This window comes from Agromyces soli (genome assembly GCF_022811605.1).
In the GTDB taxonomy this organism is placed as follows: Bacteria; Actinomycetota; Actinomycetes; order Actinomycetales; family Microbacteriaceae; genus Agromyces; species Agromyces soli.
In genome coordinates this window covers 1,950,595-2,403,397 of sequence record NZ_CP094533.1, presented here as the reverse complement: position 1 = coordinate 2,403,397, position 452,803 = coordinate 1,950,595, and the positions used below count along the sequence as shown (strand labels likewise).

The 452,803-nt window shown below is 72.1% G+C and carries 412 protein-coding genes, 7 tRNA genes, 1 other RNA gene, 2 pseudogenes and 2 riboswitches (2 of these 424 running past the window's edge); of the genes and pseudogenes, 171 read left to right on the top strand and 251 right to left on the bottom strand.

Going from position 1 to position 452,803, the window contains the following annotated elements; translation table 11 throughout:
• A protein-coding gene (locus MTP13_RS11540; RefSeq protein WP_243567900.1) for a UrvD/REP family ATP-dependent DNA helicase crosses the window boundary here: on the bottom strand, positions 1-721 show its 5' end (the start). It extends 2,405 nt beyond the left edge of the window; only the first 721 of its 3,126 coding nucleotides appear in the window; it begins with the start codon at positions 719-721; the stop codon falls past the left edge of the window.
• A gap of 92 nt (positions 722-813) precedes the next feature.
• Here MTP13_RS11540 and MTP13_RS11535 point away from each other — a divergent pair, with 92 nt between their 5' ends.
• Together MTP13_RS11535 and MTP13_RS11530 are read left to right on the top strand one after the other, a co-directional pair.
• Positions 814-1,038 (top strand): DUF3107 domain-containing protein, encoded by a 225-nt coding sequence (locus MTP13_RS11535; RefSeq protein WP_189084589.1) that lies wholly within the window; start codon positions 814-816, stop codon positions 1,036-1,038.
• Position 1,039: 1 nt separating this feature from the next.
• On the top strand, positions 1,040-1,348 hold the full coding sequence (locus MTP13_RS11530; RefSeq protein WP_243567899.1) for a hypothetical protein: 309 nt from the start codon (positions 1,040-1,042) through the stop codon (positions 1,346-1,348).
• 54 nt (positions 1,349-1,402) lie between these two features.
• Here MTP13_RS11530 and MTP13_RS11525 read toward each other — a convergent pair whose 3' ends face one another.
• The gene (locus tag MTP13_RS11525) at positions 1,403-2,119 is read right to left on the bottom strand and encodes a ferritin-like fold-containing protein (RefSeq protein WP_243567898.1); all 717 of its coding nucleotides are present in this window, start codon (positions 2,117-2,119) and stop codon (positions 1,403-1,405) included.
• A 157-nt stretch (positions 2,120-2,276) separates the two neighbouring features.
• Here MTP13_RS11525 and MTP13_RS11520 point away from each other — a divergent pair, with 157 nt between their 5' ends.
• Positions 2,277-3,776 (top strand): DEAD/DEAH box helicase, encoded by a 1,500-nt coding sequence (locus MTP13_RS11520; RefSeq protein WP_243567897.1) that lies wholly within the window; start codon positions 2,277-2,279, stop codon positions 3,774-3,776.
• Positions 3,777-3,865: 89 nt separating this feature from the next.
• Here the strand turns inward: MTP13_RS11520 and MTP13_RS11515 are convergent, their stop codons facing one another.
• Entirely contained in the window at positions 3,866-4,735 is an 870-nt protein-coding gene (locus tag MTP13_RS11515; protein WP_243567896.1) for a PHP domain-containing protein, read from the bottom strand.
• 153 nt (positions 4,736-4,888) lie between these two features.
• On the opposite strand from MTP13_RS11515, the gene MTP13_RS11510 reads away from it, so the two are divergent.
• On the top strand, positions 4,889-5,908 hold the full coding sequence (locus tag MTP13_RS11510) for an endonuclease/exonuclease/phosphatase family protein (protein ID WP_341680390.1): 1,020 nt from the start codon (positions 4,889-4,891) through the stop codon (positions 5,906-5,908).
• Between the two features lie 82 nt (positions 5,909-5,990).
• Complete coding sequence (locus tag MTP13_RS11505; RefSeq protein ID WP_243567895.1) at positions 5,991-7,565, top strand: aminopeptidase P family protein; 1,575 nt, start codon at positions 5,991-5,993, stop codon at positions 7,563-7,565.
• 165 nt (positions 7,566-7,730) lie between these two features.
• Here the strand turns inward: MTP13_RS11505 and MTP13_RS11500 are convergent, their stop codons facing one another.
• Positions 7,731-8,567: a YflT domain-containing protein gene (locus tag MTP13_RS11500; RefSeq protein WP_243567894.1), complete on the bottom strand. Its 837-nt coding sequence runs from the start codon at positions 8,565-8,567 to the stop codon at positions 7,731-7,733.
• A 165-nt stretch (positions 8,568-8,732) separates the two neighbouring features.
• On the opposite strand from MTP13_RS11500, the gene MTP13_RS11495 reads away from it, so the two are divergent.
• The 3 genes from MTP13_RS11495 to MTP13_RS11485 are packed head-to-tail and all read left to right on the top strand — an operon-like array spanning position 8,733 to position 11,776.
• Positions 8,733-10,064 carry a magnesium transporter MgtE N-terminal domain-containing protein gene (locus tag MTP13_RS11495; RefSeq protein WP_243567893.1) on the top strand — a complete coding sequence of 444 codons (1,332 nt, stop codon included), beginning with the start codon at positions 8,733-8,735 and terminating at the stop codon, positions 10,062-10,064.
• Positions 10,051-10,569: a DUF1003 domain-containing protein gene (locus MTP13_RS11490; protein WP_243567892.1), complete on the top strand. Its 519-nt coding sequence runs from the start codon at positions 10,051-10,053 to the stop codon at positions 10,567-10,569. The genes MTP13_RS11495 and MTP13_RS11490 overlap by 14 nt, the downstream gene beginning before the upstream one ends.
• Positions 10,556-11,776, top strand: coding sequence for an Mrp/NBP35 family ATP-binding protein (locus MTP13_RS11485; protein WP_424221776.1), 1,221 nt, complete (start codon positions 10,556-10,558; stop codon positions 11,774-11,776). The genes MTP13_RS11490 and MTP13_RS11485 overlap by 14 nt, the downstream gene beginning before the upstream one ends.
• Before the next feature lie 109 nt (positions 11,777-11,885).
• Here the strand turns inward: MTP13_RS11485 and MTP13_RS11480 are convergent, their stop codons facing one another.
• Together MTP13_RS11480 and MTP13_RS11475 are read right to left on the bottom strand one after the other, a co-directional pair.
• Complete coding sequence (locus tag MTP13_RS11480) at positions 11,886-13,418, bottom strand: pyridoxal phosphate-dependent decarboxylase family protein (RefSeq protein ID WP_243567891.1); 1,533 nt, start codon at positions 13,416-13,418, stop codon at positions 11,886-11,888.
• On the bottom strand, positions 13,415-14,827 hold the full coding sequence (locus MTP13_RS11475) for an MFS transporter (RefSeq protein ID WP_243567890.1): 1,413 nt from the start codon (positions 14,825-14,827) through the stop codon (positions 13,415-13,417). The genes MTP13_RS11480 and MTP13_RS11475 overlap by 4 nt, the downstream gene beginning before the upstream one ends.
• A 56-nt stretch (positions 14,828-14,883) precedes the next feature.
• Between MTP13_RS11475 and MTP13_RS11470 the strand changes: the two genes are divergently transcribed.
• On the top strand, positions 14,884-16,434 hold the full coding sequence (locus MTP13_RS11470) for a succinic semialdehyde dehydrogenase (protein WP_243567889.1): 1,551 nt from the start codon (positions 14,884-14,886) through the stop codon (positions 16,432-16,434).
• Positions 16,435-16,500: 66 nt separating this feature from the next.
• On the opposite strand, the gene MTP13_RS11465 is transcribed toward MTP13_RS11470, so the two are convergent.
• The gene (locus MTP13_RS11465; RefSeq protein ID WP_243567888.1) at positions 16,501-16,893 is read right to left on the bottom strand and encodes a twin-arginine translocase TatA/TatE family subunit; all 393 of its coding nucleotides are present in this window, start codon (positions 16,891-16,893) and stop codon (positions 16,501-16,503) included.
• An 86-nt stretch (positions 16,894-16,979) separates the two neighbouring features.
• Between MTP13_RS11465 and MTP13_RS11460 the strand changes: the two genes are divergently transcribed.
• Complete coding sequence (locus MTP13_RS11460) at positions 16,980-17,612, top strand: O-methyltransferase (protein ID WP_243567887.1); 633 nt, start codon at positions 16,980-16,982, stop codon at positions 17,610-17,612.
• Positions 17,613-17,718: 106 nt separating this feature from the next.
• Here the strand turns inward: MTP13_RS11460 and MTP13_RS11455 are convergent, their stop codons facing one another.
• The 3 genes from MTP13_RS11455 to dapE all read right to left on the bottom strand — a co-directional run bounded on the left by MTP13_RS11455 (position 17,719) and on the right by dapE (position 20,335).
• The gene (locus MTP13_RS11455; protein ID WP_189084574.1) at positions 17,719-17,889 is read right to left on the bottom strand and encodes a DUF3117 domain-containing protein; all 171 of its coding nucleotides are present in this window, start codon (positions 17,887-17,889) and stop codon (positions 17,719-17,721) included.
• Between the two features lie 95 nt (positions 17,890-17,984).
• A complete protein-coding gene (locus MTP13_RS11450) occupies positions 17,985-19,166 on the bottom strand; it encodes a hypothetical protein (protein ID WP_243567886.1) in 1,182 nt (393 codons plus the stop codon).
• Between the two features lie 68 nt (positions 19,167-19,234).
• Positions 19,235-20,335 carry a succinyl-diaminopimelate desuccinylase gene (gene dapE / locus MTP13_RS11445; protein ID WP_243567885.1) on the bottom strand — a complete coding sequence of 367 codons (1,101 nt, stop codon included), beginning with the start codon at positions 20,333-20,335 and terminating at the stop codon, positions 19,235-19,237.
• 83 nt (positions 20,336-20,418) lie between these two features.
• Here dapE and dapD point away from each other — a divergent pair, with 83 nt between their 5' ends.
• Positions 20,419-21,381, top strand: coding sequence for a 2,3,4,5-tetrahydropyridine-2,6-dicarboxylate N-succinyltransferase (dapD, locus tag MTP13_RS11440; protein WP_243567884.1), 963 nt, complete (start codon positions 20,419-20,421; stop codon positions 21,379-21,381).
• A gap of 90 nt (positions 21,382-21,471) precedes the next feature.
• Entirely contained in the window at positions 21,472-24,042 is a 2,571-nt protein-coding gene (locus tag MTP13_RS11435) for a penicillin acylase family protein (protein WP_424221775.1), read from the top strand.
• Between the two features lie 64 nt (positions 24,043-24,106).
• Here MTP13_RS11435 and MTP13_RS11430 read toward each other — a convergent pair whose 3' ends face one another.
• The 5 genes from MTP13_RS11430 to MTP13_RS11410 form a co-directional block, all read right to left on the bottom strand.
• A complete protein-coding gene (locus tag MTP13_RS11430) occupies positions 24,107-25,438 on the bottom strand; it encodes a citrate synthase (RefSeq protein ID WP_243567882.1) in 1,332 nt (443 codons plus the stop codon).
• Between the two features lie 146 nt (positions 25,439-25,584).
• Positions 25,585-26,688 carry a succinyldiaminopimelate transaminase gene (gene dapC, locus MTP13_RS11425; protein WP_243567881.1) on the bottom strand — a complete coding sequence of 368 codons (1,104 nt, stop codon included), beginning with the start codon at positions 26,686-26,688 and terminating at the stop codon, positions 25,585-25,587.
• 2 nt (positions 26,689-26,690) lie between these two features.
• Positions 26,691-27,011 (bottom strand): ferredoxin, encoded by a 321-nt coding sequence (fdxA, locus tag MTP13_RS11420; protein ID WP_243567880.1) that lies wholly within the window; start codon positions 27,009-27,011, stop codon positions 26,691-26,693.
• 48 nt (positions 27,012-27,059) lie between these two features.
• Entirely contained in the window at positions 27,060-27,503 is a 444-nt protein-coding gene (locus MTP13_RS11415; protein ID WP_243567879.1) for a hypothetical protein, read from the bottom strand.
• Positions 27,500-27,949, bottom strand: a complete 450-nt coding sequence (locus MTP13_RS11410; RefSeq protein ID WP_243567878.1) for a hypothetical protein — start codon at positions 27,947-27,949, stop codon at positions 27,500-27,502. The genes MTP13_RS11415 and MTP13_RS11410 overlap by 4 nt, the downstream gene beginning before the upstream one ends.
• A gap of 84 nt (positions 27,950-28,033) precedes the next feature.
• Here MTP13_RS11410 and MTP13_RS11405 point away from each other — a divergent pair, with 84 nt between their 5' ends.
• Positions 28,034-28,858: an enoyl-CoA hydratase/isomerase family protein gene (locus MTP13_RS11405; protein WP_243567877.1), complete on the top strand. Its 825-nt coding sequence runs from the start codon at positions 28,034-28,036 to the stop codon at positions 28,856-28,858.
• A gap of 20 nt (positions 28,859-28,878) precedes the next feature.
• Here MTP13_RS11405 and MTP13_RS11400 read toward each other — a convergent pair whose 3' ends face one another.
• The 6 genes from MTP13_RS11400 to MTP13_RS11375 form a co-directional block, all read right to left on the bottom strand.
• The gene (locus MTP13_RS11400; RefSeq protein WP_243567876.1) at positions 28,879-29,658 is read right to left on the bottom strand and encodes a M23 family metallopeptidase; all 780 of its coding nucleotides are present in this window, start codon (positions 29,656-29,658) and stop codon (positions 28,879-28,881) included.
• Between the two features lie 231 nt (positions 29,659-29,889).
• Positions 29,890-31,794, bottom strand: a complete 1,905-nt coding sequence (gene typA, locus MTP13_RS11395; protein ID WP_243567875.1) for a translational GTPase TypA — start codon at positions 31,792-31,794, stop codon at positions 29,890-29,892.
• A gap of 179 nt (positions 31,795-31,973) precedes the next feature.
• Positions 31,974-33,752: a dipeptide ABC transporter ATP-binding protein gene (locus tag MTP13_RS11390; protein WP_243567874.1), complete on the bottom strand. Its 1,779-nt coding sequence runs from the start codon at positions 33,750-33,752 to the stop codon at positions 31,974-31,976.
• Positions 33,749-34,702: an ABC transporter permease gene (locus MTP13_RS11385; protein WP_230766214.1), complete on the bottom strand. Its 954-nt coding sequence runs from the start codon at positions 34,700-34,702 to the stop codon at positions 33,749-33,751. Before MTP13_RS11385 ends, MTP13_RS11390 begins: the two co-directional genes overlap by 4 nt.
• On the bottom strand, positions 34,692-35,621 hold the full coding sequence (locus MTP13_RS11380) for an ABC transporter permease (RefSeq protein ID WP_243567873.1): 930 nt from the start codon (positions 35,619-35,621) through the stop codon (positions 34,692-34,694). Before MTP13_RS11380 ends, MTP13_RS11385 begins: the two co-directional genes overlap by 11 nt.
• 182 nt (positions 35,622-35,803) lie before the next feature.
• A complete protein-coding gene (locus MTP13_RS11375) occupies positions 35,804-37,429 on the bottom strand; it encodes a peptide ABC transporter substrate-binding protein (protein WP_243567872.1) in 1,626 nt (541 codons plus the stop codon).
• 207 nt (positions 37,430-37,636) lie between these two features.
• Here MTP13_RS11375 and MTP13_RS11370 point away from each other — a divergent pair, with 207 nt between their 5' ends.
• On the top strand, positions 37,637-38,401 hold the full coding sequence (locus MTP13_RS11370) for a CPBP family intramembrane glutamic endopeptidase (RefSeq protein WP_243567871.1): 765 nt from the start codon (positions 37,637-37,639) through the stop codon (positions 38,399-38,401).
• On the opposite strand, the gene MTP13_RS11365 is transcribed toward MTP13_RS11370, so the two are convergent.
• The 4 genes from MTP13_RS11365 to gcvT all read right to left on the bottom strand — a co-directional run bounded on the left by MTP13_RS11365 (position 38,340) and on the right by gcvT (position 43,402).
• A complete protein-coding gene (locus tag MTP13_RS11365; protein WP_243567870.1) occupies positions 38,340-38,744 on the bottom strand; it encodes a hypothetical protein in 405 nt (134 codons plus the stop codon). The genes MTP13_RS11370 and MTP13_RS11365 overlap by 62 nt on opposite strands.
• Before the next feature lie 124 nt (positions 38,745-38,868).
• Positions 38,869-41,760 carry an aminomethyl-transferring glycine dehydrogenase gene (gene gcvP / locus MTP13_RS11360; RefSeq protein WP_243567869.1) on the bottom strand — a complete coding sequence of 964 codons (2,892 nt, stop codon included), beginning with the start codon at positions 41,758-41,760 and terminating at the stop codon, positions 38,869-38,871.
• A 15-nt stretch (positions 41,761-41,775) separates the two neighbouring features.
• A complete protein-coding gene (gene gcvH, locus MTP13_RS11355; protein WP_243567868.1) occupies positions 41,776-42,147 on the bottom strand; it encodes a glycine cleavage system protein GcvH in 372 nt (123 codons plus the stop codon).
• An 88-nt stretch (positions 42,148-42,235) separates the two neighbouring features.
• Positions 42,236-43,402: a glycine cleavage system aminomethyltransferase GcvT gene (gene gcvT, locus MTP13_RS11350; RefSeq protein ID WP_243567867.1), complete on the bottom strand. Its 1,167-nt coding sequence runs from the start codon at positions 43,400-43,402 to the stop codon at positions 42,236-42,238.
• Positions 43,403-43,535: 133 nt separating this feature from the next.
• Positions 43,536-43,634, bottom strand: a riboswitch (glycine riboswitch).
• Positions 43,635-43,801: 167 nt separating this feature from the next.
• Here gcvT and MTP13_RS11345 point away from each other — a divergent pair.
• From MTP13_RS11345 to MTP13_RS11315, 7 genes are all read left to right on the top strand, one after another.
• Positions 43,802-44,512, top strand: a complete 711-nt coding sequence (locus MTP13_RS11345; RefSeq protein WP_243567866.1) for an NUDIX hydrolase — start codon at positions 43,802-43,804, stop codon at positions 44,510-44,512.
• On the top strand, positions 44,509-45,894 hold the full coding sequence (gene nadA / locus MTP13_RS11340; protein WP_243567865.1) for a quinolinate synthase NadA: 1,386 nt from the start codon (positions 44,509-44,511) through the stop codon (positions 45,892-45,894). The genes MTP13_RS11345 and nadA overlap by 4 nt, the downstream gene beginning before the upstream one ends.
• 2 nt (positions 45,895-45,896) lie before the next feature.
• Entirely contained in the window at positions 45,897-47,486 is a 1,590-nt protein-coding gene (gene nadB, locus MTP13_RS11335) for an L-aspartate oxidase (RefSeq protein WP_243567864.1), read from the top strand.
• Positions 47,486-48,358, top strand: a complete 873-nt coding sequence (gene nadC, locus MTP13_RS11330) for a carboxylating nicotinate-nucleotide diphosphorylase (protein WP_243567863.1) — start codon at positions 47,486-47,488, stop codon at positions 48,356-48,358. Before nadB ends, nadC begins: the two co-directional genes overlap by 1 nt.
• Positions 48,355-49,509, top strand: coding sequence for a cysteine desulfurase family protein (locus MTP13_RS11325; protein WP_243567862.1), 1,155 nt, complete (start codon positions 48,355-48,357; stop codon positions 49,507-49,509). The genes nadC and MTP13_RS11325 overlap by 4 nt, the downstream gene beginning before the upstream one ends.
• A 73-nt stretch (positions 49,510-49,582) precedes the next feature.
• Positions 49,583-49,720 (top strand): hypothetical protein, encoded by a 138-nt coding sequence (locus MTP13_RS11320; protein ID WP_189084548.1) that lies wholly within the window; start codon positions 49,583-49,585, stop codon positions 49,718-49,720.
• 131 nt (positions 49,721-49,851) lie between these two features.
• The gene (locus MTP13_RS11315; RefSeq protein WP_424221774.1) at positions 49,852-51,453 is read left to right on the top strand and encodes a DHA2 family efflux MFS transporter permease subunit; all 1,602 of its coding nucleotides are present in this window, start codon (positions 49,852-49,854) and stop codon (positions 51,451-51,453) included.
• A 65-nt stretch (positions 51,454-51,518) separates the two neighbouring features.
• On the opposite strand, the gene MTP13_RS11310 is transcribed toward MTP13_RS11315, so the two are convergent.
• Positions 51,519-53,279 carry a VWA domain-containing protein gene (locus MTP13_RS11310; protein WP_243567861.1) on the bottom strand — a complete coding sequence of 587 codons (1,761 nt, stop codon included), beginning with the start codon at positions 53,277-53,279 and terminating at the stop codon, positions 51,519-51,521.
• 122 nt (positions 53,280-53,401) lie between these two features.
• Between MTP13_RS11310 and MTP13_RS11305 the strand changes: the two genes are divergently transcribed.
• Entirely contained in the window at positions 53,402-54,070 is a 669-nt protein-coding gene (locus MTP13_RS11305; protein ID WP_243567860.1) for a phosphoribosyltransferase, read from the top strand.
• Between the two features lie 10 nt (positions 54,071-54,080).
• On the opposite strand, the gene MTP13_RS11300 is transcribed toward MTP13_RS11305, so the two are convergent.
• The gene (locus MTP13_RS11300; RefSeq protein WP_243567859.1) at positions 54,081-54,896 is read right to left on the bottom strand and encodes a putative protein N(5)-glutamine methyltransferase; all 816 of its coding nucleotides are present in this window, start codon (positions 54,894-54,896) and stop codon (positions 54,081-54,083) included.
• 104 nt (positions 54,897-55,000) lie between these two features.
• Here MTP13_RS11300 and MTP13_RS11295 point away from each other — a divergent pair, with 104 nt between their 5' ends.
• On the top strand, positions 55,001-55,597 hold the full coding sequence (locus MTP13_RS11295; RefSeq protein ID WP_243567858.1) for a TOPRIM nucleotidyl transferase/hydrolase domain-containing protein: 597 nt from the start codon (positions 55,001-55,003) through the stop codon (positions 55,595-55,597).
• A 1-nt stretch (position 55,598) separates the two neighbouring features.
• Here the strand turns inward: MTP13_RS11295 and MTP13_RS11290 are convergent, their stop codons facing one another.
• Together MTP13_RS11290 and MTP13_RS11285 are read right to left on the bottom strand one after the other, a co-directional pair.
• Positions 55,599-56,174 (bottom strand): GNAT family N-acetyltransferase, encoded by a 576-nt coding sequence (locus MTP13_RS11290; protein ID WP_243567857.1) that lies wholly within the window; start codon positions 56,172-56,174, stop codon positions 55,599-55,601.
• Between the two features lie 55 nt (positions 56,175-56,229).
• The gene (locus tag MTP13_RS11285; RefSeq protein ID WP_243567856.1) at positions 56,230-57,090 is read right to left on the bottom strand and encodes an Fpg/Nei family DNA glycosylase; all 861 of its coding nucleotides are present in this window, start codon (positions 57,088-57,090) and stop codon (positions 56,230-56,232) included.
• A gap of 97 nt (positions 57,091-57,187) precedes the next feature.
• Here MTP13_RS11285 and MTP13_RS11280 point away from each other — a divergent pair, with 97 nt between their 5' ends.
• Positions 57,188-57,403, top strand: coding sequence for a hypothetical protein (locus tag MTP13_RS11280; protein ID WP_243567855.1), 216 nt, complete (start codon positions 57,188-57,190; stop codon positions 57,401-57,403).
• A gap of 8 nt (positions 57,404-57,411) precedes the next feature.
• On the opposite strand, the gene MTP13_RS11275 is transcribed toward MTP13_RS11280, so the two are convergent.
• The 4 genes from MTP13_RS11275 to MTP13_RS11260 form a co-directional block, all read right to left on the bottom strand.
• Positions 57,412-58,200: a GNAT family N-acetyltransferase gene (locus MTP13_RS11275; protein ID WP_243567854.1), complete on the bottom strand. Its 789-nt coding sequence runs from the start codon at positions 58,198-58,200 to the stop codon at positions 57,412-57,414.
• A 54-nt stretch (positions 58,201-58,254) separates the two neighbouring features.
• The gene (locus tag MTP13_RS11270) at positions 58,255-59,094 is read right to left on the bottom strand and encodes a DNA-formamidopyrimidine glycosylase family protein (RefSeq protein ID WP_243567853.1); all 840 of its coding nucleotides are present in this window, start codon (positions 59,092-59,094) and stop codon (positions 58,255-58,257) included.
• A gap of 57 nt (positions 59,095-59,151) precedes the next feature.
• Positions 59,152-60,459: a hypothetical protein gene (locus MTP13_RS11265; RefSeq protein ID WP_243567852.1), complete on the bottom strand. Its 1,308-nt coding sequence runs from the start codon at positions 60,457-60,459 to the stop codon at positions 59,152-59,154.
• An 87-nt stretch (positions 60,460-60,546) separates the two neighbouring features.
• Positions 60,547-61,119: an RNA polymerase sigma factor gene (locus MTP13_RS11260; RefSeq protein ID WP_243567851.1), complete on the bottom strand. Its 573-nt coding sequence runs from the start codon at positions 61,117-61,119 to the stop codon at positions 60,547-60,549.
• 106 nt (positions 61,120-61,225) lie between these two features.
• Between MTP13_RS11260 and MTP13_RS11255 the strand changes: the two genes are divergently transcribed.
• On the top strand, positions 61,226-61,729 hold the full coding sequence (locus tag MTP13_RS11255) for a hypothetical protein (protein WP_243567850.1): 504 nt from the start codon (positions 61,226-61,228) through the stop codon (positions 61,727-61,729).
• 63 nt (positions 61,730-61,792) lie between these two features.
• The gene (locus MTP13_RS11250; RefSeq protein ID WP_243567849.1) at positions 61,793-62,368 is read left to right on the top strand and encodes a 1-acyl-sn-glycerol-3-phosphate acyltransferase; all 576 of its coding nucleotides are present in this window, start codon (positions 61,793-61,795) and stop codon (positions 62,366-62,368) included.
• 18 nt (positions 62,369-62,386) lie between these two features.
• Here the strand turns inward: MTP13_RS11250 and MTP13_RS11245 are convergent, their stop codons facing one another.
• Positions 62,387-63,619, bottom strand: coding sequence for an MFS transporter (locus MTP13_RS11245; RefSeq protein WP_243567848.1), 1,233 nt, complete (start codon positions 63,617-63,619; stop codon positions 62,387-62,389).
• Positions 63,620-63,685: 66 nt separating this feature from the next.
• Here MTP13_RS11245 and MTP13_RS11240 point away from each other — a divergent pair, with 66 nt between their 5' ends.
• The 3 genes from MTP13_RS11240 to MTP13_RS11230 all read left to right on the top strand — a co-directional run bounded on the left by MTP13_RS11240 (position 63,686) and on the right by MTP13_RS11230 (position 65,869).
• On the top strand, positions 63,686-64,294 hold the full coding sequence (locus MTP13_RS11240; protein ID WP_243567847.1) for a CGNR zinc finger domain-containing protein: 609 nt from the start codon (positions 63,686-63,688) through the stop codon (positions 64,292-64,294).
• 76 nt (positions 64,295-64,370) lie between these two features.
• On the top strand, positions 64,371-64,883 hold the full coding sequence (locus MTP13_RS11235; RefSeq protein ID WP_243567846.1) for a transglycosylase SLT domain-containing protein: 513 nt from the start codon (positions 64,371-64,373) through the stop codon (positions 64,881-64,883).
• The gene (locus tag MTP13_RS11230) at positions 64,880-65,869 is read left to right on the top strand and encodes a cation efflux transmembrane domain-containing protein (RefSeq protein ID WP_243567845.1); all 990 of its coding nucleotides are present in this window, start codon (positions 64,880-64,882) and stop codon (positions 65,867-65,869) included. The genes MTP13_RS11235 and MTP13_RS11230 overlap by 4 nt, the downstream gene beginning before the upstream one ends.
• A gap of 29 nt (positions 65,870-65,898) precedes the next feature.
• On the opposite strand, the gene MTP13_RS11225 is transcribed toward MTP13_RS11230, so the two are convergent.
• On the bottom strand, positions 65,899-66,522 hold the full coding sequence (locus tag MTP13_RS11225) for a TetR/AcrR family transcriptional regulator (RefSeq protein ID WP_243567844.1): 624 nt from the start codon (positions 66,520-66,522) through the stop codon (positions 65,899-65,901).
• Between the two features lie 102 nt (positions 66,523-66,624).
• Between MTP13_RS11225 and MTP13_RS11220 the strand changes: the two genes are divergently transcribed.
• Entirely contained in the window at positions 66,625-67,167 is a 543-nt protein-coding gene (locus MTP13_RS11220) for a dihydrofolate reductase family protein (RefSeq protein ID WP_243567843.1), read from the top strand.
• 25 nt (positions 67,168-67,192) lie between these two features.
• Here MTP13_RS11220 and MTP13_RS11215 read toward each other — a convergent pair whose 3' ends face one another.
• From MTP13_RS11215 to MTP13_RS11195, 5 genes are all read right to left on the bottom strand, one after another.
• A complete protein-coding gene (locus MTP13_RS11215; RefSeq protein ID WP_243567842.1) occupies positions 67,193-67,810 on the bottom strand; it encodes a pentapeptide repeat-containing protein in 618 nt (205 codons plus the stop codon).
• Between the two features lie 100 nt (positions 67,811-67,910).
• The gene (locus MTP13_RS11210; protein ID WP_243567841.1) at positions 67,911-68,447 is read right to left on the bottom strand and encodes a VOC family protein; all 537 of its coding nucleotides are present in this window, start codon (positions 68,445-68,447) and stop codon (positions 67,911-67,913) included.
• Between the two features lie 35 nt (positions 68,448-68,482).
• Complete coding sequence (locus MTP13_RS11205; protein ID WP_243567840.1) at positions 68,483-69,199, bottom strand: AraC family transcriptional regulator; 717 nt, start codon at positions 69,197-69,199, stop codon at positions 68,483-68,485.
• A 25-nt stretch (positions 69,200-69,224) separates the two neighbouring features.
• A complete protein-coding gene (gene ychF / locus MTP13_RS11200; protein WP_243567839.1) occupies positions 69,225-70,298 on the bottom strand; it encodes a redox-regulated ATPase YchF in 1,074 nt (357 codons plus the stop codon).
• Positions 70,299-70,363: 65 nt separating this feature from the next.
• Entirely contained in the window at positions 70,364-71,113 is a 750-nt protein-coding gene (locus tag MTP13_RS11195; RefSeq protein ID WP_243567838.1) for a class I SAM-dependent methyltransferase, read from the bottom strand.
• 66 nt (positions 71,114-71,179) lie between these two features.
• Here MTP13_RS11195 and MTP13_RS11190 point away from each other — a divergent pair, with 66 nt between their 5' ends.
• A complete protein-coding gene (locus MTP13_RS11190) occupies positions 71,180-71,797 on the top strand; it encodes a 3'-5' exonuclease (protein ID WP_243567837.1) in 618 nt (205 codons plus the stop codon).
• 78 nt (positions 71,798-71,875) lie between these two features.
• Positions 71,876-73,360 carry a DNA recombination protein RmuC gene (locus tag MTP13_RS11185; protein ID WP_243567836.1) on the top strand — a complete coding sequence of 495 codons (1,485 nt, stop codon included), beginning with the start codon at positions 71,876-71,878 and terminating at the stop codon, positions 73,358-73,360.
• A 29-nt stretch (positions 73,361-73,389) separates the two neighbouring features.
• Here the strand turns inward: MTP13_RS11185 and MTP13_RS11180 are convergent, their stop codons facing one another.
• The 3 genes from MTP13_RS11180 to MTP13_RS11170 all read right to left on the bottom strand — a co-directional run bounded on the left by MTP13_RS11180 (position 73,390) and on the right by MTP13_RS11170 (position 76,017).
• A complete protein-coding gene (locus tag MTP13_RS11180; RefSeq protein ID WP_243567835.1) occupies positions 73,390-73,779 on the bottom strand; it encodes a VOC family protein in 390 nt (129 codons plus the stop codon).
• A 67-nt stretch (positions 73,780-73,846) separates the two neighbouring features.
• On the bottom strand, positions 73,847-74,836 hold the full coding sequence (gene glpX, locus MTP13_RS11175) for a class II fructose-bisphosphatase (protein ID WP_189084517.1): 990 nt from the start codon (positions 74,834-74,836) through the stop codon (positions 73,847-73,849).
• 143 nt (positions 74,837-74,979) lie between these two features.
• Entirely contained in the window at positions 74,980-76,017 is a 1,038-nt protein-coding gene (locus tag MTP13_RS11170) for a fructose-bisphosphatase class II (RefSeq protein ID WP_243567834.1), read from the bottom strand.
• 94 nt (positions 76,018-76,111) lie between these two features.
• Between MTP13_RS11170 and fbaA the strand changes: the two genes are divergently transcribed.
• Positions 76,112-77,143 carry a class II fructose-bisphosphate aldolase gene (gene fbaA, locus MTP13_RS11165; RefSeq protein WP_243567833.1) on the top strand — a complete coding sequence of 344 codons (1,032 nt, stop codon included), beginning with the start codon at positions 76,112-76,114 and terminating at the stop codon, positions 77,141-77,143.
• 7 nt (positions 77,144-77,150) lie between these two features.
• Positions 77,151-77,780, top strand: a complete 630-nt coding sequence (locus tag MTP13_RS11160) for a DUF6264 family protein (protein WP_243567832.1) — start codon at positions 77,151-77,153, stop codon at positions 77,778-77,780.
• Between the two features lie 9 nt (positions 77,781-77,789).
• Here the strand turns inward: MTP13_RS11160 and MTP13_RS11155 are convergent, their stop codons facing one another.
• From MTP13_RS11155 to MTP13_RS11140, 4 genes are all read right to left on the bottom strand, one after another.
• A complete protein-coding gene (locus MTP13_RS11155) occupies positions 77,790-79,772 on the bottom strand; it encodes an ABC transporter ATP-binding protein (protein WP_279399726.1) in 1,983 nt (660 codons plus the stop codon).
• A complete protein-coding gene (locus MTP13_RS11150; RefSeq protein ID WP_243567831.1) occupies positions 79,769-81,502 on the bottom strand; it encodes an ABC transporter ATP-binding protein in 1,734 nt (577 codons plus the stop codon). Before MTP13_RS11150 ends, MTP13_RS11155 begins: the two co-directional genes overlap by 4 nt.
• Positions 81,493-82,164 carry a TetR/AcrR family transcriptional regulator gene (locus tag MTP13_RS11145; RefSeq protein ID WP_243567830.1) on the bottom strand — a complete coding sequence of 224 codons (672 nt, stop codon included), beginning with the start codon at positions 82,162-82,164 and terminating at the stop codon, positions 81,493-81,495. Before MTP13_RS11145 ends, MTP13_RS11150 begins: the two co-directional genes overlap by 10 nt.
• An 83-nt stretch (positions 82,165-82,247) precedes the next feature.
• Complete coding sequence (locus tag MTP13_RS11140; RefSeq protein WP_189085112.1) at positions 82,248-83,288, bottom strand: 4-hydroxy-3-methylbut-2-enyl diphosphate reductase; 1,041 nt, start codon at positions 83,286-83,288, stop codon at positions 82,248-82,250.
• 86 nt (positions 83,289-83,374) lie between these two features.
• Between MTP13_RS11140 and xseA the strand changes: the two genes are divergently transcribed.
• The 5 genes from xseA (at position 83,375) to MTP13_RS11115 (ending at position 87,697) form a co-directional block, all read left to right on the top strand.
• Positions 83,375-84,610: an exodeoxyribonuclease VII large subunit gene (gene xseA, locus MTP13_RS11135; RefSeq protein WP_243567829.1), complete on the top strand. Its 1,236-nt coding sequence runs from the start codon at positions 83,375-83,377 to the stop codon at positions 84,608-84,610.
• 10 nt (positions 84,611-84,620) lie between these two features.
• Positions 84,621-84,869, top strand: coding sequence for an exodeoxyribonuclease VII small subunit (locus MTP13_RS11130; protein ID WP_424221773.1), 249 nt, complete (start codon positions 84,621-84,623; stop codon positions 84,867-84,869).
• Positions 84,869-85,525, top strand: a complete 657-nt coding sequence (locus tag MTP13_RS11125; protein WP_243567827.1) for a DUF4245 domain-containing protein — start codon at positions 84,869-84,871, stop codon at positions 85,523-85,525. The genes MTP13_RS11130 and MTP13_RS11125 overlap by 1 nt, the downstream gene beginning before the upstream one ends.
• Before the next feature lie 38 nt (positions 85,526-85,563).
• On the top strand, positions 85,564-86,211 hold the full coding sequence (locus MTP13_RS11120; protein WP_243567826.1) for a carbonic anhydrase: 648 nt from the start codon (positions 85,564-85,566) through the stop codon (positions 86,209-86,211).
• A gap of 112 nt (positions 86,212-86,323) precedes the next feature.
• A complete protein-coding gene (locus tag MTP13_RS11115; RefSeq protein ID WP_243570809.1) occupies positions 86,324-87,697 on the top strand; it encodes a class II fumarate hydratase in 1,374 nt (457 codons plus the stop codon).
• Positions 87,698-87,784: 87 nt separating this feature from the next.
• Here the strand turns inward: MTP13_RS11115 and MTP13_RS11110 are convergent, their stop codons facing one another.
• Together MTP13_RS11110 and MTP13_RS11105 are read right to left on the bottom strand one after the other, a co-directional pair.
• Entirely contained in the window at positions 87,785-88,897 is a 1,113-nt protein-coding gene (locus MTP13_RS11110) for a hypothetical protein (RefSeq protein ID WP_243567825.1), read from the bottom strand.
• Positions 88,894-89,229: a PadR family transcriptional regulator gene (locus MTP13_RS11105; protein ID WP_243567824.1), complete on the bottom strand. Its 336-nt coding sequence runs from the start codon at positions 89,227-89,229 to the stop codon at positions 88,894-88,896. The genes MTP13_RS11110 and MTP13_RS11105 overlap by 4 nt, the downstream gene beginning before the upstream one ends.
• Positions 89,230-89,322: 93 nt before the next feature.
• Here MTP13_RS11105 and MTP13_RS11100 point away from each other — a divergent pair, with 93 nt between their 5' ends.
• The gene (locus MTP13_RS11100) at positions 89,323-89,946 is read left to right on the top strand and encodes a pyridoxamine 5'-phosphate oxidase family protein (RefSeq protein WP_243567823.1); all 624 of its coding nucleotides are present in this window, start codon (positions 89,323-89,325) and stop codon (positions 89,944-89,946) included.
• A gap of 65 nt (positions 89,947-90,011) precedes the next feature.
• Here the strand turns inward: MTP13_RS11100 and MTP13_RS11095 are convergent, their stop codons facing one another.
• The 3 genes from MTP13_RS11095 to MTP13_RS11085 form a co-directional block, all read right to left on the bottom strand.
• A complete protein-coding gene (locus tag MTP13_RS11095) occupies positions 90,012-91,394 on the bottom strand; it encodes an RNA 5'-3' helicase PhoH2 (RefSeq protein ID WP_424221772.1) in 1,383 nt (460 codons plus the stop codon).
• 336 nt (positions 91,395-91,730) lie between these two features.
• Positions 91,731-92,849 (bottom strand): aminotransferase class V-fold PLP-dependent enzyme, encoded by a 1,119-nt coding sequence (locus MTP13_RS11090; protein WP_243567821.1) that lies wholly within the window; start codon positions 92,847-92,849, stop codon positions 91,731-91,733.
• A 109-nt stretch (positions 92,850-92,958) separates the two neighbouring features.
• Positions 92,959-93,699, bottom strand: coding sequence for an isoprenyl transferase (locus tag MTP13_RS11085; RefSeq protein ID WP_243567820.1), 741 nt, complete (start codon positions 93,697-93,699; stop codon positions 92,959-92,961).
• Positions 93,700-93,816: 117 nt separating this feature from the next.
• On the opposite strand from MTP13_RS11085, the gene trhA reads away from it, so the two are divergent.
• On the top strand, positions 93,817-94,623 hold the full coding sequence (gene trhA / locus MTP13_RS11080) for a PAQR family membrane homeostasis protein TrhA (RefSeq protein ID WP_243567819.1): 807 nt from the start codon (positions 93,817-93,819) through the stop codon (positions 94,621-94,623).
• 16 nt (positions 94,624-94,639) lie between these two features.
• Here trhA and MTP13_RS11075 read toward each other — a convergent pair whose 3' ends face one another.
• A complete protein-coding gene (locus tag MTP13_RS11075; protein ID WP_243567818.1) occupies positions 94,640-94,984 on the bottom strand; it encodes a hypothetical protein in 345 nt (114 codons plus the stop codon).
• Between the two features lie 67 nt (positions 94,985-95,051).
• Between MTP13_RS11075 and MTP13_RS11070 the strand changes: the two genes are divergently transcribed.
• Both MTP13_RS11070 and greA read left to right on the top strand, forming a co-directional pair.
• Positions 95,052-95,525, top strand: a complete 474-nt coding sequence (locus tag MTP13_RS11070; RefSeq protein ID WP_243567817.1) for a DUF4307 domain-containing protein — start codon at positions 95,052-95,054, stop codon at positions 95,523-95,525.
• Positions 95,526-95,600: 75 nt separating this feature from the next.
• Positions 95,601-96,092 (top strand): transcription elongation factor GreA, encoded by a 492-nt coding sequence (gene greA / locus MTP13_RS11065; protein WP_243567816.1) that lies wholly within the window; start codon positions 95,601-95,603, stop codon positions 96,090-96,092.
• Between the two features lie 87 nt (positions 96,093-96,179).
• Here greA and ilvA read toward each other — a convergent pair whose 3' ends face one another.
• Entirely contained in the window at positions 96,180-97,418 is a 1,239-nt protein-coding gene (gene ilvA / locus MTP13_RS11060) for a threonine ammonia-lyase (protein WP_243567815.1), read from the bottom strand.
• The gene (locus MTP13_RS11055) at positions 97,415-98,653 is read right to left on the bottom strand and encodes an AI-2E family transporter (RefSeq protein ID WP_243567814.1); all 1,239 of its coding nucleotides are present in this window, start codon (positions 98,651-98,653) and stop codon (positions 97,415-97,417) included. Before MTP13_RS11055 ends, ilvA begins: the two co-directional genes overlap by 4 nt.
• 110 nt (positions 98,654-98,763) lie before the next feature.
• On the opposite strand from MTP13_RS11055, the gene MTP13_RS11050 reads away from it, so the two are divergent.
• The 3 genes from MTP13_RS11050 to MTP13_RS11040 all read left to right on the top strand — a co-directional run bounded on the left by MTP13_RS11050 (position 98,764) and on the right by MTP13_RS11040 (position 101,386).
• A complete protein-coding gene (locus MTP13_RS11050) occupies positions 98,764-99,981 on the top strand; it encodes a winged helix-turn-helix domain-containing protein (protein ID WP_243567813.1) in 1,218 nt (405 codons plus the stop codon).
• A 92-nt stretch (positions 99,982-100,073) separates the two neighbouring features.
• Complete coding sequence (locus MTP13_RS11045; RefSeq protein WP_230766310.1) at positions 100,074-100,412, top strand: PadR family transcriptional regulator; 339 nt, start codon at positions 100,074-100,076, stop codon at positions 100,410-100,412.
• Positions 100,409-101,386 (top strand): permease prefix domain 1-containing protein, encoded by a 978-nt coding sequence (locus tag MTP13_RS11040; RefSeq protein WP_243567812.1) that lies wholly within the window; start codon positions 100,409-100,411, stop codon positions 101,384-101,386. The genes MTP13_RS11045 and MTP13_RS11040 overlap by 4 nt, the downstream gene beginning before the upstream one ends.
• 103 nt (positions 101,387-101,489) lie before the next feature.
• On the opposite strand, the gene MTP13_RS11035 is transcribed toward MTP13_RS11040, so the two are convergent.
• The 4 genes from MTP13_RS11035 to MTP13_RS11020 all read right to left on the bottom strand — a co-directional run bounded on the left by MTP13_RS11035 (position 101,490) and on the right by MTP13_RS11020 (position 105,772).
• Entirely contained in the window at positions 101,490-102,278 is a 789-nt protein-coding gene (locus MTP13_RS11035; RefSeq protein WP_243567811.1) for an SDR family NAD(P)-dependent oxidoreductase, read from the bottom strand.
• A 67-nt stretch (positions 102,279-102,345) separates the two neighbouring features.
• Positions 102,346-103,527, bottom strand: coding sequence for a thiolase family protein (locus tag MTP13_RS11030; RefSeq protein ID WP_243567810.1), 1,182 nt, complete (start codon positions 103,525-103,527; stop codon positions 102,346-102,348).
• A gap of 26 nt (positions 103,528-103,553) precedes the next feature.
• Complete coding sequence (locus MTP13_RS11025) at positions 103,554-105,050, bottom strand: glyceraldehyde-3-phosphate dehydrogenase (protein ID WP_279399723.1); 1,497 nt, start codon at positions 105,048-105,050, stop codon at positions 103,554-103,556.
• 194 nt (positions 105,051-105,244) lie between these two features.
• The gene (locus tag MTP13_RS11020) at positions 105,245-105,772 is read right to left on the bottom strand and encodes a hypothetical protein (RefSeq protein ID WP_243567809.1); all 528 of its coding nucleotides are present in this window, start codon (positions 105,770-105,772) and stop codon (positions 105,245-105,247) included.
• A gap of 185 nt (positions 105,773-105,957) precedes the next feature.
• On the opposite strand from MTP13_RS11020, the gene MTP13_RS11015 reads away from it, so the two are divergent.
• The 7 genes from MTP13_RS11015 (at position 105,958) to MTP13_RS10985 (ending at position 113,080) form a co-directional block, all read left to right on the top strand.
• The gene (locus tag MTP13_RS11015) at positions 105,958-106,917 is read left to right on the top strand and encodes an AraC-like ligand-binding domain-containing protein (RefSeq protein ID WP_243567808.1); all 960 of its coding nucleotides are present in this window, start codon (positions 105,958-105,960) and stop codon (positions 106,915-106,917) included.
• 125 nt (positions 106,918-107,042) lie between these two features.
• Positions 107,043-107,852: a MoaF C-terminal domain-containing protein gene (locus tag MTP13_RS11010; RefSeq protein ID WP_243567807.1), complete on the top strand. Its 810-nt coding sequence runs from the start codon at positions 107,043-107,045 to the stop codon at positions 107,850-107,852.
• 5 nt (positions 107,853-107,857) lie between these two features.
• The gene (locus tag MTP13_RS11005) at positions 107,858-108,250 is read left to right on the top strand and encodes a nuclear transport factor 2 family protein (protein ID WP_243567806.1); all 393 of its coding nucleotides are present in this window, start codon (positions 107,858-107,860) and stop codon (positions 108,248-108,250) included.
• 221 nt (positions 108,251-108,471) lie between these two features.
• Entirely contained in the window at positions 108,472-109,653 is a 1,182-nt protein-coding gene (locus MTP13_RS11000) for an ABC transporter substrate-binding protein (protein ID WP_243567805.1), read from the top strand.
• Between the two features lie 88 nt (positions 109,654-109,741).
• Complete coding sequence (locus tag MTP13_RS10995; RefSeq protein ID WP_243567804.1) at positions 109,742-110,602, top strand: branched-chain amino acid ABC transporter permease; 861 nt, start codon at positions 109,742-109,744, stop codon at positions 110,600-110,602.
• Complete coding sequence (locus MTP13_RS10990; protein WP_243567803.1) at positions 110,589-112,382, top strand: branched-chain amino acid ABC transporter ATP-binding protein/permease; 1,794 nt, start codon at positions 110,589-110,591, stop codon at positions 112,380-112,382. Before MTP13_RS10995 ends, MTP13_RS10990 begins: the two co-directional genes overlap by 14 nt.
• Positions 112,379-113,080 carry an ABC transporter ATP-binding protein gene (locus tag MTP13_RS10985; protein ID WP_243567802.1) on the top strand — a complete coding sequence of 234 codons (702 nt, stop codon included), beginning with the start codon at positions 112,379-112,381 and terminating at the stop codon, positions 113,078-113,080. Before MTP13_RS10990 ends, MTP13_RS10985 begins: the two co-directional genes overlap by 4 nt.
• 65 nt (positions 113,081-113,145) lie before the next feature.
• On the opposite strand, the gene MTP13_RS10980 is transcribed toward MTP13_RS10985, so the two are convergent.
• Positions 113,146-113,961 (bottom strand): SDR family NAD(P)-dependent oxidoreductase, encoded by an 816-nt coding sequence (locus MTP13_RS10980; RefSeq protein ID WP_243567801.1) that lies wholly within the window; start codon positions 113,959-113,961, stop codon positions 113,146-113,148.
• Positions 113,962-114,017: 56 nt separating this feature from the next.
• Entirely contained in the window at positions 114,018-114,782 is a 765-nt protein-coding gene (locus MTP13_RS10975) for an SDR family NAD(P)-dependent oxidoreductase (protein WP_243567800.1), read from the bottom strand.
• Positions 114,783-115,020: 238 nt separating this feature from the next.
• Here MTP13_RS10975 and MTP13_RS10970 point away from each other — a divergent pair, with 238 nt between their 5' ends.
• From MTP13_RS10970 to MTP13_RS10955, 4 genes are all read left to right on the top strand, one after another.
• A complete protein-coding gene (locus MTP13_RS10970; RefSeq protein ID WP_243567799.1) occupies positions 115,021-116,481 on the top strand; it encodes an APC family permease in 1,461 nt (486 codons plus the stop codon).
• A 105-nt stretch (positions 116,482-116,586) separates the two neighbouring features.
• Entirely contained in the window at positions 116,587-118,650 is a 2,064-nt protein-coding gene (locus tag MTP13_RS10965; RefSeq protein WP_243567798.1) for a primary-amine oxidase, read from the top strand.
• A 46-nt stretch (positions 118,651-118,696) separates the two neighbouring features.
• Positions 118,697-119,533, top strand: a complete 837-nt coding sequence (locus MTP13_RS10960; RefSeq protein ID WP_243567797.1) for a molybdenum cofactor biosynthesis F family protein — start codon at positions 118,697-118,699, stop codon at positions 119,531-119,533.
• Positions 119,533-121,197, top strand: coding sequence for an amidohydrolase (locus MTP13_RS10955; protein WP_243567796.1), 1,665 nt, complete (start codon positions 119,533-119,535; stop codon positions 121,195-121,197). The genes MTP13_RS10960 and MTP13_RS10955 overlap by 1 nt, the downstream gene beginning before the upstream one ends.
• 168 nt (positions 121,198-121,365) lie before the next feature.
• Here the strand turns inward: MTP13_RS10955 and MTP13_RS10950 are convergent, their stop codons facing one another.
• The 5 genes from MTP13_RS10950 to MTP13_RS10930 are packed head-to-tail and all read right to left on the bottom strand — an operon-like array spanning position 121,366 to position 127,088.
• The gene (locus MTP13_RS10950; protein ID WP_243567795.1) at positions 121,366-123,675 is read right to left on the bottom strand and encodes an arylsulfatase; all 2,310 of its coding nucleotides are present in this window, start codon (positions 123,673-123,675) and stop codon (positions 121,366-121,368) included.
• A 1-nt stretch (position 123,676) separates the two neighbouring features.
• On the bottom strand, positions 123,677-124,471 hold the full coding sequence (locus MTP13_RS10945) for an ABC transporter ATP-binding protein (RefSeq protein ID WP_230767723.1): 795 nt from the start codon (positions 124,469-124,471) through the stop codon (positions 123,677-123,679).
• Entirely contained in the window at positions 124,468-125,304 is an 837-nt protein-coding gene (locus MTP13_RS10940) for an ABC transporter permease (protein WP_243567794.1), read from the bottom strand. Before MTP13_RS10940 ends, MTP13_RS10945 begins: the two co-directional genes overlap by 4 nt.
• On the bottom strand, positions 125,304-126,080 hold the full coding sequence (locus MTP13_RS10935) for an ABC transporter permease (RefSeq protein WP_243567793.1): 777 nt from the start codon (positions 126,078-126,080) through the stop codon (positions 125,304-125,306). Before MTP13_RS10935 ends, MTP13_RS10940 begins: the two co-directional genes overlap by 1 nt.
• A 6-nt stretch (positions 126,081-126,086) precedes the next feature.
• On the bottom strand, positions 126,087-127,088 hold the full coding sequence (locus MTP13_RS10930; protein WP_243567792.1) for an ABC transporter substrate-binding protein: 1,002 nt from the start codon (positions 127,086-127,088) through the stop codon (positions 126,087-126,089).
• A 234-nt stretch (positions 127,089-127,322) separates the two neighbouring features.
• Between MTP13_RS10930 and MTP13_RS10925 the strand changes: the two genes are divergently transcribed.
• The gene (locus tag MTP13_RS10925) at positions 127,323-127,919 is read left to right on the top strand and encodes a TetR/AcrR family transcriptional regulator (protein WP_243567791.1); all 597 of its coding nucleotides are present in this window, start codon (positions 127,323-127,325) and stop codon (positions 127,917-127,919) included.
• Between the two features lie 73 nt (positions 127,920-127,992).
• The gene (locus MTP13_RS10920) at positions 127,993-128,577 is read left to right on the top strand and encodes a TetR/AcrR family transcriptional regulator (protein WP_243567790.1); all 585 of its coding nucleotides are present in this window, start codon (positions 127,993-127,995) and stop codon (positions 128,575-128,577) included.
• Positions 128,578-128,653: 76 nt separating this feature from the next.
• Here the strand turns inward: MTP13_RS10920 and MTP13_RS10915 are convergent, their stop codons facing one another.
• Positions 128,654-129,658, bottom strand: coding sequence for a methyltransferase (locus MTP13_RS10915; protein ID WP_243567789.1), 1,005 nt, complete (start codon positions 129,656-129,658; stop codon positions 128,654-128,656).
• Between the two features lie 130 nt (positions 129,659-129,788).
• Between MTP13_RS10915 and MTP13_RS10910 the strand changes: the two genes are divergently transcribed.
• Entirely contained in the window at positions 129,789-130,517 is a 729-nt protein-coding gene (locus MTP13_RS10910) for an alpha/beta fold hydrolase (protein WP_243567788.1), read from the top strand.
• An 89-nt stretch (positions 130,518-130,606) separates the two neighbouring features.
• Here the strand turns inward: MTP13_RS10910 and MTP13_RS10905 are convergent, their stop codons facing one another.
• On the bottom strand, positions 130,607-131,572 hold the full coding sequence (locus MTP13_RS10905; RefSeq protein ID WP_243567787.1) for an aldo/keto reductase: 966 nt from the start codon (positions 131,570-131,572) through the stop codon (positions 130,607-130,609).
• Positions 131,573-131,657: 85 nt separating this feature from the next.
• Between MTP13_RS10905 and MTP13_RS10900 the strand changes: the two genes are divergently transcribed.
• A complete protein-coding gene (locus MTP13_RS10900) occupies positions 131,658-132,398 on the top strand; it encodes an SDR family NAD(P)-dependent oxidoreductase (RefSeq protein ID WP_243567786.1) in 741 nt (246 codons plus the stop codon).
• Between the two features lie 65 nt (positions 132,399-132,463).
• On the opposite strand, the gene MTP13_RS10895 is transcribed toward MTP13_RS10900, so the two are convergent.
• A complete protein-coding gene (locus MTP13_RS10895) occupies positions 132,464-133,921 on the bottom strand; it encodes an amidohydrolase (RefSeq protein WP_243567785.1) in 1,458 nt (485 codons plus the stop codon).
• 109 nt (positions 133,922-134,030) lie between these two features.
• Between MTP13_RS10895 and MTP13_RS10890 the strand changes: the two genes are divergently transcribed.
• From MTP13_RS10890 to MTP13_RS10870, 5 genes are all read left to right on the top strand, one after another.
• Positions 134,031-135,140 carry a zinc-binding dehydrogenase gene (locus MTP13_RS10890; protein ID WP_243567784.1) on the top strand — a complete coding sequence of 370 codons (1,110 nt, stop codon included), beginning with the start codon at positions 134,031-134,033 and terminating at the stop codon, positions 135,138-135,140.
• A 41-nt stretch (positions 135,141-135,181) separates the two neighbouring features.
• Positions 135,182-136,150 (top strand): aldo/keto reductase, encoded by a 969-nt coding sequence (locus tag MTP13_RS10885; protein WP_243567783.1) that lies wholly within the window; start codon positions 135,182-135,184, stop codon positions 136,148-136,150.
• Between the two features lie 159 nt (positions 136,151-136,309).
• Complete coding sequence (locus MTP13_RS10880; RefSeq protein WP_243567782.1) at positions 136,310-137,293, top strand: alpha/beta hydrolase; 984 nt, start codon at positions 136,310-136,312, stop codon at positions 137,291-137,293.
• Positions 137,294-137,427: 134 nt separating this feature from the next.
• Positions 137,428-138,423 carry an alpha/beta hydrolase gene (locus tag MTP13_RS10875; protein WP_243567781.1) on the top strand — a complete coding sequence of 332 codons (996 nt, stop codon included), beginning with the start codon at positions 137,428-137,430 and terminating at the stop codon, positions 138,421-138,423.
• The gene (locus tag MTP13_RS10870; protein WP_243567780.1) at positions 138,420-139,661 is read left to right on the top strand and encodes a multidrug effflux MFS transporter; all 1,242 of its coding nucleotides are present in this window, start codon (positions 138,420-138,422) and stop codon (positions 139,659-139,661) included. The genes MTP13_RS10875 and MTP13_RS10870 overlap by 4 nt, the downstream gene beginning before the upstream one ends.
• Positions 139,662-139,733: 72 nt before the next feature.
• On the opposite strand, the gene MTP13_RS10865 is transcribed toward MTP13_RS10870, so the two are convergent.
• The gene (locus MTP13_RS10865) at positions 139,734-141,308 is read right to left on the bottom strand and encodes a GMC family oxidoreductase (protein WP_243567778.1); all 1,575 of its coding nucleotides are present in this window, start codon (positions 141,306-141,308) and stop codon (positions 139,734-139,736) included.
• 192 nt (positions 141,309-141,500) lie between these two features.
• Here MTP13_RS10865 and MTP13_RS10860 point away from each other — a divergent pair, with 192 nt between their 5' ends.
• Positions 141,501-142,913, top strand: coding sequence for an aldehyde dehydrogenase family protein (locus MTP13_RS10860; protein WP_243567777.1), 1,413 nt, complete (start codon positions 141,501-141,503; stop codon positions 142,911-142,913).
• 111 nt (positions 142,914-143,024) lie between these two features.
• Here MTP13_RS10860 and MTP13_RS10855 read toward each other — a convergent pair whose 3' ends face one another.
• The 5 genes from MTP13_RS10855 to MTP13_RS10835 form a co-directional block, all read right to left on the bottom strand.
• Entirely contained in the window at positions 143,025-143,867 is an 843-nt protein-coding gene (locus MTP13_RS10855) for an ABC transporter ATP-binding protein (protein ID WP_243567776.1), read from the bottom strand.
• A complete protein-coding gene (locus MTP13_RS10850; RefSeq protein WP_243567775.1) occupies positions 143,864-145,759 on the bottom strand; it encodes a dipeptide/oligopeptide/nickel ABC transporter permease/ATP-binding protein in 1,896 nt (631 codons plus the stop codon). The genes MTP13_RS10855 and MTP13_RS10850 overlap by 4 nt, the downstream gene beginning before the upstream one ends.
• Complete coding sequence (locus MTP13_RS10845; protein ID WP_243567774.1) at positions 145,756-146,697, bottom strand: ABC transporter permease; 942 nt, start codon at positions 146,695-146,697, stop codon at positions 145,756-145,758. Before MTP13_RS10845 ends, MTP13_RS10850 begins: the two co-directional genes overlap by 4 nt.
• An 82-nt stretch (positions 146,698-146,779) precedes the next feature.
• Positions 146,780-148,315 (bottom strand): ABC transporter substrate-binding protein, encoded by a 1,536-nt coding sequence (locus MTP13_RS10840; protein WP_243567773.1) that lies wholly within the window; start codon positions 148,313-148,315, stop codon positions 146,780-146,782.
• Between the two features lie 253 nt (positions 148,316-148,568).
• Positions 148,569-148,874, bottom strand: a complete 306-nt coding sequence (locus MTP13_RS10835; protein ID WP_243567772.1) for a hypothetical protein — start codon at positions 148,872-148,874, stop codon at positions 148,569-148,571.
• A 167-nt stretch (positions 148,875-149,041) separates the two neighbouring features.
• Here MTP13_RS10835 and MTP13_RS10830 point away from each other — a divergent pair, with 167 nt between their 5' ends.
• From MTP13_RS10830 to hpaD, 7 genes are all read left to right on the top strand, one after another.
• Positions 149,042-150,706, top strand: coding sequence for a thiamine pyrophosphate-binding protein (locus tag MTP13_RS10830; protein ID WP_243567771.1), 1,665 nt, complete (start codon positions 149,042-149,044; stop codon positions 150,704-150,706).
• A gap of 207 nt (positions 150,707-150,913) precedes the next feature.
• Complete coding sequence (hpaH, locus tag MTP13_RS10825) at positions 150,914-151,699, top strand: 2-oxo-hept-4-ene-1,7-dioate hydratase (protein WP_243567770.1); 786 nt, start codon at positions 150,914-150,916, stop codon at positions 151,697-151,699.
• Positions 151,684-152,580: an aldolase/citrate lyase family protein gene (locus MTP13_RS10820; RefSeq protein WP_243567768.1), complete on the top strand. Its 897-nt coding sequence runs from the start codon at positions 151,684-151,686 to the stop codon at positions 152,578-152,580. Before hpaH ends, MTP13_RS10820 begins: the two co-directional genes overlap by 16 nt.
• 66 nt (positions 152,581-152,646) lie before the next feature.
• Positions 152,647-154,173: a fumarylacetoacetate hydrolase family protein gene (locus MTP13_RS10815; RefSeq protein WP_243567767.1), complete on the top strand. Its 1,527-nt coding sequence runs from the start codon at positions 152,647-152,649 to the stop codon at positions 154,171-154,173.
• Positions 154,170-154,838 carry a GntR family transcriptional regulator gene (locus MTP13_RS10810; protein WP_243567766.1) on the top strand — a complete coding sequence of 223 codons (669 nt, stop codon included), beginning with the start codon at positions 154,170-154,172 and terminating at the stop codon, positions 154,836-154,838. Before MTP13_RS10815 ends, MTP13_RS10810 begins: the two co-directional genes overlap by 4 nt.
• 54 nt (positions 154,839-154,892) lie before the next feature.
• Positions 154,893-156,428 (top strand): 5-carboxymethyl-2-hydroxymuconate semialdehyde dehydrogenase, encoded by a 1,536-nt coding sequence (gene hpaE / locus MTP13_RS10805; protein ID WP_189084448.1) that lies wholly within the window; start codon positions 154,893-154,895, stop codon positions 156,426-156,428.
• A 41-nt stretch (positions 156,429-156,469) separates the two neighbouring features.
• Positions 156,470-157,612 carry a 3,4-dihydroxyphenylacetate 2,3-dioxygenase gene (gene hpaD / locus MTP13_RS10800; protein WP_243567765.1) on the top strand — a complete coding sequence of 381 codons (1,143 nt, stop codon included), beginning with the start codon at positions 156,470-156,472 and terminating at the stop codon, positions 157,610-157,612.
• 123 nt (positions 157,613-157,735) lie between these two features.
• On the opposite strand, the gene MTP13_RS10795 is transcribed toward hpaD, so the two are convergent.
• The 4 genes from MTP13_RS10795 to MTP13_RS10780 form a co-directional block, all read right to left on the bottom strand.
• On the bottom strand, positions 157,736-158,566 hold the full coding sequence (locus tag MTP13_RS10795) for an alpha/beta fold hydrolase (RefSeq protein WP_243567764.1): 831 nt from the start codon (positions 158,564-158,566) through the stop codon (positions 157,736-157,738).
• Positions 158,567-158,594: 28 nt separating this feature from the next.
• A complete protein-coding gene (locus tag MTP13_RS10790; RefSeq protein WP_243567763.1) occupies positions 158,595-159,179 on the bottom strand; it encodes an isochorismatase family protein in 585 nt (194 codons plus the stop codon).
• 75 nt (positions 159,180-159,254) lie between these two features.
• Positions 159,255-160,736 carry a D-alanyl-D-alanine carboxypeptidase/D-alanyl-D-alanine-endopeptidase gene (locus tag MTP13_RS10785; RefSeq protein WP_243567761.1) on the bottom strand — a complete coding sequence of 494 codons (1,482 nt, stop codon included), beginning with the start codon at positions 160,734-160,736 and terminating at the stop codon, positions 159,255-159,257.
• An 84-nt stretch (positions 160,737-160,820) separates the two neighbouring features.
• On the bottom strand, positions 160,821-161,807 hold the full coding sequence (locus MTP13_RS10780) for a Gfo/Idh/MocA family protein (protein ID WP_243567760.1): 987 nt from the start codon (positions 161,805-161,807) through the stop codon (positions 160,821-160,823).
• Positions 161,808-161,997: 190 nt separating this feature from the next.
• On the opposite strand from MTP13_RS10780, the gene MTP13_RS10775 reads away from it, so the two are divergent.
• Positions 161,998-163,527 carry a PucR family transcriptional regulator gene (locus MTP13_RS10775; protein WP_243567758.1) on the top strand — a complete coding sequence of 510 codons (1,530 nt, stop codon included), beginning with the start codon at positions 161,998-162,000 and terminating at the stop codon, positions 163,525-163,527.
• Here the strand turns inward: MTP13_RS10775 and speB are convergent.
• The 8 genes from speB to topA all read right to left on the bottom strand — a co-directional run bounded on the left by speB (position 163,514) and on the right by topA (position 174,106).
• Positions 163,514-164,476: an agmatinase gene (gene speB, locus MTP13_RS10770; RefSeq protein ID WP_243567757.1), complete on the bottom strand. Its 963-nt coding sequence runs from the start codon at positions 164,474-164,476 to the stop codon at positions 163,514-163,516. The two genes, MTP13_RS10775 and speB, sit on opposite strands and share 14 nt — an antisense overlap.
• Positions 164,473-166,143 carry an amidohydrolase gene (locus tag MTP13_RS10765; RefSeq protein WP_243567756.1) on the bottom strand — a complete coding sequence of 557 codons (1,671 nt, stop codon included), beginning with the start codon at positions 166,141-166,143 and terminating at the stop codon, positions 164,473-164,475. Before MTP13_RS10765 ends, speB begins: the two co-directional genes overlap by 4 nt.
• A complete protein-coding gene (locus MTP13_RS10760; RefSeq protein WP_230767649.1) occupies positions 166,140-167,438 on the bottom strand; it encodes an MFS transporter in 1,299 nt (432 codons plus the stop codon). Before MTP13_RS10760 ends, MTP13_RS10765 begins: the two co-directional genes overlap by 4 nt.
• A gap of 213 nt (positions 167,439-167,651) precedes the next feature.
• Positions 167,652-167,727 (bottom strand) — tRNA-Thr (locus tag MTP13_RS10755).
• Between the two features lie 130 nt (positions 167,728-167,857).
• On the bottom strand, positions 167,858-169,423 hold the full coding sequence (locus tag MTP13_RS10750) for an alpha/beta hydrolase (RefSeq protein ID WP_243567755.1): 1,566 nt from the start codon (positions 169,421-169,423) through the stop codon (positions 167,858-167,860).
• A complete protein-coding gene (locus MTP13_RS10745; RefSeq protein WP_243567754.1) occupies positions 169,420-170,628 on the bottom strand; it encodes a DNA polymerase III subunit delta' in 1,209 nt (402 codons plus the stop codon). Before MTP13_RS10745 ends, MTP13_RS10750 begins: the two co-directional genes overlap by 4 nt.
• 62 nt (positions 170,629-170,690) lie before the next feature.
• Positions 170,691-171,311 (bottom strand): dTMP kinase, encoded by a 621-nt coding sequence (tmk, locus tag MTP13_RS10740; protein WP_243567753.1) that lies wholly within the window; start codon positions 171,309-171,311, stop codon positions 170,691-170,693.
• Positions 171,308-174,106, bottom strand: a complete 2,799-nt coding sequence (gene topA, locus MTP13_RS10735; protein WP_243570807.1) for a type I DNA topoisomerase — start codon at positions 174,104-174,106, stop codon at positions 171,308-171,310. The genes tmk and topA overlap by 4 nt, the downstream gene beginning before the upstream one ends.
• A gap of 178 nt (positions 174,107-174,284) precedes the next feature.
• On the opposite strand from topA, the gene MTP13_RS10730 reads away from it, so the two are divergent.
• On the top strand, positions 174,285-174,521 hold the full coding sequence (locus MTP13_RS10730; RefSeq protein ID WP_230767642.1) for a hypothetical protein: 237 nt from the start codon (positions 174,285-174,287) through the stop codon (positions 174,519-174,521).
• Here MTP13_RS10730 and MTP13_RS10725 read toward each other — a convergent pair.
• The 7 genes and pseudogenes from MTP13_RS10725 to MTP13_RS10695 all read right to left on the bottom strand — a co-directional run bounded on the left by MTP13_RS10725 (position 174,491) and on the right by MTP13_RS10695 (position 179,286).
• Positions 174,491-174,862 carry an Rv3654c family TadE-like protein gene (locus MTP13_RS10725; protein ID WP_243567752.1) on the bottom strand — a complete coding sequence of 124 codons (372 nt, stop codon included), beginning with the start codon at positions 174,860-174,862 and terminating at the stop codon, positions 174,491-174,493. The two genes, MTP13_RS10730 and MTP13_RS10725, sit on opposite strands and share 31 nt — an antisense overlap.
• Positions 174,862-175,173: a TadE family type IV pilus minor pilin gene (locus MTP13_RS10720; protein WP_243567751.1), complete on the bottom strand. Its 312-nt coding sequence runs from the start codon at positions 175,171-175,173 to the stop codon at positions 174,862-174,864. Before MTP13_RS10720 ends, MTP13_RS10725 begins: the two co-directional genes overlap by 1 nt.
• A 22-nt stretch (positions 175,174-175,195) precedes the next feature.
• Positions 175,196-175,369 carry a DUF4244 domain-containing protein gene (locus MTP13_RS10715; RefSeq protein WP_243570806.1) on the bottom strand — a complete coding sequence of 58 codons (174 nt, stop codon included), beginning with the start codon at positions 175,367-175,369 and terminating at the stop codon, positions 175,196-175,198.
• Positions 175,370-175,524: 155 nt separating this feature from the next.
• Positions 175,525-176,544, bottom strand: coding sequence for a type II secretion system F family protein (locus MTP13_RS10710; RefSeq protein ID WP_243567750.1), 1,020 nt, complete (start codon positions 176,542-176,544; stop codon positions 175,525-175,527).
• Positions 176,541-177,038, bottom strand: a pseudogene (locus MTP13_RS10705) (ATPase, T2SS/T4P/T4SS family); the annotation flags it as partial. The pseudogene MTP13_RS10705 and the gene MTP13_RS10710, both read right to left, overlap by 4 nt.
• A 136-nt stretch (positions 177,039-177,174) precedes the next feature.
• Positions 177,175-178,152 carry a hypothetical protein gene (locus tag MTP13_RS10700; RefSeq protein WP_243567749.1) on the bottom strand — a complete coding sequence of 326 codons (978 nt, stop codon included), beginning with the start codon at positions 178,150-178,152 and terminating at the stop codon, positions 177,175-177,177.
• 168 nt (positions 178,153-178,320) lie between these two features.
• On the bottom strand, positions 178,321-179,286 hold the full coding sequence (locus MTP13_RS10695; RefSeq protein WP_243567748.1) for a PD-(D/E)XK nuclease domain-containing protein: 966 nt from the start codon (positions 179,284-179,286) through the stop codon (positions 178,321-178,323).
• A 300-nt stretch (positions 179,287-179,586) separates the two neighbouring features.
• On the opposite strand from MTP13_RS10695, the gene MTP13_RS10690 reads away from it, so the two are divergent.
• From MTP13_RS10690 to MTP13_RS10680, 3 genes are all read left to right on the top strand, one after another.
• A complete protein-coding gene (locus MTP13_RS10690; RefSeq protein WP_243567747.1) occupies positions 179,587-179,886 on the top strand; it encodes a hypothetical protein in 300 nt (99 codons plus the stop codon).
• A gap of 187 nt (positions 179,887-180,073) precedes the next feature.
• Positions 180,074-181,051: a hypothetical protein gene (locus MTP13_RS10685; RefSeq protein WP_243567746.1), complete on the top strand. Its 978-nt coding sequence runs from the start codon at positions 180,074-180,076 to the stop codon at positions 181,049-181,051.
• A 50-nt stretch (positions 181,052-181,101) separates the two neighbouring features.
• The gene (locus MTP13_RS10680) at positions 181,102-184,428 is read left to right on the top strand and encodes a type ISP restriction/modification enzyme (protein WP_243567745.1); all 3,327 of its coding nucleotides are present in this window, start codon (positions 181,102-181,104) and stop codon (positions 184,426-184,428) included.
• Positions 184,429-184,528: 100 nt separating this feature from the next.
• On the opposite strand, the gene MTP13_RS10675 is transcribed toward MTP13_RS10680, so the two are convergent.
• Positions 184,529-185,230 (bottom strand): AbiV family abortive infection protein, encoded by a 702-nt coding sequence (locus tag MTP13_RS10675; RefSeq protein WP_243570805.1) that lies wholly within the window; start codon positions 185,228-185,230, stop codon positions 184,529-184,531.
• 123 nt (positions 185,231-185,353) lie between these two features.
• Here MTP13_RS10675 and MTP13_RS10670 point away from each other — a divergent pair, with 123 nt between their 5' ends.
• Both MTP13_RS10670 and MTP13_RS10665 read left to right on the top strand, forming a co-directional pair.
• Positions 185,354-186,766, top strand: a complete 1,413-nt coding sequence (locus MTP13_RS10670) for a recombinase family protein (protein WP_243567742.1) — start codon at positions 185,354-185,356, stop codon at positions 186,764-186,766.
• Between the two features lie 54 nt (positions 186,767-186,820).
• A complete protein-coding gene (locus MTP13_RS10665; protein WP_243567741.1) occupies positions 186,821-188,143 on the top strand; it encodes a recombinase family protein in 1,323 nt (440 codons plus the stop codon).
• 72 nt (positions 188,144-188,215) lie between these two features.
• Here the strand turns inward: MTP13_RS10665 and MTP13_RS10660 are convergent, their stop codons facing one another.
• The 3 genes from MTP13_RS10660 to MTP13_RS10650 all read right to left on the bottom strand — a co-directional run bounded on the left by MTP13_RS10660 (position 188,216) and on the right by MTP13_RS10650 (position 190,638).
• Entirely contained in the window at positions 188,216-189,286 is a 1,071-nt protein-coding gene (locus MTP13_RS10660) for an XRE family transcriptional regulator (protein ID WP_243567740.1), read from the bottom strand.
• Positions 189,283-189,894 (bottom strand): hypothetical protein, encoded by a 612-nt coding sequence (locus MTP13_RS10655; protein WP_243567739.1) that lies wholly within the window; start codon positions 189,892-189,894, stop codon positions 189,283-189,285. Before MTP13_RS10655 ends, MTP13_RS10660 begins: the two co-directional genes overlap by 4 nt.
• Before the next feature lie 90 nt (positions 189,895-189,984).
• Positions 189,985-190,638, bottom strand: coding sequence for an ATPase, T2SS/T4P/T4SS family (locus MTP13_RS10650; protein ID WP_243567738.1), 654 nt, complete (start codon positions 190,636-190,638; stop codon positions 189,985-189,987).
• Between the two features lie 460 nt (positions 190,639-191,098).
• Between MTP13_RS10650 and acs the strand changes: the two genes are divergently transcribed.
• Positions 191,099-193,054, top strand: coding sequence for an acetate--CoA ligase (gene acs / locus MTP13_RS10645; RefSeq protein ID WP_243567737.1), 1,956 nt, complete (start codon positions 191,099-191,101; stop codon positions 193,052-193,054).
• A 76-nt stretch (positions 193,055-193,130) separates the two neighbouring features.
• Here acs and MTP13_RS10640 read toward each other — a convergent pair whose 3' ends face one another.
• Both MTP13_RS10640 and sp36 read right to left on the bottom strand, forming a co-directional pair.
• Positions 193,131-193,598 (bottom strand): RidA family protein, encoded by a 468-nt coding sequence (locus MTP13_RS10640; RefSeq protein WP_243567736.1) that lies wholly within the window; start codon positions 193,596-193,598, stop codon positions 193,131-193,133.
• A gap of 2 nt (positions 193,599-193,600) precedes the next feature.
• Positions 193,601-193,828: a Sp36 family protein gene (gene sp36 / locus MTP13_RS10635; protein ID WP_243567735.1), complete on the bottom strand. Its 228-nt coding sequence runs from the start codon at positions 193,826-193,828 to the stop codon at positions 193,601-193,603.
• 159 nt (positions 193,829-193,987) lie between these two features.
• Between sp36 and MTP13_RS10630 the strand changes: the two genes are divergently transcribed.
• From MTP13_RS10630 to MTP13_RS10620, 3 genes are all read left to right on the top strand, one after another.
• Complete coding sequence (locus MTP13_RS10630; RefSeq protein WP_243567734.1) at positions 193,988-196,621, top strand: transglycosylase domain-containing protein; 2,634 nt, start codon at positions 193,988-193,990, stop codon at positions 196,619-196,621.
• Positions 196,618-197,598, top strand: coding sequence for a metallophosphoesterase (locus MTP13_RS10625; protein ID WP_243567733.1), 981 nt, complete (start codon positions 196,618-196,620; stop codon positions 197,596-197,598). Before MTP13_RS10630 ends, MTP13_RS10625 begins: the two co-directional genes overlap by 4 nt.
• Before the next feature lie 100 nt (positions 197,599-197,698).
• Positions 197,699-197,775, top strand: a tRNA-Pro gene (locus tag MTP13_RS10620).
• 59 nt (positions 197,776-197,834) lie between these two features.
• Here the strand turns inward: MTP13_RS10620 and MTP13_RS10615 are convergent.
• The 15 genes from MTP13_RS10615 to MTP13_RS10545 form a co-directional block, all read right to left on the bottom strand.
• Entirely contained in the window at positions 197,835-198,686 is an 852-nt protein-coding gene (locus MTP13_RS10615; RefSeq protein WP_243567732.1) for a universal stress protein, read from the bottom strand.
• A 66-nt stretch (positions 198,687-198,752) separates the two neighbouring features.
• Entirely contained in the window at positions 198,753-199,403 is a 651-nt protein-coding gene (locus tag MTP13_RS10610; protein WP_243567731.1) for a thymidine kinase, read from the bottom strand.
• Positions 199,404-199,459: 56 nt separating this feature from the next.
• Positions 199,460-200,629: a hypothetical protein gene (locus MTP13_RS10605; protein WP_243567730.1), complete on the bottom strand. Its 1,170-nt coding sequence runs from the start codon at positions 200,627-200,629 to the stop codon at positions 199,460-199,462.
• Positions 200,626-201,996, bottom strand: coding sequence for a sensor histidine kinase (locus tag MTP13_RS10600; RefSeq protein WP_243567729.1), 1,371 nt, complete (start codon positions 201,994-201,996; stop codon positions 200,626-200,628). The genes MTP13_RS10605 and MTP13_RS10600 overlap by 4 nt, the downstream gene beginning before the upstream one ends.
• 97 nt (positions 201,997-202,093) lie before the next feature.
• Complete coding sequence (locus MTP13_RS10595) at positions 202,094-203,221, bottom strand: Rv2578c family radical SAM protein (RefSeq protein WP_243567727.1); 1,128 nt, start codon at positions 203,219-203,221, stop codon at positions 202,094-202,096.
• Positions 203,222-203,331: 110 nt separating this feature from the next.
• A complete protein-coding gene (locus MTP13_RS10590; protein WP_243567725.1) occupies positions 203,332-205,017 on the bottom strand; it encodes an ABC-F family ATP-binding cassette domain-containing protein in 1,686 nt (561 codons plus the stop codon).
• A gap of 315 nt (positions 205,018-205,332) precedes the next feature.
• Complete coding sequence (locus MTP13_RS10585; RefSeq protein ID WP_243570804.1) at positions 205,333-206,763, bottom strand: malate:quinone oxidoreductase; 1,431 nt, start codon at positions 206,761-206,763, stop codon at positions 205,333-205,335.
• A gap of 124 nt (positions 206,764-206,887) precedes the next feature.
• Positions 206,888-207,913 carry an N-acetylglucosamine kinase gene (locus MTP13_RS10580; protein WP_243567724.1) on the bottom strand — a complete coding sequence of 342 codons (1,026 nt, stop codon included), beginning with the start codon at positions 207,911-207,913 and terminating at the stop codon, positions 206,888-206,890.
• The gene (locus MTP13_RS10575) at positions 207,910-209,166 is read right to left on the bottom strand and encodes a family 4 glycosyl hydrolase (RefSeq protein ID WP_243567723.1); all 1,257 of its coding nucleotides are present in this window, start codon (positions 209,164-209,166) and stop codon (positions 207,910-207,912) included. Before MTP13_RS10575 ends, MTP13_RS10580 begins: the two co-directional genes overlap by 4 nt.
• A 112-nt stretch (positions 209,167-209,278) precedes the next feature.
• Complete coding sequence (locus tag MTP13_RS10570) at positions 209,279-210,433, bottom strand: ROK family transcriptional regulator (protein ID WP_243567722.1); 1,155 nt, start codon at positions 210,431-210,433, stop codon at positions 209,279-209,281.
• A gap of 62 nt (positions 210,434-210,495) precedes the next feature.
• Positions 210,496-211,353, bottom strand: coding sequence for an ABC transporter ATP-binding protein (locus MTP13_RS10565; protein ID WP_243567721.1), 858 nt, complete (start codon positions 211,351-211,353; stop codon positions 210,496-210,498).
• On the bottom strand, positions 211,350-212,255 hold the full coding sequence (locus tag MTP13_RS10560) for an ABC transporter ATP-binding protein (protein ID WP_243567719.1): 906 nt from the start codon (positions 212,253-212,255) through the stop codon (positions 211,350-211,352). The genes MTP13_RS10565 and MTP13_RS10560 overlap by 4 nt, the downstream gene beginning before the upstream one ends.
• Positions 212,252-213,370: an ABC transporter permease gene (locus MTP13_RS10555; protein ID WP_243567718.1), complete on the bottom strand. Its 1,119-nt coding sequence runs from the start codon at positions 213,368-213,370 to the stop codon at positions 212,252-212,254. The genes MTP13_RS10560 and MTP13_RS10555 overlap by 4 nt, the downstream gene beginning before the upstream one ends.
• Positions 213,363-214,367 carry an ABC transporter permease gene (locus MTP13_RS10550; protein WP_243567717.1) on the bottom strand — a complete coding sequence of 335 codons (1,005 nt, stop codon included), beginning with the start codon at positions 214,365-214,367 and terminating at the stop codon, positions 213,363-213,365. Before MTP13_RS10550 ends, MTP13_RS10555 begins: the two co-directional genes overlap by 8 nt.
• A 48-nt stretch (positions 214,368-214,415) precedes the next feature.
• The gene (locus tag MTP13_RS10545) at positions 214,416-216,080 is read right to left on the bottom strand and encodes an ABC transporter substrate-binding protein (RefSeq protein WP_243567716.1); all 1,665 of its coding nucleotides are present in this window, start codon (positions 216,078-216,080) and stop codon (positions 214,416-214,418) included.
• Positions 216,081-216,349: 269 nt separating this feature from the next.
• Between MTP13_RS10545 and MTP13_RS10540 the strand changes: the two genes are divergently transcribed.
• The gene (locus tag MTP13_RS10540; RefSeq protein ID WP_243567715.1) at positions 216,350-217,318 is read left to right on the top strand and encodes a glycoside hydrolase family 6 protein; all 969 of its coding nucleotides are present in this window, start codon (positions 216,350-216,352) and stop codon (positions 217,316-217,318) included.
• Positions 217,319-217,402: 84 nt separating this feature from the next.
• Positions 217,403-218,332 carry a response regulator transcription factor gene (locus MTP13_RS10535; RefSeq protein ID WP_243567713.1) on the top strand — a complete coding sequence of 310 codons (930 nt, stop codon included), beginning with the start codon at positions 217,403-217,405 and terminating at the stop codon, positions 218,330-218,332.
• 40 nt (positions 218,333-218,372) lie between these two features.
• Here the strand turns inward: MTP13_RS10535 and MTP13_RS10530 are convergent, their stop codons facing one another.
• Positions 218,373-219,860: a glycosyltransferase family 2 protein gene (locus MTP13_RS10530; RefSeq protein ID WP_243567711.1), complete on the bottom strand. Its 1,488-nt coding sequence runs from the start codon at positions 219,858-219,860 to the stop codon at positions 218,373-218,375.
• A 153-nt stretch (positions 219,861-220,013) separates the two neighbouring features.
• Between MTP13_RS10530 and MTP13_RS10525 the strand changes: the two genes are divergently transcribed.
• Positions 220,014-220,673: a hypothetical protein gene (locus tag MTP13_RS10525; protein ID WP_243567710.1), complete on the top strand. Its 660-nt coding sequence runs from the start codon at positions 220,014-220,016 to the stop codon at positions 220,671-220,673.
• Here MTP13_RS10525 and MTP13_RS10520 read toward each other — a convergent pair.
• Genes MTP13_RS10520 through MTP13_RS10490 form a run of 7 tightly spaced genes read right to left on the bottom strand, consistent with a single transcriptional unit; the run spans position 220,670 to position 230,557 of the window.
• Positions 220,670-221,815 carry a nucleotidyl cyclase domain-containing protein gene (locus tag MTP13_RS10520; RefSeq protein WP_243567708.1) on the bottom strand — a complete coding sequence of 382 codons (1,146 nt, stop codon included), beginning with the start codon at positions 221,813-221,815 and terminating at the stop codon, positions 220,670-220,672. The two genes, MTP13_RS10525 and MTP13_RS10520, sit on opposite strands and share 4 nt — an antisense overlap.
• Positions 221,812-223,452 (bottom strand): sensor histidine kinase, encoded by a 1,641-nt coding sequence (locus MTP13_RS10515; RefSeq protein WP_243567707.1) that lies wholly within the window; start codon positions 223,450-223,452, stop codon positions 221,812-221,814. Before MTP13_RS10515 ends, MTP13_RS10520 begins: the two co-directional genes overlap by 4 nt.
• Before the next feature lie 54 nt (positions 223,453-223,506).
• Positions 223,507-224,265 (bottom strand): SDR family NAD(P)-dependent oxidoreductase, encoded by a 759-nt coding sequence (locus MTP13_RS10510; RefSeq protein ID WP_243567706.1) that lies wholly within the window; start codon positions 224,263-224,265, stop codon positions 223,507-223,509.
• Positions 224,255-225,436, bottom strand: coding sequence for an ATP-NAD kinase family protein (locus MTP13_RS10505; RefSeq protein WP_243567705.1), 1,182 nt, complete (start codon positions 225,434-225,436; stop codon positions 224,255-224,257). Before MTP13_RS10505 ends, MTP13_RS10510 begins: the two co-directional genes overlap by 11 nt.
• Before the next feature lie 2 nt (positions 225,437-225,438).
• Positions 225,439-227,067: an aminomethyl-transferring glycine dehydrogenase subunit GcvPB gene (gcvPB, locus tag MTP13_RS10500; protein WP_243567703.1), complete on the bottom strand. Its 1,629-nt coding sequence runs from the start codon at positions 227,065-227,067 to the stop codon at positions 225,439-225,441.
• A complete protein-coding gene (gene gcvPA / locus MTP13_RS10495) occupies positions 227,064-228,476 on the bottom strand; it encodes an aminomethyl-transferring glycine dehydrogenase subunit GcvPA (RefSeq protein ID WP_243567699.1) in 1,413 nt (470 codons plus the stop codon). Before gcvPA ends, gcvPB begins: the two co-directional genes overlap by 4 nt.
• 8 nt (positions 228,477-228,484) lie before the next feature.
• Positions 228,485-230,557: a beta-galactosidase gene (locus MTP13_RS10490; RefSeq protein ID WP_243567697.1), complete on the bottom strand. Its 2,073-nt coding sequence runs from the start codon at positions 230,555-230,557 to the stop codon at positions 228,485-228,487.
• Between the two features lie 177 nt (positions 230,558-230,734).
• Here MTP13_RS10490 and MTP13_RS10485 point away from each other — a divergent pair, with 177 nt between their 5' ends.
• Positions 230,735-231,391 carry a GntR family transcriptional regulator gene (locus MTP13_RS10485; protein ID WP_243567696.1) on the top strand — a complete coding sequence of 219 codons (657 nt, stop codon included), beginning with the start codon at positions 230,735-230,737 and terminating at the stop codon, positions 231,389-231,391.
• 48 nt (positions 231,392-231,439) lie between these two features.
• Here the strand turns inward: MTP13_RS10485 and MTP13_RS10480 are convergent, their stop codons facing one another.
• From MTP13_RS10480 to MTP13_RS10450, 7 genes are all read right to left on the bottom strand, one after another.
• Positions 231,440-233,209, bottom strand: coding sequence for an amylo-alpha-1,6-glucosidase (locus tag MTP13_RS10480; RefSeq protein ID WP_243567695.1), 1,770 nt, complete (start codon positions 233,207-233,209; stop codon positions 231,440-231,442).
• Entirely contained in the window at positions 233,206-234,147 is a 942-nt protein-coding gene (locus MTP13_RS10475; protein WP_243567694.1) for a carbohydrate ABC transporter permease, read from the bottom strand. Before MTP13_RS10475 ends, MTP13_RS10480 begins: the two co-directional genes overlap by 4 nt.
• Entirely contained in the window at positions 234,144-235,112 is a 969-nt protein-coding gene (locus MTP13_RS10470; protein WP_243567693.1) for a carbohydrate ABC transporter permease, read from the bottom strand. Before MTP13_RS10470 ends, MTP13_RS10475 begins: the two co-directional genes overlap by 4 nt.
• A gap of 1 nt (position 235,113) precedes the next feature.
• Positions 235,114-236,412 (bottom strand): ABC transporter substrate-binding protein, encoded by a 1,299-nt coding sequence (locus MTP13_RS10465; protein WP_243567692.1) that lies wholly within the window; start codon positions 236,410-236,412, stop codon positions 235,114-235,116.
• 348 nt (positions 236,413-236,760) lie between these two features.
• Positions 236,761-237,816, bottom strand: coding sequence for an aspartate-semialdehyde dehydrogenase (locus MTP13_RS10460; RefSeq protein ID WP_243567691.1), 1,056 nt, complete (start codon positions 237,814-237,816; stop codon positions 236,761-236,763).
• 167 nt (positions 237,817-237,983) lie between these two features.
• Complete coding sequence (locus MTP13_RS10455; RefSeq protein WP_243567689.1) at positions 237,984-239,258, bottom strand: aspartate kinase; 1,275 nt, start codon at positions 239,256-239,258, stop codon at positions 237,984-237,986.
• Positions 239,259-239,396: 138 nt separating this feature from the next.
• On the bottom strand, positions 239,397-239,789 hold the full coding sequence (locus tag MTP13_RS10450; protein WP_243567688.1) for a nuclear transport factor 2 family protein: 393 nt from the start codon (positions 239,787-239,789) through the stop codon (positions 239,397-239,399).
• Positions 239,790-239,920: 131 nt separating this feature from the next.
• Here MTP13_RS10450 and MTP13_RS10445 point away from each other — a divergent pair, with 131 nt between their 5' ends.
• Positions 239,921-240,427: a hypothetical protein gene (locus MTP13_RS10445; protein WP_243567687.1), complete on the top strand. Its 507-nt coding sequence runs from the start codon at positions 239,921-239,923 to the stop codon at positions 240,425-240,427.
• A gap of 51 nt (positions 240,428-240,478) precedes the next feature.
• Here MTP13_RS10445 and recR read toward each other — a convergent pair whose 3' ends face one another.
• Both recR and MTP13_RS10435 read right to left on the bottom strand, forming a co-directional pair.
• Positions 240,479-241,075, bottom strand: a complete 597-nt coding sequence (gene recR / locus MTP13_RS10440; RefSeq protein WP_243567685.1) for a recombination mediator RecR — start codon at positions 241,073-241,075, stop codon at positions 240,479-240,481.
• A gap of 3 nt (positions 241,076-241,078) precedes the next feature.
• Entirely contained in the window at positions 241,079-243,508 is a 2,430-nt protein-coding gene (locus tag MTP13_RS10435) for a DNA polymerase III subunit gamma and tau (protein WP_243567683.1), read from the bottom strand.
• 110 nt (positions 243,509-243,618) lie between these two features.
• On the opposite strand from MTP13_RS10435, the gene MTP13_RS10430 reads away from it, so the two are divergent.
• Positions 243,619-243,990 carry a TraR/DksA family transcriptional regulator gene (locus tag MTP13_RS10430; protein WP_243567681.1) on the top strand — a complete coding sequence of 124 codons (372 nt, stop codon included), beginning with the start codon at positions 243,619-243,621 and terminating at the stop codon, positions 243,988-243,990.
• An 84-nt stretch (positions 243,991-244,074) separates the two neighbouring features.
• Here MTP13_RS10430 and MTP13_RS10425 read toward each other — a convergent pair whose 3' ends face one another.
• Positions 244,075-249,321 (bottom strand): IPT/TIG domain-containing protein, encoded by a 5,247-nt coding sequence (locus MTP13_RS10425; protein ID WP_243567678.1) that lies wholly within the window; start codon positions 249,319-249,321, stop codon positions 244,075-244,077.
• Between the two features lie 550 nt (positions 249,322-249,871).
• Between MTP13_RS10425 and MTP13_RS10420 the strand changes: the two genes are divergently transcribed.
• Genes MTP13_RS10420 through MTP13_RS10405 form a run of 4 tightly spaced genes read left to right on the top strand, consistent with a single transcriptional unit; the run spans position 249,872 to position 252,861 of the window.
• On the top strand, positions 249,872-250,435 hold the full coding sequence (locus MTP13_RS10420) for a SipW-dependent-type signal peptide-containing protein (RefSeq protein WP_243567677.1): 564 nt from the start codon (positions 249,872-249,874) through the stop codon (positions 250,433-250,435).
• A gap of 7 nt (positions 250,436-250,442) precedes the next feature.
• A complete protein-coding gene (locus MTP13_RS10415; protein WP_243567676.1) occupies positions 250,443-251,063 on the top strand; it encodes a SipW-dependent-type signal peptide-containing protein in 621 nt (206 codons plus the stop codon).
• A 44-nt stretch (positions 251,064-251,107) separates the two neighbouring features.
• Positions 251,108-252,361: a S24/S26 family peptidase gene (locus tag MTP13_RS10410; protein WP_243567675.1), complete on the top strand. Its 1,254-nt coding sequence runs from the start codon at positions 251,108-251,110 to the stop codon at positions 252,359-252,361.
• Entirely contained in the window at positions 252,358-252,861 is a 504-nt protein-coding gene (locus MTP13_RS10405) for a hypothetical protein (RefSeq protein WP_243567674.1), read from the top strand. The genes MTP13_RS10410 and MTP13_RS10405 overlap by 4 nt, the downstream gene beginning before the upstream one ends.
• Positions 252,862-252,865: 4 nt before the next feature.
• Here MTP13_RS10405 and MTP13_RS10400 read toward each other — a convergent pair whose 3' ends face one another.
• The 4 genes from MTP13_RS10400 to pta all read right to left on the bottom strand — a co-directional run bounded on the left by MTP13_RS10400 (position 252,866) and on the right by pta (position 258,293).
• Entirely contained in the window at positions 252,866-254,194 is a 1,329-nt protein-coding gene (locus MTP13_RS10400) for an MFS transporter (RefSeq protein ID WP_243567673.1), read from the bottom strand.
• A complete protein-coding gene (locus tag MTP13_RS10395) occupies positions 254,191-254,784 on the bottom strand; it encodes an ArsR/SmtB family transcription factor (RefSeq protein ID WP_243567671.1) in 594 nt (197 codons plus the stop codon). The genes MTP13_RS10400 and MTP13_RS10395 overlap by 4 nt, the downstream gene beginning before the upstream one ends.
• Before the next feature lie 105 nt (positions 254,785-254,889).
• Positions 254,890-256,110, bottom strand: coding sequence for an acetate/propionate family kinase (locus tag MTP13_RS10390; RefSeq protein WP_243567669.1), 1,221 nt, complete (start codon positions 256,108-256,110; stop codon positions 254,890-254,892).
• On the bottom strand, positions 256,107-258,293 hold the full coding sequence (gene pta / locus MTP13_RS10385; RefSeq protein ID WP_243567668.1) for a phosphate acetyltransferase: 2,187 nt from the start codon (positions 258,291-258,293) through the stop codon (positions 256,107-256,109). Before pta ends, MTP13_RS10390 begins: the two co-directional genes overlap by 4 nt.
• 68 nt (positions 258,294-258,361) lie before the next feature.
• Here pta and ffs point away from each other — a divergent pair.
• The 4 genes from ffs (at position 258,362) to MTP13_RS10365 (ending at position 260,787) form a co-directional block, all read left to right on the top strand.
• An RNA gene (ffs, locus tag MTP13_RS10380) (signal recognition particle sRNA small type) lies at positions 258,362-258,458 on the top strand.
• Positions 258,456-258,543, top strand: a tRNA-Ser gene (locus MTP13_RS10375). The genes ffs and MTP13_RS10375 overlap by 3 nt, the downstream gene beginning before the upstream one ends.
• A 112-nt stretch (positions 258,544-258,655) precedes the next feature.
• Positions 258,656-260,077 carry a proline--tRNA ligase gene (gene proS / locus MTP13_RS10370; RefSeq protein WP_243567667.1) on the top strand — a complete coding sequence of 474 codons (1,422 nt, stop codon included), beginning with the start codon at positions 258,656-258,658 and terminating at the stop codon, positions 260,075-260,077.
• Between the two features lie 35 nt (positions 260,078-260,112).
• Entirely contained in the window at positions 260,113-260,787 is a 675-nt protein-coding gene (locus MTP13_RS10365; protein ID WP_243567666.1) for a DNA alkylation repair protein, read from the top strand.
• Positions 260,788-260,803: 16 nt separating this feature from the next.
• On the opposite strand, the gene MTP13_RS10360 is transcribed toward MTP13_RS10365, so the two are convergent.
• Positions 260,804-261,223 (bottom strand): VOC family protein, encoded by a 420-nt coding sequence (locus MTP13_RS10360; protein ID WP_243567665.1) that lies wholly within the window; start codon positions 261,221-261,223, stop codon positions 260,804-260,806.
• A gap of 73 nt (positions 261,224-261,296) precedes the next feature.
• Between MTP13_RS10360 and MTP13_RS10355 the strand changes: the two genes are divergently transcribed.
• A complete protein-coding gene (locus tag MTP13_RS10355) occupies positions 261,297-261,896 on the top strand; it encodes a TetR/AcrR family transcriptional regulator (RefSeq protein WP_243567664.1) in 600 nt (199 codons plus the stop codon).
• An 18-nt stretch (positions 261,897-261,914) separates the two neighbouring features.
• On the opposite strand, the gene MTP13_RS10350 is transcribed toward MTP13_RS10355, so the two are convergent.
• Positions 261,915-262,520, bottom strand: coding sequence for a GrpB family protein (locus MTP13_RS10350; protein ID WP_243567663.1), 606 nt, complete (start codon positions 262,518-262,520; stop codon positions 261,915-261,917).
• A 52-nt stretch (positions 262,521-262,572) separates the two neighbouring features.
• Between MTP13_RS10350 and MTP13_RS10345 the strand changes: the two genes are divergently transcribed.
• On the top strand, positions 262,573-262,992 hold the full coding sequence (locus MTP13_RS10345; RefSeq protein WP_243567661.1) for a GNAT family N-acetyltransferase: 420 nt from the start codon (positions 262,573-262,575) through the stop codon (positions 262,990-262,992).
• Positions 262,993-263,010: 18 nt separating this feature from the next.
• On the opposite strand, the gene MTP13_RS10340 is transcribed toward MTP13_RS10345, so the two are convergent.
• From MTP13_RS10340 to MTP13_RS10320, 5 genes are all read right to left on the bottom strand, one after another.
• Entirely contained in the window at positions 263,011-263,919 is a 909-nt protein-coding gene (locus tag MTP13_RS10340; protein WP_243567660.1) for a nucleoside hydrolase, read from the bottom strand.
• A 14-nt stretch (positions 263,920-263,933) separates the two neighbouring features.
• On the bottom strand, positions 263,934-265,334 hold the full coding sequence (gene dcuC, locus MTP13_RS10335) for a C4-dicarboxylate transporter DcuC (protein WP_243567658.1): 1,401 nt from the start codon (positions 265,332-265,334) through the stop codon (positions 263,934-263,936).
• A 386-nt stretch (positions 265,335-265,720) separates the two neighbouring features.
• Positions 265,721-265,796 (bottom strand) — tRNA-Ala (locus tag MTP13_RS10330).
• 69 nt (positions 265,797-265,865) lie between these two features.
• The gene (locus MTP13_RS10325) at positions 265,866-266,918 is read right to left on the bottom strand and encodes a hypothetical protein (RefSeq protein WP_243567657.1); all 1,053 of its coding nucleotides are present in this window, start codon (positions 266,916-266,918) and stop codon (positions 265,866-265,868) included.
• A 99-nt stretch (positions 266,919-267,017) separates the two neighbouring features.
• Positions 267,018-267,680: a GNAT family N-acetyltransferase gene (locus MTP13_RS10320; protein ID WP_243567656.1), complete on the bottom strand. Its 663-nt coding sequence runs from the start codon at positions 267,678-267,680 to the stop codon at positions 267,018-267,020.
• 116 nt (positions 267,681-267,796) lie between these two features.
• Here MTP13_RS10320 and MTP13_RS18225 point away from each other — a divergent pair, with 116 nt between their 5' ends.
• Positions 267,797-269,449 (top strand): HNH endonuclease signature motif containing protein, encoded by a 1,653-nt coding sequence (locus MTP13_RS18225; RefSeq protein WP_279399721.1) that lies wholly within the window; start codon positions 267,797-267,799, stop codon positions 269,447-269,449.
• On the opposite strand, the gene galU is transcribed toward MTP13_RS18225, so the two are convergent.
• On the bottom strand, positions 269,406-270,302 hold the full coding sequence (gene galU / locus MTP13_RS10300) for a UTP--glucose-1-phosphate uridylyltransferase GalU (protein ID WP_243567655.1): 897 nt from the start codon (positions 270,300-270,302) through the stop codon (positions 269,406-269,408). The two genes, MTP13_RS18225 and galU, sit on opposite strands and share 44 nt — an antisense overlap.
• A gap of 44 nt (positions 270,303-270,346) precedes the next feature.
• Between galU and MTP13_RS10295 the strand changes: the two genes are divergently transcribed.
• From MTP13_RS10295 to mscL, 3 genes are read left to right on the top strand one after another with little or no spacing between them, the layout of a single operon-like run.
• Positions 270,347-270,925, top strand: coding sequence for a 5-formyltetrahydrofolate cyclo-ligase (locus tag MTP13_RS10295; RefSeq protein ID WP_243567653.1), 579 nt, complete (start codon positions 270,347-270,349; stop codon positions 270,923-270,925).
• Positions 270,926-270,957: 32 nt separating this feature from the next.
• The gene (locus MTP13_RS10290) at positions 270,958-271,296 is read left to right on the top strand and encodes an FmdB family zinc ribbon protein (protein WP_243567652.1); all 339 of its coding nucleotides are present in this window, start codon (positions 270,958-270,960) and stop codon (positions 271,294-271,296) included.
• A gap of 48 nt (positions 271,297-271,344) precedes the next feature.
• Positions 271,345-271,782, top strand: a complete 438-nt coding sequence (mscL, locus tag MTP13_RS10285) for a large conductance mechanosensitive channel protein MscL (protein WP_243567651.1) — start codon at positions 271,345-271,347, stop codon at positions 271,780-271,782.
• A gap of 330 nt (positions 271,783-272,112) precedes the next feature.
• Here the strand turns inward: mscL and MTP13_RS10280 are convergent, their stop codons facing one another.
• Positions 272,113-275,865: an AAA family ATPase gene (locus MTP13_RS10280; protein WP_243567649.1), complete on the bottom strand. Its 3,753-nt coding sequence runs from the start codon at positions 275,863-275,865 to the stop codon at positions 272,113-272,115.
• A 103-nt stretch (positions 275,866-275,968) separates the two neighbouring features.
• On the opposite strand from MTP13_RS10280, the gene MTP13_RS10275 reads away from it, so the two are divergent.
• Positions 275,969-276,274: a rhodanese-like domain-containing protein gene (locus tag MTP13_RS10275; RefSeq protein WP_243567647.1), complete on the top strand. Its 306-nt coding sequence runs from the start codon at positions 275,969-275,971 to the stop codon at positions 276,272-276,274.
• Positions 276,275-276,445: 171 nt separating this feature from the next.
• On the opposite strand, the gene ald is transcribed toward MTP13_RS10275, so the two are convergent.
• Positions 276,446-277,543, bottom strand: coding sequence for an alanine dehydrogenase (gene ald, locus MTP13_RS10270; RefSeq protein ID WP_243567646.1), 1,098 nt, complete (start codon positions 277,541-277,543; stop codon positions 276,446-276,448).
• 130 nt (positions 277,544-277,673) lie between these two features.
• On the opposite strand from ald, the gene MTP13_RS10265 reads away from it, so the two are divergent.
• The gene (locus tag MTP13_RS10265) at positions 277,674-278,177 is read left to right on the top strand and encodes an Lrp/AsnC family transcriptional regulator (RefSeq protein WP_189083885.1); all 504 of its coding nucleotides are present in this window, start codon (positions 277,674-277,676) and stop codon (positions 278,175-278,177) included.
• A 9-nt stretch (positions 278,178-278,186) separates the two neighbouring features.
• On the opposite strand, the gene MTP13_RS10260 is transcribed toward MTP13_RS10265, so the two are convergent.
• On the bottom strand, positions 278,187-279,254 hold the full coding sequence (locus MTP13_RS10260; RefSeq protein WP_243567644.1) for an ATP-dependent DNA ligase: 1,068 nt from the start codon (positions 279,252-279,254) through the stop codon (positions 278,187-278,189).
• A 140-nt stretch (positions 279,255-279,394) separates the two neighbouring features.
• Between MTP13_RS10260 and MTP13_RS10255 the strand changes: the two genes are divergently transcribed.
• Genes MTP13_RS10255 through MTP13_RS10245 form a run of 3 tightly spaced genes read left to right on the top strand, consistent with a single transcriptional unit; the run spans position 279,395 to position 281,242 of the window.
• Positions 279,395-279,580: a hypothetical protein gene (locus tag MTP13_RS10255; protein ID WP_243567643.1), complete on the top strand. Its 186-nt coding sequence runs from the start codon at positions 279,395-279,397 to the stop codon at positions 279,578-279,580.
• Positions 279,581-279,617: 37 nt separating this feature from the next.
• A complete protein-coding gene (locus MTP13_RS10250) occupies positions 279,618-280,889 on the top strand; it encodes an RNA polymerase sigma factor (protein WP_243567642.1) in 1,272 nt (423 codons plus the stop codon).
• Entirely contained in the window at positions 280,886-281,242 is a 357-nt protein-coding gene (locus MTP13_RS10245) for a YciI family protein (protein ID WP_243567641.1), read from the top strand. The genes MTP13_RS10250 and MTP13_RS10245 overlap by 4 nt, the downstream gene beginning before the upstream one ends.
• Before the next feature lie 21 nt (positions 281,243-281,263).
• Here MTP13_RS10245 and MTP13_RS10240 read toward each other — a convergent pair.
• Positions 281,264-281,336, bottom strand: a tRNA-Arg gene (locus MTP13_RS10240).
• 85 nt (positions 281,337-281,421) lie between these two features.
• Between MTP13_RS10240 and MTP13_RS10235 the strand changes: the two genes are divergently transcribed.
• Entirely contained in the window at positions 281,422-282,450 is a 1,029-nt protein-coding gene (locus MTP13_RS10235) for a lactonase family protein (RefSeq protein ID WP_243567640.1), read from the top strand.
• Between the two features lie 76 nt (positions 282,451-282,526).
• Here MTP13_RS10235 and MTP13_RS10230 read toward each other — a convergent pair whose 3' ends face one another.
• The 4 genes from MTP13_RS10230 to MTP13_RS10215 all read right to left on the bottom strand — a co-directional run bounded on the left by MTP13_RS10230 (position 282,527) and on the right by MTP13_RS10215 (position 286,223).
• Positions 282,527-283,369: a CHAP domain-containing protein gene (locus MTP13_RS10230; protein WP_243567639.1), complete on the bottom strand. Its 843-nt coding sequence runs from the start codon at positions 283,367-283,369 to the stop codon at positions 282,527-282,529.
• A gap of 162 nt (positions 283,370-283,531) precedes the next feature.
• Complete coding sequence (locus MTP13_RS10225) at positions 283,532-284,050, bottom strand: HNH endonuclease (protein WP_243567638.1); 519 nt, start codon at positions 284,048-284,050, stop codon at positions 283,532-283,534.
• Between the two features lie 323 nt (positions 284,051-284,373).
• Entirely contained in the window at positions 284,374-285,204 is an 831-nt protein-coding gene (locus tag MTP13_RS10220; RefSeq protein ID WP_243567636.1) for a C40 family peptidase, read from the bottom strand.
• A gap of 326 nt (positions 285,205-285,530) precedes the next feature.
• Positions 285,531-286,223, bottom strand: a complete 693-nt coding sequence (locus tag MTP13_RS10215) for an iron-dependent transcriptional repressor DtxR (RefSeq protein ID WP_243567634.1) — start codon at positions 286,221-286,223, stop codon at positions 285,531-285,533.
• 74 nt (positions 286,224-286,297) lie between these two features.
• Here MTP13_RS10215 and serC point away from each other — a divergent pair, with 74 nt between their 5' ends.
• Positions 286,298-287,413, top strand: coding sequence for a phosphoserine transaminase (serC, locus tag MTP13_RS10210; protein ID WP_243567632.1), 1,116 nt, complete (start codon positions 286,298-286,300; stop codon positions 287,411-287,413).
• Position 287,414: 1 nt separating this feature from the next.
• Complete coding sequence (locus MTP13_RS10205) at positions 287,415-287,666, top strand: DUF2530 domain-containing protein (protein WP_243567630.1); 252 nt, start codon at positions 287,415-287,417, stop codon at positions 287,664-287,666.
• Here the strand turns inward: MTP13_RS10205 and MTP13_RS10200 are convergent.
• A complete protein-coding gene (locus MTP13_RS10200; RefSeq protein ID WP_243567628.1) occupies positions 287,648-288,394 on the bottom strand; it encodes a DUF3027 domain-containing protein in 747 nt (248 codons plus the stop codon). The two genes, MTP13_RS10205 and MTP13_RS10200, sit on opposite strands and share 19 nt — an antisense overlap.
• Positions 288,387-288,767, bottom strand: a complete 381-nt coding sequence (locus MTP13_RS10195; protein WP_243567627.1) for a cold-shock protein — start codon at positions 288,765-288,767, stop codon at positions 288,387-288,389. Before MTP13_RS10195 ends, MTP13_RS10200 begins: the two co-directional genes overlap by 8 nt.
• A gap of 107 nt (positions 288,768-288,874) precedes the next feature.
• Between MTP13_RS10195 and MTP13_RS10190 the strand changes: the two genes are divergently transcribed.
• The 3 genes from MTP13_RS10190 to MTP13_RS10180 are packed head-to-tail and all read left to right on the top strand — an operon-like array spanning position 288,875 to position 292,728.
• Entirely contained in the window at positions 288,875-289,147 is a 273-nt protein-coding gene (locus tag MTP13_RS10190; RefSeq protein WP_243567626.1) for a hypothetical protein, read from the top strand.
• 8 nt (positions 289,148-289,155) lie between these two features.
• Positions 289,156-291,024, top strand: coding sequence for a helicase-associated domain-containing protein (locus tag MTP13_RS10185; protein ID WP_243567625.1), 1,869 nt, complete (start codon positions 289,156-289,158; stop codon positions 291,022-291,024).
• Between the two features lie 57 nt (positions 291,025-291,081).
• Positions 291,082-292,728: a DNA repair helicase XPB gene (locus tag MTP13_RS10180; RefSeq protein WP_243567623.1), complete on the top strand. Its 1,647-nt coding sequence runs from the start codon at positions 291,082-291,084 to the stop codon at positions 292,726-292,728.
• 120 nt (positions 292,729-292,848) lie between these two features.
• On the opposite strand, the gene MTP13_RS10175 is transcribed toward MTP13_RS10180, so the two are convergent.
• Both MTP13_RS10175 and folP read right to left on the bottom strand, forming a co-directional pair.
• Positions 292,849-293,571 (bottom strand): pyrimidine reductase family protein, encoded by a 723-nt coding sequence (locus MTP13_RS10175; RefSeq protein WP_243567622.1) that lies wholly within the window; start codon positions 293,569-293,571, stop codon positions 292,849-292,851.
• Positions 293,568-294,503 (bottom strand): dihydropteroate synthase, encoded by a 936-nt coding sequence (folP, locus tag MTP13_RS10170; protein WP_243567621.1) that lies wholly within the window; start codon positions 294,501-294,503, stop codon positions 293,568-293,570. The genes MTP13_RS10175 and folP overlap by 4 nt, the downstream gene beginning before the upstream one ends.
• A gap of 76 nt (positions 294,504-294,579) precedes the next feature.
• Between folP and MTP13_RS10165 the strand changes: the two genes are divergently transcribed.
• The 3 genes from MTP13_RS10165 to MTP13_RS10155 all read left to right on the top strand — a co-directional run bounded on the left by MTP13_RS10165 (position 294,580) and on the right by MTP13_RS10155 (position 297,561).
• Positions 294,580-295,272, top strand: coding sequence for a response regulator transcription factor (locus MTP13_RS10165; RefSeq protein WP_022894322.1), 693 nt, complete (start codon positions 294,580-294,582; stop codon positions 295,270-295,272).
• 41 nt (positions 295,273-295,313) lie between these two features.
• On the top strand, positions 295,314-297,098 hold the full coding sequence (locus MTP13_RS10160) for a sensor histidine kinase (protein ID WP_243567620.1): 1,785 nt from the start codon (positions 295,314-295,316) through the stop codon (positions 297,096-297,098).
• Positions 297,099-297,270: 172 nt separating this feature from the next.
• Complete coding sequence (locus tag MTP13_RS10155) at positions 297,271-297,561, top strand: WXG100 family type VII secretion target (RefSeq protein ID WP_243567619.1); 291 nt, start codon at positions 297,271-297,273, stop codon at positions 297,559-297,561.
• Between the two features lie 126 nt (positions 297,562-297,687).
• Here MTP13_RS10155 and groL read toward each other — a convergent pair whose 3' ends face one another.
• The 4 genes from groL to MTP13_RS10135 all read right to left on the bottom strand — a co-directional run bounded on the left by groL (position 297,688) and on the right by MTP13_RS10135 (position 300,714).
• Entirely contained in the window at positions 297,688-299,307 is a 1,620-nt protein-coding gene (groL, locus tag MTP13_RS10150) for a chaperonin GroEL (protein ID WP_189083858.1), read from the bottom strand.
• A gap of 191 nt (positions 299,308-299,498) precedes the next feature.
• A complete protein-coding gene (locus MTP13_RS10145) occupies positions 299,499-299,702 on the bottom strand; it encodes a cold-shock protein (RefSeq protein ID WP_243567617.1) in 204 nt (67 codons plus the stop codon).
• 147 nt (positions 299,703-299,849) lie between these two features.
• Positions 299,850-300,395: a LytR C-terminal domain-containing protein gene (locus MTP13_RS10140; protein ID WP_243567616.1), complete on the bottom strand. Its 546-nt coding sequence runs from the start codon at positions 300,393-300,395 to the stop codon at positions 299,850-299,852.
• A gap of 28 nt (positions 300,396-300,423) precedes the next feature.
• Positions 300,424-300,714, bottom strand: a complete 291-nt coding sequence (locus tag MTP13_RS10135) for a DUF3263 domain-containing protein (protein ID WP_243567615.1) — start codon at positions 300,712-300,714, stop codon at positions 300,424-300,426.
• A 269-nt stretch (positions 300,715-300,983) separates the two neighbouring features.
• Between MTP13_RS10135 and msrB the strand changes: the two genes are divergently transcribed.
• Both msrB and MTP13_RS10125 read left to right on the top strand, forming a co-directional pair.
• Positions 300,984-301,385, top strand: a complete 402-nt coding sequence (gene msrB / locus MTP13_RS10130; RefSeq protein ID WP_189083854.1) for a peptide-methionine (R)-S-oxide reductase MsrB — start codon at positions 300,984-300,986, stop codon at positions 301,383-301,385.
• A gap of 2 nt (positions 301,386-301,387) precedes the next feature.
• Entirely contained in the window at positions 301,388-301,936 is a 549-nt protein-coding gene (locus tag MTP13_RS10125; RefSeq protein ID WP_243567613.1) for a nitroreductase family protein, read from the top strand.
• 4 nt (positions 301,937-301,940) lie between these two features.
• Here the strand turns inward: MTP13_RS10125 and MTP13_RS10120 are convergent, their stop codons facing one another.
• The gene (locus MTP13_RS10120) at positions 301,941-302,993 is read right to left on the bottom strand and encodes a DMT family transporter (protein WP_243567612.1); all 1,053 of its coding nucleotides are present in this window, start codon (positions 302,991-302,993) and stop codon (positions 301,941-301,943) included.
• 85 nt (positions 302,994-303,078) lie between these two features.
• On the opposite strand from MTP13_RS10120, the gene MTP13_RS10115 reads away from it, so the two are divergent.
• Entirely contained in the window at positions 303,079-304,827 is a 1,749-nt protein-coding gene (locus MTP13_RS10115; protein ID WP_243567610.1) for a hypothetical protein, read from the top strand.
• A 62-nt stretch (positions 304,828-304,889) separates the two neighbouring features.
• On the opposite strand, the gene wsfD is transcribed toward MTP13_RS10115, so the two are convergent.
• The 3 genes from wsfD to MTP13_RS10100 form a co-directional block, all read right to left on the bottom strand.
• A complete protein-coding gene (gene wsfD, locus MTP13_RS10110) occupies positions 304,890-306,305 on the bottom strand; it encodes a glycan biosynthesis hexose transferase WsfD (protein ID WP_243567608.1) in 1,416 nt (471 codons plus the stop codon).
• A 306-nt stretch (positions 306,306-306,611) separates the two neighbouring features.
• A tRNA-Thr gene (locus MTP13_RS10105) sits at positions 306,612-306,684 on the bottom strand.
• Between the two features lie 126 nt (positions 306,685-306,810).
• Positions 306,811-307,746, bottom strand: a complete 936-nt coding sequence (locus tag MTP13_RS10100) for a DsbA family protein (RefSeq protein WP_243567606.1) — start codon at positions 307,744-307,746, stop codon at positions 306,811-306,813.
• Positions 307,747-307,993: 247 nt separating this feature from the next.
• Here MTP13_RS10100 and MTP13_RS10095 point away from each other — a divergent pair, with 247 nt between their 5' ends.
• Both MTP13_RS10095 and MTP13_RS10090 read left to right on the top strand, forming a co-directional pair.
• The gene (locus tag MTP13_RS10095) at positions 307,994-309,094 is read left to right on the top strand and encodes an ABC transporter ATP-binding protein (RefSeq protein WP_243567604.1); all 1,101 of its coding nucleotides are present in this window, start codon (positions 307,994-307,996) and stop codon (positions 309,092-309,094) included.
• A gap of 106 nt (positions 309,095-309,200) precedes the next feature.
• Positions 309,201-310,517, top strand: coding sequence for a DUF4032 domain-containing protein (locus MTP13_RS10090; protein WP_243567602.1), 1,317 nt, complete (start codon positions 309,201-309,203; stop codon positions 310,515-310,517).
• Between the two features lie 24 nt (positions 310,518-310,541).
• Here the strand turns inward: MTP13_RS10090 and MTP13_RS10085 are convergent, their stop codons facing one another.
• The 5 genes from MTP13_RS10085 to MTP13_RS10065 form a co-directional block, all read right to left on the bottom strand.
• Positions 310,542-311,024 (bottom strand): pyridoxamine 5'-phosphate oxidase family protein, encoded by a 483-nt coding sequence (locus tag MTP13_RS10085; protein ID WP_243567600.1) that lies wholly within the window; start codon positions 311,022-311,024, stop codon positions 310,542-310,544.
• A 68-nt stretch (positions 311,025-311,092) separates the two neighbouring features.
• Complete coding sequence (gene rlmB / locus MTP13_RS10080) at positions 311,093-312,127, bottom strand: 23S rRNA (guanosine(2251)-2'-O)-methyltransferase RlmB (protein ID WP_243567598.1); 1,035 nt, start codon at positions 312,125-312,127, stop codon at positions 311,093-311,095.
• Positions 312,124-313,554: a cysteine--tRNA ligase gene (cysS, locus tag MTP13_RS10075; protein ID WP_243567596.1), complete on the bottom strand. Its 1,431-nt coding sequence runs from the start codon at positions 313,552-313,554 to the stop codon at positions 312,124-312,126. Before cysS ends, rlmB begins: the two co-directional genes overlap by 4 nt.
• A 54-nt stretch (positions 313,555-313,608) precedes the next feature.
• Positions 313,609-314,874, bottom strand: a complete 1,266-nt coding sequence (gene ispD, locus MTP13_RS10070; protein WP_243567595.1) for a 2-C-methyl-D-erythritol 4-phosphate cytidylyltransferase — start codon at positions 314,872-314,874, stop codon at positions 313,609-313,611.
• 67 nt (positions 314,875-314,941) lie between these two features.
• On the bottom strand, positions 314,942-315,424 hold the full coding sequence (locus MTP13_RS10065) for a CarD family transcriptional regulator (protein ID WP_189083844.1): 483 nt from the start codon (positions 315,422-315,424) through the stop codon (positions 314,942-314,944).
• Between the two features lie 160 nt (positions 315,425-315,584).
• On the opposite strand from MTP13_RS10065, the gene MTP13_RS10060 reads away from it, so the two are divergent.
• Positions 315,585-316,067, top strand: a complete 483-nt coding sequence (locus tag MTP13_RS10060; protein ID WP_243567593.1) for a hypothetical protein — start codon at positions 315,585-315,587, stop codon at positions 316,065-316,067.
• An 88-nt stretch (positions 316,068-316,155) separates the two neighbouring features.
• Here the strand turns inward: MTP13_RS10060 and MTP13_RS10055 are convergent, their stop codons facing one another.
• Together MTP13_RS10055 and MTP13_RS10050 are read right to left on the bottom strand one after the other, a co-directional pair.
• Positions 316,156-316,836, bottom strand: coding sequence for a response regulator transcription factor (locus MTP13_RS10055; protein WP_189083842.1), 681 nt, complete (start codon positions 316,834-316,836; stop codon positions 316,156-316,158).
• Complete coding sequence (locus tag MTP13_RS10050; RefSeq protein WP_243567591.1) at positions 316,833-318,032, bottom strand: sensor histidine kinase; 1,200 nt, start codon at positions 318,030-318,032, stop codon at positions 316,833-316,835. Before MTP13_RS10050 ends, MTP13_RS10055 begins: the two co-directional genes overlap by 4 nt.
• 187 nt (positions 318,033-318,219) lie before the next feature.
• Here MTP13_RS10050 and phoU point away from each other — a divergent pair, with 187 nt between their 5' ends.
• Positions 318,220-318,873, top strand: a complete 654-nt coding sequence (gene phoU, locus MTP13_RS10045; RefSeq protein WP_243567589.1) for a phosphate signaling complex protein PhoU — start codon at positions 318,220-318,222, stop codon at positions 318,871-318,873.
• A 104-nt stretch (positions 318,874-318,977) separates the two neighbouring features.
• On the opposite strand, the gene MTP13_RS10040 is transcribed toward phoU, so the two are convergent.
• Positions 318,978-319,724 (bottom strand): phosphoglyceromutase, encoded by a 747-nt coding sequence (locus MTP13_RS10040; RefSeq protein WP_243567588.1) that lies wholly within the window; start codon positions 319,722-319,724, stop codon positions 318,978-318,980.
• A gap of 66 nt (positions 319,725-319,790) precedes the next feature.
• Between MTP13_RS10040 and MTP13_RS10035 the strand changes: the two genes are divergently transcribed.
• Positions 319,791-320,636 (top strand): class I SAM-dependent methyltransferase, encoded by an 846-nt coding sequence (locus MTP13_RS10035; protein ID WP_243567586.1) that lies wholly within the window; start codon positions 319,791-319,793, stop codon positions 320,634-320,636.
• Positions 320,637-320,669: 33 nt separating this feature from the next.
• Here the strand turns inward: MTP13_RS10035 and ygfZ are convergent, their stop codons facing one another.
• The 3 genes from ygfZ to MTP13_RS10020 form a co-directional block, all read right to left on the bottom strand.
• Complete coding sequence (gene ygfZ / locus MTP13_RS10030) at positions 320,670-321,824, bottom strand: CAF17-like 4Fe-4S cluster assembly/insertion protein YgfZ (RefSeq protein ID WP_243567583.1); 1,155 nt, start codon at positions 321,822-321,824, stop codon at positions 320,670-320,672.
• Positions 321,824-322,432, bottom strand: coding sequence for a nitrobindin family protein (locus tag MTP13_RS10025; protein WP_243567582.1), 609 nt, complete (start codon positions 322,430-322,432; stop codon positions 321,824-321,826). Before MTP13_RS10025 ends, ygfZ begins: the two co-directional genes overlap by 1 nt.
• A 143-nt stretch (positions 322,433-322,575) precedes the next feature.
• Positions 322,576-322,896: a hypothetical protein gene (locus tag MTP13_RS10020; protein WP_243567581.1), complete on the bottom strand. Its 321-nt coding sequence runs from the start codon at positions 322,894-322,896 to the stop codon at positions 322,576-322,578.
• A gap of 79 nt (positions 322,897-322,975) precedes the next feature.
• Here MTP13_RS10020 and MTP13_RS10015 point away from each other — a divergent pair, with 79 nt between their 5' ends.
• From MTP13_RS10015 to pstB, 7 genes are all read left to right on the top strand, one after another.
• Positions 322,976-323,668 (top strand): winged helix-turn-helix domain-containing protein, encoded by a 693-nt coding sequence (locus tag MTP13_RS10015; protein ID WP_243567580.1) that lies wholly within the window; start codon positions 322,976-322,978, stop codon positions 323,666-323,668.
• Between the two features lie 45 nt (positions 323,669-323,713).
• Entirely contained in the window at positions 323,714-325,885 is a 2,172-nt protein-coding gene (locus tag MTP13_RS10010; protein ID WP_424221771.1) for an RNA degradosome polyphosphate kinase, read from the top strand.
• The gene (locus tag MTP13_RS10005) at positions 325,882-326,829 is read left to right on the top strand and encodes an NUDIX hydrolase (RefSeq protein ID WP_243567579.1); all 948 of its coding nucleotides are present in this window, start codon (positions 325,882-325,884) and stop codon (positions 326,827-326,829) included. Before MTP13_RS10010 ends, MTP13_RS10005 begins: the two co-directional genes overlap by 4 nt.
• Before the next feature lie 139 nt (positions 326,830-326,968).
• A complete protein-coding gene (gene pstS, locus MTP13_RS10000; protein WP_189083832.1) occupies positions 326,969-328,060 on the top strand; it encodes a phosphate ABC transporter substrate-binding protein PstS in 1,092 nt (363 codons plus the stop codon).
• Between the two features lie 102 nt (positions 328,061-328,162).
• Positions 328,163-329,107: a phosphate ABC transporter permease subunit PstC gene (gene pstC / locus MTP13_RS09995; RefSeq protein WP_243567578.1), complete on the top strand. Its 945-nt coding sequence runs from the start codon at positions 328,163-328,165 to the stop codon at positions 329,105-329,107.
• Complete coding sequence (gene pstA, locus MTP13_RS09990; RefSeq protein ID WP_243567577.1) at positions 329,107-330,216, top strand: phosphate ABC transporter permease PstA; 1,110 nt, start codon at positions 329,107-329,109, stop codon at positions 330,214-330,216. Before pstC ends, pstA begins: the two co-directional genes overlap by 1 nt.
• A gap of 49 nt (positions 330,217-330,265) precedes the next feature.
• Positions 330,266-331,045 (top strand): phosphate ABC transporter ATP-binding protein PstB, encoded by a 780-nt coding sequence (pstB, locus tag MTP13_RS09985; RefSeq protein WP_243567576.1) that lies wholly within the window; start codon positions 330,266-330,268, stop codon positions 331,043-331,045.
• Between the two features lie 15 nt (positions 331,046-331,060).
• Here pstB and MTP13_RS09980 read toward each other — a convergent pair whose 3' ends face one another.
• The 3 genes from MTP13_RS09980 to MTP13_RS09970 all read right to left on the bottom strand — a co-directional run bounded on the left by MTP13_RS09980 (position 331,061) and on the right by MTP13_RS09970 (position 333,335).
• Positions 331,061-331,948 carry an aminodeoxychorismate lyase gene (locus MTP13_RS09980; RefSeq protein ID WP_243567575.1) on the bottom strand — a complete coding sequence of 296 codons (888 nt, stop codon included), beginning with the start codon at positions 331,946-331,948 and terminating at the stop codon, positions 331,061-331,063.
• Between the two features lie 213 nt (positions 331,949-332,161).
• Positions 332,162-332,800 (bottom strand): DNA-directed RNA polymerase subunit beta, encoded by a 639-nt coding sequence (locus MTP13_RS09975; RefSeq protein WP_243567574.1) that lies wholly within the window; start codon positions 332,798-332,800, stop codon positions 332,162-332,164.
• Between the two features lie 31 nt (positions 332,801-332,831).
• Positions 332,832-333,335, bottom strand: coding sequence for a hypothetical protein (locus tag MTP13_RS09970; protein ID WP_243567573.1), 504 nt, complete (start codon positions 333,333-333,335; stop codon positions 332,832-332,834).
• Positions 333,336-333,341: 6 nt separating this feature from the next.
• Between MTP13_RS09970 and MTP13_RS09965 the strand changes: the two genes are divergently transcribed.
• Positions 333,342-333,413, top strand: a tRNA-Lys gene (locus MTP13_RS09965).
• A 123-nt stretch (positions 333,414-333,536) separates the two neighbouring features.
• On the opposite strand, the gene MTP13_RS09960 is transcribed toward MTP13_RS09965, so the two are convergent.
• A complete protein-coding gene (locus MTP13_RS09960) occupies positions 333,537-334,577 on the bottom strand; it encodes an LLM class F420-dependent oxidoreductase (protein ID WP_243567572.1) in 1,041 nt (346 codons plus the stop codon).
• 198 nt (positions 334,578-334,775) lie between these two features.
• On the opposite strand from MTP13_RS09960, the gene MTP13_RS09955 reads away from it, so the two are divergent.
• On the top strand, positions 334,776-335,954 hold the full coding sequence (locus tag MTP13_RS09955; RefSeq protein WP_243567571.1) for a MarP family serine protease: 1,179 nt from the start codon (positions 334,776-334,778) through the stop codon (positions 335,952-335,954).
• Between the two features lie 45 nt (positions 335,955-335,999).
• Here MTP13_RS09955 and MTP13_RS09950 read toward each other — a convergent pair whose 3' ends face one another.
• Both MTP13_RS09950 and MTP13_RS09945 read right to left on the bottom strand, forming a co-directional pair.
• Complete coding sequence (locus MTP13_RS09950; RefSeq protein WP_243567570.1) at positions 336,000-336,929, bottom strand: aldose 1-epimerase family protein; 930 nt, start codon at positions 336,927-336,929, stop codon at positions 336,000-336,002.
• 63 nt (positions 336,930-336,992) lie between these two features.
• Complete coding sequence (locus tag MTP13_RS09945) at positions 336,993-337,811, bottom strand: DeoR/GlpR family DNA-binding transcription regulator (RefSeq protein WP_243567569.1); 819 nt, start codon at positions 337,809-337,811, stop codon at positions 336,993-336,995.
• Positions 337,812-337,894: 83 nt separating this feature from the next.
• Here MTP13_RS09945 and galT point away from each other — a divergent pair, with 83 nt between their 5' ends.
• The gene (galT, locus tag MTP13_RS09940; RefSeq protein ID WP_243567568.1) at positions 337,895-339,031 is read left to right on the top strand and encodes a galactose-1-phosphate uridylyltransferase; all 1,137 of its coding nucleotides are present in this window, start codon (positions 337,895-337,897) and stop codon (positions 339,029-339,031) included.
• Positions 339,028-340,194, top strand: a complete 1,167-nt coding sequence (gene galK, locus MTP13_RS09935) for a galactokinase (RefSeq protein WP_243567567.1) — start codon at positions 339,028-339,030, stop codon at positions 340,192-340,194. Before galT ends, galK begins: the two co-directional genes overlap by 4 nt.
• Positions 340,195-340,210: 16 nt before the next feature.
• Here the strand turns inward: galK and MTP13_RS09930 are convergent, their stop codons facing one another.
• Complete coding sequence (locus MTP13_RS09930) at positions 340,211-340,696, bottom strand: YbaK/EbsC family protein (protein ID WP_243567566.1); 486 nt, start codon at positions 340,694-340,696, stop codon at positions 340,211-340,213.
• Between the two features lie 117 nt (positions 340,697-340,813).
• Between MTP13_RS09930 and MTP13_RS09925 the strand changes: the two genes are divergently transcribed.
• Together MTP13_RS09925 and MTP13_RS09920 are read left to right on the top strand one after the other, a co-directional pair.
• Complete coding sequence (locus MTP13_RS09925) at positions 340,814-342,046, top strand: APC family permease (protein ID WP_243570802.1); 1,233 nt, start codon at positions 340,814-340,816, stop codon at positions 342,044-342,046.
• A 9-nt stretch (positions 342,047-342,055) separates the two neighbouring features.
• Complete coding sequence (locus tag MTP13_RS09920; RefSeq protein WP_243567565.1) at positions 342,056-342,592, top strand: gamma carbonic anhydrase family protein; 537 nt, start codon at positions 342,056-342,058, stop codon at positions 342,590-342,592.
• On the opposite strand, the gene MTP13_RS09915 is transcribed toward MTP13_RS09920, so the two are convergent.
• From MTP13_RS09915 to MTP13_RS09900, 4 genes are all read right to left on the bottom strand, one after another.
• Entirely contained in the window at positions 342,555-343,871 is a 1,317-nt protein-coding gene (locus MTP13_RS09915) for a DUF6716 putative glycosyltransferase (protein ID WP_243567564.1), read from the bottom strand. The two genes, MTP13_RS09920 and MTP13_RS09915, sit on opposite strands and share 38 nt — an antisense overlap.
• Entirely contained in the window at positions 343,868-344,737 is an 870-nt protein-coding gene (locus MTP13_RS09910) for an N-acetylneuraminate synthase family protein (RefSeq protein ID WP_243567563.1), read from the bottom strand. Before MTP13_RS09910 ends, MTP13_RS09915 begins: the two co-directional genes overlap by 4 nt.
• Positions 344,734-346,029, bottom strand: coding sequence for an acylneuraminate cytidylyltransferase (locus MTP13_RS09905; protein WP_243567562.1), 1,296 nt, complete (start codon positions 346,027-346,029; stop codon positions 344,734-344,736). The genes MTP13_RS09910 and MTP13_RS09905 overlap by 4 nt, the downstream gene beginning before the upstream one ends.
• Positions 346,030-346,138: 109 nt before the next feature.
• Complete coding sequence (locus MTP13_RS09900; RefSeq protein WP_243567561.1) at positions 346,139-346,699, bottom strand: TetR/AcrR family transcriptional regulator; 561 nt, start codon at positions 346,697-346,699, stop codon at positions 346,139-346,141.
• Positions 346,700-346,751: 52 nt separating this feature from the next.
• Between MTP13_RS09900 and MTP13_RS09895 the strand changes: the two genes are divergently transcribed.
• Positions 346,752-347,246 carry a DUF4188 domain-containing protein gene (locus MTP13_RS09895; protein WP_243567560.1) on the top strand — a complete coding sequence of 165 codons (495 nt, stop codon included), beginning with the start codon at positions 346,752-346,754 and terminating at the stop codon, positions 347,244-347,246.
• Positions 347,247-347,300: 54 nt separating this feature from the next.
• Here MTP13_RS09895 and MTP13_RS09890 read toward each other — a convergent pair whose 3' ends face one another.
• Positions 347,301-348,182 carry a bifunctional methylenetetrahydrofolate dehydrogenase/methenyltetrahydrofolate cyclohydrolase gene (locus MTP13_RS09890; protein ID WP_243567559.1) on the bottom strand — a complete coding sequence of 294 codons (882 nt, stop codon included), beginning with the start codon at positions 348,180-348,182 and terminating at the stop codon, positions 347,301-347,303.
• A 13-nt stretch (positions 348,183-348,195) separates the two neighbouring features.
• Positions 348,196-349,485 carry a serine hydroxymethyltransferase gene (gene glyA, locus MTP13_RS09885; RefSeq protein ID WP_243567558.1) on the bottom strand — a complete coding sequence of 430 codons (1,290 nt, stop codon included), beginning with the start codon at positions 349,483-349,485 and terminating at the stop codon, positions 348,196-348,198.
• A 56-nt stretch (positions 349,486-349,541) separates the two neighbouring features.
• Positions 349,542-349,622: riboswitch (ZMP/ZTP riboswitch) on the bottom strand.
• A 128-nt stretch (positions 349,623-349,750) separates the two neighbouring features.
• Here glyA and MTP13_RS09880 point away from each other — a divergent pair.
• Positions 349,751-351,415, top strand: coding sequence for a beta-N-acetylhexosaminidase (locus MTP13_RS09880; protein ID WP_243567557.1), 1,665 nt, complete (start codon positions 349,751-349,753; stop codon positions 351,413-351,415).
• Positions 351,416-351,547: 132 nt separating this feature from the next.
• On the opposite strand, the gene MTP13_RS09875 is transcribed toward MTP13_RS09880, so the two are convergent.
• From MTP13_RS09875 to MTP13_RS09865, 3 genes are read right to left on the bottom strand one after another with little or no spacing between them, the layout of a single operon-like run.
• Positions 351,548-352,480: a carbohydrate ABC transporter permease gene (locus tag MTP13_RS09875; protein WP_243567556.1), complete on the bottom strand. Its 933-nt coding sequence runs from the start codon at positions 352,478-352,480 to the stop codon at positions 351,548-351,550.
• 3 nt (positions 352,481-352,483) lie between these two features.
• A complete protein-coding gene (locus MTP13_RS09870; RefSeq protein WP_243567555.1) occupies positions 352,484-353,479 on the bottom strand; it encodes a carbohydrate ABC transporter permease in 996 nt (331 codons plus the stop codon).
• Positions 353,480-353,519: 40 nt separating this feature from the next.
• Positions 353,520-354,764, bottom strand: coding sequence for an extracellular solute-binding protein (locus MTP13_RS09865; RefSeq protein WP_243567554.1), 1,245 nt, complete (start codon positions 354,762-354,764; stop codon positions 353,520-353,522).
• A gap of 396 nt (positions 354,765-355,160) precedes the next feature.
• Between MTP13_RS09865 and MTP13_RS09860 the strand changes: the two genes are divergently transcribed.
• The 11 genes from MTP13_RS09860 to MTP13_RS09810 all read left to right on the top strand — a co-directional run bounded on the left by MTP13_RS09860 (position 355,161) and on the right by MTP13_RS09810 (position 365,715).
• Positions 355,161-356,030, top strand: a complete 870-nt coding sequence (locus MTP13_RS09860) for an SIS domain-containing protein (RefSeq protein ID WP_243570801.1) — start codon at positions 355,161-355,163, stop codon at positions 356,028-356,030.
• Positions 356,027-357,031: an ROK family protein gene (locus MTP13_RS09855; protein ID WP_243567553.1), complete on the top strand. Its 1,005-nt coding sequence runs from the start codon at positions 356,027-356,029 to the stop codon at positions 357,029-357,031. The genes MTP13_RS09860 and MTP13_RS09855 overlap by 4 nt, the downstream gene beginning before the upstream one ends.
• Positions 357,028-357,957 carry a 1-phosphofructokinase family hexose kinase gene (locus MTP13_RS09850; RefSeq protein WP_243567552.1) on the top strand — a complete coding sequence of 310 codons (930 nt, stop codon included), beginning with the start codon at positions 357,028-357,030 and terminating at the stop codon, positions 357,955-357,957. Before MTP13_RS09855 ends, MTP13_RS09850 begins: the two co-directional genes overlap by 4 nt.
• 26 nt (positions 357,958-357,983) lie before the next feature.
• Complete coding sequence (locus tag MTP13_RS09845; RefSeq protein ID WP_243567551.1) at positions 357,984-358,826, top strand: class II fructose-bisphosphate aldolase; 843 nt, start codon at positions 357,984-357,986, stop codon at positions 358,824-358,826.
• A gap of 2 nt (positions 358,827-358,828) precedes the next feature.
• Positions 358,829-359,617, top strand: coding sequence for a DeoR/GlpR family DNA-binding transcription regulator (locus MTP13_RS09840; protein WP_243567550.1), 789 nt, complete (start codon positions 358,829-358,831; stop codon positions 359,615-359,617).
• A gap of 31 nt (positions 359,618-359,648) precedes the next feature.
• Positions 359,649-360,818: an N-acetylglucosamine-6-phosphate deacetylase gene (nagA, locus tag MTP13_RS09835; RefSeq protein WP_243567549.1), complete on the top strand. Its 1,170-nt coding sequence runs from the start codon at positions 359,649-359,651 to the stop codon at positions 360,816-360,818.
• A gap of 154 nt (positions 360,819-360,972) precedes the next feature.
• On the top strand, positions 360,973-361,566 hold the full coding sequence (locus MTP13_RS09830; RefSeq protein WP_243567548.1) for a hypothetical protein: 594 nt from the start codon (positions 360,973-360,975) through the stop codon (positions 361,564-361,566).
• Positions 361,563-362,072, top strand: coding sequence for an RNA polymerase sigma factor (locus tag MTP13_RS09825; RefSeq protein ID WP_243567547.1), 510 nt, complete (start codon positions 361,563-361,565; stop codon positions 362,070-362,072). The genes MTP13_RS09830 and MTP13_RS09825 overlap by 4 nt, the downstream gene beginning before the upstream one ends.
• Before the next feature lie 356 nt (positions 362,073-362,428).
• Positions 362,429-364,408, top strand: a complete 1,980-nt coding sequence (locus tag MTP13_RS18220) for a sigma-70 family RNA polymerase sigma factor (RefSeq protein ID WP_279399719.1) — start codon at positions 362,429-362,431, stop codon at positions 364,406-364,408.
• Positions 364,405-365,283 carry a formyltetrahydrofolate deformylase gene (purU, locus tag MTP13_RS09815; RefSeq protein WP_243567546.1) on the top strand — a complete coding sequence of 293 codons (879 nt, stop codon included), beginning with the start codon at positions 364,405-364,407 and terminating at the stop codon, positions 365,281-365,283. The genes MTP13_RS18220 and purU overlap by 4 nt, the downstream gene beginning before the upstream one ends.
• 69 nt (positions 365,284-365,352) lie before the next feature.
• Entirely contained in the window at positions 365,353-365,715 is a 363-nt protein-coding gene (locus MTP13_RS09810) for a YrdB family protein (protein WP_243567545.1), read from the top strand.
• A 46-nt stretch (positions 365,716-365,761) separates the two neighbouring features.
• Here the strand turns inward: MTP13_RS09810 and nagB are convergent, their stop codons facing one another.
• The 9 genes from nagB to MTP13_RS09765 form a co-directional block, all read right to left on the bottom strand.
• Positions 365,762-366,547, bottom strand: a complete 786-nt coding sequence (gene nagB / locus MTP13_RS09805) for a glucosamine-6-phosphate deaminase (RefSeq protein ID WP_243567544.1) — start codon at positions 366,545-366,547, stop codon at positions 365,762-365,764.
• Positions 366,532-367,455 (bottom strand): ROK family protein, encoded by a 924-nt coding sequence (locus MTP13_RS09800; RefSeq protein ID WP_243567543.1) that lies wholly within the window; start codon positions 367,453-367,455, stop codon positions 366,532-366,534. The genes nagB and MTP13_RS09800 overlap by 16 nt, the downstream gene beginning before the upstream one ends.
• A complete protein-coding gene (locus MTP13_RS09795) occupies positions 367,452-368,957 on the bottom strand; it encodes a glycoside hydrolase family 3 protein (protein WP_243567542.1) in 1,506 nt (501 codons plus the stop codon). Before MTP13_RS09795 ends, MTP13_RS09800 begins: the two co-directional genes overlap by 4 nt.
• On the bottom strand, positions 368,954-369,868 hold the full coding sequence (locus tag MTP13_RS09790; RefSeq protein ID WP_243567541.1) for a carbohydrate ABC transporter permease: 915 nt from the start codon (positions 369,866-369,868) through the stop codon (positions 368,954-368,956). The genes MTP13_RS09795 and MTP13_RS09790 overlap by 4 nt, the downstream gene beginning before the upstream one ends.
• Entirely contained in the window at positions 369,865-370,857 is a 993-nt protein-coding gene (locus tag MTP13_RS09785; protein ID WP_243567540.1) for a carbohydrate ABC transporter permease, read from the bottom strand. Before MTP13_RS09785 ends, MTP13_RS09790 begins: the two co-directional genes overlap by 4 nt.
• Before the next feature lie 182 nt (positions 370,858-371,039).
• Positions 371,040-372,305, bottom strand: a complete 1,266-nt coding sequence (locus MTP13_RS09780; protein WP_243567539.1) for an extracellular solute-binding protein — start codon at positions 372,303-372,305, stop codon at positions 371,040-371,042.
• 65 nt (positions 372,306-372,370) lie between these two features.
• Complete coding sequence (locus tag MTP13_RS09775) at positions 372,371-373,594, bottom strand: ROK family transcriptional regulator (protein WP_424221770.1); 1,224 nt, start codon at positions 373,592-373,594, stop codon at positions 372,371-372,373.
• An 82-nt stretch (positions 373,595-373,676) separates the two neighbouring features.
• On the bottom strand, positions 373,677-375,569 hold the full coding sequence (locus MTP13_RS09770) for a heavy metal translocating P-type ATPase (RefSeq protein ID WP_243567538.1): 1,893 nt from the start codon (positions 375,567-375,569) through the stop codon (positions 373,677-373,679).
• 185 nt (positions 375,570-375,754) lie between these two features.
• The gene (locus MTP13_RS09765; protein ID WP_243567537.1) at positions 375,755-376,972 is read right to left on the bottom strand and encodes an NADP-dependent isocitrate dehydrogenase; all 1,218 of its coding nucleotides are present in this window, start codon (positions 376,970-376,972) and stop codon (positions 375,755-375,757) included.
• Between the two features lie 216 nt (positions 376,973-377,188).
• Here MTP13_RS09765 and MTP13_RS09760 point away from each other — a divergent pair, with 216 nt between their 5' ends.
• The 3 genes from MTP13_RS09760 (at position 377,189) to MTP13_RS09750 (ending at position 379,583) form a co-directional block, all read left to right on the top strand.
• Entirely contained in the window at positions 377,189-377,641 is a 453-nt protein-coding gene (locus MTP13_RS09760) for a GNAT family N-acetyltransferase (protein ID WP_243567536.1), read from the top strand.
• Between the two features lie 2 nt (positions 377,642-377,643).
• A complete protein-coding gene (locus MTP13_RS09755; protein WP_243567535.1) occupies positions 377,644-377,985 on the top strand; it encodes an MGMT family protein in 342 nt (113 codons plus the stop codon).
• A 95-nt stretch (positions 377,986-378,080) separates the two neighbouring features.
• The gene (locus MTP13_RS09750; RefSeq protein ID WP_243567534.1) at positions 378,081-379,583 is read left to right on the top strand and encodes an HNH endonuclease; all 1,503 of its coding nucleotides are present in this window, start codon (positions 378,081-378,083) and stop codon (positions 379,581-379,583) included.
• A 256-nt stretch (positions 379,584-379,839) separates the two neighbouring features.
• Here the strand turns inward: MTP13_RS09750 and MTP13_RS09745 are convergent, their stop codons facing one another.
• On the bottom strand, positions 379,840-381,669 hold the full coding sequence (locus MTP13_RS09745) for a sensor histidine kinase (protein ID WP_243567533.1): 1,830 nt from the start codon (positions 381,667-381,669) through the stop codon (positions 379,840-379,842).
• A 52-nt stretch (positions 381,670-381,721) separates the two neighbouring features.
• Entirely contained in the window at positions 381,722-382,387 is a 666-nt protein-coding gene (locus MTP13_RS09740) for a response regulator transcription factor (RefSeq protein ID WP_243567532.1), read from the bottom strand.
• Between the two features lie 219 nt (positions 382,388-382,606).
• On the opposite strand from MTP13_RS09740, the gene MTP13_RS09735 reads away from it, so the two are divergent.
• Positions 382,607-383,005, top strand: a complete 399-nt coding sequence (locus MTP13_RS09735) for a peptidoglycan-binding domain-containing protein (RefSeq protein WP_243567531.1) — start codon at positions 382,607-382,609, stop codon at positions 383,003-383,005.
• Between the two features lie 152 nt (positions 383,006-383,157).
• Here MTP13_RS09735 and MTP13_RS09730 read toward each other — a convergent pair whose 3' ends face one another.
• Positions 383,158-384,963, bottom strand: a complete 1,806-nt coding sequence (locus MTP13_RS09730) for an ABC transporter ATP-binding protein (RefSeq protein WP_243567530.1) — start codon at positions 384,961-384,963, stop codon at positions 383,158-383,160.
• Complete coding sequence (locus MTP13_RS09725) at positions 384,960-386,852, bottom strand: ABC transporter ATP-binding protein (protein ID WP_424221769.1); 1,893 nt, start codon at positions 386,850-386,852, stop codon at positions 384,960-384,962. The genes MTP13_RS09730 and MTP13_RS09725 overlap by 4 nt, the downstream gene beginning before the upstream one ends.
• 564 nt (positions 386,853-387,416) lie before the next feature.
• Between MTP13_RS09725 and MTP13_RS09720 the strand changes: the two genes are divergently transcribed.
• The 4 genes and pseudogenes from MTP13_RS09720 to MTP13_RS09705 form a co-directional block, all read left to right on the top strand.
• A complete protein-coding gene (locus MTP13_RS09720; RefSeq protein ID WP_243567529.1) occupies positions 387,417-390,095 on the top strand; it encodes a hypothetical protein in 2,679 nt (892 codons plus the stop codon).
• Positions 390,092-392,839, top strand: coding sequence for an FtsX-like permease family protein (locus MTP13_RS09715; protein WP_243567528.1), 2,748 nt, complete (start codon positions 390,092-390,094; stop codon positions 392,837-392,839). Before MTP13_RS09720 ends, MTP13_RS09715 begins: the two co-directional genes overlap by 4 nt.
• Positions 392,836-393,918 (top strand): ABC transporter ATP-binding protein, encoded by a 1,083-nt coding sequence (locus MTP13_RS09710; RefSeq protein WP_243567527.1) that lies wholly within the window; start codon positions 392,836-392,838, stop codon positions 393,916-393,918. The genes MTP13_RS09715 and MTP13_RS09710 overlap by 4 nt, the downstream gene beginning before the upstream one ends.
• 77 nt (positions 393,919-393,995) lie before the next feature.
• Positions 393,996-394,631, top strand: a pseudogene (locus MTP13_RS09705) (ABC transporter ATP-binding protein); the annotation flags it as partial.
• On the opposite strand, the gene ddaH reads toward MTP13_RS09705, so the two are convergent.
• The 11 genes from ddaH to MTP13_RS09650 all read right to left on the bottom strand — a co-directional run bounded on the left by ddaH (position 394,603) and on the right by MTP13_RS09650 (position 406,674).
• Positions 394,603-395,892: a dimethylargininase gene (gene ddaH / locus MTP13_RS18215; protein WP_279399718.1), complete on the bottom strand. Its 1,290-nt coding sequence runs from the start codon at positions 395,890-395,892 to the stop codon at positions 394,603-394,605. The pseudogene MTP13_RS09705 and the gene ddaH sit on opposite strands and share 29 nt — an antisense overlap.
• A gap of 90 nt (positions 395,893-395,982) precedes the next feature.
• Positions 395,983-397,077, bottom strand: coding sequence for a Glu/Leu/Phe/Val dehydrogenase family protein (locus MTP13_RS09695; protein WP_243567525.1), 1,095 nt, complete (start codon positions 397,075-397,077; stop codon positions 395,983-395,985).
• 126 nt (positions 397,078-397,203) lie between these two features.
• Complete coding sequence (purH, locus tag MTP13_RS09690) at positions 397,204-398,814, bottom strand: bifunctional phosphoribosylaminoimidazolecarboxamide formyltransferase/IMP cyclohydrolase (RefSeq protein WP_243567524.1); 1,611 nt, start codon at positions 398,812-398,814, stop codon at positions 397,204-397,206.
• Positions 398,811-399,404 carry a phosphoribosylglycinamide formyltransferase gene (purN, locus tag MTP13_RS09685; RefSeq protein WP_243567523.1) on the bottom strand — a complete coding sequence of 198 codons (594 nt, stop codon included), beginning with the start codon at positions 399,402-399,404 and terminating at the stop codon, positions 398,811-398,813. Before purN ends, purH begins: the two co-directional genes overlap by 4 nt.
• Positions 399,405-399,406: 2 nt before the next feature.
• Entirely contained in the window at positions 399,407-400,768 is a 1,362-nt protein-coding gene (locus MTP13_RS09680; RefSeq protein WP_243567522.1) for a cell division protein PerM, read from the bottom strand.
• Between the two features lie 58 nt (positions 400,769-400,826).
• The gene (locus tag MTP13_RS09675) at positions 400,827-402,290 is read right to left on the bottom strand and encodes a bZIP transcription factor (protein ID WP_243567521.1); all 1,464 of its coding nucleotides are present in this window, start codon (positions 402,288-402,290) and stop codon (positions 400,827-400,829) included.
• A gap of 126 nt (positions 402,291-402,416) precedes the next feature.
• Positions 402,417-403,319, bottom strand: coding sequence for a succinate--CoA ligase subunit alpha (gene sucD / locus MTP13_RS09670; RefSeq protein ID WP_243567520.1), 903 nt, complete (start codon positions 403,317-403,319; stop codon positions 402,417-402,419).
• 13 nt (positions 403,320-403,332) lie between these two features.
• Positions 403,333-404,496: an ADP-forming succinate--CoA ligase subunit beta gene (sucC, locus tag MTP13_RS09665; RefSeq protein ID WP_243567519.1), complete on the bottom strand. Its 1,164-nt coding sequence runs from the start codon at positions 404,494-404,496 to the stop codon at positions 403,333-403,335.
• Between the two features lie 194 nt (positions 404,497-404,690).
• Positions 404,691-404,960 (bottom strand): helix-turn-helix transcriptional regulator, encoded by a 270-nt coding sequence (locus MTP13_RS09660; RefSeq protein WP_243567518.1) that lies wholly within the window; start codon positions 404,958-404,960, stop codon positions 404,691-404,693.
• A complete protein-coding gene (locus MTP13_RS09655) occupies positions 404,957-405,796 on the bottom strand; it encodes an ABC transporter permease (RefSeq protein ID WP_243567517.1) in 840 nt (279 codons plus the stop codon). The genes MTP13_RS09660 and MTP13_RS09655 overlap by 4 nt, the downstream gene beginning before the upstream one ends.
• On the bottom strand, positions 405,793-406,674 hold the full coding sequence (locus tag MTP13_RS09650) for an ABC transporter ATP-binding protein (RefSeq protein WP_243567516.1): 882 nt from the start codon (positions 406,672-406,674) through the stop codon (positions 405,793-405,795). The genes MTP13_RS09655 and MTP13_RS09650 overlap by 4 nt, the downstream gene beginning before the upstream one ends.
• Positions 406,675-406,814: 140 nt before the next feature.
• On the opposite strand from MTP13_RS09650, the gene MTP13_RS09645 reads away from it, so the two are divergent.
• Together MTP13_RS09645 and MTP13_RS09640 are read left to right on the top strand one after the other, a co-directional pair.
• Entirely contained in the window at positions 406,815-407,654 is an 840-nt protein-coding gene (locus MTP13_RS09645) for a DUF72 domain-containing protein (protein ID WP_243567515.1), read from the top strand.
• A gap of 52 nt (positions 407,655-407,706) precedes the next feature.
• Positions 407,707-408,429, top strand: coding sequence for a VIT1/CCC1 transporter family protein (locus MTP13_RS09640; RefSeq protein ID WP_243567514.1), 723 nt, complete (start codon positions 407,707-407,709; stop codon positions 408,427-408,429).
• Positions 408,430-408,435: 6 nt separating this feature from the next.
• On the opposite strand, the gene MTP13_RS09635 is transcribed toward MTP13_RS09640, so the two are convergent.
• From MTP13_RS09635 to MTP13_RS09620, 4 genes are all read right to left on the bottom strand, one after another.
• Positions 408,436-409,542 (bottom strand): FUSC family protein, encoded by a 1,107-nt coding sequence (locus MTP13_RS09635; protein ID WP_243567513.1) that lies wholly within the window; start codon positions 409,540-409,542, stop codon positions 408,436-408,438.
• Positions 409,539-412,007, bottom strand: a complete 2,469-nt coding sequence (locus MTP13_RS09630) for an ATP-dependent helicase (protein WP_243567512.1) — start codon at positions 412,005-412,007, stop codon at positions 409,539-409,541. Before MTP13_RS09630 ends, MTP13_RS09635 begins: the two co-directional genes overlap by 4 nt.
• Positions 412,008-412,053: 46 nt before the next feature.
• Complete coding sequence (locus MTP13_RS09625; protein WP_243567511.1) at positions 412,054-413,067, bottom strand: hypothetical protein; 1,014 nt, start codon at positions 413,065-413,067, stop codon at positions 412,054-412,056.
• 116 nt (positions 413,068-413,183) lie between these two features.
• Entirely contained in the window at positions 413,184-414,209 is a 1,026-nt protein-coding gene (locus MTP13_RS09620) for a glycerophosphodiester phosphodiesterase family protein (RefSeq protein ID WP_243567510.1), read from the bottom strand.
• 155 nt (positions 414,210-414,364) lie between these two features.
• Between MTP13_RS09620 and MTP13_RS09615 the strand changes: the two genes are divergently transcribed.
• Positions 414,365-415,168, top strand: coding sequence for a Bax inhibitor-1/YccA family protein (locus MTP13_RS09615; RefSeq protein ID WP_243567509.1), 804 nt, complete (start codon positions 414,365-414,367; stop codon positions 415,166-415,168).
• A gap of 100 nt (positions 415,169-415,268) precedes the next feature.
• Here MTP13_RS09615 and MTP13_RS09610 read toward each other — a convergent pair whose 3' ends face one another.
• The 9 genes from MTP13_RS09610 to MTP13_RS09570 form a co-directional block, all read right to left on the bottom strand.
• Positions 415,269-416,480 (bottom strand): RNA polymerase sigma factor, encoded by a 1,212-nt coding sequence (locus tag MTP13_RS09610; protein ID WP_243570797.1) that lies wholly within the window; start codon positions 416,478-416,480, stop codon positions 415,269-415,271.
• 148 nt (positions 416,481-416,628) lie between these two features.
• Positions 416,629-417,060: a YciI family protein gene (locus MTP13_RS09605; protein ID WP_243567508.1), complete on the bottom strand. Its 432-nt coding sequence runs from the start codon at positions 417,058-417,060 to the stop codon at positions 416,629-416,631.
• Positions 417,061-417,179: 119 nt separating this feature from the next.
• Positions 417,180-418,118, bottom strand: coding sequence for an L-lactate dehydrogenase (locus MTP13_RS09600; RefSeq protein ID WP_424221768.1), 939 nt, complete (start codon positions 418,116-418,118; stop codon positions 417,180-417,182).
• 109 nt (positions 418,119-418,227) lie between these two features.
• Entirely contained in the window at positions 418,228-419,805 is a 1,578-nt protein-coding gene (guaA, locus tag MTP13_RS09595; protein ID WP_189083761.1) for a glutamine-hydrolyzing GMP synthase, read from the bottom strand.
• Positions 419,802-420,278, bottom strand: a complete 477-nt coding sequence (locus tag MTP13_RS09590) for a DUF3817 domain-containing protein (protein WP_243567506.1) — start codon at positions 420,276-420,278, stop codon at positions 419,802-419,804. The genes guaA and MTP13_RS09590 overlap by 4 nt, the downstream gene beginning before the upstream one ends.
• 9 nt (positions 420,279-420,287) lie before the next feature.
• A complete protein-coding gene (locus MTP13_RS09585; RefSeq protein ID WP_243567505.1) occupies positions 420,288-421,085 on the bottom strand; it encodes an SURF1 family protein in 798 nt (265 codons plus the stop codon).
• A gap of 87 nt (positions 421,086-421,172) precedes the next feature.
• Positions 421,173-422,903 (bottom strand): glycerol-3-phosphate dehydrogenase/oxidase, encoded by a 1,731-nt coding sequence (locus MTP13_RS09580; protein WP_243567504.1) that lies wholly within the window; start codon positions 422,901-422,903, stop codon positions 421,173-421,175.
• Between the two features lie 95 nt (positions 422,904-422,998).
• Complete coding sequence (locus MTP13_RS09575) at positions 422,999-424,123, bottom strand: GuaB3 family IMP dehydrogenase-related protein (protein ID WP_243567503.1); 1,125 nt, start codon at positions 424,121-424,123, stop codon at positions 422,999-423,001.
• A 22-nt stretch (positions 424,124-424,145) separates the two neighbouring features.
• Positions 424,146-425,846, bottom strand: a complete 1,701-nt coding sequence (locus tag MTP13_RS09570; RefSeq protein ID WP_243567502.1) for an ABC-F family ATP-binding cassette domain-containing protein — start codon at positions 425,844-425,846, stop codon at positions 424,146-424,148.
• A gap of 155 nt (positions 425,847-426,001) precedes the next feature.
• On the opposite strand from MTP13_RS09570, the gene MTP13_RS09565 reads away from it, so the two are divergent.
• The gene (locus MTP13_RS09565; RefSeq protein WP_243567501.1) at positions 426,002-427,153 is read left to right on the top strand and encodes a MalY/PatB family protein; all 1,152 of its coding nucleotides are present in this window, start codon (positions 426,002-426,004) and stop codon (positions 427,151-427,153) included.
• Positions 427,154-427,217: 64 nt separating this feature from the next.
• On the opposite strand, the gene guaB is transcribed toward MTP13_RS09565, so the two are convergent.
• Positions 427,218-428,720, bottom strand: a complete 1,503-nt coding sequence (gene guaB / locus MTP13_RS09560; RefSeq protein WP_243567500.1) for an IMP dehydrogenase — start codon at positions 428,718-428,720, stop codon at positions 427,218-427,220.
• 415 nt (positions 428,721-429,135) lie between these two features.
• On the opposite strand from guaB, the gene MTP13_RS09555 reads away from it, so the two are divergent.
• The 4 genes from MTP13_RS09555 to MTP13_RS09540 are packed head-to-tail and all read left to right on the top strand — an operon-like array spanning position 429,136 to position 433,008.
• Positions 429,136-430,350, top strand: a complete 1,215-nt coding sequence (locus tag MTP13_RS09555; RefSeq protein ID WP_243567499.1) for a branched-chain amino acid ABC transporter permease — start codon at positions 429,136-429,138, stop codon at positions 430,348-430,350.
• A gap of 13 nt (positions 430,351-430,363) precedes the next feature.
• The gene (locus tag MTP13_RS09550; protein WP_229781625.1) at positions 430,364-431,344 is read left to right on the top strand and encodes a branched-chain amino acid ABC transporter permease; all 981 of its coding nucleotides are present in this window, start codon (positions 430,364-430,366) and stop codon (positions 431,342-431,344) included.
• Positions 431,334-432,248 (top strand): ABC transporter ATP-binding protein, encoded by a 915-nt coding sequence (locus MTP13_RS09545; protein ID WP_243567498.1) that lies wholly within the window; start codon positions 431,334-431,336, stop codon positions 432,246-432,248. Before MTP13_RS09550 ends, MTP13_RS09545 begins: the two co-directional genes overlap by 11 nt.
• Entirely contained in the window at positions 432,235-433,008 is a 774-nt protein-coding gene (locus MTP13_RS09540) for an ABC transporter ATP-binding protein (RefSeq protein WP_243567497.1), read from the top strand. Before MTP13_RS09545 ends, MTP13_RS09540 begins: the two co-directional genes overlap by 14 nt.
• A gap of 169 nt (positions 433,009-433,177) precedes the next feature.
• Here the strand turns inward: MTP13_RS09540 and MTP13_RS09535 are convergent, their stop codons facing one another.
• The 3 genes from MTP13_RS09535 to groES all read right to left on the bottom strand — a co-directional run bounded on the left by MTP13_RS09535 (position 433,178) and on the right by groES (position 436,057).
• Entirely contained in the window at positions 433,178-434,476 is a 1,299-nt protein-coding gene (locus MTP13_RS09535) for an ABC transporter substrate-binding protein (protein ID WP_243567496.1), read from the bottom strand.
• Between the two features lie 195 nt (positions 434,477-434,671).
• On the bottom strand, positions 434,672-435,652 hold the full coding sequence (gene rarD / locus MTP13_RS09530; RefSeq protein WP_243567495.1) for an EamA family transporter RarD: 981 nt from the start codon (positions 435,650-435,652) through the stop codon (positions 434,672-434,674).
• A gap of 108 nt (positions 435,653-435,760) precedes the next feature.
• Positions 435,761-436,057, bottom strand: coding sequence for a co-chaperone GroES (gene groES, locus MTP13_RS09525; protein WP_217183010.1), 297 nt, complete (start codon positions 436,055-436,057; stop codon positions 435,761-435,763).
• Between the two features lie 274 nt (positions 436,058-436,331).
• Between groES and MTP13_RS09520 the strand changes: the two genes are divergently transcribed.
• Positions 436,332-437,522, top strand: coding sequence for a class I SAM-dependent methyltransferase (locus tag MTP13_RS09520; protein WP_243567494.1), 1,191 nt, complete (start codon positions 436,332-436,334; stop codon positions 437,520-437,522).
• Positions 437,523-437,538: 16 nt separating this feature from the next.
• Here MTP13_RS09520 and MTP13_RS09515 read toward each other — a convergent pair whose 3' ends face one another.
• The 10 genes from MTP13_RS09515 to glmS form a co-directional block, all read right to left on the bottom strand.
• Positions 437,539-438,033 carry a hypothetical protein gene (locus MTP13_RS09515; RefSeq protein ID WP_243567493.1) on the bottom strand — a complete coding sequence of 165 codons (495 nt, stop codon included), beginning with the start codon at positions 438,031-438,033 and terminating at the stop codon, positions 437,539-437,541.
• A 134-nt stretch (positions 438,034-438,167) separates the two neighbouring features.
• Positions 438,168-438,845, bottom strand: a complete 678-nt coding sequence (locus MTP13_RS09510; protein WP_243567492.1) for a DUF4190 domain-containing protein — start codon at positions 438,843-438,845, stop codon at positions 438,168-438,170.
• Between the two features lie 61 nt (positions 438,846-438,906).
• Entirely contained in the window at positions 438,907-439,308 is a 402-nt protein-coding gene (locus MTP13_RS09505) for a DUF4190 domain-containing protein (RefSeq protein WP_243567491.1), read from the bottom strand.
• A gap of 138 nt (positions 439,309-439,446) precedes the next feature.
• Positions 439,447-440,499, bottom strand: coding sequence for a tRNA (adenosine(37)-N6)-threonylcarbamoyltransferase complex transferase subunit TsaD (tsaD, locus tag MTP13_RS09500; RefSeq protein ID WP_243567490.1), 1,053 nt, complete (start codon positions 440,497-440,499; stop codon positions 439,447-439,449).
• Positions 440,496-441,053, bottom strand: a complete 558-nt coding sequence (gene rimI, locus MTP13_RS09495) for a ribosomal protein S18-alanine N-acetyltransferase (protein WP_243567489.1) — start codon at positions 441,051-441,053, stop codon at positions 440,496-440,498. The genes tsaD and rimI overlap by 4 nt, the downstream gene beginning before the upstream one ends.
• On the bottom strand, positions 441,050-441,670 hold the full coding sequence (gene tsaB / locus MTP13_RS09490) for a tRNA (adenosine(37)-N6)-threonylcarbamoyltransferase complex dimerization subunit type 1 TsaB (RefSeq protein WP_243567488.1): 621 nt from the start codon (positions 441,668-441,670) through the stop codon (positions 441,050-441,052). The genes rimI and tsaB overlap by 4 nt, the downstream gene beginning before the upstream one ends.
• Before the next feature lie 48 nt (positions 441,671-441,718).
• A complete protein-coding gene (gene tsaE, locus MTP13_RS09485) occupies positions 441,719-442,273 on the bottom strand; it encodes a tRNA (adenosine(37)-N6)-threonylcarbamoyltransferase complex ATPase subunit type 1 TsaE (RefSeq protein ID WP_424221767.1) in 555 nt (184 codons plus the stop codon).
• On the bottom strand, positions 442,273-443,397 hold the full coding sequence (gene alr, locus MTP13_RS09480; RefSeq protein ID WP_243567487.1) for an alanine racemase: 1,125 nt from the start codon (positions 443,395-443,397) through the stop codon (positions 442,273-442,275). The genes tsaE and alr overlap by 1 nt, the downstream gene beginning before the upstream one ends.
• Positions 443,394-443,762: a holo-ACP synthase gene (locus MTP13_RS09475; protein WP_243567486.1), complete on the bottom strand. Its 369-nt coding sequence runs from the start codon at positions 443,760-443,762 to the stop codon at positions 443,394-443,396. The genes alr and MTP13_RS09475 overlap by 4 nt, the downstream gene beginning before the upstream one ends.
• A gap of 48 nt (positions 443,763-443,810) precedes the next feature.
• Complete coding sequence (gene glmS / locus MTP13_RS09470) at positions 443,811-445,661, bottom strand: glutamine--fructose-6-phosphate transaminase (isomerizing) (protein WP_243567485.1); 1,851 nt, start codon at positions 445,659-445,661, stop codon at positions 443,811-443,813.
• 79 nt (positions 445,662-445,740) lie between these two features.
• Here glmS and coaA point away from each other — a divergent pair, with 79 nt between their 5' ends.
• Complete coding sequence (gene coaA / locus MTP13_RS09465; RefSeq protein WP_243567484.1) at positions 445,741-446,697, top strand: type I pantothenate kinase; 957 nt, start codon at positions 445,741-445,743, stop codon at positions 446,695-446,697.
• A gap of 120 nt (positions 446,698-446,817) precedes the next feature.
• Here coaA and glmM read toward each other — a convergent pair whose 3' ends face one another.
• From glmM to rpsM, 8 genes are all read right to left on the bottom strand, one after another.
• Positions 446,818-448,179, bottom strand: a complete 1,362-nt coding sequence (glmM, locus tag MTP13_RS09460) for a phosphoglucosamine mutase (RefSeq protein WP_243567483.1) — start codon at positions 448,177-448,179, stop codon at positions 446,818-446,820.
• Positions 448,180-448,200: 21 nt separating this feature from the next.
• A complete protein-coding gene (rpsI, locus tag MTP13_RS09455) occupies positions 448,201-448,686 on the bottom strand; it encodes a 30S ribosomal protein S9 (RefSeq protein ID WP_189083736.1) in 486 nt (161 codons plus the stop codon).
• A 38-nt stretch (positions 448,687-448,724) separates the two neighbouring features.
• Positions 448,725-449,171 carry a 50S ribosomal protein L13 gene (gene rplM / locus MTP13_RS09450; RefSeq protein ID WP_189083735.1) on the bottom strand — a complete coding sequence of 149 codons (447 nt, stop codon included), beginning with the start codon at positions 449,169-449,171 and terminating at the stop codon, positions 448,725-448,727.
• Between the two features lie 153 nt (positions 449,172-449,324).
• Positions 449,325-450,242, bottom strand: a complete 918-nt coding sequence (locus MTP13_RS09445) for a tRNA pseudouridine synthase A (RefSeq protein WP_243567482.1) — start codon at positions 450,240-450,242, stop codon at positions 449,325-449,327.
• Positions 450,243-450,378: 136 nt separating this feature from the next.
• Complete coding sequence (gene rplQ, locus MTP13_RS09440; protein WP_243567481.1) at positions 450,379-450,909, bottom strand: 50S ribosomal protein L17; 531 nt, start codon at positions 450,907-450,909, stop codon at positions 450,379-450,381.
• A gap of 45 nt (positions 450,910-450,954) precedes the next feature.
• The gene (locus MTP13_RS09435; protein ID WP_243567480.1) at positions 450,955-451,941 is read right to left on the bottom strand and encodes a DNA-directed RNA polymerase subunit alpha; all 987 of its coding nucleotides are present in this window, start codon (positions 451,939-451,941) and stop codon (positions 450,955-450,957) included.
• Between the two features lie 130 nt (positions 451,942-452,071).
• On the bottom strand, positions 452,072-452,470 hold the full coding sequence (rpsK, locus tag MTP13_RS09430; RefSeq protein ID WP_022889749.1) for a 30S ribosomal protein S11: 399 nt from the start codon (positions 452,468-452,470) through the stop codon (positions 452,072-452,074).
• Positions 452,471-452,502: 32 nt separating this feature from the next.
• Positions 452,503-452,803 carry the 3' portion of a 30S ribosomal protein S13 gene (gene rpsM / locus MTP13_RS09425; RefSeq protein ID WP_243567479.1) on the bottom strand. 80 nt of this gene lie beyond the right edge of the window, so the window shows 301 of its 381 coding nt (coding positions 81-381); its start codon lies beyond the right edge, outside the window — the gene reads right to left on this strand; its stop codon occupies positions 452,503-452,505.

Below are 452,803 nucleotides of genomic sequence, written 5' to 3'. Positions count from 1 at the left end.
GCAGTCGCGACAGCGTGCCGAGCGCCGCCGCCGCCCGCTCGTCGTGGATGCTGCGCTGCACGATCGCCGCGGCGAAGGCCGCGAGCTCCGCCGAGTCGAACTGGCCGCCGCGCAGCTGCTCCTTCACCTCGGTGTACTCGTCGAGGAACCGGCCGGCGGCGACCCACTCGGGGCGCCCGCTCGCACGCCCGAGGCGGATGAGTGCGGAGCCGTCGACGTGCTCCTCGACCGCACGCATCAGGAGGTCGCGGAGCTCGGTGCGGAAACCGCGGAGCGCGCGCACCCGCGTCTCGAAGGGCCACTCCGGGCCGCCGCCGTCGGCCTCGGCGGCTTCGAGCAGCTCGGCGATGATCTGGTCCTGCTCGGCGCCGGTGAGCAGCGTCACCGGCTCGCCGGTGAAGGCGCGCACGAGCTGGAACGCGAGGGAGTTCGCGGTGCGGGCCAGCGGGCCGCGGGTGGTCGCGCCGAGCCGGACCGCGATGCGGTCGCGCATGCGGCTCGCCGTGGTGCGCGTCGCGGCGAGCGCGAGCACCTCGTCGGCCGCGTAGCCGCCCTCGATCCGGCGGGCCACCAGTTCGATCGCGAGGCTCGTCTTTCCCGAGCCGGGAGCACCGAACACCGCGGCCGACCGCTCGGTGCCGAGGTGCTCGAGCTCGAGCCCCGCGAAGGTGTCGTCGGTGAAGAGCGCGGGCTGCTCGACGAGGGCTTCGGGGCGGGGCATGCGGCCACGCTAACCCGTTCCGCCGACAGTGAACGCGAAGCACCGCCGAGGCCGGGTGACATAGGGTGAGAGCACGACGAGAAAGGCGCACAGTGGACGTTCGCATCGGCATCCAGAACTCCCCCCGTGAACTCGGTTTCGAGGCCGCGCAGACCGCGGCGGAGGTCGAGCAGGCCGTCACCGCGGCCCTCTCCGGGCAGTCGCCTTCGCTGCGCCTCAGCGACGAGAAGGGCACGGTCTACGTGATCCCCGGCGCTGCGCTGGCCTACGTCGAGATCGGCTCCGAGGAGTCGCGTCGCGTCGGCTTCGTCGCCTGACATGGAACTCCTGTTCGTCGCCCTGGGCGGCGCGATCCTCGGCCTCGCGGCCCGGTATTCGCTGCCCGGGCGGGCGACGCACGGCGTCGCGCTGATCCCGGCGATCGGCACCGCCGTCGCGGCCGTCGTCTGGGTCGGCCTCACCTGGCTCGGCTGGCCGTGGGACGGCGGCTGGATCTGGGTGGCCTCGCTCGCCGCGGCCGGCGTGGTCTCGGCGCTCGCCGCCCTCCTGATCGGCCCGAGCCGCGAGCGCCACGACGCCGAGCTGTTCGAGCGGCTGGCCCGCCCGGGCGCCGGCGCCAAGGCCTGACGCCGAGGCATCCGCCGCTGCGCGTCGCGCGCCGCCGCTCGGACCGCCCAGCGGTCAGGCCGTCAGGCCGAGCGCGTCCATGCGACGGGTGTGCTCGGCGATGAGCTCGGTGAAGACCGGCTCGACGTCCTCGCCGTGGCGCGCCTCCGGCTCCGCCGCCTCGAGCGCCTTCCTGGCGACGAGCAGGGTGTCGCCGACGAGACTGCGCCCCCAGAGCGCGAGGCGGTCGGCGAGCCCCGGCTCGCTCGCGATCGCCTGCGTCAGCAGGTGCTCGAGCACCGGGGCGCCCTGGCGCTCGGCGAGGATGCCGCGCACTCGGCGGCCGAGCTCCACCGGGAGCCCGTCGGACAGCCGCAGGAAGAAGTCGTCGAGCATGCCCGAGGTGAGGTGGATGCCGAGCAGCAGCTCGTGCCAGTCGGCCCCGCTCGTGAGCTGCCGGAAGTGATCGGTCGCCGCCTGGAACATCGCCAGGTACTCGGCGGGCTCGGCGTCGGCGCGCCGCAGCTCCTCGATGAGGGCGTGGTGCTTCGCGAGGGCTTCGCCGGAGGCGACCGACAGCCCCTCCTTCGCCACGAGATCGGGCGAGGTGGCGACCGCCTTCGCGAGCGACTCGAAGAAGGCGAGCTGCAGCGACGCCGCCTGGCCGAGGTACGGCAGCGGGTCGGGCACCAACTCCGTGAAGTCGACCCGGGCGAGCTCGGTCGCGGCGACCCGCGGACGCAGTCGGGGCGCCTCAGCGCGCGGCCTGCGCCGCTTCAACCAGAAGACCACGTGCGACAGCTTATCGGCAGCGTGCACGGCCTTTCAGCGAGCCTCCGTTAGTCTTAACGGGCTCGCGGGCATCGGACCCGCGGCCGTGCGCCTGTGGACGAATGCAGGGCGCACCCCAACATTCGCACCGCGAACGCACACGACAAGGCAGAACCTCTTGACTACTTTCACCGAGCTCGGCATCGCGTCGGACATCGTCGACGCCCTCGCCGGGAAGGGCATCGTCGATGCCTTCCCCATCCAGGAGCAGACCATCCCCCTCGCCCTCTCGGGCCAGGACATCATCGGTCAGGCGAAGACCGGCACCGGCAAGACCTTCGGCTTCGGCCTCCCGCTGATCCAGCGCCTCGGCGACGACCCCGAGCCCGGCGTGAAGGCGCTCGTCGTCGTGCCGACCCGCGAACTCGCGGTGCAGGTCACCGAAGACCTCGAGCTCGCCACCTCGAACCGGCCCACGAAGATCGTCTCGATCTACGGCGGCAAGGCGTACGAGGGGCAGATCGAGCAGATCAAGGCGGGCGCGCAGATCGTCGTCGGCACGCCCGGGCGGCTCCTCGACCTCGCCAGCCAGCGCCTCCTGAACCTCGGCGAGGTGCAGGAGATCGTGCTCGACGAGGCCGACAAGATGCTCGACCTCGGCTTCCTCGCCGACATCGAGAAGATCTTCTCGAAGGTCCCGGCCGTGCGGCACACCATGCTGTTCTCGGCGACGATGCCCGGCCCGATCGTCGCCCTCGCGCGCCGGTTCATGTCGAAGCCGATCCACATCCGTGCGAACGACCCCGACGAGGGCCTCACGCAGGCGAACATCAAGCACCTCGTCTACCGGGCGCACTCGCTCGACAAGGACGAGGTGATCTCGCGCATCTTGCAGGCCGAGGGCCGCGGCAAGACCGTGATCTTCACGCGCACCAAGCGCGCGGCGGCCAAGCTCGTCGAGGAGCTGAACGACCGCGGCTTCAACGCGGCGGCCGTGCACGGCGATCTGAACCAGGACCAGCGCGAGCGCGCGATGGCCGCGTTCAAGGCCGGCAAGAAGGACGTGCTGATCGCGACCGACGTCGCCGCCCGCGGCATCGACGTCGATGACGTGACCCACGTCATCAACCACACCATCCCCGACGACGACAAGACGTACCTGCACCGCGCCGGCCGCACCGGCCGCGCGGGCAAGACCGGCATCGCGGTCACCTTCGTCGACTGGGACGACCTGCACAAGTGGGCGCTCATCAACCGGGCGCTCGAGTTCGGGCAGCCCGAGCCGACCGAGACCTACTCGTCGAGCCCGCACCTCTACACGGACCTCGACATCCCCGCCGGCACGAAGGGCCGGCTGAAGCCCGCCGCCCCCGCAGCGCCGGCGAACCGTTCGGCGACCGCCGGCCGCTCGGAGGGCGACGCCGAGCGCGCGCCCCGCAGCCGCAACCGCCGTCGCACCCGCGGCGGCGCGCCGGTCGCCGGCGGCGCGGCGAGCTCCGACTCGGCCGAGGCGACGGCCGGCGACGGGGCCGAGCGCGAGGTCGGCGCCGGCACCCACGACGGCAAGGGCAAGGAGCACCACGACGGCAACGCGGCCCCGCGTCGCCGTCGCCGCCGCCGCGGCGGCAGCTCGAGCAGCGGCTCGGCCGGCGCGAGCCAGGCGGCTCCGCAGGCCTGACGCGCTCCCGCATCCGGAACGCCGGTCGCCCTCGGGCGGCCGGCGTTCCGCCGTTCCAGGTGGCTCGGTCGGCGCGCCGGCGCGGACGCCTAGGGCAGGACCGGGCTGCTGCCCCGTCCCTCCGCGATCAGCCGGGCGACGACCTCCGGCGCGGTGCGCTGCTCTCCGAGGCGGTTCGGCTTGCCGTCGCCGTGGTAGTCGCTCGAGCCGGTGATGGCGAGGTCGAACCGCGCTGCGAGCTCGCGCAGCCTCGGCAGTGCGGACGGCTCGTTCTCGGGGTGGTCGACCTCGAGGCCGAAGAGGCCGGCCTCGACGAGCTGCGCGAGCCGTCCGGGCGCGGTCACCGCGTCGGAGCCGCGCGTGCCGGGGTGCGCGAGCACCGGGACTCCCCCGGCCTCGCGGATGAGTCGGATGCCGGTGATCGGGTCGGGCGCGTAGTGCGGCTCTGCGTAGCCCGAGCGGGGGTGCAGGATGCCGGCGAACGCCGCAGAGCGATCCGGCGCGTGCCCTCGGGCGACGAGGGCGTCGGCGATGTGCGGCCGACCGATGGTGGCGCCCTCCGCGGAGTGCGCGAGCACGTCGTCCCAGGTGAGCGGGTAGTCGCGGGAGATGCGCCGCACGATCTGCTCGGCGCGGCTCAGTCGCGACTCGCGGATGCGCCGGGTCTCCGCCACGAGGGCCGGGTTCTCGGGGTCGATCAGATAGCCGAGCATGTGCACGCTGTGGTAGCCCTCGCGCGTGGAGAGCTCCATGCCGGGGATGAGCGCGACGCCGCTCGCGGGCACCGCGGCCGCGGCATCGGCCCAGCCCGCGGTCGAGTCGTGGTCGGTCAGCGCGATGGCCTGGAGGCCGGCGGCGGCCGCCTCGACGAGCAGCTGCGCGGGCGCGCCGGTGCCGTCCGACACCGTCGAGTGCACGTGCAGATCGGCTTCGAGGGCGACGGCGGGGGCTTCGGCCATCCCTCCATGCTAAGCCCGCGGGGCGCCGCGGCCGCCCGCCGGGCGCTTGCGGCGAGGCATCCCTCCTCCTCCACATGCTCGCCTCAGCCGACTCCCAGTGATCGCACGGCGGATGCCCCGGCGCCGCTGTGCGGGGCGGCCTAGGTTGGAGGGATGCTGCTCCGTCTGCTCGGCTGGCTCGTCGTGCTCGCCTCCGCCGTCATCGGCGCCGTGCTCGTCTGGCCGCAGGGCCTCGGCCTGCAGGATCAGTGGATCGCCGCGCACGTGGTCGCCCTTCGCGGCGCCGGCGTGCTCGTGGGTGTCGTCGCGGCCGTCGTGTTCGTGCTCGTCGCCCTCGGCCGTCGCCTGCGCCGCTTCGCGATCGCGATGCTCACGGTGAGCCTGCTGTTCGCCGGCGGCAACGCGGCGGTGCTCGCAGTGCGCGGGGTCGGCGGCTCGGATGCCTCGTCCACCGAGGCGGTCACGGTGCTGGCGTGGAACACGCTCGGCGAAGAGCCCGATGCCGCGGTCGTCGCCGAGCTCGCGCTCGAGCGCGGCGCCGACATCGTCGTGCTGCCCGAGACCACCGAGCCGTTCGGCGAAGAGGTCGCACTCGCGATGCGCGACGGCGGCAGCCCGATGTGGGTGCACTGGCAGGCGTTCGACGACATCGCCAAGGCTCGCTCCACGACACTCCTCGTGTCGAGCGCGCTCGGCGAGTACACGGTCGTCAGCCCCGACTGGCCCGGGCCGCCCGACAACACCAACACGGTGCCCTCGCTCGTCGCAGAGCCGGTCGACGGCGACGGCCCGCGGATCGTCGCCGTGCACGCGGTCGCGCCGATCCGCTGGGAGCTGCGCAACTGGCGCAGCGACCTCGGCTGGATCGCCGAGCAGTGCGCCGGTGACAACGTGATCATGGCGGGCGACTTCAACGCCACCCTCGATCACTTCGCGGGCCTCGGCAGCGACGGAGGCGATCTCGGGCGCTGCTCGGACGCCGCGAACGCTGCGGGGGCCGCCGGGGTCGGCACCTGGCCGACCGACGTGCCCGCGCTGCTCGGCAGCCCCATCGACCACGTGCTGGCGACGTCGGACTGGCACGTCGAGTCGTTCCGCGTCGTCGACTCGCTCGACGCCTCCGGCAGCGACCACCGCCCCGTCGTGGCCTCCCTCGTCCGCACCGGCGGCTGAACCGGCCCCGTTCCCGGAACCGCCTGCTGAAGCAGGGGCCGCTCCCGGCCGCCATCCACGTTCCTGGTGCGAGAATGGGGGCATGGCCACGAGCGATACTTCGACGACGACCGCGCCCGAGGGCGCGAGCGAACACAGCGACGAGCAGAGCGGACGCAACGCGAACCGCTCGACGACCCCCGGTTCCGAGGGCTTCAAGGACTTCATCGGCAGCGGCTGGGCCGAGCGCGACGAGGCGCTCCCCGCTGCACGCCGTCAGGCGCCGTACGCCGCCGAGCGTCGCGCGGCCATCTCCGCGCAGTTCCCGGGCCAGCGCCTGGTGGTGCCCGCGGGCGACATGAAGCAGCGGGCGAACGACACCGACTACCCGTTCCGCGCCCACTCGGCGTTCGCGCACCTCACCGGTTGGGGCTCCGACAGCGAGCCCGGTGCCGTGCTCGTGCTCGAGCCGAACGCCGCCGGCGGGCACGACGCCACCGTCTACTTCCGCGAGCGCGCCGGCCGCGACTCCGAGGAGTTCTACGCGAACCCGGCGATCGGCGAGTTCTGGATCGGCGCCCGCCCCTCGGTCGCGCACGTCGCCGCCGAGCTCGCGATCGCCGCCGCCGACCTGGCCGGCTTCGACGCCGTCGTCGACGCCACCGACACCGCCACCCTCGTCGTCCGCGAAGCCGACCCGGCGGTCACCGAGCGCATCGACCACGCCCGCATCCGCTTCGCCGCCGAGCGCGCCCTCAGCGAGAACGCGCAGGACGCCCCGTTCTCCCTCGAGGTCGGCGGCGAGCACGAGCCCGACGCCGACTTCGCGCGCGCCCTGAGCGAGCTGCGGCTCACGAAGGACGAGTACGAGCTCGCCGAGCTCCGCGCGGCCGTCGACGCCACCCAGCGCGGCTTCACCGAGGTGCTGCAGGAACTCCCCCGCATCACCAGCGAGGTGCGCGGCGAGCGCGTCATCGAGGGCGTCTTCGCCACCCGCGCCCGTCTCGAGGGCAACGACGTCGGCTACGGGTCGATCGCCGCGGCCGGCCCGCACGCGACGATCCTGCACTGGACCCGCAACGACGGTCCCGTCGTCCCCGGCGACCTCGTGCTGCTCGACGCCGGCGTCGAGATGGACAGCTACTACACGGCCGACATCACCCGCACCTTCCCGGTGAACGGCGAGTTCAGCGCCGTGCAGCGCCAGGTCTACGAGGCGGTGCTCGAGGCCGCGGACGCCGCGTTCGCGATCGTCCGGCCCGGCATCGTCTTCCGCGAGGTGCACGCGGCCGCGATGGCCGTCATCGCCCGCAAGACCGCCGAGTGGGGCTTCCTGCCCGTCTCGGCCGAGGAGTCGCTGCAGCCCGAGAACCAGTTCCACCGCCGCTACATGGTGCACGGCACGAGCCACCACCTCGGCCTCGACGTGCACGACTGCGCGCAGGCGCGGCGCGAGCTCTACCTCGACGGCGAGCTGCAGGAGGGCATGGTGTTCACGATCGAGCCCGGCCTGTACTTCCAGCCCGACGACCTGACGGTGCCCGAGGAGTTCCGCGGCATCGGGGTGCGCATCGAGGACGACATCGTCGTCACCGCCGACGGCGCAGTGAACCTCTCGGCCGCGATCCCCCGCACGGTCGCCGAGGTCGAGGCCTGGGTCCGGGGCGCGCGCGGCTGAGGCTCCCGGCTCCGGTCCGCCTCGCGATGGCGCGGACCGAGCATGGGTGGTGCCGTGGCGGCCGATCAGGCTGCGAGTCGCACGACGATTCGCGCAGCGCGTCGTCCTGGTACGGCGCGCCGGACGTTTCGTCGTGCGACTCGCCCGGGCTGAGCGGGCTCGCGGTCAGTCGCGCGGGCGCTCGGCGTCGCCGCTCGGCGGCTCGGCCGCGGAGTCGGCGGGCGCGGATGCCTCGGCGGCCGCAGCCTCGCGCGCGGCCTGTTCCGCCGCCGCACGCTGCTCCGCAGCCCGGGCCGCGGCCTCGCGGGCCTTCGCGCGCCGCTCGGCGTCGAGCGCCTCGCCGTAGGTCAGCGGGCGGCCTTCCTCGCCCGAGCCCTCGGCCGGGGCGGCCGGGGCATCCGGTGCCGTCGGGGCATCCGCGACGGGCGCGGCGCTGCTGCTGGACCGGGCCGCGTCCTCGCGCGACGACCAGCCGGTCGACCAGCCGCCCGCCTGCGCCGCTGCCGCGGCCGGAGCGTCCACGCCGAGCACGTTTCGCGCGCGGTCGACGTGCTGCGGCTCGGCGATGATCGCGTAGCGTGTGGCGAGCACCTGCATCACCGAGGTGAAGTCCCGGCGCCGACGATTGATCGAGTAGGAGACGAGCCCGAAGACCATGCCGAAGCCGGCGCCGATGAGCACCGCGGCGCCCAGGATGCCGAGGGTCGGCCCGCTCGGCGCGAAGATGAAGAACAGCAGCCCGAGGAAGAGCCCGAACCACGCCCCGGACAGCGCGCCGCCACCTGCGACGCGGCCCCAGGTGAGCTTGCCGGTGATGCGCTCGACGCTCGTGAGGTCGGTGCCCACGATCGCGAGCTCCTTCACGGGGAACTCGGCCTTCGCGAGCCGGTCGACGGCGGCCTGCGCCTCGGCGTAGGTCTCGTAGCTCGCGACCGTCTCCCCCTTGGGCAGGGTCGGGAACGCTTGGGCCAGACGGCCGCCGAACGGCGAAGAGCTGCTCATGGCGTCATTGTCCCACGTGCACCCCTGCTGAGCCGGAGAATCGTGCCCGGAACGCGCGCGCCAGGAGCGAACACGTCCCCTGGTTCGCTGAGCCCGTCGAAGCGCCCCCTCGACGAGCTCGGGGAACCGAGGCCTCACCCAGGGGCGGGGACTAGGTTGGTATCCGTGAGCGCCACGAGAGTCTTCGTCGCCCGACTTGCCGGGTGCGCCGTCTTCGACCCCGCCGGCGATCGGGTCGGCCGCGTGCGCGATGTCCTCGTCGTCTACCGCAAATCGGACCCGCCGCGGGTCGTCGGGCTCATCGTCGAGGTGCCGGGCAAGCGCCGCGTCTTCCTCTCGATCGGCCGGGTCACCTCCATCGGCGGCGGGCAGGTCATCACCACCGGGCTCATCAACCTCCGCCGCTTCGAGCAGCGCGGCGGCGAGGTGCGCGTCATCGCCGAGATGCTCGGCCGCAAGGTCGCCTTCAACGACGGCAGCGGGCAGGCCACCATCGAGGACGTCGCGATCGAGGAGCGCGAGCCCGGCGAGTGGGAGGTCGACCAGCTCTTCGTGCGCCGGCCGAAGGCGAGCGCCTCGCCGTTCGCGAAGGGGCAGTCCGCCTACGTCACGTGGCGCGAGGTCCGCGAGGCCAACGCGCCCGGCGAGGCGCAGTCCGCCGAGCAGCTCATCGCCACCTACTCGGAGCTGAAGCCCGCCGACCTCGCCAACACCCTGCTCGACCTGCCGCCCCAGCGCCGCCAGGAAGTGGCCGAGGAGCTGCCCGACGAACGTCTCGCCGACGTGCTCGAGGAGATGCCCGAGTCGGAGCAGGTCACGATCCTCGCGGGCCTCGGCGACGACCGCGCCGCCGACGTGCTCGACCGCATGCAGCCCGACGACGCCGCAGACCTCATCGCCCAGCTCCCAGAGGAGCGCGGCGAGCACCTGCTCGAGCTGATGGAGCCGGAGGAGGCGGAGGACGTTCGCCTCCTGCTCTCCTACGGGCCCGACACGGCGGGCGGGCTGATGACCACCGAGCCCATCATCGTCTCGGCCGACGCGACCGTCGCGGAGGGCCTCGCGCTCATCCGCCGGCACGACCTCCCGCCCGCGCTCGGCGCCGCCGTCTGCGTCACCCTGCCGCCGTACGAGGCGCCGACGGGGCGCTTCCTCGGCATCGTGCACTTCCAGCGCATGCTCCGCTACCCGCCGCACGAGCGGCTCGGCTCGCTCATCGATCAGGGCCTCGAGCCCGTCCGCGCCGACACCTCGGCCGCGGAGGTCAGCCGCATCCTCGCGAGCTACGACCTCGTGTCGGTGCCGGTCGTCGACGAGAAGCACCGACTCGTCGGGGTGGTGACCATCGATGACGTGCTCGACTATCTGCTTCCGGACGACTGGCGAAGTCATCCCGAAGAGGACGAACTCTCTCGCCGGGCGACCGCCCGCGCGCAGCTGACCACGGGGAGCATCCCCATCCCGCAGGGAAGGAGGGCAGGCGATGGCACGCGCTGACGACGACCGGCGATTCGAGACCCCGAAGGGCATGCTGCGATCGTCGCCCTTCCGACTGTCGGGCGATCGCGACCGCTTCGGCCGTTTCACCGAGTGGGTGGCGCGGGCGATGGGCACGCCGTGGTTCCTGCTCGGTCTCACGGTGTTCTGCGTCGCCTGGCTGATGTGGAACAGTTACGCCCCGGAGGACTGGCGCTTCGACTCGCAGGCGTTCGGCTTCACGGTGCTGACGCTCATCCTGTCGCTGCAGGCGAGCTACGCGGCGCCCCTGATCCTGCTCGCGCAGAACCGCCAGGACGACCGCGACCGCGTGCAGATCCAGCAGGACCGTCAGCGCGCCGAACGCAACCTCGCCGACACCGAGTACCTCGCGCGCGAGGTCGTCGCACTCCGCCTCGCGGTGAAGGACCTCGCCTCGAAGGAGTTCATCCGTCAGGAGCTCCGCCAGATCCTCGACGAGCTCGACCGTCGTGACGAGGAGGAGGCGGAGCATGCCGCATCCTGACGACCCCTCGGGCGCCACGGCGTCCGCGGGCGGGATCGGGATGCCTCCCGCCGAGCTCGAGCGTCGCGTCTCCGCCGCGCTCGGCGGCGTGACCGACCCGGAGATCCGCCGGCCGCTGCCCGAGCTCGACATGATCGAGTCGGTGACGGCCGACGCGTCGGGCCGGGTCCGCGTCGTCGTCCGGCTCACGATCGTGGGCTGCCCGGCATCCGATCGCATCGAACGCGACGTACGGGCCGCCGCCGAATCGGTGGCCGGCGAGGGCAACGCCGACGTCGAGCTCACGGTGATGACCCCGGCCCAGCGGAACGCGCTCACCGAGCGGCTGCGCGCCGGTCGTCCACGGGGCAACCCGTTCGGGCCGGGCACGCTCACCCGGGTGATCGCGATCACGAGCGGCAAGGGCGGGGTCGGCAAGTCGACCATCACCGCGAACCTCGCCGTCGCGCTCGCGGCGCGAGGCCTCGCAGTGGGGCTCGTCGACGCCGATGTGCACGGCTTCTCCATCCCCGCGCTCCTCGGTCTCGTCGACGCCGAGGGCACCCCGGCCAAGCCGACGCGGGTCGACGAGATGATCCTGCCGCCCGTCGCGCACGGCGTGAAGACGATCTCGATCGGCATGTTCATCGAGCCGACGGAGCCCGGTCAGCGCGCGTCCTCGGTCGCCGTGGCCTGGCGCGGCCCGATGCTGCACCGCACGCTCTCGCAGTTCCTCACCGACGTGTACTTCGGCGATCTCGACGTGCTCCTCGTGGATCTGCCGCCGGGAACGGGCGACATCGCCATCTCGCTCGGCCAGCTGCTGCCGAACGCGGAGGTCGTCGTCGTGACGACCCCGCAGCCGGCCGCGGCCGATGTCGCCGAGCGCTCGGGGGTCGTCGCCAGGCAGACCGGGCAGCGCCTGATCGGCGTGGTCGAGAACATGGCCGGCCTCGCCGGTCCGGACGGCACGGTGCTGGAGCTGTTCGGCTCCGGCGGCGGCGCCGAGGTGGCCCGGCGGCTCTCCGAGGGGCAGGACGCCCCGGTGCCGCTGCTCGCGAGCGTGCCGCTCTCGGTGGCGCTTCGCGAGGGCGGCGACGCGGGCGATCCGGTCGTGCACGCCGCGCCCGACGACCCGGCCGCACGCGCGATCGAGCAGCTCGCGGGCGAGCTCGCCGCCCGCCCGCGCAATCTCGCCGGTCGGCGGCTCGACGTCTCGCTCCGCTGACCCGCCGCAAATCCACGACTTGCCCGACTTTCATGAAAGTCGGGCAAGTCGAGAGAAGAGCAGGTGTTGCCCGACTTTCATGAAAGTCGGGCAAGTCCGGGGGTGGGAGTCAGGATGCCTCGACGGGCTCGACCGCGCGAGCCAGCAGCTCCACGAGCAACCGCTCGGTGAGCGGCCGCGGCAGCACCTCGACGAGGGCGAGCACCGGCGCGAGTCGCGTCGCGAGCGGCTCCTCACCACCGAGCAACCCAAGCGAGCCGAGCAACCCGGCCGCCTGGTCCGAGCCCAGTTCGAGCGCTCCGCTCCCCTCTCCACCGGTGCCGCCGTCGGCGCTCGGCAGGAGCGCCGCAGCCAGCTCGGGCCGGGCGGCGAGGAGCTCGCCGAGCACCGCGGCACCGTCGATCGGCGGGAGTCCGCGCACCGCGTCGGCCGCGCCGACGAGCGCCGGCAGCAGCTCGGGCAGCACCCGCTCGGTCACAGGGGTGACGGTGAGGTGCGCGGTGCGCGGCAGCGCCGCTCCCCCGGGCTGGGCGAAACCGGGCTGGAGCTGCAGCTGCCAGCCCGCGGCGAGCGCGGCGTCGGCCCAGCGATGCGGGTCGACGCGCAGCTCGGGTTCGGCGTCGAGGTCGGATTCGACCGCGAGCAGCGGCCCGATCGGCTCGCCGACGATGCGCAGGCCCGGGATGCCGTGCACCGCGTCGATGATCGCCGCCGTCGCCCTGGCCGCCTCGGCGGTCAGCTCGGCGAAGCCCGCGCGCCCGAGCGTCTGCGTGATCGCCCAGGCCGCGGCGAGCGGGCCGGCCGGCTTCGAGCCGGCGAGGGTCGGATTCACGACCGGGTAGCCGGGCCATCCCGTCGTCGCGAAGTACTGGTGCCGTTGCCGGTCGCGACCGCGGGTGAGCAGCACCGAGGCGCCCTTCGGCGCGTAGCCGTACTTGTGCAGGTCGGCCGACAGGCTCGTGACGCCGGGGACGCGGAAGTCCCACGCCGGGAGCGGCTCGGGCCAGAAGGCGAGCGCGAACCCGCCGATGCAGGCGTCGACGTGCAGGGCGACGCCCGCCGCCTCGGCGAGCGCGGCGATCTCGGCGACGGGGTCGAGCGAGGCGAACGGATACGAGGGGGCGCTGACGACGGCGAGCGCCACGTCCGGCGCGAGCCGCTCGGCGAAGGCGGCGGGGTCGGGGCGCCCGTCGTAGGCGCTCACGGGGACGAGCTCGAGCTCGAGGTCGAAGAGCTCGGCGGCCTTGTGGAACGCGGCGTGCACCGTCGACGGGGCGACGAGGCGGGGCCGCCCGGTGCCGCCGCGCGCCCGCCAGACGTCGCGGGCGGTCTTCACCGCGAGCAGGCAGCTCTCGGTGCCGCCGGAGGTGGCCGAGCCGACCACGTCGGCGTCGCCGTGGAAGGCCTCGCGGGCGAAGCCGACGAGCTCGCGCTCCATGACCGCGACGGAGGTGAAGGTGGTGGGGTCGAGCCCGTTGACCGGCTGCACGAGCCGGGCGGCGCCGGCGGCGAGCTCATCGAGCTCGGCCCGGCCGGAGTCGTAGACGTACGAGAGCACCCGCCCGCCGTGGGTCGGCGCGTCGCGGTCGCGGAGGACGGCGAGGCGCGCGAGCACCGCTGCGGGATCCTGCTGGAAGCTCATGCGGTGGTCCTCTCCTCGCCGGCGAGCGCCGCGCCCGCGTCGTCGATGTCCTCCCGCCGGAGCCGGTAGCCGCGCAGCGAGATCAGGCTCGCGGCGACGAGCACGGCGGGCACGACGCTGAACGCGATCGCGATGCCGGCGACGGCGGAGTCGGGCTGCTGCACGGTGACCCCGGCGGTCGACTCCAGATAGCCGGTGAGGGCGAGCACGACGGTGAGGACGGTCGCGCCGAGCGCCATGCCGGCCGTCTCGCCCGCGGTCCACACCCCGCCGAAGCTGCCGGCCCGGTCGAGGCCGCTCCGGCGGGCGTCGTGCGAGATGACGTCCGGCAGCATCGCCATGGGGAGCGACTGCATGCCGGCGTACGCGGCGCCCGCGAGGGCGACGGGTGCGTAGACCCAGGCTCCGGGTGCCCAGACGAGGGCGACCATGCTCGTCGCGGCGAGCGCGAAGAGCACGCTCGCGGCGACGAAGCCGCGCTCCTTGCCGATGCGCTTCGCGACGAGCTGCCAGAGCGGGGTCACGAGCACGGCGGGGGCGATGAGGGAGACGAAGAGCAGCGTGACGGCCTGTTCGTCGCGGAGCACCCAGGTGGCGACGAACTGGGCTCCGGCGAGCATGAGCCCGGTGGCGAGGCCCTGCAGCACGAAGGCGCCGAGGAGGGCGCGGAACGGGGCGCTGCGGCGGAGCGCGGCGAAGCCCTCCCGATAGCCGGCGAGCGCGCCGCCGGCGGAACCGGCCGGTGCGCGACCCGGCGCCGGGGCGCCCGCCGCGGGGAGGACCGTCCGACGCGGTGCGATCGTCGTCGCCACGAGCATGCCCGCGCCGATCGCGAGACCGGCGACGACGGCCATCACGAGATAGCCGAGGTGCTCGTCGCCGAAGGCGCCGCGCAGTTCTGGTCCGCCCGCGCCGAAGAGCAGGATCGCGATGGTCAGCACGACGACGCGCCAGGTCAGCAGCCTCGTGCGTTCGTCGTAGCCGCGGGTGAGCTCGGCGGGCAGGGCGATGTACGGCACCTGGAAGAGGCTGAAGAACGTCGCGGTCGCGAGGAAGGCGAGGAAGACCCAGAGCCCGGATGCCACGGGGCCGAGGCCCGGCACGACCGCGAAGGTCAGCGCGAAGCCGATCGGCAGCCCGATCGCGCCGATCAGCATGCCGCGCCGCCTGCTGCCGCTCGTGGCGAGCGCACGGTCGCTGCGCCCGCCGATCCAGGGGTCGATGACGACGTCCCAGACCTTGGCGGCGGTGACGACGGCGCCGGCCGCGAGCGCGGCCACGCCGAGGGTGTCGGTCAGGTAGTAGACGAGGACGAGTCCTGGCAGCGTCGCGAAGCCGCCGGTGCCGATCGAGCCGATCGCGTAGCGGGTGACGACACCGCGCGACAGCGTTCGCTCCGGTGCGGGCATGGAGGCAGCCTAGGGCATCCGGGCTCGAAGTGGGACAGTTGACCTAGACTGTGCGCATGCCAGCGCAGACGGCCTTCGACGCCCTGTACGCGAGCCTCGACGACGATGTGGTCGCCTCGGGCTCCGTCACCCGCCCCGTGCCCACCCCGACCACCGGCGAAACGCTCCACGAACTGCCGCAGTCGAGCGCCGACGACGTGCGCGACGCGATCTCGCGCGCGCGGCTCGCCCAGCTCGCGTGGGCCCGCGCGGGCTTCGCGCACCGCCGTCGCGTGCTCCTCCGTGCGCACGAGCTCCTCCTCGAGCGACGGGAGCTGCTGCTCGACCTCATCCAGCTCGAGAGCGGCAAGACGCGCGGTCAGGGATTCGAGGAGATCTTCCAGGCGGCGTCGGTGACCCGCTACAACGCGCTCGCCGCGCAACGGGTGCTGCGCGGGCGACGCCGGCGCAGCGGCATCCCGACGGTCGCGACGACCCGGGTGCGCTACCGCTCGAAGGGCGTCGTCGGCGTCATCACCCCGTGGAACTACGCGCTGAGCCTCGCCGCGATGGACGTCGTACCGGCGCTCGCCGCCGGCTGCGCCGTCGTGCAGAAGGCCGACGACCAGGGCGCCCTGTCCATCCTGGCGCTCCGCCGCGCCTTCATCGAGGCCGGCGTTCCGGAGGCGCTCTGGGCCGTCGTCGCGGGCCCCGCCGGCGAGGTCGGCGAGGCGCTGACCGACGAGGTCGACTACGTCTGCTTCACCGGGTCCACCGCCACCGGTCGCAAGATCGCCGAGAAGGCCGGGCGCCGCCTCGTCGGGGCCTCGCTCGAGCTCGGCGGCAAGAACCCGCTCATCGTGCTCGACGACGTCGACCCCGAGCGGGCCGCGGCCAACGCGGCCCACGCCTGCTTCTCGGCGATGGGTCAGCTGTGCGTCTCGATCGAGCGCATCTACGTGCACCGGGCGGTCGCCGGCCCGTTCCAGAAGGCGCTCGTCGCCGAACTGGCCGCCGCGAAGCTCGGCTCCGCGCTCGACTTCGACGCGGACTTCGGCTCCCTCGCCTCGGCGGCGCAGCTCGAGCGCGTCACCGGCCACCTCGACGACGCGGTCGCGAAGGGGGCCACCGTCCTCGTCGGCGGCACGCCGCGCCCCGACGTCGGCCCGTGGTTCTTCTCGCCGACCGTGCTGACCGGCGTCACCCCCGAGATGCGCGTGTACGCCGAGGAGACCTTCGGCGCCATCGCCTCGCTCTACCTCGTCGACAGCGAGGAGGAGGCCGTGCAGGCGGCCAACGCGAGCGAGTACGGGCTGAACGCCGCGATCTTCACCGGCTCCGTCGCGCGCGGTCAGCGCGTCGCCGAGCGGCTCGAGGCCGGCAGCGTGAACATCAACGAGGGCTACCGCGGCACCTTCGCCTCGGTCGACGCGCCGATGGGCGGGCAGAAGCAGTCCGGCGTCGGCCGCCGCAACGGCCCCGAGGGGCTCCTGCGCTTCGTGGAGCCGGTCACGATCTCGGCGACGACGGGAGTGCTGCAGCTCCCCCGCTGGGCGAGCGAGTACCGCGAGCAGGCTCCGCTGCTGCTCCTGCTCGCCCGAGGGCTGGCGGCGCTGCGCCGCCGCTGACGGACGGATGGCCCGGCGCCGCGCTCGGCGCCGGCCGTCGTCGTCGTCGTGCGATCCTGCCCCGGCTCAGGTCGCCTCGGAGTCGAACGGCGCCGTCTCCTCGGCGCCGAGGGCCTCCCGCTTGCGCTTGCGCTGCAGGTAGGCGGAGTTCTCGTTGACCGAGGCGCGGGCGACGACCGGCTTCGGCGACTCATCGGCGAAGGGGTCGACGTCGCTCAGCGCCTCGCGGATGATCCTGCGGGGGTCGTACTGGCGCGGGTCGAGCTTCTTCCAGTCGACGTCGTCGAAGTCCGGGCCCATCTCCTCGCGCATGCGGTCCTTCGCGCCGCTCGCGAGGTCGCGGAGCGAACGGACGAGCCGGCCGAGCTGCGCCGCGTAGTGCGGCAGTCGCTCGGGCCCGAGCAGGAAGACGGCGATCACCCCGATGATGAGGAGTTTCTCGAACGTCAGACCGAACACCCATACAGGATAGTCGGCGGCGAGGCGTCCTGGCGCACCCCGCTGCCACCCCTATCCTTGGGGGTTGAGAGAGCGGGAGACCGGAAGTGTCCGAACACGACCTGAACTGGAAGTACGCCGACGACGCCGTCGTCGAGAGCGACGCGATCGCCCGCGCCCGGCAGCAGTCCCTCGAGCTCGGCATCGACCCGGTCTCGCCCGCGGTCGGTGCGCAGCTCGCCCTGCTCGCCGCCGCCAGCCGCGCCGAATCGATCATCGAACTCGGCACCGGCGTGGGCGTCTCGGGGCTGTGGATGCTGCGGCACGCCCGGGGCGCCATGCTCACCTCGATCGACACCGAGACCGAGTACCAGCAGCACGCGCGCCAGCACTTCGCAGACGCCGGCGTGCAGGCCGCCCGCATCCGCTTGATCACGGGCCGTGCGGGCGAGGTGCTCCCCCGCATGAACGAGAGCTCCTACGACCTCGTCTTCGTCGACGCCGACGCCGCGTCGGTGATCGAGTACGTCGAGCACGGCCTCCGCCTCGCCCGGCCCGGCGGCAGCGTCGTCGTGGCGCACGCGCTCTGGCGCGGCCGCGTGGCCGACCCCGCGAAGCGGGACGAGACGGCGAGCGCATTCCGTTCACTCATCACGGAGCTCGAGGCATCCGCCGCCGTCGCGACGGCCATCTCGCCGGTCGGCGACGGCCTGCTGCAGATCGTCCGACTCGGCTCCTGACCCGCCGCCCGGTCGTCCGGACGCCGAGAGGCCCGAGCGCTGCTGCGCTCGGGCCTCTCTCGTGGCGCTGAGCCGCGGGCGTCATCGGCACCCGGCTCGACGCGTCTCAGACGTTGACTACGCCCCCGAGCACGTCGTACAGCTCTTTCGCCTCGGCATCGTTGACCGACACCACGAGACGTCCCCCGCCCTCGAGCGGCACACGCACGATGATGAGTCGCCCCTCTTTCACAGCCTCCATCGGCCCGTCTCCGGTGCGTGGCTTCATAGCCGCCATTGAGTTACCCCTTTCGTGGCTGAGCTTCCATTATCTGCCATGTCAGGAGTCCTTCGGAAATCCCGGGCGAGTTGTGTGAAGAATTCACTCGCGCGTCAGGGCGGACTCCAGTCGTACGCGGACACCGCCCAGCAGAAGTGCAGCCACACCCACTGCAGGGCGAGGAGCAGCACGACGAGGCTCCAGCGGTACCACCGCGCGCGCGGCACGGCGAGGGCGCCCACGAGCGGAAACATCGGCATGAGGATGCGGAACGTGCTCGACTGCGGGAAGAACACCGCGAGCAGGTAGAGGCCGTAGGAAGCGAGCCAGAGCCGGATGTCGAGACCGAGCCGGCGCACGGCCGGCAGCAGCAGAACGAGGGCGAACGCCGCGATCATCACGACCACGACGAGCATTCCGAGCCACGCCGGCAGGCCCACGAAGTCCGCCCACCACGCGCCGCCCTGGAACCACGCGGTGAAGGGCACGAGCTCCTGATGCCCGAGGTAACCGGCCCGCCAGGCGAGCTCCGTCTCCGTGTAGCCGGACGCCTCGCCGGTGACGGCCCAGACGACGCCCGGCCAGGCGAAGCCCACGGCCGCGGCGAAGAGGCCGACGCCGATGACGACGAGCTGCTCGCGAGCGGGGAACGGGTCGTCCCGCCGCCGCCACCAGCGCACGAGGAAGTGCAACCCGAGCGTCAGGGCGAAGGCGAGGGCGCCCGGCCGGGTGAACGCCCACACGGCGAGCACCGGGACGAGCCAGCCGTACCGGCGCTCCACGAGCAGGAGCAGCGCCACGGCGAGCAGGAGCGCGCCGAGGGACTCCGCGTAGCCGAACTGCATGATCGGCGAGACCGGCGCCACGGCGAACAGCACGATCGCGAACATCGCCCGATCGGGCTCGAGGAAGCGCGAGAGCAGCCGATGCAGCACGAGCGCCGCGCCGAGGCCCGCGGCGACCGCGACGAGCACCGAGGCGACGTTCCACGGGATGCCGAGGAAGGTGACGCCGCGGACGAGCGCGGGGAACACCGGCAGGAAGGCCCAGGCGTTCTCGGTGACGTGCCCGCTCTCGTCGAGCGGCAGCTCGCTCGGGTATCCGCCCGTCGCGATGATCTGGTACCAGCGGGCATCCCAGAGGTTCGAGAAGGCGAAGAGGTCGGGCTTCGCCCCGGTCCACGCGTTCGCGAGCTGCCCGTCGGCGAAGACCAGCACGAACACCGTCGTCACCGCGCGGGCGCCGAACCAGATCAGCGCGACCCGCCCCCACCACGGCAGGAGCCGCCACCGCACCCGCGGCGACCACCGCGAGACCCTGACCGCCTCTGGCGACGGAACGGCCGGCACGGGCATCGGCGGCCTCAGCCCGCGGCGGTGAGCCAGGCGCGCAGCGCGCGCTCGCAGTCGACGATCTGAGCCACCGCGACGCGCTCGTCGTCGGCGTGGGCCTTCAGCGGGTCGCCGGGCCCGAAGTTCACGGCGGGGACGCCCATCGCGCTGAAGCGGGCGACGTCCGTCCAGCCGTACTTCGGACGGGCCTCGGCGCCGACGGCGCGCACGAACTCCTGCGCGAGCGGGTCGTCGAGCCCGGGCCGAGCCCCGTCCGCCGCATCCACCACGGCGACCTCGAAGCCGTCGAAGAACGCGGTGACGAACTCGGCCGCCTCGGCCGCGGACTTCGACGGCGCGAAGCGGTAGTTCACCTCGAGCACCGCCTCGTCGGGGATGACGTTGCCCGCGATGCCGCCGCGCACGATCACGGCGTTGAGCCCCTCGCGGTAGGCGAGGCCGTCCACCTCGATCGTCTCGGCCTCGTAGGCGGCGAGCTTCGCGAGCGCCGGCGCGAGCTTGTGGATCGCGTTGTCACCGACCCAGCTGCGGGCGGAGTGCGCGCGCAGACCGCTCGTGCGGACCTCGGCGCGCAGCGTGCCGTTGCAGCCGCCCTCGACCTGGCCGTTCGACGGCTCGCCGAGGATCGCGAAGTCGCCCGCGAGCAGGCCGGGGGCGGTGCGGGCGATGCGGCCGAGGCCGTTCAGGGCGGCGGACACCTCCTCGTGGTCGTACCAGACCCAGGTGACGTCGACGGCGGGCTCGGCGAGCTCGGCCGCGAGCTTCAGCTGCACGGCGACGCCGGCCTTCATGTCCACCGTCCCGCGGCCCCAGAGGTACTCGGTGCCGTCCTCGTCGGTCTCGAAGCGGGTCGGCACGTTGCCGTTGATCGGCACGGTGTCGAGATGGCCGGCGATGACGACCCGCCGGTCCCGGCCGAGGTTCGTCCGCGCGACCACCGCGTCGCCGTCGCGGACGAGCTCGAGGTGCGCGGCGCCCGCGAGCGCCCGCATCACGAGCTCGGCGAGCCGCCCCTCGTCGCCGGAGACGCTCGGGACGTCGCAGATCGCCCGCGTGATCGTCACGACGTCCGCGGCGAGATCGAGGGCGGGGGTGGCGTGTGCGTCCGGCATCCCCCGAGTCTATGCGGGTGCGTCCGGGCCGTCCGGCCGACCGCGGGCGTCACATCGCTGCGGCGGTCGATACGCTGGAAGGCATGTCCGCGAACGCCGCCGCCCCCGCCTCCGACCGCCGCGCCTGGGCCGACGGCCTCGCCACGATCGCCGCCGACGGCACGGTGCTCGACGCCTGGTTCCCGTCCCCCGCCCTCGGCGGCCTCCCCGACGGTCGCGAGCGCTGGATCCTTCCCGCCGAGATCGAGGCGCTCACCGGCGCCGACGAGCGGCGCGCCGTCACCATCGAGGCGGTCACCGTCGAGCTCGAGCTCGACGCCGCCCCCGCGGGCACCGCCGACGCCTACCTCCGGCTGCACCTGCTCTCGCACCTCCTGGTACGACCCAACGGCCTGAACCTCGACGGCATCTTCGCGCACCTGCCCGCCGTCGTCTGGACGAACGCGGGCCCCGTGCACCCGGCCGACTTCGACCGGCTCCGCCCCGCCCTGCAGCGGCACGGCATCCACGCCACCGGCCTCGACAAGTTCCCCCGCCTGCTCGACTACGTCACTCCCGAGCGGGTCCGCATCGCCGACGCCTCCCGGGTGCGCCTCGGCGCGCACCTCGCGCCGGGCACGACGGTGATGCACGAGGGCTTCGTGAACTTCAACGCCGGCACCCTCGGCGCCTCCATGGTCGAGGGCCGCATCTCGCAGGGCGTCGTCGTCGGCGACGGCAGCGACATCGGCGGCGGCGCCTCCATCATGGGCACCCTCTCGGGCGGCGGCACGCAGCGCGTCGAGATCGGCGAGCGGGCGCTGCTCGGGGCGAACTCGGGCATCGGCATCTCGATCGGCGACGACTCGGTCGTCGAAGCCGGTCTCTACGTGACGGCCGGCACGAAGGTCGCGATCGTGGGCGACGGCGAGGAGCGCACCGTGAAGGCGCTGGAGCTCTCCGGTCAGCCCGGCCTGCTGTTCCGGCGCAACTCGCTGAACGGCCGGGTGGAGGTGCTGTCCCGCTCGGGCAGCGGCGTCGTGCTGAACGACGCACTGCACGCCTGACGGCGGCGCCGGCGGCCGCAACGCGGCCGTCCGGTACAGTGAGTGCCCAGGCCGCCGCGTGGCGGCCGCCGTCATGCGCGTCACGAGGGAGTGGCATTGGGCACGGATGCACCGCGGACCCGTCGGTCAGGTCTGCTGAAATTCCTCGTCGGGCTGCTCGTCACCGTGCTCGTCCTCGCGGGCGCCGGCTGGGGCTTCGGCTGGTGGACGGTGCAGCGCTCCTTCCCGCAGACGAGCGGCACCGTCGACGTGCCCGGTCTCGAGGCCGAGGTCACGGTCGAACGCGACGACGCCGGTCTGCCGACCATCGTCGCGACGAACGACCACGACCTCTTCCTCGCTCAGGGCTACGTGCACGCGCAGGACCGCTTCTGGGAGATGGACTTCCGCCGGCACGTCACTGCCGGCCGGCTCGCCGAGCTCTTCGGTGCCTCGCAGGTGCCGACCGACGCCTTCATCCGCACCCTGAACTGGCGGGGCATCGCCGAGCAGGAGTACGAGCTCCTCGACGAGGCCACCCGGGCGATCTACGACGCCTACGCCGACGGCGTGAACGCCTATCTCGCCGAACGCGGCGGCGCGGACCTCTCACTCGAGTACGCGGTGCTCGGCCTGCAGAACCCCGGCTACTCCCCCGAGCCGTGGACGGCCGTCGACTCCATCGCGTGGCTCAAGGCGATGGCGTGGGACCTCCGCAGCAACCTCGAGGACGAGATCGACCGGGCGCTGCTCGCCACCGAGCTCCCGCCCGAGGAGGTGGCGCGGCTGCATCCCGGCTACCCCTTCGGCTCGATGCCGACCATCCTCGGCGGCCCGGGAGCGGCTGCAGCCCCCGCCTCGAGCGGCGCGGCGTCGCAGATCGACGATGACGGGGCGGCGGATGCCTCGGCCGGATCCGCGGACGCTGCGGCCTCGCTCCGCGAGCTCCGAGGAGCGCTCGACGGCCTCCCCGAGTTGTTCGGCCCGGCCGGCGGCGACCTCGGCTCCAACTCGTGGGTGGTCTCGGGCGCGCACACCGAGTCCGGACTGCCGCTCCTCGCGAACGACCCGCACCTCGGCCCCGCGATGCCGTCGATCTGGTACCAGATGGGGCTGCGCTGCGCGGAGCGCACCGAGCAGTGCGCCTACGACGTCGCCGGGTACACCTTCTCCGGGCTGCCGGGCGTCGTCATCGGCCACAACGACCGGGTGTCGTGGGGCTTCACGAACCTCGGCCCCGACGTCGCCGACCTGTTCCTGGAGCGTGTCGAGGGCGAGGACTACGAGCTGGACGGCGTGCGCCGGCCGCTGCAGCTGCGCGAGGAGACGATCGCGGTCGCGGGCGGCGATCCCGTCACCGTCACGGTCCGAGCCACCGGCCGCGGCCCGCTCGTGACGGGGATCGGGGAGAGCTTCGAGCGCATCGCCGCGGCCGCCGACGAGACCGATCCGGGTGAGGGCTCCATCGAGCTCTCGCTCGCGTGGACCGCGCTCACGGCGGGAACGACGCCGCAGGCGATCTTCGCGCTGAACCGCGCGCAGAACTGGGACGACTTCCGCACGGCCGCGTCGCTGTTCGACGTGCCGAGCCAGAACCTCGTCTACGCGGACGTCGAGGGCAACATCGGTTACCAGGCGCCCGGCGACATCCCGATCCGCAGCGTCGGCGACGGCACCGTGCCGCTGCCGGGGTGGACGAGCGCGAACCGGTGGACCGGCGCCATCCCCTTCGCCGAGCTGCCTTCGCTCTACAACCCGGAGCGCGGCGTCATCATCACGGCGAACAACGCCGTCACCGCCGACGGCCCGTTCCTCACCGCCGACTGGGACCTCGGGTACCGGGCCGACGGCATCGAACGCCGCCTCGCCGAGGCGCTCGACGGCGGGGCGAAGCTCAGCGCCGAGGACCTCGCCGCCATCCAGCTCGACACCCGCGACGCGAACGCCGAGGCGTTCCTGCCGCTCATCGCGGAGCTGGAGCTCTCGGGCGAGGCGAAGGCGGGCGCCGACTACCTCGCCGGCTGGGATGCGCACGCCGACGCCGACAGCGGCCAGGCCGCCTACTTCGCGGTGTTCTGGCGCACCCTCCTCGACGGCATGTTCGGCGATCTCCCCGAGGGCACCCGCCCGGTCGGCGGGGACCGCTGGTTCAGCGTCGTCGGCACCCTCCTCAGCGACCCCGAGTCGCCGTGGTGGAGCGACGAGCAGCGCGGCGTCACCGGCCGCGACGGAATGATCGCCGATGCCCTCGCCACCGCCTGGACCGAGACGCGGAGCCTGCTCGGCTCGAACCCCGATCGATGGAGCTGGGGCGAGCTGCACACGCTGACCCTGACGAACCAGAGCTTCGGCGAGTCCGGCATCGCGCCCATCGAGTGGCTCTTCAACCGCGGGCCGTACCGGCTCGGCGGCGGCTCGGCGATCGTGAACGCGATCGGCTGGGACGCCTCGCTCGGCTACGGCGTCGACTGGGTGCCGTCGATGCGGATGGTGGTAGACCTCGCCGACTTCGACCGCTCGACCTGGGTGAACCTCACCGGGGCCTCCGGGCACGCCTTCCACCGGCACTACGACGATCAGGCGCCGCTGTGGCAGCGCGGCGAGCAGCGCCCGTGGGCGTACACGCCGGAGGCGGTCGCCGCGGCATCCGTCGACGAGCTGACGCTCCGTCCCGCCGGCTGAGCCGCTCGGCGGAAACGCCGAACGCCGGCCGCGTGACGCGGCCGGCGTTCGTTCGAGGGCGTGCTCAGACCCCGGGGTACCGGCGCTCCGGCGCCCCCGTGTACAGCTGCTGCGGGCGGCCGATCTTGGTCTGCGGGTCGAGGTTCATCTCGCGCCAGTGCGCGATCCAGCCGGGCAGCCGGCCGATCGCGAAGAGCACCGTGAACATGCGCGTCGGGAAGCCCATGGCCTTGTAGATGACGCCGGTGTAGAAGTCGACGTTCGGGTAGAGCCGGCGCTCCTTGAAGTAGTCGTCCTGCAGCGCGAACTGCTCGAGCTCCTTCGCGATGTCGAGCAGCGGGTCGTTCACCCCGAGGCTCTCGAGCACGGCGTCGGCCGACTCCTTCACGATCTTGGCGCGCGGGTCGTAGTTCTTGTAGACGCGGTGTCCGAAGCCCATGAGCTTCACCCCGTCCTCCTTGCGCTTCACACGCTCGACGAACTTCGCGACGCCCTCGCCGGACTCCTGGATGCGGGCGAGCATCTGCAGCACGGCCTCGTTCGCGCCGCCGTGCAGCGGACCGGAGAGGGCCTGGATGCCGGCCGAAATCGACGAGTACAGGTTCGCGCCCGTCGAGCCGACCAGCCGCACCGTGGAGGTCGAGGCGTTCTGCTCGTGGTCCTCGTGCAGGATGAGCAGGCGGTCGAGCGCACGGACCAGGGTGGGCTCGAGCACGTACGGCTCGGCCATGTTGCCGAAGTTCAGGCGCAGGAAGTTCTCGACGAAGTTCAGCGAGTTGTCCGGGTAGAGGAACGCCTGGCCGACGCTCTTCTTGTGCGCGTAGGCGGCGATGACCGGCAGCTTCGCCAGCAGGCGCAGCGTCGTGACCTCGACATGGTCGGGGTCGTGCGGGTCGGAGGAGCCCTCGTAGTACGTGGACAGCGCGGCGACGGCGCTCGACAGCACCGACATCGGGTGCGCCGTGTGCGGCAGCGCGGAGAAGAAGCGCTTCAGGTCTTCGTGCAGCAGCGTGTGCCGGCGGACCTTGTCGTCGAAGTCGGCCAGCTGGTCGGCCGTCGGCAGCTCGCCGTAGATCAGCAGCCAGGCGACCTCGAGGTACGTCGAGTGCTCGGCGAGCTGCTCGATCGGGTACCCGCGATAGCGCAGGATGCCCTGCTCGCCGTCGATGTAGGTGATCTCGGACCGGGTCGAGGCCGTGTTCACGAAGCCGTAGTCGAGCCCGGTGAGGCCCGTCTGGCGCGTGAGCGTCGACAGGTCGATGCTGGCGCTGCCCTGCACCGCAGGGGTGATCGGGAATTCGGCGGTGCCGCCCGGGTAGTTCAGGGTCGCGGTCGCGGGGTTCTGCCCGGCCGCGGAGTTCACGACGTCGGTCACGGCGCCTCCTGTGATCGTCATGGTGCGGTCACCTGCCTTCAAGGGTGCAGCCCGGTTGGCGGCCGCTGCCCGAGTACAGCCTAGACGCGCCCGGAGCACACTGTCGCACCCGCCAAAGCATCGCCCGATCCTTGGAGATTGCCGACAATCCCCTGCGGATCAGCGCGTCAGCCGCGCAGACGAGCGGCCGCCTCGGCGATGCGCTCGTCGCTCGCGGTGAGCGACAGCCGCACGTGCTGCGGGAAGTGCACGCCGTAGAAGTGCCCGGGGCCGGCGAGGATGCCGAGGCCGGCGAGCCGCTCGATGCTCTCCCACGCGTCGCGCCCCTCGGTCGCCCACAGGTAGAGCCCGGCCTCGCTGTGATCGATGCGGAAGCCGGCCGACTCGAGCGCCGGCTTCAGCCGCTCCCGCCTCGCCCGGTACCGCTCCTTCTGCTCGGCCACGTGCCGTTCGTCGCGGAGCGCCGCGACCATGGCCTGCTGCAGCGGGAAGGGCACCATGAGCCCGGCGTGCTTGCGGACGGTCGAGATCCGCGACACCACGCTGCGGCAGCCCGCGACGAACGCCGCGCGGTATCCGGCCATGTTCGACTGCTTCGACAGCGAGTAGATCGCGAGGGTGTTACGCCGGTCGTCGCCGATCACGCGCGGGTCGAGCAGCGAGGGCACGGGGGTCTCAGCCCACTCCCCCTCCCAACCGAGTTCGGCGTAGCACTCGTCGCTGACGATGACGGCGCCGAGCTCGTGGGCCCGGGCGCGGGCGGCGCGCAGCTCGTCGAGGCCGAGCACGCGACCGTCGGGGTTGCCGGGGCTGTTCAGCCAGATGAGCTTCGTCTCGGCCGGCCAGTCCGCGGGATCGTCGGCGGCCATCGCCGTCGCGCCGACCAGCACCGCGCCCATCTCGTAGCTCGGGTATGCGGCCCGCGGATGCACCACGACGTCGCCCTCGCCGAGGCCGAGCAGGAACGGCAGCAGCGCGACCAGCTCTTTCGACCCGATCGTCGGCAGCACGTTGGCCTCGGTGAGACCGGTGACGCCCCGGCGATCCGCGAACCAGCGCACGATCTCGGCCCGGAGTTCGTCGGTGCCGACCGTGGTCGGGTACGCGTGCGCGTCGGTCGCGGCGGCCAGCGCCTCGCGCACGACCTCGGGCGTCTCGTCGACGGGCGAGCCGATCGACAGGTCGACCAGGCCGCCGGGATGCGCCGCCGCGGTCTCGCGGTACGGCGCCATCAGGTCCCAGGGGTAGTCGGGAAGCTCGCCCCGCGCCATGCTCAGTGCGCCTGCGGGGGAAGGGCCGCGACGACCGGGTGGTCGTAGGCGATGACGCCGACCTTCGCGGCGCCGCCGGGCGAGCCGATCTCGTCGAAGAACTCGACGTTCGCCTTGTAGTAGTCGGCCCACTCGTCGGGCAGGTCGTCCTCGTAGTAGATCGCCTCGACCGGGCAGACGGGCTCGCAGGCACCGCAGTCGACGCACTCGTCGGGGTGGATGTACAGCGATCGCTCGCCCTCGTAGATGCAGTCCACGGGGCACTCGTCGATGCAGGCGCGGTCTTTCACGTCCACGCACGGCAGCGCGATCACATACGTCACGGCTCGTCCCTTCGAAACGGTCGCTTCAGTCTAGAGCGGCCCCGCGGCTCACGGCGCGGTCGTGGCGTCACCGGAGGACGCGGGGACCGCCGTCAGCGGCGGCCGGCGGCGCTGCGGCAGCGAGGGCCAGGCGACGATCAGCACCGCGATGAGCGCGGGCCCGACCGACCAGACGGTGCCGACCAGCCCGCTCGCGATGAGCACCGAGCCACCGGGGCCCGGCAGGGAGAGCAGCGCGACGATCCCGATGATGCCGACCGCGGCGGCGGCGGCGGCCCAGCGGCCGCCGGCCACGAGGCGGATGCCGAGGAGGAGCGCGGCGACCCCGAGCAGCCCGGCGACGAGCCCCCAGGGCACGAACACGCCGCCGAGCTCGAAGCTCTGGCGATGCCCGATCGTGGCGACCGCGCCGTAGACGAGACCGATCAGCGCCGCGAGCAGGAGCCCGCCGACCCGGCTCCAGGTCGACACCGGTGCCGCGTGCTCGGTCACTGCGGCTTCGCCGTGACCGTGAACGCGATGTTCTCGCCGTCGCCCGCGACGACCACGAGGTACGTCTCGTTCGTGTAGACGGAAGCGCCCGCGTCGGCGCCGGAGAGCGCCGTGTCGACCGTGAAGCCGGCGGCCTCGAGCGCCGCGGTCGCCTCGGCCACGGGGTCGGCGGCCGAGGACGTCATCGTGACGACCCAGCCCTCGCCCGCGGTGCCCGCCGCGAAGACGACCTCACCCTCGGGCAGCGGCACCTCGGCCGGGAAGTCGGCGGGCAGCTCGCCGCCGAGCGAGACGTCGCCGCCGGTCGCCTCTTCGACCGCGCCCTCGATGCCCTGGTTCACGAGGTCTTCGACCGGATTCGCGAAGCAGCCGGTGAGCGCGGTCGCCGCGAAGACGGCGGTGGCGGCGAGCAGGCCGAGACGGAGACGAGGATACGCGGCGGACATGCGCCGAGTCTACCGCCGACCCTCGACCTCGGACATGGCGTAGCGTGTGGCGGGAGGCCCCGGCCGGGGCGAACGGGAGGCGGCATGACGAGCGACGACGGCACGGCGACGAGCGAGGGCCTCGCGGCCCCGGTGGTCCGGCTCGAGCGCGACGGGCGAACGGCCGTCGTCACGATCGACCGCCCGAAGGCGCTCAACGCGCTGTCGCCCGAGGTGCTCGATGCACTGGCGGACGTGCTCGCCGAGCTGGCCGCCGAGCCGGGCGGGCTCGCCGGCGTGCTCCTCGTCGGTGCGGGCGGGCGCGCCTTCGTGGCCGGCGCCGACATCTCCGCGATGGCCGAGCTCACTCCCGACGAGGGCGCGCAGACCGCGGAGCACGGGCACGCCGTGGCCGCGGCGATCGAGGCGCTGCCGCTGCCGGTCATCGCCTGCGTCGACGGCTACGCGCTCGGCGGCGGGCTCGAGCTCGCCCTCGCCTGCGACTTCATCTACGCGACGGAGGCCTCGCACTTCGGGCAGCCAGAAGTGCACCTCGGACTCATCCCGGGCTTCGGGGGGACGGTGCGCCTCCCCCGCGTCGTCGGGCCCGCGCTCGCGAAGGAGCTCATCTACACCGGCCGTCAGCTCGACGTCGAGGAGGCGGCCCGGGTCGGGCTCGTGACGCGTCGCTTCGACGACCGCGAGGCGCTGCTCGCCGGCGCGCGCGAGACCGTGGAGCTCATCGGCCGGAACGCCGCCACGGCCGTCGGCCTCGCCAAGCGCGTGCTCGTGGGCGCGGCGGGCACGCCGACCGCGACCGCCACGCTGCTCGAGATCGAGGGATTCCGCGACGCGTTCCGCACCGAGGACATGCGCGAGGGCGTCGCCGCCTTCCTCGAGAAGCGGGACCCGGACTTCACCGGGCGCTGAGCGGCGTTGGCCCCGACTGGTCAGCCGAGCCGTGCGCTCAGCCAGGCCATGCCGTCGAATCGCGCGTCGTCGGAGCCGTACATCTCGAGGTGCAGGTGGGGGCCGGTCGACTGGCCGGTCGAGCCGATACTGCCGAGCTGCTGGCCGGCGGCGACGCGGTCGCCGACCGACACCTGCAGCGAGCCGAACTGCATGTGCGAGTACGAGCTCGTGAGCAGTTCGCCCTCGATGTTGTGCTGCACCTCGACGTTCACGCCGAGCCCGCCGCCGTTCTCGGTGGCGGTCACGACGACGCCGTCGGCGATCGACATGACGGGGGTTCCCTCGCCGGGGATGAAGTCGACGCCCTTGTGGAACGTCGAGCACCCGGCGCAGGGCGCGGATCGCGGGCCGAAGCCGTCGCTGATGCGGCCCGGGTTCGTCACGGGCCACACGATCGCGTCCGTGCGCTGGATCTCGACCGTGCCGAGCCCGGCGACCGAGGAGGCGATCGGCGGCGGAGCCGCGACCGCGGTGAACTCGTCGACGGCGACCTGTGCGGCGACGACGTCACCGCCGACCTCGAGCTCCTGGGGCTTCGGGGCGAGCACGTCGACCACGGGCGCGTAGACCGAGGCGGTCGGCTCGGTCGAGGTCGCGGTGACGGCGAGGGCCGGCAGGCTCGTGGCGAGCATCATGCCGCCGGCGAAGGTCATGCCGAGCGTCGCGAGGAGGCGCTTGGCGGGCGGGGGGCTGGTGCGGCGGCGTCGAGCCGGCCGAGCGGCCGCGCGGCGGCCGCGGGATGCGGGGGAAGTCGTCATGCGTTTCGTATCGGGTTCGTGCGTTCGTTATCGAATCTTTATCGAGGGCCTCGGCTACGGTACGTGCCTTTCCCTGGGAGCTTCATCCAAATGCATGAATCCGGTGGAGGAATCCCAGCGAGCCATCCGGCTCCCCCTCGGCCCGACCACCGGCGAAGCGCCCCGCCCGGAAACGCCGGATGCCGCGGGCCGAAGCCCGCGGCATCCGCGATGGAACTGTGGAATCCCCGATCAGCCCTGCTTCTTCAGACGCGAGGTGGCGCGCGCGCGAGCGGTCGCGTCGAGCTCGACCTTGCGGATGCGGACCTTCTCGGGCGTGACCTCGACGCACTCGTCCTCACGGGCGAACTCGAGGCACTCCTCCAGCGTGAGCTGGCGCGACGGCGTCATCGACTCGAAGGTGTCGGCCGTCGACGAACGCATGTTCGTGAGCTTCTTCTCCTTCGTGATGTTGACGTCCATGTCGTCGGCGCGCGAGTTCTCGCCGATGACCATGCCCTCGTAGACCTCTTCGGTCGGGTTCACGAAGAACGACATGCGCTCCTGCAGCGCGATGATCGCGAACGGCGTGACCACACCGGCGCGGTCGGCCACGATCGAGCCGTTGTTGCGCGTGGTGATCGTGCCGGCCCACGGCTCGTAGCCGTGCGAGATCGCGTTTGCGATGCCGGTGCCGCGGGTGATCGTGAGGAACTCCGTGCGGAAACCGATGAGGCCGCGGCTCGGCACGATGAACTCCATGCGCACCCAGCCGGTGCCGTGGTTGGACATGTTGTCCATCCGGCCCTTGCGGGCGGCGAGGAGCTGCGTGATCGCGCCGAGGTACTCCTCGGGCGCGTCGATCGTGAGGTGCTCGAAGGGCTCGTGCACCTTGCCGTCGACCTGCTTGGTGACCACCTGCGGCTTGCCCACCGTGAGCTCGAAGCCCTCGCGGCGCATCTGCTCGACGAGGATGGCCAGGGCCAGCTCGCCGCGGCCCTGTACCTCCCAGGCGTCGGGGCGGCCGATGTCGACGACCTTGAGCGAGACGTTGCCGATGAGCTCGCGGTCGAGCCGGTCCTTGACCATGCGGGCGGTGAGCTTGTGCCCCTTCACCTTGCCGACGATCGGCGAGGTGTTCGTGCCGATCGTCATCGAGATGGCGGGGTCGTCGACGTGGATCGCGGGCAGCGGACGCACGTCCTCCGGGTCGGCGAGCGTCTCGCCGATGGTGATCTCCTCGATGCCGGCGACGGCGATGATGTCACCGGGCCCCGCGTCCTCCGCGGGGAAGCGCTCGAGCGCCTTCGTCTTCAGCAGCTCGGTGATGCGCACGTTGGAGTGGCTGCCGTCGTGGCGGACCCACGCGACCGTCTGGCCCTTCTTGATGCGGCCGTTGAAGACGCGCAGCAGCGCGAGGCGGCCGAGGAACGGCGAGGAGTCGAGGTTCGTGACCCAGGCCTGCAGCGGCGCCTCGTCGTCGTAGCTCGGCGCGGGCACGTGCTCGAGGATCGCCTCGAAGAGCGGCTCGAGGTCGCCGTTGTCGGGCAGCTCGCCGTTCGCGGGACGGTTGCGCGAGGCGCGGCCGGCCTTGCCGGAGGCGTAGACGACCGGCACGTCGAGCAGCGCGTCGACGTCGAGGTCGGGAACGTCGTCGGAGAGGTCGCTCGCGAGGCCGAGCAGCAGGTCGTGGCTCTCCTCCTCGACCTCGGCGATGCGCGCGTCGGGGCGGTCGGTCTTGTTGACGAGGAGGATGACCGGCAGGCGCGCCTCGAGCGCCTTGCGGAGCACGAAGCGGGTCTGCGGCAGCGGCCCCTCGGAGGAGTCGACGAGCAGCACGACGCCGTCGACCATCGACAGGCCGCGCTCAACCTCGCCGCCGAAGTCGGCGTGCCCGGGGGTGTCGATCACGTTGATCGTGACCGGGCCGTCCTTCGCGTGCACGCCCTGGTACTCCACCGCCGTGTTCTTGGCGAGGATCGTGATGCCCTTCTCACGCTCGAGCTCGTTGGAGTCCATGGCGCGATCGTCGACGTGCGCGTGCTCCGCGAAGGAGTTCGTCTGCTTGAGCATGGCGTCGACGAGCGTCGTCTTGCCGTGGTCGACGTGGGCGACGATCGCGACGTTGCGCAGATCGGTGCGGTGGGCGAGCGCCATGAAGGAAAGCTCCTGTCGGTGGATGATCGGCCGGACTCGGCCGCCTGACATCGTATCGCACGCTGGAGAACGCATCGGCACGCGGTTCCCAGGCAGCGTCCTCCCGGCCTCCCGGCCTTCGCCCGGAGACGCCGAGGGCCCGGCCGGTTGCCACCGGCCGGGCCCTCGAACGGATCGGATCAGACGCCGAGCGGGATGTTCGCCCCCGGGATCGCGGCGAGCAGGTCCTTGGTGTACTGCTGCTGCGGGTTCTCGAACACCTCGTCGGTGGTCGCGGCCTCGACGATGCGCCCCTTCTGCATCACGCAGACGTTGTCCGCGATGACGCGCACGACGGCGAGGTCGTGCGTGATGAAGAGGTACGTGAGCCCGAGCTCGGCCTGCAGGTCGGCGAGCAGGCGCAGGATCTGGGCCTGCACGAGCACGTCGAGGGCCGACACGGCCTCGTCGAGCACGACGATCTCGGGCTTCAGTGCGAGCGCCCGCGCGATGGCGATGCGCTGGCGCTGGCCGCCCGAGAGCTCGTTCGGGTAGCGGCCGACGAGGGTCCGCGGCAGCGAGACCTGGTCGAGCAGCTCGAACACGCGCTCGCGGCGCGACGCCTTGGTGCCCACCTTGTGGGTCATCAGCGGCTCGCCGATCGTGTTGCCGATGTTGCGGAGCGGGTTCAGCGAACCGTACGGGTCCTGGAAGACCGGCTGCATGCGGCTGCGGAGCGCGAAGAGCTCCTGCCCGCGCACGTTCGCGAGGTCGGCGCCGCCGACGAGGATGCGACCGGAGGTCGAGTCCTCGAGCTTCAGCAGCATCTTCGCGACGGTCGACTTGCCCGAGCCCGACTCGCCGACGAGCGCCGTGGTGGTGCCCTTCGCGATCTGGAACGAGACGCTGTCGACGGCCGTGAAGTCGCCCGTGCCACGGATCTTGTAGACCTTCGTCAGGTCTTCCACGACGATCGCCGGCGGTTGCGCCGCGGCGGCCTCGAGCGCCTCGGCGCGCGCCTCGGCCGTGGCGATCAGGTCGATCGCCTCGCCCGCGGCGGACGCGGCATCCTCGCCCATCGAGTCCTCGGCGGCCTTGATGCTGCCGGTCGCCTGGATACGGCGGGAGGCGAGGCTCGGCGCCGCGGCGACGAGCCGCTGCGTGTACGGGTGCTGCGGATTCTGCAGGATCTGCAGCGACGGGCCCGACTCCACGACGCGGCCCTTGTACATCACGACGAGCTGCTCCGCGCGCTCGGCGGCGAGGCCGAGGTCGTGCGTGATGAACAGCAGCGTGGTGCCGAGCTCCCGGGTGAGGGACTCGAGGTGGTCGAGGATGACCCGCTGCACCGTGACGTCGAGCGCCGAGGTGGGCTCGTCGGCGATGAGCAGCTGCGGGTTCGCCGCGAGGCCCATGCCGATGAGCACGCGCTGGCGCATGCCGCCGGAGAACTGGTGCGGGAACTGCTTCAGACGGCGGTCGGCATCCTGGAGGCCGGCCTCCTTCAGCACCTCGATCGCGCGCGCCTTGACGGCCTTGCGCTCGCTCGCGATGCCGTTCGCGCGGATCGCCTCCTCGACCTGGAAGCCGATCGACCAGACCGGGTTCAGGTTCGACATGGGGTCCTGCGGGACGAAGCCGACCTTGCGGCCGCGGATGGACTCCATCTCGTGCTTCGTCGCCTTGGTCAGGTCCTGCCCGTCGAGGAGGATCTGGCCGCCGGTGATCTCGCCGGAGCCCGGCAGCAGGTTGATGATCGCGTGCGCGGTCGTCGACTTGCCGGAGCCCGACTCCCCCACGATCGCGAGGCTCTGGCCGCGGTAGAGGGTGAGGTTGACGCCGTCGACCGCGGTGACCATGCCGGTCTGGGTCTTGAAGCCGACCTTGAGATCCTTGATCTCGAGCAGCGGCCGCTCGTCGTCGGTGCGGGATTCGGGCACGGAGGTTCCGATCGTCTTCTGGGTCTCGATCTCGGTCATCGACGTGCCCTCGCCTTCGGGTCGAGCGCGTCGCGGACGACCTCGCCGAGCATGATGAAGCTCAGCACGGTCACGCTCAGCGCGATCGACGGGAGGATCAGCGTCTGCGGCGCGGTGCGGAGGTCGCGCTGCGCCTGGCTGATGTCGTTGCCCCACGACATGATGCTCGACGGCAGGCCGACGCCGAGGAACGACAGGGTCGCCTCCGCGACGATCGCCGAGGCGAGCGAGATGGTGGTGATCACGATGACCGGGGCGATCGAGTTGGGCAGCACGTGCCGCAGCAGGATGCGGAACCGGGAGACGCCGAGGGCGGTGGCCGCCATCACGAAGTCGGAGTTCTTCACCCGCAGGATCTCGGCTCTCAGCACACGCGCCGTCGCCGGCCACGCGAAGATGCCGATCGCCAACGCGATCGTCCAGATGCTCGCGTACTTCGAGAGCACCGACATGACGACGACGGCCGCGAGGATGTAGGGGATCGAGAAGAAGATGTCGCCGAGGCGCGAGAGCACCGAGTCGACCCAGCCGCCGTAGAAGCCCGCGAAGGCGCCGAACAGGATGCCGAGCACCGCCACGAGCACCGTCACGATGAGGCCGACCGACAGCGAGGTCGAGGTGCCGTGGATGATGCGCGAGTAGATGTCGCAGCCCTGCTTGGTGAAGCCGAGCGGGTGGCCGGGCGCGGGGCCGGCGTTGCTGTTCGAGAGCTGGCAGTCGTTGTTCGGCGGCACCTGGGTGAACAGGCCCGGGAACAGGGCGACCACGACGACGAGCAGGATGATCGCCGCCGAGATCCAGAACATCGGGCGGCGGCGGACATCGGCCCAGGCGTCGCGCCAGAGGTTCGAGGGCTTGCCCTCGGCCTTGACGGCGTCGATCGCGACGAGCGGGGTCTCCTCGACCGGGGCGACGTAGTGCTGCTGAGTGGATCGGGTGTTACTTGACATAGCGGATCCTCGGGTCGAGAACGGCGTACAGCAGATCCACCAGGAGGTTCACGATGAGGTAGATCAGCACCATGACGGTCACGAAGGAGACGACGGTCGGTCCCTCCCCGCGGATGATCGCCTGGTAGAGGGTGCGACCGACGCCGGGCACGTTGAAGATGCCCTCGGTCACGGTCGCGCCCACCATGAGCACGCCGAAGTCCACGGCGATGTAGGTCACGACCGGGATGAGCGAGTTGCGCAGGATGTGCACGGGGACGATGCGTCGCCGGGACAGGCCCTTGCTCGCGGCGGTGCGAACGAAGTCCTGGCCGTCCGTCTCGATGACCGACGCCCTCGTCAGTCGGACGATCTGCGCGAAGCTTCCTGTGGCCAGCACCATTGCCGGCAATATCAGGTCTTGGATCGGCGCACCGGACCCCACGGTCGTTCTGAACCAGCCGAGCTGGACGCCGAAGATGTACTGCGCGGTGAAGGCGACGACGAAGATCGGCAGCGAGATGAGGATGAGGCTCACCACGAGCGCGCTCGCGTCGAAGATGCCGCCCTTGCGCAGGCCCGAGATGAGGCCGACGAGGATGCCGCCGACGGCGAGGAACACCGTGGCGATCGCCGCGAGCTGCAGGGTCACCGGGAACGTACGGGCCAGGATGTCGGAGACGGGCTCGCCCGAGAAGGAGACGCCGAAGTCGCCGCGGAAGATGCCGCCGAGGAACAGCAGGTACTGCACGATGAACGGCTTGTCGAGGTTGTAGCGCTCGCGCACCGCCTCGAGGACCTGGGGGGGCGGGGTCTTGTCACCGAACAGGGCGACGACGGGGTCGCCCGGCATGGCGAAGACCATGAAGTAGATCAAGAAGGTGGTGCCGAGCAAGACAGGGATCGCCTGCAGCAGTCGGCGCAGGATGTAGCCGGCCATGGATCAGGCCTCGGCTTCTGCGGTTGTGGACATTATTGGAAGAAACCTCACCGTTGTGGAGTCGCCCTACGATGCTACGCCGTTCGCGACACCGCAGGATACGTGGGTGTGGGGCGGCGGTCTGGTGACCGCCGCCCCACGGGCGCCTCAGAGTCTAACCCTGAGTCGTCGCAGGCTGGGAACTACTCCGCAGCCTTGGTGATCTGGTAGTACAGCGGAACCGAGTTCCAGCCGAACTCCACGTTGTCCACGGTGTCGTTCCACGCGCCGTTGACGTTCGAGTACCACAGCGGAACCGCGGGGAGGTCCTTGAACAGGATCTCCTGGACCTGCTGGAACTTCTCGTTCGCGGCGTCGATGTCGGTCTCCGCACGGCCTTCCTTCAGGAGGGCGTCGACCTCGGGGTTCGAGTAGTCACCGTCGTTCGAACCGGCACCGGTGCCGTACAGCGGCCCGAGGAAGTTGAACAGCGCCGGGTAGTCGGCCTGCCAACCGCTGCGGAACGCGGTCTGGATGGTGCGGTTGGTGATCTCGGTGCGCGCCTCGGCGAAGGTCGGGTACGGGTTGCCCGACGCGTCGATGCCGAGGTTGTTCTTCAGCTGGTTCGACACGGCGTCGACCCAGCCCTGGTGGCCGCCGTCGGCGTTGTAGGCGATCTGGAAGGTGCCGCTCCACGGGGCGATGGCGTCGGCCTGGGCCCACAGCTCCTTCGCCTTCTCCGGGTCGAAGTCGAGGACCTCCGAGCCGGGCACGTCCTCCGAGTAGCCGTCGATGACCGGCGAGGTGAAGTCGTGCGCGGGGGTGCGGGTGCCCTCGAAGATCACGTCGGTGATCTCCTCGCGGTTGATCGCCATCGAGATGGCGGCGCGACGGAGCTGGCCTTCCTCACCCGAGAAGTGCGGCAGGCGCGCGGGGATGGTGAAGGACTGGAAGATCGCCGCGGCCTGGTTGACCGAGCGGTCCGGGAACTCGTCGGCGTAGCTGCTGAGCGCCGCCTCCGGGATCTGGTCGACGACATCGACGTTGCCACCCTGCAGGTCGGCGTACGAGGCGTCCTGCGAGGCGTAGAAGATGATGTCGAGCCCGCCGTTCTGCGCCTTGCGCGGACCGTCGTAGTCGGGGTTCGTGACGAGGCTGATCTCCTCGTTGTGCTTCCAGGCGCCCTCGCCGTCGAGCATGTACGGCCCGTTGCCGATCGGGTTCTCACCGAAGGCCTCGAGGTCGGCCCAGGCCGACTCGGGGAGCGGGTAGAAGGCCGAGTAGCCGAGGCTGAGCGGGAAGTCCGACTCGGGCTGCACGAGCGCGACCGTGAAGGTCAGGTCGTCGACGACCTTGAGGCCCGAGAGCTCGGGGCGGTTCTCGTCGAGCGAGAAGCCCTCGATGTCGCCGAAGAAGTAGCTCGAGAGCTGCGCGTTGTCGAGCGCGGCGCCGTAGTTCCACGCCTTGACGAACGACTCGGCGTTCACCGGGTCGCCGTTCGTGAACTTCAGGTCGGGCTTGATCTTGATGGTGTAGTTCTGGGCGTCGTCGGACTCGATGGACTCCGCGACGTCGTTGTGCACGGCACCCTTGGCGTCGTAATACACCAGACCGGCGAAGATCGCGTCGAGGATCTTGCCGCCGCCGACCTCATTGGTGTTGGTCGGGATCAGCGGGTTCTGGGGCTCGGAACCGTTCGTCGTGATGATGGCCGACATGTCGCCGGCAGCACCGCTCGACGACGGCGAACCGCTCGTGCAACCGGTGAGCGTGAGCGCTCCGGCCGCAGCAAGAGCAATGGCGGCAACGCCGATTCTCTTGATCTTCAATGTTCCTCCTGTGAGATGTGCGCATGCAGGCAGGGCTTCTGGCCGCGCCCGAGCGCTGGTAAATCGAGGCTAAGGAGTCCTCTCACCCGAAGCAAACTCCACGGCCAAACCGTTACCGACGCGAAACCTGGCGACCCCGCTCGCGCCGCTTTCCGACGCGAATGCGCAGGAATCTTGCGTTCCGTGACGCCGTGCGAAGATGATCGCATGCCAGCCGCCCGTCGCATGCGAGTCGAGCTCGCCATCGTGCTCGGTCTCTCCTTGGGCGCCTCCGCGGTCTACTCGATCGTCTCGATCATCGCTCGAGTGACCGACACGACGCCGCTGGCCGAGCAGTCGGCGGCCATCAACCAGTCGCGGTCGAGCCGCGAGTGGCTCGACTTCACCTACCAGTTCCTCGACGTCTTCTTCGGGCTGTTCGTCGTCGCGCTCGCCCTCTACCTGCTCTGGCGGCCGGGGCGGAGCCCGTTCCGGCGGATCGGCTTCGACTTCACCCGGCCCGGCCGCGACGTCGCGGGCGGGCTGGCCCTCGTCGCGGCGATCGGCATCCCCGGGCTCGCGCTCTACGCGATCGGCCGCGCGGTCGGCGTCACCGTCGCCGTCGTGCCCGCCCCGCTCGATACCCACTGGTGGACGGTGCCGATCCTCGTGCTCGCGGCCCTCAAGGCGGCGCTCACCGAGGAGATCATCGTCGTCGGCTACCTCTTCACCCGCCTGCGCGAGCTCGGCGTCGGGCCGTGGGCGACGATCGTCTCGAGTGCGCTGCTGCGCGGCACGTACCACCTCTACCAGGGCTTCGGCCCGTTCGCGGGAAACGTCGCGATGGGCATCGTCTTCGGCTGGTGCTACGTGCGCTGGGGCCGCACCATGCCGCTCGTGATCGCGCACTGGGTGCTCGACATGGCGGCCTTCATCGGCTATCCGCTGGCGCTCGCGTGGTGGCCGGGGCTCTTCGCGGCGCCGGGCGCCTGACCGCGGGCACGTGCGTCGCCGAAGCGAGGGCGACGACCGTCGCCGGCATCGGCGGCAGCTGCTCCTCCGCGACCTCGACGCGCGGGTCGATGTCGGCGCCGCGCACGCGGGCCCCGTCGATCCAGCTCCGCCGGCTCGGGGTGCACACCGCGCCGACGCACTCGTCGCCGTAGCCGCCGCCGCGCAGTTCCAGGACGGCCTGCGCCCGCCGCATCGCGTTCGCCGCCGCGGGGTCGCGCCGTTCGAGCAGCCCGGCCCGGGTGTCCAGGCCGAAGCGGTCGCTCGTCGCGACCGCGAGGCCCACGACGAAGAGGATGAATCCGGCCCCGAGCAGGGCGTCCATTGGGAGCATCCGACACCTCCGCGTGTGAATGATCCTCAGTTTAGACCCGCGCGGTGCCGACGGGCAGGGGCGGATGGCCCGGCGGCGTCGCGCCCGGGCCATCCGTCCCCGCTTCAGCTCCGGATCAGGCGAACGCCTCCACCGGCGGGCACGCGCAGACCAGGTTGCGGTCGCCGAACGCCTGGTCGATCCGGCGCACCGGCGCCCAGTATTTGCCGCGCACGAGCGAGCGCACGGGGTAGACCGCCTGCTCCCGGGTGTACGGGTGCGACCACTCCCCCACGACGACCGACTCGGCCGTGTGCGGCGCATTGCGCAGCGGGTTGTCGTCGGCCGGCCAGTCGCCGCGGCCGACCGCGTCCGCCTCGGCCTTGATGCCCACCATCGCCTCGATGAAGCGCTCGAGCTCGGCGAGGTCCTCCGACTCCGTCGGCTCGACCATGAGGGTGCCCGCGACCGGGAACGACATCGTCGGGGCGTGGAAGCCGTAGTCGACGAGCCGCTTCGCGACGTCGTCGACCGTCACGCCCGTCTCGGCCGTGAGGGGTCGCAGATCGAGGATGCACTCGTGCGCGACGAGCCCGTGCTCGCCCGTATAGAGCACCGGGAAGTGCTCGCGGAGACGCGACGCGACGTAGTTCGCGGCGAGCACCGCGGCCGCCGTGGCGTTCTGCAGGCCCTGCGCGCCCATCATCCGCACGTAGGCCCACGAGATCGGCAGGATCGACGGGCTGCCGTACGGTGCCGCCGATACCGGGCCGCCCTGGTGCACGAAGCCGCCGGCGTGGTCGGGGCGCTGGGCGAGCGGGTGCCCGGGCAGGTAGGGGGCGAGATGCGCCTTCGCCGCGACCGGCCCGACGCCGGGGCCGCCGCCGCCGTGCGGGATGCAGAAGGTCTTGTGCAGGTTCAGGTGCGAGACGTCCCCGCCGAAGTCGCCGAAGCGCGCGTAGCCGAGCAGCGCGTTGAGGTTCGCGCCGTCGACGTAGACCTGGCCGCCGGCATCGTGCACCGCCTGGGTGATCTCCTTCACCTCGTGCTCGTAGACGCCGTGCGTCGAGGGGTAGGTGATCATCAGCGCCGCGAGGGAGGCCGCGTGTTCGGCGATCTTCGCCCGCAGGTCGTCGAGGTCGACGTTGCCGAGCTCGTCGGTGGCGACCACGACGACGCGCATGCCCGCGAGCACCGCGGACGCCGCGTTCGTGCCGTGCGCGCTCGAGGGGATGAGGCAGACGTCGCGCTCGTGCTCGCCGTTCGCGTCGTGGTAGCCGCGGATCGCGAGCAGGCCCGCGAGCTCGCCCTGGCTGCCCGCGTTGGGCTGCAGCGAGACCGTGTCGTAGCCGGTGACCTCGGCGAGCCAGCTCTCGAGCTGTTCGACGAGGCCGAGGCTGCCGACGACGTCGGCCTCCGGCGCGAAGGGGTGCAGGTTCGCGAAGGCCGGCCAGGTGACCGCCTGCATCTCGGTCGCCGCGTTCAGCTTCATCGTGCAGGAGCCGAGCGGGATCATGCCGCGGTCGAGCGCGTAGTCGCGGTCGGCGAGCGTCTTCAGGTACCGCATCATCTGCGTCTCGGACTGGTGCGTGTTGAAGACCGGGTGCGTGAGATAGCCGCTCGTACGGGCGAGACCGGCCGGCAGGCCCGCCGGCAGGGCGCGCACGTCGAGGGGCACGACGGTCTCCTCGGGCAGGCCGAAGGCGCGCGCCGCGAGCGCGAGCTCGGCCTCGGTCGTCGTCTCGTCGACCGCGACGTGCACGGTCGCCTCGTCGGCCTCCCAGAGGTGCACGCCGAGCTCGCGGGCGCGGGCGACGACGTTCTTGGCGAGGCCGGGCACGTGCACCTCGATCGCGTCGAAGTAGGCGTCGCTGGCGAGCGTGAGCCCGTAGCCGGTCAGCACCTCCGCGAGGGCGGCCGCCTTCTGCGCGGTCGAGACCGCGATGTGCCGGATGCCGGCGGGGCCGTGGTAGACCGCGTACATCGACGCCATCACGGCCAGCAGCACCTGGGCGGTGCAGATGTTCGACGTCGCCTTCTCGCGGCGGATGTGCTGCTCCCGCGCCTGCAGGCTGAGCCGGTACGCGGGTGCACCTGAGGCATCCACCGAGACGCCCACGAGCCGGCCCGGCATCTGCCGCTCGAGTCCCTTGCGGACGGCCATGTAGCCGGCGTGCGGGCCGCCGAAGCCCATCGGCACGCCGAAGCGCTGCGAGGTGCCGACGGCGACGTCGGCGCCGAGCTCGCCGGGGCTCGTGAGCACGGCGAGGGCGAGCAGATCGGCGGCGGCGACGGCGAGGCCGCCCTGCGCCTTGGTCGCGGCGAAGACGGCCGACGGGTCCCAGACCCGGCCCGAGGCGCCGGGGTACTGCACGAAGACGCCGAAGTGCTCGCCGAGGGCGGCGACGTCGGTCGTCTCGGCCAGCGGGGCCTCGACGAGCTCGATGCCGAGCACCGTCGAGCGGGAGGCGAGCAGCGCCTTCGTCTGCGGGAGGGCGTCGGCGTCGACGACGAAGCGGTTCGACGGCGACTTCGAGGCGCGCCGGGCGAGGAGCATCGCCTCGACGACCGCGGTGCCCTCGTCGAGCATGGAGGCGTTGGCGATGTCGAGCCCGGTCAGGTCCTCGACCATCGTCTGGAAGTTGATGAGCGCCTCGAGCCGGCCCTGGCTGATCTCGGGCTGGTACGGCGTGTACGCCGTGTACCAGCTCGGGTTCTCCAGCACGTTGCGCTGGATCACGGCCGGCGTGATCGTGCCCGAGTAGCCGAGCCCGATCATCGAGGTGCGCACCGTGTTCTGCGCGGCGAGCGCCGCGAGCTCGGCGAGCGCCTCGCGCTCGGTCGCCGCGGCCGGGATGGCGGAGTTCAGCACCTCGCCCATACGGATCGAGGCCGGCACGGCGGCCGACATCAGCGCGTCGAGCGAGTCGTAGCCGAGCTCCGCCAGCATGCGCTGCTGGTCGTCGGCGGTGGTGCCGATGTGGCGGCGCCCGAAGGCGTCGAGGTCGAACGTCGAGGTGGTGCTCATCGGGCGCTGGGGTCCTTACTCGCCGACGAAGGCGCGGTACTCGGCGTGGCTCATGAGCGTCGGCAGCTCGGGCGCGGAGAGCTTGATCAGCCAGCCCTCGCCGAAGGGGTCGCTGTTCACGAGCTCCGGGGAGTCGATGACGGCCTGGTTCGCCTCGACGACCTCGCCGTCGATCGGGGCGAAGAGCTCGCCGACCGACTTCGTCGACTCGATCTCGCCGACGACGGTGCCCGCGCTGACGGCGGTGCCCGCGGCGGGCAGGTCGACGTAGACGACGTCGCCCAGCTTCTCGGCGGCGTAGTCGGTGATGCCGATGACGACGGTGTCGCCGTCGACCTTCACCCACTCGTGCTCTTCGGTGTACTGCAGTGCGGTGACGTCGGTCATGATGGGGCTCCTCGGTGGTGGGGTCGGTGGATGGCTCGGCGCGTCGCCTGCGACCGGCTCGCCCGCGCTCCTCGGCGGGCGGCCGGGCTCAGGAGGCGCGTCGGTAGAAGGGGAGGGCGACGACGGTCGCGGGGATGCGGGTGCCGCGGACGTCGACGAAGACGGCGGTGCCGGGCTCGGCGAGCCCGGGCGCGACGAAGGCCATGGCGACGGGGTGGCCGAGCGTGGGCGAGAGCGCCCCGCTCGTGATCTCGCCGACACGGCGGGCGTCGGCGGAGTCGCCGTCGAACACCTCGTAGCCGGCGCGGGGCGCGCGACGGCCCTCGGCGGTGAGGCCGACGAGCACGGGAGCGTCATCGGCGGGGCCGCGTTCGGCCGCTGCCCGGCCGATGAAGTCGGCCTCCTTGGCGAGCGAGACGACGCGGCCGAGGCCGGCCTGGGCGGGCAGGATGCCGCGGCCGAGCTCGTGCCCGTAGAGCGGCATGCCCGCCTCGAGGCGCAGCGTGTCGCGGCTCGCGAGGCCGCACGGCACGACGCGCGGACCGCCGGTCTCGGCGAGCGCCTCCCAGAGCTTGGGGGCCAGTTCAGGGGCGAGGTAGAGCTCGAAGCCGTCCTCGCCGGTGTATCCAGTGCGGGCGACGAGCACGGGCTCGCCCTCGAACGTCGCCGGGAACGAGCGGTAGTACTTCAGCTCGGTGACGGCGCGGTCGAAGTCCTCCTGGTCGTTGCCGGGGCCTTCGACGCCGAGGCCCGGGGTCTCGAGCAGCACGGCGAGGGCGTCGGGGCCCTGCAGGGCGACGAGCGCGATGTCGTCGCTCTCGTCCGAGACGAAGGTCTCGAAGCCCTCGGCGCGGGCGATGAGCTCGGCGGCGACGACCTCGCGGTTCGACGCGTTGGCGACGACGAGGAAGCGGTCCTCGCCCGTGCGGTAGACGACGAGGTCGTCGATGATGCCGCCGTTCTCGGCGAGCAGCAGCGAGTACTTCGCCTGCCCGACGGCGATCGCCGAGAGCTTGCCGGCGAGGGCGTGGTCGAGCGCGTCGGCGGAGCCGGGCCCGATCAGGGAGATCTCGGCCATGTGCGAGAGGTCGAAGAGCCCCGCGTGCTCGCGCACCGCGCGGTGCTCGGCGAGGTCGCTGGAGTACCGCACCGGCATCTGCCAGCCGGCGAAGTCCGTGAACGCGGCGCCCGCGGCGCGGTGCACGGCGTCGAGCGGACTGCGGCGCTCTTCGGGGGTGGTTCCGGAATCGGACACGAGTTCTCCTCGATCGTCGAGACGCGCGGCGGACGCCGCGTGAGAACTCCCCCTCTGTCATGAGCCTGAGAGTTTCGCGCGGGATGTGCGCTTTCACCGTGGGCGGCCCGAAACGGGCACTTTTCAGAGCGGCCTCGTCATCGCGGTGTCGTGTACCTGAGAGATTGGCGGGGAGGCTTGCTCCTTCGGTGCCCCCGACGATGACTGCCGGTGGCTCTCCCGCGACGCGTCGATGGCCCGGTATGCGGTTGTGAGCCCGATCCTACCGCACCCGTCGCCGCTGCCGAGGGCCGGACTCGGCGCGGACGGATTCGCCTTCGAGTCAGGATGACTGTAAGCTGCCGCCATGCCCCTTCGAGTCATCCTGACTCGAAGACCGACGCACCGGAGGGAGCACCGATGCCCACGACCCCGCCGAGCACCGCGCGCCTCGCCGTGTCGACCGTGATCTTCGCGCTCCGCGCCGACCGCGCCGGCGGCCCGCCCGCCCTCTGGACCCCGCTCGTGCGCCGCACCCGCGAGCCCCAACTCGGCCATTGGGCCCTGCCCGGCGGCTGGCTCCCGCCGAACGAGGAGCTCGAGACCGCCGCCGCCCGCACACTGCGGGCCACCACCGGCCTCGCGCCGAGCTACCTCGAGCAGCTCTACACCTTCGGCGGCGTCGACCGCTCCCCCGGCGAGCGCGTCGTCTCCGTCGTCTACTGGGCCCTGCTGCCGAGCGACGAGGCCGCCCGCGCCACGATCGGCCCGAACGTGCGCTGGGTACCGGCCGACACGCTGCCCGACCTCGCCTTCGACCACGCCGAGATCATCGCCTACGCGCTCTGGCGGCTCCGAACGAAGGTCGAGTACTCGGAGATCGCGCACGCCCTGCTCGGTCGCACCTTCACCCTCGCCGAACTGCGCGAGGTCTACGAGGCGGTGCTCCGCCGCCCGCTCGACCCGGCGAACTTCCGCCGCACCATGCTCGCCTCGGGCGGCCTGCAGGAGACGGGCGAGCACCGCGCCGGCACCCCGCACCGCCCGCCGAAGCTGTACCGCTACGACCCGGCCGGCACCGCGCCGGGTGCCCGGGAACCGTTCCGAGACGCCGAGAGGACCGCGTCATGAGCCCCACCTCCCTCGACACCCGCCGAGCGGCGTCCGTCGATCGCAGCATCCGCCTCATCGCGAGCGGGGCGAGCGGCGGCGAGAGCTGCGCGCCCGAGCTGGCCGACGGCCCGTGGACCTTCGACTCGGGCCCCGCCTCGTACGGTCCCGGCGCGTCCATGGGCGACGTCATCCCCACCGGCTCGCCCCGGCAGGGCGCGCTGCCCGAGGCCTACCGGCTCGCGAGCGACGAGGAGCTGCACGAGCGCATCCGCCGCGCGAAGCAGACCCTCGGCGAGCGCGTCGTCGTCCTCGGCCACTTCTACCAGCGCGACGAGGTGGTGCAGCACGCGGACTTCGTCGGCGACTCGTTCCAGCTCGCGAACGCCGCGCTGACCCGACCGGACGCCGAGGCGATCGTCTTCTGCGGCGTGCACTTCATGGCCGAGACCGCCGACCTCCTCTCCCGGCCCGAGCAGGCCGTCATCCTGCCGAACCTCGCCGCCGGCTGTTCGATGGCCGACATGGCCGACGAGGCGAGCGTCGAGGCGTGCTGGGAGCAGCTCGCCACCGTCTACGGCGACCTCGACGCGCCCGACGCCGACGGGCTCCTCCCCGTCGTGCCGGTGACCTACATGAACTCCTCTGCGGCGCTCAAGGGATTCGTCGGACGGCACGGCGGCATCGTCTGCACCTCGTCCAACGCCCGCACCGTGCTCGAGCAGGCGTTCGAACGCGGCCGGCGCGTGCTCTTCTTCCCCGACCAGCACCTCGGCCGCAACACCGCCAAGGCGATGGGGGTGCCGCTCGAGGCGATGCCGATGTGGAACCCGCGCCGGCCGCTCGGCGGCAACGACGCCGCGACGCTCGACGACGCCCGGGTCATCCTCTGGCACGGCTTCTGCTCGGTGCACCGCCGCTTCACGGTCGAGCAGATCGCCGAGGCGCGCCGCGAGCACCCCGGCGTGCGGGTCATCGTGCACCCCGAGTCCCCGATGCCCGTCGTCGACGCCGCCGACGCGGCCGGTTCGACGGACTTCATCGTGAAGGCGATCCAGGCCGCCCCGGCGGGCACCACCTTCGCGATCGGCACCGAGATCAACCTCGTGCAGCGGCTCGCCGCCGAGCACCCCGAGCACACCATCTTCTGCCTCGACCCGGTGGTCTGCCCGTGCTCGACGATGTACCGCATCCACCCGGGCTACCTGGCCTGGGTGCTCGAGGAGCTCGTCGAGGGCCGCGTCGTGAACCGCATCCAGGTGCCCGACTCGGTCGCCGCCGATGCGAAGGTCGCCCTCGAACGGATGCTGCGGGCGCTGCCGAGCGGGGCGCCTGTGAGCGGGGCGCTGCTCGACGCCCCGACGCCGGCGCCGGGCGCGGCGCCCGCCGCGGGCCGGAGCTGACCGTGCCGAGCGTGCTCGTCGTCGGCGGCGGGATCGCGGGCCTGTGGACCGCGGTGCGCGCCGCCGAGGCCGGCTGCACCGTCGAACTGGTCACGAAGACCGAACTGGCCGAGGGCAGCACCCGCTACGCGCAGGGTGGCATCGCGGCCGCGCTGTTCCCCGACGACTCGGCCGAGCGGCACTACGCCGACACGATCGCCGCGGGCGCCGGCCTCGCCGATCCCGAGGTGGTGCGCGTGCTCTGCGAGGAGGGACCGGCCCGGGTGCGCGATCTGATCCGCTTCGGCGTCGGTTTCGACCGCGACGAGTCGGGACTGGAGCGCGGCCTCGAGGCGGCGCATTCCCGCGCGCGCATCGTGCACGCCGGCGGTGACGCGACCGGCGCAGCGATCGAGGCGGCGCTGGTCGCGACCGTGCGACGGCGGTCCGTCGCGGTGCACGAGCGCACGATGCTGCTCGATCTCCTCGTGGAGGGCGGCGCGGTCGTCGGGGCCGTGCTGCTCGGCGCGGACGGAACGATCGTCGAACGCCGAGCCGACCGGGTGGTGCTCGCCACCGGCGGGGCTGGGCAGCTCTATCTGCACACGACGAACCCCGGCGTGGCGACTGGCGACGGGGTCGCCGCCGCGGCCCGTGCCGGTGCAGAACTCGCCGACCTCGAGTTCGTGCAGTTCCATCCGACCGCGCTCGCGGTGCCCGGAACGCCGCTCATCTCCGAGGCGGTGCGCGGCGAGGGCGCGGTGCTGCGGGATGCCTCGGGGCGGCGGTTCCTCGCCGAGGCGCATCCGCTGGCCGAGCTCGCCCCGCGCGATGTCGTCGCCCGTGCCGTGTGGCGCACGATGGCCGGGCAGGCCGGCGCGCCCGTGCTGCTCGACGCGACGGCGCTCGGCGGGAAGGCGCTCGCCCGCCGATTCCCGGGGCTCGACCGCATCGTGCGCGACGCCGGGTTCGACTGGTCGCGCGATCCGATCCCGGTGACCCCCGCCGCGCACTACGCGATGGGCGGGATCGTCGTCGACCTCGACGCCCGCACCACGCTGCCGAACCTCTTCGCCGTCGGCGAGTGCGCCCGCACCGGCGTGCATGGCGCCAACCGGCTCGCCTCGAACTCGCTGCTCGAGGCCGCCGTGTTCGCCGAGCGCGCCGCGCGCGCCCTCGTCGCCACCCCCGCCCCCGAGTTGCCCGACTTTCACGAAAGTCGGGCAAGTCGAGACCTCTCCCCCGACTTGCCCGACGTTCGTGAAAGTCGGGCAAGTCGAGACCTCTCCCCCGACTTGCCCGACTTTCGTGAAAGTCGGGCAAGTCGAGGTGGGGGGCGAGCGATGGACCGGGGGGCGCTCCGCGCGCTCATGTGGGACGCCGCCGGGCTCGAGCGCTCGGCGGCCGGTCTCGAGGCGGCGGCATCCGTCCTCGCGAGCTGGCGCGCGCCCGAGGTGCGCGATCGGCCGAGCGCCGAGGACCGCAACCTGCTCGAGCTCGCCCGCCGCACCGTCGCCGCGGCGCTCGCCCGAACGGCCAGCGTCGGCGCGCACTTCCGCACCGACTCCGTCACCGCCCAGATCCCGTCCGCGCCGTTCGAGGAGGCCGCCTGATGACCACCGACCGAGAGCTCGACCGCCTCGTCTCCGCCGCGCTCGACGAGGACGCGCCCTGGGGGGACCTCACCTCGGAGACCCTCATCCCCGCGGACGCCGTCGCCGACGCCGCGCTCGTCGCCCGGGAGGCCGGCGTGCTCAGCGGTTCCGATGCGTTCCGGGCGGCGTTCCGGCTCGTCGACCCGGCGATCGACGTCGAGTTCCTCGTGCACGACGGCGAGCCCTTCGAGGCCGGGCAGACACTCGCCACCGTGCGCGGACCCGCGCGCGCGGTGCTCACCGCCGAGCGGGTGGGCCTGAACCTGGTGCAGCGGATGAGCGGGATCGCCACCCTGACTGCGAAGTACGTCGCTGCCGTCGCCGGCACGCGCGCCCGCATCGTCGACACCCGGAAGACCACGCCCGGCCTGCGCAGCCTCGAACGCCGCGCGGTGCGCGACGGCGGCGGCCGCAACCACCGTCGCTCGCTCTCCGACGCGGTGATGGCGAAGGACAACCACCTCGCGGTCCTCACGTCCGGCGGACTCGACCTCGCCACCGCGCTGCGCGGGGCGCGGGAGCGGCTCGGCCACACCGTGCACCTCGAGGTCGAGGTGGACCGGCTCGACCAGCTCGACGCCGTGCTCGACGGCGGAGCCGACACGGTCATGCTCGACAACTTCCCGCTCGACGAGCTCGTCGCCGGCGTGGAGCGGATCGCGGGGCGCGCGATCGTCGAGGCCTCGGGCGGGGTGACGCTCGACACGGTCGCCGCGATCGCCGCGACGGGGGTCGACGTGATCTCGGTCGGCGCCCTCACCCACTCGGTCCGCTCCCTCGACCTCGGGCTCGACCTGGACGTGCAGGCGGAGGGCGGTTCGGCCACGTGATCTATCTCGACCATGCCGCCACGGGTCCGGTCCGCCGCGAGGCGCTCGAGGCGATGTGGCCGTACCTGACGGGCGCCTTCGGGAACCCCTCCAGCAGCCACGGGCTCGGTGAGCAGGCGGCCTCGGCGCTCGAGTGGGCGCGCGAGCGCGTGGCGGCGGCGACGGGCGCGCGGCCCGGCGAGGTCGTCTTCACGAGCGGCGGCACCGAGGCCGACAACCTGGCGCTGAAGGGCCCGGCGCTCGCCGCGCCGCGCGGGCGGCACCTCGTCGTCTCGGCGATCGAGCACGAGGCGGTGCTGGAGTCGGCGCGGTTCCTGGAGCGCGTGCACGGCTACGCCCTCGACGTCGTGCCGGTGGATGCCTCGGGCCTCGTGCATCCCGAGGCGCTCGCCGCGGTGCTGCGACCGGACACGACGCTCGTCTCGATCCAGCTCGCGAACAACGAGGTCGGCACCGTGCAGCCGCTGGCCGAGCTCGCGGCGCTCGCCCGCGAACGCGGGGCCGTGGTGCACAGCGACGCCGTGCAGGCCGCCGGGCGGCTGCCGCTCGGGCTCGACGCCCTCGGCGTGGACGCCCTGAGCCTCGCGGGGCACAAGGTCGGGGCGCCGAAGGGCGTCGGGGCGCTCGTCGTACGCGGCCGGGTGCCCCTCGAGCCGGTGCTGCACGGCGGCGGGCAGGAGCGCGGCCGCCGCTCCGGCACCGAGAACGTGGCCGGCGCCGTGGCCTTCGCGACGGCGCTCGAGCTCGCCGAACGGGAGCGCGAGGAGCACGGCGCCCGCACGGACGAGCTCGGCGGGCTGCTGGTCGCCCGCGTCCTCGCCGAGATCCCCGAGTCGCGCCTGACGGGCCATCCCAGTCGGCGGCTCGCCTCGACGGCCTCGTTCCTCTTCCCCGGCGCGAGCGGCGAGGCCGTCCTGCTCGAGCTCGAACGCGACGGCGTGATCTCGTCGAGCGGCTCCGCCTGCGCGGTCGGCCGCACGGAGCCCTCCCACGTGCTCACGGCGATGGGCGTGCCTGCCGAGCTCGCGGGCACGGCGGTGCGCTTCACGCTCGGCGCCGCGACGACGGCGGCGGAGATCGAGACGACGGTCCTCGCGGCGAGCCGGGCGGTCGCCGCGGTGCGCGGGCTCGGGCTCGGGCACCGCGGCTGAGCTTGGGGCGCTGGCCGGCGCCGACCCGCGCACGAGCGATGCGGGTGTCGGCGGCCCGCGCTATCTTGGAACCATGAGCGATGCAACTCCCACCCCCTCCGATGACGAGCGCGAGCGCCGCATCGAAGACGAGCTCGCTCCCGAAGAGCAGCTGCTGAAGGGCTGGCTCCCCGAGCCGAGCCCGACCGACGGGCCCGCGCCCGCCCCGTAGTCCGCCGCGATCCTCGCGTTTCGTATTCATTCCTATCGATCTGCCGATCTGGGAATAGCGCCTGATCCAGGGCGGGTTGCACTCTGCACCGACGCACCACTTTCAGGCGCTCGTCCGCGCCGTCCTCCTCGATGGGAACCTCCTTGACCGAACGCGCCGTTTCCGACCTCGACCCCGTTCAGCCCGCCCCGTCCGCCGGCCGGGCGGACACCGCCTCGACCGCTGCCGCCGCCGACGCGGCCCTCGCCGACTCCACCGCTGCCGCGGCGGAGGACGCGGCCATCCGCGCCGGCCAGCCCGCGCACGGCGCCCGCGACACCAAGGTCATCTGGCTGCTGCTCGGCGCCACCTTCGTCGTCTTCCTCAACGAGACGATCATGGGCGTCGCGATCCCGCACCTCGTCGACGACCTGCACATCTCGCTGTCGGCGGCCCAGTGGCTGACGACGGCGTTCATGCTCACGATGGCGGTCGTCATCCCGATCACGGGCTTCCTGCTGCAGCGGTTCCCGACCCGGGCGATGTTCATCACGGCCATGTCGCTGTTCTCGGCGGGCACGCTGATCGCCGCGACGGCGCCCGGCTTCGAGGTGCTCCTCGGCGGCCGTATCGTGCAGGCCACCGGCACGGCGATCATGATGCCGCTGCTCATGACGACCCTCATGACGGTCGTCGCCCCGAGCGACCGCGGCCGCTTCATGGGCCGCGTGTCGATCGTGATGTCGGTCGCGCCCGCCATCGGGCCGACCATCTCCGGCCTCGTGCTGAACTTCCTCTCCTGGCGGTTCATGTTCTGGTTCGTGCTGCCGATCGCCCTCGTCATGCTCGTGATCGGCTTCCGCAAGGTCGAGAACGTCAGCGAGACCCGCGTGCTGCCGCTCGACGTGTTCTCCGTGGTGCTGTCGGCCTTCGGTTTCGGCGGCATCGTCTACGGCCTGAGCATCCTCGGCGGCGTCGTCACCGGCAAGTCGCCCGGCGACACCGTGCCGCTGTGGGTCGCGCTCGGCGTCGGCGTCATCGCCCTCGGGGCGTTCATCTGGCGACAGCTGCTGCTGCAGCGCCGCGACCGGGCGCTGCTCGACCTGCGCACCTTCCACTCGCGCAACTTCGCGGTGTCGATCGCGCTCATGGTCGTCATGATGGCGGCGCTGTTCGGCACGATCATCCTGCTGCCGATCTACCTGCAGAACGTGCTGCACCTCGAGCCGCTCGCGACCGGGCTGCTGCTCCTGCCCGGCGGCCTCGTGATGGGCCTGCTCGGGCCGACCGTGGGACGCCTCTACGACCGGGTCGGACCGACCCCGCTGCTCGTGCCCGGCAGCATCGTCGTCAGCGGCGTGCTCTGGTCGCTCACGATGGTGGGCGAACAGACGCCGTGGTGGCTGATGCTCGTGGCGCACGTCGTGCTCTCCGCGGCACTCGCGTTCATGTTCACGCCGCTGTTCACCTCGGCGCTCGGCTCGATCGAGCCGCGGTTCTACTCGCACGGATCCGCGATCGTCGGTACCGTGCAGCAGGTGGCGGGCGCGGCGGGCACGGCCCTGTTCATCACGGTGATGACGGCGCAGTCGGCGGCGGTGGCGGCGACGGGGGCGGCCCTCGAGACCTCGGAGGCGGCCGGCATCCGCGCGGCCTTCCTGGTGGGCGCGATCATCTCCGTTGCGGCCGTCGTGGGCACCTTCTTCGTCCGCAAGCCCGCCGACATGGGCGAGGGCGCACCCATCGGTCACTGAGCACACAGCGACACGATCGACGTCGGCCTCGGCACCCGCGGGTGCCGAGGCCGACGTCGTGTCGCTCAGCCGCAGTCGGGACGACAGGCCCGCTGCGAAAGCGCGTCCACCAGCACGATGCCGAGGTCTTCGGGCTTCGTCGCCGAATACGCGGCGCCGCCGGTCACCTCGGCGATGCGCTGCATGGCCTCGAGGTCGGTGTCGGGCCCGAATCCGACCATGATGACCGGTACCGGTCGCTCCGGGTCCTGCCGTTCGGCGAGCTGCGTGAGCAGCTGGTCGAGCCCCAGGCCGTTCTCGTCCTCGTTGCGGCCGTCGGTGATGAGCAGCACCGAGTTCATCTTCTTCGGGTCGTAGCCCTCGCGCACACGATCGACCGCGGCGAGGGTCGTGTCGTAGAGCCCCGTCGCGCCGCCGAGTCGGTCCGGCAGGGAGGCGACCACGCCCATCACGTGTGCCGTGTGCCCCTCGTCGGCCAGCGGGGCGATGGGGGCGAGCTCCTCCCAGTCCCGCTCGCCGTCGCGCGCCGTCGAGAAGACCCAGACGCCGAGCTGCACCTCCCCGGAGAACTGCGCGAGCGCGCCGCCGGCGGCTCGTTGGAACAGGTCGATCCGACGCAGGCCGTCACCGGCCGGGTCGGCCATCGACCCCGAGACGTCGATGACGGCGAGCATGCGCGAGCGCAGCGTCATGACGCCCCACTGCCGCAGCAGCTCCAGCTGGCCCGTGCCGAGCGAGTCCGCGGCGAGCGCGGTCTCGAGCACGGTGTCCGGGAACGGCAGCTCCGCGCTGACGCCCGAGGTCGTGATCGTGCCGGAGCCGTCCGGGCGGCGGAGCCCGGCGTGCAGCAGCGGAGCGGACTCGGCGCGGAGCGCGGCCTCGAAGTCGGCGATGCCGGTCGCGGTGTCCGCGTGCGCGGCGGCGATGGCGTCGGCCGAACCGGAGCCCGCCGCCGCCGGCACCCGGACGAAGGGGTAGTCGAGGACGACGGTGCCGTCGGCCGGGTACTTCGCGATGAGCAGCTGCGCGGGACGGTCGCGGTTGTGGCGGGCCACCTCGGACTCGCTCATCACGACGACCGAGCCGGCGGCCGCGGACGAGATCGCCGCGTCCGCCGAGGCGGGGATGACCCGGCCCAGCGCGAGCATCGCCGCGGCGAGCTGGCGGGGTTCCTCGGGGGCGGACACGGCCTGCACCGCGGAGAGGGCGGCGAGGCTCGCGGCGCTGGCCTCCGGGTCCGGGAGGAGCGCGGTGAGCGTGCGGTCGCGCACCGCCGCCCAGCTCGGCTCCACCGGGAGGGCATCGACCGCGGCGCTCGGCGTCGCGAGCACGACCGGCGAGACGGCGACCGAGCCCTGCGAATCGAGCACGGGGGCCTGCCGGCCGAACGACTGGGCGAGCGCCCCCAACCTGGCGACCCAGACGCTCGAGTCGGGGATCCAGGCGTCGCCCGTGAAGCTGCCGGCGGCGAGGGCGGCTGCGGTGTCGGCGGAGTCCTGCGCGACGACCTCGGCGGCGAGGCACGCGCCCGAGTCGGCGCCGAGGCGCTCGGCGGTCTGGCGCGCGGCGTCCGCGATGGACGGATCCGCGACGACGACGATCGCGCGCGGTTCCGGGCACCCCTCGGCGGCGGCGGGCGACGCGGGCGGCGCGATGACGCCGCCCGCCCAGAGCGCCCCACCGGTGGCGACGAGCACCACGGCGACGCCGCCGGCGATCAGGGCGCGCCGTCGACGAGGCGTGCCGGCGCTGCGGCGCTCGGCTCGTCTCGCTTCACGGCGCGATCGGGTTCCCGGTTCGGGTACCGGGTCGCTGTGTCGTCCCACGTGCACTCCAGGTGAGCGTCGGCCGCTTCGCCGCCGCCCCTCGAACGGGCTCCCCCGTTCGAGGGGGAAGAGAACGAGAACAGCATAGGGGATCGTGCGAGGATGGCACGACGGAGAACGTCATGGAACCGTTCCGCGATCGAGCCCACGCCGGGCGCCTGCTCGGCGACGCCCTGCAGCACCGGCGAGCGAGCTGGCCGGAGCCGCTCGTCGTGGTGGGGATCCCCCGAGGCGGCGTGCCCGTCGCGGCGGAGGTGGCCGCTCGTCTCGCGGCGCCGCTCGAGGCCGTCGTCGTGCGCAAGCTCGGCGTGCCCGGGCGGCCCGAGCTCGCCATGGGCGCGGTCGGGCAGGCGGGCGCGGGGGCGGGCGCGCATGCGGTCGTGGTGCGGAACGACGACGTCATCGAGGCGGCGCGGGTCGACGAGGCGGAGCTCGCCGCGGTCGTCGCCCGCGAGTCGGCGGCGGTCGAACGTCGCGCGGCCAGGTGGCGCACGGATGCCTCGGCCGGCGCGATCCACGACGCGACCGTCGTGCTCGTCGACGACGGGATCGCGACGGGCGCGACCGTCGCCGCGGCAGGACGTGTGCTCCGGGCGCTCGGTGCCGCGCGCGCGGTGCTCGCCGCTCCGGTCGCGTCCCCGCAGGCGCTCAGCGAGCTCGACGGCTTCGACGAGGTGGTCGTGCTGTCCGCCCCCGTGGGGTTCGAGGCGGTCGGAAGCTGGTACCTCGATTTCACTCAGACGCCGGACGAGGACGTCGACGCGCTGCTGCGGCCGAGGCCTCGCCACTGAACGCCCGGGTTCAGCTCAGTCGGGCGCGCACCGCCGTCGCGTCGATGGTCTCGTCGGCCAGCACATCGCTCGAGAATCCGGCGCCCGCGAACAGCGCCGCCGAGGTCTCGGACTGGCGCTCGGCGCACTCGATGACGACGGTACCGCCGGGCCTCAGCCAGCGGCCCGCCTCGGCCGCGATGCGGCGGTGCAGGGCGAGCCCGTCGTCGCCGCCGTCGAGGGCGAGCCGGTGTTCGTGTTCGCGCGCCTCGGGCGGCATGTGGGCGATCTCGGCGGTCGGCACGTATGGCGCGTTCACCGCGATGACGTCGAAGCCGCCCCGGAACTCGACGGGGACCGCGTCGAAGAGGTCGCCCCGGCGCACGACGGCGCCGCCGGGTTCGAGGTTGCGGCGCGCGGCCGTGACGGCGGCCTCGTCGAGATCCACGGCGACGAGCACGACCTCGGGCAGCTCCCGTTGCAGCAGCGCGCCGATCGCCCCGACGCCGCAGCAGAGATCGAGCATGGTGGCGGGCGCGGCCGAGCGGCGGGCGAGCCGCACGGCTTCCCGGGCGACGAGCAGCGTACGCGCGCGCGGCACGAAGACGCCCGGCTCGAGCTGCAGCCGGAGACCGTCGAACTCGGCCCAGCCGAGCAGCTGCTCGAGCGGCTCCCCCGCCTCGCGACGGACGACGAGCCGCTCGAGTTCGGCCGTCGCGGAGTGCGACGCCGCCGTCGACGTCGCCTCGAGGAGCAGCGCGGCCTCCTCCTCGGCGTACACGCAGCCGGCGGCGCGCAGCCGCGCGGCGAGCGCCGCGGGAGGCGGGAGGGCGGGCGAGCTCGTCACGCCCCCATCCTCCTCCCGAGTTGCCCGACGTTCATGCACTTCGGGCAACGGGTCGGAGGTCGGGGCTGGTGAACGGCCGCCGTCGCTGCCAGGCTGGGCGCATCATGCACGCCTTCGACTTCGGCCGCACCACGCCTCGGGCGGTCGTGCTGGTGGAGGGCGACAGCGACGCCGTCGTCGTCGAACGACTCGCGGCCGCGCGGGGCATCCGCTTCGACGGCGGGGCGAGCGGAGCCGCGCTCGTCTCGATGCAGGGCGTCACGAACATCCGCCGCGTCGTCGCCGAGCTCCGCGCGGATCGACCGCGCACCACCGTGCTGGGGCTCGCCGACGCCCCCGAGGAGCGGTTCGTCGCGGCGGCGATCGCCGACGACGGTGCAGCGCTCGACCGCGACGGCCTCGCCGCGCGCGGCTTCTTCGTCTGCGTGCGCGACCTCGAGGATGAGCTCATCCGGGCCCTCGGCACCGATGCCGTCGAGGACGCCCTGCGGGAGATCGGCGACGCCGGCAGATTCGCGACGTTCCAGCGTCAACCGGAATGGCGGGACCGCGCCAGAGCCGATCAGCTGCACCGCTTCGCCGGCAGCGGTGCAGGACGCAAGCGCGCCCTCGCGGCGCAGCTCGCCGAGCGCCTGGATGCCTCGACCACGCCCGTGCCGCTCCGCCGGCTGCTCGACCGCCTCGAGCTCGAGCTCGGCTGACTCAGCGCGCCCGCCACTCCTCGGCGAGCATGGCGTAGGTGAAGCCGTCGATCCAGCCGAGCTCGGCGTGCCAGGAGTCGCGCACGCCGTGCTGTTCGCGCCGCATGCCGAGCTTCTCCATCACTCGCCAGGAGCCGATGTTGTCGGCGAAGCAGCCCGCGGTGACGCGGTGCACGTCGAGTTCGTCGAAGGCGAGGCTCAACAGTGCAGCGGCGATCTCGGTCGCGTGACCGGCGCCGGCGTGCGCCGGGTCGATGAGGTAGCCGAGGTCCGCCTCGGCGCCGCGCCACGGACCGTCGGGCACGTGACTCTGCCCCATCGCATCGCTCAGCGAGAGCGACCCGGTGCCGACGACCTCGCCGTCGAGCAGGGCGATCGCGGAGTGATCGTTCGGATCGGCGACGCCGTCGAGCCACGCGGTACGGAACGCCTCGGGCTCGACGGTGGTGCGCAGCAACCAACGGGTGACCTCCGGACGGTTGCGCCACTCCAGGACCCGGTCGAGGAGATCAGGGGTCGGCACCCGCAGTTCGAGGCGGCCCGCGCGACGGGGCCAGGACACGTTCGCAGTCGTCATCGCCTCCCAGTCTGGCAGCGACAGGCACGGACTGCAGCCGCGCGGGCCGTCGCGGCTACTTGACGAGCCGGGACAGCACCCGGTCGGCGAGCACCTTGCCACCGGTCTGGCAGCCGGGGCAGTACTGGAACGTGGAGTCGGCGAAGATCACCTGACGGATGGTGGAGCCGCACACCGGGCAGCTCTGTCCAGTGCGGCCGTGCACGCGGAGGGCGCGTCGCTTCGCGTCTTTCAGTTCGGCCGGCGGTTTGCCGGACGCCTCGGCCACCGCCTCGGCGAGCGTCTCGCGCATCGCGGTGTAGAGCTGCTCGACCTGCTCGGGCGTGAGCTTGGCCGCGAGCGCGTAGGGCGACATGCGGGCGGCGTGCAGGATCTCGTCGGAGTAGGCGTTGCCGATGCCGGCGAAGACGGACTGATCGCGCAGCAGTCCCTTGATCTGCGTGCGTCGCCCGTCGAGCACGGCGGCGAAGTCGGCGAGGGTGAAGTCGTCGGCCGTCGGGTCGGGGCCGAGCCTCGCGATGCCGGGCACCTCGGTCGGATCGCGGACGACGGAGACCGCGAGCGACTTCTTGGTGCCGGCCTCGGTGAGGTCGAAGCCGGAGCCGTCGTCGAGCCGCACCCGCAGCGCGAGCGGGGACTTTCCCGGCTTCACGGGGGTCGCCGGCAGCTCGTCGTACCAGCGCAGCCAGCCGGCGCGCGCCAGGTGGAAGACGAGGTGCACCTCGCCCGTGTCGAGGTCGACGAACTTGCCGTGCCTCGTCACCCGCTCGATGGTGCGCCCCTCGAGGGCCGACAACGGCGGATCGAACGTCTTCAACGCGGAGATGGCGGCGATACGCAGTGACGCGAAGGCGTGACCGACCGTGCGTTCGTCGAGGAACGCCGTCAGCGCCTGCACCTCGGGAAGCTCCGGCATGCCTCGATGCTGCCACTCGCCGCCGACATCCGGAAGCGCCTCGGCCCGGCGGCCGGACGCCGGGCCGAATGTCGGTGGGTGCTGAGACACTCTCAATATGAACGAGATCGAGCTCCGGCAGACCCGCGAACTGCGGGTCGGCGACACGCTCGTGAACACCACGGGCCGCCACTACGAGATCACCCGCGTCCGACGAATCGGGCGGGGCATCCGCGTCGAGTACACGACCGCCGACGGCGCCGAGGGCCGCTTCACGGCCGCACCCGAAGCGGCCGTCCGCGTGCTCGTCTCGCCCTTGTCGCACGCGGCCTGAGCAGCGCCTCAGCGCTGCCAGACGTAGGGCGTGGTGGTCGAGACCTTCACGAGGCCCGAGCGTTCGAGGATGGGCCGCGAGAACTCCGTCGAGTCGCTGTTGATGAGCGTCTTGCCCTGCGCGAGCGCCGAGCGCGCCCGTGCCGAGGTGAGCGCGCGGTAGACGCCCCTCCCCCGCCACTCCTCGCGGGTCGCACCGCCCCAGATGCCGGCGAAGCGCGTGCCGGGCACCGGCTCGATCCGGCCGGCGCTGATGAATCGACCGTCGACCTCGGCCACCCACTCCTCGACGCCGTCGCCGCGGGCGAGTTTTCGGAGGAGCTCGTCGGCCCGGACCTCGGAGACGGGCGCACCGAACACCTCGTCCTGCATCGCGCTCGCGGCCCGCACCTCGTGCTCCTCGACGACGCGACGGACGACCACCCCGGGCGGCAGCTCGACGTCGACGGCGAGGCTCGACGCCTCGCCGACCATGATCGACTCGGGCTCCTCCGGCACGAAGCCGTGCCCGAGGAGCGCCTCGTGGAGCCCGGGCGCCGCGTCGTGACCGCGGGTCTTCCATTCCGCCTCGACGATCCGCTCGTCGTCGGCGAAGCGTCGAGCGACCTCGGTGACCAGCTCGCCCACGCGCTCGGCCGTCGCGTCGCCGAGGTCCCGATAGCTCACGAAGCCCCGGCCACCGGCGAAGCGGGCGACGAGGAGCGGGCCGAACCGCTCCACGGCCTCCGCCTCGCGGACCTCCGCGTCCGTGCGCAGCTCGTCGTCGTAGGCGAGAAGCAGTGCAGCGCGATCATCCATCCGGCCATGCTCCGGGATCCAGCGCCACCGGCGCAACCCGGCCGGCGTTCGCGCTCAGCGCCCCACCGGCTCGGGCAGCAGCTCGCCGCCCGTCTGGCAGCTCGGGCAGTACTGGCCCACGGTGCTCGCGAACGCGAAGTCGCGGATGGTGCCGCCGCACCCGGGACAGGGCTCGCCGGTGCGCCCGTGCACGCGCATCGCCGCGACCTTCGCCGCCTTGAGCTCGCCGATCGGGATGCCGCGGCGCGCCGCGATGGCCTCGGTGATCTCGCCCACCGTCGCCTCGTACAGACCCTCGAGCGCCTCGCCGGACAGCGTCGAGGCGTGCGCGACGGGCGAGCGGCGTGCACGGAACAGGATCTCGTCGGAGTAGGCGTTGCCGATGCCCGCGATCGACTCCTGCTCCTGCAGTACGGCCTTCGTCTGCTTGCGCCGCCCGGCGAACGCCCGGTCGAAGTCGCTGCGCGAGTAGGCGGGATCGGCCGGGTCGGGCCCGAGCTTCGCGATGGCGGAGACCTCCGCCGGATCGTCCACCACGGAGACGCCGAGCGAGACCCAGCCGCCGGCGTCGGTGAGCTCGAGCGCCGGCCCCTGGTCGAAGCGAATCGTGATCAGCACCGGTGGCGCGCCGCTCGCGGCATCCGCCCCGCCCCAGCGCGCCCAGCCGTGCCGTCCGAGCGAGATGACGAGATGGCGGTCGTCGTCGAAGCCGAGGTCGACGTGCTTGCCTCGGCGGGCGACCGCGGCCACCCGCGCGCCGACGAGGTCCGCCGGGGGTCTCGGGCGGGTCTTCACGACCCGGAACTCGAGCACGTCGAACTCGCGGACGACGCGGCCGACGGTGCGCTCGCCGAGCTCCTCGACGAGCGCCTGCACCTCTGGCGACTCCGGCATGGGGCCACCCTCTCACGTCCCGCCGACGGCGTCACGCGAGCAGGTGGCCCCGCCTGGTCACTCCGTTCCGAAGTCGAGCGAGTCCTCGGCGACCGCGATCACCGACCAGGTGCCGCCGTCCGCGTCGGTGAACTCGTAGGCGGGGACGATCAGCACGCTGCCGTCGCTCTGCCACTGGCTGGCGAGCCCGAGCCGCGCCTCGACGATGTGCACATTGGCGACCGGCCACGACACGGCCGCCCCCTCGCCCGGCGTCGCCGGCGGCGCGGTCGGCGGCACCCAGGTCTCGCCGCCGGTGGTGTCGTCGGTTCGGAGCGCGATCACGTCGCCCGAGCGCTGGGCGCCGAACCGCGGGTCGGACAAGCGCCCGAACGCCTCGTCCGCGCTCACGATCGGGTACTCGCCGAGGCCGATGATCGGAGCGAGCGCACCGGAGACCGACACGGTCCCCTGCTCGGCGAGCTCGATCGACCACCCCTGATCGATGCGCTGCCCGTCGACGATGGGCCAGGCGTTCGCGGTGCGGGTGACCGCCCCTTCCCAGGTCTCCGAGTCGTAGGCGAAGGCGTCCGTGTCGTGACCGGTCGCCGCCAGGATCGAGCGGAGCGCGTCGATCGCGGCCTGTTCGCTCGGCAGCGCGCCGGTGGGGGTGCACTCGCCGCCGTCAGCCGGACAGTTCCACGGCGAGATGGACGGATCGTTGTACCAGAAGCTGAGCGCCCCGTCGAGGGTCACCCAGAGCGACGGCGCGGAGCCGTCCTGCGGGCCGACGATCCAGCTGCCGTCCTGCAGCACCGGCTCGCCCTCGACGCCGAGCGCCGCGGCGAGCGCGCCGATCGTCTCGGCGTTCGCGGCGGCCCCGGGGTCGAACGCGTAGCCGGCGGCGCTGCCCGCCTCGGTCGAGAGCCCCGAGGAGGTGAAGTGATTGCGCCCCCACCCCCACGGCATCGAGTCGTACGCGCTCGAGCCGGCCATCGCCTTGTCCTGCGCCATCTCCGGCTGGCCCGCCCCGGCCTGCCCCTGGGCGCCGTTCTGGGTGCCGCTCTGGCCGTTCGACAGTGAGATCGGGGGCGCACCCGCGAGCGTCGTGCCGTCGCTCCCGCCGAGCGCGGCGACCGCGTACCCGGCCCCGCCGCCGAGCACCAGCATCGACGCGGCGACCGCGGCGATCGGCAGCCAGCGCGGCCGTCGCTTGGCCCGCTCGCTGCCGAGGTCGGCGACCGGGACGGCCGTTCCGGCCGTCGCCTTCGCGATCGTCTGCTCGGCGAAGCCCGCTCGCGGCTCGACGCCGGTGGCCGGGTCGGCCGCGCGCAGGCGCGCCATCGGGTCCTGCTCGTCGTGCGGGTCGTGCGTGTCGTCGTTCATGTCCTCGCCTCTCCTCGCGGGGCCGGAGCCGCCGTCACCAGGGATATGTCGTCGGCGCACCCGACCTTGCAGCGTTCGGGGCGCCCGTCAGAAGGCGAGGCGTTCGCCCCAGGCTTCGCGGAGCCGCTTGCGGGCGCGTGACAGCGCGGCATCCGCGCCCGAGCGACTGATGCCGAGGACCGCGGCGAGCTCCTCGCCGTCGAGGCCTTCCCACGCATGGAGCAGCAGGATGCGCCGATCCCGCTCGCCGACGCTCTCGAGCGCGCCGCGGAGTTCGGCGTCGAAGAGCGCGCTCAGCTCCGGATCCTCGGAGACCGCGCTCGCGCCTCGCTCCGGCACGGTCTCGACCGGCAGGTCCACGAGCTTGCGGCGGTGGTTCGCGAGGGTGAACCCCGCGGTGCGGTACAGCCACGGCAGCACTGCCTCGCGCGGCACGTCGGCGCGGCGGCGCCACGCGGTCGCGAAGACCTCGGCTGCGAGGTCCTCAGCATCCTGGCGGGGACCGCGGCGGGCGAAGTAGCGCACGAGCGCCCCGGCGTGCTCGCGCACGACGGCCTCGAACCAGCCGTGCTCGTCGCCCGGCTCGGGACGACCGCTCGGGTCCTCGGGCATCGGCTTCCCCTCGTCCGGGGCGATCTCGTCGGTGCTCGCGCGCTTCACGCCCTGTTTGTGTCGCGTCCGGCGAGAGTCTTGCACGCGATCGCCGATTCGCGGCGGATGACGGGGGCCGACACCACGGCTATCGTCGAACACGATGGATTCCGCCATGACGATCGCGGCCCTGCGCCGAGCCGGATGGGGCTTCGAGCCGCCGCTCGACGAACAGCGCCCGGTCCCCCGCTCGCTCCTCGGCTTCCCCGCCGCCTTCGGCGCCTGGACCGTCGCGTTCAGCCGGCTCGCCAACGCCGACGACACGGTCTGGTTCCTCTCGGTCGAGGACTACCGCGGCACGGCCGACTCCGCGTTCGCCTGGAACGAGTTCGAGAAGCTCAGCCTCGACGCCGCCGTCGAGGCCGAGCAGACCGCCGCCGTCGCCGCATTCTGGGCCGGGCATCTTCCCGTGCTCCTCGCGGTGGGCGGCGACTACGAATACCTCGCCATCCGCTCGGACGGCCGGATCGTGCACGGCGGCGGGCCGGAGTTCGAAGAGACGAGCGTCGTCGCCGACGACTTCGAGGCGCTGCTCACCGAGCTGGCCGAGCCGGGCGGTCCGCGGCATCCACTCGTTCGCGCGCTCTTCCCGGAGCTCGCCGACTCCCCCGAGACGTAGCGCGGGGCCGGCGCAACGGACCGTATGCGCGGGCGGGCATACCGGCCCGCGTACCGTTGATGGATGCTTCGACGACTCGCCTCCCGTGTCTACTGGGCCTGCAGCCGGTGGACGCTCAGCGGGTCGCCCGCGCCCGCGCAGCCGACCGTGCTGATCGGCGCTCCGCACACCTCGAATTGGGACTTCGTGCTCATGCTCGCGATCGCCTGGCGGCTCGGTATCGACGTGCGCTGGCTCGGCAAGAAGAGCCTGTTCGCCGGCTGGCGCGGCCCGATCATGCGCCGCCTCGGCGGCATCCCGGTGGACCGCGCGGATCCCGCCCGCGTCGTGGACGAGGTCGTCGCCGAGGTGCGGGCCGGCAAGGTGTTCGGGCTCGTCGTGACGCCCGACGGCACCCGCGGGCCGCACGAGTACTGGAAGTCCGGCTTCGCCCGCATCGCCAAGGCGACGGGGATGCCGGTGACCCTCGGCTTCGTCGACCGCACCACGATGACGACGGGCCTCGGTCCGACGTTCGCGCTCGGCGACGACCTCGGCGCCGACATGGACCGGATCCGCGCGTTCTACGCCGACAAGGCGGGGCTCCGACCCGAGCTGCGGGTGGAGCCGCGCCTGCGCGAAGAGCTCGCGCTGCGCTGAGGTTCCTCGGGCCGGCGCTCAGCCGAGCTCGGCCCGGCGCAGCGCCTCGCTCGTGACCCCGGGCATGAGCAGCACCGCGGCGAGCGCGAGCCCGACCGCCGCGATCACGAACGTCGGCTGCAGTCCGAACGCGCCTGCGAGCAGCCCGCCTGCGAGGCCGCCGAACGGGACCGCGCCGAGCACGATCAGCCGGTACGCGGCGGTCACCCGTCCGAGCAGTGCGTCCGGCACCGCGGCTTGGCGCAGCGTCGAGACGACGATCTGGTTGCACGCGGTCGCGACGGCTGCGAGGAACATTCCGACCAGCACGAGCACGAGATTCGTGCTCAGGCCGAGCACCGCGAAACTCGCCGCCGGTACGAGCGCAGCGGCCCACATCACGGGCCCGCCGCCGATCCGCGGGATGACGCGCTCCGCGACGAGCGAGCCGAGGATGGCGCCCGCCGCGGGGACCGCGATGAACAGCCCGTACCAGGCCTCCGGCACGCCGAGGGGCCCGGTCGCGAGCAGCACGAGGATCGCGCCGGTGGCGGTGCCGAAGAAGTTGAAGGATGCCGAGATGAGTGCGACCCGGCGCAGCAGGCGATGCCGCCAGAAGTGCCCCCACCCGGCCGCGATGTCGACGGCCACGGAGCTCGCCTTGGGCGGCGGACCGTCCGTCGCGGTGGCGGCGTCGTGGGCCGACGGCCGGAGCTGCGGAAGCAGCAGCGCGGCCGCCGCCGCGACGGCGAAGAGGCCGGCGCTCGTGAAGAACGCGAGCGTCGCCGCCACCGCCATGAGGAACGATCCGATCGGCGGCCCGACGAAGGTGTTCACGACCGACTGGGTCGCGAAGAGGCGTCCGTTCGCGCGTTCGAGCTGCGCCCGCGGCACGAGCCGCGGCGGCACGGTCAGCGCGGCGTTGTCGACGATCGTCTCCGCGGTGCCGGCCACGAAGACGGCGGCGTAGAGGAGCCACACGCTCTGCCAGCCGACCGCGACCGAGGTGGCGAGCAGGGCGAAGCCGAGGGCTCGGAGCAGGTTGCCCGCGACGAGGAGCGCGCGCCGGTCCATCCGGTCGGTGAGTGCACCGGCGGGCAGCGTGAACACGAGCCAGGGCAGGAACTGCACGACCGTCATCCCCGCCACGATCACGGGGTCCCTGGTGAGCGACGCCACGAGCAGGGGCGCGGCCGCAGCGAGGATGCCGTCGGCGGTGTTGGACGTCGCCTGCGAGGCCCAGAGGGCGGCGAAGCCGGAGCGCTTCGGCATCCACTAACTCCCTATCCTCGTTATGATCGTTAGCCAGAACGTAGCAGAGAGCGAGAGGAGTGCGCGATGGAGATGCCGGAGCTCGCCGTCTCCCGACTCGGCGGCGACGTCGCGCTCGACTTCTGCAACACCGTGGACTGGCGGCTCGACCCCGAGCGCCGCGGCGAGCGCCTGCGCAGCTACGCGCACGTGGTCGCCTGGCTCGAGCGCGTCGAACTGCTCACTCCGGCTGCGTCCGAGCGCCTCGCCGAGCTCGCCGACGCCGATCCCTCGGCCGCGGCGGCCGAACACACCGGCATCCTCGCCCTCCGCGACGACAGCTACGCCGCCCTCACCGGCGATGCGAGCTCGCCCGCCGCGCTCGAGCGGGAGCTGCCACTGGCGCACGCGGCGAGCCGCCTCGAGCGCAGCGCGGACGGCACCTGGGCCTGGCACCCGCGCACGCTGGCGCTCGGCACACCGCGGCACCTGCTCGCTCTCGAGTTCGCCCGGCTGTTCGCCTCCCCCGCGCTCTCGGGCTTCCACCGCTGCGAGGACCGGCACTGCGGCTGGGTGTTCCTCGACACCTCCCGGCAGCACAACCGCCGCTGGTGCAGCTCCACCGATTGCGGCAATCGCAACCGCGTCCGGGCGCACGCCGAACGAGTCCGGCGCGAGGCGGCGTCGCAGCGCTGATTCCCGCCCATGGCAGATCGCGCACCGGCTCGTCAAGCTGCTGCGGCCAACCCCGCCGCTCGGCGATGATGGGCGGGTGCGAAGCTCCGTGGAGGGTGTGCGGTCAGCCGGCGGTCGTGCGGCGAGACGGCTCCTGCTGGGCATGCTCGCCTGCCTCGCCGCCCTCTGGCTGGCCGCGTGCGGCGTGCAGGTCCCGAGCGACCCGGACGGCACGCTCGACCGGGTCAGCGGCGGTGAACTCCGCGTCGGCGCCGTCGAGGAGCCAGGACTCGTCGAGACCGAGGGGCCGAGCCCCGAGGGACCGCTCCCCGAGCTCGTGCGCGGCTTCGCCGACACCGTCGACGCACGGGTGACCTGGCGTGTCGGCAGCGAGGAGACGCTCGTCACCGCGCTGGAGGACGGCGAGCTCGACCTGGTGATCGGCGGCTTCACCGACCAGACCCCGTGGATCGAACGGGCCGGCCTCACGCGCGGGTACCGAAACATTGAGCACGCCGACGGACGCAGCCTCGTGCTGCTCGTGCCGATGGGCGAGAACGCGTTCCTCTCGGCTCTCGAGCGCTCCCTCGACGAGGAGGTCGGCGGATGACCCGGCCGGGCAGTGCGCAGTTCGGCCGCACCGACCTCCCCGAGAAGCAGCGGATCGCGCTCAAGAAGGCGATCCGCTGGGAGCTGTTCACGATCGTGTACACCTCGATCACCATCACCGTCGTCGCCTTCGTCGTCGGCGGATCGCAGGCGATGCGCACCGCCTGGATCGAGGACATGCTCTCGCTCCTCCCCCAGCTCGCCTTCCTCACCGCCGTGATTTTCGTGCGGCGACGGCCGAGCGTGAAGCATCCCTACGGCCTGCACCGGGCGATGGCCGTGGGCCACCTCGTCGCCGGCATCGCACTGCTCGCCGTGGGGCTCAACCTCGCCGTCGAGGCCGCGACCGGTCTGATCGCGGCCGAGCATCCCACGATCGGCACCGTTCAGCTGTTCGGCCAGACGATCTGGCTCGGCTGGCTCATGATCGCCGTGATGGTGATCGTCGTCGTCGGTCCCGTGTTCATCTACGGACCGGCGAAGGCGAAGCTCGCGCCAGTGCTGCACAACAAGCTGCTCTACGCCGACGCCGACATGGCGAAAGCCGACTGGCAGACGAACGCGGCATCCATCGTCGGCGTGCTGGGCATCGGGCTCGGCATCTGGTGGCTCGACGGCGCCGCCGCGCTCTTCATCTCGATCGGCATCGTCTGGGACGGCGTGCGCAACACCAAAGGTGCGGTCATCGACCTCATGGACCAGCGTGCGCGCAGCTACGACGACAAGAAGCCGCACCCGCTCGCGGGCGCGATCACCGGCTACCTGCGAAGCCTGCCCTGGGTGGTTGACGCCGGCGTGCGGCTGCGCGACGAGGGGCAGGTCTTCCACGTCGAGGCGTTCGTCGTGCCACGCCGGGCCAAGGTGCGCACGGAAGCGCTCTCCGCGGCCTCCGAAGGCATCACCCGGCTCGACTGGAAGGTGCAGGACGTCGTGGTGGTGCCGGTCGAGGAGCTGCCGAGCGAGGCCGACCGCGCCCTGGGCGGCTGAGCTCGCGCGAGCTGATCGCGGTCGATCGCTCAGGGGGCGCCGTAGCGGGCGGCGATCGTTCGGGCAGCGGCCTCGATGACCTGCTCCTGCTCCTCGCTGGTGATCGACCAGGTGCCGTGCACGAGCCGGGGCCAGAAGACCGACGACGCGATCATGCCGAGGAACTGGGCGGATGCCGTGTCGGGATCGTCGATCTCGGCGACCCCGGCCGCGTGCGCATCCCGGAGGTAGCGCCCCAGCGCCGCGAGCACCGGCAGGGTGCCGAAGTCGAAGGTGCGGTCGCGCAGCTCGGGGAACCGGGGCGACTCGGCGATCACGGTGCGCATGAGCGCGGTCATCTCGGGCCGGGTCACGAGCTCGGCGTAGGCGCGGCCGAGCACCACCAGGCCGGCGGCGAAGTCCGCGAGCGGCACGTCGACGGGCTCCGGCACGGCCGTGCCGCCGGCGGCGAGCACGGTCGCCTCGAACAGCGCCGCCTTCGTCGGGAACTGCTTGAAGAGCGTGGCCTTGGAGACGCCCGCTCGCTCGGCGATTCGCGCGAGCGAGGTGCGATCGTAGCCGTCCTCCAGGAAGAGCTCGGTCGCGGCGGCCAGCACGGACACGCGCTTCGACGTCGCCAGCTCGCGATGGTAGGACGAGGTTCCGCGTGCCATCCAGCCAGTATCGCAGAGACGAGTGCCTTGACTCACCTCTTCGCATCGCAGTAGGTTGCAGTGGCGAGTCAATCGACTCACCTCTATCGCGAAGGAGCGCACATGGCCACCGTGATCGTCCACGCCACCATCACCCTCGACGGCTTCCTGGCCGACCCGGACGGCGGCGTCGACTGGATGTTCGGCCGGCCCTCCGCCCCCGAGGACGACGCCGTCGTCGAAGCGGTGATGGCTCGGATCGGCGCGGTCGTGGGCGGCGCGAACCGTTCGCAGACCATCGAAGACGACGAGCTCCCCTACGGCGGCATGCTGAAGGTGCCGGTCTACCTGATGACCCACCACCCCCACGAACCGATCGAGCGCGACGGCACCACCTACACCTTCGTCGTGGACGACATCGCCGAAGCGGTCGCGCTGGCCTCGGCATCCGCCGGCGACCGCTGGGTCAGCCTGCTCGGCGGCAGCATCTCGCGGCAGTGCCTCCGGCTCGGACTCGTCGACGAGCTCCACCTCGACGTGGCACCGGTGCTCCTCGGCGAGGGCATCTCCCTGTTCGCCGGGCTGGGGCGGCGGATCGAGCTCGAGCGGCTCGAGACCTCCGCCTACGCGAGCGAGACGCACCTGCGGTATCGGGTGCTGCGGTAGGGGCTCGCCGCAGATCGGCGACCCGTCACCCGTGCTGGTACTGCACGTGGTCGACGATGCACCCGCTGAGATCGGGCCGCGTCGGGCCGACGAACACGCTGCCGGCGACGGACCCGGTGAAGGCGGCGACGCCGTCGAACTCGCAGTGGTCGAAGACGCAGCGCGTCGTCCACATCACGTCCCGCAGGCTCGCGCCGGTGAAGGTGCACCGTTCGAACCGCGCGCCCGACGCGACCGAGCGCGACAGGGTGGCGCCGGAGAAGTCGCAGTCCTCGAACACCCCGCCGAGGCGCGCACCGGCGAGTCTGGCCCCGACGAAGCTGCAGCCCACGAAGCGTCGCCTGACGAACGCGCCCCGCATGTCGATCCGGTCGAGGACGCAGTCCTCGAGCTCCGACTCGGTCACCGACGCGCCGTCGGCGAAGACGACATCCGACAGGTCGACGCCGGATGCCCGGAGGTGGCGGATCGGCGTCGTCAGCCGCGCGCCGCGCACGTCGACGCGACCCGCGGCGGTCGTTCCGAACGGGGACGCCGGAAACGCGGACCCGGGCCGCTGCGCGGCGAGGACGAGCTCCCGCTCGAACTCGCTCGTGAGCTCGGGCGTCCACCGCTCGCGCAACTGGCGCCTCGTCGACTGCATCTCCTCAGTTGATCAGACGTTGAAGCGGAACTCCACGACTCGCCTGCCTGCATGACGTAGTCCGTGCCTGCGGTGATGCGCGAACGCCGGCGCGCGCCGGTCAGCGGGCGTCCTTCGGATCTCTCAGCGCGGTCATGGCCTCGAGCAGCGTGTCGTGGAGGTAGGCGAGCTCGGGCGAGACCTCGCCCCATCCCTCGTCGACGCCCTCGGCGCCCCACTCGCCCTCACCGTCCTGCGCGTCCCAGACCGCATCGCCGTGCTGCCAGATCCACCACAGGTTCGCACTCGCATCCTGCACACGGGCGAACTGCGTGCCGAAGAAGTCGGTCGGTTTCGTGACGAGGCGCGCGCCGCGCTCGAGCGCGCGCTCCAGCACCGCGTCGAGGTCGTCGACGTAGACCTGGAGCAGGCTCGGAGTGAACGGCCAGTCCGGCTTGCGCTCGGCGAGCATGACGGTGGTCGTGCCGACGCGGACCTCGGCCTGCAGCAGCAGCCCGTCCTCGTCGACGGTGCGGGCCTCGGCGCGCTCCTCGCCGCCGAAGACCTCGATCACGAACCGGGTCAGCTCGTCGGCGTCCGTCGTGATGATGAAGGGGTTGACGGTGGCGTAGCCCTCGGGGGCGGCGGGTGCAGACATCGTGTGCTCCTGTCCTGGTGGTGGATGCGATGTCCTCAGTGCATCATTCCGCCGGGTCGAGGTATTGAAGGATTCCGCCATCCTTGTCCGGAGAGCACCTGCGCCGGGGTCCGGCCGTGGAACACCCGCAGCGAGCGGGTGAGATGGGCCTGATCCGCGAAGCCGCACCGGGCAGCGCATTCGACCGGCGGCACGCCCTGGAGCAGCAGGGCGTACGCCTCCCGCGCCCGGGCCAGCTGTGCGATCTGCTTGCGCGTGAGCCCCGTCGCAGCCCGCACGCGGCGTTGCCGGTGCCGCTCCGAGTAGCCCGCATCATCGCCGGAGAGCATCCGCCGGACCTCGTCGTCGCCGCGCAGCACGTCGAGCTCGAGCAGCCGATCGGTGAAGGCCTCGAGGTCCCCGAATTCCGGGAACGGCACGGCGTGCTGCGCGATGACGACCCGGCGCTCCTCGACGACGAGCTGCTGCTCCCCGCCGAGCAGCAGCTGCTTGCTCACCCCGGGCAGGACGACGTGCGCCTTCAACTGCACGCCCCAGCTCTGCTCACCGACCGTCGAGCGGATCCAGCGGTGCCCGAGCGACGGGCCCGAGAGCCCCGCGAGCAGCGATCCATCCTGCTCGCGCGCGAACCACAGGTCCCAGTACTCGACCGCCTCCACCAGGTAGCGCTCGTCCTTCGTCGCGCGCGCCTGCCACACGCACTCGACCACCGGCGATTCGGGATGGTGCTCCTCGTACATGCGCTCCCTCACGACACACCCCTGAGGCGCAGCGGTTTCACACGTTGAAGCGGAACTCCACGACGTCGCCGTCCTGCATGACGTAGTCCTTGCCCTCCATGCGCGCCTTGCCGCGCGAGCGGGCCTCGGCGACCGAACCGGCGTCGACGAGGTCGGCGAAGGAGATGACCTCGGCCTTGATGAAGCCCCGCTCGAAGTCGGTGTGGATGACGCCGGCCGCCTGCGGCGCCTTCCAGCCCTTGTGGATGGTCCACGCCCGCGACTCCTTGGGGCCCGCGGTGAGGTAGGTCTGCAGACCGAGCGTGTCGAAGCCGACCCGGGCGAGCTGATCGAGGCCCGACTCCTCCTGGCCGGTCGAGGCGAGCAGCTCCGCCGCGTCCTCGGGGTCGAGGTCGATGAGCTCGGACTCGATCTTCGCGTCGAGGAAGACCGCCTCCGCCGGCGCCACGAGCGCGGCCAGCTCGGCCTTGCGCGCGGCATCCGTCAGCACGCCCTCGTCGACGTTGAAGACGTAGATGAAGGGCTTCGCGGTGAGCAGCCCGAGCTCCTTGACGGGCTCGAGGTCGATCTTCGTCGCCGAGAGCGGGGTGCCGGCCTGCAGGGCCTCCTGGGCGTCCTTGGCCGTCGCGAGCACGGAGGGGTCGAGCTTCTTGCCCTTGACCTCCTTCTCGTAGCGGGTGATGGCCCGCTCGAGGGTCTCGAGGTCGGCGAGGATCAGCTCGGTGTTGATCGTCTCCATGTCGGACTTGGGGTCGACCTTGCCGTCGACGTGGACGACGTCGCCGTCGGTGAAGCCCCGGACGACCTGCGCGATCGCGTCGGCCTCGCGGATGTTGGCGAGGAACTTGTTGCCGAGGCCCTCGCCCTCGCTCGCCCCGCGCACGATGCCGGCGATGTCGACGAAGGACACCGCGGCGGGCAGGATGCGCTCCGAGCCGAAGATGCCCGCGAGCGTCTCGAGCCTCGGGTCGGGCAGGTTCACGACGCCCACGTTCGGCTCGATCGTCGCGAACGGGTAGTTCGCCGCGAGCACCTGGTTCTTGGTGAGGGCGTTGAAGAGGGTGGACTTGCCGACGTTGGGCAGGCCGACGATGCCGATAGTGAGAGCCACGGGGCTCTATCGTACCGGTGCCGCGCCGTTCCGCCCGGCCGGGCTTCGCCGGCCCGGCGTGCGGCTCAGCCGTCGAGGCGGGCGCGGAAGCAGCGGGTGCGGTACGGCACGTCGAGCTCGTCGCGGCCGGCGAGGTCGGGATGCCGCGCGAACAGCCGTTCCAGCTGGGCGATCGTGTCCCGCTGGGCGCCGGGGCTCGAGGTGATGAAGTAGGAGCGGGAGCGCACGAGGTCGAGGAAGCCGACGCGGCTCATCCGGGCGGTCCAGTCCACGGTGTGCTCCTCGATGGGGCCGAAGGGCGCACCGATCTGCACGTACTGCTCGAAGCTCGCGCTCGCGTCGTGCCGCTCGTGCATGATCTCGCCGGCCTCCTTGAGCCAGCCGACGCTCGTGTCGCGGCTGTTCCAGACGAGGCCCAGCACGCCGCCCGGCCGCAGTACGCGCGCGATCTCCGGCACCGCGCGGGACGGGATGAACCAGTGCCACGCCTGACCGGCCACGACCGCGTCGACCGAGCCGTCTTCGAGCGGGATCTCCTCCGCCGTGCCGAGGATGCGCGGCACGCCGGGCACCGCGACCTCGAGCTCCTCGAGCATCTCCTCGACCGGGTCGACCGCGATCACCTCGCGGTCGAGCGCGACGAGCGCCTGGGTGAGCTTGCCGGTGCCGGCGCCGAGGTCGAGCACGCGGGCGGCGTCGCCGATCAACCAGGCGACCGCCTCGGCCGGGTAGCCGGGCCGGGCCGCCTGATAGACGGATGCCGCGTCGCCGAACGACCTCGCGTGCCGCTGCGCCTCGGCGTCCCCCGGATTCATGTCTCCCATTCCACGCCCGCGGCGAGGCATCCGTCAACCGTCGGAGGCGCGTGCGACGATGCCCGCATGCCAGTGGACTTCACCGCCATCGACTTCGAGACCGCGAACTCCTCTGGAGCCTCCGCCTGTTCGGTCGGCATGGTGAAGGTGCGCGACGGCCGCGTCGTCGAGCGCGAGTACTGGCTGCTGCGCCCGCCGTTCCCGCACGACGAGTTCGTCGAGTGGAACGTGCGCATCCACGGCATCACGCCCGAGATGGTCGCCGAGGCGCCCGGCTGGGGCGACCGGCTCGCCGAGTTCCGCGAGTTCGCCGGCGCCGACTGGCTGGTCGCGCACAACGCGGGCTTCGACATGGGCGTGATCGAGAAGAGCTGCGCGGTGCTCGAGCTGCCCGTTCCCGACCACCGCTACCTGTGCAGCCTGCAGGTGGCTCGCAAGACCTACCACCTCGACTCGTACCGTCTCCCGGTCGCGGCGATGGCGGCGGGCTTCGAGGACTTCTCGCACCACAACGCCCTCGACGACGCCGAGGCGTGCGCCGCGATCGTCGCCCACGCCGCCAGGCGGCACGAGGCCGACGACCTCGAGCGGCTCGCCCACGTCACGGGCGTGCGCGTCGGGGCGCTCGGCGCCCGCGCCGTCAAGGCGCGCGACGCCGCGCACGGGCCGATGGCCCTGCAGTAGGCGCGCGCAGCCGGTCCGCGGCGTCGGCTCGCCGGGCGCCTCGGCGCGGATGTCGGAGGCGGCTGCGACACTGTCGGCATGGAGATCCTGCTGCTCATCATCGGCCTCCTCGTCGGCGCCGCCCTCGGGGGGCTCGCCACCTGGGTCCTGGCGTCGCGCCGGGCCGCCGGCAGCCCCGACGCCGCGCCGGCCGAAGACCCCGCGCTCGTCGAGGCGCGCCACGAGGCGCAGCTGGCCGCCCTGCAGGCCGAGCACGCGGCCGAGCGCTCCCGGCTGCTCGCCGACGAGCAGCGCGCGCAGGCCGAGCTGCGCGCCGAGCTCTCCGCGATCGAGGCGACCGCCGAGGGCCTCCGCGAGCAGATCCTGAGCGCCAGGCAGCAGTACCGCGAGATCGTCGAGCGCCATGAGCTCGAGCGGCGCGAGCGCGAGCAGCGCGAGGCCGCCGACAGCAAGGTGCTCCAGGCGCTCGCGCCCGTCAAGCAGACCCTCACCGAGATGCAGAGCAAGGTCACCGCGCTCGAGACGCAGCGGCACCAGCAGCACGGCGAGCTCAGCCAGCAGCTGAAGATCGCCGCCGAGAACGAGGAGCGGCTCCGCTCCACGGCCGAGTCCCTCGCCTCGGCGCTGCGCTCGAACAGCACCCGTGGCGTCTGGGGCGAGACGCAGCTGCGCAGCGTGGTCGAGGCCGCGGGGCTCATCGAGCGCGTCGATTTCGACACCCAGCACTCGGTCACCACCGACGCCGGCGCCGGCCGCCCCGACATGGTCATCCACCTGCCTGGCGGCAAGCACATCGCCGTCGACGCCAAGGTGCCGTTCAACGCCTACCTCGAGGCGAGCCAGATCCCGGCGACCGCGACCGGCGCCGATGCCGGCCGCCGCGAGAGCCTCATGAAGAACCACGTGAAGGCCGTGCGCGACCACATCACCGCGCTCGGCGGCAAGACCTACTGGGAGGGCCTCGGCGCCTCCCCCGAGATGGTCATCGCGTTCATCCCGAGCGAGTCGCTCATCTCGAGCGCGCTCGAGGCCGACCCGTCGCTGCTCGAGTTCGCCTTCTCGAAGCGGGTCGCCCTCGCCTCGCCCGTCACGCTCTGGTCGGTGCTGAAGACCGTCGCGTTCAGCTGGCAGCAGGACGTGCTCACGAAGGAGGCGAAGACGCTCTTCGACCTCAGCCGCGAGCTCTACGGCCGCCTCGCCACCACCGCCGGGCAGATCGAGAAGCTCGGCCGCACCATCGAGCGCACCGTGAAGGACTACAACACCTTCGTCGGCTCGCTCGAGTCGCGCGTGCTGCCGACCGCCCGCAAGCTCAAGGCGCTCGACGAGACGAAGGTGCTCGCCACCCTCGAGGGCATCGAAGAGAGCCCGCGCGAGCTGACCGCGTACGAGTTCACCACGGCGATCCCCGCCGAGCGCGACGCCGGCGAGCGCGCCGGCGACGTCGCCGACGCCGAGGTGCTCGAGTCGCCCGCGGCACCCGCCGCCGCAGCGGCCGACGAACTCGACGTCTTCGCCGACATCGATGCCGGCATCCGGGCTCGGCTCGGCGACGACGACTGAGTCGGGCGAGGCCCGCCGCTCAGCCGCCGTCAGCCGCGCAGCACGCTGAGCACGTTGTCGGACGGGTCGCGGAACCAGCAGATGTCCGGCCCCATCCCCGACTCCCGGCCGTGCGCGATCCCGCGCTCGTCGGTGCCGTAATCCTGCTCGCCGGAGTAGATCTTCGTCACCACGCCGGCCGCGTTCAGCGCATCGACGGCGGCGTCGACGTCGTCGACCTCGAAGTTCAGGATCGTGAACGGCGCCGGACTGTGGTCCGGCTTGCCGTAGACGAACACCGACTGCCCGGACGGCAGGGCGAAGCGGAAGCCGCCCATCGCCTCGACCGCCTCGAGCCCCAGCACGTCGCGGTAGAAGGCGAGCGCCGCCTCGACATCCCGCACGGCGAAGCCCGGGAACGCATCGCGAATCTCGATCACGGCAACCTCCTCGATCGGTCCAGGGCACAGCCTGGCACGCGAACAGGGTCGCGTCGAGGGGCTGGACTCAGTCCTCGTCGAGCCACTTCGAGGCGAGGTGCTCCGCCTGCACGCGACGCAGCGTGCCCGACTTCGAGCGCAGCACGACCGACTCCGTCGTGATGTAGTCGCCCTCGCGCTTCACCCCCGCGACGAGCGCGCCGTCGGTCACGCCGGTCGCGACGAAGAAGGTGTTGTCGCCGCGCACCATGTCCTCGAGCTCGAGCACCGCGTCGACGTCGAGCCCCGCCGCCGCGCCGCGGGCGCGCTCCTCGTCGTCCTTCGGCGCGAGGCGGCCCTGCATGAAGCCGCCGAGCGCCTTCACCGCGCACGCGGTCGTGATGCCCTCGGGGCTGCCGCCGATGCCGACGCACATGTCGATGCGCGAGTCGTGCCGGGCCGCGTTGATGCCGCCCGCGACGTCGCCGTCGAGGATGAGCCGGGTGCCGGCGCCCGCGGCGCGGATGTCGGCGATCAGCTGCTCGTGGCGCGGGCGGTCGAGCACGGCGACGCGCACGTCGGCGACGTCCTTGCCGATCGCGGCGGCGTACGCACGGATGTTCTCGCCGATGGGCTTGCGGATGTCGACGACGCCGCGGCCCGCCGGGCCGGTGACGATCTTGTCCATGTAGAAGACGCTGGAGGCGTCGAGCATCGTGCCCCGGTCCGAGACCGCCAGCACCGACAGTGCGTGCGAACGGCCCGCCGCGGTCAGCGAGGTGCCGTCGATCGGGTCGACCGCGATGTCGCAGGCGGGGCCGTTGCCGGAGCCGACCCGCTCCCCGTTGAAGAGCATCGGGGCTTCGTCCTTCTCGCCCTCGCCGATCACGATGACGCCATCGAAGTCGACCGTCGCGAGGAAGGCCCGCATGGCGTCGACCGCGGCGCCGTCCGCCGCGTTCTTGTCGCCCTTGCCGATCCACGGAACCGCCCGGATCGCCGCCGCCTCCGTCGCCCGCACGAGCTCCAGCGCGAGGTTGCGGTCGGGGTGGTGGAACAGGCTGGCTTCGTTGCTCATGAGGGGGTCCTCCAGGACGCATCTGCGCCGCGGATCGTCTCACGGCGCGCCGATCGGCGGTGTTCCCGCCACCACGAGCCTAACGAGCCGCCGCGAAACCCGACGCGGTTTGGGCGTGCACGGCCGTGCAATTTCGCCCGTTCTTAACCGCCCGGCAAGTCCATCCGCCCGTGTCGTCCCGAGGCGGCCGACCACCACGCCACCCGGACCCCGCCGGCACGATCCTCGGCGCCTGGCAGTTCGACGCCGATCTCGCACGGGGTGACGGCGGCCACGACGACCTCGGCCGGCCCTGCGCAGAGCAGCTCGAGTGAGATCACCCGCCGCGGGTCGACGACGTCCGCCCCGAGGGCGCTTCGGATCCGCTCCGCCTCGCGCCGGGACTGCGGGGCGAAGCGGGCGAGCATCGATCCGCCGAGCGCGCGGGCCGCGCCCGCGACGATGACCCCCTCCGGGGCGCCGCCGATGCCGAGGACGGCGTCGAGCGGCCCCTCGCCGAAGGGCCCGGCATCGGCGGCCGCCAATGCTCCGGCTCGCACCGATCCGTCGCGCGCTCCCCCGTGCAGCGCCCGCAGGCTGCGTTCCACTTCACCGTGCTCGAAGGCGACGAGTTCGGCGCCGCTCGCCCGCACCGCCTCGGCGTGGCCGCGATTGCGCGGGCGCTCCTGCACGGCGATGCGCACCTCGGCCGCCGGGACGCCGCGCAGCTCGGCCGCCCGCGCCACGAGTGCGGGGACCGCCGCGAGGAGCTCGCCGGCCGGGGCATCCGCCGCTCCGAGGCCCGGCACCCAGGTGACGAGCTTGTCGAGGTAGTGCGCCGGCCCGATGTGCAGGAAGCCGTCGCGGGCGGTCGCCGCAGCCACGGCCATCGCGCCCGGTCGCCCGGCCGCCGCGAGCCGGGTGCCGTCCACGGGATCGACCGCGAGGTCGACGGCGACGCCGCCGCGGCCGAAGCGCTCGCCCGGGCTCAGCATGGGCGCCTCGTCCTTCTCGCCCTCGCCGACGACGACGCGCCCCTCGACCGGCGCCGAGGCGAGCGCCCCGCGCATGGCCGCGACCGCCGCCCCGTCGAGCGCGTCGCCGTCGCCCCCGCCGACGAGCGGGAGACAGCCGGCCGCCGCGGCGACGACCGCGGCGACGAGGGGGTCCGTCAGATCAGCGACATCGAGCGAAACGATCACGCCATCATCCTGGCCGACCCCCGCGCACCCCTGGGCGCGACGCGCGAACTCGGTAGACTCGAGCCGATCCCGCTGTCGTCACGAAGGAGCCTCCATGCCCATCGCAACTCCCGAGCAGTACGCCGAGATGCTCGACACCGCCAAGGCCAAGGGCTTCGCCTTCCCGGCCTTCAACGTCTCGAGCTCGCAGACGCTGAACGCGGTGCTGCAGGGTCTCACCGAGGCGGGCTCCGACGGTATCATCCAGGTCACCACCGGCGGTGCCGACTACTTCGCCGGGCACACCGTGAAGGCCCGCGCCACCGGCGCCCTCGCCTTCGCGCGCTTCGCGCACGAGGTCGCCAAGTCCTACCCGGTCACCGTGGCGCTGCACACCGACCACTGCCCGAAGCCGGCCCTCGCCGACTTCGTGTTCCCCCTGCTCGAGGCCTCCGAGGAGGCCGTGAAGGCCGGCGGCAACCCGATCTTCCAGTCGCACATGTGGGACGGCTCGGCCGTGCCCCTCGACGAGAACCTCGAGATCGCGAAGGAGATCCTGCCGCGCATGAAGGCGATCAACGCGATCCTCGAGGTCGAGATCGGCGTCGTCGGCGGCGAGGAGGACGGCGTCAAGCACGAGGGCTCGAACGAGGCGCTCTACACGACCCTCGAGGACGCGATCTCGACCGTCGAGGCGCTCGGCCTCGGCGAGCAGGGCCGGTACATGGCCGCCCTCACCTTCGGCAACGTGCACGGCGTCTACGCGCCCGGCAACGTGAAGCTGCGTCCCGCGCTGCTGAAGGAGATCCAGGACGGCCTCGCCGCCAAGTACGGCACCGGCCCGAAGCCGCTCGACCTCGTCTTCCACGGCGGCTCCGGCTCGACCGACGCCGAGATCGCCGAGGCGGTCGCGAACGGCGTCGTGAAGATGAACATCGACACCGACACCCAGTACGCGTTCACCCGCTCGATCGCGGGCTACATGTTCCAGAACTACGACGGCGTGCTCAAGGTCGACGGCGGCGTCGGCAACAAGAAGCAGTACGACCCGCGCGCCTGGGGCAAGGTGGCCGAGTCGGCGATGGCCGTCCGCGTCGGCGAGTCGACCCGTCAGCTCGGCTCCGCCGGCCAGTCGATCAGCGCCTAAGGCCGAGATGACGAACGACGAGGCCGCACGTCCAGAGACGCCGGAGCCGGGCACCCCGACTCCCCCGTCTCTGGACGAGCGGCCTCGTCCTCGCTACGGCGAGTACGCGCCCCCCGGCTGGAGCTGGCAGCCGCCCGAGGCGGCCGAGCCGAGCGCGCCCGCCGCGCCTGCGCGCCCCGAGGCATCCGCCCCGCTGCCGCCGCAGCCGACGCCGGCGGATGCCTCGGCGGCCGCCCCGGCCCGTCGCGCACCCGGCTGGGACCGGATCCTCACGATCGGCCTGCTCGCCTTCGGCGCGTTCGGCGCCTGGAACTCGGCCGCATCGCTGCAGGAGATCCCCCGGCAGATGCAGCTGAGCTACGACCTCATGGGCGTCGGCACGTTCACCCCGCCCGAGTGGCTGCCCACGCTCGTGCTCGTCGGCACGATCATCCAGCTCGCCCTCTACGCCGTCGTGCTGGGCCTGTCGGTCCTCCGTCTGCGCGCGGGGCGGCTCGCCTTCTGGATCCCGCTCGCCGGCGGCGCGGCCTCCTTCGTCGTGACGCTCGTGCTGCTGTCGATCGTGATGCTGAACGACCCCACGTACGTCGACTTCGTCACCGGGGTCACCACCCCGACGCCGAGCCCGACCCCGTAAGCCTCCGCGTCAGGAGGCCACCGCCTCCTCCGCGTCGTCCTCGAGCGGTGCGGCGAACTGCGCCTCGTAGAGCCGGGCGTACGCCCCGCCCGCCGCGAGCAGCTCGCTGTGCGTGCCCTGCTCGACGATGTGGCCGGCCTCCATCACGAGGATGAGGTCGGCGTCGCGGATCGTCGACAGCCGGTGCGCGATGACGAAGCTCGTGCGGTCGGCCCGCAGGGCGTTCATCGCGTGCTGCAGCAGCAGCTCGGTGCGGGTGTCGACCGAGCTCGTCGCCTCGTCGAGGATGAGCACCGAGGGCTGCGCGAGGAACGCCCGGGCGATCGTCACGAGCTGCCGCTCGCCGGCCGAGAGGTTCGACGCCTCGTCGTCCAGCACGGTGTCGTAGCCGTCGGGCAGCGAGCGCACGAAGCGATCCACGTACGTCGCGCGGGCGGCGTCGAGGATCTCCTCCTCCGTGGCATCCGGCCGGCCGTAGGCGATGTTGTCGCGGATGGTGCCGGCGAACAGCCAGGTGTCCTGCAGCACCATGCCCATGCGGCCGCGAAGCTCGTCGCGGGTCATCTTCGTGACGTCGACGCCGTCGAGGGTGATCCGCCCGCCGTCGAGCTCGTAGAAGCGCATGATCAGGTTCACGAGCGTCGTCTTGCCCGCGCCGGTCGGGCCGACGATCGCGATCGACTGCCCGGGCTCCGCGACGAGCGAGAGGTCCTCGATGAGGGGCTTCTCGGGGTCGTAGGAGAACGAGACGTCCTCGAAGACGAGCCGGCCGGACTCCTCGGCGGGCGTCTCCGGCTCGACGGGGTCGGGCACCTGCTCCTCGGCGTCCAGCAGCTCGAAGACCCGCTCGGCGCTCGCGACGCCGGACTGCAGCAGATTCGCCATCGCGCCCAGCTGGCTGAGCGGCTGGGTGAACTGCCGGGAGTACTGGATGAACGCCTGCACGTCGCCGAGGGAGATCGAACCGCCCGAGACCATGAGCCCGCCGACGACGGCGATGACGACGTAGACGAGGTTCCCGACGAACATCATGGCGGGCATGATGATGCCGCTCACGAACTGGGCGCCGAAGCTGGCCTGGTACAGCTCCTCGTTCTTCTCGTCGAAGGACTGCTCGACCTCCTTCCTGCGGCCGAAGACGCGCACCAGCGAGTGACCGGAGTAGGCCTCCTCGATGCGCGCGTTCAGCACGCCCGTGTGGGTCCACTGCGCCACGAACTGCTTCTGCGAGCGCTTCGCGATGACGGTCGTGATGAGCAGCGTCGCCGGGATCGTGACGAGCGCGATGAGGGCGAGCCAGGGCGAGATGACGAACATCATCACGAGCACGCCGACGACGGTGAGCAGCGAGGTGAGCAGCTGGCTCATCGTCTGCTGCAACGTCTGCGAGATGTTGTCGATGTCGTTCGTGACTCGGGAGAGCAGCTCGCCGCGCTGCATCTTGTCGAAGTACGACAGCGGCAGCCGGTGGATCTTCTCCTCGACCTCGCGGCGCAGCCGGTACACCGTGCGCTGCGTCACGCCGTTCAGCACGTAGGCCTGGGCCCAGCCGAACAGCGAGGACAGCACGTACAGGGCGAGCACCCAGAGCAGCACGGTCGCGACCGCGCCGAAGTCGATGCCCTGGCCCGGCGTGAGGTTGAGCGAGGACAGCAGGTCGGCCTGCTGGTCCTGCCCCTGCGCGCGCAGCCCCTCGACGACCTGCTCCTTGGTGGCGCCCGCGGGCAGCTGGGCCGAGAAGAAGCCCTCGAAGATGAGGTTCGTCGCCTGGCCGAGGATCTTCGGGCCGAGCACCGAGAACACGACGCTCACGATGCCGAGCAGGATGACGAACACGACGGGGCCGCGCTCGGGCGCGAGCCGCCCGACGAGGCGCTTCGCCGAGGGGCCGAAGTTCATCGACTTCTCGGCGGGCATGCCCATGCCGCCCATCGGTCCGCCGCCCATCGGGCCCCGGCGCACCGGGGTGCGGGGGGTCTTCGTCTCGCTCATGCCGCCTCCTCGACGCTCAGCTGGCTCTCGACGATCTCGCGGTACGGCTGCGATCGTTCGAGCAGTTCGGTGTGGGTGCCGCGGTCGACGATGCGACCGCCCTCGACGACGAGGATCTGGTCGGCGCCGGTGATCGTCGCGACGCGCTGGGCGACGACGATCATCGTGGCGTCGCCGACGGTGCGCTCGAGCGCAGCCCGCAGGCGCGCATCGGTCGCCGTGTCGAGCGCCGAGAACGAGTCGTCGAACAGGAACACGGCCGGCCGCTTGACGAGCGCGCGGGCGATCGAGAGCCGCTGGCGCTGTCCGCCGGACACGTTCGTGCCGCCCTGCGCGATCGGCGCCTCGAGCCGCTCCGGCATCGCCTCGACGAAGTCGCGGGCCTGCGCGGTCTCGAGCGCGGCCCAGAGCTCCTCGTCGCTCGCGTCGGGGTTGCCGTAGCGCAGCGTGGAGGCGACGGTGCCGGCGAAGAGGTAGGGCTTCTGCGGCACGAGTCCGAACTGCGCGTTCAGCACGTCGGGGTCGAGCTCGCGCACGTCGACGCCGCCGACGCGGACGCTGCCGGACGTCGAGTCGAAGAGTCGCGCGGCGAGGTTCACGATCGTCGTCTTGCCGGCGCCGGTGCTGCCGATGATCGCGGTCACTTCACCGGGCCGGGCGGTGAAACTCACCTCGCGCAGCACGGGCTCGTCGGCGCCGGGGTAGGCGAAGGTGACATCGCGGAACTCGACGGTGCCGGGCTCGCTGAGCTCGCTCACCGGGGCGGTCGGCTCGACCACGCTCGGCTCGGTCTCGAGGACCTCGCCGATGCGTCCGGCCGACACCGCGGCGCGCGGCAGCAGGAACGCGATCATCGTCGCCATCATCACGGCCATGAGGATCTGGATGAGGTAGCTGAGGAACGCGGTGAGCGAGCCGATCTGCATCGAGCCGTCCTCGACCCGGAACGCGCCGAACCAGAGCACGGCGATGCTCGACAGGTTCAGCACGAGCATGACGATCGGGAACACGAGCGCGAACAGCCGTCCCGCCTTCAGCGCGGTGTCGGTGAGCTGGTCGTTGGCCTCGTCGAAGCGCGCGCTCTCGACGCCCTCGCGGACGAAGGCGCGGATGACGCGGATGCCGGTGAGCTGCTCGCGCAGCACCCGGTTCACGTTGTCGATCTTGCGCTGCATCGACTGGAACAGCGGCACCATGCGGCTGATGATGAGCCCGACCGAGACGAGCAGCACCGGCACCGCGACGACCATGATCCAGGAGAGCTGCAGGTCCTCGCGGAGCGCCATGATGACACCGCCGATCGCGAGGATCGGGGCGGACACGAGGATCGTGCAGCTCATCAGCACGAGCATCTGCACCTGCTGCACGTCATTCGTCGAGCGGGTGATGAGGCTCGGTGCGCCGAAGCGGGACACCTCCTGCTCGGAGAAGTCGGAGACGCGGCGGAACACGGCGCGGCGGAGGTCGCGGCCGAGGGCCATCGCCGCGCGAGCGCCGAAGTACACGGCGGCGATCGCGCAGGCGACCTGCACGAGCGTGATCGCCAGCATGATCCCGCCGAGGCGGAAGATGACGCCGGTGTCGCCGGTCGCGACCCCGTCGTCGATGATGTCGGCGTTGAGGCTCGGCAGGTAGAGCGAGGCGATCGACTGTGCGAGTTGGAAGACGACGACGGCGACGAGGAACGGCCAGTAGGGCCGCAGATAGCGGCGAAGCAGGGTTACGAGCACGGCTCGCTCCTCTCGGTTGCGGGCAGGTCGGCGGGGACGGGTGAGGACGCAGCCGCTGCGGATGACGCAGCCGCTGCGCCCGGCGGATCGTGCGCGATGCCGCGGCAGACGAGGCTCGCGAGCTCGGCGGAGTCGAGCGAGATCGTGGAGCTGAAGTGCGGCAGGGCCGAGGGGAACGCGACGACCCGCACGAAGGCGAAGACGGTGGCGGGCGGCACCCGGAGGCGTTCGAGCTCGGGCGCGAGCAGCTCCGCGAAGATCGCGACGATCGCGTCGACATTGACGTCGACCGGCGGTCTCGGGTGCGTGCCGAGCGCCGCGAAGACGCCGAAGATGCCGGCGAAGCGGTCGTGGAAGCGGTCGATGATCATCCGCACCTTGAGCTCCAGCGGCAGAGCGGGGTCGATGCGGCGGAGCTCGGCGCGGAAGGGTCCCGGCTCGAGATAGGCCGCGACCGCGGCATCCACGATCGCGTCCTTGTTGCCGTAGACGCGGAAGAGCGTACCCTCGGCGACGCCCGCGGCCTCGGCGATCTGGCGGGTGGTGACGTCGCGTCCGTGCGCCATGAGCAGCGGCAGCGTCGCCCGGGCGATCGCCTCGCGGCGCTCGTCGACGGACATCGGCTTCGCCCGCCCTCTGCGGGTCTCGCTCGTCGTGGTCACGAGCGGGAGCCTACGCTGAGTGAGCGCTCACTCCAATCCTGTTCGCCCGAGGCGAAGCGGAGCGGACCGGCCGCCGCATGCGCTCAGCCGTTGGCGCGCGTGCGCCCGCCGAGGGCGCGCGCATCCCGATTTCCCGCCAGATCTTTGCGGAGCTCCTTCGGCAGCGAGAACATGAGGTCTTCCTCGGCCGTCTTCACCTCGGCGACCTCGCCGTAGCCCGCGTCGGCGAGCTCGAGGAGCACCTCTTTGACGAGCCCCTCCGGCACGGAGGCGCCGCTCGTGACGCCGACCGTGGCGACCCCGTCGAGCCACTCCTGCCGGATCTCGCTCGAGTAGTCGACGCGGTAGGCGGCCTTGGCGCCGTTCTCCAGCGCGACCTCGACGAGGCGAACGCTGTTGGACGAGTTCGCCGAGCCGACCACGATCACGAGCTCCGCCTCGGCGGCGACCTTCTTGATCGCGACCTGGCGGTTCTGCGTCGCGTAGCAGATGTCGTCGGACGGAGGGTCCTGCAGGTTCGGGAACCGCTCGCGCAGTCGCCGCACCGTCTCCATCGTCTCGTCGACCGAGAGCGTCGTCTGCGAGAGCCACACGACCTTGTCGGGGTCGCGCACCTCGATGTCGGGCACGTCGTCGGGGCTGTTCACGAGCGTGACGTGGTCGGGCGCCTCGCCCGCCGTGCCCTCGACCTCTTCGTGGCCCTCGTGGCCGATCAGCAGGATCTCGAAGTCGTCGCGGGCGAAGCGCACGGCCTCGCGGTGCACCTTCGTGACGAGCGGGCACGTCGCGTCGATCGCGTGCAGGCCGCGGTCGGCCGCGGCGTTGACCACTGCGGGCGAGACGCCGTGCGCGCTGAACACGATGTGCGCGCCCTCGGGCACCTCGTCGACCTCGTCGACGAAGATCGCGCCCTGCTTCTCGAGCTCGGTCACGACGTGGATGTTGTGCACGATCTGCTTGCGCACGTAGACGGGCGCGCCGTAGTGCTCGAGCGCCTTCTCGACGGCGATCACGGCGCGGTCGACGCCGGCGCAGTAGCCGCGGGGCGCGGCGAGCAGCACGCGCTTGGGTCGGCCGGCGGGGATATCCTTGAGCCGGCCTCGCACGCTCGGAATCCTCGGCATGCCGAGGCCGACCCGCGGGGCATCAATCGAGCTCGTCACGATGTCCATCCTACGGGGCCCAGGCTGACGAGCTCCCGGGAGGCAGAGTGACGCAGACGCCGGCGACGCGAGACGAGCCCTGGCCCGTCGCGCTCCTCTCCACGAAGGTCAAGGAGTGGATCGACCGGCTCGGAACGGTGTGGGTCGAGGGCGAGATCACCCAGTGGGGCGTCTCCGCCGGCAACGTCTACGGCAAGCTCAAGGACCTCGACCAGGCCGCCACGGTGTCGTTCACGCTCTGGTCGAGCGTGAAGGCCCGCCTGTCCGAGGACTTCAAACAGGGCGACCGGGTCGTCGCGCTGGTCAAGCCGAACTGGTGGGTGAAGGGCGGCAGCCTCACCTTCCAGGTCTTCGAGCTGAAGCACGTCGGCCTCGGCGACCTGCTCGAACGGCTCGAGCGCCTGCGCGCCCAGCTCGCCGCCGAGGGGCTGTTCGCGCTCGAACGCAAGCGCCGGCTGCCCTTCCTTCCCGGCGTCGTCGGGCTCGTGACCGGCAAGGACTCCGACGCAGAGAAGGACGTGCTGCGCAACGCCCGGCTGCGCTGGCCCGCGGTCGACTTCCGCGTGGTGCACGCCGCGGTGCAGGGCGATCGTGCCGTGGGCGAGGTCACCCGCGCGATCGAGCGCCTCGACGCCGACCCCGAGGTCGAGGTCATCATCGTGGCCCGCGGCGGCGGCGACTTCCAGAACCTGCTGCCGTTCAGCGACGAGCGCGTGGTGCGCGCCGCGGCGGCGGCCACGACGCCGATCGTGAGCGCGATCGGCCACGAGGCCGACCGGCCGCTCCTCGACGAGGTCGCCGATCTCCGCGCCTCGACGCCGACGGATGCCGCGAAGCGCGTCGTGCCCGACGTCGCCGAGGAGCTCGCCCGGGTGGGGCAGGCGCGCTCCCGCCTGACGATGCGCCTGCAGGGCTTCCTCGCCCACGAGATCGACCGCATCGGGCACCTGCGCTCCCGGCCCTCGCTCGCCGACGGCGGCTGGATCGTCGACCGCCGCGCCGAGGAACTCACCCGCTGGGTCGCCCGCGGCACCGAACTCGTCGACCGCCTCGTCGAACGGCAGGGGCACCGCCTCGGGGAGCTCCGCGGGCACCTTCGCGCCCTCTCCCCGCAGGCCACCCTCGACCGCGGCTACGCGATCGTGCAGGGCGCGGACGGGCACGTCGTGCGCGCCCCCGCTGCTGCCCCCGCGGGCGCCCGGCTCACGCTCACCCTCGCCGAGGGCACGGTCGCCGCGGTCTCCGAGGGGGCCGCGCCGGATGCCGCCGGTCGCGGCGAATAGAATGGCGGACATGCCCTCCTCCCCCGACATCGCCGAGCTCAGCTACGAGCAGGCGCGCGACGAGCTCGTGCGCGTGGTCGCCGAACTCGAGCAGGGCTCCGCGACGCTCGAGCAGTCGCTCGCGCTGTGGGAGCGCGGCGAGGCCCTCGCGGCGCGCTGCGAGGAGTGGCTGATCGGCGCGAAGGCCCGGCTCGACGCCGCCCGCGCCGGAGCGGGCGCCGAGGCATCCGCCGCGTCCACCGCGGAGGGCGGGGCCTGATGGCCGAGCGCACCCCGCGGGTCGTCGCCGAGCTCGGCCGTCCGGAGACGCCGGAGGAGACCGCCGCCCGCAAGGCCGAGAACTCCCGCAAGCACCGCCAGCGCCAGACGCTGCGCAACCTCGTGCTCGCGCTCGTGGCGAGCCTCGGCCTGATGCTCTTCATCGTGCTCATCGTGCCCCGCAGCAACACCGCGATCGAGCGCGACGTCGACGTTCCGGCCGTGGCCGAGCAGGCGCAGCCCGCGTTCTCGAACGACCTCGCCGTGCCCGTGCTGCCGGAGGGCTGGCGCGCGAACGCCGCCGAGATCCGCACCAGCAAGGCCGACCAGGTCACCGCCTGGTACGTCGGCTACCTCACGCCCGGCGACGAGTACATCGGCATGTCGCAGGCGGTCGGTGCGAATCCGAGCTGGGTCTCGACGCAGCTCGCCCGCACCCTGCCCGTCGGCACGACCGAGATCGCCGGCGTCGACTGGACGGTGTACGACAACCGCACGAGCGACGCCGATGTCGGCAACGCCCGCTACGGGCTCGTCGCCGAGGCCGGCGAGCAGACCATCATCCTGATCGGCACCGCCTCGCCCGAGGAGTTCGCCGAACTGGCCACGGCGCTCGCGCCGACCATCACGGCCCACGGCTCCGCCGGCTCCGAGTGACCGAGCCGGCGACCGCCACCGAACGAGAGGATCCCTCCGTGAAGAGCTCCACCCCGAAGACGCCCGCCGACACCTGGCGGGAACTGCGCGACGGCAACGCCCGGTTCGTCTCCGGCGCCCCGCTGCATCCGCGTCAGGACGTCGAGCGCCGCGCCTCGCTCGCGCACGCCCAGCGCCCGCTCGTCGCGATCTTCGGCTGCAGCGACTCGCGCCTCGCGGCGGAGATCATCTTCGACGTCGGCCTCGGCGACGCCTTCGTCGTGCGGAACGCGGGCCAGGTCGTCTCCGACTCGGCCCTCGGCTCGCTCGAGTACGCGGTGGGCGTGCTGAACGTGCCGCTCGTGCTCGTGCTCGCCCACGACGAGTGCGGCGCCGTGCGCGCCGCGATCGACTCGCAGGCCGCCGACGCGGCGCCGCTGCCCTCCTACATCGGCGGGCTGGTGTCGAAGATCGTCCCGGCCGTGCGCAAGGTCGCCGGCGTCGGGCCGGATGCCCCGCTCGAGCCCGCGCGCATCGACGCGGGGTACGTCGGTCGCGAGCACCTCCGCAACACCGTCACCGGCCTCGTCGAGTCCTCCGAGATGATCAGCGACGCGATCGCAGCGGGTACGCTGGCTATCGTCGGCGCGAACTACCGGCTCCTCGAGGGCCGGGTCGAGACCGACATCGTCGTCGGCGCGGTCTGACCGCCGACGCCAGCCGCCAGCCGGGCCCCGCCGGAGCGTCCGGCATCGCCGATCGAAAGGGAAACACATCGTGGTGGACAACGCCGCCGACTACCGCATCGAGCACGACACGATGGGTGAGGTGAGGGTTCCCGCGAAGGCCCTGTACCGCGCCCAGACGCAGCGCGCCGTCGAGAACTTCCCGATCTCCGGCAGCGGCCTCGAGCCCGCGCAGATCGCCGCGCTCGCCCGCATCAAGAAGTCGGCCGCCCAGGCCAACGCGAAGCTCGGCGTGCTCGAGCAGGACCTCGCCGAGGCGATCGTCGCCGCCGCCGACGAGGTCATCGCCGGCCGTCACGGCTTCGTCGAGCACTTCCCGGTCGACGTCTACCAGACCGGCTCTGGCACGAGCTCAAACATGAACATGAACGAGGTGCTCGCCACGCTCGCGACCGAGAAGCTCGGCCGCCCGGTGCACCCGAACGACCACATCAACGCCTCGCAGTCCTCGAACGACGTGTTCCCGACCTCGGTGCACATCGCCGTCACGGCCGCGCTCATCGACGAGCTCATCCCCTCGCTCGACCACCTCGCCGTGTCCCTCGAGGCGAAGGCCGCCGAGTGGGCCGGGGTCGTGAAGGCCGGCCGCACGCACCTGATGGACGCCACGCCGGTGACCCTCGGCCAGGAGTTCGGCGGCTACGCCCGCCAGATCCGGCTCGGCATCGAGCGCGTGCGCACGGCACTCCCCCGCGTCGCGGAGGTCCCGCTCGGTGGCACCGCCGTCGGCACCGGCATCAACACCCCCGCGGGCTTCCCGCAGCTCGTCATCGAGCTCCTCCAGCAGGAGACCGAGCTGCCGATCACGGAGGCCGCCGACCACTTCGAGGCGCAGGCGAACCGCGACGGCCTCGTCGACGCCTCGGGCGCGCTGCGCACCATCGCGGTGAGCCTCACCAAGATCTGCAACGACCTGCGCTGGATGGGCTCCGGCCCGAACACCGGCCTCGGCGAGCTGCACATCCCCGACCTGCAGCCGGGCTCCTCGATCATGCCGGGCAAGGTGAACCCCGTCGTCCCGGAGGCCGTGCTCATGGTCTGCGCGCGCGTCATCGGCAACGACGCGACCGTCGCCTGGGGCGGCGCCTCGGGCTCGTTCGAGCTCAACGTGCAGATCCCGGTGATGGGCACCGCACTGCTCGAGTCGATCCGGCTGCTCTCGAACTCGGTGCGCGTGCTCGCCGACAAGACCGTCGACGGACTGCAGGCGAACACCGAGCGCGCGACCGCCCTCGCCGGCATGTCGCCGTCGATCGTGACCCCGCTGAACAAGCTCATCGGTTACGAGGCCGCAGCGAAGATCGCGAAGCACTCGGTGGCCAAGGGCATCACGGTGCGCGAGGCCGTCATCGACCTCGGCTACGTGGAGCGCGGTGAGCTGAGCGAGGCCCAGCTCGACGAGGCCCTCGACCTGCTCTCCATGACGCGCCCGCCGCAGGCGAAGTAGCACTCAGTCCTCGGATGCCCCGTGCCGCTCGTCGGCGCGGGGCATCCGTCGTTCCGGCTCGGCCCGGCTGGGTCGGTCGGCGCCGGCTCAGCCGGCGGCCGCCTCGACGGGCGCCGTGGTGTGCGGGATGATCCGCAGGCACGCCGCGACGCCCGCCACCGTGGCCGCGGCCGTGAGCACAGGCCCGCTGACCGCGGCGTCGCCGCCCGAGGTCATGAACGCGTCGGCGAGCGACATGCCGAGACTGAAGCCCGCGACGAACACCCCGAAACCGAGCGCGGCGAGCCCGGCGAGCGCGGTGCGGGCCACCCGGCGCTCGTCGAGGTTGCGCAGCGGTCCGCGGTTGCCGAAGGTCGCGACCGCGAGGAGCACCAGGACGAGCGGCGCCCAGCTCGCCGCCCACACGAGCGCGAACCCGACGCCGACCGCCGGGAACTCACCGCGAGCCGCCAGTTCGGCATAGATCTCGCGCAGCTCCAGGCCGGGAACCTTCGCCATCGGGTTCCACACGACGAGGTGCAGCACGGCGACGACGAGCGCCGCGAGCAGCGTCGCCGCCGCCAACAGGGCCGAACGCCGGACACCGAGCCGCGCAGGAATGCCGGGGACGGTGCGACGCAGGGCGGGGTCGCGCGCGATCGGCCAGGCCACCGCGATCACGGTGACGCCGAGTCCCGCGACGAAGCCGAGCAGCAGCCCGAAGCCGAGCGCGAACACGCCGAGCAGGACGAGCACGACCGCCGCGCCGGCGAGCGCGATCCCCGCGGCGAGCAGCCAGCCGAGCCACGCCCGACGCACGGGCAGCAGCGTCCGCAGGCCGATGGTCGCCGAGAGCGCGCCGAACGCGGCGGCGGCGAGGGCGAGGGCTGCGAGCCCGGTCGAGAGGACGCTCGCGAGCGGTGCCGGGAGCAGCTCGCCCGGGATGAGCCATCCGCCGTTCATCAGCACCAGCGCCGCCGCGAACCACGCCGCCGCCCAGCGCAGCCGGCGGAGCCCCAGCTCGGCCGGAGCGAGCGCGAAGGCCGCCGGTGTTCGCGGCGTGCCGAGGGCGGTGCGGTACGCCCCGCGAACGATCGCGGCGCGCGGGACGTCGAGCTCCTCGGCGTCGCGCAGCGAGCCGAGCCACTCCTCCCGGTAGCGCGGCCGGAGCCCGTCTGGGAGCAACAGCAGGGCCCCGCGCAGCCAGCGCTCGGCGCTCACGCGACGGCCCCGGCCCGCACGACCCCGCTCGCCGGGCGGACGCCCGCGGTGGCCGCTCGCCGGGCGATTCGGTGCGCGATCGCCTGCGCTGCGGCCGCGCGCCCCTCGCCGGTGAGGCGGTAGAGCCGGCGTCGCGGCCCGGGACGATCGGTGTCGGCCTCCCACTCGGACTCGAGCCAGCCCGCCCGTTCGAGCCGTTCGAGCAGCGGATAGACCGTGCCCGCGGGCCGGCCGGAGCGCTTCACGAGAGCGAGGCCCCAGATGGCTTCGTCAGCGCCGAGCAGCGACTCGAGCACGTCGACGGTGGCGTCGGTGATCCGGAGAGACGTCATGGCCAAACTCTAGCTATATCGAGATAGCACGGCAACGCCCAATGAACGGCTGCATCGAGGCCGCAGGGGCGCGCAGCGGAGTAGCGTTGCGGCATGGATCACGGAGGCACCCCCGTCACCGACCGCGCCGAGCTCGAAGCCCTCGTCGGCACGCCACTCCCGGCCGCGAAGGCGAAGGAGCGCACGAGCCTACACGAACTCGATCGGGCGTTCCTCGCGGCATCCCCGCTCTGCTTCATCGCGACGGCGGATGCCTCGGGCGCCGCCGACGTCTCCCCCAAAGGTGATCCGGCCGGCTTCGCGATCGTGCTGGACGACACGACGATCGCGCTCCCGGAGCGCCCGGGCAACCGGCGCGCCGACGGCTTCCACAACGTGCTCGAGAACCCGAACGTCGGGCTCGTCTTCGTCATCCCCGGCCGCGGCGACACCCTGCGCGTGAACGGCCGGGCCCGCGTGCTGCGCGACGTCCCCTATGCGGATCGGATGGCCGTGCGCGGGCACGTGCCGACGCTCGTGCTCGAGGTCGCCGTCGAGCAGGTGTTCTTCCACTGCTCGAAGGCGTTCCTGCGCTCGAAGGCCTGGGACGCCGCCAGCTGGACGCCCGACGCCGCGCCCCGCCGCGCCGTCATCGCCCAGGCGCTCGAGCGGCCGGGCGAGTCCGTCGCCGCGCTCGAGGAGTACTACGGCCCGAGCTACGCCGATCGTATGTACTGATCCCCCAGCTCCCCGGCCCGCGAAGCGGCCCGGAGCCGAAGCCCCGGGCCGCCGCGTCGCACCGGCTACGCGAGCTCGTTGCCGTCGAGCATCTCCGAGACGAGCGCCGCGATGGCGCTGCGTTCGCTGCGGGTGAGCGTGATGTGGCCGAACAGCGAATGCCCCTTCAACGTCTCGATCACCGAGGCGACGCCGTCGTGCCGGCCGACCCGCAGGTTGTCCCGCTGGGCGACGTCGTGCGTCATCACGACCCGCGAGTTCTGACCGATCCGGCTGAGCACCGTGAGCAGCACGTTCCGTTCGAGCGACTGCGCCTCGTCGACGATCACGAAGGCGTCGTGCAGCGAACGCCCGCGGATGTGGGTGAGCGGCAGTACCTCGAGGATCCCCCGTTCGACGACCTCGTCGAGCACGTTCTGCGAGACGAGCGCGCCGAGGGTGTCGAACACCGCCTGCCCCCACGGGTTCATCTTCTCGCCCTGGTCGCCGGGCAGGTACCCGAGCTCCTGGCCGCCGACCGCGTAGAGCGGGCGGAACACCATGATCTTCTTGTGCTGCTGGCGCTCGAGCACCGCCTCGAGCCCGGCGCAGAGCGCGAGCGCCGACTTGCCGGTGCCCGCTCGACCGCCGAGCGAGAGGATACCGACCTCCGAGTCGAGCAGCAGGTCGATCGCGAGCCGCTGCTCTGCCGAACGGCCGTGCACGCCGAACACCTCGCGGTCGCCGCGCACGAGTCGCACCTCGCGCTCCCCCACGACCCGGCCGAGCGCCGATCCGCGGTCCGAGTGCAGCACGAGCCCGGTGTTGATCGGCATCCCCTCCACCGTGCTCGTCGTGAGCGTCTCGCGCTCGTACAGCCGCGCCATGTCGTTCGAGCCGAGCGTGATCTCGGCCATGCCGCTCCAGCCGGAATCGATGGCGAGCTCGTGCCGGTACTCCTGCGCGTCGAGGCCGATCGAGGCGGCCTTCACCCGGAGCGGCAGGTCTTTGGAGACGACCGTCACCGGCACCCCGTCGGCCTGGAGGTTCGCCGCGCAGGCGAGGATGCGGGAGTCGTTGTCGCCGAGCTGCAGTCCGCTCGGCAGCACCGAGGGGTTCGAGTGATTCAGCTCGACGCGCAGCGAGCCGCCCTCGCCGACCGGGATCGGGAAGTCGAGCCGCTCGTGCTCGATCCGCAGCTCGTCGAGCAGCCGCAGCGATTGCCGTGCGAAGTAGCCGATCTCGGGGTCGTTGCGCTTCGCCTCGAGCTCGGTGATGACCACCACGGGCAGCACCACCGCGTGTTCGTGGAAGTTGAAGAGCGCCCGGGGATCGCTCAGCAGCACCGAGGTGTCGAGGACGTACGTGCGCTCGGCCTGTGCGAGCTTCTCGTGCTCCGCCTCCGCGTCGCGCGCCTTCGCACGCCCAGCGGAACGACCGACCGATTCAGGAGTAACCGATGACGCCACAACCGCTCCCGCCCCGAGCATTTCGCTCGGATCACGCGCCGGCCGGCGATCCTCCTACGAGCGGTCACGAGCCGACTCGAACAGGTGATTTACCCGTTGAGGCGAAGCTACGACCGTTTCGCGGGAACCCTGGAAGCGACACGCGGACGGATATCGGGCGTTCACCTTCGCCGCCCGCGGTCGCCCCCGCTCCGCGCCCCCGCTGCTGCCCCCGCTGCCGGCCCCCTTCCACAACTCAGGAAGCATCGAATCGGCATCCGCACCGATCCAGGGATGCCGCAACGCCACGTCTGCCATAACCGGCAGATGTTCCTGAGTTGTGTGAGGGAGGAAGGGTCAGTAGCTGGCGGCGGTGGCGTAGGAGACGAGCGCGTCGCGCAGCATGCCGAGCGTCTCCTCGGTGGTGCCCGCGTGCACGCTGAGTCGCACCCGCCCCTGCCGGCTCGTCGCGGTGACGCCGTGGTTGTGCAGCGACGCGGAGAGGATCGTCGCCTGCTCGGCCAGCGGTTCGAGGACGACGATGCCGGCGCGCTCGTGCTCGTCACGGGACGAGGACACGGCGATGGCGAACTCGTCGGCGAGCTCGATCACCCGGCTCACGCGCTCCGCGATCGCCGCGTTCACCTGCGGCACGCCGACGCGGGCGAGCTGCTCGAGCACGACGGCGAAGCGGGCCTCCGCGATCGGATCCGGGTTCGTCACCCGGAACGCCCTGGCCGACGACGCCGGCGGTGGCACCTCGCCCCAGGGCTCGTCCTCCTCCGTGCCGGTGAAGCCGGAGAAGACGGGCGTCAGTCGGTCCAGCGCGCGCTCGCTGAGCGCGAGGAAGCCCGTGCCCCAGCCCGCGCGGCACCACTTCTGGCCGCCGGTCGCGACGACGTCGGCGAGCGCCCACGGGGCGTCGACGACGCCGAAGCCCTGGATCGCGTCGACGATGAGGAGCCGATCGCCGATGACCTGGCGGATGCCCTCGAGATCGCACAGATAGCCGGTGCGGGAGTCGACGAGGCTGACCGCGACCGCCTTCACGCTCGGGTCGAGCTGCTCGCGGATTCGCGCCGGGGTGACCTTGCCGTGATCGGTCTCGAGCCACACGGGAGTGATCGCGTGCAGCGCCTCCTGGGCCCGCACGGCCGCGATGGGCAGGCTCGGGAACTCGCCCGCCGAGAGCAGCACGCCACCCGTGAGCCCGAACATCGCGTGCATGAGGCCCTGGGTCGTGTTGGGCTGCGCCACGATCTGCTCGCTCGGCAGACCGAGGAGCGCGGATGCGGCGTTGCGCACCCGGGCGTCCTGCTCGCGCATGACGTCGAGGCTGCCGTGCCTGGCCCGGGCGAGCACCTGCGCGAGCGCCAGCGTCTCCTCCGCCGCGACGGAGGCGATCGGGCCGATCCGACCGTAGTCGAGATAGCCCGGCTCCTCCGTGAATCCGGCGGCGTACTCCTCGATGCTCATGGGCCCCTTCCGCAAGTCCAGCACTGAGGATAGCGCTCGGAGAGCGAACAGCGCTCGTACCGACCGGCCGGACGGCTCGGCCGCTCGCACCGGATCGGCTCGGGGCGGTTCAGCCGCCGAAGCGCCGGTGCCGCTTGGCGTAGTCGCGAAGGGCCCGGAGGAAGTCGACCTTGCGCAGATCGGGCCCGAGCGCCTCGACGAAGTAGAACTCGCTGTGCGCCGACTGCCAGAGCATGAAGTCGCTGAGCCGCTGCTCGCCCGAGGTGCGGATCACGAGGTCGGGGTCCGGCTGGCCGCCGGTGTAGAGGTGCTCGCCGATGAGGTCGGGCGTGAGCCGCTCGGCGAGGTCCTCGAGGCTGCGGCCCTCCGCGTGGTGGGCGGCGACGATCGCCCGCATCGCATCGGTGATCTCGGTGCGCCCGCCGTACCCGACGGCGAGGTTCACGTGCAGGCCGCGCTTGTCGGCGGTGCGGTGCTCGGCGGCGTCGAGCGCCGCGACGAGCGGCGCGGGGAGCCCGGCATCGCTGCCGACGTGCTGCACCCGCCAGTCCCGGTAGTGGCTGAGCTCCTCGGCGAGCTCCGCGATGATCTCGATGAGGTCGGCCAGCTCGTCGGGGGCGCGGTTGCTGAGGTTGTCGCTCGAGAGCAGATAGAGGGTGACGACGCGGATGCCGAGGTCGTCGCACCACTCCAGGAACTCGCGCATCTTCGCCGCGCCGGCCCGATGCCCGTGCGCCGCGGTGTCGTAGCCGAGCTGCTTCGCCCAGCGCCGGTTGCCGTCGATGATCATCGCGACGTGCCGCGGCACCGACCCGGGACCGAGGCCCCGCTGCAGGCGCCGTTGATACATCCGGTAGAGGAGACCGCGACCAAGGGACCGATCGCTGTTCTGCACCCGACTACGCTACCCCCACAGGGGGTCGACACTCACAGCGGATCGTGATGGGCCACGCCCTACGCTTGGCTCATGACCCCCACCGACGCGCGCGAGCCCGAAGACGTCGCCGAGCGGCTCGAGCACCCGCTCGCCGAGCTCGACGCCTCCGACGCCGCAGTCGCCCGCGACGAGGGCCGCGGCCCCGAGCTGCCGAACATCCCGCTGCTCGATGCCTCGCTCGCCAACCCGGCCGAACTGAAGCCGAGCTGGCGCGGCTGGATCCACGCGGGCACGTTTCCGGTCACCATCGCGGCGGGCATCGTGCTCATCACGCTCGCTCACGGCGCCCCGGCGAAGTGGGCCTCGGCCGTGTTCATGCTCACCTCGATGCTGCTGTTCGGCAACTCGGCGCTCTACCACCGCTTCAACTGGAAGCCGCGCACGAAGGTCATCCTGAAGCGCATCGACCACGCGAACATCTTCCTGCTGATCGCGGGCACCTACACGCCGCTCGCGGTGCTCGCGCTGCCGCCCGAGAAGGGCTTCGTGCTGCTCGCGATCGTCTGGGCGGGCGCCCTGCTCGGCATCGGCTTCCGCGTCTTCTGGATCACGGCGCCGCGCTGGCTCTACGTGCCGCTCTACCTGCTGCTCGGCTGGGCCGCGGTCATGTACCTCGCCGACCTGCTCGCCGCGAACGTCGCGATGATGGTGCTCGTGATCGTCGGCGGCGTGCTCTACACGATCGGCGCGGTCGTCTACGGCATCAAGCGGCCGAACCCGTGGCCCGGGCACTTCGGCTTCCACGAGATCTTCCACGTGTGCACGGTGCTGGCCTTCATGTGCCACTGGACCGCGACGCTGCTGATCGCGCTCGCGCCCGCCTACAACGCGGGCTGACTCGGCGGTCGCGCGGTCAGTCGCGCTTCGCGGCGCCGGGCTCGGCGGGATCCGCCGGCGCGGCGTCCTCCGAGGCGCCGGCGGCCGTCGGCTCGCCCGCGTCGCTCGACTCGGCGGCGCCCTCGGACTCGGCCTCGGCGGCGCGCTCCTCGGCGTCGAGCTGCTCCTGCACCTGCGCACGGTAGTTCGTGCGGCGGATGCGGCGGGTCATGTCGAGGATCAGCAGCAGCACCGCGATCATCACGAGGAACGTGACGACGAAGCCCATGACGCCGGGCGTCACCGTGTTCGGGTCGAACTCCTCCTTCTCTGCCGCGACGACGGCGGCGGAGAGCGCGGAAACGGCGGAGGACAGGAACATCGGGATCCCTTCAGGGGGCGGCGTTAGGCTGGATGCAGCCTAGTCGATCCACCTCGAAGGAGCCCGAGTGAGCCCTGCCGACGCCGCGGCATCCGCGCCGAGCGACCGACGGTCGCCCGCCGATGCCGACACCCCCGCGGCGCCCTCCGAGGCGATCGAGGCCCGCTACGGTCGCACGAAGCGCAACCGTTCGCGCGACCGCCTGCTGCTCGTGCTCGGCGGCGCCGCCGTCGCGATCGTGCTCGTCGCCTGGGTCGTGTGGGCCGGGCTCGACGGCAGCAAACCGCAGATCCAGGCGACCGACCTCGGACACGTGCTGCTGCCCGACGAGCGCGCCGTCGAGGTGACCTGGCAGCTCTCGGTCCCCGCGGGCAACGAGACCGCGTGCATCGTGCAGGCGTTCAACGAGGACTTCACCGTCGTCGGCTGGAAGGTCGTCGAGATCCCCGCCTCGGACAAGCCGATCCGCGAGTTCACGGAGACCGTCCGCACCGCGCAGGAGGCGAACACCGGTTTGATCAACAGGTGCTGGCTCACCTAACATTGGAGATTCGCTCCGGCATCCGCCGGGGCGACACGTCTATTCCGGACGCAGTTCCGAACAGGAGTGTGCACCATGGCGCAGGACGCCACCGTCACCTGGCTGACCCAGGAGGCCTACGACCGGCTCGCCGGCGAGCTCGAGCACCTCTCCACGCACGGTCGCGAGGAGATCGCCAAGCGCATCGAGGCCGCTCGTGAAGAGGGCGACCTCAAGGAGAACGGCGGCTACCACGCCGCCAAGGACGAGCAGGGCAAGCAGGAGGCGCGCATCCGTCAGCTCGCCGAGCTGCTGAAGCACGCGCAGGTGGGCGAGGCGCCCGCGTCCAAGGGCATCGTCGAGTCCGGCACCGTCATCACGGCCGTCATCGCCGGTGACGAAGAGACGTTCCTGATCGGCAGCCGCGAGATCGCGGGCGACTCCGAGCTCGACGTGTTCAGCGAGCAGTCCCCGCTCGGCGCCGCCATCCTCGGCCTGAAGGTCGGCGAGAAGACCAGCTACGAAGCGCCGAACGGCCGCGAGATCGCGGTCGAGATCGTGCGCGTCGAGACCTGGGACGGCGCGTAGCCGACCCGGTCGACGAACGACGGATGCCCCGGGCGAATCGCCCGGGGCATCCTGCGTGTGGGTCGGTCGCGCGCCGCGACCCGGCCGTCAGTCGTCGAGGACGACGGGGGCGTAGCCTGCGCTGCGGAGCACCTCGACGACCTGCGTGCGGTGCTCGGGGCCGCGCGTCTCGACCGAGATGTCGATCTCGACCTCGGAGATCTGCAGGCCCCGGCCGTGCCGGGTGTGCAGCACCTCGACGACGTTGGCATGCGAGCCGGCGAGCAGCTCCGCGATGCGGAGGAGCTGCCCGGGGCGGTCGGGCAGACCGACGCGCACCGTGAGGTAGCGGCCCGAGGCGGCGAGACCGTGCGAGATGACGCGCTGCATGAGGAGCGGGTCGATGTTGCCGCCGGAGAGCATGGCCACGACGGGCCCCTCGGACTGCACCGCACCGGTGAGGAGCGCGGCCACCGAGACCGCGCCGGCCGGCTCCACCACGAGCTTCGCCCGCTCGAGCAGCACGAGCAGGGCACGGGCGATGTCGTCCTCGCCGACGGTGACGACCTCGTCGACGGCCTCGCGGATGATGCGGAAGTTCAGCTCGCCCGGCCGGTACACGGCGATGCCGTCGGCGATCGTGGGCAGCACCGGCACCTGCACCGGCTCCCCCGCGTCGATCGAGACGGGGTAGGGCGCGGCGTTCGCCGCCTGCACGCCGATGACGCGGATGGTGCGGCCCTCGGCGGCCGCCTTCTGCTTCGCGGCGCTCGCGATGCCGGCGGCGAGACCGCCGCCGCCGATCGGCACGACGATGGTCGCGGCGTCGGGCACCTGCTCGAGGATCTCGAGGCCGAGCGTGCCCTGGCCCGCGACGACGTCCGGGTGGTCGAACGGCGGGATGAGCACGGCTCCGGTGCGCTCCGCGTACTCGATCGAGGCCTGCTGGGTCTCGCCGAAGGAGGCGCCGGCGAGCATGACGTCCGCGCCGTACGCCCGGGTCGCCTCGAGCTTGGGCAGGGCGACGCCGACGGGCATGAAGATCGTCGCCTTGATGCCGAGCTCGCGGGCGGCGAAGGCGACCCCCTGCGCGTGATTGCCGGCGGACGACGCGACGACGCCGCGCTCGCGCTCCTCCGGGCTCAGGCTCGACATGCGATGGTAGGCGCCGCGGAGCTTGTAGGAGCCGGTGCGCTGCAGGTTCTCGCACTTCAGGTGCACGGGCGCACCGATCACGCGGGCGAGGTAGCGGGAGGACTCCATGGGCGTCTCGCGGGCGACGCGGGACACGATCTCGCGGGCGCGCTCGAAGTCGGCGAGCCCGGGGCCGGGGAAGGTGATGGTCACGGGGTGGGTTCTCCTCGTTGGAAGCCGGGACGCTGCGGGACGGTGCGCCAGAGGGGGGAGCTCGCGTCGGAGTCGACGGGCGGGCTGCCGCGCCTCCAGTCGCCCTTCGCGATGTAGACGATCATGACGTTCGCGACGGCGGCGATCGGCACCGCGAAGAGCGCACCGGGGATGCCGGCGAGGAGCGAGCCCGTCGCGACCGCGATCACGACGCCGAGCGGGTGCACCTTGACGGCGGTGCCCATGATGAGCGGCTGGAGCACGTGCCCCTCGACCTGCTGCACGAGAAGCACCACGCCGAGCATGATGAGCGCGATGACCCAGCCGTTGTAGACCAGGGCGACGAAGACGGCGAGGGCGCCCGTGGCCACGGCGCCGACGATCGGGATGAACGAACCGAGGAAGACGAGCACCGCGATCGGGATCGCGAGCGGCACGCCGAGCAGGAGGGCGCCCAGGCCGATGCCGACCGCGTCGATGGTCGCGACGAGGATCTGCACCTTCACGAAGTTCTGCAGCGTGGTCCAGCCCGCGCGCCCGGCGCCGTCGATGGCCGCACGACCGCGACGGGGGAAGATGCCCACGATCCAGCGCCAGATGCCGCGCCCGTCGATGAGGATGAACAGCGTCGCGAACAGGGCGAGCAGCATGCCGGCGAGGAAGTGGCCGAAGCTCGAGCCGACCGAGAGCGCGCCGCTCCACAGCACGCCCGAGTCCTCCTGGATCGCCGTGACGGCCTGACCGACCCAGTCGTTCAGCTGCGTCTCGGTGATGTGGAAGGGCCCCTCGAGGAGCCAGACCTTGAGGTCTTCCCAGGCGGTGAGCGACTGCGCGGCGAGCTCGTCGGAACCGCGGGCGATCTGCCAGATGCCGAGCGTCAGCAGGCCCCCGACGACGGCGAGCATCGCCACCATCGCGGTCGCGACGGAGAGCCACTTGGGCCAGCGGTGACGCTGCAGGAACTGGCTGAACGGCACGAGCAGCGCCGAGAGCAGCACGGCGACGAGCAGCGGGATGACGATGAGCCGGAGCTGGATGACGAGGAAGATCACGACCGCGACGACGCCGCCGACGAGGAGCAGCCGCCAGGACCAGGCCGCGGCGAGCCGCATGCCGTAGGGCACGCCCTCTCGGGCGTCGCGTTCGTCGGGGGCCTCGTGCCTCGTCGCCTCCGCGTCGGCCGATCGCGACCGTCGCAGGAACCTGCCTCGAGCCCGCCCCTTCGAGTCCTCCATCGCTCCAGTCTAAATGCGGCCCATTCCGGCACCGGCATGCGAGCTCGGGCGGGCCGCCGGACGACGCGCAGCCCGGGCGGATGTCGGCCGCGCCCGGTAGCCTCGCGGACATGGTCGACACCGTCAGCCCCGCGCTCGCCCGTCGCATCGCGCTCGCCGCGCAGGGCATCGGCAAGCCCGTCTTCGAGCACGGCGAGGCCGCCGGCCCGCGGGCGGTCGGCGGCGTGGTCGACCGGCTCGGGCTGCTGCAGATCGACTCGGTGAACGTGTTCGAGCGCAGCCACTACCTCCCCGCGTTCAGCCGCCTCGGTCACTACGACCGCGGAGCGCTCGACCGGTTCACCTACGGCCGTCGCGGTCGCACCGTCGAGTACTGGGCGCATCAGGCGGCGTTCATCCCGCGGCGGCTCTGGCCGCTCTTCGAGTTCCGCCGGGCCGAGTACCGCGACCGCGGCGAGGACTGGGGCGGCTGGGTCGCCGACGACCGGGGCCTCGCGGGGTGGCTGCGCTCCGAGCTCGCGGCGAAGGGCCCGCTGCGGGCGAGCGAGATCGAGCACGACGCGAACGAGCGGCGCGGCCCCTGGTGGGGCTGGTCCGACGTCAAGCGCACCCTCGAGATGATGTTCCGCACCGGCGACGTGGTGTGCGTCGAGCGGCGCCGCTTCGAGCGGGTCTACGCGCTGCCCGAGCAGGCGCTGCCGAGCGAGCTCATCGACGCGGCGCCGCCCGAGCCGGAGGCGGTCCGCGAGCTCGTCGAGTTGGCGGCATCCGCCCTCGGTATCGGCACCGAGGCCGACCTCGCCGACTACTGGCGCATGAAGCGCGCGCCGGTCCGGCGCGCGATCGACGAGCTCGAGGAGGCGGGCGTGCTCCTGCCCGTCGAGGTGCCCGGTTGGCGCACCGGTTCGAAGGCGACGCCGAGCTGGCTGCACCGCGACGCCCGCCGCCCGCGCCGAGTCGAGGCGACCGCGCTGCTGTCGCCGTTCGACCCGGTGGTGTGGTTCCGCCCGCGCACCGAGCGCATGTTCGACTTCCACTACCGCATCGAGATCTACACGCCGGAGCCGCAGCGCGTGTTCGGGTACTACAGCCTGCCGCTGCTCGTCGACGAGCGCATCGTCGGCCGGGTCGATCTGAAGAGCGATCGGCAGGCCGGGGTGCTGCGCGTCCAGTCCGCCTGGGCCGAGCCCGGTGCGCCCGTGGAGGCGGCGGCGAGGCTCGTGCCGGTGCTGCGCCGCGCCGCGGCCTGGCAGGGGCTCGACGAGGTCACGGTCGCGGGTCGCGGCGACCTCTCCCCCGCGATCGAGGCGGAACTCCGCCTGGCCTGAGCCTGGTTCGCGCGGGGCGCCAGCTCTCACTAGGCATCCGCACGTCAACGTGCGTCTTGCAATAGTGTGTGATGCACAGTATCGTGTGAGCCATGAGCACAGACGACCTCGCCGCCGGCCACCTCCAGGAGCTGCGTCGCGGCACCGTCGTGCTCGCCTGCCTGATCCGCCTGCGCACCGCCGACTACGGCTACGCCCTGCTCGAGTCGTTGAACGCACTCGGCATCACGGTCGACGCGAACACCCTCTATCCCCTGCTGCGCCGGCTCGAGAAGCAGGGTCTGCTCACGAGCGAGTGGAACACCGACGAGGCGCGGCCCCGCAAGTTCTATCGCACGAGCCCCGCCGGCGAACGTCTCGCCGAGACGCTCACCGGCGACTGGAAACTCATCGACGCGGCGCTCTCGCGCCTGACGGGAGACGACTCATGACCGCCACGCTGACCGACCGCTACGTCTGGGCGGCCGCCCGCAGTGCGCCCGAGGCCCAGCGCCGAGAGCTCGAGCGCGAGCTGCGCGAGCGCATCGGCGACGAGACCGACGCCCTGCTCGAGCAGGGCGCCTCACCCGAAGAGGCCGAGCGCGCGGTGCTCACCGAACTCGGCGATCCGGTCGCCCTGGCCGCCGGCTACGTCGACCGGCCGCTGCAGCTCATCGGGCCGCGCTACTACCTCGTCTGGTGGCGGCTGCTGAAGCTGCTGCTGGCCATCGTCGTGCCGATCGCCGCCGTCGGGGTCGCCCTCGGCAAGGCGATCTCCGGCGCGCCGATCGGTGACGTGATCGGCTCGGCGGTCGTCGTCTCGCTCTCGGTCGTCGTGCACCTCGGCTTCTGGACGACGCTCGTCTTCGCCGTGCTCGAGCGCTCACCCGCCCCGGAGGGCCAGCGCGGCATCGACTCGCTGTGGACGCTCGACCAGCTGCCTGCGATCCACGAACCGGCCCGCACCTCGCGGCTCGCCGACCTGATCGCCGCCGTGTTCTTCCTCGTGGTGTTCGCCGCCGCCATCGTCTGGCAGCAGTTCGGCATCCCGTGGGTTCCGCAGCTCGAAGCGGTGCCGCTGCTCGACCCCGCGCTCTGGAGCTTCTGGCTGCCCTACTTCATCGGCATCATCGGGCTCGAGATCCTCTTCGCCGTCGCCGTCTACGCGATCGGCTGGACCTGGTGGCTCGCCGGCGTCAACGTGCTCCTGAACGTCATGTTCACGGTGCCCGCCCTCTGGCTCCTCGTCGAGGGCCGGTTGTTCAACCCGGCCGCGCTCGAGGCGATGGGCTGGCCGTGGGGCGACGCCCGGCCGATCGTCGTGGCCGTCGCGGTCGTGACGGTCGTCGGCGTGGCGATCGCCGACGTCGTCGACGGCATCGTGAAGACCTGGCGGGCCGGCCGGGCGCGCCGCACGGCCGCCTGAGCGGCGCCGACGGCCCCCATCCGCCCGCCGCCACGTCGTCCACCCCTTACCGACTTGCCCGACTTTCATGAAAGTCGGGCAAGTCGGTGAGGGGAACGAGCGCCTACTTGGGCTGCATGCGGATGGCGCCGTCGAGGCGGATCGTCTCGCCGTTCAGCATCGGGTTGCGCACGATCGTGCGCACGAGGTCGGCGTACTCGGCGGGCGAGCCGAGCCGCGAGGGGTGCGGCACCTGCGCGGCGAGCGAGTCCTGCACCTCCTGCGGCATCCCCGCCATCATCGGCGTCTCGAAGATGCCCGGCGCGATCGTGACGACGCGGATGAGCAGCTTCGAGAGGTCGCGGGCGAGCGGGAGGGTCATCGCCGCGACCCCGCCCTTCGAGGCGGAGTAGGCGGCCTGCCCGATCTGCCCGTCGAACGCTGCGACGGACGCGGTGTTCACGATGACGCCGCGTTCGGCGGTGGCCGGACCACCCGCGACGCCCGCGGAGACCGGCTCGGTCTCCGCCATGGCCGCGGCGGCGAGCCGGCTCACGTTGAACGTGCCGACGAGGTTCACCCGGATGGTCCGCTCGAACACGTCGAGCGGGGCGGGCCCCTCCCGGCCGACCGTGCGGTTGCCGGTGGCGATGCCCGCGCAGTTCACGGCCACGCGCAGCGGGGCGAGCGCGCTCGCGGCCTCGACCGCGGCCCGCACCTGCGCCTCGTCGGCGACGTCGGCGGCCACGAAGCGGGCGGCGGAGCCGAGCTCGGCGGCCGCTTCCTCACCGCGGGGTCCCGGCAGGTCGACGAGCACGACGGACGCGCCGCCGTCGACGAGGGCGCGCGCGGTGGCCCGGCCGAGGCCGGAGGCCGCGCCGGTGACGATGGCGGAGGTGCCGGTCAGTTCCATTCCTTGGTGTTCCCTTCGTCGTGTGCGGAGAGGACGGCGGAGACACGCCGCCCGGCGGGTGCGCCGCTCAGGACGCCGTCCGTTCGATGACCATCGCGTTCGCCATCCCGCCGCCCTCGCACATCGTCTGCAAGCCGTAGCGGCCGCCGCTCGCCTCGAGCTGGTTCACGAGCGTCGTGAGCAGGCGCGTGCCCGAGGACCCGAGCGCGTGCCCGAGCGCGATCGCACCCCCGCGCGGATTGAGCTTCGCCGGGTCGGCGCCGGTGTCGGCGAGCCAGGCGAGCGGGACCGAGGCGAAGGCCTCGTTGACCTCGTAGGCGTCGATGTCGTCGTGCCCGAGGCCGGCCCGCTCGAGCACGCGGGCGGTTGCGGGGATGACACCGGTGAGCATCGTCATCGGGTCGCTGCCGACCACGACGGAGGCGTGGAAGCGGGCCCGGGGTGGGAGCCCCAGACGTTCGGCGGCGGCCCGGCTCATGATGAGCGCGGCCGAGGCGCCGTCGCTGAGCGGCGAGGAGCTGCCCGCGGTGATGCGCCAGTCGAGCTCGGGGAAGCGGGCGGCGAGCTCCTCGGTGCGGAAGGCCGCAGGCAGGCCGGCGAGCCCCTCGACGGTGGTGCCCGGCCGGACGGTCTCGTCGATCAGGCGGTCGACGCCCGGCACCGGCACGAGCTCGGTGGCGAAGGCGCCGGACTCGGCCGCCGCGGCCGCGAGCTCGTGGGAGCGCGCGGCGTAGGCGTCCAGGCGCTCCCGGTCGAGGTCCCAGCGCGCCGCGATGAGCTCCGCGGCGACGCCCTGGTTGACGAGGCCCTCGGGGTAGCGGGCGCGCAGCCGTTCGCCGTGCGGGTCGGCCCCCTGCAGCGAGGAGCCGAGCGGCACCCGGCTCATCGACTCCACACCGCACGCGATCACGATCTCGGCCTGCCCGGCGAGCACCGCCTGCGCCGCGAAGGCGACCGCCTGCTGGCTCGAGCCGCACTGCCGGTCGATCGTCGTGGCCGGCACCGCCTCCGGGAACCCCGCCGCGAGCACCGCACTGCGGGCGAGGTTCATCGACTGCTCGCCGACCTGGCTGACGCAGCCGGCGATGACGTCCTCCACGAGGGCGGGATCGAGGTCGTTGCGCCCGACGATCGCGTCGAGGACGCCCGCGAGGAGGTCCACGGGATGCACGGCCGAGAGCATCCCGCCGGGCTTGCCTCGCCCGACGGGAGTGCGCACGACGTCGACGATGACGGCTTCGGTGCTCATGCCCTCAGCCTACGTCGCGAGCCGGCTCAGGAGACCGGGGCGATCTCGCGCTCGACGACCACCGGCGCACGCTCGGGGAGCACGATCGGGTGGCTGCCGGCCATCGCCTCGATGACGCGGACGACCTGGCAGGAGTAGCCGTACTCGTTGTCGTACCAGACGTAGAGCACGACGTCGGTGCCGTCGGCGATCGTCGCGAGCCCGTCGACGATGCCGGCGCGGTTCGAGCCGACGAAGTCGGTCGACACGACCTCGGGCGACTCGATGTAGTCGATCTGCTGGCGCAGCGGCGAGGTCAGCGAGGTCTGCCGCAGGAAGCCGTTCAGGGTCGCCTTGTCGGTCGGCCGCTCGAGCTGCAGGTTCAGGATGGCGAGCGATACGTCGGGCGTGGGCACCCGGATGGCGGAGCCGGTGAGCTTGCCCTCGAGCTGCGGCAGCGCCTTCGAGACGGCCTTCGCCGCGCCTGTCTCGGCGATGACCATGTTCAGCACGGCCGAGCGCCCACGACGGTCGCCCTTGTGGAAGTTGTCGATGAGGTTCTGGTCGTTCGTGAAGGAGTGCACCGTCTCGACGTGACCGCGGACGACGCCGTACGCCTCGTCGACGGCCGCGAGCACCGGGGTGATCGCGTTCGTCGTGCAGGAGGCGGCGGAGAGGATGCGGTCGCCGGGCTCGATGACGTCGTGGTTGATGCCGTGCACGATGTTCTTGATGGCGCCCTTGCCGGGTGCGGTGAGCAGCACGCGGGAGACCCCGGTGGAGCGCAGGTGCTGCTCGAGGCCGGCCTCGTCGCGCCATCGGCCGGTGTTGTCGACGACGATCGCGTCGCGGATGCCGTAGGCGGTGTAGTCGATCGATGCGGGGTCGTCGGAGTAGATGACCTGGATGAGCGTGCCGTTCGCGAGGATCGTGTTCGCCTCCTCGTCGACCTCGATGGTGCCCTGGAAGGGGCCGTGCACCGAGTCGCGGCGGAGCAGGCTGGCCCGCTTCTGCAGGTCGTTGTCGCTGCCGCGGCGGACGACGATGGCGCGCAGGCGCAGCCCCTGGCCGCCGCCCGAGTGGGCGATGAGGATGCGGGCGAGGAGGCGCCCGATGCGGCCGAAGCCGTAGAGCACGACGTCGGTGCCCGGGGCCGGGGCCGCGTCGACGTCGACGAGGACGGGCGCGAGCTCGGCGCGCAGGAAGTCGGCGAGCGCGGCGGCGTCGTCGAGCTCGCCCGCGGCGTCGGCGTAGCGGCTGACGAGGCGGGCGACGTCGATCGAGGCCGGGCCGGGGGCGATGTCGCGCAGGGCCTCGAGCACGCGCATGGTGTCCTCGAGGTCGAGCTCGACGTCGCCGGCCTGGCGGGCGAAGCGGTGCGCCTTCAGCAGCTCGACCGCCGAGCGGTTGATGAGCCGCCGGCCGTGGATGCTCGTGACCACTCCGTGGTCGCGGTAGAGGCCGCCGATGAGCGGGATCATCCGCTCGGCGAGCTCCTCTCGGGCGATCCAGTCCTGACGTCGGGCTTCGAACTCGTGGCTCACGTTGCGTCCTTCTCGGCCGCGCGCGCACAGGTGGGCAGCGTCGACCGCACTCGAAAACGGGGGTGTCTGGGATTGTACGGACCCGCGGAGTGGGAAGGACTGGACGCGGCGGCACCTCGGCCCGCCATCAGTGTACCGTGCGTCGAGCGTCGCTCAGTTCGCGCCGCGCGCGGGAGCCGACCCGACGCCGGCGGTCACCAGGCGGGCATGGCCGCGAGCATGGCCAGCATCGCGACGGCCATGAGCGGATGCCGCCACGCGGCGATGCCCGGCTCATGGCGACGGGCCCGCGGCAGGTGCCGGAACGCCGCCACGGCGAGCGCGAGCGCCGCGAGGAGGAGGAGCACCCCGAGCACCGGGCCGCCGTGCCCGGCGTGGGCCGCGGCGGGCTCGCCGGCGAACGCCGCAGCGGGCACCGCCGTCCCGAACCACATCGCCGCCATCACGAGCGTCGCCCCGGCGTGCCAGGCGAGCTCGGCGCGGGCGGCCGAGGCGGTGCGGCCGAGCAGCAGGCCGAGCGCGAGCAGGAGCAGGAGCGCGCCCCACGCGACGGGGGCGAGCAGGGTGCCGGGGAGCAGCATGTCCACCGCGGAGACCGCCATCACGATCGCCGCGGGCACGACCCGCTTCGGCGCGGCGCGGCGCGCGACGGCGAGGCCCGCGCAGGCGCCGGACGCCGCGGTGAGCCCGAGGGCGGCGGCGGTGAGGACGGGGGCGAGCACGTTCCGACGCTAGCGAGCCCCGGACCACGGGGCAGTGACGCGGGCGCAGCGGGCTTGACCGGGAGCGCACCGACGCCCGTCGGGCCCCGTTCCGGGGCGGGTGCCGCGCCCGCGGGAGCCTGCTAAGCTCGCCGCTACGGATCGTATACAACGCAGTCGCGTTCCGAGCACATCGAGGTGAACCCGTGCACAGCTCCCCCGCCGCTCGTCCCGAGCCAGGCCCCGTCTCGACCATCCTCGCGCGTGATTTCTCCGCCTTCCGCACCGCCGTGAGCGACGCCTTCGTCCCGCTGCAGGTGACGAGCGAGCATCCCGACCCGTTCCGCGGCCTCATCCGCGCGGCGAACGTCGACGAGGTGCACGTGAGCGAGGTGCGGGCGACCGACCACGTCGTCGAGCGCACCCCCGAGCTCATCGCCCGCGGCGACCGCGGCTCGTTCAAGCTCAGCCTCATGCTCGCCGGCTCCGGCATCCTCATCCAGGACAACCGCGAGGCGGTGCTGCGCCCGGGCGACCTCGCCGTCTACGACACCAACCGGCCCTACTCGCTCGTGTTCGACGCCGAGTTCCGCACCATGGTCGTGATGTTCCCGAAGCACCTGATCGACCTGCCCTCGGAGGTCGTCGGGCAGCTGACCGCCGTCCGGATGGCGGGCGACGAGGGGCTCGGCGCCCTGGTCGTGCCGTACCTCACGCAGCTCGCCGGCAACCTCGAGCAGCTGCACGGCTCGGCCGGCGTCCGGCTCACCCACAGCGCCCTCGACCTCGTGACGACGGTGTTCGCCCGCGAGCTCGACCTCGACCGCGAGGGCGGCGACCCGCACCAGGCGCTCATGCAGCGCATCCGCGCGTACATCGACGAGAACCTCGCCTCGACCGAGCTCGGCCCCGCATCGATCGCGGCCGCGCACTACATCTCCACCCGGCACCTGCACGGGCTCTTCCAGTCGCAGGGCACCACCGTGTCGACGTGGATCCGCACCCGGCGGCTCGAGCGCTGCCGCCGCGACCTGATGAACCCGCTCTACGCCGACCGCCCCGTCGCGGCCATCGCGGCGCGCTGGGGCTTCGTCGACGCCGCGCACTTCAGCCGGGCATTCAAGGCCGCCTACGGGCACGCGCCGAGCGAGCTCCGCGCCCGCTGAGCGCGGGCCGAGCTTGCCGCGCGCGGCACGCGGATTGACCAGCCCCGCACGATCATCCCGTCGCCCTTGAGGCGGACTCCGGCCCCGGCCGAGCATGGCTCGAACACCGACCGGAAGGACGCAGCATGACCGACACCACCGCCCCGGTGAAGGGCGAAGAGGACTGGCACACCTACGACGAGTTCGCGGCGGGGATCGACACGTACCGCCTGCCGAGCGGCTCGCTCGCCGGCCGCCGGGTCGGGCTCTCGCTCGACGACGGCGAACGGCTCGAGCTCGCCTTCGACGAGGGCACCGTCCGCTGGACGGGCGGCGGCGCACTCGCCCAGGACGCGCCCGCGGTCGACCCGTACGACGCGGTCGAGGTGCGCGAGGGCGTGCACTTCGTGACGCTCCCCCTCGAGAGCCGCGAGCGCGAGTCGATCACGGTCGTGCTCTCCGCACCGACGGGCCGCGCGATCGTGGTGCTCAGCCGCATCGCCGACGACGAGACGCCGGACGACGTGCCCCGGGTCGGCCAGACCTTCTGGGCCGCGACGATCGACGGCGCCGAGCCGAGCGGCGAGGCCCCCGGCCCGAGTCGCGACCTCATCGGCAAGCGCAACGTCTACCGCTACAGCCCCGAACACCTCTACGAGCACGTCTACGTCTCGAGCCTGCGCTACGCGTGGCAGTGCCTCGAGGGGGTGCAGCGCGGCCACGGCGACATGGACCTCTCGACCGTCTGGAAGCTCGACGACGGGCTGTACCTGTTCTGCTTCCGCGAGTTCCGCATCGCGGTGGCGAGCGTGTGGCTGCACGACCTCGGCTACCAGCTCATGACGACCGGGAACTTCCTCGGCCTCACCGGCGACGGCCGCAGCGAGCACTCCAAGGCCGGCGGGCACGTCTACCCGCTCGGCTCGGTCGCATACCCCGACGCGCAGCCGGTGTGACTGGGATGGGCAACGCGGAGATCATCCGGGCGCACTACGCGGCCTCCGACGCCGGCGACCTCGCCGGCATGCTCGCGCCGCTCGCGGACTCCGTGCGCTGGACGGAGGCGGCGGGCTTCCCGTACGCCGGCACCTACGTCGGACCCCAGGCGGTCGCCGAGCACGTGTTCGAGCGCATCCAGGCCGAGTGGGACGACTACACGCTCACGATCGACGAGGTCGTCGACGGTGGCGCCACGGTCGTCGGCATCGGCACCTACTCGGGCACCTACCGCGAGACGGGGCGCTTCTTCGCCGCCCGCGTCGCGCACGTCTGGCGTCTCGCGGAGGGCCGCGTCACCGGTTTCGAGCAGTTCACCGACACGGAGCTGGTGAACCGGGCCATCCGCCCCGACTGAGCCGCCGATCCCCCGTCGCCGGGTCGTCCGCCCCGTGCCGGGCGGGCGACCCGGGACGCGGCGCACGCGTCTTCCCGCTCAGGCAAGCGTCGTGCGCTGCACGGCATTCCAGGGCGCGCGGCGCGGCTGGAGACTGCATGCCACGCACCAACGTCGTTCCGTGCCCGGAGCGACGACGGATGCCGCGGTCGACCCCCGCGGCCATCGAGAGGCAGGATCCAATGAAGCATCACCTTCTCGGCGCGACGGCCCTGGCCGCCGCGACAGCGCTCGTGCTCGCCGGGTGCGCCGGCGGCGACGGGGGCGGCGACGGCTCGCCCATCGTCGTCGGCTCCGTGAACACCAAGAGCGGCCCCGCGACCTTCCCCGAGGCGAGCCTCGCCGCGGCCGCCGTCTTCGACGCCTTCAACGAGGCCGGCGGCCTCGATGGCCGGAAGATCGAGTACAAGTCGCTCGACGACAAGGGCGACCCGGCGAGCGCGTCGGCGGCCGCCCGCGAGATCGTCGGCAGCGACGAGGCGGTCGCGATGGTCGGCTCCGCGAGCCTCATCGAGTGCGAGATCAACGCCCAGTACTACGAGCAGGAGCAGATCCTCTCGATCCCGGGCATCGGCGTCGACACCGGCTGCTTCTCGACCCCGAACATCGCCCCCGCGAACGTCGGCCCGTTCAACGACATGACGCTGACGCTGTACTACGGCTCCGAGGTGCTCGGCCTCGACGACATCTGCGTCCTGCTCGAGATCGCCGGCTCGACCCGGCCGACCTACCAGGCCGCGATCGACCGTTGGACCGAGGTCACGGGCAAGGAGCCGATCTACGTCGACGACACCGTGCCCTACGGCGCTTCGGACTACACGCCGTACATCGTCAAGGCGAAGGACGCCGGCTGCAAGGCCGTCGCCGTGAACCCCGTCGAGCCGGACGCGATCGGCCAGGTCAAGGCCGCGGCGGCCCAGGGCTGGGACGACGTGACCTGGCTCTACCTCACGAGCGTCTACAGCGAGAACTTCGCCAAGGCCGTCTCCGACGTCGGAGCGGGCGTCTACGTGCCCGCGGAGTTCTACCCCTTCACCGACGCCGAGAGCGACGTCAACAAGGAGTGGCGCGAGCTGATGGAGGCGAACGACATCCCGCTCACCTCCTTCAGCCAGGGCGGCTTCCTCGCCGCGAAGTACTTCATCGAGGTGCTCGAGGGCATGGACGGCGACATCACCCGCGAGACGGTCACGAAGGCGCTGCACGACATGAAGCCGATCGAGAACCCCATGGTCGGCACGCCCTGGGTCTTCGGCACCGCCGACGCGCACCACGACAACACCGCCGGCTGGCCCATCAAGCTGCTGAGCGGCACCAACGCGTGGGAGTCCAACGGGGACGACTGGATCGTGATCCCGGAGTGAGCCGGACGGCGGGACCGGCCATCCCCCCGGCCGGTCCCGCCGTTCGCTCCCCGACCCCTCCCTGAACCCCGCAAGGAAGGAGCACGCCATGCTGCAGGGCGCGCTCGCCGGACTCGCCGCCGGCGGACTGTACGCGGTGCTCGCCGTGTGCCTCACCCTCATGTCGCGCCTCGTGCGCGTCGTCAACTTCTCGCAGGCCGCGACCGGCATGTTCGGCGGATTCGTGGCCGTGTGGCTCGTCACCGAGACCGGCGTGCCGATCTGGCTCGGCTCGGTGCTCGGGGTGCTGCTGGCCGGCGTCCTGTCCGGCGTCATCGGCTGGATCGCGGCGACCTGGCTGTCCGAGGCGGACACGACCACCCGCTCGGCGATGACCGTCGGCCCGCTGCTGCTGCTCATCTCGCTCTCGTTCATCCTGTTCGGCAACAAGCCGCAGCCCTTCGCCTCGATCATCTCGGGCCCCGCGTTCACCGTCGGCGGGGTCGTGATCAGCCAGGTGACGCTCGTCACGGTGTCCCTCGCGATCGTCGTCGCCGTGGCGGTGCGCATCCTCCTCACCCGGACGGCGATCGGCACCCGGCTCCGCGCGCTCTCGGAGCGGCCGACGACGGCGGAGCTGCTCGGCATCCCCTCGAAGCCCCTCTCGATCGCGGTCTGGGTCGTGACCGGCGTGATCAGCGCCATCGCGATCGTCGTCGTCGCCCCGACCCAGTCGAACGACGCGATCAGCCTCGCGATGCTGATCGTGCCCGCGGCGGCGGCGGCCCTCCTCGGCGGGTTCAAGCGGCTCGACCTCGCCGTCGTCGGCGGACTCGTGCTCGGGGTGCTCTCGGGCCTCGTCGCGCAGATCGACGAGGTCTCGCTCATCCGCAACTTCCTGCCGTTCCTGTTCATCGTCGTGCTGCTGCTCTGGACGCAGCGGAAGGAGGTGTGGGATGCCGCACGCTGACTCCGGCCCCGCCCGCTCGCGCGCCCTGCGCCTCGCCTGGCCGCTCGGCGTCGCCGTGGCGGGCGTCGTCGCCGGGTACCTGCTGAGCGTGGGGCTCTCGGGCTACTTCGTCTTCCTCGCGGTCTCGGCCGTGACCGCGGCCATCGCGATCCTCGGCCTCGGCATCGTCACCGGCTCCGCCGGCATGATCGCGCTCTGCCAGCTCACCTTCGCCGCGGTGGGCGCCTGGGTCGTCTCGCTGTTCAACGTGCTCGAGGTGCCCGGCGGATTCGTCGTCTGGCTGATCGCCGGCGGACTCGCCGCGGGCGTCGTCGGCATCCTCGTCGGCCTGCCGGCCCTGCGGCTGCGCGGCGTCAACCTCGCCGTCGTGACGCTCGGCTTCGCGGCGGCGTTCGACGTGACGCTGCTGCAGATCCAGTTCCCCGGCTCGAAGGACGGCATCCCCGTACTGCGGCCGGAGGGCTTCTCGACCGACCGCGGCTACTTCTTCTTCAGCATCATCGTGCTCGCGGTCTGCGGCCTCGTGGTCTTCTGGCTGCAGCGCGGCCGCTGGGGCTCGAGCTGGAAGGCCGTCGCGTTCAGCGAGCGCGGCACCGCCTCCGTCGGCCAGAGCGTGCAGCAGGCGAAGCTCACCGCCTTCGCGGTCTCCGCGGCGCTCGGCGGCATCTCGGGCGGCCTCCTCGCCGGCCAGGTGCAGCTGCCCTTCGCGTCGAGCTTCACGCCGCTGCAGTCGCTCGCGCTCTACGTGCTCGCGGTGATGAGCGGCGCGTACCTCATCGACATGGCGATCTTCGGCGGCATCCTGTGGGTGCTCGTCCCGGAGCTGCTGAAGCGCTGGGGCGTGCCGCAGGACTGGGGCTTCGTGATCTTCGGCGCCCTCGGCGTGCAGGCCCTGACGAGCGGCACGAACCTCGGCCAGGGCATCCGGAACCTCTGGTGGAAGCGCGCGGACGGTCGCACCGCGGCCGCGCGCGAGACGGCGAAGGCGGATGCCGCGGCGCATCCGGCCGCGGTGGAGCCGCCCGCGGAGGCATCCGTGCCGCCCGTGCCGGCCGCACCCGCTGCGAGCGGCGAGCCGGCCCTGTCGGTGACCGGCCTCACCGTGCAGTTCGGCGCGTTGAAGGCGCTCGACGACGTGAGCCTCGAGGTGCCGGCCGGCAGCGTGATGGGGCTCATCGGCCCGAACGGCGCGGGCAAGTCGACGTTCGTCGACGCGATCTCGGGCTTCCTGCCGCACGCGAGCGGCACCGTGCGGCTCGGTGGCACGGCGCTCGGCCGGATGTCGCCGACGAAGCGGGCCAGGCTGGGGCTCCGTCGCACGTTCCAGCAGGACCGGGTGCCGCCCGCCCTCACCGTCGACGCCTACGTGCGCTTCGTCGCGCGCCGCCGGGTCACTGCGGACGAGGTGGCCGAGGTGCTCGACTTCTTCGGCTGCCCGCCCGCCCGCACTCGGCTCGCCGGCGTCGACGTCGGCACGCGCCGCCTCGTCGAGGTCGCCGCGAACGTGCTCGCGAAGCCGCGCGTGCTGCTGCTCGACGAGCCCGCCGCGGGCCTGTCCCACGAGGAGCACCTCGAGCTCGGCGCACGCCTGCGCGAGGTGCCCGCCCGCTACGGCATGGCGATCGTGCTCATCGAGCACGACCTCGACCTCGTGCGCACGGTGTGCTCGACGCTCACCGTGCTCGACTTCGGCCGGGTGCTCGCGAGCGGCCCGCAGGACGAGGTGCTCGCGGATCCCGCGGTCATCAAGGCGTACATGGGTGAGACGGAGATGCTGTGAGTGCGTTGATCATCGACGACGTCGCGGTGAGCCGCGGCGCGGGTCCCGTCATCCAGGGCGTGTCCTTCACGCTCGAGCAGGGGCGGGTGACGGCCCTCGTGGGCCCGAACGGCGCCGGCAAGACGAGCCTGCTCGACGGCATCTCGGGGGTGGCGCAGATCTCGGCCGGCACGATCCGCATCGACGGGACGCCGATCGAGAAGCTCTCCCGGGTCGCCAGGGCGAAGCAGGGCATCGTGCACATCGAGCAGGGGCGGGCGGTGTTCCCCTCGCTGACGGTGCGGGAGAACCTCTCGCTGACCGCCCGCACCCCGGCGGAGATCGACGCCGCGCTCGCCCGCTTCCCGGAACTCGAGAAGCGCATCGACGCGCCGACCGCGCTGCTCTCCGGCGGCGAGCAGCAGATGGTGGTGCTCGCCCGAGCGTTCGCCGCCCGGCCCCGGTTCCTGCTCATCGACGAGATGTCGCTCGGGCTCGCGCCCGTCGTGTTCATGCGGCTGCTGCCGATCGTCTCGGAGATCGCCGAGCAGGGGGTCGGGGTGCTCCTCGTCGAGCAGTTCACGCATCTCGCGCTGGGCCTCGCCGAGGAGGCGCTCGTCGTCGCGAGCGGCCAGGTGAGCTTCCAGGGCCCGGCGGCGACGCTCCGCGAGGACGCGAGCCTGCTGCACCGCGCCTACCTCGGCGGCGCCGCCGCCTGAGCGAGCACGCCGACGAAGAACCCGAGTTGCCCGACTTCCATGAAAGTCGGGCAACTCGGCGTTCGTCACATGCCGGCGTGCTCGAAGGCGATCGTCGGCAGGTCGACCACGTGCGCGCCGCCGTCGGCGACGATCACGGAGCCGGTCATGTAGGAGGACTCCCCCGAACCGAGGAAACGCACGATCGAGGCGATCTCCGCGGGCGCGGCGGCACGGCGCAGCGGCACGTCGGCCGTGACCGCCGCATAGCCGGCCTCGCGCCCGCCGTCGAAGCCGGCGTGCTTGGCGAACTCGTCCATCTCCTCGTCGGCCATGGGCGTCTGCACCCAGCCTGGGCAGACCGCGTTCACCCGCACGCCGTGGCGGCCGTAGTCGCGCGCGAGCGTGCGGGTGAGGCCGATGAGGGCGTGCTTGCCGACCGTGTAGCCGGCGACGGAGGGCCCGGCGAAGAGCCCGGCGAGGGAGGAGATCACGACGATCTGCCCCTTCGACTCGATGAGGGCGGGCAGGCTCTCCCGGGCCATCACGAACGCCGTCGTGAGGTTCGCGCGCATGGCGGCCTCCCAGGCGGCGTCGTCGGTGTCGCCGACGGCGGCGAAGCCGTGGCCGCCGGCGTTCGCGACGAGCACGTCGAGACGGCCGTGCCGGGCGAGCACCTCGGCGACCGCGCGCTTCGCCGACTCGGCGTCGGCGGCGTCGGCCTCCACGGCGAGCGCGCCGATCGCGTTCGCGACCCGCTCGAGGGGTTCGCGGCGGCGGCCCACGACGACGACGTGCGCCCCCTCCGCCGCGTAGCGCTCCGCGATGGCGGCGCCGATGCCGGTGCCGCCGCCCGTGATGACGACGACCTTGCCCGCCGTCGATGATCCCGCGTAGCCCATGGCGGGCTCCTTCCTGTCGTTGCGGTGGTGTGGTCCGCCCGGCGCGGCTGCGGCGCTCAGGCCGGGAACCCGGAGCGGGCCGTGTAGCCGAAGTCGCTCACGAGCGAGGTTCCCGTGATCGCGCGCGCCCTCGGCGACGCGAGGAAGAGCACCTCGTCGGCGACCTCCTCCGGGCGCTGCACGGGGTAGTCGAGTCCGTCGAAGCCGCGTTCCTCGAGGCCGAGGTCGCCCCGGCTCATCGGCGTGTCGACGACGGAGGGGCAGACGGTGTTCACCCGGACGCCCGTGCCGGCGGCCTCCACCGACGCGGCGCGGGCGAGCTGCACGACCGCGGCCTTCGAGGCGCAGTACGGCGCCATGCCGGGGGCGGCGACGAGGGCGGAGTCGCTCGCGAGCAGCACGACGGCGGCGTCGCCCGAACGGGCGGCCTCGGCGCGGAGGGCCGCGGCGGTGTGCTTCAGCAGCAGGAACGAGCCGGTGACGTTCACGGCGAAGACGGCCTGCCAGTCGGTGAGCGGGGTCTCGTCGAGGCTCGTGCCGACGGGGCCCGAGATCCCGGCGCAGCCGACGACGACGGCGAGGCCGCCGAGCTCGGCGACGGCGCCTTCGACGGCACGGGAGAGGGATGCCTCGTCGGCGACGTCGGCCGGAAGCGTCAGTACGCCGGCCATGCCGTCCCACGCCGCCCGCAGGCGGTCCGCGTCCCGGTCGAGGGCCGCGACCGGCGCGCCCTCGTCGAGCAGGCGCTGCACGACCGCGCGGCCGATGCCGCTCGCCGCGCCCGTGACGAGCGCCGGGCGTCCCTCGAGTCCGAGTCTCATCCGGCTGGCCTCTCTGCCGTCGTGCGATGGTGCGCCGGCGGGCGCCCCCTGATCGGCACCCGCCGGCATCCGCCATCCTGCACCGGTCGACCCGCCGCCCGGCAGACGCGCCGCGCGACCGTGCGCTGCAACACCACTGCCGTTCGCTCGGCGTCAAGCCGAGGCAACCGCCTCAGCGCCAGAATCCTTGCTACCCCCAGAGCTGCACCCCCAGTTCCCGAGATCGAAGGATCCAGCAGTGAGCGAACACTCCGCCCCCAATGAACTCCGGCGCAACGCCCTCGGCGTGGCCGGCATCGTCTTCCTCGTGCTCGCGGCCGTGGCGCCGCTCACGGGCATCATCGTGGTCGCCTCGCTCGCGATCGCACTCGGCAACGGCGGCGGCACGCCCGCCTCGTTCTTCATCGTCGCGATCGTGCTGCTGCTGTTCGCGATCGGCTACGGCCAGATGTCGAAGCAGCTCGTGAACGCCGGTGGCTTCTACGCCTTCGTCGTGAAGGGCCTCGGTCGTACCGGCGGGCTGGTCGCGGGCCTCATCGCGACCCTCGGCTACAACTTCTTCGTCGTCGGCACGATCGGCACGAGCGGCTTCTTCATGCAGACGATCATCTCCGACCTCACCGGGGTGAACATCCACTGGCTCGTCTGGGGCCTCGCCTCGATCGTGGTGTGCTTCGTGCTCGCCCGGGTCGGTGTGGACTTCTCCTCGAAGATCCTCGGCGTCTGCCTCGTGCTCGAGGTGCTCATGCTCGTCGTGTTCGACATCTCGGTGCTCGTGCAGACCGGCTACGACGTCGCCGCGTTCAGCCCCGAGTGGGTGCTCTCCGGCTCGCTGCCGATCGGCCTGCTGCTCGCGGCGACCGGCTTCCTCGGCTTCGAGGCGACGGCGCTCTTCAGCGAGGAGGCGAAGACCCCGCTGCGCACCATCCCGCGCGCCACGTACATCGCGATCACCGCGATCGGCCTCATCCTCGGCGTCACCACGTGGGCCGTCGTGAGTGCGACGGGCGTCGCCCAGGCGCAGCAGACCGCGATCGACCACCTGCCGACCGGCGACCTGATCTTCTCGCTCTCGCAGCAGTACCTCGGCGGGCCGCTCACCACCGTGATGATGATCCTGCTGCTCGTGAGCCTCTTCGCCGCGATGCTCGCGTTCCACAACTCGGCGACCCGCTACCTCTTCGCCCTCGGTCGGGCCCGGGTGCTGCCGCGGGCGCTCGCCCGCACGGGCGCGAACGGCACGCCGAAGGTGGCCGGCGCCGTGCAGGCCGGGTTCGCGGCGATCATGGCGATCGTCTTCTTCCTCGCGGGGGCCGACCCGATCGTGACGCTCGTGCCGGCGATGCTCGGCTTCGGCACGCTCAGCGTGCTCATCCTGCAGGGGCTCGCCGCGCTCTCGATCGTGGTGGCGTTCCGGCGGCAGCGCGACAGCCGGCTCTGGTCGACGCTCATCGCGCCGGGCATCGGCTTCCTCGGCATCGCCGCGATCTCGCTGCTGGCGATCTGGAACTTCGACGTCGTCGCGGGCTCCCAGGAGCTGTGGATCCGACTGCTGCCGCTGCTGCTCGCCGCGGCCGTCATCGGCGGGATCGGCTACGGGGCGTACCTCAAGCGGCGCAAGCCCGAGGTCTACGCGGGCCTCGAGACTGACCTCGAGAAGTTCAACGTGCACACCCGCGCGACCGAGGTCGTGGAGTAGGAGGGCTCTTCGCACGCAACGTCAAGGCGTCGGCGCGCACGGTCAACCGTGCGGCCGGCGCCTCGGCCGATACTGGACGCAACGATTCCCTGATCGAGGACGACGATGACGCACCACGCCGAGCTCCCCCTCCGCCCCGCCGGTTCCCACGGCCCCGACGCCACGCACACGCACGGTTCCCGGGTGACCAGCCCGGAGCGCGCCGAGCACCCGCTCGACCCGCTGACGGCCGAGGAGATCGCAGCCGCGCGGCGGATCCTCGACGAGGCTGGGCACGTCTCGGCATCCACCCGCGTGCCCCGCATGCTGCCGGTGGACCCGGCGAAGGCGGACCTCGCCGCGTGGCGGCCGGGCGAGCCGCTCGACCGGCGCATCCGCGTCACCCTGCTCGACCGGGACACCGGCGTCGCGAGCGAGGCCATCGTGGCGGTCAGCCGTGGCGAGGTGGACGCGTTCCGCGTGCTGCCGAACACGGAGGCGCCGTACGGCCAGCCGCAGTACCTCTTCGAGGAGTACGACGACGCGGCGACCATCGTGAAGGCCTCCCCCGAGTGGCAGGCGGCGATGCGTCGCCGCGGCCTCGAGGAGCACATGGAGCTCGCCTTCTGCTCGCCGCTCGCCCCCGGCTACTTCGGGCGTGCGGACGAGGTCGGCAAGCGGGTGCTGCGCTCGCACACGTACCTGCGCCTCGACGAGCAGGACAGCCCGTGGGCGCACCCGGTCGAAGGGCTCGTCGTGCACGTGGATCTCACGGCGCGCCGCGTGATCCGCATCGACGACGAGGGCGACGTGCCCGTGCCGATGCAGCACGGCAACTACACGGCGGCGGCGCAGGGCCCGGCCCGCACCACGCTGAAGCCGATCGAGATCACCCAGCCCGAGGGCCCGAGCTTCTCGGTCGACGGCAGCCTGGTGGAGTGGGAGAACTGGCGCTTCCGCGTCGGCTTCACCCAGCAGGAGGGCCTGGTGCTGAACCAGATCACCTTCCGCGACGGCGAGGAGCACCGCTCGGTCGCGCACCGGGCGAGCGTGCCCGAGATGGTCGTGCCCTACGGCGACACTTCGATCAGCCGGCACTGGATCAGCTACTTCGACGCGGGCGAGTACCTGCTCGGCAAGAACGCGAACTCGCTCGCGCTCGGCTGCGACTGCCTCGGCGTCATCCACTACTTCGACGCCTTCGTGCCCGACGACCACGGCAACCCCGTGAAGATCCCGCAGGCCGTGTGCATGCACGAGGAGGACTACGGCATCCTCTGGAAGCACACGGATCTGGCGGGCACCCCGGAGACGCGCCGCAGCCGCCGCCTCGTGGTGAGCTACTTCTCCACAATCGGCAACTATGACTACGGCTTCTTCTGGTACTTCTACCTCGACGGTTCGATCCAGGTCGAGGCGAAGGCGACGGGCATCGTGTTCGCGGGCGCCGGCATCGCCGGCAGCGACAACCCGCACGCGCCCGAGATTGCGCCCGGCATCTTCACGCCGGTGCACCAGCACCTCTTCTGCGCCCGCATCGACGCGGCGATCGACGGCGAGGACAACACGCTCCACGAGATCGAGATGGTCGGCATCCCGACCGGTCCCGACAACCCCTACGGCAACGCCTTCACCTGGTCGGACGTGCAGCTGGCGAGCGAGTCGGCGGCGCAGCGGGTCGCGAACGGCCTGACGGGCCGCGTCTGGGAGGTGCGCAGCGCGCACCGCACGAACGTCGTCGGCAAGCCGACCGCCTACTGGCTCATCCCCGAGGGCAAGGCGCTCCTCGCGGCGCAGCCGGACTCCTCGGTCGCCGCGCGCGCCGCCTTCGCGACGAAGCACCTGTGGGGCACCAGCTACGACCCCGAGGAGCTCTACCCGGCGGGCTTCTACCCGAACGCGCACTCCGGCGACGGCCTGCCGAAGTGGACGGCCGCGGACCGCAGCCTCGACGGCGAGGACCTCGTGCTCTGGCACGTCTTCGGGCCGACGCACATCCCGCGCACCGAGGACTGGCCGATCATGCCGGTCGACTACTCGGGCTTCTGGTTCAAGCCGCACGGCTTCCTCGACCAGAACCCGGCGATGGACCTGCCGGACGGCGCGGCCGCGCACTGCGCGCCCGGCGAGGGCGGCGCGGATGCCTCGGGCGGATGCTGCGGCGGCGGCGAGTGCCGCTGCAGCCACTGACCCTCTGCACCCCTGAGACCACCCCGACGATGACGACGACTGGAGCATGATGACCGACACCGCCACGAATCTGTCCGACACCTCGACCTGGTTGCCGCTCGACGGCCTCGCGCCCGGGTTCGACGCGAACAAGGCGCCGCATTCGCTCGATCTCGTGGGCCGCGAGGTCGCCGTGGTCGACGAGCGCGGCACGCGCATCGTGCACCGTTTCAACGAGCACACCGTCGACTGGGACTACCAGCCCGGCGCGGGCGACCCGACGGAAGCCGCCGCGAAGACCGACGCGTACGAGGCGGTGAAGGTCGACGACGAGCTGTACTACGTGCAGTTCCACCACGAGTACCTGCCGAACGAGGCCGTCACGCTCGTGCTCGACTTCCGCAGCGGCCACGCGCTCGCGGTGATCAGCCTGATCCTGCCCGAGGCGGAGGCCGGCAAGACCCGCGTGCAGCAGATCTTCGTGCCCTCGCAGATCGAGGGCATCGAGCTCACGGGCGAGGCCCCCGCCCCGACGACGACGCTCATCGGCCGCCGGGTACAGTGGGTCTACAGCCCGGTGCACGCGTACGAGCACATCTACCTCTCGCCGCAGTGGTACACCTGGCAGTGCCTCGCGGGCCCGGAGCGCGGCCTCGCCGACACCGACGAGAACTCGGTGTGGCAGATCCGCCCGGGCATCTACGTCTTCGCCTGGCGCGAGAAGGTCATCCCCTGCGCCTCGGTGACGATCGCCGACCACCGCGACGCGCGCGCGATCCGTTCGCACGGCGTGCTGTTCGGCCTGGACGAGTCGGGCGAGGTGCCGACGCACTTCACCTTCGGCGCGCACGGCCGACTGATCTCGGTCACCGTGCACCCCGACGAGTACGACACCTCCCGCTGATGGCGACGGCGAGCAGCGGTCCCGCCGAGCTCGTGCTCACGGGCGGCCGCATCTGGACGGGCGACCCCGCGGCCCCGTGGGCCGAAGCCCTCGCGGTCGGCGGCGGGCGGCTGCTCGCCGTCGGCACGGATGCCGACGCGCTCGCGCTCGCGGGCGAGGGCACCGAGCGGCGCGCCCTCGACGGCGCATTCGTCATGCCCGGCCTCGTGGACGTGCACAACCACCACGCGCTGGCCGGGCGCACCGACCTCTTCGAGCTGTCGTTCTCGTCGTCCGGCTCGGTCGAGGAGGTGCTCGCGGCGGTCCGCGAGTACGCGGCCGGGCTGCCCGCCGATGCCTGGATCACGGGCGGGGCGTGGGGCAGCAATCTGCGCACCGCGATCTCGAACGACGCCACCCGGGCCAGACTCGACGAGGCATCCGGCGGTCGCCCGGTGATGCTGATGGAGGACTCCCGCCACAACCGCTGGGCGAACTCCCGTGCGCTCGAGCTCGCCGGCATCACGGCCGACTCCGATCCCGGCGAGGGCGGCGTCATCGAGCTCGACCCGGTCAGCGGGCGGCCGACCGGCGTGCTGCTGGAGTCCGCCGGGCTGCCCGTCGAAGAGGCCATGGCCCGCACGCGCCGGCTCACCGCCGAGCAGCACCGCGCGGCATCCAGGCGCGGTGTCGAGCTGCTGAACAGCTACGGCGTCACCGCGTTCCAGGACGCCGCGGTCTCGCTCGAGATCCTCGAGGCGCTGCGCGCCCTCGACGCGGACGGCGAGTTGGATGCCTGGGTGGTCTCCTCCCTCACCGTGAACGACCAGATCTTCGGCTACGACCCCGTCGGCGAGGGACTCGTCTGGCAGGGCGAGGCGTTCCGCACCGAGCATCACCGGCCGGACTTCGTGAAGATCTTCCTCGACGGCGTGCCGCCCGCCCGCACCGGTGCCTTCCTGGAGCCGTACCTGCCGGACGACGCGCACGGCGACCACTTCCTCGGCGAGACGACGCTCCCGCCCGAGGAGCTCTGGGGCTGGCTGCGGCGCACGGCCGAGCGCGGGCTGTCGGCGAAGATCCACTGCTCCGGGGATGCCGCGGTGCGCCTCGTGCTCGACACCGTGGCGCGGCTGCGCGCCGAGGGCTTCACCGAGACCCGCTACCAGGTCGCGCACGGGCAGTTCGTCGCCGAGTCCGACATCCCCCGCTTCGCCGAGCTCGGCGTCTCGGCGGACATGTCGCCGTTCATCTGGTTCCCCGGCGTCATCCCGGAGGCGATCGCGACGGTGCTGCCCGCCGAGCGGGCCGGCCGGATGCAGCCCAACCGCGCCCTGCTCGACGCGGGGGCGCTCATCGCGGGCGGCTCGGACTGGCCGGTCTCGGAGTCGCCGAACGCGTGGGAGGGCATCCACGGCCTCGTGACCCGCGCCGACCCCGCCGGGGTGTTCCCCGGCACGCTGTGGGCGGAGCAGGCCATCACGCTCGACGAGGCGATGGCGGCGTTCACGATCAACGCCGCCGAGGCGATGGGCCTCGGCGGGGAGACCGGGTCGCTCGTCGCGGGCAAGTCGGCCGACTTCGTCGTGCTCGATCGCGACCCCTTCGCGCGCCCCGCGGAGGAGCTCGTGCGCACGACGGTGGCCGAGACCTGGTTCGCCGGGCGCCGCGTGTACGTGCGCTGAGCGGCTCGCTGAGCCCGTGTGGGTCGCTGACCTGTCTGGTTCGCTGAGCCTGTCGAAGCGGCATTCCCTTCGACAAGCTCAGGGAGCCAGGGCGGCGTTCCCTTCGACAAGCTCAGGGAACCAGTGGGGCGGATCGGCGCCGTGCCCTGCGCCGATCCGCCCCTCCGGTCAGTCCGCGATCGCGGCGACCGCCTCGTCGATCGCGAGGAGCACCCGCCGGTCGTGCCGCGACGGCTCCCCCGGTACGTAGCGCAGCCGTTCGATCGACCCGCCCGTGAAGCGATAGGCGCCGTGCGCCTCGTGCAGCCCCCAGTCCACCGGCCCGCCGTAGTCGTAGCCGACGCTGATGCCGGTGAACGGCGCCATGCCGAACAGCATCGGCACCGACGGCACGATCGCCTCGACGGTCCCGTCGACCTCGAGCGTCAGCCGCCAGCGCAGTCCGTCGAGCTCGTCGACCCTCAGCAGCACCCCGTGCGGGCCGGACGCCACCCGCCCGCCTCGCGCGCGGTGCACTTCGCCGTACGCGTTGTAGGAGAGCAGCCAGCGCCCCTCGTCGACGGCGAGCAGGTACCCGCCGCCCTGATCGCCGTGCGCGACGACGACGCCCGAGGCATCCGCGTCGACGAGCAGCTCGACCTCGACGGCGAAGGAGCGCAGCACGGTGAGGCGCGAGGCGCGGAAGCGTTCGAGGGGCGGCCGGAACGGCGGCAGCACGACCGGTTCCGACAGCGCCGACTCCCCCGCCGGTCGCACGTCCTGCAGCGAGCCGTCGTCGTCCAAGGGGAATACCGTGTTGCGCCACGCCTCGGTCCGCCAGCGTTCGGCGAGCTCCCGGACGAGCGCCGGCTCGCCGGCGGCGAGATCGCGTGTCTCGGTGGGGTCGGCCGCGAGATCGTAGAGCTCCCACCGCCCGCCGGCCGCGCCGTCCGCTCGCGCCGGCGGGGCCGCTGAGAGCGCCTTCCAGTCGCCGGCGACGAGCGCGCGACGCCCGACGCACTCGAAGTACTGCGCCTCGCGCCCGGCTCCGGCCGGGTCGCTGAGCAGCTCCGCCATGCTGCGGCCGTCGGGCTGCTGCGCCGGGCGGCCGGCACGCTCGACGAGTGGCGCGACCCCGGTGAGCTCGAGGATCGTGGGGGCGAGATCGGCGACGAAGACGAACTGTTCGCGCAGACCGCGCACGGCCCCGGGCGCACCGGGCCAGGAGACCACGAGCGGGGCGTGCACCCCGCCCTCGTACGTCGAGGACTTGAACGAGCGGAACGGGGTGTTCGACACCCGCGCCCAGCCCGTCGGATACTGGCCGAACACCCGTGGGCCGCCGATCTCGTCGAGCTCGCGGGGCACGTCGGCGACCCAGTCCGCCGGCAGCTCCCCCGAGAGCCCGAACTGGGCGAAGTAGCTGCGGGTGCCGCTGGGGCCGCCCTCGGCGGTGCCGCCGTTGTCGCTCGCGACGACGATGATCGTGCGATCGAGCTCGCCGAGCTCCTCGAGCCGGGCGACGAGCCGGCCGACGCTCTGATCGACCTCGTCGACGGCGGCGGCGTAGACCTCCATATGCCGGGCGAACAGGGCGCGCTCGGCATCCGTCAGCGTGTCCCAGTGCGGAATCCGCTCGCCGTCGGCGAGCTCGTCCGGCGGCAGCACCGCCGACGGCGGCACCACGCCGAGCTCGCGCTGCCGGGTGAAGCGCGCCTCCCGGAGCGCGTTCCAGCCCTGCTCGTAGCGCCCGGCGTGCCGGGCGATGTCCTCGGCCTTCGCCTGGATCGGACCGTGCACGGAGGTGTGCGCGTAATAGAGGAAGAACGGCTTGGCCGCGTCGTTCGCCCGGAGCTCGTCGATCATGCCGAGCGCCTCGTCGGTGAGCTCATCGGTGAGGAAGTACCCCTCGGGGAACTCCGCCACGTCGACGACCGAGTTGTCGCGCACGAGCCGGTGCGGGTGGTGCAGCGCGGTGAACCCGTCCATGCTGCCGAAGTAGCGGTCGAAGCCGCGCTGCAACGGCCAGCTGGCGCGGTCGGCGCCGTCGTGCAGGCGCGACTCGACGGTGAGGTGCCACTTGCCGACCATGAACGTCGCGTAGCCGCCGGCGCGCAGGGACTCCGCGAGGGTGGGCGCGTCCTCGGGCAGCTCGCAGGCGTAGCCCGGGTAGCCGGGATCGATGTGCGCCACGAAGCCGAAGCCGGCCCGGTGCGGGTTGAGCCCGGTGAGCAGGGCGGCCCTCGCGGGCGAGCACATCGGCGCGGTGCGATAGTTCGTGAAGACCCAGCCGCCCGCCGCCAGCCGGTCGATGTTCGGCGTCGGGATCTCGCTGCCGAAGGGTCCGAGGTCGCTGAAGCCGAGATCGTCGACGAGCATGACCACGACGTTCGGCGCTCCGGCCGGGGCCTGCGGGCGGTCGGGCCAGGACGGGCGGGACTCGGAGGCGAACTCGGCCGCCCGGCCGGCGAAGCGCTCGTAGCCGCGGCGCTCCGCCACCTCAGCCCGCCTTCCGGATGAGTTCGAAGACCTCGCTGCGGAGCTCGGCGAACTCGGGTACCGCGCGCGTCGTGAGCTGGTCCCGAGCTCCGCCGAAGTCGACGTCGATGATCTCGGTGACCCGGGCGGGCCGCTCCCCCAGCACGATCACGCGGTCGGAGAGGTACACCGCCTCGTCGATGTCGTGCGTGACGACGACGATCGTCATGCCGAACTGCTCGCGGATGCGCAGGCACAGGTCCTCGAGCTCGAAGCGCGTCTGCGCGTCGACGGAGGCGAAGGGCTCGTCCATCACGAGCACCTCGGGCCGGTAGGCGATGGCGCGGGCGATCGCGACGCGCTGCTGCATGCCGCCCGAGAGCTGCCAGGGGTACTTCGACTCGGCGCCGGCGAGGCCGACCGCGGCGAGCGCGCCGCGGATGCGCTCCTCCCGTTCGGCCGCCGGGAGTCGCAGGTGCTTCAGCGGGAGGCGCACGTTCTTCTCGACGGTGAGCCACGGCATGAGGGAGCGGGTGTACTCCTGGAAGACGAGCGCCATTTCCTCCGGCGGCCCGTCGATGGGCCGTCCGTCGATGAGGGCCTGGCCCGAGCTGATCGACTGCAGGCCGGTCAGGCATTTCAACAGCGTCGTCTTGCCGATGCCGGAGGGGCCGACGATGCAGGCGATCTCTCCGACGCGCACGTCGAAGGTGAGGTCGGCGATGACGGGCACGCTGCCCCGCTTGGTGTCGTAGCTCTTGGCGAGGCCGCGGACGCTGAGCCGCACGGGCGCATCGCGGAGGGTGTCGGAGGTCATGCGTTCTTCTCCTGCTGTTGCGAGGCGAGGTACCAGCGCAGCACGCGGCGCCGGAAGAGGGTGAACACGGCCGTGGTCGCGTAGCCGATCACGCCGAGGACGAGGATGCCGACCCACATGTCGGCGATGGCGAAGGACTGCTGGGCGAGCAGGGTGGCCGCCCCGAGCCCCGTCGAGGAGCCGAGCATCTCGCTCGCGATCATCACGACGAAGGCGGTGATGAGGCTCACCTGCATGCCGGAGAGGATGCGCGGGCTCGCTGCGGGCAGGGTCACGGAGACGAGGCGGTCGAACCAGCCGATCCGGTACACCCGGCTCACCATGGCGAGGGTGGGCTCGGTGCCGCGGATCCCGTCCATCGTCGAGATGAGCACGGGGAAGAGGGCGGCCAGCGTGATCGAGAGGATCCGCGTCTCGTTGCCGAAGCCGATGAGCGAAACGAAGATCGGCACGAGGGCCACGGGCGGGATGGCCCGGAAGAAGTGGATCGTGGGCTCGACGAACCAGGCGAGCGCCGGCACGAGGCCGAGGGCGGCGCCGAGCAGCACGCCGATGACGCTCGCGAGCACGAAGGAGAGCAGCAGGTTGCCGAGCGAGGATCCGACGTCGACGAGGAACGTCGGCGTCTGCACGAGCTGCAGGAGCCGCTCGAGGATCACCTGCAACGGCGGGAAGAAGGTGTTCGTCGAGTTCGCGGAGGAAACCCACCACAGCCCGAGCAGCACGATCGGCACGAGTACTTCGGTGCCGATCAGCACCCAGCGCGGCGTGCCGCTGCGGCCGGCGCGGCGCGCGACCGAGGTGCGGGCGGGGATGGATGAGGTGAAGACCATCACCTGATCTCCTTCCGGTATTGCGGGTGCCAGTGCAGCAGGCGCCGCTCGCCCCACTGGCTGAGGCCCTGCACGAGGAGCCCGAGGATGCCGAGTGCGAGCACGTAGGCGAACAGCTGCGCCTGGTCACCGGAGATCTGCGCGAGCAGCAGACTCTGGCCGAGGCCGGGTCCGCCGCCGAGGAGTCCGGCGACGACCGCGACGATGAGCGAGGTCGGCGCGGCGACGCGGATGGCGGTGCCGATGTACGGCAGGGCGCTCGGCAGCACGATCCTGGTGAGGATCTCGCCGCGGCCCATGCCGTAGGAGCGGCCGGTCGCCCGGGCCACCGGATCGGTGTCGAAGACGCCTGCGGCGGACTGCACGGCGATCGCGACGAAGCAGCCGAAGAAGACGAGGAACACCCCCATCGCCATCGTGGGCCCGAGCACGAGCACGACGATCGGCAGGATGACGATCGGCGGGATCGGCTTCAAGAACTCGAGCGGCACGCGGGTGGCGTGCATGGCGAGCGGCGAGGTGCCGATGCCGACGCCGAGCACCACCCCGACGACGGTGGCCAGCAGAAGGCCGGCGATCGCCATGACGACGGTGTCGCCGAGCGCCCGCCAGAGTTCGGGGGTCGCGAAGAGGCGGGCGAGGGTGCCGATCGAGTCCGCCGCGGTCGGCAGTGGCGAGTCGGCGAGCGGGCCGGCGGTGGCGGCGAGCTGCCAGGCGCCGAGCGCCGCCACCGCGCCGGCCGCGCCGACTCCGGTTCGAAGGAGCGGGACGCGCATGCCGGATCAGCCCGTGACGATGACGCCGTCGAGCTCGACGGGCTTCTGGAGGAAGCCGAGCTCGACCATCTTCTCATTGGGCAGCTCGAGGTCCTCGGCCTTCACCTCGGCCGGCCAGACGGGCACCTTGACCTCGTCGAGCGTGAGCGTCGAGCCGGTGTAGTCGAGCCCGGCCTGGATGGCCTCCTCGGGGTGCTCGGTGGCGTAGGCGTTCGTCTTCACGAGGGCGCGCTGGAAGGCGGCGATCGCGTCGGCCTTCTGCTCGACGGTCGAGGCGCCGGCGGTCCAGAGTCCCGTCGCGCCGCGCTCGAAGAAGCCGACCGAGGGGGCGGAGATCTGCGTCGCGCCCGCCGCGGCGGCCTCGGTGGTGAAGGGGCTCACGAGCCCCGCGGCATCGACGGTGCCGTTCTTCAGCGCGGCGACCGCGGAGGTGAAATCGAGCACGACCCAGTTCACGCCGCTCGCGGGGTCGATCCCGGCCTTCTCGAGCTCGCCGGCGATGACGACCTCGAGCTGCGCCTTGCGCGCCGGGATCGCGATGGTCTTGCCCGCGAGGTCGGCGACGTCGGCGACGCCGCTGCCGGCGGCGGCGAAGAGCCCGGTGTCGTCGAGGGCGGCCGGGTCCTCGGCGGTGGCCGCGTCCTCCGGGTAGCCGTCGGCGGCGCCGATGACCTTCACGGGCACGCCCTGACTGAGCGCGTTCAGGAGCGGGATGCTCGGCGAGTAGGCGATGTCGACCTGCCCGCTCTGCACGGCGGCGAGGCCTGCGGGCGGGTTGGCGACGACGCTGGTCTCGAGCTCGAGGCCCTCCTCCTCGAAGAAGCCCTGCTCGATGCCGGTGAGCAGGGCGCCGTCGGAGGTGAGACCGATGGTCGCCACCTTGAGCCGGGTCGTGCCGCCGTCCGCGCCGTCGGTGGCCGCGGGCGCACCGGATGAGCAGGCCGTGAACGCGAGCGCCGCGAGCGGGATGGCTGCCACGGCCGCCGCGATGCGGGAGGTGGTCTTCATGAGCGACTCCTTCGTCGTCGGGGGATGCGACCGGTTCGATCAGGGAGGGCGATCGGTTCGCCACGAACGGTTAGTCACCGATTGGTGACTAAACGATACCGACCTTCGCGTGGTGCTGGATCACGGATGGGTAACGATAATCACCAAATGGAGACGAAACGCCGCATCCCGCCCCGACCGGAGCGCATCATCGGTCCGAGGCATCCGTATGATCGTCGCGACAGGAGGTGCGCCATGCCGAAGATCGTGGATCACGACGAGCGGCGCGCCCACATCGTCGAGGCGCTCATGCGGCTCATCGTGCGCGACGGCTTCGAGCGGGCGACGATGCGCGAGATCGCGGCGGAGGCCGGGTACGCGCACGGGGCCATCGCCCGCTACTTCCCCGACAAGCAGAGCGTGCTCACCGCGGCGTTCCAGCGGCTGCACACCCAGGCCAACGACCGCATCCTGGCCGGCGTCGAGGGACTCAGGGGGCTCGCCGCGCTCCGCGAGATGTGCCTCGAGATCCTGCCGTTCGGCGAGGCGGGCCCGCGCTACGCGAAGGTCGTGCTCGCATTCTGGGACCACGCCGCCCAGGACCGCGAGATCTGGGAGATCCACCGCGAGCACAATCTGCGCTGGCGTCAGCTCATGCACCGCTTCCTCGGCGAGGCGCGCGACGACGGCGAGCTCGCCGAGGGGATCGACATCGCGACCGCGGTGAACGAGGTCTCCGCGAGGAACGCCGGCTGGCAGATGATCGCCGTGCTGATGCCCGACGAGGCGGGCGACGCGCACCTCGACCAGGGGCTCGACGCGCTGCTCGACCGCTTCCGCGCCCGCCGCTGATCGTTCGCCTACACTGGTTGACGCGTGAGCGTCGGCGATCTGCGCCGCCCGCGCGAGGATGGAAGAGGGCCGGATGCCGAAGGTGATCGACCACGACCAACGACGTCGCGACATCGTCGACGTCACCTGGCGGCTTATCGTCAAGGGCGGCATCGAGGCCGCGACGATGCGCGAGATCGCCGCGGAGGCGGGCTTCGCCAACGGCGCACTGAAGCACTACTTCCCCGGCAAGGACGAGATCGTCCAGGGCGCCTACGAGCGCTCGCTCGGGCTGATGGGCGAGCACATCGAGGCCGAGGTGGCCGGCAAGCGCGGCCTCGCCGCCCTCCGGGCCATCTGCTGGGCCGCGATGCCGCTCGACGAGGAGCGGATCACCTCCGGCCGCGTGCTGCTCTCCTTCTGGGAGCGCGCCGTCTCGAACGAGACGCTCCACGACGCCTACCTCGCGCACCTCGCGGTCTGGCGCGACGCGCTCGCCCGCTATCTCGCCGAGGGCCGCGAGGACGGCGACATCACCACGGCGACGCCCGACGAGCAGCTCGTCGACGAGATCGTGCTGCTGAACGTCGGCGCGAACATCATGAGCCTCATCTCGCCGCAGACCTCGACGCCCGCGCTGCAGGAGGCGCACCTCCGCGCCTTCTTCGACCGCCTCTAGCCCCAGTCGCGAAACCGAGCTGCCCGACTTCCATCGAAGTCGGGCAACTCGGTTTCGGACGGTGCGGCGAGACCGCTCAGCGGGCCTCGGCGACGAGGATGCGCGGGCTGCCCGGCAGGGCGATCGTCTCGACGTAGTTCCAGCCGGCCTCGTCGAGCCACTCGCGGACCTCGGCCTCGGGGAACACGACGGTGCCGTCGATGTTGTAGTACTCCCCCGCGTGCAGCGCGTCGATGCGGCGCTGGCGCGGCTCCTCGTCGAGCGTGAAGTCGAGCACGGCGAGCTTCGCCCCCGGTGCCGCGGCCGCGCGGGCGTTCGCGAGGATGGTGCGGTTCTGCTCCGCCGTGAAGCGGTGCAGCACATGGTTCACGAAGACGAGGTCGTGCTCGCCGCCCGGCTCGACCGACTCGGTGTCGCCGCCCTCGACCACGGCGCGGTCCGCGAGGCCCGCCTCGGCCACAGCCTGCGCGACGGAGTCGGCGAAGTCGGGCGCGACGACGAAGCGCGTGGCGAGCTCGAGGTTCGCCCGCATCACGTTGACGGCGAAGGCCGGGCTGAGGCCGCCGAGGTCGAGCAGCGAGCGCCGCCCGGTGACGTCGAAGGCGCGGGCGAACTCGTCGGCGTGCAGCTCGTTGTAGCGCATCACGCCAGCGAGGAAGCGGCCCCAGCCGGCCTCGTCGAGCTCGAGCACGCCCGGCGCGTCGGAGTCGACGGTTCGGTCGTAACCCCGCCACTGCTCGTAGGAGGTGTCGCCGAGGAACGCCAGGAACGGCCCCAGGTCGATCTCGGCGCGCTCGCCGGTGAGGTAGGTCGCGGCATCCGGGGTGAGCGAATAGCGGCCACCCTCGCGCTCGAGCAGGCCCTGGGCGTTCATGCTGTCCGCGAGGATCCGCACCTGGCGCTGCGGCACGCCGGTCGCCGCGGCGAGCGCCTCGGCGTCGAGCGGGCCGTCGGCGAGCGCGGCGAACAGGCCGATGCGGCTCGCGGTGATGAGCTGCTTGGCGCCCATGAAGCCGATCGCGATGTCGACGATGGCGGCGGGGCTGGCGGCCCGCTCGGCGGGCTGGAGGGTGTCGGTCATGGCTGCGCTTCCTGTGCGGCCGCCCGTATCCGTGGGACGGCGATGTCGTGGATTCAGCACGATGCTACACGTTTTTCTACTAACATAGAAAAACAAATCCACCCGTTCATTCACCGTCGAAAGCGAACGCATGCCTCTCACCGTCAGCACCCGCACCCTGCCCGCCGCCGGCGACGCCGCAGGCCGCGGCAATGCCCCCGTCGTCCTCCTGCACGGCTTCGCCTCGGACGGCGAGACCGACTTCGTGGCGAGCGGACTCGCCGACGCGATCGCCGCCTCCGGACGCGAGGCGATCGTCGTCGACCTGCCGGGGCACGGCACCGGCGGCGCGATCGGGGCGGACGAGGATGCCTCGACCGGCGCGGTCGTCCGGGCCATCCGCGAGGCGCTCCCCGAGTCCGGGCCGGTCGACGTCGTCGCCTACTCGCTCGGCGCGCGGCTCGCCTGGGCGCTCGCGGCCGCCGAGCCGCGCGTGCAGCGCCTCGTGCTCGGCGGCCTCAGCCCCTTCGAGCCCTTCGCCGGCGTCGACGTCGCCGCCCTGGTCCGCGCGCTGGACGGCGAGGCCCCGGCCGACCCCATGCTCGGCATGATGGCCGCGATGATCGGCGCTCCGGGCCGCGATCGAGACTCGCTGCCGCGCCTCATCGCCGGCCTCGCACGCGAGCCCTTCGACCCGGCGCAGGACGTGCCGGCCGTGCCGGTGCTCTTCGTCGCCGGCGCGGACGACCCCATGACGGCCGGCATCGACCGCGTCGCAGAGGGCGTCGCGCGCGGGCAGCTCGTGCGGGTGCCCGGCGACCACCTCGGCGCGCTCGCGAGCCCCGAGTTCCGCCAGGCCGTGCTCGACTTCCTCGCCTGACCCCTGACACCGCTCGAACCGCGAGTTGCCCGACTTTCATCAAAGTCGGGCAACTCAGGGGTGAAGCAGGTCTGACGCGCCCCGCGCGGCTACGCCCAGACGCCGTCGGAGCGGACGGCCTGGTCGAGCTGGAGCCCCTCGGTCGCCGAGCGGATCGCCTCGGCGCCCACCCGGTCGAGCAGGGCGAGCGCGCCGAGGTTGTCCTCGAGCTGCGCCATCCGGCTGACGCCGAAGAGCACGTTCGCCGTCGCGGGGTTCGCGAGGCAGAAGGCGATGCCGAGCTGCGTCGGGGTCGCATCGAGCTCGGCGGCGATCCGGGCCACCTCGGGGAAGATCGCGACGATGCGCTCGCGGATCCCGCCGACGTCCGCACCGATCTTGCGCCCGGGCACGGCCTTGCCCGCGAGGATGCCGCCCTCGAAGGCATCCGAGGCCTGCAACGCCAGCCGCCCCGACGAGAACAGCTCGCCGTACTCGGGCCCCTCGGCCATCGAGCGACGCACGAGGCCGTACTTCAGCTGCGCGAAGCTCGGCGGCACGAGGCCCTCGCGCTCGGCGTGGTCGAGCGCGAGCACGAGGTCGTCGGCGCGCCAGTTGTTGACGCCCCAGGCGCCGAGCCGGCCGGCCGCGATCTCGGCCTGCACGTCGTCGACGACGCGGCGCACGTCGATCGGCTCGAGGTAGTCGCCGACGACGGCGAACTCCGCATGCTCGACGCCGATGCGCTCGAGCGACGTCGTGAACTGTCCGGCGAAGCCGACGCGCGGGTACTCCCAGAGCCAGAGTTTGCCGCAGAGCAGGTAGTCCTCCCGGGCGAGCCCGGCCTCGCGCACTGCACGACCGAAGATCAGGTCGGTCGTCGCCTGCTCGGCGTGCGGACCCAGGTCGTAGTGCGCCACGTCGAAGAACGCGGCGCCCGCCTCGTGGGCGCGGCGGATCAGTGCGACCGCGTCGTCGAAGTCCATGCGGTCCCAGGTGTTCCAGGACCCGAGGGAGAAGACGGGGACCTCCGGCCCGCCGGGCCCGAGCTGGCGGGTGGGAACGGTGACGGTCATGCGGCCTCCTCGTCGCTTTTTTCTACGCTCGTATAATATAACCACGCGCGTGCACCGACGCACGCCGACGGCAGAAGGAGATCCCGTGTCCGAACCTCGAATCGTGCTCATCACCGGCGGCGCCGGCGGCATCGGCCGCGGCATCGCCACCGCGTTCCGCGACGCGGGCGACCGGGTCGTCGTCGCCGACGTCGACGCGGACGCCGCACGCGCGACCGCGGACGAGCTCGGCGTCGCGCACCTGGCGCTCGACATCACGGATGCCGAGGCTGCCGCTCGCGCCGCCGAGGCCCTGGAGGCCGAGTACGGTCCGGTGGGCGTCCTCGTGAACAACGCCGGCATCCTCTCGGTGCACGGCGCACTCACCGAGCTCGAGCCCGGCGCCTACCGCTCGATCGTCGACGTGAACATCGTCGGCACCTTCACGATCACCCAGGCGGTCGCCCGTCGCATGATCGCGAACGGCACCCGCGGCGCCATCGTGAACATCTCCTCCATCGGCGGCCGCCAGCCCACGCCCGGGATGGGCGCCTACGAGTCGAGCAAGGCCGCGGTCGACTCGCTCACCCGCTGGGCGGCGATCGAGCTCGCCGGACACGGCATCCGCGTGAACGCGGTCGCCCCGGGCCCGGTGCTCACGCCGATGCTGCGGATGGGGATGCCCGAGGGCTCCCCCGCGCGCGAGGCCTGGTCGAGCCGTATTCCGCTCGGCAAGCTCGCCGAGGTCGAGGAGGTGGCCCCCGCCGTCGTCTTCCTCGCGAGCGAGGGCGCCGCGCACATCACGGGCGTGAGCCTCGCCGTGGACGGCGGCCAGCTGCTCACCTGAGCCGCCCCACCCACCCTGCCGAGTTGCCCGACTTCCATGAAAGTCGGGCAACTCGGAATGGCGCGTCAGCGCTCGAACACGACGTCGCCGTCGACGACGGTGAGCTCGACGCCGACCCGGGGCAGCTCGGCCGGCGCGAGGTCCAGCGGATTCGCCTCGAGCACGCAGAGGTCGGCCGCCATCCGCGGCGCGAGGGTGCCCTTCCAGCCCTCCGCGCCGTCCTGGTGCGCCGGCACGACCGTGTACGCGCGCAGCAGCTGCAGCATCCGCCGCTCGGCGTCCGCGGGCGCTGCGGCGCCCATCCACGCATCCGCGTCCGCCAGGCCCTGCCGCCAGTCCGGCGCGAGCACCGGCGCGTCCGAGCTGAGCGACACGCGCACGCCCGTCTCGATCGCGCGCCCGATCGGCCACGCCGCCGCGGCGACCTCCTCGCCGAGCACGCCGGCGACCCACGGGGCCGTCTTCGCCGCGATGCCGGCCTGCACGTTGAGCCCCATGCCGAGCCCGCGCATCCGGTCGAGCGCCGTGGGCGTGACGAGGTCGCCGTGGATGACGTAGTGGCGCAGATCGGCCGGCGCCTCCGCGGCGGCGACCTCGACGGCGTCGATGACGTGATCGATCGTGCGGTCCCCCGTGGCGTGCACGCCGAGCTGGAGGCCGTGCCGGTGCACGGCGCGGATCATCTCGGCGAGGTTCGCCGCGCGCTGATCGAGGTCGCCGCCGCCCACGAGGAGTCCGCCGTGCGAACCGTCCGGATAGGCGTGCGCCGTCCAGGCCTGCAGCATCGGCGGGATGCCGTCCGCGAAGATCTTCACCCCGGCGACGCGCAGCCACGCGGGCCGTTCGGTCTGCCGCTCGAGCCCGCGCAGCCCGGCGAGGAACGCCCGCAGCTCGCTCGGCCCGTCGAGCACGCCGAACAGGGCGAGCACGTTCACGCGGGCGCGCAGCGCGCGCTCCGATTCGAGCGCGCGGTAGCTGTCGAGCACGGCCTGACCGAAGCATCCGGTCGCGCCCTCGTCCTCGCCCGGCCCGAGGCCGGGCTCCGTGTAGCTCGTGATGCCGAGCGAGGCGATGAGCTCGCCCGCGCGCAGGATGGCCCGGCGCCGGCCGGCCTCGTCGTCGACGAGGCGGGGCCCCGCCGGAACGTGCGGATCGGCGGCGGATGCCTCGAGCTGGGCGGCCTCGGCGGGCGGCCCCCCGTGCCCGCCGGACGGGACCTCGGCCGCCTCACCCGCCTCCATCGCCCCGAACACCGTGTCGGGCCACATCGCGCCGAGCCAGGCCGCGTGCAGGTGCGAGTCGTTGATGCCCGGGATGACGGCGCGGCCGTCCAGCTCGACGACGCGCGTGCGGCGGCCGATCAGCGGCGCGATCCTCGCCTCGTCGCCGACGGCGAGCACCCGGCCGTGCCGCACGGCGATCGCGGTGCCGCGGGTGTCGGCGGCGTCGAGCGCGAGCACCGTCCCCCCGCGGAGCACCAGTTCGGCGGGGCCCTCGGCACCCGATCGTTCGACTCCCTGCACGTCTCCTCCTCGAGCGCTGGCAATTTTGGTCAACGTATGTAGAATAACCCACATCGGCGGCCGGTCGACAACGTCGCGACCGGAACCACCGCCTCGAAGGGAGCTTTCGATGACGATCCCCACGACCACCCGCGCCGCCGTGCTCACCGCCCACGGCGAGCCCCTCGAGCTGCAGGAGCTCCCGCTCCCCCAGCACGTCGAGCCGGGCGCGGCGCTCGTGCGCATCACCTGCGCGAGCCTCTGCGGCACGGACATCGAGATCTGGTCGGGCCGGATGAGCTTCCCCGGCATGCTGCCGATGGTGCTCGGCCACGAGATGGTCGGCGAGATCGTCGCCGTGGGCGAGGGCACGCGCGACGCACTCGGCCGGGAGCTCGCCGTCGGCGACCGCATCGGCTGGTCCGAGTCCACCTGCGGCGAGTGCTTCGGCTGCACCGTGCTGCGCGAGCCCGTCGCCTGCAGCCGCCGCGGCTACGGCTTCCTGCAGCGTTCCGACGTGCCGCCCTACGCGACCGCCGGGCTCGCCGACTACGCCTACGTGGTGCCGGGCGCGGCGAAGCTGCTGCTGCCCGCCGAGGTCAAGGACACCTGGGCCTCGATGGCCGGCTGCGCCGCCAAGACCGTGCTGCGCGCCTTCGGCCGCGCGGGCGGCGTGCGGCCCGGCTCCCGCGTCGTCGTGCAGGGCTCGGGTGCACTCGGCATCTTCGCCACCGCCGTCGCGAAGCTCTCCGGCGCGGGCACGGTCATCACCGTCGGCGCCCCCGCCGAACGGCTGGCGATGGCCGAGCGCTTCGGCGCCGATCACGTCGTGGGCATCGAGGGCGGCTCGGACGCGGTCGTCGCACGGGTGCTCGAGCTCACCGAGGGGCAGGGCGCGGATCTCGTGCTCGACTTCGCCGGGGCGCCGAGCGTCGGTCCCGAGGCGATCGGCATGGCCGCCCAGCGCGGCACCTTCGTCGTCGTCGGCTCCACCGGCCCCGTCGGCGAGCCGATCGCCCTCTCGGCGATCATGGGCAAGGAGCTGACCGTCGTCGGCTCGCTGAACGGCGACATCGCCGACTACGCGCGCGCCATCGACTTCTTCCGCGCCTTCGCCGATCGGATGCCGTGGGACGAGCTCTTCTCCCCCGCCGTGCCGCTCGCCGAGGCGAGCGCGCACATCGAACGGATGCACCGGCTCGGCGAGATCAAGGCCGTCATCGACCCGCGCCTGCCCTGAGCCGGCGCCCCCACGACCGAACGCCCACGACTGGAGCGACCATGACCGGACCCACCACCATCCCCACCCGCGAGATCGGCACGAGCGGCATCCGCACCGGCGTGCTCGCGCTCGGCTCCTGGCACACCTACGACCGCATGGACTTCGAGGACGCCGTCGAGCTCGTCGCGACCGCCGTCGAACGAGGGATCACCCTGTTCGACGTCGGCGTGTACGGCTTCCCCGGCATGAAGCCGCCCGCGATCACCGACGTGCTGTTCTCGGCGATCGTGCGCGGCGCCGGGCTCGCTCGCGAGCAGTACCAGCTCTCGGAGAAGCTCTGGCTCGAGGGCTACGGCGAGGGCGGGTTCCGGCCGCAGCTCGAGCGCGCGCTCTTCCGCGTCGGCACCGAGTACGCCGATCTCGTCATCCTCGGCGACCTCCGCCGCGACGACCTCTCGCTGCGCGAGCTCGTGCTGGACCTCGCGGGCCTCGCCGAGGCCGGGCTGATCCGCGCCTGGGGCGTGAACAACTGGTCGGCGACGAACATCCGCACTCTGCTCGAGCTCGCCGAGGCAGAGGGGGTGCCCGGCCCGCAGATCGCGCAGCTGAAGTACAGCGTCGCCCGCCGCTCGATCCCCGACGGCGAGCCGTTCGCCGCCATCTGGGAACGCGGCTTCAGCATGCAGGCCTCCGACGTGCTGGAGGGCGGGATCCTCGCCGGCCGGGTCGAGCGCGAGCGCGAGGTGGGCCGCGACCCCGGCGACGTCCGCGCCCGCATCGTCGAGCAGGTGCCCGAGTTCGTCGCACTGGCCGAGTCGCTCGACGCGAGCCCCGCCCAGCTCGCCGTCGCCTTCACCCTCACCCACCCGGCGAACACGACAACCCTGTTCGGCGCGACCCGGATGGCGCAGCTCGAGCAGAACCTCGCGGCCGTCGAGCTCGCCGAACGCATCGGCGCCGTGGAGCTGCGCCGGCTGGTCGAGCCGTTCTGGGCCGACCGCGGAGTCGTCGACCCCGAGGGCCCCTGAACGGCCCAAGGACCTGAACGGCCCAAGGACCTGAACGGCCCAAGGACCTGAACGGCCCAAGGACCTGAACGGCCCAAGGACTTGAACGGCCCCGGGACCTGAACGGCCCGAGGCATCCCACTCCCACCACCGACCCATCGACGATCGAGAGCCGAGACCATGACCGCCTATCCGCCCGTGCCGTTTGCCGACGAACTGCTGCCCGCCCTCGAGGCGATGAACGCCGCCCCGCAGCCGCCGCTCACGGAGGAGAGCCTGCCGCACACCCGGGAGGGCGCCGACCGGATGTTCCCGTCCGCCGCCGAGCTCGTCGCCGGCCGCGCCGTCGAGGCCGAGGAACGGGTGATCCCGGGCCCGGCCGGGTCGCCCGAGCTCGAGATCACGATCTTCCGCCCGACGGGGCACGCCGCGGCGAGCACACCGCTGCCGGCGCTCGTCAACTACCACGGCGGCGGCATGATCGTCGGCCACCGCTCCTGGGAGCACGGCCGGGTCGTCGACCTCGTCGAGTCGCTCGGCGTCGTCGGCGTGAACGTCGAGTACCGCCTCGCTCCCGAGCACCCCTACCCCGCCGGCGTCGAGGACAACTACGCCGCCTTCGTCTGGACGGCCGAGCACGCGGCCGAGCTCGGCGTCGACCCCGAGCGGATCGTCGTCATGGGCGGCAGCGCGGGCGGCGGCTTCGCGGCCGCGGTCGCCCTGATGGCGCGCGACCGGAAGGGGCCCGCCCTGGCCGGCCAGCTCCTGATCTGCCCGATGCTCGACAACACGAACAGCACCGTGGGCAGCTACCAGTACGACGGCATCGGCACCTGGCAGCGCGAGCTCAACCTGCTCGCCTGGCGGATGGTGCTCGGCGCCGAGCTCGCCGGCTCCACGGCGGCGCCCGCCTACGCCGCGCCGAGCCGCGCCGCCGATCTCTCCGGCCTCGCCCCCGCGTTCATCGAGGTGGGCGCGGCGGAGATGTTCCGCGACGAGGACGTCGACTACGCGAGCCGCATCTGGGCGACCGGCGGCCAGGCCGAGCTGCACGTCTGGGGCGGCGCCTTCCACGGCTTCGACATGTACGCGCCCGACACCGAGCTCACCCGTGCGGCACTCGCCTCGCGGGATTCCTGGCTCCGCCGCGTCCTGGGCCTCTGACCCGGGCGCCGGCCGCCGAGCCGGGCCCCCACCGACCCCGACGTCCGTGCCGGCGGAACGCCTGCCCCGCCGGTACGGACGACTCGGACCCGCACCCGCGCACCCCGCGCACCCACCGGAACGAGGGAGTCCCGATGACCACCGACGCCGCGCCGACCCCGGTGCCCTACGACCCCGCGCTCGAGCCGGGCCTCGCCGCCTTCCTCGAGCTCGTCGAACGCATCCCGCTCCGGGGCGACACGATCCTCGCGAACCGGGCGCACTTCGCCACCATCATCCCGCCGATCGAGGCGCAGATCGGCGAGCTGCCGCTGGAGTTCGAGCACCGGCGCGTGCCAGGTCCGGCCGGCTCCCCCGAGATCGAGGTGACGATCATCCGCCCCCGCGAGCGCGCCGAGGCCGCGCCCGGCGTGCTCGGCATCCACGGCGGCGGCCTCGTGCTCGGCACCCGCTTCTTCGGCACCCCCGAGCTCATCGAGCTCGCGCTGCGCTACGGCACCGTCGGCGTCGCGGTCGAGTACCGGCTCGCCCCCGAGCACCCGGGGCCCGCCGCCGTCGAGGACTGCTATGCGGCGCTCGAGTGGTTCGCCGCGCACGCCGCCGAACTCGGCGTCGACCCCGAGCGGATCATCGTCTCGGGCGCGAGTGCGGGCGGCGGCCTCTCCGCGGGCGTCTCGCTGCTCGCGCGCGAGCGCGGTGGGCCCCGCCTCGCCGGGCAGCTGCTCAACTGCCCGATGCTCGACGACCGCAACGAGACCGTCTCGAGCCGCCAGTACGACGGCATCGGCGCGTGGGACCGCAACAACAACGACACCGCCTGGACCGCCGTGCTGGGCGACCGCCGCTTCGGCGACGACGTCTCCCCCGCCGTCGCGCCCGCACGCGCCGCCGAGCTCGGCGGCCTGCCGCCCGCCCACCTCGAGGTCGGCGCGGCGGAGGTGTTCCGCGACGAGACGGTCGCCTACGCCTCCCGGATCTGGGCGGCCGGCGGCCAGGCCGAGCTGCACGTGTGGGCCGGCGCCTACCACGGCTTCTCGGGATTCTCGCCCGAGGCGATCGTGTCCCGGGCGGCGAACGAGGCGCGCGACAGCTGGCTCCGGCGCACGCTCGGCGTCGAGCCGTCCCCGTGACGCACGACGCGGGCGCCGCCCGGCCCGGCGGCCCCGCCCGGCCGGTCATGGGCGTCGGCCGGGCGATGCTCGTGCTCGGCCTGCTCGAGGCCTTCGGCCCGCTGTCGATGGACCTCTATCTGCCGAGCCTGCCGCAGCTCGCGACAAGCCTCGGCACGAGCGACGCCCTCGCCCAGGCGACGATGTCGGTCTGCATGATCGGGCTCGGGCTCGGCCAGCTCGTCGCGGGGCCGCTGAGCGACCGCTTCGGCCGTCGCCGGCCGCTCCTCGTCGGGGTCGCCCTGTTCACCGCGCTCTCGCTCGTCTGCGTCGTGGCGCCGAGCATCGAGGTGCTGCTCGTCGCCCGATTCCTGCAGGGGCTCGCCGGCTCGGCGGGCATCGTGATCTGCCTCGCCGTCGCCCGAGACCTCTACTCGGGCGCGGAGCTCAGCCGCATGCTTTCCCTGCTGATGCTCGTCAGCGCCTCCGCGCCGATCGTCGCCCCCGTCATCGGCGGTCAGCTCGCGCTCGTCATGGACTGGCGCGGCATCTTCGGCGTGCTCGGCGGCGTCGGCGCGCTGCTCTTCGTGCTCGCGCTCACGCTCATGCGCGAGACGCTGCCGCCCGAGCGCCGGCACGGCGGCGGCTTCGCCGCGAGCGGGCGGCACCTCGGCGCGCTCGCCCGCGACGGGCTCTTCCTCGCCGTGCTCGGCGCCTCGGCGGCGGGCGGGGTCGCCTTCTTCGCCTACCTCTCGATGTCGAGCTTCGTGCTCCAGGACGAGTTCGGCCTGAGCCCGCAGCTGTTCTCGCTCTGCTTCGCGGCGAACGCCGTGGCGAACATGGCGGGCGCGCAGCTCAGCCGCGTGCTCGTGCGGCGGGCCGGGCCCGCCCGGATGTACCTCCTGGGCCTCAGCATCACGGCCGCGTGCGCGCTGCTGCTGCTCGGTGGCGCGATCGCCGGCGTCGCGCTCTGGGTGATCCTCGCGCTCGGCCTCTTCCTCGCGAGCGTCGGCGTGGGCGGTCCGAACGGTTCCACGCTCGCGCTCTCGGCGCACGGGGAGCGGGCCGGCACGGCATCCGCCGTCCTCGGCACCGCGCAGTTCACCGTCGGCCCGATCGTGGCCCCGCTCGCCTCGCTCACCGGGGCGACCGCGCTCGCGATGGGCTCGACGATCGCCGCGGGCGCGCTCGTCGCGCTCGCGCTCGGCTGGGCGGTCGTGTTCCCCGCGCTCCGCCGTCGCGGCGCCCTCGCCCCCTGAACGCCCCGGCCCAGAACCCGAGTTGCCCGACTTTCATGAAAGTCGGGCAACTCGGGAGGTGGTCGTCGGTGGTCAGTCGGCGAGGAGGAAGCGGGCGGCCTGCTCGCCGATCAGCACGGACGGGGCGTTCGTGTTGCCCGTCGTCACGCGCGGCATGATCGAGGCGTCCGCGACACGGAGCCCCGCGACGCCGTGCACGCGCAGCTTCGGATCGACCACCGCCTCGGGCCCGATGCCCATCGCGCACGTGCCGACCTGGTGGTGGTAGGTGATGGCGGTCGAGCGGACGTAGGCCTCGAGATCCTCGTCCGAGACCTCCGGCCCCGGGTAGAGCTCGCTCGCGCCCCACGCCTCGGCGAGCGCGGGCTGCCGCCCGATGCGGCGGCACTGCGCGACGGACGCGACGAGGGAGCGCACGTCGTCGGGGTGCGAGAGCGCGCCGAGGTCGATGCGCAGGGGGTCGTGCGGCTCGGGACCGGACAGGCGGATGCTGCCCCGGCTCTTCGGCGTCACGATCCCGGCCATGAGCGAGAAGCCGTCGCCCGGTCCCGTCATGCCCTCCTGGTACATCGGCACGCTGAAGTGGATCGGCTGGGTGTCGGGCACCTCGAGGGCGGGGTCGCTCTTCCAGAACAGGTGCGTCTGCGTCACCGAGACACCCTCGTGCGGCGGCCCGACGGGGCGCTCGGTCGTGAAGATCACGGGCGACAGCAGGTGGTCGTGCAGGTTGCGGCCGACGCCGGGCAGGTCCGCGACGGCCTCGATGCCGAGCTCGGCGAGCTCGTCCGCCGGCCCGATGCCGCTGCGCAGCAGGATCCGCGGCGAGTCGATCGCGCCCGCCGCGAGCACGACCTCGTCGGCGCGAAGCTCGTGCAGCTCGCCGCCCTGCTCGAAGACGACGCCCACGACGCGCGGTCCGCCGTCGGGAGCCCCGCCGGGCTCGGGCTCCGCGAAGAGCAGCCGGTGCACATGGCAGCCGACGCGGACGTCGACCGCGTCGCGCACGGGGGCGAGGTAGGCGAGGTAGGTGTTCAGGCGACGACCGTCGCGCATGGTGACCTGCTCCTGCGAGACGCCGTCGAGGTGGTCGCCGTTGTAGTCGGGGTTGTGCTCGAGCCCCTCCTCGACGGCGGCCTCGATGATGGACGCCTGGATCGGGTCGAGCGGGTAGTCGTCGGTGACGTCGAGCAGGCCGGCGTCGCCGTGCAGCTCCGAGGCGCCGCCCGAGAAGCGCTCGATGTCCCGGTAGATCGGCAGCACCTCGGCCCACGACCAGCCCTCGTTGCCGAGGCTCGCCCAGTGGTCGTAGTCCGCCGGCGCGCAGCGCACCCAGATCATGGCGTTCAGCGAGTGCGAGCCGCCGAGCACCTTGCCACGGGGCAGGTGCAGGCGTCGATCCGCGGCCGCCGGCTGCGGCTCGGTGAAGTAGTCCCAGTCGTCCGGGCTGTGCCAGAGCTCGCCCATCCGGCTCGGGTCGTGGATGGCGGGGTTGGTGTCCTCGCCGCCGGCCTCGAGCACCGTGACCGAGACGCCGGCGTCGGCGAGGCGGCGGGCGATGACGCTGCCGGCGGAGCCCGCGCCCACGACGACGACACGACGCGCGCCGCCGGACTCGGGGGTGACGGTGGACTGGGGGGTTGCGGCCACTGGCGTTCCTCTCCATCGGGGATGCCTCGAGGCTGCCAGGCCAGCACCGAGCCTGCGAGCGCCCGGGCGGCCCCGTACGCACACGGTCAACGCTCGTGCTCGCCAGGTCAAGGCCGGCCGGGCGGGCGCTCGTAGCGTGGGATCCGACCGGATTCACCCGGTCTCGACCGGACTCTCTGAGTGGAGGAATCCATGGAAAGCTACGACCGCCTCCTCGAGGCGATCACGCCGTCGTCGGGGCCGTCCCGCGACGTGCACGACCCCGCGACGGGCGAGCTCATCGGCACCGCCCCCGTGCAGGACGTCGCCGATCTCGAGCGCGCCATCGACACCGCCGTCGCCGCGCAGCCGGCCTGGGCCGCCCTCGCCGACGAGGAGCGGCGCGGCTACCTGCACCGCGCCGCGGACGCGATCGAGGCCGCGGCGGAGCCGCTCGCCGAGCTGCTCTCGCGCGAGCAGGGCAAGCCGCTGAACGGCCCGAACGCCCGCTTCGAGGTCGGTGCCTGCGTCGCGTGGCTGCGTGCCACCGCCGAGACGCCGCTGCCCGTCGAGGTCGTCGTCGACGACGGCGAGAACTACGCCGAGCTGCACTACCGCCCGATCGGCGTCGTGGGCGCGATCTCGCCGTGGAACTGGCCGATGATGATCGCGATCTGGCAGATCGCCCCCTCGCTGCGCATGGGCAACACCGTGGTCGCGAAGCCGGCCGAGACGACGACGCTCTCGGGGCTCGCCCTCGTCGCCGTCATGAACGAGGTGCTGCCGGCCGGCGTGCTGAACATCGTGGCCGGCCCCGGCCGCACCGTCGGCGACGCGCTCACGAAGAGCCCGAAGGTCGGCAAGATCATGTTCACGGGCTCCACGCCGGTGGGCAAGCGCATCATCGAGGCGAGCGCCAACAACGTCACCCGGCTCACCCTCGAGCTGGGCGGCAACGACGCCGGCATCGTGCTGCCCGACGTCGACCCCGCGGCGATCGCCGAGAATCTGTTCTGGGGCGCGTTCATCAACACGGGCCAGACCTGCGCCGCCCTGAAGCGCCTCTACGTGCACGACTCCGTCTACGACGAGGTCGTCGCGGCGCTCGTCGAGGTCGCCAAGAACGTGCCGATGGGCGTCGGCCTCGACGAGCAGAACGTGCTCGGCCCGCTGCAGAACCGCGGCCAGTACGAGATCGTCGACCGCCTCGTCGAGTCGGCGAAGGCCGCCGGCGCCCGCGTGGTGCTCGGCGGCGACCCCGACCACGACGCCGTCGGCAACTTCTACCCGACGACGATCGTCGCCGACATCGACCCGCACAACGACCTCGTCGTCGAGGAGCAGTTCGGCCCGGCCCTGCCGGTCATCCGCTACTCCGATCTCGACGAGGTCGTGGGCCTCGCGAACGAGCTCGAGGTCGGCCTCGGCGCCTCGGTGTGGTCGGCGGACCGCGATCGGGCACGCGAGATCGCCGCGCGCCTGCAGGCGGGCACCGTGTGGATCAACTCGCATGGCGGACTGCACCCGATGGTGCCGTTCGGCGGGGCGAAGCAGTCCGGCTACGGCCGCGAGTTCGGCGTCGAGGGCCTGAAGGCCGTCGCCGAGCCCCAGGTCGTCAGCGGCTGAGCCGAGCACCGCGACGAGGAAGGGCCCCGCTCGACGAGCGGGGCCCTTCCTCGTGCCCGACGGGATCGTGCCCGACGGGATCGCGCCGGACGGCAGCGCCGCGTCCGCCGGTCAGGCGGCGCGCTCGCCGCGCAGCGCCAGCCAGGCCTCGCGGCGCTCGGCCTGCAGCGCAGGGTCCGCGACCGGCGAGGCCATCAGCAGGCGGCGACTGTAGGCGTCCTGCGGGTCGCCGGTGACCTGCTCGCCGTCGCCGGTCTCGACGATCGTGCCGCGGTACATCACCGCGACGCGGTGGCAGACGCGGCGCACGACGCCGAGGTCGTGCGAGACGAAGAGGTACGAGACGCCCGTGTCGCGCTGCAGCTCGATGAACAGGTCGAGGATCGTCGCCTGCGTCGTGAGGTCGAGCGCGCTCACCGGCTCGTCGCAGATGATGAGCTTCGGCCGGCGCACGAGCGCCCGCGCGATCGCGATGCGCTGCCGCTGTCCGCCCGAGAACTCGCTCGGGTAGCGGTCGATGACGTGCTTCGGCAGCCGCACGCGATCGAGCATCTCGCCCACCACGGCCTTCGCCTCGGCACGGCTCGCACCGGCGGTGGCGAGCGGTTCGGCGAGGATGTCGCCCACGGTCATCAGCGGGTCGAGCGAGCCGTACGGGTCCTGGAAGACGACCTGGATGTCGGCGGCGAGCGCCCGACGGTCCCGGCCCGAGGCGTGCGTGATGTCGCGGCCGTCGAAGGCGATGGAGCCGCCCGCGACGGGCACGAGGCCGAGGATCGCCTTGCCGAGGGTCGACTTGCCCGAGCCGGACTCGCCGACGAGGCCGAGGCACTCGCCTGGTGCGATCTCGAGCGAGACCTCGTGCAGCACCCGGTTCGGCTTGCGCCGGGTGCCGTACTCGACGACGACGTCCTTCGCCTGCAGCAGCGGTGCGGCGGATGCGGTCGCGCTCATGCGCGCACCTCCTTGCGGTCGGCCTCGGTCGAGGCATCCGTGGCGGCCGGCGCCGCGGCCTCCTGGGCGTCGGCGTCCTGTGCGGTGGAGCCGGTCAGCGCGAACGCGCGGTCGAGCTCGGCGCGGCTCTCGGCCCCGTCGAGCGAGGCCGCGATGAGCTCCCGCGTGTAGGGCTCCTCGGGGGTCGAGAACAGCTGCGCCACCTCGCCGATCTCGACGATGGACCCGTGCCGCATGACCACGACGCGGTCGCAGATGTCGGCGACGACGCCGAAGTTGTGGGTGACGATGACGAGCGCCATCCGGTACTCCTGCTGGAGTTCGCGCAGGAGCTCCAGCACCTCGGCCTGCACCGTCACGTCGAGCGCCGTGGTCGGCTCGTCGGCGACGAGCACCGAAGGCTTCGCGGCGATCGCGCCGGCGATGAGCACGCGTTGCGCCATGCCGCCGGACAGCTCGTGCGGGTACGCGCGCATGACCCGGGGCGGATCGGCGATGCCGACCCGTTCGAGCATCGCGAGCGCCCTGGCCTTCGCGTCGGCGCGGCTCATCCCGTGGACGGCGCGGAGCGGCTCGATGAGCTGATGCCCGATCGTGAACGAGGGGTCGAGGTTCGTCATCGGCTCCTGCGGCACGTAGCCGATCTCGCGGCCGAGCAGGCGCGCCCGGTCGCGGCGGCCGAGGGAGGTGACGTCCTCGCCGCCGATCCAGATCGCGTCGGCCGTGTAGCTTCCCGTCTTCGGCAGCAGGTCGAGCACCGAGAACACCGTCTGCGATTTGCCGGAGCCGGACTCGCCGACGATGCCGAGCACTTCGCCGGGCGCCACGTCGAGCGTGATGCCGTGCACCACCTCGACCTCGCCGTCGGCGGTCTCGTAGCGCACCCGCAGGTTCTCGATCTGCACCGCCGAGTCCGCTGCGGCGTGCGCGACGGCACCGGTCGAGGCGGTGACGGCGAGCGGTTCGCCGGAGGCCGCGGCGCGCTCCGCCGCGCGGCGGGCGCGTCGCGCCTTCCGCGAGGGCAGCGGGGCGGTGACGCTCACGACGTCGGCGAGGGTCGAGCCGAGCACCGCGAGCGCGGCGATCGAGATGCCGAGGGCGAGCGAGGGCCAGAGCAGCAGCAGCGGGTCGGTGCGCATGACCCGGAACCCCTCGTTCATCGCGGCGCCCCAGCCGGGGGTGGTGCCGCCGCCGATGCCGAGGAACTGCAGGCCCGCCTGCATGCCCATCGCCATGCCGGCGGTGAGCGCGGACTGGATGACGATCGGCGCCACGACGGGGCGGATGACGTGCCGCCCCATGATCCGCGCGTGCGAGAGGCCGGAGACCTTCGCCGCGTCGACGTACGCCTCGTTGCGCACGGCGAGCACCGTCGCGCGGGTGAGGCGGAAGTACCCGGGCGCCATGAACACACCGACCGTGACCATGAGCAGGTTGAAGTCGTTCCCGGTGTTCGCGCCGACGATGAGCAGGATGATCATGCCGGGCACCGACTGCACGGCGTCGCTGATCCAGGTGCCGATGCGGTCGGTCGCCCCGCCGAAGTAGCCCGCCGCGAGGCCCGAGGGCACGCCGATGACGAGCGAGGTCACGATCGCGACGAGCGCGCCCCAGAGCGTGATCTGGGTGCCCCAGATCAGCCGGCTCAGCACGTCGCGCCCGGTCGTGTCGCCGCCGAGCAGGTGCTCCGGGCTCGGCAGGGCGCGGGTGATGGAGAGGTCGACGAAGTTCGGGTCGTACGGGGCGAGCAGCGGCGCGAAGACCGCGACGAGCACGATCAGCACGAGGATGCCGAAGGAGATCGCCCCGGCGGGGCGCTTCAGCAGGCGGACGAAGACGGAGCCGCGACGGCCGGCGCGGGTGTCGATGTTCTCGGTCAGCGGGGAGGTCACTTCACACGCGCCTTCGGGTTGATCCAGCCGAGCAGGATGTCGAGCAGGAAGTTGATGATGACGACGAAGACGACCGTCACGACGGTGATGCCGAGCAGCATCGGGATGTCGCCGTTCTGCGAGGACGCCTGCGTGAGGGGCCCGATGCCGGGCAGCGCGAAGATCTGCTCGACGATGATGGCGCCCGAGAGGAGGCCGACGAACATGAGCGCGAGGATCGTGAGCGAGGGCGGCGCCGAGTTCCGCAGCAGGTGCACGACGATCCGCCACTGCGGCAGGCCGCGGCTGCGGAGCGTGCGCATGTAGTCGAGGCCGTCGGCGCGGATGATGGCGTTGCGGAGCTGCTCGGCGATCATCACGACGGCACCGAGGGCGAGGGAGATCGCGGGCAGGGTGATCGATTGGAGCCATCCGCCGACCGACTCCTGCGGCTGCACGTAGCCGACCGCGGGGAACCACTTGAGCTGCACCGCGAAGGTCATCACGAGCAGGAGCGCCACCCAGAAGCCGGGCAGCGCGAAGAGAATGACGGCGCCCGCCTTCACGAGCTTGTCGATCCAGGTGCCGGGGCGGAGGCCGGCGAGCACGCCGAGCAAGCCACCCAGCACGGCGGAGAGCAGCACCGCGGCGGTGACGACCGAGAGGGTGACGGGGAGCTTCAGCGCGATCTGCGCGCCGACGGGCTGGAAGTTCTTCCAGGAGTCGCCGAGGTCGCCGCGGAAGAGCCCGGCGATCCAGTCGCCGAACTGCACGATCACGGGCCGGTCGGTGCCGATCTTGGCCGCGAGCGCCTGCTGCGCCTCGGGGGTGGCGGCGCTGCCGAGGAGGCCCAGCGTGGGGTCGGGGATCGCGGCGTGCGCCAGGAAGAAGGTCGCGGTCGCCACGACGACCAGCAGGATCACCCCGGAGACGAGCCGTTTGAGCGTGAAGGTGAGCATGGGAACTCCTGGATCGGGTGCGGACTCGGGGGAAGCCGGTGGGACGGGGCCGCGCTGCTCGCGCGGCCCCGTCCCGAGGCGGTCAGCCCACGACCTCGATCTGGCGGAGCGTCGGGAACATCATGCCGATGACCGGCGTCACCTCGAACTCGGAGGTCGAGATGTAGGTGTTCGTCGACTGGCTCCAGACCGAGAAGAAGGCCTGCTCGGTGACGAGCTCGTTGAGCTTCTCGATCGCGGCGATCTGCTCGTCGCCGGGCTCGGCGCTGAAGACCGTGTCGATCTGGGCCTGGATCTCGGGGAACGCCTCGACGCCCGGGTTCGGGTTGTACCACTGCGGCTTCGCGATCTGGCGCTCGACCGTGGCGACCGGGTTGCCGTCCATCGCGATGACCGCGACGAACATGGGGTACTCGGGCGCGACCGACATGTACTGCATGAAGTCGGTCTCCTTGAAGGTGACGCCGATGCCGAGCTCGCCGAAGGTCTGCTCGATGATCGCCTGCCACGGCTGGAACGGCGGGGCCATGGGCATGGTCACGTCGAAGCCGTCCGCGTAGCCCGCCTCGGCGAGCAGCTGCTTCGCCTTCTCGATGTTCGCGGGGTACATGTCGTTCAGCGACTTCACGTAGCCGGGGGTGTCGGCCGGGAACACCTGGTTGGTCGCGACGCCGACGCCCTGACCGATGGTGTCGACGAGCTCCTGCCCGTTGAACGCGTAGTTCAGCGCCTGGCGCACGCGCACGTCGCCGAGCGGCTTGCCCATCTCGGTCGCGCCGAGCCGGTCGCTGAACTGCAGGCCGACCCACATGGACAGGCCGCTGGCGACGTTCCAGTCGTTGTCGGGGGCCAGGTCCATCGCGGTCTTGTCGCCGTAGATGAGGTTGAACTGGCCGCCCTCCATGCCGTTCAGCATGGCCGTCGCGTCCGAGAGCGGCGAGATGGTGAGCGGGTCGAAGGGGAAGTCCTCGGCCGCCCAGTGATCGGCGACCTTGTCGAAGTGGTACTCCGCGCCGGGCACCGAGCTCGCACCCAGCGTGTACGGGCCGGAGCCGACGGGGGCGGTCGCGAGCGAGCCGTCGTCGATGGCCGAGGGCGCCATCATGTAGCTGCGGCCGAGGCCCATGAAGTAGAGGATCGTGTCGTCGCGCTGGGTCAGGTGGATCGCGATGGTGTCCTCGTCGACCGCCTCGAAGCTCTCGACCTTCTGGTACGCCTCCTGCGAGCGGACGCCCGCCTTCAGGTAGTCGAGGCTCTTCACGGCGGCTTCGGCGTTGAAGGCCTCGCCGTTCGAGAACTCGGTGTCGGTGCGGAGGTTCATCGTGATGGTGGTGAAGTCGTCAGACACCTCCCAGTCGGTCGCGAGGCCGGGCTGCGGCTGGCCGTCGCCGTCGATGGTCAGCAGCGGGTCGTAGACCGCCGACAGGTAGGGGCCGTCGAAGCCGATGTCGGCGAGCGAGGGGTCCCAGGAGGTGACGTCCAGGAAGTTGCCGATGCTCAGCGGGTGGACCGAGGTCCCGCCGTCACCGTCGGAGGGCGCGTCAGTACCGGACGTGCACGCGGTGAGCGCGAACGCGGCGGCCGCGGCGAGGGCGACGCCTGGCAGTGCCTTCTTCATGTCTTCTTCTCTCGATTGCGGGGAAACAGGTGGGTGCTGCGGGACATCGCGGTCAGGGCGAGTGCCGATCCCTCCGGTCGCGTTCTGCGCGTCGATGCGCCGCGGCGACGTAGCCGTGGAGCTCGAGAGGTCGTCACCTCGATGTGCCGTGCGGGTAAGTCTACAACTGTTGACAAGAAACACAACACCTGGAGAAAGACGGGGCGGCGACGTGCCCGCGCACGTCGCCGCCCCCGCGGTCCATCCCCGGAATTCAGGCGATCGAGACGTCCTCCACGAAGGAGATCTCCTTCGCCGCGATGCGCTCCGGGATCCCCTCGAACGCCCCCCGGCGCTCCGGGGAGACGAGGTAGGCGGCCTCGACGCGCTCGAACTCGGCGCGGTCGCCGGGCACGCTCACGGCCCAGACGAACTCATGCGCCTCCGGCCGCCCGTAGGCGAACTCCACCTCGAACCCGGTGGCGCGCCGCACTGCGGGCATCCGGGTCTCGAACCACTCCACGAACGCCTCGTACTCGCCCTCGACGATCTGATAGCGACGCAACTGCACGGTCTTCATGGCTCAATCATGCCGTGCCCGCGGCATCCGCTCGTCGCCGTATACTCGTTGCGTCCAGGCGCGCCATCCGCGCCGGTGCTCGAAAAATGGGCACGAAGCGAGCCGATGCCGGCGTCGGTTGCGAGACACATACGGAATCCGTCCGTCGCGTCTCGAAAGGCCGCCGCATGCCCACCGTCTCCTCCCACGTCGCCCACGCCCTCTCCGCCCACGTCAGCCACGTCTTCGGCGTGATGGGCAACGGCAACGCCTATTTCCTCGACGCGATCGAGCGCGAGACCGGCGCCGTGTTCACCGCGGTGCGCCACGAGGCCGGCGGCGTCGTCGCCGCCGACGCCCACTACCGCGCCTCGAAGCGTCTCGCCGCGGCGACCTCGACCTACGGCGCCGGCTTCACGAACACGCTCACCTCGCTCGCCGAGGCCGCGCAGGCGCGCGTGCCGCTCGTGCTCGTCGTCGGCGACGAGCCCACCTCGGGCCCCCGCCCCTGGGACGTCGACCAGATCGCGCTCGCCTCCGCGGTCGGCGCGCGCACCTATACGGTCGGCCGCACGGATGCCGCGGCGACCACGGTCATCGCGATCGAGCACGCCCTGCAGTACCGACTGCCGGTCGTGCTCGCGATCCCCTACGACGTCGCCGCCGCCGAGGCGGGGCCCCTCACCGCGGCGCCGTCCCCCGCTCTGCCGGGGCCGGTCGCGCCGTCCGGCGAGTTCGCGCACGGCCAGCTGAGCGAGATCGCCCGCGCTCTCGCCGGGGCGGAGCGGCCGTTCCTCCTCGCCGGCCGCGGAGCCTGGCTCGCCGACGCGAGCGAGGCGCTCGGCGAGCTCGCAGCCGCAGCCGGTGCGCTCACCGCCTCCACCGCGCTCGGCCGCGGCGTCTTCCCCGAGGCGCATTTCGACCTCGGCGTCGCCGGCGGCTTCGGCGCCGACGGCGCGATGGCACTCGTCCGCGAGGCCGACGTCGCCGTCGTCTTCGGCGCGTCGCTCAACCAGTTCACGATGCGCTTCGGCGAGCTGTTCGCGCCGGGCACGCGCGTGTTCCAGGTCGACGTCGCCCCGGCGGCGACGCATCCGAACGTGGGCGGCTACGTGCGCGGCGACGCCGGGCTCGTCGCCCGCGAGCTCGTCTCGCAGCTGATCTCGCTCACGGGCGAGGCGGTGCGCCCCGACGCCTGGCGCGAGCGCGTCGACGTCGCGGCCGCGCGGAGCTACGAGTCCGGCGAGGTCGCCGCACCGGACGGCCGGCTCGACCCCCGCAGCGCGGCGCGCCGGATCGCCGAGCTGCTGCCCGAGGATCGCGTGGTCGTCTCCGACGGCGGGCACTTCATCGGCTGGGCGAACATGTACTGGCCGGTGGCGGCACCCGACCGGATGATGATGGTCGGCACCGCGTTCCAGTCGATCGGGCAGGGCTTCCCGAGCGTCGCCGGCGCGGCGGCCGCCCGCCCCGAGTCCACGATCGTGCTCACGACGGGCGACGGCGGCGGGCTGATGGCGATCGCCGACCTCGAGACCGCGATCCGCACGGCGGGCGGACGAGGCGTCGCCGTGGTCTGGAACGACGCCGCCTACGGCGCGGAGGTGAACCTCTACGGTCTGAAGGGGCTCGCCGAGGGCCCGATGCGCATCCCCGAGGCCGACTTCGCGGCCGCGGCGCGCGCGTTCGGCGCGGAGGGCGTCGTCGTGCGCGAGCTCGGCGAGCTCGACGCCCTCGCGGACTGGGCCGCCCGCCCCGCGGCGGAGCGCCCCTTCCTGCTGCTCGACTGCCGCATCTCGGGCGACGTCATCGCCCCCTACCAGCAGGAGATCATCCGCGTGAACTCCCGCTGACCTCACACAACTCAGGAACATGTGGCGGTTATGCGGGTCGTCGATTCGTGCAACCCGCGCCGTCGCTGGGCACGCCGGCGAGGCTTCCTGAGTTGTCGACAGGCCGAGCGAACCGGCCGCTCGGCGGGAACGACGCGAAGCCCTCGCGCCGGAGCCGCGGGATCGTATACGATCAACCCAAGCGCCCGACGAGGAAGTGGAGCCCGCGTGCTGAACCAGTCCACCATCGAGGCGATCGCCGACGAACTGTTCATCGCCGATCGCGACCGCGGCATCGTGCCGCGGCTCACCGCCCGCCACGACGGCATGACCGTCGAGGACGCGTACGCCGTGCAGAAGCTCTGGGCCGAGCGGCGCGCCGCAGCCGGCGCCCGCCTCGTCGGCCGCAAGATCGGCCTCACCTCGAAGGTGATGCAGGTCGCGACGGGCATCACCGAGCCCGACTACGGCGTGATCTTCGACGACATGGTGTTCGAGTCCGGCGCGACGGTCGAGTACGACCGCTTCTCGAACGTGCGCATCGAGGTGGAGCTCGCCTTCGTGCTCGCGAAGCCGCTCTCCGGCCCGAACGCCACCATCTTCGACGTGCTCGACGCGACCGCGTACGTCGTGCCGGCGCTCGAGATCCTGAACTCGCACATCGAGCTCGAGGGCCGCACGATCGTCGACACGATCAGCGACAACGCCGCGATGGGCGGCATGGTGCTCGGCGGCCGCCCGGTGAAGGTCGACGAGCTCGACCTGCGCTGGGTCGGCGCGCTGCTGTACCGCAACCAGACGATCGAGGAGTCGGGCGTCGCCGCCGCCGTGCTCGGCCATCCCGCGATGGGCGTCGCCTGGCTCGCGAACAAGCTCGCGCAGCACGGGCAGTCGCTCGAAGCGGGCGAGATCGTGCTCGCGGGTTCGTTCACCCGACCGATGTGGGTCGAGCGCGGCGACACCGTGCACGCCGACTACGGCCAGCTGGGGGCGATCACGTGCCGATTCGAATGAACGCCCCGCAGACGTTCTCGGCCCGCCTCGCCGCGGCCGACCGCCCGCAGATCGGCATGTGGGTCTGCTCCGCCAGCCCGATCATCGCCGAAGTCGCCGCGGGCAGCGGCGTGGACTGGGTGCTCCTCGACGCCGAGCACTCCCCCAACGACCTGCAGTCGATCCTGCACCAGCTGTACGCGATGTCGGCCTACCCGGTCTCGGCCGTGGTGCGGCCGCCGATCGGCGACCCCGTGCTCATCAAGCAGTACCTCGACCTCGGCGTGCAGAACCTGCTCGTGCCGATGGTCGACTCGGCCGAGCAGGCGCGTGAGCTCGTCCGCGCCGTGCGCTACCCGGGCCCGGCCGGGGGCGACGCCGCTCCGGCCGAGCACGGCGCGCGCGGCGTCGGCGCGTCGCTCGCCCGCTCGTCCCGCTGGAACCGCATCGAGGGCTACCTCGGGCGCGCCTCCGAGACGGTGAGCCTGATCGTGCAGATCGAGTCGGCCGCCGCGATCGCGAACGTCGAGGAGATCCTCGCGGTCGACGGCGTGGACGCGATCTTCATCGGGCCGGCCGACCTCGCGGGTTCGATGGGCCTGCTCGGTCAGCCGAGCCATCCGGACGTCGTCGACGCCGCGCTCACCGCGATCCGGGCCGCCCGAGCGGCCGGCAAGCCCGCCGGCATCAACGCCTTCGTGCCGGCGGACGCCGACCGCTACGTGACGGAGGGGGCGGCCTTCGCCGCCGTCGGCGCCGACGTCGCGATCCTGGCGCGCGCCTCGGAGGCGCTCGCCGACCGCTTCATCGGCGCGCACCCCGCGAACGACCGGACGGGCGACGGCACGGATGCCTCCGGCGCGACCGCCTCGGACGCGGGCGCCCCCCGCGAGAGCTACTGAGCGCCGGCACTTCCGCCGCGTCGCCAGATCGTATATCATTTCAGATACAACGAGACGAGAACGTCAATGACCTTCGGTATCCCCACCCCGGGCAAGATCATCGCGGTGCACCTCAACTACCCGTCGAGGGCCGCCCAGCGCGGACGCACCCCCGCCCAGCCGAGCTACTTCTTCAAGCCGGCCTCCTCGCTCGCCGCGACCGGCGGCACCATCGAACGCCCCGCCGGCACCGAACTCCTCGCCTTCGAGGGCGAGATCGCCATCGTCATCGGCGCGCCCGCGCGCTGGGTCTCCCCCGAGAACGGCTGGTCGCACATCGCCGCCGTGACCGCGGCCAACGACTTCGGCGTCTACGACCTGCGCTCGGCCGACAAGGGGTCGAACGTGCGCAACAAGGGCGGCGACGGCTTCACCCCGATCGGCCCGGCCGCGATCCCCGCCTCGGTCGCCGGGCAGGACGGATGGCGCGTCCGCACCTGGGTGAACGGCGAACTCGTGCAGGAGGACACCTCCGACACGCTGCTCTTCCCCTTCGGACGCCTCGTCGCCGACCTCTCCCAGCACCTCACCCTCGAGACGGGCGACGTGATCCTCACCGGCACGCCGGCCGGCTCCTCCGTCGTCGTCCCCGGCGACGTCGTCGAGGTCGAGGTCGACGCCCCCGCCGCCCCCGGCGCCCCGAGCACGGGCCGGCTCGTCACCACCGTGACCCAGGGCGAGCACGCCTTCGGCGACTTCGGCACCAAGCCCGCCATCGACGACGACCAGCGCCTCGAGGCCTGGGGCAGCGAGGCCGAGCTGCTCGCCGCGGTCGCCGACGGCCGCGCGAGCGCGCCCGACTCCGCCGCCGCGCGCGAGGCCGCCGAGCCGGCCGGCCTCGACCCCGAGGTGCGCGAGCTCCTCTCGCAGGCCGCGGTCGCGACGATCTCCGCGGCGCTGCGCAAGCGCGGCTACCACGACGTCTTCATCGAGGGCGTCTTCCCGAACCACGCCGGCGATCGCATCGTCGGCACCGCGAAGACGCTGCGGTTCATCCCCTTCCGCCCGGACCTCTTCAAGGAGTTCGGCGGCGGGTTCAACGCCCAGAAGCGCGCCTTCGACCAGGTCGCCCCGGGCGAGGTGCTCGTCGTCGAGGCCCGCGGCGAACGCGGCACCGGCACCGTGGGCGACGTGCTCGCGCTGCGCGCCCAGGTGCGCGGCGCGGCCGGCATCGTCACCGACGGCGGGGTGCGCGACTTCGACGCCGTCGCGGAGTTCGAGATCCCGGTGTTCTCTCAGGGCCCGCACCCGAGCGTGCTCGGCCGCCGCCACGTGCCGTGGGAGACCGATGTCACGATCGCCTGCGGCGGCGCCGCGGTGCAGCCGGGCGACGTCATCGTCGGCGACGGCGACGGCGTGCTCGTGATCCCCGCCGCCCTCGCCGCCGAGGTCGCCGCCGAGGCCGCCGCGCAGGAGCGAGAGGACGCCTGGGTCGCCGAGCAGGTGGCCGCCGGGGCATCCGTCGACGGCCTCTTCCCCATGAACGCGGAGTGGCGCGCGAAGTACGAGGCCAGCCGCTCCGCGCAGCCGACCACCGAGGCGGACGCCCGATGAACGAGAGCAAGGCGCAGCAGGCCTACCGCTTCATCCGCGAGCGCATCGACGACGGGCGCTACGTGCCCGGCTTCCGGCTCGTGCTCGGCACGATCGCCCGCGAGCTCGGCGTGTCCGTCGTGCCCGTCCGCGAGGCGATCCGCCTGCTCGAGGCCGAGGGGCTCGTCACCTTCGAGCGCAACGTGGGCGCGCAGGTCGCGCTCATCCAGGAGACCGAGTACCTGCACACCATGCAGACCCTCGCCCTCGTCGAGGGCGCCGCGACCGCCCTCGCGGCCCCCACGCTCACGGCCGAGCACGTCGCCCGCGCCCGCGCCGTGAACGAGCGGATGCGCGAGAGCCTCGACGCCTTCGACCCGCACCGCTTCACGGCGCTGAACCTCGAGTTCCACGCCGTGCTCTTCGAGGAGTGCCCGAACCCGCACATCCTCGACCTCGTGCACCGCGGCTGGAACCGCATGAAGGTGCTGCGCGACTCCTCGTTCAGCTTCGTGCCCGGCCGCGCGCAGTCCTCCGTCGAGGAGCACGAGGCGATCCTCCGGCTCATCGAGGACGACGCGCCCTCGATCGAGATCGAGCTGGCGGCCCGAGGGCACCGCACCGCCACCCTCGACGCGGTGCTCGCCTACCAGGCCGAGCAGCACGCGCACACCCCGACCCCCTGAGCTCCACCGGCGCCGCCGACGGCGGCGCCACGACACGATGAAGGTGAGAACCGCATGACCGACGCGTACCGCCCGGCCGAGCTGCCGGAGAAGATCCAGCACTACATCGACGGCGAGTTCGTCGACTCGCTCGACGGCGACACGTTCGAGGTGCTGAACCCCGTCACGAACGAGACCTACGTGCACGCCGCCGCCGGCAAGAAGGCCGACGTCGAGCGCGCCGTCGCCGCCGCGAAGCGCGCCTTCGAGGAGGGCCCCTGGCCGCGGATGCTCCCCCGCGAGCGCTCCCGGGTGCTGCACAAGATCGCCGACCTCGTCGAGTCGCGCGACGCCCGGCTCGCCGAGCTCGAGTCCTTCGACTCGGGTCTGCCGATCACCCAGGCGCTCGGCCAGGCCCGCCGCGCCGCCGAGAACTTCCGCTTCTTCGCCGACCTCATCGTCGCCCAGGCCGACGACGCCTTCAAGGTCCCCGGCCGGCAGATGAACTACGTGAACCGCAAGCCGATCGGCGTCGCGGGCCTCATCACCCCGTGGAACACCCCGTTCATGCTCGAGTCGTGGAAGCTCGGCCCCGCCCTCGCGACCGGCAACACCGTCGTGCTGAAGCCGGCCGAGTTCACGCCCCTCTCCGCCTCGCTCTGGGCCGGCATCTTCGAGGAGGCGGGGCTGCCGAAGGGCGTCTTCAACCTCGTGAACGGCCTCGGCGAGGACGCCGGCGACGCCCTCGTGAAGCACCCCGACGTGCCGCTCATCTCCTTCACCGGCGAGAGCAGCACCGGGCAGCTCATCTTCGGCAACGCCGCGCCCTATCTGAAGGGGCTCTCGATGGAGCTCGGCGGCAAGAGCCCGGCGGTCGTGTTCGCCGACGCCGACCTCGACGTCGCCATCGACGCCTGCATCTTCGGCGTCTTCTCCCTGAACGGCGAGCGCTGCACCGCGGGGTCCCGCATCCTCGTGCAGCGCGACGTCTACGACGAGTTCGTCGAGCGCTACGCGGCGCAGGCGAAGCGCGTGAAGGTGGGCCACCCGCACGACCCGGCCACCGAGGTCGGCGCGCTCGTGCACCCCGAGCACTACGACAAGGTGATGAGCTACGTCGAGCTCGGCAAGAGCGAGGGCCGGCTGGTCGCGGGCGGCGGACGCCCCGAGGGCTTCCCCGAGGGCAACTACGTCGCCCCCACCGTGTTCGCCGACGTCTCGCCGGACGCCCGCATCTTCCAGGAGGAGATCTTCGGCCCGGTGGTCGCGATCACCCCCTTCGACACGGAGGAGGAGGCGCTCGCCCTCGCGAACAACACGAAGTACGGGCTCGCCGCCTACATCTGGACGAACGACCTGAAGCGCGCGCACAACTTCGCCCAGTCGGTCGAGGCCGGCATGGTGTGGCTGAACTCGAACAACGTGCGCGACCTGCGCACCCCGTTCGGCGGCGTGAAGGCCTCCGGCCTCGGCCACGAGGGCGGCTACCGCTCGATCGACTTCTACACCGACCAGCAGAGCGTGCACATCACACTCGGCGCCCCGCACAACCCGACGTTCGGCAAGCAGGAGGTCCACGAATCCGACCTCGACGACCCGGACCCCCGCTGACCGGCCCCGCCCCAGACTCCACCCCAGGCAAGGACGCTGACATGACCCACCGCGACGAAATGACCCTCACCTCCTCCGGCTTCTACGTGAGCCAGGAGGCCCCGATCCACAGCGACAACCCGGTGCCGACGCCCTCGGCGCCCGCTCCCGACATCCTGCGCTGCGCGTACATGGAGCTCGTCGTGACCGACCTCGCGGCCTCCCGCGTGTTCTACGTCGACGTGCTCGGGCTGTACGTCACCGAGGAGGACGACGAGGCGATCTACCTCCGTTCGACCGAGGAGTTCATCCACCACAACCTCGTGCTGCGCCAGGGCCCCGTCGCCGCGGTCGCCGCGTTCTCGTACCGGGTGCGCACGGCCGAGGACCTCGACAAGGCCGTGGCGTTCTACACGGAGCTCGGCTGCCGCGTCGAACGCCGGGCCGAGGGCTTCACGAAGGGCATCGGCGACTCGGTCCGCGTCGAGGACCCGCTGGGCTTCCCCTACGAGTTCTTCTTCCAGACCGAGCACGTCGAGCGGCTGTCGTGGCGCTACGACCTGCACACGCCGGGCGAGCTCGTGCGCCTCGACCACTTCAACCAGGTCACGCCCGACGTGCCGCGCGCCGTGAACTTCATGCAGTCGCTCGGCTTCCGCGTCACGGAGGACATCCAGGACGAGGAGGGCACGGTGTACGCGGCGTGGATGCGTCGCAAGCCCACCGTGCACGACACGGCCATGACGGGCGGCGACGGTCCGCGCATGCACCACGTCGCGTTCGCCACGCACGAGAAGCACAACATCCTGGCGATCTGCGACAAGCTGGGCTCGCTCCGCCGCTCCGACGCGATCGAGCGCGGGCCGGGTCGCCACGGCGTCTCGAACGCGTTCTACCTGTACCTGCGCGACCCCGACGGCCACCGCGTCGAGATCTACACGCAGGACTACTACACCGGCGACCCGGACAACCCCGTCGTCACGTGGGACGTGCACGACAACCAGCGTCGCGACTGGTGGGGCAACCCGGTCGTGCCGAGCTGGTACACGGATGCCTCGCTCGTGCTCGACCTCGACGGCAACCCGAAGCCTGTCGTCGCCCGCACCGACGACAGCGAGATGGAGGTCACCATCGGGGCCGACGGCTTCTCGTACACGCGCAAGGGCGACGAGGAGCAGGGCTTCAAGCTCGGCAACACTCTCTGAGCCGCGGCTTCGCACAACGCAGGAACGCCGCCCGACGGCCCCCGGTTTCCCGGGGAACCGCCGGGCGGCGTTTCGGCATATCGGGCGGATGTTCCTGAGTTGTGCGGGTCAGGCGCGGCGGTGTCAGCCGAGGAAGCGGATGACGGCGTCCTTGAAGGCCCGCGAGGTCAGCGTCGAGACGTGGTCCCGACCGGGGACCTCCAGATACTCGGCGCCCCGTGCTCGCGCAAGCTCGGCGACGCCGCGCGGCACCGGGTCGTCGGCTCCCGCGACGAACAGCGCCGGCAGGCCGGGCGGCAGCTCGAGGGCGGCCCCGGACACCCCCTCGACGCAGGCGAGCAGCGCCTCCGGATCGGCGCCGGAGCGGAGCGCCGTGCCGAGCACCGCACGCATGACCGCGTCCTCCGGCGTGCCGGACGAGGCATCCGGGCCGTCGCCGGCCCGCTGCGCCGCTGCGCCGAGCAGCAGCTGCCGGGCGCGCACGCGGTCCCAGCTCGCGAAGAGCTCCCGCGGACCAGCACCGCCGATCACGATGCGCCGCACCCGCGCGGGCTCGCGCCGGGCGAGCGCGGCCGCGATGCGGCTGCCGAGCGAGTAGCCGACGACGTCGGCCCGCGGGGCGCCGATCGAGTCGAGCACGGCGGCGAGGTCCGCTCCCTGCACCTCGGCGCGGTAGGCGCCCGGCTCGAGCGGGGCGTCGCTGTCGCCGTGGCCGCGGAGGTCGACCGTCACCACCTCGCGACCGGTCCGGCCGAGCGCCTCGACCCAGCCGGTGCCCTGCCAGGTGATCGCACCGTCGGCGCCGAAGCCGTGCACCAGGAGCACGGGCGGGAGCGGCGAGCCCCCGTCGCCCTGCGGCTCAGCGGCGGCGACGCGCCGGTAGGCGATGAGCGCGCCGTCCTCGGCCTCGGCGTGCAGGGCGGGACCCGCCGCTCCCGGCAGGGCCGGGCTCACGCCTCGCCCCGTCCGAGCATCGCCGGGCTCACGCGTCCGCCGCGACGATCTCGGCGCCGGCGTGGCCGAGCTCGGCGAGCGCCGCCTCCGACGACTCCGGCGCCACGCCGGCGACGAGCCCCGTGAGCACGCGCACGTGCTGCCCGTGCTCGAGCGCGTCGAGCGCGCTCTGCCGCACGCAGTAGTCGGTCGCGATCCCGACGACGTCGACGCCGGTGATGCCCCGTTCGGCCAGGATCTCGGCGATGCCGCGGCCGGCCTCGTCGGTGCCCTCGAAGATCGAGTAGGCGGGCTCGCCCTGCCCCTTGCGGATGTGGACGTCGACGCCGGCGACGTCGAGCGCCGGGTGGTACTCGGCGCCGGGGGTGCCGGCCACGCAGTGCGCGGGCCAGGTGTCGACGAAGTCGGGCGCCGCGTCACCCGCGAAGTGGCCGCCGTTGTCGGTGTCGCCGTCGTGCCAGTCGCGCGAGGCGACGACGAGTTCGTACTCGTCCCGGTGCGCGGCGAGGTACTCGGTGACCCCCGCCGCGACGGCGGCCCCGCCGTCGACGCCGAGCGCCCCGCCCTCGGTGAAGTCGTTCTGCACGTCGATGATGAACAGCGCCTTCGTCATGCCTTCCATTGTGCCCTCGCCGGGCGTGCTCGGCACCCCGCCCGCCGCACGCGGATCTCGGCCCCGAAGCGCCGATCAGCGGTTGGACAGCTGCGCCCCGCAGCGGTAGAAACCGGTCGCGAGCGTGTCGATCGCCTGCTTGGCGTCGTCGGAGACGTCGCCCAGGGCGTAGATCGCGAACGTCAGGGTCGCACCGTCCGCGGCGTGGACGACCCCCGCGAGCGTGTAGCCGGTGTCGATCCATCCGGTCTTCGCGATGACCTGCCCGTCGGCGACCGCGTTGTCGCCCGTGAAACGGTCGTCGTAGGAGAGCGAGCCGCGCTCCCCCGCGATCGGAAGCCCATCGAGCAGGACGCCGAGCTGTCCCTCGCGCGCCGCGATCTTCTGGAACAGCCGGGTGAGGTAGGCCGGCGGCACCGCGTTGTCGTCGGAGAGCCCGGAACCGTCGACGATCACGATGCCGGCCGTGTCGACGCCGTAGCCGGCGAGCCCCTGCAGAACGCCCGCGTTGATCGCGCCGAAGTCGTTGCCCGCACCGGACTGGATCGCGACGAGGCGCGCGAGCATCTCGGCCACGGTGTTGTCGGAGACGACGAGCGCCTTGTCGACGAGCTCGGCGACCGTCGGCGACGAGACCGCGCCGAGCTGCGCGGCGCCCGACGGCGCGGTGCCCCGCTCGATGGTCTCGATGCCGCCGAGCTCGTCGGCGAACGCCTGTCCGGCGCGCCCCACCGGGTCGTCGCTGCGGAACGAGGTGTTCGAGTACGGGTCGTCGCGGTCGCCGTCGACCATGAGCGCCGCGATGTTCGACATGTAGCCGTCGTCGCGCTCCTTGAGGTTCCAGCTCGGCTGCCACTCCTCGCCGCCGAAGTAGCCCGCGTCGAGCACGAGCCGGGTGAGCGGCGGGTTCGCCGGGTCCGCGTCCCAGGCGGTGCGCACCTGTGCGGCGAGGTCGTCGAGGTGCGCCGCGCCCGGATAGACGCCTTCGTCCCCGCTCGGTGTGCGCGAGAGCGTGACGTCTCCCCCGCCCACGAGCACGGCGGTCCCGGGCTCCGCGCCCTTCACGACGGTCGTCGTGGCGCGGTAGTCGGGGCCCAGCACGGCGAGCGCGGCCGCCGAGGTCAGCACCTTCATGACGCTCGCGGTGCGCGACGGCGTCGAGCCGCCCCGGTCGAACAGCACCTCGCCGGTGCCCGCGTTCACGACCTGGGCCTGGAGCTCGGCCAGCCGGGGGTCGGCTGCGAGCTCGTCGACCGAGCAGGTGCGGAGCGCGACGGCTGCTGCAGCGGCGTCTGGGCTCGGTCGCGGCTCGGCGCTCGGGGTCGGCTCGGCCGCGGCCGCGACTCGGATGGGTGCGGGCGGCGTGCGCATCGCGGCGCCCACGGCGATCGCCCCGCCGCCGAGGAGGAGCAGGCCGAGCGCAGCTGCGCCGATCGCGGTCGCGAGCCGGTGGCCGCCGAGGGCGGCGCGCACCCGGCCCAGGAGGCCGTCGGGTGCGGGCGCACGTGGGACGCTCGCGCCTTCGGGCGCGCTCGCGTCATCCATCCGCTCGTTCACCCGGGCATTCTACGGAGGGGATGCCTCCATGCTTCCTGAGCGCCGCTCAGCACCGTCGTGCGGCGACGGCGTGCGGCGAGGGCGTCACTCCCCCGGGTACCGCAGGCCGATCTCGGCGCGGATCGCGTCGAGCGTGCCCATGATCCCCACCGTTTCGGCCGTCGACAGCAGTTCCCCGCCGTCGAGGCGGCCATCGGCGACGAGTGCCTCCAACGCGGCGGCCTGGTACTGCATGCCCCGGCCCTCGACCCGCGACTCGAAGGTCTCGAGCACGCTGCCGTCGGCCGCGATGAGCCGGAAGGTGGTCGGCGCGTACCAGACCTCGTCGAGTTCGATGCGCGCGACCGTACCGATGATCGCGGCGCGGTTCGGGCCCTGGGTATCGCTCGCGGAGTAGGTGGTGGCCGTCTGCCCGCCCGGGTACTGGAAGATCGTCGCGAGCTGGGCGTCCGCGCCCGTCGCTTTGAACACGGCGGAGGCGCGGATGGCGGCGGGCTCCCCGAAGAGGTCCCACGCGAAGGAGATCGGGTAGATGCCGAGGTCGAGCAGGGCGCCGCCGCCGAGTTCGAGCGCGTTGACGCGGTGGGCGGGGTCGTCGCTCAGCAGCTGCGTGTGGTCGGCGATGAGCGAGCGCACCTCGCCCAGCGCGCCCGCGGCGATCAGCTCGCGGATGCGCACCATGTGCGGCAGGTAGCGCGTCCACATCGCCTCGAGCGCGAGCCGCCCGTTGGCCTGAGCGGCGTCGCGGATGCGCTCGGCCTCCGCACGGTTCAGGGCGAAGGGCTTCTCGACGAGCACGTGCTTGCCGGCCTCGAGCGCGGCGACCGCGTTCTCGGCGTGCAGCGGGTGCGGCGTCGCGACGTAGACGACGTCGACCTCGGGGTCGGCGAACAGCGCGTCGTAGCCCGCGTGCGCCGTGGGGATGCCGAACTCCTCGGCGAACGCGGCGGCCGACGCCGCGCTGCGCGAGCCGACGGCGCGCACGTCGAAGCCGGCGAGCTTCAGGTCGGCGGTGAAGAGGCGGGCGATGCCGCCCGTCGCGAGAATGCCCCAGCGGAGTCGATCGGTCATGGACAAAGCCTAGGCCCGCGCACCCGGGGCCGACCCCTCGACGGCCGGCCCCGCCCCTGCCCCCAGATCGGGGAGGCTGCGGATTCGCGCGGCGTCGCCTAGCGTGCAGGGCATTCCCGTCCTCCGCGGGAACGTGCGAACGGCCCGGCGATCCCGGGCCTTTCGTCTTGGGCCCTCGTATACTTCCGGGATGTCCGCGCCGCCGACGATCCGCAGCCTCCTCGAGTTCGGAGGCGACCGCCTGCAGCTGCTCGTGCCGGGCGACTCCGCGGACGCGATCGAGCGACCGATCTCCTGGGTGCACGGTTCGGACCTGCCGGACCCGACGCCGTTCCTCGCCGCCGGCCACCTGCTGCTCACCGACGGCGCGCAGTTCCCGCCGGGCGCGACGCCGGACGAGCGCTACGCGGACTACGTCGCGCGATTGCGACGGCACGGCATCGTCGGTCTCGGCTTCGGCGCGCGGCTGCACCACGGCGAGACGCCGGCGGCGCTCGTCGCGGCCTGCCGAGCGCACGGGCTGCCGCTCATCGAGATGACCGACCTCACGCCCTACCTCGCATACATCCAGTTCGTCGCTGAGGCGCTCGACGCGCAGCGCACCGAACGGATCCGCTGGTCGGTCGCCGCGCAGCGCGCACTCACGAAGGCCGCGCTCCGCCCCGACGGACTCGCCTCGATCGTCGCCGAGCTCGAGCGGCAACTCGACTGCCGGGTGCTGCTGTTCGACGGCGCGGGCTCCCAGCTCGCTTCCGACCGCTCGCGACCAGCCGCGCCCGCACTGCGGCTCGCAGTCGCCGAAGCCCTCGGCCGCGGCGTGCGGGGTGCCTCCAGACTCGAGGCGGACGGGCTCGAGTACGCGCTGCAGACGATCGGCGTCGAGCACCTGGACGGCGCGATCGTCCTCGCCGGGCTGCGCGACCGCGACCCCTCGGCCACCGACCTCGTGAACAGCGTCATCGCCTTCGCGAGCCTCGCGCTCGCCCAGCACCGCGCCCTCGCCGCTGCACGTCTGCAGCTCCGGGACGGCGTGCTGCAGCAGCTCCTCGGCGGCGCGGTGGAACTCGCCGGACGCACCGCCCGTGACGCGTGGGGCGAGCTGCCCGGCCCGCCGCTCGGCGTCTTCGTGCTCGACGCCGCCCCTGAGCCCGATCTGGTGCTCGACGCCCTCGAGTTCGCGGCGAACGCGAACCCGGGCGGGTTGTTCTTCGGCCGCCATGACGGCCGGATCGTCGTGCTCGTCGACGAAGCGGCCGAGGCCGCCGACGCGACGGTCCGCCGCCTGATCGCGCAGTACGCGCTCCGGGCCGGGCGCACGACGGCGTCGAGCCTCGCGGGGCTGCCCGGCGCCCTCGACGAAGCGAGCGCGGCGCTGCGCCGCGCGCCCGGCAGCACCGCGCCGCACGTCGCCGAGTACCGCGACCTCGCCGCCGCCGGGATGCTCGGCGCACTCGCCGCCGAGGGCGCGGGAGAACTCGCGCGCGCCACGCTGCGCACCCTGCGGGAGCACGACGAGCGCACCGGCGGCGAGCTCTGGGACGCGGTCGAAGCCTGGATCGAGCATGACTGCGCCTGGGAGCCGGCCGCCCGCCGGCTCGGCGTGCACCGGCACACGCTCCGCCACCGGATCGACGCCGCAGGCGAGCTGCTCGGCCTCGATCCCTCCGGACTCCGCGGGCGGCTCGAACTCTGGGCGGCCGTGCAGCTCAGCCGGGGCTGACGGACGGTTCGGCCGCGAGCTGCTCGGCCATGATGCCGAGCAGCTCGTAGGCGAGGTTCGCGGCGGCGACGGCGGTGATCGCCGCGTGGTCGAACGGCGGCGACACCTCGACGATGTCGGCGCCGACGAGCTTCAGACCCCGCATGCCGCGCAGGATCTCGAGCAGCTCGCGGCTCGTCATGCCGCCGGCCTCCGGCGTGCCGGTGCCCGGCGCCATCGACGGGTCGAGCACGTCGATGTCGATCGACACGTACACGGGCGCGTCGCCGACCCGATCGAGGATCCGCCGCAGCACGCCCGGCGCGCCGATCGCATCGAGCTCGCGGCTGTGCACCGCAGTGAAACCGAGCCGCTCGTCGTCCAGGAGGTCGTCGCCGCTGTAGAGCGAGCCGCGCAGCCCCACGTGGGCGGAGCGATCCCGCCGCAGCAGCCCCTCCTCGCTCGCACGGCGGAACGGCGAGCCATGCGTGTACGCCTCCCCGAAGTAGGTGTCCCAGGTGTCGAGATGGGCATCGAAGTGCACGAGCGCGACGGGGCCGTGCGCCTCGGCCACGGCCCGGAGGGCCGGCAGCGCCACGGTGTGGTCGCCGCCGAGCGCCACGAAGCGCCGCCCGGGCCCGCTGAGCGCCCGGAATCCTCGCTCCATCTCGTCCAGTGCGCTCGCGATGTCGAAGGGGTTCGCGTCGAGGTCTCCGGCATCGGCGACCTGCACGAGGTCGAAGGCCGCGACGCCGAGCGCCGGATTGAACGGCCGCAGCAGGCGGGACGCGTCGCGGATCGCCGACGGGCCGAAGCGGGCGCCGGGTCGGAAGGTCACGCCGGCGTCGAAGGGCACCCCCACCACGGCGAGCGCGGCGTCCGCCACATCCTCGAGCCGCGGCAGCCGCGCGAAGGTGCTGAAGCCCGCATAGCGCGGCGAGCGCTGCCCGTCCACCGGTCCGATGATCATCGTGCTCCCTCCGCGAGCGGTGTCCGCTCGTCCATCGTCTCGTCGGGCCGCGGCTCGGCCTCGTAGACCTGTGCACCGCCGACCCAGGTCTGCAGCACTCGGATCGCCGGCACCTCGTCGATCCCCACGAGGTAGGGGTCGCGGTCGAGCACGACGAAGTCCGCGAAGCGGCCCGGCTCGAGGGCGCCGACCGCGTGCTCCCGGCTGATCGAGGCCGCCGCGGTCGCGGTGTGGCCGAGGATCGCCTCGGCGAGGGCGAGCTGCAGCTCCGGTCCGCCGAGCACCCGGCCGCCGGCCGTGCGTCGGGTCACCGCCGCGTGCACCGCCTCGAGCGGCCCGGGCGGGCAGACCGGGGCGTCCGAGGAGAGCACGACTGGCGCCCCGGCATCGCGGATCTCGCCCAGCGGAGTCAGCCGTTCGGCACGCTCGCCGAGCGCCTCCATCAGCTCGTCGCCGTAGCGCGCGAGGTACTGCGGCTGGGTGATCGGCCAGAGCTCGAGCTCGGCCGCGCGACGCACCTGCGCCTCGCTGGGCCCGCCGAAGTGCTCGATGCGGTGCCGGAGCGCTCGGCCCTCCGCCTGCAGGCGCTCATGGATGTCGAGGACGAGCTCGATCGCGGCGTCGCCCTGCGCGTGGGTCGCGGTGGGCAGCCCGAGCGCCGTGACCCGCTCGATCATGCCCTCGAGCTCCCCATCGGGATGGTAGAGGTAGCCGAAGTCCGACGGGTCGCAGCAGTACGGCGAGCTGAACCGCGCGGTCGCGGCGGTCAGCGCTCCGTCGGAGTACAGCTTCACCCCGGCGATCGCGAGCTGCTCGTCGCCGAGCCGCCCCGCCACGCCGAGCTGCTCGAGCTGCCCGATCAGGCTCGAGATCACGAGGAGTTCGGCGCGCAGCGTCAGCTCGCCGCGGTCGCGGGCGCGCAGGTAGGTGCCGAGCTCTCGCGACGTGACCTGGGCGTCGACGACGGAGGTCACGCCGACCGAGTGCAGCTCGCGCTGCGCGGCGGCGAGCTGCGCGCCGAGCTCCTCCGCGTCGTCGGAGAGGTGGAAGTTCGGCCCGTTGTTGCCGATCTTCACGCCGGCGACGCCGGTCAGCCAGTCGGCGGCGGCATCCCAGAAGGTCCCGTCGGGCGCACCGGCGGCGTCTCGGCCGAGGTGCCCGCCCTCCGGGTCCGCCGTCTCGGCGGTGATGCCGAGCGCGCGCAGCACCGCCGAGTTCGCGATGGCGCCGTGCCCGCTCGAGTGGAAGACGAGCACCTCCCGCTCGGTGCTGACCCGGTCGAGGTCGTGCCGGTTCAGCATCCGCTGGTCCGCGACATTGCCGTGGTGGAAGCCGCGCCCGCGGATCGCGCCCGGCCGCGCCTCGCCGCGCTCGCGGAGCCGCTCGACGACGTCGTCGATGCTGGGTGCGGCCGTCCAGCTGCAGTCGGTCCACGACGCGAACTGGCCGTGCATGAGGGGGTGGCAGTGCGCGTCGACGAAGCCGGGCAGCACGGTCAGCTCGCCGAGCTCGAGCTCTTCGACGGTCGTGAAGGCGAGGGCGCGGCAGTCGCTGAGCGACCCCGCCGCCGCGATGCGACCGTCGCGGACCAGGATCGCCTCCACGAGCCGCTCCGAGCCGCTCGGCCGGATCCGGCCGCGAACGATGAGTTCGGTGACGGCGCTCATGCGACGGTCCCGCGCTCGACGCGCGCGGCCAGCCCCCGGGTGGCGAGCACGCAGCCGATCGCCACGAGGCAGAGCAACGCGAGGTAGGCGAAGATCAGCACCGGCGAACCCTCGGACATGCCGAGCAACGTCGGCAGCACGATCGGCGTGAGCGCCCCGGCCGTGAGCGCGGAGCCCTGGTAGGCGAGCGAGGTGCCGGTGTACCGCACCCGCACGGGGAAGATCGACGCGAGCACGGCGGCGATCGGCCCGTAGTTGAAGCCGGTGAACAGCGCCGTGACGGCGAGCATGACGGTGATCACGAGGAACGAGCCGGTGTGCGCGAGCAGGTACAGCGGCACCACCACGATCATGATGCCCGCGAGCCCCACGGCGACGACGTACTGCGGTCGCCATCGGTCGCCGAGCCAGCCCGCCAGCGGCACGAAGGCCATCTCGAAGAGGCCGGCGATGATGAGTGCGTTCAGCACGAGCTCCGTCGGCACGCCGGCCTGCTCCGAGGAGTAGGCGAGGAAGAAGGACGACGTCACGTAGTAGCCGCCGGTGGCGACGAGCATGGCGCCGATGCCGATGAGCAGCGGCTTCGGGGTGCGGAACACCTCGCGCACGGGGGCGGCCGAGAGCTCCTGCGCGCTGCGGGCCGAGACGAACTCGGGAGACTCGCCGACCACCGAGCGGATGATGAGCCCGATCACCACCAGGACGGCGCTGAAGAGGAAGGGGATGCGCCAGGAGCCTGCGATGAGGCCGTCGCCGATGTGCTCCGAGATCGCGAACACCGCTGAGGAGAGCGTCGCCCCCACCGAGGAGCCCAGCTGCGCGAAGGAGCCGTAGAAGGAGCGGCGCTCGGCGGGTGCGTGCTCGATCGCGAGCAGCGCGGCGCCGCCCCACTCGCCGCCCATGGCCACGCCCTGCAGCAGCCGCAGCGTGATGAGCAGCAGCGGGGCGAGCGGCCCGACCACCTCGTAGGAGGGAAGCAGGCCGATGCCGAAGGTGCCGACGCCCATGAGCAGCAGCGTGGCGATGAGCACGGGCTTGCGTCCGAAGCGGTCACCCAGGTGGCCGAAGAGGAACGCGCCGATGGGGCGGCCGAGGTAGCCGAAGGAGGTCGTGCCGAACGCGACGATCGTGCCGAGCACGGGGTTCATGTCCGGCGGGAAGAACACGTGCCGGAACACGAGGGCCGCGGCCGTCGCGTAGATGAAGAAGTCGTACCATTCGATGCTCGTGCCGGCGAGCGCGGCGAGCGCGGCCCGGCGGGGTCGGGCGACGGTGCGGGGTTCGGTGGATGTCACGATCGTTTCCTCACTGAAGCGATGCGGATCGGGGGAAGCCGTGCGCCGTTCGATCGGCGACCGGTACCGACGAGGCTAGGCGCGGCCGAAGGGCACGGACAATGCGACGAATGTCCAATTCACGGCGGATTGCGCGACAGATGTCGCCAGGCGTCCCGGCCCCGAAAATGACGAATGCCTCCTCCCGCGGAACGGGAGAAGGCATGTCGCGTCTGGAGCCGCCTGTGGGAATCGAACCCACGACCTATTCATTACGAGTGAATCGCTCTGCCGACTGAGCTAAGGCGGCGTGACGTCCGCGGCGCGAGCGCTGCGGTGGCACGAGAGTCAATAGTAGCGGATGCCGAGCGCCCTCGATGACCACGGCACCGCCACCGAGACGTCAGCGCCGAGACGTCAGCGCCGCGGGGTTCACCCGATCAGCACTTCGGATCGCTCGCGGGCACCGTGCCGTCGATGAAGTACTGCTCGACGGCGTCGTTCACGCAGGCGTTCGACTTGTTGTACGCCGTGTGCCCCTCGCCCTCGTAGCTCACGAGCACGCCCGAGTCGAGCTGCTCGGCGAGGGAGACCGCCCACTCGTACGGGGTCGCCGGGTCGCCGGTCGTGCCGATGACGAGGATCGGGTCGGCCCCCTCGGCGTGGATCGCCGCGCGCGTCGCATCGCCCTGCACCGGCCACAGCTCGCAGCCGCCGCCCGTGTCGTAGCCCCAGTACGGCCCGATGACGGGTGCCGCCGCGGTGATCTCGGCCGCCTCGGCCTGGAGGTCGCCCTCGCCGTCGCGGAGCGGGTAGTCGAGGCAGTTGATCGCCCGGAACGCCTCGGTCGAGTTGTCGCTGTACGTGCCGTCGGGGTTGCGCCCGTAGTAGAAGTCGGCGAGCGTCAGCGCCATATCGGCGTCGCCGAGCATGACCGAGTCGAACATCTGCGAGAGGTACGTCCACGAGTCGGGGCTGTACAGCGCCGCGATGATGGCGGTGAGGTACGTGTCGGCCCCGACCATCCGCCCGTCGCTGCCGCGCAGCGGACTGGCGTCGAGCGACGCCGCGAGCGCCCCGACCTCGGCCATTCCGGCGTCGACGTCGCCCGAGAACGGGCAGTCGGCCGAGCTCTGGCAGTCGGCCATGTAGGCGCGCAGCGCCTGCTCGAAGCCGACCGCCTGCGCCTTCGAGACCTCGAACTCGCTGGCCGCGGGGTCGATCGCGCCGTCGAGCACGAGCCGGCCGACCTTGTCGGGGTAGAGCCCGGCGAACGTCGCGCCGAGGAAGGTGCCGTACGAGTAGCCGAGGTAGTTCAGCTTGGTGTCGCCGAGGACGGCGCGCAGCAGGTCGAGGTCGCGGGCGGCGCTCACGGTGTCGACGTAGCCCAGCAGTTCGCCGGTGTTCTCGGCGCAGGCGGCGCCGAAGTCCTCGAAGTTCTTCGAAGACGCCGCGATCCACTCGGGGCTGCCGCGCTCGCCGGGCGGAATGGTGAACAGCGCCTCGTCCATGCCCGCGGCGTCGTAGCAGACCACCGAGCTCGACTGGCCGACCCCGCGGGGGTCGAAGCCGACGATGTCGAAGCGCTCCTGCAGCGGCTGGCCGACGGCGAAGTCGAGCGAGTCGGAGACGAGGTCGACGCCGGACGCGCCTGGTCCGCCGGGGTTCACGAGCAGCGAGCCGATGCGCTCGCCCGTGGCACGGTGCCGCACGAGGGCGAGCTCGATCTCGCCCGCCGCCGGGTCGTCCCAGTCGAGCGGCGCCTTCGCGGTCGAGCACTCGAGCTTCTCGCCGCAGCCCTTCCACTCGAGGATCTGCGAGTAGAACGGCTGCAGCTCGGCGGAGACCTGCTCGCCCGTCGGCGTCGAGGTGGCCGCGGGCTTCGGGAAGAGTCCGCCGAGGTCGGGGAAGCAGCCGCTCAGCAGCAGCGCCACCGCGGCCACGAGGCCGACGGCCCCGATGCGTCTGCGAGCGCGAGCGCCCCCTGTCGTGCCGGTGCGGATCATGCGGCCCCCCGTTCGGTCCCTGGTCGTCTGATGGCGCTCACGAGCATCGCCTCGAGCGCGAGCGCCGGCGCGACGTTGCCCTCGATGCGGGTGCGTGCGAGCTGGATGGCGTCGAGCGTCGCGAGCGTGCGCGCCGGAGTGGCGGCCGCGGCCGCCGCACCGAGTTCGGCCTCGATCTCGCGGTTCACGAGCGGCACCCGGGCGTCGAGCTGCAGCAGCAGCACGTCGCGGTACAGCGAGGCGAGGTCCACGAGGATGCGGTCGATGCCGTCGCGCAGGCTTCGCGTCGCCCGCCGCTTCTGCTCGTCCTCGAGCGCCTTGATCTGCGAGCGCAGCGCGGGCGGGATGGCCTGCCCGGGTGCCAGGCCGAGCGAGCGCAGCGCGTGCTCGCGCTCCTCCTGGTCGCGCAGCTCGGTGATGGCCTTCGCGTCGTCGCCGGCGATCTCGAGGAGCCGCGCGGCGGTCATCACCGCGGTCGCGGCCGAGCGCACGCCGAGGGCGAGCCGGAGCGTCTCGGCGCGACGGCTGCGCGCCTCCTCGTTGGTGGCGAGCCGGTGCGCCATGCCGATGTGGCTCTGCGCCTCGCGAGCGGCGCGCTCCGCGAGCGCCGGCTCGACGCCGTCGCGGCGCACGAGCAGTTCGGCGACGTCGGCGATGCTCGGCACCTGCAGGCGCACGGAGCGGACGCGCGAGCGGATCGTCGGGATGAGGTCGGCCTCGCTCGGGGCGCAGAGGATCCACACGGTGCGCTCCGGCGGCTCCTCGAGCTCCTTCAGGAGCACGTTGGAGGTCTGCTCGGTCATGCGGTCGGCGTCCTCGACGACGATCACCCGGTGCCGGCCGACGGACGGGGCGTAGTGCGAGCGCTTCACGATGTCGCGGACGTCGGCGACCTTGATGATGACGCCCTCGGTCGTGAGCACGTGCAGATCGGGGTGGCTGCGCGCCTCGACCTGGATGCGGGTCGGCTCGTCGCCGTCGGCGTCGCCCGCGATGAGCGCGGTCGCGAAGGCGTAGGCGAGGTTCGAGCGGCCGGAGCCGGGCGGGCCGGTGATGAGCCAGGAGTGCGTCATGCTGCGTGCATCCGGAGCGGCCGATGCGTCGCCCTCAGCGGCGGCGCCGGCGCGGACGGTCGACGCCGAGGCGGCCGCGCGGAACACGGCGATGGCGGCGTCCTGCCCCGTCAGTTCGCTCCACACGCTCACCCTGCCACGCTACCCTCCACCGCCGACGCGGTTCGAGGCATCCGCTCCCCCGCCCGAGCCATCTAGAGCAGCGGCTCGATCCGCGCGCGCAGTTCGGCGGCGATCTGCTCGGCGGGCTGCGCGGCGTCGACCACGACGACCCGCTCGGGCTCGGCCGCGGCGATCCGAAGGTACGCCTCCCGCACGCGGCGGTGGAACTCGGATGCCTCGGCCTCGAGCCGGTCGTAGCGGGTGCGCGAGGCGTCGAGGCGACCGCGGGCGGCCTCGGGGTCGAGATCGAGCAGCACGGTGAGGTCGGGGGCCAGGTCTTCGGTGGCCCACTCCGAGAGCGCGCGCACCTCGCGGCTGTCGAGCACCCGGCCGGCGCCCTGATAGGCGACCGAGGAGTCGATGTAGCGGTCCTGCAGCACCACGGCACCGCGCTCGAGGGCCGGGCGCACGAGCGTCGCGACGTGGTGGGCCCGGTCGGCCGCGTACAACAGCGCCTCCGCGCGCGGGCTGATGTCGCCGCGGTGGTGCAGCACGATCTCGCGCACCTCGACGCCGACCTCGGTGCCACCGGGCTCGCGAGTGCGGACCACCTCGCGGCCGAGGCCGCCGAGCCACTCCCTGAGGAGCTCGGCCTGCGTGGTCTTGCCTGAGCCGTCGCCGCCCTCGAGGGTGATGAACAGGCCCCGGGTCACGCCTGGCTCTTCTTCGAGGTGCCGGTCTTCTTGGCCGCGGCGGGCTTCTTCGGCGCCGCCTTCTTCGCGGTCGTGGCCCGCTTCGCCTTCGGCTTGGCCGGGCCCTTCTCGCGCTTCAGCTGCAGCAGCTCGACCGCCCGCTCGAACGTGACGTCCTCGACGGACTCGGCCCGCGGGATCGTCGCGTTCGTCTCGCCGTCGGTGACGTAGGGGCCGAAGCGGCCGTCCTTCACCTTGATCGGCTTCCCGCTCACGGGATCCGCGTCGAACTCCTTCAGCGCGCTCGACGCCCGCCGGGCGCCGTACTTGGGCTGCGCGAGCAGTTCGAGCGCGCCGGGCAGGTCGAGGTCGAAGATCGCGTCCTCGCTCGGCAGCGTGCGCGTCTCGGCGCCCTTCTTCAGGTAGGGCCCGTAGCGGCCGTTCTGCGCCGTGATCTCCTCGCCCGACTCGGGGTCGAGGCCGACCACGCGGGGCAGCTCGAGCAGCCGGATCGCCGTGTCGAGGTCGACCTCGGCCGGATCCATCGACTTGAACAGGGAGGCGGTGCGCGGCTTGGCGGCCGCGGCCTTCTTCGCGCCGCGCTTCGGCTTCGCCTCGACGACTTCGCCCGTGGCCTGGTCGACGGTCGACTCCGCAGCCTCGGGCTCCGGCTCGAGCTCGGTGACGTAGGGGCCGAACCGGCCGTCCTTCACGACGATCTGCTTGCCGTTCGCGGGGTTCTGCCCGAGCACCCGGTCGCTCTGCACCGGCGCGTCGATGAGCTCGCGGGCCTTCTCGAGCGTGAGCTCGTCGGGCGCGAGCTCGGGCGGCAGGTTGACCCGCCGCGGGGTCGCATCGGGCGCAGCACCCTCCTCGACGACCTCGAGATAGGGCCCGTACTTGCCGATGCGCAGCGTCACGTCCGGCGCGATCGCCATCGAGTTGATCTCGCGGGCGTCGATCTCGCCGAGGTTGTCGACGACCTGGCGGAGCCCGCGGTGGCGCTCGCTGCCGAAGTAGAACTCGTTCAGCCAGTCGACGCGGTCGGCCTCGCCGGCGGCGATGCGGTCGAGGTCGTCCTCCATCTCGGCGGTGAAGTCGTACTCGACGAGGTCGCCGAAGTGCTCTTCGAGCAGCCGCACGACGGAGAAGGCGGTCCAGCTCGGCACGAGCGCCTGGCCCCGCTGGGTCACGTAGCCGCGATCGAGGATCGTCGAGATGATCGATACGAACGTCGAGGGGCGGCCGATGCCGAGCTCCTCGAGGCGCTTCGTGAGGCTCGCCTCCGTGTAGCGCGGCGGCGGGCTCGTCTCGTGGCCCTTGGCCTCGAGCTCGGCGAGCTCGACGCTCTGCCCCTCGGTCAGCTGCGGGAGCTTGGCATCCCCGGAGTCGTCGGCGTTGCGCTCTTCGTCGCGTCCCTCTTCATAGGCGGCGAGGAAGCCGCGGAAGGTGATCACGGTGCCGCTCGCGGTGAACTCCGCGGTGGTCCCGCCGACCGGCGCGGTCGGCTCGGCCGGCGCCGCAGCGGATGCCGCGGTCGGCCCGACCTCGATCGTGACGGTCGCGGTGTGCCCCTTGGCGTCGGCCATCTGCGAGGCGACGGTGCGCTTCCAGATGAGGTCGTAGAGGTCGAACTCGCGCCCGCGCAGCGAGCCCTGCAGCGAGGAGGGGGTGCGGAAGACCTCGCCGGACGGGCGGATCGCCTCGTGCGCCTCCTGGGCGTTCTTCGACTTGCCGGCGTAGACCCGGGGCTTGTCGGGCAGCGAGTCGGCCCCGTAGAGCTTCGTCGCCTGCGCCCTGGCGGCCGCGATCGCCTGCTGCGACAGCGAGTTCGAGTCGGTGCGCATATAGGTGATGTAGCCGTTCTCGTAGAGCGACTGCGCCACGCGCATGGTGTCCTTGGCGGAGAGGCGGAGCTTTCGGGCCGCCTCCTGCTGCAGGGTGGAGGTCGTGAACGGCGCGGCCGGACGGCGCGAGTACGGCTTCGACTCGACCTTGGCGACGCGGCGGGCGACGGTGTCGTCGCGGAGGGCCGCGGCCAGCGCCGTCGCGGTGGGCTCGTCCAGCACGACTGCGGAGGACGTCAGCTTGCCGTCGTCGTTGAAGTCGCGACCGGTGGCAATGCGCTTGCCGCCCACGCGGACGAGTTTCGCCGCGAAGGCGCTGTTCGGGGCGTCGGTCGCGAAGGTGCCGACGAGATCCCAGTACCCCGCGGCGACGAACGCGAGGCGCTCCCGCTCGCGGTCGACCACGAGGCGGGTCGCCGCCGACTGCACGCGGCCCGCGGACAGGCCGGGGCCCACCTTGCGCCAGAGCACGGGCGAGACCTCGTAGCCGTAGAGCCGGTCGAGGATGCGCCGCGTCTCCTGCGCGTCGACGAGCGAGGTGTCGAGCTCGCGGGTGTTGTCCTTCGCCGCGAGGATCGCGTCCTTCGTGATCTCGTGGAAGACCATGCGGCGCACGGGGACCTTCGGCTTCAGCTCCTGCAGCAGGTGCCAGGCGATCGCCTCGCCCTCGCGGTCTTCATCGGTGGCGAGCAGGAGCTCGTCCGCCCCCTTCAGCGCTCGCTTGAGTTCGGCGACGGTCTTCTTCTTCGCGTCGGAGACGACGTAGTACGGCTCGAAGCCGTTGTCGACGTCGACCGAGAACTTGCCGAGCGGGCCCTTCTTGAGCTCCGGCGGGAGGTTCTTCGGCTCGACCAGGTCGCGGATGTGCCCGACGGACGACAGCACCTCGTATCCGTCGCCGAGATACGCGGCGATGGACTTCATCTTGGTCGGCGACTCGACGATCACCAACTTCTTGCCTGACACCAGACTCCTCTATTGCTTCGAGACGAGAGTGCAGCGGAACGCCGCGCCCCCGAGCGGTGTGCTGTCCGCCGACGCCGAGCGCCGACAGCCACACGATACACACCCTGGCCGGGAGCGCACCTCCGCCACGGTGGCGTATCCACCCCTTGCGGTTCGACACGGGCGGAGGAGAATGACCCGCATGGACACGTCATCCTCGGGCTCGTACACCGCCAAGCTGATCGACGGGCCACTCGAAGGCAAGACCGTCGCGACCGCGTTCCTCGACAGCGGCGACCCTCGCCCCCGCATCGAGTTGAACGCGGACGCCGGCAAGCGCTACGTCTACGCGCGCGGGGCCGGCCTCGAGTTCGACGGGCCGGGCGACGCCCGTCCGACCGCGGTCGACTACCGCTTCATCGAGACCGTCTTCGACTGAGGCCGCCTGCCCGAGCGGCGGGCCGTCGCCGGCGGCCCAGCTCTCGCCCGCGCCCCCGCCGAGCCGAGCGGGAACTCGATCTCGACGGCGACGGTCGCGGTCGCCCCATCGGCTTCGCACGCGGTGAGGGTCGCGCCGTTCCGGCGTGCGAGTTCGACGGCCAGCTCGCACGGCACGCCGGGCACCGCACCGGTCAAGGCGTCGGCCGCGGCGAGCGCAGCGGCATCCGCGGCGTGCGCGGCGCGCTGGCGTTCGACGTGCATGCCGAGCAGCGGCAGCACGGCGAGCGCAGTGGCGGCGCACGCTCCGACGACCCCGACCGCGAGCACGGAGCCGGACATCAGCGACCTCCGGCGAGCGCGCAGGAGGACGCCCGCAGTTCGATGGCGGCGAGGAGCCCGGCGGCGGGAGCGCGAAGCGTCGCGCACACGAAGGTGCCGTCGTTCGTGGAGCCGAGCGACACCGCTCCCCCCGACACCCGCGCGGCGATCCCGGCGGCGGTCGACGCGGACTCGCCGCGACCGAGCGCCCGAGCCGCGTCGGCGGCGCCGTCGCTCAGGCGCACCTGCTGCGCGGCGAGCAGCACCGCACCGAGGCAGAGTGCTAGCACCGCGGCGACCGCGGGCAGCGCGACCGCGAGCTCCGCGGTCACGCTGCCGCGCTCGCGGCGCGTCTCAGCCGACGCTGAGCGCATTCCGCACGAGTTCGGTGAGGATGCCGCGCACCTCGTCTCCGCGCAGGATGACGACCAGGAGTCCCGCGAAGCCGACCGCGGCCATCGTGGCCACCGCATACTCCGCGGTCGCGGCACCCCGATCGCCGGAGAGGCGGCGCCGGATGCCCCGCAAACGACGCCATCGTACGGAACCGCCGACGGTGACGCCCTCGGCTGCGAGCGTCACCGCCTCGGCCGAGCTCCCATGCGGACGAGTTCGATGATTCATGAGGTACCTCTCTTCTTGTCTGACCGCAGCGGCGGTCGGCGGTGGCACGAGCAGGGCGGTCATCCGGCGCCTGAGAAGGTGCCGGAGACGACCGAGATGACGAGGGGCGCGACGCCCAGCAGGACGAAGGCCGGCAGCACGCAGACGCCGAGCGGGATCATCAGCCGCACCCCGAGGGCCGCCGCCCGCGCGACGCCTCGAGCCCGCGCCGTGCGACGGACCCGGAACGCCTCGGCCCGCAGCAGCTCGGCCACCGGGGCGCCGGCCGCGGCTGCGAGCCCGATGATCCGATCGATCTCGCGGACGTCGCGCACGCCGTCGCGGTCCGACAGGGCCGCCTCGACGAGCGTTCGCGCCCGGTCGAGGGAGACGCCGCCCGTCAACGCGATCGCCAGCAGGTCGTACTCGATTCCGGCATCCGCGGCGCCGCGCGCGGCCTGTGCAGCCAGCGCCCGGTTCCATCGCCGCCCGGCCCAGAGCAGGGCGAGTCCCGCGAACAGGCAACCGAGGCCGAGCGGAGAACCGAGCAGCACCCGGGCGGTGTCGAACCCGAGCAGCAGGCCGAAGCCGATCGCGACGACGGGGAGCCAGGCCACGAGGCGCGCACTCGCGTTCGGCCCGGCCAGCGCGGTGCGGACCTCGCGCCGAAGCTGGGCCTCGTCGCGCAGGGCGGCGGCGAGCTCGCGCAGGCTGCCGGCGAGCGGGGCGCCGCACGCGGCGGCGATCTCCCAGGCCGCGGCGAGGGTGCGCCAGGGCCCGCTCGAGCCGCTGCGGCGCAGCGCCTCGTGCACCGGGAGCCCCTCGCGCGCGGCGGCTGCGGCCACGATGACCGGGTCCGGCTGCGGATCACCGGCTCGAGCCGTGTCCGCCGCGCCCGTCGGGCGATCCGCATCCGAATCGGGGACGGGCACCAGGTGCGACCAGGCCGCCGCGACGCCGACACCTGCCGAGAGCAGGGTCGCCAGTTGCTCGGCGACCGCCGCCGCGCGCTCGATCGCCGATTCCTCGGCGGCGCCGTTCGGACGACGGATCGACGTGAGTCGGCGGCTCGCCCGGGTGCTCCACGGCCGGGCGGTCATCGGGCCGCCTCGACGCCGAGCCGGTCGTGGTCGAGCACGAGCCGGCCGATCGAGGCGAGCGTGCGCACCCCGCCGCGGCGCTCGAGATGCAGCACGAGGTCGAATGCGCTCACGGCCTGCCGGGCGACGGCGTCCGCCGAGAGTCCCGCCGACGCGCCGAGCGCCTCGAGGCGGGCCGGCACGTCGGCGAGCGAGTTCGCGTGCATCGTGCCTGCGCCCCCGTCGTGGCCGGTGTTCAGCGCCGAGAGGAGTTCCCGCAGCTCGGCGCCTCGGCATTCGCCGACCACCAGCCGATCCGGACGCATGCGCAGCGCCTCGCGCACCAGCGCATCGAGCCCGATGCGCCCGGCTCCTTCGAGGTTCGGCTGTCGTGACTCGAGCGAGACCACGTGCGGGTGCTCGATGACCGCCTCGCCCACGTCTTCGATGACGACGATGCGCTCGTGCGGCGGGGCTGCGCCGAGCACGGCGGCCAGGAGCGTCGTCTTCGCTGCAATACCCCCTACATTTATCATTCCAAAAGAGACTGAGGATCAGGGATTTCCATCGAGCACCGATCATCACACCGTGCTCGTCAAGTGCGCATTGTCATCCTTGACGCGCAAGCGCACGGGAACAGCGACCGGCCCCTCAGGAAGGCGTCGACTCCAGGTAGCTGAGGACTTGATGCATCGCGCGAATCGCCTGTATGGCATCGGGCTGTTCGACTCGAGTCTCGCCCTCATGGACGGCCACATGGCGCTTGCCGTACAGGGCTTCAGCCGCGGTCGTGATGTCCGCGGGAGCATCGGCAAGCCGGCGCTTCACATCGAGTCCACGTCCGCCGCACGCCGTTTCGACAGCGAGTCGCGCGGAGAGCACGGCCTCGCGATACCGGCCCCTGTCGAAGTGCGTCTGCGCGGTACGCGCGTGCGCCTCCGGCGCCGACTCCTCTGTCAGCACGCGGAACGCATCCCGGTATGCGGTGTCAGGTGTCGGGCCAAGCAGGTAGGTGAGTTCAGCACCGTCGTTGAAGAGAAGCACGTCGTACGAGTCTGTTGCCGTACCCCCGGAGACCAGCACGTAGTCCTCGAAGCCGTCTTTCTGGTAAAGGTTGGCCATGTAGGTGTGGGCTCCTGTGAACTGCGGGCTGCTGAGGAACGTGAGCAAATGCTCCTGGTTTCTGCCGTACATCTCGATCTTCCGACCCGTGACCTTCTGCCGGAGACGCAGACCAAGGCCCCCGTCCTCGACGGGGTACTCCTCGATGTAGGCCCACACGGATGTCGGAGGAGATGCGATGTCCGCGGTTGCGATGTGGACCTGCACCGAGAAGCCCTCGAATGCGACAGAGATCTCCTGAGCGTTTTGCGTCACGATCGGCGCGGCGATGGCGATGTACTCTGCACGGCCCCGTGGCTCGACGAGCCCGCCTCCATGGACATAGCAGTCCTGCAACAGGTTCGACAACGGCGCGACTGACCCGAACATCTGGTTGTCTGTCAAGACCCTCACGAGCCGCTTGGTCGACTTCTCACGAAGGCGGAGGTCCGGTGCGCCGACGGCATTCTCGAACCGCTCGACGTAGCATTTGACGATGCCGGAACTCTGGGCGCTGCGAGCAGTCACCTTCGCTGCATGCGCAGCGCGTCGCGCCTTCGAGTTTGATGGGCTCATCTGAATGCCCCGCCTTTGGCTTGGTGGTCAGCGTCTTCCGCAGGTTATCTGAGAACGGGCGCAGCGACTTACCCCGTGTCGTCGACCAGAGTGACCAGAGCCCTCGCGACCACGACGACGTCAGGTCCCTGGAGCGACGGGGTACGGCCAGGGCACGACTAGTGTGTCGCGCGCGTAGCCGTCGATCGGTGTCGACAGAGCCTGCTCGAATCCGGACGGGTTGCGGATCGTTGCCGCAATGTCGTACACGACGAAGACCATCCGCTCAACATCGGGATGAGCCCGATAGATCTCGCTGTCAATAATGATCTCGTCGCGAATCGCAACATTGCCGCGACCAGGCCTCGTCACCTTGATCTCGACCATCGTCTTCACTTCGTACAGAAGGAAGTCCTGCGTCGACGAGCGCCCGGCATACGACGGATTCCGCTCCTCTGGCCGGATGTCGTCGTAGAGCAGTCGGAGTGCAGTTTCGGTCGCATCTTGTAGGTCGTACTCGTCCGCCAAGGTGAGTGCGGTGTGACCTTGACGTCGTCTCTGAACGAGCGCACTAAACGACTGGGGGACTCGTTCGAGGAGCCACAGGAGCCGCTCGTGCGAGGGAATGGTCGGGTCCGCCGGTTGCGCGAGGGGAGGCGGCGGCGCCGCCTCGGGGATCGTCAGCGTCATTCGAGGTGCGGAGACCGTAGGCCGGCCCTCCATCGGCTGTCCGATTGCATCGCCGACGCTCGTCCCCCAGGTCATGTGGCCCCCGTCGGTGAGGCGCCCGCCGAACATTCCGATTGCGGATTGCAGTCTCACCATGTCGCCAGGCAGTGGCCGGGGGTCAAAATAGCCATGGTCTCGGAGGACGTGCACGAGTTCATCGAGCATCGTCCATCCACGCTGCGGGGGGCGTGCCGACAGGCCATCTCGGACCCGAACCGCCTTGTTGCCGGTGTACGCAGCTGAATCGAGCCCTGCAGCTTCCATCGCCGAGTCAATGTACTGGCCCGAGGGTCCGGCGCCGCCGGTGAAGATGGCGCTGATAGCACCAACGATCTCGCGCGGAATCGCTTGGGCCACCGGCGCGCCAACAATCGACATGTCGTCAGTGTATTGAGACCGGGTCGCACTCAGAGAAAGCCCACCCGCAGTCCCTCAAGGCCTGTTGTGATGAGACTGCTGGCAGTTCGCGTCAACGACTGCGTCAGCCAGCGATCGAAGACGTCGAGCACCATCCCGCGTGGCACGAGACCCCCGCGTGTCTTCGTGTCTGCCTTCGAGTGCTTATGGCGTGGTTCGTCTCCAATCGTCGGGCGCATCGCGGGACTTGAGGCCCGCTTGGCAGTCGCCTGGTTACCTTCGACAGCGCGCCGTCAACGATGCCCCTGTAGCGTCTCGTCTATGACGGTCATCAACGCTGATACTGCGCTCTATGCGGCGCTCAAATTTCTACCCGAAGGCACCAAGTTGACCGTGTACACGAAGAACTCAGGTCGTGCACGGACGAATACAGTCGCGGAACTCCGAAAGGAGCCTGGCGGCGGATGGGACGACTGGCAGATTGTCAAGCGCCCCGCAACAGCCGATGCGTCCCTGCTGCCCGCTACCTGGCCCACGGAGGACCCAGCGGTCATCTCTTCCCGGGACCTTGCCGACATTCTCGGCAGCGACCCCGACCTTTGGGCCAACGTCGACGACTGAGCAGCCGGCCGTCACTATCACCTGCCTACAGATGTTTATCAGGGCTCGTGCGTCCAGCGGACGAGGGGTCCGCTGAAGAGCGCAAGAAAGACAGTCCCGAAGACCGATGAGACCCTCCGTTGGCGCCCCGAGGCACGCCGGCCATAGGGTCGATCTCGCGGTGCGCGGTCACGTTAGGAGAGGTTGAATGCCCAATATCCACTGCGAACTGAGGACGTTCACACGTCCGAACCGTTCGACGCCGCAGAACGTCACAGTCACTGAGAAGATGCTCCTGGACTGCGCGGCGAAGGTCGGAATACCGACGATCGCCTCCCATCCGGCGCGTCGCCGGCCACTCGCCGAGATGCAGTGGCGTACCGGCATCGTCGCGGCCAACCTACGTCCGACCACTTCAGGCAAGAGCTGGACGCGCACGGACGCGTACATCAACCTTGACCCGTCTGAGAAGTCCGCGGTGAGCTACTTCCTGGGGATGGCGCAGGCAGCCCTCACGACTCGGTATGTGCTCGGCTACCCGCACCTTGTGCACGTCGATCTATTACTCCAGCATCAGGGAACCCCGCTGACGGGACGGCGCCCCGACTTCGTCGCCGTCAACCCAACGTCGACCCGGGGTGCTGCTTACAGCGCGGTCGTGGAAGCTAAGGGGCGCAGCAACGGCTTCGACGAGCGCCCGCTCGACCGCGCGAAGACGCAAGTTGCGACTACCCCCGCGATTCGTGGCCTCTCCCCGGTCGAGCGTGTCGCATCGGTCGCGTACTTCGACGATAGCGACTGCTGGGCATCCGTTCTGAAAGATCCCGACGGTGACGGAGGCGAACTCGAGCTTGGCCTCGAGAGCTTCCTTCTCATCTACTACCAGACCATCATCGAGGCAGGCCGAGAGAGTGAAACCTGGGCTCTCGTGGATGGGCGCTACCGGTTCGCGCTTCCCGACTTCCCGCTGGAGTTCGAACTCCCCGAGTTGCTGGTCGACGCCTACGACGCCTCGGCAGAGATCGCCTCAGCCAAAGACCGCGATCGGGAAGCAGCGATCCTCACCAGCTACTACGAAATTGCGGCATCTGCGACCGCAACCCCGGGTGACCTCATATCCAGCCGCTTCCGTGACGGAGCGAACGCGACGACGCTTGCCGATCTGTTCGAACGCTACGACGAGTAGACCCTGCACCCCTCCGTGGGCGGAGAACCGGTGCCCGGTAGTGTGGGGACATGTCTCACACCGTTGCCGCAGCTGTCAGCGCGTTAGGTGTCGAACTCAAGCAAAAGCTGGCGCAGCCTGTCGTGACTGGTGATCCCGAGGATCAGTTGAGGACACCGCTCGACACCTTCCTCCGCTCGGCAGCTAAGGCACTCGGCTTCACTGACGTCAACGTCATCGGTGAAGTGAAGATGGCTGACATCTCCTCGCGGCCCGACTTCGCTGTGACCATCGGCAACGCTCTCACGGGCTTCGTGGAGGTCAAGGCGCTCGGCAAGGGCGCCGATCCGCGTAAGTATCGAGGTCACGACAAGTCGCAGTTCGAACGACTACGACTCCTGCCGAACGTTCTCTACACGGACTCTCAGTCCTGGTCGCTTTGGCAGAACGGAGAGCTCGTCGACCGCGTGGAGTTCTTCGATGGCGATGTCGCTACTGCTGGTGCTGCGCTTGATGCGGGCGACTGGCTGGAACGGATGCTGGGGGCGTTCCTGAGCTGGGCGCCGATCGCTCCGGCGAACGCGGGTGAGCTTGCCCGCGTGTCGGCGCGCCTGTGCCGGCTGCTACGAGCCGAGGTAGTCGCCGAGCTGAGCGACGGTGCGAGGACACTTCGCTCGACCGCGGAGGATTGGCGGAACCTCCTATTCCCGACTGCAAGTGACGCGCAGTTTGCGGACGGATACGCGCAGGCGGTGATGTTCGGATTACTCATCGCGCGAGCCAAAGGGATTTCCATTGAGCAGGACACTGACCAGATCGGCAAGAAGCTAGGGGCGACCAACTCGTTGATCGGTCGAGCACTTCAGGTGCTCGGCTCGGTTGCGGAAGACGAGTCAGGACTGAAAGCGGTACTCGACACGGCGAAGCGCGTGCTCTCTGCCGTCGACTGGCCGAAGCTGGAAAAGGGTAGCCGCCGCGATGCATGGCTGTACTTCTACGAAGACTTCCTAGCGACGTACGACAGTGACCTGCGGAAGCAGACCGGCAGCTACTACACACCTATCCCCGTCGTCGAGTCGATGACTCACCTAACCGACGAGGCAGTACGGACTCTGCTGGATCTGCCAGCTGGTCTCGCCGACGAATCGGTGACACTGATCGACCCCGCGATGGGCACTGGAGCGTTCTTGCTAGAGACGCTGCGGCTCGTGGCGGAGCGTCATGCCACCGATTACGGCCCCGCTTCGCAGGGCGCCGCACTGACCGAGCGGCTCAAGAAGGTCATCGGCTTTGAGATCCAGCTAGGCCCCTACGCTGTCGCCCAACTGCGACTGCTCGCTGAACTCACCGCGCTCGGCTCAGAAGCTACCACCGACCAACTGCGAACATACGTGGCCGACACGCTCAGCGACCCGAACGCCGAGTATTCGACGATCGGGCAGTTCTACGAGCCAATCGCGGAGTCACGCCGCCAGGCAGACAGGGTTAAACGCGAAGAGCAGATCCTCGTGGTGCTCGGCAATCCTCCGTACAAGGAGAAGGCCAAGGGCATGGGTGGCTGGGTCGAGACGGGCGCTAACGCCGGGTTCGTGCCTTTGAACGACTTCACCCCGCCCAAGGAGTGGAAGCTCGGGCCGCACGTGAAGCAGCTGCGGAACTCTTACGTGTACTTCTGGCGCTGGGCGACCTGGAAGGTCTTCGACTCGGTACCGAAAGAGTCCCCCGGCATCGTGACCTTTATCACCGTGGCCGGATTCCTTGATGGCGATGGCTTCCAGCGAATGCGCGCCAAGATGCGCGAGCAAGCGACGGACATCTTCGTCATCGACTGCTCCCCCGAGGGCCTGATGCCTCCCGTGAACACGCGAATCTTCCAGGCCGTCCCTCACCCGGTATGCATCGTCATCGCCGTCCGCCGCCCTGGAGGGAGTACCGCGCCGGCCACCGTGAAGACCCGCACATTGACACCGGGGGACCGCGCCGAGAAATTCAAGGAGCTCGCCGACATCGCTCTCGACGACGATGGATGGAAGCCCGTCTCGGACTCACCTCGCGCACCGTTCACCGCTGTGGGAGACCCGCTGTGGACCCGTCATCCGCTCCTTGACGACCTGTTCGCGTACGACGGCTCAGGAGTGATGCCCGGCCGCACCTGGGTTATCGCATCCGATGCCTGGACGCTAGAGGAGCGGATTAAGGCACTCCAGGCGGAGAAGAGCGTTGGCCGACAGCGGGAACTTTTCAGCGAGGGCGCAGGCCTGACAGTTGACAAGCCCTTGAAAGAACCGTTGCCCGGGTATCCACTTCGTGAGAGTGCGATCAGCACTGACACGTCAGCTGAAAAGCCGGTCCGGTACGCCTTCCGTAACCTCGACCGCTCCTGGATCATCCCCGACAAGCGCGTCCTAAATCGCCCCAACCCCACGCTCTGGGCCACGATGTCGGTGAAGCAGGTGTATCTGACAGCACCCAACTCCGATTCCCCGACTGAGGGGCCGGCGGTGACGGTCGCGGCCACGCCTCCCGACATGCACCATCATCGTGGTCATGGCGGCGGCCGCGTTTACCCCCTCTGGGCTGATGCTTCAGCTACCACAGCCAACCTCCGACCTGAAGTGCTGTCGACCCTTGAGAGTGCCTATCGGCGACAGCCGACAGCAGAAGAGGTCATCGCGTACATCGTCGCGGTGACTTCACATCCCGCCTACACGACCAAGTTCGCCAGCGATCTAACAACCCCCGGCATTCGGGTGCCGTTCACGGCCGATGTCGGGCTATTTGAGCATGCTGTCACCGTCGGGAAACGATCCATCTGGTATCAGACGTATGGCCAGCGCTTCAAGCAAGACGACCACCCAGCCACGGTGAACGGCTTACCTCGTCTGACCACCGAGCGCGCGCCCAGGAACGTTACCGAGATCCCGATGACGAGCGCAGAGTTCCCCAACACGCTCGGATACGACGCGGGCTCGCAGCAGCTGACAATCGGCAGCGGAGTCGTCGATCGAGTGACACCTGCGATGCGCGAGTACGCGATCGATGGAGTCAACATCCTCGATAAGTGGTTCTCCTACCGCAAAGCTGACCGCTCACGCCCAGTTATCGGCGAACGTCGCGTGTCGGACCTCATGAAGATCCAACCCGACCACTGGCTGCCTGAGTACACCAATGATCTCGTCGATCTGCTAAACGTCATCGGCCTATTGGTGGAGCTCGAGCAAGAACAATCAACACTGCTCGCCGACGTTCTCGCTGGCGAGACAGTGGAAGGGCTCGCCGGACTCGGTGAAGATGCCAGTACCGCCACGCCGCTAGCGAAGCTGGCGGCGAAACAGGCGCGCGCCGAGCAGGCCGGCCAGGTTGGCTTCGACTTCACCGAGCTCGAAGCGCTGGAGTAGATCTAAGGCCAAGCCCGTCTGACACTCCACGGCCAGTCCGAGGCTTCCTGCCCGACAGAGGCGGGTAGGTTGCTCGGACGTGAAGCTGCCTGCCTCGCGATCAGTCGGTCTGAGGCGACTGCTCATCCTCATCACTATGGTTCCGGCCCTGCAGCGTCTGGACGAAGTCTGCGAAGTCTGCAGGATGGGAAATCGGCATCAGTCGCCACTGCATCTCGCCGGTGCTGTCGTACTCGGTGACGGCATCGTGCTTCATTCTCGTGTGGTCACGAATGAGGAGCATCTCAACGACGCGCGCGGCTCGTTCGAGGTCCTCTGCCACCCGATCCGCTGGCAGATCCTGCGGCGTGACGATTCCGCCTGTGGAGTCAAGGTCCACGTAGAAACCGAACTGCTTCTCCTGGTTTGCGGCCTTCGCTGCCTCGTTCGCTCGTGCGCGACGACGAGCGAAAACGTCATCCCAGCTCTCTCCGTCGGCTGGCTCTTCGATCTCCGGGTAATCACCCCAGAAGGCTTCGAGCTCGCTGCCGAACTCGATCGCCTCAAGGTACTTCGCGACATGGCTCCGCCCGTGAGAGTCGAGCCTGCCCACGGCGCGTGGACTGTCGGTGCTCTCGCTCCAAGCACCCTCAAACTCCTGATAGACCCACAGGGCCTTTCCCAGCTCTTCTTGCGCGAGCACGGTCAGTGCTCTCGCGCGTCCGTGTGAACCGGCGTCGAGGAGGACGTTCGCGTCGGTGATGAGCCGTGAAGCGTTGTCGAGCAGGCTCTTCCAGAACCGACGAGCAAACTCGGGAGTCATCGTGTCCACGCATCCATTGTCGACCTCTCCCCCCACACAGCGATGTGACCGCTCGACACCGTCGCTCGCACGGCCGGTACCGAACGACCCGTAGCCTGGGAGGGAGTCGGATCGGAGATGCGGATGGACGCGGCGGTGTATCTGCGGATCTCGCAGGACCGCACCGGGCTGCAAGCCGGCATCCAACGCCAGCAAGAAGACTGCCTCGCTCACGCCGCGAAGCTCGGGTTCACCGATCCCCAGGTATTCATCGACAACGACGTCTCCGCGTTCGATGGCGGCCGCCGCAACGGATACGACGCGCTCGTGGCGCAGGTGCGGGCCGGGACGACGCACATCATCGTCTGGCACGTCGACCGCCTCTACCGGCAGCCGCGTGAGCTCGAGGATCTGATCGGCCTGGTGGAGCAGCACCCGGTGCGGATCGAGGCTGTCCGTGGTGGCGGGTTTGACCTGAACACCACCGAGGGCCGGCTCATAGCGAGGCAGCTCGTCGCGATCGCCGCGTACGAATCCGGACACAAGTCTGACCGCGTCAAACGAGCCAACAAGCGCCTCGCCGAGCAAGGCGTCTGGCACGGCCCCGCCCGGTACGGATACGGACCCGGCGGGGTCCTTGTCCCCGAGCAGGCGGCGGTGATCCGGCAGATGGCCGACCGGTTCCTCGCCGGCGAGTCTCTCCGCTCCATCACCGCCTGGCTCAATCGCTCCGGCATCCCGCCCCTGCGTGCCAGGACCGGGACGTCCGGGCTGTGGCATCCGTACACGGTGCGCAGCGTGCTGTCCTCCGCCCGCATCTCCGGGCAACGCGCCTACGCCCCCGACACCCGAGCGGACCCCGCGGGCGGGCGGGAGATCCTCGGCCCGGGTGATTGGGAACCGATCATCACCCCGGAGGAGACCGCGCAGATACGGGCGATCCTCGCCGACCCCGCACGGCAGCGCACCGCACCGGCACGGCCGACGCTGCTGGGCGGGATCGCTCGTTGCGGCAAGTGCGGCGCCGGACTCACCATCACCGGGAAGCTCCCACCCGCCGGCAACACTCAGCGATACACCTGCCAGAAGGACCCCTCCCGTCCCGAACGCGGCGGGCTGAGCATCAACGCCACCCACCTCGACGACTACGTCACCGAACGCGTCCTTCACCGCCTCACCCATCCGCGGGCAGGTACGGATAACACGTCGACGAGCGGGCTACTGCGGCAGGTCGCGGAGATCAACACCCGGATAGGCCAACTCGATCAGGACTACCAGGACCGTGTCATCACCCGCCTGGAACACCGCAGTGGGGTCGAGGCCGCCACCGGAGCGTTGCGCGACGTCGAGCGGCGCCTGGTCGCCGCTAACGGGGCGATCGCGCTCTATGCGGCGCCGATCGGGAACCGGCAAGCGCTGGAGGCCTGGTGGGACGCTCTCGACGTCACCGACCGCCGCGCGGTAGTCACGACCCTCATCGCCCGCCTCCGGATCGCTCCCGGGCACCCTGGGCGAAGCTTCGATCCGCACCGGGTCCGCATCACCTACCGCCCCTGACCAACCGCCCACTCGCGGTCCGGTCTGGTGCTCTCGCTCCCGCGAGAAGCTGGCGTGCGGGCTGTGCTCACATCGGAGTGCCCCATCGCAACGACGACTGCGCTGATCTACCTGCGGATCTCCGCGAACCGCACCAGCGAACACGCCTCCATCGAGCAACAACGAGCCGACTGCACCGCACTCGCAGGCCGTCTCGGCTACACACACACGGTTGAGTTCGTTGACGAAGCCGTCTCCGCCTACCAAGACCGCGCCCGACCCGCCTACCAGCAGCTCCTCCGACAACTCGAGGGCTCCGAGGCAGGAACTGTGGTCGTGTGGCACCTGGACCGCCTCTACCGCAAGCCACGAGAGCTCGAACAACTCCTCGACCTGCTCGACACCCGCCCGATCCGCGTCGAATCTGTGCAGGGCGGATCCTTCGACCTGAACCAGCACGAGGGACGGCTGTTCGCCCGGCAGCTCGTCGCGTTCGCGAACTACGAATCCGCACACAAAGGTGCGCGCGTCGCCCGCGCCCAACAACATCGCGCCCGCAACAGACTCCTGCACGGTGGAAGCCATTACGGATACCGCAGCGACGGCACCCTCCACCCCGTCGAGTCCGCCGTCATCCGCCGAGTGGTAGATGACAACCTCCTCGGCCTCTCCCCTACGGTCACAGCCCGAGCCCTCAACGCCGACCGCATCGCGCCCCCGCGTACGAACCGCGGCTGGCACGCGACAACCCTACGAAGCATGCTCGACAGCGACCGGCTCCACCAACGCAGACGCGACCATGCCGCAGCCCGATACGTGACCGGGGCCTGGGAACGCCTCCTCACCCCAGACGAATCCGCGCTCGTCCAGGTGAGCCTGCTCGTACCACGCCGAGACGCTGCCCGCTCCTCCACCAGCCTCCTCGGCGGGATACTCCGGTGCCAGTTATGCGGCAAACGTATGGTCACCGGCGTCACCAGCAACGGCAAACGCTTCTACCTCTGCAAGACCACGACCGCGCGATGCCCCAGTCCGTGTCTACCCGCCGACGACCTCGACGCCGAAACCGAAGCAACCGCACTCGCCCGATTCTCGAACACCGACTACCCAAACCCACCGCATCCTCGCGACATGCTCGAACGCGCCCGCACAGCTCGCCTCCAGTTCACCGCTCTCGCCGTCGATTTCGGAACCGGGAAGCTCGGCCATGCTGAGTACCTCGTCAAGCGTCAACCTCTCGCAGACGACATCGACCAGGTGGGTCGGGATCTCACCGCCTATAACCGAGCGCGAATACTCGCGCTTTACCCGGCCGAACTCCGCCGGCGTTGGGAGTCCCTATCGTTTCGTCGCGCCGTGGTTTGCGCGCTGCTGCCGTTCGACCTGCCTACGGCGTGAACGCATGCTTTCGGCTACCACGTTCGATCGGCTCGGCGATCCTCCGCACAGCTGAGGCCGCTCAAGCCTCAGTCAAACGAGAGTCAGTCGGGGGCGGCTGTCCTCCGGCCCGTCGAGAAGCGGGCTGCCGTGGAAGTCGGTAAGGCCGGCCATCTCGGCAACATCGGCTTGGGTCAGGCCGCGGGCAAGCAGCGCATCGACCAAATGGCGAGCAAAACGCGGCTTCTCCTCCGGGATGTGCTCCGAGTACGGTTCGACCTTCTTCCAACGCCGCGCATTCAGAGCTTGATAAAACCGGCGTCGCTCGTCGCTGTTTGCCAAGCCAAGCCGATAGGCACGCTCGAAGATTGCCTGCATCGACACGCCCCACTCAACCTTGAGGTCAGTCAGTCTGCCCAAGGAGAGCCCGCCAGTCTTGAGGAGCGGTCGGATCTCCACCGTGGGCATGAGGAACTCGGCCGCGAAACGGTTGGCCTCGTCTTCTGCGTCAAGCGACGGGGTGGCGTTGTGCAGAACGAGGTGACCGAGTTCGTGCGCGGCGGTGAGTCTCCGACGATCTGCGGGCGCGCGGGAGTTCAGGCTGATGACCGGCCATGGACCGACCCATTGCGACATACCGTCCACACGATCGGTCCCGTAGTCCTCGATCACGACGATGGCGCCGGCAGCCTCGAGCCAACCCACCAGGTTCTCGACGGGACCCAACGGCATTCGCCACTTCTCTCGAACGAAGGTTGCAGCGTCCTCCGGGGCCGTGTCCGAGGGGTCTTCAAATGCAGGGATCTGATGCTGCGGGGCGATGTCGATCCCTTCGACCAGAAGTGACCAGTGCACGCGATGAACGTTCAGCTGAGCTTCGAGGTCCTTCCAGACCGCTGGGCTGACGGTCTTCTGCCGACGCATGTGCGCGGTGGAGGAGATCATCGGGGAGGTGGTCTCGCCCGCGCGAAGATACCGCGTGGTCACGCCCAGGGCAGCCGCAAGATCCTCCAGAATCTCTTCCGACTCTGGCTCGCGCAAAGATGACTCGTACCGTGACAGGGCAGCTTGAGTGATACGTCCGCCGAGTGCCTCGACGAGATCCTCTTGCGTCTTCCCTGCGGCACGGCGAGTCATCCGCAGGATGTCGCCGTTCCAGGTCATGGCTGGCTGCCGTCCTTGCGCTCCTGTCCGAAGTCGGACAGATCGAGCGTGGGGAGGTTCGGCCCCGTGGGGGGCACGATCCGAACAGGCGCGGATGCGCCACCTTCACCGCGGCTCAGATCCGCGACCCAGATCGGACTTGCGCGCAGTCCCTTGCGATACGACAGAACAGGAACACCGATCTCGCGCACGTCCTTGTCCCAGCGGTATCCCGCAGCGAGGTTGATAGTCCCCATACCTTCCAAGGTGGGGGCGCCACCCCACACATCCAGCGCGGAGCGAGTCGGATAGGAGCTGATCTTGTCCTTCGCGTTGTGACGCTTGCAGATCAGCACGACCTTGTCGCGGACGACGAAGTAGCGCGAGATGCCGCGCTCGCGGAACACAACATCGTCGACACCATCGAGGGCCGCCACCATGTGGGCCACGAAGCTGTCGCTGATCCGATTCGCCAGGCCGCGTGACGTTGCCCTCGCGATCTCGGAAGGAGACTCCCTCCGCCACTTCGCGTAGTCCGTCGCGGAGTTGTCGCGCGCCGTCACGATCGCCGACAGCACGGGCTGTCCGACGAACTCGGAGAGCGAATCAGCAGAGGCGTCCAACGTCATGCCACAAAATATACCAGCAAAGATTCCATGCCGCTACGCGCCTCCGATCATGTTGTGGCGAGTGACGGATCTCAACCCTCCATAGTGGCGTCATCTTGACCATGTGGTATTGCCGGTGCCGCCGGCGCCGGTGATGAGCAGGTTCTCGCGTTGGGCGACGGCGCGACGCACTCGACCCAGTTGTGCCTCGTCGAGCATGCCGAGCCCGGCGAGCCCGTCGAGCGAGCGGCCGGCCGCTCGGGGGATGCGCACCGAGAGCAGCGTGCCCGCCGTCGAGATCGGCGGAAGGACCGCGTGAACCCGGATGCCGGAGCCGAGCCGGACGTCGACCGCCGGACTCGCCTCGTCGAGGTGCCGCCCGCCGCGGGCGACGAGTCGGACCGCGAGCGCACGGACCTCGGCCTCGGCGGCGGCCCACGCCGGTTCGTGCACGGCACCCGCGCCACGATCGATCCAGAGCCCTCGCTCGCTGTTCACGAAGAGATCGGTGACGTCGGAAGCCCCCGCGAAGGGCGCGAGCTCGCCGAGGAGGTCGAGCTCGAGCACCCGCGGCGCGGACGGCGGGAGATCGTCGGGCTCACTCGGATGCGCCGGGTGGGGCGGACCCCCCGCACGGAGCTCGCCGATCGGCGCGGCCGGCCGGAGCCCGACCCCGGTGGCACCGTGCGGGTGCTGCCACGGCGCCATGGCCTCCGCGGCGGCCTCCGGAAGCCACGATGGGGTGGCGACGAACGGATCGGTCATGCAGGCGAGCGTACGGAGGCCGACTCGCCCCGCTGCCCTGGGCGGGCGGGGCCGGGGATAGCGCTCCTCCCCCACGCCGTTGTGGAGGAGGACCGCCGCCCGCAGCGCGATGGCGCCGCTTAAAAGAAGGGGGCGGCACCCATTGGGGGGAACAGGTGCCGCCTCGGCAGCGTACCGATTGGGGGGAATGCGGCACGCTGCAGGCCTCGAAACGAGTGTTCGGGCGGTACCCAGTGTAGGGCTTCTCGATTCATGCGCAAGTACTTTTTGTCCTCATTTGTGCGGACAGACAGAATTCTCTGCGCGAACCCTCAGACAGTTGTAGATCACCCGAGAACGGCCGGCCGCATGTCGCCGACCGACACAGTGTACGACGGCCTTCCAGCCTGGCGGTAGGGTGCTGGGTGGGGCAGGCGAACCCATCCGATCCATGCACATCGCGAAGGAGCGACCGAGAACCATGACCGCACAGATCGATCACGCGCTCGAGGAGATCCGGCGTTTCCGCCCGAGCCCCGAGTTCGCCGCCCAGGCCGTCGCCGACGAGAGCCTGTACCGCCGCGCCGCTGAGGACCGCCTGGGCTTCTGGGCCGAGCAGGCCCGTGAGCTCATCCAGTGGGAGACGCCCTTCACCGAGGTGCTCGACTGGACGAACCCGCCGTTCGCCCGCTGGTTCGGCGACGGCCGGCTCAACGTCGCCGCCAACTGCCTCGACCGGCACGTCGACGCCGGCTACGGCGACCGCGTCGCCATCCACTGGGAGGGCGAGCCGGGCGACAGCCGCAGCATCACCTACGCGCAGCTGACCGACGAGGTCAAGCGCGCGGCGAACGTGCTCGCCGGACTCGGCATCGGCCAGGGCGACCGCGTCGCCATCTACCTGCCGATGATCCCCGAGGCGGTCGTGGCGATGCTCGCGGTGGCCCGCCTCGGCGCCATCCACTCCGTCGTCTTCGGCGGCTTCAGCGCCGACAGCCTCGCCTCCCGCATCGACGACGCCGAGGCGAAACTCGTCATCACCGCCGACGGCGGCTACCGCAAGGGCAAGGTGTTCCCGCTGAAGCCCGTCGTCGACGATGCGCTCGACCGCGCCACCGGCGGCAGCGTGCAGAACGTGCTGGTCGTGCAGCGCGGCGGCAACGAGGTCGGTTGGACCGAGGGCCGCGACCAGTGGTGGCACGACACGGTCGCGACGGCATCCGCGGAGCACACCGCGGAGGCCTTCGACGCCGAGAACCCGCTGTTCATCCTCTACACCTCGGGCACCACCGGCAAGCCGAAGGGCATCCTGCACACCTCGGGCGGCTACCTCACTCAGGCGGCCTTCACCCACAAGAACGTCTTCGACCTGCACCCCGAGACCGACGTCTACTGGTGCACCGCCGACGTCGGCTGGATCACCGGCCACTCGTACGTCGTCTACGGCCCCCTCGCGAACGGCGCCACCCAGGTGCTCTACGAGGGCACCCCGGACAGCCCGCACCCGGGCCGCTGGTGGGAGATCGTCGAGAAGTACCGCGTCTCGATCCTCTACACGGCGCCGACCGCCATCCGCTCCTTCATGAAGCTCGGCCGGCAGATCCCGCACGAGTTCAACCTGCGCTCGCTGCGGGTGCTCGGCTCGGTCGGCGAGCCGATCAACCCCGAGGCGTGGATCTGGTACCGCCACGTCATCGGCGGCGGCTCGATCCCCGTGGTCGACACCTGGTGGCAGACCGAGACCGGCGCGATCATGATCTCCGCGCTCCCCGGCGTGACCGATCTGAAGCCCGGCAGCGCACAGGTGCCGGTGCCCGGCATCTCCGTCGACATCCTCGACGACGACGGCAAGCCGGTCGGCGGCGAGGACGGCGGTCTGCTCGTCATCACCGAGCCGTGGCCGTCGATGCTCCGCGGCATCTGGGGCGACCCCGAGCGGTTCAAGGAGACCTACTGGGAGAAGTTCGGCGACAAGTACTTCGCCGGCGACGGCGCCCGCCGCGACGAGGACGGCGACATCTGGCTGCTCGGCCGCGTCGACGACGTCATGAACGTCTCCGGGCACCGCCTGTCGACGGCCGAGATCGAGTCCTCGCTCGTCGCGCACCCGTGGACCGCCGAGGCCGCCGTCGTCGGCGCCGCCGACGAGACGACCGGGCAGGCCGTGGTGGCCTTCGTCATCCTGAAGGCCAGCCAGGCCGACCGCGTGACCGACGTGGCCGAGGCCTCGGAAGAGCTGCGCCGCCACGTCGCGACCCAGATCGGTGCGATCGCGCGGCCGCGTCAGGTCTTCATCGTCAACGAGCTGCCGAAGACCCGCTCGGGCAAGATCATGCGCCGCCTGCTGCGCGACCTCGCGGAGGGCCGCCAGGTCGGCGACACCACCACACTCGCCGACACCTCGGTGATGACGGCGATCACCGAGCAGGTGCGCTAGGCGTCAGCTCGGCATCAGAACGACGGATGCCCCGGCGGGAAGCTTCCCGCCGGGGCATCCGCGTGCCCGGTGCGAGTCAGGCGAACTCGACCACGAGCTCGAGCTCGACCGGCGCGTCGAGCGGCAGCACGGCGACGCCGACGGCCGAGCGCGCGTGCCGGCCCGCCTCGCCGAAGATCTCGCCGAGCAGCTCCGAGGCGCCATTGATGACGCCCGGCTGACCGGAGAACGCAGGGTCCGAGGAGACGAAGCCGACGAGCTTCACGATGCGCGCCACCCGGTCGAGCGAACCGATCTCGGCGCGCACGGCGGCGAGCGCGTTCAGCACGGCGGTGCGGGCGTAGGCCTTCGCGTCGTCGGCCGGCACCAGGCCGTGCCCGTCGCCGACCTTGCCGGTCGCGGGCAGCGCGCCCGAGACGAACGGCAGCTGGCCGCTCGTGTACACGTACGAGCCGGTGACGACCGCGGGGACGTAGGCCGCGACCGGCGGCGCGACCTCGGGCAGCTCGATGCCGAGCTCGGTCAGGCGTGCTTCGTAGGACATGGTCAGGCCTCTCCCTCGAACTGCTTGGCGGCCTGGGCGGCGGCCGCGGCTCCGGCGCTCGCGGCGGCCGAGGACTCCCCGCCGACCGGGCGCTTCAGGTAGGCGACCAGCCCGCCCTCGGGGCCCTGCACGATCTGCACGAGCTCCCAGCCCTCCGATCCCCAGTTGTTCAGGATCGCGGCCGTGTTGTGGATCAGCAGCGGGGTGGTGATGTACTCCCAGGTCGTCATAGCGCTCCAGAGCTCGATCTGCGGGGGTGTGATGGCCGGGAAGGCGCTCCGGGCCGGCATTCCGGCATCCGATCGTGCCGAATCCGGCGTGTCAGCCGCGGAATTCCGGCGGACCCGCGTAGCGGGGTTTTGCCAGCCTTCTCCGTTAGGCTCCACTATATGTCTGCCAAAAATCGTACGGCGAGCGGCGCCGCCGGGGGCCTGCTCGGCATCCTCGGCATGAGCGCGCTCGCCGGTGTGCTCGTCACGGCCGCCGTGACGCCGGCGCTCGCCGTGACCGGCATGGCCGCCAACAACAGCATCACGATGTTCGAGAACCTCCCCGGGTACCTCGAGATCGATCCGCTCGCCCAGAAGTCCACCATCTACGCCATGAAGCCGGACGGCACGCCCTCCCCCATGGCGTACTTCTACGACGACAATCGCGAAGAGGTCGCGTTCGACTACATGTCGCAGTACCTCAAGGACGCCGCGGTCGCCGGTGAGGACCCGCGGTTCTACGAGCACGGCGGCGTCGACGTCGTCGGCACCGTGCGCGGTGCGCTGAGCACGCTCGGCGGCAACACGCAGGGCGGTTCGTCGATCACGCAGCAGTACGTGAAGAACGTGCTCGTGAACAACGACATGTCGAAGGCGAAGACCGAGGAGGAGCGGCAGGCGGCCTGGGAGGAGCACACCAAGACCACCGTCGACCGCAAGCTCAAGGAGATGCGCTACGCCATCTCGGTCGAGAAGAAGTACACCAAGGACGAGATCCTCAGCGGCTACCTGAACATCGCCGGCTTCGGCGGACAGGTCTACGGGGTGCAGGCCGCAGCCCAGTACTACTTCGGCACCAACGCCCGCGATCTCTCCCTCGCCCAGGCCGCGAGCCTCATCGCGATCGTCAACTGGCCCGAGAAGTTCCGGCTCGACATGCCCGACAGCGAGACGAACGGCGCGAACAGCGTCGACAAGCAGGGCAACGTCGTGCCATACCTCGAGAACAAGGAACGGCGCGACTACATCCTCGGCAAGATGCTCGAGGAGAAGAAGATCACGCAGGAGGAGTACGACGCCGCCGTCGCGGAGCCCGTCGCCCCGAAGATCTCCCAGCCCTCGCACGGCTGCCAGGCGTCCCCCAACTACGCGTACTTCTGCGATTACGTGACGTGGGAGATCAAGAACAAGTTCGACGACCCGGCCACCGACGACGTCAACGAGGGTGCGCGCCTGCTCGCCCGCGGCGGCCTCGACATCTACACGACCATCGACATGGACCTGCAGGGCGCGGCGAACTCGGCGATCCGCGACAACGTCCCGGGCAGCATCCCCGAGGCGAACATCGGCGGTTCGGCGGTGTCCGTCGAAGTCGGCACCGGCCGGATCCTCGCGATGGCTCAGAACACCAGCTACAACGTCGACCCCGAAGTCACGGGCGATCAGTACGACGCGGTGAACTACAACGCGACGATCGACTACGGCAGCTCGCACGGCTTCCAGCCCGGCTCGACGTTCAAGATCTTCACCCTCGGCGAATGGCTCGTCGAGGGCCACTCGGTGAACGAGAGCATGGACGCCCGGCGCCGCTCCAACTGGGGCACCTTCAAGAACACCTGCGGCGGCGACATCAACGCCGGCGACTGGAACCCGCGCAACGACGAGGGCGGCAACGGCGGCTACTGGACCGCCCTGTTCAACACGGTGAACTCGGAGAACACCGGCTTCGTCGCGATGGCCAAGCAGCTCGATCTCTGCGGCATCAAGAACACCGCGACGGCGCTCATGAGCGCCGGTCGCGCCGACGGCAAGCCGCTCGGCGAGGGTGTGAACGAGAACGGCGACCAGATCACCTTCGGGCCCTCGGCCATCCTCGGCACCGAGGAGATCGCCCCCATCTCGATGGCGACCGCGTTCGCCGCCGTGGCGGGCAAGGGCAAGTCCTGCACGCCGATCGCGATCGACCGCATCACGAACGGCAAGGGCGAAGAAGTCGAGGTGCCGAAGTCGGAGTGCACCCAGGCCGTCACCGAAGACGTCGCGGCGGGCATGACCTACGCCCTCCAGCGCGTGATGACCGGCGGCACCGGCAGCTCCTCCCTGTACAAGATGGACACCTCCGGCACGCCGATGATCGGCAAGACCGGTACCACCGACGACGCCGAGGCGACGTGGATGAGCGGCGCCTCCTCGAGGGTCGCGACGGTGGTCGGCGTCTACAACGTCACCGGCCACACGAACCTGCGCGAGACCTACATCAACGGCGAGCAGGCGGCGGTGCTGCGGCACAACATCTGGCCGCGCATCATGGACGTCGCGAACACGAAGTACCCCGGCGCCGAGTTCCCCGAGCCGAAGTCCGAGTACCTCTCGACGCCGCAGGCCGATGTGCCGAACGTGCTCGGTCTCGCTCCCGAGGCCGCGCAGAAGGCTCTCGAGGACGCCGGCTTCGGCTGGACCATGGACGGCGAGGTCGACTCCGACCAGCCCAAGGGCACCATCGGCTCGCAGAGCGCGAGCGGGCAGGCCCCGCGCGGCTCGGCGATCTCGCTGAAGATCAGCCGCGGCAACGTCACCGCGGTGCCGAACGTGGTGGGCGCCCAGGCCGATCAGGCCGAGGCCGCGCTCACCGCCGCCGGCTACCGGGTCGACCGCAAGGAGCAGGACGCGACCGACCCGAGCCAGGTGGGCCTGGTGCTCTCGCAATCGCCCGGTGGCGGCGAGAAGGCGAAGCCCGGCACCAAGGTCACCATCGTGATCGGCAAGGCCAAGGACGGTAACAACGGCAACGGCGAAGGCGGGGGCGACGGTTGACCGGAGCACGCGGGTCGGCGCCCGCCGCGCGGATCGCTCTGGCGGTCGGTGCGGCGGGCGCCGCCGTCTTCGCCTACGGTGCGCTCGTCGAGCGCAGGAACTACACGCTGCGCACCGCTTCGGTGCCCGTGCTGCCGGCCGGCGCCGCGCCGATCAAGGTCCTGCACCTGAGCGATCTGCACATGGCTCCGTGGCAGCGCGACAAGCAGGCCTGGGTGCGTGAGCTCGCGCAGCTCGAGCCCGATCTCATCGTCGACACCGGCGACAACCTCGGCCACCGCGACGGACTCGTCGGCATCCGCGCGGCCTTCGCGCCGTTCGCGGGCGTTCCCGGCGTCTTCGTGAACGGCTCGAACGACTACTTCGGCCCGCAGGCCAAGAATCCCTTCGCCTACTTCAGCGGCCCGAGCCGCCACCGTCGGCAGGCCGAACGGCTCGACATCGGCGCGCTGCACGCCTACTTCGAGGAACTCGGCTGGACCGACCTCGACAACGCCGCCGCTGCGCTCGAGATCAACGGCACCCGGCTCGAGTTCTTCGGCGTCGACGACCCGCATCGCGGCTACGACCGGCTCGAGGTCATCACCGCCGCGATCGACGAGCTCCGGGCCGACGATCCGCTCGGCGACGAGAGCTGGCCCGACGTCGACACGGACGCCGCTGCCCGCCCGACCGTGACGATCGGGGTGTCGCACGCGCCGTACCAGCGGGTGCTGAACTCCTTCGTGAACCACGGCGCGCAGCTCATCCTGGCCGGCCACACCCACGGCGGGCAGGTCTGCGTTCCCGGCGTCGGCGCACTCGTCACGAACTGCGACATCCCCCGCGCCCAGGTGAAGGGGCTGAGCGTCTGGCGTCATGGCCTGCGCTCGGCGTACCTCAACGTCTCGGCCGGCCTCGGCACCTCGATCTACGCTCCGGTGCGCTTCGCGTGCCCGCCGGAGGCGACCCTGCTGACGCTCACGCCGGCCGTCTAGCGCCACCACGCGGCGTCGCCGAGCGCTCCCGTCCGGAGTGGTCAGCGGCCCGCGAAATATCGGCTATCCTTGTTGAGGCTCAGCGGGAACGCTCGGCCACCGGGGTGTGGCGCAGCTTGGTAGCGCGCTTCGTTCGGGACGAAGAGGTCGCAGGTTCAAATCCTGTCACCCCGACCATCTGCAAGAACCCCCTCCGCGAGGAGGGGGTTCTTCGTTTCTCCGAGTCGCCGCCGCGCTCAGCGGACGACCACCGTCGGGGCCTCGAGGTGCGCGAGCACCCCGTGGCTCACCGAGCCGAGCAGGAATCGGGCGATCGCCCCGCGCCCCTGGCTGCCGACGACGAGCAGGCGCGCCTCGTCGGCCGCGTCGGCGAGCGCCTGCACCGGATCCCCGGCGATGACCTCGCGACGGATCTCGAGCTCGGGGTGCGCCGCCTCCGTCGGGGCGAGCGCCTCGTCGAGCAACTCGGCGGCCGAGGCCTGCAGGTCGTCGCTCGCGATCATCGCGACCCCGTAGCCGTACTCGCCGCCGACCATGACGGCGACGTCCCACGAGTGGACGGCGACGAGCGGCTCGCCGGTGCGGATCGCCTCCTCGGCCGCGAACGCCAGGGCGCGCGCGGATGCCTCGGAGCCGTCGACACCGACCACGACGCCCCTGCGGGCGGAGACATCGATGTCGGGCACGACGGCGACCGGGCTGTGGCTGCCGGCGGCGATGCGCAGGCTGTGCACGCCGCGCCGGCTCGCGCGCTTGCCGCCGTGCCAGTCGCTGCCGACCACGAGGAGGGCGGCCTCATTCGAGAGCTTCGAGAAGACCTCGACGGGCGAGCCCTGTTCGAGCAGCTGCGTGGCGGCGAGGCCCGGCGTCACGCGTTCGACGGTCGCAGCGGCGCTGTCGAGGCATCCCTGCGCGGCCGTCTGCGCGGCCAGCAGCAGCTCCGCGTCGCCAGTGGCGGGGATGGCGTCGTCGACGACGTGCACGAGCCGCAGTGCGGCCCCGGTCGCCCTGGCGCGCTCGGCTGCCCAGGCGACCGCGGCGTCCGTGGCGGGTCCTGCGGCGCTCACACCCACGATGATGTCGTTCATTGGGGCCTCCGATCTCGGCGTGCTTCCATCCTGCCGCGGATCTGCCCCCACGTCACGGCCGTCGCGTCAGTGGCGGCCGTTCAGCACCCCACCGGACTCCTGCAGGTAGCAGACCCCGCACAGGGACTCGTACTCGACCTCGACCTCGGCCCCGTCGCCGACGGGGCCGGCGGAAGTGTCGATCGCGACCTGGTCGCCGTCGAAGACGTAGCGACCGCCGATCCGCCGCCCGTTGAAGATGGCCTTGCGCCCGCAGCGGCAGATCGTCTTCAGCTCCTCGAGGCTGTGCGACACTTCGAGGAGCCGGCGGCTGCCGGGGAACGCGACGGTCTGGAAGTCGGTGCGGATGCCGTAGGCGAGGACGGGGATGCCGTCGAGGAGGGCGATGCGGAGCAGATCGTCGACCTGCTCCGAGGTGAGGAACTGCGCTTCGTCGATGAGCAGGCAGCTGACGTCGCGGCCCGCCCGGTCGACCTTGCCGCTGCGCACCCGGTGCTGCTCGAAGACCTCGCGCACCGCTTCGGTGGGCGAGATCGTGAAGTCGACCTCGCGGGTCACGCCGAGCCGGGAGATGATCTCGCGATCGCCCTTCGTGTCCACCGCCGGCTTCGCGAGCACCACCCGGTGGCCGCGCTCCTCGTAGTTGAAGGCGGCCTGCAGGAGCGCTGTCGACTTGCCCGAGTTCATGGCGCCGTAGCGGAAGTAGAGCTTGGCCACGGGGCTGCCTCCAGGAGGGGACGGGCCGGCGGCGCCGGCGAATCGGGGTTCGGCGCTCAGCCGACGGGGTAGTTCAACTCGACGATCGTACGCTCCCGCGAGATCATCGACTCGGTGCGGTACCCGACCGCACGGGCGATGGCCACGATCCGCTCGAGGTCGCGGTGGCGGGGCGGTCCCTGCGCGGGAATCGCGGTGACCTCGATGCGACCGGCGCCGGCCCCCTCGACGACGGCGACCCGCACCTCGGACGAGCGGGTGCTGCCGCCGAGCCAGGAGATGATCGCGGTGAGCGCGGTGCGCTGATCGCTCGAGAGCCGGGCCGCGGCGCCGCTCGGGTCGTCGACGAGCATCTCGATCCCCGGTCCGGTGCCGCCGGATCGCAGCGCGTCGGCGAGATCGTCGAGCCAGGTCGCCTCGATGCCCGCCTTCATCGCCGCCTGCACCCCTTCGGCGAGCTCGCGGGCGCGGTCGACGTCGGCGACGGAGAGGCGCTCGGCGGCGACCACCGAGGCGAGGAACGGCAGCACCTCGCGGGCGACGAGGGCGACGCGCGGCGACCCGCCGATGGTCGGGCCCGAGAACGGTTCGGCATCGGCCGGCTCCTCGGCGACCTCCTGTTCGAGCGCCTCCCGGTTGACCTCGCGCTGCCAGCGCAGGATCGAGCCGACGATCGAGTAGGAGTACGAGGCGCCCGCGGCCGCGAGCGCGACGATGGCGACCGAGCCGACGAGCACCAGGGAGGCGACGGGCTGCGAGACACTCGCGGCCGCAGCGTTGCCGGCCACGAGGATCGCGAGGACGCCCGAGGAGAGGCCGGCGGCGATGAGCAGCGCCGCCCAGCTCGCGTAGGGGGCCATGCAGAGCAGGAGCACGCCGATGGTGATCGGCCCGTAGTCGTCGTAGAGCACGGCGTCGTTGCCCATGGTGCTGACGTACTCGGCGACCGCGGCGGCGGTCGCGATCGTCACCACGAGCCAGACCCGTTCGCTCGCGAAGCTCCCCCGCGAGGGGAGGATGCCGGTCACGAGCGCGATCGCGGCCGCCACGAGGAGCAGGATGCCGAGGACCGCCGCGAACGGCGAGACGATCTCGGCGCGATGCGCGAAGGTCGACACGACGGAGATGGCGACGGCGGTGCCGGCGCCGATCGCCACGAGCGGGGCTGCCGTGCCGCCCCCGATCGGATCGGCCTCCTGCTGGGTGAGGCTGAATCTGCCGCTCATCGCTCCGCCCTCGGCATCGTGAGCACGATGGTGGTGCCGACGCCGGGTTTCGACCAGAGCCGCACCGTGCCGCCCTCGTGCTCGACGCGGGCCCGGATCGAGGTCCGCAGACCGATCCGGTCGGCGGGCACGCGCGATTCGTCGAAACCGACGCCGGTGTCGATGACGGCGACGGTGAGCTCGTCGGTCCCGCCACCGATCATGACCTCGGCCGAGGACACGCCGGCGTGCCGCACGACGTTGACGAGGCACTGGGCGACGGCGGAGTCGAGCGCCTCGAGCCGGGAGGGGGCGAGCTGGGCGAGCTGTGCCAGCGCTCCGCTCACCCGCACCGCGAGGCCGCCGTTGCTGGCCGCCTCGTGCGCCGTCGGCAGCACCTCGGCGAATCCGCCGGGCGCAGCGCTCCGGGCGTCGTCGGCCGCTGCGGGTGCGTGGGGCTCGCTGCGCGCCCCGCTCGGGCCGACCCGCGGTGGCACCGTCGGTGACGCGCCCGGGCCCGAGCGAAGAGCCGGCGCACTCGACGAGAGCCCCTCGGCGGGGGCCGGGCCGGAGTCGGGCGAGCCGGCCCCGGAACCGGGCTCGCCGGTTCGCGCGCCGCCGCGCTCGGCGATCGACGCCGCCCAGTCCGGACCGATCGCGAGGCTGAGTTCTCGGTCGATCTCCTGGCGCAAGCGGTCGTCGATCGTGCCGGAGCCGGCCGCGGCGACCATGGTCAGGTGGTGCAGCGCGAGCTCGTTCAGCCGCACGGAGGCGCGGAGCGCGAAGTCGCGACGCATGGCGGCGGCCGTCGGTTCCCCGCCGGCGGCCGGACCGGGCCGCGCGCGGCCGTTGAACCGCCGGTTGAGCCCGTCGAAACCGCGGACCAGGACGACGATGGCGAGCGCGAAGGCGGCGGCGAGGTTCGGGACCCACACCGTGCCGATCATCGCGGCCCCGACGACGGTGGCGAGCTCGCCGAAGAGCCAGCCGGCGCCGGCCCAGCCGATCACCCACCAGGTGCCGCTGGCCGCGCCGCCGATGAGGACGAGGGCGACCCTCGGCAGCGCCGAGATGCTGTTGTTCGTCGTCTCGAAGGCGCCCGAGCCGCTCAGGATCGGCACGAGCAGGAACACGCTCGCGGTGCCGGCCACGAGCGCGACGAGCGCGGTGAGGAGGTTCGGCCGCACCGCGTGCACCGCGAGCGCCGCGGCCTGCGCGGCGACGAGGGCCGCACCGATCCACCCGTTCGTCGCGCCCAGGTAGAGACCGGCGAGGATGCCGATGGCGATGCCCACGGACAGGCAGACGAAGGCCGCGGAATGGCCTGCGTTGATGAGCGCGCGGTGCTCGGCCGCGCGCGTCAATGGTGCGGGCAAGCCATGGGTCATCGCCGCACCTCCCGAACGCACCGTCGAGCGCAGGGAAAATCGACGGGCTGCAGCGAGAGTACCGCAGGGCGCGGGCGCGATGTCGCGCATCTGAGGCTCAGAACAGCGTGTCGCCGACCGGATTCGGACGCGCCGCCGCGCCCGCCGACGGGGTGGCGGCGAGCTGCGGGCCGGCGAAGCGGCCGGGGGCGTCGAGCCCGTGGGCCGCGGGCGCAGACCGAACCGAGGCCAGGGCGGAGGAGCGCACGCCCCCGGTGACCGGGTCTTCGCTGCCGTAGCGCAATCCGTGTGCGCGGATCATCGGCCTGATGCGCGCCCCGAGCCACTGCCGGTACGCCTTCGGCGCATAGCTGTTCGTGCCGTAGTACATCGACCGGTACTTCGGCACGAGCTCGGGGTGGTGCGCCTCGAGCCATTGCATGAACCAGGGCTTGACCCCGGGCCGGAGGTGCAGCGCCCCGTGCAGCACGGAGGTGGCCCCGGCCGCCTTGATCTGCCGCAGCGCCTCGTCGAGGTGGGCACGGGTGTCGGTGAGGTCGGGCAGGATCGGCATGAGGAACACGGTGCAGTCGAAGCCCGCCTCGCGGATGGCCGTGACCGTGGCCAGCCTGGCCTTCGTGCTGGGCGTGCCGGGCTCGACGGCCTGCTGCAGCTCGTGGTCGTACACGGCGATCGACATCGCGAGATCGACGGGCACCCGTTCGGCGGCGCGGGCGAGCAACGGCAGATCACGACGGAGCAGCGTGCCCTTCGTCAGCACGCTGATCGGGGTGCCGCTGTCGGCGAGCGCCTCGATGATGCCCGGCATGAGTTCGTAGCGCCCCTCGGCGCGCTGGTAGGGATCGGTGTTCGTGCCGAGGGCGACCGGCTCGTGCCGCCAGGAGGGCCGCGTCAGCTCTTTGCGCAGCACCTCGGCGACGTTCACCTTGACGACGATCTGCCGGTCGAAGTCGTCGCCGGCGTCGAGGTCGAGGTAGGTGTGGGTCGGCCTCGCGAAGCAGTAGACGCAGGCGTGCGAGCAGCCGCGGTACGGGTTGATCGTCCACCCGAACGGCATCGACGACGACCCCGGCACCTTGTTCAACGCGGACTTCGCGAGCACCTCGTGGAAGGTCACCCCGGCGAACTCGGGCGTCTGCACCGATCGCACGAGGCTGCTCAGCTTGGCGAGCCCCGGCAGCGTCGAGCCCTGCTCGACCTCGAGTTCCTGCCCGCTCCACCGCATGCCCATATTCGAACATATCTTCGATGCATCCGCAACCCCGCCGGCCCGGCCCGGCCCAGGGTTGCCCGACTTTCATGAAAGTCGGGCAACCCTGGGTTGGGGCTGCGGGATCAGACAGCCGCGCGGTCGAGCGGCCGGCCGGCGGCGAGCCGCAGCTCCTCCCCCGCCCACCGCCGGCGCATCCAGCGGTCGTGACTCGCGATGAGCACGGCCCCCGGGTATCCGCCGAGCGCCGCCTCGAGCTCCGTCGCGAGCGCGAGCGAGAGGTGGTTCGTCGGCTCGTCGAGCAGGAACACGTGCGGCGGCTTCGCGATCACGAGGGCGAGCGCGAGCCGGCGCTGCTGCCCGACGGACAGCCCGCCGATCGGACGGTCGAGGTCCCGCCTGGGCACGAGGCCGAGGCTCGGCAGCGGCACGAGCGCCGCCCGCTGCTCCCCCAGCACCCGCTCGTAGAGCGCTCGCGGCGAGGCATCCGGGTCCTCGAAACGGACGTCCTGCTCGAGGAGACCGACCCGGAGCCCTCGGCGACGGCGCACCGTGCCGGCGTCCGGCGCGATCCGACCGGCGAGCAGGCCGAGCAGCGTCGACTTGCCGGCGCCGTTCGCCCCGGTGATCAGCACGCGGTCGAGCGCCTCCACCCGGAAGGTCTCGAGCCGCAATCGCTCGCCGACCGTCGCCCCGGCGAGCTGGATGAGCGGTCCGCCCTCCTCGCCGAGCGCCTGCGCACCGGTCGGGATGCCGGTGAACTCCAGCGCGGCGGGCGGCTTGCGCAGCTGCTCCCGCTCGAGCGTCTCGAGTCGCAGTTCGGCGTTGTGCACCCGACGTGCGATCGCGGAGTCGGTGCGTCCCTGCTTGAACTTGGTGATGAACTTGTCGTTGTCGGTGGGGCCCCGCCGGTGCGACACGTTCCGCGCGGTCTCGCGCACGGCCTCGCGGAGCGCCCGCAGCTCGCCCTGCTCCGCCTCGTACTGCCGCTGCCAACGCACGCGCGCATCGGCCTTGGCGTCGAGATACGCGCTGAACGAGCCGCCGAACACCGTGCCGCCCGACGCGTCGAGCGGCACGCCGGCGGCGGACTGCGCCGGGTCGAGGTCGAGCAGGCCCGTCGCGACCCGGTCGAGGAACTCCCGGTCGTGGCTGGCGAAGACGACCGGCCCGCGCCAGGCGCGCAGGCGCGCCTCCAGGAACTCGGCCGCGGTGTCGTCGAGGTGGTTCGTCGGCTCGTCGAGCAGCAGCGCGTCGGGCGCGCCGAGCAGCAGCGCCGCGAGGGCGAAGCGGCTGCGCTGCCCGCCCGACATCTCGCCGATGCGACGGTCGAGGCCGATGCCGGAGACGCCGAGCCCGTCGAGGAGCTCGTCGCGCCGGGCGTCGACGGACCAGACCTCGGCCCGTTCGGCCGCGTCGAGCGCGGCGGCGTAGCGGCCCTCGGCCGCCGGCGTGGCCTCGACGAGCGCGGCGGCCGCGGCATCCAGCTCGCGCTCGATGCCGCGCACCTCGGCGATGCGCGCCTCGATGACGTCGTCGATGCGCTCGTCGTCGGCGAAGGGAAGCTCCTGCAGGAGAAGCCCGATCCGGGCCGGACGGGTGAGCCGGCCATCGGCCTGCAGCTGCGCGGGCGCCTCGCCCGCGAGCACCCGCAGCAGGGTGGACTTGCCGACGCCGTTCTCGCCGATGAGGCCGAGCCGCTGCCCGGGAGAGACGGTGAAGTCGAGATCGCGCAGCACGTCGCGATCCGCGTAGCCGGCCGAGAGGTGCTCGGCACGGAGATAGGAGTTGGTGGAGTGATGGACGGTCAAGGGCGACCCCCGTTCGCGAAGGTGCCCCGGGGTCGCCGCTGGCGCGTCGGCCGGACCGCACGCGCGTCGGCGCGGTACGGCGATCGGCGGTCGCGATCGCGGCGACCCCGGGACGAAGGGATGACTCCCGCCGGGCATCTGCCGAGACAGTGGGGGTGCGCGAAACGCTGTCGCGATCAACGAAAAGAGCACACCCGATGTCGACGGCGCCTCAGGCGCGGGACGAAGGGATGTGCTCAGATCATTGCGGGTCGAGGCTAGCAGGCTCGACCCGCACGGCGCAAGACGCAGTCGGGGCGGCGGGCGCGGCGACGCTCAGGCGCTGAGGTGCAGCGCCTTCGCCGTCGCCGCGAGGCTCGCTGCGGCGACCTCGGGGTCGTCCGACAGCCGGGTGCCGTAGCTCGGCACCATCTCGCGGATCTTCGGCTCCCACTCGGCCATGCGCTCGGGGAAGCAGCGCCCGAGCAGGTCGAGCATGATCGGCGCGGCGGTCGAGGCGCCGGGCGAGGCGCCGAGCAGGCCGGCGATCGTGCCGTCGGCGCCCGTGATGACCTCGGTGCCGAACTGCAGCACGCCGCCTTTGGCCCCGTCCTTCTTCATGACCTGCACGCGCTGGCCGGCCGTGATGAGCTCCCAGTCGCCCGTCTTCGCGGTCGGCATGAACTCGCGCAGCGCTTGCATCTTCTTCTCGCGGTTGGCGAGCAGCTCGCCGACGAGGTACTTCACGAGATCGAAGTTGCGCACGGCGACCTGCAGCATCGGCCCGAGGTTGTGCAGCCGCACCGAGAAGGGCAGGTCGAACCAGGTCGAGGTCTTCAGGAACTTCGGTGTGAAGCCGGCGTAGGGGCCGAACAGCAGGGCCGTCTCGCCGTCGACGACGCGGGTGTCGAGGTGCGGCACCGACATCGGCGGGGCGCCGACCGCGGCCTTGCCGTAGACCTTGGCCTGGTGCTGCGCGACGATCTTGGGGTCGGTGGTGCGCAGGAACTGGCCGGAGATGGGGAAGCCGCCGAAGCCCTTGATCTCGGGGATGCCGGAGTGCTGCAGCAGTGCGAGGGCGCCGCCGCCGGCTCCGACGAAGACGAAGCGGGCGTTGACGGTCTTCGGGGTGCCGCCGACGAGGTGGCGGAGCTTCAGGTGCCAGCTGCCGTCCTTGCGGCGCTTCAGCCGGGTGACCTGGTGGTTCACGTTGACCTCGCCGCCGCGGCGCTCGAGGTCGTCGAAGAGGTAGCGGGTCAGGGCGCCGAAGTCGACGTCGGTGCCGGCGGCGATGCGCGTCGCGGCGACCTTCTGCTTCGGGTTGCGCTTCTTCGCGAGCAGCGGGGTCCACTCGGCGATGCGCTCGAGGTCCTCGGTGTACTCCAGGTCGGCGAACAGCGGCTGGTCGGCGAGCGCGGCGACGCGCTTGCGCAGGTACTCGATGTTCGCCGCCCCGTGCACGAAGGTCATGTGCGGGGTCGAGTTGATGAAGTTGTGCGGCTCGGGCAGCTCGCCTTGCTCGACGAGGTAGGCCCAGTACTGCCGGCTGATCTGGAACTGCTCGTTGATCGAGACGGCCTTCTCGGGCGTGACCGTGCCGTCGGCCGCCTCGGGCATGTAGTTCAGCTCGCACAGCGCCGCGTGGCCGGTGCCCGCGTTGTTCCACGCGTTGGAGGACTCCTGCGCGACCTCGCCGAGGCGTTCGTACACGCGGATGCTCCAGTCCGGCTGGAGCCGGGAGATGAGGGAGCCGAGCGTCGCGCTCATGATGCCCCCGCCGATGAGCACGACGTCGACGGTTTCCTCTGAAGTCACGCCCACAGTCTATGACCGCTCAGCAGGCCTCCTTGACCATCGTCCAGGCGTCGGCTATACGCGGTGTCCAGGCGGGTCATCCTGCGAGCGCCGTCCGCGCCTTCGTCAGCGTCTCCTCCCCCGCCCCGGCGCTCGCGAGCGCGAGCAGCGCGGCGCCGACGATGGGCGGCTGCTCGACGATCGCGAGCGTCGCCAGCGGGGCGATCTCGGCGAGGCCGCGCTCGATCGGCTCGAGCAGCAGCGGGTCCCGCGCCGCGAGGATGCCCCCGCCGAGCACGATCGGCACCGGCCGGTCGAGGAGTTCGAGGCGCACGAGGCACGCTCGGGCGAACGCGACGATCTCCTCGGCCTGCCGGGTGACGAGCGACGCGCCGACCGCGTCACCCAGGCGGGCCGCCTCGAAGACGAGCGGCGCGAGCACGGCGAGCGAGCTCTCCTGGCGCCGGCCGAAGTGCAGCTGTTCGATGAGCTCCTGCACCGAGTCGAGCTGCAGCAGTTCGAGGATGGCGCCGGTGAGCCGGGTCGCGGGGCCCCGCCCGTCGGCGTCGCGGGCGGCGTGCCACAGCGCCTCGGCGCCGAGCCCCGAGCCGCCGCCCCAGTCGCCGGAGATCGCGCCCAGGGACGGGAACCGCACGACCCGCCCGTCGGCCCGCACCCCGGCCGCGTTCACGCCGGTGCCGCACACGATGACGACGGCGTCGGGCTCGTCGGTGCCGGCGCGGAGCAGCGCGAAGAGGTCGTTCGCCACGACCGTCGAGGGGCCCGCCCACCGGCGCCCGGCGAGCTCGGCGCGGAATTCGTCGAGCTCGCGGTCGAGGTCGAGCCCTGAGAGGTACAGGTTCGCCTGCGCGACCGGCGCACCGCCGGACACCTCGCCGATGAGCGCGTCGATCGTCTCGACCGAGCTGGCGAGGCCGTCGAAGTGCGGGCTCGACCCGCCGCCGCGGCGGCGGGCGACGACCCGGCCGTCGAGCGAGAGGGCGATGGCATCGGTCTTCGAGCCGCCGCCGTCGACTGCGACGACGACCGCGGGGGCCGCGGTGCCGTCGGCGGGCGCCGGTTCCGGCGGGATCGCGGTGCGCCCCGGCCGCGCGGCGGTCACGCCCACTCCAGGAAGCGCGCGTTCTCGGCGAGCAGCAGCTCGGTGAGCCGCTCGGCCCGCTCGTGCTGCAGGACGAGCGGATGCGCCCGCATCGCGCGCAGCACCCGGTCGCGGCCGCCGTGCACCGCCGCATCGAGGGCGAGCCGCTCGTAGCCGGCGACCGCGGCGACGAGGCCGGCGAAGTCGTCCGGGAGTGCCGCCACCTCTTCCGCGACGAAGCGGCCGTCGACGTAGCGGGCCGGCACCTCGATGACGTGGTCGTCGGGGAGGAAGGGCAGCACGCCGTCGTTGCGCAGGTTCACGACCCGCGGCACCGCGTCGCCGCCCTGCATCGCGGCGAGCAGCTCGATGGCGGCCTCCGAGTAGAACGCGCCGCCGCGCCCCTCGAGGGCCTCCGGCTTGGTGTCGACGTGCGGGTCGGCGTAGAGCTCGAGCAGCTCGTGCTCGATCGCCCGCACCGCCTCGGCCCGCGTCGGCTCGGCGAGCTGCTCGGCGAGCACCTCGTCGTGCGCGTAGTAGTAGCGCAGGTAGTAGGAGGGCAGCGCACCGAGCTGCGCGACGAGCGCGGGCGCGAGGTGCACCTCCTCGGCGAGCTCGCCGAGGCGGGCGTCGATGAGCTCGGGCAGACGGTCGCGGCCGTCGATGGTCGCGCTCCGCTCCCAGGTGAGGTGGTTGAGCCCGACGTGGCCGAGGCGCACCTCGTCGTGGCCGACGTCGAGGAGCCGCGCGAAGCGGCGCTGGAAGCCGATCGCGACGTTGCAGAGCCCGACCGCGCGGTGCCCGTGCTCGAGCAGCGCCCGGGTCACGATGCCGACGGGGTTCGTGAAGTCGACGATCCAGGCGTCGGGCTTCGCGTGCCGGCGCACGGCCTCCGCGATCCGCAGCACGACCGGCACGGTGCGCAGCGCCTTCGCGAGCCCGCCCGGTCCCGTCGTCTCCTGCCCGATGCAGCCCGCCTCGTGAGGCCAGGTCTCGTCGGCCTGCCTCGCATCCTGCCCGCCGACGCGCAACTGCACGAGCACTGCGTCGGCGTCCGAGACGCCGGCGACGAGGTCGCTCGTGCCGACGACCCGGGCGGGGTGGCCCGCCCGCGCGAGCATCCTGCCCGCCATCCCGGCGACGAGCCGCAGGCGGTCCGGGTCCGGGTCGACGAGGTGGATCTCGGTGAGCGGCAGCTGCGCGCGCAGGCGCGCGAAGCCGTCGATGAGTTCGGGGGTGTAGGTCGATCCGCCGCCGACGATGGTGAGCTTCATGGGGTCCTTCTCTCGAGCACGGCGGGGATGCCCCGGCCGGAGTGCTGGTCAGTGGGGTCGCGGCACGCCGCCCGATCCGGGCGTCGTTCGCGGGAGGAGGTGGGCGGCGCGCTCAGACGAGCGGCAGGATGTCGGCCTCGAGCCGGTCGCGGATCTGCTGCACGAGCTGCTGCCTGGCGCCGAGCAGCACCGGCTGCGGGCCGGTGCCGCTCGACCGCACGACGAGCTTCGGGTGCGCCGCCCGGTCGATCCGCTCGGCGACGAGCTCGGCGAGGGCGTCGCCGCCCGCGCTGCCGCTCGGCCCGCCGAGCACGAGCATCGCCGGATCGAGCAGGGCGAGCACCGGGTGCGCGGCCATCGCGATGCGCTCGGCGAGCGCGTCGAGCAGGGCCGGGTCGCCGTCGAGCCGCTCCAGCGCCGACGCGAGCGGCTCGCTCGGTGCGCCGCCGAGCAGCCGGACGACCGCCGGACCGCCGAGGAGGTCGGTGAAGTCGTTCGCCTCCGGGGCGAAGGCGGCCGCCGTCTTCGGCACCGGCAGGTAGCCGATCTCGCCCGCGCCGCCCGACGCGCCGCGGTGGACCGCGCCGCCGAGGTCGATGCCGACGCCGAGGCCGTCGCCGATCCAGAAGAGCGCGAAGCTCGAGGCGTCCTGGGCGACGCCCGCCGCCCGCTCCGCCATCGCCGCAAGGTTCACGTCGTTGCCGAGGGTGACGTCGATGCCGAGCTCGCGGGTGATCCGCGCCTCGGAGCCGACCGCGGGCCAGCCGGGGAGCGTGTCGGTGAGGGAGAGCTCGTCCTCCTCGCCGAAGAAGGCCGCCTGCACGCCGATGACGACGCGGCTGACGCAGGCCGGGTCGGCCCCGGCGGCCGCGCAGGCCGCCTGGATCGCCGACTGCACGTCGCCCTCCGGGGAGCGCGCTCCCGGCGGGACGATCTCGGCCACCGGGTGCTCGCCGCCGAGCGCGTCGACGACGACCGCCTGGATCGAGTGCGCGAGCACCGAGATCGCCACGCCGGTGATGCGGTCGACGCGCACGCCGTAGCTCACGGCGTTCGGGCCGCGGCCGCCGGACACCTCGCCGACGGGGTGGATGAGTCCGACCCGCTCGAGGCGCTGCAGCATCTGCGTCGCGGTGGGCTTGGAGAGGCCGGAGAGGGCGCCGAGCCGCGAGCGCGTGAGCGGCCCGTGCTCGAGCAGGAGCCGGAAGGCGGTGCGGTCGTTGCGCGCCGCCAGCCAGGCCGGCGTGCCGGGATCGATCGCGCTCATCTCCACCTCCTCCCCTGGTGTCGCGCTGGTCACTCTAGTCGAGCGGATTCGCTCTCGAACGCTCATCCCGCCTCCCGCCGTACCTCGTCGCGGAGCTGTCCGAGGCGGTCGGGATCGGCCGCCGCGTCGAGCAGGGTCTTCGTGTAGTCGTGCTGCGGATCGAGGATGACCCGCTCGCTCGGGCCGCGCTCGACGATCTCCCCGCGGTACATCACGAGGATCTCGTCGGAGAAGTGCCGGGCGGTCGCCAGGTCGTGCGTGATGTAGAGCACGCCGAGCCGCTCCTGGCGCTGCAGCTCGGCGAGCAGGTTCAGCACGCCGAGGCGGATCGAGACGTCGAGCATCGACACCGGCTCGTCGGCGATGATGAACCTCGCCCCGGGGGCGAGCGCCCGTGCGATCGCGACCCGTTGGCGCTGCCCGCCGGACAGCTCGTGCGGGCGGCGGTCGGCGAACTTCGCCGCGGGCGAGAGCCGCACGCGCTCGAGCAGCTCTTCGGCCCGCTCGCGCACCTCGGCGCCCGAGAGACCGGGGTGGTGCAGCCGGATCGGCCGCTCCAGGTGGTGCACGATCGAGTGGAACGGGTTCAGCGAGCCGAACGGGTCCTGGAACACCATCTGCACGTCGCGCCGGTAGGCGGCGAGCCCGCGCCCCCGGTTCGCGCTCGGCGCGCCGTCGAGCAGGATCCGCCCGCCCGTCGGCGACTCGAGCTTCGCGAACATCCGCGCGATCGTCGACTTGCCGGAGCCGCTCTCGCCGACGAGCGCCACGGTGCGTCCCGGCTCGAGCTCGAGCGAGACGCCGCGCACCGCGTGCAGCGTGCGCACCTTCAGGCCGCTGCGCAGCCGGAAGTCCTTCTGCAGCCCCTCGGCGCGGAGCGAGCCGGCCTCCACCGCGGGCCGCGACGCCTGGGCGGTCATGCGGCGCCTCCCACGCCGTCGGCGAGCGCCGTGGGGCCCGTGACGGCGGCGCTCGCCCCCGTCAGCCCGGTGCGGATGAACGCGCCGCCCTCGCCCCGGAGGCTCGGGAAGCTCTGCAGCAGACGCCTGGTGTACGGATGCCTCGGATCGCGGAAGATGCTCGCGGCATCCCCCTGCTCGACGATCTCGCCCTCCAGCATGATCGCGATGCGGTCGCTGATCTCGATGAGCAGCGGCAGGTCGTGCGTGATGAAGATCACCGCGAAGCCGAGCCGTTCGCGCAGCCGCATGATCTCCCGCACGATGCCGCGCTGCACGACGACGTCGAGCGCGGTGGTCGGCTCGTCCATGATCATCACCTGCGGGTCGAGCGCGAGCGCCATGGCGATCATGACGCGCTGGCGCATCCCGCCGGACAGCTCGTGCGGGAAGCTCGACAGCCGAGCCGGGTCGACCCCGACGAGGGAGAGCAGCTCGGCGCTGCGCGCCTCGCGATCCGCCTTCGGCATCCCCTTCCGGTGCGTCGTGAAGACGTCGTGGAGCTGCTTGCGCACGTTCATCACCGGGTTCAGCGAGTTCATCGAGCCTTGGAACACCATCGACACCTTGTCCCAGCGGTACGAGCGCAGCGCCTCCCCGTCCAGCTGCACGACGTCGACGTCGCGGCCGCTCGCGTCGTGGAACACGACCTCGCCGCCCGTCATCACCGCCGGCGCCTTCAGCAGCCGGTTGAGCCCGTAGGCGAGGGTCGTCTTGCCGCAGCCCGACTCCCCCGCGAGGCCGAGGATCTCGCCGCGGTGCAGGGTGAGCGAGGCGCCGCGCACCGCCTGCACGGGCGGGTCGACCTCGTAGTCGATCGAGACGTTCGTGGCGGTGAGGACCGCCTGGCCGAGTGCCGTCATGCGAATGCTCCAGTGTCCGCGACGCCCTTGCCCGCCTTCGTCGCCTTGCGCTGCCGCTTGGCGTTCTCCGGTGCGAGCCTGAGCTTGGGGTTCACGACCTCGTCGATCGCGAAGTTGATGAGCGAGAGCCCGGCGCCGAGCGCCGCGATGATCGCCCCGGGCGGCACGAACCACCACCAGGCGCCGGTGCCGACGGCCTGCCCGGTCTGCGCGTCGTTCAGCATCGTGCCGAGCGTGATCGAGCCGGTCGGGCCGAGGCCCAGGTAGGAGAGGCCGGCTTCGCCGAGCACCGCGAGGATGACGCCGAAGATGAACTGCGCGGCCAGCAGCGGCACGAGGTTCGGCAGGATCTCGACGAAGATGATCCGCGCGGGACGCTCGCCGGCGACGCGGGCTGCCGCCACGTACTCGCGGGTGCGGAGCGAGCGGGCCTGCGCGCGGAGCACCACCGCCGAGCCCGCCCAGCTCGTGATGCCGAGCACGAGGGCGACGAGCAGCGAGCTGCGGGCGAGCGGCCCGAGGCCGTCCGCGTTCTGCACGTAGGCGGCGATCACCATGACGACGGGCAGACCCGGGATGACGAGGACGATGTTCGTGATGAGCGTCAGCACCTCGTCCGCGATGCCGCCGAAGTAGCCCGCGAAGACGCCGAACAGCACCCCGAGCACGAGCGCCACGAGGCCGGCGACGAGGCCGATGAACAGCGAGCCCTGGGTGCCGTAGGCGAGCTGGGAGAACACGTCGTAGCCGAGCTTCGTGGTGCCGAGCCAGTGCTCGGGCCCGGGCGGCAGCAGCGCGGGGTTGTTCGAGTCCCGCGGCGGCTGCGCGATGAGCGGGCCGAGCAGCCCGAACAGGGTGATCGCCCCGACGATGACGAGGCCGGTCACGAGCTTGCCGGAGCGTCGCGGCAGGAGCCCGCGGAAGCGGCCGCCTCGCCGCACGGCGGCGGCGCTCGCGGCGGCGACGGCCGCGGTGGCGGTCGCCTCCCGGGCGCTCTCCCGCGCGGCCTCCGCGCCGATCGGCGCGCCGAAGGGCAGATCGGGGGCGGTCTCGGCGCCGGCGCCGGGCAGTTCGCCGCCGGAGCCGGACTCGGTGAGGGTCTGCCGGTCAGCCATTGTGCCGCACTCTCGGGTCGATGAAGCCGTAGATGAGGTCCATGACGAAGTTCGCCGCGAGCACCGTGAGGGTGATCACGAGGAACACGCCCTGCATGAGCGCGTAGTCCAGCCCCTGCACGGCCTGGATCATGAGCTTGCCGATGCCGGGATAGCTGAACACCTGCTCCATCACGATCGAGCCCGCGACGACGAAGCCGAGCGCGATGCCGAAGCCCGCGAGGCTCGGGATCGCCGCGTTCCGCGAGGCGTACTTCGTGCGGATCCGGCGCGGGGTGAGGCCCTTCGCCTCGGCGGTGACGATGAAGTCCTCCGACATCGTGGAGACCATCATGTTGCGCATGCCGAGCAGCCAGCCGCCGATCGAGGACAGCACGATCGTGGTGGCGGGCAGGATGGCGTGCCAGACCGCGCTGCCGAGGAAGGCCCAGCTCCACTCGGGCCCGCCCGGGAACTCGAACACGTCGTAGCCGCCGATGATCGGGAAGATGCCGAGCTGCACGGAGAACACCGCGACGAGCACGAGCGCGAGCCAGAAGTAGGGGATCGACTGGAACACCGTCGTGACGGGCACGAGGTGGTCGAGCCAGGTGCCGCGCCGCCAGCCGACCCACGCGCCGACGACGATGCCGAGCACGAAGGAGATGACGGTCGCGGTGCCGACCAGCACGATCGTCCACGGCAGCGCCGCGGAGATGAGCTCGGCGACCGGGGCCGGGTACCTCGTGGAGGAGACGCCGAGGTCTCCCTGAAGCAACCGGCCCCAGTACGCCAGGTACTGGTCCCAGAGACTGGTGCCCTTCTCGGCACCGAGGATCGCGGTGATCGCCTGGACCGTCTCCTCGGAGAGCGGCCGGCCGGCGTTCGCCCGGCGCAGCTTGCCGAGCATGATCGCCGCGGGGTCGCCCGGCAGGAGCCGGGGCAGCAGGAAGTTGAGCGAGATCGCCGCCCAGAAGGTCACCAGGTAGAAGGCGACCCGTCGGAGGTAGAAGCTCATCCCCGCACCGCCCGTGCGGAAGGGTGTCGTCTCATCGGGACCACGCGCCTACTCGGCCGGCTTCAGGTGCGTGAGCACGACCGCGTTCGCCACCGAGAGGTAGGGCAGCGGTGCCGCGTAGAGGTCGTCGTCGGAGGGCCATCCGCTGAACTTCTCGACGTTGAAGAACGACTGCGAGGCGTTCAGCACGACCGGGATGTACGGCAGGTCGCGCGCGATCTCCGTCTGGATGGTCGCGTAGGCGGCCTGCTTCGTCGGCACGTCCTCAGTGGCGCCCGCGGCGAGCACGGCGGCGTCGACCTTCGGGTTGGAGTAGCGCGAGTAGTTCTGCCCGACGAGCGGGGTCTCGCCGACCTTCACGGTCGAGGTGCCGGCGAAGTACTCGTGGTAGTTCGAGTACGGGTCGGCGACGAGGCTCTGGGTGAGGCCGTAGAGCGTCATCTGGAAGTCGCCCGACTGGATCGGGGTCCAGTACTCGGCGTCCGACACGGTGCGCGCGTTGATGCGGATGCCGGCTTCCGCAGCCTGCTCGGAGATGAGCTTGGCCGCGTCGTTGTAGTCGGTCCAGCCGTCGGGCGAGAACAGGTCGATCTCGAAGGAGGCGCCGTCCTTGCCGTAGAAGCCGTCGGACTGCTTCGTGTATCCCGCCGCCTCGAGGATCTGCTGCGCCTTGGCGACGTCGGGCTCCTGCGGGCTCGTGGTGAGGGCGGGGTCGCTCAGCCACTGCTCGTCGCGCGGCAGCAGCATGAAGGAGGGCGACGACTCGCCGGCGAGCCCGGCGAAGGCCTTCTCGCGGATGGTGGAGCGGTTGATCGCGACGTCGATCGCCTGACGCACCGCGGGGTCGGTCTGCGGGCCGGTGCAGCCGAGCGCGGCGTTCGCGCAGGTCGTGATCGTCGTCGGGTCCTGCTGCAGGTTGAGGGTGGCGATCTTCCCGGAGCCGGTGACGGCGTCGGGGTTCGCGATGAACTGGCCGACCCAGTCGATCTTGCCGGTGGTGAGCAGGTCCTGCGCGGACTGGTTCGAGTCGAGGCCGAGGTACTGCACCTGCGTCACCTCGGGGGCGCCGTCGCGGAACAGCTCGTTGGCCTCGACGGTGTAGGCGGCCTCGGTGAAGCTCTTGAGTTTGTAGGGGCCGGAGCCGACGGGCTCGGGGTTCGTCTCCGCCATGAAGTCGTCGATCTTCTCCCACACGTGCTTGGGGATGATCCAGGTGGAGCCGAGGGTGAGCGAGGCGCTCGTGAACTGCGGCTCGGTGTAGGTGAGCACGACGGTGGTGTCGTCGGTGGCCTCGGCCGAGACGAACTGCTCGCTGACGTTCGAGCCGTAGCCGAAGGTGAAGGCGACGTCCTCGGCGGTGAGGGGCTCGCCGTCGTTCCACTTGAGATCGGGCTTGATCTTCACGGTGAGGGTCTTGCCGTCGTCGCTGTACTCGTAGCTGTCGCCGATCATGCCGGTGGGCGGGTCGGCGGAGAGCTGGTTGAAGAAGAACAGCGGCTCGTAGATGGCGCCGAAGGTCGCGTGCACGGCGGTGTCGACGGCGAAGGGGTTGAAGTTGTTGTTGATGGGGGTGGCGCTGCCGGCCCAGACCCGCAGGATCGCGTCGTCGCCGCCCGACGAGCCGCCCGAGGGCGAGCAGCCGGACAGCCCGAGGGCGAGGGCCGAGGCGCCCGCGGCGAGCGCGAGCACCAGTCGGCGCTTGGTTCGAATCATCGTTCGTGTTTCCTCTCTGGCTTCATTGCGTGGAAGAACAGCGACGTCGCGCAGGATCTCGGTGGCGAGCGTTACCGGAAATGAAGCTAACAGAAAACCTTCTATCCGGAAAGAACCAATTCAATTAATTCCCGCTTCGACAACTCAGGAACCCCGCGCCGACATCCCCGTCGTTCCGCGCCCCTCGTTCGGGGTCGGACCCCATATCCACCGGATGTTCCTGAAAAGCCGGGGCCATAGACTGACCGAACCGGGGGAAGGACGCGGCGATGACGGCATCGGGAGCTGGCGAGCGGTCGCGCGCCCGCCGCGCGGTGCTCGCGAGCGGCGCGATCGCGCTCCTCGCCCTCCTCGCCGCCTGCGCCCCGGCCACGGCCGCCGACTCGCCCTTCGCAGGGCGCACGCTCTACCGCTCCCCCGACTCCTCGGCGGCGATCGCCGCCCGCACCGGGGCCACCGCCGCCGAGCGCGAGGCCGCCGCCCGGCTCGCCGCGCGACCCACCGCCACCTGGCTCGTGCCCGAGCGCCTGCCCGCCGGCGAGGTCGGGCCCGCCGTCGACGCGCTGCTCGACGACGCCGCCGGCGCCGCGGCACTGCCGGTGCTCGTCGTCTACGGCATCCCCGACCGCGACTGCGGCGGTCACAGCGCCGGCGGCCTCGCCCGCACGCCCTACCTCGCCTGGATCGACGAGATCGCCGCCGCCATCGGCGAGCGGTCCGCCGTCGTCGTCCTCGAACCGGACGCCCTCGCGCTCGCCGAGGCCTGCCCCGACGCGGCCGCCCGGCCGGCCCTCGTCCGCGAGGCGGCCGCCCGCCTGCCCGAGACCACCGCCGTCTACCTCGACGGCGGCCACTCGGCGTGGCTGCCGGCCGAGCGCATGGCCGAACTGCTGCGGGCCGCCGGCGTCGACCGGGTGCGCGGCTTCGCCACGAACGTCTCGAACACGCGCACGACCAGCGAGGAGCGCGACTACGCGCACCGCGTCGCGGCCGCCCTCGGCGGCGGCCACGCCGTCATCGACGTCTCGCGCAACGGCTCGGGACCACCGGCGGATGCCTCGTGGTGCAACGTGCCCGGACGCACGGTCGGCGAGGACCCCGGCCCGCTCGACGACGAGGTGGTCGACGCGGTGCTGTGGCTGAAGCCCCCGGGCGAGAGCGACGGCACCTGCAACGGCGGCCCGCCGGCGGGACAGTGGTGGCCGGAGGCGGCGATCGCCCTCACGGGCGGCGGCTGACAGGGGGCCGCGGGCGACGGGACGCCGGCGGCGGCAGGGGACGACGGGCGACGGGATGCCCGGCACGAAGGAAGATCGGGGAACATGACGGCGAACCAGACGAACGGCGAACGCACCGCGGTGATCATCGAGGACGACCTCGACATCCGGCAGCTGCTCGTAGAGGTGCTCGAACAGGGCGGCTTCGAGACGCACAGTGCGGGCAACGGCCTCGACGGCATCGAGCTCGTGCGCCGCCACGACCCCATCGTGACGACGCTCGACGTCAGCATGCCGGGCATCGACGGCTTCGAGGCCGCCCGGCGGATCCGGGCGTTCAGCGGCACCTACCTCATCATGCTGACCGCGCTGGGCGAGGAGGCGGACACCCTGATCGGCCTGCAGTCCGGCGCCGACGACTACCTCGTGAAGCCGTTCCGCCCCCGCGAGCTGCGCGCCCGCATCGACGCGATGCTGCGCCGGCGCGAGCGGGAGCGGGAGAGCGCCGACGCGACCCCCGCGGCCGTCGTGACGGCGGAGGCCTCGGACGACTCCGCCGCGCTCGGCGCCCCCGTGACGGCGGCGCCGGCCGAGGCATCCGCTCCGCCCGCCCCGGAGCCGCTCGTGTCGGCCCCCGCCGTCCCGGGGCCGGCCGCGCCCGAGGACGAGGCGACCGCCCCCGCCGCGCCGGCCGCCGACGGACACGACGGCTGGTACGAGCACCGCGGCCTCCGGCTGCAGCCCGAGATGCACCTCGCCTCGCTCGACGGCGAGCAGCTCGAGCTCACCCGCAGCGAGTTCGAGCTGCTGCGCCTGCTGATGGACTCCGGACGGCGGGTGCGCAGCAAGGCCGATCTCGCCCTCTCCCTCCGCGGGGAGAGCTACGTCACCTCGTACTACGTGAGCGACGCCGACAAGCGGGCGATCGAGGTGCACCTCGCGAACCTGCGGCGCAAGCTCGGCGAGAGCGCCACGCAGCCGAACTGGATCGAGACGGTGCGCGGCGTCGGCTATCGGATGACCGCCGAGGACTGACCGCGCGCCCGCCGGGCCTCCCGGCCGGACCGGGCGAGCCTCAGACGCGGTAGCCGTGCTGGCGGCGCACGAGCTTGCCGAACATGCCGAGCGTCTGCAGCACCGTGATCGTGCCGAGCACGGGCCAGCCGATCCAGAGGATCGAGGACTGCACGACGGGGCTCAGCTGCGTCCAGATCGCGACCATCGCGACGACGATCGCGAGGCCGACGAGGAGCGGGGTCAGGTAGGCGTGGCCGCCGCCGCGCTCGGCCTTCGCCTGCTCGGCCCAGTTGTCGACCTGCTTGCGCGAGGCGAACTTCACCCAGGCGCGGGCGAAGTGGCCGAGCCGGATCCACATGTAGACCTCGGCGGGCACGAGCAGCGCCGCGAACAGGATGTCCTTCGCCGTGCGGTTCTTCATCGAGAGCGCGATGCGCACGTTCAGCAGGATCGCGACCACGGGCGGGATCAGCCAGATCGGGCTGAACACGAAGGCGTTGATCGAGAGCGAGCCGGCGAGCAGCACGAGGAACAGGATGCGGGTGATCGCGTTCGTGGCCATCGAGAGGTTCTCGAGCCAGCGCAGGCGCAGGTTCGGGTGGAACGGCTGCCCCTTGGTGTCGCCGCGCTGGCCCGGCCACATGAGCTCGATGGCGCCGTAGTTCCACTTCACCTGCTGCGCGTCGAGTGAGCGGAGGGTGGTCATGCCGCCGACGTCGGCGCGGGCGCGGGCCGAGATCTTCGTCAGGTAGCCGGCGCTCTTGATCTGCAGCGAGAGCAGGGAGTCCTCGACCTCGCTGTCCTTCACCCAGGGGGTGACCTGGCGGTTCGCGGTCATCGCGTCGCGCAGGGCCTTGGTGGAGAAGATCGAGTACTGACCGCCGAGCACGGCCATGTTGCGGCCGCGCAGCATGTTCTGCATGTTGAAGGCCGCGAACTGCGCGCGCTGGCCGGCGATGAGGAACGGCGCGACGACGCCGGAGAAGGGGCGGTCGTCGATCGAGTAGATCGCCGAGATGCCGCCGATGCGGCTGTCCGAGGCGATCTCGGCCTCGAGGAACTCGACGGCCTCGGGGTCGGCGACGGTGTCGCCGTCGACGCCGAGCATGAAGTCCATGCCCTCGACGAGCGAGTAGCCGTAGTTCAGCGCACCGACCTTCTTGTCGGGGTTCTCGCCGATGTCGTGGATGAACACCTCGGTGAACTGCTCCACGCCATCGTCCTCGCGGACGTGCAGGCCGGCGTAGGCGGCGGCTCGCTCGACCGTGCGGTCGGTCGAATTGTTCACCACGACGTGGATGACGTCGGGCAGTCGGGTCTGCCCGAGGAGCGACTCGAGCACCTGCCCGATCGATTCCTCCTCGTTGTAGGCGGGGACGATGCAGCCGATGCTCGCCCGCGACACCGTGATGGTGTCGACGACGGCGGCGAAGTCATCGAACTGCGGAGCGACTTCGGGTGTGTCGGTGTGCAGCGGCCGCGCTCGGGTCGCCGACACCGCGGCATCGGCCCCGGGGGTGGGCCGGTGGAGTGCGGTGTCGGTCATGACGTGGCCTTTCGTTCGACTTCGTGGGTATTCATCCGCTGCAGCGTCCCCGCTCCAACAGGATCGAGTCTGGCGGGCCGACCGCAGCGGGACCCTTGGGATGCGATAGCGTCGCCTCAAGATCTGCTCAAGATTCGGGACTCTGGGGGACGGATGCGATCGAGCGCGCGCGAATTCGGCCGGGCACGGCGGGCGTTCGCCGTCGTCGCGATCTCGGGGGCGGCCCTCGCCACCGCGGGCTGCCAGGCCCCGCCCTGGCTGAACCCGACGGATGCCCCGGCCTCGACGCCGCCCGCGACGAGCGCGCCGCCGACGCCGATCCAGAACGACCTCGCCTCGGGCTCGACGACGCGCACCATGGAGGTCGGCGCGATCACCCTGACCGCGGACTACTGGTCGACGCTCTCGATGGACCGCTGGACCGCGGCGGCGCAGAAGCCGCTGACCTTCTCGCTGCGCTCGACGGTGACCCCGTCGGACGGGCAGAAGGTGTACCTCTCGCGCGTCACGGCGACGCCGGTGGTGCGCGCGGCCGACGGGAGCGAGCTGCCCGGCTTCGAGCCCATCGTCGACCAGGCGACGGTCGCACCCGGCTACCTCGTGCTCGACCCCTACACCTACAGCCAGACGTTCACGCTGCCGCCGCTCGACCCGCAGGCCGCGAGCGTCGAACTCTCGATGCGCTACGAGCTGCTGCTGCAGTCGACGCCGACGTCGAGCGACTACGCGAAGCAGACGGCGGTGGACACGCTCGTCATCGCGATCGCCGGCGAGGACGCGGCGGCGGAGCCGTCGGCGACGCCCGCGCCCTAGTCGGCGATCGCGTCGCCGCCGGACTCGCGGGCCCGCTCCGCCGCGTCGCCCGACGCTTCGAGCAGCCGGTCGAAGTCGTAGCCCACGGCGTCGCTGCCGGCCATCCCGATGCTCGCCGAGAGCCGAAGCCCGTCCGCCTCGACCATGGTCTGCTCGCCGATGCCCGCCTGCAGGGCGATCGCCGCCCGTCGCGCGTCGGCCATCCGCGGGAACGGGGCGACCACCAGCAGCTCCCCGCCCCCGTCGAAGGCGCCGATCGCCGCGGTCGGCGGGGCGTAGCGCCGCACGGCCGCGGTGAAGCGGTCCGCCAGAGCCGCGCCCGCCGAACGTCCGAACGCCGTGTAGATCGACTCGACCTCGTCGAGGCCGACGCGGAGGAAGACCAGCTGCTCGTCATGGAAGTTCGCCCGCTCGAGCTGGTCCTCGACCACGCGGCGCAGGGCGGGCGCGGCGAGCACGTCGCCCTCGGACCAGTGCGAGGCGCCCTCCCCGCCGGAGCCGGCCACCCGGTCGGAGCGGAGGATGACGAGGCTCACCGTCATCACGATGATGAGCGTCATCATCACGAACGCCGCGGCCTCGCTGCCGAAGAAGGTTCGGAACAGCGCCGAATCCGGGCCGAGGGCGAAGAACGCCACGATGCGGAACGCGTAGAAGAGCGCGACGACGATGAACGAGACCGTCAGCCCACGGGCCGCCCAGTGGCTGCGCATGGGCCGCCGGAGCGACTCGGCGACCCCGAGGCCGGAGAACGTCGCGAGCGCGAGGAAGAGCAGCGGTGCGCCTGCCCAGTCCCCGCCGTCCGGCCCCTCGGCGAGCACGGCCACACCCGTGCCCGTCGCCACGACGAGCGGCACCCAGAGCAGGTCGTTGCGGGCGTTGAACGCCCGGGCGCCGCACCAGAGGAGACCCGCGGTGAGCACCATCGCCCCGTTGCCGACCGCGACGGCCCACCAGGCGCCGGGGACGAGGATCCACACCGCGTACGAGATCGAGGTCAGCATCCCGCCCATGAACGAGACCGCCCAGAGCCGGCCCGCGGTGTCCGGTCGGCGCAGCACGGTGTCGAGGATGAACATCAGCCCCGCGATGATCGTCACCGTGCTCGTCGCGAGCTGGACGGTGTACAGGTCGATCGTCATGCGTCCTCCGGGCCCGCGACGGGCAGGGTCACGATGACGGTCGTGCCGCTGCCCTCCTCGCTGTCGATGTGGATCTCCCCGCCGTGGCGTTCGACGAGCTCGCGCGCGATGCCGAGGCCGAGGCCGCTGCCGTGCACGGTGCCCTGACGGACCCCGCCCGAACGGAAGAAGCGTTCGAACACCTTCGGCAGCTCCGCCTCGGGGATGCCGATGCCGGTGTCGCGGACGACCACCCACGCCATCCCCTCGTCGACGGTCGCACCGACCATGACCTCGCCGCCCTGGCGGTTGTACTTCACGGCGTTGGAGACGAGGTTGTCGACGACCTGCCGCAGCCGGAAGCCGTCGGCGCGCACCACCGCCGCCTCGCTCGTCGTGATGGTGAGGCGGATGTCGCGCTCGTCGGCGCGGGCCTGGGCGGCCTCGACGGCGTCGCGGAGGATCTCGTGCAGGTCCACGGGGGCCAGGGCGAGGGGCACCGGCGCCTCCGCGTGCTTCGCCGACTGCAGGATCGAGGCGATCAGTTCGAGCATGCGATCGCCGTTGCGCTGCATGATCTCGAGGTTGCGGACGACGTTCGGCGGCAGCCCCTCGGCGTCGAGCGAGAGGTCGATGTAGCCGAGCACCGAGGTCATCGGCGTGCGCAGCTCGTGCGAGACCGAGGCGACGAGGTCGTCGCGGGCGCGCACCGCGTTGCGCTCCTCGGTGATGTCGCGGGCGACGAGCACGCTGCCCTCGAGGCCGCCGTCCTCGTCGTAGAGGCGTCTGGCGGTCACCGACACGGCGCGCAGCTCGCTGCCCTCGGCCGGGATCCAGGTGACCTCGTCGTCGAACTCCTGGCCGGCGGCGGCCCGGTTGAACGGCAGCTCGGCCCGGCTGAGCGGGGTCGCCCGGTCCGCGGCGAAGGCGACGCCGTCGCGGGCGGCGTCGGGGTCGGCGACGTCGAGACCGTAGAGCCGTGCGTAGGCGGTGTTCATGACGCCGCCGCGGCCGTCGCGGTCGAGGCGCACGACGCCGAAGTCGACGGCGTTCAGCACTTCGGCGAGCCGCTCCTCCTGCTTGTTGGCGCGGCGGAGCGCACGCTCGAGCTGCTTCGCCTGCGTGCGCAGCAGCACCCGCTGCGCGCCGGCCCGGCGCGAGCTCAGCACCGTGCTCGTGGCGATGAAGCTGAGCGCGATCGGCAGCAGCACCACGGACGGCACGCTGATCGGCGTGAACGCGCGCTCGCTCACGATTTCGGAGATCCACACCAGCACCGAGGAGGAGCTGACGGCGATGATCGCCCCGGTGAGCCCGAAGTAGCTCGCGAGCCAGATCGTGGGGAAGAACCAGAGCAGCCCGACGCCCGCGGCGGGCTCGGCGATGCGGATGAGGCCGATCGCGAGGATGTCGACGATCGGCAGCGCCATGACGAACGCCCGCGGGAAGCGGTGCCACGGCAGGATGATCGCGACGCCGGTCGCCGTGAAGACGATCGCCACGGCGACGATCGCGATCGGCTTCGTGAGCGCCGAGGGGGAGAACAGCAGCAGGGTGAACACGGCGGTCACGAGGACGGCGCCGAAGAGCAGCTGCGAGAGGACGACGGAGCGGTCGAACGTGGCGCCGGCGCGCCGCGAGTCCCCCGGTCCCGACATGCTCAGAGCCTAGCGCCCCGGATGCGCGCACGAGTGCGCATCCGGGGACGCGCCTCAGGCGATCCCGCCGCCGTCGACGACGAGCGCGGAGCCCGTCACGTAGCTCGACTCGTCGCTCGCGAGCCAGACCACCGCGGAGGCGATCTCGCGCGGTTCGCCCATGCGGCGCAGCGGCCGGTCTGCGGCCTCGGCGAGGAAGCCGTCCTCGGCCTGCCCGAGCTGGCGCGCCTCCTCGCGGAGCATGCCGGTGTTCACATCGCCCGGGTTCACCGAGTTCACCCGGATGCCCTGCGGGCCGTGGTCGATCGCGAGCGCACGGGTCATGTTCACGACCGCGCCCTTCGAGGCGCAGTACGAGATCGCCTGCCCGCCGCCCTTCAGGCCCCAGCCCGAGCCGGTGTTCACGATCGAGCCGCCGCCCGCCGCGGCCATGACCGGCACGACGTGCTTGCACATGAGGAAGATCGAGCGCACGTTCACGCCGAACACACGGTCCCACTCCTCGACCGTCGTCTCGACGGCGGTGGTGCGGCGGATGATGCCGGCGTTGTTGAAGACGACGTCGATGCCGCCGAACGCCGCCTGGGTCTCGCGCACCACGCGCGCGATGTCGGCCTCGCTCGACACGTCGGCCGCGATCGCGATGGCCTCGCCGCCGGCCGCGCGAATCTCCTCGGCGACGCGCTCGGCGGCCGCGCCGTCGAGGTCGACGACGGCGACCCGGGCGCCCTCGGCGGCGAGGGCGAGCGACGAGGCGCGGCCGATGCCGCCCGCGCCGCCCGTGACGATGGCCTGCTTGTTCTCAAGGCGCATGGCCTTCTCCTTCGGTTCGCGAGGCGGAGGATGCCTCGGCGTCTGGTGCGTTGACAGGGGAGATGCTGCTGGTGCCCGGCCCGGTGACGACTCGGACGAAGCCCGCGAGGGCGCGGTCGACCGCCGGGTCGCCGGTGTCGACGAGCAACGGCCGCCCGCCGAGCTCGACGAGCTTCTGCTCCGGGGCGACGACGAGCAGCGGCTCCTCGCCGAGGGCGCGGAGCACACGCGCGGAGAGCTGCTGGTTGCCGCGGCCGAGGAGGAACCCCTGCCCGCCGATGATCGAGACGACCGCCCGGGCGGGTCCGGCGGCGATCTCGTCGAGGAGCTCCGACTCGCTCGCGGCGGCGCGGAGGAGCCGGCCGTCGAGCACGACGTCGACCCCGAGCCGGGTCTTCGGCAGGCCGAGCCGACGCGCGAGCTCCGCCGTCGTGCCGCCGGGGCCGAGCAGGTACCGGACGCCCGGCCGCAGCAGCCGGAGCACCCCGTCGACCGCCGCCGAGACGGCCGCCGCCTCGCTCGCCGGGGTCGCCGCTTTGCGCGCCTGCGTCCGACCCCGGCGGACCGGCACCGGCATGGCGGCGTGCAGTCGCGGCTCGACCCGGCCGAGACGCAGCGCGTCCTCGTCGAGGTCGAGCACCTCGCGCTCCTCGACCGGCAGCCCGCCGTCGAGCCAGGCCGCGGCGAGCGCGCCCGCCGCCCGCGGGCTCACCGCGAAGACCGGCGAGTACATCTTGACGCCGGCGGGGATGCCGAGCGCGGCGACCCGGGCGCCTCCGCCGGCGCCGACCGCGTCGAGGCCCCTGGCGACGTCACGGGCGGTGCCGTCGCCGCCGGCGAAGAGCACGAGTGTCGCGCCCGCGGCGACGAGCGCGTCGGCGGCCGCAACGGTGTCGGCCGGGCTCGTCGCGGCGCCCGGTCGCACGACGATCCGCGGCACGAGGCCGGCGGCGCGAACGGCGTCCTCGCCCATCGGCCCGGCCGCCGTCAGCACCTCGAGCGGCCCGCCGATCGCCTCGTGGACGAGCTCGAGGGCGAGCCGCGCGCGCTCCCCCGCTCGCGGCTGCGCGCCGCGCTCGGCCGCACTGGCCTGCGCGGCCGCCCCGTCGGAGCCGCCGAGCCCCGCCGGGCCGCCGACCCCCGCGACCGGGTTCACCACGAGGCCGAGCACGGTCAGGCCGCCGAGGCGTCGGCCGTCGACTCGGGCTCGCCCGCCAGGCGGGCGGCCACCTCGGGATACTTCCGCAGGTACGCGCGCCACGTCACGGCCCAGCGTGCGGGGTCGTCGAGATCGTCGTGATGGGTGTGGTGCACGCTCTGCCGGTGCGGCGCGGTGCGCACGATCTCCGGGGTCTCCCGGGCCTCGCGGGCCACCTCGGCGAGCGCCGCGACGTACTCGTCGAGCTCGGCCTTCGAGTACGACTCGGTCGGCTCGAGGGTGAACGGCTGCGGCACCACGTAGGGGTGGTGGCTGGTCCAGTAGTGCATGCCGAAGTCCGACATCCGCACCCCGATCTCCTCGGAGGTGATGCCCGTCTCCTCGTACAGCTCCTGCCAGGAGTACCGCACCTGCTCGATGCGCCGGCGACCGCTCGCGTACGGCGCCGACGCCCCCGGGATCTCGAGTACCTTGGCGAGCAGGTAGTTGTTGTTCAGCACGGCGGTCTCGGCGGCGGCGAGGAGCCCCTCCGCACCGAGCGCCATGATCCAGGCGTAGGCGCGGACCAGGTTCGGCACGACGCCGAAGAACGGCGCGACCGTGCCGATCGACTGCGGGCCCGCGCCCTGCACCTCGAAGCGCGCGTCGTCGCCCTCGCCGATCCGCACGATCCGCGGGCCGGGCAGGAACGGCGCCAGCGCCGCGCTCACCGCGTTCGCGCCGGAGCCGGGGCCGCCGCAGCCGTGCGGGGTCGAGAAGGTCTTGTGCAGGTTGAAGTGGCAGACGTCGAAGCCGGCGTCGCGCGCCCGGGTGATGCCGAGGATGCCGTTGGCATTCGCCTGGTCGTAGGAGGCGAGGGCGCCGACGGCGTGCGCGGCATCCACCCACTCCGTGATCGCCGGGTTGTAGATGCCGGTGTCCTCGGGGTTCGTAACCATGATCGCGGCCGTCCGCGGCGAGAGCGCCGCCTTCAGCGCGGCGAGGTCCGGATAGCCGTCGGCGTCCGGGTGAATGGTGACGACCTCGTAGCCGGCGGCCTTCGCGGCGGCGGCGTTCGAGGGGTGGCTGAAGATGGTGGTGATGACCTCGCGGCGCTGCTCGCCCTCGCCGTTCGCCTCGTGGTACGCGCGGATCATGGCGATGTTCGCCCAGATCGCGGCCGAGCCGCCCTGGGTCTGCAGCGAGACCTCGTCCATGCCGGAGATCTCCGCGAGCATCCGCTCGAGCCGCCACACGATCTCGAGCACGCCCTGCGCATCGGCCGGGTCCTGCAGCGGGTGCATCGCGGTGAGCTGCGGAGTGGCGACGAGCTGGTCGTTGATCTTGGGCGAGTACTTCATGGTGCAGGTGCCCTGACCGATATCGACGTTCAGGTCGGCGCCGAGGTTCTCCTGCGAGAGCCGCAGGTAGTGCTTCAGCACGCGCATCTGCGCCATCTCGGGCAGCGCGGGCGGGGCCGCCCGGCGGAGGCCGGCCGGGAGCTCGGCGAGCACGTCGCCGACGGCGTCGCGGACGCCGGGCTCGACGGCGGGAACGAGCACGCCGCGCTCCCCGGGGGTCGACAGCTCGAAGATGACGGGTTCGTCCCAGCGGGCCTGGTGGAAGCGGCGGATGGCGGGCTTCGGGGCGAGGGGGAGGCTCATGCGCGCTGCTCCTGGGGGATCTGACGGTCGGATGGGGTGCCGCAGGCGGCGGCGAGGCAGGTCGCGAGGCGGTCGATGTCGGCCTGGCCGGTGAGCTCGGTGACGCAGACGAGCAGCAGCTCTTCGCCGACGACGATGCCCGGCTCGATGCCCTCGGCGCGGAGGGCGGCGACGAGCTCGGCGGCGCTGCGCCCCGTGCCGGACACGTCGACGGTGAACTCGCGCAGGTGCAGCGCGTCGTCGCCGAGGCGCACGCCGGGCACGGCGGCGAGCCGCTGCTGGGCGTAGCGGGTGCGGGCGAGCAGCAGTTCGCCGAGTTCGGCCATGCCGGCCGGGCCCATCAGCGCGAGATAGACGCCCGCGGCGATGCCCCACAGGGCGGCGGCGGTGCCGACCCACTCCTTGCCCTCCTCGCGCCGGGCGAAGGAGGTGCGCTCGTAGGCGACGTCGCCGAAACCGACCTCGCCGGGCACGTCGGTGCTCGCGAGCCCGAACAGCCGCGAGGGCAGCTCCATGACCAGGGCCTCGTCGTCGGCGACGGCGATGAAGCCGCCGTGCGCGCCGCCGAACCACTGGTGCAGGCCGAGCGACTGGATGTCGCCGCAGACGACGTCGGCCCCCTGCTCGGCGGGCGGGGTGAGCACGCCGTAGCCGATCGGATCGGTGCCGACGACGAGCAGCGCGCCCGCCGCGTGCGCCGCGGTCGCGAGGGCGGGCAGCGCCGCCTCGACCGCGCCCGTCGCGCTCGGCGTCTCGACCCAGATCGCGGCGACGTCGTCGCCGAGCCGGGCCGCGGCGGCCGCGACGTCGGCGGTGCCGCCCGCGGTCGGGACGAGTTCGAGCTCGAGGTGCACGCGCACGAAGTCGTGCACCTTCGAGTGCTTCTCGGGCAGCACGTCGCTCACGACGAGGACTCGGCGGCGGCCGGTGAGCCGCCCGGCCATGGCGAGCGCGGTCGCGGTCGCCTGGTAGCCGTCGTAGGTCGGCACGTTCACGACGTCCATGGCGAGCAGTTCGGCCATGAGCGACTGGTACTGGAACAGGGCCTGGAAGCGACCGTGGTCCTCGTAGGGCTCCCCCGCGTACGCGGTGAGGAACTCGCTGCGGTTGATCACCTCGTCGACGACGGCTGGTACGTAGTGCCGGTAGGTGCCGTGGCCGAGGAAGCTCAGCCGGTCCTCGGTGGAGCGGTTCTTCGCGAGGAGGCCGCGCACGTGCCGCGCGAGATCCTGCTCGGCGAGGAGCGGCGCGGGCAGCTCGAGCGGACGGCCGAGGCGCAGCGCCTCCGGCACGTCGGCGTAGAACTCGTCGACGGATGCCGCGCCGACGGCGTCGAGCATCTCGCGGCGCACCTCGGGTGCGGAGTTGGGCAGGTACGGGTGCACGAAGGCAGCCGATGGCTCGGTCATGTGGATCCTCAGTCCTCGGGGGCGGTGATGGTGATGAACGGCGGCTCGGCCGCGCGCGGGCTGGCGAGCACCGCGGCGCCGAAGCGTGACAGGGTGAGCGTCGGGCCGAGCGCGGCGCCGTCGCCGAGCAGATCGCGTGCGCCCCGGGGCACGTCGACCGTGAGCTCGTCGCGCCCGTGGTTCAGCACGAAGGTGTAGTCGGTGTCGTCGTCGGCCCGGGTGACGGCCTCGAGCATCGGGTCGATGCGGTCGCGGGCGGGCAGCCCGGCGGCCGCGAGCACTCGCCGGAAGAGCGCGACGAGTCCCGCGGGCTCGAGCACGCAGCTCACGTACCAGGCGGCGCCGGCCGAGGCATCCGCTCCCCGTCGGGTGATCGCCGGCCGCCCGGCGAGCTCGCCCGAGTCGTACGCGGCGACGGTCTCGGCGCCCGCCGCTTCGAGCCACTCGCCCCAGACCGGCGCGTCGAACGTCGGGCCGCCGGCGAGGGCGACGCGCTCGGCGCGGCCGTCGGCGACGGGCCAGACCTCGTCGACCTCGACGCCGAGGAGGCCGCGCAGCGGGCCGGGCGCTCCCCCGTCGTGCACGTGCTCGTCGGCGTCGACGACCCCGGAGAACGGCCCGACGACGAGCTGCCCGCCGCGAGCGACGAAGGCGCTGAGCGCCGCGGCCTGCTCGGCGTCGGCGACGTAGAGGTTCGGGGCGACGACGAGCTCGTAGCCGTCGAACGGCCCGCTCGCGGGCACGGTGTCGACGGGGTGGCCGAGCGCGTGCAGGGCCGAGTGCCAGGCGCGGGCCTGGGCGAGCCAGTTCAGCCGCTGCGAGGGCAGCGACTCGGCCGCCGAGCTCCCCCACCACGAGTCGTAGTCGACGACGAGCGCGATCCGGGAGCGCACCCCGGTGCCGCGCACGGGCTCGAGGCGGCGGAGCTCGGCGCCGAAGGCCTTCGCCTCCTGGAAGGTGCGGGAGGCCTCGCCGCGGTGGCCGAGCATCGCGGAGTGGAACTTCTCCTGGCCGTACTTCGCCTGCCGCCACTGGAAGCACATCGCCCCGTCGGAGCCGTGCGCGATCGCCTGCAGGCTGCCGATGCGCATCTGGCCGGGCGCCTTCGGCACGTTGACCTCGCGCCAGCTGACGCCGCTGGGCGCCTGCTCGAGGAGCAGCCATGGCCGCCCTCCCTTCAGCGAGCGCATGGAGCCGTAGTTGAGCGCGGCGGGGACATGCGCGAGCGGATCGGCGGGATCGGGGTAGGCGTCGTCGGTGACGAGGTCCTCGACGGCGGCGAAGTCCCAGTAGTCGAGGTCGCGCAGCAGGCTCATGAAGTTCGTCGTGACCGCGATCTCGGGGGTGATCTCGCGCAGGACGTCGATTTCGAGCTGGAAGAGCTCGAGCAGCGCGTCGGACGAGAAGCGCTCGAAGTCGAGCAGCTGGGTGGGGTTCACCGGTCCGGTCGCGCGCCGCGGCGGCTCGATCTGCTCCCACGCGGTGTAGCGCTGGCCCCAGACGTTCACGCCCCAGGCCGCGTTCAGCCCGTCGAGCCCGCCGTAGCGGGCTTCCAACCAGCGGCGGAAGTGCCGGGCCGACTCGGGGCACCAGCAGCGCGAGACGTGGTCGCCGTACTCGTTCGACACGTGCCAGAGGGCGAGGCCGGGGTGCTCGCCGTAGCGCTCGGCCATTGCCCGGGTCATGCGGGCGACGTGCTCGCGCCAGATCGGCGAGCTCGGGCAGTACGCCTGCCGGGAGCCGAACTCGAGCCGCTGGCCGTCCTCGTTCCAGGGCAGCATCTCGGGGTGGCTGCGCACGAGCCAGGCGGGCGGGGTCGCGGTCGCGGTGGCGAGGTCGATGCGGATGCCGGCGTCGCTCAGGATCTCGAGCACGCGGTCGAGCCAGCCCCACTCGTAGACGCCGGGCGCGACCTCGAGCTGCGGCCAGCTGAACACCGGGAGGCTCACCAGGTTGACGCCCGCCTCGCGCATGAGCCGGGCGTCCTCGAGCCAGACCTCCTCCGACCACTGGTCGGGGTTGTAGTCGCCGCCGTAGGCGAGGGCATCGAGTCGGATGCCGCGGGGCGCGTCGCCTGCCACACCTGCTCCTCTCTGAGTGGGTCGGTTCCGGTTCGGGTGCCACCTCGTGGATGGGTGTACACCACCACCTGCAGAATGTATTCTGTATACACACCGTAAACCGGATGCCGGAACCGGTCAAGCCCCGCACCACCCCCTAGGCTTGCCCGCGACGGCCGAACGGCCCGGAGGGCGAAGATGGCGATCGAACGCAAGAACCTGCGCTCACAGGTGCGCGAGGAGCTCCTCACGCGCATGCGAGCGGGCGCGGTGCAGCCCGGCGAGGGCATCAACGAGGTCCAGCTCGCCGCCGAGCTCGGCGTCAGCCGCACCCCGCTCCGCGAGGCGCTCATCGCGCTCGAGAGCGAAGGGCAGATCACGAGCGAGAACGGCAAGGGGTTCCGCTTCATGCCGCTGAGCGCCAGCGAGTTCGAGGACCTCGCCCCGGTGCTCGCCGCGCTCGAGAGCCTCGCCCTCGAGCTGAGCCCCGTCGAGGAGCTGCAGCGCATCGGTGTGCGCCTCGCCGCCCTCGCGGCCGAGTTCGACCAGGAGCTCGTCGAGCACGCCTTCATCGTCGCGAAGGACGACGAGTGGCACGGCCTCATGCTCTCGGCCTGCCCGAACCAGCGGCTGCTCGACGTCATCGCGAGCGTGCGCGGCTCCTTCCACCGGTACGAGTCGCTGCTCGTGCCGAACGACGCCATGGTCGAACGCGTCGCCGCCGAGCACGCCGCGGTCGCCGCGCGCCTCGTCGAGGGCGATGTGCCGGGCGCGATCCTCGCGCTCAAGGCGAACTGGATGCACGGCATGCGCCGCATCCTCGAGAACGCGTCCAGCCCGTACTTCACGGCCTGAGCCGCCCGGCTCCATCCCCGGCCGGGAGGAGATCGGCACGCTCGGAGGTCACACCGGCGAATCCGCTCCTCCCGCGCCGCGAAAGTCCTCCGCATCCACGCTGAGCTCGACGGCGAGGTCGAGGAAGAGGGCCGCCGACCAGCCGAACGCCGTCGTCGCCGTGCGCGCCTTCCGCCCCGTCTCCGGGTTGAAGTACTCGTGCGGGCCGCCGCCGTGCACGACGAGGGCCACGGTCCGCTCGGCGAGCTCGCGGGCGAGCTCTGGCCGCCCGGAGCGGCGCAGCCCCTCCACGATGAGCCGGTTCGTGTTCACCCAGACGGGCCCGCGCCACATCCGCTCCGTCGAGAAGTCCGGATCGGCGGCCGACACGGTCGGCACCGCCCATGGTGTCGCGTAGCGCGCCGGATCGGCGAGCGCCGCCTCGAGCGCGTCGAGCACCGGGGCGGGCAGCTCGCCGGTGAGCAGCGGCATGAAGCCCACGATCGTGTCGCTCGCGACCCGCTCCCCCGCGGCCCGCGCCGTGAACCGGCCGCGCTCGGCGTCCCAGAGTCCGAGCAGCCGCTGCATCGTGGCGGCGGCGCGGTCGCGGTGCGCCGCAGGATCGCCCGCGGCATCCGCGCCGTAGCGCTCGGCGAGCCGGGCGAGCTCGAGGTCCTGCAGCACCAGGTATGCGCCGAGATCGGGCGCCGTCGTCGGCAGCGGGCCGTCGAAGATCGGGCTGTCGTCGAGCCCCGAGGAGTAGGGGTGCCCGTACTCGGGCAGACCGTCGCCGTCGAGGTCGCTGCCCGCGAACCACCAATCCTGCGATCGTCGGATCACGGCGAGCTGCTCGCGCGCCCAGTCGGGCCGATCCTCGACCTCGAGCACCTTCGCGAGCGCCCACGCCGCGAGCGGCGGCTTCGTGAGCGGTACGGGAGCGGCCGGGTCGGCGATGTCCGAGCCCGCGCGGCGCAGCCGATCGCGATCCGCCTGCGGCAGGTCGTCGCTCGTCGCGAGCACGCCCTCCTCGTGCACCACGTCCGGCAATTGCCCGTCGGCGCTCGGGAAGCGGAACGCGATCTCGAGCTGCTCGCGCGCGAGCGCCGGATCGCCGTGCCGCAGCCCGAGCGCGATGAAGTACGCGTCCCACTGCCAGACGCCGACGTAGCCGATCTTCGACGGCACGACGCCGCGCGCCGAGCCGAGCGCGGGCAGCTCCACGACGTTCGCGCCGAGCACCCACCAGCAGAAGGCCGCCATGGGCTGCAGCTCGGAGCGCACCACGGGGCACTTCGCGAACCAGTCGAGCCAGACCGTCTCGCTCTCGGCGAGCTCGGCGAGGTGCGCGGTGGATGCCTCGGCGCGCATGGCGCGCTCGGCGCCGACCGTCAGCCGGACCGCGCCGCCCGGTCCGCCGAGCCCCCGGCGCTCGCGCCCGCCGTCGGGCCGCAGCCACTCCACGGACAGCGGAGCATCGCCCGTCGCTCCGACCGTGAGCGCCGCGGCGCCCGCGAAGCCGAGCACGGCCGCTCCCCCGCCGAACTCGATCGCGTGCGGCAGCACCCCGGTGACGGGGAGCGGCTCGCCCGAGGCATCCAGCACCAGCAGTTCGTCGAGCACCCGGCACTCGTCGAGTCCGCGCTCGTACTCCGAGGTGTGCACCCGCAACGCCGTCGCCGGCGGGGGCGCCGCGCCCGCGCCGAGCAGCTCCGCGGCGGCCTCGCGGTCGGCCCGGAACACCAGCACCCGCGAGCGCGGCAGCGTGAACGGCGCCCGCGCCAGGTCGAGGTGCAGGCCTGCGAGACCCGCCAGCTCCGCGGCATCCGCCCGTGCAGTCATCGTCCCCCCAGCCCCGACGCGGCCATGCTGTTCAGGATGCGGCGCTGCCCGATCACGAACACGATGAGCATCGGGATCGTCGAGATCGCGCTGGCCGCCATCACCAGGCCGTAGTTGACCGAGCCGAACTGCCCCTGGAACGCCGAGAGCAGCAGCGGCACCGTGAAGAGATCGGGCGTGTTCAGCAGCACGAGCGGGAACAGGAAGGCGTTCCACACATCGAGCGCGACGATGATGCTGAGCGCCGCGAGCCCGGGCTTCAGGTTCGGCAGGATGATGCTCCAGAAGATCCGCCAGCGGCCGGCGCCGTCGACGATCGCGGCCTCCTCGAGCTCCTTCGGCAGCGACAGCACGAACTGCCGCATGAGGAACACCGCGAAGGGGTTCGCCAGCAGCCCCGGCACGATCAGCGCCAGGTGCGAGTCGACCCAGCCGAGCTGCGTCATCAGCAGGTAGAACGGGATCAGCGTCACCTGCTTCGGGATCATCTGCGTCGCGAGGAACAGGATGAAGAGCACCCTCGCCCCGCGGAAGCGGATCCGCGCGAAGGCGTAGCCCGCCATCGACGCCGTGAGCAGGGTGCCCGCGACGACGAGCGCCGCGATGTAGAGGCTGTTGAGGTACGCCTGGCCGAACGGCACCGCGTTCCATGCGTCCGCGTAGTTGTCGAAGGTCCACGGCTGCGGCAGCACCGACAGCGGGTCCTTCAGCAATTGCGGCAGCGTCTTGAACGAGGTGAGCAGCATCCAGAGGAACGGGAACACCATGGCGAGCCCGCCGACGACGAGCAGCGCGTGCAGCAGCGTCTGGCTGAGCCGCCGCTTGCCCTTGCCGGTGCGCGGCGCGCGGGGCCGGTAGCCCGGGGCGCTGAGCGCGATGGTCGAGTCGGTCGGGGGCAGCTGGGTGCCGTCGACGAGGCTGGGGTTCGTGAGACTCATGCGGCGTCGTCCTCGTAGTGCACGAACTTCTTCTGGGCCCCGAACTGGATCGCCGTGATGACGAGGGTCAGCAGGAGCAGGATCACGCTCGCCGCGCTCGACGGGCCGATCTGGAACTTGCCGAAGCCGAGATCGTAGATGTGGTAGACGATCGTGCGGGTCGCGTTGTCGGGGCCCGCGTTCGAGACCAGCACGTACACCGTGTCGAAGGTCTGCAGCGAGGAGATGAACGCGACGACTGAGGAGAAGAACACGATCGGCGAGAGCAGCGGCAGCCGGATGCTGCGGAACAGCCGCCACGCGCCGGCGCCGTCGATGCGGGCCGCCTCGATCACCGAGGGCGAGATGTTCTGCAGCCCGGCGAGGAAGATGACGACGTTCAGGCCGAGCGACGACCAGATCGTCACGATGCACACGGCGAGGAGGGCGAGCTTCGGGTCGCCCAGCCAGTCCGGCGGGTCGATGCCGAAGACGTTCGCGATCGTCGTGGAGAGCACGCCGTCGGCGCGGAACATCTGCTGCCAGATCATCGCGACTGCGACCGTCGAGGTGACCACCGGGGCGAAGAACAGCACGAGGTAGAGGGCGCGGGTCTTCAGGCGCTCGAGCGCGACCGCGATGACGACCGCGAGCCCGAGGCCGATCGGCACGGTGACGACCGCGATGATCAGCGTGTTCACGATCGAGCGCCAGAGGAGCTCGTCCTGGAACTGGGCGGTGAAGTTCTCGAAGCCGACCCAGCTGAGGTCGCTGAGGCCGTCCCAGCTCGCGAAGGCGAGCACGAGGCTCGCGGCGAACGGCAGCACGACGAAGACCGTCATGCCGATCAGCTGCGGACCGATGAAGAGGTAGCCCCAGCGCCGGTCGCGGCGGCGCCAGGCCGATTCCCTCCTGGGTGTCGCGGGCGGGGCGGATGCCGCAGGCAGCGCCTGCGGCATCCGCTCGCCGGTGGCGAGATCGCTCACGCTACTTCCCCGACTTCTCCGCGAGGGCTGCGGCCGCGTCGAGCGTCTGCTGCGCGTCGGCCTTGCCCTGGTAGAGCTTCAAGAACTCGTCGCTGATGCCCGTCGAGAGGCCGGGCACGCGCGCCTCGGCGGCGTAGTTGGTGAAGCCGATGTCGCGCATGTCGAGGAAGGTCTGGGCGTGCGCCGGGTAGCCGTCCTCGAGCACCACGTCGTCGGCGCCCTTGATCGACGGCACGGCGTTGCCGCCGCCCTCGAGGCGGAACGTCTGCCCCTCGGCCGAGAGGAACTCGGTCCAGAAGGTGAACGCGGCGTCCTTCGCCTGCGTCTTGCCGTTGATCGCGAGGAACGAGACGGCGACGCCGGTCGGCGCGGCCTGGCCGTCCGGGGTCGGCCAGCGCACGATGTCGTACGCGTCGGGCTCGCCCGCGGTCTGCACGGTGCCGATCGTGTAGCGGCCCTGCACGAAGAAGCCGGCCTTGTGGGTCACGAAGATGCTGTCCGCACCGGCGCCGTCGGGGAGGGTGTCCGCGACGACGAAGGTGCCGTCCTGGAACTGCGAGCCGAGCTCGCCGATGGCGGCCACGCTCGCCGGGTCGCTGTTCGCGGTGAACGCGCCCGACTCGTCGTACGGCGCGGGCAGGCCCTGCGAGGAGAGCCAGCTCCAGTGCGTCGCCCAGTAGTTCCAGAACATCGAGCCGGTGAGCCCGGCGTCCTTGAGCTTGGCGTTCATCTCGAGGTACTTCTCGGTCGTCCACTCGCCCTGCTCGGCGAGCGCGGCCGGGTCCTCGGTGATGCCGGCCGCGGCGAGCGCCGTCTTGTCGTACCAGAGCACGTCGGGGTTCGAGTCGTTCGGGGCGCCGTAGTACTCGCCGTCCTGCTCGGCCGCGCCGAAGAGGCCGGGGAAGAAGTCGTCGGGCTTCGTCTGGCTGTCCTTCGACTCCATCAGCTTCTTCAGCGGCATGAGCCGGCCGGAGTCGACGAACTGCCCCATCTTGTCGTCGCCGACGTAGAAGACGTCGGGGGCGGTGTTGCTGGCGAGCTGAGCGAGGAGCTTCGAGTGGTACTCCTCATAGCTCGCGACCGGCTGGAGCTTCACGGTGATGTCGGGGTGGCGCTTCATGAACTCCTTGTTGAAGTCCTGGTACCGGGTGAGCTCCTCGGCGGTTCCCCAGGTCGACCACACGACGGTGTTCGCGTCCTTTGCACCTCCCCCACCGCTGCACGCTGCCAGGCCGATGGCGAGAGCGCTCGCTGCGCCGATCGCCAACAGCCGCCTCATCTTCGAGTTCGCGCGGGCCATTCCGCTACCTCTTTCGTCATTGCAGGAGGAGCCGGCGACGAGCGCCGGTCGGGGGAACTGCTACCCAGTATTCTGTATACAAAACTCAGCCCCGTCAAGATCCCCTCCTCTCCCTCGCGCCTCCCTCACACAACTCAGGAACATCTGGCGGTTATGGGCGTCGAGGCATTCGCGCATCCGCGGGATTCCGGGGATGCCGATCGGGTTGCTCCTGAGTTGTCGCCTGTGGAGACGGGGCGGCGGGCAGCGCGGGGCTGGAGCGCGGGCGGCGCGGATGCCGGAGCAGCGCGCCTGCGACGCACGAACGCCCCGGGGCCGGGAGGCCTCGGGGCGTTCGGGCAGCGCGGCTCAGACGGCGGCGGGCAGCTTCGCGGCGACGAGCTCGGCGATCTGCACGGCGTTCAGCGCCGCACCCTTGCGCAGGTTGTCGTTCGAAACGAAGAGCACGAGGCCCTTGCCCTCGGGCGCCGACTGGTCGGCACGGATGCGGCCCACGTAGCTCGGGTCGCTGCCGGCGGCCTGGAGCGGCGTCGGCACGTCGCTGAGCTCGACGCCGGGGGCGGCGGCGAGCAGCTCGGTCGCCCGCTCGGGGGTGAGCTCGTTCGCGAACTCCGCATGGATCGAGAGGGAGTGCCCGGTGAACACCGGCACGCGCACGCAGGTGCCCGCCACGCGGAGGCCCGGCAGCTCGAGGATCTTGCGGCTCTCGTTGCGCAGCTTCTTCTCCTCGTCGGTCTCGTTGTCGCCGTCGTCGACGATCGAGCCGGCGAGCGGGATCACGTCGAAGGCGATCGGCCGGGGGAACTTCACCGGCTCGGGGAAGCGCACCGCGGCGCCGTCGTGGACGAGCTCGATCGCGTCCTGCGCGACAGCCGCGCGGGCCTGCTCAAGCAGTTCCTCGCCGCCCGCGAGCCCGGCGCCGGAGACCGCCTGGTAGGTCGAGATCATGAGCCGCTCGAGGCCGGCCTCCTCGTGCAGCACCTTCAGCACGGGCATCGCGGCCATCGTCGTGCAGTTCGGGTTCGCGATGATGCCCTTGCGCGCCTCGTCGATGGCGTGCGGGTTCACCTCGCTCACGACGAGCGGCACGTCGGGGTCCATCCGCCAGCCGCTCGAGTTGTCGATCACCGTGACGCCGGCCGCGGCGAACCGCGGCGCCTGGGCCTTCGAGAGCGTGGCGCCCGCGGAGAAGATCGCGAGGTCGAGGCCCGTCGGGTCGGCCGTCGAGGCGTCCTCGACGACGATCTGCTCGCCCTTGAACGGCAGGGTCGTGCCCGCCGAGCGGGCGGAGGCGAAGAAGCGGATGCTCGCGACCGGGAAGTCCCGCTCCTCGAGCAGGCGGCGCACGACCGCGCCGACCTGACCGGTGGCGCCGACGACGCCGATGTTCACACCGTTGCTCATGTTGTCCCTCTTACTCGTGGCTCTTCAAGTGTGCCCGACGTCGGGCGGCTGCCGGCCGGAACTGCGCGATCAGCGGCCGGATTGGCAGGAACGTCACGCATTCCGGCGGGATGCTTCGGCCGGATGCGCCGGCGCGGCGCCGCGGCATCCGAACCGTTCGCCCGGACTCAGCGGCCGGTGCCCGCGTGCACGACGGCGTCCTCGGCAGCGTCGAGGCCGAACGCCGTGTGCACGGCGATGGCGGCCTGGTTGACGCTGTCGGCGCGGGTGACGACCGAGATGCGGATCTCGGAGGTCGAGATCATCTCGATGTTGATGCCGGCCTCGTAGAGGGCCTCGAAGAGCTTCGCGGAGACGCCGGAGGCGTTGCGCATCGCGTTGCCGACGATCGAGAGCTTGCCGATCTGGTCGTCGTACTGCAGCGAGCCGAAGCCGATGGCCTCCTGGGCACCGGCGAGGGCGGTGAGCGCCTTCTCGCCGTCCGCCTTCGGCAGCGTGAAGGAGATGTCGGTCTTGCCGGTGGCGGCGGCCGAGACGTTCTGCACGATGACGTCGACGTTCGCGTTCGTGGCGGCGACGATCTTGAAGATCTTGGCGGCGACGCCCGGCTTGTCGGGGACCCCGACGACCGTGATCTTGGCCTCGGAGAGGTCGACGGCGACGCCGGCGATGACGGATTCTTCCACTTCGGCTCCTTCGGGGGCGCGCGAGGGGTCGTACACGACGGTCCCCTCGGTGTTGTTGAACGACGAGCGCACGTGCAGGGTCACGCCGTGGCGGCGCGCGTACTCGACGGCGCGGATGTGCAGCACCTTGGCGCCGGAGGCAGCGAGCTCGAGCATCTCCTCGCTCGTCACCCGGCCGAGCTTGTGCGCGCGCTTCACGACGCGGGGGTCGGCGGTGTAGACGCCGTCGACGTCGGTGTAGATCTCGCAGACGTCGGCCTCGAGCGCGGCGGCGAGCGCGACGGCGGTGGTGTCGCTGCCGCCCCGGCCGAGGGTCGTGATGTCGCGCGACTCGCGGCTGAAGCCCTGGAAGCCGGCGACGATGACGATGGCGCCGTCGTCGAGCGCCTCGCGCAGTCGCACCGGGGTGACGTCGACGATGCGGGCCGCGCCGTGCGTGGCATCCGTGATCATGCCGGCCTGGCTGCCGGTGAAGCTGCGCGCGTCGTGCCCCATGCTCTTGATGGCCATCGCGAGGAGCGCCATCGAGATGCGCTCGCCAGCCGAGAGGAGCATGTCGAGCTCGCGCGGCGCCTGGATCGGCGTGACCTCGTTCGCGAGGTCGAGCAGCTCGTCGGTGCTGTCGCCCATGGCCGAGACGGCGACGACCACGTCGTTGCCCGCCTTGCGCGTCTCGACGATGCGCTTCGCGACCCGCTTGATGCTCTCGGCGTCGGCGACGGACGATCCGCCGAACTTCTGCACGATCAAGCTCACGTGGCCTCCCGGGGTTCTGGGCGCGCGCGGGCCGACGGGCCCGTCGTCGGAGTCTTCATCATACGGCTGGCGGCATTCCCCGATCGCCATGTGACACCGCCGCCGGACGTCGGACCCTCGCCGCCGCGGGGAGCCGGGTCAGGCCCCGTGCGGGCGCGCCAGGTACCACTCGGTGAACTCGTCCGCCCGGCCGTCGTCGGCGAAGCGGATGACCCAGAGGTTCAGGTAGTCGCGCTCCGCGGGATACTCGGTGCGCCCCTGCACGAACGCGACGCCGGGGGCCTCGTGCAGCACCCACCAGTCGAACGACCACTCCCCCGGCGCGTCGGCGTCCTCGAGCCAGCCCGCGACGATCGCCTCACGGCCGCGTCTCGGTTCCGCGTCGGGTGCGGTCAGGTACACCGCGTCGTCGCTGAACAGCGCACCGATCTCGTCCGCGTCGTTGCCGCGCCAGGCGCGCAGATAGCCCGCCATCCACTCGGCCAGCCGCTCGCTCGGCGCCGTCCGCTCCCCGTCTGCCTTGCCGTGCATCCCGGATCCTCCCTCGACGGCGGGCGACGATCGCCCACGGTTCGTCCCGGCCTTCCTACGCCCGCCGCCCGGCCGCGTCAACCGCCCGCGGACCCTGTCGCGCCGCCCTGCCACGGCGCTACCATCGCCCCATGCCGGAACTGCGGGAGTGGGCGGAGTTCAACGTCGCGATGGTCGGCGCGACCGCGGCGCTCGCAGGTCTGCTGATCGTCGCGATGTCGGTGAACATCGCCCGGATCACCGGCGAGTCCTCGCTCACGGCGCGCATCGCGGGGAGTCTCGCGACGCTCGTGCTCGCGATCGTCACGACCGGGCTCGCGATCGCGCCGGCCCAGCCCGCCCGGCTCTTCGGGCTCGAGGTGCTGCTCGCCGCGCTCGCGGCGACCGCGTTCCAGGTGCATGCCGTGCGCAGCGTCTTCGCGGATCGCGCGCAGAGCCCGACCTTCGGCGTCCGGTTCGGGAAGTCGATCGCGGGGGTGCTGCCGCTCCTCGCGTACCTCGCGGGGGCGCTCCTCATCGTGATCGCGGGCGACGGCGGCGGCGGTGCGGGCCTGTGGCTGCTCGCTGCGGGCACGCTGCTCGCGATCGCCGCGTCGATCGTGCACGCCTGGGTCGTGCTCGTCGAAGTGCTGCGCTGACCGTGCGGCGATGCGCGCCAGGTTCGGCCGACGACGCAGCGCCGGGCCGGCTCAGCCGACGACGCGGCGGCCCTCGAAGGCGCGGCCGAGGGTGACCTCGTCGGCGTACTCGAGGTCGCCGCCGACGGGGAGGCCGGAGGCGAGGCGCGTGACCCGGATCTCGAGCGTCGTGAGCAGGCGGCTGAGGTAGGTCGCGGTCGCCTCGCCCTCGAGGTTCGGGTCGGTCGCGATGATGACCTCGCGCACGGTGCCGTCGGCGAGCCGCTGCATGAGCTGCCGGATGCGCAGCTCGTCGGGGCCGATGCCGTCGATCGGGCTGATCGCGCCCCCGAGCACGTGGTACAGCCCGCGGAACTCCCGGGTGCGCTCGATCGCGACGACGTCCTTCGCCTCTTCGACCACGCAGATCAGGGTGGCGTCGCGTCGTGGGTCGCGGCAGATCGAGCACGTCGCCTGCTCGGACACGTTGCCGCAGATGTCGCAGAATCGCACCTTGTCGCGCACCTCGAGCAGCACCTCGGCGAGTCGGGTGACGTCGAAGTGCTCGGTCTGCACGATGTGGAACGCGATGCGCTGCGCCGACTTCGGCCCGATACCGGGCAGGCGGCCGAGCTCGTCGATCAGCTCCTGGACGATGCCTTCGTACACGGGTTAGCCACGCTCCCCGTAGCCGCCACGACCGGGGGGCGGCGGCGCCTCGACCTCTTCGAGGAAGGTCGCGCCGAGCACCTCGCGGACGACGGCCTCGCCGTAGCGCTGGAAGCCGCCGGAGGACCCGCCGGCACGTCCGCCGCGGGGCGCGGCGGACGGTCGCTGAGCGGCGGGCGCGCGCGGCGGCTCGGCTGCCCGCTGCGCGGGTGCGCTCACCCCCGCCGCCGGCTGGGTCGCCGCGCGCTGCGGAGCCCGTTCGCTCGGTGCGGATGCCTCGCGCACCGGGGTCGCGTCGAGCTCGGGCTCGGGGCCCGGGTCGAACGGCGGCTCGTGGTCTTCCGGCGGTGCATCGGCGTCGTCGGGGGCCGGGGGCTCGTCGTCGCGCGTCGTCGCCGGCGCCGCGGCCGGCCGAGCGGTGGGCGCGGGCGGCGCGGGCGAGAGCGACGCGGCGACGGCGCCGATCGGCGCGGGCTCGACGGCTGCGGGCTCTTCGCGCGGGATCGCCACCGTCGCCCAGGAGTCGACGGGCCCTGCGTCGACAGGCCCTACGTCGACGGGCGCTGCGTCTGCGGCTGCCGGTCGTGCCGCCGACTTCGGCGCGGGCGCGGCGACGGTCGTCGACGTCGCGGACAGCGAGGACGAGGCCGGTTGTCGTGCCCCGTCGGCGGGGTCGGGCTGACTGCCGGCGGCCGGGGCCCCAGCGGGCGCCCGCTCGGCCGGTGCCGGCTCGCCCGCGAACGCGGCCTCGGGCTTCGCGATGTACTTCACGCGCACGCCGAGCACGTGCTCGATGGCCTCGCGCAGCAGTTCGGCGACGCTCTGCCCGGGCGGGCCGCCGCGGAAGCCCTCGACGTCCTGCACGCTCGGGAACGAGAGCACGAGCACGTCGCCGTCGCGGTAGTCGCGGACCTTCGCCGTGAACGCGACCATCCAGGCCGTGCGCTTGCGGCTCTGCAGCACCGACAGCACCTCGGGCCACGCGTCGCGGAACTGCGGCAGCGAGATCGGACCGCTCGGCTTGGGCGCGGGTGCCGTCGGTGCGGCCGCGGGCGCCGCGTCGGACGGAGCTTCGGTCGCGGCAGGCGGTTCGGCTGCGGCGGCGGGCTCGGCGCTCTCCGGCTCAGGCGAGGAGCCGCCGGGCGACGCGGGCTCAGGTCGGGCCGGCTCACGCTTCGGCGCGGCAGCGGCCGCAGGAGCGGCAGCCGCCGCAGGGCCGGGAGCCGCAGCAGGAGCGGCAGGCTGCCGGACCGCGGGCGCCGCAGCCGGCGCGGGCGCGACCGCCTGCGCCGACGCGGCAGCCGGTGCGGCAGGCACGCCGCCCACCGCGGTCGGCGGCACGAGCACTCGGGCGAGCATGAGCTCGAGGTGCAGCCGCGGGGAGGTGGCCCCGGTCATCTCGGTGAGGGTCTGGTTGACGAGGTCGGCGACGCGCGACAGCTCGGCGGGCCCGAAGGCGCGGGCCTGCACGGCCATGCGCGCGAGCTCGTCGTCGGGCACCCCGCGGAGCACCGCGGCGGCGGCTTCGGGCGACGACGCCGCGACCACGATGAGATCGCGCAGGCGCTCGAGCAGGTCTTCGACGAAGCGGCGCGGGTCTTGCCCGGTCTGCACGACCCGGTCGGCGGCGGCGAACGCCCCCGCCGAGTCGCGGACGCCGATCGCGTCGATGACCTCGTCGAGCAGGGCGCCGTGGGTGTACCCCAGCAGCGCGACGGCGCGCTCGTAGTCGATGGTCGAGCCTTCGGAGCCGGCGATGAGCTGATCGAGGAGCGAGAGGGTGTCTCGCGGAGAACCGCCGCCGGCCCGCACGACGAGGGCGAGCACGCCGGGCTCGACCTGGATGCCCTCTTCGGCGCAGAGCTGCTGCACGTACTCGAGCATGGGCGCGGGCGGCACGAGGCGGAACGGGTAGTGGTGGGTGCGCGAGCGGATGGTGCCGAGCACCTTCTCGGGCTCGGTCGTGGCGAAGACGAACTTGACGTGCTCCGGCGGCTCTTCGACGATCTTCAGCAGCGCGTTGAAGCCGCCGGAGGTCACCATGTGCGCCTCGTCGATGATGAAGATCTTGAAGCGGTCGCGCGCCGGGGCGAAGATCGCGCGCTCGCGCAGGTCGCGCGCATCGTCGACGCCGCCGTGGCTGGCCGCGTCGATCTCGACGACGTCGAGCGAGCCGCCGCCACCGCGGGCGAGTTCGACGCAGCTGGGGCAGACGCCGCACGGTGAGTCGGTGGGGCCCTCGGCGCAGTTCAGGCAGCGGGCGAGGATGCGGGCCGAGGTGGTCTTGCCGCAGCCGCGCGGGCCGCTGAACAGATAGGCGTGGTTCACCCGATCGGTGCGCAGCGCGGTCATCAACGGCTCGGTGACCTGCGATTGGCCGATCATCTCGGCGAAGGTCTCGGGCCGGTAGCGGCGATAGAGGGCGGTGACCACCACACAATCGTAGCCACCCCCGCCGACACGCCTCCCCCATCGGGGCATCCGGCGGGCGTAGCATGCCAGGACGCCGGATGCCATCGCCGGACCGGCGGAGAGGGGCGACGATGACCAGGCACTTCAGCGACTCCCGGCTGGCGAAGTTCGAGGAGGCGCTCCGGGCCGAGCGCACCGAGGCGGAGGCCCGCCTCGCCGAGCATCGCGAGGGCATGGCCGAGGTCCGCAGCGCACGATCGGATGCCTCGGCCGACGACGAGCACGACCCCGAGGGCCCGACGATGACGCAGGAATGGTCGCAACGCACGGCCGTGCTCGCCGACGCGGAATTCGAGCTCGCCGAGGTCGACCGGGCCCTGGCCCGGCTCGCGGACGGCAGCTACGGCGTGTGCACGAACTGCGGCAAGCCGATCGCGGTCGCGCGCCTCGAGGCGCGGCCCACGGCGACGCTCTGCATCGACTGCGCCCGGCTCGCCGGCTGACCGAAGCCGGCACGGCCCCGCGCCCCCGCCCGCGCACGAGAGCGGGGGCCGGCGCCGCGGCACCGACCCCCGATCCCGCTCCTGCTAGGCGCGGCGCCGCTTGCCTCGGAGCGCCACCAGGAGCGCACCGAACCCGGCGATCAGCGCCGCCACCCCGCCGAGCACCGCGGGGGCGGCGTCGAACCCGGTGGAGGCCATCGCGCCCGATCGGTACGTGTAGGCCTTCGCGAGCGTCGCCGTGCCGCAGTCGGCGCTGCCGACCACGGTGACGTCGACGACGCCGGTTCCGGCCGGGGCGACGGCGACGATCGTGCGATCGTCGACCACCCGGAACGAGCTCGCGTGCTTCGAGCCGAACTTCACGGCGGTCGCGCCCGTGAAGCACTGCCCGCTGATCGTCACCTCGGTGCCGCCGGTCGACGGCCCGCCGGGCGGCGTCACCGCGTCGATGTCGGCGGGCGTGTAGGTGTACGTCAGCGGCTCGCTCGTGCCTCCGGCCGCGGTGACGGTCACCTCGACGGGACCGACCGCGTGCGGCGGGGTCACGAAGTCGACCCGGCTGTCGCTCACCTGGGTGAACGGCACCGACTCTCCGTCGAGCAGCAGCTCGGTCGCGCCGCCGAGGCCCGTTCCGGTCACCTGCACGGCCGTTCCACCGCTCGCCGGGCCGCGGTCCGGCATGAGCGCGAGCGCGTTCACCGGCGGCAGGTAGCTGTAGCCGTCGGGCAGCGTTCCGGTGCCGCAGTCCCCGACGCCGACGACGCTCACGTCGACGACACCGGTGCCGGCGGGCACCACGGCCGTGATCTCGGTGTCGCTCACCACGCTGAAGCTCGTGGCCGAGGTCCCGCCGAACAGCACGTCCGTCGCTCCGGTGAAGCAGGATCCGGTGATCGTCACCTCGGTGCCGCCCGCCTCGGGCCCGGTCGGCGGGTCGACCTCGTCGACCGTCGCGACCGGGTTGTAGGTGAACGGCAGCGACTCGGAGCCGAGCGGGTTGGTCACCACGACCTCCACCAGCCCGGGGGCGTGCGGCGGGGTGACGAACGTCACCGTGCCGTCGTCCTCGATCGTGAACGGCACCGACTCGCCGTCGACCGTGACCCCGGTCGTGGAGTCGAGGCCGGCGCCCGAGATCGTCACCGTGGTCCCGCCGGTCTCCGGCCCGTGGTCGGGGCTGAGCGCCGCGAGGCCGAGCGGCGGGATGAAGGTGAACGTCATCGGTTCGCTCTCCCCGCCGGCCGTGGTGATCGTGACGTCGGCGGGCCCGGCGGCGTGCGCGGCCGTCGTGAAGGTCACCTCGGTGCCGCTCACCTGGGTGAAGGGCAGGGACGCCCCGTCCACGGCGACCTCGGTCGCCCCCGCGAGGTCGGTGCCCGTGATGGTCACGGGCGTGCCGCCGCTCGTCGGACCGTGATCGGGCGCGAGCGAGGTGATCGCCGGCGCCGGCACGAAGGTGAACCGCATCCCGTCGCTCTCCCCGCCCGTCGTCGTGATCGTGACGTCCACCGTCCCGGCCGCGTGCGGCTCGGTCGTGAACGTCACCTCGGTGCCGCTCACCTGGGTGAAGTCGACGGATGTTCCGTCCACCGACACCTCGCTCGCTCCGGCGAGGTCGGTGCCGGTGATCGTGACGAGCGTGCCGCCCGAAGCCGGCCCCTCGTCGGGAGCCAGCGAGGTGATCACCGGTGCCGGGACGAAAGTGAACGTCATCGGTGCGCTCTCGCCGCCCGCGGTCGTGACGGTCACGTCCACCGGGCCGGCGGCGTGCGCCGCCGTCGTGAACGTCACCTGCGTGCCGCTCAGCTGGGTGAAGGCGACGGATGCCCCGTCGACCGAGACCTCGGTCGCCCCGGCGAGATCGGTGCCCGTGATGGTCACGAGCGTGCCGCCCGCCGTCGGCCCTTCGTCAGGAGCCAGCGAGGTGATCACCGGCGCCGGGACGAAGGTGAACGGCAGCGCGTTGCTCGGCCCGCCCGTGGTGGTGACGACGACGTTCACGGCGCCGGCCGCGTGCGGCTCGGTCGTGAAGGTCACCTCGGTGCCGCTCACCTGGGTGAAGGCCACCGGCGCGCCGTCGACCGTCACTCCCGTCGTGCCGGCGAGGTCGGTGCCCGTGATCGTCACGAACGTGCCGCCCGCCGTCGGCCCCTCGTCGGGGTCGAGCGCGGTGAGCACCGGTGCCGGCACGTAGGTGAACGGCATCGCGTTGCTCGCGCCGCCGGGCGTCGTCACGATCACGTCGACCTGGCCCGCGGCGTGCGCCGGGGTGAGGAAGGTGAGCTGCGTTCCGCTCACCTGGGTGAACGGCACCGGGGCCCCGTCCACGGTGAGCTCCGTCGCGCCGGCGAGGTTCGTGCCGTCGACCGTGACGAGCGTGAGCCCGGACGTCGGCCCTGCGGAGGGCGTGAGCGAGGCGATCACGGGCACGTCGTAGTAGGTGAACGTGAGGGGGTTGCTCTCCCCCGTCGGCGTCGTCACGACGACCTCGACCGGCCCGGCGGCGTGCGGCGGGGTCACGATCGTGATCTCGGTCGAACTCACTCCGGTGAACGCCACCGGGGTGCCGTCGACCGTCACCTCGGTGGCATCCCCGAGGTCGCTGCCCGTGATCGTCACCGGCGTGCCGCCCGCCGTCGGCCCGACATCCGGGTCGAGCTCCGTGAGGAGCGGCGCGGGCAGGTAGGTGAAGGTGAGCGGGCCGCTCGTGCCGCCCGGGGTGGTGACGGTCACGTCGACCGGACCGACCGCGTGCGGCGGCGTCGTGAAGCTCAGCTGCGTGCCGCTCACCGGGGTGAAGGGCACCGAGGCGCCATCGACGGTGACTGCGGTCGCGCCCGCGAGATCCGTCCCGTCGATCGTGACCGGCGTGCCGCCCGAAGCCGGCCCCTCGTCCGGGGTCAGCGTCGTGATCACCGGCGCCGGGACGTAGGTGAAGGTCATCGGAGCGCTCTCGCCGCCCGGCGTCGTGATCGTCACGTCCACCGGACCGGCCGCGTGCGGCTCGGTCGTGAACGTCACCTGCGTGCCGCTGACCTGGGTGAAGGCGACGGATGCCCCGTCCACCGACACCGCGCTGGCATCCCCGAGGTCGGTGCCCGTGATCGTCACGGGCGTGCCGCCGGCGGTCGGACCCTGGTTCGGCGCGAGCGAGGTGATCGTCGGAGCCGGCACGTAGGTGAACGTCATCGGGGCGCTCGTGCCGCCCGGCGTCGTGATCGTCACGTCGACCGGTCCGGCCGCGTGCGGCGCGGTGGTGAACGTCACCTCGGTGCCGCTCACCTGGCTGAAGGCGACGGATGCCCCGTCCACCGACACGTCGGTGGCGCCGCCGAGGTCGGTGCCCGTGATGGTCACGGGCGTGCCGCCGGCCGTGGGACCGGAGTCGGGTGCGAGGGAGGTGATCTCCGGCGCCGGGATGAACGTGAACGGCAGCGCGTTACTCGTGCCGCCCGGCGTCGTGACCGTCACGTTCACCGGGCCGGGCGCGTGCGCCGTGGTGGTGAACGTCACCTGGGTGCCGCTCACCTGGGTGAACGTCGCCGGAGCACCGTCGACCGTGACCTGACTGGCGTCGGCGAGGTCGGTGCCCGTGATCGTCACGAGCGTGCCGCCGCCCTCGGGCCCCTGGTTCGGCGAGAGCGTCGTGAGGACCGGCGGCAGCGCCGCGGCGAGCACGGTCGAGGAGGCCAGGTCGAGCTTGGCCAGATCGGAGTCCGCGACGTTCGGCAGCAGTGTGACGCTGAGCGCGCGGACGGTGAACGAGCCCGGCCCGAGGTCGCCGCCCGATTCGTTCAGCGGGGCTTCGGTCGGCTGCTCGTTGATGCGGATGACGACGAGGTTCGCGAGCAGTCCGTCGAGGGCGGGCTCGAGCAGTGTGAGCAGCGCATCGACGACGCCGTTCAGCGCCGTCGTGATCTCGCCGCTCGTGCTGGTGAGCAGCGTCTGGATCGGCGCGACCACGCCGGCGAGGATGGTCGGCACGATCGTGTTCGTCACGGTCGTGAGCACCGAGGCGAGCAGCGTGTTGATGTCGACGCCGGTGCAGATCCCGCCGACCTCGACGCCGAGGCAGGTGGGCACGCCCGGCAGCAGCTGCAGCTGGGACAGGTCGGCGGTCGCGGTGCCGTTCAGGAACTGCGTGAGGGTGCCGTTGATGATGATCGGCGCGTTCACGAGCTGCAGTCCGCCGAGGGCCGGCAGGGCGACGACGCTGAGCCCGACGTTGAGCGAGATCTGCGTCGAGGCGAGCAGCGCGTCGAGGCCGCCGGTGAGGTGGCCGACCAGCTTGCCGAGGGCCTGGTTGACGCCGTCGGTGATCATCCCGATCACCTCGGGCGTGAGCACGCTGGTGTTGGCGGGCAGCCCGTTCAGGTTCGGCCCGCCGGGGTTGACCAGTTCGGCGAGGTCGACCGAGACGGTGCCGTCGGTGAGGTTCACCGAGACGGCGCCGTCGTCGCTGTACAGGATCGCGTTCGGTCCGCCGAGGAGCTGGTCCACGAGCTGGCTCAGGTTCGGTGGCGTCACGGCGATCGTCGCGTCGCCGAGGCTGACCGAGGCGACGCCGAGGAGCTGGATGTCGGCGATCGCGTCGACCACCCCCTGCACGGCGCCCCCCGGCCCGGCGAGCGCTTCGAGGTCGCTGGTGAGCTCCGTGGTCGCGGTGTTCAGCGTGCCGCGCAGCTGGGTCGCGAGTCCCGCGACCGCGGGGCTGGAGAGCTGGAGCCCGAGGTCGGTGACGCGGTAGTCGCTCGTGATGCCGGTGCCGCCGTTCTTCGCGGCGCGGGTGGCGAGGGCCCCGACCTCCAGGGACGCCTCGTCGATGAGCTCGTCGGTGACGGCGGCGACGCCGAGCTGGTCCAGCAGGTCGGTGAGGTTCACCGTCGCGTTGCCGAAGTCGGCGGGGTCGGCGTCCTCGGACACGGAGATCGTCCCGTCGTCGGCGACCGCGCCGCTCGCGGCGACCGAGTCCGTCGTGGATGCGGTGCCGGCGTAGCTGTTGACGACCCCGATCTCGCCGAGGTTCAGCAGGCCGGGCCCCGTGCCGTCGGTCAGCAGCGGAACCTGCACCAGCCCGTTGCCGATGAGGTCGACCTGCAGCCCCAGTGCTTGCAGCACCGCCAGGTCGAACGGGTCGGCCTCACTCGGCGGGCCGCCCGGATCGGAGGCGTAGGCGTAGGCCAGGTCCGCCGCCTGCAGTTGCAGCAGATCGGCTCCCAGGAACTGGCCGAGCGCTTGGGACGGATCCGACGGCGCGGCCTGCGCACCGAGTGCGCCACCGCCCCCGACGACGAGCAGGGCCACGGTGCCGGCGGCAAGTCCGCGCACCACCCCCGCCCGCCTGGATCTCGACGGGGCATCCCCCCGCCGAAGCTTCCCGAACCCGGACATGCGTGTACGCGGACGCGACATTTTCCCTCCCCCGTGGGCGAAGCCGTTCCCCTCGGCTTCGTCGCCTTCCGACGCAGCGTGTCGATCGCTGCGGTCGATGGCGCACACGCTGCCACAGGAGCTGAGCCGGATTCAAGACTTCGATGAAAAATCCTCGCCATCCCCCCGAATTGGGGTGAGCATCGCTCATCTCCACGCGCGCGGGCCCCCTCGCGCGGGCGCGCGCAGGCCTCCGCGCACCCCGGCGCGCACTCCCGCGTGCACCCCCGCGCGAGGCGTCCGCCCTCGGGACCGCATGGCCTCCGAAAGGGGGACACCAGTCCGGCTGACGAAGGAGTACGTTGCCGCGCAAGGGAAACCGTCGCGAATGCGGCACATCGGGGGAAACATGCATCAGGACACTGTTGCGACCGCTCCGGCGGCGACGCGGGCCGGGGGGCCCGCGCAGCCGCCGGACGGCGCGGACGGGGCGCGGGGGCGCCGGAAGATCATGGCGATACTGGCCGGAGGGCTGGTGCTCGGCGTCGGCGCGGCGATCACGCTCGCCGCGTGGACGGATCGGGAATTCGCGAGCGGCGCGTTCGGCTCCGGGGCGTTCTCGCTCGTCGGCAGCCCCGACGGGACCGCGTTCAGCGAGCACCCGACTGCGCCGGGAGCGGCGCTCACCTTCGCCGTCGGAGCCGACCGACTGACGCCGAACGCGACGGTGTATCACCTGTTCTCGCTGAAGCTCGGCACGGGGTCGAACTACGGCGCCGACCTCACGCTCACCTCGAACGGCACGGGGACCATCGCGCCGAACGTCAGCTACGGCATCGTCGATGTCGGCACCGGGACCAGCTGCGACGCAACCGCGTTCGCCGCCGGCACCGCGGTCGTGCCGGACTCGACTCCGGCCACGCTGACGACGCCCGACGAGATCGGCACGCTCGCTTCGCTCACCGAGCAGCGCAACTACTGCATCGCGGTCACCGCGAGCGGCGCGCTCGGCCAGTCGCAGACGGGCTCGATCACGTGGGAGTTCCTCGGCACCTCAGCGGCCCCGATCTCGTAGGCCGATCGTGCCGCGGCACCGCAGCTGGCGCGGTCCGCACGGCGTCGCCCGCCGTCGGCTCCTCGCCATCCTCGCCTCCGGACTCGTGCTCGGCGTCGGCGCCACCGCGACCCTGGCCGCGTGGAACGACGCCGAGGTGGGCACCGGCAGCTTCAGCGCGAGCGTCTTCGTCTCGGAGGCGAAGGACACCGCGTCGGCGAGCTACGCCCAGACGAGCGACGCCGCCCCGGCGACACTGACCTTCGCCGTCGCCGGCCTCTCACCGTCGGCGACCGCGACCGCGGGGCTCGACGTCCGCACGACTGCCGGGACCACCGTGGATGGTCAGGCGGTGCTGTCGGCGATCGCGACGGGCGGCACCGGCACGCTCACGGCGCAGCTCGACTACAAGGTCGCGGTGCTCGCCGGCACCGGCACGGCGTGCAGCGACTCGTCGATCTACACCGACGCCACGTTCACCGACACGACGGCGGCCGTGCCGGCGGGCAAGGGGGCGGCCATCACCAAGGCCGCGGGCAACGTCGTGCGGTTCTGCTTCCAGGTGCGGATGAAGCCGACCGCACCGAGCACGATCCAGGGGCAGAGCGGCACGCTGAAGTGGACGGTCACGACCACCTCGAACCAGTGATCGCAGACCTCGACGGGGGACGGGGCAGGAATGACGGAGACGACGTGAGCGCCGGGCGGGTCGGGCGCGCGGCGGGCGATGCGGTGCTGTTCCTGCTCGCCGCGGCGGGGGCGGTCTGCATCGCCCTCGTGGTCGCCGCGCTCGCGTTCAACATCACGATCATGCTCTTCGCGACCGGCTCGATGAGCCCGACGATCCCGGCCGGCTCGGCCGCGCTCGTCCGCGAGATCCCGGCCGGCGAAGTGCAGCTCGGCGATGTCGTCACCGTCGAGCGCGACGGGCGGCTGCCCGTCACCCACCGCGTCGTCGGCGTCGACGCCTCGCCGAGCGGCGACGGCGAGCGGCGCGCGCTCACGCTGCGGGGCGACGCGAATCCGGTCGACGATCCGTCGCCGTACGATGTCGCCACCGTGCGGATCGTGCTGTGGTCGGTGCCGGGCGTCGCGGGCGTCATCACGGCGCTCCAGCAGCCGATCGTGCTCGGCGGGCTGACGCTCGGGCTGACCGCGCTCGTGCTCTGGGCGTTCTGGCCGCGCGGCCCCCGGGCGCCCCGCGCGCCGAGGCCGCCGCGGCGGCACGAGCGGCGGCGCGACGCCGACGCCGAGCCCGAGGCATCCACCGCGCGTGCACGGATCGGAGCCCTGGGCGCCGTCGCCGCGCTCGCGGTCGCGGCCGCCGCGGCGCTCGGCGGCGCGCCCGCGCAGGCGGCGCCGCTCGAGCGGGTGGTACAGGGCGAGTTCCTCAGGCTCGCGATCGTCGGCGATCCGCTCGCCCTCGCACGCCTCGCGCCCGGGCAGTCCGCCACCCTCCTGCTCGGCGCGTCCACCGTCGCGCGCGCCACCGGCACGATCGCGCTCCGGCTCGACGTCGCGGTGCCGCAGCCGACGCCCCTCCTGCTGCGGGTGCTCGCTTGCGACGGCGCCCCCGTCGCCGGCAGCTGCGCGCCCGGCCGCGAGCTCGTGCCCGAACGCCGGCTCGACGCCTCGTTCACCGGCCTTGCGCTCGGCGAGGTCCCGGGCCATCCGGGCGGCTGGCTTCGCTTCGACGTGCGGATGCCGGAGCAGGACGCCGTGGCGGGGACCCGCGCCGAGTGGCGGGTGCAGGCGGACGGCTTCGGCGAGCTCCTCGACACCGGGGGCGACGGCGGGCCCGGAGCGGCGATCCCCCGGACCGGGCTGGCGGCGAGCGGAGCCGCGCCCGAGCTCCGGCTGCTGCTGGCAGCCGGGCTCCTCGCGCTCGGGGCGGCGCTCAGCCTCGTCGGAGCGCAGGCGCGCCGACGCCGAAGGCGGCCGTCGTGACCCGGCGCGGGCCGGCGCCGACCCGCGCGGCGGTGGGACTCGCCGCCGTGGTCGTACTCGCCCTGATGACGTTCCCCGCGCGGCCGACCGAGGCCGCCTGGAGCGACGCCGAGGCTGGCATCGGCACCGTCTCGGCGGCGACGATCCCGGCGCCGACGGCCCTCGCGACCGCATGCACGGCATCGAATGTGCTCGGCTCCGCACGCATCTCCATCACCTGGCAGCTCCCCGCCGGATACGCGGTCGGCGAAGCCGTCTACAAGGCCGGGACCAACCCCCTGCTGCTCGAGGTCGTGCTGCTCGGCAGCACGCTCACGACGACCGGCCCGAGCGGCGGCTCGTACACGACGACGTACACGGGCGGACTCCTGAACGCCGCGCTCGGCGGCACCGGCTACCTCTCGGTCTCGATGCAGCGCTCCGGCTGGACCTCGTCGCAGCGGCTCGTCACGGCGAGCCTGCCCGCCCTGATCGGCACGGGGACGTGCACGGTCACGTGAAGGCTCAGGCGTCGCTCGCCGCCGCTCGGGCGTTCGCCGCGCGCAGCCCGCCGAACGCGCGCAGGTAGAGCGGGCTCGACGCGAGCACGAGGTAGAGCGCGGCGCAGCCCGCCATCGTGCCGACGACGCCGAGCTGCTCGGCGGCGAGTCCGCCGAGGAACGCACCGAGCGGCATCGTCGCCGTGACGCCCGCCGTGGTGACACCGAAGACGCGTGCCCGCATGCCATCGGGGATCAGGCCGTACATCGCGGTCGCGATCATCGGGTTGATCGCACCCGCAGCGAAGCCCGAGACGGCGAGCACGGGCAGGAGCACCGGCGCGGTGGCCCCGAGCGCCATCGCCGCGTACGGCACGGTGCCGGCGAGCATGAAGCAGGCGGCGAACAGCGCCCGCCCCGACCAGCGATGGCCGACCGCGGCGAACACCGTCGAGCCGAGCAGCGCGCCCCCCGCGAAGCAACCGACCATGAAGCCGAGCAGTGCCGGATCACCGAGCACCTCCGTTGCGTAGAGCGGCTTCAACACCATCATCCCGGCCGCGTCGATCGCGTTCGTCAGCGTCACGAGCAGCACGATCGCGCGCAGCAGCGGCGACCGCGCGACGAAGCGCAGACCGGCGACGAATCCTCGGCTGCCGGCGCCGTCCTCGCCGTTGGCCGCCCCCGCTTCGCCCGACTCCCCCGCCGCGCCGGCCTCCGCCGCCGCTCGCAGTCGCCGGGGCACGAACAGCAGCACGAGTGCGGCCGAGATCACGAACCCGGCGGCGTCGACGAGCAGCGCCGGCATGGGCCCGAGGAACGCGATGAGCGCACCGGCGGTGGCGGCGCCGAGCATCGTGGCGGTGCGCTGGACGGCGGACTGGATGCCCGCGGCGCGGGCGATCGGCATCCGGGCGAGCGCGGCGAGATCGGGCGTGAGCGCGGTCTTCGCGGTGTCGCCGGGCGGGTCGAGCAGGCCGCCGAGGAAGACGAGCGCGAGCATCACCCCGAACTCGAGGCCGACCGTCGCATGGAGGATCGGCAGGGCGAGCACGGTGACCGCGCTCGCGAGGTCGGCCACGATGCTCGACGCGCGGTAGCCGAAGCGGTCGACGAGCACACCTCCGAACGCACCCCCGATGACGAGCGGCACCGTGGCGAAGACGCCGACGACGCCGGCGGCGAGCGGCGAGCCGGTCTGCTGCAGCGCGATGATCGGGATCGCGACGAGCGCGATCGCATTGCCGCCGAGCGAAAAGAGCGCCGCCGCGAAGGTCGCGAAGAGCGGTGCACGCCGCCTCGGCGAGAGCGCGCCGACCACCGCGTCGAGCGCGGCCGAATCCGGCCCGCTCACGGCTCGCTCCGCACGAAGGTGTGGGTGATGATGCGCACGGGCCGGGCGCCGTCGCGGCGCTCGCGACCGCGGTGGAACCAGCGGTCGCGGACGGCCGCGAGCTCCGCCGAGAGTTCGGCGAGCTCCGGCGCGGTGAGGTGCGCGGCGGCGTCGGCGGACTCGGATGCCTCGATCCAGTCCGTGTCGAGCTCGGCCTCGGCCGCGAGCGCGTCGAGCAGTTCGCGGTGATAGCCGTCGATCACCTGGCGACGGAACTCGTCGAGCCCGGCCCGGGTCGCCGGGTCGTCGCGGAACGCGAGCGGGTTCCAGCTGGTGTAGTCGTGGGCGGCGCGCCACCACCGCTCCCGACCGTCGCGAGCGAGCTCCGGCGCCTCCTCGACGAAGCCGTGCTTGGCGAGGGTGCGCAGATGGTAGCTCACCGAGCCCGGCGCCTCGCCGAGGCGCTCGGCCAGCACGCCCACGGTCGCGGGGCCGTCGAGGCGCAGCAGGCCGAGCAGCTGCGTGCGCGCCGGGTTCGCGAGCGCCCGCATGCGGCCGAGGTCGTGCAGCTCGATGCGGCTCGGTTCGCGGCGCTCGGTGTCGTCGGTCATACCGGCAGCCTAGTTCCACAAGGAGTGTTGTGCAACAGTCCTTGTGGAATGTTCGACGCAACGCCGTCGCGGGGATCGCGCGGCCACGGCGCGATCAGCGCGCGCTCAGCCGTGCGCGCCGCCGACCACCTCGGCCGTCTGCCTGGCGATCTCGAGCTCCTCGTTCGTCGGCACCACGAGCACCTCGACGCGGGAGTCGTCGCCCGAGATCCGCCGCGCACCGCGCTCGGCCGCCCGGTTGCGGTCGGGGTCGACGATGACGCCGAAGCCCTCGAGCCCGGCCAGGCACCACTCCCGCACGGGCGCGGCGTTCTCGCCGACCCCGGCGGTGAACACGATCGCGTCGACCCGGCCGAGTTGGGCCGCGTACGCCCCGACATAGGAACGCACCCGATGCGCATAGACCTCGAGCGCGAGGGCGGCCGCCTGGTCGCCGCCGTCGGCCGCGGCGACGAGATCGCGCATGTCCGCGTGCCCGCCGAGTCCCAGAACTCCGCTGCGCTGGTTCAGCAGTTCGTCGAGCTCGGCCACCGAGTAGCCGGCGCGCCGCTGCAAATGCAGCAGCACCGCCGGATCGAGGTCGCCCGAACGCGTGCCCATGACGAGCCCCTCCAGCGGAGTCATCCCCATGCTGGTCTCCACCGAGCGCCCGCCCGACACGGCGCAGGCCGAGGCCCCGTTGCCGAGGTGCAGCACGATCGTGCGCAGCTCCTCGAGCGGCCGGCCGAGGAACTCCGCCGTCGCCCGCGAGACGAAGCGGTGGGAGGTGCCGTGGAAACCGTAGCGGCGGATGCGGTGCTTGGCCGCCACCTCGCGATCGATCGCATAGCTGTAGGCGGCCGGCGGCATCGTCTGGTGGAAGGCGGTGTCGAACACCGCGACGTGCGGCACGTCCGGGAAGGCCCGCTGCGCCGCCTCGATGCCCGCGAGGTTCGCCGGGTTGTGCAGCGGCGCGAGCGAGGACAGCTCGTCGATGTTGATCTTCACGAGCTCGGTGATGACGGTCGGCTCGAAGAAGCGCGCGCCGCCCTGCACCACCCGGTGACCGATCGCGACCGGCGGGAACTCCTCGAGCGACGGCCCGTGCGCCGCGAAGCCCTCGAGCATCACCTCGAATGCCGCGAAGTGGTCCGGCACCTCGAAGGCGCCGTCCCAGTTCGAGCCGTGACTCGTGTTCTCCGGCCCCTCGTGCCGGTGCTGGGCGTGTCCGACGCCGGCACCGATGCGCTCCACGATGCCGCTCGCGAGCGTCTCCGAGCGCGCGACGTCGATGAGCTGGTACTTGAAGGAGGACGAACCGGAGTTGCAGACGAGCACGACGCTCATCGCACGCCGCCCTCGGCCGCCTGGATCGCCGTGATCGCCACGGTGTTCACGATGTCCTGCACCGTGGCGCCGCGGGAGAGGTCGTTGACCGGCTTGTTGAGCCCCTGCAGCACCGGGCCGATGGCGACGGCGCCGGCCGAGCGCTGCACCGCTTTGTAGGTGTTGTTGCCCGTGTTCAGATCTGGGAACACGAAGACCGTGGCCCGCCCCGCCACCTCCGACTCGGGCAGCTTGGTGCGCGCGACCGCCGCGTCGACCGCCGCGTCGTACTGGATCGGTCCCTCCACGGCGAGCGCGGGCTCCCGCAGCCGCACGAGCTCGGTCGCCTTGCGCACCTTGTCGACGTCGGCCCCCTCGCCGGACCCGCCCGTCGAATACGAGAGCATCGCCACTCGCGGCTCGATGCCGAACTGCTCGGCCGTGCGAGCCGAGGAGATCGCGATGTCGGCGAGCTGGGCCGCCGTCGGATCCGGCACGATGGCGCAGTCGCCGTAGACGAGCACCCGGTCGGCGAGCGCCATCAGGAACACGCTCGACACGATGTCGACGTTCGGCCGGGTCTTCACGATCTCGAAGGACGGCCGGATGGTGTGCGCCGTCGTGTGCGCGGCGCCGGAGACCATGCCGTCGGCCATGCCGAGCTCGACCATCATCGTGCCGAAGTACGAGACGTCCTGCACCCGTTCCCGCGCCTGCTCGAGCGTGACCCCCTTGTGGGCGCGTCGGCGCTGGTACTCCTCGGCGAAGCGGGTGACGTAGACGAAGTCGTGGTTCGAGAGCACGGTCGCCCGGGAGAGGTCGAGGCCGAGTCCGATCGCCCGCGAACGGATCTCGATCTCCTCGCCGAGAATCGTGAGCTCCGCGACCTCGCGTGCGAGCAGGGTCGCGGCGGCGCGGAGGATGCGGTCGTCGTAGCCCTCGGGCAGCACGATGTGCTTCTTCGCCCGGCGCGCCCGCTCGAGCAGCCCGTATTCGAACATGAGCGGGGTGACGACATCGGTGCGGGCGACGTCGAGGAGCTCGAGCAGGGCTTCGGCGTCGATGTGCTTCTCGAACAGCGCGAGGGCGGTGTCGCGCTTGCGCTGCGACTCGGCGGCGAGCCGGCCGCGCGTGCGCGTGATGGCGAGGGCCGTCTCGTAGCTCGACATCGGCGTGCGGATGATCGGCAGGCCCGCTTTCAGTCCCTGCACGAGGCGTTCGACCTGCTCGGAGAGCGGGAAGCCGCCGTTCAGCACGATGCCGGAGATCGACGGGAACGACTGGCTCGAGTGCGCGGTGAGCACGCCGAGCAGCACCTCGCTGCGGTCCCCCGGCACGATCACGACCGCGCCCTCGGTGAGCCAGTTGAGCACGTTCTCCATCGACATCGCGGCGATGACGACGCCGAGCGCCTCGCGGTCGAGCAGGTCGGGGTCGCCGACGTAGAGCTCGCCGCCGACCGCCTCCATCACGGTGCGCATCGAGGGGGCGACGAGGTAGCGGTCCTCGGGGATCGCCCAGACCGCGGTGGGCGCCTCTCCGACGACGGATGCCGCGGGCCGGCCGTGCCGACCCGGGCCGCGTTGCACGGCGGCGCGCACCTCGGCGACGATGGCGTCGAGCTCGCCGGGGTCGGCGCGGTTCACGACGATGCCGAGGAGGCTCGCGTGCTCCCGCTCGAGCTCCTCGACCGCGAGCTCGGCGAGCTGCGCGAGCTCGGGCGCGGTGCGCGCCTCGTCGCCCACGGCGTGATCCGCGTGCCCGATGCGGTCGGCGCCCTGGAGCCCGGCGCGACCGCCCAGCACGAGCAGCACCGGCGCGCCGAGGTTCGCGGCGATGCGGGCGTTGAAGGCGAGCTCGGTCGGGCTCGCGACGTCGGTGTAGTCGGAGCCGAGGATGACGACGGTGTCGCAGCGCGCCTCGACGGCCTTGAAGCGCTGCACGATCGTCGCGAGCGCACCGTCGGGGTCGGCGTGGACGTCGTCGTAGCCGACGCCGATCGCGTCTTCGTAGGCGAGGTCGACGACGCCGTCGTGGCCGAGCAGCAGCTCGAGCACGTAGTCGCGTTCCGCGGTCGAACGCGCGACCGGACGGAACACGCCGACCCGGGTCGCCCGGTGGATGAGCGTGTCGAGGGTCCCGAGCGCGACGGTCGACTTGCCCGTGTTCCCCTCGGCGGAGCAGATGTAGATGCTGTGCGCCACGAACCCAGCCTATTGGTCGAGGCTGAGAGCGCGCGTTCATCCGGAGCCGTTCGCTCGGGTAGACTGTCCGAGGCTCCTCACGTGGCGCCATCCAGGCCAACTCCCCCAGGGCGGAAACGCAGCAAGGGTAACCGGGCTCTGGCGGGTGCGTGAGGGGTCTTTGGAGGATTCGCCTAGTGGCCTATGGCGCACGCTTGGAAAGCGTGTTGGGTGAAAGCCCTCGGGGGTTCGAATCCCCCATCCTCCGCCAGCACCACCGAACGCCCGCCCCAAACCGGCGGGCGTTCGTCATTGGTGACGCGCAGCACCACCGGGTAGCTCCGGGATGCGGCTCAGCCCGTCCTTCTCCATAATGTGAAGGCATGGTGCAACACGGAGGCTCCGGCGTGCTCGCGTCGGTGCAGGACGACTTTCCCCGCTGGTACCAGGACGTCCTGGAGAAGGCGCAGCTCGCCGACAACGGGCCGGTGCGCGGCACCATGGTCATCCGACCGTACGCGTACGCGATCTGGGAGGGCATGCAGGCCGACGTCGACGCGCGCATCAAGCGCACGGGTGCCGAGAACGTGTACCTGCCGCTCTTCATCCCGGAGTCCTACCTCGAGCGCGAGGCCGAGCACGTCGAGGGCTTCAGCCCCGAACTCGCCGTCGTGACGCACGCGGGCGGCAAGGAACTGACCGAACCCGTCGTCGTGCGCCCCACGAGCGAGACCGTGTTCGGCGCCCTCATGGCGAAGTGGGTCCAATCCCATCGCGACCTGCCGATGCTCTTGAACCAGTGGGCGAACGTCGTGCGCTGGGAGCTGCGTCCGCGCCTGTTCCTGCGCACGACGGAGTTCCTCTGGCAGGAGGGTCACACCGCGCACGCCACCGCAGCGGATGCCGCGGCGTACGCCCGTCGCATCCATCTGGAGGTGTACCGCGACTTCCTGCAGGACACGCTTGCGATCCCGGTGCTGGTCGGGGTGAAGAGCCCGCGCGAGCGATTCGCTGGCGCCGTCAACACCATGACCTGCGAGGCGATGATGGGCGACGGCAAGGCCCTGCAGATGGCGACGAGCCACGAGCTGGGTCAGAACTTCGCCCGGGCGTTCGACATCGGGTACACGGATGCCTCGGGCACGGTCCAGAGCTGCTGGACGACCTCGTGGGGTTCGAGCACGCGGATGATGGGCGGGCTCATCATGTCGCACGGCGACCAGGCCGGTCTGCGGGTGCCGCCGCGCATCGCACCGATCCAGGCGGTCGTCGTCGCGGTGAAGGACGACGAGCGCACCGCGTCTGCGGCTTCCGCGGTCGCGGACGAGCTGAGCGAAGCGGGTGTGCGCGTCCGGCTGGACGTTCGCGGCACCCCCGGCTTCGGACGCCGCATCGTCGAATGGGAGCTCAAGGGCGTGCCGCTCCGCATCGAGGTCGGGCCGCGCGATCTCGACGCCCAGCAGGTGACCCTCGCGCGCCGTCACGTCATGGGAAAGACCACCGTGCCGCTCGACCGGCTGAGCGCCGCGATTCCCCCGCTGCTCGAGGAGATGCAGTCCGAGATGCTCGCGCAGGCGCGCGAGCGGCTCGCCGCCCGCACGACGGACGTCGAGACGGTCGCGGAGGCGATCGCCGCGGCATCCACGGGCTTCGCGCGGATCCCGTACGCCGCGCTCGGCGAGACCGGCGAGGACGAGCTGGCGGCGAAGGCTGTCACGGTCCGGTGCCTCCAGACCGAGGACGGCGGGCTGCCGGCCGGCGCGGACCAGGACGGTCTGGTCGCGATCGTCGCCCGCAGCTACTAGCTCCTAGGCTGGTCGCGAACGAGCGGAGGGCTCCGATGACCGATTCCACCGTCGACGAGGTGCTCGCCGAGCTGGCCGAGCTCGAGGATCCGCGCATGCGCGAGGTGAACGCCCGGCACGGCGACGACCACGGCGTGAACCTGACGAAGCTCCGCGGCGTGGCCAAGCGCCTGAAGTCCGACCACGAGCTCGCGCTCCGGCTCTGGGCCACCGATGACACCGCCGCCCGGCTGGTCGCCCTCCTGATCTCGAAGCCGCGCGCCTTCACGCCGGCCGAGCTCGACGGGATGCTGCGGGAGGCCCGGGCGCCGAAGGTGCACGACTGGCTCGTGAACTCTGTCGTGAAGAAGGGCCCGCACGCCGAGGAACTGCGCAAGGCCTGGCTCGCCGACGCCGATCCGGTCGTCGCGAGCGCGGGCTGGGCGCTCACCTCCGACGCGGTCGCGAAGCGGCCCGAGGCGCTCGACCTTCCGGGCCTGCTCGACACGATCGAGGCGGAGATGAAGGACGCCCCGGACCGTCTGCAGTGGGAGATGAACACCTGCCTCGCCACGATCGGCATCCGCCGCCCCGAGCTGCGGGCGCGGGCGCTCGACATCGGCGAACGCCTCGAGGTCCTGAAGGACTACCCCACGCCGCCGAACTGCACCTCGCCCTACGCGCCGATCTGGATCGGCGAGATGGTGCGCCGCGAGCAGCAGGCGGGCTGAGCGCGACGCGCCCGGCTCACCCCTCGGCGGCGCCCGCGGCGTAGGCCGCGAGGAACTCCGCGCTCGGCTGGATCGGCTGGATGACGTCGAGCAGCACGCCGTCAGGAGCGGCGACGATGAAGTGCCGCTGCCCGAAGGCCTCGTCGCGGAGCGCGAGCACCGGCTCGAGGCCGCGCTCGCCGACGAGTCGGGCGTGCACGGCGTCCACGTCGTCGACCTCGAGGTTCAGCAGGACTCCTGCGGCGGCCGTGCCGAACCCGGCGGGGATCGTCTCGTGCGCGCGGTCGAGCACCGCGAGCTCCCACGCTCCGAGGCGGAGGCTCACGTACCAGTCGCTCTCGAACGTCGCCTCGAAGCCCAGTTCCTCCCGGTAGAACCGGGCTGCGGCGGCGACGTCGTCGCTCATCAGCACCGGGTAGCAGCTCGTGACGGTCATGGCGCACTCCTTTACGTACACTGAGAATGTTTGAGTTCCAGTTTTACATACACAACGTACGTAAAGGAAGCCCATGCCTCGCGCCTCCGCCGAAGACGCCGCCCGCACGGCCCGCTCGATCGTCGACACGGCGACCTCGCTGTTCGCCGAGTCCGGCTACGCCGCCGTCGCCCTCGAGGACGTCGCCGCAGCCGCGGGCGTCACTCGCGGCGCCGTCTACCATCACTACGCCAGCAAGCGCGGGCTCTTCACCGCGGTCGTCGCGCGCCTGCAGGAGCGGGTCGCCTCGGCGGTCGTCTCGGCCGCCGATCAGGCGGGACCGGATGCCGCAGCCCAACTGCGCGCGGGCTGCCTCGCGTTCCTCGACGCCGTGACGGATGCCGCGGCGGTCCGCACGCTGCTCGTCGACGCGCCCGCCGTGATCGGCTGGGCCGAATGGCGCCAGCTCGACGCCGAGCACTCGGTCGTGCACTTGCGCGAGGCGCTCGCGGCCACCGGCATCACGGGGGCCCTGCTGGACCCGCTCACCGCGATGCTCTCGGGGGCGATGAACGACGCGGCCCTGTGGCTGGCTGAGCATCCCGCCGACGCCACTGCCAGAGCTGCCGCGCATCGGAGCCTCGATCTCCTCGTCGACGCGGCGATCGCGCAGGCGAACGCCGGCGACCGCTGACGCTGACTCGGGCGAGGGTCAGTCGAGCAGGCCGGCGGCGTGGAAGGCGCGTTGGTAGATCTCCTGGATCACCTCGGCCTTGCGGGCGTTGTACTGCATGATCGTCTCCCCCGCCTCCGTCGCGGCGAGCGCCGCGCTGGACTTCACCTCGGCGTAGCGGGACCGATCCTCGGCATCGGCGCGCAACCAGTCACGGAAGATCCGGTGCTTGTACAGCTCAGGGCTCGTCGGACCGAAGACGTGCAGGTTCGCGCGCGGCGAGTCCAGAGCCAGGCAGCGGTGGCCGTGCCACCACGGCTCCCGCACCGTGAGCTCGAACCCGGCGGCCTCGAGCTGCGGCAGCCACGCCTCCTCGCGCTCGGGGTCGGCGACGGTGAGGTCGAGGTCGATGACCGGCTTCGCGGGCAGCCCCGGCACCGAGGTGGATCCGACGTGCTCGAGCTGGAGCACCCGGGTACCGAGCGCCCCGCGGATGCGGGCGTCGAGCTCCGCCGCGATCGCCGGCCAGTCCGCGTCGTACGCGACGACCTCGACCGGTGCGATGCGCTGCGGCCGCACGAAGGGGGACCGTCCCTCGGGCGCCGGCGGCTCCGTGAAGTCGACGATCTGCTGCGGCGTGGGCACCCGGGCTCCTCTGTTCGACGAATCGGCGGAGCCACCACCTTACGCTGGAGCGGTGACCAGCCATGCCTTCTCGAACGACGTCACCCGCCTCGATCGCGCCCTCGTGCACCGCTGGCTCAGCGAGCTCTCCTACTGGGCCGAAGGGCGCAGCCGCGCGACGCAGGACGCCGCCATCGACGCCTCCCGCAACTACGGCGTGTACGAGGAGGAGACCGGAGCCCAGCTCGCCTATGCGCGCGTCGTCACCGACGGCGCCACCTTCGCCTGGCTGTGCGACGTCTTCGTCGACCCGGACTCGCGCGGCGCCGGCATCGGCAAGCTGCTCATGAACGGCGTCGCCGCCGACCTCGACGCCCTCGGCATCCCCCGCACGATGCTCGCCACCTCCGACGCGCACGGGCTCTACCGCCAGTACGGCTTCGCCGAGCTCTCCGAGCCGGCGAAGTACCTGCTCCGGCGACCGACCGACTGACACGCATCGGCACGTTCCCTACGAGGCGCGGAGCACCTCGAGGACCCGCCGCATGACCTCCTCCCCCTGCACCGACACGGCGACCCGGGCATTCGGCTGAGCCAGCGTGGGAACGCGGAACTCGCAGAGCGTCGCGCCTCGCGAGCGGCTCCCGTGCAGTTCGACCTCGACACGGGCGTCGGCGAGCTCGAACAGCTCCGGCCACGCCAGCGAGGCCGCCGCGGTCGGATCGTGCAGCGCCATGGGCCGCGGGGTGCGACGGTCGAGCATCCGGAGGTAGAACCCGACGTGATCGGCCCACAGTTCGGCGTTCGGGGTGCCCGCGCGCCGCAGCGCCGACTCCTCGCCAGGACCGATGGGCACCTGGCGGGTGGCGTCGAGCCCGAACATCTCGACGGGGATGCCGGCCCGAAGCACCACGTCGAGCGCCTCCGGATCGGCGAAGGCGTTGAATTCCGCGGCCGCGGTGTGGTTGCCGCTCGTCGCCGAACCGCCCATGAAGACGAACCGCTCCACGGAGGCGGCCAGCTCGGGGCGGAGATTGAGCACGATCGCCGGATTCGTGAGCGGCCCGGTCGCGAGGATGGTGAGCGGACCCCTCTCGAGCGCGGCCGTGAGCGCCGTGATCGCGTCGCGCGAGTCGACCGTCCGCCTCCGCGGCGGCGGGAAGGAACGACCGACGGTGCCGAGCGCACCGCCGCCGAGGAGCTCCTCGATCGTTTGCGGCTCCTGCGCCAGTGGCTTCGCCGCACCGGCGTGCACGGGGGCGGCGATCCCGAACCGCTCGACGACGGCCAGCGTGTTCGCCGTCGTCCGCTCGAGCGTCGTGTTGCCGACTACCGTCGAGATGCCGACGAGCTCGAAGCTGCTCGCGCGGTCGATGACGAGCAGCGCGACGGCGTCGTCGAAGCCGGTGTCGCAATCCATCCACAGTCGCCGCGTCACGGTCCCACCACGATCCAGGTGAGCAGCATCGAGACGCCGATGCCGACGATCATCGGCACGCTCGTGCGGGCGATGAGCTCCGTGACGGTCACCCGAACCGAGCTGCTCACGATGAGCACCACCGCGGCGACCGGCGACATCGCGCGGGCGAGGTTGCCGATGAACTGGATCGGCAGCACGAGGAGGGCGCCGTTCACCCCGGCGGACAGCGCGACCTTCGGCGCGATCTCGACCAGCGAATAGAACGGCGCGACCCCGCCGGTGAGGAGCGCGAGCAGCAGCATCGCCCCGGAGAACCCGAGGAAGAGCAGCAGTGCCGCCCCGTCCAGCCCGGCGACGGCCGCTGAGAGCGCATCCACGACGCCGATCTGCATGATCGCCTCAACGAGGACGTTCGCGGCGATCACCAGGGCGACAACCATCGCGAAGCCCGTGCCCATGCCGCGGAAGAAGACCATGAGGTCCTCGAGCGCCGCACGCGGGCTCCGTCGACGCGCCGACTCCGCGACGGCCGCGACGACGAGCGCGATCAGCGTCACGGGCACGAGCTCGACCGCGAGGTCGAACGGGGTGAGCTGCTTCAGCACGAACGGCACGAGCACGAGCAGAAGCGGCAGCACCGGCAGCACCGCATACCACCCGGGCGCGTCGCGCGGCATCTCGGGCGCCGCCTCCGAGTCCGACTCGGTGGGCAACCGGCCGAGATTCTTCGAGCGCACGATGGCCCGGCGGTCGAGGAAGCGCTGCCAGACGAGGTGCGCGAGCCCCATGGCGACGAGCGTCGGGATCGAGATCGCCGCGTGCATGCCGAACACGTAGTCGTCGAGCGGGATGCCGAGGCGTTCCGCCGCGATGACGTTGTCGGCGCCGAGCGGCGTCGGCATGATCGTCGCCGTCGTGGCGATCACCGCGGCTGCCGTGATCGGGGTAAGCCCGGCGCCGACGAGCGCGGGCAGCAGGGTCGCGACGAGCAGCACTGCGAGCGCCGATGCCGAGGGAACGGCGAGCGACATCAGGTTGCCGATCCAGAAGGTGAGCGGGACCAGCAGGTACTTCGCCCGCAGCCGCAGCAGGGGCTTGGTCAGCAGTCGGGTGGCGACCTGATTGGCGCCGATGTGCGACATGTACGCCGAGAACCCGAACAGCACCATGATCACCATGCCGATGCCGGCGGTCGTCTGGGAGAGGATCGCCGCGATGTAGCCGAACTGATCGAGCCACGCATTGCCAGTGTCGGTGACGTCGTAGCCGCCGGTGCCGGTGTGGCCGAGCACGGGCGCGACCATGAGGATGAGCAGCCCGCCCGCGAGCAGCGCGACGGTCGCGTTCACCTTCCGTCGAATCAACACCCCCACGAGCAGAATTCCGCAGATCGCCAGGAGGTATTCGAGCAGCACGCCGCGCCTTTCGGATGGATGACCGGCATCCCTCTATTGGGATACCATTCCAACCCTATGTCACCGGTTCATCACTGCGGAAACCGCGATGGGCGGCCTCTCCGGGATTCCATCCCGCTCCGCCCGCTTGCGGGTCGCGACCGATCGGCGAGGTCGGACGCGGCGACGACCCGGCTCGGCGGTTCGCGGGCCGAGCAGCCGAGCAGCCGAGCAGCCGAGCAGCCGAGCAGCCGAGCCTTTCGGCCACGGTCACGAGCTGTTCGACCACCCCGAGTCCCCGAGCGGTCACGGGTCGTTCGGGTCGAACCAGGCGGGACGGAGCGCCGGCGCGAAAAAGCTCGAACCCCGGCCGACGTGTTCATCGACCGGGGTTCGAGCTCTTCGTGTGGTGGACCCAGGGGGATTCGAACCCCCGACCTTCTCATTGCGAACGAGACGCGCTACCAACTGCGCCATGGGCCCGAGCCGTGAACGAGCCTATCACCTCTGGAAGCGTGGTGGTGACCACCACGGCCGCGGGTCGAGCAGCGATCAGACCGCGCGGCGACGCCGCAGCACCGTGTCGAGATCGTTGAATCCGGGCTCCGCGCTGCCGACGATCCCCATCGCGGCATACGGGTTCGGCGCGGACTCCTCGCGGACCTGGGCCGCGGCGCGAGCGGAGGCGGCAGGGCGGGCGGATGCCGCGGGCCGGGCGGCCTCGGCCACCGGCCGCAGCACGGGCACCTTGGGCGCCATCCGCTCCGCCTTCGCCGCGATCGCCTCGCCCGCCGCGGCACGCTGCAGCTTGGTCGCGGCCTCGACGGAGGCCATCGCGGTCGCCGCGATCGTGCCCCGCGACAGGTGCAGCGGACGGGGCAGCGGCTGCGGCGTCCACTCCGCCGAACGCGGCGGCGCCGTCTGCAGCTCGATCGGCTCGAACGCCGGAGCGGCGGGCAGCGTCGCGACGACGCCGACCGAGGAGGCGGTCGCGGTCGCGGCGGGTCGCGCCAGCCGGACGAGTCCGGTCGCCGCCGCGATCCCCGCGGCGGCCGCCACGAGCACCGCGACGATCGGCCACGCCAGCGCGAGGCCGGCGAGCACGACGACGGTCGCGATGAGGACGGCCGAGGAGCAGAACGCACGGCCGCGGCGACGAGCCGCCCGGGCGGCAGCACTCGAGACAGGCGCGGCCGGCGCGGCATCCGCGGCCTGCGAGGGAGCCTGCATCGACTGGGTGATCGCGAGCCGTGTGGCACGCTCGCGTGCAGCAGCGACGGCCTCCTCGGCCGCGCGGCGCTCGACCAGCGCGATCTGCGCCTCCGCCTCGGCGGCGAGGCGCGCGGCCTCGGCCTGATGTGCGGCGGCCTGCTCCTGCGCCGCGAGGATCCGCCGCTGGGCCACGACCTCTCGCGCCGTGGCCTCGAGGCGCACCGCTTCGGGCGTTTCGGCGGTCTCGGCCAGCACCCGGAGGGTCTGCTGGAGCCGGATCGCGTGCCGTTCGCTCGCCTCGTATTGGCGCCGCTGGAACCAGTTGGGCAGCAGATAGACGATCCACAGCGCGGCGGCCACCGCCACCAGCACGCCCCCGCCCACCACGTCCATGCATCAACGGTAGGGCACAGACACCCGAGGTCCCGCGAGATTCGCGGGTGTGTCAGCGAGGGATGCCAGGCGGCGCGGGTGCTCGCGGCGTCCGCCCGTTCAGCGCCCGTCGAGCTGGAGCGGGTGCAGCGCCGCGACCCGGTCGGCAGGATGCACCTCGGCAGCGCCGGACGGAACGCGGCCGTCTCGCCAACGCTGCATCACCCCGCGCGGCACCTCCTCCGCGACGAGACCGAATGCGAAGTGGTCGCGCCAATCCCCGTCGATGTGGATGTAGCGGCGCCGCAGCCCCTCGTAGCGGAAGCCGAGCTTCTCGACGACACGCAGCGACGGGGCGTTCTCCGGCCGGATGCAGATCTCCATGCGATGCAGGCGCAGGGTGCGGAAGCAGTAGTCGGTCGCGAGCGCGACCGCGGCGGGGGTGAGTCCTCGGCCGGCAGCGTTTTGCGCCACCCAGTAGCCGATCGTCGCCGACGACAGTGAACCGTAGGAGATCGAGGAGACGTTCAGCTGGCCGACGAGCTCGCCGTCGACCTCGAGCACGAACGGCAGGCCGTGCCCGGCCCTGGCGTGCGAGAGCAGGTTGCGGATCGAGCTCTTCACGTCGACCGCGAAGCCGCCGCCCGGATACGTGGCCTCCCAGCGCCGTAGCCATGCCCGGTTCTGGACCAGGACGCGCTCGAGCGCACGCGCGTCACGCACCCGGATGCCTCGGAGCACGAGCTCGCCGTCTCGGAGCGTGGGAAGGGCGGCTGCAGCCATGCTCAGAGGGTAGCGGCCCGGCGGGGGCCGCGGCGGGCGGCGCGGGGTCCGTTTCGGGTTTTCCACAGCGCCACTTCGGGAGCCGGGTTCGAAGCTGTGTTCGATAGTCTTGGGGTATGTCTCAGGCGCTGCACCTTTCCGACCCGGCCGATCCGGCCACTGTCGGTGCTGCCGAGTGGGCTGACCCTGGCTGGGCTGCCCCTGAGTGGGCCGGCCCTGAGTGGGCTGACCCTGACTGGGCGTCGTTGGACGGGTGGCGGGCAGCGTCTGCAGCGGGCGGCAGCCGGGCGGTGTTCGCCGAACTCCAAGCCACACTGGATGCCGCCGGGGGTGCCCTGCTGGAATCGAACCGCATGCAGGCCGCGCAACTCGACGCGTACCGGCAGGCGTTCGCCCTCGCCGACGCGCACCCCGAACTCTACGTCCACCCCGACGCGCACCACGGCCAGTCCCGCGGCGGCATCCCCGTCGCCGAGCTCGCCGCCCGCTCCGTCGCCGCGGAACTGTCCATGCGGTTGCAACTGCCCGCCGCGACGATCCGGTCCCGCGCCCACCACGCCACCACCGCGCACCGCCACCTGCCCCACCTCTGGGCCCGCTTCCGTGACGGGATCGCGTCGTATACCGAGGTACGAGCCGCGCTCGACACCCTCGACGGCATCCCCCTCACCACCCCCCACCGTTCTCCCGCCGATGCCGCAGCACTCGCCGTGTTCGACGAGACGCTCGCCGAGCTGGCCGGCACGATCCCGCTACCCAGGTTCCGCCAGCGTGCCCGACGGCTCCGCACCCGACTCGAACCCCCAGAAACCACCACCGCCCGCCACCAGCGCGCCCACACCACCCGACGACTGATCCTCGAACCCGCCCCCGACGGGATGGCCTGGATCAGCCTCTCCCTCTCCGCCGTCGACGCCGCCCGCCACCTCTTCGCCCACGCCCCCACCTTCCTCCGCATGATCACCGACCCCATCACCACCGCCCCACTCACCCTCGACCACACCCGCTACCGCACCACCACCGCACAACGCCGCTGGCTCACCCACCACTACGGCACCTGCACCCGACCCGGCTGCACCCGCCCCGCCCACCAAAGCGACCTCGACCACCTCACCCCCTGGACCCACGGCGGCCCCACCAACACCACCAACCTCGCCCCCACCTGCCGCACCGACCACACCCTCAAACACCACACCAAATTCCGGGTCACCCGAACCCCCAACGGCACCATCACCTGGCACACCCCCACCGGACACACCGCCACCACCACACCCCAACACCCGCACCCACCCCGGAACCCACCGAGCACCCCCGAACACCCACCCCACCACTACGCCGAACGCTCACCCGAACCCGAGCGCTACCCCGAACACGCACCCTTCTCAGCACCCGCCCGCCGGCATCGCCGTGCGCGCGAACAGCACGGCAGGGTGAGCAGGACCCGACCGAGACAGGCCCTTTGGGCACGCGACAGCGCGGCCGGAAGCGCGGCCCGAAGCGCAGCCCAAAGCGGGCCCAAGCGCGCGGCAGTGCGCGGCTTCGAAACGCGCCGCACAGCGAAGCCGTGGGGAAGCCGACGCCGCGCCGGGCAGCACCGCTCAGCGCCCGAATCAGCGCACGCCAATCAGCCCACGCCGATCAGCGCCCGGGTCAGAGCATCCCGGCCTGCGAGAACCAGTTCAGGCCGTCCCGATCAACGCAGCGCCGGCGGGACGCCTGGAACCGCTACGTGTCGAGCTGCGCGACGTAGCCGCGCAGCCAATCCTTGAGCTCGGCACCCAGGTCGTCGCGGTCGCTGGCGAGCTGCACGACGGCCTTGATGTAGTCGAGCTTGTCACCCGTGTCGTAGCGACGGCCACGGAACACGACGCCGTAGACGCCGCCGGTGGCCTCCACGTCGCCCGCCATCTCCATGAGCGCGTCGGTGAGCTGGATCTCGCCGCCCTTGCCGGGCTCGGTGCGCTCGAGCACCTCGAAGACCTCGGGCTTCAGCACGTAGCGACCGATGACGGCGTAGTTCGAGGGCGCGACCTCCTTGGCCGGCTTCTCGACGAGCCCGGTGATGCGCACCACCTCGGGGTCGTCGGTGGGCTCGACCTCGGCGGCGCCGTAGAGGTGGATGCTGTCGGGATCGACCTCGAGGAGCGCGACGATCGAGGCGTCGCGCTTGCCCTGCTCGACGAGCATGCGGGTGAGCAGCTCGTCGCGGGCGTCGATGATGTCGTCGCCGAGCAGCACGGCGAACGGCTCGTCGCCGACGTGCATGCTCGCGCGCAGCACGGCGTGCCCGAGCCCGAGCGGGTCCCCCTGGCGCACGTAGTGCATGTCGGCGAGGTCGGTCGACTCGTTGACCTTCTCGAGCTTGGCGGTGTCGCCCTTCGCCTCGAGGGTGGCTTCGAGCTCGGCGACCCGATCGAAGTGGTTCTCGAGCGCGTACTTGTTGCGGCCGGTGACCATGAGCACATCGGTGAGCCCGGCGTTGACGGCCTCTTCGACGACGTACTGGATCGCAGGCTTGTCGACGACCGGGAGCATCTCCTTCGGCATCGCCTTCGTCGCCGGCAGGAAGCGAGTTCCCAGACCGGCCGCGGGAATCACGGCCTTCGTAATACGCTCGGTCATCCGGCAAGCCTATCCGACCGCCCGCGCTGTCTAGGATGTTGAGCATGCCCGACGATCCGGACGTCCAGAAGCGCATCCTCCGCGCCGAGCTCCGCGAGCGCCGGCAGAACCGCTCGAACCATGAGCGCGAGCTCGCCACCGAGGGGTTCACCGCCCGCCTCCAGGAGCTCGTCGCTCAGACCGGCGCGACCTCGCTCTCCTGCTACCTCTCGATGCCGAGCGAGCCGAACACCCGCCCGTTCGTGAACTGGGCCGAGGCGCAGGGCCTCCGCGTGCTGTTCCCGGTCACGCGTGAAGACGGGCTCCTCGATTGGACCGTCGGCGAGGAGGACACCGAACAGCTCGGCCTGCACGGCACCCCGGAAGCCGTCGGCGAGTTGCTCGGACCGATGGCGATCAACGACGTGGACCTCATCGTCGTCCCCGCCGCGGCGGTCGACGCGAGCGGCATGCGACTCGGCTGGGGCCGGGGCTACTTCGACAAGACCCTCGGGTCGATGGCAAAATGCCCCCCGGTGTACGCCGTCGTCTTCGACAGCGAGTTCGTCGAGCGTGTCCCGCACGAACTGCATGATCAAGGCGTGAACGGCGTCATCACCCCCACCCGCATCGTCGCCTTCTGAGCGTCGGCGCCCCGCACCATCCGGAGATCCCCATGCCTACCTATTCCTATCGCTGCACCGAGTGCGGGAACGCCTTCGACATCCACCAGGCGTTCAGCGACGACGCGCTGACGGTCTGCGAGGTCTGCGGCGGCAAGCTGCGCAAGCTCTTCAACACCATCGGGGTGACGTTCAACGGCTCCGGCTTCTACCGCACCGATTCCCGCTCGGGTTCGGGTTCGGGTTCCAGCGACGGCGGCTCGTCGAAGTCCGGGGCCGCCAGCAGCGGCGGCTCGACGACGGCGAGCGGTTCGTCGGGCGGCAGCAGCCCCGCAAAGTCCGGTTCGACCAGCCAAGGAACCGGCGGGAGCACCTCCACGTCATCCGCCTGAGCCTGCGTTATCGTGGCGACGACCAGCCCACCCCGGAGGGAGCGAGCCATGATCAACGGCTTCAAAGAATTCATCATGCGCGGCAACGTCATCGACCTCGCCGTCGCGGTCGTCATCGGCGCCGCGTTCACGGCCGTCGTGAACTCGATCGTCGAGAACCTCATCAACCCGCTGCTCGGCCTGCTCTTCAAGGCCGACAGCCTGAACAACGCCCTCGTCTGGCAGGTCGGCGACGCGAAGTTCTCCTTCGGCGCGATCATCGGCGCGATCATCTCCTTCCTCGCCGTCGCCGCCGTCGTGTACTTCGTCTTCGTGATGCCGATGAACCACTTCAAGGAGCGCGCCGAGGCGAAGCGCAAGGCCGGGCAGCCCGACCCCGAGACCCCCGAGACCGAGCTCGATGTGCTGGCCGAGATCCGCGACCTGCTCGCGGCGCAGAACGGCGGCGCCCCGGCCCCGGGCGGCTCGGGCCGTCACAGCGGCTGACGGGCATTCGGCCCCACACTTCGAACGCCCGTTGCACCTCGGTGCAGCGGGCGTTCCCCGTGCACCGGATGCCTCGCCGCTCACCAGTGCGGCGGGCGTTCCCTCGTGATCCGCTCGTCGTCCGGGCCGGCGGGACGGCTCTGCTCCCGTTCCACCGGCGACTCCGGCGACGGATCGCTGCCCGGCGCCGGCGTCAGCTTCGCTCGCCGGCCGCCCCGGGCGCGAACGACGCGCTGCCGCCCCGGGGTCGTGGACTCCTCGCCCTCGAGGGGTCCGGCAGGGCTCGGCCGCTCCCCCGAGGGTGGCGTCCCGGTCATCGGCTCGCGTCCGTCACCGCTGGGCGGCGGCGCGGCGCGGGCTCGGCTTGCCGAGCAGCGTCGCGACCCGCTCGGCCACGGCGTCGGGGTTGCTGAACAGCTCGAAGCTGTGCACGCGCAGGTAGTGCCAACCGAGTCGGCGCAGCACCTCGGGGCGAAGTCGCAGCGATTCCCGGAGGCTCATCCCGCCGAGCGAGGCATCCGTCTCCACCACGACCGCCTTGCCGGCGTTGGCCGCCGCGAGGGCGAGACTGCCGCGGTGGCCGACGCTCACCCGGATGCCGCGCCGCTCGAGCCGGGCGCCGAGGTCCGCGAGCATCGCGTCGCCGGTCTCGGACTCGGCCGGAGCGGCCTGCCGCTCCTCGGTCTGCGCGAGCACGTTCGCGAGCGCGAGCACGCCGTGCGCCTGGCGGTCCTCATCGATGTGCTCGGGCCGGAACGCCGACACGATGTCCATCGATCGACGGGCCCGCGTCATGCCGACGGCGAGCAGACGGTCGCCGCCCGGCTCGCCGAGCGCACCGAAGTTCGACAGCAGCCGGCCGTGCGGCGTGCGGCCGTAGCCGACCGAGAAGATCACCCGGTCGCGGCTCTGCGCGACGGCCTGCTCGAGCGTGAGCACGGTGAACGGTTCGGCCCGGTCCTTCAGGATGAAGTCGGAGAGGTCGCTGCGCTTCGTGAACGCGGCGAGCACCGCCTGGTACACGCGGGAGGCGTGCCGCTGGCTCGCGGTGATCACCATGAGCGACTCGCGGGGCCGCTTGACGGCGTGCTCCATGACGAGCTCGACCACCTTCGCCACCTCGGTGTCGATCGACTCGACCGTGCCGGTCACGGGGTCGGGCAAGCCGTTGCCCGGCACGTAGTGCAGGCCCAGGCTGCCGTGGCCGAGGAAGCTGCCGGCCCACGGCATCGACACGATGCGCCCGCCGTAGAACCAGGTGTTCACGAGCTCGGCGAGGTCCTCGCCGCCGGCGCGGTAGCTCCGCGTCAGGGTCATCGTCGGCAGCAGCTCGCCGAGCCGCGCCAGCGCGGAGTCCGCGTGCGCCGCGTCGACGCCGTGCTCGGGCGCCCCCTGCTGGTCGCGGTCGAAGATGCCCGTCTCGAAGAGCGTCGGCGTCTGCGTCACCGGGTCGCCGAACGCGACGATCTGCTTCGCCCGGCGGATCGCCCCGAGGTTCTCGGCGATCGTCGTCGCGCCGGCGTCCACGAGGATGACCGTGTCGAAGCCGATGCCGTCGTCGATCGTCGGCACCTCGTACGGGGAGGCGAGCCAGACGGGCGCCAGCACCCGGAAGAGCGTCGGCGCCTCAGCCTGCAGCAGCTGGGACCGCACGCGGTCGCTGCGCAGCAGCTTCTTCAGCCGCTCGGCCTCGTCGGGGTGGTCGACGAGCGCGACCTTCCAGTTCTCGGCCAGACGCCAGGCGGCGAGCGGCCCGGCGGCGGCGGCGTGCGCCTCGTCGACGAGCCGGAAGTCCGCCTCGAGCCGGTCGAGCACGGTCGTGTTCGCGCCGAGCAGGGCCTTCTCGCGGGCCAGCATCGTCTCGAGCACCGACTGCCACCAGGCGAGCTCGAGCTCCGCCGCGACCCGGAGCTCGGGGACGTGCCGCTTCGACAGGTCGAGCAGCAGCGGGTCGAGCCCGAGGTCGCGGAGGCGCGACAGCAGCGCCGTGCGCTCCTGCAGGTTCAGCAGCACCTCCGACTCCTCGGCGAGACCGGCGAGGGTGGACTGCAGTTCGCGAATCGGGCGCGCGGCGAGCTGACGCGGCGTTCCCGCCACGCCGAGCGGACCGTCGAGCGAGGCCAGGTCGGCCGCCACCGTGCGGTACGCGACGTGCACGTCGTCGATGCCGGCGGGGACGCCGGGGATGGCGCCGGCCTCCGAGTAGCGCTGCCAGAGGGTGCGCTGCTGCTGGATGCCTCGAAGCGCCGCGTTCAGGTCGGACACGTGCACGCCCGGCCGGAGGAACTCGCTCGCGTGCCGGCGGAGCCGCCGGCGGTTCGCCGCGCTCATCCCTTCGGAGTCGCGCCGGGAGCCGGTCGCCGCGATGAGCTCGCCGAGCGGCCGGTCGTAGACCGAGGGCTGGAACTTGTCGAGCGTCTCGCGCACGTCGAGCAGCAACCGCAGGAAGACCCCGAGCTCCGCCACCGATTCGAAAGGGCGCAGACGGGTCTGGGCGATGAGCGCGCGGCCGCGTTCGAGCAGGCGCGGCACGTCGCTGCGGCTCAACCGCTTCGCGAGCTCGTGGGCCTGCGCGGCGTCCTCGGAGTTCGAGAAGGAGGCGCCGTACCAGGGCGAGTCGCCCGGCCCGTAGCGGAACTCGCCCAGCGCGGCCGCGCGGGCGAGGTCCTGCGCAGCGCGCGAGCGATCGCCCGAGAGCGCGACGAGCGCGGCATGGTCGAGCCGCGCCGTCGTGTCGGGCGCGGCGGGCAGCACGGCGAGGTCGGCGAGCGCGCTCAGCGCCTCGAGCACGGATGCGCCGAACTCGAGATCGCGCCGGGTCAGCGCGCTGCGGTAGTCGAGCAGCACCTTGCGGAGGCGGACGAGCGCGTCGTCGACGTCGGTGACGCGCGGCCGCTCGGCCTTCTCGTTGCGGGAGATGGACTGGATGAGCTCCCGGCGGAGCCCCTCGCTCGTGACCGCCATGCCGCCGAGGCCGACCTGGCCGAGCCGGTGCGCGATGCCGTCCAGGCTGGCCTTGCGGGCGCCGGCGACGAGCACGCGCTTGTCGGCGGCGACGAGGGCGCCGATCGCGTTCACGATGGTCTGCGTGCCGCCCGTGCCGGGCAGCGTCTTCACGACGATGGACGCGCCGGCGGCGACCGCGGCGACGACCTGCTCCTGCTCCTGGTCGGCGTCGAGCAGGAGGACATCGGTGGACGGCGGGCGCTCGTCCTGCGGCACGGGCCGCGGCAGCTCCGGCAGCGCCGCGAGCGAAGCGCGGGCCGCCTTGTTGCCGGCGATCGCGTCGACGACCGGATGCCCCGTGCCGTCCACGTCCGCGGCGAGCGCCGGGCCGACCTCGGCGAAGGACGAGACGACGAGCCGCGGGGCGACGCTGAACCACGGCAGGTGGGAGGTCAGGCCGCGAAGACGGTCGATGACCGGCTGCGGCTTGAACACGCCGTTGGTGATCGCGAGCGCGACGAACGCGTCGGCGTCGAGCGTGATCTTGAACTGCTCGTGCAGCTCGCGAGCGAGCGCCGGGTTGAGGAAGGGCTGTCCCTTGAGCTTCAGCTCGAAGTCGCGCCCGTAGCGGCGGATGGCGAGCGGGCGCAGCAGCACGGGGGCGGTGTACTCCTGGCCGTTGTGCCGCCACGAGGCGAGCCCGATGGCGAGGTGCACCGACTCGATGCCGCGCACCGAGCGCAGCTCGATGCCCTTCTGGGTGATCTCGGCGGCGGCCAGGCGCGCGTTGCGCAGCGCGAGCTCGTCGCGGATGAGGCTCGACAGCAGCGTCGACTTGCCCGTGATGAACTGCGGCAGGCCGCCGGGGTGCGTCGTGGAGAGCTCGATACGGGTGCGCGGCGTGTCCTCGAAGCGCACGAGCGGCGAGCGCCCGCCCGCGGCGCGCAGTTCCTCCTGCCATCGCCGCCAGGTGGGTTCGGCGACATTGCCCGCGACGAGGGCGGGATCACCGAGGCTGAGGCTCGTGGGCCGCCCGGCCTCGTGAGGAACGGGGTCGGGGGTGAGCTCGTCGGCCGCGGCATCCGTCTCGCGCGCGAGCAGTTGCTCGTCTCCTTGATCGCGTTCCAGCCGTTGCACAGGGCCACCTTATGTCGCACCTCCCCGGATTCCCCGCAGCGACGCCCGGAACCTCGCGGTTTGCCGCGGCTCGGGTATCGTGTCGGGGGTCGAGAGGCCCATCATGCAGTCCAGTTCCCCCGCCGAGGTCCACGCCACGGCCGACGCCTACCTGATCGACGTGCGCGAGGCCGCAGAGCTCGCACAGGCGCGGGTCGAGGGCGCGCACCACGTCCCGCTCGGCGAGCTCGTCGCCCGGCTCGACGAAGTGCCCCGCGATCGCACGGTCTACGTCATGTGCCACGTCGGCGGTCGCAGCGCGCAGGCGGTGCAGTACCTGGAGCAGCAGGGCATCGATGCGGTGAACGTCGAGGGCGGCATCCTCGCCTGGTATCAGAGCGGGCTGCCCGTCGTCCTCGGCGACGACTGACCCTCACTCGATCGCGTCCGGAAACGGACGGATGCCCCGACCGCATCGTGTGCAGTCGGGGCATCCGGTCGCGACGGGCGCTGGGAGTCGGCCCGTCGCGACGTTCCGTCACCCCTCGCGACCGCGCGAGGCGGTCGATCGGCTGCGAGGGGCGAGGCCGTGCGGCGCGGCTCAGCGCGCCTGGTAGTCGATCCCGAGGGCGACGGCGACGGGCTCGTTGGTGAGCTTGCCCGCGGTCGCGTTGAGGCCCTTGGCGAGCGCCGGGTCGGCGTCGAGGGCGGCCTCCCAGCCGAGGTCGGCGATCTTCAGCGCGTACGGCAGGGTCGCGTTCGTGAGCGCGGGCGCCGAGGTCGCGGGGACCGCGCCGGGCATGTTCGCGACGCAGTAGAAGATCGCGTCGTGCACCTTGAAGGTGGGGTCGGCGTGCGTCGTCGGGCGCGAGCCCTCGAAGCAGCCGCCCTGGTCGATCGCGATGTCGACGAGCACGGCGCCCGGCTTCATGGTGGCGACCATCTCGTCGGTGACGACCTTCGGCGCCGCGGCGCCCGGGATCAGCACGGCGCCGACGACGAGGTCGGCGTCCTTCACCTGGCGGGCGATCTCGTAGGGCGAGGACGCGAGCGTCTTGATGCGGCCCTGGTAGCGTGCGTCGATCTCGCGCAGCTTCGGCAGCGAGATGTCGAAGACGGTGACGTCGGCGCCGAGGCCGAGCGCGGTCGCCGCCGCCTGCTCGCCGGCGACGCCGCCGCCGATGACGACGACCTTCGCGGGGCTCGTGCCGGGCACGCCCGCGAGGAGCACGCCGCGGCCGCCCTTCGAGGCGTGCAGCGAGGCGGCGCCCACCTGGGGGGCGAGTCGCCCGGCGACCTCGCTCATCGGAGTGAGCAGCGGCAGCGAGCGGTCGGCGAGCTGCACGGTCTCGTAGGCGATCGCCGTGACGCCCGAGGCGAGGATCGCGTCGGTGAGCGGGCGGTCGGCCGCGAGGTGGAGGTAGGTGAACAGCGTGAGGTCGCTGCGGAGGTAGCCGTACTCCGGCTCGATGGGCTCCTTGACCTTGAGGACGAGCTCGGCGCTCCAGGCCTCGTCGGCCGTCGCGACGATGGTCGCCCCGGCCTCGCGGTAGTCCTCGTCGGTGTAGCCGGCACCGACGCCGGCCCCCGCCTGCACGTCGACGCGGTGGCCGCGCTGTGCGAAGGCGTGGACGCCGGCCGGGGTGATGGCGACGCGGAATTCGTTGTTCTTGATCTCAGCGGGCACGCCGATGTGCATTTCAGACTCCGAATGCTGTTGGGTGGGTACCCTCAATGGTCGCCGCTTATTCGCCGGAACGAAAGCTCTTCCGCACAGAATTCGGTAGGCTTCATCTCAGTTGAGCATTCATGCGATTCGGAGGTCGATCATGAGCGATGCGCCGCAGATCCGCGACCAGGGGCCCGTCGTGCTCGACGAGCTCGACCGGGCGATCATCGCCCGCCTGCACGAGAACGCCCGCATCCCGAACGTCGACCTCGCCCGGGCGGTCGGCATCTCGCCGTCCACGTGCCTCGCCCGCGTGCGCTCGCTGCGCGAGCGGGGCGTCATCACGCGCTATACGGCCGAGATCGACCCCGTCGCCCTCGGCTTCACCCTGCAAGCCCTCGTCAGCGTGCGCATCCGGCCAGGCGCCCGTCACCTCATGGAGCAGATCTCCGACGAGCTCCGCCGCGAGCCCGAGGTGGCGCAGCTGTTCTTCCTGGGCGGCACCGAGGACTTCCTCATCCACGTGCGCGTCCGCGACAGCGCGCACGTGCGCCAGTTCGTGCTGAAGAACCTCTCGGCGAACCCCGCCGTCGCGCTCACCGAGACGAACCTCGTGTTCGAGCACCACACCGCGCTCTCGGCCGGCATCGGCGTCGTGCTCTGAGCGCGGCGCTCAGCCCCTGAGCGGCAGGATCTCGCCGAGATCGAGCGCGCCCGGCGCTTCCAGCTGGCCGTAGCCGCAGCTCGCGGGGTCGCGATCAGGCCGCCAGCGGCGGAACTGCGCCGTGTGCCGGAACCGCTCGCCCTCCATGTGGTCGTACGCGACCTCGACGACGCGCTCGGGTCGCAGCGGCACGAACGACAGGTTCTTGCCCGCGCTCCACCGGCTCACCGCCCCCGGCATCCGCGTCTGCTCGTGCGCGGACTGCTCGGCCCACTCGCCCCAGGGATGCCGCGACGGATCCGTCTCGATGAGCGGCTCCAGCTCCGCCACGAGCTCGGCGCGCCGCGCCATCGAGAACGCCGCCACGACGCCGACATGGTGCAGTCGCCCGTCGTCGCCGTAGAGGCCGAGCAGCAGCGAGCCGACCACGTCGCCGCTCTTGTGCCAGCGGAAACCCGCCACGACGCAGTCCGCGGTGCGCTCGTGCTTGATCTTGAACATCGCCCGCTTGTCCGGCTGATAGACGCCGTCGAGCGGCTTCGCGACGACGCCGTCGAGGCCGGCGCCCTCGAAGCGCTCGAACCAGTCGCGGGCCTCGACCGGATCCGCGGTCGCCGGAGTGAGGAACACCGGATCGGATGCCCCGGCCAGCACCTCCTCGAGCCGGCGCCGCCGCTCGCCGAACGCGACACCGGTGAGATCCTCGTCGCCGATCGCAAGCAGGTCGAATGCGACGAACGAGGCGGGCGTCTCCCCCGCCAGCAGCTGCACCCGGCTCGCCGCGGGATGGATGCGCTGCTGCAGGGCCTCGAAATCGAGCCGGCCGTCGCGCACCAGCACGATCTCTCCGTCGAGCACGCAGCGATCGGGCAGCTCCCGGCGGAGCGCCTCGACGAGCTCAGGGAAGTACCGCGTCATCGGCTTCTCGTTGCGACTGCCGAGCTCGACCTCGTCACCGTCCCGGAAGACGATGGTGCGGAAGCCGTCCCACTTCGGCTCCACGTGCCCGATATCGGGGATCTCCTTGACCGACTTCGCGAGCATCGGCGCGACGGGCGGCATCACCGGCAGGTCCATGCGACCCATCATGCTCCGGCGGAGCCGGCCGCACCAGCGCCTCGCGGTGAGGGGCGAGGGTGTCGAAGTGAGGCGCAGCCGTTCGTGGTCTTGATAGCCGGGATGCACCGATTCCGGCGAGATCCGGAAGGACATCCTCCATGGACATCGATCCGCTGATGCTGCTCACCGCCCAGCGCGCCGAGCTGCAGCGGGCCGCGGTCGAGGCGGAACGCCATCGTGTCGCCGCTGAACGCCGGGAGGCCGACGAGGCCAGGGCCCCGCTGCGGAAAGCCGCCGACCGCGCACCGTTCCGACGCCGTTTCCGAAAGACTGTCGAAAACTGAACGGCCCGTTCGTCGATCAGATGGAGAGAGGAGCACGATGACCATGCCCACACGTCGGGACGACCCCCGGGCGGTCGCGACCGTGCTCTCGCGCACCCATCGCGACGAGTGGGCGCGGATCGTCGCGGGACTCGCGCGCCGGTTCGACGACCTCGACCTGGCCGAGGAGATGACCGCTGAGGCGTTCGCGATCGCCGTCGAGCACTGGCCGGCGCACGGCATCCCGCCGAACCCGGCGGGATGGGTGACCACGACGGCGAACCGCAGGGCGATCGACCGGCTGCGACGCGAGGCGCGTCGAGACGAGAAGCACCGCGAGGCGGCGACGATGCACGACCCGGACCCCGCCGCCCCGACCGGCGCCGTCGAGGACGACCGGCTCCGACTGCTGTTCATCTGCTGCCATCCGGTGCTCTCGCTCGACGCGCGCGTCGCGCTCACCTTGCGGGTCGTCGGCGGGCTCACCGTGGCGGAGATCGCCCACGCGTTCCTCGTGCAGGACACGACGATGGGTCAGCGGATCAGCCGGGCGAAGGCGAAGATCAAGGCGGCCGGGGTCCCCTTCGCGATTCCCGCGGCGGAGGACCTTCCCACCCGCATCGACGCCGTCCTCACGGTGCTGTACCTCGTCTTCAACGAGGGATACCTCGCGTCCGCCCCCGAGTCGCCCGTGATCCGGCGCGAGTTGACCGCGGAGGCGATCCGCCTCGCCCGGCTCGCACGCGAGCTCCGGCCCGACGATGCCGAGGTCGCCGGCCTGCTCGCGGTGATGCTGCTGACCGAGGCCCGCGCGCCGGCCCGCGTCTCGTCCGACGGCGAGCTGGTGCGGCTCGACGAGCAGGATCGTGGATCCTGGGACCGCGAGCTCATCGCCGAGGGCGTGGAGCTGCTCGCGTCGCCGGAGGGCGATGAGCCCCCCGGCAGATATCGGCTGCTCGCGGAGATCAACGCCGCTCACGTCACCGCTCCGCACGCGCGCGACACCGACTGGGCGCGCATCGCGAGCCTCTACTCCCGGCTCGAGGAGATCGACCCGAATCCACTCGTCACCCTCAACAAGGCCATCGCGGTCTCCGAGCACGACTCCCCCGAACTCGCGCTCGCGATCGTCGACCGGCTCACCGAGCAGCTCGAGGGCCATCACGCCTTCCACGTCACCCGGGCGGAACTGCTGCGCGCGACCGGCCGCTCCGCCGAGGCCCGATCGGCCTACGACCGAGCGATCGAGCTGGCCGGGACCGCCGCCGAGACCAGACACCTCATCCGCCGACGAAATCAACTCGCACCACCGAAAGGACCCCGCTCATGAGCAGCAAGTACCTCGTCATCCACATGTCGGACCCCACCGGCACCGAGCTGCCCCGGTCCGAGGACCAGGCGATGCTCGAGCGCTGGGCTGCCGAGGGCGAGCACGCCGACCGGCTCACTCTGGGAGGCCCGGTCGCCGGCCCCGAGCGGGCGAAGTCCGTCGCCGTCCGCGACGGCCGGACCCTCGTCACCGACGGACCCTTCCCGGAGTTCAAGGAGTGGTTCGCCGGCTACGACCTGATCACCGCCGATTCGATCGACGAAGCCGCCGAGTACATGGCGAAGCATCCGGTCGCCGTCCTCGGCCGCATCTACATCCTCCCGATGGTGACGCTGCCGTGGGAACAGGAATGACCGATCTGAGAAATCGAACGGTGCCCCCGACAGGACTCGAACCTGCGACGCACGGTTTAGGAAACCGACGCTCTATCCTCTGAGCTACGGGGGCGGCCTAGCGAGTCTACCGGCTCGCGATACCCTGGCGGTCGGCGCCGGGAGCGCCCCGACAGCGGTCCGCCGCGGAATGGAGCAGCATGCGCGGCGAGCCGACGGTCTTCTGGGTGGGTGCGTCGACGACGGGCGGCCTCGGCAGCCCCGCGGCGGGGGTCCGCCGCCTCGAGGTCGACGCGCAGGGCGGCTGGCAGCTCGGCGAGCCGATCCCGGTCGGCGGGAACCCGATGTTCCTGGCGCTCCGCGGTGACCGCCTCGTCATCGCCCACGAACTCGCGCCCGGTGGCGTCTCCGCGTGGTCGGTGCAGGCCGGCGGGCGCAGTCTCGCCCCGCTCGCCGAGCTCGGTCCCGCCGACGGCGACCCCTGCCACGTCGCGATCAGCCCCGGTGGGGCGTGGGCGCTCGCCGCGAACTACTCCGGCGGTTCCGTCACCTCGCATCCGATCGGCGGGCCCGGGGCCGCCGGCGCAGTCGCCCGCGCGGCGTTCACCGGCAGCGGCCCCGACGCCGAGCGGCAGGAGGCCGCCCACCTGCACCAGCTCGTCTTCGACGGCACGACGGCGCTCGGCCCCGATCTCGGGGCCGACCGCATCCGCCTGCTCTCGCTCGACGAGGCGAGCGGCGACCTCGGCGACCTCGGCGAGATCGCCGTGCACGCCGGCGCCGGCCCGCGCCACCTCGTGGTGACCGGTCGGCTCGCTCTCGTCGCGAACGAGCTCGACCGGACGGTCTCGGTCCTCGACCTCGACGCACGCGCGGAGCTCGGCTGGTACCCGGTGGACGGACGGGTGACCCCGCGGGCCCTCGGCGTCTCCGCGATCCGGCTGACGCGCGGCGACCTCGTGCTCGTCGGCGACCGCGACGCCGACGCGCTCGCCGGGCTCCGGTTCGACCGTGCGGCGCGGACGCTCGTGCACGTCGCGAGCGTGCCGACCGGCGGCATCCATCCCCGCGACCTGGAGCTCACGCACGACGAACGGTTCGCGCTCGTCGCCGATCAGGGTTCCGACTCGATCGCGATCGTCGCCCTCGACGCCGAGGGCGTGCCCCAGGAGCTCGTCGGCACCGTGCCGACCCCGGCTCCTGCCTGCCTCGCCCGCGTCCCCCGCTGAACCGCGGCCACCGGTCCCGGGCCGGGCGGTCTTAGGCCGGGCGGTCTTAGGCCGGGCGGTCTCGGACCGGGCGGTCTCAGGCCGGCGGATAGAGGTAGAGCGCCTCGCCCGCCGGGATGGTGCGCCGGTGGTACGAGTGGTCGGAGTTCTGGTTGTACTCCTCGATGTTGACGCTGCCGTCGCCGTTGATCGACTGCACGTAGGCGACGTGGTTGTAGGGGAACCACGCGACGGCGCCCACGACGGGCGTCGAGGAGGTGGGCCAGCCCTTGGCCGCCCACTCGTCGGCCCAGACGTACGCACTGCCCGAGGCGAGGTTCGACCAGTCCCACTTCCACGGGGCGCTCGTCACGCCCGCGTCGCGGTTCAGCCGCCACGCGACGAAGTCGACGCACTCCCGGTAGTAGTAGCGGAGCGGCGAGAGGCCGCCGCCGTAGTCGTCGGGGAGCTGGTCCCACCACGGGTAGTCGTCGCCCTCGGCTTTCACCGTGTAGACGGCGTAGTCGCCGTTGCCGGCGCGGGAGGCGAGCTCAGCGGCCCAAGCGGCCTGCTGCGCCTCCTCGGCCTCGCGGGCGGCCCGGTCGATCTCTTCCTTCGTGGTGACCTCGTAGCTGTCGGCCGCGACCGTGGCCTGGTTCACGAGGCCCGGCACCACGAGGTCCTGCGCCTCGCTCTGGGTCAGGCTGTAGCTCGCCGAGCTCGCGTGGTCTTCGACGCCCGGCATCATCGCGTAGGCGGGGATCGCGACCGTTCCGATGATCGCCGGGACCACCAGCACGGTGCCGAGCACCCGGACGGGGCCGCGCCGGCGCACCCGGCCGTTGGACGACGGAGCGGGGTGAGCGTCGGGGGCGGCGGGCGCGCTACGCCGACGGTCGCGCGGCCGCTGGAGCGCGTCGCGCGTGGTGTCACCGTTCACGTGAAGTTCCTCCGGATCCCGCAGCGCAAGGGGGGTCTGCGGGGTGGTCTCGGGCGACCGGAGGGCGTGCACCGCACCGGACTCGTTCCACCATAGGGCACGCTGTGCCGGATGTCACGATCAGATCACGGCGCACCGGGATGAGCTGGGCGGGTCGATCGCTCACCCGGCCAGCAGCGTCGGCTGCGGCATCGATCCGAGGTATTGCGCCCACTCCGGGTGGCGGGCCGACCAGAGCCCGGCGCGCGCCTGGGGCGTCGGGTTCGGCTCCGTCAGCTCGAACGGCAGCCGCCATCCGATCTCGGCGAGCATCTTGTCGGCCTTCTTGTGGTTGCAGCGACGGCAGGCGACGACGACGTTGCCCCAGCTATGCCCGCCGCCCCGGGATCGGGGCACGACGTGGTCGAGCGTGTCGCCGTAGCCGCGGCAGTACGCGCAGCGGTACCCGTAGCGCTGCAGCGCGGCGCGGCGCGTGAGCGGAACCGGCCGCAACGGGATGCGGACGTAGTGCTGCAGCAGCACCACGCTGGGCACGGCGTACCGCGCCGAGCGCGAGTGCAGCCAGCCCTCGGCCGCCTCGACGACCGAGGCTTTGCCGTTCAGCACCAGGAGCATCGCCCGGCGCATCGGGACCACGGCGAGCGGTTCATAGCTCGCGTTCAGGATGAGGGTGCCGCTCATGACGTCACCTTTCGTACGGGGCCGGGTGGCTTCCGGCCGCGGGATACGGACGGCGAATCGAGACCTGCGGGGGTCGCCGGAACGAAAAACGGGCACCGTCCAGAGGACAGTGCCCGTGCAGCGCGTCGGCGCTCAGGTCGTTCGGCTGATGACTCGGCCGTTGGTGGACGTGCGCGCGCGCGTTCCTGGCATGGACGCGCTCGCGCTGCACCATCGGCCTCCCCGTTCGGTTCGGTTCGTCAGGCCTCCAGGGTACGACAGGAAACGGCGCGCAGGATGACTCCGGCGCGCCGTTTCCCTCGGGCGGTCACCCGATGTTCATCTCAGATGCCGATGCGGACGATCGAGTAGTCGCTCGTCCAGATGGGCTGCACGCGCACCGAGGCGCCCTCGTACGGCGCGTGCAGGATCATGCCGCCGCCGGCGTAGAAGCCGTCATGGCCGGACATGATGACGAGGTCGCCCGGCACGGCGTCGCCTTCGGAGATCGGGGTGCCCATCGCGCCCTGACCGGACGAGGAGTGCGGCATGGAGACGCCGAACTGGGCGTACACGTACATGACGAAGCCGGAGCAGTCGAAGCCCGCGGGCGTCGCGCCGCCGTAGACGTACGGCACGCCGATGTACTGCGTCGCGACGTCGTAGACGCTCGCGAGGTCGAAGTTCGGGTACGGCGGGCTGGCGAGCAGCTCGCCCACCGACGGCCCGTCGTAGGACGCGGCGTAGGACGCCATCTCGGCCTGCGCGGCCTGGCGGGCGGCCTCGGCTTCGGCCGCCTCGCGGATCGACGCACCGGTCGTGACCGCGAGGGTGTCCTGGGAGACCGGGGCGGCCGAGGCATCCGCGTCGACGGCGACCGACTGGGGGTCGGCCTTGGTGAGGGCCGCGCTGGCGCTCGTGGCGAACTCCGGGTCTTCACTGCCCGGGGTGAACGCGTAGGCGGGGATCGCGAGCGTGCCGACGATGCCGGCCGAGATCGTCATGACGACCAGGTTCGCGACACCGCCGCGGCGGAACCGCCGGGTGGAGATCGTCGAGACCGGCGCGATGGCCGACTCGGAATCCTCTGCCCTGGTCTTCGCCTGCACGATGGCCTTGGTCGCGGCTTTGCTGACGCGACCGCCGGGAAGACGACGCTTGGGGGAACGAGCCAAAACACTACCTCCGTCGCCCACGGCCGGAAGCGGCGTTCCACCTGGCTGCGCCGGAGCGCTTCACGGGTTTCAGGATCGAGCGGTGGACGTCGGGGGCGTCTCGATCTCGGGTCCGCCGTCTGGCTTCTCGCCGGCGGACTCGAACGAGAATACGCGAGGGCTCCGCGGATGTCACATTCCGGTCACGACGGACGCGGACTCACAGCGGATCCCAAGCTCAGGCCGCGGAACTCCGCGGGCCGAGCCCCGCCGACGCGTCCGCTCAGCGACCGACGCACTCCGCGGCCGATGAACTCAGTCGGCGAGGAGCTCCGCCGTCGATGAACTCAGTCGCCGATGAAGAGGTGCGCAGCGACCTCGACCGGAAGCTCGAGCCCGCCGTCGACATCGTCTACCTGCACGAGCACGTAGCCGCCGTTGACGCTGAACGTCGCCGTCGCCCCGGGCATGATGCCGGCCTGCTTGAACTGGGCGAGCAGCTCGGGGTCGAACTGCACGGGCTCGCCCAGTCGGCGGACGACGCCGCGAATGGGCTCCGTCGTGTCGCCGAGGGCCTGCACGAGGTTGCGGACCCCGGTCATGAAGGGCGCCGCGGCGGGGACGCCGAGCTCCTCGAGACCGGGGATCGGGTTGCCGTAGGGCGACTCGGTGGGCTGGCCGAGGAGCTCGATGAGCCGGCGCTCGACCTGCTCGCTCATGACGTGCTCCCAGCGGCAGGCCTCGTCGTGGACGTACTCCCACTCGAGGCCGATGACGTCGGAGAGGAGGCGCTCGGCGAGCCGGTGCTTGCGCATGACGTGCACCGCCTTGCTGCGGCCCTCCGGCGTGAGCTCGAGGTGCCGGTCGCCGGAGACGACGACGAGCCCGTCGCGCTCCATGCGGGCCACGGTCTGCGAGACGGTCGGGCCGGAGTGGCCGAGGCGCTCGGAGATGCGAGCGCGCAGCGGCACGATGTTCTCCTCCTCGAGATCGAGGATCGTGCGGAGGTACATCTCCGTCGTGTCGATGAGGTCGGTCACGCTGCTTCCTCCCCGTGTCGTCACAGCCCGCCTTCCAGCCTAGTGGGCCCGCCGCCATCGATAGACTCATCGGCATGCCGAGCCTCGTGATCCCCGCTGAACTGCTGCCCGCCGACGGTCGATTCGGCTGCGGCCCGTCGAAGGTGCGGCCCGAGCAGCTCGCCCATCTCGCCGAGTTCGGCCCGGCCATCCTCGGCACCTCCCACCGCCAGGCCCCCGTGAAGGACCTCGTCGGCCGCGTCCGTTCGGGCCTCTCCGAGCTGTTCTCGCTGCCCGACGGCTACGAGGTCGTGCTCGGCAACGGCGGCTCGACCGCCTTCTGGGACGCCGCCGCCGTCTCGCTCATCGAGCGCCGCGCGCAGCTGGCCGCCTTCGGCGAGTTCGGCGCGAAGTTCGCCAAGGCCGCCGCCGCCCCCTGGCTCGAAGCCCCCGACGTGCGCACCGCCGCCCCCGGAACGAGCGCCCGCGCCGAGGCCGTCGCCGGCGTCGACGTCTACGCGTGGCCGCAGAACGAGACCTCGACCGGCGTGCAGGCCCCGGTCCGCCGGGTCACCGGCGACGCGGGCGCACTCACCGTCATCGACGCCACGAGCGCTGCGGGCGGCATCGCCGTCGACCCGAACGAGTTCGACGTCTACTACTTCGCTCCGCAGAAGAACTTCGCCGCCGACGGCGGCCTCTGGTTCGCCATCCTCTCCCCCGCCGCCATCGAGCGGGTCGAGCGGATCGCCGCGAGCGATCGGTACATCCCCGAGTTCCTCTCGCTGAAGAACGCGGTCGACAACTCGCGGCTCAACCAGACGCTGAACACGCCCGCGCTCGCGACGCTGCTGCTCATGGAGAACCAGATCGACTGGATGAACGCCTCAGGCGGCCTCGCCTGGGCCGACGCGCGCACCCGCGAATCGTCGTCGGTGCTCTACGACTGGGCCGCGGCCTCGCCGGTCGCGACCCCGTTCGTCGCCGACGCGGCCGATCGCTCGCAGGTCGTCGTCACGATCGACTTCGACGAGTCGACGGATGCCTCGGCCGTCTCGAAGGCGCTCCGCGCGAACGGCATCGTCGACACCGAGCCCTACCGCAAGCTCGGCCGCAACCAGCTGCGCATCGCGACGTTCACCGCCATCGAGCCCGACGACGTCCGCGCGCTCACCTCGGCGATCGACTACGTGCTCGGAGAGCTGGGCTGACATGCGGCTCTGGCTGCCGGAGCAGGAGCGGCGCCCCGACCCCGCGCCGGCCCGTGCCGACGCGCGGAAGGCGCTGCTCGTCGGCACGGTCGGCTGGCTCGTCGCCCTCGGCGTCGTGCTGGCTCTCGGCGGCACGATCGACGCACGCGCGAGCGCGCTGCTGGTGCCGACGACGCTGATCGGCGCCGGCCTGGGCGTCGCCGGCATCGTCGCCGTGCAGCTGCTCAGGCGGCGTCAGTCGCGCTCGTCGTGATCCGCGGAGTCGTCGTCGCCTGACGAGTCGTCGTCGTCCGATTCGTCGTCGGAGTCGTCGTCATCATCATCGTCCGAGTCGTCGCCGGGCTCCTCGCCGAGCGCATCGATCTCGATGCCGTCGAAGGCGTCGTCGTGATCGTCGTGATCGTCGAAGCCGTCGTCGTCCGAGTCGTCGTCGTCCGAGTCGTCGTCGTCCGGGTCGTCGTCCTCGAAGTCCTCGTCGTCGAGCTCGGTCCCGGGCTCGTCACCGGCCAGTGCGGCCGCCTCGGCCGCGGCGGTCTGCGCGGCCCGGTACTCGGCGAGCCGCTCGGACCACGGCACCCACTCCGGGGCGAGCAGGGCGCGCTCGCCCGGCATGAGCTCGGTCTCGAGCACGGTCGGCTCGGCGTCCTCGACCCGGGCGATCGTCACGCTCCAGTGCCAGCCCGGGTACCCGGCGAGGTCGGCCGCGAAGAGCAGCGACAGCACGTGCTCGCCCTCGACGATGTGCCCGACGACGGAGCCGACCGTCTCGGGCGGGGTGACCTCGAGCAGCGCCCGCTGGGCGAGCGCGGCGGAGGCGAGCAGCACCTCGTCTGCGACGAACGCCGGCTCCTCGGCGTCGGTCGGCTGCTCGGGGGCGTTCGGCTCCTCGGCGACGGTCGACTCGACCGGCGCGAGTTCGGCTTCGTTCGCCTCGGGTCCGGCCTCGGTCGGCCCGGTTTCGGCTCCAGTCGACTCAGGCATCCAGCTCGTCAGCCACCTTCCGCAGCAGCGTCGCGATCTGCCGGCCGCGCGCCTTGTCGGGGTAGCGGCCGCGGCGCAGGTCGCTGCCCGCCGCGTCGAGCCACTTCACCAGGTCTTCGACCACAACCGCCATGTCGTCGGCCGAGCGGCGGTTGATCCGGGCGAGGCTCGGCGGCGTCTCGAGGACGCGCACCGAGAGTGCCTGCGGCCCGCGCTTGCCGTCGGCGATGCCGTACTCGACCTTCGATCCGGCCCGGACGACGGCCCCGTCGGGGAGCGCGGAGGCGTGCAGGAAGACCTCCTGGCCGTCATCGCCGCTGATGAAGCCGAACCCCTTCTCCTCGTCGTAGAACTTGACCTTGCCGCTGGGCATCGCGTGACCTCGCTCGTGTCCATGCGGGCGCGCCGGAACGCGTCGCCCTCGGGTCCCCAGTCTAGTTGCGGCCGACGCACTCGGCTCGCCCTGGCTATCCTGGGAGGGTGAGCACCGATCGCCCCACCTCAGAGAACCGCCTCGAGCGCGTCCTCGCCTTCATGGTCGCCGGCTCGGTCGGACTGTCGGTGCTGTGCATCTTCGCCGTGCTGATCGCCACCGCCGCCGGGGCCGGAGCCGGCGACGGCTTCAGTCGCGGCGTCTGGCCGGTCGTCTTCTTCATCCCCGTCGTCGGGCTGCCGCTCGGCTTCCTCCTGCTCGTGGTCCTCCTCATCGTCAACGCCGTGCGCCGCTCGCGCGAGGCGCGAACCGGGAGCTGAGCGGGCCTATGCTGCAGCTCGCCGCACAGCTCCGGGGCATGGGCCGCGACGAGCTGCGCGACGCGCTCGCCCTCCGCGAGTTCTCGACCGACGGCATCGCCGACCTCTTCGACCTGGCCGAGGCGCTCCTGCACCAGGACTCGCTCGACCACGTCATCGGTCGCCTCGATCGGCCGCACCTCGCAGTGCTCGCCGTGCTCGCGAGCGCCGAGCATCAGCTCGACGAGCAGTCGCTCGCCGACCGCGTCGCCGAACTCGGCGCCTCCGCGGAGTTCCAGAGCGGACTGCCGACGCTCCTGGCCGGGCTGCGCGCGCGACTGCTCGTCGTCGATGCGGAGGGCGGCCCAGCAGGCGCCCTGCACGTCCCGGCCGCGATCACGGCCCGACTCGTGCCGCACCTCGGCGACGAGCTGCCGAGCGTCGAGGCGCTCCTCGCCCCGGCGCCCCCGGTGCTGCACGCCGTCGACGAGGTCGACCGCTCGCTGCTGGCACGACGCGCATCCGAGCAGGCGCACGCGACCGTCGCCGCCACCGCCGAACTACTCGCAGCCCTCGGCGCCCAGCCCGCGAGGGAGCTCGCGAAGGGCGGCCTCGCCCTGCCCGACGCGCGCCGCCTCGCCGAGGTCGCCGGGGTCGCGCTCGACGAGGTGCCGCGCCTGTTCGGCCGCGCCGTCGAAGCCGGCCTGGTCGTGCGCGACGGCGCGTACTGGCTCGAGTCCGACGCCGGCGCGGCCTGGTCGCTCTCCGGACCGGCGGAGCGGTGGGCCGCCCTCGCAGAGTGCTGGCGCGAGCGGGTGCCCGCCGCCCTCCGCGAACTCGTCACCCGACGCAGTGAGACGCTCTCCGCAGCAGCCTTCCGGGAGGACGTGCGCTGGCTCTACCCCGTCGGCGGCGACTGGCTCGACGCGGGCCTCGCGAGGCTCGCGGGCGAGGCGGAAGCTCTCGGCCTCGCCGTCGCCGGCGAGCCCGTCGAACCGGGCCGACTCGTGCTCGGCGGGCGGCTCGACGAAGCGGCCGCCCTGCTCGGCGCGCACTTCCCGGCGCAGGTCGACCGGGTGTACGTGCAGCACGACCTCACGATCGTCTCCCCTGGGCCGCTCGAGCCGGCGCTCGACGCCAGGCTGCGGGGATTCGCCGACGTCGAGGGCCGCGACCTCGCCTCCAGCTACCGGGTCACCGCGGCGTCCGTGAACCGCGGTCTCGCGGCCGGCGAGACCGCGGACTCGATCCGCGAGTTCCTCGGCGCGCTCTCGCTCACCGGCATCCCGCAGCCCCTCGAGTACCTCGTCGCCGAGGCGGCGGCGCGCTTCGGCGCAGTGCGGGTCTCCGTCGCCGACGACGGCGACGCGCCGGCGAAGAGCTCGGTGCGCTCCGACGACGAGCAGCTGATCGGCACGCTCGAGGTCGACCAGTCGCTGAGCGCGATCGGGCTGCGGCGCACCGGCCCGCACCGGCTGCTGTCGAGGTTCGCGCCGGACGTCGTGTTCTGGGCCCTCTCCGACGCCAGGTACCCGGTCGCCGCGGAGGACGCGGACGGACGCATCCTCCGCCTGCAGCGGCACCGCCTCGCCCCGACGCCGACCCCAGCCCCGGCCGGCGATCCGGTCGGCAAGCTCCTCGACGTGCTGCTCGCCGCGCCGAGCGACGGCCCGGCGACCGAGCAGGCGTGGCTCGCCCGGCAGCTCGAGGCCGCGGCGCGGGCGAAGGAGACGCTGACCGTGACGGTGCGGATGCCCGGCGGGCAGACCGCCGACTATCTCCTTGCGCCGGCGAGCGTCGCGAACGGCCGGCTGCGCGCACGCGACCGCAAGGCCGACATCGAGCGCACGCTGCCGATCTCCGCCATCGCCTCGGTCGCCCCGGCGCCCGAGTTCTGAGCGCCGGATCCCGCGAAGGCGCCGCGGCATGCCGGATCGGGCGTAGACTTGACGGTCATGTCAGACGGCCCCCTCATCGTGCAGAGCGACCGCACCGTGCTGCTCGAGGTCGCGAACCCGCTCGCCGAGGATGCGCGGCACGACCTCGCAGTCTTCGCGGAGCTCGAGCGCGCCCCCGAGCACATCCACACGTACCGCATCACGAGGCTCGGCCTCTGGAACGCGCGAGCCGCGGGGCACACCGCCGACGACATGCTCGGCACGCTCGAGCGCTACGCGAAGTTCCCGGTGCCGCAGACCGTCTCGGTCGACATGCGCGAGACCGTCGGCCGGTACGGTCGGCTCGTGATCGATCGCACCGACGGCGGCGAGCTGCGCCTGCGCAGCGACGACCTCGCGGTGCTCACCGAGGTCGTCGGCGCGAAGCGCATCGCCCCGCTGATCGGCGAGCGCATCGACGACACGAGCTTCCTCGTCGAGCCCTGGGCGCGCGGGCAGCTGAAGCAGGAGCTCGTGAAGCTCGGCTGGCCCGCGGAGGACCTCGCCGGCTACACGCCCGGCACCCCGCACGTCATCGACCTGGCCGAGAACGGCTGGCATCTGCGCGACTACCAGCAGAAGGCGGTCGACAACTTCTTCGACGGCGGCTCCGGCGTCGTCGTGCTCCCCTGCGGCGCCGGCAAGACCCTCGTCGGCGCCGGCGCGATGGCGACCGCGAAGACCACGACCCTCATCCTCGTCACGAACACGGTCTCCGCCCGACAGTGGCGCGACGAGCTGCTGCGCCGCACGAGCCTCACCGCCGAGGAGATCGGCGAGTACTCGGGCCAGACCAAGGAGATCAAGCCCGTCACGATCGCGACCTACCAGATCCTCACCGCCAAGCGGAAGGGCGAGTACGCCCACCTCTCGCTGCTCGACGCGCTCGACTGGGGCCTCATCGTGTACGACGAGGTGCACCTGCTGCCCGCGCCCGTGTTCAAGCTGACGGCCGAGCTGCAGGCCCGCCGCCGGCTCGGGCTCACCGCGACGCTCGTCCGCGAGGACGGCCGCGAGGGCGACGTCTTCAGCCTGATCGGCCCGAAGCGCTTCGACGCCCCGTGGAAGGAGATCGAGGCGCAGGGCTTCATCTCCCCCGCCGCCTGCTACGAGGTGCGCATCGATCTGCCGCAGTCCGAGCGGCTCGCGTACGCGGCATCCGCCGACGACGAGCGCTACCGGCTCGCTGCGACCGCGCCCGCGAAGCTCGGCGTCGTGAAGCAGCTCGTCGAGCGGCACGCCGGCGAGCGCATCCTCGTCATCGGGCAGTACCTCGACCAGATCGACGAACTCGCCGAGACGCTCGGCGCCCCGCAGCTCACGGGCGCCACGCCGGTCGACGAGCGCGAGCGCCTGTTCCAGGAGTTCCGCGACGGCCGCACGCCCGTGCTCGTCGTGTCGAAGGTCGCGAACTTCTCCGTCGACCTGCCCGAGGCGACCGTGGCGATCCAGGTGTCCGGCTCGTACGGCTCTCGCCAGGAGGAGGCGCAGCGCCTCGGCCGGCTGCTGCGGCCCAAGGAGTCCGGGCTCTCGGCGAACTTCTACACGCTCGTCGCGCGCGACACCGTCGATCAGGACTTCGCCCAGAACCGGCAGCGCTTCCTCGCCGAGCAGGGCTACTCGTACACGATCCTCGACGCGCACGCCCTCGACGCCGCCGCCTGACCGGGGCGGACGACCTCCCGCAACTCAGGAACATCTGGCACATATGCGGCGGCGCCGCGTGCGTCCGACGCGTGATTCCGCGGATGCAGTACGAGTGTTCCTGAGTTGTCGGGCGCGGGGCTAGCGTGCCCTGGCGTACCTGAGCAGCAGCAGGTCCCCGGCCGGGATCGCGTGCACGAGGCGCATCCGCCGGGCGTGCTGGCTGAGGCCCTGCGCGATGCGCCCGGCGCCGCCCGAGACGAGCAGCGGGCTGAGGCTCAGGCAGAGCTCGTCGACGAGGTCGGCGTCGAGCAGCGCCCCGAACAGGTGCGGCCCGCCCTCGCACAGGATCTGCGGCATCCCCCGCTCGGCGAGCGCGTCGCGCACGAGCGCCGGTTCCACCCGCTCGGCTCCGCAGTCGACGAGCTCGGCGACGCCGGCGAGAGCCGCGCGACGAGCGGGGTCGGATGCCTCGTGCGTGAGCACGAGCGGCTGGCCCTCGGCCTCGGTGAAGACGTCGTCGGCCGGGTCGAGTTCGAGCGCCGAGGACACGATCGCGATGCGGGGCGCATCGGGCAGCCCGTGCTCGCGGCGCCAGGCCCGGTTCTCGGCGCGCAGCCGGAGCCCGCCGTAGCCTTCCGCCCGCACCGTGCCCGCCCCGACGAGCACGACGTCGGCGAGCGTGCGGAGCACGCCCATCGCGAGCCGGTCTGCGGGATCGCCGAGTCCGCCGCTGCGGCCGTCCAGGGTGACGGCCCCGTCGAGGCTCATCACGAAGTTCATCCGGATCCGGGGCGTCGTCCGCTCGGGGAGCGCGTAGGCGTCGAGCAGCTGCGCGCGGGTCACCTCCGGTGCGTCGCTCATGCGCTCTCCTCGTTCGGGCCGTCGACGAGGTTGTGCTTCAGGTAGGCCGGCTCGCGCCAGCCCATGATCGCCTCGACCATCCGCGCCGCGTCGACCGACTCGGCCACGTTGTGCATGCGCAGGATGCGCGCGCCCTGCGCCGCGCAGAACACCGCGGCGGCGATCGAGCCGGCGAGCCGGCCGTCGCGCGGGCGGTCGAGCGACTCGCCGATGAAGTCCTTGTTCGAGACCGCGGCGACGAGCGGGAAGCCGAGGCCCGCGAACTCGCCGAAGCGCCGGGTGAGCTCGAGCGTGTGCCGGGTGTTCTTGTTCAGATCGTGCCCGGGGTCGAGCACGATCCGATCCTCGGGCACCCCGAGCGAGACGGCGAGCGCGACGCGCTGCTCGAGGAAGGCCCGGACCTCGTCGACCACGTCGGCGTACTCCGGCCTCGGGAACCACTGCCGGGGCTCCGCACGGCTGTGGGTGATGACGAGGGTCGCGTCGGAGGCCGCGACCGCTTCGGCGAGCGCGGGATCGTGGATGCCGGTGGTGTCGTTGATGACGTGCGCACCCGCGGCGATCGCCGCCCGTGCGACCTCGCCGTGGAAGGTGTCGACGGAGAGCGCGGCGCCGTCGTCGCGGAGCGCCTCGACGACGGGCACGACGCGGTCGATCTCCTCGGCGATCGGGATGGCGGGGCCGGGCCCGAACTTCGCGCCGCCGATGTCGATCCACGCGGCGCCGGCGGCGATCGCGCGGCGGCCGGCGTCGACCGCCGCGTCGAGCCCGAACGTCGCACCGCGGTCGTAGAACGAGTCGGGGGTGCGGTTCACGACCGCCATGACCTGGATCTCGCGCCGGTAGTCGACGTCGCGCCCGGCGATGCGGCGCACGGGGTGGCGGTACTGGGGCTCGACCCAGCCGATCGCTCGAGTCGAGGGGGCAGCCATACCCCGAATCGTAGCCCGGCACGAGCGCGCAACTGACTCCCAGGCAGCTTCCAGCGAACGCTAAGAGAATGTCGCCATGAGCGACGGACCCCGAATTCTCATCGTCGACGACGAGCCCAACATCCGCGACCTGCTGACCACGAGCCTGCGCTTCGCCGGCTTCGCCGTCCGGGCGGTCGGCAACGGCGCCCAGACCATCTCCGCCGTGCTCGAAGAAGAGCCCGACCTCATCATCCTCGACGTCATGCTGCCCGACATGAACGGCTTCGGCGTCACCAAGCGCCTGCGCTCCGCCGGCTACACCGCCCCCATCCTGTTCCTCACCGCGAAGGACGACACGGAGGACAAGATCACCGGCCTCACCGTCGGCGGCGACGACTACGTGACGAAGCCCTTCTCCCTCGACGAGATCGTCGCCCGCATCAAGGCGATCCTCCGCCGCACCATGCACGCCGAGGAGGACGCGGTCATCCGCACCGGCGAGCTCACCATGGACCAGGACACGCACGAGGTCCTCGTCGGCGACGTGCCGGTCGAGCTCTCCCCCACCGAGTTCAAGCTGCTGCGCTACCTCATGCTGAACCCGAACCGGGTGCTCTCGAAGGCGCAGATCCTCGACCACGTGTGGGAGTACGACTTCAACGGCGACGCCGGCATCGTCGAGAGCTACATCTCCTACCTGCGCCGCAAGCTCGATCAGCACTCGGCCGAGCCGCTCATCCAGACCAAGCGCGGCTTCGGCTACATGCTGAAGAGCTCCAAGCCGTGATCAGCGCTCGGCCAGGCTCGTCGGCGTAGGCTCGTCGTGCCATGAACCAGACGATCTTCGAGCGGTGGAACCGCATCTCGCTGCGCACGAAGATCACGGGCGTGACGGTGCTGATGCTCACCCTCGGGCTCCTGGTCTCGGGCATCGGCACGGCCGCGATGCTGCGCAGCTACGCCGAGCAGCAGCTCGAGAGCCGACTGCGCACGATCGCCTCCGGCGACGTGGTCTCGCGCTACTTCTACGGCGAGGACGGCGACTCGAGCGCCGACGGCCTCGACGTGCGCCCGTCCGACGACGTGTTCGTCGCGAAGTACGATCCCGAGACCGGCGACTTCCTGGCGCACAACTGGCAGGGGCGGCCCCGCGACGAGGTGCCGCTGTTCCCCTCGCAGCTCAGCATCGCCAAGGTCAACGAGATGAACGCCAACGGCTACGTCGTGCTGCCGTTGCCGGACCAGCACGGCGACCAGACCTTCCGCGCGGTGACCGCGCTCATCGACACGCACGGCAGTTTCATGCCGATCGTCATCGCGGTCTCGACCGCCGAGACCGAGCGGCTCCTCGCCGCCTACCTCACGATCTTCCTCGGCTTCGGCCTCGGCGTCGTCATCGTCGGCGCCCTGCTCACCCGCATGCTCGTGACCTCGACGTTCACCCCGCTGCGAGAGGTCGAGCGCACCGCCGCGGCGATCGCCGACGGCGACTTCAGCCAGCGCCTCGACGGTGCGACCCCGAACACCGAGGTCGGCCGGCTGAACCGCTCGCTCAACACGATGCTGAACCGCATCGACCGGGCCTTCCGCGACCGGGCACGCACCATCGACCAGATGCGCCGCTTCGTCGGGGATGCCTCGCACGAGCTGCGCACTCCGCTCGTCTCCGTCCGCGGCTACGCAGAGCTCTACCGCATGGGCGCACTGCAGACGCCGGAAGACGTCGGCCAGGCGATGGACCGCATCGAGAAGGAGGCCATCCGCATGGGCCTCCTCGTCGAGGACCTTCTCGCGCTCGCCCGCCTCGACGAGGCGAAGCCGCTCACGCTGAGCGAGGTCGACCTCGTCCCGCTCGCGCGCGACGCCGCCCTCGACGCCATGGCGGCGGCGCCCGCGCGCACCGTCACCGTGATCGCCCCCGAGGCGAACGGCGACGAGCCGGGCGAGGAGCCCGCCGAGCTGGCGGTCGACCTCGACTCGCCGAACCTGCGGGCCACGGGACCGATCGCGTTCGCCGGCGCGACGCTCGCGCGGCTCCGAGGCCGGCGGCTCTCCCAGCCGGCCCGCCGTCCGGCGGCCAAGCAGCCCGCCCGCGAGACGCGCGAGGCGCAGCGCCGGCGCCAGCTCGACGCCGGCGCGAGTGACCGCGAGGCGGTCGTCGACCCGGCGCCGACCGTGCCCGTGCCCATCGGCTCCGGCACCCCCGCCCCCGTGCAGCGCGCGATCGTGCTCGCCGAGGAGAACAAGCTGCGCCAGGTCATCACGAACCTCATGGGCAACGCCATGCGCTTCACCGCCGACGACTCGCCGATCGAGATCCGGGTGAGCCTGGATGCCGGCGCCGAACGCGCCATGCTCGAGGTCGTCGACCACGGCGAGGGCATTCCTCCGCAGATCCGGGAGAAGATCTTCCAGCGCTTCTGGCGCGCCGACACCTCGCGAGCGCGCGAGACGGGCGGCACGGGCCTCGGGCTCGCGATCGTGTCCTCGATCGTCGCCGCGCACAACGGCTCCGTCGACGTCGTCGAGACGCCGGGCGGCGGCGCCACCTTCCGTGTCTCGCTGCCGCTCGCCGACTCGGCGGCGGCACCGCAGCGCGTCGGCGCGCCCTGACCGCGGCACCTGACGGGAACGGGGCCGGCTCCTCGCTCCTCCTCCCCCGCGACGCTCGCCGCGCGGGAATCCACTGCTTCCCCGCATGGCGCTCCTGAGCAACGCCGGCACGCCTACCGTCGAATCGCGTCCGACGGCATCCCGCCGCCGGCGCCCGACCGGAGGGAGCACGATGACCAGTTACGCCGTCGACAGCGGCCAGGTGCTCGGCGCCACGCACGTGGTGCAGGGCACGATCGATCGTCTGCAGGGCGAGGTGGGCGCGTTGATGGGCCAGCTCGCCGGCCTGCAGTCGGTGTGGAGCGGGGCGGCGTCGGCCGCCTTCCAGGGTGCGGTCGCCGACTGGCGCGCCACCCAGCAGCAGGTCGAGGCGAACCTCGGCGCCCTGCGACAGGCGCTCGCGCACGCCGGCACCGCCTACGCGGAGGCCGAGCAGGCGAACACCCGGCTGTTCCTGCGCTGAGCCGGAGGCGCGCTGCGGCGCGAGCGGGAACGACGAAGGGCGCCTCCGGAACGGAGGCGCCCTTCGCGCTCTGCGGGATGCTGGCACCCCGGTGCGGTGCGCTCGCAGCGAGCGCCCGCGTGCGGACTAGAAGTCCATGCCACCCGTCGGGTCGGCGACCGGAGCGGCCGACTTCTCGGGCTTGTCGGCGACGACGGCCTCGGTCGTGAGGAAGAGGCCGGCGATCGACGCGGCGTTCTGCAGCGCCGAGCGGGTCACCTTGGCGGGGTCGATGATGCCCTGGGCGAGCAGGTCGCCGTACTCGCCGGTCGCGGCGTTGAGACCGTGACCCGCGGGGAGCTCCGAGACCTTGTTCGCGACGACGCCCGGCTCGAGGCCCGCGTTGAGGGCGATCTGCTTGAGCGGCGCCTCGATCGCGACCTTGACGATGTTCGCGCCGGTCGCCTCGTCGCCGACGAGCTCGAGCTTCTCGAACGCCGCCTTGCCGGCCTGGATGAGGGCGACGCCACCACCGGCGACGATGCCCTCCTCGACGGCCGCCTTCGCGTTGCGGACGGCGTCCTCGATGCGGTGCTTGCGCTCCTTGAGCTCGACCTCGGTCGCCGCACCCGCCTTGATGACGGCGACGCCGCCGGCGAGCTTGGCGAGGCGCTCCTGGAGCTTCTCGCGGTCGTAGTCGGAGTCGGTGTTCTCGATCTCCTGGCGGATCTGCGCGACGCGGCCGGCGATCTGCTCGGCGTCGCCCGCACCCTCGACAATGGTCGTCTCGTCCTTGGTGATGACGACCTTGCGCGCCTGACCGAGCAGGTCGAGCGTGACGTTCTCGAGCTTGAGGCCGAGCTCCTCGCTGATGACCTGGCCACCGGTGAGGATGGCGATGTCCTGCAGCTGCGCCTTGCGGCGGTCGCCGAAGCCGGGGGCCTTGACGGCGACCGACTTGAAGATGCCGCGGACCTTGTTGACGATCAGGGTCGCGAGCGCCTCGCCGTCGACGTCCTCGGCGATGATGAGCAGCTGCTTGCCGGTCTGGATCACCTTGTCGACGATGGGCAGCAGGTCCTTGATGTTCGAGACCTTGCTGTTCGCGATGAGGATGTACGGGTCCTCGAAAACCGCTTCCTGGCGCTCGGGGTCGGTGACGAAGTACGCCGACAGGTAGCCCTTGTCGAAGCGCATGCCCTCGGTCAACTCGAGCTCGGTGCCGAAGGTGTTCGACTCCTCGACGGTGACGACGCCCTCCTTGCCGACCTTGTCGATCGCCTCGGCGATGATCTCGCCGATCTGGGGGTCGGCGGCGGAGATCGACGCGGTGGCGGCGATCTCGTCCTTGGTCTCGATCTCCTTCGCGGCGGCGAGGAGCTCCTCCGAGACGGCCGAGACGGCCTTCTCGATGCCGCGCTTCAGCGAGATGGGGTCGGCGCCGGCGGCGACGTTGCGGAGGCCCTCGCGCACGAGCGCCTGGGCGAGGACGACCGAGGTGGTCGTGCCGTCACCGGCGACGTCGTCGGTCTTCTTCGCGACCTCCTTGACGAGCTCCGCACCGATCTTCTCGTACGGGTCGTCGAGCTCGATCTCCTTGGCGATCGAGACGCCGTCGTTCGTGATCGTGGGGGCGCCCCACTTCTTCTCGAGGACGACGTTGCGGCCGCGCGGGCCGAGGGTGACCTTGACCGCGTCGGCGAGCGTGTTCAGGCCGCGCTCGAGCCCACGACGGGCTTCCTCGTCGAAAGCGATGATCTTTGCCATGAGTTTCCTCTCGTCCCTTCACGGACGTCAAAAGAATGGTGGTTAGCACTCGAAACGACTGAGTGCTAAGACGATTCTGGCACTCTGCGTTCGAGAGTGCAAGGCGAGCGGGCCGCCGCCGACGCCGCACCGGGCGGACACGACAGAACGCGCCCCCGCCGACCGGGAGCGCGCTCTGGAACGCTCGCGACTCAGACGGCGCGGACCGATTCGGCCTGCGGGCCCTTCGAGCCGGTCCCGAGCTCGAAGGCGACCTGCTGGCCCTCCTCGAGCACCTTGTACCCGCTCATGTCGATCGCGGAGTAGTGGACGAAGACGTCCTGCCCACCTCCGTCGACCGTGATGAAGCCGTACCCCTTCTCAGCGTTGAACCACTTGACGGTTCCGTTCGCCATGCTCACTCCCAGATTCGCACTCGAACGACGGCAGAGTTGCGCGTCGGCTCAGCATGCTCACAGAGCCGGCGGGCGGGCGCAAGAGCCTGAGCGGCGGGAATGGTCGCAGAATGGCAACGATTCTCCGCTTCCGCCGCTGCTCGCCCGTCAGCCGCCGTTCGCCGCCGCGTAGTCCGCGCCGAGGACGACGGTGATCGTGCCGCCGGTCTCCGCGATGGAGGGATCGAGTCCGACGTCGCCGACCCCGAGCGCGCCGAGCACCCCGCGCGCCGCGCCCTCGAGCTCCTCGCTCGCGTAGTAGACGATCGTCGTCTCGATGGTGTCCTCGCTCGCGTTCGCCGCCGAGGACACGGGCACGCCGGCGGCCTGCAGCGCCTCGGAGGCCGTCGCGGCGAGGCCGCTCGCGTCCGTGCCGTTCAGCACGAGCACCGGGACGTCCGGAGCGACGGTCGGCACGGCGGTCTCCACCGGCTGGTCCGACTGGGGCGGCGCCGAGGGCTCGGCGAAGTCGAGACGCCCGTTGAAGACCATGAGGCCGATGATCCCCGCCGCGACGAGGACGAGCGTCACCAGCGCGGCGATGCCGAAGGCGAGCCATCCGCGGCCGCGCCGCTCGGGAGCACGGTGGGCGCCGACGCGGTCGATGCCGTTCGGCAAGCTGTCGAATCGGTCGCGGGGAAAGTTCTGCGCCATGGGTCCAGTTCGATCGTCGGGGCCGCGCTCAGTCGAGCGCCCGGCCGGGCGTGGGAGTCCGGAGCGCCCGTGCTGCGACGCGGGCGTCGCGGAGGCGCAGGAGGCGGTTCACGAGGAGCGGATCGTGTCGCAGCGCGGCCGGCTGCTCGAGGATGCCGCTGAGGAGTCGGTAGTACCTGGCGCCGCTCAGCCCGAGCTCGTGGCGGATGGCCTCGCTCTTGGCGTCGGCATCGGGCCAGGACCGCGCCTCGAAGGCGAGGATGCGCACGGAGCGGTCGTCGAGCGCCGCGTCCGCGCCCGTCGTGCCGCTTGCGCCCATCGTCTCGCCTCCAGCTCCCGCCGCGCGGTGCGCGCCTCGAAGCACATCCTAGGCTCGGGCCGCCGAGAGGACGCCGCGCGCACGGCGTGTGTTCGGCATCCAGCGGCACTCGAGGCGTCGGGAACAGGGCCGGAGCCGCGCACGTTGTATGACGATGCCGGGTTTGACCGGCGCGCCGAGCCTGCCACGATGGAGCTGGCGGCGATCGCGCGAGCTACCCCCGGCTCGCGGGTCCGCCCGGCGCGGAACGAATCGAGAGGATTCCGAGAATGAGCTATCGGGTCGACAAGAGCGACGAGCAGTGGCGCCAGGAGCTCGACGCCGAGCAGTACTCGGTGCTGCGCGAGGCGGCGACCGAGCGTCCGTGGACCGGCGAGCTGCTCGACGAGCACCGCGCCGGGGTCTACCAGTGCGCCGCGTGCGGCGCCGAGCTGTTCAAGAGCGGCACGAAGTTCGACTCCGGCTGTGGATGGCCGAGCTTCTACGAGTCCGTCCGGCCCGAGGCGGTCGAGCTGATCGAGGACACGAGCCTCGGCATGGTCCGCACCGAGGTGCGGTGCGCGAGCTGCGGCTCCCACCTGGGGCACGTCTTCCCCGACGGCTTCGGCACCCCGACCGGTGATCGCTACTGCATGAACTCGATCGCGCTCGACTTCACGCCGGAATCCTGAGCGTGGCTTCGGCGAGGGAGGCGGCGCTCCGGCGCCGCTCCTCCCCCAAGGTGACCGAGCGCGCGCCCGACGACGCCGAGCTGCTCGAGCTGCTCGAGGCCGCCGGCCGGGTGGCCGACCACGGCTCCCTCGCGCCCTGGCGGGTGATCGCCCTCCGCGGCGACGCCCGGGCAGGGCTCGGCCGGGCACTCGGCGAAGCGGCGTCCGCCCGGGGCGCCGACCCCGAGAAGGTCGCCGCGAAGCCACTGCGCGCGCCGCTCCTCGTCGCGGTCGTCGCCGCGACCCGCCCGCACTTCAAGGTGCACGCCTGGGAGCAGGAGGCCGTCGCGTCCGGCGTCGCCCACGTGCTGAGCCTGCTGCTCGACGACGCGGGCTGGGGCGTCATGTGGCGCTCCGGGCCGTACACCCGCGATGCGGCCGTGGCCGAGTTCCACGGGCTCGCCGACGGGGAGCTCCTGCTCGGCTGGCTGTACGTCGGCGGTCGCCCGGAGGAGCCCCGGCCCGAACGGCGCGACCCCGCCGTCGCCGAGCGCTTCGAGTCGCGCGGCTGAGCTCTTACGCGCCGCCGGTCTTCGCCGCGTGCGCGTGCCTCGACCAGCGGATGCTCGCGACGAGCACGGCGACGAGCGCCAGCACGGTGCCGCCGACGGTGGCGAACTCCAGCGGCCGCTCGGCCGTCGGCAGCAGCAGGTCGAGCGCGAGGGCTGCGGCGAGCTGCCCCGCCACCCCGCAGAGGGCGAGCAGGAGCACGCCGATCGTGCGGACGACGGCCGCCTGCGCCCCGATGAAGAGGCAGCCGAGCGCTCCGCCGACGTAGAGCCACCACGTGCCGGGCAGCGCCGGGAACCCCGCGATCGCACCGTGCACGACGGCCGCGACCACGAGCGCGATCGTGCCGCCCAGGAAGTTGCCGAAGGTGGCCGTCAGCGCGCTTCCCGCGGCCTGCTTGACCCGCCCGTTCACCGCCTGCTGCCAGCCGACGCCGACGCCGGCGGTGAACGGCAGGAGCAGGAGCAGGAGGGGCACGTCGTGCGCGAGCTGCGCCGAGACGGCCCACGCGATCGCCCCGAGCGCGAGGACGGCGCCGAGCACGCGGGTGGGCGTCAGACGGCGACGTCCGCCCGGCCCCAGGCCGATGAGGTCGAACAGGATGCCGCCGACGGTCTGCCCGGCGACGATCGCCACGGTGAACAGCGCCACCCCGAGCGTCGCGGCGGAGAGTCCCTGCGTCGTCACGAACCACGCTCCGGCGAGTCCGCCGAGCAGCATCCACCAGGCGAGCCGCCGATCCGCGAGCGCCTCCCGCACCCGGCCGAGTCCGACGCGGCCGGGCCGCCACACGCACAGCGCGAGCGAGAGGATCACGAGCCCGCTGCCGAATGAGATCGCCGCGGCCGTGTACGGGTCGCCGACCACGCGGGCGAACTCGCCGTTGATGCGCGACTGCACCGCGGTGAGCCCGCCCGCGGCGACCGCGACGACGAGCGCGAGCGCCATGGGCAGCTGACCGCGCTCGAGGTGCTGGTGCTCGGCAGGCGCGACGGCCGGTCCTGCGCCGGAACGCTCCTCGGCCCCCGCGTCCCTCGCCGTGTCCTGCTCACCCGTCATCTGCCGCACCCAGCGTCCTCTCGATCCATGCCCACCTGACCACGGTCGGACGCATCCCACGGTAGGGCACCGTTATGCTCGCCGAGTGTCGAACTACGTCTTCCTGGTTCACGATCCGAGCGCTTCCCGGTCCGTGAACGCCTGGCTCGACCGGCACGCGGCCGCGAGCGATGTCGTCCGCGTGCGACTCGGCCTTCGGCGCCGGCTCATCATCGTCAGCAAGGATGCCCGCCGCTCGACGCGACCCGGTCGCTTCTTCCGCGGGACCGCGATCGCCCCCGACCACAATGCACTGGTGTTCGGGGTCGACGGCTGGCTCGCCTCGCCGGACGCCGTGAGGAGCTCATCAGGCGACCATGCCGGCGAGTATCTGGCCGCCGAGTGGGGCGCGCAGCGCCTCGAGCTCGAACGGGACGTCTTCGGCTCGGCCCGACTGATGCATACCGCGGCCCCCGGCATCGCCGCCGCATCCGACTCGCTCCTGGTCCTCGCCTCGCTGCGACGTGCGGTCGGTGCGCGGGTCACTGCGAACGCCGAGGTCCTCGTCGCCCGCACCGCCAAGAATGCGGTGGCCGGACAGCAGATCTCCCCCGAGACGATCCTGAACGAGGTGTCGTACGTTCCCGCGGCGCGCGGCCTCAGCCTCGACGTTCGAGGACTGCGCTGGTCGCTGACCGGCGCCCCGGTGGCGGATCGGGTGGCGAGCGACGGGCTCGACTACGTCGAGGTCGTCCGCCAGGGCGCGGCCGATGTCGCGCGCACCGTCGCGACCCTCGCTGCGGTGCCCGGGTGGTCCGCCACCCTGAGCCTCTCCGGCGGGTATGATTCCCGGCTCGTGCTGGCCGGGATCGTGGCCACGGGGACGAACGACGCCTACCGCGTGCGCATCGTCGACAACGGCCCGGCGAGCGAGGCCGATGTGAGAGTCGCGAACAGCCTCGCGCGGCAGTTCGATGTCGCCCCCACGGCGTTCGGCGCTCCGTTGCCGGCCGACGCGGAGGACGAGTATTCGCACTGGGCGGCGAACCTGCTCGGCGTCTACGACGGGTACGGCCCGGTCCGGACCGCGCGCTGGCACGCGCGCACCTTCGGGCTCACCGGCATCGGTGCCGAGATCCACAAGGGAAACTGGGGGTGGCGCCCGCTCCACGCCCTCGCCGACACCGCGGCTCCGGGCGGCGCAGTGCACGATGCGCTGAGCGCCCAGCTCGCCAAGGCCGCCGACAGCGTCGGCGCGGTCCCGACCGCAGGGAACGCCAGCGAGCTCTACTACCTCGGCTACCGGAACGGCATCCACGGCGCGGCCGGTCACATCGGAGTGCACATGACCGGCGTGCACCCGGTCATGCAGCTCCGGCTGGCGCAACTCGGTCATCTTCCGTACGAGGACGGGTTCCGAGGCTCCCCAGCAGGGATCGCCGACCACGGAATCCTCCTCGCGCCGGAGGTGGCCGCTCACGAGTACGACGACCCGCGTCGGAACCTGTCCCCCGGCTACGTGGACGAGCGGCTCGCGGCGCTCGGCGGGCGGATCGGCGCCGTCGACGGGTACGAGGTGCACGGTCACCCCGACGACGTGGTCGATGGACCGTCGATGCTGTCGCTCTCGATCGCCCGTGAGCTCGGCCTGCACGGCCCGTTGAACGCCGACCACGTGATGGCCCGCGCGGAGGATGCGCTCGGGCTCATCTCCGACCCCGACGTGCGCCAGGCGTACGTCGACGTCCGCGACAACGCGGCGTGGCGGATCGCGAAGCAGAACGGTTCGCTGAAGGCCGCCGGGATCAGTCCCGCTCGGATCAGCATGCTCGAGATCCTCAGGCTCACCACGTAGTTCCCGGGCCATCCCTGCGCCGCGACCCGTCTCGCGCGCGGCAAGGCCGACGGCTCGCGGGATCACGAACCGGTTCCTGGTTCGCGCGCGCCGTGACGCCGTGGGTCGGCGAGACAGCTGCCGGCGGTGAGGACTGCGGCGAGGAAGCCCGCGAGAATGGCGAAGACGAGGTGCTTGGTGTTCTCGATCGCCTCACCGAACGCCGCCGTGAAGAACTGGACGACGGCGATCCCGACCATGAGGAGCGCGGCCGTCGCGAAGGCCCGGCCGGCGCTGCCGCGCGGACTGCGGCGGATGCGCGCGGCGTTGATGGCGACGATGGCGGTCCACAGGGCGATCAGGAGGGCGAGCCCGCCCCCGGCGACGGGGCGGGCGAGCGTCGCGAGGGGCGAGAACGCCAGCTCGCCCGGGGCGCGACCGGCTGCCACCGGATAGTTCCCCAAGTAGTCGGGGCGAGTTGCGAAGTAGTCCCTCGCCGCCCGATCGGCGATCCCGACCGCGCGATCCGGATGCGCCAGGAGGAACGTCGCGACCGTCCCGTACGTCATGAGGTGCGCGTTCTCGTCCCACGCCGGGGTATGGAGGATGCTGTCATCGGTCCAGACGGAGTCACCGGCATACTCGGCGAGCTCTCCGGGGAAGCCCATCTCGCGCAGGTCGGCCGCCGGGTCGTCACTGTGGCCGAGGATGCCCACCGAGATCAGTTCCCACGGGTTGATCGTCTGGATGTCATCCGGGTTCTTCGCCAGCACCCACCCGGCCGGGACCAGCAGGACGGCTGAGATCGCGACCGACAGAACTCGGTGGGCGAAGCCCTGGCGAAGCGCGCCACCAGGCGGCGCAGGACCGGCGTCCGGCGCCGGCTGAATCGCGGTGGTCAGCAGGAACGCCGCGATCGGGAGGACGAGGGTGGCCGCTTGAGGCTTCGACGTGAGGGCGAGGACCGAACCTGCGGCGACCGCGGCGAGCCCCGCGAGCCGTTTGCTCCCGCAGGTGCCCGCGAACACGGCCCCGACCGCGATCAGGGAGATGCCGACGATACCGGGGAGCTCCCCGAGGATGCTGCCCGCGTAGCCTGCGAAGGCGGGGTCCGACATGACCGAGAGAAAGGCTCCGGCGATCAGGACGCGTGCAGCCAGGCCCCGGGCGATGAGGAACGCGACCGCCCCGGTGAGCAGCCCGACCAGAACCGCGTACCCGAGGATCACCCAGCGCAGGTCGAGGTGATCCGGCGCCCCCGTCGCTGCCGTCACCATCGCTGCGATCCGGAGGATCCAGACATGACTCGACGGGTATGCGCCGCACCAGTCCGAGCCGCGACCGCCCGAGGGCGACCACACCCATTGCATGATCGGGTGGTCCCAGTAGCGCGGCTCGTCGGAATCCGCGGGAACGAAGCCGAGCTGACAGATGTACCGGGGACCGTCGCCGTTGTCGGCGAGGCCCGATGCGACTGGCCACAGCAGCCGCAGGATCACGAGCGCGACGCCCGCCGACGCGATGACCAGCGAGCTCCGCCACGGGATCGCAGGGTTCGCGGTGAGCGCGGCGAGCCGACGAGTACCCATCATTCACTCTCGGGTGAACCGAACCGCCCGCGACGGTTCGCGGGTGGCACTGGAATCGCCCGGCACCCGACGCCTCCGGGGACTCCGGTCTCAACGTACGACTGGCGGTCCTGCTCGTCAATGCAGCGGCGCGCTGCGGACAGGACGCTCCGGCGATGCCGGCCGCGTCGTGCAGAGAGCCCGCCCTCCCGCTCCGAGGGAATCCGGGCCTTTCAGTGCCGGCTACAGGACTTGAACCTGCAACCCCCGTATTACAAGTACGGTGCGCTACCAATTGCGCCAAGCCGGCGGGCGAGTGGCCACGCCCATCCTAGCGGCGGGGGTCGGCGGCACTGCACCGGGCCGCCAACGCCGAACGGCCCGCCCCGCTCGGTGCGGGACGGGCCGTTCGAAGGCGGATGCCTCGACGCGAGCGCTACTGGGCGGGCGTCGGGGTGGGCGTCTCGCTCGGGCTCGGCGTCGAGTTCGTGAAGCTCTGGCTCGCCGCCTGGGTGACGAAGGCCTGGAACTCGGTCGGCTCCGAGAGCGAGCCGGTGTACTGCTTGCCGTTCACGAGCACCGTCGGGGTGCCCTTCACGGACTCGACCTCGGTCGTGTTCGGCAGCGGGCCGCTCAGGGCTCGGTTCGTCGCGTCCTGGACCCAGCTCTTGAACTGCACGTCGTCGATGCACTTCTCGACCTTCGACAGGGATCCGACGCCGGCCTGCTTCGCCAGCTTCTTGATGTCGTCGTTGCTGAGGCCGGTCGAGCCCTCGGCGGGCTGGTTGTCGAAGAGCGCGTCGTTGAAGTCGAGGAAGTTCTCGGGCGACAGGTCGGCGACGCACGCGGCCGCATTGGCGGCGCGGAGCGAGTACTGGGTGCCCGCCGAACGGTTCGTGAGGATCGCGATGGGGTGCACCTCGAGCGTCGCGGCGCCCTGCTCGACCATCGTCGCGATGGCCTCGCGGTTCGTCTGCTCGAACTGACCGCAGTAGGGGCACAGGTAGTCGATGTAGGTCACGATGTTCGCGACCTCGCCCGAGTCGTCCTGCTTCGTCGGCGTCGGCTTGCCGCCGGCCGGGGTCGCGGGCGTCTCGCTCGGGGTCAGCGTGCCGTCGGTGCCCGTGAAGACGATGCCGTCGCTCGCCATGTTGCGCGGACCGGGACCCGCCGGCTTCATGCTGCTGAAGATCAGCCCGCCGATGAGCGCCGCGATGGCGACGACGGCCACGATGATGCCGCCCTGGAGCAGGACCTTGTTGCGGCGTTCCCGCTTCTTCTGCTCCTCGCGGAGGGCCCGGGCCTTCTCACGCGCCGCCTCTCGACGGTCGTTCTTGCTGGGGCGAGGCTGATTCGATCCGCCGTTGCTCATCGATGGTCACTCCGGGTCGCTGTGGGGGGCGCACGTCTGCATGCGAACGCACCCACGATAGTAGGAACGGTGCCTGGGAATCACCCAAACGGCGGCTGGACGCGCGCGGTGTCCTTCCAGACGCCCCCGCTCGGGGGACGGGCCGGCACCCCCTCCGCCGTGTGCGATACTGAGCGGGCGTCATCGTCGACGCGTTTCCATCACTACGGATCGTCCGGCACGTACCTGCCGGTGAAGGAGCATCATCATGGCATCTGTCACGTTCGACCAGGCCACCCGCCTGTACCCCGGCGGCACCCGCCCGGCCGTCGACAAGCTCGACCTCGAGATCGCCGACGGCGAGTTCCTCGTCCTCGTCGGCCCGTCCGGCTGCGGAAAGTCCACCTCGCTGCGCATGCTCGCCGGCCTCGAAGAGGTCAACGACGGCAACATCTTCATCGGCGACCGCAACGTCACCGACGTGCCGCCGAAGGACCGCGACATCGCCATGGTCTTCCAGAACTACGCGCTCTACCCGCACATGACCGTCGCCGAGAACATGGGCTTCGCGCTCAAGATCGCGGGCGTCGGTAAGGAGGAGCGCGCCGCGCGCGTCCTCGAGGCCGCCAAGCTCCTCGACCTCGAGCCCTACCTCAGCCGCAAGCCGAAGGCGCTCTCGGGCGGCCAGCGCCAGCGCGTCGCCATGGGCCGCGCGATCGTGCGCCAGCCGCAGGTCTTCCTCATGGACGAGCCGCTGTCGAACCTCGACGCCAAGCTCCGCGTGCAGACCCGCACCCAGATCGCCTCGCTGCAGCGCCGTCTCGGCGTCACCACGGTCTACGTCACCCACGACCAGACCGAGGCGCTCACCATGGGCGACCGCATCGCCGTGCTGAAGGACGGCCTGCTCCAGCAGGTCGGCACCCCGCGCGACCTCTACGAGAAGCCGTCGAACGTCTTCGTCGCCGGCTTCATCGGCTCGCCCGCGATGAACCTGTTCCAGGCCGACATCGCCGACGGCGGCATCCGCTTCGGCTCGGCGGTCGTGCCGGTCGAGCGCGACGTCCTCACCCACGCGAGCGGCGCCCAGGTCACCATCGGCGTCCGCCCCGAGGACATCCAGGTCTCGACGACCGCCGGCGAGGGCCTCGAGGTGAAGGTCGACCTCGTCGAGGAGCTCGGCGCCGACGGCTACCTGTACGGCCACTCGGAGATCGAGGGCAAGCGCACCGACATCGTCGCCCGTGTCGACGGTCGCGCGCACCCCTTCGCCGGCGACACCGTGTACCTCACGCCGACCCCGCACCACGTGCACGTCTTCGACGCCGAGTCGGGCGAGCGCCTCGGCTCGCGCGTCGTGGCCGGCTGAGCCCGACCCACGAACACCGGATGCCGGTCGGGAGCGATCCCGACCGGCATCCGCCGTTTCCGGCTCCGTTCGGGCCGCCCCGGCACGCACCTGGAAGGATGGGCTCATGAGCGGCTCCCTCTCGATCACCTCGGCGATGGCCGACCCGGCCCTGCTCGACCTGCCGTGGGAGCTCCCGCTCGAGTCCTGGCCGAGCGACACCATCGCCGCGCTCCCGAAGGGCATCTCGCGCCACCTCGTGCGCTTCGCGCACCTCGGCGAGCACATCGTCGCGATCAAGGAGACCACCGCCGAGATGGCGAAGGGCGAATACGAGATGCTGCGCACCCTGCAGCGGCTCGAGATCCCCTGCGTCGAACCGGTCGCGGTCATCACGAACCGCACGGACGCCGAGGGCGAGGAGCTGAAGCCGGTGCTCGTCACCCGGCACCTGCGCTTCTCGCTCCCCTACCGGGCGCTGTTCTCGCAGACGCTCCGTCCGGACACCGCGACACGGCTCGTCGACGCCCTCGCGGTGCTGCTCGTGCGCCTGCACATTGTCGGATTCTTCTGGGGCGACGTCTCGCTCTCCAACACCCTCTTCCGGCGTGACGCGGGGGCGTTCGCCGCGTACCTCGTCGACGCCGAGACGGGCAAGCTCTACGAGGGCGGGCTGTCGAACGGGCAGCGCGAGAACGACCTCGAGATCGCCCGGGTCAATATCGCCGGCGAGCTGCTCGACCTCGAGGCCGGGGGCCGGGTCGCCGACGAGCTCGACCCGGTGCGCATCTCCAACGGCATCGTCGACGCGTACCGCGCCCTCTGGACCGAGCTCACGGGCTCCGAGTCCTTCGAAGCGGCCGAGCGCTGGCGCATCAACGAGCGCGTACAGCGGCTGAACGCGCTGGGCTTCGACATCGAGGAGCTCGCGATCAAGACCGACGAGTCCGGCACGACCGTGCGGATCCAGCCGAAGGTCGTCGACGCGGGCCATCACCAGCGCCGGCTGCTGCGCCTCACCGGCCTCGACACGGGCGAGAACCAGGCGCGCCGACTCCTGAACGACCTCGACTCCTACCGTGCGAGCTACGGCAAGACGGAGCTCGACGAGGAGATGGTCGCGCACGAGTGGCTGATGCGGGTGTTCGAGCCGGTGGTACGGGCGATCCCGAGCGAGCTGCGCGGCAAGCTCGAACCGGCGGAGGTCTTCCACCAGTTGCTCGAGCACCGCTGGTTCATGGCGCAGCGGGCCGGCCACGACATCCCGCTCGCCGAAGCCGTGACGAGCTACATCAACACCGTGCTGCGCCACCGCCGCGACGAGGCGACCGTGATCGGGCCGCCCACCGACGCCTTCACGGCCGCGATCGAGGTCGTGCCGGACACGGCCTCCATCGCCGCCATCGACCCCGACGACGAGCGCGACTGGCGCCTCAACGTCTGAGCCGGACCCTCCGTCCGCCGTGCCTCAGAGCTCGACGACGCGGTTCTCGCCGATGTCGGGCTGCTCCTTGGTGAAGAAGGCCTTGACGGCCTTCGCCGCCGCGACGACGCCCGGCTCCGTCAGCGCCCAGTACTCCGCGCTCTCCGGCAGCACCTCGAGCACGACGAGCTCCGGATCCTCCCGGCCGCCCGGGAACCACGCCTCGGCCGCCGGTCCCCAGAGCTCGTCGACGGCGCCCTCCTCGCCCTCGACCACCCGTGCGACGCCGGCGACGGAGAGGTAGCCGCGCTTCGACGAGTACGCGACGTTCACCCGGGGGTGCTCGCGGAGCTCCTCGAGCTTCGGACTCGGGTCCTCGACGAGGAAGCGGAGCGTGCCGTCGAAGCGCTCCTGCAGCGCCGCGAGCGGCCGCGCGTGCAACGCCCCGCCCTCGCCCACGGTGGTGAGCATCGCCACGTCGGCGGCGTACACGAGCTCGGAGATGCGGTCGTATGCGTCCTGTTCCATGCCCTCGACGCTACGGAGCGCGGCGCCGCGGCGCCGCCCCCTTGACAGCCGCCCGGCGGCGCGCGACCCTACGCCGACTCGGCGGCGCGGAGCCGGGAGACCTCGTAGAGCGCCACCGAGACCGCGATGCCCGCGTTGAGCGACTCCGTGGCCGCGCTGATCGGGATCGAGACGATCGCGTCGCAGGTCTCGGTGACGAGCCGCGAGAGCCCCTTGCCCTCGGAGCCGACGACGATCACGACCGGGCGGTCGGCGAACTCGAGCCCGGGCAGCGACACGTCGCCGTCGCCGTCGAGCCCCAGCACGAACACGCCGCGCTCCTTCAGGGCCTTCAGCGTCTGGGTGAGGTTCGGCGCCATCGCGACGGGGATGCGCGCCGCGGCGCCCGCCGAGGTCTTCCAGGCGGCCGCGGTCACGCCGACCGAGCGGCGCTGCGGCACGATGACGCCCTGGCCGCCGAACGCGGCGGTCGAGCGGATGATCGCCCCCAGGTTGCGCGGGTCGGTGATGCCGTCGAGCGCGACGAAGAGCGGCGTCTCATCGCCGGCGAGCACCTCGTCGAGCAGCTCGATCGGGTGGGCGTACTCGTAGGCCGGCACCTTCAGCGCGAGGCCCTGGTGCACGCCGCCGTCGCCGGCGAGACGGTCGAGCTCGGGCCGGGTGACCTCGAGCACGGGGATGCCGCGGTTCGTCGCCATCTTGAGCGACTCGCGCACCCGGTCGTCCATCTCGACGCGCTGCGCGAGATAGAGGGTCGTGGCGGGCACCTTGGTGCGGAGCGCCTCGACGACCGCGTTGCGGCCCGTCACGATCTCGGACTCGTCGCCCGAGCGGGAGCGCTGCGAGGCGCCCGAGGCGCCGCGCGGGGCGCCCGGCCGCTGCGAGCGGCCCTTCTGGCCGGCGCGGCCCTTGCCGCCGGCGGCTTCGTACCGCTCCTGGGCGGCCTTGCGCTTGCCGGCGACGTGCCAGCTCCGGTCTTCGGCCTTCGGCGTGGGGCCCTTGCCCTCGAGCGCCTTGCGCCCGTGTCCGCCGGTGCCGACCTGCTTCGAGTGCGCGGCCTTGCGGACGGCTCCGGCGCGCGGCTTTCCGCTGCTGCCCTTCATGAGAGGCTCCAATGGGTCGAGGTCTGACTGTCTTCGATGGTGATGCCCGCCTCGGCGAGCTCGGTGCGGATGCGATCGGCCGCCGCCCAGTCCTTCGCGTCGCGGGCGGCGCGCCGGTCGTCGAGCAGGCGCTCGACGAGCACGCCGAGCGCGGTGGCCGCAGGGCCCGCGTCGTCGCTCGCCCAGTGCGGGTCGCGCGGGTCGATGCCGAGCACCTGCACCATGGCGACGACCTGCCCGTGCGCGACGGCTGCCTCGTGCAGCTCTTCTGCGTCGAGCGCGTTGTTGCCCGCCCGGACGGTGTCGTGCAGCACGGCGAGCGCCTGAGGCACACCGAGGTCGTCGTCCATCGCCTCGGCGAAGGCCTCCGGCACGACGGGCGCGCCGACCCCGGCGAAGCGGGTGCCGGCGAGCCGGCGCTCCACCCGGGCGAGGAACGTGCGGATGCGATCGACCGCCGCTTCGGCGACCGTGAGCGACTCCGGGCTGTAGTCGAGCGTCGAGCGGTAGTGCGCCTGGCCGAGCAGGTACCGGATGGCGAGCGGGGAGGCGAGCGCGAGCAGCTCGGCGGCGTAGACCGAGTTGCCGAGCGACTTCGACATCTTCTGGCCGCCGATGTTCACGAGGCCGTTGTGCACCCAGTAGCGGGCGAAGCCCTGGCCCGCCGCGGTCGACTGCGCGAGCTCGTTCTCGTGGTGCGGGAAGCGCAGGTCGAGCCCGCCCCCGTGGACGTCGAACTCGGGGCCCAGGTAGCGCGCCGCCATCGCCGAGCACTCGATGTGCCAGCCGGGGCGCCCCTCCCCCCACGGCGAGGCCCAGGCCGCCGAGTCGGGCTCGTCGGCCTTGCGCCCCTTCCAGAGGGCGAAGTCGCGCGGGTCGCGCTTGCCCCGGGGGTCGGCGTCGGCCGCGGCCTCCATGTGCTCGCGCGACTGCCGGGTGAGCGAGCCGTAGTCCGCCCAGCTCGCGGTGTCGAAGTAGACGTCGCCCGAGCCGTCGGCGGCCGGGTAGGCGTGGCCGCGCTCGATCAGGCGGGCGATGAGCTGCTGCATCTGCTGCACGCTCGCGGTGGCGCGCGGCTCGTAGCTCGGCGGCAGGATGCCGAGCGCGGCGTAGCCCGCGGTGAACTCGAGCTCGATGCGGTAGGCGAGCGCCCACCACTGCTCGCCCGCCCCGCCCTGGCCCTCGCGGTGGGCGGCGTCGAGGATCTTGTCGTCGATGTCGGTGACGTTGCGCACGAAGGTCACGTCGAAGCCGCGGTACGCGAACCAGCGGCGCAGCTGGTCGTAGACGAGCGCGCTGCGCAGGTGGCCGATGTGCGGGCTCGACTGCACGGTGGGGCCGCACACGTACATGCCGACGCGTCCCTCGTGGAGGGGGACGAAGTCGCGCAGCGCCTGGGCCTTCGTGTCGTAGAGTCTGAGCGTCACCGCTCCAGCCTACCGGCGGGCGGGCGCGTGAACCTGGGCGGGCTGGCCGGAAGGTCAGGCGGGCATGAGCAGCGCGGTCGCGATCGCCGCGATGCCCTCGCCGCGGCCCGTGAAGCCGAGCCCGTCGCTCGTGGTCGCCGAGACGCTGACCGGCGCTCCCACGAAGCGGCTCAGGAGCGCCTCGGCCTCCTCGCGGCGCGGCGCGAGCTTCGGCCGGTTGCCGACGAGCTGCACGCTGACGTTGCCGACGACGAAGCCCGCCTCGCGGACCCGCCGCACGGTCTCGCGGAGGAACACCTCGCCGTGCGCACCGCCGAGCTCGGGGTCGGCGGTGCCGAAGATGCGGCCGACGTCGCCGAGCCCCGCCGCGGCGAGCAGGGCGTCGCAGATCGCGTGGCTCGCGGCGTCGCCGTCGCTGTGCCCTGCGAGGCCGCGCTCCCCCGGCCACTCGAGTCCGGCGAGCCAGAGCGGCGTGTCGTCGTCGGCGAAGGCGTGCACGTCGACGCCGGTGCCGACGCGGGGCACGAGGACGCGCGGCTCCACGACGGGCTCGGGCGGGAGGATGGACGGCTCGGGCTCGGCGGCGTCCGACCCGAGGCCGGCGGACGCCTCACCCGCCGACGCCGCGTCGCCGGCCGTCTCGGCGACGAGCTGCTCGGCCCGGCGCAGGTCGGCGGGCACCGTGATCTTGAACGCCCGCACATCGCCGGGTACGACGTCGACCTGCATGCCGGCCGCCGCGGCGAGCGCGGCGTCGTCGGTGAACTCGCCGCCCGCGAGGCGGTAGGCCCGCTCGAGCGCACCGCGCGGGAAGCCCTGCGGCGTCTGCACCGCGGCGAGCTCGGCGCGGTCGACGGTTTCGACGACGCGGCCGTCGGCGACCCGCTTGACCGTGTCGACGACGGGAAGCCCCGGCACGATGCCGTGGCCGCGGGTGCGGACCGCCGCGGCGACCTCGTCGAAGAGCAGGGAGGGGGTGAGCGCCCGCGCCGCGTCGTGCACCAGCACGATGCCGACCTCGGGGGCGAGCTGGGCGAGTCCGGCGGCGACGGAGTCCTGCCGGAGTTCGCCGCCGGCGACGACGGCGAGCTCGGCCGAGGCATCCGCGCCCGCCAGCAGCTGGGCGCGCGTCTGGTCGACGCGCTCCGCCGGGACCACGACGACGAGTTGCACGGGCTCGCGCATGCCGAGCACGCCGCGGACGGCGTGCGAGAGCAGCGTGCCGTCGCCGAGCGGCACGAAGGCCTTCGGTTCCGGGCGGCCGAGCCGGGTGCCGCTGCCCGCGGCGACGACGATGACGGCGACGGAGGGTGTGCTCACCCTTCGAGCGTACCGCCAGCGCACGGCGGCCGGACGGCGGGCGTCCGGCGCCGAGCGCGGCCGTGACTCAGGAGGCGAGGACCTCGTCGAGCACGACCGAGGCCTGCTCCTCGTCGGTCTTCTCGGCGAGCGCGAGCTCCGAGATGAGGATCTGCCGGGCCTTCGCGAGCATGCGCTTCTCGCCGGCCGAGAGGCCGCGGTCCTGATCGCGCCGCCACAGGTCGCGCACGACCTCGGAGACCTTGATCACATCGCCCGAGGCGAGCTTCTCGAGGTTCGCCTTGTAGCGGCGCGACCAGTTGGTCGGCTCCTCGGTGAACGGCGCGCGCAGCACCTCGAACACGCGGTCGAGGCCCTCCTTGCCGATGACGTCGCGGACGCCGACCAGATCGACGTTCTCAGCGGGGACCTCGATGACGAGGTCGCCCTGCGTGACGTTCAGCTTGAGGTAGAGCTTCTCTTCGCCCTTGATGATCCGTTTCTTCACCTCGGTGATCGTTGCAGCGCCGTGGTGCGGGTAAACGACGGTCTCGCCAACCTCAAAAAGCATGAATGATAGTCCTTTCGGCAACTTTCAGGATATCACATCGTGGATCGTGCTAAGGTATGCGGCCCTCCACGGGCATGCACTTCCGTAGGCTATGCTCGACACGATTCCCACGCGTGCGCGACGGCCGATCCGCGCGCACGGCTTCGGACTTGGAGGTTCTGTGAAGGCGCGTCTCGCGGCATCCGCCGCTCTCGCTCTCGGTATCGTCATCGGCGCCAGCGGCTGCTCGATGATCACCTACCAGGCGACCACCGAGCACTACGACGCGAGCGACGGCGTCTCCGTCAACGTCGGCGACCTCGACCTCCGCAACGTCCTCGTCGTGAGCGACGACGGCGAGCAGGGCAACCTCGTGATGACGGTCGTGAACCGCGGCGACGCCGACGCCGAGCTGAACGTCGAGTTCGGCGACGGCAGCACCGTCACCGAGCCGATCACGATCACCGCCGGCAGCACCGTCGCGTTCGGCGTCGACGACGTCGAGGGCATCGAGGTGCAGGAGCCCGTGCTGCTCGACGGCATCGACTCGATCCCCGGCTCGCTCATGCCGATCTTCTTCCAGTACACCGGTGCGGAGGGCCAGGAGATCAACGTCCCCGTCCTCGACGGCGCGCTCAAGGAGTACGCCTCGCTCGTGCCGTAAGGCGCCCGCGAACGAGACCCCGGCTCGCCGCTTCGCATGACGCGGTGAGCCGGGGTCTTTCGCGCGGCGGCGCGCCCTTCCGGGCCGCTCAGGCCTCGAAGCGGTAGCCGAGGCCGCGCACCGTGACGAGCTGCACCGGCTCGGACGGGGAGACCTCGATCTTCGAACGGATGCGCTTGATGTGCACGTCGAGCGTCTTCGTGTCGCCGAAGTAGTCCGAACCCCACACCCGGTCGATGAGCTGGCCGCGGGTGAGCACGCGACCGGCGTTGCGCATCAGCAGCTCGAGCAGTTCGAACTCCTTCAGCGGCATCGGCACCGCGGCGCCGTCGACCTCGACGGTGTGCCGGTCGACGTCCATCCGGACCCGGCCCGCCTCGAGCACGGCGTCGTCGAAGTCCGCCGCGTCCACCCGGCGGCGGAGCACGGCGCGCACGCGGGCGAGCAGCTCCCTCGTCGAGTACGGCTTCGTGACGTAGTCGTCGGCGCCGAGCTCGAGCCCCACGACGATGTCGATCTCCGAATCCTTCGCCGTGAGCATGATGATCGGCACGCTCGAGCGGTTGCGCAGCTCCCGGCAGACCTCGGTGCCCGGCAGGCCGGGCAGCATGAGGTCGAGCAGCACGAGGTCGGCGCCGTCGCGGTCGAAGGCCTCGAGGGCGTCGCGGCCGTCGGCGGCGACCTCCACCTCGTAGCCCTCGCGCTCGAGCAGGAAGCTGAGCGGGTCGGACAGGGCGATCTCGTCTTCGACGAGCAGGATTCGAGTCACGTGACGGCTCCTCGGGATGCGGGGGCGGGATCGATCGAGGCGGGCGACCGGCCCGCCTCGTCCTGGGGCTCGACGGCCGCGGCGAGCGGCAGCCGGATCGTGAAGGTCGAGCCGCGGCCGGGCTGCGACCAGACGCGGACGTCGCCGCCGTGGTTCTGCACGGTGTGCTTCACGATGCTGAGGCCGAGGCCGGTGCCGCCGGTATTGCGGCTGCGGGCCTGGTCGACGCGGTAGAACCGCTCGAAGACGCGGTCGAGCTCGTCGGCGGCCATGCCGACGCCCTGGTCCGTCACGGAGATCTCGACGGCGCCCTTCTTCGTCGAGACGCCGACGCCGACCCGCCCGCCCTCGTTGGAGTAGGCGATCGCGTTGGCGATGAGGTTGTGCACGGCCACCGCGAGCAGCGCCCGGTCGCCGTAGACCTCCGCCCGCTTCGCGCCGCGCACCGCGACGTCGATGTCCTTCGCCTGCGCGACCACCCGGTTCTGGTCGACGGCGGCGGCCACGACCTCGTCGATCCGCACGATCTCATCCGGCCGGAGGGCGTCCTTCGCCTGGAGCTTCGAGAGCTCGATGATCTCGCCGGTGATGCGCGCGAGGCGCTGCGCCTCGACCTCGAGCCGGCCGGCGAAGCGCTGCACCTGCGCGGGCTCGTCGGCGGCCTCGCCGAGCGCCTCGGCGAGGAGGCCCACCGAGGCGATCGGCGTCTTCAGCTCGTGGCTGATGTTCGCGATGAAGTCGCGGCGCACCTCGTCGAGGCGATGCGCCTCGGTGCGGTCCTCGACGACGATGAGCACGAAGCGGGCTCCGAGCCGGGCGACCCTGACGCTCACGAGCATGGTCTGCTCGCCGAACGGGCCGCGGGCGAGCTCGAGCTCCTCGGCGATCGGCTCGCCCGTGCGGCGCACCCGCCCGGCGAAGTCGAGCAGTTCCTGGTGGGCGAGCGTCTGCCCGCGCACGAGCCCCATGGCCAGCGCGCCGGGCGACGCCCGCAGCACGTTGTTCGACGGGTCGACGACGACGCCCGCGGAGTCGAGCACCTCGAGCACCTGGTCGACGCCCTCGGGCACGCTCGGGGTCGCGACGTTCGCCGCGCTCTGCCCGCGTCGTTCGGCCATGTGCAGCACGACCATGAAGGCGGCGCCGAGGAAGAGGCCGAGGGCGAGCGCTGCGACCACCACCCAGGTGGAGTCCATGGATCCCACACTAACGATGCGTGAAGGGTGCCCGTCGCCGATCGGGCCGAATACGACGGTACGTTGGTCAGTGTTCAGGAGAACGGCACCTGCTGTTCACCTTCGATCGGGAGGATTGCCGCGCCGGTCGGAACCGGTGCATCAGCGCGTCCGCGCCGATGCAAGAGAGGTGTGAGGATTCACAGTCATGCGTGAGGTGTTCCAGCAGGAGCTGCGCGAGGTCCAGGACCGGCTCGTCGAGATCGCCGGTCTCGTCGCGGAGTCGATCGACAAGGCCACCCGTGCGTTCAACGAGTCCGATGTGGCGCTCGCGGAGGAGGTCATCGCCGACGATCACGGCATCGACCAGGCGGCGCTCGCCCTCGACGAGCTCGCCATCACGATCCTCGCCCGGCAGCAGCCGGTCGCCCGCGACCTGCGCATCGTCGTCAGCGCGCTGCGCATCAGCGCGTCGCTCGAGCGGATGGGCGACATGTCGACCCACATCGCGCAGCTCGCGCGCTACCGCTTCCCCGACAAGGTCGTGCCGAAGACGCTCCGACCGACCTTCGCCGAGATGGGCCGGCTCGACGTCGAGATCGCGAAGAAGCTCACCGAGCTGCTGACGAGCGAGGACGTCGAGCTCGCCGAGCAGATCCGCAACGAGGACGACGAGATCGACGCCCTGCACCTGCAGGTGTTCGACAAGGTGCTGGGCGAGACGTGGAAGGGCGAGGCCGTCGACACCGTCGACGCGACGCTCGCCAGCCGCTACCACGAGCGCTTCGCGGACCACGCGGTGTCGATCGCGAAGAAGGTGCAGTACCTCGCGACCGGCGACTGGGCACCCGAGGCGCCCTGACGCGAGGCCGGAGACGAGGAGGGCCGGTGGATCGGATGATCCACCGGCCCTCGCCGCATCGTGCGCTCGGTTTCGTCGAGCGCCGGGCTCCTTCTCGCCCTGCGTTACTTCTTTCCCTGGGCGGCGACGGCGGCCGCACCGGCCGCAGCCGCCTCGGGGTCGAGGTAGCGGCCCGGGCCGGTCGGTCGGAAGTCGTCGTCGAGCTCGTAGACGAGCGGGATGCCGGTCGGGATGTTGAGCTCGGCGATGTCGGCGTCGCTGATGCCGTCGAGGTGCTTCACGAGCGCGCGGAGCGAGTTGCCGTGCGCGGTGACGAGCACGGTCTTGCCCGCCGCGAGGTCGGGGATGATGTCCTGCTCCCAGTACGGCAGCATGCGGGCGATGACGTCCTTCAGGCACTCGGTGCGGGGCAGTTCGTCGTCGGCGAGCTCCGCGTACCGGGGGTCGCCGACCTGCGAGTACTCGGCGTCGTCGGCGAGCGCCGGCGGCGGCACGTCGAAGGAACGGCGCCAGAGCTGGAACTGCTCGGGGCCGTACTTCTCGAGCGTTTCGGCCTTGTCGAGGCCCTGCAGCGCGCCGTAGTGGCGCTCGTTCAGCCGCCAGCTGCGGCGCACGGGGATCCACAGCCGGTCGGCCACGTCGAGCGCGATGTTCGCGGTCTGGATGGCCCGGCTCAGCACCGAGGTGTGCAGCACGTCGGGCAGCACGCCCTCGGCGGCGAGCAGCTCGCCCGCACGGGCGGCCTCGTCGAGGCCGAGCTCGGAGAGCCGGACATCGACCCAACCGGTGAAGAGGTTCTGCTGGTTCCATTCGCTGTTGCCGTGGCGAAGCAGCACGAGGGTGTGAGGCATGCTCCCAGCCTAGCGGCGGCGCTCGGCGCCGCGACGAACCGGGTCGAGCCCTGCGAGACTGGAGGAATGCCGCCGTCCCCGCCCGCCCACCGCGCCTCCGCGGGGCCCGAGGGCGCGATCACCCGCGGCACCACCAACACGAACCGGCTGCGCCGGGTGGACCGCTGGATCGCCGAGCAGCCGGCGTTCCGCCGGGCACCCGATCCCTTCGTGGTCGACCTCGGCTACGGTGCGAGCGGGGTGACCGCCTTCGAGCTCGCCGCCCGGCTCCGTCGCCGCCGCCCGGACGTCGAAGTGCTCGGCCTCGAGATCGACCCCGCCCGGGTGCGCACCGCCGACGCTCAGCTCGCCGAGGTGCGCGCCAGACGCACCGCCTTCGCCCCGGAGCTGCCGGTCGCGTTCGCCCGCGGCGGCTTCGAGGTGCCGACCGGGCAGCGCCGCCCCGCCGTCATCCGCGCCTTCAATGTGCTGCGCCAGTACGAGGAGCGCGAGGTGGCCGCGGCCTGGGCACGGATGACCGCCCGGCTCGCGCCCGAGGGTCTGCTCGTCGAGGGCACCTGCGACGAGCTCGGCCGCATCGCCAGCTGGGTCGGCGTCACCGCCGAGGGACCGCGCAGCTTCACGATCAGCCTTCGTCTGCGGGAGCTCGAGCGCCCATCGGTCGTCGCCGAACGGCTGCCGAAGGCGCTCATCCACCGCAACGTCCCCGGCGAGCGCGTGCACGAGCTGCTCGCGGGCCTCGATCGGGCCTGGGCGCAGGCGGCGCCGCTCTCGGTCTACGGCCCGTCGCAGCGCTGGATCGACGTCGTCGGCCGGCTGCGCGCCGAGGGCTGGCCCGTGCGGGACGGTCTGCGCCGCTGGCGCCTCGGCGAACTCACCCTCGACTGGGCCGCGGTCGCGCCGCTGTCCTGAGCGGGCGCGCGCGACAGCCGGCGAGCAGTCCGGCTAGGGGCGGACGCCGAGGCGCGGCAGGCGGGGCACGTCGACCGCGGAGCGCGCGTCGGCGGGCACGATTTCGACCTGCGCCGCCGCGACGTCGATGCCGTGGCTCTCGACGATGAGCTCGAGCGCGGCCGGCACCGCCCGCTTCACGACGGCGAGGGCGATCGGCCCGAGCTCGTAGTGCATGGCGCTCGAGGTGATGCGGCCGACGACCCGGCGCTCGGGCTGCTCGCCCTCGGCGGGTTCCGGCCGGACCTTGAGCGCGATGATCTCGTCACCCGCCGCCGGCAGCACGGTGTCGCTGCCGTCGAGGTGCACGAGCACGAGACGGCGCGGCGGGCGGCCGAGGTTCAGCACCTTGGCGACGGTCTCCTGCCCCTTGTAGCAGCCCTTGCCGAGGTCGACGGCGCTGCGCAGCCAGTCGAGTTCGTGCGGGATGGCCTTCTCGTCGACCTCGGTCGCCCGGCGCGGGCGCCAGGCGGCGATGCGCAGCGCCTCGGCCGCGAGCGATCCTGCGGCGGCGATCCGTCCGGCGGCGACGGCGGCCGCGGCATCCGCGAGCGCGGTGCGCGGGACGATGCGCTCGACCCAGGTCCAGGATGCCCCCGGGTGCCCGGCCTCGGCGGCGTAGCGGTGCCCGCCGGGGCTGCCTGCGGCCCAGGGGTCGCGCCAGTCGAGCGCGACGCCGGCGGGGGCGGCCGCGGCGACGGCGGCGTCGAGCGCCTCGGTCGAGAGGGCGCCGAGCACGGCGAACTCGGTGCTGGCGTCGGCCACCTCGACCCGCAGCATGAAGCGCATGCGGTCGAGGAACGCGGCGAGCGCGGCGGCCTCGTCGCCCTCGACGATGAGCCAGCTGCGCTCGCCGTCGTCGATGACGTGCGCGACGTGCTCGATGTGGCCGTTGGCGTCGAGGAAGAGCGCCTCGGCGCTGCCGCCCGGCGCCAGCCGATCGAGCGCCTGACTCGCCATGGAGTGCAACCAGCTCAGCCGGTCGGGCCCGGACACCGTCACGATGGCCCGGTCGCCGAGGTCGACGACGGCCGTGCCGCGCTCGAGGGCGCGCTGCTCGCGCATCGGCTCGCCGTAGTGGCCCGGGACGCCGGCGTCGACGCCCTCGGCGACGACCGCGCCGGGCAGGGAGAGGAACGGGTCGGTCACTAGCCTGCCTTCGCGAGTCGCGCGGAGGCGTGCGTGCGCAGGTCCTGCCCGAGCGCCGCGATGTCCCACGCCCACAGCAGGTGGCCGTCGACCAGGCCGTAGAGCCGGGTGGCCGCGGCGTAGGGCTTCGCCCCGCTCGTGCGGATCACGGCGTCCGTCGCGAGGTCGATGCGCGGGCCCTTCACCTGGCCGAGGTAGAGCTCGGTGACGCCGTCGGGGTGCACGATCGGCACCTCGAGGTCGAAGCCGCCCTCGGCGTTGCGGAGCGCCTCGACCTGCTCGGCGTCGGTGTACGCGGATTCGGCGGCAGCCGGCAGCATCGCCGGGCCGGGGTCGCCCTCCCCGCGGGGACGGGCGAGGCGCCAGTAGCCGGTCTCGGTCGTGAGCGGCACCGGGTCGCCGCCCTCCTCCACCGGGAAGAGCCAGGTGTAAGAGGTGTAGTTCAGGTGCGGCAGGCCGTCGTGGCTGAAGCTCACGCGCTGGCCGAACTCCCGCGTGACCGACTCGTCGCCGATCTTGTAGTCGATGACGCCCGAGCCCTCCCAGACCCCGAGGAGCCAGGACAGCGGCACGAGCTCGGCGGGCAGGCCGACGGGCAGCTCGATCATCGCGATGCCTCGGCGCCTAGCGCTGGCCCTTGAAGAGCTTGTAGACGACGACGCCCGAGATCCAGGCGATCGTGACGGTCGCGAGGCCGAGCAGACCGATGAAGAGGAGTTCGAGAGCGACCAGCTGATCCATGCCCAGCAGTCTACCCGCTGAGACCGACGGCGAGGGGCGCGACCGCCGCGGCCGCGAGCGCGACGAGCACGGCGGCCCCGCCGACCGAGGCGCTCGCCCTGGCCACGTAGCCGACCGGGCGACGCGACGCGAGCTGCGCGAGCAGCGCGCCGAGCACGGATGCCGCGAAGACGACGCCGAGCGCCCGGTACACGCCGAGCGCGCTGGTGTCGCCGAACCAGACCCGCTGACCGCCGTACGCGAGGGCGACGACGAGCACCGATCCCGCGAGCGCGATCAGCCAGATCAGGACGATGCCGACTCGTCCGCCCTCGGCCTCGCTGGTGTCCATGCCGTTCCGTCTCCCCGTTCGCGGCGACCGCTCGCCGTTGCCCGTAGTATTGACCGCACCTTACTACTGGAGGGTGTGCGTGGCGCAGCTGCTGATCTTGTCGCCGGCCGCCGACGATGACGTCCTCCCGGCTCTGGCGCTCCTGGCGCATCGGACGAGGGTGATCCCCGCCTCGCCCGAGCAGCTCGTCAACGCGCCCGAGTGCGACCTCATCCTGCTCGACGCCCGCACGAACCTCGCCGGCGCCAAGGCCCTCGCCCAGATCCTCCGTACGACGGGCCTCTCGGTCCCGCTCATCCTCATCTGCACCGAGGGCGGGCTGATGGCCGTCACGCCGGAATGGGGCGTCGACGACCTCGTGCTCGAGGGCGCCGGGCCAGCCGAGCTGGACGCGCGCATCCGGCTCGCGCTCGGCCGCAGCCGCGACGCGCTGCCGAGCGAGAAGATCCAGGCCTCCGGCGTCGTCATCGACGAGGCGAGCTACTCGGCGAAGGTGCACGGGCGCCCGCTCGACCTCACCTACAAGGAGTTCGAGCTGCTCCGCTTCCTCGCGGCGCACCCCTCGCGCGTGTTCACGCGAGAGCAGCTGCTCAGCGAGGTGTGGGGCTACGACTACTTCGGCGGCACCCGCACGGTCGACGTGCACGTGCGACGGCTCCGCGCGAAGCTCGGCGAGCTCGAGAGCCTCATCGGCACCGTGCGCAACGTCGGCTACCGCTTCAACGTGCACGAGGACGACGAGCCCGCCGGCGAGCAGGTCACCGCGCGTTGACCCGCGGGACGCCTCGCGGACACCGCCCGGTGGCATGATGGCGGGATGACGGACATGATCGACGAGGACCGCACGTCGAGCGACTTCGACGACGACTTCGAGCCGTTCGACCTCGAGGGCGCCCCCGAGCTGCCCGCCGAGCGCTACCTCGATCGCGAGCTCAGCTGGCTCGCCTTCAACCAGCGCGTGCTCGAGCTGGCCGAGGATCCGTTGCAGCCGGTGCTCGAGCGGGCGAACTTCCTCGCGATCTTCGCGTCCAACCTCGACGAGTTCTTCATGGTGCGCGTCGCCGGCCTCAAGCGCCGCATCGACACCGGGCTCGCGGTGCCGACGAACGTGGGCCGCTCCCCCGTCGACGTGCTCGACGACATCTCCCGCGCCGCGCACGAGCTGCAGGAGCGGCACGCCGCCGCCTACCAGGAGCTCGTCCGCCCGGCCCTCGCCGAGCACGGCATCCGCGTCGTGCGCTGGACCGAGCTCGCCGACGACGAGCGGGCCCGGCTGCGCGAGTACTTCTCGCTGCAGATCTTCCCCGTGCTGATGCCGCTCGCCGTCGACCCGGCGCACCCCTTCCCCTACATCTCGGGGCTCTCGCTGAACCTCTCGGTGCGCGTGCGCAACACGAAGACGGGCCGCCAGGAGTTCGCCCGCGTGAAGGTGCCGCAGATGCTGCCCCGCTTCGTCGCGGTCGGCACGGGCGACGGCTCCGACGACGGCCGGTACCTCACCCTCGAGGACCTCATCGCGAACCACCTCGGCGATCTGTTCCCCGGCATGGAGATCGTGGAGCACCACGTGTTCCGGGTGACCCGCAACGAGGACGTCGAGGTCGAGGAGGACGAGACCGAGAACCTCATCCAGGCGCTCGAGAAGGAGCTCCGGCGACGCCGCTTCGGCCCGCCGATCCGGCTCGAGGTGACCGACGACATGGACGACGTCACCCTCGGCCTCCTCGTGCGCGAGCTCGACATCACCGAGCGCGAGGTCTACCGGCTGCCCGCGCCGCTCGACCTCGGCGGCCTGTTCGACCTCGCGCGGATCGACCGCCCGGAGCTGCACTACCCGCCCCGCGTGCCGACGACGCATCCGCAGCTGCAGCCGAGCGAGCCGAACCGCCCGGCCGACATCTTCAAGGCCGTCTCGCGCCGCGACGTGCTGCTGCACCACCCGTACGAGTCGTTCTCGACGAGCGTCGTCGCCTTCCTCGAGCAGGCCGCGGCCGACCCCGACGTGCTCGCCATCAAGCAGACCCTGTACCGCACTTCCGGCGACAGCCCCATCGTCGAGGCGCTCATCGACGCCGCAGAGGCCGGCAAGCAGGTGCTCGCCCTCGTCGAGATCAAGGCGCGCTTCGACGAGCAGGCGAACATCAGCTGGGCGCGCAAGCTCGAGAAGGCCGGCGTGCACGTCGTCTACGGCCTCGTCGGGCTGAAGACGCACTGCAAGCTCGCGCTCGTCATCCGCCAGGAGAAGGGCGGGCTGCGCCACTACAGCCACATCGGGACGGGCAACTACAACCCCAAGACCAGCCGCATCTACGAGGACCTCGGGCTGCTCACCGCCGACGACCAGGTCGGCAAGGACCTCACCCGGCTGTTCAACGAACTCTCCGGCTACGCGATCGAGAAGAAGTTCAAGCGTCTGCTCGTGGCGCCGCTGCACCTGCGCAAGGGCCTGCTGAAGCTCATCCAGGCCGAGACCCGCGCGGCCGAGGAGGGGCGACCGAGCCGGATCCGCATCAAGGTGAACTCGATGGTCGACGAGGCCATCATCGACGCGCTCTACCGGGCCTCGAACGCCGGCGTCCCCGTCGAGGTCTGGGTGCGCGGCATCTGCAGCCTCCGCCCCGGCATCCCCGGTCTCAGCGAGAACATCACGGTGCGCTCGATCCTCGGCCGCTACCTCGAGCACTCGCGGATCTTCTCGTTCCTCGGCGACGGCGACCCGCAGGTCTACATCGGCTCGGCCGACATGATGCACCGCAACCTCGACCGCCGCGTCGAAGCGCTCGTGCGGCTGGTCGACCCCGAGCATCTCGTCGAGATCGAGTCCCTGTTCGACCGCGGGATGGACGAGCGCACGAGCTCCTGGCACCTCGACGGCGAGGGGGTGTGGACGCGCCATTCCCTCGACGCCGACGGGCGACCGCTCGAGGACCTGCAGAATAGCCTCATGCAGCAGATGGCCCAGCGCCCGCGCCCCGGGAAGCGCCGGTGAGCCCGGCCGTGCAGACGGCGGTGTACGCGGCGGGGGCCGTGTGCTGGCGCCTCATCGACGGCCGGGTGCACGTGCTCGTCATCCACCGCACCGTCTACGGCGACGTGACCATCCCGAAGGGCAAGGTCGACCCTGGCGAGACGCTGCCGCAGACCGCGGTGCGCGAGATCGCGGAGGAGACGGGCCTCGGCGTCGCGCTCGGCGTGCCGCTCGGCATCTCCCGCTACCCCCTGCCCTCCGGCCGCGAGAAGGTCGTGCACTACTGGGCCGCGGAGGTCGGCGAGCGGGCCGTGCAGCGCTCGACGTTCCGACCGAACGGCGAGGTCGCCGCGCTCGAGTGGGTCACGATCAAGCGCGCGCGCGGCTACCTCAGCTATCAGCCGGACGTCGAGATCCTGGATGCCTTCGCGGCGCTCGTCGACCAGGGGGTGCTCGGCACCGTGGCGCTCACGGTGCTCCGGCACGCGAAGGCGATGGGCCGGAGCGAGTGGGACGGCCCCGACGAGGCGCGACCGCTCGCGGAGCGCGGCGTGCAGCAGGCCGCCGGCCTCGCCGCCACGCTCGCGGCCTGGGGCCCGAAGCGGATCGTCTCGAGCCCCGCCGTCCGCTGCATCACCACCGTCGCCCCGCTCTCGGCCGCGACCGGGGTGCCGATCAAGCGCGACGCCGGCCTCTCCCAGGACGCCTGGGACGCCGGAACCGCCGAGATCCGCCGCGTCGTCGGCAAACGCGTCCGCGTCGGCAAGCCGGCGGTGCTGTGCACGCACCGGCCGCTGCTCCCGGACGTGCTGCGCGAATTCGCGCTCGCCACCGGCACGCCCATCGGCGACTACGCGAGCGATGCCGCGAAGCTCGAACCCGGCGCGTTCAGCGTCGTCCACCTCTCGGCGACGAACCCGTCGTCGGGCATCATCGCCATCGAGACGCACGCGCCGCGCGGCTGAGCCGCATCGCGCGTTGACGTCCCGTTCACCTGCCGTTCACCAATGGGGCGGATGCTCGTCATCCGAGGCGCTTAGCGTCACCAGCATCGGGCCGGAGCACCGACCCGGAACCTGCAAACGATCCCCTGAAGGGAACACAGTGAACGTCTCACGTCTCGGCCGCGCCGCGGTCGTTGCCGCTGTCGCCGCCGTTGCGCTCAGCTCCTGTGCCGCGAACGAGGGCGGCTCGACCGCTCCGTCGGAGTCGGCCTCGTCGCTCTCAGGCACCATCAACGCTGCGGGCGCCTCGTCGCAGGGCTCGGCCCAGGAGGCATGGGTCGCCGCCTTCCAGACGGAGAACCCCGACGTCACCATCAACTACGACCCCTCGGGCTCGGGTGCGGGCCGCGAGGCCTTCATCGCCGGCGGCGTCGACTTCGCCGGCTCGGACTCGTTCCTGAACGACGACGAGCTCGCCGGCACCTTCGCCGCGTGCGCCCCCGACACCAAGGCCATCGACCTGCCGGTGTACATCTCGCCGATCGCCGTGATCTACAACGTGGAGGGCGTCGACGAGCTGAACCTCGACGCGGCCACCCTCGCGAAGATCTTCAAGGGCGAGATCACCACCTGGAACGACCCGGCGATCGCCTCGCTCAACCCGGGCGCGACGCTTCCCGCCGCGAACATCACCGCCGTGCACCGCTCGGACGACTCGGGCACCACGAAGAACTTCGCGGACTACCTGAACCAGAACGCCCCCGAGGCGTGGGACCAGAAGCCGTCCGACACGTTCCCGTACCAGGCCGGTGAGGGCGCCCAGGGCACCTCGGGCGTCGTCGACGCCGTCACCAACGGCGTGAACACCATCGGGTACGCGGACGCCTCGCGCGCCGGCGACCTCGGTGTCGCGAACATCAAGGTCGGCGACGAGTTCGTCGGCTACACCGCCGAGGCCGCCGCCGCGGTCGTCGCCGAGTCGCCCCTCGTCGAGGGTCGCGAGGCGAACGACCTCGCCATCGCGCTCGACCGCAAGACCACGGACCCGAGCCACTACCCGCTCGTGCTCGTGAGCTACGCGATCGTCTGCCAGGAGTACGCGGACGCCGAGCAGGGCGAGCTCGTGAAGAACTACGTCGGCTACCTGGCGAGCGAGGCCGGCCAGGCCACCGCCGCCGAGCAGGCCGGTTCCGCCCCGCTCTCGAGCGAGCTGGCCGACAAGGTCGCCGCCGCGCTCGAGTCGGTCAAGTAAGCGATCGCCGGTCCGGCCGGAGCACACTGCTCCGGCCGGACCGGCTCGCCGCGGTCACGCGGCGCCTCCCCCGACGGCCCACCTCCTGGAAAGAACCCGGCCATGACGACAGCCCCCGCGGCCCCCGCCATCAAAGCGAAGCAGCGCCCCGGCGACCGTGTGTTCTCCACCGCGACCGTCGTGTCCGGCAGCCTCATCCTCGTCACCCTCGCCGCGGTGGCGATCTTCCTCGTCGCCCAGGCCCTGCCCGCCTTCACCGCGGAGCCGACGGCCTTCAAGGGCGACGCCGAGAACTTCTGGCAGTACGTCGGCCCCCTCGTCTTCGGCACCATCTGGGCCGCCGCCCTCGCGCTGCTGATGGCCGTGCCGGTCGCGATCGGCATCGCGCTGTTCATCTCGCACTACGCGCCGCGCCGGCTCGCCCAGGCGCTCGGCTACGTCATCGACCTGCTGGCCGCCGTGCCCTCGGTCGTCTTCGGCCTCTGGGGCATCACCGTCCTCGCCCCCGCCGTGCAGCCCTTCTACACGAGCCTGACCGAGTGGTTCGGCTGGTTCCCGCTCTTCGCCGGTCCCGTCTCGGGCACCGGCCGCACGATCCTCACCGTCGCCATCGTGCTCGCGGTGATGATCCTGCCGATCATCACTGCCCTCAGCCGCGAGGTCTTCCTGCAGACGCCCGTGCTGCACGAGGAGGCGGCGCTCGCGCTCGGCGCGACCCGCTGGGAGATGATCAAGCTCGCGGTGCTGCCGTTCGGCCGTCCCGGCATCATCTCGGCCTCGATGCTCGGCCTCGGCCGCGCCCTCGGCGAGACGATGGTCGTCGCGATGGTGCTCTCGCCCGCCGCGGTCATCAGCTTCGCGGTGCTGCAGTCGCAGAACCCGACCACGATCGCCGCGAACATCGCCCTGAACTTCCCCGAGGCCCACGACATCGGCGTCAACATCCTCATCGCGACGGGTCTGATCCTCTTCGTCATCACCCTCGCCGTCAACATGCTCGCGCGGTACATCGTCGAGCGCCGCAAGGAATTCTCGGGAGCCAACTGATGAGCCTCACCGTCACCCCGCAGCAGGCGCCGACGGGCCGGAGCACCGGCCCCATCGCCAACACCCTGACCGCGGGCAAGCTGCCCCGCTTCGCCGCCCTCTGGGTGCTCCTCGGCTGCCTCGCCGTCACCACCGCCTTCTTCGTGATCCTGGCGGTGGCGAGCGAGACGGGCTTCAACATCGCGGCCGCGGTGTTCCTCGGCGTGGTGCTCTACGGCGTCGTGATCTGGGTGCTCTCCCGCGTCGTCGAAGGCACCCGCAAGGCGAAGGACCGCCTCGTCACCGCGCTCGTCTCGACCGCGTTCACGATCGCGCTGCTGCCGCTCATCTCGGTCGCGTACACGACCATCGCGAACGGCGTCCCCCGCTTCGACCTGCAGTTCTTCAGCGAGTCGATGCGCAACGTCGTCGGCGCCGGCGGCGGCGCCCTGCACGCCATCATGGGCACGCTGCTGATCACCGGCATGGCGGCGCTCATCTCGGTGCCGGTGGGCCTGCTCACCGCGATCTACCTCGTCGAGTACGGCCGCGGAAAGCTGAAGCACGGCATCACCTTCTTCGTCGACGTGATGACCGGCATCCCCTCGATCGTCGCTGGTCTCTTCGCCTTCGCCCTCTTCGCGCTCTTCACCGGCGACCCCGGCATCCGGATGGGTTTCGGCGGCGCGGTCGCGCTGTCGGTGCTGATGATCCCGGTCGTCGTGCGCTCCTCCGAGGAGATGCTGAAGCTCGTGCCGAACGAGCTGCGCGAGGCGAGCTACGCCCTCGGCGTGCCGAAGTGGCTGACGATCGTGAAGGTCGTGCTGCCCACCTCGATCGCCGGCATCATCACGGGCGTCATGATCGCCATCGCCCGCGTCATCGGCGAGACCGCGCCGCTGCTCATCATCGCGGGCTTCACGACGAGCATGAACTACAACCTGTTCGAGGGTCGGATGATGACGCTGCCCGTCTTCGTCTACACCCAGTACATGAACCAGGGCACCGACGTGCAGGCGTACATCGACCGCGCCTGGGCGGGCGCGCTCACGCTCATCCTCATCGTCGCCCTGCTGAATGTCATCGCCCGCGTCGTGTCGAAGCTCTTCTCACCGAAGACCGGCCGCTGACCGGCCGCCCACCGCCACCCGCCCGAGCCCCAGAGAGAATCGAAGCCACGTGTCCAAGCGCATCGAAGTCAACGACCTGAACGTGTACTACGGCAGCTTCCGCGCCGTCGAGGGCATCACCCTCGAGATCGAACCGCGCACCGTGACGGCGTTCATCGGCCCGTCCGGCTGCGGCAAGTCGACCTTCCTCCGCACCCTGAACCGCATGCACGAGGTCATCCCCGGCGCCCGTGTCGAGGGCGAGGTGCTGATCGACGGCAACAACCTCTACGGCCCGGGCGTCGACCCCGTGCTCGTGCGCCGCCAGGTCGGCATGGTGTTCCAGCGGCCGAACCCGTTCCCGACGATGTCGATCAAGGAGAACGTGCTCGCGGGCGTGCGCCTGAACAACCGCAAGATGAGCAAGTCCGACGCCGACGAGCTGGTCGAGAAGTCTCTGCAGGGCGCGAACCTCTGGAACGAGGTCAAGGACCGCCTCGACCGCCCCGGCTCCGGCCTCTCCGGCGGCCAGCAGCAGCGTCTCTGCATCGCCCGCGCGATCGCCGTGTCGCCCGAGGTGATCCTGATGGACGAGCCGTGCTCGGCGCTCGACCCGATCTCGACCCTCGCGATCGAGGACCTCATCGAGGAGCTGAAGCAGGAGTACACGATCGTGATCGTGACCCACAACATGCAGCAGGCCTCGCGCGTGAGCGACAAGACGGCGTTCTTCAACATCGCCGGCACCGGCAAGCCGGGCAAGCTCATCGAGTACGCCGACACCACGACGATCTTCTCGAACCCGACCGTCAAGGCGACCGAGGACTACGTCTCGGGCCGCTTCGGCTGAACCGCCCGGGGCGCGTCAGTCGCGCGGGCTCAGCAGGTAGGCGTTGAAGGCGCGGGTCTCCTCGGCGTCGAACGGCACCGGCGAGCCGTCGAGGGCGGTCAGCCCGGCGGCGAGCCGGACGCTCGAGACGAGCCAGATCGCGTCGGCGCTCGCGAGCTCCGCGGCCGGGATGTCGCGGTACGCGGTACGGTGGCCGAGTTCGCCGAGGTGCTCGAAGAGGCTCAGCTGCGTCGTGCCGTGCAGGATGGCCCCGCTCGGCGCCGGGGTCGAGTACTCGTCGCCGTGGCGGAGGATGACACTCGAGGTCGGCCCCTCCATCACATAGCCGTCCGAGGAGACGAAGATCGCGTCGTCCGCGCCGCGGCGCTTCGCTTCGCGCAGCGCCGCCATGTTCGTCGCGTAGCTCAGTGTCTTGGCGCCGAGCAGCAGCCACGGGGCCGTCGCCGCCGCGTCGTGCGCGAGCCCGCGGTCGAGGGTGACCGCTCGGATGCCCTGCTCGCGCGGCGCGCTGAAGTCCGCCGCGGGCGCCGCCGAGAGCCAGGCGGTCGGCGCGGGACCGTGCTCGACCCCGCGGCTCAGCACGAGCTTCATCGCGAACTCGCCCTCGGCGGGCAGCGCCGCGGTCGCGCGCTCGATCGCCGCGTGCCACTGCGCGAGGTTCGGTTCGGGGAGTTCGCAGATCGCGGCGGAGTTGCGCAGGCGCTGCAGGTGAGGCTCAGCCTCCTGGGCGTGCCCGTTCACGACCGCGAGGGTCTCGAAGATGCCATCGCCGCGCTGTGTGGAGAGCTCGCCGACGCGGAGCGCGGGCGCCGAGGCATCCACCTCGCGGAACGTCGACTCGAGGTCGGAGCTGAGGTCGTCGGCGGCGAGCGGCTCGATGAGGAGCGTCACGGTGGCGGGCATGCTCCGATGGTACGCGCGCGCCGGCGGCCGAGGGGCACCCGGCCCGGAGGCGCCGCCCCGAAGACGGGAAATGCCGGGCCGCAGAACGCCTCTCGGCGCGAGGCCGCTCGAAGCGGCGAATATTGGAGCCCGGGGTTACTGCGGCCCGGCACATCGAGTGTAACGGACGCGGGCGGGCGCGTATTCCGCGACGGCGGGGGCGCTCCCGGGCTCTCAGTCGAGCGCGTCCCGGCGCCAGAGCTTCGCGCACGCCGTCAGCTCGTCGGAGAGCTCGGTGAGGCGCAGCGCGCGGCGGGTGAACTCCGCCGGCCGATCGGGGTGCACCGCGTCGGCGGCGTCCGCGTCGTCGGCGAGGCTCGCGAAGCCGGCGGCGGTCACCCGGCCGAACGCGGCGGCCCGGTCGAGGGCGACGGCGAAGTCGCCCGCGAAGACGCCGTGCAGGATGCGGTCGGCGAGCTCGATGACCTCACCGGGGCCCGCCGGAGTCGGGGCGCCGGCCACGACCTGGTCGATGGTGTGCGAGACCTCGCTGCCGCGCCGGTAGGCGAGGCTCAGCGTCTCGGAGTCCTGCCGGATGAGGGTGCGCAGCAGGTAGATGCGCCAGAGCGCCCCCGGGAGGCTCTTCGCCGACGAGCGCGACCAGAGCTCGGCGATCGCGTCGATGCCGTGCCGGTCGGTGTAAGCCACGAGACGGGACACGATCTCGGGGTCGGGGTCGCTGCGCACTCGGGCGAGCAGCGCGGCCGCGGTGTCGTGCGCGACGCGGTTCAGCTGCGCCGGGTCCTCGCCGCCCAGGAACGCCTCGAACATGCCGGGCGGGAACTTGGTGGGGCGGTGGAAGCTGGAGGCCATTCCGGCAAGGATACTCGCCGCAGCCGGGCGCTCAGCCGGGATCGGGGAGATCGCGGGGATCAGCGGGATCCTCTTCCGCCATCCGCTGCATGAGCGCCGTGCGCCAGTCGTTGCCGAGCCGTTCGTAGGTGACCTTCGCATGGCAGTTGCGGCACCGCACCTCGCACTTCGCGATCTCGACCATGACCCGAGCGACGGAGTAGCCGTTCTGGGCCAGACGCATGACGTCGGCGGACTTGTCGCAGTTCTCGCGATGATCGAAGTCGAGCACGCGGACATCGCCCTCGCCGCAGTCGACGCAGGGGTTCGCGAGCAGATACGTTCCCACCGCGTCGAGCGCGAGGCTCCGTTGCACCGCCTTTCGCGCCATGATGACGCGGACGTGGTACTCGCGGTTCTTCGCGTAGTACCGCCGCGCCTTGAGCCGATTGCACTCGCGACAGATCGTCGCGAGCCCGTCTCTGGACGCCCGTCGAACGGTGTACTCGGCGAGTGGCTTAGACTGCTTGCAGCTCGTGCAGGTCTTCTGCGCCATGCATCAGCCCCCGTAGCTCAGAGGCAGAGCAACTGACTTTTAATCAGTGGGTCGGGATGTCGGAATTCCCCGGGGGCACCGAGTACCACCCGAATCCGACGACCGAACTCCGATCGCGTCGATGCGTCTTCGACCCACTTGCAGTCGTCCAAAGCGACCACCTCCTGGATCGAACATACCTTCGACCGCCGACATCGCCCGTCAGCCGACGAGGCGGCGGAAGCCGGCCATGAGCGCCACGCGCTCGGCCGAGCTGCGCGCGAGCGGCGTGACGGCGAGCGTCGTCACCCCGGCCTCCGCGAACGCGGCGACGCGTTCGGCGACGTACGAGGCCGGGCCGATGAGCGAGATCGCGCGCACGAGCTCGTCGGGCACCGCGGCGACCGCCTCCTCCTTGCGACCGGCGAGGTAGAGCTCCTGGATGCGCGCCGCCTCCTCGGCGAAGCCGTAGCTCGCCACGAGGTCGTTGTAGAAGTTCTTGCCCTTCGCGCCCATGCCGCCGACGTAGAGCGCGAGCTGCGGCTTCACGAGCGGCAGCACGTCGTCCGGCCGCTCGGTGATGGCGAGCGCGGGGCTCGCGAACACGTCGAGCGGGCCGAGCTCCGGCGAACGCCGGGCCGTGCCCGCGGCGAGCGCGTCGCCCCACACCGCGTCCGCCCGCTCGGGGTGGAAGAACATCGGCAGCCAGCCGTCGGCGATCTCCGCGGTCTGCTCGACCGACTTCGGTCCGAGCGCGGCCACGGTGATCGGGATGCGCTCGCGCACCGGGTGGTTGATGAGCTTCAGCGGCTTGCCGAGCCCCGTACCCTCCCCCGCCGGGAGCGGGATGCGGTAGTGCCGCCCGTCGTGCACGACGGGCTCGCGCCGCCAGGTCGCCCGGCAGATCTCGATGATCTCGCGGGTGCGGCCGACCGGCGCGTCGTAGCGCACGCCGTGGAAGCCTTCGATGACCTGCGGCCCCGAGGCGCCGATGCCGAGCTCGAAGCGGCCGCCGGAGACGTAGTCGAGCCCGGCGGCGGTCATCGCGGTCAACGTGGGCGTGCGGGTGTACAGCTGCAGGATGCCGGAGGCGAGCGTGATCGTCGAGGTGCGCGCCGCGAGGAAGCCGAGCTGGCTGACCGCGTCGAAGGAGTACGCCTCGGGGACGGCGACGAGGTCCACGCCGCCGGCCTCGAGCTCGCCGACCTCGTCGGCGACCTCCGCGAATCCGCCCGCGTAGTTCAGGAACATGCCGACCCGCATCCAAGCCTCCTCGCCCGGTGCACCCCGGTCGGTCCGGGGCGCGCGCGCCCGAGGTGTGCGGCCCCGGGCACCACGACGATAGCCGAGCGGCGGGGGCGAGGCATCCGCCTTGTCGACCGCCGCGTCCTCAGCGGTTCCGGAGCCGGGTGCGAGAGGGTGGAATCCACAATTGCGCCGCGGGCGCGACGGAGGTGACGGATGGGCTGGAGCCTGGTGCTCGACGTGCTGCTCGTGGTGATCGGCATCGGGGCGCTCGTGAACGGCTGGCGCGCGGGGCTCCTGCGCACGGCCGCCGGACTCGTCGGGCTCATCGCGGGCGGCGTCGCCTCGTGGTTCGCGATGCCGTGGGTCGGTTCGCTGGTCGCGGCGCCCGAGTGGCGGGCGCCCGCGGTGATCGCGACCGCGGTGCTGCTGCTCGCGATCGGCGCCTCGCTCGGCGCGGCGCTCGGGCGGCTGCTGCGCCGCGGCGTCCGGGCGGTGAAGCTCGGCGTGATCGACCGCATCCTCGGGGCGCTCGGCAACCTGCTCGTCACGGCCTTCGTGGTCGCGCTGCTGGGCTCGGCCGTCCAGTCGATGGGCGTACCAGTGCTCTCGCCGGCGGTGGCCGGTTCGCAGGTGCTCCGCGGGCTCGAGCGGGTCACGCCCGAGCCGGCGCGGGCACTCCTCGCGGAGATCCGCACCGCGGCGCTCGGCCAGGGCGTGCCGTGGCTCGTCGACGTGATCGGCGGGCCGACGGCGGCGCCGGCGCTGCCGAGCGAGGGGCCGTCGGGCGACGCGGTGAACGCGGCGACGGCCTCGGTGGTGCGCATCACGGGCACCGCGTTCCAGTGCGGCAGCACGCTCACGGGCTCCGGCTTCGTCGTCGCCCCGAACCGGGTCGTGACGAATGCGCACGTCGTCGCCGGCATCGACGAGCCGATCGTCGAGGCGCCGGGCCGTGGCGCCGTCGCCGGCCGCGTCGTCGCCTTCGACCGGGAGGCCGACCTGGCGCTCATCGCGACCGATCCGCTCGATGTCGCCCCGCTCCCCCTCGCCGGCACCCCCGATCCCGGCACGGCGGTCGGCGTCGCGGGCTACCCCTTCGGCGGCCCGTTCACGCTGCGCTCGGGCGAGGTGATGTCGACGGGACCGCTCACCATCGTCGAGGGCGACCGCACCTCGACCCGCGAGGTCACGACCTTCGCGGCGCAGGTCGACCACGGCAACTCGGGCGGCCCGCTGCTCACTGGGGCCGGCGAGGTCGCGGGCGTCGTCTTCGCGAAGTCGGAGTCGGTGGCGAACGTCGGCTTCGCCGTGCCGATCGACGTGCTGACCCCGCTCGCCGAGGCGGCGCCGTCGCTCGACGACCCGGTCGGCACGGGCAGCTGCGCGCGCTGACGATCGAGGCGCCCGGGGCGCACGGGGTGTCCGAGCTCCGCGGCGTCAGCCGGCGGTGAAGCCCCGGAAGCGGATGCCCCAGCTGAGCTCCCACTGCTCGCCCGGCCCGAGCCAGCGCAGCCCGCGGCCGGAGTTGAACGCCTCGGCGGGGGCGGTCATCGGCTCGATCGCGATCGCGAGCTCCTCGCCCGGGAAGCGGTCGGTCGTGAACGCCTGCACGTAGGCGAAGTCGTCGTCGGCCCAGACGGCGACGCTGCGGCCGTCGGGCGCGGTCAGCACGTGCTCGATGACGCCTTCCTCGTCGGAGGCGAGCTCGCCGAACGCGTCGTCGAGCGAGAGCTCGCCGACGCGCCGACCGGCGCGGAGGTCCCAGGGCGTGCCGTCGACCGGCACCTCGCCGGTGGGCAGCTTGCGCTCGTCGACCTCGATGTGGCTGTCGGCCTCGATGCGCAGCTCGAGTTCGGCCGTGGGCACGCCACCGATCTTCACATAGGGGTGCGTGCCGAGCGCGACGGGGGCGGGCTCGGCGCCGACGTTCTCGAGGCGGTGGGTGACCCGGAGCCCGTCCGAGACGAGCTCGTAGTGCACCGCGGTCTCGATGAGGAACGGGTATCCGGTCTGCGGGAAGATCGTCGCCTCGAGGGTCACCGAGTCGCGGTCCTGCGCGACGACCCGGTACTCGGTGAAGCGCAGGAGCCCGTGGATCGCGTTGCCGAGCGCCGGCTCGGTGATGGCGAGCTGGTGGTCGACGCCGTCGTGGCTCCAGCGGCCGTCGCGGATGCGGTTCGGCCACGGGGCGAGCACGATGCCCGCCGCGGCCGGCGGAGTGCGGTCCTCGCCGAAGGTGGGCACCAGCTCGACCCCGTCGAGGCTGAGCGCGCGCAGCCCGGCTGCGACGGTGGTGACGACGGCGGTGAGCTCTCCGCTCGACGTCGAGGTCTCGAGGACGAGCTGTGCGCCCGTGGGGAGGGTCATGCTTCCACCATATGCGGAGCGGCCGGGCGGCGCCGCCCCACGCGGGGACCGCGGGCCGCCCGTTCAGCCGGCGAGCCGCACCGGGAGCCCGGTCGCCTCGAGCGCGGCGACGAGCGCGGCGGGCGCCGAGGCATCCGTCACCAGCGCGTCGAAGGCCTCGAGCGGCGCGATGCGGCCGAGGTGCACCTCGCCGAGCTTTGCACCGTCGGCGAGCAGGATGCTGCGCGCCGAGGCTTGCACCATGAGCGCCTTCACCTGCGCTTCGGGCAGGTTCTGGTTCGTGGCCCCGCGGTCGGGGTGGACCCCGTTGCAGCCGATGAACGCGAGGTCGACGTGCACCTCGTCGAGCATGGAGCCGGCGAGCGGGTGCACGAGCGAGTGCTGGCGGGGCCGGAGCGTGCCGCCGGTGACCACGACGGTGAACCGCGGGATCTCGGCCTCGAGCTCGAGGGCGATGGCGAGCCCGTTGGTGAAGATCGTGACGTCCTCGAGGTCTCGGCGGGCCCGCAGAGCGCGCGCGAACTGCAGGCAGGTCGAGCCGACGTCGAGCAGCACGCTCTGGCCGCTCGAAACGAACGCGGCCGCGGCCTCGCCGATGCGCTGCTTGGGTGCGACCGAGGTCTCGAGGGCCTCCTCGAGACTCGGCTCGCGGGCGGCTCGCACGGTCTCGCCCGCGGGCACCGCGCCGCCGTGGACGCGGCGCACGGCGCCGGCGCGTTCGAGCGCGTCGAGGTCGGCACGGGCGGTCACGCTCGTCACGCCGAACGCGGCGGCGAGGTCGGCGACCCGGACGAAGCCGCGCTCGTCGAGCAGCGCGCGGGTGAGCTCGCGGCGCTCGGCGACGTCGTGGCGGTTCGCGGCGTCGCTCGGCTCGGCTGGCATGGCCGCCATTCTTCCGCGTGCGGCATGCCTTTGCAATGCGAAAGTCTCTTGTTTGCCAAACGAAAGTCTCGTACAGTGGCGCCGTGACCGCTCTCGCCATCGCCGACCCGCGCATCGCCGTGCACCGCAGCACCCTCGCCGACGGCCGCGAGCTGCGCTACTTCGACGACGCGGACACGGTGCTGCCGCCGGGTCGAGCCGTCGACGAGCGCGAACTCGCCCCGCGTCCGGCGACCGCCGAGATGCGCCAGGACCCGCTGAGCGGCGAGTGGATCTCCATCGCCGCCGCCCGCCAGCACCGGGTCGTGCTGCCGCCCGCCGAGCTCGACCCGCTCGCCCCGCAATCGCCGGGCAACCCCTCGGAGATCCCGAGCCGCTACGACGTCGCGGTGTTCGAGAACCGCTCCCCCGCGTTCGGCCCCGCGCTCGCCGCACCCGACGTCGAGCCGGCGGCCGCCCTCGCCGCCGTGCGGGAGATCGGCGTCGAGCGCACCCTGCCGGCACTCGGCCGCTGCGAGGTCGTCTGCTTCAGCCCCGAGCACGAGGGATCCTTCGGCACGCAGTCCGTCTCCCGCGCTCGCACCGTCATCGAGGCCTGGGCGCATCGCACCGCCGAGCTGGGGGCGCTGCCCGGCGTGCAGCAGGTGTTCCCCTTCGAGAACCGGGGCGAGGCGATCGGCGTCACCCTCGGCCATCCGCACGGCCAGATCTACGCCTACCCCTACGTGACGCCGCGCACCCAGCGGCTGCTCGACGCGATCGCGACCGCGGGCCGCGGGCTCGTCGCCGAGGTCGTCTCGCGCGAACTCGACGGGCCGCGCGTCGTCCTCCGCGGCGAGCACTGGAGCGCCTACGTGCCGTTCGCCGCGCGCTGGCCGATCGAGGTGCACCTCGTGCCGCACCGGCACGTGCCCGACCTCGCCGAGACCTCCCTCGCCGAGCGCGACGAGCTCGCCGTGCTCTACCGCCGCCTGCTGCGCGGGGTCGACGCCCGCTATGCGACGCCGACGCCGTACATCGCGGCCTGGCATCAGGCGCCGGTCCACGAGCACCGCGACGAGGTGCGGCTCACCCTGCAGCTCACCAGCCCGCGCCGCGCCGCCGACAAGCTGAAGTTCCTCGCCGGATCGGAGGCCGCGATGGGAGCATGGATCGGCGACGTGCCGCCGGAGGCGCAGGCCGAGGCCCTGCGCGCCGCGATCGAGGGAGTGGATGCATGACCGGGAACCGGGTCGTCGAGCGCGCCGCCGCCGGGCTGAAGGACCGATCGGGCCGGTCCCCGGCCGGCGTGTGGAGCGCGCCCGGTCGCGTGAACCTCATCGGCGAGCACACCGACTACAACGACGGCTTCGTGTTCCCCTTCGCGATCGACCGTCGGACCGCAGTCGCACTCGGGGACCGGGACGACCTCGCGGTGCGGGTCTCGAGCTCGTTCGCGCCCGACCCCGTGGTCGTGCACCTCGACGAGCTCGGCCCCGACGCGCTGCGCGGATGGTCCGCGTACCCGCTCGGCGTGGTGTGGGCGCTGCGCGAGTTCGGAGCCGATCTCGCGCACGCCCGCGGCGTCGACCTGCACCTCGAGTCGGACGTCCCGGTCGGCGCCGGGCTGAGCTCCTCCGCCGCGCTCGAATCGGCCGTCGCGCTCGCGTTGAACGAGCACTGGGGCCTCGGTCTCGACCGGCCGACGCTGGCGAAGGTCGGCCGGCTCGCCGAGAACCGCGTCGTCGGCGCGCCCACCGGCATCCTGGACCAGTCCGCCGCCCTGCTGGCGGCGGCCGACGCGGGGGTGTTCCTCGACTGCCGCAGCCTCGATGCGGAGATCGTGCCGTTGCACTTCGCCGAGGCCGGACTCGCCGTCCTCGTCGTCGACACCCGCGTCGAGCACGCCCACGCCACCGGCGGCTACGCGGCGCGGCGCAGCTCCTGCGAGGCCGGCGCCCGGGCGCTCGGCGTGCCGAGCCTGCGCGAGCTTCCGGCACGCGAGTTGGTGCGGGCGCGCGAGCTGCTCGACGACGAGACGTTCCGCCGGGTGCGCCACGTGGTGACCGAGAATCAGCGCGTCCTCGACACGGTGCGCGCCCTGCACGAGGGCGGCCCGGCCACGATCGGCGGGCTGCTCGACGCCTCGCACGCCTCGATGCGGGACGATTTCGAGATCTCGACGCCCGAGCTCGACCTCGCCGTCACGACGGCGCGGGCGGCGGGCGCGATCGGCGCGCGGATGACGGGCGGCGGCTTCGGCGGCTCGGCCATCGCCCTCGTGCCGCTCGCCCGCGTCGACGCGGCGGCGGAGGCGGTGCGTGCGGCGTTCGCGGCCGCGGGCCGCCGGGAGCCGGGCACCTTCACGGTCGTGCCCTCGCCGGGCGCACGGCGCGACCGGTAGCCGGTCCGGGGCGCGCTCAGCTCTGCGGGGCCTCGACCGCGTGCGGCGTGCCGCCGGTGATGCGCACGAGCTCCTCGAACGTCGTCGGGAACACGGTCTTCGCGTGTCCCGCGGCGGCCCAGACCTCCGGGTACTCGGCCAGATGCACGTCGACGACGGTGCGCACCGGGGCGGGGTGCCCGACCGGGGCGACCCCGCCGATGACCTGCCCCGTGGCCTCCTTCACCGTCTCCTTCGAGGCGCGCCGGATCGTGCCGCCGAGCGCCGCGCCGAGCCACTCGGTGTCGACCCGGTGCGCCCCCGAGGTGAGCACGAGGATCGGCTCGTCGTCGATCGTGAAGACGAGCGAGTTCGCGATCTGGCCGACCTCGATGCCGAGGGCGTCGGCGGCGAGCTGGGCGGTCGTGACGGCGTCGTCGAACCACTGGATGCGCGGCTCGACGCCCTGGGCGGCCAGGGCGGCGGCGACGCGGTCGACGGCGGGATGCGTGGGGTCGGTCATGGCACGATCCTACGGACGCCGCCCCGCTTGCCGGCCACCTCGGTGCACTAGGGTGCGAGCGTGACCGCCGCCCCGCCCCCGCCTCTCGCCCGCCGGCTCGGGCTCCGCGATGCCGTGATGATCGGGCTCGCATCGATGATCGGCGCCGGTGTGTTCGCGGTCTGGGCGCCTGCCGCGCGGGCCGGCGGCGACTGGCTGCTGCTCGGCCTCGCGCTCGCCGCGCTCGTGGCCTACGCGAACGCCAGCTCGACGGGGCGGCTCGCGGCCCGCTACCCCGAGTCCGGCGGCGCGTACCGCTACGGCAGGGAGGAGCTCGGCGCGTGGCTGGGCTTCCTCGCCGGGTGGGGCTTCGTCGTCGGGAAGACGGCGAGCTGCGCGGCGATGGCCATGACCGCGGCCGCCTACCTCGTCCCCGCCGGATGGCAGAAGCCCGTCGCGATCGCCGCCGTCGTCCTGCTCTCCGGGCTGAACCTGCTCGGCATCACCCGAACCGCGCGGGCGGCGACCGTCATCGTCACCGCCGTCCTCGCCGTGCTCGCGCTCGTCGTCGCCGCCGGCCTCAGCGGGCTCGCCTCGGGCGACGCTGCGGAACCGCTCGCCGCGGCGACCGCCGCAGGGCCCTACGGGGTGCTGCAGTCGGCCGGACTGCTGTTCTTCGCCTTCGCCGGCTACGCCAGGATCGCGACCCTCGGCGAGGAGGTGCGCGCACCCGAGCGCACCATCCCCCGGGCCATCGCGATCGCCCTCGGCGCCGTCGTCGTGCTGTACGCGCTGCTCGCCGTCCTGCTGCTGCAGGCGCTCGGCGCCGGCGGCCTCGCCTCGGGCGGCGGGGCCCCCTTGGCCGAGCTCGTCGGCCGGAGCGGCTGGGAGTGGGCCGTGCCCGTCGTCGGGGTCGGCGCGGGACTCGCCGCGCTCGGCGCGCTGCTCGCGCTCATCGCCGGCATCGGACGCACGGCGCTCGCCATGGCCCGCGACGGCGAGCTGCCGCGCGGCGTCGCCGCGGTGCAGCCGACGACGCAGGTGCCGTACGTCGCCGAACTCGTCGTGGCGGCGGCGATCGTGATCATGCTGCTCGTCGCGGACCTGCGCGAGGCCATCGGCTTCAGCTCGTTCGGCGTGCTCCTCTACTACCTGGTCGCCAACCTCGCGGCGCTGCGCCTGCTCGGCCGGTCCACCGGATCGCCCGCCGCGCGCCGCGCCCGCCGCGGCCTCGCGCTCGTCGGCGCGATCGGCTGCATCGTCCTCGTCGTGACGCTGCCCCCGCTCGCCGTCGCCGGCGGGGTCGCCGTGTTCGCACTGGGGGCGCTGCTCCGGGTCATCCGGCTCCGCCTTGTGCGCCCGGCCCCGTAGGATTCGAGCATGCCCGTCGACGTCGCCGCCCTCGTCCGCCCGCTCGCCGGAATCGGCAGCCCCTCCATCGACGACACCGCGTTCGTCGCGGCCGGCGCCGTGATCGTCGGCGACGTGCGCCTCGAAGCGCAGTCGAGCGTCTGGTACAACGCGGTGCTCCGCGCCGAGGCCGCCCCGATCGTGCTCGGCGCGCGGGCGAACCTGCAGGACACCGTCGTCTGCCACGTCGACGCCGGCTTCCCGCTCACCGTCGGCGAGGGGGTCTCCGTCGGGCACGGCGCCGTGCTGCACGGCTGCACGATCGAACGGGACAGCCTCGTCGGCATGAACGCGACGGTGCTGAACGGCGCCGTCATCGGCGAAGGCTCGCTCGTGGCCGCCGGCGCCGTCGTGCTCGAGGGCACGGTCGTGCCGCCGGGCTCGCTCGTCGCCGGCGTCCCCGCGAAGGTGCGCCGGGAGCTCAGCGAGGAGGAGCGCGCCGGCATCCGTCGGAACGGCGAGGCCTACCTCACGCACCTCGCGGAGCACACGGCGCCCGGCGCGTGACCGCGGCGCGCAGCCGCCGCGCCCGCCGAAGCAGCCAGCGCGCCGGCAGCGCGACGAGCATCGCCGCCGCTCCCGCGGGCGTCCGGTCGTAGTCGCCGAGCATCCGCTTGCGCTCGTACGCCCGACGGAGCGCCCCGCCGACGAGGTTGTGCCGCCGCCGGGGCACGGGCAGCGCTCCGCGCTCGCGGGCGGCGACGAGCCGGGCGAGCTCGTCCTCCCAGTCGTCGTGCTCCTCGCCGTGGAAATAGTTGTCGCCGAGCCATCCCCGCTCCGGCCGGCGCCACCGGCCGGCGGCGAGCGCCCCCGCGTCGCCGAAGAGCCCGCTGCCCTCGAACACCGTATTGATCTGCTTCGGTCCGATGCCGAACTCGTCGAGCAGCAGCACCGGCACACCCACCGCGATCGCCTCGAGCACCGCCGTCGAGCTCACCGTGACGAGCGCCGCAGCCGATTCGAGGTGGCCGGACATCGGGCCGTCGCGGACGACGAGGTTCGGCGGCAGCCCGCCGCCGGTCAGCGCCAGCAGCTCCGGGGGCGGGTCGGCGACCAGCTCACCGAGATCGAACTCCTCGGCGTGCGTCTGCGCCTCGCCGGGGCGCGCCCGCACCTTCAGCACGACGTGGTGGTCCGGGTGGGCGCGGGCGGCGCGGGCGAGCATGCCGAGCAGGCGCACCCGCTCCTCGAAGCCGGACGGCACCTTCGCCTGCACGGCGAACACGAGCTCGTCGCGTTCGGGCCCGACCCAGGCGCTCGGCGGCACCGCCGCGAGGAACGGCAGCGTGGCGAGGCCGAAGCGCACCGCGATGCCGAGCGCCCGCGCATTGGCGGCGAACTCGCGGACCTCCCGGCGGCTGTGCAGCACGACGAGGTCGACGAGCTCGCGATAGACGATCGCCTTCGGCTCGGCCGGGATGGTGAGGCCGGGGAAGCCCGAGACGAGCACGGGCCGGTCCGGCAACGTGGCGATGCGCCCCGCGACGACGCGCACGAGCGGCCCGCGCAGCGCGAGCAGCACCGCGTCGGGCGGATCGACCGAGAGCCGGGCGAGCAGCGCGTCGAGCTCGAGCGTGCGCACCTCGGCCGGGGCGAAGCCGGACCCGGCGAGCGCGGCGTCGAGCTGCCGCGCGCTCGGCAGCACGGGCGAGGCGAGCAGGACGGCCTCGCTCGCCCACGCGCCGGCGACGCGGCCGGCGAGGGCGGCGCCCCATTTCGCGTACGAGTCGCTGTCGGCGACGACGAGCAGCCGGCGCACTGGCGCCGCCCCCTCGTCGCGGCTCACACGAGCACCCGGCGCAGCTTGGCCTTCGGGGCCTCCTCGCCTGGGAAGACGCGCTTCACGCCGTCGCCCATCGCGGTCTCGATGATGCGGATGTCGCGGACGAGGTGCTCGAGGCCCTGCGGCTCGAGGGAGGCCGCGTGGTCGCTCCCCCACATCGCCCGGTCGAGCGTGATGTGCCGTTCGACCGCGACTGCGCCGAGCGCGACCGCGGCGAGCGAGATCTGCAGGCCGCGCTCGTGCCCCGAGTAGCCGATCGGCACCGGGTAGCGCAGGGCGAGCGTGTCGATCGTGCGCAGGTTCGCCTCCGCGGCGGGCATGGGGTAGCTCGAGGTGGCGTGCATGAGCAGCAGCTGCGAGGTGCCGAGGGTGACGACCGCCCGGTCGATCTCCTCCAGGGTCGACATGCCGGTCGAGAGGATCACCGGCTTGCCGGTCGCGGCGATCGCGCGCAGCAGCGGGAGATCGGTGACGGAGGCGGAGGCGACCTTGAAGGCCGGCACGTCCAGCTCGTCGAGGAAGGCGACGGAGGGCTCGTCCCAGGGCGAGGCGAACCAGTCGAGGCCGCGGAGGTCCGCGTAGCGGGCGATCTCGAGGTAGTCGTCGCGGGAGAGCTCGACCCGGCGACGGTAGTCGAGGTAGCTCATGGTGCCCCAGGGCGTCTCCCGCGGCACGTCCTTCATGTGCTCCGGCGTCGCGAGCTCGGGCGTGCGCTTCTGGAACTTCACGGCCTGGCAGCCGGACTCGGCGGCGACGTCGATGAGCCGCTTCGCGAGCTCGAGCTCCCCGTTGTGGTTCAGGCCGATCTCGGCGATGACGTAGACGGGCAGGCCGGTGCCGACCTCGTGTCGGCCGATGCGCACGGTCATGTCTGGGCTCCTTCGGTGGCTGGGACGGGCCCGGCCTCTGCGGCCGGCTCCTCGGACGGGGTTGGCGGGGCGGCGGGGGCGTCGGCGGCCGCCCCCACGGCCGCGCGCCCGGCCAGGACGGCGTCGGCCAGCTCTCGGACCGCGCCGTCACCACCCCGCCGGCTGAGGACGAGGCGCGCCAGGCGGCGCACCTCGGGGATCGCGTCGGCGACCGCGACCGGCCAGCCCGCGAGGGCGAGGGCCGGCACGTCGCCGAGGTCGTTGCCGAGGTAGGCGATGCGGTCGAGCCGGATGCCTCGGCGCTCGGCCCAGTCGGCGAGCGCGGCGCCCTTGTCGGCGACGCCCTGCAGCACCTCGACGCCGAGCTTCGCCGCACGCGCCCCGACGACGGGGTGGCGCTCGGCGGAGAGGATGAGCACGGGGATGCCCGCCGCGCGGAGCCTCGCCACGCCGGCGCCGTCGCTGCGGCTCACCCGCACGAACTCGACCCCGTCGCCGCCGACGATCGCGGTGTCGTCGGTGTGCACGCCGTCGAAGTCGGTGACGACGGCGTCGACGTCGAGCCGCGGCCGCCAGACGCCGCCGTCGAGCGTCGGCGCGAGCGCCCGGGCGATGGCGAGCTCGGCGGCGCCGTCGATCTCGAGCGCGTGCGCCTCGGGCACGAGCTGCACCTCGACGCGGCCGAAGAAGCGGTGGCCCGCTGCACGGAACCCGTCGACCCGCAGCACGTAGAACGCGCCGGTCTCGCGGAACTCGGGCGCACGGTCCTGCCGCCGGAGTCGCCGCGCGGCGTCGTGGTTCACGCCCGTCGCGCCCGCCGAGGCATCCCGCCGCCAGAGGAAGGCGTGGCTCTCGACCGCGGAGAAGACGACGTCGGCCTCGCCGGCGAGCACGCGGGCGACCGCGAGGTCGAGGTCGTCCGAGTCGATGAAGGGCGAGGTGGCCTGGACGAAGACGAGCACTTCGGGGTCGCTGCCCGCGAGCGCGAGCTGGTCGAGCGCGTGCAGCAGCGCGCGCTCGGAGCTCGCGGCGTCGCCGGCCAGCTCGACCGGCCGGGCGATCGTCTCGGCGCCGGCGTCGCGTGCGGCGTCGGCGATCGCCGCGTCGTCGCTCGTCACGGCGACCCGGTCGATCAGCGCGGCCGCCGAGGCGGCGCGCACGGCGCGGACGACGAGCGGGATGCCGCCGACGGGCGCGAGGTTCTTGCCGGGCAGGCCCTTGGAGCCGCCGCGCGCCGGGATGACCGCGACCACCGAGGGGCGGTCGGCGGGGTCGATGCGCTCGCGGTCCATGGGGCGACGGTACGTCGCCGTCGTGGCGGTGGGATGGCCGCCCGGTGAACACTCCGCGCCACTGGTCCGCTGAGCCCGTCGAAGCGAGCCCGCCGAAGCGCCGCCGCCCTCAGCCCGCCGGCAGACTCCGCTCGACCGCGTCGAGCACGGCGTCGTACACCTCGTCCCAGGACGTGCCGTGCCCGGCCATCCCCGTGAGCTCGAGGCTCACCGCTCCGTGCACCTGCGCCCAGACGGCGACCGCGCTCACGCCGACGTCGGCGGCGCCGCGCGCAGCGATCGCCGCCTGCAGCGGGGCGAGGGAGGCGGATGCCGAGGCCGGGTCGGGTTCGCAGTCGGCCACCGATTCGAGCGCTCCACCGAACATCAAGCGGTACAGCGCCGGATGCCCGAGGGCCCACTGGCGGTAGGCGACGCCGAGCGCGCGCAGCCCGGCCGGGGCGGCCTCGCGCTGGGCCGCGCCGAACGAGGCGAAACCGTGCTCGATGACCGCGGCCAGCAGCTCGCCCTTGCCGCCGAACAGGGCGTACACCGCCGAGGTCGAGGTGCCGGCGGCGCTCGCGATGTCGCGGAGCGCCGCGCGGGAGGCGCCGTCTCGCGCGACGATCTCGGCGGTGACCTCGAGCAGCCGCTCGCGGAGCGCCTCGTCGTACACAGGGGGTCTTGCCATGCAGCCAGTCTAGTCATAACATCGTTTCGTAACGACGTTATGGAGATGGAAAATGACTCGAACGGTGTTCCCGGGGCGCTACACGGCCGCGCCCGAGCGGGAGACGATCACGGTGTTCCTCATCGGCATGCGCGCGAACCGCTGGTGGCGCCTGCCCCGGGTGCAGCGGGTGGCGAAGCAGATGCCGCGCATGCTCCGCCACCTCGCGACGCACCCGGAGTCGGGCATGCTCGGCTTCGAGAGCTGGGTCGGCCGCACGACGATCCTGCTCTCCTACTGGGAGAGCCCCGAGCACCTGCAGCGCTTCGCCGCAGACCGCGAGGCCCCGCACCTCGAGCCCTGGCGCGAGTTCATGCGCACGGCGCTCGGCACCGGGCACGTCGGCGTGTGGCACGAGACGTACGAGGTGCCCGTCGCGGACGCCGAGGCGGTCTACGCCGACATGCCCGCGTTCGGCCTCGCCAAAGCGACCGCGCACGTGCCCGTGGGGCCGGGGCAGAACACGGCGCGGCAGCGGCTCGGGCGGGCCGGGCACCGCGCCGCCTGAGCCAGGGGCGCTTCGACGGGCTCAGCGAACCATGGCGAGCTCAGCGAACCAGGCTCAGGCGAGACGCAGCTCGGCGGCCTTCACGACGTTGGCGAGCAGCATGGCCCGGGTCATCGGACCGACCCCGCCGGGGTTCGGCGACAGGTGCCCGGCGACCTCGGCGACCGCGGGGTCGACATCGCCCGTCAGCCGGCCCTTGCCGGTCTCCTCGTCCTGCACGCGGGTGATGCCGACGTCGAGCACGGCAGCGCCGGGCTTGATCCAGTCGGGCTGCACGAGGTGCGGCACGCCGACCGCTGCGACGACGATGTCCGCGCGGCGCACCTCGGCCGCGAGGTCGCTCGTGCGCGAGTGCGTGAGCGTCACCGTGGCGTCGAGGCCCTTGCGCGTGAACAGCAGGCCGAGCGGCCGGCCCACGGTGAGCCCGCGACCGATCACGGTCACGTGGCGCCCGCGGATCGGCACCTCGTAGCGGTGCAGCATCTCGACGATCCCGGCCGGCGTGCACGGCAGGGGGGAGGCGAGCTCGCCCTCGATGCCGAGCACGAGCCGGCCGAGGTTCGTCGGGTGCAGGCCGTCGGCGTCCTTGCCCGGGTCGATGGCCTCGAGGGCGGCGTGCTCGTCGAGGCCGGCCGGCAGCGGCAGCTGCACGATGTAGCCGGTGACCTCGGGCGCGTGGTTCAGCTCCCGGATGGCCGCCATCACGTCCGCCTGCGTCGCCGAGGCGGGCAGGTCGATGCGGATCGACTCGATCCCGACCTCGGCGCAGTCGCGGTGCTTGCCCGCGACGTAGGAGCGCGAGCCGGGGTCGTCGCCGACGAGGAGCGTGCCGAGGCCCGGCACGATCCCGTGGCTGCGCAGGCTCGCGATGCGGCCGGCCAGCTCGGACTTCACGGCGGCCGCGGTCGCGACGCCGTCGAGGGTGATGGCGGTCATCCGGTTGACTCCCTTACTGCTGGAGGCCGGGGTACAGCGGGAACGCGGCGGTGAGCTTCTGCACCCGCTCGCGCAGCGCGGCGACATCCGCACCGCCCATGAGCACCTCGGCGATGACGTCGGCGACCTCGGTGAACTCGGCGTCGCCGAAGCCGCGGGTGGCCAGCGCCGGCGTGCCGATGCGCAGGCCCGAGGTGACCATCGGCGGGCGCGGGTCGAACGGCACCGCGTTGCGGTTGACGGTGATGAGGGCCTCGTGCAGCAGGTCTTCGGCCTCCTGGCCGTTGATCTTCGAGTTGCGCAGGTCTGCGAGCACCAGGTGCACGTCGGTGCCGCCCGTGAGCACGTCGATGCCCGCGGCGCGCGAGTCGTCGGCGGTGAGGCGGTCGGCGAGGATCGCCGCGCCGCGCAGGGTGCGCTCCTGGCGGTCCTTGAACTCCGCGGAGGCGGCGATCTTGAACGCCGTCGCCTTGGCCGCGATCACGTGCATGAGCGGGCCGCCCTGCTGGCCGGGGAACACGTTGGAGTTCAGCTTCTTCGCGAGCTCGGTGTCGCGCGAGAGGATGAAGCCCGAGCGCGGGCCGCCGATGGTCTTGTGCACCGTCGAGGAGACGACGTCGGCGTACGGCACGGGCGAGGGGTGCAGGCCCGCGGCGACGAGGCCGGCGAAGTGCGCCATGTCGACCCAGAGCTTCGCGCCGACCTCGTCGGCGATCTCGCGGAACGCGGCGAAGTCGAGGTGGCGGGGGTAGGCCGACCACCCGGCGATGATGACCTGCGGCTTGTGCTCGAGCGCCTTCTCGCGGACGACGTTCAGGTCGACGAGGAACGTCTCGGGGTCGACGCCGTAGGAGACGGCGTTGTAGAGCTTGCCCGAGAAGTTCAGCTTCATGCCGTGGGTGAGGTGGCCGCCGTGGGCGAGCTCGAGGCCGAGGATGGTGTCGCCCGGGGTCGCGATGGCGCTCAGCACGGCGGCGTTCGCCGTGGCGCCCGAGTGCGGCTGGACGTTGGCGTACTCGGCGCCGAACAGGCTCTTCGCCCGCTCGATCGCGAGCGACTCCGCGACGTCGACGTACTCGCAGCCGCCGTAGTACCGGCGACCGGGGTAGCCCTCGGCGTACTTGTTCGTGAGCACGGAGCCCTGGGACTGCAGCACCGAGACGGGGACGAAGTTCTCGCTCGCGATCATCTCGAGGTAGTCGCGCTGGCGACCGAGCTCGAGCTCGAGCACCTCGGCGATCTCGGGATCGACCTCGGACAGCGGGGCGTTGAAGACGGATTCGGCCAAGACTGGCTCCTTCATGACAGGTACGGACCAAACGAGGGTGCTGCCTCGCGCGACTCGCGCCACGAGGCCTCCGTACCGGCCCAGGCGTGCGGTCGATGCGTGCCAGTCGCTCCCCGATGGTGACCATCTCAACGCCAGTCGCGACGGAGCAAGCATAGCAATGGATGCCGCCTCGCCGCGGGTGTTGCGAACGCCGTCGTCGTGGCAGGATGGGGCGCGGGAGTAAAGATCCCTCACAAATGGTCGGTGCGCCGACCCACTCGACGACGAGGACCCGCGCATGAGCATCGCCGCCCGCACCGCACGACTCGTCGCCGCCGCCCTGACCATCGCGCTCGGCTCGGCCGCCCTGGCCGGCTGCGCGCCGCAGCAGAACGGAGCCGACGTGCCCCGCATCATCCCCGACCCGGCCTCCCTCGAGCAGCTCGACGCCGAACCGTTCCGTCTCGATGAGACGAGCCGGGTGCTCGTCGTCGGCGAGGCGGGCAGCGCGCCCGAACTGCTCGCCGCGCAGCTGCGGCTCGCCACCGGCGCCCCGGTCCCGGTCGTGAGCGGCAGCGAGGACGCGGCCGGCCCGGCCGACATCCTGATCGCCGTCGAGGACGGGGCGGCCGAGGCATCCGTCCCCGCCGCCCCGACCGCAGAGGGCTACCGGCTCACCACCGGCGCCGACGGCGCCCGGATCGAGGCGGCGAGCCCGATCGGCGCGTTCTGGGCGACCCGGAGCCTGCTGCAACTGCTGCCGCCCGCGATCCTGTCTTCGGGCGAGGCACCTGGACCCCGGGACGGCTGGACCGCGCCCGCGGTGCGCGTCGACGACGTGCCGCGCTTCGCCTACCGGGGCGCGATGCTCGACGTCGCGCGGCACTTCCTGCCCGTCGCGGACGTCGAGCGCTACCTCGACCAGCTCGCGATGCTGAAGCTCAACGTGCTGCACCTGCACCTGACCGACGACCAGGGCTGGCGCCTGCAGATCGACGCCTGGCCGGAGCTCACCGGCATCGGGGCGTCGACCTCGACGGGCGGCGACGGCGGCGGCTTCTACACGAAGGAGGACTACCGGCGGCTCGTCGCCTACGCGGCCGAGCGGCACGTGACGATCGTGCCCGAGATCGACCTGCCCGGGCACACCAACGCGGCCCTCAGCGCCTACCCCGAGCTGAACTGCGACGGCGTCGCCCCGGCCCCGTACGAGGGGCTGGAGGTCGGCTTCTCCTCGCTCTGCGCGGCCCCCGAGCGCGCCGAGGCCACCGACCGCTTCCTCGCCGAGGTCACCCGCGAGCTCGCCGAGCTGACCCCCGGCCCGTGGATCCATCTCGGCGGCGACGAATCGCTCGCCACGAGCGAGGCCGACTACCTCGAGCTGGTGCGCCGGATGACCGCGGCGGGCGCCGCCACCGGCAAGACGATCATCGGCTGGCACGAGCTCGGCGCCTCGCCGGAGCTGCCGACCGGCACCGTCGGCCAGTACTGGGACTACGTGACCCCGCGTACGGAGACCGGCTCCGCGGCCGACGTGCGCTCCTTCCTCGACCAGGGCGGCCGCATCGTCTTCTCCCCCGCCGACGCCGCCTACCTCGACATGGTCTACCCCGACGCCCCGAGCTTCGAGGGCCGCCAGCTCGGCCAGGACTGGGCCGACGGCGACACCTCGCTCGCCGAGGCGTACGGCTGGGACCCGGCCTCGATCGTCCCGGACGTCCGCGACGACGACATCCTCGGTGTCGAGGCGCCGATCTGGACCGAGACGATGCGCACCCTCGAGGAGGTCGAGTTCATGGCCTTCCCGCGTATCCTGGCGATCGCCGAGATCGCGTGGTCGCCGGCCGCCCCAGGCGGGCGGGACGAGGCCGCGTTCTTCGGCGCCGTCGCCGGCTACGGCGCGCGACTGGAGGCGATGTCGGTGCCGTACCACCGCATGCCCGAGGTGCCCTGGCGCGAGTGAGCGCGGCGCCGCCGCTCGGCCGGCGCGGGCTCCCCTGGGATGACGCGGAGGGAGGATGAATCTCGCCGATTCATCCTCCCTCCGTGCGGATCGCCTCCGCGCGGGCGCGGGACCAGCCCAGCCGCGCCGCGCCTACTTCACGCTGCCGGCGGTGAGGCCGCCCACGAGGCGCTTCTCGATGAGCATGAACAGGACGACGACCGGCACGATCGCGACGATCGAGACGCCGAACACGTACTGCCAGCTCGTCTCGTACTGACCGACGAACTTCGTCAGCGCGACCGAGAGCGGCTGGTTGCCGGCCGTCGAGAGGATCACGAGCGACGCCGCGAACTCGTTCCAGCACGCCACGAAGGTGAACACGATCGCGGTCACGATGCCGGGCCAGACGAGCGGCAGGTTGATCCGGAACAGCACCGTGAGCCGGCCCGCGCCGTCGATCTGCGCCGCCTCGTCGATCTCCTTCGGGATGCCCGCGAAGAAGGAGTGCATGATCCACACCGCGAACGACAGGTTGAACGCCGCGTTGATGAAGATCATCGCCGCCCAGGTGTCGATCAGCCCGAGCGTCGCGAACTGACGGAACAGACCGGAGGTGAGCACCGCGGGCTGCAGCATCTGCGTGACGATCACGAGGAAGAGGAACACCATCCGCCCCGGGAAGCGGAACCTCGCCGTGTAGTACGCGGCGGGCAGTGCCACGAGCAGCACGAGCAGCGTCGCGAACACGGCGATCACGATCGTCGAGATCAGGTTCTGCGGCAGCGGCGTCTCGGGCGTCGACCACATGTTGACGTAGTTCTCCCAGTGCCACTCCGTGGGGAAGTAGGTGGGATCGACCGAACGGATCTGCGCCTTCGTCTTCACGGAGCCGAAGAACATGATCGTGTACGGGAGGATGAAGATCGCGAGCACGACGAGGCCGGCGAGCATGCGCAGCAGCACGCGGCCGAGCGGCACCTGATCTTCGGTGTAGCGGCGCTTGCGCGCGGGTCCGCGGTCGCGTCCGCCGGGCGAGCGCTCGGCGTCGACGGAGAGCATGGCTCGGGTTTCGGTGACGGTCATCGCTCAGACCTCCCTGGTGGGCTTGACGACCTTCACGTACACCGCGACGATCACGATGACGATGAGGAAGGCGACGACCGACAGCGCCGAGGCGACGTCGACCTTGTGCTGGTTCTGGATGTACTTGAAGATCATCGTCATGATCGTGTCCGCGTCGTAGCCGGGGATCGATCCGGTCATCACCTTCAGGATCGGCAGCGAGTTGAACACGTTGATGATGTTGATCAGCACGGCGACCGACAGCGCGCCGCGCAGTTGCGGCAGCACGACCGTGAAGTAGGTGCGGGCGGGGCTCGCGCCGTCCATCTTCGCGGCCTCGATCGTGTCGCCCGGCACCGTGGCGAGGCCGGCGAGGATCGTGTACGTCGTGAACGGCAGCGACACGAAGATCGCGATCACGATCGACCAGATGAAGGCCGTCGTCGGGTTGCGCGTCCAGCCGTAGCCCTCCGGGGTGTCGATGAGCCCGACGTCCACGAGGAACTTGTTGATCACGCCGAAGTACGGCTCGAGCCCGTAGTAGACGACCATCGTCGTCATGACGACGGAGGCCGCCCACGGGATGATCACGACGAGGCGCACGATCCGCCGGCCGGGGAACGCCTTGTTCAGGATCTGCGCGATGCCGAGCGAGATCAGCACGGTGAACACGACCACCACGACGACCCAGACGATGGTGCGCAGGAAGATCGGCCAGAAGTAGGGGAACGAGAACACCTCGACGTAGTTGTCGAAGCCGACGGATCCCTTGTCCACGCCGGACTGCGAGATGTCTCGGGTGGAGTTGTAGAACATCACCCCGGCGGGGAACAGCACGACGCCGAGGATGAGGGCGAGGGCCGGGGCGATCCAGGGCAGCGCCTTGGCGAGGTCGCGCCCGCCGGGCTTGCCGCGGGCCGAGCCGGCCGGGGCGTCGCCCGTGCGGCCGGCACCCCCGGTGCGGGGGCGGCCGGTGGCCGCCCCCGCGGGGTTCGATGACGTATCGGTTGTGGAGCTCATGGTGCGGTGGTCACCGAACCCTTCCGTGGTGAGTCGGGGCTCAGCCCGCGTCGGCCTGCGCCTGGATCTCGGTCAGGACGTCCTGCGCCGACTTCGTCTGGATCTGACCGAAGAGCGACTTGAACGCACCGTCCGCGGCGGACCACTTCGGGTTCGTCGACGGGTAGAACTGCGCGTCCGGCAGCACGTCGAGGAAGGGCTTCAGCGCCTCCTCGCCCGAGAGCGCCTCGGCGCCCGACTTCGTGACCGGCAGGAAGCCCTCCGTCTGCACCCACGGCACGTACACGTCGGCCGAGTAGTAGTAGTCGAAGAACTTCGTGATGGCGTCCTTCTTGCTGTCGTCGTTCTTGAACGCCATCAGCTGGTCCATGACGCCGAGCGTGAACGCCGAGCCGTCCTTGGTCGGGATCGGCACGATCGAGTAGTCGAGATCGGGGTTGTTCTCCGCGATCTGACCGACGGTCGGCGGGAGGCCGACCTGCATGCCGATCTTGCCCTGGACGAAGATGTCCATGAGCGGCGACCGGTTCGTCGAGCCCGGGTCGGCCTGCGTGGCGCCCGCGTCGATCATCTTCTTGATCTGCTCGGCGCCCGGCAGGTTCGCCGGGTCGTCGATCGTGAGCGTCGAGGCGTCGCCGAAGCTGCCGCCACCGCCCCAGAGCCACACGGCCGCCTCGGCCTGCGCCTCCTCGGAGCCGAGCGGCATGCCGTAGCCGGCGACGCCGCCGCCGAGCTTGGAGACCTTCGTCGCCGCGTCGAGCAGCTCGTCCCAGTTCTTCGGCGCAGCCGCGACCCCGGCCTGCTCGAGCAGGGCGTTGTTCACGAAGAGCGCACGCGCCGAAGCGATGAGCGGCAGGGCGTAGGCGGTGCCGTCGACCTCGGCGTTCGCGAGGAACGCGTCCTGGAAGTCGGAGTACGTGTCGGACGAGACGACGTCCTTGGCCGGGTAGAGCAGCTCGTCGGCCGCGAAGCCGGCGAAGGGGCCGCCGTTGTAGATGTCGGGCGCCTCTCCACCCTGGATCTTCGTGGCGATGACCGATTCGAGGTTGTCCCAGGACTGGACCTCGAGCTCGACCTTGATGTCGGGGTTGGCCTTCTCGAAGCCCGAGATGACGTCCTCCCAGAGCCCCTGGGTGTTGTCGGAGTAGCTCGGCACGAGCAGGTTCAGCGTGGTCTTGCCGGAGGCGTCGCCCCCGCTCGATCCGCCGCCGAAGCCGCACGAGGCGAGCGTCAGCGTCGCCGCGGCGGCCAGCGCGATCGCGCCGAACCGGTGGGACTTCTTCATGTGTGCTTCCTCACTGTGTTGGTGGTGCACAGCCGCAGAACGCTTCACGCGACAGTGCGTGCATTCAGTCCGTCGGATGACGGGTGGTGAATGTCCCTCCGGAGAACCGATCAGTTTCGCCCAGACGGTGCTCGAAATGATGGCCGCGGCCGTCGGCACCCGTCAAGAGGCGTCCCCGGATCGTTATCCGAATTTGTTCGGAAACTATACATACCGTCTCTATCGGCCACAACACCAGTGCTGCTTGCATTGACATGATTGCGCAGGGCATGAAACGATCATTCGCGAGCATTGATGCGTCGTCAGCCGAGCCGAACGAGCACGCCCGACGACCGAGCACGGAGGAGCGACACGGTGACCGACCCCACCACCCCCCAGCCCGTCGGCGGAGCGCACATGGCCGCCGAACTCGGCTCGCAGCCGGAGACCTGGGCGCGGGCCGCCGGGCTCCGCGCCGAGCAGGCGCTGCTGCCCTCGGCCGGGGCGCGGATCGCCGTCATCGGCTGCGGCACTTCGTGGTTCATGGCGCAGTCCTACGCCGCGCTCCGCGAGCATGGGGGCCACGGCGAGACGGACGCGTTCGCCGCATCCGAGGCCTTCGTCGACCGCGGGTACGACGCCGTGGTCGCCCTCACCCGCTCGGGCACCACGACCGAGGTGCTCGAGCTCGTCGAGCGCCTCCGCGGCCGAGTGCGCACGATCGGCGTGATCGGCGACCCCGGCTCCCCGCTCGTCTCGCTCGTCGACGACGCCGTGCTGCTCCCCTTCGCCGACGAGCAGTCGGTCGTGCAGACGCGCTTCGCCACCACCGCGCTCGCGCTCTTCCGGGCGAGCCTCGGCGAGAACCTCGACGGAGCGATCGCGGATGCCTCGGCGGCCGTCTCCGCGGACCTCGACCCCGCCCTCGTCGACGCCGAGCAGTTCAGCTACCTCGGCCGCGGCTGGACCGTCGGCCTCGCCCACGAGGCGGCGCTGAAGATGCGCGAGGCCTCCCAGTCGTGGACCGAGTCGTACCCGTCGATGGAGTACCGGCACGGCCCGATCGCGATCGCCGCGCCCGGCCGGGTCACCTGGCAGTTCGGGGCGGCGCCCGAGGGGCTCGCCGCCGACGTCGCCGCGACCGGCGCCCGCTACGAGACGAGCACGCTCGACCCGATGGCCGACCTCGTCCGCGCCCAGCGCGTGGCCCTCGCCCGGGCGCGGGCCAAGGGACTCGACCCCGACCGCCCCCGGAACCTCTCGCGATCGGTCATCCTGAATCCGTGAACCGATCCTCCGACCTTCCCGCCGTCGGGCCGGCCCCAGTGGGCACCGGTCCGGCGGTGCTCGCCTTCGACGTCGGCGGGACCGACATCAAGGCGGCGCTCTTCGACGACGCCGGGCGCGTGCTCGGCCTCAGCCGGACGTCGACCCCGCTCGAGCCAGGGCGCACCGCCGCCTCCGTGACGCGCCGGCTCGGAGAGCTCTCCCGGGAGCTGCGCGCACGCTTCCCCGGGGTCGAACCGGTCGCCGCGGGCGTCGTCGTGCCTGGCATCGTCGACGCCGAACGCGGCGTCGGCGTCTTCGCCAGCAACCTCGGCTGGACCGATGCCCCGATCCGGGACCTCGCGGCGCGCGAGATCGGTCTGCCCGTCGCCTTCGACCACGACGTCCGCGCCGCGAGCTGGGCCGAGCACCGGCTCGGCGCCGCCCGCGCCTTCGACGACGTCGTCGTGCTCGTCATCGGCACCGGCATCGCCGGATCGCTCATCCTCGACGGCCGTCCGCACACCGCCGGCGGCTACGCGGGCGAGATCGGGCACTCCCCCGTCGCCGACGGCCCGCGCTGCGCGTGCGGGGCGATGGGCTGCCTCGAGGCGATCGCCTCCGCCGGCGCCATCGCGAGGCACTACGTCGAGCGCTCCGGACGCCCCGCCGACGGGGCCCGCGAGGTGCTCGCGCTGGCGGCCGGCGGCGACGCCGAGGCATCCGCGGTCTGGTCGGAGGCGCTCGACGCGCTCGCCTTCTCGATCGCCCAGCTCACCGCGGTGCTCGCGCCGCGCGCCGTCGTGATCGGCGGCGGACTGTCCCGCGCCGGCGACGGCCTGTTCGGCCCGCTCCGCGAGCGGCTCGACGCCCGGCTGAGCTTCCACCGCCGGCCCGAGCTCGTCCCGGCGGAGCTCGGCGAGGACGCCGGACTCCTCGGCGCCGCGCTCATCGCCCGCGAGCTCGATGGCGACGCCTCGGCGGGCGACGTGGATGCCGCGGATGCCGAGGCCGCCGGATGATCGTCACCGTCACGCCGAACCCCGCGCTCGACCTGACCTGGCGCGCCGAACGCGTCGTGCCCGGCGGCTCGCACCGCGTCGACGCCGCACTGGCCCGCGCCGGCGGCAAGGGAGTGAACGTCGCCCGGGTGGCCCACGCGCAGGGTGCGGAGGTCCTCGCCGTCACGACCGCGGGCGGCCCGGTCGGCGAGGAGTTCGCGAGCGAACTGCGCGCGAGCGGGGTGCCGCACCGGCTCGTGCCCGTGGCTGCGGAGACCCGGCGCAGCGCCGCGATCGTCGACGAGACGCTCGGCGACACCATGATCTTCAACGAACGCGGCACGAGCCCGAGCCCCGCCGAGTGGGCCGCCCTCCTCCACGAGGTGCAGGCGGCCCTGCCCGGCGCGGGTGTGCTCGTCGTCTCAGGAAGCCTGCCTCGGGGCGCCGATCCCGGGCTCGTGCCGCGACTCCTCGGCCTCGCCGCGGAGCGCGGCCTGCCTGTCGTCGTCGACGTCTCCGGCCCCGCGATGCTCGCGGCCGCGGCGGCCGGCGCCGCCCTGCTGAAGCCCAACCGGGCCGAGCTCGCCGACGCCACCGGGCTCGACGACCCCGTCGACGGCGCGCGCGAACTGCTCCGGCTCGGCGCCCGGCGCGTGCTCTGCTCCCTCGGCGCCGAGGGCCTGCTGCTCATCCGCGCCGACGCCCCGCCGCTCCGCGCCCGCCTGCCCGAGCCGCTCGCCGGCAACCCCACCGGCGCCGGCGACGCCGCGGTCGCCGCCGCCGCCGTGCTGCTCCACGACGACCCCGACGTCGACGACGAACGGCTGCTCGTCGCGGCCGCGTCCTGGTCGGCCGCCGCCGTGCTCGCTCCCGGCGCGGGCGAGATCTCGCCGCGGCATCCCGAGCTCGCCGCCCGCCTCATCGTCGACCGCCTCGCCGGAGTCTGACAGCCCCGCCCACCGAAAGGCCACGCATGCCCCTCGTCCCCGCCGCCGAGCTCGTCGGCGCCGCCGCCGCGGCCGGCACCGGCCTCGGCGCCTTCAACGTGATCCACCTGGAGACGGCCGAGGCGCTCGTCGCCGCGTCCGAGCGGGCCGGGCTGCCCGTCATCCTGCAGCTCTCCCAGAACTGCGCCGACTACCACGGCGCGCTCGAGCCGATCGGGCTCGCGACCCTCGCAGTCGCCCGCCGCGCGGCGACGCCCGTGGCGGTGCACCTCGACCACGCGGAGCGCGAGGAGCTCGTCGACGAGGCGATCGCGCTCGGCTTCGGTTCGGTCATGTTCGACGGCGGCGCCCTGCCCTATGAGGAGAACGTCGCGGTCACCGCCCGGGTGACCGCGAAGGCGCACGCCGCCGGGGTCTTCGTCGAGGGCGAGCTCGGCGAGGTCGGCGGCAAGGACGGCGCGCACGCGCCCGGCGTCCGCACCGACCCCGCCGAAGCGGTCGCTTTCGTCGCGGCGACCGGCGTCGACGCCCTCGCCGTGGCCGTCGGCTCCTCGCACGCGATGACCGACCGCACGGCCGCCCTCGACCTCGACCTCGTCGCACGCCTGCACGAGGCGCTCCCCGTGCCGCTGGTGCTGCACGGCTCCTCCGGCGTGGCCGACGAGGAGATCGCCCGGGCGATCGCCGCCGGGATGACCAAGATCAACGTCTCCACCCACCTGAACGGGCACTTCACGCGCGCCATCCGCGAGGTCCTCGCCGCCCGGCCCGATATCGTCGACTCCCGGAAGTACGTGCGCGAGGGCCGGGAGGCCGTCGCCGTCGAAGCGGCGCGGATGCTGCGGAACTTCGCGCTGACCGAGGGGTGACCATGAATCGTGCCGAGCGGCTGAACGCGGTGCTCGACCTGCTCGCGGACGGCGGACGGGTCGAGGTGGAGGAGCTCGTCGAACGCCTCGGCGTCTCGCCCGCGACCGCCCGCCGCGACCTCGACACGCTCGCCGAGCAGCAGCTGCTCACCCGCACGCGGGGCGGCGCCGTCGCGCAGACCGTCGCCTACGACCTGCCGCTGCGCTACAAGAACCACCAGCGCACCGACGAGAAGGAACGCATCGCCCAGGTCGCGAGCCGGCTCGTGCCCGCGGGCGCCGTGATCGGCCTGTCCGGCGGCACGACGACCACCGCCATCGGCAACGCGCTCGCGATGCGGCCCGACATCATGGAGCCGTCGCCGACGCCGAACCTCACCGTCGTGACGAACGCGGTGAACATCGCGACCCAGCTCGCGACCCGGCCGCAGATCAAGCTCGTCGTCACGGGCGGCGTGCTGCACCCGCGCAGCTACGAGCTCGTCGGCAGCTACGCCGAGCAGGTGCTGAACTCGGTGACCGTCGACATCGCGTTCATCGGCGTCAACGGCATCGACCCGGTCAAGGGCCCGACGACCCACGACGAGCGCGAGGCCGCGGTGAACCGGCTGATGGCCACCCGCGCAGGGCGCGCGATCATCGTGGCGGACTCCTCGAAGCTCGGCCGCACCGCGTTCGCGACGATGGGCGGGCCGCGCCTGTTCCCGCTCGTCATCACCGACTCGGGGATCACGAAAGAGCAGCGCGACGCGCTCGCCGAGCACGGCTACGAGGTGCTGGTCGCCGAATGAGCGTCGTTTCCCGCGCAACTAGGCTGAACGCGTGAGCACCGCGCCCGTCGTCATCCACTCGGCCCGCCTCGTCACCGATGCGGAGACCACGCCCGACGCCTGGGTGCGTTTCGAGGACGGCGTCGTCGCCGCGCGCGGCCTCGGCGAGGGCTGGCGCACCGAGCTCGCCGCCGGCACCGAGGTGGTCGACGCGGCGGGCGGATGGCTCGCGCCCGGCTTCATCGACCTGCACTGCCACGGCGCCGGCGGGTCCTCCGTCGACGACGGCCCGGAGGGCGTCGAGCGCACGCTCGAGGTGCACACCGCGCACGGCACGACCCGCTCGGTGCTCTCGCTCGTCACCGCCCCCGTCGGGGTGCTCGCCGATCGGCTGCGCATGATCTCGGAGCTCGCGACGCACGACCAGCGGATCCTCGGCTCGCACCTCGAGGGCCCGTTCCTCGACCATGAGTTCCGCGGGGCGCACGATCCCGAGCTGCTGCGGCGGGCCACCCTCGCCGATGTCGACGCGCTGCTGGATGCCGCAGGCAGCACGCTCCGTCAGATCACGATCGCCCCCGAGCACGACGGGGCCGCCGACGCGATCACCCGCTTCGTCGATCAGGGCGTCGCCGTCGCCGTCGGACACACGGGGGCGGACTTCGAGCAGGCCCTCGCCGCCTTCGACGCCGGGGCCTCCATCCTGACGCATGCCTTCAACGGCATGCGCGGCATCCACCACCGCGCCCCCGGCCCCGTGGTGGCCGCGATGCACGCCGATCACGTGACTCTCGAGATCATCAACGACGGGGTGCACGTGCATGCCGACGTCGTGAAGCTCGCCTTCTCCGGCGCACCGGGTCGGCTCGCGCTCATCACCGACGCCATGGCGGCCACGGGCGCGGCCGACGGCGAGTACATCCTCGGTTCGCTCGAGGTCGTCGTGCTCGACGGGGTCGCCCGGCTGAAGCACGGCGGCTCCATCGCCGGTTCGACGCTGACGCAGGACGTGGCGCTGCGACGTGCCGTGCTCGACTGCGGCATCCCGCTGAACGAGGCGATCGGCGCGTTGACGTCCACGCCCGCCGCCGCGATCGGCCGGGCGCACGAGCTCGGCCGCCTCGACCGCGGCTTCGCGGCCGACGCCGTGCTGCTCGACGACGAGCTCGCCGTGCGGGCCGTGTGGGGCGCGGGCCGCACGCTGGTGCCGTTCACCGGCTGACCCCGGGGTTGGTTCGCCGAGCCTGTCGAAGCGCACCGAGGCATCCCTCCTGCCGTCTCCCGGCTCGACCGGCTCGATCTCGACCCGTCGCGGACATTCCGCGGTCGTGCGGACATGTCCAAGTGACGGTCCGAGACGACGTGAGGATGGACACATGGATGACGCACGGCTCGATTCGCTGCTCCGGGAGAGCGCGCCGCCGATCGCCGGACGAACCGCGCGGCTGCGCGAGGCGTTGAGCGCGGTGGGCGCGGAGGCCCGCGTGACGCGCCGTCGGCGACGCGGCTGGGCGCTGACCGCCGGGCTGAGCGGACTCCTCGTCGTCGCGAGCGCCGGCGCGGCGGCGGCTTCACCGGAGGTGCGGCAGTGGTTGGGTTGGACGCCCGACCGCACGATCAGCTACCTGAGCACGGAGGGCGAGGCGTGCACGGCCGCGTTCCGGCTCACGTATCAGCAGAAGCAGCACGGCCTCGTGCACTCCGAGGCTGAGGTGTACGAGACGGCGATGTCCGCCGCCGACCGGCTCGATCTCACCCCGGCCCGCATCGCCGAACTCGTCGCCTCCCAGCGTGCCGAGCTCCAGGCCGCCGACCCGGCATCGCCATGGCTCGCGCTCGACGCGGGCGACTTCGAGGACTGGACGGTCTCCGAGACGCTGAACGACGCGCTCGGCCTGGCGTTCGCCGAGCGCGGCATCGTGCGGGTCGACGTCGCCAGCTCGGTCACGTGCGAGCGGGCAGGCCGGTGAGCCGCCGCGCAACTCGCGACGGCCACGTCGAAGCGGCGATCGCCGCCAACCTCGACGATCTGCTCGCCTACGCCGAACGCCGCGCCGTCGACCGTGGCGACGCCGCCGATGCGCTCGGCGACGCCCTCGAGATCGTGTGGCGACGCAGCGCCAAGCTGCCCACGGAGCCGCTCGCGGCTCGGATGTACCTGTTCGGCGTGCTGCGCAAGGTGATGCTGAACACGAACCGTTCCCGACGTCGGGGCAGCGCGGCGGTGCAGCGCTTGCACGTCGAGCTTCAGGCTGCGCCGCCCGAAGAGGTCGAGGTGCGGCTCGACGTGGCCGCGGCGATCGCGGCGCTGCCTCCCGAGCACGCCGAGCTCGTGCGGCTGGTGCACTGGGACGGGTTCTCGATCGCGGATGCGGCGGCGCTGCTCGGCGTGAACCCGTCCACCGCGCGCGGCAGGTACGCGTCGGCCCGCGCAGCCCTGCAGGCGGCGCTTACCGAGCACGGACGAGTGCGCTGAGCCTGTCGAAGCGCGCCGCGTCCCATTCGACGAGCTCAGGGACCCAGGGCCCGGTGGACCGGGTTCGGAGGCGTGTTCCCCATCGCCTCCGAAGCCCGGCCGGGTGCCGAACCGGGCTTCCCCCGCCCGGTTCAGAGCCTCCGCTCGGGACGGATCTCGCCGGAGTTCGGGTCTCCAGGCGCCGCGATCCGTGCGGATGCCTTCGCTGAACAGATGCGGTCTGGACGCGATCATGACGCGATTTCCAGAGAAATCTGCTGAAATGCTGTGACCCGATCATTTTCCGCGTCATGACGCGGCTGCTTCACCGTCTCTCGATCGGGCCTGCATGCGATGCGCCCGGGAAGAGGATGACGATGCGGAACGCCGTGAGCGAGGTCTCGGACCTCGAGCTCGTCGACCAGACGAGGCAGGGCGACTCGGCCGCGTACGCCGAGCTGTGGCAACGGCACGCCGCCTCCGGCCGCACGGTGGCGCGCTCGTACAGCAGCCTCGACCCGGACGACCTCGTCTCCGAGTCCTTCACGAAGATCTACGATGCGATCCTCGCCGGCGGCGGTCCGCGCGGCGCGTTCCGCCCGTACCTCTTCACGACCATCCGCAACACGGCGGCCGGCTGGGGTCGAGCCCGCCAGGAGACGAACCTCGAGACCCTCGAGTCCTTCGAGGATCCGGAGTCGAACGAGCAGTCGACCCTCGACGCCCTGGACCGCAGTACGACGGCGCAGGCGTTCCGCTCGCTGCCGACGCGGTGGCAGGAGGTGCTCTGGTACTCCGAGGTCGAGCAGATGACGCCCGCGCAGATCGCCCCGCTCGTCGGCATGAGCGCGAACTCGACGGCGGCGCTGGCCTACCGCGCGCGCGAAGGGCTGCGGCAGGCCTGGATCCGTGCGCACCTGAAGTCGGCCAGTGAGCCCGAGTGCCGCTGGACCATCGACCATCTCGGCGGCTACGCCCGCGGCAAGCTCGGCAAGCGCGACACCGCTCGGCTCGAGCGGCACCTCGACGACTGCGCGAAGTGCACGATCGTCGCCGCGGAGGCGAAGGAGGTCGGATCCCGGCTGGCACTGGTGCTGCTGCCGCTCGCGGCCGGCATCGGCGGCGCCACCGCGTACTCCGCGTGGCTGCAGCAGCACACGCCCGTCGTCGACGTCGCCATGGGCGTCGGCGGCGCCGGGCTCGCCGCCGGAGTCGCGAGCGGAGCCGCGGGCGCTGGCGGCGCCGGTGGAGTGGGTGGAGCCGGCGCCGGAGGCGCCGCGGCCGGTGGGACCGCCGGCGGGGTCGGCGGCGCCGGCCTCGCGGTCGGTGCCGGCGTCGGTGCGCTCGTGCTCGTCTCCGCGGTCGTCGCGGCGGCCGTCGTGCTGCCCGGACTCACGGCCGGCACCCCCGAGGAGCAGCTCGTCGCCGAAGCGCCGGCCGTCGAAGCGCCCGCGGCCGGCACCGACGACGTCCCCGTGGCACCGCCCGTCGTCGCCCCGCCCGTGGCTCCGCCGGTCACCCCGCCGACCGTGCAGCCGCCGCCCTCCAACGACCCCCCGACCGTCGAGCCGGCCCCGGCCCCGGCCGAACCGGCCGCACCCGCGACGAAGCCGACCCCGAAGCCCACCCCGAAGCCCACCCCGACCCCGACGCCGACGCCGACGCCGACCCCGACCCCGACGGACACGGTCGCGCTGCCGCCGACGGTCGACCGAGACGTCGACACGGCGGGAGGCCTCGTCTTCCCCCGCCTGCGCGGCACTGCCGAGCCGGGCGCGACGGTCACGGCGACTCCCCTGCGCCAGGACGTGGCGACGGTGTTCGCCGCGAGCGGCGACGGTGCCGAGGCATCCGCCGTCGACGGCTCGGTGAGCGCCGTGGCCGCGACCGACGGGAGCTGGACGATCGAGCTCCTCACCCTGCCGGCCGGCGACAGCCGGGTGGCGGTCGTGCAGCGCGACGTCGCGGGCAACGTCTCGGATCCCACCGAGGTGCCGATCACCCTCCAGGCGCCCGCGCTCTACTACGGCGGGGTCTTCGACACGGCGTGGTACGGCCTCTTCAACGGCGTCCCCGAGGCGACCATCGAGCTCCTCGCCGACGGGCGCGTGGTCGATCGCCTGCAGCTCGGCGAGGGCGGCTGGTCCGAGCGGGGCTATGTCGGCGAGGTCCGCGACCCCTCGAGCATCGGCGTGCGCTACGCCGTCGGCGAGCGAACCGGCCCGTTCGTGCCGGGCCTGCGTTCCTGGGGCGAGGAGGGCGGTCTCCTGGCGGGCGTCGCCCTGCCCGACGCGGCCGCCGACGAGCTCGCCGACGGGGCGGTCGGCCCCGTCGAACCCGGTACTCTGGCGGGATGACCTCCGCCGCCGACCTCGCCCCCGCGCACTTGCACCACTGGGTGCTGACCCTCGTCTGCGTCGACGGACCGGGCATCGTGCATGCGGTGAGCGGGGCGATCGTCGCGGCGCGCGGCAACATCACCGAGAGCCAGCAGTTCGCGAGCCTCGACACGGGCCGCTTCTTCATGCGGCTGCAGGTCGAGTCGCATGCGGACCGCGCGGAGTTCGAGGGCGCCATCCTGCCCGTCACCGAGCGCTACGGCATGGAGTGGCACCTCGACGAGGTCGCGCGCCCGCTCCGTACGCTCGTGCTCGCCTCCACGGCCGGGCACTGCGTGAACGATCTACTGTTCCGACAGCGCGCCGGGCAGCTGCCGGTCGACATCCCCCTCGTGCTCTCGAACCACGGCACGCTGCGCGACCTCGTCGACTTCTACGGGGTGCCGTTCGAGTCCCTCGCCGTCACGAACGCCGAGGAGAAGGCGGCGTTCGAGCGGCGGGTGCTCGAGGCGATCGACCAGCACGACATCGAGCTCGTGGTGCTCGCCCGCTACATGCAGATCCTCTCGCCCGAGCTCTGCGAGGCGCTCGCCGGCCGTTGCATCAACATCCACCACTCCTTCCTGCCCGGCTTCAAGGGCGCGAACCCCTACCGGCAGGCGCACGCGCGCGGCGTGAAGCTCATCGGCGCGACGGCGCACTTCGTGACGAGCGACCTCGACGAGGGGCCCATCATCGAGCAGAACGTCGTGCGCGTCGACCACTCGCGCTCGGTGGCCGAACTCGTCGCGATCGGTCAGGACGAGGAGAGCCGCACGCTCAGCCAGGCGGTCAAGTGGTTCGCGGAGCGTCGCGTGCTCGCCGACGGGGCGCGCACGATCATCTTCCGCTGAGCTCGCGCGCCGCAGGAGTCCGGCCGGACTGGCCGCGGATGCCTCGTGGCGCGACTAGGCTTGAACGTCGTGAACGCCCCCAGCACCGCCCAACCGAAGATCGGCTTCAACGACCTGCTCCGCTTCGTCCTCGAGCTCTTCGCGATCGTCACGCTCGGCATCTTCGGCTTCACCGCGTTCCCGCTTCCCTGGCCCGGTGTGCTGATCGGCATCGGCGCCCCGCTCTTCGCGATCCTGCTCTGGGCGCTGTTCCGGTCGCCCAAGGCGGTGTTCGCGGTCGATCCGTTCGTGAAGGCGCTCGTCGAGATCGCCGTGTTCTCCTCCGCCGCGATCGCCTGGTGGGTGATGGGACAGCCGATCGTCGCGATCGTGTTCGCCGTCGTCGCGGCCGTGAGCGGCGTGATCAACGGCCGCCGGGAGTTCAGCGCCTGAGCCGGGCGCACCGGGCGCACGAAGGCGCGAGGCTGACCGCCCGCGGTTAGATGCCCTGCCAGGCCGGCTTGTTCGCCCAGGCGTGCCGGTAGTACGCCGTCTGCTGCAGCTTCGACGCCGCCGCCTCGTCGACCACGACGGTGGCGTGCGGGTGCAGCTGGATCGCCGAACCGGGCTGGCTCGCCGAGACCGGCCCCTCGACCGCTGCGGCGACCGCGTCGGCCTTGGCCTCGCCGAAGGCGAGGAGGACGAGGTGCTTCGCGCGCAGGATCGTGCCGATGCCCTGCGTGATGCAGTGCATGGGCACGTCGTCGGGCGAGTCGAAGAAGCGGGCGTTGTCGGCCCGCGTCGGCTCGGTGAGCGTCTTCACGCGGGTGAGGGAGGCCAGGGACGATCCCGGCTCGTTGAAGCCGATGTGCCCCGTGCGGCCGATGCCGAGGATCTGCAGGTCCACGCCGCCCGAGGCCGTGATCGCCGCCTCGTAGTCCGCGCCGGCGTGCTGCACCTCGGCCGGGTCGCCGTTGGGCACGCGCACGAGCTCCGGGGTGAGCCCGAGCGGCTCGACGACCTCTCGCGTGATCACCGCTCGGTAGCTTTCGGGGTGGCCGGCGGGCAGCCCGACGTACTCGTCGAGCGCGAAGCCGCGCACGCCGCGCACGTCGAGACCGTCGGCCTCGATGCGCGCCGCGAGGGCCCGGTAGGTGGCGAGCGGGGTCGAGCCGGTCGCGAGCCCGAGCACCGCGTCGGGCGTGCGACGGATGAGCTGCACGATGGCATCGGCGACCAGGGCGCCCGCGGCGTCCTGGTCGGAGACGATCACGACTTCGGCCATAGCTGTTCTCCTACGAGCGCGGCGCCGACAGCGGCCGCGGGGAATCCGAGGGGGATGACCCGCACCCGTCGGGCGAGGTCCAGAGAGTCGAGGAACGCCGATTCGGCGGACCACTCCCCCAGGATACGGTGCACGCCCGCCTCGAGTCGGCCACCGAGCGCGGCGAGCCCGCCGCCGATGACGAGTTGCTCCACGTCCGCGGTCAGCACGAGGGTTCGAACGGTCGCCGCGACGCCCGAGAGGAAGCGATCGCGCACCTCCAGTGCGCGCTCGTCGCCGGCGTCGGCGGCGTCGAAGAGCTCCAGCGCGGGCAGCGGATGCCGGCTCGGCCACATCCTCGCGATGGCGGATCCCGACGCGGCGGTCTCGAGGCATCCGCGCTGCCCGCAGGCGCAGCGAACCCCGCCCGGGTCGACCGGGACGTGCCCGACCTCGCCTGCGACGCCGCTCGCGCCGCGCAGCAGCACGCCGTCCTGGAGGATGCCGGCGGCGAGCCCCGTGCCGAGGTTCACGTAGGCCATGGAGCGCGGCGCCTCGCCGCTCGCCGCGAGCAGGTGCTGCGCGCCGAGGGCTGCCGCCTTCACATCGTTCTCGACGCGGACCTCCACGCCCAGCCGGTCGCTCAGACGCGGTCCCAGGTCGAGCCCCTCGACACCGAGGTTGACCGCGTGCGCGACCCGGCCGGTGCTCGTGTCGACCGTGCCGGGGATGCCGATGCCGATCGAGCTGAAGCCGCCGACGGGGGCGCCCGCGAGCTCCCGCATCCGTTCCGCGGTCGCGACGGCCGTCTCGAGGACGCCCTCCGCGCCGATCGCGGTCGGGATGCGCAGCATCTCGCTGAGCGCGTCCGCCTCATCCAGGGCGATGGCGGCGGTCTTCGTGCCGCCGATGTCGATGCCGAGCCTCACGCGAAGCTCGCGGGCGTCGCCCGGCCCGCCTCCTCGACGAGCCCGATCACGGCGTCGCCGACGAGGCGCGAAGCCCCGAAGGTGGCGACGTCTGCGTAGCGCCGGTCGTCCGACGGCCAGCCCATGTCGAGGGCGACGACGTCGGGCCGCAGGGCCCGCAGCGCGTCGATCGCCCGGCGGGCGAAGTCGTGCCGGTGCAGATCCTTGCCGATGACGAGCACGGGCCCGGGGAGCGCCGCCCAGTCCGGCTCGGCTTCGCCGTCGGCGAGCCGTTCGCGTCGGGCGAGGCTGACCCAGCCCGGCCGCGCCGCCTCGGCCTCCGCGGCGAACACGCCCCACGGCGCCTCGCCGATGGCGATGTTCGCCTCGGTCTCGACGCGCACCACGGTCCCCACCCCGCCGGCGAGCACCGCCGCAGCGGCCGCCGAGATCTCGAACGCCGGCACGAGCTCGCTCGGCTCGGGCATCCGCCCGGCCACCGCCTCGACGGCGAGCGGCAGCTCGGCGAGGGCCCGCACTCGGGCCGCGGCCTCGGCGATCCGATCGGCGCCGACTCGTCCCTCGGCGACCGCGGCCTCGACCGCGACGACGATCGACTCCAGCTCGGCGTCGTCGTTGTCCGAGCCGATGCAGAGCAGGTCGCAGCCGGCGGCGAGGGCGCGCACGGCCGCCTCCGGGATGCCGTGCACGCCGCTCGCCCCCTGCATGTCGAGGGCATCGGTCACGATGACGCCCTCGAAGCCCAGCTCCCCGCGGAGCAGGCGATGCAGGATGTGCGGGGAGAGGGTGGCCGGGTTCTCCGCATCGAGCTGCGGGAGCAGGATGTGGCTCGTCATGATCGTCGCGGTGCCCGCGGCCACGGCCGCCCGGAACGGCACGAGCTCGCGCGAGCGCAGCGTCTCGAGGTCGACGTCGACGACGGGCAGCGCGAGGTGCGAGTCCGTCGCGGTGTCGCCGTGCCCCGGGAAGTGCTTCGCGCTGGCGGCGACGCCCGTGGACTGGATGCCGCGCACCCACGCCGCGGTGTGCCTGGCGACGAGCTCGGGGTCGCTGCCGAAGCTGCGCACGCCGATGACCGGGTTATCCGGATCGGAGTTCGCGTCGGCGTCCGGGGCGAAGGCGAGCGTGCAGCCGGTCGCGGCGAGCGCCTCGCCGACCGCCCGGGCGACCCCCTCGGTGAGGGCGACGTCGTCGAGCCGGCCGAGCAGGGCGTTGCCAGGGTAGGGCGCCCCGCGGTCGTAGAAGAGGCGGGTGACGTCGCCGCCCTCCTCGTCGATCGCGATCACGGCGGCGGGGTTCGCCTCGCGGAGCGAGGCGTTCAACGCGGCCAGCTGCTCCGGGCCGTCGACGTTCATGCCGAAGAGGCACACGCCGCCGAGCCCGTCGCGGAGCCGGCGCAGCAGCCACTCGGGCGCCACGGGTCCGTCGAAGCCCGGAAGCAGGGTCGTCAGGATGTCCCGGCGCAGCGTCTCGGCCGCGTCGGGTCGGATCTGCTCGCTCATCCCTTGACGGCTCCGCTCACGAGTCCGCTCGTCATCCGCCCCTGCACGATGAGGAAGAAGACGATGACGGGGATCGCCATCAGCGTCGAACCGGCCATGATGCCGGCCCAGTTCGTGGTGCCGTTCGCGACGAGGAAGGTGCGCAGCCACACGGGCAGCGTCATCATCTCCGGGCGGGCGTTCAGCACGAGCGCCATGATGAACTCGTTCCACGCCTGGATGAAGCCGAAGACGCCGGTCGCGATGAGGCCGGGGGCGAGCAGCGGGAAGGTGACCCGCCAGAAGGCGCCGGCTCTCGAACAGCCGTCGATCATGGCGGCCTCCTCGAGTTCGACGGGCACGCCGTTCACGAAGCCGCGCAGCGTCCAGATGGTGAACGGCAGCACGGTCGCGATGTACACGATCGTGAGGCCCGCGATCGTGTTCAGCAGCTGCCAGCCGTCGATGACGCGGAACACGGAGACGATCATCGCCTCGCCGGGGATCATCTGGATGACGAGGATCGTCAGGATGAACGCCCGGCGGCTCTTGAAGCGGAACCGGGTGACGGCGACCGAGGCGAGAAAGGCGAAGACGAGCGCGATGATCACCGTCAGCAGCGTGACGACGAGCGAGTTCGCCGCCGCGGGGAGGAAGGGCGTGCGGCCCGGGTCGAAGATGACCGTCTCGTAGTTGCGGAGCGTGAAGTTGTCCGGGAAGAAGTGCACGTCGGAGCCGCGCACGTCGTTGTTCGGCTGGAAGGAGGTGTTCACCATCCAGTACACGGGGAACACGAACAGCACGAACAGCACGACGGAGAGCGCCGAGAGCAGCCACGTCGTGACCCGGCGGCGGCCGCCGCCGCGCCGGGCGCGATCGAGCGAGCCGGGCGCGGTGACCGCGCGGGTGGTCGGGGTGACGGCGGCGCTCACAGCTCCTCCTCCTTGAGTACCTGACGGATGTAGTAGATGGAGATCGCCATCAGCAGGACCGCGGTGATGACGGCGATCGCACCGCCGTGGCCGAAGTCGCCGCCGGCGATCGAGGTCTGGTAGATGTACACGCCGAGCGTGTTGGTCTGGGCGCGGATGCCGCCGATGTCCTGCAGCGCGAAGATCTGCGTGAACACCTTGAGGTCCCAGATCACCTGCAGCATCGTGACGATCATGAAGATCGGCTTCAAGTAGGGGAAGATGATCAGCCGGAACCGGGCGAAGCCGCCTGCGCCGTCGAGCTGGGCGGCCTCGAGCACCTCGCCGGGCACCTGCGTGAGGCCCGCGTAGAGGGTGAACGCCGCGAACGGCACGGCGCCCCAGACGACGATGATGCCCGCGACCATGAAGAAGCTCAGCGGGTTGATGAGCCACTGGTGCTGATCGAACTCGGCGAGGCCGAACCAGTTCACGAGGGCGTAGTTGATGACGCCGTACGCCGTGTCGAACATCCAGCCCCACACGATGGTGGCGGTGAGGGCCGGCATCGCCCAGGCGAGGAGCATGCCCACGGTGAGGAGCATGCGGAAGCCCTTGGGCAGGCGCACGAGCATGAGGGCGATGAGCGTGCTCAGCACCATCGTCACCAGCACGCACGCGCCGGCGAACAGGAGGGTGCGGCCGAGCACGCCGTAGAAGACCGGATCGGTGAAGACGTCGATGTAGTTGTCGAACCAGACCCAGCTCGGCGGGGCGCCGAAGACCTGGGCCCGGCCGAACTCCTGGAAGGACGTGATGATCAGCTGGACGAGCGGCCAGCCGACGATCGCCGCCAGCACGATGATGGCCGGCGTGATGAGCGCGTAGGGGGTGAAGCCGGCGGTGCGACGGCCGCGACGCTGCGGCTTGCCCCCGCCCGGTGCGATGAGCCGTTCGCCCTCGACGGCGCTCGGGGCGGCCGGCTCGAGGTCCTGATCGACCGTGGTCATGCTGGTACTCCTGAAAGATCGAGGGAAGTCCGGGGGCGGGTTCGGGTCTCGCCCCCGGGGAACGGGGCCGGCGACGTGTGTGGTCGTCGCCGACCCCGGTCGGGTGCGGTGCCGCGGAGGAATGGAGCCCGCGGCACCGCGCAGTCGGCGGGTACCGACTCGCTTCGTCGGTGGGGAGCCGACTAGCTGTTGAGGATGTCCTCGATCTGCTTGTCCGCCTCCTCGGCGAGGCTCTTCACGTCGCCGCCCTGGGCGATGTTCACGAAGAGGTCCTCGAGGATGCGCGCGGCCTCGACGTCGGCCCAGCGCGGCGAGGCCGGCGTGAGCTTCGCGTTGCCGGCCGCGGCGGCGATCGCCTGCGCGACCTCGTCGGTGCCGAGCTTGTCGGCCAGGGAGAGCTTGGCCGGAACCAGGCCGCCCTCGGCGTAGATCGTCTGGAACTCGTCCGAGAGGATGATCTTCAGCGCGTCGACCGCGAGCTCGGGGTGAGCCGACTTGGCCGAGACGCCGATGTTCGAGCCGCCGGCGAAGACCTGCGCCGCGCCGCCGTCCTTGCCCGGGAGGGCGTAGACGCCGAGGTTGGCCTCCTGGTCGGGGCAGCCGGGCGCCTCGGCGTCGACCGGAGCGAGGATCGAGAACTTGACCCAGCTCGGGGCCGAGAGCTGCAGCGTGGTGCCGTCGCAGAAGCCGACCTCAGGGCTGGTCTCGTTCGCGTCCTTCGGCGCGACCGAGGCGGTGGCCATGGCCTGCTGGACCTCTTCGAGGCCCTTGACCGACTCGGGCGAGCTCAGCTGCGCGTCCCACTTGTCGCCGTCCGGGACCGCGACCTCGCCGCCGTTCTCCCAGATGAAGGGGAGCGCGTTGCGCCAGTCCTGACCGGGCCACCAGATGCCCGACTTGCCGGGGTTCGCCTTCGCGAGGGCCGCGCCGGTGGCGACGTACTCGTCGAGCGTGGTCGGCACGGTCTGGCCGGCCGCCTCCATGGCGTCCTTCTTGTAGAACACGAGGCGCGAGCCCGAGTAGAGCGGGGCGGCGTAGAACTTGCCGTCGTAGGTGCCGGCCTCGACGAAGCCGGGCAGCAGGTCGTCGCCGCCGAGGTCCTCGTACTGGTCGGTGAGGTCGAGGAACGCGCCCGCCGAGGTGAAGGCGGAGGCCTGCGTGTTGCCGACCTCGACCACGTCGGGGCTGTCCGAGCCGGAGAGGCTCGTGGTGAGGCGGTCGACGAGGCCGTCCCAGGCCTGCTCCTCGATGACGAGCTTCGAGCCGGGGTGCTCCTCTTCGAAGGTCTTCACCAGGTAGTCGCGAGCCGTGTCGGGCGTGTCGGTGCCGACGAGCCACACGCGGATGGTGGCGTTCTCGTCGGAACCGCCGCCGGTGTCTCCCGAGGCACAGCCGGCGAGGGTGAGCGCAGCAGCGGCGCCGAGGGCCACGATGCCGAGTTTCCGCATTGCGTTGTTTCCTTTCTGGGGGTGAAGGAGCAGCAGGACGCTGTTCTCTCAGGGCGAGGGCTCGTCTACGAGACCCCGAGTTCTCCGGACAGGACCATGACGGCCGTGCCGTGCAGGACGATGTCCTGCCCGTGCGCGGTCATCCGGAGCCTCAGATCGCGGGTCTGTTCCGCCATCGTCCGCTTCCGGAGCGTTTCGAGGGCCGCCGCGATGAGCGGCCCGTCGAGCAGGTGAGCCGGACCGCTGAGCACGATCTCCGGCAGATCGAGGGCGCCCACGACGGGCGCGAGGACGATGCCGAGCCGACGGCCGGCCTCGGCGAGGACGTCGTCTCGGGCCGCCTCGTCGGCGTCGGCGCCGAGGGCGTCGAGCTGTTCGGTGAGGCGGGGCACGGACAGCCAGGCCTCGAGGCAGCCGTCGCGGCCGCAGACGCAGCGGGGGCCGCCGTCGGTGCCGACGACCACGTGCCCGATCTCACCGGAGGCGAATCCCGATCCGGTGACGAGGCGCCCGCCGACGATGAGCCCGGCACCGACGCCGTGCCCGATCTTCACCAGCATGAGGTCGTCGGCTTCGGCGGCGCCATGCTCGGCGAGCACGGCGGCGTTGGCGTCGTTGGTGGCGTGCACCGCCAGGCCGAGGCGGGCGGAGAGCCGCGCCTGGAGCGGGAGGTCGGCCCAGCCGAGGTTTGGGGCCGAGCGCACCGTGCCGCGGGGGTCGACCACACCGGGGGTGCCGATGCCGACGCCGAGCACGGGTGCGGTGGCGAGTCCGACGAGACGGGCGGCGAGCTCGGCGACGAGCTCGAAGGCCCGCTCCCCCGTCGCGCCCCCGAGCGGCGACTCGGCGCGCTCGAGGATCGTGCCGGAGAGGTCGAGCACGGCGCCGCGGACGACGCGGTGGCCGGAGACGTCGATCCCGACGATGCGGAACGCGCTGCGAGCGACGTCGAGGAGGGTCGCGGGCTTCCCCGGCCGGGCGTCCTCGCGCTGCCCGAGTTCGACCACGAGGCCCTCGCCCATCAGCTCGGCCACGAGGTCGGAGACCGTGACGCGGGTGAGACCGGTGCCGCGGGCGAGGTCGGCACGGCTCTGCGCGCCGGTCGTGTAGAGGGTCTGCAGCACGAGCGCCCGGTTGTGGCTGCGCGCGTGCTCGGGGAGCACCTTGCCCGAGGGGCGAAGGGCGCGGCTCCGGCTGGAGAGACCGGCGAGCGCGCCGGGGCCGGCGGCGGTGGCGGGGCCCGCGAGCTCCGCCTGCGCCGTTCCGCGAGGTGCTTCCGTAGCAGTCACGAAAGTTAGTAAAGCTTACGAACAAACTTCGCGCAAGAGGAATCCCCGATGCGCACCCCTCGTTACCGAGTTGTGATGCGCTTCATCGGCGCTCGGGCTCGGGCGCCGGCGCCGCCGTTCGCGTCCCGCTCGGCACGGCCTCCCGCCGATCCAGCCGGCCCCCGATCGCGCGCAGTGCGGCCAGGATCGCCACGAGATCCACGACCTCCTGCAGCACCGCACCGAGCGTCGCCGGGATGACCCCGAACGCCGCGATGAGCATCAGTCCGACGCTCACCAGGATGCCGAGCCAGATGCTCTGCAGGGCGATCCGAACCGTATCCTGCCCGATCCGCACGGCCCGTGCCACCCGGGAGATCTCGTCGACGAGCACGACCACGTTCGCCGATTCGCTCGCCGCCGTGGTGCCCTTCGCACCCATCGCCACACCGACGTCGGCCGCGGCGAGCACCGGGGCGTCGTTCACGCCGTCGCCGACCATCATCACGGGTCGCCGCTCCACCGCCTGCACGTCGCGCACCTTGTCGCCGGGCAGGCACTCGGCATGCACGCGGGTGATGCCGATCTCCTCCGCGATGTGCCGGGCGGTCGCCTCCGCGTCGCCCGTCAGCATCATGGTCTCCTCCACGCCGAGGCGGCGGAGCTCGGCGAGGGTGGCCTCGGCATCCGGCCGCACGTGGTCCGCGGCGAGCACCGCCCCCGCGTAGCGGCCGCCGACCGCGACGTAGACGGCGAGCTGACCGGCGGCGATCTCGGTGCGCCGGGCGTCCGGCGCGTGCTCGGCGACGAAGCGGAACTTTCCGACCACGACCTCGCGCCCCTCGATCGTCGCGACGACGCCGTTCGTGGCCGTCTCGCCCGCGCGATCCGCCTCGGAGAGCGCGAGGCCGCGCCCGGCGGCCGCCCGGAGCATCGCGGCGGCCAGCACGTGCGAGGAGTACTGCTCGGCGCTCGCGACGAGCCGCAGCAGTTCGCCCTCGTCGAAGCCCGGCTCCGGGCGGATCTCCGCGAGCTCCGGCTCGCCGCTCGTCAACGTGCCCGTCTTGTCGAAGACCGCGGTGCGCACCCTCGCCAGCAGCTCGAGCACCCCGCCGGACTTCACGATGAGTCCGTTCTTCGCAGCCCGGCTCATCCCGCCGAGGAACGCGACCGGCGCCGCGATGAGCAGCGGGCAGGGCGTCGCGAGCACAAGCACCTCGGCGAAGCGCACCGGGTCGCCCGAGGCCCACCAGGCGATCCCGCCGAGCGCGAGCGAGAAGACCGTGAACGGCACCGCGTAGCGGTCGGCGAGACGCACGACCGGCGCCTTCGACTCGGCGGCCCCGGCGACGAGCGCGACGATCTGCTGGTACTGGCTGTCGGCCGCGGTCGCGGTCGCCCGCACCTCCACGGCGGCGCTGCCGTTCACCGAGCCGCTCAGCACCGCGTCGCCCGAGCGCTTCTCGGCCGGCACGCTCTCGCCGGTGATCTGCGACTCGTCCATCGTGGTCTCCGGCGAGAGCAGCACCGCGTCGACCGGCACGAGCTCCGAAGGCCGGATGAGCAGCACCTCGCCCGACCGCACCGCGTCGGCGGGCACGTCGACGATCTCGCCGTCGCGGCGCACGTGCGCCTGCTGCGGGGCCCGGGTGAGCAGGGCGTCGAGCTCGCGCTTCGCTCGGCGATTGGCGTAGTCCTCCAGCGCCTCGCCGCCGGTCAGCATCAGCACGACCAGCACGGCGGCGATGTACTCGCCGACGAGCACCGTCGCGACGATCGCCGTGATCGCCAGCACATCGAGGCCCCAGTGGCCGCGGAGCAGGTCGCGCACCATGCCCACGCCCTGCCAGGCCGCGATCGCGAGCGCGTAGACGCTGAACAGCCACGGCACCGCGGCTCCGCCGCCCGCCGCCCACAGGACGAGCCCCGTGAGCCCGACGATCACCGTCAGGGTGACCGCCCAGTACCGCCTGGCGATGCGCAGGATCCGTGTCACGAGCCCGCTCCTCCCGCCGGCTCCCCCGCGCCGGTCACGGCCAAGCCTACGACGCGGCCGGCGTTCGCGCCCGGTATCCGCTCCGCTCGCGGGGCACCCGTCCCGCGCGCCCGCTCACCGGAACGACGAAGGGCGGATGCCGAAGCATCCGCCCTTCGTCGTCGGCCGCATCGCGGCCCGCGTCATCAGGCCGCGAGGCGCGCCTTCAGGTTCGCGTCGATCGCGTCGAGGAAGCCCTCGGTCGTCAGGTACTCCTGCTCCGGGCCGACGAGGAGCGCGAGGTCCTTCGTCATGGCGCCCGACTCGACCGTCTTCACGACGACGTCCTCGAGGGTGTTCGAGAAGTCGATGAGCTCCTGGTTGCCGTCGAGCTTGCCGCGGTGCGCGAGGCCGCGCGTCCAGGCGTAGATCGAGGCGATCGGGTTCGTCGAGGTCGGCTTGCCCTGCTGGTGCTGACGGTAGTGGCGCGTGACGGTGCCGTGCGCCGCCTCGGCCTCGACGATCTTGCCGTCGGGCGTCGTGAGCACGCTCGTCATGAGGCCGAGCGAGCCGAAGCCCTGCGCGACCGTGTCGGACTGCACGTCGCCGTCGTAGTTCTTGCACGCCCAGACGTAGCCGCCCTCCCACTTCAGCGAGGAGGCGACCATGTCGTCGATGAGGCGGTGCTCGTAGGTCAGGCCCGCCGCGTCGAACGCGTCCTTGAACTCGGTGTCGAAGACCTCCTGGAACAGGTCCTTGAAGCGGCCGTCGTAGGCCTTCAGGATCGTGTTCTTCGTCGAGAGGTAGACCGGGTAGTTGCGCGAGAGGCCGTAGTTCAGCGAAGCGCGCGCGAAGTCGCGGATCGAGTCGTCGAGGTTGTACATGCCCATCGCGACGCCGGCGCCCGGGGCCTGGAAGACCTCGAACGACTGCGGCTCCGAGCCGTCCTTCGGGGTGAAGGTCATCGTGAGCGTGCCCTCGCCCTCGAACTTGAAGTCCGTGGCGCGGTACTGGTCGCCGAAGGCGTGGCGGCCGACGATGATCGGCTTGTTCCAGCCCGGCACCAGGCGCGGGATGTTCGAGATGATGATCGGCTCGCGGAAGATCACGCCGCCGAGGATGTTGCGGATCGTGCCGTTCGGCGACCGCCACATCTTCTTCAGGCCGAACTCCTCGACGCGGGCCTCGTCGGGGGTGATGGTGGCGCACTTCACGCCGACGCCGTGCGCCTTGATGGCGTTCGCGGCGTCGATCGTGATCTGGTCGTCGGTCTCGTCGCGCTTCTGGATCGAGAGGTCGTAGTACTCGAGGTTCACATCGAGGTAGGGGTGGATGAGCTGGTCTTTGATGGCCTGCCAGATGATGCGCGTCATCTCGTCGCCGTCGAGTTCGACGACGGTGCCTTCAACCTTGATCTTCGACAAAGGGATGTCTCCTTGAATGCGGGCGGGGAAGCGGGCCCGTCGTGCGGGCTCGAGAACCGGCGGGGCGCGAGTTCGCGCCGCCGGACAGTTTACCGTGTCGCGCGAATATCTCGACATCGAGAGATCCGTCCCCGTCGTTCCGCGGTACCACGGGGGTGCGGAGGATGCGACCGGAGGCGGATACCGGCGCGGCCCGCGAGCCGTTAGCCTGTTCGCATGGGTGCGCTGAGACTTGAAGACCTGTCCGCCTCGAACATCGTCGCGGCCAACACGCTGTCGCTGAAGCCCGGGCAGGAGCAGTTCATCGCCCCCGTCACCTACTCCGCCGAGGCCTCCGTCGTGAACCCCGAGACCGCCTGGCAGCGGGTCGCGCTGCTCGACGACCGGGTCGTCGGGTTCATCCACGGCAACTTCGACCCCGAGAACGTGCACGAGGAGTTCCGCGCCTGCATCTGGCGCATCAACGTCGACGCCGAGGTGCAGGGCCAGGGCGTCGGCCGCTTCCTCGCGACCGCCCTCGCCGAAGAGGCCAAGCAGCGCGGCTTCGACCGCATCACCGTGCTCTGGGAGCCCGGCGACGAAGGCCCCGAGGCGTTCTTCCACCGGGTCGGCTTCACCGACGTCGGCGAGACCGCCTACGGCGACGTCATCGGGGCGCTCGAGCTCTGACGGTGGGCGCTGACTCGGCGAGTCCCGGTCCCGGCGAGCCGTTCGGCAGCTTCGCCGACGCCGTGCTCGCCGTCGTCGCCGACATCCCCTCCGGCCGCGTGGCCACCTACGGCGACGTCGCCGCGATCCTCGGCACCCGCGGGGCTCGCGCCGTCGGGCGCGTCATGGCACTCTCGGGCGGCACCGTTCCGTGGTGGCGGGTCATCCGCGCCGGCGGGCACCCGCCGAGCGGGCACGGAGCGGAGGCCCGTGCGCACTACGAACGCGAGGGCACGCCGCTGATCGCCGTCGACTCCGACGACGGCTACCGCGTCGACCTCGCCGCCTGCCGCTGGCGAGCCTGAGCGGTCATCCTCCCCACCCCGGCACCCGCCCTCCTCCTCCACCAACCCGCGTCGCCCCGTCTCGCGACCGCTCCACCTCGACGCAGCATGGACCCATGTCCGCTGCGTTCCCGCCCTTCGCTGAACTCGGCGAAGCCGTGCGCACGGCGGCCCGGGCCTGGCACCCGGCCGAGCGCTCCGATCAGGAGCTGCTCGAAACCCTTCGCGCGCTGAGCGAGCTCCGTCACGAGGTCGAGCGGCTCCAAGCCCTCGCCGCGGCCGAGGCGGCGCGTCGCTCGCGAACCGTGTTCGGCGCGCAGGGGCTCGCCCGCCGCGACGGCCACGCGACGACGACGGCCCTCGTGCAGCACGTCACCGGGGCCACGAAGCGCGAGGCGGAGGCGCTGCTCGAAGTGGGGCGCATCGCCGCCGAGGCCGCGGCCTCGGCAGGCCCCGGCCGACCCGACGGCGACGCCGACGCAGACGACACGAACGGGGCCGTGCTCGACGGAAGTGGCGCGCGCGCTGCCACCGCCATGCCCGTCGAGGCGCCCTGGCATGCGGCCATCGGTCTCGCGGTCGCGCGCGGCGAGCTGACCGTCGCCGTCGCCGACGCGCTCCGTTGGGGCATCGGTCCGATCGACGAGCTCGACGACCCTTCCCCTGCCGACGGCGAGCCGGGTGCCGAAGCACTCTTCGTCCGCATCGCCCGGGCACTCCCCGAACTCATCGCGACCTGCCGCACTCGCACCCCCGAGCAGGCGAGACGAGCGGCGCGCTCCCTGCGCGACCGCCTCGATCCCGCCGGCGTCGAACGTCGCGCGGAGGGCCAGCGGCGTGCGCAGTTCTGGCGCATGTGGCAGACCGAATCGGGCATGTTCCGCGGTGAGTTCGAACTCGAACCGGTCGCCGGCGCCGAGGTCAAGGCGCTCTTCGATCGACTCAGCCATCCCCGCCGACTCGATCGGCGTGTCCGGAGGGCGTTCGGTCATCCGGTCCACGGCGAGCGCGCATACGCCGAGGCGCGCACGAGCCGCGAGCGCAACGCCGCCGAGGGGCTCGCGCAGCTGCTGCGCGCCGGCGCCTCGGTGAACCCGCATCGCGTCCTCGGCGAGCGCCGGCCCGCGGTGCATCTCATCGTGAACGCGGCATCGCTCGAGCGCGGCCGAGGCAGCGGCGCCCTCGAGGGCCACCGCGATCGGGTGCCGCTCGCAACGGCCGCCGCCGGCCTCTGCGAGGGGTACCTCCCGGTTCGCTTCGACGGCGGGGCGGTGCTCGACCTCGGGCGCGACGAGCGCCTGTTCAGCGACGCGCAGAAGGCGGCGATGGCGGTGCGAGACGGTGGCTGCCGCGATCCCGAGTGCGACCGCCCGCCGTCGTGGACCGAGGCTCACCACATCGCGCACTGGCGTCGCGACGACGGCCGCACCGATCTCGCCGACGGCATCCTGCTCTGCCGTCGAGACCACCTCCGCTACCACAACGAGGGCTGGGAAGTCCGTCGCGAAGGAAGCGACTACTGGCTGATCCCTCCACCGCGGGTCGATCCCCGGCAACGCCCCCGAGCGATGCCGTCGAAGACCCCGGCAGATGTGCTCGACCCGTTCGCGCCGGACTGAGGCGTCCGCCCCGGCGGAGGGGCGGGCCGGCGGCGGCGGCCCGCTGCGGGTGTCAGCTCGGTGGCTGGTGTCAGCTCGGTGGCTGGTGTCAGCTCGGTTGCCGGTGTCGGCTCGGTTGCCGGTGTCAGCTCGGTTGCCGGTGTCAGCTCGGTTTGCTGGTGTCAGCTCGGTTTGCTGGTGTCAGCTCGGTTTGCTGGTGTCAGCTCGGTTTGCTGGTGTCAGCTCGGTTTGCTGGTGTCAGCTCGGTTTGCTGGTGTCAGCTCGGGTGCGGCTGCGGTGGCTGCGGCTGCGGCCCGCTCGCGCCGTCGACGAGCGGCAGCCGGACGGCGAGAGTCGTGCCGTGCCCCGGCTCGCTGACGAGGTCGAGGATCCCGCCGACCGCCTCGACACGGTCGACGACCCCGACGATGCCGGTTCCGGCGTCGAGCCTGGCGCCTCCCGCGCCGTTGTCGCGGACGCCCAGCCGGAGCTCGCCGCCGTCCGACGCCGCGTCGATCCATGCTCGTGTTGCCCTGGCGTGCTTGTCGATGTTCGCGAGCGCCTCCGCCACGACGAAGTAGGCGGTCGCCTCGACGACTTCCGGCAGCCGGCCGGCGACATCGACCCGCACTTCAGTCGGCACCGAGCACCTGCCGGCGAGCTCGGGCAGCGCCAGCGGCAGTCCCCCCTGGGCGAGCAGGCTCGGATGGATGCCCTGGGCCAGCTCGCGAAGCTCTTTCAGCGCGGCGTTCAGGAGCAGGATCTCCGCGTCCACCTCGTCGGCGATCGCCGGAATGCCCCGATCCCGCGCCTGATCCGACGTCCGCCGCAGCCGCATGGCGAGGGACACGAGCTGCTGTTGGGCCCCGTCGTGCAGGTCGCGCTCAATGCGCCGCCTGGCTTCGTCCCCCGCCTCGACGATGCGCTGCCGAGACTCGCGAACGTGCGCGAGCGTGCGCTCGATCTCGGAGCGGAGGCGGCCGTTGTCCACCGAGAGCCGCAGCGCGCTCGACACGCCGTCGAGCAGGCGCATGTTGTCCGTCAGCACCCGGTCATGCCGGATGAGCGCGATCGGCACGCCGAGCGGCGAGGCGACCGGGAGCACGCTCTGGCTCCCCCGCGGATCGGCGTCGCCGTCTGGGATGGGCGTGCCGGTCGCATCGGCGTACACCCCACGCTCTTCATCCCACCAGTACACCCGCACCGAGGCGTCCCGCAGCGTCCGCGCGAGCGACTCGGCCCAGAGCCCTCGGTCGGCGCCTTCCCGGGTGATCCTCATCAGGTCGGCGACCCGCGCTCGCATGTTCCTGGCGTGCGCCACGCCCGCGACGAAGCTCACGGGAATCGAGGCGATCGCGATCAGCGAGATCGTCGCGAGCATCTGGTCGCCCCGCGCCTCCGCTGCGTAGCTCACCGCCTGCGCGGTGAGCGTCGTCGCCCAGGCGAGCAGGGCGAGCGGCATCAGGAACGCGACGGTCCGCGCCGGCACGCTGCCCCGCATCCAGCGGAAGAGCAGCCGCACCGCGATGGCGAGCGCCAGGCCCACGCCGATGATCCGGTAGCCGACGTCGATCGCGGCGAAGAGCTCCGGCACCGCGGCCACACGGTACGGGTTCGGCGCGTTGCAGGCGCACACGCCGTCACCGGGCTCGGCCAGCAGCAGCACGGCGAAGAGATTCACCACCGAAGCGACCGCGGCGATGCCCACCACCCAGCGGTCGAAGCGCTCACGCAGGATGCCGCGGGGATAGATGAGCACGATGATCCCGGTCACGACCGCCCAGCTCAAGTCGAGTCCGCGGACGATCGGCCAGAGCCAACCGAGGTCGCCGATGACGGCGTAGATCGACTGCGGGATCCAGAGCACGACGAACGCGACCATCAAACGGGCGGGCCAGCGGCTCTCGCTGATCGCCCACGCCACTCCGGCGCAGGCGGCGAACACGAGCGGAACGAGTGCGTGCAGCGTCGCGTACGAGGTCTCCGGACGCGCCTCGACCGGCGTCGCCCAATATCCGGAGATCGCCATCGCCAGGCTCAAGCCGACGGCGATCGCGAGCGTGATCGCCCGACGGACGATGCGGCCGTTCCGGCCCGGCGCCATCATCGCGCGATCACTCCTGCCGCCATCCCGCCGCCGGCTCGGCGTCGACGCGCCGTCACCGCTCGCCGAGGAGCGCGAGCACCGCGAGGACGCGGCGATGGTGGTCGGGCGACTCCTCGAGCCCGAGCTTCTGCAGGATGCTCCGCACGTGCGTCTCGACCGTCTTCAGCCCGAGGAAGAGCGCCTGCGCGATTCCGCCGTTCGAGTAGCCCTGCGCCATCAGCTCGAGCACCGAGCGTTCACGCTCGGTCAGGCGGGTGATGGGGTCGTCGACCCGGCTGCGGCCGACCAGCTGCTCAACGACCTCGGGGTCGACGACGGAACCACCCGAGGCGACGGTCTCCACGGCGCGCACCAGCGTCTGCGGCTGGGCGACGCGCTCCTTCAGCAGGTAGCCGGTGCCGCTGCCGGCCCCCATCACGCGCAAGGCGTACTCCGGCGTCGCGTACATCGACAGCAGCAGCACGCCGATCGTCGAGCCGCCCGCCCGGATCCGTTCGAGTGCGACGACGCCCTCGTCGCTGTGCCCCGGCGGCATCCGGATATCCAGGACCGCGGCGTCCACCGGCAGTTCCTCGAGCACGGCGAGCAGTTCGTCGGCCGTCCCGACGGATGCGACGACCTCGATGCCGGCGTCCTCGAGCACCTTCTGAATTCCCTCGCGGAGCAGCATCGCATCGTCCGCGATGACGACTCGCAGGGGCGTGGTCGAATCGCCCATTGCTCCTCCGTTCGACGGCGCTCGGGCGCGCGGCCGTGGGCGCACACACCGCCCCGCTCACTGTATCGCGCCGGAAACGGCGGGGCAGGTCCCAATCCGGGGGTGCCCATTGCGGGGGCTCCGCACGGAAACGATGGGCAGCGCTGCCCATCGACACGCTCTGACGACCGTACGTACGATCGCCTCGCACGACCCATCCCGCACCGATTGGAGATCACCGTGGAACTTCGAACCAGGCGACACAAGTTCACCCTCGCCGTCGCGGCACTCGCGATGGCCGCGGCCGGGACCGTCGGTGCGGTGGGCACCAGCGCCGCCCCCGCCGAGGCGGCCGGCCGGTGCGTCGACTACAACTACTCCCAGGGCGGCTACTCGAGCTGCATCGGCTACATCCAGCAGCTGGTCAACTACCACACGGGCGCCGGGCTCGCGGTCGACAACAACTTCGGGCCGAAGACGCGTTCCGCCGTCATCCGGGTGCAGTCGATCTTCCGCCTCACCGCCGACGGCATCGTCGGACCGCGGACCTGGAACATCATCTGCTACCCGCAGAAGGGCCCGGGCCCCATCCCGGGCTTCCCCTACGCCGCGGCACGTGCGGCGGGCTGCAGCATCTAGCCGTACCCGCACGCGCGCAACGCGCCCACGCGCCCACGCGCCCACGCGTCACGCGCGCAACGCGCCCACGCGCCCACGCGCCCACGCGCCCACGCGCCCACGAAGGCGGGTGACCCATCGGGTCGCCCGCCTTCGTGCTGCTCAGGATCCGCTCACACGAGCGAGTCGCGCCACGCCGCGTGCAGCGCGGCGAAGCGGCCGTCGCCGCCGATCAGCTCGGCCGGCGAGCCGTCTTCGACGATCCGGCCGTGCTCCATGACGAGCACCCGGTCCGCGATCGCGACCGTCGACAGCCGGTGCGCGATGATGATCGCCGTGCGGTCGGCGAGGAGCTTCGTGAGTCCCTCCTGCACGAGCCGCTCGCTCGGGATGTCGAGCGAGCTCGTCGCCTCGTCGAGGATCAGCACGGCCGGGTTCGCCAGGAACGCCCGGGCGAAGGAGATCAGCTGCCGCTGTCCCGCACTCACCCGGCCGCCGCGCTTGTTCACGTCGGTGTCGTAGCCGTTCGGCAGTCCCTCGATGAACTCGTGCGCACCCACCGCCTTCGCCGCAGCGACCACCTCGTCGAACGAGGCGTCCGGCTTGCCGAGCGCGATGTTGTCCGCGACGGAACCCGAGAACAGGTACGCCTCCTGCGTGACCATGACGATCGCGCGGCGCAGGTCCTTGGGGTGCAGGGTGCGCAGGTCGAGGTCGTCGAGCGTGACCGCACCGTCGCTCGGGTCGTAGAACCGGGCGATCAGCTTCGCGAGCGTCGATTTACCGGCGCCCGTGGATCCCACGAGGGCGATCGTCTGCCCGGCGGGGATGTCGAGATCGAAGCGCGGCAGCACGACCCGGTCCTTCGTGTACGCGAATTCGACGCCGTCGAAGCGCACGCGGCCGCTCGCGTTCCACAGGTCGACCGGTCGCTCGGGGTCGGGAACGCTCGGCTCCTCCTCGAGCACGCCCGAGATCTTCTCGAGCGCGCTCGCGGCGGACTGGTACCCGTTGTAGAACATCGCGAGATCTTCCATGGGGTCGAAGAAGCGCTTCGTGTACAGCACGGCCGCGAGCAGCACGCCGACCTGCAACGAGCCGTCGACGACGCGGAAGCCGCCGAGCACGATCGTCGCGGCCACCGCGGTGTTTCCGATGAGCGCGAGCCCGGGGTTGAACACCGCGAACAGGCCGAGCACCTTCGCGTTGACATCCCGGTAGTCCTCGACGAGCGCGCCGAACTCCCGCTCGTTGCGCCGCTCCTTGCGGAACGCCTGCACCGCACGGATGCCGGTCATCGTCTCCACGAACTGCACGATGAGGCGGGCCGAGGCGACGCGCGAGCGGCGGAACAGCTGTTGCGAGCGCACCTGGAACCACCGGGTCAGGATGCCGAGCGGCACGAGCGCGATGAGCAGCACCACACCCGACGGCCAGTCGAGGATGATGAGCATCACCGCGGTGAACACCATGTACATGAGCCCGCGGACGAGCAGCGTGAGCCCCTCGTCCATGAGCTCGCGGATGGCGTCGAGGTCGCTCGTCTGGCGCGAGATGATCCGGCCGGACGTGTACGACTCGTGGAACTCGAGCGAGAGCTTCTGCGTGTGCAGGAACACCCGCGTGCGCAGGTCGATGAGCACGGCCTGGCTGATCCGCGCCGAGAGCCGGATGTACACCGCGATGAGGAACGCGCCGACGAGGCCGGTCACGACGTACGCGGCGCCCGACAGCGCCGCCGGCCACCAGTTCTGCCCGATCAGGGCGGGGATGCCCGTGTCGATGCCGTACGCGATGATCGCCGGGCCCGCGACCTGCGCGGCGGACGAGAGCATCACCGCGATGACGGTGAGCCACAGGGTGGGGCGGAGCGGATGCAGCAGCGAGCCGAGCAGCCGCATGGAGCGCCGGCGGATCTGCCGCGATTCGGCGCGCGTGTAGTGCTCGCGCTCTTCTCCCTGAACGCCGGTGACGCTCATCGGGCGACCTCCTCTCGATCGGTCTCGGGTTCTTCGCGGATGGAGTCGGCCGGGTCGCTGCCGGCGCGTTCCTCCTCTTCGAGGCTGGAGATGACGAAGCGGTAGTGCTCCGACTCCCGCAGCAGCTCGGAGTGCGTGCCGACGGCCGTGATGCGCCCGGCCTCGAGCAGCGCCACCCGGTCGGCCATCATGACCGTCGAGGGGCGGTGCGCGACGATGAGCGCGGTGGTGTCGGCGAGCACGCTCCGCAACTCCTCCTCGACCTTCGCCTCGGTGGTGACGTCGAGCGCGGACAGCGGGTCGTCGAGCACGAGCACGGCCGGCTTGGCCGCGACCGCGCGCGCGAGGGCGAGCCGCTGGCGCTGACCGCCGGACAGGCTCATGCCCTCTTCGCCGACCTTCGTCTCGAGCCCCTCGGGCAGCTCGTACGCGAAGCCGGCCTGCGCGATGCGCAGCGCCTCCTCGAGGACGCGCTGCGCCTCCGCTTGCACGGCCGGGTCGTCCCCGGCGAGCTCGGGACGCCCGAGCAGCACGTTCTCGCGCACCGAGGCGCTGAACAGCGTGGCGTCCTCGAACGCCATGGCGATGTGGCGGCGCAGTTCCTCGCGGGTGAACGCGCGCACGTCGACGCCGTCGAGCGTGACGGCGCCGCCGGTCACGTCGTACAGGCGGGTCGTGAGCGCGGTGATCGTGGTCTTGCCGCTGCCGGTGAGCCCGACGAGCGCCATGGTCTCGCCCGGCCGGACGACGAGCTCCACGTCGTCCAGCAGGTCGGGGAATCGCGACGGCGCATCCTGGTAGCGGAAGTGCACCCCCTCGAACGCGAGCTCGCCGCGCGGACGCTCGAGCGTGCGCGGCGCGTCCGGGTCGAGGATCGTGTTCTCGCTGTCCATGATGTCGAAGAACCGGTCGGTCGCGGTGCGCGCGTCGAGGGCGAACGCGAGCATGAAGCCGATCGACTCGATCGGCCAGGCGAGCACCGTCGCGGTCGCGAAGAACGCGACGAGTTCGCCGACCGTCAGCTGCCCGTTCGCCGCGAGCCAGATGCCGACGACGAGGCACGCGCCGAGCGCGATGGCCGGCACGACCATGATCCACACCCAGATGTTCGCGTCGAGGCGCGCCTTCTCGATCTCGGTGCGGCGCAGCGACTCGGCCTGCGCCCGGAACGTCGACAGCGCGTGCTTGCCCCGGCCGAACGCCTTGAGCACGCGGATGCCGTGCACCGACTCCTCGACCGCGGTCGCGAGGTCGCCCTGCTGGTCCTGGCTGAGGCGCGACTTCTCGGAGTACTCCCCCTCGAAGCGGTAGCCGGCCCACCAGAGCGGCAGCGAGCAGACGAGGAAGATGAGACCGAGCAGCCAGTTCATCGACATCAGGATGCCGACGCCGACCACGATGATGACGAGGTTCGCCCCGGTCAGTACGAGGCCGAAGCTCAGCCAGCGGCGGATGAGGCTCAGGTCGCTGACGGCGCGCGAGAGCAGCTGCCCGCTCGGCCAGCGGTCGTGGAAGCTCACCGGGAGATCCTGCAGCTTCGCGTACAGGGCGTCGCGCATGCGCGCTTCGACCTTGGTGCCCGGGCCGACGACGAGCCAACGACGGAGCGCGTAGAGGATCGATTCGATCGCGCCGAGCACGAAGACGAGGATCGCGAGCGGCCAGACCGCGGTCGCGTCGCGCTGCGCGAGCGGCCCGTCGACGATCTGCTGCATCACCTGCGGGATCGCGAGGGCGAACAGCTGCGCGATCAGTGCCGCGCCCATGCTCATCGCGAAGGCCGGCAGCGCGGGCCCCGCGTACTCGCGGAGGCGCCAGAGCGCACGCACCGCGCCGAGACGGGGCGCCTCGGCGGCGTGACCGGGCGGATGGGTGGGTGGGGTGGTCAAGGATGGCCCTTTCGGAACGGCGTGCGGCGGCGAGGGCCGCGCACGCGGAGGCGTGCGATGAGATGCGGATGGCGGACCGGAGCGTCGTCGTCGACGGCGAACGGTGCCGATGCGGAAGCGGAGCCGGAATCTACACGAACCGGGACCGGTGCCTGGATGGGGGCCCGGAGCGCCCGACGGCGAGGCTCCGCAAGGAGTTCGCGCGACCGGGGGCGCCCGGCGATGATGGCCGCGGGAGCGGCGCTTCGGCCGGACCGAGTCCGGCTCGACGGGTCGGAGCTAGTGCTCCGGCGTGGCAGCGGGACGGCGCGGGGCGCGGATGCCAGCGCCAGCGACCGCGACCGAAGGGGCGGAAGTGTGGGCTGTTGACATCGGGTCCTCCTGCGTCATCGTCTCGTGATCCATAGCCTGCCGAACTCGTGGTGCGACAGCCTTACAGAATATTCAGAGATCGGAGTGGTACGCAAGTCCCCGGTGCGGGGTAAGCTGTCCGAATTCGACGCCGGCGCACCGCTGCACCGATCGCCGCGGCGACCCGAACCCTGCATCGAGGAGGCTCCGCGCGTGGCATCCGCCCGGCTGGCACTGGCTCGTGCCCGTGCGCGCTCGGGTGTGCTCGCCGGCGTGGCCGCCGTCGTCCTCATCCTCTCCGGTGTCGGCACTGCGATCATCGATCAGGCCGCCGGCGCCGCCGTCACCGCGTTGCGCGAGCGCGTTGCCGCCGCCGCCGGAGCCGACGGGGCCGTGCGCTGGGAGATCCGCCGCTCGATCGATCCCGAGGCACAGGCCGAGGCCGGCGCGGCCGTGCTCGACCGCACCCTGTCCGCCGAGACGATCGGCTGGGACCGCTCGGCCGAAAGCTCGGCCGTGCCGCTGGGCGACGGCACCGCGCCCGACGGCACCGCGCCCGACGGCACCGCGCCCGACGGCACCACGGCCGACGGCACCGACGCCGCGGCGGTCGGCGTCGTACTCCTCGCCGACCCGGCGATCGCGGAACGGGCCCGGCTCGTCGACGGCGTCTGGCCGGATGCGACGAGCGCCGACGAGGCAGCCGCCATCCCGACCGCCGTCCACCGGGGCGCGGCGGACGCACTCGGGCTCGCGCTCGGCGACACCGTCGAGCTCGCCGACCGTCGCCTGCAGATCGTCGGCACCTGGCTGCCCGACGACGCCAGGGCGCCCGCCTGGTTCGGCGAGCCGCTCATCGCCACCGGTTCGGCCGACGGAGCCGCCGGCCCCTTCCTCGTCGATGAGACCGCCCTCGACGGACTGCCGGTCGCCGTCCGGGTGCGCTGGACGGCGACGCCGATCATCGACGCGCTCACTCCGGACTCCGCGCGCGAGCTTACCGGCGACATCGCGCGCACGACCCCGGCGCTCGCCGCGCAGCCGGGCATCGGCGAGGACGGTCTGACCCGGCTCGGCGGCCTGCCCGCGACGATCGACGCGGCGACGGCCGGCCTCGACGCGGTGCGCGCGATCACGCCGCTGCCGCTGCTGCTCCTCGGGGCGGCCGGCATCGCCGCCCTCGGCCGGCTCGGCACGCTGCTCGCCGGCGCCCGCCGGGGCGAGACGGTGCTGCTGCGCGCCCGGGGAGCCGCGACCCGACAGCTCGTCGGCTGGCAGGCGGGCGAGGCGGCCGCCGTCGGCGCCCCCGCGGCGATCCTCGGCGCCTCGGCCGGCGAACTCGCGCTGCTCCTGCTCCGCCCGGGCGAGCCACGATCGCTGTGGATCGCCGCGGCGGTCGCCGCCGTCTCGGTGCTCGTCGCCGTCGTCCTGCTCGCGGCGAGCGCGTGGGGCGAGGCACGGCGGCCCGTCACCCGCTCGACCGGGGACGACAGCGGCCGCGGCACCCGCGCCGCGGCCCTCGGCGGCACGGTCCTCGTCGCGGTCGCGGCGGCCGTGTCGCTCTGGCAGTTCCGGCTCTACGGCTCCCCGCTCGTGCGCTCCGCCGACGGCGGCACGGCGGTCGATCCGCTCGCGGTGCTGGCCCCCGTGCTCGTGCTGCTCGCGCTCGCGCTCGGCGCCCTCGCCTGCACGCCGTTCGTCTCCCGGCTGCTCGAGCGCATCGCCTCGGCGCGGCCGGGGCTCGTGCCTTCGCTCCCGCTCCGCCAGCTGGCCCGGCGGGCCCCCATGTTCGCTGCGGCCTCCTTCACCGCGATGCTCGGCGTCGCCGGCATCGTGCTCACCGCGAGCGTCGCGGGCACCTGGCAGCGGTTCGACGCCGACGTCGCCGCACTCGCCACGGGCGGCGAGGTCCGGGTCGTCGGCGCCGCGGACCCGGCTGCCGCGGCCGACGCCGCCGCAGCGCTGCCCGAGGTGGTCGTCGAGCCGGTCGTGCGGCGCGAGATCCGAGTGGGGCCGGAGACGGCGACGCTCATCGCCACGGGGCTCGACGTGCTGCCGCAGGTGGCGCCGGGGCTCCCCGATGACGTGCAGCTCGCGATCCGGGCGATCGACGCGGCGGATGCCTCGCTCCTCCCGGTCGCGATCGACGAACAGCTCGCCGCCAGCACGAGCGCGGGCCCCGGCGACCGCATCTCCCTCCGGCTCGGCAGCGCCGACGGCACGATCGACGCGCGCGTCGCCGCCGTCGCGCAGGTCGTCCCGGGAGCGGGCGAGTTCGGCGTGCTCGCCGACCGCGCGGAGCTCGACGCCGCCGTGACGGCGGCCGGCGCACGCACGCCGAGCGCCGACGAGCTGTGGCTCGGCGCCGCCGATCCGGCTGCCGTCGTCGCCGCCCTCGACCGGGACCGGCCCGGCGGCGCGGTGGCGCTCGCCCGGGGCGCGGCGTCGACGGCGAGCCTCGTCTCCCCCGCGATCACCGCGCTCTGGCTCGGCGCGATCGGCGCCCTCGCCGCCGCCCTCGCCGCGCTCATCGCCCTCGCCGCCGCGCTCGGCGCCTCCCGGCGGGGCGAGGTGCTCGTGCTCCGCGCCCTGGGCGCGCCGGCCGCGATGCAGGGGCGGGCGCGATTCGCCGAGCTCGCGGCGGCCGTCGGCACCGCCATCGTCCTGGGGGCGGCGATCGGTGCGGTCGCGGCGTGGGCGACCTCGGCCGAGCTCGCGCGCGCCGCCGTGCCCGGCGCGCCGGCCGCGCTCACCCCGGCCATCGTGCTCGACTGGTGGCCGCTCGTCGCGACGCTCGGCGCGTTCGCGGTGGCGACCGCAGTGGTCGCCCTGATCGCCGCCCGCGCGGTCACGGTCGCCGCGGGCCGCCCCGGGCGGGAGGAGGTGCGATGAGCCGACACTCCCGGCTGTCCTCGGCGGGCCTCGTCGGCCGGCAGTTCCAGGCCTCCCCCACCGCGTCGATCCTGCTGGCGGTGCTCGTCGCCGTCGCCGCCTTCGCGGCGGTCGCGCTGCCCCGGGCGATCACCGCCCTGCACACCGAGTCGCTGCAGCAGTCGATGGCGGCCGTCGCGCCGCGGGAACTCGACCTGACCGCGTCGACGAGAGACCGACCGCCGGTCGGACCCGGCGAATCCACCCTGCCGGAGGACGTCGCCGCCGTCTGGGGCTCGCAGGCCGCGCAGGCCGAGCAGATCCGGGACCGGCTGCCCGAGGAGCTCCGCACCGTGCTCGGGCCGCCGAGCGCCGTCGTCGTCGGCGACCCGGTGGTCGCGAGCACCGCGGAGCAGGGCATCGGCAGCACCATCTTCCGCGTCCAGCCCGGCTTCGACCCTCGACTGCGCGAGCACGCCGAGCTGAGCGAGGGCGAGTGGCCCGCCCGCTTCGACGGCGCGGTCCCCGGCGAGGAGCCGATGGAGGTCGTGCTCTCGGTCCCCGTCGCCGAACGCCTCGAGTGGGCGGTCGGCGAGACCCGCACCCTCGACTTCCCGACGGGCCGAGTGCCCGCGGTCGTCACCGGCACGTACACCGCGATCGATCCCGCCGATCCGTTCTGGAGCCACGTGCCGACGGCGCTCCGCGCGAATCGCGAGCAGGTCGGCCTCAGCCCGCCCATCATCACGGGCGTCGCCATGTTCGATCCGAGCTCCTGGGAGACGGTGCAGTCCGTCTCGCTCCCGATCGAGCTCCAGGTGTGGTTCCCGCTGGAGTACGGGGAGGTCGGCGCGGACCAGGTGTCGACGCTCATCGACCAGCTCGGCGAGGTCGAGTCCCGCATGGAGCCGCTCGACCAGAGCGCCGAGACCCTGTCCTTCCGCACGGCCGACAGCATCACCTTCCGCAGCGGACTTCGCGACGTGCTGATCCAGGCGCGCAGCGAGGCGGTCGCGGTCGACGCCGTGCTCGCCACTGTCGCCTCCGGCCCGATCGGCGTCACGATCGCCGTGCTCGTGCTCGGCGCGCTCGTGGTGTTCGAGCGCCGCCGCACGGGCCTCGAACTCGCCGCCGCGCGCGGCGGGTCCACCGGGCAGCTCCGCACCGTGCTCGGCGCCGAGGGCGCGATCATCGGCCTGCCCGCACTGCTCGTGGGCGGCATCGCCGGCACCCTCGTCCTGCCCGCACAGACCGGCGCGGGCGGCTGGTGGCTCGCCGCGGCCTTCGCCCTCGCCCCCGGTGTTCTGCTGGCGGCTTCGGCCGGGCAGCTGAGCCCCTTGCGACGCGCGAGGGTCGACCTCGGCGGGGTCCCGGCCCGCGGCCGCTGGATCGCCGAGCTCGCGGTGACCCTCGTCGCCGCCACCGCCGTCGTGCTGCTGTTCCGCCGCGGCCTCTCGAGCACCGACGCGGCGGGGCCGGCGAGCGTCGACCCGCTCCTCGCGGCCGTGCCGCTGCTGCTCGCCCTCGTCGTCTGCGTCGTCGTGCTCCGCGTCTACCCGCTGCCGCTGCGCCGTCTGGTGACGGTGCTCGAACGACGTCGCTCGCTCGTCGCCTTCCTCGGTGCGGCCCGCGCGCTGCGCGACCCGTCCGCCGGGCTCGTCCCCGTGCTCGCGGTCGTCGTCGGCGTCGCGGTCGCCGTCTTCTCGGCGGTGCTGCTCGGCACCGTGCGGGGCGGGATCGAGGCATCCGCCGCCGTCCAGGTCGGTGCCGACGTGCAGCTGCACGCGGGCCCGATGACGACCGCGCAGCTCGACGAGCTGCGCGCGATCGACGGGGTCGAGGCCATCGCCCCCGTGTACTCGACGGGCTCCGCCCCGCTCGAGGTCGACGGTCAGCGCCGACCGACCACGGTCGTCGTGGTGGACGTCGCCGAGATGACCGCCGTGCAGGAGGGGCGGAGCGGCGTGCTGCCGCTGCCTGCGGCGCTCGGCGCGGGAGACGCCGACGACCGCCCGGTGCCGGTGCTCGCCTCCGGCGCGCTCGCCGAGCGGCTCGCGGGCGGTGACCGGGTCCGGCTCGACGGGCAGGAGATCGACGTCGTCGAGGGCGTGACGGCCGAGACGGCGTTCACGCCGCGCCGCGACTGGCTGCTCGTCGACCGCTCGAAGGCGCGGCCGTTCACCGATACCCTCGTGCCGCGCACCGTGCTCATCCGGGTCGCGCCCGACGCCTCCGCCGACGCGATCGCGGACGCCGCCGTCGCCGTCGCCGGTGACGGCGCGACGGCCGACACCCCGGACTCGCTGGCCGATTCCCTGTCGGCCAGTCCGGCGGCGCGGGGCCTCATGATCGCGCTCGCGATCGCCATCGTGCTCACGAGCCTCGCCACGGCGCTCGCCATCGTGCTCACGCTCGTCGTCGGCCGCCCCGCTCGAGAGCGGCTGCTGCCGCTGCTGTCGACGCTCGGCCTGCGTCGTCGCGAGGAGCGGGCACTCGTCGCCTGGGAGATCGGCCCGGTCGTCGTCGCGGCGGTCGTCGCCGGCGCGGCGCTCGGGATGCTGCTGCCGGTGGTCGTGCTGCCGGCCATCAACATCGCCGCGTTCACGGGCGCGATCGTCCAACCGCCCATCTCGATCGACCCGCTGCTCGTCGGCGGCGTGCTCGCCGGCGCGATCGCGGTCTCCGGGATCGGCGCCTGGGTCGCCGCGAGCATCGGGGGCCGGGTGGATGCCGCCAGAGCGCTCCGCAAGGAGGAGGAATCATGACCGACGTCGCCGAACCGCACATCCTCTGCGTCGACCTCGTGCGCATCTTCAGCGCCGACGGGGTCGAGGTGCAGGCGCTGCAGGGGCTGAACCTCCGGGTCGAGGCGGGCGAGATGGTCGCCGTGGTCGGCGCGTCCGGCTCCGGCAAGTCGACCCTCCTGACGATCCTCTCCGGGCTCGACACCGCCACCGCGGGCGTCGCACGCGTCGCAGGGCACGACCTGCTGACCATGGGCGGCCGCGAGCGCGTCGGGTACCAGCGCCGCACGGTGGGCTTCATCTGGCAGCAGACCTCGCGCAACCTGCTGCCGTACCTCACCGCGGCCGAGAACCTGGCGCTCGCGATCAATGTCGCGGGCACCGCGAAGGGCGGCGCGCGGGCGCAACGGATCGCCGAGCTCCTCGACCTGCTCGAGGTGGCCGAGTTCGCCGACCGCCGTCCGGGCGAGCTGTCCGGCGGCCAGCAGCAGCGCGTGGCGATCGCCGTCGCGCTCGCGAACGGCCCGCGGGTGCTGCTCGCCGACGAGCCGACGGGAGAACTGGACGAGGCGACGAGCGCCTCCGTGCTCGAGGCGATGCGCCGGGTCAACGAGGAGCTCGGTGTCACGACGCTCATCGTCACGCACGACCCGACCGTCTCGGAGCACGTCCGGCGCACCGTGCAGATCCGCGACGGCCGCACGTCCACCGAGGTGCTGCGCTCCACACGGCTCGACGAGCACGGCGCCGAGCAGGCGGTGGCCGAGGAGTTCGCGGTGCTCGACCGGGTGGGCCGGCTGCAGCTCCCGCACGACTTCGTGGCCTCGCTCGAGCTGCAGGAGCGGGTGCGGCTCGCGCTGGAGCCCGACCACGTGGGCGTCTGGCCCGGCCACGAGGGCGCCCCGCCGCCCCGGCCGCGCGAGTCGGCGCCGCCCGAGCCGGCGCCGCGCGAGCCGTGGCCGCCCGGGCCTTCGCCGCGCGAGTCGGCACCCGCCGACGACGCCCCGCGCCGCCGCGGTCGGCACGCCGCACCCGACCCCGGCGCCGACGCCGACCCCGACGCCGGCGACCGGCCGGCCCCGAACGGAGGAGCCGCATGACCGCCGCGCTGCGCGCCGAATCGATCACCCGCACCTTCTCGGGGCGGGCGGGCGAGGTGCACGCCGTCCGCGAGGTCTCGCTCGAGGTGCGCCCGGGCGAGCTCCTCGTCGTGACCGGCCCCTCGGGCGCCGGAAAGACGACGCTGCTGAACCTCCTCGGTGGCCTGGACCGCCCGGATGCCGGCCGGGTGCATCTGGGCGAGCTGGAGCTCTCCGCGCTCGACGAGACCGCACTCGCGGAGGTGCGTCGTGATCGCCTCGGCTACATCTTCCAGTCCTTCGGGCTCATCCCGGTGCTCTCGGCCGCCGAGAACGTCTCGGTCCCGCTCCGGCTGCAGCGGGTGGAGCCCGCCGAGCGGGACGAGCGCGTCGCCGAGGCGCTCCGGCTCGTCGGCCTCGCCGAGCATGCGGCCCAGCGGCCGTACGAGCTCTCCGGCGGTCAGCAGCAGCGCGTGGGCATCGCCCGCGCCCTCGTCGCGCGTCCGCACCTGCTGCTCGCCGACGAGCCGACCGGGCAGCTCGACAGCGGCACGGCGGCGCAGGTGATGGACCTCATCGGCGAGCTCGTCCACGAGCACGGTGTCGCGGCGGTCGTGACGACGCACGACCCCTCGCTCGTGAAGCGGGCGGATCAGCTGCTCGAGCTGCACGACGGCGTCGGGACGCCCCGCCCGGCGCCGGGGCTCAGCGCACCCGGACCGACAGACAGGTGACGCAGCCCTCGAGCTTCTCGAACTCGCTGATGTCGACCGTGAGCACACGGTAGCCGAGGCCCGACAGCAGCTCCGCCGTCCGCGGAGCAGCCGCCGACATCAGCAGCGTGTCGTCCGCGACCAGCACGACCGCGACGCCCTCCCGCTCCGGCACGGGCAGGAAGCGCGGGAACAGGCTCGGCGCGTCGACGAGCTCGGGGTGCCCGATCACCGTGCCGTCCGGCAGCGCCGTGACCGCGCTCTTCAGGTGCAGCGCCCGCGTCACGGGCACGGCGACGACGGTGTAGTCGCGCCCGTCGAGCAGGGCGCGGAGCTGGCGGATGCCCTCCGCGTTCGTGCGACTGGAGGCGCCGACGTACACGGTGCGGCCGACCTTCAGCACGTCGCCGCCCTCGAGCGTGCCGGGCGCCTCGATGCGGGCGAGCTCGAGCCCGGGCAGGTCGCGGACGCTGCGCTCGACGCCCTCGATCTCGCCGCGCCTCGAGGCCGCGCCCGGACTCGTGATGACGGCCAGGTCCTCGAAGAGCACGACCGTGTCCTCGACGAACACCGAGTCGGCGAGTTCGGGGGCCGCGTCGACCTCGACGGTCTCCCAGCCCTCGGCGACGAGGGTGGCGCAGTAGTTGTCCCACTGCTCGTCGGCCTTGGCCTGGTCGACGGGCAGACGCTCGAGGTGGGTGAGCTCGCCGTCGGCGAGGTTCGAGGCGGGGATGCGGACGAGGGCGATGCGCCGGGGCATCCGCTCCGGCTGGTACGACTGGATGGCCCGGGCGACGAACGGCGCGAGCCAGAGCTCGCCGAACGTCACGAGCAGCACGAACACGAGGTTGAGGCTGACGAGCGAGCCGACGACGAAGAGGAACAGCTCGCCGGAGATCCCGCGCCCCGTGGCGAGCACCGTCACCGTGGTCGCGAGGATGGCCGCGAGCACGGCCGCGGCGAAGCCAGAGATGAGCGCCAGGAACCAGGTGCGCAGGGCGCCGGCGGCGTTCGAGATCGCGAGCAGCGCGGCCGCGAAGAAGCCGGCGAGGGCGAAGTGCCCGGTGAGCTGCACGAACACCTCGGGCGTGTGCCCGTTGCCGATGAAGAAGGCGAGCAGGGCGCCGAGGAAGCCCAGGGCGCCGACGGCCGCGGACGAGCCGAGCACGGCGAGCACCGCTCGACCGCCCCCGGTGCGGCGGGCGGGCGCGGGTCGCGTGGCTGGCTCGGCGGGATCGCCGCCGGATTCGTCGGCGGGATCGGCTGGCGCGGGGGACGTCATGGTCACCGAGCCTAGCGGCCGGGCCGCGGGCGGTGCGTCTCCGCTGCCGCCCGCGCCCCCGGCCGACCGGTGGCGCCGTTCGTCACCCGATCAGCCGGCGGCGTGCAGCCGGGCGAGGGCGAGACGCTCGGCGGACTCGAGGGTGGTCGTGCCCGAGGCATCCGCTTCGCGCAGGATCGCGCCGATCGTGTCGCCGATGCCCGCGATGCGGTCGTCGAGCTCGGCGGCCGTGACGCCCGGTGCGGAGGCCAGGTCGAGGTAGACGACCCCGCCGGCGTTCACGACGAAGTCGGGCGCCCACACGATGCCGCGCTCGCGCAGCCGGTCGGCGACGCCGCGCGCCGCGAGCTGGTTGTTCGCCGCACCGACGACGGCGCGCACCCGCAGTTCGGAGACGACCTGGCCGGTGAGCACGCCGCCGAGCCCGCAGGGCACGAAGACGTCGGCCTCGACGAGGTGGGCCTCCGCTGGCGAGACCCAGGCGGCCCCGAGCTCCTCGGCGAGCGCCCGCTTGCCCTCGAACACGTCCGTGACGGTGAGCCGGGCGCCGCGTGCCGCGAGCATGCGGGCGAGCCGTCCGCCGACCTGACCGAGCCCGGCCACGACGAAGTGGCGGCCGGCGGGGTCTGCGGAGCCGAAGACGTGCTCGAGCGTCGCGAGCATGCCGGCGAAGACGCCCGCGGCGGTGGCATCGGCGGGCTCGCCGACCCCGCCGGCCTCGGCGGGCAGCCCGCAGACGTGCTGGGTGCGCTCGTGCACGACGGCCATCAGCTCGGCGCTCGTGCCGACGTCCTCGGCGGTCATGTACGCGCCGCCGAGCGACTCGACCGCGTCGCCGAGGTCGAGCATGGCGTCGCGTCGGCCGACCTCGTCGAGCTCGACCCCGGACGGGATCGCCACGACCGACTTGCCGCCGCCGCGCGCGAGACCCGCCGCGGCGTTCTTCATCGTCATCGCCTGGGAGAGCCGCAGCGCGTCGCCGAGCGCATCGGTCCAGTGCTCGTAGCGCCAGAGGCGGGCCCCGCCGAGCGCCTGGCCGAGCACCGTGGAGTGCACGGCGACGATGATGGTGAGCCCGGATCGCGGCCCGCGGGTGATGAGCACCCGTTCATGATCGGGGGCCGCCTGGGGCAGCTGGACGTGGACCTCGGTCGCGGGTGCGGCCGGTGCAGGGGTGATCGACATCGATCGGTTCTCCTCGGACTCTGACGCCTCGTGGGCATGCTGGTGCGAGCGCCTCGTGAGCGCCCGTCGCTCCCAGCGTACCGCCCGGCGGAGCGTGCCGGATCCGGGCGGAGCCCGGGCGAGGGATCAGTGGAAGAAGTGCCGTTCCCCGGTGAAGTACATCGTGACGCCGGCGGCCTTCGCCGCCTCGACGACCTCCGCGTCGCGCACCGATCCGCCGGGCTGCACGACCGCCTTCACGCCGGCGTCGAGCAGGATCTGCAGGCCGTCGGCGAAGGGGAAGAAGGCGTCGGACGCCGCGACCGAGCCGGCCGCGCGCTCCCCCGCCCGCTCGACGGCGAGCCGGCAGGAGTCCACCCGGTTGACCTGCCCCATGCCGACGCCGACCGAGGCGCCGCCCGAGGCGAGCAGGATGGCGTTCGACTTCACGGCGCGGCTCGCGGTCCAGGCGAAGGCGAGGTCGGCGAGGGTCGCCTCATCAGCCGCCTCGCCGGAGACGAGCGTCCACTCGGCGACCGGCGCGAAGCTGCGGTCGGCCTCCTGCAGCAGCAGGCCGCCGGAGACCTGCTTCAGCTCGACCGCGGTGGGCGCGAAGCCCTCCGGGAGGGTGAGCAGGCGGAGGTTCTTCTTCTGGCTGAGGAGCTCGACCGCCTCCGCCTCGAACGCCGGTGCGACGAGCACCTCGGTGAAGATGGCCGAGACGGTCTCCGCCATCTCGCGGGTGACGGTGCGGTTCGCGGCGATCACGCCGCCGAACGCCGACACTGGGTCGCACTCGTGGGCGCGGCGGTGCGCGTCGGCGATCGGGTCCGCGGCGTCGGCGGCGGCGACGGCGATGCCGCAGGGGTTCGCGTGCTTGATGATCGCGACCGCGGGCTCGTCGAAGTCGAACGCGGCGCGAACGGCCGCGTCGGCGTCGACGTAGTTGTTGTAGCTCATCTCCTTGCCGTGCAGCTGCACGGCCTGGGCGATGCCGGGGCGGCCGCCGTCGGTCGCGAAGATCGCGGCGCGCTGGTGGCTGTTCTCGCCGTAGCGGAGGTCGGCCTGCTTCTGCCAGGTGCCGCCCACCCAGGCGGGGAACGGCGACACCGAGGCATCCTGGTCCGGCGCGACCGCGCTGCCGATCCAGCTCGCCACCGCGACGTCGTAGCTGGCGGTGTGCCGGAACGCCTCGCGGGCGAGCTCCTGGCGCTGCGCGAGCGTGGTGCCGCCGGCCGCGACCGCGGCGATGACGTCCTCGTAGCGGTCGGGCGAGACGACGACGGCGACGTTCGCGTGGTTCTTCGCGGAGGCGCGCACCATCGCCGGGCCGCCGATGTCGATCTGCTCGACGACCGCTGCGGGCTCCGCACCGGACGCGACGGTCTCGACGAAGGGGTACAGGTTCACGACGACGAGCTCGTACGGCGCGATCCCGAGGCCCTCGAGCTCGCGCTCGTGGTGCTCGAGCCGCAGGTCGGCGAGCAGGCCGGAGTGCACGGCGGGGTGCAGGGTGCGCACGCGCCCGTCGAGGTGCTCCGGGTAGCCCGTCACCTCGGCGATCTGCGTCACCGGCAGCCCGGCGTCCGCGATCGCCTTCGCGGTGCCGCCGGTCGAGACGATCTCGACGCCCGCGCCGACGAGGGCCGAGGCGAGCTCGGCGAGCCGGCGCTTGTCGCTCACGGCGATGAGGGCGCGGCGCACGGGCACGACGTCGCGCTCGCGGTACAGGCTGGGGTCGATGGCGGGGCCGCTCATGATCGCGCGAGGTCCTTCAGATCGAGGTGGGCGTTGGCGATGTCGAGCACGGCCTCGATGAGGAGGCGGCGTTCGACGGGTTTGATGCGCTCGTGCAGGCTGGCCTCGGTGTCGCCGGGCAGCACGGGCACGCGCTCCTGGGCGACGATCGGGCCGCCGTCGACGGAGTCGTCGACGACGATGAGGCTCGCGCCGGTCTGCGTGACGCCGGCGGCGATCGCGTCGCGCACGGCGTGCGCGCCAGGGAACTCCGGCAGGTACGCCGGGTGGGTGTTGATGAGCTGCGGCGAGAACGCGCGGACGACGGCGGGCGGCACGAGCCGCATGAGCCCGGAGAGCACGACGAGCTCGGCGTCCCAGCGGCGCACCTCTTCGATGAGCGCCTCGCCCCAGGCGTCACGGCTCTCGTAGGCCGTGTACGGCACGGTGAAGGTCGGGATGCCGAACTCCTCGCCGAGCGCGAGCCCGTCGGCCTCGCGGTCGGCGCCGATGGCCACGACCCGGGCGGGGAACTCGGCATCGCGGGAGGCTTCGAGCAGCGCGCGGAGGTTCGAGCCGCCGCCGGAGATGAGCACGACGAGCTTCAGCACGCTCAGAGTGTATCGGGTTCGGCCGGGGTCGATTCGGCCGGTGACGTCCGGCGACCGGTGCGGGCCCGGGCGGTGAAGCCGCCGACCACCGCGCCGACGGCCACGGTGAGCGCGGCGACCCCGGCGACGGCCCAGCCGTTCGGACCCGCGTCGGCGAGCCGGCCGGGGCCGATCGCGCCACCCGACCACCAGGCGCCGAGGCCGAGGACGAGCGCGGCGAGGAGGCCGGCGCCCAGCCCGACGGCGAGCGGATGCCACCACGGCGTCTGGCCTGACCGGGGGGCCGAGCCGAGGGCCCATCCGCCGTCGGCCCATCCGCCGTCGGCGGGCTCGTCGGCGGCCCGGTCGACGTCGGGCTCGTCGCGTGCGACGTCGGAGCGGGTCGGGGCATCCGTGCCGGCGCCCGAGACCCGGGAGACGAGATATGCGCCGACGAAGGCCGCGAGCACCGGCACGAGGAGCCAGAGCGCCGACATCGGGGCGCCGTCGCTCGGCAGCGCGCCGGCGATCGGCAGCCCCGGGACAGGCCCGAGCAGGGTGCCGGCGGGCGTGACCTGGGTCCCGGCGCCGATCGCGAAGCCGGGGCCGAGCAGCCAGGACGCGCCCCAGAGCACGAGGTTCGGCAGCAGCGCCAGCTCCGCGACGAAGATGGCGACGCCGCCGTCGAAGCCCGCGCCGAGCACCTGATGCAGCCCCGTGATCGTGGCGTAGCTCGACACGATCGCCCACGCGACGACGAGCCCGGACACGGCGAGCACCGCGAACGCCGAGCCGACGCCGACGCGCCATGCGCGCCCCGCGAGCTCGAGCCACTCGTCGGGCACGGCGGCGGGCAGCCGGTCGAGGAGCCGGTCGCGCAGTTGCTCCGAGCTCAGCAGACCGATGAGCACGCCGGCGGCGGTGATCGCGGCGGGCAGCAGCGCCCCCTGCCAGACCGAGGCGTGCGCGGCCGGGTGGCGGGCGGCGAGGGTCGCGACGAGCCCGACGCCGGCGGAGACGGCGACGGCCGCCACGAGGCCCGCGACGGGCGCCCCGGCGGCGACCGCACGGCGACCGATGCGGCGCGCGACGAGCAGGGTGAGCAGGGCGAACCCGAGCAGCGCGATCGTGATCGGGAAGGCCGCCTCCGCGCCGGGGACGCCGGTCCGGGCGGCTGTCACCTCGTCGAGCTGCACGGTGAGGTCGACGCCGTGCCCGAGGAGCCAGACGTCGGCGGCGGCGCGGAACACGACGTCGAGCCCGAGACCGAGCTGGAAGTGCATGCCCCAGAGCAGCATGAGCGGCACGAGGGCGATGCCGTAGCCGACGAGCGCCGAGACGAGCGCCTCGAGTGCGGCGAGCAGGGCGACCGTGGTGCGTCTCATGACCCGGTCGAGCCTAGCGGACCGCGCCCGCCTCGCCGCTCGCCACGACGGGGGTGCGTCACTCCCGTCCGCGCGCCGTCGCGACCGCCTCGTCGGCGACCGTGGCATCGGGTGTGCCGCCGGCGGCGACGGCGGCGACGGCGTCCGCCTCGCCGTCGGCGTCCGCCTGCTGCGCGTCCAGGCCCTCCTCGGCCGGCCGGCGCAGCAGCTCGACCAGCAGGATGGCAAGTAGCGCGACGAGCACGGTCGTCACGACGAGCCCGGTCGTGAGCGGACGCCCGAACAGCACGACGAGCACCGCGATGAGCGCGATGCCGAGGTAGGCGGCCGAACGGAAGCGGTCGAGGGCGACGCCGAACGCGCCCGTCGTCACCCCGTACTTGGCCGCCTGCCGCCGGATCGCCGCGAACATCGCGTTCGAGAAGCCGCGGAGCGCCCGCGCCGGCCGGAATGGGCCGGCCCACCAGGCGATGATCGCCGTCAGGAGGCCGAGCACGAGTCCTGCGACGATCGTGGAGCGGATGAGCTCGATGATCTGCTCGTACAGGGCGCCCGCTGCGCCCGCGGGCATGATCGAGGGGCTCACCGTGCCGACGAAGAACAGCCGCCCGATGCCGACCCCGGCGGCGAGGGTCGCCATCACGAGCGCGAAGCCCGCGGCGGTCCAGACGAACGCCCGCGGCCGGTTGCGGGCGAGCAGCACGCCGCCCACGAGCATCGCGAGCACCACCCAGGGCAGCCAGGTGCCGACCGCCACGGCCAGCGCGTACACCGTCTGCACGAGCACGAGCGAGTCCGCCTGGGCGATCGCGATGCTCTGGTTCACGACCGGGATCGCGCTCGCGAAGCCGACGCCCCGGTCGATGAGCTGCTGCTTCACCGTCTCGATGATCGGGCCGAGTTGCACCGAGAGCTGCCCGCCCGGGCCGATCTCGAGGGCGGCGTTCGGGTCGCCCTGGATCGCGGCGATCGCCTGCCGGTGGCTCACCCGCAGCGCCGTCGCCCAGGTGTCGGCGAAGGCGTCGGAGGCGATGACCTGGCTCACCGTCTGCGCGACGAGGGCCTGCAGCCCCTGGGCCGCGGGGCCCTCGAGGAGGCCGAGCGCGTCGGCCGCGCGCGGCGGCAGATCGAGCGAGCGGATGCCGTCGAACACCTGGGAGGTGAGCCCCGGGATGTCGACCTGCTCCTCGATGATGCCGGTGACCGTGTCGGCGACGAACGCCTGCACCTCCGGGTCGTCGGCGAGCGGGGCGAAGGTCGCCACGAAGCGGTCGGTGTCGACGAGTTCGAGCCGTGCCCAGGAGCTGAGCAGCGCGACCGGGGTGAGCAGCAGGGCGAGCACCACGAGGATGCCGGACACCACCGAGCGCCAGCGCCCGGACTTCCGGCGGCCCCCGGTGCCTGCCGAGGCATCCGCCTCGTCGCCGGCCGTCCCGAGCTCGGACTCGCGCGAGCGCAGCTCGCGATTCTCCGCCTCGAGCTGCGCGATGCGCGCTTCGAGGTCCGCCTGCGTCTTCGCCATGATCCCCCCTGGGCACGACCCTAGCGGCTGTGGCGGCGCGGGCGACAGAGCGGGATCCGGGTACGACGAAGGCCCCGCCGGACGGACCGGCGGGGCCTTCGGTGCGGAGTGGAGTACTCCGGACGATCAGAGGGCCGCGTACACCTCGCGCAGGAGGCGGGCGGTCTCGCTCGGCGTCTTGCCGACCTTGACGCCCGCGGCCTCGAGGGCCTCCTTCTTCGCCTGGGCGGTGCCGGCCGAGCCGGAGACGATGGCGCCGGCGTGGCCCATGGTCTTGCCCTCGGGCGCGGTGAAGCCCGCGACGTAGCCGACGACCGGCTTCGTCACGTTCGCCTTGATGAAGTCGGCCGCGCGCTCCTCGGCGTCGCCGCCGATCTCGCCGATCATGACGATCGCCTTCGTCTCGGGGTCGGCCTCGAACGCGGCGAGCGCGTCGATGTGCGTGGTGCCGATGACGGGGTCGCCGCCGATGCCGATGGCGGTCGAGAAGCCGAGGTCGCGCAGCTCGTACATCATCTGGTACGTGAGGGTGCCCGACTTCGAGACGAGGCCGATCGGGCCCTTGCCGGTGATGTTCGCCGGGGTGATGCCGACGAGCGACTCACCGGGGCTGATGATGCCGGGGCAGTTCGGCCCGATGATGCGGGTCGAGCCGCCCTTCTCCTTGGCGTAGGCCCAGAACTCGGCCGAGTCCTGCACGGGCACGCCCTCGGTGATGATGACGAGGAGCGGGATCTCGGCGTCGATGGCCTCGATCACGGCGTCCTTCGTGAAGGCCGGCGGGACGAAGGCGATCGAGACGTCGGCGCCGGTCGCGGCGATGGCCTCGGCGACCGTGGCGAACACCGGCAGCTCGACGTCGGCGCCCGAGGCGTCCTGGTGCAGCACGGTGGTGCCGGCCTTGCGGGCGTTCACGCCGCCGACCACCTGGGTGCCGGCCGCGAGCATGCGGGCGGTGTGCTTCGAGCCCTCGCCGCCGGTGATGCCCTGGACGATGACCTTGGAGTCCTTGTTGAGGAAGATCGTCATGGTTCTGCTGTCCTTACGCGTTCGCCAGCTCGGCGGCCTTGTCGGCGCCCTGGTCCATGTTCTCGGCGAGGGTCACGAGCGGGTGCGCCGCCTCCTCGAGGATGCGGCGGCCCTCGACGACGTTGTTGCCGTCGAGACGCACGACGAGCGGCTTGTTCGCCGCCGAGCCGAGCTCGGCGAGCGCGCCGACGATGCCCTTCGCGACCTGGTCGCAGGCGGTGATGCCGCCGAAGACGTTCACGAAGACGCTCTTCACCTGCGGGTCGCCGAGGATGATCGAGAGGCCGTTGGCCATGACCTCGGCCGAGGCGCCGCCGCCGATGTCGAGGAAGTTCGCGGGCTTGACCGAGCCGTGGTTCTCGCCGGCGTAGGCGACGACGTCGAGCGTCGACATGACGAGGCCCGCGCCGTTGCCGATGATGCCGACCTCGCCGTCGAGCTTGACGTAGTTGAGGTCGAGCGCCTTGGCCTTCGCCTCGAGCGGGTCGGCGGCGTCCTTGTCCTCGAGCAGCGCGTGCCCGGCGTGACGGAACTCGGCGTTCTCGTCGAGGCTGACCTTGCCGTCGAGGGCGATGATCTTGCCGTCCTCGTCGAGGATGAGCGGGTTGACCTCGACGAGGGTCGCGTCTTCCTTGTCGTACACCTCGTAGAGCTTCACGAAGACCTCGGCGACGCGGTCGACGAGCTCGGCCGGGAAGTTCGCGGCGACGGCGATCTCCTTCGCCTTCTCGAGCGAGATGCCGGCGATGGGGTCGACCTCGATGCGCGCGAGCGCCTCGGGCTTCTCGACGGCGAGCTGCTCGATCTCCATGCCGCCCTCGACGCTCGTGAGCGAGAGGTAGGAGCGGTTGGCCCGGTCGAGCAGCACGGAGAAGTAGAACTCCTGCGCGATGCGCGCGCCACCGGCGACCATGACGCGCTTCACGACATGGCCCTTGATGTCGAGCCCGAGGATGGCCTTGGCCGCCTCGTACGCCTCGTCGGGGGTCTTCGCGACCTTGACGCCGCCGGCCTTGCCGCGGCCGCCCGTCTTCACCTGGGCCTTGACCACGACGACGCCGCCGAGCTGCTCGGCGGCCGCACGCACCTCTTCGGGGGTGTCGGCCACGATGCCGGGGAGCACCGGCACCCCGTACTGCTCGAAGAGGTCTCTGGCCTGGTACTCGTAAAGATCCACGCTCTGCTTCCAATCGGTCCGCGCGGGTTCGCGCAGGGATGGTGGGTGAGGGACCCGGCCCCGAAACTCTCTCGATGTCGAGCTATCGGCACGGGCCGCCTGCCATGCTACTCCCCTTGTTCGACGCCGCCGAACCGGGGTCGCCCGGCGTCGCCCGGACCGATGCAGGAAGCGCCGCCGGACCGCGCGCGGGGTCAGCCGCGAGGCATCCCCTCGGGCGCGATCCGGGGGAACTCGTCGAGCGAGAAGACGAACTCGACCGGCACCTCGAAGAAGCGCGCGATGCGCAGCGCGAGGTGCAGGCTCGGGTTGAACTCGCCCCGTTCCAGGTAGCCGACGGTCTGGTAGTGCACGCCGATCGCCTCGGCGAGCTCCCGTCTCGTGACGCGTCGCTCGGCGCGCAGCATGGCGACCCGGTTGTGCACCAGGTCGCTGCGCCCGCTCTCCCCTGCCGCGCCGCTCATGCCCGCTGCAGTGCGGCCTGACGGCGCAGCTCGATGCCCGAGGCCGTCTCACGGCGCGCGACGCGGCGCAGGAGCCGCGGCGCGAGCAGGAGCCCCGCGACGGCCCAGACGCCGACGACGAGGAAGGCGAGTCCGAACTGCCAGTCGCCGTAGACCTCGAACGCGCCGAGCTCGGCGGGAAGGAACGCCCCGCGGAGCGCGTGGCCGATCCAGTAGAGCGGCAGCGCGAGCCCGAGCGGCTGCACCCAGACCGGCAGCGAGGCCAGCGGTTGCACGAGGCCGGAGACGAAGGCGAGCACGCCGACGACGAGGAAGCCCCAGCCGCTCACCGAGCGCGGGTTGCGGAAGACCGTCCCGATGACGAAGCCGAAGGGCGTGAGCGCGAGCGTGCCGAGCACGAGCATGGCCAGCACGATCGCGAGGTCGACGGTGTCGAGCCCGAAGCGGCCGCCGAGCAGGATCGCGGCGATCGCGAGCGTGGGCACGAAGGTGCAGACGAGCTCGGCGAGGGTCTTGGTGACGACCCCGCTCGCGTAGACCGGCAGGCCGCGCGGCAGGGTGCGGGCCCGCAGCAGGGTGCCGTCCTCGCGCTCGGTGACGACGACGGTGCCGAGCCCGTAGCCGGCGATGAACACGAGTTGGATCGTGAGGATGCTGGGCAGGATGAACCAGGCGAGCGGCGCGCCCGGGGCCGCCTCCGCGTCGCGGTACAGCCAGAGCACGACGCCGACGGCGACCAGGCCGATGAGGATGAACACCACGTCCGACGGGGTGCGCAGCGAGATGCCGAACTCGGTCAGGCCCCGGCGGAAGCCGGCGCGGACGGCGGTGATCATCGGGCGTCCTCCTTGGCGATCATGGCGAGGTAGGTCTCCTCGAGGGTCTGCGCGCGGACGACGAGCTCGGTCACGGTCACGTCGGTGCGGGCGAGCAGCTCGCGGACGAAGGGTTCGGCGTCGACCGCGCTGTGCACCTGTCGCACGCCGTCCTCCCGCCAGCTGATCTCGCTCGCGCTCGGCACGGCGCGGGCGAGCTCTGCCGGGCTGCCGTCGGCGACGATGACGCCGCGGTCGAGGATCAGGATGCGTCCCGCGATCTTCTCCGCCTCGGCGAGGTCGTGCGTGGTGAGCAGCACGGTCGTGTCGTCGAAGTCGCTGAGCGCATGGATGAGCTCGTGGAACTCGTGCCGGGCGACGGGGTCGAACCCCGTCGTCGGCTCGTCGAGGAAGAGCAGCTCGGGCCGGCCGATCAGGCCGATCGCGACGTCGAGACGGCGGCGCTGGCCGCCGGAGAGGGAACGGACGAGGGCCCCGCGATGCCCGGAGAGGCCCACGAGGTCGAGCAGCTCGGCGACGTCGTGCGGCTGCCGGCCGGTGCTCGCCGCGTACGGGAGGTAGAGGGTCGCGAACTGCTCGAGCAGCGGGCCCACCCGCCAGCGCGCGTGATCGCGCCACGACTGGAGCACGACGCCGATCCGGGCGCGCCAGGCGTCGCCCGCGGTCTCGGGCGCCTCGCCGAGCACGCGGATCTCGCCGGCATCCGGCCGCCGGAAGCCCTCGAGCACTTCGATCGTCGTCGTCTTTCCCGCACCGTTCGGTCCGAGGAGCGCGACCACCTCGCCGCGGTCGAGCCGGAAGTCGATGCCGTCGAGCACGGTGCGCGCGCCGTAGCGCATGCGCAGCCCGTGCACCTCGACGACGGGAGCGGTGACCATGGGGCATCCTCTCGTCGTTGAATCGCTACCAGATGTAGCACTTATGCTACATGCTCCGACCGTCGGTGCCACCCCTGCCCCGTCCCACCGCCGCCCGCCACCCCCTTCCGCGACCGCGGCGACCTCGGAAGACTGGCGGCATGAGCGAGCCAGCACGCCGCCGGCAGGCCCGGGTCGGCATCTCCGGCTGGGTGTACCCGGCGTGGCGACGCAGCTTCTACCCGAAGGGGCTCCGGCAGGCCGACGAGCTCCGCTACGCCGCCGAGCGGATGACCTCGATCGAGATCAACGGCTCGTTCTACGCGCTGCAGCGCCCCGCGAGCTGGCACCGCTGGCGCGATGCGACGCCCGACGACTTCGTCTTCGCCGTCAAGGGCCCGCGCTTCATCAGCCATGTCAAACGCCTCGGCGACGTCGACGCTCCGCTCGCGAACTTCTTCGCCTCGGGCGTGCTCGAACTCGGGCCGAAGCTCGGGCCGGTCCTCTGGCAGCTGCCGCCGACCCTCGCGTACGACGAGGCGCTGCTCACCGCGTTCCTCGAGCGTCTGCCGCGGACGCGACGGGCCGCAGCGCGGCTCGCCGCCGCGCACGACGAGCGGATGGAGGGACGCAGCGCGTTCGCCGTCGAGGAGGATGCCCCGCTCCGGCACGCGATCGAGGTGCGCCATCCGTCCTTCGTCGATGCCGAGGAGGCGTGGATCGCGCTGCTCGCCAGGTTCGGCGTCGCGAGCGTCGTGGCGGACACCGCCGGACGATACCCGCGCCTCGACCGGACGACGGCCGACTTCGCCTACGCGCGGCTGCACGGCGACGAGGAGCTCTACGTCTCGGGCTACGACGATGCGGCGCTCGACCGTTGGGCGGCCTGGGCTTCTGGCCATCTCGCGGGCGGCCGCGACGCGTACCTCTACTTCGACAACGACGCGAAGGTGCGCGCCCCGGTCGACGCGATGGCGCTCATCGCCCGGCTGCGCAGGTGAGGACAGCCTCGGCATCCTGGCGGTCGCGCGCGTGCGCTGCGAGACTGCAGACATGACGGACGGCGAAGCAGCTCCCTTCCACGGCGACGAGCCGCACGACCCGCGCGTGCACGAGCGGCTGAACTGGCTCCGCGCCGGCGTGCTCGGCGCGAACGACGGCATCATCTCCGTCGCCGCGCTCGTCGTCGGCGTCGCCGCCGCGACGAGCGACAGCGGCCCGATCCTCGTCGCGGGCGTCGCCTCCGTCGTCGCCGGCGCGATCTCGATGGGACTCGGCGAGTACGTCTCGGTGTCGAGCCAGCGCGACACCGAGCACGCGCTCATCGCGAAGGAACGGTGGGAGCTCGCCGCCATGCCCGAGCAGGAGCTCGCCGAGCTCGCCGGCATCTACCGCGCGAAGGGCCTCAGCCCGGAGACGGCCGAGCGGGTGGCCCGCGAGCTCACGGCGCACGACGCGCTCGCGGCGCACCTCGAGGCCGAGCTGCACATCGCCGAGGCCGACGTCGTGAACCCCTGGCACGCAGCCGGCGCCTCGGCGCTCTCGTTCCTGGTCGGCGCGGTGCTGCCGATGCTCGCGATCCTGCTGCCACCGCCCGAGTGGCGGATCGCCACGACGTTCGCCGCGGTCGTCGTCGCCCTCGCGGTCACCGGCTGGCTGTCGGCCTGGATCGGCGGCTCGCCCCGCGGGCGCGCGGTGCTGCGCGTCGTCGTCGGCGGCGCGCTCGCGCTCGCCGTCACCTGGCTGATCGGCTGGCTCATCGGCGGCGCGGTCTAGCCCGCGCTACGGCCGGCGCGGGTCCGTCGGGGCGATGCTGGGCGTCGCCGTCGTCGGCGGGGGCATCGGCACCGACTCGACGAAGCGCCGGGCGGCGAGCACCGCGAGGACGCCGACGGCCGCCCCGACGACGGTCTCGAGCACCCGGTCGCCGAGCAGCCCGATGAGGGGAGCCGGCGAGGCCAGGTGCGCCACCGTCAGTGCCATCGGGGTGATGAAGACGAGCGCGGTGCCGTAGTGCCGGCCCACGAGCACCTCCGCGCCGAACTGGCAGATCGCGACGGCCGCCACGAGCAGCCACACCGAGGGCTCGGGCCAGAGCAGCAGCGCGGCGACCGCGACGCCCGCGATCGTGCCGAGCACGCGGTGCACGGCGCGGGAGACCGTGTGCGCGGCTCGCGCCGGCGGGATCACCGCGACCGCGCTCACGACCGCCCAGTACGGGTGGCCGGTGCCGAGCGCCAGCGCGATCGCCCCGGCGGCGAGCGCGGCGACGACGTTCTGCGCGACGTTCAGCCAGAGCCGTGGATCGGTGTGCCCGCGCCCGCGGACCGGCGTGGTCCGCGGCAGCGGCCGGAACAGCCGCCGCGCGTGCCGGCCGGCGAGCCTGCGCAGCAGCCAGCCGGACATGGCGAGCAGCCAGGCGAACACGGTCGCCGCCGCCGCGACGCCCCAGCGCTGCCACCCGGTGCCGTCGTCGACGGGGAGCGCCGCGCAGACGAGCAGCCCGAAGACCGCGAACAGCGGAGTCGCGGGGGTCACGCCGAGCATGTTGTATGCGACGATGACGGCCGCGACGACGAGCGCGAGCACGGCCGCCTGAATGATCGGCCCGGCGCCGCTCGCGGAGAGCAGGATGCCGAGGCCGGTCGCCGCGAGCTGCACGACCGCCGCGGCGGTGACGGTGCGGAGCCGGGTGCGGTACGGCTCGCTGCGGCCGAAGATCGCCGTCATGCCGCCGAACGCGGCGTAGGCGGCCCAGTCGATGCGGCCGACCGCCACGAGGATCGCGAGCGGCACCGCGGCCGCGACGGCGGCGCGGAACGCGACCTCGAGGTCGAGCTGCCGTGCGGAGCGCCACCAGCCGGCCATCGCGGCGGCCGCGGCGTTCACAGCTTCTCGATGGGGGCGATCTTGATGAGGAGCTTCTTCTGCCCGGCCGTGTCGAAGGCGACGTGCGCGATGCGCTTGGTGCCCTCGCCGGTCACCTGGGTGACGCGCCCCTCGCCGAAGTCGGTGTGGCGGATGCGGTCGCCCGCTTCGAGCGTGAGGTCGCCGTTGTCGCGCACCGTGCCGGTGACCTTGTTCGCCCACTCGGTCTTCGTCGTCGGCGCCCGGGTGACGCTGAAGCGGTCGAGGTCGCGCCGCGACTCGAAGCCGCCGCCCCAGCGTTCGGAACCACGCCGGGCGTTGAGCGCGCGGGGCTGGGTGCCGCCCCGGCTCGTGGCCATGCCGGGCGACTGCTTCCAGTCGATCAGCTCGTCGGGGATCTCCTGCAGGTACCGGCTCGGCATCGCGACCGCCACCTCGCCGAACTGGGCCCGGCTCATCGCGAGCGAGAGGTAGAGGCGCTTGCGCGCCCGGGTGATGCCGACGTAGAACAGGCGCCGCTCCTCGGCGGGACCGCCGGGTTCGGAGGCCGACATCTGGTGCGGCAGCAGCCCCTCCTCGATGCCGGTGAGGAAGACCGCGTGGTACTCGAGACCCTTCGCGGTGTGCAGCGTCATGAGCGAGACGGTGCCGGACTCGTCGTCGATCTCGTCGGCCGCCGCGACGAGCGAGACCTGGGTGAGGAAGTCGACGAGGGTCGCGCCCGGATTCTCGCGATCGAAGTCGCGCGTCTGCGCGACGAGCTCGTCGACGTTCTCGGCGCGGGTCTCGTCCTGCGGGTCGCGGCTGTTGCGCAGCGCGTCGATGAGCCCGGAGCGCTGCACGAGGTGGACGAGTACGTCGGACACCTTCGCGGCGCCCTCGTTGGTGCCCGCGTCGATGCCGGCCTGCGAGGGCACGAGCATCGCCGCGGCCTCGTCGAGCACGTCGGCGAGCGCGGTGATCGCCCCGGTGACTTTCGGCCCGAGCCCGAGCGATCCCGCGTGCCGCATGGCCTGCCGGAAGCTCAGTTCGTTCTGCTCGGCGTAGTTCGCGATCGCGGTCTCGGTCGCCGGCCCGATGCCGCGCTTGGGGGTGTTCAGGATGCGTCGCAGCGCGAGCTCGTCGAGGGGGTTCGCCACCGCGATGAGGTACGCCATGGCGTCCTTGATCTCGGCGCGCTCGTAGAACTTGGTGCCGCCGACGACGCGGTACGGCAGGGCCGAGCGCACGAAGATCTCTTCCAGTGCTCGGGTCTGCGCATTGGTGCGGTAGAACACGGCGATGTCGCGGTAGGCGACGCCGTCGCGGTGCAGCGCCTCGATCTCGTCGGCGATGAACTGCGCCTCGTCGTGCGCGGTGTACCCCGTGTAGCCGACGATCTTGTCGCCGTCGCCGTCGGCCGTCCAGAGCTTCTTGTCTTTGCGGTCGAAGTTGTTCGAGATGACCGCGTTCGCGGCGGAGAGGATGTTCTGCGTGGAGCGGTAGTTCTGCTCGAGGAGCACGACCTCCGCCCCCGGGAAGTCGCGCTCGAACTCGGCGATGTTGCGGATGTCGGCGCCGCGGAAGGCGTAGATCGACTGATCGGAATCTCCGACGACCGTGAGGGATGCCCCGGGGATGCGGCCGTTGCGGTCGGTGAGGCCGCGCACGAGGACGCCGTGCTGGTCGAGTTCGGCGACGATCTCGGGCTCGACCGGGCGGGTGAGCTCGTGGATGAGCGAGTACTGGGCGTGGTTGGTGTCCTGGTACTCGTCGACGAGGATGTGCCGGAAGCGCCGCTGGTAGAGCGCGGCGACCTTCGGGAACGCCCGGAACAGGTAGACGGTCTCGGCGATCAGGTCGTCGAAGTCGAGGGCGCTGGCCTCGCGGAGCCGGCGCGTGTACTGGCGGAAGATCTCGAGGAACGTCAGCTCCTGCGGATCGTTCGTGTTGACGTTGCGCGCGTACGTCTCGACGTCGGCGAGCTCGTTCTTGAGCTTGGAGATCTTGCTCTGGGCGCCGGCCGGGGTGAAACCCATCGTGTCGGCGTTCAGCTCTTTGATGATGCGCTTCAGGATGGTGCGCTGATCGGCCGAGTCGTAGATGGTGAAGGTCGAGCTGAGCCCGAGCGACTCGGCCTCGCGGCGGAGGATGCGCACGCAGGCGGAGTGGAAGGTGGAGATCCACATGCCCTGCGCGCTGTCGCCGAGCAGCGCCTGCACGCGCTCGCGCATCTCGGCGGCCGCCTTGTTCGTGAAGGTGATCGCGAGGATCTGGCTCGGCCAGGCCTCGCGCGTCTCGATGAGGTGCGCGATGCGGTGCGTGAGCACCCGGGTCTTGCCGGACCCCGCGCCTGCCACGATCAGCAGCGCCGGGCCACGGTACTCGACCGCGGCCTTCTGCTGGGGGTTGAGTCCGTCGGTGAGGCGGCTGCCGGCGCCGTCGCGCACGGGAGCATCGGCCTCGCGCCAGCCGGCCGGGTCGTCGGGGTCGAGGATCAGCGTCATGTCCCTCCAAGTCTAGGCGGGACCGCCGACACCCGACCCCGCGGGCTCAAGCCGGCGGCTGCGGCGCGGGCGGCTGCTGCCCAGGTGCAGGAGGCGGGGGCGGCGTCGACTGCTGCTGGCCCGGAACGGGCGGCGGCGGCGTCGGCTGCGCGTACCCGGGAGGCGGCGGAGGCGGCGGGGTCGCCGGCTGCCCGTACCCGGGAGGCGCCGGCGGCGCGGGGTACCCGGGCTGCGCCGGCGGCTGGCCGTAGCCGGGCTGCACCGGCGGCTGCCCGTACCCCGGCTGCCCGTACCCCGGCTGGCCGTACCCAGGCTGCACCGGGGGCTGCTGGCCGTACCCCGGCTGGCCGTACCCCGGCTGGCCGTAGGCGGGCTGCGCCGGGCGAGGCTCCTTGGGCTCGAACGCGCGCAGGATCAGCGGGATGACCGCGGCGACGACCGCGATGAGCGAGGTGGCACCCGCGGTGCGCCACCACCAGTCGGGCCAGTCGGGCTCGGGGAACGCCGAGGGGATAGACAGCACGAGCGCCGTCGCCCAGACGAAGATCAGCGTGACGATGCCGGAGATGCGCGTGGCCGTCTTCTTCGCCCGTGCGACGAAGTGCAGCCCGTAGAGCTGGGTGAGCAGCAGCGCGAGCCGCAACAGGATGACGACGGCGATGAAGCGGCCGATCTGCGCGGCCCAGACGCCAGGGTCGGCGGTGTCGGCCGGCTGCAGCCAGCCGTTCCACACCTTCATCAGGCCGATGGCCACGAGCACCACGTTGACGATGGTCGACGCCGCGAGGTACCAGCGGTTCGGCCCGTCGGCGATGGTGGTGTCGAGCAGCACGGTGCCGGCGAACACCCCGACGAGCAGCATCGTGAGCCACGCCCGCCCGGCGACGTTGGCCTGGTCGCCGACGATGATGAAGAAGCCGCCGAGCAGGGCCGCGGCCACCAACATGCCGATGGAGAGCCAGAGGGCGATCCGCGCAGTGCGCGAGCGCTGCACGGGCGCGGGGCCCGGAGCTGGGACGGACCCCTGGGCGGGATCGGAACCCGGTGTAGTGCTGGACATCGTTCCTCCTGTCGACGCCGGCGTGCCTGGGAGCCCCAGCCTAGCGATACGCGAAGCGCAGGGCCGAGGCATCCGCCCCGGCTGTGGACAGACTCCGCGCTGTGGAGACCGAGCCCTCAGCCGGGCTCGCCGCGCGCCTCGACCCCGAGGTCGGGCTGGTCGACGAAGATCCCGTCCACCCCGGTGGCGATGATCGTGCGGAACTCCCCCAGCCAGTCGCCCCAGTGCGCACGCGAGGCGCCGCGGCGGAACGCCGGGGCGAGGAAGCGGTTCTCCGGCCGGAGCGTCCAGGTGTAGACGGCGAGGCCCGCGCTGTGCGCGGCATCCACGAGTTCCGCGCCGTGCAGCGGTCCGCGGCGCTTGGCGGCGCCGACGAGGCGCGACTTCGAGACGCTCACGCCGTCGAAGCGGCCGGCGAGCCGCATCAGCCCGGCCTCGGTCACGACCTCGTCGTAGCTCGTCGCGGCCGCGCCGTCGCGGAGCACGAGGTCCCATGACGCGCCCGACTCCTCGATGAGGAACACCCGAGCCCCGCGCACGCCGCGATCGCCCAGGCGGTCGAGGATCGTCGGCTCGAAGGACTCGAGGATGAGCCGCCCGTCGCCTCTGCCCCAGCCGGCCGCCTCGAGCTCGGCGGCGAACAGTTCGTCGAGCGGCAGCCCGAGGCCGGCGAAGTGGCTCGCGTGCTTGAACTCCGCCACGATGCGGAGGAGACGCTCGCCCGCCTGGGCGGCATCCTCCACCAGCTCGAAGAGATCCCGCAGCCGCAGCAGCGGGAAGCGGCCGTCGAAGCTCGCGCTCGTCTGGCGCAGCGCGCCCAGGCGCTCGGTCGCGCGCAGCGTCGCGAGCTCGGCCCAGGTGAAGTCCTCGGTGAACCAGCCCGTGAGGGGGACTCCGTCGACCTCGCGCGTTGTGCGGCGCCCGGCGAACTCGGGGCGGCTCGCGACATCCGTCGTGCCGGAGATCTCGTTCTCGTGGCGCAGCACCAGCACGCCGTCGCGCGTCGCGACGAGATCGGGCTCGACGGCCTCCGCGCCGAGCGCGAAGGCGAGCTCGTAGGCCGCACGGGTGTGCTCGGGCCGGTAGCCGGAGGCGCCGCGGTGTCCGATGACGAGCGGATGGCCCGCGGTGTCTGCCAGCATGCGCATAGCGTAGCGACGGCATGGCACCAGAGGATGATCTCCGGCCCATTCTCGGCGTCGTCACGGCTGGACACGGTAGATTCGTAGGAATCCGGTATGCAGCCGCGCCCGGATTCCCCTCCACCCGACGAACGCCGAAAGCAGAGGAACCGTCCATGGCACTCGACAATCCCGCCTTCTCGCGGAACCCCGCATTCTCCCAGCAGGGGGCGGTGGCCGCAGCGCAGGACGTGTCGGCCCAGCAGCTGCAGGAGATGTACGACCGCCCGACCACGCTGCCCGACAACGAGGTCATGACGGTCGAGAACACCATCTCGAAGACCGTCGCCTCGTTCGGCGTGCTGCTCGTCGGCGCCGCCGCGGGCTTCGCCCTCACGCCGACCATGCCCTGGGTGTTCTGGGTCGGCGCCATCGTCGGCTTCGTGCTCGCGATGGTCAACATCTTCAAGCGCGAGCCCTCGCCCGCGCTGATCCTCGCCTACGCGGCCGCGCAGGGCCTCTTCGTCGGCGGCATCTCGCTGATCTACGAGACCCAGTACTCGGGCATCATCGCGCAGGCCGTGCTCGGCACCCTCGCCGTCTTCGGCGTCACGCTCGCGCTGTTCGCGAGCGGCAAGGTGCGCGCCTCGAAGAAGGCCACCAAGGTCTTCCTCATCGCGATGGTCGGCTACCTGGTCTTCTCGCTCATCAACATGATCCTCATCTGGACCGGCGTGAGCACCGACCCCTGGGGCCTCCGCGGCGTCGAGATCATGGGCATCCCGCTCGGCCTCGTCATCGGTGTGCTCGTCATCCTGATGGCCGCGTACTCGCTCGTGCTCGACTTCGACGCGATCCAGCAGGGCGTGCGCAATCGCGCCCCGAAGAAGTACGGCTGGTCCGGCGCCTTCGGCATCATGGTCACGGTCATCTGGCTCTACCTCGAGATCCTGCGCTTCATCGCGATCGCCAGGGACTAGCCGCAGCAGCAGCTCGACTGCACGGACGGGTCGCCTTCGGGCGGCCCGTTCGTCGTTTTCCGAGCGGTGCCCCCGCTTGCGGCGGCCCCGGGTCCGCCGCTCAGTCCCGCCCGCTCGCCTTCGCGAGCAGCACGGCGCGCTCCCGGGCGTTCTGGGCGCGCTCGGCGGCGAGCTCGAACTCGGCCCGCGCCTCCTCCTCGCGCCCGAGCCGGGCGAGCAGCTCGCCCCGCACGCTCGGCAGCAGGTGCGAGAGCGCCAGCCGCGGCTCCCCGGCGAGTCCGTCGACGAGCGCGAGGGCGGCGGCCGGGCCATACGCCATCGACACGGCGACCGCGCGGTTCAGGGCGACCACCGGCGATCCGGAGAGCTCGGCGAGCGCGTCGTACACGGCGACGATCGCCGCCCAATCGGTGTCCTCGACCGAGGCGGCCCGGTCGTGCTCGAGGGCGATCGCCGCCTGCAGGCCGTACGGCCCGCGCCCCCGCCCGATCGCCTCGGCACGCTCGAGCGCCGCGCGGCCGCGGGCGATCGCCCCGCGATCCCAGCGGGAACGGTCCTGATCGGCGAGCAGGATCGGCGCCCCGTCGGCATCCGTCCGCGCGGGGAACCGCGCCGCCGTGAGCTCCATGAGCGCGACGAGGCCCTGCGCCTCCGGCTCGCGCGGCAGCAGCGCGGCGACGATGCGGGCGAGCCGCAGCGCCTCGCGGCTGAGCTCCGGGCGCATCCAGTCCTCGCCGCCGCTCGCGGCGTGCCCCTCGGTGAAGATGAGGTACAGCACGCCGAGCACCGCGTCGAGGCGCTCGGGCAATTCCGCCCGCGGCGGCACCTCGAACGCGACGCCGGCGTCGGCGAGCGTCTTCTTCGCCCGCACGACGCGCTGCTGCACGGTCGCGACAGGCACGAGGAACATCCGTGCGACCTCCTCGCTCGTGAGGCCGCCGACGACGCGGAGCGTGAGCGCGACGCGCGCCTCGCGGCTCAACACCGGATGGCAGGCGACGAAGACGAGGCGCAGCACGTCGTCGTCGATCCGGTCGGGGTCGTAGGGCGGCGCGTCCGCCTCGGCCGCGCGCTCGGCCTCGAGGTCGTGCGCGATCGCCGCGACCCGCTCCTCGTAGCGCTCCCGCCGCCGCCAGCCGTCGATGGCACGGCGCTTCGCGACCGCGGTGAGCCAGGCGCCGGGGTTGCGCGGCACCCCCTCGGCCGGCCACTGCTCGAGCGCCTCGGCGAGCGCCTCCTGCGCGAGATCCTCGGCGAGCGCGAAGTCGCCGACGAAGCGCGTGAGCGCGCCGACGATGCGCGGCGCCTCGATGCGCCAGACCGCCGCGACGCGCTCGGCGACGGCGGCCGGGTCGGCCGCTGGAGGCCGGGCGGATGCCTCGCCGGGCGCGCCGGAGCGCCGCACCGACTCCTCGTCGATGCGGCGCTCCTCGGTCTCGTCGTGCACGCGGCCGCCCGGCTCAGGCCTGTGCGGCCCGCTGAGCCTGCTCCTCGCGCCAGCCCTCCTCCTTCTGCACCCACTCATTGTCGGCAGGGAAGTCGGAGGCATCGGTCACCCGGCGCACCTCGAGGAACGCGCCGGGCCCGAGCGGTGCCCGGCTCGCCCACTCGGCGGCCTCGGCCTTCGAGCCCACCTCGATGATCCAGAAGCCGTTGAAGAGCTCCTTGATCTCGCCGTAGGGGCCGTCGGTGACGAGCGGGGTCTCGCCGGTGAAGTCGACGACGAAGCCCTCGCTCGCATCGGACAGCCCCTCGCCCGCGAGCAGCACGCCGGCCTTCATCATCGATTCGTTGTAGCGCCCCATCGCGGCGATGACCTCCGTGAAGTCCATCTCCTCGTAGGCGGCGACGCCGCGCTCGTCCGCACGCATGATCAGCATGTACTTGGTCATGATTCCGTCTCCTGTTCGGATCGATCGGGGCCGGTTCCGACCCTCTCACTCATGGCGTCGAACGGGAAGCGCGCAGATCGACACGGGCGCGAAAAACTTCTCGAGAATCTTCTCGCGGCTCAGCCGAGCGCCTCGACGGCGGTGCGGATGGCGTCGGCGGAGGCGACGAGGCGCGCCTCCTCCTCGCCCGACATCGGCGTCTCGGCGACGACGCGCGCGCCGTGCGCCCCGACCACGGAGGGCAGCGAGAGCGCCACCCCGCGGATGCCGCGGACGCCGTCGAGCACGGTCGAGACGGGCAGCACGGCGTGCTCGTCGCGGAGCACGGCTTCGACGATGCGCGCCCCGCTGAGTCCGATCGCGAGGTTCGTCGCCCCCTTGCCGCGGATGACCGTGTACGCCGCGTCGCGCACCTCGTGGGCGACGCGGTCGAGCTCCTCGCGCGTGAACGGCTCGCCGCCGCGCCACTCCAGGATCGGCACGGGCCCGATGCGCGCGTTCGACCAGAGCGGGAACTCGGTGTCCCCGTGCTCGCCCACGATGTCGGCGTGCACGCTCGCGGTGCCGACGCCCGCGCGCTCGGCGAGCCGCCACCTGAGCCTGGAGGTGTCGAGCACCGTGCCGGATCCGAAGACCCGCTCGGCCGGCAGCCCGGTCCCCCGCTGCGCCACGACCGTCATCACGTCCGCCGGATTCGTCACGATCACGAACACCGCGTCAGGCGCCCGCTCGAGGAGCGTCGGCATGAGCCGCTCGAGGATGCCGGCGTTCGTCGCGGCGAGCTCCATGCGCGACTGGCCCGGCTGCTGCTTCGCGCCCGCGGTGACGACGACCACGTCGCTGCCCTCGACGACGGCGGGATCGGCCCCGCCGGAGACCGCCGAGCCGGTGAACTGCGTGCCGTGCGCGAGGTCGAGCACCTCGGCTTCGACCTTCTCGGCGGCGATGTCGTAGAGCGCCACCTCGGCGGCGCTCTCGCGGATGAGCGCGGCGTACGCGAGGCTCACCCCGACGCTGCCGGCGCCGACGACGGTCAGTTTCGTGCGCGCATTCGCCATGCGGACCATCCTGCCCGGGGACGGACGTCACGACCAGAGCGGATGCGCCCGAAGCACGACGGAGGGCGCGGTCGGCAGACCGCGCCCTCCGGATGCCGGATGCCCCGGCTCACTCCCACTCGATGGTGCCCGGCGGCTTCGACGTGACGTCGAGCACCACGCGGTTCACCTCGCGCACCTCGTTGGTGATGCGGTTCGAGATCTTCGCGAGCACGTCGTAGGGCAGCCGCGTCCAGTCGGCGGTCATCGCGTCCTCGCTCGAGACCGGCCGCAGCACGATGGGGTGCCCGTAGGTGCGGCCGTCGCCCTGGACGCCGACCGAGCGCACGTCGGCGAGCAGCACGACGGGGCACTGCCAGATCTCCTGGTCGAGGCCCGCACGGCTCAGCTCCTCGCGCGCGATGGCATCGGCCTCGCGGAGCAGATCGAGACGATCACGGGTGACCTCGCCCACGATGCGGATGCCGAGGCCGGGCCCCGGAAAGGGCTGCCGGCCGACGATCGCCTCGGGCAGGCCGAGCTCGCGGCCGATGGCGCGCACCTCGTCCTTGAAGAGGGTGCGCAGCGGCTCGACGAGCTCGAACTGCAGGTCTTCCGGCAGGCCGCCCACGTTGTGGTGGCTCTTGATGTTCGCCGTGCCCGCGCCGCCGCCCGACTCGACGACGTCGGGGTAGAGCGTGCCCTGCACGAGGAACTTGATGGGCGTGCCGTCGGCCGCCGCCTCGGCGAGCAGGTCGCGCTCCGCCGCCTCGAAGGCACGGATGAACTCGCGTCCGATGATCTTGCGCTTCTCCTCCGGGTCGGTGACCCCGGCGAGCGCGTCGAGGAAGGTGTCGGCCGCGTCGACCGTGACGAGGCGCACCCCGGTCGCGGCGACGTAGTCCTGCTGCACCTGCTCGCGCTCGCCCTTGCGCAGCAGGCCGTGGTCGACGAACACGGCGGTGAGCTGCTCGCCCACGGCGCGCTGCACGAGCGCGGTCGACACCGCGGAGTCGACGCCACCGGAGAGGGCCGAGATGACCCGGGCGTCGCCGACCTGCTCGCGGATGCGCGCGACCTGCTCGGCGATGACGTTGCCCGAGTTCCAGTCGGCCGGGATGCCGGCGGCGCGGTGCAGGAAGTTCTCGATGATGCCCTGGCCGAACGGCGTGTGCTTCACCTCGGGGTGCCACTGCACGCCGTAGAGCTTGCGCTCGTCGTTCGCGAACGCGGCGACGGGGGTCGACTCGGTGGAGGCGAGCACCTCGAAGCCCTCGGGCGCACGGGCGACCGAGTCGCCGTGGCTCATCCACACGGTCTGCCCGGCGGGCTGGTCGACGAGCAGGGCGTTGCCCTCGGCATCCACCACGTTCGCGTGCGTCGCGCCGTACTCGCGCTGGCCGGTCTGCGCGACCTCGCCGCCGAAGTGCTGCGCCATGACCTGGAATCCGTAGCAGATGCCGAGGGTCGGCACGCCGAGCTCGAGCACCTCGGGGTCGAGCTGCGGGGCGCCCTGCTCGTACACCGAGCTCGGGCCGCCCGAGAGCACGATGCCGATCGGGTTCTTCGCGCGCACCTCCTCGGCGGTGACCGTGTGCGGCACGATCTCGGAGTAGACGGATGCCTCGCGCACCCGACGCGCGATGAGCTGCGCGTACTGGGCACCGAAGTCGACGACGAGGACGGGACGCTGTTCGGTCTCGCTCACTGGGCGGCCTCCACGGGCTGGTTGTCGGAATCTGCGGCCTCGGCCTCGCGGCGGTCGAGGTAGCTGCGGACCTCGCGGCCGATCTTGGCCTCGAGGAAGAAGGAGAGGAACGGCACGATGCCGCCGAGCGCGATGAGGATGAAGCGCGTGAACGGCCAGCGCATGAGGCTCCACAGCCGGAAGTCGCTGAACAGGTACACGACGTAGAACCAGCCGTGCGCGATCAGGATGCCGGTGGAGAGGTTCACGCCGATGCCCGTCGACTCGAGACCGCTCGCCGTCTCGATCACGGGCTCGAAGCTGAGCACGCCGTTCGGGCCGAAAGCGTACAGCTCGAAGTGCCACACGTACTTCAGCAGCATCTCGGCGCAGAGCAGCAGCATCATCACGCCCGTGATGACCGACGCCACCTGGTAGAACTTCAGCGCCCCGCGGATGCGCGGCAGATCGGCGAGTTTGGGCTCGAGGGGCATGCCACCAGTCTACGCGGACTGGCTGAGCGCCTCCGCCTCGTCGCGCTCGCGCTCCACGGCGTCGCGGACGAGCCGGTACCAGAGGTAGATCGCGAAGCCCGCGAAGACCACCCACTCGACCGCGTAGAAGACGTTCAGCCAGTTCAGCTCGACCGATTGCTCGGGCGGCGGCGAGTGGATCGCCTCGAGCCCCGGCGAGGCATCCTTCGCCGTGACGTAGCCGAAGTACGCCGGCCGATCGTCGAAGTCGGCCCAGAGGTTCACGAGCTGCGCGACGGCGACCGTCTTCATCTCGAAGGGATCGGCGTCGTCGGCGGGCGCGATCGGCGCCTCGCTCGGCAGGAAGCGGCCGACGAGGGTGGTGTCCTCCGCGCCGAGGCCCCGCTCGAATTCGGCGAGCGCGCGCTCGGCCGCCGCGCGGTCGGGCGCCCAGCCGAGCGCGACGGGCAGACCGCCCGGCGCGCCGTCGGCGACCTCGAGATGCGCGACGACCCAGGTGCCCGCGACGCCGTCGTTCAGGCGGCCGTCGACGAGCACGGTGTCGCCGGGCACGAAGCGCCCGGTGACCTCGACCATCTGGCCGGTCGCGCGCTGCTCGGTGGGCGCGTCGGGGGCGGCGAGCCCGGCGAAGGGCAGCACCTCTTCCGTCGGCCGCACCTCGACCGTCGCCTGCTCGACGGCCCGCTCGACCTGCCACTGCCCGAGCAGGGCGAAGGCGGCGGCGATTCCGAGGGCGAGGGCGAGCGCGAGCAGCCACCGCGGGCGCACCATCATGCGCAGTACGGCGCGGCGTGAGTCAGCGGACACGATCACCGAGCCTACCCGGCCGCGGCTGGGGAAGCGGTGGGTGCCCGCCCGGGGTCCGAGACGTCGTCGCCCGGCGGGCGGGCCCGTTCAGTCGACCCGGACGATGTCCGGCGCCTCCAGCCGCACCCGGTCGGCGGAGGCGTCGTCGGGCTGCTCCTGCGAGGCGCGTTCGGCCTCGACCCGCTGCAGGTAGCGCTCGACCTCGAGGGTCTCGCGCGCCTCGTCCCAGCCGAGGACGCCGCCCATGAGCTTCGCCGCGACGGGCGCGGCCGAAACGCCCCGGTCCCACGCCTCGATCGAGATGCGGGTGCGCCGGGCGAGCACGTCGTCGAGGTGCAGGGCGCCCTCGTGCGAGGCGGCGTACACGACCTCGGCGGCGAGGTAGTCGTCGGCCCCCGGCAACGGCTCGCCGAGCGAGGGGTCGTTGCGGATGAGATCGAGCAGGTCGTCGGTCATCGTGCCGTAGCGGTTCAGCAGGTGCTCGATGCGCACCTTGTGCACGCCGAAGGCGCGGGCGATCTTGCCGCGCTTGTTCCACGCGGCCTGGTAACCCTCGGCGCCGAGCAGCGCGATGTCCTGCGTCGCCGACGGCGGGATCTTGCCGTCGAGCGCGTCGACGGCCGCGTCGATCGCGTCCTTCGCCATGACCCGGTAGGTGGTCCACTTGCCGCCCGCGATGACGACGAGCCCCGGCACGGTGTGCGCGACGAGGTGCTCGCGGGAGAGCTTCGAGGTCTGGTCGCTCTCGCCCGCGAGGAGCGGGCGGAGGCCGGCGTACACGCCCTCCACGTCCTCCCGGGTGAGCGGCACCCCGAGCACGGCGTTCACGTGCTCGAGCAGGTAGTCGATGTCGGCCGCGGTCGCCGCGGGGTGCGCCTTGTCGAGGTTCCAGTCGGTGTCGGTCGTACCGATCAGCCAGTGCCGGCCCCAGGGGATGACGAACAGCACGCTCTTCTCGGTGCGGAAGATCATGCCCATCGCGGACTGGATGCGGTCGCGCGGCACGACGAGGTGGATGCCCTTCGACGCGCGCACCTTGAAGGTGCCCCGCTCCCCCACCATGCGCTGGGTGTCGTCGGTCCACACGCCGGTCGCGTTCACGACCTGCTTCGCGCGGATCTCGAAGTGCTCGTCGGTCTCGAGGTCGTGGGCCCTCACGCCGACGACCCGCTCGCCGACCTTCAGGAAGCCCTCGACGTTGACGCGGCTCGCGACGTGGGCGCCGTAGAAGCTGGCCGTGCGCGCGAGCGAGGCCACGTAGCGCGCGTCGTCGACCTGCGCGTCGTAGTAGGTCAGGCCGCCCACGAGGGCGTCCTTCGAGAGCGAGGGGATGGCCCGCATCACCTGGCGCTTCGAGAGGTGCCGGTGGTGCGGGACCCCCGGCGGCCGCCCGCCCGTGTAGCTGAAGATGTCGTAGAGCATCATTCCGGCGCCGATGTAGACGCGCTCGAACACCCGCTTCTTCAGCGGGTAGAGGAAGCGCACCGGCTTCACGAGGTGCGGGGCGATGCGCTGCAGCAGGAGGCCGCGCTCGATGAGCGCCTCGCGCACGAGCCGGAAGTCGAGCTGCTCGAGGTAGCGGATGCCGCCGTGCACGAGCTTCGAGGAGCGGCTCGAGGTGCCGCTCGCCCAGTCGCGCGCCTCGAGGAGCCCCGTCGAGAGCCCACGGGTGACCGCGTCGAGCGCGGATCCCGTGCCGACGATGCCGCCGCCGACGACGAGGACGTCGAGCTCTTTCTCTTTCAGCCGCGCGATCGCCGCCGCGCGCTCCTCAGGGCCGAGCTTGTCCGACCGTGCCACCGACTTGAGCTTCGCCATCGTCGCCTCCCCAGACGTCGTATACCGCGCTGGTTCCACGCTACCCGACAACTCGGGCGGGAGGTCCGGCGATCGCGACTCGGTTCGGCGCGGGCTCAGGCGCCCTGGTAGGGGGCGACGACGATCTCGACCCGCTGGAACTCCTTCAGGTCGGAGTAGCCGGTCGTCGCCATCGACTTGCGCAGCGAGCCCACGAGGTTCGCGGTGCCCTCGGCGATCGGCGCCGGGCCGTAGAGGATCTCCTCGAGCGGGGCCACCTGGCCGACCTGCACGCGCTTGCCGCGGGGCAGCTTCGGGTGGTGCGCCTCGGCGCCCCAGTGCCAGCCGCCGCCCGGCGCGTCGGTCGCCCGCGCGAGCGCGGCGCCCAGCATGACCGCGTCGGCGCCGCAGGCGATCGCCTTCACGATGTCGCCGGAGGCCCCGACGCCGCCGTCGGCGATGACGTGCACGTAGCGGCCGCCCGACTCGTCGAGGTAGTCGCGGCGCGCGCCCGCGACGTCCGCCACCGCGGTCGCCATGGGCGCGTGGATGCCGAGCGAGGCGCGCGTCGTGGAGGCGGCGCCGCCCCCGAAGCCGACGAGCACGCCCGCCGCGCCCGTGCGCATGAGGTGCAGGGCCGCCGTGTAGGTGGCCGCACCGCCGACGATGACGGGCACGTCGAGCTCGTAGATGAACTTCTTGAGGTTCAGCGGCTCGACGTTCTTCGAGACGTGCTCGGCCGAGACGGTCGTGCCGCGGATGACGAACAGGTCGACGCCGGCCTCGACGACGGTCGAGTGCAGCTCGGCCGTGCGCTGCGGCGACAGCGCGCCCGCGACGGTGACGCCGGCGGCGCGGATCTCGGCGAGGCGTTCGCGCACGAGCGCCGGCTGGATCGGCGCGGCGTACAGCTCCTGCATGCGCGCCGTGGCCTTGTCGGCGGGGAGGCTGCGGATCTCGGCGAGCACCGGCTCGGGGTTCTCGTAACGGGTCCACAGGCCCTCGAGGTCGAGCACGCCGAGACCGCCGAGCTTGCCCATCATGATGGCCGTCTTCGGCGAGACCACGGAGTCCATCGGCGCCGCGAGGAACGGCAGCTCGAACTGATACGCGTCGATCGACCAGGAGACGGAGACGTCCTCCGGGTCGCGCGTGCGCCGGCTCGGCACGATGGCGATGTCGTCGAACGCGTAGACACGGCGGCCCCGCTTGGAACGGCCGATCTCGATCTCCTGGCTCACCGTTCCAGCCTACCCGGGCGGTTCAGCGGGCGCGCGCCACGCGGCGCTCGTCCCAGACCGGGGCATCCGTCTCGACGACCTCGCCGTCCTCGCGGAAGACGAGGAAGCGGTCGAAGCCGCGCGCGAACCAGCGGTCGTGGGTCACGGCGAGCACCGTGCCGTCGAAGCGCGACAGCGCGTCCTCGAGCGCCTCCGCCGAGACGAGGTCGAGGTTGTCGGTCGGCTCGTCGAGCAGCAGCATCGTCGCCCCGGAGAGCTCGAGCAGGAGGATCTGCAGGCGGGCCTGCTGCCCGCCGGACAGGTGCTCGAAGCGCTGCTGCGCCTCGCGGGCGAGGCCGTAGCGGTCGAGCGCCGAGCTCGCCTGCTCGCGCGGCAGGCCCGGCCGCTCCGCGTCGCCGCGGAACAGGATCTCCAGCAGGGTCCGCCCGGTGAACTCGGGGTGCTCGTGGTTCTGCGCGAACCAGCCGGGCACGACTCGGGCGCCGAGCACGGCGCGACCCGAGTGCGGCACCCGGGCGAGCCCCGCCGTCGCCTCCGTCGTGTGGCCCTGCATGGGGTCCGGGTCGCTGCCGCCGCCGGCGAGCAGGCGCAGGAAGTGCGACTTGCCCGAGCCGTTCGAGCCGAGCACGGCGACCCGGTCGCCGTACCAGACCTCGAGCGCGAAGGGCCGCATCAGCCCGGTGAGCTCGAGCCCCTCGCAGACGAGCGCGCGCTTGCCGGTGCGCGCCCCGCGCAGGCGCATGTCGACCTCGCGGGCGGGCGGGCGCTCCTCCGGCGGCCCGGCCTCCTCGAACTTGCGGAGCCGGGTGACGGCCGCCTGGTAGCGCGAGGCCATGCCGTCGTTGTAGGTCGCCTTCACCTTGAGCGTCGCCACGAGCTGCTTCAGCGCCGCGTGCTGCTCGTCCCAGCGCCGGCGCAGCTCGTCGAGCCTGGCGAAGCGCGCCTCGCGGGCCTCGTGGTAGCCCTCGAAGCCGCCGCCGTGGACCCAGGCGGTGTTGCCGCCGCCGCCGAGCTCGATCGTGACGATCCGGTCGGCGGCCCGGGCGAGCAGTTCGCGATCGTGCGAGACGAGGAAGACGGTCTTCTGGGTCTCCCGGAGCCGGTCCTCGAGCCAGCGCTTGCCCGGCACGTCGAGGGAGTTGTCCGGCTCGTCGAGGAGCAGCACCTGCTCCGGCCCGCGCAGCAGCGCCTCGAGCGCGAGCCGCTTCTGCTCGCCCCCGGACAGCGTCGCGAGCTCCCGCCAGCGGGCCCGCTCGAACGGCACGCCGAGCGCGGCGCCGGTGCAGTGGTCCCAGACGACCTCCTGCTCGTACCCGCCAGCCTCGGCGTACTCGGCGAGCGCGGCCGCGTAGCGCATCTGCGCGGCGGTGTCCTCGTGCTCGATGAGGGCGTTCTCGGCGGCCTCGAGCTCGAGCGCGGCCACGCGGATCCGCTCGGGCGCGACCGAGACGAGGAGCCCGGCGACGGTCTCGGCGGCCCCCTCCGCCGTGCGCCCCGTGCCGATGAACTGGTCCATGACGCCGAGGCCCCCCTCGACCCGCACACTGCCCTCGTCGGCGGCGAGCTCGCCGCGGACGATCCGCAGCAGCGTGGACTTGCCCGCCCCGTTCGCGCCGATGAGCGCCGTGGTGCGGCCCTCGGTGACGCGGAAGGCGAGGTCGGCGAGGAGCGGCCGCCCGTCGGGCAGCGAGTAGGAGACGCCGTTGACGTCGATGAATCCCATGTCGAGACATCCGTTCGCATGCGGCCGCGCCGGACGCTCCGGGGGCCGCGCCGCCTCGTGGGCAGCCGATCAGACTAGCGAGCGACGGCTCGCTCGGCAAAACCGGACCTCGGCGGAGGGGTGCCGAGGCCCGCCGACTGCGGCAAGCTGGAGGCATGCACCGGATCGCCGCTCAGCCCCTCGACGTCCTCCGCACCCGGACGAGCGCCAAGTGGCGGCTCTACCCCGCCGACGTCCTGCCGCTGCCGGTCGCCGAGATGGACTACCCGCTCGCCGAACCCGTCGCGGCGGCGCTGCACGCGGCGGTCGACCGCTCGGACACCGGGTACGCCGCCGGCAGCGGCCCGATCGCCGAGGCCTTCGCCCCCTTCGCCCTCGAGCGCTTCGGCTGGGAGGTCGACCCGGCCCGGGTGTCGAGCACGGGCGACGTCGCGATGGGGCTCGTCGAGGTGCTCCGCCAGGTCACGAGCCCCGGGGACGGCGTCGTCGTGACCCCGCCGATCTACCCGCCGTTCTTCGACATCGTGACGGAGGCCTCGGCCACGGTCGTCGAGGTGCCCATGACGGGCGGCATCGACGCCGGCTGGGCGCTCGACCTCGACGGCATCGACCGCGCGTTCGCCGCCGGGGCGAAGGCCATGCTGCTCTGCAACCCGCACAACCCGATCGGCCTCGTGCCGAGCCGCGACGAGCTCGCCGCCCTCGCGGAGATCGCCGCCCGGCACGGCGCCACGATCGTCTCCGACGAGGTGCATGGGCCGCTCTCGCAGCCGGACTCGGTCTACACGCCCTTCCTCACCGTCTCGGACGCCGCTCGCGAGTTCGGCGTGACCGTCACGGCGGGCACGAAGGCGTTCAACCTCGCCGGGCTCAAGGCGGCGATGATCGTGACGGCCTCCGAGCGCGGCGACGCCGTGCGGCGGCGCATGCCGTACGAGGTCGAGTGGCGGATGAGCCAGTTCGGCTCCATCGCGAGCATCGCCGCGTTCCGCGAGGGCGGCTTCTGGCTCGACGGGGTGCTCGCGAGTCTCGACGACAACCGGCGCCTGCTCGCCGAACTGCTCGCCGATGAGCTGCCGGGCGTGCGGTACCGGATGCCGCAGGCGAGCTACCTCGCCTGGCTCGACTTCAGTGCGCTCGGCTGGGGCGACGACCCCGCCGCGTACGCGCTCGAGCACGCGAAGGTCGCCCTCGGCGTCGGGCCGGAGTTCGGCGCGGAGGCGGGCCGCGGGCACGTGCGGCTGAACTTCGCGTGCACGCCAGAGGTGCTCGCCGAGGCGATCACCCGGCTGGCGGACGCGCGGTAGGGCGGACGGGACAGGCTGGACGGGCCCGTACGCGCGTCGCGGCTCCGCCGCGACGCGCTGACCCTCAGCGCGTGTAGTTCGGCGCCTCGACGACGATCTGCACGTCGTGCGGGTGCGACTCCTTGAGCCCGGCCGGGGTGATGCGCACGAAGCGGCCCTTGGTCTTCAGCTCCTCGATCGTGCGCGCGCCGACGTAGAACATCGACTGGCGCAGGCCGCCGATGAGCTGGTACGCCACGGCGGACAGCGGGCCGCGGTAGGGCACCTGGCCCTCGATGCCCTCGGGGATCAGCTTGTCGTCGCTCGGCACGTCGGCCTGGAAGTAGCGGTCCTTCGAATAGGACGTCTTCTTGCCGCGGGTCTGCAGCGCGCCGAGCGAGCCCATGCCGCGGTAGGTCTTGAACTGCTTGCCGTTCTGGAAGACGAGCTCGCCGGGGCTCTCGGCGGTGCCGGCCAGCAGCGAGCCGAGCATGACGGTGTCGGCGCCGGCGACGAGCGCCTTGGCGATGTCGCCCGAGTACTGCAGGCCGCCGTCGGCGATGAGCGGCACGCCGGCCGGCATCGTCGCCTTCGACGCCTCGTAGACGGCCGTGATCTGCGGCACGCCGACGCCAGCGACGACGCGGGTGGTGCAGATGGAGCCCGGGCCCACCCCGACCTTCACGGCGTCGGCGCCGGCCTCGACGAGCGCCTTCGCGCCCTCGTAGGTCGCCACGTTGCCGCCGATCACGTCGATGCCGGCGAAGCTCGGGTCGGCCTTCAGCCGGCGGATGATGTCGAGCACACCGGCGGACTCGCCGTTGGCGGTGTCGACGACGAGCACGTCGACGCCGGCGTCGCGGAGGGCCTCGGCGCGCTCCCAGGCGTCGCCGAAGAAGCCCATGGCCGCGCCGACGCGCAGACGCCCCTCGGCGTCCTTCGTGGCGTTCGGGTACTGCTCGCTCTTGTCGAAGTCCTTGACGGTGATGAGGCCGGTGAGCCGGCCCTCGTCGTCGATCAGCGGCAGCTTCTCGATCTTGTGCTCGGCGAAGATGGCGAGCGCCTCGTCGGGGTTCATGCCGACGTGGCCGGTGATGAGCGGCATCCGCGTCATCACCTCGGAGACCTTCGTGCTCGGCTTCTCGAAGTCGGAGACGAAGCGCATGTCTCGGTTCGTGACGATGCCGACGAGCTTGCCCGCCTCGTCGACGACCGGCAGGCCGCTCACCCGGTAGGTGCCGCAGAGCGCGTCGACGTCGGCGACGGAGGCGTCGGGGGTGGTCGTCACGGGGTTCGTGACCATGCCCGACTCGCTGCGCTTCACCCGGTCGACCATCTCGGCCTGGTCCTGGATGGAGAGGTTGCGGTGCAGGATGCCGATGCCGCCCTGGCGCGCCATCGCGATCGCCATGCGGCTCTCGGTGACGGTGTCCATCGCGGCGGAGAGCAGCGGCGTGGCCACAGTGATCCGTCGGGTCAGCCGCGAGGTCGTGTCGGCCTCGCTCGGGATGACGTCGGTGTGCCCGGGCAGGAGCAGCACGTCGTCGTAGGTGAGTCCCGTGAGTCCGAACGGATCGTTCCTGTCCATGTCTGCCCTTCGCTGCCGCCGCTGGTTTCGCCGCCTGGATCGATGCCGCCCGCGCGGGATGCGCGCGAGGCGGTGCATCAATGTTAAGCGACGGCGGGGCCGCCGAATTCCCACCGGCGCTGCGTATTCGGGCCGCGCCCCGCACGAACGTTGCGCCGGACCCGCCGCTCGGATAACAATCGAGGGCCGTTTGTGTCACGGGCGAAACACCTGAGACATAATCGGCACGTACCGTCGACGACGTCGTCGATGGGAAAGGACCGGTCCCGGAGGTCCACAACGACCTCCGGAACCCCTTGGAGGTGCAGTGGAATCCACGCGAACAGTCCGACGGCATTCCCCAGGGAGATGGCTCGTACTCCTCGCAGTCCTACTGTCCGCACTCACTCTGTCCGGCATCGCAGCGTCCCCTGCGATGGCGGAGGATGGGAGTACGGGCACAGGCTCCGAAGAGTACGACTACTTCTTCCTCGGGAATGTGAAGTACGAGGACGAACCGCTTGAAGGTGTCGAGATCACGGTCGAGGGCGGTGGCTTCAAAGCCAGCGCCGAGACGGATGCCGACGGAAAATGGCGCATCGGCGTGCCCGAGAAGGCCAGCTACAAGGTGACCCTCGACGAGGACACCCTGCCGAAGGGCGTCATCGTCGCGGAGGACGAGGAGAACCCGCGCCAGGCGGAGTTCGGGCTCACCAACACGAAGTCGGTGAACTTCTTCCTCGGCGAGGGCACCAGGCAGACCGTCTCGTTCTTCGACCAACTGCTGAACCGGCTGGCGAACGGCGTGAACTTCGGTCTGCTGCTCGCCCTCGCGGCGATCGGGCTCTCGCTCATCTACGGCACCACGGGCCTCAGCAACTTCGCGCACTCCGAGATGATCACCTTCGGTGCCCTCATGCTGCTGACCTTCTCGAGCGACCTCGGCTTCCCCGTCTGGATCGCGATCATCATCGCGCTGCTGCTGAGCCTCGGCCTCGGCTGGTCCCTCGACGGGGTGATCTGGAAACCGCTCCGAAAACGAGGGGTCGGGGTCATCCAGCTGATGATCGTCAGCATCGGCCTCTCGCTCGCGATGCGGTACACGTACCAGTTCTTCTACGGCGGAGCGACCAGGCAGCTGCCCGGCGCCTCCCCCGCCGACCTGCAGCTCGGGCCGATCTCGCTCTCCTGGATCGACCTCGTCAGCATGGGCGTCAGCGTCGTGGTGCTCCTCGCCGTCGCGTTCCTGCTGATGCGCACGCGGATCGGCAAGGCGACCCGCGCGGTCGCCGACAACGCGAGCCTCGCCGCCACGAGCGGCATCGACGTCGACCGGGTCATCCGGATCGTCTGGGTGCTCGGCGCCGGGCTCGCGGGCCTCAGCGGCATCCTCTGGGCCTACTACCGCCCCGGCGTCAGCTGGGACATGGGCTTCCAGATCCTGCTGCTCGTCTTCGCGGCGGTCACCCTGGGCGGTCTCGGCACGGCGTTCGGCGCCCTGATCGGTTCCCTCATCGTGGGCATCTTCGTCGAACTCTCGACGCTCTGGCTGCCCTCCGACATGAAGTTCGTCAGCGCGCTCGTCGTGCTGATTCTGGTGCTCCTCTTCCGGCCGCAGGGCATCCTCGGCCGACGAGAGCGGATCGGGTAGGAGGCCGACGATGATCGATTGGGGAAGCATCTTCTCGAACGCGGCGGTCGAGCTCATCAGCCCGACCACGGCCGCCTACGCCCTCGCGGCGCTCGGCCTCGCGGTGCACTTCGGCTACACGGGCCTGCTGAACTTCGGCCAGGCCGGCTTCATGGCCATCGGCGCCTACGGCTACGCCATCTCGGTGCTCACCTTCGGGTTCCCGGTGTGGGGCGCCGTGCTCGTCGGCATCGGGGCGTCCATCGTGTTCGCCCTCATCCTCGGCATCCCGACCCTGCGGCTCCGGGCCGACTACCTCGCGATCGTCACGATCGCGGCGGCCGAGATCGTCCGCCTCCTGTTCACGACGAACACCTTCGTCGCGGTGACGGGCTCGGCGAACGGCCTCAGCGAGTACAAGGGCGGATTCCGGGCGCTGAACCCGCTGAGCTTCGAGGGCAAGGCCGGCTTCGGCCCCTGGATGTTCAGCGCGAACGACTGGTGGAACATCATCGTCGGCTGGAGCGTCGTGATCCTCGCGGTGCTCTTCACCTGGCTCCTCATGCGCAGCCCGTGGGGCCGCGTCATCAAGGGCATCCGGGAGGACGAGGACGCCGTGCGCGCCCTCGGCAAGAACGTCTACTCCTACAAGATGCAGAGCCTCATCATCGGCGGCGTCTTCGGCACCCTCGCCGGCATGATCTTCATCATGCCGCGCGCGGTGATCCCCTCCGCCTACGCGACCTCGCTCACCTTCTTCATCTGGGCGATCCTGCTCCTCGGCGGAGCCGCGACCATCCTGGGCCCCGTGCTCGGATCGATCGTGTTCTGGGTGCTGCTGTCCTTCTTCTCGGGCTTCATCGCCCGCGCGGTCGAGGCCGGCTGGTTCCCGATCTCCGAGGTGCAGGCGGGGCAGCTCCGGTTCATCCTCGTCGGCGTCGCGATCATGCTCCTCGTGATCTTCAGACCGCAGGGGCTGCTCGGAAACAAGAAGGAGATGTCTTTTGTCAAGTGAGACCACTCCCACGTCCGGGCCGGTGAAGTCGACCGGCCTCCACCTCGGCGACGCCGAGCCCGGCTGCCGCAAGGTCGACCCGATCCTCGTCGCCGACGGCGTGACACGCACCTTCGGCGGCCTGAAGGCGGTCGACGTCGCGCACGTCGAGATCCCCCGCGGCGCGATCACGGCCCTCATCGGCCCGAACGGCGCCGGCAAGACCACGTTCTTCAACCTGCTGACGGGCTTCGACAAGCCCGACTCGGGCACGTGGCAGTTCGACGGCCGGTCGCTCGCGCACGTGCCCGCCTACCGGGTCGCGCGCATGGGGCTCATCCGCACCTTCCAGCTGACGAAGTCGCTCGGCCTGCTGAGCGTGCTCGACAACATGAAGCTGGGCGCCAAGGACCAGACGGGCGAGAACCTGTTCCGCTCGCTGCTGCCGTTCCTCTGGCGCAAGCAGGAGCAGGAGATCGAGGCGAAGGCCGTCGAGCTGCTGACCCGGTTCAAGCTCGACGCGAAGCAGCACGACTACGCGGCGAGCCTCTCCGGCGGGCAGCGCAAGCTCCTCGAGATGGCGCGGGCGCTCATGAGCGACCCGACGCTCGTCATGCTGGACGAGCCGATGGCCGGCGTGAACCCGGCGCTCACCCAGTCCCTCCTCGACCACATCCTCGACCTGAAGACGCAGGGCATGACCGTGCTCTTCGTCGAGCACGACATGCACATGGTCCGGCACATCGCCGACTGGGTCGTCGTGATGGCGGAGGGACGCATCGTGGCGGAGGGCGACCCGCACTCCGTCATGCAGGACCAGGCCGTGATCGACGCCTACCTCGGCGCCCACCACGACACGGACCTCGGCGCGGCGCACACGTCGAACGTCGAGGCAGTGAAGGAGCTCATCGATGACGAACAGTGAACCGGCCGGCGCCACGGCCGTGACCGAGGCCCCCGGCGACATCGTCGTCGAGGTCGCCGAGGTCACCGCGGGCTACCTGCCCGGCGTGAACATCCTGAACGGCTGCTCGCTCGTCGCGAGGCAGGGCGAGCTCATCGGCATCATCGGCCCGAACGGCGCCGGCAAGTCGACGCTGCTGAAGTCGATCTTCGGCCTCGTGAAGGTGCGCAAGGGCGCCGTGCTCCTGAACGGCGAGGACATCACGAACCTGAAGGCGAACAAGCTCGTCGCCAAGGGCGTCGGCTTCGTGCCGCAGACGAACAACGTGTTCCCCTCGCTCACCATCCAGGAGAACCTGGAGATGGGCCTGTACCAGAAGCCCAAGGGGCTGAAGGAGCGGCTCGAGTTCGTGACGGCGATCTTCCCCGAGATCGGCAAGCGGCTCGGGCAGCGCGCCGGCTCCCTTTCGGGCGGCGAGCGGCAGATGGTCGCGATGAGCCGCGCCCTCATGATGGGGCCGCACGTGCTGCTCCTCGACGAGCCGAGCGCCGGCCTCTCCCCCGTGAAGCAGGACGAGGCGTTCCTGCGGGTGAAGGAGATCAACCGGGCCGGCGTCACGACCATCATGGTCGAGCAGAACGCCCGGCGCTGCCTGCAGATCTGCGACCGCGGCTACGTGCTCGACCAGGGCCGCGACGCCTACGAGGGCACCGGGCGCGAGCTGCTGAACGATCCCAAGGTGATCGGGCTCTACCTCGGCACCCTCGGTCAGGACGACTGAGCGGCCGCCTCAGCGCCGCTGACGGGCGGGTGGATGCCTCGGCATCCACCCGCCCGTTTCTCGTTCCCCCGGCGCGACGAGGGCCCCGGCGCGACGAGGGCCCCGGCATGGCCCCGGCATGACGAAGGCCCCGGCGAGCGGAACGCTCGCCGGGGCCTCCCACCACCGACTAGTTGACGCGCGTCGAGGTGTTGTCGTCCTGGTACTCGTAGATGCCGATCGTGGCACCCGTCGGGTCACCGTTCTCGTCGAAGGTGATGGGGCCCGAGAGACCGTCGTAGTCGATCTGCTCGCCCTTCTCCAGCAGGGCGGCGCCCTGCGCGAAGTCGGTCACCTTCTCGCCGTCGCCGGCGGATCCGGAGATCTGACGGAGGTACTCGGCGATCTTCGTGCCGCTCGTGTCGTTCGCGGCGTAGGCCGCGAGCGCGAACAGCACGATGTTGTCGTACGACTCCGCCGCGTAGGTGAAGTCGGTCAGCGACGGGTCGACCTCGAGGAGACGGTCGGTGAAGTCGCCGAGCGTCGCCAGGTCGAGACCCGGGGTGGTCGCCTTGGCGCCCTTGATGAGGCCGGGGGCGAACACGTCGCTGTAGTCGAGCCGGTTTCCGTCGGTCAGGTAGATCTTGTCGCCCGGGAAGCCGCCGCCGACGAGCTCCGGGATGATGATCTTCGCCTGGTCGAACGAGATGATCGCGATCGCGTCGGGCGACTGCGCCGTCACGTCGGAGATCTGCGTGGTGAAGTTGGTGTCGCCCGTGTTGTACGAGGACTCCGCGACGACCTCACCGCCCGCGCTCTCGAACGCCTTCTTCGTCGTGTCGGCGAAGCCGGTGCCGTAGGCGTCGTTCTGGAAGATGATGCCGAGGGTGCTGTTGCCGTCCTCGGCGATCAGGTTGCCCAGCACCTCGCCCTGCAGCAGGTCGGAGGGCGCCGTGCGCCAGTAGAGGTCGTTGTCGTCGATCGTCGACAGGTCGAGACCCGTGTTCGACGGCGACATGAGCACCACGCCGGCGCTCGTGACCTGCTCGTAGATGTTTCGCGTCTGCGCCGACGCGGCAGCACCCGAGATGGCCGAGACGCCCTGCGAGAGCAGGTCGGTGACGGAGCCGGTGGCGACGTCGATCGAGGTGTCGCCCTCGTCGCGGAGCACGAGCTCGAGCTGGATGCCGAGGTCGGCCTTGTTGATGTCGTCGACCGCGAGCTTCGCTGCCGCGATCTGGGGCGGGCCGAGGACGGCGAGGCTGCCCGACTGGGGCGCGAGCTGACCGACCTTCAGGGTGAGATCGCGCGGGCCCGACTCGATGGGCAGGGCGTCGCCGCTGTCTGCGGGCTCGTCGGTCGGGGCGGTCGTGCTGCCGCCGCCGCTCGTGCAGGCGGAGAGAAGCAGGGCGGCGGCGCCGGCGAGGGCGACCCCCGTCCAGATTCCGCGTGCACCGCGCTTGGCCGTAGCCTTCGCGAATACGCTCATGGTGCTCCTTGGGACTAAGGATCGGACATAACGATGCGTCAGATGACGCCGTGGTTTTGACAGTATTGCCCGGCCAACGCGGAAACAAGGGATGCCGGTCACAACCGCGTAACACCGCGTTCATCGCGAGCGTCCCGGCCTCGAGGCCCGGTTCGACGCAGCATCCGTGCGCCGCGACGCTGCGCGACGCTCGGATCAGACGGGCTCGGCGACGAGCTTGCGGGCGGCGCGAGCGTTGCGCACGAGGTCGATCGTCAGCACGATGAGGGCGACCCAGACGAGGGCGAAGCCGATCCAGCGCTCGAGCGGCATCGGCTCGCGCAGGATGAGCACGCCGACGAGGAACTGGATGAACGGCGCGAAGTACTGGATGAAGCCGAGGTGGATGAGCGGCAGCCGGCGCGAGGCCGCGGCGAACAGCAGCAGCGGCACGGCCGTCACGGCGCCCGCGCAGGCGAGGAGCACCGTGTGCCACGCGCTCACCGTGCCCATCGTGAGCCCGCCGCTCGCGGCGACCCACCAGAGCAGGCCCGCGGCCACCGGGGCGAGCCACAGCGTCTCGAGGGTGAGCCCCGACACCGCGTCGACCCGGTGGCCGACGCGCTTCTTGATGAGGCCGTAGAAGCCGAAGGAGAAGGCGAGCACGAGCGCGATCCACGGGAACTGCCCGTGCCCGACGGCGAGCACGACGACCGCGACGATGCTGATGCCGACCGCGACCCACTGCATGGTGCTGAGTCGTTCGCGCAGCACGAGCACGCCGAGGAAGACCGTGACGATCGGGTTGATGAAGTAGCCGAGGGCGGCTTCGACGACCTGACCCGACACGGCGGCGTAGACGTAGGTCAGCCAGTTCACGAAGATGAGCACGCCCGCGGCGCCCATGGTGAAGAGCACCCGGCGGTCGCGCAGCAGCGCCCAGAACGACCGCCAGCCGCGGGTCACGGCGAGCAGCAGCGCGCAGAAGACGAGCGAGAGCAGGATGCGCCAGGCGACGATCTCGACCGGCCCGCTCGGGGCGAGCGCGATGAAGTAGACGGGCAGGAAGCCCCAGAGCACGTAGGCGGAGACGGCGTAGCCGAGCCCGGAACGGCTGAGCGGCGAGGGCCCGCCCGCTGGGCGAGCGGCGGATGGGGCGCCGGCCGTCTCGGCTGGGCGGTCGGCGGGGCTGTTCACCGGCTCAGCCTACGCCCGGCCGGCGACGTTCCAGACTGCCGCGGGCCCGGGAACGCGGAACGGCCCGGATGCACGAGGCATCCGGGCCGTTGCGAACGGTGCTGAAGGTCAGCGGACGACGACCGCGAGGACGTCGCGGGCCGAGAGCACGAGGAACTCGTCTGCGCCGAACTTGATCTCGGTGCCGCCGTACTTCGAGTAGAGCACGCGGTCGCCGACGGCGACGTCGAGCGGCACGCGGTTGCCGTTGTCGTCGATACGGCCGGGGCCGACGGCGACGACCTCGCCCTCCTGCGGCTTCTCCTTGGCGGTGTCGGGGATGACGAGGCCAGACGCAGTGGTCTGCTCGGCCTCGACCTGCTTGATGACGATGCGATCCTCGAGCGGCTTGATGGAAACCGACACGGTTGACCCCTTTTCTAGATGACGACTTGTCTTGGAAGACTGGGTTAGCAGCCTCGGAACGAGAGTGCTAACCAAAGTCTAGGGTGCATCTGGCACTCGTGCAACGTGAGTGCCAGCGCCGGGCCGAGAGCGCGAGTCGCACGACGATCCGCCGCCTCCAGCGCGTCCGCCCGGCGCGCCGCCCGAATCGTCGTGCAGCTCGCTCCGCGGGTGGGTGTGGGGCGCGGGTGGGGTGGGGCGGGGGTGTGGGAACCGCGGGTGCTAGCGTGGCCGGGTGGATCGCGCCGAACTCGTGGAACTGCTGTCGCCGGAGGGGCTCCGCCTCCTCGATTCGATCGGCGAGTGGGACGCGAAGGCCGACGTCGTGAAGACGGTCGCGGCGCTCCGCAAGCAGGGCCACGCCCCCGCTCTCGTGGCGGCCGTGCTGAGCCAGGCCCGGCTGCGTGCGAAGGGACGGGCGAAGTTCGGCGAGTTCGCCTCTCGCATGCTCTTCACCGAGCCCGGCCTCGAACAGGCCACGCGGCTGAACGTGGCGGCGCTGCACGCCGGCCGCTTCGCCCGCGCGGGCATCTCGCACGTCGCCGACCTCGGCTGCGGCATCGGCGGCGACGCCCTCGCTCTCGCCGCGATCGAGCTCGAGGTCACCGCGGCGGACGCCGACGAGGTGACCGCCGCGATCGCCGCGTACAACCTGACTCCGTTCCCGCAGGCCACCGTGCTGCACGCGCGGGCCGAGGAGGTCGCCCTCGGCGGCATCGGCGGCGCGTGGCTCGACCCGGCGCGCCGCGTCACCTCGGGGGGCAGCACGCGGCGGCTGGCGGATGCCTCGGACTACTCCCCGCCGCTCGACTTCGCCTTCGGGCTCGCCGATCGGCTCCCCGTGGGCGTGAAGCTCGGGCCGGGCACCGACCGCGGGGTGATCCCGGCGGGCGCCGAGGCGCAGTGGGTCTCGGTCGACGGCGACGTCGTGGAGCTCGCCGTCTGGCTCGGCGCGCTCGCCCGGCCGGGCGTCGGCCGTGCGGCCCTCGTCATCCGGGGCGGCACCGCGCACGAGCTCACCGCCGCGGCGGACAGCGCCGACGAGCCCGTCGGCGAACTCGGCGGCTTCGTCTACGAGCCGGACGGCAGCGTCATCCGGGCCCGGCTGATCGGCGACCTCGCCCGCTCGCTCGACGCGCGGATGCTCTCCGACGGCATCGCCTACCTGAGCGGCGACCGCCTGGTCGAGACGCCGTTCGCCCGCGCGTTCCGGGTGCTGGAGCGGCTGCCCGCCGAGGAGCGGCAGCTGCGCCGCGAGCTGGCGAGCCGCGGCGTCGGCACGCTCGAGATCAAGAAGCGCGGGGTCGACGTGGACCCGGCGGCGCTGCGCACCCGGCTGAAGCTCTCCGGGGCGGCCTCGGCGACGATCATCCTGACGCGCGAAGCCGGTCGGCACGTCGCGCTGCTCGTCGAGCGCGCCGACTGAGCCGGGCCGTCGCGCCTCAGCGCGGGAGCGCGCCGAAGACGATCGCGTAGTAGCCGATCCAGACCGCCGAGAACACGAGCCCGCCGAGCCCGGTGCCGATGCCCGCGAAGGCGAGCGTGCGACCGTGCTCCTCGCGGCGGAGGCCGAGCACCCCGAAGACGATCGCGGCGAGCGAGACCGGCAGCATCCAGCCCACGAAGAGCGAGGCGATGCCGCCGATCGTGCCGGTGATCACCGAGATCCAGCTGTAGACCCGGCGCTGCGCGTCGTCGTCGTCGGCGACGTCGACGTGCTCCACCGGCTCGGGCAGGGGCGGCCGATGCACGAGCAGGAGCTGCCCCGTCGAGAGCGAGCGCAGCTGCCCGGTGTCGACCGGCACCTCGTACTCGCGCTGCTCGATCGCGGTCGGCGGCTCGTCGAGCCTGCGCGGTTCCGCCGCCGGCGCGCCCGCCGCGCCTTCGACGTCGGGGCGGCGCCGTCGCCCGCTCGCGCCGCCCAGGGCCTCACGCACGGCGGGCTCGCCGCGGAAGGTCGGCTCGGCGGGTTCGTAGGGCGCGAGCGGCCGCGTGGGGTCGAAGCGCTCAGGGGCCCCGTCGTCCGACGGGACCCCCGAGCGATCGTTCGATTCGGACAGGGCGCTTCCGATCAGTACGAGTAGCTGCTGGTCGACGCGGCGAGCACGATGAAGAAGATCACGATGCCGATGATCCAGAGCAGGCCGATCGCGATGCCCACGAACCCGGTGATGAGGCCGGTGAGCCAGAAGCCCTTGGCCGCCGGCTCCTTCTTGCGGCCGAGGAAGCCCAGCACGACGGCCGCGATCGAGAAGAGCGCGCCGAAGCCGTAGAACAGGCTGCCGAGCAGGCCGAGGATGCCGCCGATCATCGAGATGATGCTGAGCGTGGGCGTGGGTGCCGCCGGAGCCGGCGCGTACGCGGCGTAGCCGGGCTGCTGGCCGTAAGGCTGCTGACCGTACGCGGGCTGCTGCTGCCCGTACGGCTGCTGCTGACCGTACGCGGGCTGCTGCTGCCCGTACGGCTGCTGCTGCTGACCGTACGCGGGCTGCTGCTGGCCGTAGGGCTGCTGCGGCTGGCCGTACGCCGGCGGGGCCGGAGCGGCGGCGGGCGGCTGCGGAGCGCCGTACGCCGGAGCCTCGGGCGCCCCGTAGGAGGGCGGCGTCGGAGCCGCCGGGGGCTCGGGAGCGGCCGGCGTCGCCGGCGGCTCGGGCGAGGCCGGCGGCTCGGGAGCCGAGGGCACCTCCGGGGTGCCGGCGGCGCTCGGCTCGGGCTCGCCCGGATTCTGCGGAGTGTTCTGGTCGCTCATGTGCGTACCTCTCGTGTCGCGCGCGGAACGCGGGACGGCTGGGGTCGTGATCTGCGGCGGGTCAGCCGCTGACGCTGACGTTGGACATCGTGGCGGCGGCCGCCACCACGATGATGACGACGATGATCGCGATGACCGAGAGCGCGATGCCGACGTAGCCGATGATGGTACCGGCGAGCGCCGCGCCGCGGCCCTCCTCGCCCCGCTGCTTGATCTGGCTGAGCGAGATGTGGCCGCAGATGATGCCGACGATGAAGCCGAAGCCGGTGAGCAGGCCCGCGAGCGAGGCGACCAGCGAGACGACCGCGAGGGTGTTCGTCTTGGCGGGCGCCTGGATGCGCGACTCCTGGTCGACGTAGTTGGGGACGATCGGGTCCTCGGGCGGCGTCGCCGAGGTCGCCATGCCGAAGTCGGCCGACGCCGGTGTGAACGCCGGGTCGGAGTTCTGCCTGGGATCGCTCATCGCTGGCCCTCCTCGTGCGCGGCTGCCCGGTCGCGCCCCTGCAGGCGCAGTTTCCCCCCGAGGCATCCGGCCTCTCCCGCAAGCCTAGCGCGGGCCTCTGCCGCGCGCGAGGGCCGGAGGGCCGCCTGGACGGCCGCCTCAGGCCTGGATCTCGGTGACCGGCAGCGTCGAGTCGGCGCCGAAGCCGAGCGTCGACGGCTCGTGCCCGCCCATGATGAGCTGCGCGCCGAGCGCCGCGATCATCGCCCCGTTGTCGGTGCAGAGCGACAGCGGCGGGATGCGCAGCTCGATGCCGGCCGCCGCCGCGCGTTCGGCGGCGAGCTCGCGCAGCCGGGCGTTCGCGATGACGCCGCCGCCGAGCAGCAGGCGCGGGACGCCCAGCTCGCGGCACGCGTCGACGGCCTTCGCGGTCAGCACGTCGACCACGGCCTCGCGGAAGCTCGCCGCGACATCGGCGACCGGCACGGGCTCGCCGGCGGCCTCGCGCTGCTCGACCCAGCGGGCGACCGCGGTCTTCAGGCCCGAGAAGCTGAAGTCGTAGCGGTGCCGCTCGAGGTCCTTCGGCTTCGTCAGGCCACGGGGGAAGCGGATGGTGGCGGGGTCGCCGCCGACGGCGGCGCGATCGATCTCCGGGCCGCCCGGGTAGGGCAGGCCGAGCAGCCGGGCCACCTTGTCGAAGGCCTCGCCGGCCGCGTCGTCGATGGTCTCGCCGAGCAGCTCCACGTCCGAGACGAGGTCGCGCACGAGCAGCAGCGAGGTGTGCCCGCCGGAGACGAGCAGGGCGATCGTGGGCGTCTCGAGCGGGGCCGCCGTGTCGAGCAGATCGGCGCCGACGTGCCCGACGAGGTGGTTCACCGCGTAGATCGGCACGCCGAGCGAGACGGCGAGCGCCTTCGCGGCGCCCACGCCGACCATGAGCGCGCCGGCGAGCCCCGGTCCGCTCGTGACCGCGACCGCGTCGAGCTCGTCGAGGGAGACGGATGCCTCGGCGAGCGCCTGCCGGATCGTCGGCTCGAGAGCTTCGAGGTGCGCCCTCGCGGCGACCTCGGGCACGACGCCGCCGTACCTGGCGTGCTCGTCCATGGAGGAGGCGATCGTATTCGCGAGCAGCTCGGTGCCGCGGACGATGCCGACGCCGGTCTCGTCGCAGCTCGTCTCGATGCCGAGCACGAGCGGGGCGCTGCGGTTCACGACGGGGTCTCCTCGATCGGGTCGGTCGGGCGGGCGTCCTCGGCCGGGCGGGCGTCGGCCGGACGGGTGACGGGCTGGGGCACCTCGAGGCGCATCAGCACCGCGTCGACGCCGTTCCGGTAGTAGCGGGGCCGTACGCCGAGCTCCGTGAAGCCGAGCGAGGCGTAGAGGCCGCGGGCCACGGGGTTGTCGGCGCGGACCTCGAGGAAGACGTGCACCGCGTCGCGGCGACGCGCCTCGGCGATGAGCGCCTGCATGAGCACCCGGCCGAGGCCCGTGCCCCGGTGGCCGGGCTCGACGGCGATGGTCTGGATGTCGCCCTGCCCGCTCCCCCGCGGTGCGAGCAGTCCGGCATAGCCGAACACGGCGTCGGGCACGGCATCCGCCTCGGCCTCGGCCTCGCCGTCGACCGCGACCAGGTAGAAGCCGTGATCGCTCGCGAGCTCGCGGCGCATCGCGTCCTCGGGCCAGGCGTCGTCGGTGAACGTGTCGCGCTCGAGCCGCATGATCGCGCCGAGGTCGCCCGGGCGGGCGCGGCGGAGCAGCACGCTCACCGGGTCACCCGCTTGCCGGCGGACGGCGTCACGTCGGGCTCGCGCAGGTAGATCGCCGTGTCGTCGGCGAGGGGCAGCCGCCGGGCCGCGAAGGCCAGCTCGGCGAGCATGCCGATGCCGCCGGCCGGCACCTCGGCGGCATCGATCCGCACGCCGTCGAAGGCGGGCACCTCGTCGCGCGGCACGAGCACGGGGCCGGCGGTGCGCACCGGCAGGCCGTCGCCGTCGAGCCCGAGGTACTCGGAGACGGCGAGCTCGCGGCGGCGCGCGTCGGTCACGACCTGGACGGCGGCGGGTCCGCCCGTCGTCAGCTGCGCCCAGGCGACGGCGTCGTGGCTCGGCACGGGCACGAGCGGGCGGCCGATGCCGATCGCGAAGGCGCGTGCGGCGGCGATGCCGACCCGGAGGCCCGTGTACGGCCCGGGGCCCATGCCGACCGCGACGCCGGAGAGCTGCGCGGGGGCGACGCCCGCGGCCGCGAGCGTCTCGGCGATGAGCTCGCCGATGACCTCGGCGTGCCGCATCGCGTCGGCGGTGCCGCGCTGGTCGAGCACGCCGCCGTCGCGATCGACCACGGCGACGCTCGTGCCGGCCGAGGTGTCGATGGCGAGGAGCATGCCTCCAGCCTATTCGCCCGCGCGGGCCGCCCCTCCCGGCCCCGCCTTTCAGAACTCAGGAGCAGTTCGACCGGCATCCCCGCGATTCGGGGCGGGACGCGCGGGCTCGTCCCACGTATCGGCCGGATGTTCCTGAATTCTGTGAAGGAGGGGGCCGCGGAGGGTGAGGGTGCGGGGCTCGTCGGCCTCGAGGTCGAGCTCGGCCGGCGGTGCGCCGTCGGCGCCGGTGCGCCGCTCGATGACGACCTCGAGCCAGGCCGGGTGCGACTCGTCGACGAGGCCGGCGGCCCACTCCGCCACGACGACGGAGCCGTCGAAGTCGAGGTCGAGGTCGTCGAGTTCGAGCGCATCGCTCAGCCGGTACGCGTCGACGTGCACGAGCGGCGCGCCGCCGACGAGGCTCGGGTGGGTGCGGGCGAGCACGAAGGTCGGGCTCTGCACGGGGCCGCGGATGCCGAGGCCCTCGCCGATGCCGCGGGTGAGCGTCGTCTTGCCGGCTCCGAGCGGGCCGGTGAGCAGCACGAGGTCGCCCGCGCGCAACACGGCGCCGAGCCGGCGGCCGAACGCCTCCATCTGCTCGGTGTCGGCGATCTCGAGCCGCATCACGCGCCGCCGAGGTACCCGCGCGGAACGCGCGGGCCGATCCGGGTGACGATCTCGTAGCCGATGGTGTCGGCGGCGACGCCCCAGTCGTCGGCCGAGGGGGCGCCGGTCGCCGGGTCGCCGAAGAGCACGACCTCGTCGCCGACCTCGACGGCGTCGTCGCCGACGTCGACGAGGAACTGGTCCATCGCGATCCGGCCCACGACGGGGCGCCGGGCGCCCGCGAGCAGCACCTCGCCGCGGCCGGAGGCCTGCCGCGGGATGCCGTCGGCGTAGCCGAGCGGGACGAGCGCGAGCGTCGTGGGGCGCTCGGCGCGCCAGGTGTGCCCGTAGGAGACCCCGTCGCCCGCGGCGATGCGCCGCACCGCGGCGACGCGGCCGCGGAGGGTCATCACCGGCACGAGGCCGAGCTCGGCCGAGGTCGTCCCATCGGCGAAGGGCGGGATGCCGTAGCAGGCGATGCCGAGCCGGACGAGGTCGTAGCGGGCCTCGGGACGGGTGAGCGCCCCGGCGGTCGAGGCGATGTGCCGGAGCTCGGGCCGGAGGCCCGCCGCCCCGGCCACGGCGAGCGCGCGCTCGAAGGCGGCGAGCTGGGCGGCGTCGGCCTCGGCCGAGGTGTTCGCGAGGTGGCTGAAGACGCCGCGGATGCGGACGAGGCCCGCCCGTTCGAGTTCCGCGGCCGCGGCGACCGCGCCCGCCCACTCGTCGGGCTGGACGCCGTTGCGGCTGAGGCCCGTGTCGATCTTCAGGTGCACCGACGCGGGGCGGCCGGCTGCGCGCGCGGCGTCCGCGGCGCGGTGCAGCTGCGCCTCGGCGGACAGCCCGAGGTCGATGCCGGCCGCGATCGCCGGGCCGAAGTCGGCGCCGGGATCGTGCAGCCAGGCGAGGATCGGCGCGTCGATGCCGGCGGCGCGAAGCTCGAAGGCCTCGCCGAGGTCGGCGGTGCCGAGCCAGGCGGCCCCGCCGGCGAGCGCCGCGCGGGCGACGGGCACCGCGCCGTGGCCGTAGGCGTCGGCCTTCACGACGGCCATCGCCGGCGTGCCGAGCCGCTCGGCCAGGGTGCGCACGTTCGCGGTCACGGCGTCGAGATCGATCAGCGCCTCGCGGAAGGGTCGCTCCGTCATCCGCCCGCTCCCCCGCTCCGTTCGAGCACCACGAAGGCGCTCGCGATGCCGGCGTCGTGGCTCATCGAGAGGTGCAGCGCGTCGATGCCCAGGGCCTCGAGGTGCGCGGCGAGCCCGCCGGTGACCTCGAAGCCCGGGTTGCCGTCGGCATCCTGCACGACCCGCATCTCCTGCCAGCGCAGCACCGCGTGCCCACCGAGGGCCTTGATGAGCGCCTCCTTCGCCGCGAATCGCGCCGCGAGCGAGCGCGGCGAGCGGCCGCGTTCGCTCTCGGCGAACAGACGCTCGACGAGGGCGGGGGTGCGACGGATCGACCGCTCGAAGCGGTCGAGATCGACCACGTCGATGCCGATGCCCGCGATCATCCGCGTGCTCCGTCGCTCACACAGCCCCCGTCGTTCATGCGCTCCCGGTCACTCCACCGTCACGGACTTCGCGAGGTTCCGCGGCTGGTCGACGTCGAGGCCCTTGGCCTGCGCGAGCTCCATCGCGAACACCTGCAGCGGCACCACCGCGAGCAGCGGCTCGAAGAGCGGCGCGGCGAGCGGGATGCGGATGACCTCGTCGGCGAAGGGCAGCACGGCCGCGTCGCCGGCCTCGGCGATCGCAATGACGCGGGCGCCGCGAGCGCGGATCTCCTGGATGTTCGAGACGACCTTCGGGTGCAGGCTGTTCGGGTGACGCGGGCTCGGCACGACGACGAACACCGGCTGACCGGGCTCGATCAGGGCGATCGGCCCGTGCTTCAGCTCGCCGGCGGCGAAGCCCTCGGCGTGGATGTACGCGAGCTCCTTGAGCTTCAACGCACCCTCGAGGGCGATCGGGTAGCCGACGTGGCGGCCGAGGAAGAGCACCGAGCGGGTGTCGGCCATCCAGTGCGCGAGCTGCGCGACCTTCTCGGACTCCTCGAGCACCGAGGCGAGCTTCTCGGGCACCGCCTGCAGCTCGTGCAGCTGCACGGCGAGCTCGCCGGCGGTCAGGGTGCCGCGCACGCGCGCGAGGTGCAGGCCGAAGAGGTACAGCGCGGTGATCTGCGCGACGAACGCCTTCGTCGACGCCACGGCCACCTCGGGACCGGCGTGCGTGTAGACGACCGCGTCCGACTCGCGCGGGATGGTGGCGCCCTGCGTGTTGCAGACCGAGACCGTCTTCGCGCCCATCTCGCGGGCGTACTTCACGGCCATCAGCGTGTCCATCGTCTCGCCGGACTGGCTGATGGAGAGGACGAGGGTGTCCTGCTCGATGACCGGCTCGCGGTAGCGGAACTCGTGGCTCAGCTCGACCTCGACGGGCACTCGCGCCCACTGCTCGATCGCGTACTTCGCGACGAGGCCCGCGTAGGAGGCGGTGCCGCAGGCGACGATCGTGATGCGGCGGACGGCCCGCAGCTCCTCGTCGCCGAGCGCCTCGAGCTCGGGGATGACGACCTGCTCGTCGGCGATGCGGCCGCGCACGGTGTTCGCGACGGCGTCGGGCTGCTCGGCCACCTCCTTGCGCATGAACGAGGACCAGCCGCCCTTCTCCGCGGCGGAGGCGTCCCAGGCGACCTCGAAGGACTCGACCTCGACCGGTGCGCCCTCGAAGTCGGTGACGCGCACCTCGTCGGCGGTGAGCTCGACGATCTGGTCCTGGCCGATCGCGACGGCGCGCTTCGTGAACTCCACGAAGGCGGCGACGTCCGAGCCGAGGAAGTTCTCGCCCTCGCCGAGGCCGAGCACGAGGGGCGAGTTGCGGCGCGCACCGACGACGAGCCCCGGCTCGTCGCGGTGCACGGCGAGGAGCGTGAACGCGCCCTCGAGGCGCTGCACGGTCGCGCGGAAGGCGGCGCGCAGGTCGCCGGTGCGGCGAACCTCGCGGCCGAGCAGCACGGCCGCGACCTCGGTGTCGGTCTCGGAGGCGAAGGCGAAGCCCTCGTCGAGCAGTTCCTGCTTCAGTTCGGAGAAGTTCTCGATGATGCCGTTGTGGATGAGCGCGAGCCGGCCCTCGTCGGCGAGGTGCGGGTGGGCGTTCGCGTCGGTCGGGCCGCCGTGCGTCGCCCAGCGGGTGTGCCCGATGCCGGTGCCGCCCGCTTCGAGGGGCTGCTGCTCGAGCGCATCGGCGAGGACCTTCAGCTTGCCGGCGCGCTTCGCCGTGGCGAGCTCGCCCTCGGCGCCGATGATGGCCACCCCGGCCGAGTCGTAGCCACGGTATTCCAGGCGGCGCAGGCCACCCATGAGGACGTCGACGCTCGAACGGGCGCCCACGTATCCGACGATTCCACACATGCGCACGATCCTAGCGGCGAGATCCTGGACGAGCGCCGCACGGTCGGGCCCTGCCCGCGGCCCTCACTAGACTGTGCGGGTGCCGGACCAGCATCACGCCGCGTCGAACGCCCAGCAGCTGTCGCCGTTCATCGAGCTCGACCGCTCCGACTGGGCTGCGCTGGCGCCGTCGATGCCCTCGCCGCTCCAGGAGACCGAGCTCGTGCAGCTGCGCGGGCTCGGCGAGCCCCTCGACCCCCGCGAGGTCGCCGAGGTGTACCTGCCGCTGTCGCGGCTGCTGAACCTCTACGTCGGCGGCACGAAGGCGCTGCACAAGGTCACCAGCGAGTTCCTGCGGGAGCGCTTCGCGCCCACCCCGTTCGTCATCGGCGTCGCCGGATCGGTGGCGGTCGGCAAGTCGACGATCGCGCGACTGCTGCGGGAGCTCCTCGCACGCTGGGAGCACACGCCCCGGGTCGAGCTCGTGACGACGGACGGCTTCCTCTTCCCGAACGCCGAGCTCGAGCGCCGCGGGCTGATGGCCCGCAAGGGCTTCCCGGAGTCGTACGACCGGCGCGCCCTGCTGCGCTTCGTGAGCGAGGTGAAGGCCGGCGCCGCCGAGGTGCGCGCCCCGTTCTACTCGCACCTCGCCTACGACATCGTGCCGGACGCGCAGATCACCGTGCGCCGGCCCGACGTGCTCATCGTCGAGGGCTTGAACGTGCTGCAGCCGCCGGGGCCCGGCCATCGCCTCGCCGTGAGCGATCTCTTCGACTTCACGATCTACGTCGACGCGCGCACGAGCGACATCGCGCGCTGGTACGAGGAGCGCTTCCTCAAGCTGCAGCGCGGCGCCTTCGCGAACCCGCGCTCGTACTTCCACCGCTACGCCGCCCTCTCCGAGGAGGAGGCGCGTCAGCGCGCTCGGGAGATCTGGCACGCGATCAACGAGCCGAACCTCCTGCAGAACGTGCGCCCGACGCGTTCGCGGGCCTCGCTCGTGCTGCGCAAGAGCGCCGACCACACCGTGTCGAGCGTCCTGCTGCGCAAGCTCTGAACGCCGCTCCCGCGCCGGAACGGCGGCGGCTCCGAAACGGCGAATCGCCCGCTCCCCTCGGGGAACGGGCGATTCGCGATGGCGGCGACGGATGCCTCGTCGGCACCCGCGCGGCGCGGATCAGCGGGCGAGCTCGACGCTCACGACCTCGGCGAGCGTGGCCGCGTGCCGATCGGCCTCGGCCTGCTCGGCCGCCTCGACCATGACGCGCACCATGGGCTCGGTGCCGCTCGGCCGCAGCAGCACGCGACCGGAGTCGCCGAGCTCGGCCTCAGCGGCGGCGACCGCCGCGGCGATGCCCGCGCTGTCGTGCAGGGCGTGGTGGTCGACGTCGCGGACGTTCACGAGCACCTGCGGGTACACGCGCATCACGGAGGCGAGCTCCGCGAGGGACTTGCCCGTGCGCGCGAGCTCGGCCGCGAGGTGCAGGCCGGTGAGCACGCCGTCGCCGGTCGTGGCGAACTCGCTCATGATCACGTGCCCCGACTGCTCGCCGCCGAGGGCGTAGCCGCCGGCCGTGAGCTCCTCGAGGACGTAGCGGTCGCCGACCTTCGTCTCGACGATGCGGATGCCGTGCTCGGCCATCGCGCGCTTCAGGCCGAGGTTCGACATCACGGTCACGACGAGGGTGTCGTCGACGAGCTTGCCGCGCTCCTTCATCGACACCGCGAGGATCGCCATGATGCGGTCGCCGTCGATGACGTTGCCCTCGGCGTCGACGGCGAGGCAGCGGTCGGCGTCGCCGTCGTGCGCGATGCCGAGATCGGCTCCGTGCTCGACGACGGCGGCCTGCAGCGGCCCGAGGTGCGTCGAGCCGACGCCGTCGTTGATGTTGATGCCGTCGGGGTCGGCGCCGATCACGATCACCTCGGCGCCCGCGTCGCGGAACGTCTCCGGGGAGACGCCGGCAGCGGCGCCGTGGGCGCAGTCGAGCACGACCTTGAGCCCGTCGAGACGGTGCGGCAGCGTGCCGAGCAGGTGCACGACGTAGCGGTCCTCGGCGTCGGCGAAGCGGCGGATGCGGCCGACGCCGTCGCCGACGGGGGCGAGCTTCTGCTTGCCGAGATAGCTCTCGATGCGGTCCTCGACCTCGTCGGGGAGCTTCGTGCCGCCGAACGAGAAGAACTTGATGCCGTTGTCGGGCGCCGGGTTGTGCGACGCCGAGATCATCACGCCGAAGTCGGCGTCGATCGAGTCGATGAGGAACGCGGTCGCCGGGGTCGGGATCACGCCGGCGTCGAGGACGTCGACCCCGCTCGAGGCGAGGCCGGCCGCGACGGCGGCGGTGAGGAACTCACCCGAGACGCGAGGGTCCCGCGCGACGACGGCGACGGGACGTCGCCCGGCCGCGCGGTTCTCCTCCGCGTGGCGTCCCTGGGTGAGGACGGCAGCAGCCGCCTGAGCGAGGCCCAGGGCCAGGTCAGCCGTGAGTTCACGGTTGGCCAGGCCCCGGACCCCGTCGGTTCCGAATAGCCGAGGCATGCGGAAAGTCCGGCGAAGCGATTAACGCTTCGAGAACTGCGGAGCCTTGCGCGCCTTCTTGAGACCGGCCTTCTTGCGCTCGATGACGCGGGCGTCGCGCGTGAGGAAGCCGGCCTTCTTCAGGGTCGGGCGGTTGTTCTCGCGGTCGATCTCGTTGAGCGCGCGAGCGATCGCGAGACGCAGCGCGCCGGCCTGGCCCGAGGGGCCGCCGCCGGTGATGCGGGCGATCACGTCGTACGAGCCGTTGAGCTCGAGCACGGTGAAGGGGTCGGTGATGAGCTGCTGGTGGAGCTTGTTCGGGAAGTAGTCCGCGAACTCGCGGCCGTTCACCTTGATGCCGCCGGCACCCGGGACGACGCGCACGCGCGCGATGGCCTGCTTGCGACGGCCGACGGCCGCGCCCGAGACGTTCAGCACGGGGCGAGCGGCGGCGGGGGCCTCAGCCGCGGCACTCTCGGTCGTGTAGCTCTCGGGAGCCTGGTCGATCTGGTCTGCGATCTTCGCCATGGTGGTAATGAGTCCTTTTCGAGAAGTCGAGGGGGCGCTTACTGCGCGACCTGGGTGAGGGTGTACGGCTTCGGCTGCTGAGCCGCGTGCGGGTGCTCCGGGCCGGCGTAGACCTTCAGCTTCTTGAGCTGGGCCCGACCGAGCGAGTTCTTCGGGAGCATGCCGCGGATCGCCTTCTCGACGGCGCGGACGGGGTTCTTCTCGAGGAGTTCGGCGTACCCGACGGCCTTGAGGCCGCCCGGGTAGCCCGAGTGGCGGTAGGCCTTCTTCTGCTCGAGCTTCTGGCCGGTGAGGGCCACCTTCTCGGCGTTGATGATGATGACGAAGTCGCCGGTGTCGACGTGGTTGGCGAAGATCGCCTTGTGCTTGCCGCGGAGCAGGGCGGCGGAGTGGCTGGCGAGGCGGCCGAGCACGATGTCGGCGGCGTCGATGACGAGCCAGTCGCGCTGGATCTCGCTCTGCTTCGGGGTGTACGTACGCGTCACGGGAGTGCTGCTTTCTGTATCGAGTGAGAGGTTCGTGAATCCCGCTCCGGTGGGGTGTTCGTGCGCGATGCGCGTGAACGCCCCGGTGGAGGGCTCAACTTCGGATACCCGGGGTCGACCCGAAGGTCGGCGCCGTGGCACCAAAGGGAGAGTTTAGCCGACGACCCCGTCGACCCGCAATTCGCGGCGTGCCCGGGTCTGCTCGGCGCGCGCCGCGAGCTCCTCGTCGGGCGGGTAGCCGACCTCGGTGAGCACGAGCCCCTTCGCCGGCATCACCTTGAACGCGCTCGTGCGCTCCGCGGCGGCGAGCAGCGCGGCGGGGTCCCCCGGGTCGAGCCGCCCCTCCCCCACGGCCGCACTCGAGCCGACGAGCGCGCGCACCATCGAGTGGCAGAAGGCGTCGGCCTGCAGCCGCGCCACGAGCACGCCGTCCGGGTCGCGCGCCCAGCCGAAGGCCTGCAGCGTGCGGATCGTCGTCGCCTCGGGCCGGGGCTTGCAGAAGGCGGCGAAGTCGTGCAGCCCCACCAGCGAGCGCGCCGAGGCATCCATCGCCGCTGCGTCGAGCGTGCGCGGCAGCCAGACCGTGCGATTCCGCGCGAGCGGGTCCTTCAGCGCCGGGCCGTCGGCGATCCGGTACTCGTAGCGGCGCCACACCGCGGAGAAGCGCGCGTCGAAGCCCGCCGGCGCGATGGCCGCGGAGGTCACCACGACGTCCGCCTCGGCCGCGCCCAGGATGCCGGTGAGCCGGCGCAGCAGGACGGCGGCCGGGTCCGGGGCGTCCGCGGAGTCGGCGTCGCCGCGGCGCGGCTTCGTGACCGCCGCGAGGGCTTCCGGCTCGACGTCGAGGTGCGCGACCTGCCCGAGCGCGTGCACGCCGGCGTCGGTGCGGCCGGCCACGGTCAGCCGGGGTGCGGTGCCGGTGCGGCGGAACAGCGTGCCGAGCGCCTGCTCGACGACGCCCTGCACCGTGCGCAGGCCGGGCTGGGTGCTCCAGCCGGCGAATCCGCCGCCGTCGTAGGCGATGCCGAGGCGCAGCCGCACGAGCTCCGTCCGATCCCGAGTGCTCGCCATGCCGTCCAGCTTAGGGCGACCGGGCACCCGGCCCCGCCGGCGGGCGGACGCCGAGCGCGCCGCCGGAGATGACGACGCAGACGACGACGGGCCCCGATGCGCGATGCATCGGGGCCCGTCGTACGGGGTGCTGAGGTTACTTGGCCTCGGCCTCGGCGGTCTCCGCCTGCTCCTCGGCCGGAGCCTCGGTCTCGGCGGTCTCCTCGGCGGGAGCCTCGGTCTCGGCGGCGGCCTCCTCGGCCGGCTCCTCGACCGGGGCGGCCGGGGCGGCCTCGGCGGCGGGCTTCGCGGTGCGCTGCTTCTTCACGACCGGCTCGAGCACGAGCTCGATGACCGCCATGGGCGCGTTGTCGCCCTTGCGGTTGCCGATCTTCGTGATGCGGGTGTAGCCGCCCTCACGGTCGGCGACCTGCGGCGCGATGACCGCGAACAGCTCGTGGACGACCGACTTGTCGCCGATGACGGCGAGCACGCGACGGCGCGCGTGCAGGTCGCCGCGCTTCGCGAAGGTGATCAGGCGCTCGGCGAGCGGACGCAGGCGCTTGGCCTTGGTCTCGGTCGTCGTGATCGACTTGTGCGTGAACAGCGCGGCGGCGAGGTTCGCGAGCAGCAGCCGCTCGTGCGCGGGGCCGCCTCCGAGGCGGGGGCCCTTGGTGGGCTTCGGCATGATTCGTTGTCTCCAGTACTTGGGGGGTTAGGGCGGCGCTACCGCTTAGTTCTCGTCGTCGAAGCCCGTGTAGAAGTGGGCGCCGTCGAAGCCGGGAACCGAGTCCTTGAGGGCCAGCCCCATCTCCGTGAGCTTGTCCTTGACCTCGTCGACCGACTTCTGGCCGAAGTTGCGGATGTTCATGAGCTGCGACTCCGAGAGGGCGACGAGCTCGGACACCGTGTTGATGCCCTCGCGCTTCAGGCAGTTGTAGCTGCGCACCGAGAGGTCGAGGTCCTCGATCGGGATCGAGAGCTCGCTCGAGAGCACGGCGTCGACCGGCGCGGGGCCGATCTCGATGCCCTCGGCCGCGGTGTTCAGCTCGCGGGCGAGACCGAACAGCTCGACCAGCGTGCGGCCGGCCGAGGCGATCGCGTCGCGCGGCGAGATGGCCGGCTTCGACTCGACGTCGACCACGAGGCGGTCGAAGTCGGTGCGCTCGCCGGCACGGGTGGCCTCGACGCGGTAGGTGACCTTCAGGACCGGCGAGTAGATCGAGTCGATCGGGATCTGGCCCGCCTCGCTGTACTCGTTGCGGTTCTGCTGGGCCGACACGTAGCCGCGGCCGCGCTCGATGGTGAGCTCGAGCTCGAACTTCGCGGCGTCGTTCAGGGTCGCGATGACGAGCTCGGGGTTGTGCACCTCGACGCCGGCCGGGGCCGAGATGTCGGCGGCGGTGACCTCACCGGCGCCCTGCTTGCGCAGGTAGGCGGTGATGGGCTCGTCGTGCTCGCTGGAGACGACCAGGTTCTTGATGTTGAGGATGATCTCGGTGACATCCTCCTTGACGCCGGGCACGGTCGAGAACTCGTGCAGCACGCCGTCGATGCGGATGCTCGTGACGGCCGCCCCCGGGATCGAGGAGAGGAGGGTGCGACGGAGCGAGTTGCCCAGGGTGTAACCGAAGCCCGGCTCGAGGGGCTCGATCACGAACCGCGAACGGAACTCCGAGATGTTCTCTTCGGTGAGCGTCGGGCGCTGTGCGATCAGCACTGTGGATTCCTTTCGGCAGGGTGTCCGCTATATGACACCGAGCAGTTCTTGAAGGATCTTGAGTTGTGAGAGAACGGCCCGCACCCCGGGCGACGCCGCGAGGGCGCCGCCCGGGGGCGGGGACGGAGGGTCAGACGCGACGGCGCTTCGGCGGGCGGCAGCCGTTGTGCGCCTGGGGCGTCACGTCGTTGATGCTGCCGACCTCGAGGCCCGCGGCCTGGAGCGAGCGGATGGCGGTCTCACGACCCGAGCCCGGGCCCTTGACGAAGACGTCGACCTTCTTCATGCCGTGCTCCTGCGCCTGGCGGGCGGCCGACTCGGCCGCCAGCTGCGCGGCGAACGGGGTCGACTTGCGCGAGCCCTTGAAGCCGACGCCGCCGGAGGAGGCCCAGCTGATCACGGCACCGTTGGTGTCGGTGATCGAGACGATCGTGTTGTTGAACGTCGACTTGATGTGGGCCTGGCCCACGGCGATGTTCTTCTTTTCCTTCTTGCGCGGCTTGCGAGTAGCCGCCTTGGGTGCTGCCATGTTCGAAATCTCCTAGATCTGGCGACAAGCGGTTACTTGCGGCCGGCCTTCTTCTTGCCGGCGACGGTGCGCTTCGGGCCCTTGCGGGTACGAGCGTTGGTCTTGGTGCGCTGGCCGCGGACCGGGAGGCCGCGACGGTGGCGGAGGCCCTCGTACGAGCCGATCTCGACCTTGCGGCGGATGTCGGCGGCGACCTCGCGGCGAAGGTCACCCTCCACCTTGTAGTTGCCCTCGATGTAGTCGCGCAGCGCGACGAGCTGGTCGTCGCTGAGGTCCTTGACGCGGATGTTGCCGTCGATGCCGGTGTCCGCGAGCGTCTGCAGCGCACGGGTG

What these genes read in the sequence shown, in the direction of transcription:
- MTP13_RS10875 (WP_243567781.1), top strand. Translation starts at nt 137,428, where the DNA reads ATGACCACCGACGCCGCGCCGACCCCGGTGCCCTACGACCCCGCGCTC.
- MTP13_RS11100 (WP_243567823.1), top strand. Translation starts at nt 89,323, where the DNA reads ATGGATCACGGAGGCACCCCCGTCACCGACCGCGCCGAGCTCGAAGCC.
- rpsI (WP_189083736.1), bottom strand. Translation starts at nt 448,686, where the DNA reads ATGGCGAAGATCGCAGACCAGATCGACCAGGCTCCCGAGAGCTACACG.
- MTP13_RS09785 (WP_243567540.1), bottom strand. Translation starts at nt 370,857, where the DNA reads ATGACCACGGTCGATCAGGACCTCGAGCCGGCCGCCCCGAGCGCCGTC.
- MTP13_RS09890 (WP_243567559.1), bottom strand. Translation starts at nt 348,182, where the DNA reads ATGACCGCCATCACCCTCGACGGCGTCGCGACCGCGGCCGCCGTGAAG.
- MTP13_RS10445 (WP_243567687.1), top strand. Translation starts at nt 239,921, where the DNA reads ATGCCGGAACTGCGGGAGTGGGCGGAGTTCAACGTCGCGATGGTCGGC.
- groL (WP_189083858.1), bottom strand. Translation starts at nt 299,307, where the DNA reads ATGGCAAAGATCATCGCTTTCGACGAGGAAGCCCGTCGTGGGCTCGAG.
- pstC (WP_243567578.1), top strand. Translation starts at nt 328,163, where the DNA reads ATGACGACAGCCCCCGCGGCCCCCGCCATCAAAGCGAAGCAGCGCCCC.
- folP (WP_243567621.1), bottom strand. Translation starts at nt 294,503, where the DNA reads ATGGCTGCCCCCTCGACTCGAGCGATCGGCTGGGTCGAGCCCCAGTAC.
- MTP13_RS11045 (WP_230766310.1), top strand. Translation starts at nt 100,074, where the DNA reads ATGAGCACAGACGACCTCGCCGCCGGCCACCTCCAGGAGCTGCGTCGC.
- MTP13_RS10360 (WP_243567665.1), bottom strand. Translation starts at nt 261,223, where the DNA reads ATGACCGTCACGAGCTGCTACCCGGTGCTGATGAGCGACGACGTCGCC.
- MTP13_RS10135 (WP_243567615.1), bottom strand. Translation starts at nt 300,714, where the DNA reads ATGGGCGCAAGCGGCACGACGGGCGCGGACGCGGCGCTCGACGACCGC.
- MTP13_RS11285 (WP_243567856.1), bottom strand. Translation starts at nt 57,090, where the DNA reads ATGCCGGAGCTTCCCGAGGTGCAGGCGCTGACGGCGTTCCTCGACGAA.
- MTP13_RS09600 (WP_424221768.1), bottom strand. Translation starts at nt 418,118, where the DNA reads ATGGCGAATGCGCGCACGAAACTGACCGTCGTCGGCGCCGGCAGCGTC.
- MTP13_RS09980 (WP_243567575.1), bottom strand. Translation starts at nt 331,948, where the DNA reads ATGCCCGCCACCGTGACGCTCCTCATCGAGCCGCTCGCCGCCGACGAC.
- MTP13_RS11430 (WP_243567882.1), bottom strand. Translation starts at nt 25,438, where the DNA reads ATGACGATCACAGGAGGCGCCGTGACCGACGTCGTGAACTCCGCGGCC.
- MTP13_RS09540 (WP_243567497.1), top strand. Translation starts at nt 432,235, where the DNA reads ATGACGAACAGTGAACCGGCCGGCGCCACGGCCGTGACCGAGGCCCCC.
- MTP13_RS09675 (WP_243567521.1), bottom strand. Translation starts at nt 402,290, where the DNA reads ATGGCGAAGACGCAGGCGGACCTCGAAGCGCGCATCGCGCAGCTCGAG.
- MTP13_RS10165 (WP_022894322.1), top strand. Translation starts at nt 294,580, where the DNA reads ATGAGCGACGGACCCCGAATTCTCATCGTCGACGACGAGCCCAACATC.
- MTP13_RS11075 (WP_243567818.1), bottom strand. Translation starts at nt 94,984, where the DNA reads ATGTTCCTGTCCTCCGCCGTTTCCGCGCTCTCCGCCGCCGTCGTCGCG.
- MTP13_RS09570 (WP_243567502.1), bottom strand. Translation starts at nt 425,846, where the DNA reads ATGGGATTCATCGACGTCAACGGCGTCTCCTACTCGCTGCCCGACGGG.
- MTP13_RS10615 (WP_243567732.1), bottom strand. Translation starts at nt 198,686, where the DNA reads ATGAACGACATCATCGTGGGTGTGAGCGCCGCAGGACCCGCCACGGAC.
- MTP13_RS10245 (WP_243567641.1), top strand. Translation starts at nt 280,886, where the DNA reads ATGAGCAGCAAGTACCTCGTCATCCACATGTCGGACCCCACCGGCACC.
- hpaE (WP_189084448.1), top strand. Translation starts at nt 154,893, where the DNA reads ATGACCGACGCGTACCGCCCGGCCGAGCTGCCGGAGAAGATCCAGCAC.
- MTP13_RS11345 (WP_243567866.1), top strand. Translation starts at nt 43,802, where the DNA reads ATGCCCACGACCCCGCCGAGCACCGCGCGCCTCGCCGTGTCGACCGTG.
- MTP13_RS10250 (WP_243567642.1), top strand. Translation starts at nt 279,618, where the DNA reads ATGACCATGCCCACACGTCGGGACGACCCCCGGGCGGTCGCGACCGTG.
- acs (WP_243567737.1), top strand. Translation starts at nt 191,099, where the DNA reads ATGACCGCACAGATCGATCACGCGCTCGAGGAGATCCGGCGTTTCCGC.
- MTP13_RS11390 (WP_243567874.1), bottom strand. Translation starts at nt 33,752, where the DNA reads ATGACCGAGATCGAGACCCAGAAGACGATCGGAACCTCCGTGCCCGAA.
- MTP13_RS10390 (WP_243567669.1), bottom strand. Translation starts at nt 256,110, where the DNA reads ATGAGCGTCGTGCTCGTCTGCAACTCCGGTTCGTCCTCCTTCAAGTAC.
- MTP13_RS11410 (WP_243567878.1), bottom strand. Translation starts at nt 27,949, where the DNA reads ATGTCCGCCGCGTATCCTCGTCTCCGTCTCGGCCTGCTCGCCGCCACC.
- MTP13_RS10600 (WP_243567729.1), bottom strand. Translation starts at nt 201,996, where the DNA reads ATGACCCATGGCTTGCCCGCACCATTGACGCGCGCGGCCGAGCACCGC.
- MTP13_RS10035 (WP_243567586.1), top strand. Translation starts at nt 319,791, where the DNA reads ATGCCGCCGTCCCCGCCCGCCCACCGCGCCTCCGCGGGGCCCGAGGGC.
- MTP13_RS09875 (WP_243567556.1), bottom strand. Translation starts at nt 352,480, where the DNA reads ATGACCGTCACCGAAACCCGAGCCATGCTCTCCGTCGACGCCGAGCGC.
- MTP13_RS10960 (WP_243567797.1), top strand. Translation starts at nt 118,697, where the DNA reads ATGATGACCGACACCGCCACGAATCTGTCCGACACCTCGACCTGGTTG.
- MTP13_RS09950 (WP_243567570.1), bottom strand. Translation starts at nt 336,929, where the DNA reads ATGACCCTCCCCACGGGCGCACAGCTCGTCCTCGAGACCTCGACGTCG.
- MTP13_RS11480 (WP_243567891.1), bottom strand. Translation starts at nt 13,418, where the DNA reads ATGAGCTTCCAGCAGGATCCCGCAGCGGTGCTCGCGCGCCTCGCCGTC.
- MTP13_RS11400 (WP_243567876.1), bottom strand. Translation starts at nt 29,658, where the DNA reads ATGACGACTTCCCCCGCATCCCGCGGCCGCCGCGCGGCCGCTCGGCCG.
- MTP13_RS11475 (WP_243567890.1), bottom strand. Translation starts at nt 14,827, where the DNA reads ATGCCCGCACCGGAGCGAACGCTGTCGCGCGGTGTCGTCACCCGCTAC.
- MTP13_RS09555 (WP_243567499.1), top strand. Translation starts at nt 429,136, where the DNA reads ATGGCGGAGGATGGGAGTACGGGCACAGGCTCCGAAGAGTACGACTAC.
- MTP13_RS10320 (WP_243567656.1), bottom strand. Translation starts at nt 267,680, where the DNA reads ATGGCTGCAGCCGCCCTTCCCACGCTCCGAGACGGCGAGCTCGTGCTC.
- galK (WP_243567567.1), top strand. Translation starts at nt 339,028, where the DNA reads ATGACCGGGAACCGGGTCGTCGAGCGCGCCGCCGCCGGGCTGAAGGAC.
- MTP13_RS09850 (WP_243567552.1), top strand. Translation starts at nt 357,028, where the DNA reads ATGATCGTCACCGTCACGCCGAACCCCGCGCTCGACCTGACCTGGCGC.
- MTP13_RS10780 (WP_243567760.1), bottom strand. Translation starts at nt 161,807, where the DNA reads ATGACCGATCGACTCCGCTGGGGCATTCTCGCGACGGGCGGCATCGCC.
- MTP13_RS09760 (WP_243567536.1), top strand. Translation starts at nt 377,189, where the DNA reads ATGGGTGCGCTGAGACTTGAAGACCTGTCCGCCTCGAACATCGTCGCG.
- MTP13_RS11055 (WP_243567814.1), bottom strand. Translation starts at nt 98,653, where the DNA reads ATGGAGGACTCGAAGGGGCGGGCTCGAGGCAGGTTCCTGCGACGGTCG.
- MTP13_RS10295 (WP_243567653.1), top strand. Translation starts at nt 270,347, where the DNA reads ATGCCCGACGATCCGGACGTCCAGAAGCGCATCCTCCGCGCCGAGCTC.
- MTP13_RS10010 (WP_424221771.1), top strand. Translation starts at nt 323,714, where the DNA reads ATGACGGACATGATCGACGAGGACCGCACGTCGAGCGACTTCGACGAC.
- hpaD (WP_243567765.1), top strand. Translation starts at nt 156,470, where the DNA reads ATGACCCACCGCGACGAAATGACCCTCACCTCCTCCGGCTTCTACGTG.
- MTP13_RS09695 (WP_243567525.1), bottom strand. Translation starts at nt 397,077, where the DNA reads ATGTCGATCACCCCTGCACCGGCCGCACCCGCGACCGAGGTCCACGTC.
- MTP13_RS10205 (WP_243567630.1), top strand. Translation starts at nt 287,415, where the DNA reads ATGCGGCTCTGGCTGCCGGAGCAGGAGCGGCGCCCCGACCCCGCGCCG.
- MTP13_RS10365 (WP_243567666.1), top strand. Translation starts at nt 260,113, where the DNA reads ATGACCGATTCCACCGTCGACGAGGTGCTCGCCGAGCTGGCCGAGCTC.
- sucD (WP_243567520.1), bottom strand. Translation starts at nt 403,319, where the DNA reads ATGACGATCTTCCTCAACAAGGACTCCAAGGTCATCGTCCAGGGCATC.
- MTP13_RS10710 (WP_243567750.1), bottom strand. Translation starts at nt 176,544, where the DNA reads ATGACCGCCCGGCCGTGGAGCACCCGGGCGAGCCGCCGACTCACGTCG.
- MTP13_RS09630 (WP_243567512.1), bottom strand. Translation starts at nt 412,007, where the DNA reads ATGACGCTGATCCTCGACCCCGACGACCCGGCCGGCTGGCGCGAGGCC.
- MTP13_RS10835 (WP_243567772.1), bottom strand. Translation starts at nt 148,874, where the DNA reads ATGAAGACCGTGCAGTTGCGTCGCTATCAGATCGTCGAGGGCGAGTAC.
- gcvP (WP_243567869.1), bottom strand. Translation starts at nt 41,760, where the DNA reads ATGAGCACCACCTCGACGTTCGACCTCGACGCCTTCGGGCGCCGCCAC.
- MTP13_RS10025 (WP_243567582.1), bottom strand. Translation starts at nt 322,432, where the DNA reads ATGATCGAGCTGCCCGTCGGCCTGCCCGCCGAGCTCGTGCCGCTGTCC.
- MTP13_RS09715 (WP_243567528.1), top strand. Translation starts at nt 390,092, where the DNA reads ATGAGCCGACACTCCCGGCTGTCCTCGGCGGGCCTCGTCGGCCGGCAG.
- MTP13_RS10955 (WP_243567796.1), top strand. Translation starts at nt 119,533, where the DNA reads ATGGCGACGGCGAGCAGCGGTCCCGCCGAGCTCGTGCTCACGGGCGGC.
- MTP13_RS09870 (WP_243567555.1), bottom strand. Translation starts at nt 353,479, where the DNA reads ATGAGCTCCACAACCGATACGTCATCGAACCCCGCGGGGGCGGCCACC.
- MTP13_RS11210 (WP_243567841.1), bottom strand. Translation starts at nt 68,447, where the DNA reads ATGTCTGCACCCGCCGCCCCCGAGGGCTACGCCACCGTCAACCCCTTC.
- MTP13_RS10085 (WP_243567600.1), bottom strand. Translation starts at nt 311,024, where the DNA reads ATGGAACAGGACGCATACGACCGCATCTCCGAGCTCGTGTACGCCGCC.
- nadA (WP_243567865.1), top strand. Translation starts at nt 44,509, where the DNA reads ATGAGCCCCACCTCCCTCGACACCCGCCGAGCGGCGTCCGTCGATCGC.
- dapD (WP_243567884.1), top strand. Translation starts at nt 20,419, where the DNA reads ATGTCCGCGAACGCCGCCGCCCCCGCCTCCGACCGCCGCGCCTGGGCC.
- gcvH (WP_243567868.1), bottom strand. Translation starts at nt 42,147, where the DNA reads ATGACCGACGTCACCGCACTGCAGTACACCGAAGAGCACGAGTGGGTG.
- sp36 (WP_243567735.1), bottom strand. Translation starts at nt 193,828, where the DNA reads ATGACGACCTGGGAGTACATCACCACCCCGCTGCTGATCCACAACACG.
- MTP13_RS10535 (WP_243567713.1), top strand. Translation starts at nt 217,403, where the DNA reads ATGACGGCGAACCAGACGAACGGCGAACGCACCGCGGTGATCATCGAG.
- MTP13_RS10540 (WP_243567715.1), top strand. Translation starts at nt 216,350, where the DNA reads ATGACGGCATCGGGAGCTGGCGAGCGGTCGCGCGCCCGCCGCGCGGTG.
- MTP13_RS10160 (WP_243567620.1), top strand. Translation starts at nt 295,314, where the DNA reads ATGAACCAGACGATCTTCGAGCGGTGGAACCGCATCTCGCTGCGCACG.
- MTP13_RS10630 (WP_243567734.1), top strand. Translation starts at nt 193,988, where the DNA reads ATGTCTGCCAAAAATCGTACGGCGAGCGGCGCCGCCGGGGGCCTGCTC.
- MTP13_RS11490 (WP_243567892.1), top strand. Translation starts at nt 10,051, where the DNA reads ATGGCACGCGCTGACGACGACCGGCGATTCGAGACCCCGAAGGGCATG.
- MTP13_RS10180 (WP_243567623.1), top strand. Translation starts at nt 291,082, where the DNA reads ATGTCAGACGGCCCCCTCATCGTGCAGAGCGACCGCACCGTGCTGCTC.
- MTP13_RS11130 (WP_424221773.1), top strand. Translation starts at nt 84,621, where the DNA reads ATGCCCTCCTCCCCCGACATCGCCGAGCTCAGCTACGAGCAGGCGCGC.
- MTP13_RS10555 (WP_243567718.1), bottom strand. Translation starts at nt 213,370, where the DNA reads ATGGCTGACCGGCAGACCCTCACCGAGTCCGGCTCCGGCGGCGAACTG.
- gcvPA (WP_243567699.1), bottom strand. Translation starts at nt 228,476, where the DNA reads ATGACCGAGCCATCGGCTGCCTTCGTGCACCCGTACCTGCCCAACTCC.
- MTP13_RS09605 (WP_243567508.1), bottom strand. Translation starts at nt 417,060, where the DNA reads ATGACCAAGTACATGCTGATCATGCGTGCGGACGAGCGCGGCGTCGCC.
- MTP13_RS10765 (WP_243567756.1), bottom strand. Translation starts at nt 166,143, where the DNA reads ATGAGCGCCGTCACCGAACTCATCGTTCGCGGCCGGATCCGGCCGAGC.
- MTP13_RS10475 (WP_243567694.1), bottom strand. Translation starts at nt 234,147, where the DNA reads ATGAGTCTCACGAACCCCAGCCTCGTCGACGGCACCCAGCTGCCCCCG.
- MTP13_RS11160 (WP_243567832.1), top strand. Translation starts at nt 77,151, where the DNA reads ATGACGAACGACGAGGCCGCACGTCCAGAGACGCCGGAGCCGGGCACC.
- MTP13_RS11510 (WP_341680390.1), top strand. Translation starts at nt 4,889, where the DNA reads ATGCTGCTCCGTCTGCTCGGCTGGCTCGTCGTGCTCGCCTCCGCCGTC.
- MTP13_RS10275 (WP_243567647.1), top strand. Translation starts at nt 275,969, where the DNA reads ATGCAGTCCAGTTCCCCCGCCGAGGTCCACGCCACGGCCGACGCCTAC.
- purU (WP_243567546.1), top strand. Translation starts at nt 364,405, where the DNA reads ATGACCTCCGCCGCCGACCTCGCCCCCGCGCACTTGCACCACTGGGTG.
- MTP13_RS10725 (WP_243567752.1), bottom strand. Translation starts at nt 174,862, where the DNA reads ATGTCCGGCTCCGTGCTCGCGGTCGGGGTCGTCGGAGCGTGCGCCGCC.
- pstA (WP_243567577.1), top strand. Translation starts at nt 329,107, where the DNA reads ATGAGCCTCACCGTCACCCCGCAGCAGGCGCCGACGGGCCGGAGCACC.
- MTP13_RS10065 (WP_189083844.1), bottom strand. Translation starts at nt 315,424, where the DNA reads ATGCTTTTTGAGGTTGGCGAGACCGTCGTTTACCCGCACCACGGCGCT.
- guaB (WP_243567500.1), bottom strand. Translation starts at nt 428,720, where the DNA reads ATGGACAGGAACGATCCGTTCGGACTCACGGGACTCACCTACGACGAC.
- MTP13_RS09580 (WP_243567504.1), bottom strand. Translation starts at nt 422,903, where the DNA reads ATGGCGAAGCTCAAGTCGGTGGCACGGTCGGACAAGCTCGGCCCTGAG.
- MTP13_RS09740 (WP_243567532.1), bottom strand. Translation starts at nt 382,387, where the DNA reads ATGGGCGATTCGACCACGCCCCTGCGAGTCGTCATCGCGGACGATGCG.
- MTP13_RS10050 (WP_243567591.1), bottom strand. Translation starts at nt 318,032, where the DNA reads ATGGACTCCACCTGGGTGGTGGTCGCAGCGCTCGCCCTCGGCCTCTTC.
- MTP13_RS10395 (WP_243567671.1), bottom strand. Translation starts at nt 254,784, where the DNA reads ATGACCGACGACACCGAGCGCCGCGAACCGAGCCGCATCGAGCTGCAC.
- MTP13_RS10775 (WP_243567758.1), top strand. Translation starts at nt 161,998, where the DNA reads ATGTCCGCGCCGCCGACGATCCGCAGCCTCCTCGAGTTCGGAGGCGAC.
- MTP13_RS10260 (WP_243567644.1), bottom strand. Translation starts at nt 279,254, where the DNA reads ATGGACCTGCCGGTGATGCCGCCCGTCGCGCCGATGCTCGCGAAGTCG.
- MTP13_RS10790 (WP_243567763.1), bottom strand. Translation starts at nt 159,179, where the DNA reads ATGACGAAGGCGCTGTTCATCATCGACGTGCAGAACGACTTCACCGAG.
- MTP13_RS10695 (WP_243567748.1), bottom strand. Translation starts at nt 179,286, where the DNA reads ATGTCGATTGTTGGCGCGCCGGTGGCCCAAGCGATTCCGCGCGAGATC.
- MTP13_RS10920 (WP_243567790.1), top strand. Translation starts at nt 127,993, where the DNA reads ATGCCGAAGGTGATCGACCACGACCAACGACGTCGCGACATCGTCGAC.
- MTP13_RS11255 (WP_243567850.1), top strand. Translation starts at nt 61,226, where the DNA reads ATGACGATCGCGGCCCTGCGCCGAGCCGGATGGGGCTTCGAGCCGCCG.
- MTP13_RS10175 (WP_243567622.1), bottom strand. Translation starts at nt 293,571, where the DNA reads ATGAGCGACGCACCGGAGGTGACCCGCGCGCAGCTGCTCGACGCCTAC.
- MTP13_RS10145 (WP_243567617.1), bottom strand. Translation starts at nt 299,702, where the DNA reads ATGGCGAACGGAACCGTCAAGTGGTTCAACGCTGAGAAGGGGTACGGC.
- MTP13_RS18225 (WP_279399721.1), top strand. Translation starts at nt 267,797, where the DNA reads ATGTCTCAGGCGCTGCACCTTTCCGACCCGGCCGATCCGGCCACTGTC.
- purH (WP_243567524.1), bottom strand. Translation starts at nt 398,814, where the DNA reads ATGAGCGGCCCCGCCATCGACCCCAGCCTGTACCGCGAGCGCGACGTC.
- MTP13_RS11195 (WP_243567838.1), bottom strand. Translation starts at nt 71,113, where the DNA reads ATGAATCCGGGGGACGCCGAGGCGCAGCGGCACGCGAGGTCGTTCGGC.
- MTP13_RS11085 (WP_243567820.1), bottom strand. Translation starts at nt 93,699, where the DNA reads ATGTATCAACGGCGCCTGCAGCGGGGCCTCGGTCCCGGGTCGGTGCCG.
- MTP13_RS10560 (WP_243567719.1), bottom strand. Translation starts at nt 212,255, where the DNA reads ATGACGGCACTCGGCCAGGCGGTCCTCACCGCCACGAACGTCTCGATC.
- MTP13_RS11270 (WP_243567853.1), bottom strand. Translation starts at nt 59,094, where the DNA reads ATGCCGGAGTCGCCAGAGGTGCAGGCGCTCGTCGAGGAGCTCGGCGAG.
- MTP13_RS10935 (WP_243567793.1), bottom strand. Translation starts at nt 126,080, where the DNA reads ATGCGCGTCCCGCTCCTTCGAACCGGAGTCGGCGCGGCCGGCGCGGTG.
- MTP13_RS11250 (WP_243567849.1), top strand. Translation starts at nt 61,793, where the DNA reads ATGCTTCGACGACTCGCCTCCCGTGTCTACTGGGCCTGCAGCCGGTGG.
- MTP13_RS11380 (WP_243567873.1), bottom strand. Translation starts at nt 35,621, where the DNA reads ATGGCCGGCTACATCCTGCGCCGACTGCTGCAGGCGATCCCTGTCTTG.
- MTP13_RS11485 (WP_424221776.1), top strand. Translation starts at nt 10,556, where the DNA reads ATGCCGCATCCTGACGACCCCTCGGGCGCCACGGCGTCCGCGGGCGGG.
- MTP13_RS11190 (WP_243567837.1), top strand. Translation starts at nt 71,180, where the DNA reads ATGCCAGTGGACTTCACCGCCATCGACTTCGAGACCGCGAACTCCTCT.
- MTP13_RS10930 (WP_243567792.1), bottom strand. Translation starts at nt 127,088, where the DNA reads ATGAAGACCACCTCCCGCATCGCGGCGGCCGTGGCAGCCATCCCGCTC.
- MTP13_RS09620 (WP_243567510.1), bottom strand. Translation starts at nt 414,209, where the DNA reads ATGCTGGCAGACACCGCGGGCCATCCGCTCGTCATCGGACACCGCGGC.
- rpsK (WP_022889749.1), bottom strand. Translation starts at nt 452,470, where the DNA reads ATGGCAGCACCCAAGGCGGCTACTCGCAAGCCGCGCAAGAAGGAAAAG.
- MTP13_RS10020 (WP_243567581.1), bottom strand. Translation starts at nt 322,896, where the DNA reads ATGGACACCAGCGAGGCCGAGGGCGGACGAGTCGGCATCGTCCTGATC.
- glmS (WP_243567485.1), bottom strand. Translation starts at nt 445,661, where the DNA reads ATGTGTGGAATCGTCGGATACGTGGGCGCCCGTTCGAGCGTCGACGTC.
- MTP13_RS10565 (WP_243567721.1), bottom strand. Translation starts at nt 211,353, where the DNA reads ATGACCGCCCAGGCGTCGCGGCCCGCGGTGGAGGCCGGCTCGCTCCGC.
- MTP13_RS10090 (WP_243567602.1), top strand. Translation starts at nt 309,201, where the DNA reads ATGAGCGGCTCCCTCTCGATCACCTCGGCGATGGCCGACCCGGCCCTG.
- MTP13_RS10640 (WP_243567736.1), bottom strand. Translation starts at nt 193,598, where the DNA reads ATGTCCTACGAAGCACGCCTGACCGAGCTCGGCATCGAGCTGCCCGAG.
- dapC (WP_243567881.1), bottom strand. Translation starts at nt 26,688, where the DNA reads ATGGCGCGGGGCGAGCTTCCCGACTACCCCTGGGACCTGATGGCGCCG.
- MTP13_RS10095 (WP_243567604.1), top strand. Translation starts at nt 307,994, where the DNA reads ATGGCATCTGTCACGTTCGACCAGGCCACCCGCCTGTACCCCGGCGGC.
- MTP13_RS11220 (WP_243567843.1), top strand. Translation starts at nt 66,625, where the DNA reads ATGGCCACCGTGATCGTCCACGCCACCATCACCCTCGACGGCTTCCTG.
- tsaB (WP_243567488.1), bottom strand. Translation starts at nt 441,670, where the DNA reads ATGCTCCTCGCCATCGACACCTCGGCCGGCACGAGCGTCGCCGTGGTC.
- MTP13_RS10465 (WP_243567692.1), bottom strand. Translation starts at nt 236,412, where the DNA reads ATGGCCCGCGCGAACTCGAAGATGAGGCGGCTGTTGGCGATCGGCGCA.
- MTP13_RS11105 (WP_243567824.1), bottom strand. Translation starts at nt 89,229, where the DNA reads ATGACGTCTCTCCGGATCACCGACGCCACCGTCGACGTGCTCGAGTCG.
- MTP13_RS10670 (WP_243567742.1), top strand. Translation starts at nt 185,354, where the DNA reads ATGGACGCGGCGGTGTATCTGCGGATCTCGCAGGACCGCACCGGGCTG.
- MTP13_RS10890 (WP_243567784.1), top strand. Translation starts at nt 134,031, where the DNA reads ATGACGATCCCCACGACCACCCGCGCCGCCGTGCTCACCGCCCACGGC.
- MTP13_RS10140 (WP_243567616.1), bottom strand. Translation starts at nt 300,395, where the DNA reads ATGGCGCAGAACTTTCCCCGCGACCGATTCGACAGCTTGCCGAACGGC.
- MTP13_RS09645 (WP_243567515.1), top strand. Translation starts at nt 406,815, where the DNA reads ATGAGCGAGCCAGCACGCCGCCGGCAGGCCCGGGTCGGCATCTCCGGC.
- MTP13_RS10910 (WP_243567788.1), top strand. Translation starts at nt 129,789, where the DNA reads ATGCCTCTCACCGTCAGCACCCGCACCCTGCCCGCCGCCGGCGACGCC.
- MTP13_RS10450 (WP_243567688.1), bottom strand. Translation starts at nt 239,789, where the DNA reads ATGCACGGCAAGGCAGACGGGGAGCGGACGGCGCCGAGCGAGCGGCTG.
- MTP13_RS10965 (WP_243567798.1), top strand. Translation starts at nt 116,587, where the DNA reads ATGACGCACCACGCCGAGCTCCCCCTCCGCCCCGCCGGTTCCCACGGC.
- MTP13_RS09845 (WP_243567551.1), top strand. Translation starts at nt 357,984, where the DNA reads ATGCCCCTCGTCCCCGCCGCCGAGCTCGTCGGCGCCGCCGCCGCGGCC.
- MTP13_RS11005 (WP_243567806.1), top strand. Translation starts at nt 107,858, where the DNA reads ATGGGCAACGCGGAGATCATCCGGGCGCACTACGCGGCCTCCGACGCC.
- MTP13_RS09615 (WP_243567509.1), top strand. Translation starts at nt 414,365, where the DNA reads ATGGCACTCGACAATCCCGCCTTCTCGCGGAACCCCGCATTCTCCCAG.
- MTP13_RS10480 (WP_243567695.1), bottom strand. Translation starts at nt 233,209, where the DNA reads ATGACTGCACGGGCGGATGCCGCGGAGCTGGCGGGTCTCGCAGGCCTG.
- MTP13_RS10510 (WP_243567706.1), bottom strand. Translation starts at nt 224,265, where the DNA reads ATGCGCCTTGAGAACAAGCAGGCCATCGTCACGGGCGGCGCGGGCGGC.
- MTP13_RS11385 (WP_230766214.1), bottom strand. Translation starts at nt 34,702, where the DNA reads ATGTCAAGTAACACCCGATCCACTCAGCAGCACTACGTCGCCCCGGTC.
- MTP13_RS10525 (WP_243567710.1), top strand. Translation starts at nt 220,014, where the DNA reads ATGCGATCGAGCGCGCGCGAATTCGGCCGGGCACGGCGGGCGTTCGCC.
- MTP13_RS10530 (WP_243567711.1), bottom strand. Translation starts at nt 219,860, where the DNA reads ATGACCGACACCGCACTCCACCGGCCCACCCCCGGGGCCGATGCCGCG.
- rplQ (WP_243567481.1), bottom strand. Translation starts at nt 450,909, where the DNA reads ATGCCGAAGCCCACCAAGGGCCCCCGCCTCGGAGGCGGCCCCGCGCAC.
- MTP13_RS10570 (WP_243567722.1), bottom strand. Translation starts at nt 210,433, where the DNA reads ATGAGCGCGATCGATCCCGGCACGCCGGCCTGGCTGGCGGCGCGCAAC.
- fbaA (WP_243567833.1), top strand. Translation starts at nt 76,112, where the DNA reads ATGCCCATCGCAACTCCCGAGCAGTACGCCGAGATGCTCGACACCGCC.
- MTP13_RS10915 (WP_243567789.1), bottom strand. Translation starts at nt 129,658, where the DNA reads ATGACCGACACCCTCCAGCCCGCCGAGCGGGCCGCCAGCCCCGCCGCC.
- MTP13_RS10980 (WP_243567801.1), bottom strand. Translation starts at nt 113,961, where the DNA reads ATGGGCTACGCGGGATCATCGACGGCGGGCAAGGTCGTCGTCATCACG.
- MTP13_RS10860 (WP_243567777.1), top strand. Translation starts at nt 141,501, where the DNA reads ATGGAAAGCTACGACCGCCTCCTCGAGGCGATCACGCCGTCGTCGGGG.
- nadC (WP_243567863.1), top strand. Translation starts at nt 47,486, where the DNA reads ATGACCACCGACCGAGAGCTCGACCGCCTCGTCTCCGCCGCGCTCGAC.
- MTP13_RS18220 (WP_279399719.1), top strand. Translation starts at nt 362,429, where the DNA reads ATGCGGAACGCCGTGAGCGAGGTCTCGGACCTCGAGCTCGTCGACCAG.
- MTP13_RS11530 (WP_243567899.1), top strand. Translation starts at nt 1,040, where the DNA reads ATGGAACTCCTGTTCGTCGCCCTGGGCGGCGCGATCCTCGGCCTCGCG.
- MTP13_RS10195 (WP_243567627.1), bottom strand. Translation starts at nt 288,767, where the DNA reads ATGCCCAGCGGCAAGGTCAAGTTCTACGACGAGGAGAAGGGGTTCGGC.
- MTP13_RS10990 (WP_243567803.1), top strand. Translation starts at nt 110,589, where the DNA reads ATGCCGCACGCTGACTCCGGCCCCGCCCGCTCGCGCGCCCTGCGCCTC.
- MTP13_RS09895 (WP_243567560.1), top strand. Translation starts at nt 346,752, where the DNA reads ATGACTCGAACGGTGTTCCCGGGGCGCTACACGGCCGCGCCCGAGCGG.
- MTP13_RS09745 (WP_243567533.1), bottom strand. Translation starts at nt 381,669, where the DNA reads ATGATGGCGCCGGGCCGGAACGGCCGCATCGTCCGTCGGGCGATCACG.
- MTP13_RS10905 (WP_243567787.1), bottom strand. Translation starts at nt 131,572, where the DNA reads ATGACCGTCACCGTTCCCACCCGCCAGCTCGGGCCCGGCGGGCCGGAG.
- MTP13_RS09905 (WP_243567562.1), bottom strand. Translation starts at nt 346,029, where the DNA reads ATGGACCGCGAGCGCATCGACCCCGCCGACCGCCCCTCGGTGGTCGCG.
- MTP13_RS09750 (WP_243567534.1), top strand. Translation starts at nt 378,081, where the DNA reads ATGTCCGCTGCGTTCCCGCCCTTCGCTGAACTCGGCGAAGCCGTGCGC.
- MTP13_RS11215 (WP_243567842.1), bottom strand. Translation starts at nt 67,810, where the DNA reads ATGCAGTCGACGAGGCGCCAGTTGCGCGAGCGGTGGACGCCCGAGCTC.
- MTP13_RS09925 (WP_243570802.1), top strand. Translation starts at nt 340,814, where the DNA reads ATGATCGGGCTCGCATCGATGATCGGCGCCGGTGTGTTCGCGGTCTGG.
- MTP13_RS09830 (WP_243567548.1), top strand. Translation starts at nt 360,973, where the DNA reads ATGGATGACGCACGGCTCGATTCGCTGCTCCGGGAGAGCGCGCCGCCG.
- MTP13_RS09945 (WP_243567569.1), bottom strand. Translation starts at nt 337,811, where the DNA reads ATGCCAGCCGAGCCGAGCGACGCCGCGAACCGCCACGACGTCGCCGAG.
- MTP13_RS11405 (WP_243567877.1), top strand. Translation starts at nt 28,034, where the DNA reads ATGACGAGCGACGACGGCACGGCGACGAGCGAGGGCCTCGCGGCCCCG.
- gcvPB (WP_243567703.1), bottom strand. Translation starts at nt 227,067, where the DNA reads ATGAGCCTCCCCCTCGCCCCGAAGCCCGCCATCCGCCGCTTCCACCAG.
- MTP13_RS10100 (WP_243567606.1), bottom strand. Translation starts at nt 307,746, where the DNA reads ATGAGCAACGGCGGATCGAATCAGCCTCGCCCCAGCAAGAACGACCGT.
- MTP13_RS11010 (WP_243567807.1), top strand. Translation starts at nt 107,043, where the DNA reads ATGACCGACACCACCGCCCCGGTGAAGGGCGAAGAGGACTGGCACACC.
- MTP13_RS11090 (WP_243567821.1), bottom strand. Translation starts at nt 92,849, where the DNA reads ATGAGCATCGAGGAGTACGCCGCCGGATTCACGGAGGAGCCGGGCTAT.
- greA (WP_243567816.1), top strand. Translation starts at nt 95,601, where the DNA reads ATGGCGCAGGACGCCACCGTCACCTGGCTGACCCAGGAGGCCTACGAC.
- MTP13_RS10655 (WP_243567739.1), bottom strand. Translation starts at nt 189,894, where the DNA reads ATGACGTTGGACGCCTCTGCTGATTCGCTCTCCGAGTTCGTCGGACAG.
- MTP13_RS09660 (WP_243567518.1), bottom strand. Translation starts at nt 404,960, where the DNA reads ATGAGCGGCGCGGCAGGGGAGAGCGGGCGCAGCGACCTGGTGCACAAC.
- MTP13_RS09920 (WP_243567565.1), top strand. Translation starts at nt 342,056, where the DNA reads ATGCCCGTCGACGTCGCCGCCCTCGTCCGCCCGCTCGCCGGAATCGGC.
- speB (WP_243567757.1), bottom strand. Translation starts at nt 164,476, where the DNA reads ATGATCATCGGACCGGTGGACGGGCAGCGCTCGCCGCGCTATGCGGGC.
- MTP13_RS10975 (WP_243567800.1), bottom strand. Translation starts at nt 114,782, where the DNA reads ATGAGACTCGGACTCGAGGGACGCCCGGCGCTCGTCACGGGCGCGGCG.
- MTP13_RS11500 (WP_243567894.1), bottom strand. Translation starts at nt 8,567, where the DNA reads ATGAGCAGCTCTTCGCCGTTCGGCGGCCGTCTGGCCCAAGCGTTCCCG.
- MTP13_RS11140 (WP_189085112.1), bottom strand. Translation starts at nt 83,288, where the DNA reads ATGCCGAGGATTCCGAGCGTGCGAGGCCGGCTCAAGGATATCCCCGCC.
- MTP13_RS11470 (WP_243567889.1), top strand. Translation starts at nt 14,884, where the DNA reads ATGCCAGCGCAGACGGCCTTCGACGCCCTGTACGCGAGCCTCGACGAC.
- MTP13_RS09565 (WP_243567501.1), top strand. Translation starts at nt 426,002, where the DNA reads ATGCACCGGATCGCCGCTCAGCCCCTCGACGTCCTCCGCACCCGGACG.
- MTP13_RS10545 (WP_243567716.1), bottom strand. Translation starts at nt 216,080, where the DNA reads ATGATTCGAACCAAGCGCCGACTGGTGCTCGCGCTCGCCGCGGGCGCC.
- MTP13_RS10550 (WP_243567717.1), bottom strand. Translation starts at nt 214,367, where the DNA reads ATGAGCTTCTACCTCCGACGGGTCGCCTTCTACCTGGTGACCTTCTGG.
- MTP13_RS10460 (WP_243567691.1), bottom strand. Translation starts at nt 237,816, where the DNA reads ATGAGCAACGGTGTGAACATCGGCGTCGTCGGCGCCACCGGTCAGGTC.
- MTP13_RS10265 (WP_189083885.1), top strand. Translation starts at nt 277,674, where the DNA reads ATGAGCGATGCGCCGCAGATCCGCGACCAGGGGCCCGTCGTGCTCGAC.
- MTP13_RS09880 (WP_243567557.1), top strand. Translation starts at nt 349,751, where the DNA reads ATGAGCATCGCCGCCCGCACCGCACGACTCGTCGCCGCCGCCCTGACC.
- MTP13_RS10485 (WP_243567696.1), top strand. Translation starts at nt 230,735, where the DNA reads ATGGCGATCGAACGCAAGAACCTGCGCTCACAGGTGCGCGAGGAGCTC.
- MTP13_RS10200 (WP_243567628.1), bottom strand. Translation starts at nt 288,394, where the DNA reads ATGCCTGAGTCGACTGGAGCCGAAACCGGGCCGACCGAGGCCGGACCC.
- MTP13_RS10845 (WP_243567774.1), bottom strand. Translation starts at nt 146,697, where the DNA reads ATGCTCACCTTCACGCTCAAACGGCTCGTCTCCGGGGTGATCCTGCTG.
- MTP13_RS09860 (WP_243570801.1), top strand. Translation starts at nt 355,161, where the DNA reads ATGGCCGCCGAACTCGGCTCGCAGCCGGAGACCTGGGCGCGGGCCGCC.
- MTP13_RS10340 (WP_243567660.1), bottom strand. Translation starts at nt 263,919, where the DNA reads ATGGATTGCGACACCGGCTTCGACGACGCCGTCGCGCTGCTCGTCATC.
- MTP13_RS11275 (WP_243567854.1), bottom strand. Translation starts at nt 58,200, where the DNA reads ATGGATGATCGCGCTGCACTGCTTCTCGCCTACGACGACGAGCTGCGC.
- rlmB (WP_243567598.1), bottom strand. Translation starts at nt 312,127, where the DNA reads ATGAAGGGCAGCAGCGGAAAGCCGCGCGCCGGAGCCGTCCGCAAGGCC.
- MTP13_RS10945 (WP_230767723.1), bottom strand. Translation starts at nt 124,471, where the DNA reads ATGACCTCCGACACCCTCCGCGATGCGCCCGTGCGGCTCAGCGTCCGC.
- MTP13_RS11155 (WP_279399726.1), bottom strand. Translation starts at nt 79,772, where the DNA reads ATGAGCGAGACGAAGACCCCCCGCACCCCGGTGCGCCGGGGCCCGATG.
- MTP13_RS10585 (WP_243570804.1), bottom strand. Translation starts at nt 206,763, where the DNA reads ATGAGCGCGACGCTCGGCTCCCTCATCTCCCGGCTCCAGCCGGACTGG.
- MTP13_RS10675 (WP_243570805.1), bottom strand. Translation starts at nt 185,230, where the DNA reads ATGACTCCCGAGTTTGCTCGTCGGTTCTGGAAGAGCCTGCTCGACAAC.
- MTP13_RS11280 (WP_243567855.1), top strand. Translation starts at nt 57,188, where the DNA reads ATGAACGAGATCGAGCTCCGGCAGACCCGCGAACTGCGGGTCGGCGAC.
- MTP13_RS10680 (WP_243567745.1), top strand. Translation starts at nt 181,102, where the DNA reads ATGTCTCACACCGTTGCCGCAGCTGTCAGCGCGTTAGGTGTCGAACTC.
- MTP13_RS09445 (WP_243567482.1), bottom strand. Translation starts at nt 450,242, where the DNA reads ATGGCGAGCACTCGGGATCGGACGGAGCTCGTGCGGCTGCGCCTCGGC.
- MTP13_RS11240 (WP_243567847.1), top strand. Translation starts at nt 63,686, where the DNA reads ATGGAGATGCCGGAGCTCGCCGTCTCCCGACTCGGCGGCGACGTCGCG.
- MTP13_RS11515 (WP_243567896.1), bottom strand. Translation starts at nt 4,735, where the DNA reads ATGGCCGAAGCCCCCGCCGTCGCCCTCGAAGCCGATCTGCACGTGCAC.
- MTP13_RS11050 (WP_243567813.1), top strand. Translation starts at nt 98,764, where the DNA reads ATGGTCGACACCGTCAGCCCCGCGCTCGCCCGTCGCATCGCGCTCGCC.
- MTP13_RS11295 (WP_243567858.1), top strand. Translation starts at nt 55,001, where the DNA reads ATGCACGCCTTCGACTTCGGCCGCACCACGCCTCGGGCGGTCGTGCTG.
- MTP13_RS10750 (WP_243567755.1), bottom strand. Translation starts at nt 169,423, where the DNA reads ATGATCCGCACCGGCACGACAGGGGGCGCTCGCGCTCGCAGACGCATC.
- MTP13_RS09680 (WP_243567522.1), bottom strand. Translation starts at nt 400,768, where the DNA reads ATGAGACGCACCACGGTCGCCCTGCTCGCCGCACTCGAGGCGCTCGTC.
- MTP13_RS09975 (WP_243567574.1), bottom strand. Translation starts at nt 332,800, where the DNA reads ATGGCCTCCAGCTTCCACCGCCCCACCAAGTTCCCGCCCGGCATGTTC.
- glyA (WP_243567558.1), bottom strand. Translation starts at nt 349,485, where the DNA reads ATGAAGGAGCCAGTCTTGGCCGAATCCGTCTTCAACGCCCCGCTGTCC.
- MTP13_RS09840 (WP_243567550.1), top strand. Translation starts at nt 358,829, where the DNA reads ATGAATCGTGCCGAGCGGCTGAACGCGGTGCTCGACCTGCTCGCGGAC.
- phoU (WP_243567589.1), top strand. Translation starts at nt 318,220, where the DNA reads ATGCGTGAGGTGTTCCAGCAGGAGCTGCGCGAGGTCCAGGACCGGCTC.
- typA (WP_243567875.1), bottom strand. Translation starts at nt 31,794, where the DNA reads ATGGCGCTCGCCCACCGCACCGATCTGCGCAACGTCGCGATCGTCGCC.
- MTP13_RS11125 (WP_243567827.1), top strand. Translation starts at nt 84,869, where the DNA reads ATGGCCGAGCGCACCCCGCGGGTCGTCGCCGAGCTCGGCCGTCCGGAG.
- MTP13_RS09730 (WP_243567530.1), bottom strand. Translation starts at nt 384,963, where the DNA reads ATGAGCGTCACCGGCGTTCAGGGAGAAGAGCGCGAGCACTACACGCGC.
- MTP13_RS10855 (WP_243567776.1), bottom strand. Translation starts at nt 143,867, where the DNA reads ATGAGCGCGACCGCATCCGCCGCACCGCTGCTGCAGGCGAAGGACGTC.
- MTP13_RS10730 (WP_230767642.1), top strand. Translation starts at nt 174,285, where the DNA reads ATGGACACGTCATCCTCGGGCTCGTACACCGCCAAGCTGATCGACGGG.
- MTP13_RS10515 (WP_243567707.1), bottom strand. Translation starts at nt 223,452, where the DNA reads ATGTCGGGACCGGGGGACTCGCGGCGCGCCGGCGCCACGTTCGACCGC.
- MTP13_RS09535 (WP_243567496.1), bottom strand. Translation starts at nt 434,476, where the DNA reads ATGAGCGTATTCGCGAAGGCTACGGCCAAGCGCGGTGCACGCGGAATC.
- MTP13_RS10040 (WP_243567588.1), bottom strand. Translation starts at nt 319,724, where the DNA reads ATGCCTCACACCCTCGTGCTGCTTCGCCACGGCAACAGCGAATGGAAC.
- MTP13_RS10420 (WP_243567677.1), top strand. Translation starts at nt 249,872, where the DNA reads ATGGCGATACTGGCCGGAGGGCTGGTGCTCGGCGTCGGCGCGGCGATC.
- MTP13_RS09475 (WP_243567486.1), bottom strand. Translation starts at nt 443,762, where the DNA reads ATGATCGCGGGCATCGGCATCGACGTGGTCGATCTCGACCGCTTCGAG.
- mscL (WP_243567651.1), top strand. Translation starts at nt 271,345, where the DNA reads ATGATCAACGGCTTCAAAGAATTCATCATGCGCGGCAACGTCATCGAC.
- msrB (WP_189083854.1), top strand. Translation starts at nt 300,984, where the DNA reads ATGAGCTATCGGGTCGACAAGAGCGACGAGCAGTGGCGCCAGGAGCTC.
- MTP13_RS10815 (WP_243567767.1), top strand. Translation starts at nt 152,647, where the DNA reads ATGACCTTCGGTATCCCCACCCCGGGCAAGATCATCGCGGTGCACCTC.
- MTP13_RS10520 (WP_243567708.1), bottom strand. Translation starts at nt 221,815, where the DNA reads ATGACGATCGACCTGTACACCGTCCAGCTCGCGACGAGCACGGTGACG.
- MTP13_RS10575 (WP_243567723.1), bottom strand. Translation starts at nt 209,166, where the DNA reads ATGAAGCTCACCATCGTCGGCGGCGGATCGACCTACACCCCCGAACTC.
- MTP13_RS09625 (WP_243567511.1), bottom strand. Translation starts at nt 413,067, where the DNA reads ATGTCCAGCACTACACCGGGTTCCGATCCCGCCCAGGGGTCCGTCCCA.
- MTP13_RS09780 (WP_243567539.1), bottom strand. Translation starts at nt 372,305, where the DNA reads ATGCGGAAACTCGGCATCGTGGCCCTCGGCGCCGCTGCTGCGCTCACC.
- MTP13_RS10840 (WP_243567773.1), bottom strand. Translation starts at nt 148,315, where the DNA reads ATGAAGAAGGCACTGCCAGGCGTCGCCCTCGCCGCGGCCGCCGCGTTC.
- MTP13_RS09900 (WP_243567561.1), bottom strand. Translation starts at nt 346,699, where the DNA reads ATGGCAAGACCCCCTGTGTACGACGAGGCGCTCCGCGAGCGGCTGCTC.
- MTP13_RS10940 (WP_243567794.1), bottom strand. Translation starts at nt 125,304, where the DNA reads ATGGTCTTCACCTCATCCATCCCCGCCCGCACCTCGGTCGCGCGCCGC.
- MTP13_RS11035 (WP_243567811.1), bottom strand. Translation starts at nt 102,278, where the DNA reads ATGGAACTGACCGGCACCTCCGCCATCGTCACCGGCGCGGCCTCCGGC.
- MTP13_RS10430 (WP_243567681.1), top strand. Translation starts at nt 243,619, where the DNA reads ATGACCAGGCACTTCAGCGACTCCCGGCTGGCGAAGTTCGAGGAGGCG.
- MTP13_RS11370 (WP_243567871.1), top strand. Translation starts at nt 37,637, where the DNA reads ATGCCAGCCGCCCGTCGCATGCGAGTCGAGCTCGCCATCGTGCTCGGT.
- MTP13_RS09960 (WP_243567572.1), bottom strand. Translation starts at nt 334,577, where the DNA reads ATGCGGGTCGGCATGTTCCTGAACTACGCGGGCGGATTCGCGGAGGTC.
- MTP13_RS11185 (WP_243567836.1), top strand. Translation starts at nt 71,876, where the DNA reads ATGGAGATCCTGCTGCTCATCATCGGCCTCCTCGTCGGCGCCGCCCTC.
- MTP13_RS11030 (WP_243567810.1), bottom strand. Translation starts at nt 103,527, where the DNA reads ATGAGCACCGAAGCCGTCATCGTCGACGTCGTGCGCACTCCCGTCGGG.
- MTP13_RS09655 (WP_243567517.1), bottom strand. Translation starts at nt 405,796, where the DNA reads ATGATCACCGCCGTCCGCGCCGGCTTCCGCCGGGGCCTGACCGAGTTC.
- dapE (WP_243567885.1), bottom strand. Translation starts at nt 20,335, where the DNA reads ATGCCGGACGCACACGCCACCCCCGCCCTCGATCTCGCCGCGGACGTC.
- galU (WP_243567655.1), bottom strand. Translation starts at nt 270,302, where the DNA reads ATGACCGAGCGTATTACGAAGGCCGTGATTCCCGCGGCCGGTCTGGGA.
- MTP13_RS09795 (WP_243567542.1), bottom strand. Translation starts at nt 368,957, where the DNA reads ATGAGCGAGCAGATCCGACCCGACGCGGCCGAGACGCTGCGCCGGGAC.
- tsaE (WP_424221767.1), bottom strand. Translation starts at nt 442,273, where the DNA reads ATGCGGCTCGAGATCGCCGACACCGAGCAGATGGAGGCGTTCGGCCGC.
- MTP13_RS10235 (WP_243567640.1), top strand. Translation starts at nt 281,422, where the DNA reads ATGCGCGGCGAGCCGACGGTCTTCTGGGTGGGTGCGTCGACGACGGGC.
- glpX (WP_189084517.1), bottom strand. Translation starts at nt 74,836, where the DNA reads ATGAGCAACGAAGCCAGCCTGTTCCACCACCCCGACCGCAACCTCGCG.
- MTP13_RS09865 (WP_243567554.1), bottom strand. Translation starts at nt 354,764, where the DNA reads ATGAAGAAGTCCCACCGGTTCGGCGCGATCGCGCTGGCCGCCGCGGCG.
- MTP13_RS11320 (WP_189084548.1), top strand. Translation starts at nt 49,583, where the DNA reads ATGAGCGATGCAACTCCCACCCCCTCCGATGACGAGCGCGAGCGCCGC.
- MTP13_RS11245 (WP_243567848.1), bottom strand. Translation starts at nt 63,619, where the DNA reads ATGCCGAAGCGCTCCGGCTTCGCCGCCCTCTGGGCCTCGCAGGCGACG.
- MTP13_RS10595 (WP_243567727.1), bottom strand. Translation starts at nt 203,221, where the DNA reads ATGCGGTGGAGCGGGCAGGAACTCGAGGTCGAGCAGGGCTCGACGCTG.
- MTP13_RS09930 (WP_243567566.1), bottom strand. Translation starts at nt 340,696, where the DNA reads ATGACCGACCCCACGCATCCCGCCGTCGACCGCGTCGCCGCCGCCCTG.
- MTP13_RS10880 (WP_243567782.1), top strand. Translation starts at nt 136,310, where the DNA reads ATGACCGCCTATCCGCCCGTGCCGTTTGCCGACGAACTGCTGCCCGCC.
- MTP13_RS10925 (WP_243567791.1), top strand. Translation starts at nt 127,323, where the DNA reads ATGCCGAAGATCGTGGATCACGACGAGCGGCGCGCCCACATCGTCGAG.
- ald (WP_243567646.1), bottom strand. Translation starts at nt 277,543, where the DNA reads ATGCACATCGGCGTGCCCGCTGAGATCAAGAACAACGAATTCCGCGTC.
- MTP13_RS09640 (WP_243567514.1), top strand. Translation starts at nt 407,707, where the DNA reads ATGACGGACGGCGAAGCAGCTCCCTTCCACGGCGACGAGCCGCACGAC.
- proS (WP_243567667.1), top strand. Translation starts at nt 258,656, where the DNA reads ATGGTGCAACACGGAGGCTCCGGCGTGCTCGCGTCGGTGCAGGACGAC.
- MTP13_RS10355 (WP_243567664.1), top strand. Translation starts at nt 261,297, where the DNA reads ATGCCTCGCGCCTCCGCCGAAGACGCCGCCCGCACGGCCCGCTCGATC.
- MTP13_RS11230 (WP_243567845.1), top strand. Translation starts at nt 64,880, where the DNA reads ATGACCCGGCCGGGCAGTGCGCAGTTCGGCCGCACCGACCTCCCCGAG.
- MTP13_RS10255 (WP_243567643.1), top strand. Translation starts at nt 279,395, where the DNA reads ATGGACATCGATCCGCTGATGCTGCTCACCGCCCAGCGCGCCGAGCTG.
- MTP13_RS09955 (WP_243567571.1), top strand. Translation starts at nt 334,776, where the DNA reads ATGGGCTGGAGCCTGGTGCTCGACGTGCTGCTCGTGGTGATCGGCATC.
- alr (WP_243567487.1), bottom strand. Translation starts at nt 443,397, where the DNA reads ATGACGGAGCGACCCTTCCGCGAGGCGCTGATCGATCTCGACGCCGTG.
- MTP13_RS10290 (WP_243567652.1), top strand. Translation starts at nt 270,958, where the DNA reads ATGCCTACCTATTCCTATCGCTGCACCGAGTGCGGGAACGCCTTCGAC.
- MTP13_RS09510 (WP_243567492.1), bottom strand. Translation starts at nt 438,845, where the DNA reads ATGAGCGACCAGAACACTCCGCAGAATCCGGGCGAGCCCGAGCCGAGC.
- MTP13_RS11455 (WP_189084574.1), bottom strand. Translation starts at nt 17,889, where the DNA reads ATGGCGGCTATGAAGCCACGCACCGGAGACGGGCCGATGGAGGCTGTG.
- MTP13_RS11000 (WP_243567805.1), top strand. Translation starts at nt 108,472, where the DNA reads ATGAAGCATCACCTTCTCGGCGCGACGGCCCTGGCCGCCGCGACAGCG.
- MTP13_RS09505 (WP_243567491.1), bottom strand. Translation starts at nt 439,308, where the DNA reads ATGAGCGATCCCAGGCAGAACTCCGACCCGGCGTTCACACCGGCGTCG.
- MTP13_RS09590 (WP_243567506.1), bottom strand. Translation starts at nt 420,278, where the DNA reads ATGCCCCTCGAGCCCAAACTCGCCGATCTGCCGCGCATCCGCGGGGCG.
- MTP13_RS10885 (WP_243567783.1), top strand. Translation starts at nt 135,182, where the DNA reads ATGACCGGACCCACCACCATCCCCACCCGCGAGATCGGCACGAGCGGC.
- MTP13_RS10650 (WP_243567738.1), bottom strand. Translation starts at nt 190,638, where the DNA reads ATGACCGATCCGTTCGTCGCCACCCCATCGTGGCTTCCGGAGGCCGCC.
- MTP13_RS09970 (WP_243567573.1), bottom strand. Translation starts at nt 333,335, where the DNA reads ATGGCGCAGAAGACCTGCACGAGCTGCAAGCAGTCTAAGCCACTCGCC.
- MTP13_RS11505 (WP_243567895.1), top strand. Translation starts at nt 5,991, where the DNA reads ATGGCCACGAGCGATACTTCGACGACGACCGCGCCCGAGGGCGCGAGC.
- nagB (WP_243567544.1), bottom strand. Translation starts at nt 366,547, where the DNA reads ATGGCCGAAGTCGTGATCGTCTCCGACCAGGACGCCGCGGGCGCCCTG.
- MTP13_RS09910 (WP_243567563.1), bottom strand. Translation starts at nt 344,737, where the DNA reads ATGACCGTGCGCATCGGCCGACACGAGGTCGGCACCGGCCTGCCCGTC.
- MTP13_RS10155 (WP_243567619.1), top strand. Translation starts at nt 297,271, where the DNA reads ATGACCAGTTACGCCGTCGACAGCGGCCAGGTGCTCGGCGCCACGCAC.
- MTP13_RS10605 (WP_243567730.1), bottom strand. Translation starts at nt 200,629, where the DNA reads ATGAGCGGCAGATTCAGCCTCACCCAGCAGGAGGCCGATCCGATCGGG.
- MTP13_RS11265 (WP_243567852.1), bottom strand. Translation starts at nt 60,459, where the DNA reads ATGAACGACGACACGCACGACCCGCACGACGAGCAGGACCCGATGGCG.
- MTP13_RS11315 (WP_424221774.1), top strand. Translation starts at nt 49,852, where the DNA reads ATGGGAACCTCCTTGACCGAACGCGCCGTTTCCGACCTCGACCCCGTT.
- MTP13_RS11365 (WP_243567870.1), bottom strand. Translation starts at nt 38,744, where the DNA reads ATGGACGCCCTGCTCGGGGCCGGATTCATCCTCTTCGTCGTGGGCCTC.
- MTP13_RS09710 (WP_243567527.1), top strand. Translation starts at nt 392,836, where the DNA reads ATGACCGACGTCGCCGAACCGCACATCCTCTGCGTCGACCTCGTGCGC.
- MTP13_RS11305 (WP_243567860.1), top strand. Translation starts at nt 53,402, where the DNA reads ATGGAACCGTTCCGCGATCGAGCCCACGCCGGGCGCCTGCTCGGCGAC.
- MTP13_RS10995 (WP_243567804.1), top strand. Translation starts at nt 109,742, where the DNA reads ATGCTGCAGGGCGCGCTCGCCGGACTCGCCGCCGGCGGACTGTACGCG.
- MTP13_RS10660 (WP_243567740.1), bottom strand. Translation starts at nt 189,286, where the DNA reads ATGACCTGGAACGGCGACATCCTGCGGATGACTCGCCGTGCCGCAGGG.
- MTP13_RS10830 (WP_243567771.1), top strand. Translation starts at nt 149,042, where the DNA reads ATGCCCACCGTCTCCTCCCACGTCGCCCACGCCCTCTCCGCCCACGTC.
- MTP13_RS09650 (WP_243567516.1), bottom strand. Translation starts at nt 406,674, where the DNA reads ATGGTCACCGCTCCCGTCGTCGAGGTGCACGGGCTGCGCATGCGCTAC.
- MTP13_RS10325 (WP_243567657.1), bottom strand. Translation starts at nt 266,918, where the DNA reads ATGGACGTGGTGGGCGGGGGCGTGCTGGTGGCGGTGGCCGCCGCGCTG.
- MTP13_RS11225 (WP_243567844.1), bottom strand. Translation starts at nt 66,522, where the DNA reads ATGGCACGCGGAACCTCGTCCTACCATCGCGAGCTGGCGACGTCGAAG.
- trhA (WP_243567819.1), top strand. Translation starts at nt 93,817, where the DNA reads ATGACCCCCACCGACGCGCGCGAGCCCGAAGACGTCGCCGAGCGGCTC.
- MTP13_RS11290 (WP_243567857.1), bottom strand. Translation starts at nt 56,174, where the DNA reads ATGACGACTGCGAACGTGTCCTGGCCCCGTCGCGCGGGCCGCCTCGAA.
- MTP13_RS10120 (WP_243567612.1), bottom strand. Translation starts at nt 302,993, where the DNA reads ATGACGGGTGAGCAGGACACGGCGAGGGACGCGGGGGCCGAGGAGCGT.
- MTP13_RS10185 (WP_243567625.1), top strand. Translation starts at nt 289,156, where the DNA reads ATGCTGCAGCTCGCCGCACAGCTCCGGGGCATGGGCCGCGACGAGCTG.
- serC (WP_243567632.1), top strand. Translation starts at nt 286,298, where the DNA reads ATGCCGAGCCTCGTGATCCCCGCTGAACTGCTGCCCGCCGACGGTCGA.
- glmM (WP_243567483.1), bottom strand. Translation starts at nt 448,179, where the DNA reads ATGCCTCGGCTATTCGGAACCGACGGGGTCCGGGGCCTGGCCAACCGT.
- MTP13_RS11040 (WP_243567812.1), top strand. Translation starts at nt 100,409, where the DNA reads ATGACCGCCACGCTGACCGACCGCTACGTCTGGGCGGCCGCCCGCAGT.
- MTP13_RS10690 (WP_243567747.1), top strand. Translation starts at nt 179,587, where the DNA reads ATGACGGTCATCAACGCTGATACTGCGCTCTATGCGGCGCTCAAATTT.
- MTP13_RS10810 (WP_243567766.1), top strand. Translation starts at nt 154,170, where the DNA reads ATGAACGAGAGCAAGGCGCAGCAGGCCTACCGCTTCATCCGCGAGCGC.
- MTP13_RS11115 (WP_243570809.1), top strand. Translation starts at nt 86,324, where the DNA reads ATGGGTGAGGTGAGGGTTCCCGCGAAGGCCCTGTACCGCGCCCAGACG.
- MTP13_RS10685 (WP_243567746.1), top strand. Translation starts at nt 180,074, where the DNA reads ATGCCCAATATCCACTGCGAACTGAGGACGTTCACACGTCCGAACCGT.
- MTP13_RS10225 (WP_243567638.1), bottom strand. Translation starts at nt 284,050, where the DNA reads ATGAGCGGCACCCTCATCCTGAACGCGAGCTATGAACCGCTCGCCGTG.
- ddaH (WP_279399718.1), bottom strand. Translation starts at nt 395,892, where the DNA reads ATGACGTCCCCCGCGCCAGCCGATCCCGCCGACGAATCCGGCGGCGAT.